Annotated in this window: 367 protein-coding genes, 1 tRNA gene, 1 other RNA gene, 9 pseudogenes and 1 riboswitch (2 of these 379 only partly in view); of the genes and pseudogenes, 87 read left to right on the forward strand and 291 right to left on the reverse strand. The window is 37.3% G+C overall.

The genetic code is table 11. From position 1 onward, the window contains the following. The 10 genes from MHB53_RS12535 to MHB53_RS12580 all read right to left on the reverse strand — a co-directional run. A protein-coding gene (locus MHB53_RS12535; RefSeq protein WP_340918747.1) for a YIP1 family protein crosses the window boundary here: on the reverse strand, positions 1-405 show its 5' portion. The gene continues 210 nt to the left of window position 1, outside the view; 405 of the gene's 615 nt are visible here — the first part of the coding sequence; it begins with the start codon at positions 403-405; its stop codon lies beyond the left edge, outside the window. After that, entirely contained in the window at positions 402-1,874 is a 1,473-nt protein-coding gene (locus MHB53_RS12540) for a hypothetical protein (protein WP_340918749.1), read from the reverse strand. Before MHB53_RS12540 ends, MHB53_RS12535 begins: the two co-directional genes overlap by 4 nt. A gap of 11 nt (positions 1,875-1,885) precedes the next feature. Beyond that, positions 1,886-2,749 (reverse strand): carbohydrate ABC transporter permease, encoded by an 864-nt coding sequence (locus MHB53_RS12545; protein WP_340918751.1) that lies wholly within the window; start codon positions 2,747-2,749, stop codon positions 1,886-1,888. Positions 2,750-2,752: 3 nt separating this feature from the next. Beyond that, on the reverse strand, positions 2,753-3,730 hold the full coding sequence (locus MHB53_RS12550; protein WP_340918754.1) for a carbohydrate ABC transporter permease: 978 nt from the start codon (positions 3,728-3,730) through the stop codon (positions 2,753-2,755). 14 nt (positions 3,731-3,744) lie between these two features. Continuing rightward, positions 3,745-6,717, reverse strand: a complete 2,973-nt coding sequence (locus tag MHB53_RS12555) for an extracellular solute-binding protein (RefSeq protein ID WP_340918756.1) — start codon at positions 6,715-6,717, stop codon at positions 3,745-3,747. An 83-nt stretch (positions 6,718-6,800) separates the two neighbouring features. Continuing rightward, on the reverse strand, positions 6,801-8,186 hold the full coding sequence (locus tag MHB53_RS12560; RefSeq protein WP_340918758.1) for an ABC transporter substrate-binding protein: 1,386 nt from the start codon (positions 8,184-8,186) through the stop codon (positions 6,801-6,803). Positions 8,187-8,528: 342 nt separating this feature from the next. Further along, entirely contained in the window at positions 8,529-10,334 is a 1,806-nt protein-coding gene (locus MHB53_RS12565) for a glycoside hydrolase family 2 protein (RefSeq protein ID WP_340918759.1), read from the reverse strand. Positions 10,335-10,427: 93 nt separating this feature from the next. After that, complete coding sequence (locus MHB53_RS12570) at positions 10,428-11,399, reverse strand: glycoside hydrolase family 43 protein (RefSeq protein ID WP_340918761.1); 972 nt, start codon at positions 11,397-11,399, stop codon at positions 10,428-10,430. Between the two features lie 1,188 nt (positions 11,400-12,587). Then, the gene (locus MHB53_RS12575) at positions 12,588-13,505 is read right to left on the reverse strand and encodes an ArsR/SmtB family transcription factor (protein ID WP_340918763.1); all 918 of its coding nucleotides are present in this window, start codon (positions 13,503-13,505) and stop codon (positions 12,588-12,590) included. 339 nt (positions 13,506-13,844) lie between these two features. Then, positions 13,845-14,891, reverse strand: coding sequence for an aldose epimerase family protein (locus MHB53_RS12580; RefSeq protein ID WP_340918765.1), 1,047 nt, complete (start codon positions 14,889-14,891; stop codon positions 13,845-13,847). Positions 14,892-15,777: 886 nt separating this feature from the next. Between MHB53_RS12580 and MHB53_RS12585 the strand changes: the two genes are divergently transcribed. Further along, a complete protein-coding gene (locus MHB53_RS12585) occupies positions 15,778-17,091 on the forward strand; it encodes an ABC transporter substrate-binding protein (RefSeq protein ID WP_340918768.1) in 1,314 nt (437 codons plus the stop codon). Positions 17,092-17,523: 432 nt separating this feature from the next. Next, complete coding sequence (locus MHB53_RS12590; protein ID WP_340924671.1) at positions 17,524-18,663, forward strand: GntR family transcriptional regulator; 1,140 nt, start codon at positions 17,524-17,526, stop codon at positions 18,661-18,663. A 121-nt stretch (positions 18,664-18,784) separates the two neighbouring features. Here the strand turns inward: MHB53_RS12590 and MHB53_RS12595 are convergent, their stop codons facing one another. Together MHB53_RS12595 and MHB53_RS12600 are read right to left on the reverse strand one after the other, a co-directional pair. Then, positions 18,785-19,840: an aldose epimerase family protein gene (locus tag MHB53_RS12595; RefSeq protein ID WP_445661516.1), complete on the reverse strand. Its 1,056-nt coding sequence runs from the start codon at positions 19,838-19,840 to the stop codon at positions 18,785-18,787. Between the two features lie 136 nt (positions 19,841-19,976). Further along, a complete protein-coding gene (locus MHB53_RS12600; protein ID WP_340918773.1) occupies positions 19,977-21,719 on the reverse strand; it encodes a phospho-sugar mutase in 1,743 nt (580 codons plus the stop codon). Positions 21,720-22,064: 345 nt separating this feature from the next. Between MHB53_RS12600 and MHB53_RS12605 the strand changes: the two genes are divergently transcribed. Further along, a complete protein-coding gene (locus MHB53_RS12605; protein WP_340918775.1) occupies positions 22,065-22,520 on the forward strand; it encodes an OsmC family protein in 456 nt (151 codons plus the stop codon). 411 nt (positions 22,521-22,931) lie between these two features. Here MHB53_RS12605 and MHB53_RS12610 read toward each other — a convergent pair whose 3' ends face one another. After that, complete coding sequence (locus tag MHB53_RS12610) at positions 22,932-23,126, reverse strand: hypothetical protein (RefSeq protein ID WP_340918777.1); 195 nt, start codon at positions 23,124-23,126, stop codon at positions 22,932-22,934. Between the two features lie 532 nt (positions 23,127-23,658). Between MHB53_RS12610 and MHB53_RS12615 the strand changes: the two genes are divergently transcribed. Continuing rightward, positions 23,659-24,960: an ABC transporter substrate-binding protein gene (locus MHB53_RS12615; protein ID WP_340918779.1), complete on the forward strand. Its 1,302-nt coding sequence runs from the start codon at positions 23,659-23,661 to the stop codon at positions 24,958-24,960. A gap of 490 nt (positions 24,961-25,450) precedes the next feature. Beyond that, on the forward strand, positions 25,451-26,602 hold the full coding sequence (locus tag MHB53_RS12620) for a GntR family transcriptional regulator (protein WP_340918781.1): 1,152 nt from the start codon (positions 25,451-25,453) through the stop codon (positions 26,600-26,602). Between the two features lie 194 nt (positions 26,603-26,796). Here MHB53_RS12620 and MHB53_RS12625 read toward each other — a convergent pair whose 3' ends face one another. The 6 genes from MHB53_RS12625 to MHB53_RS12650 form a co-directional block, all read right to left on the reverse strand. After that, positions 26,797-27,294, reverse strand: a complete 498-nt coding sequence (locus tag MHB53_RS12625) for an AAA family ATPase (protein WP_340918783.1) — start codon at positions 27,292-27,294, stop codon at positions 26,797-26,799. 81 nt (positions 27,295-27,375) lie between these two features. Then, positions 27,376-28,428, reverse strand: a complete 1,053-nt coding sequence (locus MHB53_RS12630; RefSeq protein WP_340918785.1) for a BtaManbiosPhlase — start codon at positions 28,426-28,428, stop codon at positions 27,376-27,378. Beyond that, the gene (locus tag MHB53_RS12635) at positions 28,429-29,361 is read right to left on the reverse strand and encodes an MTP-1 family protein (protein WP_340918789.1); all 933 of its coding nucleotides are present in this window, start codon (positions 29,359-29,361) and stop codon (positions 28,429-28,431) included. It abuts the gene before it with no gap. 44 nt (positions 29,362-29,405) lie between these two features. Then, complete coding sequence (locus MHB53_RS12640) at positions 29,406-30,236, reverse strand: carbohydrate ABC transporter permease (protein WP_340918792.1); 831 nt, start codon at positions 30,234-30,236, stop codon at positions 29,406-29,408. Then, positions 30,223-31,101 (reverse strand): carbohydrate ABC transporter permease, encoded by an 879-nt coding sequence (locus tag MHB53_RS12645; RefSeq protein WP_340918794.1) that lies wholly within the window; start codon positions 31,099-31,101, stop codon positions 30,223-30,225. The genes MHB53_RS12640 and MHB53_RS12645 overlap by 14 nt, the downstream gene beginning before the upstream one ends. Beyond that, positions 31,101-32,411, reverse strand: a complete 1,311-nt coding sequence (locus MHB53_RS12650; RefSeq protein ID WP_340924674.1) for an ABC transporter substrate-binding protein — start codon at positions 32,409-32,411, stop codon at positions 31,101-31,103. Before MHB53_RS12650 ends, MHB53_RS12645 begins: the two co-directional genes overlap by 1 nt. Before the next feature lie 375 nt (positions 32,412-32,786). Here MHB53_RS12650 and MHB53_RS12655 point away from each other — a divergent pair, with 375 nt between their 5' ends. After that, positions 32,787-33,809, forward strand: coding sequence for a substrate-binding domain-containing protein (locus MHB53_RS12655; protein WP_340918796.1), 1,023 nt, complete (start codon positions 32,787-32,789; stop codon positions 33,807-33,809). 108 nt (positions 33,810-33,917) lie between these two features. On the opposite strand, the gene MHB53_RS12660 is transcribed toward MHB53_RS12655, so the two are convergent. The 15 genes from MHB53_RS12660 to MHB53_RS12730 form a co-directional block, all read right to left on the reverse strand. Beyond that, on the reverse strand, positions 33,918-35,003 hold the full coding sequence (locus MHB53_RS12660; protein ID WP_340918798.1) for a Gfo/Idh/MocA family protein: 1,086 nt from the start codon (positions 35,001-35,003) through the stop codon (positions 33,918-33,920). Positions 35,004-35,081: 78 nt separating this feature from the next. After that, positions 35,082-35,951 carry a sugar phosphate isomerase/epimerase family protein gene (locus MHB53_RS12665; RefSeq protein ID WP_340918802.1) on the reverse strand — a complete coding sequence of 290 codons (870 nt, stop codon included), beginning with the start codon at positions 35,949-35,951 and terminating at the stop codon, positions 35,082-35,084. A gap of 101 nt (positions 35,952-36,052) precedes the next feature. Next, positions 36,053-38,041, reverse strand: a complete 1,989-nt coding sequence (locus tag MHB53_RS12670) for a glutaminase family protein (protein WP_340918803.1) — start codon at positions 38,039-38,041, stop codon at positions 36,053-36,055. A 181-nt stretch (positions 38,042-38,222) separates the two neighbouring features. Then, the gene (locus MHB53_RS12675) at positions 38,223-39,869 is read right to left on the reverse strand and encodes an extracellular solute-binding protein (protein WP_340918807.1); all 1,647 of its coding nucleotides are present in this window, start codon (positions 39,867-39,869) and stop codon (positions 38,223-38,225) included. 60 nt (positions 39,870-39,929) lie between these two features. Continuing rightward, positions 39,930-40,826 carry a carbohydrate ABC transporter permease gene (locus MHB53_RS12680; protein ID WP_340918809.1) on the reverse strand — a complete coding sequence of 299 codons (897 nt, stop codon included), beginning with the start codon at positions 40,824-40,826 and terminating at the stop codon, positions 39,930-39,932. 16 nt (positions 40,827-40,842) lie between these two features. After that, positions 40,843-41,808, reverse strand: coding sequence for an ABC transporter permease (locus MHB53_RS12685; protein ID WP_340918812.1), 966 nt, complete (start codon positions 41,806-41,808; stop codon positions 40,843-40,845). A 68-nt stretch (positions 41,809-41,876) separates the two neighbouring features. Next, positions 41,877-44,057 (reverse strand): hypothetical protein, encoded by a 2,181-nt coding sequence (locus MHB53_RS12690; protein ID WP_340918815.1) that lies wholly within the window; start codon positions 44,055-44,057, stop codon positions 41,877-41,879. Positions 44,058-44,440: 383 nt separating this feature from the next. Further along, the gene (locus tag MHB53_RS12695) at positions 44,441-46,498 is read right to left on the reverse strand and encodes a GxGYxYP domain-containing protein (protein WP_340918818.1); all 2,058 of its coding nucleotides are present in this window, start codon (positions 46,496-46,498) and stop codon (positions 44,441-44,443) included. 472 nt (positions 46,499-46,970) lie between these two features. Beyond that, positions 46,971-48,146 carry a GntR family transcriptional regulator gene (locus tag MHB53_RS12700; RefSeq protein WP_340918820.1) on the reverse strand — a complete coding sequence of 392 codons (1,176 nt, stop codon included), beginning with the start codon at positions 48,144-48,146 and terminating at the stop codon, positions 46,971-46,973. Positions 48,147-48,401: 255 nt separating this feature from the next. Next, complete coding sequence (mmsB, locus tag MHB53_RS12705) at positions 48,402-49,562, reverse strand: multiple monosaccharide ABC transporter permease (protein ID WP_340918823.1); 1,161 nt, start codon at positions 49,560-49,562, stop codon at positions 48,402-48,404. A 6-nt stretch (positions 49,563-49,568) separates the two neighbouring features. Continuing rightward, positions 49,569-51,092 carry a multiple monosaccharide ABC transporter ATP-binding protein gene (gene mmsA, locus MHB53_RS12710; RefSeq protein WP_340918826.1) on the reverse strand — a complete coding sequence of 508 codons (1,524 nt, stop codon included), beginning with the start codon at positions 51,090-51,092 and terminating at the stop codon, positions 49,569-49,571. 256 nt (positions 51,093-51,348) lie between these two features. Beyond that, on the reverse strand, positions 51,349-52,419 hold the full coding sequence (gene chvE / locus MHB53_RS12715) for a multiple monosaccharide ABC transporter substrate-binding protein (RefSeq protein ID WP_340918829.1): 1,071 nt from the start codon (positions 52,417-52,419) through the stop codon (positions 51,349-51,351). Positions 52,420-52,661: 242 nt separating this feature from the next. Next, entirely contained in the window at positions 52,662-54,239 is a 1,578-nt protein-coding gene (locus MHB53_RS12720; RefSeq protein WP_340918831.1) for a response regulator transcription factor, read from the reverse strand. Continuing rightward, on the reverse strand, positions 54,232-55,677 hold the full coding sequence (locus MHB53_RS12725; protein ID WP_340918834.1) for a sensor histidine kinase: 1,446 nt from the start codon (positions 55,675-55,677) through the stop codon (positions 54,232-54,234). The genes MHB53_RS12720 and MHB53_RS12725 overlap by 8 nt, the downstream gene beginning before the upstream one ends. A gap of 17 nt (positions 55,678-55,694) precedes the next feature. Then, positions 55,695-56,672, reverse strand: coding sequence for a sugar-binding protein (locus tag MHB53_RS12730; protein ID WP_340918836.1), 978 nt, complete (start codon positions 56,670-56,672; stop codon positions 55,695-55,697). Positions 56,673-57,288: 616 nt separating this feature from the next. Here MHB53_RS12730 and MHB53_RS12735 point away from each other — a divergent pair. Both MHB53_RS12735 and MHB53_RS12740 read left to right on the forward strand, forming a co-directional pair. Continuing rightward, on the forward strand, positions 57,289-57,519 hold the full coding sequence (locus tag MHB53_RS12735) for a hypothetical protein (protein WP_340918838.1): 231 nt from the start codon (positions 57,289-57,291) through the stop codon (positions 57,517-57,519). Next, on the forward strand, positions 57,509-57,667 hold the full coding sequence (locus MHB53_RS12740; RefSeq protein ID WP_340918840.1) for a hypothetical protein: 159 nt from the start codon (positions 57,509-57,511) through the stop codon (positions 57,665-57,667). The genes MHB53_RS12735 and MHB53_RS12740 overlap by 11 nt, the downstream gene beginning before the upstream one ends. Before the next feature lie 30 nt (positions 57,668-57,697). Here MHB53_RS12740 and MHB53_RS12745 read toward each other — a convergent pair whose 3' ends face one another. Continuing rightward, positions 57,698-58,516, reverse strand: coding sequence for a transposase (locus tag MHB53_RS12745; RefSeq protein ID WP_340918842.1), 819 nt, complete (start codon positions 58,514-58,516; stop codon positions 57,698-57,700). Between the two features lie 227 nt (positions 58,517-58,743). Here MHB53_RS12745 and MHB53_RS12750 point away from each other — a divergent pair, with 227 nt between their 5' ends. Then, complete coding sequence (locus MHB53_RS12750; RefSeq protein ID WP_340918845.1) at positions 58,744-60,630, forward strand: BglG family transcription antiterminator; 1,887 nt, start codon at positions 58,744-58,746, stop codon at positions 60,628-60,630. A gap of 106 nt (positions 60,631-60,736) precedes the next feature. Beyond that, a complete protein-coding gene (locus MHB53_RS12755) occupies positions 60,737-62,671 on the forward strand; it encodes a PTS fructose transporter subunit IIABC (protein WP_340918848.1) in 1,935 nt (644 codons plus the stop codon). Between the two features lie 592 nt (positions 62,672-63,263). On the opposite strand, the gene MHB53_RS12760 is transcribed toward MHB53_RS12755, so the two are convergent. Together MHB53_RS12760 and MHB53_RS12765 are read right to left on the reverse strand one after the other, a co-directional pair. Next, complete coding sequence (locus tag MHB53_RS12760) at positions 63,264-64,106, reverse strand: hypothetical protein (RefSeq protein WP_340918851.1); 843 nt, start codon at positions 64,104-64,106, stop codon at positions 63,264-63,266. A 119-nt stretch (positions 64,107-64,225) separates the two neighbouring features. After that, positions 64,226-64,840, reverse strand: coding sequence for an NUDIX hydrolase (locus tag MHB53_RS12765; protein WP_340918854.1), 615 nt, complete (start codon positions 64,838-64,840; stop codon positions 64,226-64,228). 199 nt (positions 64,841-65,039) lie between these two features. On the opposite strand from MHB53_RS12765, the gene MHB53_RS12770 reads away from it, so the two are divergent. Together MHB53_RS12770 and MHB53_RS12775 are read left to right on the forward strand one after the other, a co-directional pair. Next, positions 65,040-65,705 (forward strand): HAD family hydrolase, encoded by a 666-nt coding sequence (locus MHB53_RS12770; RefSeq protein ID WP_340918856.1) that lies wholly within the window; start codon positions 65,040-65,042, stop codon positions 65,703-65,705. 308 nt (positions 65,706-66,013) lie between these two features. Continuing rightward, positions 66,014-68,260: an FIMAH domain-containing protein gene (locus MHB53_RS12775; protein WP_340918858.1), complete on the forward strand. Its 2,247-nt coding sequence runs from the start codon at positions 66,014-66,016 to the stop codon at positions 68,258-68,260. Between the two features lie 210 nt (positions 68,261-68,470). On the opposite strand, the pseudogene MHB53_RS12780 reads toward MHB53_RS12775, so the two are convergent. From MHB53_RS12780 to MHB53_RS12790, 3 genes and pseudogenes are all read right to left on the reverse strand, one after another. Further along, a pseudogene (locus tag MHB53_RS12780) lies at positions 68,471-68,966 on the reverse strand (MFS transporter); the annotation flags it as partial. 30 nt (positions 68,967-68,996) lie between these two features. Next, the gene (locus MHB53_RS12785; protein WP_340918859.1) at positions 68,997-69,143 is read right to left on the reverse strand and encodes a hypothetical protein; all 147 of its coding nucleotides are present in this window, start codon (positions 69,141-69,143) and stop codon (positions 68,997-68,999) included. Between the two features lie 192 nt (positions 69,144-69,335). Next, positions 69,336-71,258, reverse strand: coding sequence for an ABC transporter ATP-binding protein (locus tag MHB53_RS12790; RefSeq protein ID WP_340918862.1), 1,923 nt, complete (start codon positions 71,256-71,258; stop codon positions 69,336-69,338). A gap of 397 nt (positions 71,259-71,655) precedes the next feature. Between MHB53_RS12790 and MHB53_RS12795 the strand changes: the two genes are divergently transcribed. Beyond that, entirely contained in the window at positions 71,656-73,704 is a 2,049-nt protein-coding gene (locus MHB53_RS12795; protein WP_340918865.1) for an endo-beta-N-acetylglucosaminidase, read from the forward strand. A gap of 230 nt (positions 73,705-73,934) precedes the next feature. Here the strand turns inward: MHB53_RS12795 and MHB53_RS12800 are convergent, their stop codons facing one another. The 12 genes from MHB53_RS12800 to MHB53_RS12855 form a co-directional block, all read right to left on the reverse strand. Then, positions 73,935-75,527 carry an extracellular solute-binding protein gene (locus MHB53_RS12800; protein WP_340918867.1) on the reverse strand — a complete coding sequence of 531 codons (1,593 nt, stop codon included), beginning with the start codon at positions 75,525-75,527 and terminating at the stop codon, positions 73,935-73,937. Between the two features lie 16 nt (positions 75,528-75,543). Then, complete coding sequence (locus MHB53_RS12805) at positions 75,544-76,431, reverse strand: carbohydrate ABC transporter permease (protein WP_340918871.1); 888 nt, start codon at positions 76,429-76,431, stop codon at positions 75,544-75,546. Positions 76,432-76,444: 13 nt separating this feature from the next. Beyond that, positions 76,445-77,395 carry an ABC transporter permease gene (locus tag MHB53_RS12810; RefSeq protein WP_445661517.1) on the reverse strand — a complete coding sequence of 317 codons (951 nt, stop codon included), beginning with the start codon at positions 77,393-77,395 and terminating at the stop codon, positions 76,445-76,447. A gap of 296 nt (positions 77,396-77,691) precedes the next feature. Further along, positions 77,692-79,929, reverse strand: a complete 2,238-nt coding sequence (locus MHB53_RS12815) for a helix-turn-helix domain-containing protein (protein WP_340918876.1) — start codon at positions 79,927-79,929, stop codon at positions 77,692-77,694. A gap of 231 nt (positions 79,930-80,160) precedes the next feature. Then, positions 80,161-81,729 carry an arylsulfatase gene (locus tag MHB53_RS12820; RefSeq protein WP_340918878.1) on the reverse strand — a complete coding sequence of 523 codons (1,569 nt, stop codon included), beginning with the start codon at positions 81,727-81,729 and terminating at the stop codon, positions 80,161-80,163. A 351-nt stretch (positions 81,730-82,080) separates the two neighbouring features. Continuing rightward, positions 82,081-83,484 (reverse strand): sulfatase family protein, encoded by a 1,404-nt coding sequence (locus tag MHB53_RS12825; RefSeq protein WP_340918880.1) that lies wholly within the window; start codon positions 83,482-83,484, stop codon positions 82,081-82,083. A gap of 73 nt (positions 83,485-83,557) precedes the next feature. Then, entirely contained in the window at positions 83,558-85,069 is a 1,512-nt protein-coding gene (locus tag MHB53_RS12830) for a sulfatase family protein (protein ID WP_340918883.1), read from the reverse strand. 1,290 nt (positions 85,070-86,359) lie between these two features. Then, entirely contained in the window at positions 86,360-87,907 is a 1,548-nt protein-coding gene (locus MHB53_RS12835; RefSeq protein ID WP_340918885.1) for an ABC transporter substrate-binding protein, read from the reverse strand. Between the two features lie 43 nt (positions 87,908-87,950). Continuing rightward, a complete protein-coding gene (locus tag MHB53_RS12840) occupies positions 87,951-88,847 on the reverse strand; it encodes a carbohydrate ABC transporter permease (RefSeq protein ID WP_340918887.1) in 897 nt (298 codons plus the stop codon). Positions 88,848-88,863: 16 nt separating this feature from the next. Continuing rightward, positions 88,864-89,829 (reverse strand): ABC transporter permease, encoded by a 966-nt coding sequence (locus MHB53_RS12845; protein ID WP_445661432.1) that lies wholly within the window; start codon positions 89,827-89,829, stop codon positions 88,864-88,866. 315 nt (positions 89,830-90,144) lie between these two features. After that, complete coding sequence (locus MHB53_RS12850) at positions 90,145-92,379, reverse strand: helix-turn-helix domain-containing protein (protein WP_340918890.1); 2,235 nt, start codon at positions 92,377-92,379, stop codon at positions 90,145-90,147. Positions 92,380-92,707: 328 nt separating this feature from the next. Continuing rightward, complete coding sequence (locus tag MHB53_RS12855; protein ID WP_340918894.1) at positions 92,708-95,566, reverse strand: endo-beta-N-acetylglucosaminidase; 2,859 nt, start codon at positions 95,564-95,566, stop codon at positions 92,708-92,710. Between the two features lie 669 nt (positions 95,567-96,235). On the opposite strand from MHB53_RS12855, the gene nhaC (MHB53_RS12860) reads away from it, so the two are divergent. The 3 genes from nhaC (MHB53_RS12860) (at position 96,236) to nhaC (MHB53_RS12870) (ending at position 101,353) form a co-directional block, all read left to right on the forward strand. Continuing rightward, positions 96,236-97,639, forward strand: a complete 1,404-nt coding sequence (gene nhaC / locus MHB53_RS12860; protein WP_340918896.1) for a Na+/H+ antiporter NhaC — start codon at positions 96,236-96,238, stop codon at positions 97,637-97,639. Beyond that, positions 97,636-98,505: an MBL fold metallo-hydrolase gene (locus tag MHB53_RS12865; RefSeq protein ID WP_340918899.1), complete on the forward strand. Its 870-nt coding sequence runs from the start codon at positions 97,636-97,638 to the stop codon at positions 98,503-98,505. Before nhaC (MHB53_RS12860) ends, MHB53_RS12865 begins: the two co-directional genes overlap by 4 nt. Before the next feature lie 1,447 nt (positions 98,506-99,952). Further along, positions 99,953-101,353, forward strand: a complete 1,401-nt coding sequence (gene nhaC, locus MHB53_RS12870) for a Na+/H+ antiporter NhaC (protein ID WP_340918902.1) — start codon at positions 99,953-99,955, stop codon at positions 101,351-101,353. A gap of 132 nt (positions 101,354-101,485) precedes the next feature. On the opposite strand, the gene MHB53_RS26390 is transcribed toward nhaC (MHB53_RS12870), so the two are convergent. The 7 genes and pseudogenes from MHB53_RS26390 to MHB53_RS12900 form a co-directional block, all read right to left on the reverse strand. Next, on the reverse strand, positions 101,486-102,433 hold the full coding sequence (locus MHB53_RS26390) for a methyl-accepting chemotaxis protein (protein ID WP_445661518.1): 948 nt from the start codon (positions 102,431-102,433) through the stop codon (positions 101,486-101,488). Continuing rightward, positions 102,428-103,492 (reverse strand): annotated as a pseudogene (locus MHB53_RS26395) (HAMP domain-containing protein); the annotation flags it as partial. The pseudogene MHB53_RS26395 and the gene MHB53_RS26390, both read right to left, overlap by 6 nt. Positions 103,493-103,788: 296 nt before the next feature. After that, positions 103,789-104,916, reverse strand: coding sequence for a CAP domain-containing protein (locus MHB53_RS12880; RefSeq protein ID WP_340918907.1), 1,128 nt, complete (start codon positions 104,914-104,916; stop codon positions 103,789-103,791). Positions 104,917-105,109: 193 nt separating this feature from the next. Continuing rightward, positions 105,110-105,619, reverse strand: coding sequence for a hypothetical protein (locus MHB53_RS12885; protein WP_340918910.1), 510 nt, complete (start codon positions 105,617-105,619; stop codon positions 105,110-105,112). 207 nt (positions 105,620-105,826) lie between these two features. Then, complete coding sequence (locus MHB53_RS12890) at positions 105,827-106,849, reverse strand: glycoside hydrolase family 76 protein (protein WP_340918913.1); 1,023 nt, start codon at positions 106,847-106,849, stop codon at positions 105,827-105,829. A gap of 149 nt (positions 106,850-106,998) precedes the next feature. Beyond that, the gene (locus tag MHB53_RS12895) at positions 106,999-108,153 is read right to left on the reverse strand and encodes a substrate-binding domain-containing protein (RefSeq protein WP_340918916.1); all 1,155 of its coding nucleotides are present in this window, start codon (positions 108,151-108,153) and stop codon (positions 106,999-107,001) included. A gap of 353 nt (positions 108,154-108,506) precedes the next feature. After that, positions 108,507-109,826: an ABC transporter substrate-binding protein gene (locus tag MHB53_RS12900; RefSeq protein WP_340918919.1), complete on the reverse strand. Its 1,320-nt coding sequence runs from the start codon at positions 109,824-109,826 to the stop codon at positions 108,507-108,509. 525 nt (positions 109,827-110,351) lie between these two features. Between MHB53_RS12900 and MHB53_RS12905 the strand changes: the two genes are divergently transcribed. Further along, positions 110,352-110,789: a VOC family protein gene (locus tag MHB53_RS12905; protein ID WP_340918923.1), complete on the forward strand. Its 438-nt coding sequence runs from the start codon at positions 110,352-110,354 to the stop codon at positions 110,787-110,789. Between the two features lie 220 nt (positions 110,790-111,009). On the opposite strand, the gene MHB53_RS12910 is transcribed toward MHB53_RS12905, so the two are convergent. From MHB53_RS12910 to MHB53_RS12940, 7 genes and pseudogenes are all read right to left on the reverse strand, one after another. After that, positions 111,010-112,008: a Gfo/Idh/MocA family protein gene (locus MHB53_RS12910; RefSeq protein WP_340918925.1), complete on the reverse strand. Its 999-nt coding sequence runs from the start codon at positions 112,006-112,008 to the stop codon at positions 111,010-111,012. Positions 112,009-112,037: 29 nt separating this feature from the next. Further along, positions 112,038-112,445: a VOC family protein gene (locus MHB53_RS12915; RefSeq protein ID WP_340918927.1), complete on the reverse strand. Its 408-nt coding sequence runs from the start codon at positions 112,443-112,445 to the stop codon at positions 112,038-112,040. Between the two features lie 156 nt (positions 112,446-112,601). Continuing rightward, positions 112,602-114,023: a glycoside hydrolase family 76 protein gene (locus MHB53_RS12920; protein WP_340918930.1), complete on the reverse strand. Its 1,422-nt coding sequence runs from the start codon at positions 114,021-114,023 to the stop codon at positions 112,602-112,604. 890 nt (positions 114,024-114,913) lie between these two features. Next, positions 114,914-115,942: an autoinducer 2 ABC transporter substrate-binding protein LsrB gene (gene lsrB / locus MHB53_RS12925; RefSeq protein ID WP_340924679.1), complete on the reverse strand. Its 1,029-nt coding sequence runs from the start codon at positions 115,940-115,942 to the stop codon at positions 114,914-114,916. 71 nt (positions 115,943-116,013) lie between these two features. After that, positions 116,014-117,015, reverse strand: coding sequence for an ABC transporter permease (locus tag MHB53_RS12930; protein WP_340924682.1), 1,002 nt, complete (start codon positions 117,013-117,015; stop codon positions 116,014-116,016). 106 nt (positions 117,016-117,121) lie between these two features. Continuing rightward, a pseudogene (locus MHB53_RS12935) lies at positions 117,122-118,042 on the reverse strand (ABC transporter permease subunit); the annotation flags it as partial. Then, positions 118,042-119,514 (reverse strand): sugar ABC transporter ATP-binding protein, encoded by a 1,473-nt coding sequence (locus tag MHB53_RS12940; protein WP_340924685.1) that lies wholly within the window; start codon positions 119,512-119,514, stop codon positions 118,042-118,044. The pseudogene MHB53_RS12935 and the gene MHB53_RS12940, both read right to left, overlap by 1 nt. Before the next feature lie 320 nt (positions 119,515-119,834). On the opposite strand from MHB53_RS12940, the gene MHB53_RS12945 reads away from it, so the two are divergent. The 5 genes and pseudogenes from MHB53_RS12945 to MHB53_RS12965 form a co-directional block, all read left to right on the forward strand. Next, complete coding sequence (locus MHB53_RS12945) at positions 119,835-120,803, forward strand: sugar-binding transcriptional regulator (RefSeq protein WP_340918933.1); 969 nt, start codon at positions 119,835-119,837, stop codon at positions 120,801-120,803. Then, complete coding sequence (gene lsrK, locus MHB53_RS12950) at positions 120,781-122,340, forward strand: autoinducer-2 kinase (protein ID WP_340918935.1); 1,560 nt, start codon at positions 120,781-120,783, stop codon at positions 122,338-122,340. The genes MHB53_RS12945 and lsrK overlap by 23 nt, the downstream gene beginning before the upstream one ends. Positions 122,341-122,363: 23 nt before the next feature. After that, complete coding sequence (locus tag MHB53_RS12955; protein ID WP_340918937.1) at positions 122,364-122,738, forward strand: cupin domain-containing protein; 375 nt, start codon at positions 122,364-122,366, stop codon at positions 122,736-122,738. Beyond that, positions 122,735-123,526, forward strand: coding sequence for a 3-hydroxy-5-phosphonooxypentane-2,4-dione thiolase (gene lsrF, locus MHB53_RS12960; RefSeq protein ID WP_340918940.1), 792 nt, complete (start codon positions 122,735-122,737; stop codon positions 123,524-123,526). Before MHB53_RS12955 ends, lsrF begins: the two co-directional genes overlap by 4 nt. Positions 123,527-123,554: 28 nt before the next feature. After that, positions 123,555-124,061 (forward strand): annotated as a pseudogene (locus MHB53_RS12965) (type 1 glutamine amidotransferase domain-containing protein); the annotation flags it as partial. Between the two features lie 310 nt (positions 124,062-124,371). Here MHB53_RS12965 and MHB53_RS12970 read toward each other — a convergent pair. The 3 genes from MHB53_RS12970 to MHB53_RS12980 form a co-directional block, all read right to left on the reverse strand. Next, positions 124,372-124,442, reverse strand: a tRNA-Gln gene (locus MHB53_RS12970). A gap of 30 nt (positions 124,443-124,472) precedes the next feature. After that, positions 124,473-124,766 carry a hypothetical protein gene (locus MHB53_RS12975; protein ID WP_340918942.1) on the reverse strand — a complete coding sequence of 98 codons (294 nt, stop codon included), beginning with the start codon at positions 124,764-124,766 and terminating at the stop codon, positions 124,473-124,475. Between the two features lie 679 nt (positions 124,767-125,445). After that, positions 125,446-125,901: an MgtC/SapB family protein gene (locus MHB53_RS12980; protein ID WP_340924693.1), complete on the reverse strand. Its 456-nt coding sequence runs from the start codon at positions 125,899-125,901 to the stop codon at positions 125,446-125,448. A gap of 189 nt (positions 125,902-126,090) precedes the next feature. Here MHB53_RS12980 and MHB53_RS12985 point away from each other — a divergent pair, with 189 nt between their 5' ends. Continuing rightward, positions 126,091-126,657 (forward strand): glycerol-3-phosphate responsive antiterminator, encoded by a 567-nt coding sequence (locus tag MHB53_RS12985; protein WP_340918944.1) that lies wholly within the window; start codon positions 126,091-126,093, stop codon positions 126,655-126,657. Positions 126,658-127,049: 392 nt separating this feature from the next. Here MHB53_RS12985 and MHB53_RS12990 read toward each other — a convergent pair whose 3' ends face one another. The 6 genes from MHB53_RS12990 to MHB53_RS13010 form a co-directional block, all read right to left on the reverse strand. Further along, positions 127,050-127,814, reverse strand: coding sequence for a Cof-type HAD-IIB family hydrolase (locus MHB53_RS12990; RefSeq protein ID WP_445661433.1), 765 nt, complete (start codon positions 127,812-127,814; stop codon positions 127,050-127,052). A 113-nt stretch (positions 127,815-127,927) separates the two neighbouring features. Next, positions 127,928-128,638 carry a glycerophosphodiester phosphodiesterase gene (locus MHB53_RS12995; RefSeq protein ID WP_340918948.1) on the reverse strand — a complete coding sequence of 237 codons (711 nt, stop codon included), beginning with the start codon at positions 128,636-128,638 and terminating at the stop codon, positions 127,928-127,930. A gap of 97 nt (positions 128,639-128,735) precedes the next feature. Then, positions 128,736-128,873, reverse strand: a complete 138-nt coding sequence (locus MHB53_RS13000; RefSeq protein ID WP_340918951.1) for a hypothetical protein — start codon at positions 128,871-128,873, stop codon at positions 128,736-128,738. Positions 128,874-128,927: 54 nt separating this feature from the next. Next, the gene (locus MHB53_RS26400) at positions 128,928-129,122 is read right to left on the reverse strand and encodes an ABC transporter permease subunit (RefSeq protein ID WP_445661519.1); all 195 of its coding nucleotides are present in this window, start codon (positions 129,120-129,122) and stop codon (positions 128,928-128,930) included. Between the two features lie 133 nt (positions 129,123-129,255). Further along, complete coding sequence (locus MHB53_RS13005) at positions 129,256-129,990, reverse strand: endonuclease/exonuclease/phosphatase family protein (protein ID WP_340918953.1); 735 nt, start codon at positions 129,988-129,990, stop codon at positions 129,256-129,258. Positions 129,991-130,612: 622 nt separating this feature from the next. Further along, on the reverse strand, positions 130,613-130,945 hold the full coding sequence (locus tag MHB53_RS13010; protein WP_340918955.1) for a L,D-transpeptidase: 333 nt from the start codon (positions 130,943-130,945) through the stop codon (positions 130,613-130,615). Positions 130,946-131,192: 247 nt separating this feature from the next. On the opposite strand from MHB53_RS13010, the gene MHB53_RS13015 reads away from it, so the two are divergent. The 3 genes and pseudogenes from MHB53_RS13015 to MHB53_RS13025 all read left to right on the forward strand — a co-directional run bounded on the left by MHB53_RS13015 (position 131,193) and on the right by MHB53_RS13025 (position 134,471). Further along, on the forward strand, positions 131,193-132,209 hold the full coding sequence (locus MHB53_RS13015) for an SDR family oxidoreductase (RefSeq protein ID WP_340918958.1): 1,017 nt from the start codon (positions 131,193-131,195) through the stop codon (positions 132,207-132,209). A gap of 874 nt (positions 132,210-133,083) precedes the next feature. Continuing rightward, a pseudogene (locus tag MHB53_RS13020) lies at positions 133,084-133,914 on the forward strand (ComEC/Rec2 family competence protein); the annotation flags it as partial. A 344-nt stretch (positions 133,915-134,258) separates the two neighbouring features. Further along, positions 134,259-134,471, forward strand: a complete 213-nt coding sequence (locus MHB53_RS13025; protein WP_340918960.1) for a DUF3006 domain-containing protein — start codon at positions 134,259-134,261, stop codon at positions 134,469-134,471. 141 nt (positions 134,472-134,612) lie between these two features. On the opposite strand, the gene MHB53_RS13030 is transcribed toward MHB53_RS13025, so the two are convergent. From MHB53_RS13030 to MHB53_RS13040, 3 genes are all read right to left on the reverse strand, one after another. Further along, the gene (locus MHB53_RS13030; protein ID WP_340918964.1) at positions 134,613-135,110 is read right to left on the reverse strand and encodes a VanZ family protein; all 498 of its coding nucleotides are present in this window, start codon (positions 135,108-135,110) and stop codon (positions 134,613-134,615) included. Between the two features lie 156 nt (positions 135,111-135,266). Beyond that, on the reverse strand, positions 135,267-136,196 hold the full coding sequence (gene tagU, locus MHB53_RS13035; protein WP_340918966.1) for a polyisoprenyl-teichoic acid--peptidoglycan teichoic acid transferase TagU: 930 nt from the start codon (positions 136,194-136,196) through the stop codon (positions 135,267-135,269). A 36-nt stretch (positions 136,197-136,232) separates the two neighbouring features. After that, positions 136,233-136,391 carry a hypothetical protein gene (locus MHB53_RS13040; RefSeq protein ID WP_340918968.1) on the reverse strand — a complete coding sequence of 53 codons (159 nt, stop codon included), beginning with the start codon at positions 136,389-136,391 and terminating at the stop codon, positions 136,233-136,235. Between the two features lie 333 nt (positions 136,392-136,724). Between MHB53_RS13040 and MHB53_RS26405 the strand changes: the two genes are divergently transcribed. Further along, positions 136,725-137,288, forward strand: a complete 564-nt coding sequence (locus MHB53_RS26405; RefSeq protein ID WP_445661434.1) for a transposase — start codon at positions 136,725-136,727, stop codon at positions 137,286-137,288. Positions 137,289-137,359: 71 nt separating this feature from the next. Here the strand turns inward: MHB53_RS26405 and MHB53_RS13045 are convergent, their stop codons facing one another. Next, complete coding sequence (locus MHB53_RS13045; protein ID WP_340918970.1) at positions 137,360-138,235, reverse strand: helix-turn-helix transcriptional regulator; 876 nt, start codon at positions 138,233-138,235, stop codon at positions 137,360-137,362. 159 nt (positions 138,236-138,394) lie between these two features. On the opposite strand from MHB53_RS13045, the gene MHB53_RS13050 reads away from it, so the two are divergent. From MHB53_RS13050 to ssrS, 5 genes are all read left to right on the forward strand, one after another. Further along, on the forward strand, positions 138,395-139,744 hold the full coding sequence (locus MHB53_RS13050) for an ABC transporter substrate-binding protein (protein WP_340918971.1): 1,350 nt from the start codon (positions 138,395-138,397) through the stop codon (positions 139,742-139,744). Positions 139,745-139,806: 62 nt separating this feature from the next. Beyond that, on the forward strand, positions 139,807-140,175 hold the full coding sequence (locus MHB53_RS13055; RefSeq protein WP_340918973.1) for a hypothetical protein: 369 nt from the start codon (positions 139,807-139,809) through the stop codon (positions 140,173-140,175). Positions 140,176-140,368: 193 nt separating this feature from the next. After that, on the forward strand, positions 140,369-140,560 hold the full coding sequence (locus tag MHB53_RS13060; RefSeq protein ID WP_340918975.1) for a beta-xylosidase family glycoside hydrolase: 192 nt from the start codon (positions 140,369-140,371) through the stop codon (positions 140,558-140,560). A 279-nt stretch (positions 140,561-140,839) separates the two neighbouring features. Beyond that, complete coding sequence (locus MHB53_RS13065; protein WP_340918978.1) at positions 140,840-142,135, forward strand: Gfo/Idh/MocA family protein; 1,296 nt, start codon at positions 140,840-140,842, stop codon at positions 142,133-142,135. 299 nt (positions 142,136-142,434) lie between these two features. Then, positions 142,435-142,616, forward strand: a non-coding RNA gene (gene ssrS / locus MHB53_RS13070) — 6S RNA. A gap of 386 nt (positions 142,617-143,002) precedes the next feature. Here ssrS and MHB53_RS13075 read toward each other — a convergent pair. The 10 genes from MHB53_RS13075 to MHB53_RS13120 all read right to left on the reverse strand — a co-directional run bounded on the left by MHB53_RS13075 (position 143,003) and on the right by MHB53_RS13120 (position 158,331). Next, positions 143,003-143,635, reverse strand: coding sequence for a hypothetical protein (locus tag MHB53_RS13075; protein WP_340918981.1), 633 nt, complete (start codon positions 143,633-143,635; stop codon positions 143,003-143,005). A 674-nt stretch (positions 143,636-144,309) separates the two neighbouring features. Further along, positions 144,310-146,547, reverse strand: a complete 2,238-nt coding sequence (locus MHB53_RS13080) for an FAD-dependent oxidoreductase (protein WP_340918985.1) — start codon at positions 146,545-146,547, stop codon at positions 144,310-144,312. Continuing rightward, the gene (locus MHB53_RS13085) at positions 146,547-147,374 is read right to left on the reverse strand and encodes a phytanoyl-CoA dioxygenase family protein (RefSeq protein ID WP_340918987.1); all 828 of its coding nucleotides are present in this window, start codon (positions 147,372-147,374) and stop codon (positions 146,547-146,549) included. The genes MHB53_RS13080 and MHB53_RS13085 overlap by 1 nt, the downstream gene beginning before the upstream one ends. Before the next feature lie 81 nt (positions 147,375-147,455). Next, positions 147,456-148,982, reverse strand: a complete 1,527-nt coding sequence (locus MHB53_RS13090; RefSeq protein ID WP_340918990.1) for an extracellular solute-binding protein — start codon at positions 148,980-148,982, stop codon at positions 147,456-147,458. A 57-nt stretch (positions 148,983-149,039) separates the two neighbouring features. Then, positions 149,040-149,900 carry a carbohydrate ABC transporter permease gene (locus tag MHB53_RS13095; protein ID WP_340918992.1) on the reverse strand — a complete coding sequence of 287 codons (861 nt, stop codon included), beginning with the start codon at positions 149,898-149,900 and terminating at the stop codon, positions 149,040-149,042. Beyond that, positions 149,894-150,754 carry an ABC transporter permease gene (locus MHB53_RS13100; protein WP_340924696.1) on the reverse strand — a complete coding sequence of 287 codons (861 nt, stop codon included), beginning with the start codon at positions 150,752-150,754 and terminating at the stop codon, positions 149,894-149,896. Before MHB53_RS13100 ends, MHB53_RS13095 begins: the two co-directional genes overlap by 7 nt. A 218-nt stretch (positions 150,755-150,972) precedes the next feature. Then, entirely contained in the window at positions 150,973-152,721 is a 1,749-nt protein-coding gene (locus tag MHB53_RS13105) for a cache domain-containing sensor histidine kinase (protein WP_340918994.1), read from the reverse strand. Positions 152,722-152,727: 6 nt separating this feature from the next. Then, entirely contained in the window at positions 152,728-154,230 is a 1,503-nt protein-coding gene (locus MHB53_RS13110) for a response regulator transcription factor (protein ID WP_340918996.1), read from the reverse strand. A gap of 434 nt (positions 154,231-154,664) precedes the next feature. Beyond that, entirely contained in the window at positions 154,665-157,301 is a 2,637-nt protein-coding gene (locus tag MHB53_RS13115; RefSeq protein ID WP_340918998.1) for a transglutaminase domain-containing protein, read from the reverse strand. A 1-nt stretch (position 157,302) separates the two neighbouring features. Further along, positions 157,303-158,331: a carbohydrate-binding family 9-like protein gene (locus MHB53_RS13120; protein ID WP_340919003.1), complete on the reverse strand. Its 1,029-nt coding sequence runs from the start codon at positions 158,329-158,331 to the stop codon at positions 157,303-157,305. A gap of 169 nt (positions 158,332-158,500) precedes the next feature. On the opposite strand from MHB53_RS13120, the gene MHB53_RS13125 reads away from it, so the two are divergent. Next, positions 158,501-159,532, forward strand: coding sequence for a glycoside hydrolase family 18 protein (locus MHB53_RS13125; RefSeq protein ID WP_340919007.1), 1,032 nt, complete (start codon positions 158,501-158,503; stop codon positions 159,530-159,532). Between the two features lie 564 nt (positions 159,533-160,096). After that, entirely contained in the window at positions 160,097-160,741 is a 645-nt protein-coding gene (locus tag MHB53_RS13130; protein ID WP_340919010.1) for an SDR family oxidoreductase, read from the forward strand. A 426-nt stretch (positions 160,742-161,167) separates the two neighbouring features. Here MHB53_RS13130 and MHB53_RS13135 read toward each other — a convergent pair whose 3' ends face one another. The 4 genes from MHB53_RS13135 to MHB53_RS13150 form a co-directional block, all read right to left on the reverse strand. Further along, positions 161,168-162,397, reverse strand: a complete 1,230-nt coding sequence (locus tag MHB53_RS13135; RefSeq protein ID WP_340919013.1) for a cytochrome P450 — start codon at positions 162,395-162,397, stop codon at positions 161,168-161,170. Between the two features lie 552 nt (positions 162,398-162,949). Then, complete coding sequence (locus MHB53_RS13140; RefSeq protein ID WP_340919015.1) at positions 162,950-163,489, reverse strand: PadR family transcriptional regulator; 540 nt, start codon at positions 163,487-163,489, stop codon at positions 162,950-162,952. Between the two features lie 35 nt (positions 163,490-163,524). Further along, positions 163,525-163,713, reverse strand: coding sequence for a hypothetical protein (locus MHB53_RS13145; RefSeq protein WP_340919019.1), 189 nt, complete (start codon positions 163,711-163,713; stop codon positions 163,525-163,527). A gap of 522 nt (positions 163,714-164,235) precedes the next feature. Further along, entirely contained in the window at positions 164,236-165,474 is a 1,239-nt protein-coding gene (locus tag MHB53_RS13150; protein WP_340919022.1) for a DUF4073 domain-containing protein, read from the reverse strand. A gap of 713 nt (positions 165,475-166,187) precedes the next feature. On the opposite strand from MHB53_RS13150, the gene MHB53_RS13155 reads away from it, so the two are divergent. After that, positions 166,188-168,194 (forward strand): LamG-like jellyroll fold domain-containing protein, encoded by a 2,007-nt coding sequence (locus MHB53_RS13155; protein ID WP_340919026.1) that lies wholly within the window; start codon positions 166,188-166,190, stop codon positions 168,192-168,194. Between the two features lie 234 nt (positions 168,195-168,428). Here MHB53_RS13155 and MHB53_RS13160 read toward each other — a convergent pair whose 3' ends face one another. The 3 genes from MHB53_RS13160 to MHB53_RS13170 all read right to left on the reverse strand — a co-directional run bounded on the left by MHB53_RS13160 (position 168,429) and on the right by MHB53_RS13170 (position 172,072). Then, positions 168,429-169,475: an ABC transporter permease gene (locus tag MHB53_RS13160; protein ID WP_340919031.1), complete on the reverse strand. Its 1,047-nt coding sequence runs from the start codon at positions 169,473-169,475 to the stop codon at positions 168,429-168,431. A 21-nt stretch (positions 169,476-169,496) separates the two neighbouring features. Continuing rightward, positions 169,497-170,984 (reverse strand): sugar ABC transporter ATP-binding protein, encoded by a 1,488-nt coding sequence (locus tag MHB53_RS13165; RefSeq protein ID WP_340919033.1) that lies wholly within the window; start codon positions 170,982-170,984, stop codon positions 169,497-169,499. 104 nt (positions 170,985-171,088) lie between these two features. Next, on the reverse strand, positions 171,089-172,072 hold the full coding sequence (locus MHB53_RS13170) for an ABC transporter substrate-binding protein (protein ID WP_340919035.1): 984 nt from the start codon (positions 172,070-172,072) through the stop codon (positions 171,089-171,091). 351 nt (positions 172,073-172,423) lie between these two features. On the opposite strand from MHB53_RS13170, the gene MHB53_RS13175 reads away from it, so the two are divergent. Together MHB53_RS13175 and MHB53_RS13180 are read left to right on the forward strand one after the other, a co-directional pair. Next, positions 172,424-172,639, forward strand: coding sequence for a hypothetical protein (locus MHB53_RS13175; protein ID WP_340919037.1), 216 nt, complete (start codon positions 172,424-172,426; stop codon positions 172,637-172,639). Positions 172,640-172,728: 89 nt separating this feature from the next. Next, positions 172,729-173,238 carry a YfiT family bacillithiol transferase gene (locus tag MHB53_RS13180; RefSeq protein WP_340919038.1) on the forward strand — a complete coding sequence of 170 codons (510 nt, stop codon included), beginning with the start codon at positions 172,729-172,731 and terminating at the stop codon, positions 173,236-173,238. A gap of 469 nt (positions 173,239-173,707) precedes the next feature. Here MHB53_RS13180 and MHB53_RS13185 read toward each other — a convergent pair whose 3' ends face one another. The 5 genes from MHB53_RS13185 to MHB53_RS13205 form a co-directional block, all read right to left on the reverse strand. Then, complete coding sequence (locus MHB53_RS13185; RefSeq protein WP_340924698.1) at positions 173,708-175,780, reverse strand: beta-galactosidase; 2,073 nt, start codon at positions 175,778-175,780, stop codon at positions 173,708-173,710. A 120-nt stretch (positions 175,781-175,900) separates the two neighbouring features. Next, positions 175,901-176,752 carry a sugar ABC transporter permease gene (locus tag MHB53_RS13190; protein ID WP_340919040.1) on the reverse strand — a complete coding sequence of 284 codons (852 nt, stop codon included), beginning with the start codon at positions 176,750-176,752 and terminating at the stop codon, positions 175,901-175,903. A gap of 2 nt (positions 176,753-176,754) precedes the next feature. Beyond that, entirely contained in the window at positions 176,755-178,011 is a 1,257-nt protein-coding gene (locus MHB53_RS13195; RefSeq protein WP_340924700.1) for a carbohydrate ABC transporter permease, read from the reverse strand. Between the two features lie 95 nt (positions 178,012-178,106). Beyond that, complete coding sequence (locus tag MHB53_RS13200) at positions 178,107-179,384, reverse strand: sugar ABC transporter substrate-binding protein (protein ID WP_340919042.1); 1,278 nt, start codon at positions 179,382-179,384, stop codon at positions 178,107-178,109. A gap of 146 nt (positions 179,385-179,530) precedes the next feature. Next, positions 179,531-180,559 carry a LacI family DNA-binding transcriptional regulator gene (locus tag MHB53_RS13205; protein ID WP_340919044.1) on the reverse strand — a complete coding sequence of 343 codons (1,029 nt, stop codon included), beginning with the start codon at positions 180,557-180,559 and terminating at the stop codon, positions 179,531-179,533. A gap of 165 nt (positions 180,560-180,724) precedes the next feature. Between MHB53_RS13205 and MHB53_RS13210 the strand changes: the two are divergent. Beyond that, positions 180,725-180,963: pseudogene (locus MHB53_RS13210) on the forward strand (IS5/IS1182 family transposase); the annotation flags it as partial. A gap of 261 nt (positions 180,964-181,224) precedes the next feature. Here the strand turns inward: MHB53_RS13210 and purF are convergent. The 7 genes from purF to MHB53_RS13245 form a co-directional block, all read right to left on the reverse strand. Further along, positions 181,225-182,634, reverse strand: coding sequence for an amidophosphoribosyltransferase (gene purF, locus MHB53_RS13215; RefSeq protein ID WP_340919046.1), 1,410 nt, complete (start codon positions 182,632-182,634; stop codon positions 181,225-181,227). Continuing rightward, positions 182,610-184,838, reverse strand: a complete 2,229-nt coding sequence (purL, locus tag MHB53_RS13220; RefSeq protein ID WP_340919047.1) for a phosphoribosylformylglycinamidine synthase subunit PurL — start codon at positions 184,836-184,838, stop codon at positions 182,610-182,612. The genes purF and purL overlap by 25 nt, the downstream gene beginning before the upstream one ends. After that, complete coding sequence (gene purQ, locus MHB53_RS13225; protein ID WP_340919049.1) at positions 184,822-185,505, reverse strand: phosphoribosylformylglycinamidine synthase subunit PurQ; 684 nt, start codon at positions 185,503-185,505, stop codon at positions 184,822-184,824. Before purQ ends, purL begins: the two co-directional genes overlap by 17 nt. Then, complete coding sequence (gene purS / locus MHB53_RS13230) at positions 185,502-185,753, reverse strand: phosphoribosylformylglycinamidine synthase subunit PurS (RefSeq protein ID WP_340919051.1); 252 nt, start codon at positions 185,751-185,753, stop codon at positions 185,502-185,504. The genes purQ and purS overlap by 4 nt, the downstream gene beginning before the upstream one ends. Further along, positions 185,750-186,460: a phosphoribosylaminoimidazolesuccinocarboxamide synthase gene (purC, locus tag MHB53_RS13235; RefSeq protein ID WP_340919053.1), complete on the reverse strand. Its 711-nt coding sequence runs from the start codon at positions 186,458-186,460 to the stop codon at positions 185,750-185,752. The genes purS and purC overlap by 4 nt, the downstream gene beginning before the upstream one ends. Position 186,461: 1 nt before the next feature. Further along, positions 186,462-187,766, reverse strand: coding sequence for an adenylosuccinate lyase (gene purB / locus MHB53_RS13240; RefSeq protein WP_340919055.1), 1,305 nt, complete (start codon positions 187,764-187,766; stop codon positions 186,462-186,464). Positions 187,767-188,247: 481 nt separating this feature from the next. After that, positions 188,248-189,537: an adenylosuccinate synthase gene (locus MHB53_RS13245; protein ID WP_340919057.1), complete on the reverse strand. Its 1,290-nt coding sequence runs from the start codon at positions 189,535-189,537 to the stop codon at positions 188,248-188,250. 331 nt (positions 189,538-189,868) lie between these two features. Here MHB53_RS13245 and MHB53_RS13250 point away from each other — a divergent pair, with 331 nt between their 5' ends. Together MHB53_RS13250 and MHB53_RS13255 are read left to right on the forward strand one after the other, a co-directional pair. Then, a complete protein-coding gene (locus tag MHB53_RS13250; RefSeq protein WP_445661520.1) occupies positions 189,869-190,054 on the forward strand; it encodes an IS3 family transposase in 186 nt (61 codons plus the stop codon). Positions 190,055-190,283: 229 nt separating this feature from the next. Further along, positions 190,284-192,452, forward strand: coding sequence for an anthranilate synthase component I (locus MHB53_RS13255; RefSeq protein ID WP_340919059.1), 2,169 nt, complete (start codon positions 190,284-190,286; stop codon positions 192,450-192,452). Positions 192,453-192,932: 480 nt separating this feature from the next. On the opposite strand, the gene MHB53_RS13260 is transcribed toward MHB53_RS13255, so the two are convergent. The 18 genes from MHB53_RS13260 to MHB53_RS13345 all read right to left on the reverse strand — a co-directional run bounded on the left by MHB53_RS13260 (position 192,933) and on the right by MHB53_RS13345 (position 215,287). Continuing rightward, positions 192,933-193,448, reverse strand: coding sequence for an ureidoglycolate lyase (locus MHB53_RS13260; protein ID WP_340919061.1), 516 nt, complete (start codon positions 193,446-193,448; stop codon positions 192,933-192,935). Between the two features lie 8 nt (positions 193,449-193,456). Beyond that, on the reverse strand, positions 193,457-194,485 hold the full coding sequence (locus MHB53_RS13265; RefSeq protein WP_340919063.1) for an autoinducer 2 ABC transporter substrate-binding protein: 1,029 nt from the start codon (positions 194,483-194,485) through the stop codon (positions 193,457-193,459). 18 nt (positions 194,486-194,503) lie between these two features. Then, entirely contained in the window at positions 194,504-195,460 is a 957-nt protein-coding gene (locus MHB53_RS13270) for an ABC transporter permease (protein ID WP_340919065.1), read from the reverse strand. Next, positions 195,457-196,419, reverse strand: a complete 963-nt coding sequence (locus MHB53_RS13275; protein ID WP_340919067.1) for an ABC transporter permease — start codon at positions 196,417-196,419, stop codon at positions 195,457-195,459. The genes MHB53_RS13270 and MHB53_RS13275 overlap by 4 nt, the downstream gene beginning before the upstream one ends. Positions 196,420-196,422: 3 nt before the next feature. Continuing rightward, positions 196,423-197,928, reverse strand: a complete 1,506-nt coding sequence (locus MHB53_RS13280) for a sugar ABC transporter ATP-binding protein (RefSeq protein WP_340919069.1) — start codon at positions 197,926-197,928, stop codon at positions 196,423-196,425. Between the two features lie 4 nt (positions 197,929-197,932). Then, positions 197,933-198,859, reverse strand: a complete 927-nt coding sequence (gene rbsK / locus MHB53_RS13285; protein WP_340919071.1) for a ribokinase — start codon at positions 198,857-198,859, stop codon at positions 197,933-197,935. A 78-nt stretch (positions 198,860-198,937) separates the two neighbouring features. Beyond that, complete coding sequence (locus MHB53_RS13290; RefSeq protein WP_340919072.1) at positions 198,938-199,753, reverse strand: BtpA/SgcQ family protein; 816 nt, start codon at positions 199,751-199,753, stop codon at positions 198,938-198,940. Positions 199,754-199,755: 2 nt separating this feature from the next. Beyond that, positions 199,756-200,733, reverse strand: coding sequence for a hypothetical protein (locus MHB53_RS13295; protein WP_340919074.1), 978 nt, complete (start codon positions 200,731-200,733; stop codon positions 199,756-199,758). Positions 200,734-200,770: 37 nt separating this feature from the next. Continuing rightward, positions 200,771-201,541, reverse strand: a complete 771-nt coding sequence (locus MHB53_RS13300) for a GntR family transcriptional regulator (RefSeq protein WP_340919076.1) — start codon at positions 201,539-201,541, stop codon at positions 200,771-200,773. A 653-nt stretch (positions 201,542-202,194) separates the two neighbouring features. Next, a complete protein-coding gene (gene dcuC, locus MHB53_RS13305) occupies positions 202,195-203,625 on the reverse strand; it encodes a C4-dicarboxylate transporter DcuC (protein WP_340919078.1) in 1,431 nt (476 codons plus the stop codon). Between the two features lie 105 nt (positions 203,626-203,730). Further along, complete coding sequence (gene rihC, locus MHB53_RS13310; protein ID WP_340919079.1) at positions 203,731-204,651, reverse strand: ribonucleoside hydrolase RihC; 921 nt, start codon at positions 204,649-204,651, stop codon at positions 203,731-203,733. 130 nt (positions 204,652-204,781) lie between these two features. Further along, positions 204,782-205,660, reverse strand: coding sequence for a ribokinase (gene rbsK / locus MHB53_RS13315; RefSeq protein WP_340919081.1), 879 nt, complete (start codon positions 205,658-205,660; stop codon positions 204,782-204,784). 15 nt (positions 205,661-205,675) lie between these two features. Then, positions 205,676-206,650 (reverse strand): LacI family DNA-binding transcriptional regulator, encoded by a 975-nt coding sequence (locus MHB53_RS13320; protein WP_340919083.1) that lies wholly within the window; start codon positions 206,648-206,650, stop codon positions 205,676-205,678. 297 nt (positions 206,651-206,947) lie between these two features. Next, positions 206,948-207,535, reverse strand: a complete 588-nt coding sequence (locus tag MHB53_RS13325; RefSeq protein WP_340919086.1) for a CalY family protein — start codon at positions 207,533-207,535, stop codon at positions 206,948-206,950. Between the two features lie 37 nt (positions 207,536-207,572). Then, positions 207,573-208,142 carry a signal peptidase I SipW gene (gene sipW, locus MHB53_RS13330; protein ID WP_340919088.1) on the reverse strand — a complete coding sequence of 190 codons (570 nt, stop codon included), beginning with the start codon at positions 208,140-208,142 and terminating at the stop codon, positions 207,573-207,575. 7 nt (positions 208,143-208,149) lie between these two features. Continuing rightward, positions 208,150-208,695: a hypothetical protein gene (locus MHB53_RS13335; protein WP_340919090.1), complete on the reverse strand. Its 546-nt coding sequence runs from the start codon at positions 208,693-208,695 to the stop codon at positions 208,150-208,152. Between the two features lie 251 nt (positions 208,696-208,946). Next, entirely contained in the window at positions 208,947-213,767 is a 4,821-nt protein-coding gene (locus tag MHB53_RS13340) for a rhamnogalacturonan lyase family protein (RefSeq protein ID WP_340919092.1), read from the reverse strand. A gap of 497 nt (positions 213,768-214,264) precedes the next feature. Continuing rightward, positions 214,265-215,287: a YHYH domain-containing protein gene (locus tag MHB53_RS13345; RefSeq protein WP_340919094.1), complete on the reverse strand. Its 1,023-nt coding sequence runs from the start codon at positions 215,285-215,287 to the stop codon at positions 214,265-214,267. 1,163 nt (positions 215,288-216,450) lie between these two features. Here MHB53_RS13345 and MHB53_RS13350 point away from each other — a divergent pair. After that, on the forward strand, positions 216,451-216,615 hold the full coding sequence (locus tag MHB53_RS13350) for a hypothetical protein (protein WP_340919095.1): 165 nt from the start codon (positions 216,451-216,453) through the stop codon (positions 216,613-216,615). A 509-nt stretch (positions 216,616-217,124) separates the two neighbouring features. Here MHB53_RS13350 and MHB53_RS13355 read toward each other — a convergent pair. From MHB53_RS13355 to MHB53_RS13410, 12 genes are all read right to left on the reverse strand, one after another. Next, positions 217,125-218,075, reverse strand: coding sequence for a glycoside hydrolase family 43 protein (locus MHB53_RS13355; RefSeq protein WP_340919097.1), 951 nt, complete (start codon positions 218,073-218,075; stop codon positions 217,125-217,127). Positions 218,076-218,078: 3 nt separating this feature from the next. Further along, positions 218,079-219,881: a glycoside hydrolase family 2 protein gene (locus MHB53_RS13360; RefSeq protein WP_340919100.1), complete on the reverse strand. Its 1,803-nt coding sequence runs from the start codon at positions 219,879-219,881 to the stop codon at positions 218,079-218,081. Between the two features lie 14 nt (positions 219,882-219,895). After that, a complete protein-coding gene (locus tag MHB53_RS13365) occupies positions 219,896-220,729 on the reverse strand; it encodes a carbohydrate ABC transporter permease (RefSeq protein WP_340919102.1) in 834 nt (277 codons plus the stop codon). Continuing rightward, complete coding sequence (locus MHB53_RS13370; protein ID WP_340919104.1) at positions 220,729-221,634, reverse strand: carbohydrate ABC transporter permease; 906 nt, start codon at positions 221,632-221,634, stop codon at positions 220,729-220,731. The genes MHB53_RS13365 and MHB53_RS13370 overlap by 1 nt, the downstream gene beginning before the upstream one ends. Before the next feature lie 93 nt (positions 221,635-221,727). Further along, positions 221,728-222,987: an extracellular solute-binding protein gene (locus tag MHB53_RS13375; RefSeq protein ID WP_340919105.1), complete on the reverse strand. Its 1,260-nt coding sequence runs from the start codon at positions 222,985-222,987 to the stop codon at positions 221,728-221,730. Positions 222,988-223,177: 190 nt separating this feature from the next. Then, a complete protein-coding gene (locus tag MHB53_RS13380) occupies positions 223,178-224,095 on the reverse strand; it encodes an ArsR/SmtB family transcription factor (RefSeq protein ID WP_340919107.1) in 918 nt (305 codons plus the stop codon). 309 nt (positions 224,096-224,404) lie between these two features. Continuing rightward, positions 224,405-225,130 carry a ThuA domain-containing protein gene (locus MHB53_RS13385; RefSeq protein WP_340919110.1) on the reverse strand — a complete coding sequence of 242 codons (726 nt, stop codon included), beginning with the start codon at positions 225,128-225,130 and terminating at the stop codon, positions 224,405-224,407. Further along, a complete protein-coding gene (locus MHB53_RS13390) occupies positions 225,130-226,206 on the reverse strand; it encodes a Gfo/Idh/MocA family protein (RefSeq protein ID WP_340919113.1) in 1,077 nt (358 codons plus the stop codon). Before MHB53_RS13390 ends, MHB53_RS13385 begins: the two co-directional genes overlap by 1 nt. 13 nt (positions 226,207-226,219) lie before the next feature. Continuing rightward, positions 226,220-226,855 (reverse strand): YesL family protein, encoded by a 636-nt coding sequence (locus tag MHB53_RS13395; RefSeq protein WP_340919114.1) that lies wholly within the window; start codon positions 226,853-226,855, stop codon positions 226,220-226,222. Between the two features lie 65 nt (positions 226,856-226,920). Next, complete coding sequence (locus tag MHB53_RS13400) at positions 226,921-228,462, reverse strand: sugar ABC transporter substrate-binding protein (RefSeq protein WP_340919117.1); 1,542 nt, start codon at positions 228,460-228,462, stop codon at positions 226,921-226,923. A 10-nt stretch (positions 228,463-228,472) separates the two neighbouring features. After that, a complete protein-coding gene (locus MHB53_RS13405; protein ID WP_340919120.1) occupies positions 228,473-229,393 on the reverse strand; it encodes a carbohydrate ABC transporter permease in 921 nt (306 codons plus the stop codon). Positions 229,394-229,408: 15 nt separating this feature from the next. Beyond that, complete coding sequence (locus MHB53_RS13410; protein ID WP_445661521.1) at positions 229,409-230,353, reverse strand: ABC transporter permease; 945 nt, start codon at positions 230,351-230,353, stop codon at positions 229,409-229,411. Between the two features lie 366 nt (positions 230,354-230,719). Here MHB53_RS13410 and MHB53_RS13415 point away from each other — a divergent pair, with 366 nt between their 5' ends. From MHB53_RS13415 to MHB53_RS13425, 3 genes are all read left to right on the forward strand, one after another. Next, a complete protein-coding gene (locus MHB53_RS13415) occupies positions 230,720-232,429 on the forward strand; it encodes a sensor histidine kinase (protein WP_340919122.1) in 1,710 nt (569 codons plus the stop codon). Continuing rightward, a complete protein-coding gene (locus MHB53_RS13420; RefSeq protein WP_340919124.1) occupies positions 232,426-234,045 on the forward strand; it encodes a response regulator transcription factor in 1,620 nt (539 codons plus the stop codon). Before MHB53_RS13415 ends, MHB53_RS13420 begins: the two co-directional genes overlap by 4 nt. Positions 234,046-234,537: 492 nt before the next feature. Further along, positions 234,538-234,738: a hypothetical protein gene (locus tag MHB53_RS13425; protein ID WP_340919126.1), complete on the forward strand. Its 201-nt coding sequence runs from the start codon at positions 234,538-234,540 to the stop codon at positions 234,736-234,738. A gap of 352 nt (positions 234,739-235,090) precedes the next feature. On the opposite strand, the gene MHB53_RS13430 is transcribed toward MHB53_RS13425, so the two are convergent. Together MHB53_RS13430 and MHB53_RS13435 are read right to left on the reverse strand one after the other, a co-directional pair. After that, positions 235,091-236,488 (reverse strand): DUF1565 domain-containing protein, encoded by a 1,398-nt coding sequence (locus MHB53_RS13430; RefSeq protein ID WP_340919128.1) that lies wholly within the window; start codon positions 236,486-236,488, stop codon positions 235,091-235,093. An 84-nt stretch (positions 236,489-236,572) separates the two neighbouring features. Then, positions 236,573-236,818 (reverse strand): hypothetical protein, encoded by a 246-nt coding sequence (locus MHB53_RS13435; RefSeq protein WP_340919130.1) that lies wholly within the window; start codon positions 236,816-236,818, stop codon positions 236,573-236,575. Between the two features lie 5 nt (positions 236,819-236,823). On the opposite strand from MHB53_RS13435, the pseudogene MHB53_RS13440 reads away from it, so the two are divergent. The 4 genes and pseudogenes from MHB53_RS13440 to MHB53_RS26410 form a co-directional block, all read left to right on the forward strand. After that, positions 236,824-237,242, forward strand: a pseudogene (locus MHB53_RS13440) (transposase); the annotation flags it as partial. A 335-nt stretch (positions 237,243-237,577) separates the two neighbouring features. Beyond that, on the forward strand, positions 237,578-237,877 hold the full coding sequence (locus MHB53_RS13445; protein ID WP_340919132.1) for a hypothetical protein: 300 nt from the start codon (positions 237,578-237,580) through the stop codon (positions 237,875-237,877). A 95-nt stretch (positions 237,878-237,972) separates the two neighbouring features. Beyond that, a complete protein-coding gene (locus MHB53_RS13450; protein WP_340919134.1) occupies positions 237,973-239,631 on the forward strand; it encodes a hypothetical protein in 1,659 nt (552 codons plus the stop codon). 43 nt (positions 239,632-239,674) lie between these two features. Beyond that, positions 239,675-239,737 carry a hypothetical protein gene (locus MHB53_RS26410; protein ID WP_445661522.1) on the forward strand — a complete coding sequence of 21 codons (63 nt, stop codon included), beginning with the start codon at positions 239,675-239,677 and terminating at the stop codon, positions 239,735-239,737. A gap of 205 nt (positions 239,738-239,942) precedes the next feature. Here the strand turns inward: MHB53_RS26410 and MHB53_RS13455 are convergent, their stop codons facing one another. Further along, positions 239,943-240,167: a GrpB family protein gene (locus MHB53_RS13455; protein ID WP_340919137.1), complete on the reverse strand. Its 225-nt coding sequence runs from the start codon at positions 240,165-240,167 to the stop codon at positions 239,943-239,945. A gap of 79 nt (positions 240,168-240,246) precedes the next feature. On the opposite strand from MHB53_RS13455, the gene MHB53_RS13460 reads away from it, so the two are divergent. Beyond that, entirely contained in the window at positions 240,247-240,654 is a 408-nt protein-coding gene (locus MHB53_RS13460; protein ID WP_340919139.1) for a DUF1259 domain-containing protein, read from the forward strand. A gap of 492 nt (positions 240,655-241,146) precedes the next feature. Here MHB53_RS13460 and nhaC (MHB53_RS13465) read toward each other — a convergent pair whose 3' ends face one another. From nhaC (MHB53_RS13465) to MHB53_RS13480, 4 genes are all read right to left on the reverse strand, one after another. Then, positions 241,147-242,634, reverse strand: a complete 1,488-nt coding sequence (gene nhaC / locus MHB53_RS13465; RefSeq protein WP_340919140.1) for a Na+/H+ antiporter NhaC — start codon at positions 242,632-242,634, stop codon at positions 241,147-241,149. Positions 242,635-242,677: 43 nt separating this feature from the next. Further along, on the reverse strand, positions 242,678-243,835 hold the full coding sequence (locus MHB53_RS13470; protein ID WP_340919142.1) for a MalY/PatB family protein: 1,158 nt from the start codon (positions 243,833-243,835) through the stop codon (positions 242,678-242,680). A gap of 1,378 nt (positions 243,836-245,213) precedes the next feature. Next, complete coding sequence (locus MHB53_RS13475; RefSeq protein WP_340919144.1) at positions 245,214-246,131, reverse strand: patatin-like phospholipase family protein; 918 nt, start codon at positions 246,129-246,131, stop codon at positions 245,214-245,216. A 1,263-nt stretch (positions 246,132-247,394) separates the two neighbouring features. Next, the gene (locus MHB53_RS13480; protein WP_340919146.1) at positions 247,395-248,618 is read right to left on the reverse strand and encodes a M24 family metallopeptidase; all 1,224 of its coding nucleotides are present in this window, start codon (positions 248,616-248,618) and stop codon (positions 247,395-247,397) included. Here MHB53_RS13480 and MHB53_RS13485 point away from each other — a divergent pair, their 5' ends adjacent. The 3 genes from MHB53_RS13485 to MHB53_RS13495 all read left to right on the forward strand — a co-directional run bounded on the left by MHB53_RS13485 (position 248,619) and on the right by MHB53_RS13495 (position 250,517). Continuing rightward, positions 248,619-248,822, forward strand: coding sequence for a helix-turn-helix domain-containing protein (locus MHB53_RS13485; RefSeq protein ID WP_340924705.1), 204 nt, complete (start codon positions 248,619-248,621; stop codon positions 248,820-248,822). Positions 248,823-249,139: 317 nt separating this feature from the next. Beyond that, positions 249,140-249,478: a hypothetical protein gene (locus MHB53_RS13490; RefSeq protein WP_340919147.1), complete on the forward strand. Its 339-nt coding sequence runs from the start codon at positions 249,140-249,142 to the stop codon at positions 249,476-249,478. A gap of 466 nt (positions 249,479-249,944) precedes the next feature. Next, positions 249,945-250,517, forward strand: coding sequence for a competence protein ComK (locus MHB53_RS13495; protein ID WP_340919149.1), 573 nt, complete (start codon positions 249,945-249,947; stop codon positions 250,515-250,517). A 60-nt stretch (positions 250,518-250,577) separates the two neighbouring features. Here the strand turns inward: MHB53_RS13495 and MHB53_RS13500 are convergent, their stop codons facing one another. After that, positions 250,578-251,069 (reverse strand): sigma-70 family RNA polymerase sigma factor, encoded by a 492-nt coding sequence (locus MHB53_RS13500; RefSeq protein ID WP_340919151.1) that lies wholly within the window; start codon positions 251,067-251,069, stop codon positions 250,578-250,580. Between the two features lie 444 nt (positions 251,070-251,513). On the opposite strand from MHB53_RS13500, the gene MHB53_RS13505 reads away from it, so the two are divergent. From MHB53_RS13505 to istB, 5 genes and pseudogenes are all read left to right on the forward strand, one after another. Continuing rightward, a complete protein-coding gene (locus tag MHB53_RS13505) occupies positions 251,514-251,666 on the forward strand; it encodes a hypothetical protein (RefSeq protein WP_340919153.1) in 153 nt (50 codons plus the stop codon). After that, complete coding sequence (locus MHB53_RS13510) at positions 251,659-251,961, forward strand: hypothetical protein (protein WP_340919156.1); 303 nt, start codon at positions 251,659-251,661, stop codon at positions 251,959-251,961. The genes MHB53_RS13505 and MHB53_RS13510 overlap by 8 nt, the downstream gene beginning before the upstream one ends. A gap of 262 nt (positions 251,962-252,223) precedes the next feature. Beyond that, positions 252,224-252,445 (forward strand): hypothetical protein, encoded by a 222-nt coding sequence (locus MHB53_RS13515; RefSeq protein WP_340919158.1) that lies wholly within the window; start codon positions 252,224-252,226, stop codon positions 252,443-252,445. Positions 252,446-252,532: 87 nt separating this feature from the next. Further along, a pseudogene (istA, locus tag MHB53_RS13520) lies at positions 252,533-253,778 on the forward strand (IS21 family transposase). Next, positions 253,778-254,539, forward strand: coding sequence for an IS21-like element helper ATPase IstB (istB, locus tag MHB53_RS13525; protein WP_340919161.1), 762 nt, complete (start codon positions 253,778-253,780; stop codon positions 254,537-254,539). Before istA ends, istB begins: the two are co-directional and overlap by 1 nt. A 684-nt stretch (positions 254,540-255,223) precedes the next feature. On the opposite strand, the gene MHB53_RS13530 is transcribed toward istB, so the two are convergent. The 15 genes from MHB53_RS13530 to MHB53_RS13600 form a co-directional block, all read right to left on the reverse strand. Beyond that, a complete protein-coding gene (locus MHB53_RS13530; protein ID WP_340919163.1) occupies positions 255,224-256,249 on the reverse strand; it encodes a GDP-mannose 4,6-dehydratase in 1,026 nt (341 codons plus the stop codon). Beyond that, positions 256,230-257,600, reverse strand: coding sequence for a UDP-glucose dehydrogenase family protein (locus tag MHB53_RS13535; RefSeq protein WP_340919167.1), 1,371 nt, complete (start codon positions 257,598-257,600; stop codon positions 256,230-256,232). Before MHB53_RS13535 ends, MHB53_RS13530 begins: the two co-directional genes overlap by 20 nt. Before the next feature lie 113 nt (positions 257,601-257,713). Continuing rightward, positions 257,714-259,189 carry a lipopolysaccharide biosynthesis protein gene (locus tag MHB53_RS13540; RefSeq protein WP_340919170.1) on the reverse strand — a complete coding sequence of 492 codons (1,476 nt, stop codon included), beginning with the start codon at positions 259,187-259,189 and terminating at the stop codon, positions 257,714-257,716. Next, positions 259,179-260,312, reverse strand: a complete 1,134-nt coding sequence (locus MHB53_RS13545) for a CapA family protein (RefSeq protein WP_340919172.1) — start codon at positions 260,310-260,312, stop codon at positions 259,179-259,181. Before MHB53_RS13545 ends, MHB53_RS13540 begins: the two co-directional genes overlap by 11 nt. A 16-nt stretch (positions 260,313-260,328) precedes the next feature. Further along, on the reverse strand, positions 260,329-261,165 hold the full coding sequence (locus MHB53_RS13550) for an ATP-grasp fold amidoligase family protein (protein WP_340919175.1): 837 nt from the start codon (positions 261,163-261,165) through the stop codon (positions 260,329-260,331). Between the two features lie 306 nt (positions 261,166-261,471). Then, positions 261,472-262,665, reverse strand: coding sequence for an O-antigen ligase family protein (locus tag MHB53_RS13555; RefSeq protein WP_340919178.1), 1,194 nt, complete (start codon positions 262,663-262,665; stop codon positions 261,472-261,474). 2 nt (positions 262,666-262,667) lie between these two features. Next, positions 262,668-263,816 carry a glycosyltransferase family 4 protein gene (locus tag MHB53_RS13560; protein WP_340919180.1) on the reverse strand — a complete coding sequence of 383 codons (1,149 nt, stop codon included), beginning with the start codon at positions 263,814-263,816 and terminating at the stop codon, positions 262,668-262,670. A gap of 107 nt (positions 263,817-263,923) precedes the next feature. Then, a complete protein-coding gene (locus MHB53_RS13565; RefSeq protein ID WP_340919183.1) occupies positions 263,924-265,042 on the reverse strand; it encodes a glycosyltransferase family 4 protein in 1,119 nt (372 codons plus the stop codon). A 140-nt stretch (positions 265,043-265,182) separates the two neighbouring features. Next, positions 265,183-267,189 carry an NAD-dependent epimerase/dehydratase family protein gene (locus MHB53_RS13570; RefSeq protein ID WP_340919185.1) on the reverse strand — a complete coding sequence of 669 codons (2,007 nt, stop codon included), beginning with the start codon at positions 267,187-267,189 and terminating at the stop codon, positions 265,183-265,185. Next, positions 267,186-267,815, reverse strand: a complete 630-nt coding sequence (locus tag MHB53_RS13575) for a sugar transferase (RefSeq protein WP_340919187.1) — start codon at positions 267,813-267,815, stop codon at positions 267,186-267,188. The genes MHB53_RS13570 and MHB53_RS13575 overlap by 4 nt, the downstream gene beginning before the upstream one ends. Before the next feature lie 227 nt (positions 267,816-268,042). Next, the gene (gene galU, locus MHB53_RS13580; protein ID WP_340919189.1) at positions 268,043-268,924 is read right to left on the reverse strand and encodes a UTP--glucose-1-phosphate uridylyltransferase GalU; all 882 of its coding nucleotides are present in this window, start codon (positions 268,922-268,924) and stop codon (positions 268,043-268,045) included. A 60-nt stretch (positions 268,925-268,984) separates the two neighbouring features. After that, positions 268,985-270,808 carry a nucleoside-diphosphate sugar epimerase/dehydratase gene (locus MHB53_RS13585; RefSeq protein ID WP_340919191.1) on the reverse strand — a complete coding sequence of 608 codons (1,824 nt, stop codon included), beginning with the start codon at positions 270,806-270,808 and terminating at the stop codon, positions 268,985-268,987. 328 nt (positions 270,809-271,136) lie between these two features. Beyond that, positions 271,137-271,904: a tyrosine-protein phosphatase gene (locus MHB53_RS13590; RefSeq protein ID WP_340919193.1), complete on the reverse strand. Its 768-nt coding sequence runs from the start codon at positions 271,902-271,904 to the stop codon at positions 271,137-271,139. An 88-nt stretch (positions 271,905-271,992) separates the two neighbouring features. Next, the gene (locus MHB53_RS13595; protein ID WP_340919196.1) at positions 271,993-272,694 is read right to left on the reverse strand and encodes a CpsD/CapB family tyrosine-protein kinase; all 702 of its coding nucleotides are present in this window, start codon (positions 272,692-272,694) and stop codon (positions 271,993-271,995) included. Then, positions 272,684-273,427, reverse strand: a complete 744-nt coding sequence (locus MHB53_RS13600) for a YveK family protein (RefSeq protein WP_340919199.1) — start codon at positions 273,425-273,427, stop codon at positions 272,684-272,686. The genes MHB53_RS13595 and MHB53_RS13600 overlap by 11 nt, the downstream gene beginning before the upstream one ends. 186 nt (positions 273,428-273,613) lie before the next feature. Here MHB53_RS13600 and MHB53_RS13605 point away from each other — a divergent pair, with 186 nt between their 5' ends. Continuing rightward, on the forward strand, positions 273,614-274,414 hold the full coding sequence (locus tag MHB53_RS13605) for an SGNH/GDSL hydrolase family protein (RefSeq protein WP_340919202.1): 801 nt from the start codon (positions 273,614-273,616) through the stop codon (positions 274,412-274,414). Between the two features lie 136 nt (positions 274,415-274,550). Here the strand turns inward: MHB53_RS13605 and MHB53_RS13610 are convergent, their stop codons facing one another. From MHB53_RS13610 to MHB53_RS13650, 9 genes are all read right to left on the reverse strand, one after another. Then, positions 274,551-276,044, reverse strand: coding sequence for a response regulator transcription factor (locus MHB53_RS13610; protein ID WP_340919207.1), 1,494 nt, complete (start codon positions 276,042-276,044; stop codon positions 274,551-274,553). Position 276,045: 1 nt separating this feature from the next. Next, on the reverse strand, positions 276,046-277,887 hold the full coding sequence (locus MHB53_RS13615; protein ID WP_340919209.1) for a sensor histidine kinase: 1,842 nt from the start codon (positions 277,885-277,887) through the stop codon (positions 276,046-276,048). A gap of 569 nt (positions 277,888-278,456) precedes the next feature. Next, complete coding sequence (locus MHB53_RS13620; protein WP_340919212.1) at positions 278,457-280,106, reverse strand: extracellular solute-binding protein; 1,650 nt, start codon at positions 280,104-280,106, stop codon at positions 278,457-278,459. A 29-nt stretch (positions 280,107-280,135) separates the two neighbouring features. Beyond that, positions 280,136-281,035: a carbohydrate ABC transporter permease gene (locus MHB53_RS13625; protein WP_340919214.1), complete on the reverse strand. Its 900-nt coding sequence runs from the start codon at positions 281,033-281,035 to the stop codon at positions 280,136-280,138. Positions 281,036-281,046: 11 nt separating this feature from the next. Continuing rightward, complete coding sequence (locus tag MHB53_RS13630) at positions 281,047-281,979, reverse strand: ABC transporter permease (protein ID WP_340924708.1); 933 nt, start codon at positions 281,977-281,979, stop codon at positions 281,047-281,049. A 176-nt stretch (positions 281,980-282,155) separates the two neighbouring features. Next, positions 282,156-282,704, reverse strand: coding sequence for a transposase (locus tag MHB53_RS13635; protein WP_340919217.1), 549 nt, complete (start codon positions 282,702-282,704; stop codon positions 282,156-282,158). Between the two features lie 178 nt (positions 282,705-282,882). After that, positions 282,883-284,214, reverse strand: coding sequence for an ABC transporter substrate-binding protein (locus MHB53_RS13640; RefSeq protein WP_340919218.1), 1,332 nt, complete (start codon positions 284,212-284,214; stop codon positions 282,883-282,885). Between the two features lie 380 nt (positions 284,215-284,594). Then, the gene (locus MHB53_RS13645) at positions 284,595-285,359 is read right to left on the reverse strand and encodes a tyrosine-protein phosphatase (RefSeq protein WP_340919222.1); all 765 of its coding nucleotides are present in this window, start codon (positions 285,357-285,359) and stop codon (positions 284,595-284,597) included. Positions 285,360-285,681: 322 nt separating this feature from the next. Beyond that, positions 285,682-285,888, reverse strand: a complete 207-nt coding sequence (locus tag MHB53_RS13650; RefSeq protein WP_340919225.1) for a hypothetical protein — start codon at positions 285,886-285,888, stop codon at positions 285,682-285,684. Between the two features lie 292 nt (positions 285,889-286,180). Here MHB53_RS13650 and MHB53_RS13655 point away from each other — a divergent pair, with 292 nt between their 5' ends. Beyond that, positions 286,181-286,276: a hypothetical protein gene (locus tag MHB53_RS13655; protein ID WP_445661523.1), complete on the forward strand. Its 96-nt coding sequence runs from the start codon at positions 286,181-286,183 to the stop codon at positions 286,274-286,276. Positions 286,277-286,628: 352 nt separating this feature from the next. Here MHB53_RS13655 and MHB53_RS13660 read toward each other — a convergent pair whose 3' ends face one another. The 13 genes from MHB53_RS13660 to MHB53_RS13720 all read right to left on the reverse strand — a co-directional run bounded on the left by MHB53_RS13660 (position 286,629) and on the right by MHB53_RS13720 (position 303,493). Further along, positions 286,629-288,668 (reverse strand): glycosyltransferase, encoded by a 2,040-nt coding sequence (locus MHB53_RS13660; RefSeq protein ID WP_340919226.1) that lies wholly within the window; start codon positions 288,666-288,668, stop codon positions 286,629-286,631. Between the two features lie 127 nt (positions 288,669-288,795). Then, positions 288,796-289,593, reverse strand: coding sequence for a teichoic acids export ABC transporter ATP-binding subunit TagH (gene tagH / locus MHB53_RS13665; protein WP_340919228.1), 798 nt, complete (start codon positions 289,591-289,593; stop codon positions 288,796-288,798). A 15-nt stretch (positions 289,594-289,608) separates the two neighbouring features. Then, the gene (locus MHB53_RS13670; RefSeq protein ID WP_340919231.1) at positions 289,609-290,427 is read right to left on the reverse strand and encodes an ABC transporter permease; all 819 of its coding nucleotides are present in this window, start codon (positions 290,425-290,427) and stop codon (positions 289,609-289,611) included. Between the two features lie 155 nt (positions 290,428-290,582). Further along, a complete protein-coding gene (locus MHB53_RS13675) occupies positions 290,583-290,822 on the reverse strand; it encodes a hypothetical protein (RefSeq protein ID WP_340919234.1) in 240 nt (79 codons plus the stop codon). Between the two features lie 112 nt (positions 290,823-290,934). Further along, positions 290,935-292,110 carry a CDP-glycerol glycerophosphotransferase family protein gene (locus tag MHB53_RS13680; RefSeq protein WP_340924711.1) on the reverse strand — a complete coding sequence of 392 codons (1,176 nt, stop codon included), beginning with the start codon at positions 292,108-292,110 and terminating at the stop codon, positions 290,935-290,937. Next, a complete protein-coding gene (gene tagD, locus MHB53_RS13685; RefSeq protein WP_340919236.1) occupies positions 292,103-292,501 on the reverse strand; it encodes a glycerol-3-phosphate cytidylyltransferase in 399 nt (132 codons plus the stop codon). Before tagD ends, MHB53_RS13680 begins: the two co-directional genes overlap by 8 nt. 238 nt (positions 292,502-292,739) lie before the next feature. Next, on the reverse strand, positions 292,740-294,629 hold the full coding sequence (locus tag MHB53_RS13690; protein ID WP_340919238.1) for a CDP-glycerol glycerophosphotransferase family protein: 1,890 nt from the start codon (positions 294,627-294,629) through the stop codon (positions 292,740-292,742). A gap of 85 nt (positions 294,630-294,714) precedes the next feature. Further along, a complete protein-coding gene (locus MHB53_RS13695) occupies positions 294,715-295,896 on the reverse strand; it encodes a CDP-glycerol glycerophosphotransferase family protein (RefSeq protein WP_340919240.1) in 1,182 nt (393 codons plus the stop codon). Positions 295,897-295,933: 37 nt separating this feature from the next. Next, complete coding sequence (locus tag MHB53_RS13700) at positions 295,934-296,959, reverse strand: ribitol-5-phosphate dehydrogenase (RefSeq protein WP_340919242.1); 1,026 nt, start codon at positions 296,957-296,959, stop codon at positions 295,934-295,936. After that, a complete protein-coding gene (locus tag MHB53_RS13705; RefSeq protein ID WP_340919245.1) occupies positions 296,956-297,669 on the reverse strand; it encodes an IspD/TarI family cytidylyltransferase in 714 nt (237 codons plus the stop codon). Before MHB53_RS13705 ends, MHB53_RS13700 begins: the two co-directional genes overlap by 4 nt. A 278-nt stretch (positions 297,670-297,947) precedes the next feature. Next, on the reverse strand, positions 297,948-298,931 hold the full coding sequence (locus MHB53_RS13710; protein WP_340919248.1) for a GW dipeptide domain-containing protein: 984 nt from the start codon (positions 298,929-298,931) through the stop codon (positions 297,948-297,950). Positions 298,932-299,010: 79 nt separating this feature from the next. Further along, positions 299,011-300,483, reverse strand: coding sequence for a peptidoglycan recognition protein family protein (locus MHB53_RS13715; protein WP_340919250.1), 1,473 nt, complete (start codon positions 300,481-300,483; stop codon positions 299,011-299,013). A 193-nt stretch (positions 300,484-300,676) separates the two neighbouring features. Beyond that, complete coding sequence (locus MHB53_RS13720; protein ID WP_340919251.1) at positions 300,677-303,493, reverse strand: GW dipeptide domain-containing protein; 2,817 nt, start codon at positions 303,491-303,493, stop codon at positions 300,677-300,679. Positions 303,494-303,912: 419 nt separating this feature from the next. Here MHB53_RS13720 and MHB53_RS13725 point away from each other — a divergent pair, with 419 nt between their 5' ends. Beyond that, entirely contained in the window at positions 303,913-304,935 is a 1,023-nt protein-coding gene (locus MHB53_RS13725; protein ID WP_340919253.1) for an LCP family protein, read from the forward strand. A 124-nt stretch (positions 304,936-305,059) separates the two neighbouring features. Here the strand turns inward: MHB53_RS13725 and MHB53_RS13730 are convergent, their stop codons facing one another. The 4 genes from MHB53_RS13730 to MHB53_RS13745 all read right to left on the reverse strand — a co-directional run bounded on the left by MHB53_RS13730 (position 305,060) and on the right by MHB53_RS13745 (position 312,519). Next, complete coding sequence (locus MHB53_RS13730) at positions 305,060-306,115, reverse strand: glycosyltransferase family 4 protein (RefSeq protein ID WP_340924713.1); 1,056 nt, start codon at positions 306,113-306,115, stop codon at positions 305,060-305,062. 506 nt (positions 306,116-306,621) lie between these two features. Beyond that, on the reverse strand, positions 306,622-307,677 hold the full coding sequence (locus tag MHB53_RS13735) for a glycosyltransferase family 4 protein (protein WP_340919256.1): 1,056 nt from the start codon (positions 307,675-307,677) through the stop codon (positions 306,622-306,624). Between the two features lie 266 nt (positions 307,678-307,943). Continuing rightward, positions 307,944-308,675: a WecB/TagA/CpsF family glycosyltransferase gene (locus MHB53_RS13740; protein ID WP_340919259.1), complete on the reverse strand. Its 732-nt coding sequence runs from the start codon at positions 308,673-308,675 to the stop codon at positions 307,944-307,946. Between the two features lie 178 nt (positions 308,676-308,853). Beyond that, positions 308,854-312,519, reverse strand: coding sequence for a S8 family serine peptidase (locus MHB53_RS13745; RefSeq protein WP_340919260.1), 3,666 nt, complete (start codon positions 312,517-312,519; stop codon positions 308,854-308,856). Positions 312,520-312,770: 251 nt separating this feature from the next. On the opposite strand from MHB53_RS13745, the gene MHB53_RS13750 reads away from it, so the two are divergent. Both MHB53_RS13750 and MHB53_RS13755 read left to right on the forward strand, forming a co-directional pair. Continuing rightward, positions 312,771-313,433: a hypothetical protein gene (locus tag MHB53_RS13750; RefSeq protein ID WP_340919262.1), complete on the forward strand. Its 663-nt coding sequence runs from the start codon at positions 312,771-312,773 to the stop codon at positions 313,431-313,433. A gap of 21 nt (positions 313,434-313,454) precedes the next feature. Continuing rightward, the gene (locus MHB53_RS13755) at positions 313,455-314,711 is read left to right on the forward strand and encodes an efflux RND transporter periplasmic adaptor subunit (protein WP_340919265.1); all 1,257 of its coding nucleotides are present in this window, start codon (positions 313,455-313,457) and stop codon (positions 314,709-314,711) included. Between the two features lie 175 nt (positions 314,712-314,886). Here MHB53_RS13755 and MHB53_RS13760 read toward each other — a convergent pair whose 3' ends face one another. The 7 genes from MHB53_RS13760 to MHB53_RS13790 all read right to left on the reverse strand — a co-directional run bounded on the left by MHB53_RS13760 (position 314,887) and on the right by MHB53_RS13790 (position 323,636). After that, the gene (locus MHB53_RS13760) at positions 314,887-315,348 is read right to left on the reverse strand and encodes a hypothetical protein (RefSeq protein WP_340919268.1); all 462 of its coding nucleotides are present in this window, start codon (positions 315,346-315,348) and stop codon (positions 314,887-314,889) included. Between the two features lie 550 nt (positions 315,349-315,898). Beyond that, positions 315,899-316,888, reverse strand: a complete 990-nt coding sequence (locus MHB53_RS13765; RefSeq protein ID WP_340919270.1) for a nuclease-related domain-containing protein — start codon at positions 316,886-316,888, stop codon at positions 315,899-315,901. Between the two features lie 663 nt (positions 316,889-317,551). Further along, positions 317,552-319,243, reverse strand: coding sequence for a mechanosensitive ion channel (locus MHB53_RS13770; RefSeq protein ID WP_340919272.1), 1,692 nt, complete (start codon positions 319,241-319,243; stop codon positions 317,552-317,554). Positions 319,244-319,419: 176 nt separating this feature from the next. Further along, entirely contained in the window at positions 319,420-320,124 is a 705-nt protein-coding gene (locus MHB53_RS13775) for a glucosamine-6-phosphate deaminase (RefSeq protein ID WP_340919274.1), read from the reverse strand. After that, on the reverse strand, positions 320,125-321,267 hold the full coding sequence (gene nagA / locus MHB53_RS13780; protein ID WP_340919276.1) for an N-acetylglucosamine-6-phosphate deacetylase: 1,143 nt from the start codon (positions 321,265-321,267) through the stop codon (positions 320,125-320,127). Positions 321,268-321,518: 251 nt separating this feature from the next. Continuing rightward, entirely contained in the window at positions 321,519-322,604 is a 1,086-nt protein-coding gene (locus MHB53_RS13785; RefSeq protein WP_340919278.1) for an NAD/NADP octopine/nopaline dehydrogenase family protein, read from the reverse strand. An 819-nt stretch (positions 322,605-323,423) separates the two neighbouring features. After that, positions 323,424-323,636 carry a hypothetical protein gene (locus tag MHB53_RS13790; RefSeq protein ID WP_340919281.1) on the reverse strand — a complete coding sequence of 71 codons (213 nt, stop codon included), beginning with the start codon at positions 323,634-323,636 and terminating at the stop codon, positions 323,424-323,426. 208 nt (positions 323,637-323,844) lie between these two features. Between MHB53_RS13790 and MHB53_RS13795 the strand changes: the two genes are divergently transcribed. The 4 genes from MHB53_RS13795 (at position 323,845) to MHB53_RS13810 (ending at position 330,366) form a co-directional block, all read left to right on the forward strand. Then, complete coding sequence (locus MHB53_RS13795; RefSeq protein ID WP_340919284.1) at positions 323,845-324,930, forward strand: peptidoglycan endopeptidase; 1,086 nt, start codon at positions 323,845-323,847, stop codon at positions 324,928-324,930. 282 nt (positions 324,931-325,212) lie between these two features. Then, entirely contained in the window at positions 325,213-326,805 is a 1,593-nt protein-coding gene (locus MHB53_RS13800; RefSeq protein WP_340919287.1) for an SWIM zinc finger family protein, read from the forward strand. After that, positions 326,795-329,608: a DEAD/DEAH box helicase gene (locus tag MHB53_RS13805; protein WP_340924715.1), complete on the forward strand. Its 2,814-nt coding sequence runs from the start codon at positions 326,795-326,797 to the stop codon at positions 329,606-329,608. Before MHB53_RS13800 ends, MHB53_RS13805 begins: the two co-directional genes overlap by 11 nt. A gap of 497 nt (positions 329,609-330,105) precedes the next feature. Then, positions 330,106-330,366: a hypothetical protein gene (locus MHB53_RS13810; RefSeq protein WP_340919290.1), complete on the forward strand. Its 261-nt coding sequence runs from the start codon at positions 330,106-330,108 to the stop codon at positions 330,364-330,366. Between the two features lie 209 nt (positions 330,367-330,575). On the opposite strand, the gene MHB53_RS13815 is transcribed toward MHB53_RS13810, so the two are convergent. Together MHB53_RS13815 and ssb are read right to left on the reverse strand one after the other, a co-directional pair. Next, positions 330,576-330,773 carry a hypothetical protein gene (locus MHB53_RS13815; protein WP_340919292.1) on the reverse strand — a complete coding sequence of 66 codons (198 nt, stop codon included), beginning with the start codon at positions 330,771-330,773 and terminating at the stop codon, positions 330,576-330,578. A gap of 21 nt (positions 330,774-330,794) precedes the next feature. Further along, positions 330,795-331,145, reverse strand: coding sequence for a single-stranded DNA-binding protein (gene ssb, locus MHB53_RS13820; protein ID WP_340919293.1), 351 nt, complete (start codon positions 331,143-331,145; stop codon positions 330,795-330,797). 231 nt (positions 331,146-331,376) lie between these two features. Between ssb and MHB53_RS13825 the strand changes: the two genes are divergently transcribed. Beyond that, on the forward strand, positions 331,377-331,802 hold the full coding sequence (locus MHB53_RS13825; RefSeq protein ID WP_340919296.1) for a YwpF-like family protein: 426 nt from the start codon (positions 331,377-331,379) through the stop codon (positions 331,800-331,802). Between the two features lie 56 nt (positions 331,803-331,858). On the opposite strand, the gene MHB53_RS13830 is transcribed toward MHB53_RS13825, so the two are convergent. The 40 genes from MHB53_RS13830 to MHB53_RS14025 form a co-directional block, all read right to left on the reverse strand. Continuing rightward, entirely contained in the window at positions 331,859-332,179 is a 321-nt protein-coding gene (locus tag MHB53_RS13830; RefSeq protein ID WP_340919298.1) for a hypothetical protein, read from the reverse strand. Positions 332,180-332,716: 537 nt separating this feature from the next. Beyond that, positions 332,717-333,142 (reverse strand): 3-hydroxyacyl-ACP dehydratase FabZ, encoded by a 426-nt coding sequence (gene fabZ, locus MHB53_RS13835; RefSeq protein ID WP_340919300.1) that lies wholly within the window; start codon positions 333,140-333,142, stop codon positions 332,717-332,719. A gap of 209 nt (positions 333,143-333,351) precedes the next feature. Beyond that, positions 333,352-333,636, reverse strand: coding sequence for a DNA-directed RNA polymerase subunit beta (locus MHB53_RS13840; RefSeq protein ID WP_340919302.1), 285 nt, complete (start codon positions 333,634-333,636; stop codon positions 333,352-333,354). A 102-nt stretch (positions 333,637-333,738) separates the two neighbouring features. After that, complete coding sequence (locus tag MHB53_RS13845; protein WP_340919305.1) at positions 333,739-334,578, reverse strand: flagellar hook-basal body protein; 840 nt, start codon at positions 334,576-334,578, stop codon at positions 333,739-333,741. 36 nt (positions 334,579-334,614) lie between these two features. After that, a complete protein-coding gene (locus MHB53_RS13850; protein ID WP_340919306.1) occupies positions 334,615-335,394 on the reverse strand; it encodes a flagellar hook-basal body protein in 780 nt (259 codons plus the stop codon). Between the two features lie 141 nt (positions 335,395-335,535). After that, on the reverse strand, positions 335,536-336,537 hold the full coding sequence (locus tag MHB53_RS13855; protein ID WP_340919309.1) for a rod shape-determining protein: 1,002 nt from the start codon (positions 336,535-336,537) through the stop codon (positions 335,536-335,538). Positions 336,538-336,751: 214 nt separating this feature from the next. Next, positions 336,752-337,024, reverse strand: coding sequence for a sporulation transcriptional regulator SpoIIID (gene spoIIID, locus MHB53_RS13860; protein WP_340919311.1), 273 nt, complete (start codon positions 337,022-337,024; stop codon positions 336,752-336,754). 437 nt (positions 337,025-337,461) lie between these two features. Continuing rightward, positions 337,462-338,364 (reverse strand): M23 family metallopeptidase, encoded by a 903-nt coding sequence (locus MHB53_RS13865; protein ID WP_340919313.1) that lies wholly within the window; start codon positions 338,362-338,364, stop codon positions 337,462-337,464. A gap of 516 nt (positions 338,365-338,880) precedes the next feature. Next, complete coding sequence (spoIID, locus tag MHB53_RS13870) at positions 338,881-339,909, reverse strand: stage II sporulation protein D (protein ID WP_340919316.1); 1,029 nt, start codon at positions 339,907-339,909, stop codon at positions 338,881-338,883. A 236-nt stretch (positions 339,910-340,145) separates the two neighbouring features. Beyond that, complete coding sequence (gene murA / locus MHB53_RS13875) at positions 340,146-341,465, reverse strand: UDP-N-acetylglucosamine 1-carboxyvinyltransferase (protein WP_340919321.1); 1,320 nt, start codon at positions 341,463-341,465, stop codon at positions 340,146-340,148. 32 nt (positions 341,466-341,497) lie between these two features. After that, positions 341,498-342,250 carry a YwmB family TATA-box binding protein gene (locus MHB53_RS13880; RefSeq protein WP_340919323.1) on the reverse strand — a complete coding sequence of 251 codons (753 nt, stop codon included), beginning with the start codon at positions 342,248-342,250 and terminating at the stop codon, positions 341,498-341,500. A 184-nt stretch (positions 342,251-342,434) separates the two neighbouring features. Then, complete coding sequence (locus MHB53_RS13885; RefSeq protein ID WP_340919325.1) at positions 342,435-342,668, reverse strand: DUF1146 family protein; 234 nt, start codon at positions 342,666-342,668, stop codon at positions 342,435-342,437. Positions 342,669-342,742: 74 nt separating this feature from the next. Then, complete coding sequence (locus MHB53_RS13890) at positions 342,743-343,144, reverse strand: F0F1 ATP synthase subunit epsilon (RefSeq protein WP_340919329.1); 402 nt, start codon at positions 343,142-343,144, stop codon at positions 342,743-342,745. 22 nt (positions 343,145-343,166) lie between these two features. Beyond that, positions 343,167-344,576 carry a F0F1 ATP synthase subunit beta gene (gene atpD / locus MHB53_RS13895; protein ID WP_340919331.1) on the reverse strand — a complete coding sequence of 470 codons (1,410 nt, stop codon included), beginning with the start codon at positions 344,574-344,576 and terminating at the stop codon, positions 343,167-343,169. 158 nt (positions 344,577-344,734) lie between these two features. Further along, positions 344,735-345,592 carry a F0F1 ATP synthase subunit gamma gene (locus tag MHB53_RS13900; RefSeq protein ID WP_340919333.1) on the reverse strand — a complete coding sequence of 286 codons (858 nt, stop codon included), beginning with the start codon at positions 345,590-345,592 and terminating at the stop codon, positions 344,735-344,737. Positions 345,593-345,828: 236 nt separating this feature from the next. Continuing rightward, positions 345,829-347,337: a F0F1 ATP synthase subunit alpha gene (gene atpA, locus MHB53_RS13905; protein ID WP_340919335.1), complete on the reverse strand. Its 1,509-nt coding sequence runs from the start codon at positions 347,335-347,337 to the stop codon at positions 345,829-345,831. 19 nt (positions 347,338-347,356) lie between these two features. After that, positions 347,357-347,893 (reverse strand): F0F1 ATP synthase subunit delta, encoded by a 537-nt coding sequence (locus MHB53_RS13910; RefSeq protein ID WP_340919337.1) that lies wholly within the window; start codon positions 347,891-347,893, stop codon positions 347,357-347,359. A gap of 2 nt (positions 347,894-347,895) precedes the next feature. Beyond that, a complete protein-coding gene (gene atpF / locus MHB53_RS13915; protein WP_340919340.1) occupies positions 347,896-348,417 on the reverse strand; it encodes a F0F1 ATP synthase subunit B in 522 nt (173 codons plus the stop codon). Positions 348,418-348,693: 276 nt separating this feature from the next. Continuing rightward, entirely contained in the window at positions 348,694-348,906 is a 213-nt protein-coding gene (atpE, locus tag MHB53_RS13920; RefSeq protein WP_066144004.1) for a F0F1 ATP synthase subunit C, read from the reverse strand. Between the two features lie 62 nt (positions 348,907-348,968). Beyond that, the gene (atpB, locus tag MHB53_RS13925; RefSeq protein WP_340919348.1) at positions 348,969-349,679 is read right to left on the reverse strand and encodes a F0F1 ATP synthase subunit A; all 711 of its coding nucleotides are present in this window, start codon (positions 349,677-349,679) and stop codon (positions 348,969-348,971) included. A gap of 21 nt (positions 349,680-349,700) precedes the next feature. After that, entirely contained in the window at positions 349,701-350,078 is a 378-nt protein-coding gene (locus tag MHB53_RS13930; RefSeq protein WP_340919351.1) for an ATP synthase subunit I, read from the reverse strand. A gap of 452 nt (positions 350,079-350,530) precedes the next feature. Next, positions 350,531-351,676: a non-hydrolyzing UDP-N-acetylglucosamine 2-epimerase gene (gene wecB / locus MHB53_RS13935; protein ID WP_340919356.1), complete on the reverse strand. Its 1,146-nt coding sequence runs from the start codon at positions 351,674-351,676 to the stop codon at positions 350,531-350,533. Between the two features lie 240 nt (positions 351,677-351,916). Beyond that, the gene (gene upp, locus MHB53_RS13940; protein WP_340919358.1) at positions 351,917-352,546 is read right to left on the reverse strand and encodes a uracil phosphoribosyltransferase; all 630 of its coding nucleotides are present in this window, start codon (positions 352,544-352,546) and stop codon (positions 351,917-351,919) included. Positions 352,547-352,978: 432 nt separating this feature from the next. Then, positions 352,979-354,241: a serine hydroxymethyltransferase gene (gene glyA, locus MHB53_RS13945; RefSeq protein ID WP_340919361.1), complete on the reverse strand. Its 1,263-nt coding sequence runs from the start codon at positions 354,239-354,241 to the stop codon at positions 352,979-352,981. 124 nt (positions 354,242-354,365) lie between these two features. Further along, positions 354,366-354,932 carry a TIGR01440 family protein gene (locus MHB53_RS13950; protein WP_445661524.1) on the reverse strand — a complete coding sequence of 189 codons (567 nt, stop codon included), beginning with the start codon at positions 354,930-354,932 and terminating at the stop codon, positions 354,366-354,368. A 71-nt stretch (positions 354,933-355,003) separates the two neighbouring features. Beyond that, a complete protein-coding gene (rpiB, locus tag MHB53_RS13955) occupies positions 355,004-355,441 on the reverse strand; it encodes a ribose 5-phosphate isomerase B (protein ID WP_340919367.1) in 438 nt (145 codons plus the stop codon). A 57-nt stretch (positions 355,442-355,498) separates the two neighbouring features. After that, the gene (locus tag MHB53_RS13960; RefSeq protein ID WP_340924718.1) at positions 355,499-356,785 is read right to left on the reverse strand and encodes a methyl-accepting chemotaxis protein; all 1,287 of its coding nucleotides are present in this window, start codon (positions 356,783-356,785) and stop codon (positions 355,499-355,501) included. Positions 356,786-356,812: 27 nt separating this feature from the next. Further along, entirely contained in the window at positions 356,813-357,241 is a 429-nt protein-coding gene (locus MHB53_RS13965; RefSeq protein WP_340919370.1) for a low molecular weight protein arginine phosphatase, read from the reverse strand. 148 nt (positions 357,242-357,389) lie between these two features. Further along, positions 357,390-357,935: a manganese efflux pump MntP gene (locus MHB53_RS13970; protein ID WP_340919372.1), complete on the reverse strand. Its 546-nt coding sequence runs from the start codon at positions 357,933-357,935 to the stop codon at positions 357,390-357,392. Positions 357,936-358,020: 85 nt separating this feature from the next. Further along, entirely contained in the window at positions 358,021-359,076 is a 1,056-nt protein-coding gene (locus tag MHB53_RS13975) for an L-threonylcarbamoyladenylate synthase (protein WP_340919375.1), read from the reverse strand. A gap of 501 nt (positions 359,077-359,577) precedes the next feature. Next, the gene (gene spoIIR, locus MHB53_RS13980) at positions 359,578-360,396 is read right to left on the reverse strand and encodes a stage II sporulation protein R (protein WP_340919377.1); all 819 of its coding nucleotides are present in this window, start codon (positions 360,394-360,396) and stop codon (positions 359,578-359,580) included. Between the two features lie 69 nt (positions 360,397-360,465). Further along, positions 360,466-361,326 (reverse strand): peptide chain release factor N(5)-glutamine methyltransferase, encoded by an 861-nt coding sequence (prmC, locus tag MHB53_RS13985; RefSeq protein WP_340919379.1) that lies wholly within the window; start codon positions 361,324-361,326, stop codon positions 360,466-360,468. Between the two features lie 2 nt (positions 361,327-361,328). Beyond that, entirely contained in the window at positions 361,329-362,399 is a 1,071-nt protein-coding gene (gene prfA, locus MHB53_RS13990) for a peptide chain release factor 1 (protein ID WP_340919381.1), read from the reverse strand. 402 nt (positions 362,400-362,801) lie between these two features. After that, on the reverse strand, positions 362,802-363,410 hold the full coding sequence (locus MHB53_RS13995; RefSeq protein WP_340919383.1) for a thymidine kinase: 609 nt from the start codon (positions 363,408-363,410) through the stop codon (positions 362,802-362,804). Positions 363,411-363,690: 280 nt separating this feature from the next. Then, entirely contained in the window at positions 363,691-363,891 is a 201-nt protein-coding gene (gene rpmE / locus MHB53_RS14000; RefSeq protein WP_340919385.1) for a 50S ribosomal protein L31, read from the reverse strand. A 169-nt stretch (positions 363,892-364,060) separates the two neighbouring features. Further along, positions 364,061-365,344: a transcription termination factor Rho gene (gene rho / locus MHB53_RS14005; RefSeq protein WP_340919387.1), complete on the reverse strand. Its 1,284-nt coding sequence runs from the start codon at positions 365,342-365,344 to the stop codon at positions 364,061-364,063. Between the two features lie 432 nt (positions 365,345-365,776). Further along, the gene (gene glpX, locus MHB53_RS14010; protein ID WP_340919389.1) at positions 365,777-366,739 is read right to left on the reverse strand and encodes a class II fructose-bisphosphatase; all 963 of its coding nucleotides are present in this window, start codon (positions 366,737-366,739) and stop codon (positions 365,777-365,779) included. A gap of 140 nt (positions 366,740-366,879) precedes the next feature. Further along, complete coding sequence (locus MHB53_RS14015) at positions 366,880-368,166, reverse strand: UDP-N-acetylglucosamine 1-carboxyvinyltransferase (RefSeq protein WP_340919390.1); 1,287 nt, start codon at positions 368,164-368,166, stop codon at positions 366,880-366,882. A gap of 298 nt (positions 368,167-368,464) precedes the next feature. After that, complete coding sequence (fba, locus tag MHB53_RS14020; RefSeq protein WP_340919392.1) at positions 368,465-369,328, reverse strand: class II fructose-1,6-bisphosphate aldolase; 864 nt, start codon at positions 369,326-369,328, stop codon at positions 368,465-368,467. Between the two features lie 372 nt (positions 369,329-369,700). Next, the gene (locus MHB53_RS14025) at positions 369,701-370,075 is read right to left on the reverse strand and encodes a response regulator (protein ID WP_340919394.1); all 375 of its coding nucleotides are present in this window, start codon (positions 370,073-370,075) and stop codon (positions 369,701-369,703) included. Positions 370,076-370,435: 360 nt separating this feature from the next. Between MHB53_RS14025 and MHB53_RS14030 the strand changes: the two genes are divergently transcribed. After that, on the forward strand, positions 370,436-370,957 hold the full coding sequence (locus tag MHB53_RS14030) for a DUF2529 domain-containing protein (RefSeq protein WP_340919396.1): 522 nt from the start codon (positions 370,436-370,438) through the stop codon (positions 370,955-370,957). 101 nt (positions 370,958-371,058) lie between these two features. On the opposite strand, the gene MHB53_RS14035 is transcribed toward MHB53_RS14030, so the two are convergent. The 9 genes from MHB53_RS14035 to MHB53_RS14075 all read right to left on the reverse strand — a co-directional run bounded on the left by MHB53_RS14035 (position 371,059) and on the right by MHB53_RS14075 (position 384,321). Then, on the reverse strand, positions 371,059-372,660 hold the full coding sequence (locus tag MHB53_RS14035; protein ID WP_340919399.1) for a CTP synthase: 1,602 nt from the start codon (positions 372,658-372,660) through the stop codon (positions 371,059-371,061). 176 nt (positions 372,661-372,836) lie between these two features. Next, a complete protein-coding gene (gene rpoE / locus MHB53_RS14040; protein ID WP_340919401.1) occupies positions 372,837-373,397 on the reverse strand; it encodes a DNA-directed RNA polymerase subunit delta in 561 nt (186 codons plus the stop codon). Between the two features lie 149 nt (positions 373,398-373,546). Further along, positions 373,547-373,729 (reverse strand): hypothetical protein, encoded by a 183-nt coding sequence (locus tag MHB53_RS14045; RefSeq protein ID WP_340919403.1) that lies wholly within the window; start codon positions 373,727-373,729, stop codon positions 373,547-373,549. A gap of 315 nt (positions 373,730-374,044) precedes the next feature. Continuing rightward, complete coding sequence (gene icmF / locus MHB53_RS14050; protein WP_340919405.1) at positions 374,045-377,284, reverse strand: fused isobutyryl-CoA mutase/GTPase IcmF; 3,240 nt, start codon at positions 377,282-377,284, stop codon at positions 374,045-374,047. A 59-nt stretch (positions 377,285-377,343) separates the two neighbouring features. Next, positions 377,344-378,480, reverse strand: coding sequence for an acyl-CoA dehydrogenase (locus tag MHB53_RS14055; RefSeq protein ID WP_340919407.1), 1,137 nt, complete (start codon positions 378,478-378,480; stop codon positions 377,344-377,346). A gap of 17 nt (positions 378,481-378,497) precedes the next feature. Then, the gene (locus MHB53_RS14060) at positions 378,498-379,634 is read right to left on the reverse strand and encodes an acyl-CoA dehydrogenase (RefSeq protein ID WP_340919409.1); all 1,137 of its coding nucleotides are present in this window, start codon (positions 379,632-379,634) and stop codon (positions 378,498-378,500) included. Between the two features lie 38 nt (positions 379,635-379,672). Further along, entirely contained in the window at positions 379,673-380,524 is an 852-nt protein-coding gene (locus MHB53_RS14065; protein ID WP_340919411.1) for a 3-hydroxybutyryl-CoA dehydrogenase, read from the reverse strand. An 18-nt stretch (positions 380,525-380,542) separates the two neighbouring features. Next, the gene (locus tag MHB53_RS14070) at positions 380,543-381,730 is read right to left on the reverse strand and encodes an acetyl-CoA C-acetyltransferase (protein ID WP_340919412.1); all 1,188 of its coding nucleotides are present in this window, start codon (positions 381,728-381,730) and stop codon (positions 380,543-380,545) included. A 488-nt stretch (positions 381,731-382,218) separates the two neighbouring features. Continuing rightward, on the reverse strand, positions 382,219-384,321 hold the full coding sequence (locus MHB53_RS14075) for a (Fe-S)-binding protein (RefSeq protein WP_340919414.1): 2,103 nt from the start codon (positions 384,319-384,321) through the stop codon (positions 382,219-382,221). A gap of 358 nt (positions 384,322-384,679) precedes the next feature. Here MHB53_RS14075 and MHB53_RS14080 point away from each other — a divergent pair, with 358 nt between their 5' ends. Next, positions 384,680-387,970: a chondroitinase family polysaccharide lyase gene (locus MHB53_RS14080; protein WP_340919416.1), complete on the forward strand. Its 3,291-nt coding sequence runs from the start codon at positions 384,680-384,682 to the stop codon at positions 387,968-387,970. Between the two features lie 139 nt (positions 387,971-388,109). Here the strand turns inward: MHB53_RS14080 and MHB53_RS14085 are convergent, their stop codons facing one another. From MHB53_RS14085 to MHB53_RS14095, 3 genes are read right to left on the reverse strand one after another with little or no spacing between them, the layout of a single operon-like run. Beyond that, complete coding sequence (locus MHB53_RS14085) at positions 388,110-389,411, reverse strand: ABC transporter ATP-binding protein (RefSeq protein ID WP_340919418.1); 1,302 nt, start codon at positions 389,409-389,411, stop codon at positions 388,110-388,112. Between the two features lie 3 nt (positions 389,412-389,414). Continuing rightward, positions 389,415-390,476 carry a FecCD family ABC transporter permease gene (locus MHB53_RS14090; protein ID WP_340919420.1) on the reverse strand — a complete coding sequence of 354 codons (1,062 nt, stop codon included), beginning with the start codon at positions 390,474-390,476 and terminating at the stop codon, positions 389,415-389,417. Further along, a complete protein-coding gene (locus MHB53_RS14095; protein ID WP_445661435.1) occupies positions 390,439-391,416 on the reverse strand; it encodes an ABC transporter substrate-binding protein in 978 nt (325 codons plus the stop codon). The genes MHB53_RS14090 and MHB53_RS14095 overlap by 38 nt, the downstream gene beginning before the upstream one ends. A 125-nt stretch (positions 391,417-391,541) precedes the next feature. After that, a riboswitch (cobalamin riboswitch) is annotated at positions 391,542-391,726 on the reverse strand. 150 nt (positions 391,727-391,876) lie between these two features. On the opposite strand from MHB53_RS14095, the gene cls reads away from it, so the two are divergent. Next, positions 391,877-393,076 (forward strand): cardiolipin synthase, encoded by a 1,200-nt coding sequence (gene cls, locus MHB53_RS14100; RefSeq protein ID WP_340919424.1) that lies wholly within the window; start codon positions 391,877-391,879, stop codon positions 393,074-393,076. Positions 393,077-393,561: 485 nt separating this feature from the next. Here the strand turns inward: cls and MHB53_RS14105 are convergent, their stop codons facing one another. The 3 genes from MHB53_RS14105 to MHB53_RS14115 form a co-directional block, all read right to left on the reverse strand. Next, on the reverse strand, positions 393,562-394,722 hold the full coding sequence (locus MHB53_RS14105) for an IS256 family transposase (RefSeq protein ID WP_340924668.1): 1,161 nt from the start codon (positions 394,720-394,722) through the stop codon (positions 393,562-393,564). 614 nt (positions 394,723-395,336) lie between these two features. Next, entirely contained in the window at positions 395,337-397,007 is a 1,671-nt protein-coding gene (gene argS, locus MHB53_RS14110; RefSeq protein ID WP_340919427.1) for an arginine--tRNA ligase, read from the reverse strand. Further along, entirely contained in the window at positions 397,007-397,441 is a 435-nt protein-coding gene (locus MHB53_RS14115; protein WP_340919430.1) for a DUF1934 domain-containing protein, read from the reverse strand. The genes argS and MHB53_RS14115 overlap by 1 nt, the downstream gene beginning before the upstream one ends. Positions 397,442-398,008: 567 nt before the next feature. Between MHB53_RS14115 and MHB53_RS14120 the strand changes: the two genes are divergently transcribed. After that, positions 398,009-399,988 (forward strand): transglycosylase domain-containing protein, encoded by a 1,980-nt coding sequence (locus tag MHB53_RS14120; RefSeq protein WP_340919432.1) that lies wholly within the window; start codon positions 398,009-398,011, stop codon positions 399,986-399,988. 315 nt (positions 399,989-400,303) lie between these two features. On the opposite strand, the gene MHB53_RS14125 is transcribed toward MHB53_RS14120, so the two are convergent. Together MHB53_RS14125 and MHB53_RS14130 are read right to left on the reverse strand one after the other, a co-directional pair. After that, on the reverse strand, positions 400,304-400,822 hold the full coding sequence (locus tag MHB53_RS14125; protein WP_340919434.1) for a YwhD family protein: 519 nt from the start codon (positions 400,820-400,822) through the stop codon (positions 400,304-400,306). Between the two features lie 33 nt (positions 400,823-400,855). Continuing rightward, complete coding sequence (locus tag MHB53_RS14130; protein ID WP_340919436.1) at positions 400,856-401,512, reverse strand: site-2 protease family protein; 657 nt, start codon at positions 401,510-401,512, stop codon at positions 400,856-400,858. A gap of 148 nt (positions 401,513-401,660) precedes the next feature. Here MHB53_RS14130 and MHB53_RS14135 point away from each other — a divergent pair, with 148 nt between their 5' ends. After that, positions 401,661-401,846: a 2-hydroxymuconate tautomerase gene (locus tag MHB53_RS14135; RefSeq protein WP_340919439.1), complete on the forward strand. Its 186-nt coding sequence runs from the start codon at positions 401,661-401,663 to the stop codon at positions 401,844-401,846. A gap of 52 nt (positions 401,847-401,898) precedes the next feature. Here MHB53_RS14135 and MHB53_RS14140 read toward each other — a convergent pair whose 3' ends face one another. Together MHB53_RS14140 and MHB53_RS14145 are read right to left on the reverse strand one after the other, a co-directional pair. Continuing rightward, positions 401,899-402,408 carry a YwgA family protein gene (locus MHB53_RS14140; protein ID WP_340919441.1) on the reverse strand — a complete coding sequence of 170 codons (510 nt, stop codon included), beginning with the start codon at positions 402,406-402,408 and terminating at the stop codon, positions 401,899-401,901. A gap of 56 nt (positions 402,409-402,464) precedes the next feature. Next, on the reverse strand, positions 402,465-403,766 hold the full coding sequence (locus tag MHB53_RS14145) for an HD domain-containing protein (RefSeq protein ID WP_340919442.1): 1,302 nt from the start codon (positions 403,764-403,766) through the stop codon (positions 402,465-402,467). A gap of 180 nt (positions 403,767-403,946) precedes the next feature. Between MHB53_RS14145 and MHB53_RS14150 the strand changes: the two genes are divergently transcribed. After that, positions 403,947-404,723, forward strand: coding sequence for an RsfA family transcriptional regulator (locus tag MHB53_RS14150; protein ID WP_340919443.1), 777 nt, complete (start codon positions 403,947-403,949; stop codon positions 404,721-404,723). A gap of 324 nt (positions 404,724-405,047) precedes the next feature. Here the strand turns inward: MHB53_RS14150 and MHB53_RS14155 are convergent, their stop codons facing one another. Both MHB53_RS14155 and pta read right to left on the reverse strand, forming a co-directional pair. Further along, positions 405,048-405,887: a lipoate--protein ligase family protein gene (locus tag MHB53_RS14155; RefSeq protein ID WP_340919445.1), complete on the reverse strand. Its 840-nt coding sequence runs from the start codon at positions 405,885-405,887 to the stop codon at positions 405,048-405,050. A gap of 172 nt (positions 405,888-406,059) precedes the next feature. Further along, a complete protein-coding gene (pta, locus tag MHB53_RS14160; protein WP_340919447.1) occupies positions 406,060-407,040 on the reverse strand; it encodes a phosphate acetyltransferase in 981 nt (326 codons plus the stop codon). Between the two features lie 218 nt (positions 407,041-407,258). Between pta and hemQ the strand changes: the two genes are divergently transcribed. Continuing rightward, positions 407,259-408,005, forward strand: a complete 747-nt coding sequence (gene hemQ, locus MHB53_RS14165) for a hydrogen peroxide-dependent heme synthase (RefSeq protein ID WP_340919449.1) — start codon at positions 407,259-407,261, stop codon at positions 408,003-408,005. A gap of 215 nt (positions 408,006-408,220) precedes the next feature. Then, entirely contained in the window at positions 408,221-408,685 is a 465-nt protein-coding gene (gene gerQ, locus MHB53_RS14170) for a spore coat protein GerQ (protein WP_445661436.1), read from the forward strand. 225 nt (positions 408,686-408,910) lie between these two features. Here gerQ and MHB53_RS14175 read toward each other — a convergent pair whose 3' ends face one another. The 3 genes from MHB53_RS14175 to MHB53_RS14185 all read right to left on the reverse strand — a co-directional run bounded on the left by MHB53_RS14175 (position 408,911) and on the right by MHB53_RS14185 (position 410,408). Next, positions 408,911-409,282, reverse strand: a complete 372-nt coding sequence (locus MHB53_RS14175; protein WP_340919451.1) for a DUF423 domain-containing protein — start codon at positions 409,280-409,282, stop codon at positions 408,911-408,913. Between the two features lie 27 nt (positions 409,283-409,309). After that, the gene (locus tag MHB53_RS14180) at positions 409,310-409,594 is read right to left on the reverse strand and encodes a YwdI family protein (protein WP_340919453.1); all 285 of its coding nucleotides are present in this window, start codon (positions 409,592-409,594) and stop codon (positions 409,310-409,312) included. Between the two features lie 139 nt (positions 409,595-409,733). Continuing rightward, positions 409,734-410,408, reverse strand: a complete 675-nt coding sequence (locus MHB53_RS14185) for a uracil-DNA glycosylase (RefSeq protein ID WP_340924724.1) — start codon at positions 410,406-410,408, stop codon at positions 409,734-409,736. A 158-nt stretch (positions 410,409-410,566) separates the two neighbouring features. Here MHB53_RS14185 and MHB53_RS14190 point away from each other — a divergent pair, with 158 nt between their 5' ends. Next, a complete protein-coding gene (locus MHB53_RS14190; RefSeq protein WP_340919455.1) occupies positions 410,567-410,887 on the forward strand; it encodes a general stress protein in 321 nt (106 codons plus the stop codon). Between the two features lie 429 nt (positions 410,888-411,316). Here the strand turns inward: MHB53_RS14190 and MHB53_RS14195 are convergent. Next, positions 411,317-412,095 (reverse strand): annotated as a pseudogene (locus MHB53_RS14195) (YhfC family intramembrane metalloprotease). A 124-nt stretch (positions 412,096-412,219) separates the two neighbouring features. Further along, positions 412,220-412,435, reverse strand: coding sequence for a hypothetical protein (locus MHB53_RS14205; protein ID WP_340919464.1), 216 nt, complete (start codon positions 412,433-412,435; stop codon positions 412,220-412,222). 161 nt (positions 412,436-412,596) lie between these two features. On the opposite strand from MHB53_RS14205, the gene MHB53_RS14210 reads away from it, so the two are divergent. From MHB53_RS14210 to MHB53_RS14225, 4 genes are all read left to right on the forward strand, one after another. Further along, entirely contained in the window at positions 412,597-413,169 is a 573-nt protein-coding gene (locus MHB53_RS14210; protein WP_340919466.1) for a YdcF family protein, read from the forward strand. Positions 413,170-413,276: 107 nt separating this feature from the next. After that, the gene (locus MHB53_RS14215) at positions 413,277-414,329 is read left to right on the forward strand and encodes a LytTR family transcriptional regulator DNA-binding domain-containing protein (RefSeq protein ID WP_340919468.1); all 1,053 of its coding nucleotides are present in this window, start codon (positions 413,277-413,279) and stop codon (positions 414,327-414,329) included. Positions 414,330-414,662: 333 nt separating this feature from the next. After that, positions 414,663-415,511 (forward strand): ABC transporter ATP-binding protein, encoded by an 849-nt coding sequence (locus MHB53_RS14220; protein ID WP_340919471.1) that lies wholly within the window; start codon positions 414,663-414,665, stop codon positions 415,509-415,511. After that, positions 415,508-416,218, forward strand: coding sequence for an ABC transporter permease (locus tag MHB53_RS14225; protein ID WP_340919474.1), 711 nt, complete (start codon positions 415,508-415,510; stop codon positions 416,216-416,218). The genes MHB53_RS14220 and MHB53_RS14225 overlap by 4 nt, the downstream gene beginning before the upstream one ends. Positions 416,219-416,578: 360 nt before the next feature. Here the strand turns inward: MHB53_RS14225 and MHB53_RS14230 are convergent, their stop codons facing one another. From MHB53_RS14230 to rsgA, 6 genes are all read right to left on the reverse strand, one after another. Next, entirely contained in the window at positions 416,579-417,316 is a 738-nt protein-coding gene (locus MHB53_RS14230; RefSeq protein ID WP_340919475.1) for an ABC transporter permease, read from the reverse strand. 1 nt (position 417,317) lies between these two features. Continuing rightward, complete coding sequence (locus MHB53_RS14235) at positions 417,318-417,995, reverse strand: ABC transporter permease (RefSeq protein WP_340919477.1); 678 nt, start codon at positions 417,993-417,995, stop codon at positions 417,318-417,320. Then, positions 417,992-418,906, reverse strand: a complete 915-nt coding sequence (locus MHB53_RS14240) for an ABC transporter ATP-binding protein (RefSeq protein ID WP_340919479.1) — start codon at positions 418,904-418,906, stop codon at positions 417,992-417,994. Before MHB53_RS14240 ends, MHB53_RS14235 begins: the two co-directional genes overlap by 4 nt. Positions 418,907-419,005: 99 nt before the next feature. Beyond that, positions 419,006-420,373 (reverse strand): cache domain-containing sensor histidine kinase, encoded by a 1,368-nt coding sequence (locus MHB53_RS14245; RefSeq protein WP_340919481.1) that lies wholly within the window; start codon positions 420,371-420,373, stop codon positions 419,006-419,008. Continuing rightward, positions 420,370-421,041: a response regulator transcription factor gene (locus MHB53_RS14250; protein ID WP_340919484.1), complete on the reverse strand. Its 672-nt coding sequence runs from the start codon at positions 421,039-421,041 to the stop codon at positions 420,370-420,372. Before MHB53_RS14250 ends, MHB53_RS14245 begins: the two co-directional genes overlap by 4 nt. A gap of 635 nt (positions 421,042-421,676) precedes the next feature. Continuing rightward, the gene (gene rsgA / locus MHB53_RS14255) at positions 421,677-422,735 is read right to left on the reverse strand and encodes a ribosome small subunit-dependent GTPase A (protein WP_340919487.1); all 1,059 of its coding nucleotides are present in this window, start codon (positions 422,733-422,735) and stop codon (positions 421,677-421,679) included. A 504-nt stretch (positions 422,736-423,239) separates the two neighbouring features. Here rsgA and pdxK point away from each other — a divergent pair. Beyond that, positions 423,240-424,061 (forward strand): pyridoxine/pyridoxal/pyridoxamine kinase, encoded by an 822-nt coding sequence (gene pdxK, locus MHB53_RS14260; RefSeq protein WP_340919489.1) that lies wholly within the window; start codon positions 423,240-423,242, stop codon positions 424,059-424,061. Between the two features lie 233 nt (positions 424,062-424,294). On the opposite strand, the gene MHB53_RS14265 is transcribed toward pdxK, so the two are convergent. Beyond that, positions 424,295-424,507, reverse strand: coding sequence for a hypothetical protein (locus tag MHB53_RS14265; RefSeq protein ID WP_340919492.1), 213 nt, complete (start codon positions 424,505-424,507; stop codon positions 424,295-424,297). A 181-nt stretch (positions 424,508-424,688) separates the two neighbouring features. On the opposite strand from MHB53_RS14265, the gene MHB53_RS14270 reads away from it, so the two are divergent. Further along, positions 424,689-425,036 carry a YojF family protein gene (locus tag MHB53_RS14270; RefSeq protein WP_340919495.1) on the forward strand — a complete coding sequence of 116 codons (348 nt, stop codon included), beginning with the start codon at positions 424,689-424,691 and terminating at the stop codon, positions 425,034-425,036. A 20-nt stretch (positions 425,037-425,056) separates the two neighbouring features. Continuing rightward, the gene (gene bshB2, locus MHB53_RS14275; protein WP_340919499.1) at positions 425,057-425,740 is read left to right on the forward strand and encodes a bacillithiol biosynthesis deacetylase BshB2; all 684 of its coding nucleotides are present in this window, start codon (positions 425,057-425,059) and stop codon (positions 425,738-425,740) included. Positions 425,741-425,936: 196 nt separating this feature from the next. Here the strand turns inward: bshB2 and MHB53_RS14280 are convergent, their stop codons facing one another. From MHB53_RS14280 to MHB53_RS14305, 6 genes are all read right to left on the reverse strand, one after another. Further along, positions 425,937-426,695: a sugar phosphate isomerase/epimerase family protein gene (locus MHB53_RS14280; protein ID WP_340919502.1), complete on the reverse strand. Its 759-nt coding sequence runs from the start codon at positions 426,693-426,695 to the stop codon at positions 425,937-425,939. Between the two features lie 35 nt (positions 426,696-426,730). Next, positions 426,731-429,124, reverse strand: coding sequence for a glycoside hydrolase family 2 TIM barrel-domain containing protein (locus tag MHB53_RS14285; RefSeq protein WP_340919504.1), 2,394 nt, complete (start codon positions 429,122-429,124; stop codon positions 426,731-426,733). A 27-nt stretch (positions 429,125-429,151) separates the two neighbouring features. Then, complete coding sequence (locus tag MHB53_RS14290) at positions 429,152-430,789, reverse strand: sugar ABC transporter substrate-binding protein (protein WP_340919507.1); 1,638 nt, start codon at positions 430,787-430,789, stop codon at positions 429,152-429,154. Positions 430,790-430,874: 85 nt separating this feature from the next. Then, on the reverse strand, positions 430,875-431,780 hold the full coding sequence (locus MHB53_RS14295; RefSeq protein ID WP_340919509.1) for a carbohydrate ABC transporter permease: 906 nt from the start codon (positions 431,778-431,780) through the stop codon (positions 430,875-430,877). Between the two features lie 9 nt (positions 431,781-431,789). Next, positions 431,790-432,704, reverse strand: coding sequence for an ABC transporter permease (locus MHB53_RS14300; protein ID WP_340919511.1), 915 nt, complete (start codon positions 432,702-432,704; stop codon positions 431,790-431,792). 76 nt (positions 432,705-432,780) lie between these two features. After that, positions 432,781-433,836: a LacI family DNA-binding transcriptional regulator gene (locus tag MHB53_RS14305; protein WP_340924726.1), complete on the reverse strand. Its 1,056-nt coding sequence runs from the start codon at positions 433,834-433,836 to the stop codon at positions 432,781-432,783. Between the two features lie 116 nt (positions 433,837-433,952). On the opposite strand from MHB53_RS14305, the gene MHB53_RS14310 reads away from it, so the two are divergent. Further along, positions 433,953-434,624: a YesL family protein gene (locus MHB53_RS14310; RefSeq protein ID WP_340919513.1), complete on the forward strand. Its 672-nt coding sequence runs from the start codon at positions 433,953-433,955 to the stop codon at positions 434,622-434,624. A gap of 160 nt (positions 434,625-434,784) precedes the next feature. Here MHB53_RS14310 and MHB53_RS14315 read toward each other — a convergent pair whose 3' ends face one another. Further along, positions 434,785-436,401: an FMN-binding glutamate synthase family protein gene (locus MHB53_RS14315; RefSeq protein WP_445661437.1), complete on the reverse strand. Its 1,617-nt coding sequence runs from the start codon at positions 436,399-436,401 to the stop codon at positions 434,785-434,787. Positions 436,402-436,731: 330 nt separating this feature from the next. Between MHB53_RS14315 and sspL the strand changes: the two genes are divergently transcribed. Continuing rightward, complete coding sequence (gene sspL, locus MHB53_RS14320) at positions 436,732-436,890, forward strand: small, acid-soluble spore protein L (protein WP_340919515.1); 159 nt, start codon at positions 436,732-436,734, stop codon at positions 436,888-436,890. A 76-nt stretch (positions 436,891-436,966) separates the two neighbouring features. Here the strand turns inward: sspL and MHB53_RS14325 are convergent, their stop codons facing one another. Next, complete coding sequence (locus tag MHB53_RS14325) at positions 436,967-437,830, reverse strand: Cof-type HAD-IIB family hydrolase (RefSeq protein WP_340919517.1); 864 nt, start codon at positions 437,828-437,830, stop codon at positions 436,967-436,969. A 238-nt stretch (positions 437,831-438,068) separates the two neighbouring features. On the opposite strand from MHB53_RS14325, the gene MHB53_RS14330 reads away from it, so the two are divergent. After that, positions 438,069-439,589 carry a BCCT family transporter gene (locus tag MHB53_RS14330; RefSeq protein ID WP_340919519.1) on the forward strand — a complete coding sequence of 507 codons (1,521 nt, stop codon included), beginning with the start codon at positions 438,069-438,071 and terminating at the stop codon, positions 439,587-439,589. 539 nt (positions 439,590-440,128) lie between these two features. Here MHB53_RS14330 and recQ read toward each other — a convergent pair. The 3 genes from recQ to MHB53_RS14345 all read right to left on the reverse strand — a co-directional run bounded on the left by recQ (position 440,129) and on the right by MHB53_RS14345 (position 446,465). After that, positions 440,129-442,255, reverse strand: coding sequence for a DNA helicase RecQ (gene recQ / locus MHB53_RS14335; protein ID WP_340919521.1), 2,127 nt, complete (start codon positions 442,253-442,255; stop codon positions 440,129-440,131). A 198-nt stretch (positions 442,256-442,453) separates the two neighbouring features. Continuing rightward, complete coding sequence (locus MHB53_RS14340) at positions 442,454-445,021, reverse strand: rhamnogalacturonan lyase (RefSeq protein ID WP_340919523.1); 2,568 nt, start codon at positions 445,019-445,021, stop codon at positions 442,454-442,456. A 340-nt stretch (positions 445,022-445,361) separates the two neighbouring features. Continuing rightward, the gene (locus MHB53_RS14345) at positions 445,362-446,465 is read right to left on the reverse strand and encodes a hypothetical protein (protein ID WP_340919525.1); all 1,104 of its coding nucleotides are present in this window, start codon (positions 446,463-446,465) and stop codon (positions 445,362-445,364) included. A gap of 154 nt (positions 446,466-446,619) precedes the next feature. On the opposite strand from MHB53_RS14345, the gene MHB53_RS14350 reads away from it, so the two are divergent. Beyond that, positions 446,620-447,459 (forward strand): alpha/beta fold hydrolase, encoded by an 840-nt coding sequence (locus tag MHB53_RS14350; RefSeq protein ID WP_340919526.1) that lies wholly within the window; start codon positions 446,620-446,622, stop codon positions 447,457-447,459. Between the two features lie 51 nt (positions 447,460-447,510). Here MHB53_RS14350 and MHB53_RS14355 read toward each other — a convergent pair whose 3' ends face one another. The 11 genes from MHB53_RS14355 to MHB53_RS14405 form a co-directional block, all read right to left on the reverse strand. Beyond that, entirely contained in the window at positions 447,511-448,473 is a 963-nt protein-coding gene (locus tag MHB53_RS14355) for an L-threonine 3-dehydrogenase (RefSeq protein ID WP_340919528.1), read from the reverse strand. 48 nt (positions 448,474-448,521) lie between these two features. After that, positions 448,522-449,712, reverse strand: a complete 1,191-nt coding sequence (locus MHB53_RS14360) for a glycine C-acetyltransferase (RefSeq protein WP_340919530.1) — start codon at positions 449,710-449,712, stop codon at positions 448,522-448,524. Positions 449,713-449,765: 53 nt separating this feature from the next. Beyond that, positions 449,766-451,244 (reverse strand): arylsulfatase, encoded by a 1,479-nt coding sequence (locus MHB53_RS14365; protein WP_340919532.1) that lies wholly within the window; start codon positions 451,242-451,244, stop codon positions 449,766-449,768. A gap of 251 nt (positions 451,245-451,495) precedes the next feature. Next, positions 451,496-453,073 carry an extracellular solute-binding protein gene (locus tag MHB53_RS14370; protein ID WP_340919534.1) on the reverse strand — a complete coding sequence of 526 codons (1,578 nt, stop codon included), beginning with the start codon at positions 453,071-453,073 and terminating at the stop codon, positions 451,496-451,498. Positions 453,074-453,128: 55 nt separating this feature from the next. Then, on the reverse strand, positions 453,129-453,959 hold the full coding sequence (locus MHB53_RS14375; protein WP_340924729.1) for a carbohydrate ABC transporter permease: 831 nt from the start codon (positions 453,957-453,959) through the stop codon (positions 453,129-453,131). Between the two features lie 65 nt (positions 453,960-454,024). Beyond that, on the reverse strand, positions 454,025-455,002 hold the full coding sequence (locus tag MHB53_RS14380) for an ABC transporter permease (RefSeq protein WP_340919536.1): 978 nt from the start codon (positions 455,000-455,002) through the stop codon (positions 454,025-454,027). A gap of 26 nt (positions 455,003-455,028) precedes the next feature. Then, complete coding sequence (locus MHB53_RS14385) at positions 455,029-456,174, reverse strand: Gfo/Idh/MocA family protein (protein WP_340919537.1); 1,146 nt, start codon at positions 456,172-456,174, stop codon at positions 455,029-455,031. A gap of 106 nt (positions 456,175-456,280) precedes the next feature. Next, a complete protein-coding gene (locus MHB53_RS14390; protein WP_340919539.1) occupies positions 456,281-457,321 on the reverse strand; it encodes a LacI family DNA-binding transcriptional regulator in 1,041 nt (346 codons plus the stop codon). A gap of 364 nt (positions 457,322-457,685) precedes the next feature. Continuing rightward, positions 457,686-459,026, reverse strand: a complete 1,341-nt coding sequence (locus tag MHB53_RS14395; RefSeq protein WP_340919540.1) for a sialidase family protein — start codon at positions 459,024-459,026, stop codon at positions 457,686-457,688. Positions 459,027-459,133: 107 nt separating this feature from the next. Then, positions 459,134-460,120 carry an SGNH/GDSL hydrolase family protein gene (locus tag MHB53_RS14400; RefSeq protein ID WP_340919543.1) on the reverse strand — a complete coding sequence of 329 codons (987 nt, stop codon included), beginning with the start codon at positions 460,118-460,120 and terminating at the stop codon, positions 459,134-459,136. Between the two features lie 108 nt (positions 460,121-460,228). Continuing rightward, positions 460,229-461,373: the 3' portion of an ABC transporter substrate-binding protein gene (locus MHB53_RS14405; protein WP_340919545.1), read on the reverse strand. The gene runs 556 nt beyond the window's last position; 1,145 of the gene's 1,701 nt are visible here — the last part of the coding sequence; its start codon lies beyond the right edge, outside the window; it ends in the stop codon at positions 460,229-460,231.

A 461,373-nucleotide genomic window follows, 5' to 3' on the forward strand; every position in this document is an offset into this window, starting at 1 on the left:
AATCGATGCACTGTAATATATTCCCTCGCTTAGAGCCAGTATATTTGTTAATACTGTGACCGGGATCGTGAAAACAATATATGGAACAAGACAAAATGCACTTCCCACAAATAACTCTTTAAACTTCCCCTCTCCATCCAAAATCGTACTGACACTCCAATTTGCAAGACACCAAGTAATCCATGGGATAAATATCCATATAAACTCATGAAAATATGAAATCTCATATGGTTCTCGTGTTTCAAAATGATAACCGAGCATTAACAGCGAACCCATTCTTACGAGATAAGCAAGCAAAATAAGCAGGATTGCCTGAGACCATTTCAAGCGATTTGGTTCTTTAAGGTCATAAAAGAAATCCAATGGCTTGGCTAATACTTGACGCATCATATGGACTGTACTCACCTTACTTCCCCCTTCCCTTGAAGAACCGTCTGCTGCTCTTTTCTTCGTTTAAACAGTTTTCTTACTAACGGAATCCCATAGCGCAGGAAGAGAAATAAGAAGATAGCCCCACCGAAAAACCAAGCAAAATTATTTCTCACAAATTCAACCCGATATTCACGGAATGACGTTGAATAATCTCCTCGCGAATTCGACAGCTTAAAATAATCCATCGCTTCCGAATACTTTTCCGATTTGTACAAGGCCTTTCCTATCGCGTGATAAGCAATATCAAAATTCCCATTTAAATAAATAACTTCTTCCCATATATCTTTCGCTTCATCATACTTTCCTTCTACATAAAGGCTTGACGCTTGATGAACGAGGTCAGCAAAAGGTGTTGTTCTAAATAAATCAATTCGATTTCTTCCCTTGTCGACGACATATAAGATCCCCTCTGAATCTTGATCGATACTAGCAGGTGTTGTAAACACTCCGTTTTGTTCGCCATTGCCCCCAAAAACAAACAACAGATTTCCAAGTTTATCGTACTGATATACACGGCTCGTCTGTAAGTTCAATGCGGTGATCAGTCCGTCTTCATTAATTGTAATATCGATAAAAGCGGAAGTTTCTATATTATTACCATAGCTGAGTAAATCACCGTATTTTTTACCGCCTTGATTCAATGTATCTACTCCAACCGGAGACAATCTTTTAATTTGGTTTTCATCTGTTCCAAGTGTTGTTGTATAAATGAAGCCATCTTTATCTTGGGCCAAATTAGAAAAAGCCAATGGCTGCACCGATTCTAGTTTTGCCTTTTGTTCATCCGTTGCGATCAGACGCGTAATAAGACGCCACAAACTAAAATCAACTTCATTCGTTCCGAAAAAACCTTTAAATTCGCCCTTGCTATCAATTTGCATAAGCCCTTTCGTATTGCCTTCGCTGACTACATATAAATAATCGCGCTTGTCAACGATCAACTTAGACGGTGAATAAGAAAACTTTTTTCCTAGTAACGGACTATCAGGAGCAGCTAGCTCTTGTATATATTTCCCTTCTTTATCAAACAAAGCTATCCGTTGATTTTTTGTATCAGCAACATAAACGCTTCCATCATCTTTTACAAACACACCTTTTGGCCCATTTAATTTACCCTCTCCGTCCAAATCACCGATTACTTTCAGCACTTCATGATTTTGATCCAAATGAACGATTCGGTTATTCCCTGTATCAGTTACATAAATGGAGTCATCTGCTGCGATGAAAATATCTTCCGGACTATTAAAAACGCCTGTTTCTAAAAAAGCTCCATCTATCGAGCTATCATGTACATATCCATTGATAGAATGTACATCTCTTCCTTCTGTGTTCCAGATATAACCTTCGTATGGCGTTTCTGCTAAACTTTGGAGCGGCATGATGAACATCATCATCAAAGCTGCCATAATTATACAAACTCGTCTAGGCAATAATGTCTTCAATGTTCCCCCTCCTACTCCTTCAGACCCGAGTGAGCCATTGTTTGCAATACCATCCGCTGAGTGATCGTAAAGACGATAATCGTCGGCACAATCATTAAGAAACTTGCAGCCGCAAACGTTCCTACACGAGCTACAACTCCAGCACCTCCACTAATAGACTGAATCGCCAGTGGAAGGGATTTTAACTCTTCCTTTGTCGTATACATCATGGATGGATATGGATCATTCCATGCTTGAACAAAGCTGAACAGCGCAAATGTTGCAATCGCTGGTTTTAAAAGTGGTAAAACAATTTTCCACAAAATCTGCCATTCAGTGGCACCCTCAATCCGAGCTGATTCTAGCAATGCATCAGGCAATTGCTTCAGAAATTGAATCATTAGAAAAATACCAATTGGGGCGGCCAAATAAGGTAGAATCATTGCAAAATAAGTATTCATCATACCAGTTTTACTAATAAGTAAATATTGTGGTATTTGCAATACCATCGGCGAGAACATTAACGCTGTAACGATTAAGCTAAAAATAGTACTTTTAAATGGCATATCGTGCTTTGCAAGCGGGTATGCTGCCATCGCTGAAATGATCACGCCAAAAAATACAATTCCTGTAGTAATCAACACACTGTTGAAAATATACCGAGAAAATGGAACAAAGGATGTGCCTGTTATCAGCAACAAATCCCTAAAATTCAACAAGGTAGGATTAATCGGGAAAAACCGCGGTGGGAATAGGAATAACTCACTAATCGGCTTAACGGATGTAGACGCCATATAGATAAGTGGCGCAAGCATTAATAATCCGAAAACAGTCAAAAATACATAGAGAAAAACTCCTCCCCAGTCTATCCTTTTTCCGGTCACTCCAGTTTTCATTTATTAATCCCTCCCCAGCACTCTAAATATAAATCTATTTAAACCAAGCATCATTAGAAATAGGATAACAGCAATGGCTGAAGCATAGCCCATTTCAAAGCGGATAAAGGCATAGTCGTATAAATGTGCAAGGATTGTGTGTCCGGCATATAACGGACTCGGCATCCCTACAAGCTGCATACTCACATCAAACACTTGCAGTGAGAAAACGACTTGCATAACAGCTCCAAACAATAGTTGTGGTTTTACAGATGGTAGCGTAATATACCAAAGCTCTTGCCAGCGGTACCTAATTCCATCAATTTCCCCTGCCTCATAAAGCTCATTTGGCACACTTTGCAAACCAGCAAGGAAAGCTAGGAAACCAATCCCCATACTCATCCATAAGGAAACAACAATGATTACAGGAACTATTGATTCAACATTTTGTAAAAATAAATACGGTTCATTTAAGATACCTAATTGCATTAAGTAATGGTTTAACAAACCTTTTCTATCTCCGGCAAAGAAATACAACCAAACAACAGACATCGCTACAGCACTTGTAATTGAAGGTGTGTAAAAGCAAAGTGTATAGAAAAAACGGTATTTCTGCGGTATTTGACTAATCAGCCAAGCGAGAAGAAACGCTAAAATATAGCCAACAGGACCTGTTACGAACGCAAACTTGAGCGTGATCCCCACGGATTGCAAAAAGATATCATCGTCAACAAAGAGCAGCTTATAATTAGAAAGACCAACAAATGTCGGTTTTTCTATAATGTTGTAATATGTAAAACTTAGATATACCGAAGTAACAATCGGAATAATTGTAAACATCGTAAATAAAATCAGAAATGGCGCCATTAAAAAGTAGGACATTTTATGTCTTTTTATATCATTCCAAAGTTTTTTCCATCTCCCAATAGAGAGTCGGTGTCCCGGGTACTCAGTAGCAACCGGGACCTCATTTGTAGTAGTTGAAGCCGAATTTGCATCCATATTACTGAGCCCCCTTATTTATCAAGGCCATCGGAATTGGATGTTTCCAATCCGAATTCCTCACGTTTCTTACGGAGTTCTTTATCAATTTCCCGCACTCCTTCTTCAACAGCTTCACGGGTTAATTTTCCATTTAGAACAATTTCATTCCACATATTCGCAATGTGTCGCGATGTATAATATCCACCAATAACCACTTCTCTTTCTCTAAACCATTCCCATTGTTCTAAAATTCCATCTAAATCATCTTGGTCCCATGGAAGCCTCGTTAATGCCTCTACATTGGCAGTATTCCAACGCGCTTCCACACCGAGTAATGCTTCCAGTTCTGATCCAAATCTTTCTTGAGCATCAGCACTTGTCCACCATTTTAAAAACTCCCATGCATCATCTTTCATCTCAGAGTCTTTAAACATAACACCCGTTTGTCCAAGACCTCCGGTAGATCGGTTAATTCGTCCATCTTCTTGTTTCAGACCCGGCATCGGTTTCATTTCCCACCAACCTGTCAATTCAGGTGCAGCTGTAGAAAGCAATATATATGTTGAATAGTCAGCAACTCCAATTGGCATTTCACCAGAACGGAACCGATTATAAAAGTCGGCTTGTTTTTCAATTTTGTAATTCGTGAACAATTCTGTCCACATTTCCATCGCCTTCAAGCCTTCAGGAGAATCAAGCGCTGATGTTATACCTTTTTCATCATACAAATCCCCGCCATGCTGAAATAAAAATGGAGCAAACTCATTCACAGCTAACTTTGTATCATTTGGGGCATGTGGATAAAAGAAATCCATTCCATTTTGCTGAAGAGTAGGAATCAATTCCATCACTTCTTCCCACGTCTCTGGAATGTCATCTTCTTTTATTCCGAGCTCGTCCATAATGTCTTTACGATAGAAAAGCATATAGAAGTTCTGATTTTCTGGAAGCGCATAGTCCCCATTATTGTATTTATATGGTATGAGCGCTCCTGGTCTAAATCGATCTGCCACTTCTGGGTAGTCAGGAAAATCATTTAAATTTACTAATGCATTCCTTACTGCAAAATCAATAGGCGTTTCACCTTCTACACCTAGTGCAACATCGGGAGCTAATCCTGACGTATTTGCCAATAATAATACTTGCATTTGGCCAGCAGGAACAACGTTTACATTTACCTTAATACCTGTTTCAGTTGTAAAATCCTCATCAATCATTTGTTTAATAATTTGGACCCAATCACGCCCACGCGCAACCCATACATCAAGCACTTGTTCATCCTCATACAGATTTCCAACACCACTGTAATCCTTAGTAAAGGAATACGATAAATCTCTCATACTAGTCCCCGCCCTTGTATACCAAGGTGCTGCAGGTTTCGGCCATGCTTGATCAGGTGACTGTATCAAAATATAGTCAAGCAAAAGATTTTGACTACTCATACTGTTTACCCAAGTTCCAAGCGATGCTTGAAGATTATTAATTGACTCAAGCCTTGCTGGGATCGTCCTCGTATCCTCAGCCATACTCAGCAATGTATCACGCACTTCCAGTAAAGTGCTTATATCTGAGCTACCTTTCAGAACGCCTAGATCATAAAGTGATTCAACAACGTCATCTACATTTCTTGCCAAAATATGCAAGCGCGGCACCAGATTTGTAATATTATTTTCAAGATTCCAATCCGCATTTGGATCCGGGCTTGTGCCTGTCACACGAATTACTTCTCTATACAGAAGAGATAGTGTATTCGTTGTCACGCGAATGGATTCAAGCATTTCACCAAGACTTCCAATTTGAACTTCCATACGAATCGTATGCTTACCCTTTTCTAAATAATATAAAAATTCTTCCCTTTCTGTGCCTAGCTTTTTTATTTGAAATTCAGCTTTAAACGGAAATAAGATTCCGTTCATTTCTTGAAACGGCAACTCACCATCGATGGTTATTTTCCGTTGTGTCGGAATACCATTTAAATACCATTGGCCATATCGCATCCCAATATTGTAAAGTCCACTTTCAGGGACTTCAAACTCCCATTCAGCCCACTGTTCCCCGTTTCTCCAACCCTCTCCTCCAAATGTATTTAAAGTAATCGCCTTCGGGTCGAATGGTTCAGTTATCGGTTCCCTATCCTCCACTCGCTTTAAGGTCGGATCAGACCGTAACAATGCATGTTCCGCTTGGATCTTTACTTGAACGTCTTTTACCTCTTTATAACCTTTATCTTGATATGATTGCAGCACTTCTTCATAAGTGGGGTTTTGAATAGGTGAAAAGATGCGGATCTCACCAATGGCAGCCGGTTCACGTACAGCCTGAATACGAAGGGTGTGTTCTCCTTTCGTCAAATGGAAACGGAGCGGTTCAGCTATTTTCGCCTCTGAATCTCTTAATTCCTTATACTGCCACCCAAACACTTCTTCCCTTCCTGGGTTAAATTCATTTCCCTGATTATCAAACCATGGTTCACCTTTTTCCTGCCAAGTTCGCTGAAACGTCAGTTTTTTCGCCTGAAAAAATGGATATTCCCCATCAATCTGCAAACTTCTTACAACTGCCGCACGCTTACCTGGAAGTGCATAATAATCCATTCCCATTTGATAGTAGCCATCCTCAGGAACACTAAAGGAATATTCTACCCATCCTTTTTGATCCAAAAGTGCAACTGCCGTATCATACGGTTTACCTAAACCCGTTTTAACTTCAACATCCTCCTTGCTGATCGCAGTGTAATCCTCTGATGCAATTTTAGTTTCAAACCCTTCTACGTCAGCAGCTCCTGCAAGATTATGATTATCATAGTATTCGAAAAATGAAGGTTCCAACAAGCTTTGAATATCTTCATCTGCTAATATTGACTTTTCTTCCACATCATCGTATTCAGGTATTTTTGCCATCGCTGCATCGTCAAAGCCGCGTGTTTGATTCCAGATAAATAAGGATGCAATAAGTAAAATAATAACTGTTAAGCTAACTGCGTATTTACGAAGCAAACGTTTCACGGAAGCCTCCCCCTGTTCCATTTCTAATTCTAATCAAAGGCTGTCCAAATGTGATAATCACTTATTTGGACAGCCTCCAACATTTAGTTGGCGAGTTCAGCTTTCAGCTTCTCGATTTCAGGGCCGAGCTGCTTCTCAACATTATCTTCAATTTGTTGCAATGTTGTTTTGGAGTCGATATTATTATCCATGGATTCCGCTACTTTTTCGATGTATAGCGGCCATGCAGCACCATCAAGCGGCGTCAAACGGCGTACTGGGATATTATCATCAATAGAATCGTATAATTTATAATCTTGTTGTCCACCAAGATATTCATTTGTATGCTCTTGATACCAAGGCAGAGCGGTAATATGTTTCCAAGCTGGCTGGATGGAGTGCTCAGTAAATACCTTCCAAGCTTCTTCAGCCTGGTTCATCCATTCAACAAATGCCCAGGCAGCATCTTTATTTTCACCTTGGGATGGCATCACGAATGTTGATCCACCAAGCCCAACATTTAATCCTAGTGGCATGGTTGTTGCTCTCCATTTTCCTGATTGCTCTGGGAAGATAGTTTTTAATTCACGCGCACCAAAGCTTCCGATTGGGAAAGATGCCACCTTACCTTGGTTCACTAATTGCTTTCCTTCATCATCATAAAGCACGGAAATTTGAGGCGCCCACCCTAGTTGATTTCCTCTTTTCACAAAATCAAGTAGTTCAGCCATTTCCTCTGTATTTCTAAGCCAATTGTATTCGCTATCAAAGTAACCTACCGCATCCCCGTATTGAACTGCAGGAGAGTCTCGCCATTCAAACATATATATTCCATTAGCTGCAAACGTCTGTGCTGCGGCTAACACATTATCCTTCTCTTTTAAAAATTCACCAAGCTCTTCTGGTTCACTCGGAAGTCCCATTTGATCATATAAATCTGCACGGTAGTAGAATACACCTGGTGTTACATCCCAAGGTATACCAAGTAATTCTTTTCCATCAACCGATTTCCAACGCTCCCAATTATACTCGGAAACCATCTCCTGATATCTCCCTGCATCATATGGAGGCTGAAGTAAGTCTTCCAACAAATCCCCGGTAACATATCTGGAAAATTGTCCTTGCTCAACTTGGGCTACATCAGGTGCACCGCTCCCAGCTGCCAGAGTTGTTTGTAGCTTGTCATGCATGTCGGCAAACTCCATACCAACAAGATTCACTTTAACATTTGGATATTCTTTGTTGAATCCAGTTACAATTTCCTTATATACGTCTGGAGTAAACGTCCAAAAGGTTACTTCCCCTTCAGTACTAGAGTCGAAGACAAGCTCCGCTCCTTCTTCTTCTACCTGCTCGCTGTCACCTTTGTCATTCCCCTTTGTATCTCCGCCACTATCATCGCTACCGGCAAGATTGCCCCCGCTTTTACATCCTGCCAAGACTAAAATAAGCATGAACATAATAATTAATGCGCTAAACTTCTTATTCAATAATCTCTCCCCCTTATACTTTATTGAATCAAGTGTAAAAGTTAATCCCCCCTTTCAAGACCATGCACGATTAACTTAGTGCTTTAAAAATGTGCGTACATGTTGTATCATCACATATTTCCGTAGCATTAATAATGCAATTAAAGCGCTTACGTTTTTAATATATTTGAATAGTATGAACTTATACCTATAATAAATCTTCCTGTTCGTACATGTCAACACCATTTTTTTAAAATTGCAAATACGCTTTATAAAAAAAGGGAGGAGTTATACCTATCTACTCCCTCTAGATTTAGTTGTACGGATAATATAGATTCACTCACAACTCTTGATTAGGTTTATTTATGTTTCAATAATATCCAAATGCCACAACTGATTAATTTCTTTTATTTTCTTCATCTCACATTTAGGTTCTCTATTGTATGTTAGTAAACCATTAATCTCCTGTTCCACATCTGTTAGCTGTGTATAGCAATAACCATGCAAAATGTTAGATGCATAGACTGCTTCCATGATCCGCCGATAATCATTGATGAAATCTTCGACATTATCAACAGACGAATAACCCCAGCCGGTGTCCTCTCCGACTTTAAAACCAATCCCACCGAATTCTGTCAACAATATCGGTTCACCGTGATGCTCATGCCCCTCTACATAAATATTCCGGTGTGCGGGCTGTGATTTAAGAATGCTTTCCTTCGTGGACAATGAGAACTTGTAATAATCATATTTCTCTTTTTCATATTTATTGCCATGATTATAATTATGAACAGCACATATATCGGTTTTTGTTAATTCCCAACCATCATTCGATATGACAAGTCGTGTTGGATCAAGTGAGTGAACAAGATGATACATTGCAAGTGAGTGGTTCTGTTGTTGTTTATCTGATCGAATACTAGGAACTCCCCAACTCTCATTTAAAGGAACCCAAGCAACAAGCGATGGATGGTTATAATCACGCTCAATTATTTCAATCCATTCTTTCGTTAACCTAGAAACAGCCGTTTCGCTAAAGGACGGTGATGCACCACATTCCCCCCACACAAGAAAACCTAATTGATCTGCCCAATATAAAAAGCGCGGGTCCTCTACTTTTTGATGTTTCCTACAACCATTGAAGCCAAGTTCAAGTGCAAGCTCTATATCTTTTTTCAAGTCAGCATCGTCTGGGGCTGTGAGCAGCCCATCTGGCCAGTAGCCTTGATCAAGTACAAGTTTTTGATAATAAGGACGATTATTTAAATAGACCATGCCGTTTTCACGATGAATTTTTCTCATCCCGAAGTATGAATCAATGTCGTCCAGTACTTCATTTTCATCTACATCAACCAGCTTCATACGAATATCAAATAAATTTGGATGCTCAGGTGTCCACCCCCAGCTTTCATAGTGAAAACCTGTCCTAAAAATATAGTGATTGTACAAATTGATCGTTCGCTTATTATAACGCTCGTAAATACGGATCGTATCAGTTGCCACTTTTTTATTATTAAAAAAGATTTCAATCTCAACCTCTGTATTAGAAAAATTGCCTGTTACATCGAACTCAACTTTAATATTGCCTCCATCTACATCAGGGGTCAGCCGTAGTTTGCTAATACTCGTCTCATTCACCGGTTCCAACCATACTGTTTGCCAAATCCCTGTTGTCCTTGTATACCAAATGCCCTCGGACTTTTCCTGCCAAAATTGCTTTCCTCTAGGTATTGTTTCATCTGTTGATGGATCTTCTACCCTCACAACAATTTCTTCCTTTTCCCATGTTAAACAATCAGTAATATCGAAAGAGAACGAAGTATGACCACCTTCATGAAAACCTACCAAGTGTTCATTCACATAAATCCACGCTCGATAATCAACTGCACCAAAATGAATGATGACACGCTCTTCTTGCCATTCTTTCGGTGTTGTAAAACTTCTGCGATACCAGACATGGTCGCAAAAAGACGGATCATGAATACCGCTCAACTTTGCCTGATAAGCAAATGGAACATTAATTTTCCGATCAAAATCTGTTCCTTTTTTGAACCATTTTTCCTTCATGCCAACCTGATCTTGATCAAATGCAAAGTCCCATTCTCCATTTAAATTAAACCAATCTTTTCTCACAAACTGCGGTCTTGGATACTCTTGTCTAAATGTCATTGGATTGCTCCTTTTTAAGTTATATTCATTTTCTTGCTGTTAAATATGCGCACATCCCCTATAATCAATATATCTTCGCTTGCTAAATTCAATCTATTTTATCTTTATCGTCTGTTCATTTACTATAGGTCCATCAACAATTAATTTGCCTTCTTCAAAATACAATCTATCTATATTCATTTGACGGTTTCCACTCGGTGCATCAGGGTTTGTATGTGTATGGTAAACGATATAAAGTGTTTTATCATCGGGACCGATCGTTACACTGTTATGACCTGGTCCAGATATATTAATAGATAGATTTTTTGCCAAAATGGGATTTTCAGTAGCTTTTTTAAAAGGACCTAACGGTTGATCTGATGTTGCATAGCCCACACTATAATCAGAACTGGCGAAACAATTCGCCGAATACATCAGATAATATGTTTGCCCATCTTTCATAACGAAAGGCCCTTCATTCCATTGATAGTCACCTTCGATCCCCTCCCAAGGCTGGTCAGGCTCCAATAAAAGTCGTGGTTCCCCAAGTACATCCGTTATCTCCTTGTTCATTTCCTGTACTAAGATCTGACTGACATGATTACCATTTATTTTATTTTCGGAGCAATCCTTTACGTAATATAAATAAGGAGTACCATCATCTCCTATAAATATATGGCCATCAATATATGAGCCTTCCTGTTTAATTATTTCAGTGCTAATATCCGTAAATGGACCGAGTGGGTCACTGCTTGCTGCAACTGATATTTGCAAATGCCCATCCTTGTTACGTGCACTGTATGTCATATAATACCGATTGTTACGGTGAATCACTTCTGGAGCCCAAAAGTCACCAGTTGCCCATTTATTTGGTTGTTCGTGGTGAACATACGCCAATCCTTTTTCTTCCCAGTTAACGAGATTGTCAGATTTCCAAACTTTAAAACCAAAATTGGGTTCAGATGTAGCATACATATAATATGAATTCTCTTTTTTTAAAACAAATGGATCACCAATCTTGTTCATTCCACCTACTGGATTCGAATAAGTGACCATCTTCTGATTTTCTTTATGAGAATTAACCAAAATTAAACCTCCTAATATTAAAATAGACTCTCGGCATTCACCAAGCCGGATGGTACAAGTTTTTCTTGTGCCATTTTTTCATGTCTCCTCCTACTTTTAATAGGGGGATAATTCACTTTTTATTAGTAGAATTACCCATTATGTATTGAATGAGATAAGTAATCTACATACAACGTGTCTTCCTACCACCGTTGATTTCCGTTCCAGGCGGGTATGCTCATCAAAAAGATGAACTATCGTTTCTTAACGGTCATATTTTCTCTTCAATGGCTAAATCTTTTTAAAGGCTCTTTTCTAAGGGGTTGTTGCTTTTAAAACAAAATCTGTTGAAGGTTAGAGCGAAAGTGTGAGACTCCTGGTCGGATAAAGACGGCCACGTCCTGTGGCCAACACCGACACTAGGACGTCCTGTCCGTCGCGGGATCAGCGGGACAGGTGAGAGACCCCACGGGCGTTTATGCCGAGGAGGCTCACTGCCCACCCCGCGGAAAGCGAGCAACTGTAGCGGAAATCACCACGCACTGCCTTGGTAAAGCAACAATGTTTTCAAAAACAGTCTTTTTAAAAAATAATATGTGTCGCTTCTGTGGCATGTCTCTTTATGAAAAATTTTGAAAACGAATCCCAAATATTAATAAAGCTTAATTCCCAGTAGGTTTTTGGAAATTCGGCAATTTACGCCTCGAAATTCCGAGAGTCTATTAAAGTTAAAAATTATACTAATTACTATCAATCTTTTATGATCACCGCAGTATTCTCTTTAGATGAAAGCTAATAAAGTGTTATTTACTATATGATTAACTGTAGTACTCTCAGTATCATTGTAATAAAGGATAGAATTCTATATACGAAAGTGTTTAGAAAGAATTGCATCCTTTATCCTGTTTCTGTAGCATATGAACTAAACAAATGGTATAAAGCGCTTTCATTTTTATATATTACATGTTGAATTGTAACACTTCAAGTATTATTGTAATAAAAATAACAAAAATGTTCCTATTAAAATTGGCGTTATAATATAACGCTTTTTAATTTTGGCTCATTTCAACTCCATCTCCATAAAACAATAGTAGAAATTGAGGCTTCCTCTAGTTTTATGGAGCCTTTCATATTAGTTCATTTCATGGGCCTAAGATCCGTTTGATCATTTTATTTATCTTTAATGTGACCCTTTTCCACACTTTGACCTTATTTTATTTGTGAGTAATTAATTTTCATAATAATTCCTTGCTCATAATTACCGAATTTAGATCCAAATAAGTTTATTCCACCTTGGTTTTTTGACTCTTTTTTCACACCCAACATTAAAGAAATATAAGGCTTTTCCTGTAATCTTAAATCATCTATTGTAATGGATGAAATTTTTACTCCATCAATAAAACTACCTTTTTTGTTTATTTTCCAATATTTTAAAACCCCAAATTGTGTATTATGTGTCTCCCACCAGCTTGGAGTTAAAAAACCTCTTTCTCCCCCAAAGTCCCCTGAACTTGTCCAATATCCAATTTCAGAGTCATTGATCCAACACGTGATATCAGAAGGCCAATCCTCATTATGGTAAGGTGCCTCTGAACATAGCTCAACAGAGAAACTTAGCTCATCCACCAGTGTCCCATAAGGGATTCTGTTCGGAAAATGATATTCAATAAAACCGGAGCGGAACCAAACAAGCTGTGCGCTTTTTCTGTCCGGTTCAAAAAATGAACGTGGCTCATCAAGTATATGAATGATTCCCTTTTCGCTTAATAATCCACATGTTGGCTCAATTTTACAATTTACATAATCTCCGATCTCTAGCTCATGTGTAATAATATCTTCAATATTAGGAATCTTTTTTTCCAAATCGATAATAATACGATCAAATCGTTTGGAATTCACTTTTTGATTTCCACGCCCTGGAACAATTTCTGTTGTAATCAACCCTGCATTTTCAAGTATCTTCACATTAGCTGCTGCCGTAGAAAAAGGCACATTCAACAGCTCCGAGATTTCATTCACATTTCTTGGTCCCTTTGTTAGCTGTCGAATAATTTCCATCCGGGTTTCATTTGCCAATGCTTTAGAAACCTCAATTGCTTCATCTAACGTTAATTGTAATGTTCTCAATTAATTACCTCTCTTAATTACATCTTTTATTGTAATAATATCATTAATTATTACAGATATCCCCACTTTCCTTCAATTTTTTAACACTAACTATGTAGCTATTACAAGAGGAGCCAGAATATTACACTACAGTAGCATTCCGCCAATCCTTCCATACATCAACCACTGGCATACAAAATCGGTGTACCATTTCCATTCCATGTAAACACCTAGCATCGGCGTACCGGTTTGGATAGTATAAAGCTGCCTGCGCTTGTACACCCAAGGATCTGCTCGATTAAAGGTTTTTTTAAGGTTGTTGTTCGATGAGCCATACATAATCAACCTTTCTAATTAAACTTATTTTACACCAAAGTAAAATTTCGTAATTGAAGAAAATGGCTTATTTTTTTCAAGCACCCATGATGGGAAATCCTTTTTATTAACTGCATCAGGTAATCCTTGTGTCTCTAGGCAAATTCCAAGATATTTGCGCGAAGGCACGCCATAAATCTCACCTTCCTCAGGGAGTTGGCTGGCCGTATAAACGACGACACCGACTTCATTCGTTTCTATCGTCAACGTCCGTCCACTTTCCGAATCTTCGAGCATAATTTCCTGATTGTGATTATCATTCAAAACAAACGGATGATCATATCCCCCACCAGCTAGGCGATTTTGAACATCATTAGATTCTATTCCGGTTCTAATTTTTCGGCCATTACGGAAATCAAAGGTTGTACCTTCCACTGGAATAATTTTTCCAGTTGGCATTAGGTCTTCCTGCAAATCTAGAAATCTATCACTTTTTAACATTAAAGTATGATCTTGTATGTCACGTTTTAAATCTCCACTTAGGTTAAAATAAGAATGGTTGCTTACATTCAATATGGTTGTTCGATCAGATATTCCTTCATAGTGAATAGTGAATTCGTTATTATTATTAAGCGTGTATATAACCTTCATTTTCAAATTACCGGGGTAACCTTCTTCTCCGTCTGGACTTGTATAGCTGAACTCCACCTGGGCCAACTTTTCACTTTCCAATATAGCAGCATCCCAAATAACTTTATCAAAGCCTTTTACCCCACCATGAAGATGGTTACAGTTTTCATTTTTTGCTAATATATACTTTTCTCCATCTAATTCAAACTCAGCATTACCTATCCGGCCTGCTATCCTTCCTACAACACATCCCAAAAATGATGAACCATTAACATATTCTTCTAGTGAATCATAACCAAGGACAATATTTTCTTTCGTACCGTTTTTATCAGGCGTTATTATTTTCGTGATAGCGCATCCATAGTTGATGCAACTAACCTCTAAACCATTGTCGTTTGTTAGCGTAAATGAATGTACTAGTGAGTTATCAATTTCTCCTAACAATTCCTCTATAACTTTCACTTCTTCCCCACCCCTCTTTTACTATACAATTATCATAGTATCCGTGTACGTACATGTCAATTGGTATTACAAAATGATATATATCGTAAGGATTGCTTTAACCAAATTTTAGTGATTAGAAGATGGGGTGCATATATTACTCAAAACACCTACACCTTAATTCGAGATAAATAAAATCCATTCAAATGAAACTGTTTATACTTGCCTTTGACGCAATCTCAATTTATATGATGAGAGTTTTCTATATTATTAAAAGGGATGCCTTATTTTAACCATATTATCTATCCAACTTTTCTTTGTACGTATCCTAACTAACTTGATGAGATAACGTTCGAAAATCCGTTTGACATGTACGGACACCGAGTATTATACTTAACTGCAATCAATTCTACTGAAATCGAACAATTTTGTCCCACTATTTAATGCTATTGTGCACATGTTTTAAATAAATTTTTATTTTTGCAGTTATTTAAGGAGGCGATGTTATCTACAATTGAATGCAATAATATATCTAGCTATATAATAATTTGCTAGATAGATTTATTAATACTACTTTTTTTATTATGGAGGGGCTAATTCTTAATAATTCTGATGTACATGCAAATGTAAACGCGATTACTACTTTAAAAAGGATTCAAGAATCCTATTTACATACTTACTATTTAATAATCTACCTCTCCATTTGATAAAAATAATTATTTTCTCACATGCCCTATTTAATACTAAGTTATCAAAGGCCGACCAAGTAATTTATAATACGTTCATTTGATAACGCTTACTTGTTAGGGAATGTAGAAGTAATAAACTCAAGATGATGGATTACCATCACTTTACAATTATCAGAAGTTTCACTCAAAAGTTCAATTAGTATAAGGAGGGTGTTTTAATGAAAAAGAAATGGATCGTTATTACAATTACATCAGTTCTTATGGCTTTGCTAGTGATTACCGGTTGCACTTCCAATAATAGTAGTACTTCTACCGGTGCCAATGGTGAAAAAAAGATACAACTGACTATGTCAGCTTGGGGAAATCCCGCGGAAATAAAAGTGTATCAAAGGGCATTAGATGAGTATGAAAAACAATATCCAAATGTAAAGGTAAAATTGATTCCTGTTCCTGGGGACAATTATGAACAAAAATTAATGACTGAACTATCAGGAAACAAGGGGAACGATATTTTTTACGTTGGCAACGAGACGATCTCAAAGCTGATTGATACAGATACAATCGCTGATCTAAGTGAATTCCTAAGTAGCTCAGATAGCCATGTAAAAACCGATGATTTTGCAGATGGTTTGTGGGGAGCAGCAAGACAAGACGGTAAATATTATGGTGTAAGTGTTGATGCAAATCCATTTTTAATGTACTACAACAAGAATGTTCTTAAAGAATCGGGTGTTAAGAAAACTCCTCAAGATTACTATGATGCAGGCGAGTGGAATTGGGACGCATTTGCTGAAATTACTGGAAAAATTAGAGATGCCGGTAAAAAAGGATTTGTCGTAGACAATAACAATGAACCTTTTTTCTCTTGGATTTGGTCTAATGGAGGAAAATTATATGATGAAGAAGGAAATTATATTTTAGAAGAAAATGAAAAATCACAAGAAACATTTAAATATCTTGCAAAGCTAGTAAAGGATGGAAATGCCACATATGGTGGTTCCCTACCAAAAGGACAAGGTGCCGATGCGATGTTCATGTCCAACCAAGTTGGATTTGTAGCAGCTGGTCGCTGGTTAACTCCAATGTTTAGTGAAAATAAATCATTAGAATTTGATTATATTCCTTGGCCAACCAACACAGGTAACAAGATGGAACCCACTTCTATTGGAGTTGCTTTTATGGCAGTCAACAAAGAATCAAAACATCTTGATGAAGCAATGAAATTTATGTCCTTCTACACCTCAGCTAAAGGTCAAAAGGCTCGTCTAACGGATAACGGGAATGCCATTCCTTCTGTAGCGGGAATTGATGAACTCATTAATGAAGCAAAAGTGCCAGACCATCCAGGCTATTTGATCCAAGCACGCGATATTGGCATTATTGAAGACCAACAATCACTTATTCCAGGTTTAGGTAAAGAAGTTACCGACATAATGGACCTGATGTACCTCGGAAAACAGGATGCAGAGAAAACAATAACTGATGTTTCAAAGAAAGTAAAAGAAATGATAGAGGAACATAGACAGCAATAATAGCAATCTACTGATAAAAGAATTAGAAGGAGGAATTCACTAGAAGGTGTAGTATCAACTGAAATTAACTTCTAAATATCACTTACAAGAATCCTGGTATGGGTTACCAGGATTCTTGTATTTTTTGAAAATAACTAAATCTACCTTTTCGCGTTAAATATATCTCACCTTAAGATAGTTACATTTTCAGTTGAAGACGTCTTTATATATTGTTATTTTCGCCATATACATTTTATGAGACTTATCCCTTTTTTATTATCCTATTTCAGGATAGTATTTAATTGTACGTATGTATTAGTTTTAGATAATATATACACCTAATCAAATCTATCTATAAGTAAAACATATAATTTCATTTGTGGATCATGTATAATGGAAATAATTGTACAAACAACTGAATGGATAAACGAACAACTTGAAGGCGGGGATTTTATGGTAAAGCCCACAAAATATATGATAGTGATCGACAAAATAAAGGAATGGATTGCAAACGGTGACGTAAAGCCGGGCGAGAAAATTCATTCTGAAAATGAGTTAGCAAAGATGTTTAATGTTAGTAGGCATACGATCCGCCAAGCAGTAGGACAACTTGTACATGAAGGACTGCTATATAGAGAGCAGGGTGCTGGTACGTTTTGTTCCACTCCACCAGCTCCCCAAAAGGAAGTAAGACAAAATCCGCATCAGGTTGCACAAATGCCTGGTAAAAATATTGGGGTTATTACAACTTATATTTCCGATTACATTTTTCCGTCTATCATTAGAGGAATGGAGTCCTATTTAACTTCGAAAGGATACTCACTCATCATCTCTTCCACTGATAATGATTTGGATAAAGAAAAGCAGTGCCTCGAGGCCATGCTTAGTAGAAATATTGATGGACTTATTATCGAACCGACAAAAAGTAGTGGATATAATCCAAACATTCATTATTACTTAGAACTGGAACAAAAGAATATCCCCTATTTAATGATCAATCAATATTACTCACAATTAAACCCTGCATATATCATGCTTGATGATGAAAAAGGCGGCTTCATCGCCACGACTCATTTAATCAACTTGGGACATGAGAAAATCATTGGAGTTTTTAAAACAGATGATATGCAAGGGGTATATCGGATGAAAGGCTTTATCCGTGCATTCCGCGAAAATAAAGTTCCTTTTTTAAACGATACGATTATTTCTTATACAACAGAAGATCTGGACACAGCATTAGAAGATAAATTAAAGGAGCTTCTTGCTAATCCAGCGGACATTCCAACTGGTATTGTCTGCTATAACGATGCGAGCGCATTAGCCGTTATCACAATATTGCGAGACAATGGGTACAGCGTGCCAAATGATATTTCCGTTGTAGGCTATGATGACTCTACCTTAGCTGAAGCATCGGAAATAAAACTTACATCTGTGATACATCCAAAAGTTCAAATGGGTATGGATGCTGCAAAATGGATTATCGATGCAGTGGAGCAAAACGATCCAACGCAACAAAAGTCAATCATATATGAGCCCGAGCTTGTGATTCGAAATTCCACAAGAAGTTTATTAGCAGAAAAGAAAGCAAACTAAGAATAAGCTAACCATTTATATCATCAGGGAATTGACCTAATACATAAAAGGAAACTGGCACCTGTAATATTAGGGCCGGTTTCCTTTTTATTTGCCATTTCTTTAATATGTTCGATATGTACTAACGCGATTTCTGCACGCCAAATCGGTACTTCGTTGCACTCGAAAACGTTTTGTCTTTTTCAAGTATCCAAGACGGAAACTGCTGATGGTGGACTGCATCAGGTAAACCTTGTGTTTCAAGGCATATACCTAGGTATTTTCTCGATGGAACACCATACACTTTCCCCTCATTACTTAGTTGATTGCTCGTATAAACGACAACACCAACTTCATCTGTCTCAACAGTCATTGTTCGTCCACTTTCAAGGTCTTCTAATACTATTTCTTTGTTGTTATTTTCCTTCAATACAAACGGATGATCATACCCTCCGCCAACTAGTTGATTTTGTGGATGATTTGATTCTATACCGGTCTTGATCATTCTTCTCGCTCGAAAGTCAAAAGTTGTTTCTTCTACATCAACGAATTCCCCAGTTGGAAGTAATTCATCATTAAGTTCAAGAAACTGATCACTTTTTATCGTCAACGAGTGATTCATTACATCTCGCTTTAAATCACCACTCAAATTAAAATATGAGTGATTTGTCATATTTAACAGCGTTGTTTCATCTGATACACCATTATATTGAATCGTAAATTCATTTTCATTATTTAGCGTATATGTAACCTTCATATCTACATTCCCTGGATAGCCTTCTTCTCCATCCGGACTAGTATATGAAAATTGAACTTGGACCAATTCTTCCTTTTCCATAATAGCTGCATCCCAAATTACCTTATCAAATCCCTTTACGCCACCGTGGATATGGTTACCGTTTTCATTTTTCGCCAAATGATACGTTTTACCGTTCAACGTAAATTCCGCTCCACCAATCCTACCAGCTACACGGCCGACCACACAACCAAAAAATGGAGAATCACTAATATACTCGTCCAGATTATCAAAGCCAAGCACGATATTTTCATAATTATCATACTGATCTGGAGTAATAATTTTTGTGATAATACATCCATAATTAATACATTGAATGCTAATTCCTTGATCATTCACAAGTGTAAATGAGTATACCGGAGTATCCTCTATATGCCCAAACAATTTCTTTTTAACGTACAACATAACCCCACCTCTCCTTCCTATATCATACACGAAAAAGCGGAAAAGTTAATTAATTATATATGTAATACAGTTATAAGTAGATAAGAATTAGAAAGAAAAACGGACTCTACAAAAATGAGAGCCCGCTTCTTTCTTATTTTTTAATAATCTTATCGACAATATCCATTACTTCTGTTTCGAGTCCCGCAAGTTTTTCTTTACTGTTAGCAAGTGTTTTATCTTTTACAGCAAAGTAAAATTTCGCTTTTGGTTCTGTACCAGATGGACGGACGCAAAACCAAGACCCGTCAGCAAGCTTGTACTTCAATACATTTGATTTTGGCAAATTAATTATTGACCTAGTGCCGTGCTGCACATCGAAATGTTCGCTAGTAGCATAATCTTCAATCGTAACAACAGCTTGATCATTAATTTGCAAAGGAGGCTCCGCTCGGAATTTCTCTAAAATCCCAGCAATCTGCTCCGCTCCATCTTTTCCTTTCAGAGTAAGCGAGCGTAACGATTCTTGATAATAACCATATTTCTCGAATAGCTCTTCCAAACCATCATATAGCGATTTTCCTTGGTTTTTATAAAATGCAGCAACCTCTGCAGCAAATACCGCTGCTTGAACCGCATCTTTATCACGCACAAAGTCACCAATCAAATAACCATAACTTTCTTCAAAGCCGAATAAAAAGGTATGCTCATTTGTTTGTTCAAATTCTAGGATCTTTTCGCCGATAAATTTAAAGCCAGTCAATGTATCCAATGCTTTTATATCATAGCTTTCCGCAATTGCACGTCCCATTTCAGACGTTACTATTGTCTTAATAACAACCCCATTTTCAGGAAGTGAGCCATTTTGCTTATTTTGTTCCAGTATATAATGCATCATGAGCGCACCAACTTGATTCCCGCTAAGCACAGTATATTCACCTTCATGATTTTTTACTGCTACACCAAGACGGTCTGCATCCGGGTCTGTTCCCAATAATATATCCGCATCTATTTCCTTACCATAACGGATCGCAATCTCAAACGCCGCGTGTTCTTCAGGATTCGGTGATTCAACGGTAGAGAAATCTGGGTCTGGTAGCTCCTGCTCTTTTACGACAGTCACATTCTCAAAACCGAAAGCCTGTAAACCCGCTCGAACCGAATGATTGGCGGTTCCATGGAGCGGTGTGAACACGATCTTCAGATCTTTACCAGCTTGTTCAACTGCATCATGATTTAAGTGAATGGATTTCATTGCTTCTATGTATGCATGATCTATTCTTTCGCCAATATAAGTAAGTAGCCCCTTCTCTATAAGCTCCTCCTTCATACCTGATTCAATCTCCAATTCACTTCCAGCATTTTGCACATAATTGATTATGACATCTGCTGCTGCAGGCGGGAGCTGGCCACCGTCTTCCCCGTACATTTTCATACCATTATATTCAGGTGGATTATGGCTTGCAGTAATTACCACTCCAGTAAAAGCATGCAAATAACGAACAGCGAATGACAGCACTGGCGTTGGACGTAGTTCTTCGAAAAGATAAGCTTGCACTCCATGCTTTCCTACCGTTTTTGCCACTTCAAGTGCAAATTCGGGTGACATGTGACGGCAGTCATAAGCAATAACCACTCCACGCGCCATCGCTTCTTTTCCTTGCTGCACGATGTAAAGAGCTAGTCCTTCCGCCGCTTTTCTTACCGTATAAATATTCATTCTATTAGTTCCTGGGCCAAGTTCACCGCGCATACCGCCCGTTCCAAATTCAAGATCCTTATAAAAACTATCCTCAAGGAGCTTTTCATTGTCCTGAATAGAGTTCAATTTTGCTTTTAACGACTTATCCAATAGATCATAATCCAACCATTGATCCACTTTTGTTTTCCAAGACATATGTATCCCTCTTTTCCTATCAATACCATTCATTATAGCAGATGGCTAGTTACCTAACATCAATTAAAACGCCTAGATGCCACGACAGATTCTGCACTACAAAAATGTCTTTTTCCAACTTGTCTAATAATTATTTACACTCTTTTTGTCATAGCTTCATATATTTTGTCGAGTGATACTGTGTTAATTTTTTTCAAAAGCAGCATTTACATAATAAAAGACGCTTTTATACAAATTAAGACATTTAATAGCTTAAAAATTATTTTTAATATTGCTTATTTATCGATAGTCTTTTATAGTTAATAAAACAAATCAATTTACTATGAATTGAAAGGGATGAATGAGATGTCAAAAAGTCAATTAATGAATGTAGAAACAAGTGGTGTATGGGAAAGTGGACTAAAAACATCTATATCCATTAGAAACTTCGAGCCGTTTATTGTGGATGAGCCGAAAAGCCTTGGTGGAACTGATGAAGGGGCAAACCCTGTTGAATTTGTCTTGGCAGGATTATCTAGCTGTACTTCGATCATGATTGCATTAATTGCGAAAGAGCAAAAATTCACTTATGAAGCTGCTGAATTTAAAAATGCCGGTGAGATAGATCTACAAGGATTAATGGGTGTTGCAGGTGTATCACCACATTTTCAATCTGTTAACTTCGATGTTTTATTGAAAACCGATGAAAGTGAAGCACGAATACAAGAATTAAAAACGGCAGTAGAGAAGAGATGCCCTGTTATGAATCTATTATTAGATGCTGGAGTACCAGTCACATCTAATTGGATCAAAGTCTCATAAAAAACGATCATGAGTACTTAATCTCAACCTTCGCATGGAAATAGAATGAAGTATAAGCAGGTACAAACACAATCAAAGCGGTGTGAGAAAAGTGAAACGATTCATATAACCACTTCTATGTTTAAATAAAATTTAATTGGATGCCGATTAAACTTTGACGTAGCTCCGTCCTTTTTCTACAGAAAATAAAAATAGCATGGGCGCAATTTTAAGCGTCCATGCTTGATTTGTCTATTTTTTCCACCCAATACTAAAACAGCGGAGTTCTACTGGCAGCGATAGTTTTACTTAGGATGATTTAAGATACTGAGCAAATACACTTTTCAACATTCGCTGGCCAAGGCAAGCTTTGCACCATTGACATCCACACCTTCAAGCTCGGTAAGATCACAATCGCCCACTTCCATTCACTCATTCCAATTGTCGAATGTAACTTTTATACTTCTTCTCTCTTTTCATGTGCTTTTCTAAATGGAGATACTTTCCGTAAACCTTATTATACATCACGCAAAAGGCTTCCAATTTATCCAAGGCTACTGAAAACAACTGTCGATTTCCTTTTAGTTCTAACGATAAAACGAAACTGGATAAGATTATTTTCGCCATCTTCAAACGTCCCGCAAATCTTGATTTTATAAAGCTCCGTATCTGACCTTACATGTTTGGAAAATCTGTAAAGTCATATCTGTAATACTTCATTCAGCGGGGGGCTCTACCTCCCCTTCGAATGGAAGGTGCACAAAGCTTAAAATCGCAACACCATGTTGCAATACCTTTATGACCTGCATCTCGCAGATCCTAACGATTTGGACTCCTCCACCTATAGTTCTTTGGTTTCCTTAAAATCTCGAAATAGAGCTCCTCCTCCCAGAGGGACAAATATCAAACTTTATATCAGTAGATATCAACGGACTAAAATATTCCATTGACATGAACTGACATTGGTATTAAAGTTAGCTTTAGCTCCATCTTTTCTGCATTTGAGAGACGAGGGAGCAATACAAAATAAATGGGGGATCGAGAAGATGATTGGAGAACATTGTCGCAAGCAACAAAATACATTACTGGTAAAAACTCAGTATCAACTGCCTATTGATCTAAACATGGATCAATACATGCAGGATTGGAGGTCAGAGTAATGAAAGCGATTACCAAGTTTACTTTTCTGTTTGTGTTGATCAGTTGTTTGGGGATGTTATTAATATCATGTTCTAGTAGCGATGCGGATTCATCAGCAGGGACAGTTGATAAGGACACTACTGATAAAGCACAGGAACCTGTTACAGTATCAGTACTAGTCAATTGGGATGAGAATATGTTTAATGAGCGTTTTAAAAAACCCGTTGAGAAAAAATTCCCACATATCACGTTAGAACAAGTAAAAGCTGGATCTGGTAGAGAGGATTTAGAAGAATTGTTTACTAAAGGCATTTCTCCGGATATTTTCTTTGAAATCTCGCAACAAAATATGGAGTATCTTGAACTAGATTATGATTTAGATGAATTAGTAGAAAAGAAGAATTATGATTTAAGTCATATAAATCCAGTATTTCTGGACTCACTACGGGCGAGAGATAAAGATCATCGGCTTTTATCCTTACCATACGAGGTCATTTATTATGTTCTATTTTATAACAAAGATATCTTTGATTTATTCGGTCAACCATATCCAAGCGATAACATGACTTGGGATGAAGCAATTGAATTGGGAAAAAAGGTAACGGGCGAACGGAATGGCGTCCAGTATCGCGGACTAGATTTAGCAAACCCGACTGTTCCACTCATGCAGCTTGCTGTTAACAAAACCGATCCAGAAACAGGCGAGATATTATTGGATCAACCTGAATTCACTCGGTATTTAGAATTACTAGATCAAATTACAAGCATACCAGGAAATGATGACGGGCCATTTTTCGATGGTGGTCGATTTCCTTCAGAGCAAACAACGGCTATGATTGTTGAATTTGTACAGGGATTAAATTGGTGGCAGGATAATGAAGGACTTAATGATGCCGTAGCTCCGCTTCCTGTATGGAAAGACGGTCCGGCAGTGAGCCATCGCCCCGATGGTGGTCTTATTCCGTTAAGCATTAATCCCAATAGCGAGAATAAAGAAGCAGCGTTTGATGTTATTACGTATTTTACAGAAAACGAGTATCAGCTATGGGCATCACGTAATGGCATTGGACCTTCCAGCAATGATACTGGGGTTCTAGATCAATTCTTCCAGGATTATGAATCGACACATGATAAAAATGTAGCTTCCATTTTTGCTCATCCCCTTGCTATACCGCCAAAACGGATTAGTACTTGGGATAACTATGTCAATCTTGACGCCAGAAGATACGTGGAGTCAGGGTTGGATCGCAACGAATTCCTTCGCGTTATAACTGAAGAAGGGGAAGCAGCTATTACAGAAGCAATGAATACTGAAAACTAATGTGGATAATAAGAAAGTTAACGAGAGGCTTGCAAACGAGTCCTGAAGCTTGAAACCAGAGCAGCTACGGGACTGCGTTCAATACAGTATATGATCAGGCACCCCCGCTTTAAGCGTTGGGAAATTTCTAATACGAGAAAGAGAGCTAGGTCCCTTTTACGCTTGAGGTTGTAGTTCGCAAAAGATATCGGAGAAGTGGGAGCTGTCTTTCAAGCTCCCACTTCTCTTACGATGGGAGTTTTATATGATACATGGTGGACACATCAACTGAGCATTCACGCAGCAAATGAAATGCATATGGTAAGCGAAGCAATAATCATTCAGTAGTTCTAAATTATCATTAGAAAGGTGGTTGTATAAACGGAGGACCACAGGTCTCAGCCGCCCGTCCTCAACATATACAACGACGACGCACATGGTGATATTTGCATCAGGTATAAACCAGTGATATGCTCTAAATTAATAACATTGATGGATGGGTGCTATTAATATGAAGAATAACAAACTTGCCACAAAAAACACTTTGTACATGGAAGTAAAAGGAAAAATCCTACAATTCATTAAAGAGAATAATTTTCAAGCACATGATGTACTTCCGTCTGAAGCGGAATTGGCGGAGAAATATGGCGTAAGTAGAATGACATGTAAACTAGCCCTACAACAACTGGTAGATGAAGGAGTAGTATACCGCCTCCCCAGAAGAGGAACATTTGTTGCTGAATATGCCGATACGAAATTTGACATAACACAGCAAAAGAAACGCAGTCAAAGACTCGGATTAGTTGTTCCGCACATTGATGAATATGTCAGTCAAATCATCACCTCCATCGTTCACGAGGCAGAGAAAAATGGATACGAAGTACTATTGAAAATATCAGATAACCAAGAGAATAAAGAAAATCTTATTCTATCCGAACTATCCCACGAGTATCATGTTGATGGGATTATCCTTTTCCCGTCGGATCGCAAGGAATGCGGAGACGGTTTATTAAGGTTAAAATTGGATAAATTCCCAGTAGTCATATTGGATCGTGAATTTCGGGAGATTCAGATTGACTCTGTTTACCATGATCATTTTCAAGGAACCTATAATATTACCAAATACCTGATTGAGCAAGGTCATCGACAAATTGGATATATTTCACATAATATCGAGATTGCGACGAGTCGTGAGGAACGATTTCGGGGATTCATTCAGTGCATGTTGGATCATAATATCTCATTCCAATACCAACGTAAATTAACCAATGTAGAATGGGCGCATGGAAATGATTCTGGATCAGTTAAAGTGCTATTACCGAACATCGAGCAATATTTGAAAAACAATCGACAGCTAACCGCCGTTCTTTGTATGGATGATTATTTGGCGGCATACGTCGTTCATGCAGCAAGACGTATCGGTTTACAGGTCCCAGACGATTTGTCTATTACAGGTTTTTTAGATATCAATGTCACACAATTTTTGCCGGTGTCCTTAACGACAATGCGACAGCCTACGAATGAATTGGGTGAGGAAGCAGTCCGTTTGTTGTTGCGCCGGATGGATAATACCGATATTGACATACAACATATTCAAATCCCAACGGAACTAGTGATCCGGGATAGTGTTAGGAATATTTCTAATACCACCACTAATATTTAATGTATAAAAGCGTAGTTACTTGGTGCCCATGCCGATGAAAAGTATGGACACCAAATGATACAGCCCATATACACTAAGGTTCCAGGAAGAACCACTCCTTACTACTAAAAGCGGATTATTTGAAACGAAGGTAAGCATGAAGGTAGTTGCTATTTTATTTGTCGGCTTTTTCCTATTATCTCTCCCGTATTTTATCAAATACTTGGAAGTTTTATTATATCTATAGCTATATCCACAGGTGCCTTTTCCTTAGTATCATATAGGTAAGGTTTATTAAACGGCGTCTCATTCTCAAGTTGATTTAGTAAAAATAATGAGCGTTCAATCATATAGACATCGCCGCGCTTGTTAATTCTCTCCATTAATACTTCTTCATCTGCCCGCAAAACAACATATTTAATTGCCACATCCATATGTTTAAAATGCCTACAAAACCACTCTAATTCATCCTCCACAACAATATCTATAATGACGTTGAAATCATGTTGAATAAGATTGTTTGTGACAGCAAGTATATTCTTCCACATAATTGCTAACTTTTCCTCCCATGGAGGTGAAGAATGATCATCGAACATATGTAAAAGATCATCACCATGAATAAGAGCGCTTTTCGGAACTTGTTTAGCGACTTCTTTAGCTGCTGTAGACTTGCCGACTCCGCATGGTCCTGAAATGATATAAATTATTTTCACTTCTTGCCACCCCCTTATTTTGCTAGTTTTTCTTTACAAAAATGCGGGGCGTGTTTGTCATCCAGTCACGGCCCCCGCATTCTATTTTAGTGAATTCAATATATCGGTAAGGCTAAATTCTGCACATGCCATAGATGTGTCTGCTACACCATAGTACATCTTTATTGTGTCATCCTCAACTATTGTCCCACATGAAAATACGACGTCGCCAAAGAATCCTTCCACTTCATAATTTGCTTTAGGCTCCAAAATTGGCTTTTCGGATCGAGATAAGACCTTCGATGGATCTTTGAGATCCAATAAAACGGCCCCCATACAGTAGCGATGATCTTTAGAGGCACCATGATATAATTCAAGCCAGCCTTTTTCGGTTTTGATCGGTACAGCACCACCGCCAATCCTTGCTTCATCCCACATACCATCTCTTAATCCGATTAAGTGGCGATGATTTCCCCAGTATAGGAGATTATTAGATTCAGCAATCCATATTTCTGGCGAGCCAGTCGATTTTGGAACGGGTCGATGCAAAGCATAATACTTTCCATCAATTTTCTCTGGGAAAATTAATACATCTTTATTTTCCGGAGAAAAAATCATCCCATGATGTTCCACAGTTTCAAAATTCTTCGTAGAGACCATCGATTCTCCGACACCCAATTGTGAAACAGCACTAAAATAAATATAATATGTATCTCCTATTTGGGTTATCCGCGGATCTTCAATTCCTAATGCTTCATGTTTATTCGAAGGATATACAAATGGCTTATCATCAATAATAAAATTCCTGCCATCCTTGCTCCGTGCCAATCGAATATAAGAAATAGATGTCAAATAAGTGAATTGACCGGTATCACAATCCGCGATAACCCTAGGATCTGAAAAGTCATAGCGAGAATCCTCTTTATTAAATTCAATTATTTCAACACTATTCATTTCAGGTCGATAAACAGGAGCTTTCACAACGTTAGGAGCTTCGCTAATCGGCCGTTCTGCCACTCGAAGCGCTAAAATTACTTCATCTTTATATCTTGCCACCCCTGCATTAAATGCTCCAATAACTTCAAACCCATCATGGTAAGGTGTGATATCACTTGGTGTAATGATCGGATTTTCTTCATATCTATAGATATTCATTTACTTATCCCCTTGTTTCTCATACTTAGAAAACGGATCTTGCATGGAAATCATCTGTGCGCTTGCGTCACTTAGACCTGCATATAAATCGGCTGTACCGTCAGACTGACGAATCAGTCCTCCACTAAAAACGACATCAACTAAATCAGGCCGCTTGGCCGGTCCTTCTAAAAAATTCGACCGTTGTGCAATGAGTTCAATCTTGGAATGCTCCCCTGTAACTGGGTCTAGTGTGAAAACCATTGGGTAGTAGTGACGATCTCCACTGGAGTCAAAACTAGCAATATGTCCTAGCACTCCTATAAGGTCATTAGATAATAAATGAGCTTCGTTAGCCCCACCCCACTCGTCATCCGTAAACTGACCATCTAACAGTGGCACCTCATCTACGATTGAAATAGTTAAATCATCAAGAGTTGGAATAATTGTAAAACCAATTTTTCCTCGACCACCCTTTTCACCCTGTGGTCTAGTGAGAACACCAATTGATTTATCTTCTAATTCAACTAATCTCAGATCCTTCATACCATCTGGTCCTTGAAAGAACTGCGTAAGGCTTGAAATATTTTTACCTTTATAAAAAATGGTACGCCATGATAATGCTTCTTTCATTGTCGGATGTGGATATATTTCCACCCCACCTACAATAAGTTCTCCATTTATTTTTGTATAAAAAGGGTCCTGCAATTGTAAGACAGGCGCTTCATTTCTTGGCTGCCACTTTCCATCTTTCTCTACGAAAAAATACACATCAGAGTACTCACTATCACGAGACTCTACTCGCCCAGCAATGACCAGTTCACCATCATCCTCAAAGGGTGCCGAGATGTTATATACATCTTTCCCAGATACACCTGTAAACCGAAGTTCCTTAGCAAAGTATGGCTGTTCTTTTTGTAGAAATTCATCTAATAAAACCGCACACGTATTCATTCTGATAACCTCCTCTGAAGCATTCTTCGGATTTTGTCCATTGTTTATTTAAGCGTAAATTGCATACCCTCTTGGAATTTTTTTGCAAAAAATAGAAAGAGGACAATAATAGGTAGTGTTAATAGTACAGATGCTGCATACATTGGTCCTGGATAACCCCCATAAGGTCCAAACATTTGTGATAGCAACACGTTCAATGTTAGTAAACTATCACTGCGGACAACAATCATGTCCCATAGTAGCTCGGTCCAACGTTCCATAAACAAGAAAAGGAAAATCACGATTGTAATTGACTTTGACATCGGCAATACAATCCTATACAAAATCTGCCAATCATTTGCTCCATCTAATCTAGCGGCTTCTATGAAAGTATCTGGGATTGCCCTGAAAAAGTTCGTATACATGAAAATGGCCCATAAACTTAATGCCTTAGGAACAATCATTCCAGCGTATGTATCATATAGACCGATTTTTTCGATGACTAAAAATGTGGGTACCAACAATATAATTGCTGGAAAGAACATATGAAATAATACGAAGTTATTAACCGTATCTCTCCCTTTAAAATGCAATTTAGCCAACGCATACCCCACCGTAATACCTGCAGCCATCATCAAAAAGGTGGAACCAGTCGAAACAATAAAGCTATTTAGAAAAGCTTTTAGCCATGGACGCGAAACACCAGTTTCTCCTCCAGTCAGTAACCATTTATAAGAGTCGGCGCTGAATTTTGTTGGAATTAATTTTCGATCAACTTGATTCCAATCTGCCAATGAATTTAGCACCATATAAATATATGGAAAAATCATCACTAACAACAACGCGAATGCTATCATATAACGAACTAAATAAGTTTTTCTTTTATGCCCAGCCATTGCGTTTACCCCACAATTCCAATAGTTTTCTAATGATGAATATAGAAACGAACGTAACAATGGACGCAATGATTGCTACTGCAGAAGCGTACCCAGCCTGTAGATTTGTAAAGGCCTGGTTGAATATTTCCATTTGCCACGTATTTGTTGCAAAATTCGGACCGCCACCAGTTAGTTGATAAACCTCTGTAAAAATACCAAACGTGACCCCGATAGAAAGAATTAATACAGTGTAAAGCGCAGGATAAAGAAGTGGGAGCGTAATTTTCCAAAATACTTGTGAACGGCTTGCCCCGTCAATCTCTGCAGCTTCATAAATTTCATTGTTAATACTTCCTAAACCAGAGGTCAAAATTAACGCGTAATAACCAGTAAATTTCCATGCAATAATGATAGAAACAACGAACAATGCAGCAAAGGATGATCCAAGCCAATCAATATCTAACCTAAACACAGATCGTAGAAATTCATTTAAAGGGCTGTTATAAGACAAAAACCCTTTTACAATCAAAGAGGAAACAACTCCTGATGCCAAGTACGGTAGAAAAAAACCGATTAAAAATAGGCCCTTGAACCTAGGTAGTCCATTAATGATCATCGCCACAAGAAGCGAAGAAGCTATCACCATTGGCACAAACAAGGCCATAAACTTAAATGTGACAAAAAAGGCAGCTTGAACTCCTGGTTGTTTCATTGCTTTAATAAAATTGCCAAAGCCTTCAAAGTTGTATTCTGGCGAAATAAGGTTCCAATCGGTAAACGCCAAGTACATGGACCAACCTAGTGGTATTAGAAAAAAGGCAAGACCGAATATTAGGTAAGGGCCGGTAAATAACCAGCCCAACCCATTTGTTGCTTTTCGCATTATTTAAGGTCCCCCTCGATAGCCTTCTTCATGTCTCCCCATCCTTTTTCGGGTGAGATTTCTCCATTTACTATTTTATTAAATGCGTCCTGTCCAATATAAGTTTGTAGCTCGTTAAATTTTGAATTATCCATTGGCGGTACCCCTAATGGAACTGCTTCAGCATACGGCTTTAATACTGGATTATCCTTAAAGTATTGGATAAATTCCTCATTATCCGCCAAATCGTCACGCGCTGGTGGTAGATTTGTTTTCTCCAACCATTTCATATCATTTTCAGGATTGGCATAGACCCAATGAATAAATGTCATTGCTGCCTTTTGTTGTTCCTTTGTTGCATTAGCATAGACGACTAAGCCTTTCGTATCTGCAAAAGTTTTTGCTTTCTCTGGATCCACTCCATCCGGAACAGGTGGTAGGGAGAGGGTGAAGTTTTCACCATATTTTAGTTCAGGGAATTTTTCTTCCCAATAGCTAAATGTCCAAGGACCTAAATCAGTAAAAATTCCAACACCTGTTTCAAACGGATCTGACACTTGCTTAGCAAGAATACCTTTTTCTTTTCTTATTTCATCCACGAACGTTAATACTTTCACACCTGCATCTTCATCACCAATGAAGGTATCTCCTTCTATAAAAGCATTTCCGTCGGAAGCTGCATTATATAGCATGAAGAAATCAAACCATCTTTTCCATGCAGTAGGATCAGCAAGATCCGTTTTCGCCCACAGATATTTATCGGGATACTTTTCCTTTAGTTTTCTTGTTACATCCAATACTTCATTGTACGTTTTTGGCGCCTCATCATATCCAAGCTCTTTTAGAATATCGAGCCTCCAACCAAATAACATAGAATTCGAATAAATAGGAAGCACATATTGATTGCCGTCCGAAAACTTCCAACTTTTAATCGTTTCTGTCATGTTACGTGAAGAAATAATCTCATCCCAACCATTTAATTCATTTAGAGGAATGAGCGCTTTACTTTCCGCAAGTTGTGCAGCAAAACCACGGTTGATATTTTCAGATATAGTTGGTGCCTGTTTTGCAGCAAGTGCAGACTGGATACCAGCTTCAGACGTTGGACTTTCTTTCATCGGACTAACATTCACCTTAATATCTGGATTTTCCGCTTCAAAGTTCTTCGCTATTTCCTTCCAATATGCTTCTTGAGCGGGGTTTGGAGCTGCCCAGAATTCGATGGTCGTTTTTCCATCTTTTGTTTCACCCTTCTTCTCCTTTGATGAGCACGCTGCTAAAGCTGAAACTACCAATCCTACCGCTAATATAAATGAAAGAACCTTTTTCATTTCCACTTTCCTCAACCTCCTATGTATATTCATTTTTAAACTTATAGCCATCTCTAGACCAACATAACTACCCTAAACATTGATAGCGTTGACATTTTGCTCCCAATTGTTATTTCATTTTAAGACTTGCTTAACGACACATAATTACAGATAATTACTAAATCGATTAATAACGTTACACATTAGGATTACATATACATTATGCTACGTTACAACCCCAACGTCAAGTCCATTTTAACAATTCTATTATAAATATATATAATGGACATTATTTACTTTATATCAATAATGTTGTATATTAAATTTGTAACGTGACAAACGATTGATGCGTTTTTGCTATACAAGGGAAGTTTCTTAAGAAGGGAAGTACAGACAATGTCTAAAAAAATTACGATGCAACAGATAGCCGATCGTTTAAATATATCAAAAAACTCCGTTTCTCAAGCGTTAGGAGGAAAAGACGGGGTTAGTGAAGAAACGAGAAAACTTATTGAAGCTACTGCGAAGGAAATGGGATATACATATTCAAACACTCGAAGAACAATACAGAGAAGTGAGATAACGGGAAATATTGGATTAATTGCTTCTGATTTTGCATTTTCAATGAAAGGTTTCTTTGGCGAAATATATTTAAGGATCCAACAAGAAGCGAATTTAATGGGGATGAATCTACTTATTTACTCCATTTCTCCATCAGATGAACAAAACTTAACACTCCCTCACTTCATCCAAAATAAAGAGGTCGAGGGCATTCTGATTCTTTCCCATACTAGTCATGCCTACGCAAATAAAGTAATAGCCACCGGCATACCGACAATATTAGTTGACCACCACCATCCTCATATACAAGCTGATGCTATATTAACCAATAACCGGTTTGGAGCATATATTGCTATCCAACACTTAATAGATTTAAAGCATCGGAATATCGCATTTATCGGAAATACCAATTTTTCACCAAGCTATTATGAACGAATGGAGGGTTATCTACTTGCGCTGAAAGAAAACGAAATTGACATGAACCCGAATTTTTTAATTGAAAATATCTTAGAGGATGAGCAAATGATTGACGATCTCATCCTATCTATGCCCAATCCCCCAACAGCATGGTTTTGTGTTAATGATGCAATTGGCTTTTTAGTGAGTTCATCCCTTATTAAACACGGTATGCGCATCCCAAAGGATGTATCTGTATGTAGTTTTGATAATGGACAACTTTCTCAAATTGCTGTCCCAAAAATTTCTACTATGCATATTGATTTAAAACTATTTGCGAGAAAATCAGTTAAAAAGCTGATTTGGAGAATCAATCATCCAGATGAGCCATATGAGGAAATCCTTCTTCCAGCAACACTCATCCATAGAGAATCAACAAACGAGGCACCAAGATACATCTAAATTCTAAAAGTCAACAAAAAAATGTAAATCCCTGCAGTGAAAATCTTTGCAGGGATTTACATTTTTATCATAATAGAGCTTACCTAATGCCAAACATCGACATTCAACTCACACTTCCGGAATAAATATTTCCACTTCACGTCCTAGTTCAGACGATCTTAAAATACCATCAATAATAGCCTGGTTGATAAGAATTTCTTCCCCTGGAATTGGAGCAGGGCTGTCGGTTTGTATCGCATCCACAAAAGCATGGACTTTTTCATAAAAAATGTCTCGGTTATGCTGCTGCACAGGAATCGCACTTTCCGTATGATGACCTTGTATATCGTGGAAAAGTGTAATTGAACCAATGCCGCCGTCCCATACACCACTCCATGGTCCACTTCCAGCTGGTGTCAGTTTTAATCCTGCATCCGTTCCTAGAAATAGTGTTGGTCCTAATGAATCCATATGCATGGCCCATGAGATTTTAAAGTTCAGTACTTTTCCACCTTCAAGTCGCACCATTGCTACACCGAAATCTTCCACTTGAAATTTTTCCGCTTCTGGATGATATGTAGGATTTGTGCCAAAATGATTTGATGTATACGCAGATACACTAAGTGGTTTTGGATAACCTAGCGCGTTTAAAGCAAGATCGAGTGAATAACAGCCAATATCAGCCATTGCTCCTGCGCCTGCTAACTCTTGATTAATAAATGTACCTCCAGGCATGCCTCTTCTCCGGCCTCCGCCTACTTCTATATAATACACATTACCCAATTCGCCAGACTGCACGATCTTTTTTACCGCTTCCATATTTGGATCATATCTAGGTTGGAATCCAACAGACAAAATCTTATCGGCTTTCTTACCTTCCTTTACCATTTCAACACCTTGTTCAAGCGTCACAGCAAGTGGTTTTTCCACTAATACATGCTTCCCGGCCCGAAGTGCATCGATACTTGTTTTGTGGTGTGCAACGTTCGGAGTACAAATACTTACACCATCAATATCTAATTCTAATAAATCCAAATGATTATTAAATCCTTTTGCTCCCGTTAACTCTAACTTTTGCACAAATTCTTCCGCTCTACCCGGCACAACATCAGCTACTGCAACAATTTCCACATCTGCCATTCGTTTGTATGCTCTAGCATGAGCTTGCGCAATACCTCCACTACCAATAATTCCTATTTTTATCTTCTTTGCCATATTCATCTCCTGCTTTCCATTGGGAATCCGTCTCGCCCCATTATTTGCCGAATATTTACAGCATCATTTTTCGACTTTCTACTTGAAAATTTTTGCTAGATTTTCTTTTGCTTTAATAATCCCTTGTTGTTCCTTTTCCAACGTTCCCCAATATCGATGATCTTCCAACTCAATACTAATGGGACCATTGTATCCGATTCCATCTAAGCGCACTGCAATTTTATCCCATTCAATTTCACCATGTCCAGGGATGGTGTATCTCCAAGATCCTTCGGAAAAATCATATTTGGCTCCAAATGTGGCAGGTAGAGTGCCAACTTCATAGAGTTCATCTGTTAAAATTTCTGTATCCTTTCCATGACAGTAATTAACTTTTTCGCCAAACTCCGTTAGAAACCTTAGATAGTCTATACCTAAACGCACGAGATGGGATGGATCATAATTTAAACCAAAATGTTTCGAAGGAATCACATCAAACATAGCACGCAGCATCTCAGGTGTACAGCCAAGCGTCGGATAGTTTGGAGCTGGGCCTGGCCAGCCTTCCATTGCAAAATACACATCTTCTTGTTCCGCATGCTTCACGATTTCAGGAAACGTTTCTTTCCATATTCCAAAGCCTTTATCACGTGATAAAGTGATATCTTCCGGTACAAGACAAACAAAAACCAACTTTCCACCTAATTTGGAAATACTACTAATCTGTTCTTTCAACACCTTAACCGCTTCCACACGTTTTGACTCATCTTCACTCAAGACACTACTCAAGCCAACTCCATCAATCGTACCCACTTCCAGACCATTAGCTGTTAAAATCCGTTTTACATCTTCATTATAATACGGCACATCCACTACGTCTATGCCAACATCTTTTGCCCAAGTTGCCACTTTTTCCATACCTTGAGATCCCAGCTTTGGCGGGATGCGCATACCGATTTTAAATGTCATTATTTTGTCCTCCTACGTATATAATGGGTACTTTCATTATAAATTTGTCTATTCTAAAATTAAACTAAGGCTAGTTTATCAGATATACCAGTCTATTCCTACTATTTTAATAACTTAATAAATATGCCGCCTACTACAGATCTATTCTGAAAACCTATCTGTTTACCTGTAACCGTGTCATACCAATCAGTAAAAGGTACTCTACTCGGGGATTCATTCAAAAAGTTCCATAACGGCGTGATCATTTGCTCAAAATCATCTTTCGATTTAGCCATGGACGCACACCAAACGAGCCAATCCGATTTCGTATATGTGTTCCTATTGTCGAGTGGGATTCCGAACTTATTTTGCCTGCCAATATAATAGCGAATTTCTTTTTCTATTATATCTTCCGGAAATAGATGGAGTTTGAAAAGGCGATCCCACACTAAGTTATATTTCAGGCTCCAGGAATCTGGCTCACTATCAAAGGTAAGTTTATAGTGATCATTAGCATCTGCCATTAATACCCACTTACTAGCCATCTCTTTTGCTGCTTGATAATATACTCCATCTTCTTCTCCGAGCATTTTGCACATAATGGAATAGGCACCTATACCAAGGATTGCTTTAATAGAAAGATTAGCATTATGCGCCAAATGCCCAGCAAAATCATCCGTGCACAATTGGTTTTCCGGATCAAGCCCATTTTCTTTTAAATAATTGGCCCATTTGGTCAGAAGTTTCCAATGTTTTTTTGCAAAATCAGCGTTATTTTCATATACACTTACTGCCCCGGCCATGATGAGCATATTGCCACATTCTTCGATTGGCATCTGATTTTCCAATCTGTTTTCACCATAAACTTGACCGTTTGCTTTGGGATAACAGCCCATATCATGAGGAGCAAAGTTAAATGTCCAATCCTCACTGGCTGCATAATGAAATATCGGTCTCATCATCCCTTTAACAAATTCCGGATTATAATGTAAAAAAAGCGGGATGGATGGATAACTGACATCGACAGTGGCAATACATCCATTACTAAAGTTTTCTTTGGAAAAGAATAATATATCTCCATTTTCATCACTTACCAATTTATGTGCTGCAATAGCCTGTCTATAAGCAAGTGATAGTAAGTCCTTATATTTCTCCCCACCAACACTCTTGCTATCATTGATCAATTTGCGGTTAAAGGCTGCGCATTTATTTTGAATTTCCTCATATTGACCGATTGCGGAGACGAGCATTTCATCGAACGTTATCCCATCCCTACGCCAATAGGCATCCAATGGCTTTTCAAAATACTCAATGGAATGAATATCATCATATGCTATCACCAAATATTGCGAAGAATAACGTTCTGTCACCTGACCACATTCTAATACCATCGCCATTACTAGCGGACTTGCTCCAGCAGATCGTGGCTGATCTTCATCATCCATTTTCGGCAATTGTCCGGTTTCCACAAACTGTTTTCTTAAATCATAAGAATGAATAACCGTTTTAATATTACTTCTTTGACGTGCTGCTAAATAAATATATCCCCAATCAATCCTCGTATCATCCCCAACTCGTTTCAAAATCTGCTGATCTTCTGTTCCCATATACATTGCAGTAATATTGTCATTTATATTTTTGCGTGACCAGACAATACTTTGATCCGATGTATTTACACAAAAGTCACTAGATACATCAAAATAAATATCCACATCATGTGGTTGACCATCTATGGAACGAACCTGAAAGGATACGTACGTAGTCGGCCTTGACAACAAGTCCATATCATCAAGAAGTAGCGGTGAGGTAAAACTAACTTCTAATTCTATACCGTCCCCTTCAAACATGTATGTACTTGATAATGGTTCGACTTTCAAACTTTTTTGAATCAAAGCATTAGGTTCTTCGTACTTTGTATCATCATTTATTTCAACTTTCCCCAAAAATCTTTTAGGCTTACCATCTATCCTAATAATTCCGACCATGCTATTACGTTTATTTGTCCAATGCTTGGTATGATCGTCGTAAAGATGATCCGCATCTGACCACACGCTAAAATAAGGATCTATCGTAGCAAGCGGAACCGATGGGGGTCTAAATTGATTTGACATTTGTAAACAGCTCCTTTTACTTTAGGCTATGTTAAACAACATTGTAGATAGAACGATTTTGGTCAATATTAGCTCTTGTTCCATGAAACGAAAGCTTATGAACCAATAAATGAACTTAAGTAGCGGGGAGCGGACTCACTCCCCCATGATCCATATATATGCTCCATATTTGCAACGATAATTAATTAGATGTCCTATACCGCATGAACTCTGTTCCCTCTTTCGCTTGCTTAGATATCTCTGCAGCAACATCATCAATTCCTGATTTTTTTAATGCTTCTTGCGATCCATTAATTAGTTTCAATGCATCTTTATCAGATTTCGCATGGATTGCTTGTAGTACAACGTCACCTAAGGTATCAAAAATCGGTTTAATCTGTTCATAATATTCATGATCCTTGAAAACAATATTTGGATCTGTACCTTCTGTTGGCTTAATCCCTTCAGGTGTCATCATTTTAGCGAATTCTTCCTCCACTTTATACCTTTCATCATATTGATATCCGAAAGGCCCACCTGCTAAGGATACTTGGCGATTTAAGCCTGCTAAACTACCAAACATTATTCCCTCGTTTGCTAATGCATTAGAATCGGCTTGCACTTTATCTACCCACTCCTTGTTCGCTTGCACTTTTCCATCCTTCATCTCATAGTGGACTCCCTCAATACCATAGTTAGCTAGAAGGAAACCTTCATCAGATGATAGATAGTCTAACACACGCATAGCGGCATCTAATTTTTCTTTGGAAGCTGTTTTCGGAATTGCAATGAGGTTGGATCCAGTTACATTCACCTCTGTTCGGTTAGGATCCCCACTAAAGTCATTTAATGGCCCTAAAGGAACATATTTATCTTGAAGACCTGCCTTTACTAATTCGGTCCAAAGTCCAGGAAATTGATTTGGAATTACTGCAAGGCGACCTTGTGCCAACTTTTCTTTTGCTATAACATCCGTTTGCGTATACGCCTCCGGGTCAAGTAATCCTTCATTAAGTAACTTACGCATGTATAAAATATAATCCTCGTAATCTTTAGTCATAAAATTTAATTCTGTTGCTCCATTATCTTCAATCATCCAGCTAGCAGACCCAGCAACTGGTACAAACATCTCTGACATGATGTCCAGTGGCCACCCGCCGCCCATCGCACCTAAAGGAAAAACAGGGTTGCCATTTTCCTCAAATCTTCCATCTTTTACCGCTTTCAGAAAATGATAAAGATCATCTGGGGTATGAACAGATTGAGGATCTATTCCTACCTTTTCAGCAATATCTTTATCCACATATAACCCATATAACCAGTTGATTACATCATCAGAAGCGGCTGGATAACCAGTGTGTAGCATATATTGGCCACCTTGCTGTTTATTAATAATATTATCGTACAAGGAAGTCGACATATTCTCCTTTTTCACTAAGTTGCCTAGATTTGGATACTTATCTATATACTCTGTCAAATCGTAAAGTTGGTCCTCATTTGCCGCTTTTAGTAATGTTTCACTTTCACCACCCCAAGCAGGACCGATATACATATCGGGGAGCTCTCCAGTAGCAAAAATTTGCGTGATTTTTTCTACTTCACTTCCCGCGGTATATTCAAATTCTAAGTTAACTCCTGTTTCTTCTAATATTTTTTTAGCAACAGGATTATCAGTATCTTCTGCGCCACTTGATCCATTCCAGTTATGCAACACTTTTAATGTAATAGGTTCATCTTTACCTTTTTCTTTATTAGCATTTGACTCCTTACTCGTACTTTTACAAGCAGATAACGTTATAAGCATGGTGATTATTAAGAAAACAAATGCCATCTTAACTGTCTTTTTCATCTTTCTCCCCCTAGAAAATGGATTTGCCCTTCTATGATAAACTTCTTATAAAAAGAAGATTTATCCCTTAATCGAACCAATCATGACACCTTTGACAAAGTACTTTTGCAGGAATGGATAAACACATAATATTGGTAAAGTCGCAATCATTAAAGTGGCCATACGTAGAGATTCAGGTGTTGTTTGCGACGCTGTTTGTAATCCTACAGACGTACCTGACTCAGATGCTCGCTGTGCTGCATTAGCAAGTGCTTGCGATTGGGTTAAAAGTTCGTTCAACAAAGTTTGCACGGGCAGCAAGTCTTTACTAGTAACAAAATAAGTTCCCGTAAACCAATCATTCCAATGAAACACTCCAATAAAAAGGCCAATCGTGGCTAGAACGGGTGTAGACAATGGTAAAACAATTTTTGTAAAAAAGCGGAAATCGCCACATCCATCTATTTTGGCAGACTCTTCTAACGAACTAGGAAGTTGCTGAAAAAAGGTTCTTAGCACAATGATATTAAAAAAGTTATATAAGAATGGGATGACATAAACCCCAAACGAGTTGATTAGGCCTAAATCTCTATATAAAACAAAAGTTGGTATCATTCCACCACCAAAGAGAGTAGGTATAAATATGAAGAAGGTAAAAAAGGTTTTCCCAGGTAATGCTTTCTTCGTTAGCGCATAAGCAAACAATGCACTTAAAAACACATGTAGAGCAGTACCGATCATCGTCCGTAAAATAGTTATTTGATAAGCATCAAGAAACTTAGTATCTTTAAATATTTGAATATAGTTTTCAATTGTAAACCCCTTGGGGAAAAAGTAAATTGGGTTTTTCATCGCTTCCACCCCATCACTTAGCGAATAGGCTAAAATATATATGAAAGGGTATAAGGTAATGAATGCAAATAGCGCTAATACTGAATAGTTCATGATGGAAAAAAGTGACCATTTTCTTGTGTTCATTTCACAGGACTCTCCTTTACCATAAGGATGTTTCATTTACCTTTTTGCTAATTTGATTGGCTGTAATGATAAGAATCAATCCTATGATTCCTTGGAATAACCCCACCGCGGTTGCATAACTAAAACGCCCTTGTTCTAGACCAGCCTTTATTACATAAACATCTAACACAGTTCCTATCGAGGCGGTTGCAGGAGTGTTCAGAAGTAATAATTGCTCATATCCCGCTGACATAATGCCGCCACAAGCAAGAATAAACAAGATAACCATGACGCCTCTAATTGACGGTATTGTTACATGCCACATTTGCCTGAATCTGTTAGCACCGTCAATTTTTGCTGCCTCGTACAACTGCGGATCCACACCCGCAATGGCCGCTAAATAGATAATAGCTCCCCATCCAACACCCTTCCAAACATCGGAAAGAATAATAACTTGATAGAAGTATTTCACGTTTCCTAATATTGAAACTTTGTCAAAGCCAAACGTTGCAATCAATTCATTAATAGGCCCACCATAAGGCGTAAACATCCTTTGCATTAATGTAACAACTACAACCCATGAGATAAAGTGTGGTAAATAAGAGATGGTTTGTACTGTTCTCTTAAACTTTGTAACCCTTACCTCATTTAACATAAGAGCTAATATAATAGGCATCGGAAAGCCAATAAGTAATTTCAGTAAACTGATAATTAATGTATTCCGAATGATTTCCCCAGATTGATAGTACTGGAAAAACTGCTTAAAATACTTCAAGCCTGCCCATGGACTCCCCAGTATTCCTTGAGTAAAATTAAAATCCTTGAATGCAATTGTTATTCCATACATCGGAATATAAGAAAAGATAATAAACCAAATAATTCCTGGTAGTAAAAAGAGGTAGAAAACCCGATGTTCCCATATCCTAAACCAGATGTTTTTTTTCTTATTTTGGAGTACGTATGCATGTTGGGATGACGCTTTTATTTCCACGTTCCTCTTCATTTTTCCTCCTCTCCCTAGGGTTGTCATCGGAAAACCTAGGTTCTATGAATTGACACGGATGCCACTTCTTACCACTCTATTTGCACCTTCGTTACCTCTTTGGAGCTATGGATATAGTTAAGTAGGATTGTTTTCGATCTTTCATGCCATTCCCAATGTATAGATTCACTTTTGTTTCCTATTATTAAATTGATTTTTATTGGCTTTTCAGGAGAAAATAGACGTGCTACTGCATTTAGTTTTTCAGGCCCTCGAACAATCATTTCTAAACTATTTTTCGTTTGTTTCCATTCCTCTATTCTTGACGACGCAGCAATTAAACTCACTTCCTCCTCCCGTCGATCATAGTCCAAGTCATATAAAAGAATATTCTCACCCAGATTTATGGACATTTGATTAACAACGCTTAATTGCGGATCAAATAAATCGACATAATTCCCTTCCAATTTCAGTGGCTCTGAACTAACGGATTCATCCAAAACAGCAGCTATTAAATAAGGGCCACGTTGCAACATAAAATAATTCTTTTCTTCCAAAGTGATTTCCTTATCAAAAACCTCGATACTTTTCTGGAGAATTTCTCTTAATAAATCAGCATTCTTTGTACTTTCCGTACATTTATCAGGTGAAAGATGTAAATAACCAAGTACTCCATTACCCACTTTGTATATCCCTTGTGTATGCTGGCCCGTTAGCCCTAAGCATTCAAAAAGATGTTCTCTTGGCGAATTATATGAATGTTTCCCTGTATTCCACCACTCTCTTACTTTATGGTAAGGGTCACTATCATCGCCAACATAGATAAGTACTCCACCTTCTTTTACCCATTGTGCAAGTGCATTATGAATATCAGGGTATTGTGGTTTTAGAAACTCATAACTTAAAATTAACAGTCGATATTTATTTAAATAATTTGCAAATCGGCGGATATTATCTAATTGTATCGGTCTGACCCATAGTCCTCTTTTTAAAAGAGGTAATGCCAGCCCATAAAAAGAAGAGAAGTTTAATAGTTCAATATCTTGTAATTCTGTTACTGAATTCGTTTCGGTACCATCATACCTTCCATTACTCTCCTTTTTTTCACTTGAAATATCCATCCTTTGATACATCATCGAATCAGATACAAGGACACCAATTTTTTCAGACGCACCCTCAATACGAACTTCTTTTTGATCCATATTCCCTAATGTGTGCATAATTGTTAAAAGTGTTGTCGCATAATCTTTAGGGATAGTCTCAAGACCAGTTCCTTCTTCATTAGGATATTTGCCTTCAAAGATCCGCCTCGGCCATGGAGAAACTTCATAATGGAAGACATCAGGATGTAATAATGAAGCCACGACTGTTTTAAAATAATTTTGTCGGTAGTCCGACCATGTATATCTTGGATTATCTTCTATTGGATCATGTAAAAACCACATTCTTCGATCGGTACCACTCACCAATTCCTGCATCATACCGTACTCTAAAAAGGCGGTTTCAAAGGTTCGTTCCTTACGAATTCCTTCATATACATTTGGAGTTCGGGAAGTTCCCGTCCATATTTGCGCAATATAACCGTCCACCGCTGGCAAATCAATTAGCATAGACTCAGGACTAATAATTTTCCATTGCGTATAATTGATAAGGCTATGAGTTGGAACATAGAAACGAAGGAAACGATTATATTCTACTAATGCATACTCTTTCAATTCACTACATAACCGATCCAAGCTGCGAGCATATAAATAAGCTTTAAGATGTGATGCTCGATATTGGGCATCTACGGATTCATGTGGTGGAATCCATGGTTCTTTATAATAGATTCTCCATTCCCTTTTAAATGCTTCAGAGTAACCTCCTTCCACCCAAAATTCAGGTTCTTCGAGATGGATAGCCTCTACTCCCGCGTCCACTGCTAATCTAATTCGGTTCGTTAAAAAATTCGTATAGGCAATAGTCGGTACCATATAAGGAACATCTACCCCGTGACTAATATTTGATCCACTTTTATTTTTTTGAGCTTCATCCCAATGGTTCTTACCGTCGATTTCTCCATACAAATATTCCTTATATTCCCCCCACGCTACTCCGGTCATTAAGTGGACAATATATCCCTTTTCCCTCCACTTTTGAATACGTTGCGGCATCGACTTATCGATTCCATAAACCATGACAAAATCTGTTTGTAAATCATAGGATGAATTGAAAACAGCCGATTCTTGAAAACCTGTTTTTTCTTCCGTTCGATTTCGGTTTAACATCATTAATCTCTCCTATTTTTCAAATAGACCTCATTATTTTTGTATAAGTGCGTATCCAAAAAGGTTCCAAATTAGAAACAAGAAGTTCGAGGCGCGAAGGTTTTGAGGATCTGACGTGCACAGGATGTGCTGACTTCTGTGTTGCTCACAGGACGTGAGCGAACTTAACAGAAGATCATTCCTAATATACGTGAGAACCGAAAAACCAAGCAACGAAGAAATTCGCCGTTTATCATTTGGTGACTTTTTGAACATCCTCTATAAGTTTCTCTTTCACTTATGATAAAACAGGTGAACCTCTGAAATAGTATAAATCCGAGCTATCCCTATGGAGGTTCACCCATTTCATTTTTTAATTATTTTCAAATTGATTATTGGAATTGATTTTATTTTTTTGGTAATCCTTTGGTTTTTCGAAAAAGGTCGAAGTACTGATCTCCACGTACAACCTCATATTCCGGCCCTAATGAATCTGCAATTTCCTCAATGTCCGATGGAGTGATAGACCAAGCTAACATTCCCATTGAAATAAATAACGGTGTCTCTCCATCCCAATTGACAGATGCTTTTGCAATACCTTCCTTCGCTTCTCTTACACTGCCGGCAGCGAGTAATATCGCCTGTGGGAGTTTGCCATTTAGCACTGTTGTTTCACTGTAATTATCCCAGCCAAGGAAAATCCCTTTTGGATTTACATAATCGATATAACTTTGTACCTTAGATTCCGATAATGGCACATCATGACCGTCAACGCGGTTAAGCGCATACAAAATATCCATACCGGTTTGTTTCATATACTTACTCGTTTGTTTTGTAAAGACGTTGAATGTTTCATCAGGCCAAGGTTCAGGATAGATGTAACCAGCGCCTGATGGGCCTGCAACCAAAAGGTCGTTATCGGTTGCTGTATGTTGGTAATAACCTAAAATCGAAGGTGCCACATCATAGAGAAGTGGGCTGGTCGTCCAGTTAATAGGTACATTCCCTCTTCTCTCATCATCCCAAAGTAGTCTAAATCGATGTTGGTTATATTGCAGATTGTCACCTTCTCCTAGTGTAAAAGTTAGATAAATTTTGTTATCTAATATTGGAGTAGATAAAGGCTTTTGCTTTTTGATTTTCCCCTTCGCTCCTGAGAAAACTGTCATATTATTAAACCAATCGGCCGCAAGTACGTAGACACTATGCTTAGAAGCAAGTTCTGTCCCACTAAATTCTCCGGCTACATCATTACCGAACCATCCTAAATAAGGTGTATTAGGTTCAACATCCGACAGAATACTTTCAAACAATTTCTTTTCTTCCGGTACATTTGATTCAAGCCAGAACACCATTGCACGGTTCGCTACTGCATAATCTCTTAAATATCCATATGGTTCAGTCAACTCAGATGATTCAGGTTGAACATTTGATGCAGTTACTTTAAACTGATTCCACATATCAACGGAAACAACAAGTTCCTCAGCATCCTCTGGAGGGGTAAACTTGTACACAAAGTATCTACCATTATCCGCCCAGCGATGTCCGCCGAATCTCTCATCCGCGTTTGATTCGTTTCGGTCAAATAAATAGGACTCTTCTTCTGATGTACCAGGTATAAACTGGGTAACGATTTGCCCGTCTACTTTCACAGTTACCTCATGTACAGCAGGACCCCAACCGTCTGATGGAAAGGCATCTTGAAAACGGAGATAAACGGCATCCTTTCCAAGTAACTCTGATAAATCTAGATCGTATACTTGACGGTTAGAACTATCTCTAACTTCTTCCTCGTCTTGAATAATCGTCTGAAAAGCATCCCAATTACCATCGGGAAGCGCTACACTCTTGCTCGGATTCAAACCAATTAGCATGCGATGAGTTGTCTCTGGCCAGAGGTGCTCAAATTGCCATGTATATGCATCCAACCCGTCTGTGAAGCGTCCACGTAAATCCTCAATCACAGTAAAATTATAAGGTGCTTCTGTCAGTTTCTTAGCAATTTCAGGGCCTGCTACTATGGCATTTTCCAATCCTGCCATCGTCGTCGCAACATTGATTGAATCCTCCACTTTTGGATCATAGATGATAATCCCTGATACCTCTTTCTTATATTTCAATAGGAGTTCCCACGGACTTTCAATCTTTGTATAAGGTACGTCCAAATCGTTTAACCAAGTATCATTCCCTTCTTCAAAGTCTGTTTCGATAATATACATTCTTGGCTTTTCACGGTTCACGTTTCCTTGAAGCGTAGTAAATAGCAACTTCTCATCACCTGTATTTTTCCTTATATCAACGACATCAAGATGCTTTGCTTTTGCAAATGAAGGCAAAGCTTGGCTTTTAGGCCATTTAATTTTTCCATTATTAGCAGATTCTAAGTTAGGGCTTACTGCAGAGACGGCAGTACCTGAAAGTACTATCACCAGTGTCAAACTTAGCAACAGAAGTCTTCGAAGCATTTTTCTTCTCCTCCATTCTTCTAACAGATAATAATTTCGAAACTTTTTCAAAAAGAACCCACATACCTATAACTCGCTCTTTAAATCTATTAAACAATAAAGCGAGCTACGGATTAAACCTAAGTAAATCACCTCCTTTATTACAACAATCTATTTCATGATTTACACCGAATCAGCTTTTAACTAATCTATGTGGAGATATAATGAAAGCGCTATAATTTAAGGTTATGTACAATATAAAGTTGATAAAGGAGGCTGGGTTTCTTTCACCCTTTCAACAACAGGGGTAAGGATTCTACTATTTGGGAAATCACTCGTTTCGATAATTAAACACTTTCTGAATTCTCTATAAACATCATTTGTTATAAATACTATAACTAATAACGCATTTATGTCAATGAAATTTTTCCCAAAATAAAAAGCATCCAAATTTATATCAGTATTTGGATACTTTAAAGTTTTATATAATCTCCTACGATTTACGCGTGATGGGGGGGCCTGTTGTTTCCTTAACCACTAACTTTGGAGGAATGTTCTTCTTTTTATAATCAAATGGTCTATTATTTTTTCGACTATCAAGTAGTTGGATCAATATCTGTGCAGCTTCTTGACCTATTTTTTTCTCGGATTGGGAAATATGAGTGTATATCCCCAATTCATCATATTCATATGAGGGATTGTCGAAGGTAATAATGGATATATCCTCAGGTACTTTCAAGCCAATACGTTTCGCCAATCTCGAAATATAAATCCCAAGATTTGCATTCAAAGTAATATAAGCAGATGCATTGCGCCCGCTCACATATCGATACAATGGATGATCACTATTTATATTGCTATAATCCACTCTAAAATCAGTTAGGATTAGGGATGGATCAATCATAGCCTTTTTCTCTTTAAGCGCATCCATATATCCTTTAATACGATCTTCTACTGTAATGGTCGGAAGTGCCGAATCAGAACAGATGGCAATCTCTCGATGGCCCAAATCCCACAAATGTGAAACAGCCAGTTTTGCCCCATCAACATTGTCAGAACTAACATAATTTGTTTCTACTCCTGGCAAATAACGATCAATAAGCACAAATGGAAAATCACGAACCTTCAGCTCAAGAATATCGTCATTATAGGTTTCAGCATCTACTGGAAAGATAAGCAAACCCTCCACGCCCATTCGTAGCAGTTCCGTTATCGCCTCCCGTTCCATATCTTTTGAGTTATGACTAAGCATGATCACGATATAATAATTCGTTTGTTTTAAAACCTCATTAATGCCATTTATTAATCGTATGGCAAAAAAGTCTTCAATCGAAGGCATAATAAGCCCAATCTTTTTTCGGTTCTGGGCAGAGGAATCTGAAACCTTCAGTAAGTCCTCACTCCCTTGATTATTAATCATGCTTTTATTCATTAAGTCATGTATTCCCTCTTTTACAAAACTTCCTTTTCCAGGAATCCGATAAATCCACCCCTCCTTCGCCAATTCGGCTAAGGCATTCGCAACAGTAATCCTACTAACTTTATACTTCTCCATGATTTCTCGTTCAGTTGGAATTTTTTCATGCACAGACAGCCTTTTTGAATAAATTTCTTTTTTATAATATTCTTTAATTTGTAAGTAGAGTGGCATTCTTGTTTGATTTGTCATTAATAATTACCCCTAATTCCGTCTGCAATTTTATATCATTATAGCAATTATATCATTTGAAAGAAAGAAGGAATTTTATCTCTATCTCTCTCTTTAGGGTTTTAGACCCCCACCTCTAGGCGAAGCGTAGGTGGGATTTACCACTCCACTTCGTTCTTTAACTGTAAAAAAGAACCTTTAAAATCTATACCCCTAAGCAAAAAAGCTATTTTAAGGAAATTCCCCTAAAATAGCTCCATATACAAACCATGTCTGTTAAGATTTCTTTTTATTGATAATATCAAAAGCAACAGCAACGAGTAAAACCAACCCTTTAATTGCTTGTTGCCAGTCAATGCCAAGTCCTTTAATCGACATTCCATTGTTCATTACACCCATAACAAGACCACCAACAACTGCCCCAATTACAGTTCCAACCCCGCCATATGCAGAGGCACCACCGATAAATACAGCTGCAATTGCGTCTAATTCAAATAAGTTTCCTGCTCGAGGTGTAGCTGCATTTAAACGCGCAGCAAAAATTAATCCAGATAACGCTGCTAGTACTCCCATGTTTACAAATACACCAAATGTCACACGCTTCGTTTTCACTCCTGATAACGATGCCGCTTTTAAGTTTCCACCTACTGCATAAATATGTCGTCCGACAATTGTTTTTTTCATTACGAACGTATAAAAAGCAATGAGAACGAATAAGATCACTAAAATATTGGGAATTCCACGATACAATGCAAGCACAAAAGTGAAGATATTAACTACCGCAAGAATACCGATAATTTTCGCATAAAATAATCCGGCTGGTAATGTACTAAACTGATATTTCACTTGATTTTTTCGATTTTTAATTTCCATGCCGACTAACACGAATGAAATTAGAAGCCCGATGATGATCGATAAAACATGTATACCATCACCGTTAAATGGATCAGGTAAAAATCCTGTACTAATTTTTTGGAAAGCCTCTGGATAAGGCGCAATTGATTGACCTTGCATCACGACTAAAGTTAGTCCCCTAAATAACAACATCCCTGCTAGCGTAACGATAAATGCAGGTATGCCGACATACGCAACCCAAAATCCTTGCCATGCACCAATTACAGCACCTAGTAATAAGCAAACAATCACAGAAAGTACCGGGTTTAATTGCATGTTAACCATCATAATTGCTGAAATTGCCCCTACAAATGCAGCAATTGAGCCGACGGATAAATCAATATGACCTGTGATAATAACAAGCACCATGCCCACAGCGAGCACTAAAATATAACTATTTTGGAGGATAAGATTGGTAATATTAAGTGGTTTTAATAATGTTCCACCTGTAATCACTTGAAAGAAAACCACAATGATAACTAATGCGATGATCATACTATACTGTCTCATATTATTTTTCATTAAAGAATTAATTGATTTCATGCCTGATTACCCCTTACTATTTGTCATATACTTCATCAGCGTTTCTTGAGTCGCATTTTCCTGACTTACTTCACCTGTGATTTCGCCTTCACTCATGACGTAAATTCTGTCACACATGCCAATAATCTCAGGAAGTTCAGAAGAAATGATTAACATTCCCTTTCCTTGATCAGCTAATTGGTTAATAATCGTGTAAATTTCATATTTTGCACCGACATCTATCCCGCGAGTTGGTTCATCCAATATTAGTAGATCAGGTTCCGTAAACATCCATTTACTTAGAACAACCTTTTGCTGATTTCCTCCACTTAAGTTTCCTACTGTCTGTGTTACTGTCGGTGTTTTTATATTCATCCTTTTTCGGTAATTTTCAGCTTCCACATATTCCTCGTACTCATTGATCACTTGCTTCTTTGCAATCTTCTTTAGCTTAGCAAGTGTAATATTTTGTTTAATATCATCCATCAAAATCAATCCGTATTCTTTACGATCCTCACTTACGTAAGCAATGCCTTGATTAATTGCTTTCGAAACATCGGTTAATTGCACTTGTTTACCATCTTTAATGATTTCTCCACTAATCTTTTTCCCATATGACTTTCCAAAAATGCTCATGGCAAGTTCTGTTCGTCCCGCGCCCATTAATCCAGCAATACCAACGATCTCCCCTTGTTTTACATGGAAATTTATATCTTTAGCAATTTGCCGGTCACCGTGAAGAGGATGGTACGTATTCCATTTCCTCACTTCAAAAAATGTTTCACCAATTTTTGGCTCTCTGTCCGGGTAACGATTAGATAAACTTCTACCTACCATCCCTCTAATAATCCGGTCTTCTGTTATGTCAGCTGTATCAATGGTTTCAATTGATTGTCCATCACGAATAATGGTTACTGCACTTGCGACTTTTTTAATTTCATTTAATTTATGAGAGATGATGATTGCTGTAATTCCCTGCTTCCTAAGTTCGAGCAAAAGATCTAATAGGTTTTCACTATCATTTTCATTCAATGCTGCAGTAGGTTCATCTAAAATTAATAGTTTTACATCTTTCGATAAGGCTTTAGCAATTTCAACAAGTTGTTGCATACCAACGCCGATATCACTAATCAATGTATCAGGTGATTCATTAAGCCCCACTTTTTTTAAAAGTTCAATTGTTTTTCGTTTCGTTTCATTCCAGTCAATAACACCTTTATTCGCTTGTTCATTTCCTAGAAATATATTCTCTGCAATCGATAATTCAGGAATTAGCGCAAGTTCTTGATGGATAATAACAATACCTAATTGTTCGCTTTGACGAATATCTTTAAATTCACATCGTTCATTTTGAAAAAGAATATCGCCCTCATATGTCCCAAATGGATATACACCACTCAGCACTTTCATTAAAGTCGATTTCCCTGCGCCATTTTCTCCACAAAGTGCATGAATCTCCCCTTGCTTCACTTTTAAACTGACATCATCAAGAGCTTTCACTCCTGGAAACTCTTTCGTGATACTTTTCATTTCTAAAATGATTGGCTGCATAATCTTTTCACCACACCTTTTTAATAAAAGATTTAGCAGCAGAGTTCTACCGCTAAATCTATCTAAGCCCTACATGATGTAAGTTCACCACCCTGTGAGCCAGTCCGTACGTCGCTGAATGGTCGCTAGGGCTTAGGCCCGCACAATGCGCCGGGTCATAACGGCGTTGCCACACGACGTGGCGATCTTAGGCCCACACGATGTGGGTCACAACGGCGTTGCCACACGACGTGGCGATCTTAGCCGTTGTTCCTTATCACTTCACTTCGTCAGCTGTATAATAACCGCCGTCAATAATGATCTCTTCATAGTTATTGATATCTACTGAAATAGGTTCTAATAGAAAGGAAGGGACAACTTTTTTCCCATTATCATATGTTTCGGTATCATTTACCTCCGCTTCTTCACCTTTTAATACTGCGTTAACCATTTCTACAGCTTTTTTTGCTAGTTCTCTCGTATCTTTAAATACAGTTGCTGTTTGTTCGCCTGCAACAATTGATTTAATCGAAGCTAGTTCGGCATCTTGTCCTGTGACGATTGGCAACTCTTTATAGCCAATATTTTTTAATGCAGAGATTACGCCAATACTGATTCCATCAAATGGAGATAAAATCGCATCTACCTCTTCATCTGTGTAATAAGTACTTAATAAATTATCCATTCTTGATTGGGCAAGTGCTGCATCCCAACGCATTGTCGAGACCTTATCCATGCCCATCTGTCCACTTTTAACTATTAGTTTTCCTTCATCGATATATGGTTGTAAGACAGATAGTGCGCCGTCATAAAAGAAGTATGCGTTATTATCATCTGGAGACCCACCAAATAATTCAATATTAAAAGGACCTGATTCGTTTTCTAAATCTAGAGCATCAACAATATATGAGCCTTGTAAAATACCTACTTGGAAATTATCAAATGTTGCATAATAAGTAACATGCTCACTACCCTTAATTAAACGATCATAAGCGATCACTTGAATGCCTTCAGCATTCGCTTTATCAAGCACGTTTGTTAATGCCTCGCCATCAATTGAAGCGATTACAAGTACATCAACGCCCTGAGTTATCATATTTTCAATTTGTGAAACCTGATTTTCTACAATATCTTCCGCATATTGCAAAACAGTTTTATACCCTAAGCTTTTGAATTCTTTTACCATATTCTCTCCATCATGTACCCATCTCTCGGATGATTTCGTCGGCATCGCTATTCCGACAAATCCAGCTTCCCCGCTACCACCGCCCGAAGATTCTTTATCTCCACAAGCCACCATCACAGCTAAAAATAATACAGATATAATGATCATTAGTCCCTTTTTCATCTTTGCTTCCCCCTATTTACTATATGTAATTCTAAGTATAATAGAGTTGAAAGCGGTTTATATCTGTATATTTTTACGATATCCTTCATTTCCTAGCCTCTACATTTTATTAAACAGGACTTTCAGATTAGACTAGTATTATTTCGATCTTATTAGGATTATTTTACTTATTGAACTGCAAAAACAAAAAAAACAGCCATCGATAAGATAACTGTTAAGGTTTATGTTATTCAGTTAGTGGATCAAACTTCCTGACGATATTCACTCGGGGAAAATCCGGTCATTTTTTTAAATACGCGACTAAAGTAATTCGGATCATTATATCCTACCGCATAACAAACTTCTTTAATACTTTTGTCATGTGTACGCATTAACTCCTTCGCATGTTCAACTCTAATTTCGGTTAAATAATCAATAAACGTACTACCAGTTCTTACTTTAAACATTTTACTGAAATAATGCGGACTAAGTTGTACCATTTCTCCTACTTCTTCCAGCGTAATTGGTTTCTGATAATTTTTTTCCATATACTCTTTGGCAGTCATGATCACATCTTTTTTCAACGTAAAGTACATTGAATGAATCGTTTGCGTAACTTCAAGCAATTCATCTCTTGCTTCTCTTTGCAGTTCTCTCAAGCTATTTGTTTGAAGATAATTATTAGTAGAATGAAAGTCTTGTTCTGTATTAATCATTTGCCTATTCAATACAATATAAAATTCGGCTAACTTTTGTTTAATATTTTCAATGGACCGGTGGCAATAGTTCGTAATTGCATGAAAGTAATCATTAAAAGAATCAATTAGCGCTTCTTGTGATCCTGTTGTTATCACTTCAAGTAAACTATTTTCTAGTTTGTATGGATAGCCACTTGATTCAATTTCTTCTCTAGCTATTTGACTATAGTACACAATGGAAAAAGGACGGGAACTAGTAGTCAATGCATAGATCGCTTCATGATAGGAATGTACATATAATTCAAGGCCGTGATACTCCGTACCAATTCCGATCTTAACCTCGTCCTCCGGGAAGCGCCTTCTAAAAGCTGTAATTATTTCTTTTCCACAAAGCAAAGCGTCTCTTCGAATAGAATGTGTATCTACCTTTTCATCTCCCTTTAGCTGGATTAGGACTGGCAAGCGGTTGTGCTTGAAGGTTCCAACAAAATTCCTCCAAAAGGAATGCTCCAACTCTCTTTGAATAAATGAACTAAACTCCTTGAGGATGACCGGATTCCGTAGATTTTCTTCCTCCCTATTAAAATCAAACACCATTACAAAACTTGTTTTCACAAAATCCTCTTCCCACCCATCCTGAAGTTCTAACAATGCCCCTTTATCTGTATCTCCCATTAATAATGAGGTAATTACTTTCGATTGAACAACAGACAACGCTCTTCGATAATTATCAATCAACGTTATTTCTTCACGCCTCTTCTTGCGAGCAAATGTAACTTCACTCATAACTTGTTCAAGAGCAGCTAACACTTCCTCCTTAGTAGTTGGTTTTAACAAATATTCTTTCACGCCAATTTTCATTACCTGTCGTGCATACTCAAAGGTATCAAAAGCGGTAACCATAATAAATTGTGTATTATTATTCCTACTTTTTATTTTTTCCGCAGCCTCCACTCCATTTATTCCTGGCATTTTGATGTCCATAAAAATAATATCTGGCCAAAACTCCTCTGCGATCATGATTGCAGTACGGCCATTCTCGGCTTCTTCAATCTCGACTGTTTCTTTGTACTTATCACTAATCGTTTTCCTCAACGACTTTCGCTCGATTCTTTCATCATCGACAATCAATATTTTAAACATGGTTTGCCTCCTTAACTGGATGAACAGATAATTTAATTTTGATTGTTGTCCCTTTGTCTTTTTCAGAAAAAATAGAAACAGCTTGGCCACTTTGATAATACATTTCCAATCTTCTAATCACATTATTTAAACCGATTCCCGTTGAATGACCCTCAAACTTTGGCATTCGATCTAAAGAACGATCCTTCAATAGATTCATTGTCTGTTCATCAATACCAATACCATTATCACGAATAAGCACAAAAACATCCTCATCTTCCTTATATGCGTTAATTTCAATTTTCCCCTGTTTTTCAAATGGTTCAATTCCATGAATAAATGCGTTCTCCACTAGTGGTTGTAAAGTAAGTATTGGCATTTGTACGGACAAACAATCTTCTGGGATATCGATTGAAAATTGCACCCTTTCTTCAAATCTTGCTTTTTGAATAAAAAAGTATTCCTTTACAATATTAATTTCATCGAGAAGGGTTACCGGTTTTTCAATATGACTTAAATTGTAGCGTAATAATTTAGATAGAGATGTAATTAAATTTGATATATGATCCGAGCCATCAAGATATGCCGTCTTCGAAATTGTATTAAGTGTATTAAATAAGAAATGAGGATTAATTTGACTTTGTAAACTCTTTAATTCCATTTCTTTCAATAGCTTTTCTTGCTCTGATTTACTTTTTATTTGCCGTACATGATAATCAAGTTCTCCCCGCATTTGGTTAAATGTTTGCGTCAAAAAACCAAGCTCATCTTTTCTTGAAGATCTTATATCCTTCCCATCTAGCTTGCCTTTCGCTATTTCTCGAGCAGTGGTGGTTAGCTGATGTATAGGTTTTGTAATACTATTACTAAATAAAAAAGCGAATAAAAAACCAGTCAAGAAAGTACCACTAAACATGGCGATCCCCATGGAATTCATAAAACTATTTCGCTTACTCATTGCTCCATAAAAAGAATGAAAATCCGTTAATTCATTATTTAACAATAATAATGTTTCCTCTTGAATAAATCCTAATAATTTTAATGCCTCTCTTTGCTGCATGGAATACGACTCAATATCACCGATTGAAAAGTTATCTATCGCGAGATCACTTTCCTGCACAAGACTATTCACCATATTTTGGTAGTTATCAACAGATACTTTATTTTGATTGTTCTTTATTTCAGCTTCCATTTTTTTATTAAATAAAATTAATTTAGAACGCTGATCACGATAATCATCTAAATCGTTACTTCTATTGGAATTCAGGTATAAGTTCATAGATTCATATGCATCGTTAGTAGATTTTGATACATTATTTAATAGAAAAAAACGATTAAGAATGTGATCATATTGTTTGATCGTTTGTTTATGAGAATAAAATAAAAAGATCGATAAACTATTTAAAACAATGAATAATAAGATAAAAAACAGCATTAATTTGGTTTTTATTTTATACATTTTAACATCCGCCTAATCTATTGATCTATTACATCTTCTTTCCGTAAAATGTGCACGTCTGTATAATATGCAGATTTAATTTTCTTTCCCTTCATTAAATCCAGTAAAAGTAATATACTCTGATGACCCATATCATATGGTTGCTGTTGAAAAATAGCATGAATACGATCTTTTTTCATTAACTCAACCGTCTCTTCTAAGTCATCGAATGTATACACTCGAATCGATGACTTGGGTTTGACAATATCTAATCCACCGACAATTCCAATTCCATCCCGTGCACTTGTGCCATACAAAACATTGATCATTGGATAATCTCTTAACATTTGATAGGTCTTTTCTATGCCCTGAATACTAGTTAAATTTGAGCTTTCAATCGCTAAGACTTTAATTTTAGGATCTTCTTCAACTGCATCCAAAAATCCCCGAACCCTCATTTGGTGTTGATTCGAATGAAAGCTACCCGTAATAATCCCAACATTCGCTTTTTCTACCGTTTCTTTCATTAACGTAAGGCCAGCTGTATATCCTGCTTGATAATTATCCGTTCCAACATATGAAACACGTTTACTATTTTCTAAATCAGTATCGATTGTAATAACGGGAATCCCTTTATCCAATGCTTTTTGAATGACAGGTTCAAAATCTGCGTTAGATAGCCCTTGTGTTAATATTCCATCTACCTTAGAAGCAATTGCCTTCTCAATCAGCTTAATATGTTCATGAATATCCGTTTGTTGTGTCCCTATATACTCAAGAGAGACATTATTTTGCTTAGCCACGGACTCGGCTCCCTCAATTAAGTCCGAAAAATAAGGATTATCCATCTCCTGTACGATAAGTACAAAACGATAGTCCGATTCATTTAGCTCTTCATTCAAATCTGTCGAAACATCGTATTGAAGCGCATTCATAAAGTAAAAACAGGTAAAGCCAATTGATATAAAAATGCCAAATACTAGAATAATTGGTATGACACTTATTTTTTTCAGCATATGATCACCACTAGTCCCTAAAATTGTAAGCTTATTCTATCACAATTTAGGACAGTGACAGCATCACTGAAATAAAAAAATGTTTGTCGAATATTCATTTAAACTTGCCTAGCACGCAACTTAAGACTTCTGGAAATGTTCATTCTCTGAGAAATATAAAGTATTTTGCTTGTCGATTTCCCGGGAAATATAGAATTATACAGGATAGCACTAGAATAACTTCATTTGATCGGTTGAATCAGTACCTTTCTTTTTTTCACTTTTATACCCCATTGATTTATAACCGATTAACCGCCTGTCAAACATGCTTTTTAATATTGGCACATATTCATCAACATAATCATAAACTTGGACTTCTTCTTTTCCATCATAATTACGTAGCGGATCTTTTCAAACAAAGTAAAGATGTACAAACGTATTAAGCAGTAACATTCATTGGTAAAGAAGCAGTTGAAGAATTACTTTTACAAAATCAGAAAATAATTACGCATGAATTTTTTCCTGATAAAGGACATGGAAAGTTACGTTTAGGTGTTGCCAAGAAGGCAATCACTGATTTCAAAAAATAACAGGAAATAAATTAAAATCAATTGATTTAATGCTTCACTACGTGGAAATGGGCGTTGAATTTACGAATACTTATGGTGATATTGATGAAAATTTTTATTATGGTATGGAAAACATGTATGAGAAAGTAATAGATTTATGCAATGAAGATGATGAGTATATCATTGCTTTTGCAGATAGATTAGAAGACGTTGTTGATAATACAGATGGGATTGGCTGGGGGGTTCACGACCAGTTAGGTTATGTATTTAGTATGTTAAGGAGTGTTGATGAGGATTGATGTAGCAATAAATCCCAACCGGCAACTTGCAATTGGCGAAGTGATCGGTGTGCAATTACTAATATTCTTAGCAAAACCTAAACATATTAAAGCATTTTTCTTATGTTTTCAATTTCATCTTGATCTAGATTCGTCATCCTTACGATAAACTCGATCGTTAATCCTTCTTTTAACATTTTTATAGCGATACTTTTCTTCTCTTCTTGAATACCTTCTCTTCTACCTTCTTTTTTGCTTCTTTCAAACCGTTTTCTTTCCAAGAATTTGGTAGTTTCGATAGAAAGTCAGCTTCATCCGGAGTTAATTGTTTCATTTCTTCCATGAGAGCTTGCTCCTCTCTCTCGTTTAATGATAAATAAGACTCAAAGAAGCCATTAATAAGTTCCGCTTTTGCCGGATCTAATTCCATTTTGATTAACATTCGCAAAAAGTCCAATTTTAATTGGACTTTTTCTTTTTCTGTATACCTCATTTTACTCATTAATACAGCGGCAACTGGATTATTTGAATGAATATAATCGCGCCAATTCATTTTTCTTAACTCAAGCAAAAGAAACTGGAAAGATAAAACATGGAAAAAAGGAAATGAGATCGTAAATTCATTACATTCATACCGATTTTCATCATAACTAAAAATGGCGATTGGCAATATTGGTTTACGATACCTATTATAAAGCAGACTAAAATAATGATACATACGTTTATTGAAATCCTTTTGACCATAACTTTGAGGTTCTACATGAATGATGATTAGCGTGTCATGCCCTTTTAACTTTGTTTCGATGACAATATCTGCTTTGCGGCTTTCACCATCAATAAGATCAGTATACATTTCCTCAGATAATGGCTTAATCAAAGAAAAATCAACTTGGTCATGAACTTCTGGAAAGAACACTTCTAAAAACTCGGCAAAATATGTGTGAATTAATTGCTTGAATAACTGGTCATGATAAATATACTGAGTGGAGTCTTCACGTGCTAACATTGTTAATGACAATTTTAACACATCCTTTATGGATATATGAAGTAATATACGAGGATGAAATTCTATATTCATCAAATCAAAACCCAATAAAACAAACGAGTGTTCCTGTTCGTTAAATTAAACATTATAAAGGCGAATTACAACTGACTTGCAGAGATGAGGTATAATGGAAGATAAAGTCGAGTAATTCGACAAAAACCTACAATTTTCTATGGTGCACTGATAAGGAGGTGTTATATATGAATGTACGGCAAGCTGAGTTGTTGCGGGTGTTATTAAGTAACGACGCAGAGTACTTTTTGGTCGATCAGTTGGCGAAGAGGGTACATTGTTCAGAGAAGACTATTCGCAATGACTTAAAGATAATTAGCGATTTTTTAGCGGGTCATTCAACCCTAAGTCTTCACCGGAAGCCAGGCTACGGCATCTATTTGGAAGGATCGGATCAAGAACGAAAAGAGTTGCTTCTTCTCATGGAGAAAAGTCAGGAAAAGCCTAGCGAGGAACGACTATTTGATACAGCATATGAACTTCTTACAGCTGATCGCCCACTTACACTCCAGTATTTTGCCGATCAACATTTTACAAATAGGACTACAGTCAAAAAAGATTTAGATGAACTCGCCAAATGGCTGGAAACATTTAATATTAACCTCGTATCCAAACAAAAAATTGGCGTATATCTTGAAGGGGATGAGGTAAAAAAGCGAAGTGCTTTCGCTCAGCTACCACAACTTGCATCATTTCATGAACACGGAAAAGATTCAATTACCAAATTATTTCCTGACTCCGAAGTAAACATTGTTAAGTCAGCTTTGAAAAGAGGCAATTTTTACTTCACAGATGAAACATTTGATCGCTTAGTAATTCACATATTAATCATGATTAAACGAATAAAGCAGAAGAAACCCATCCAAATCCCAGTAGAAAAAGCGGTAATTAACGAAAAAGAAACATTTTCGCAGGTTCTAGCATTAATAAAGGAAATTGAGCCTATTTTTGCTATGAGTGTACCAGAAAGTGAAGTTATTTATTTAGCACGGCATTTTATGAGTGGAAAAAAAAGGACAGCTGACGAAACTGATAGCCCTCATCTCAATCGCTTAGTTCAAGGATTGATAACTCATATGACAGATATGACAAAGATAGACTTTGCTAGTGATCTTACATTGATTCAAGGGCTGACTATCCATCTGCAACCTGTTTTACACCGAATCACATATCAGTTGCCAATCTCGAACCCGCTGTTAGCGGAAATCAAAAGAATGTATCCATACCTGTTTAGCATGGTGATGTTAGCATTGGATGATTTGCAAAAGTCGAGCTCGATTATACTCCCTGAAGACGAAGCTGCATATATCGTGCTACACTTCCAAGCCTCCATTGAGCGACGTAAACGAATGGCGTCGCAACGAAAGCGTGCAATCATCGTTTGTCATCACGGTATCGGTATGTCACATTTACTTAGATCGCGAATCGAGCGCCATATCCCTGATCTACAAATTGAACACTGTATTAGTCGAGCTGAAATTCCGGATTATATGGACCATGAATTCATCATTTCCACGATCGAACTTCCTGACGTCAAAATCCCACATATCGTTGTATCTCCTCTATTTGACTTGGCAGATCAAGATCGTTTACAGTCCTTTTTAAAACATACGGAAACAGATGGTCCTAAAACAGAACAATATGCTACCTTGCTCCGCTTTATTGATGAGGACTTGATCATTTTGCAAGTTGATCTCGAACATCGTTACGAGGTTGTTGAGATGCTAGCAAATTCTTTATATGCTCGCGGTTTTGTCAAAAAGGAATATATCCATAGTGCACTTTTACGAGAAAGAATGTCAGCTACTTCGATTGGATCAGGAATTGCGATGCCGCACGGAAGTCCTTCAGATATCATTCAGTCCGGGATTGCTGTCGCTGTTTTAAAAGAACCACTTGAATGGGGGTCGGAACGAGTGTCACTGGTATTTTTACTTGCAGTCGTTCATGAAGACCCTCAGGTGATTAAAAAACTTTTTAACGAAATATCATTCTTAAGCGAACAAGATAAACTTGTAAACGAACTGTCGAAACAAAGTGAGAAAGCGGCATTTATCAAATATTTAAAGCAATAACTGCTTTTTACCGGAACTTGCGGTAAAAACAAAAATATATACGTACTTCTTTGGGTATATGATTAATATAGTCGATTTATACTATAACGAAGGAGGACGTATGTATATGAAGATTTTAGCTGTAACCGCTTGCCCAGTTGGCATTGCCCACACGTATATGGCTGCCGAAAATTTACAAAAAGCTGGTAAAGAGCTTGATGTCGATATAAAGGTTGAGACACAAGGATCCACAGGCGTTGAAAATGCACTGACGGATCGTGATATTGAAGAGGCAGATGGGATTATCATTGCCGCTGATAAAACAGTGGACAAGGAACGCTTTGCAGGAAAGAAAATCATCGTAACAGGTGTTCAAGATGGTATTCGCCGTCCACAAGAGTTGATAAACAAATTTAAAACTGGTGATGTGCCCATTTATAAACCTGGTCAGCGTTCCATTTCTGATACAAAAAAAGACCGCGCTTCGAAACAAAACCCGATTTACCGACATTTAATGAATGGTGTATCATATATGATTCCATTTATTGTAATCGGTGGTCTATTAATTGCAATCGCCTTAACTTTAGGTGGAGAAAAAACACCTGGTGGGATTGTTATTCCTGAGGATTCTATTTGGAAAACGATTGAAAGCCTTGGAGGCGCAGCCTTCACATTTATGATTCCAATTTTGGCCGGTTTTATCGCTGTTAGTATTGCAGATAGACCTGGGTTAGCACCTGGGATGATCGGCGGATTTATTGCAGCAAACGGTAGTTTTTACGGAAGTGAAGCAGGCGCGGGATTCATTGGTGGAATTATCGCAGGTTTTCTTGCAGGTTATGTTGCACTTGGAATAAAAAAACTCAAAGTACCAAAAGCACTGCAACCAATTATGCCAATTATTATTATTCCAATTTTCGCCACGCTGATTGTTGGATTAGCATTTATTTATATCATCGGCGCACCAGTTGCAGGGGTATTTGAAGCTTTAACTACTTGGCTGGCAGGTATGCAAGGAACAAGTTCCATTTTACTAGCAATTATACTTGGCGCGATGATTTCATTTGATATGGGCGGTCCATTTAACAAAGTTGCATTCTTATTTGGGTCAGCAATGATTGTCGAAGGTAACTATGGAATAATGGGACCAATCGCCGTTGCCATTTGTGTTCCTCCAATTGGAATGGGAGTCGCAACATTTTTAAACAAGAGGAAATATCGTGAAACAGAACAAGAAGCTGGAAAAGCATCATTTACAATGGGGTTATTCGGTATAACAGAAGGCGCAATTCCGTTTGCAGCTCAGGATCCACTTCGGGTCATTCCAAGTATTATGGTCGGTTCGATCGTTGGATCCGTTATTGCAATGATTGGAAACGTCGGCGATAGAGTGGCACATGGAGGTCCAATTGTTGCAGCCCTTGGCGCTGTTGATAATGTACTTATGTTCTTTATTGCAGCAATTGTTGGTGTATTCGTGACAGCATTTATGGTTAATTTCTTAAAGAAGGATGTTTATCTTGAACCAGCCGTAGCGGTAGCAGGCGATGCACCGGCTCCTGAGCAAGTTGAAGTGGAGGAGAAAGCTACATCTGAGAAAGTAATTAGTAAATTAACAGACATAACGAATGAAAAATTGATCGACGTTAACTTGCATGGTACTACTCGCGATGATGTAATCGATGAAATGATCGACAAATTGTATGCCGAAAATGTAATTGACTCAAAAATAGCATTCAAAGAAGCAATCTTAAATCGTGAAGCGCAAAGCACAACAGGAATCGGTACTAACATCGCCATTCCACATGGTAAATCGAATGCCGTGAAGCAACCTGCAGTCGTTTTCGGACTCCAACGTGATGGTGTTGATTGGAGTAGCTTCGACGGCACAGATGCCAAAATCATCTTCATGATCGCTGTCCCAGAGCAAAATGCCGGTGACGAACATTTAAAAATCTTACAAATGCTCTCTCGGAAATTGATGGATGATACATTTAGAAACGACCTTTTGGCAGTAACTACGACTGAAGAAGCATATCGACTGTTGGATACGATACAATAATAAAATGCGTGTGGCGCTTAATCAGCACCGCACGCATTTTTTTAGATTATTAACGACCTATTCTATTAACTATACTCCCGCCCAATTCAATACATCAGCCACACAAGAAAAAACTGCATTTTTTTCGATAAACTAAGAATTTTGATGTAAATGGCGAATTCATTGCATATTTGTTAGTGTTTTTTCACCGCTCATTTTTTTTATTGACTCCTCGCGATCCTTTATAAGCCGCTCGACATTTTTACTGGCCACTCACATTACTTTATAAGCCGCTCACCTTTTTTACTGGCCACTCACGTTACCTTACGAGCCGCTCACCTTTTTTACTGGCCACTCACGTTATTTATAAGCCGCTCACCATTCTTTACTGGCCACTCACGTTATTTACGAGCCACTCGCCTTTTTTACTGGCCACTCACGTTACTTTATAAGCCGCTCACCATTTTTACTGGCCACTCACGTTATTTATAAGCCAGCCGCCATTTTTATTGGCCACTCACGTTATTTATGAGCCGCTCACCATTTTTACTGGCCACTCACGAGCCGCTCACTTTTTTACAAGTAATTCGCACTGATTTGGACTACTCACTTTCTAGCTGGACAAATTCACTTGAAATTTAATATACGTTCGATCATCAAAGGACAGGTTCCCTTTTTGTAGCCCTTTAGATGATTTAAATTGGCGGAAGCAGAGTGGATCAGTTTGAAGTAGATGTTGCAATTTAGTCTCCGTTTCGGTCAATGTTGTTTTTAACTCTGGATAGCCGTCTGATGCAAGGATGATTGTCTTAGCATTTTCAGGAACTTGGATCTTTTTCACCCTTGAAAAGTCTACGTCAAAACCATTGATTACCTCATAGCCAAACTGATTGTCTTTGTCATTTTGCAAATAATACTGCAGTTGGATTAAGGTCTTAATATATTCCCACCCTGTATCATGCTCTAGCAGGTCTTCGATCATCTTCCCTTTTTTAAGTTCTGCTTCTAAAAAAAGCGCTCTCGCATTTGCAGTTATATCATCAATTTTCTTTTCATTAGTGTAGAGTTGTCCATCAATCATACATTGGCAATCACCTATTTGCCAGATTTCCTGATAGTAATGACTATAGCAAATCAAGCAAGCAGTCGGTGCCATCCAAGCTTGTTCTACGATTTCATCCAAAATATCATATTCCTCATAAAGCAACCTAAGTTTCGAATTAATTAACGCAATTAAATCTTCAAGTTTAATATCAGCTTCAGCCGAGATGATTGTGTGTTGGATAACCTCAGCAGCAATTCTTCCAGGTGCTTTCCCACGAAGTAAACTCCCAGTAATATTCGTTGCCCCATCAATAACAGCTACAAAGTTTTCATTTACCACATACAAATCTTCACATTTTTCTGGGGCACCGATCTTCCCTTGATTAAACAACTCTTTCACCGAAATGGTCATGGACTTTATCAACACCTATTCTCTAGTTTCATTCACATACATGATCGTATTACTTCATCATTAGTACAATAATTACCTTTCAATCATTCCCATCACCACTTCATCTATCATGGATTTTATTAATCCAAAATCGTTTCTTTATGAGGGTCTTTTAAAAATGGGAATAGCAGTTTAATTTGCGATTCCGTATTTCGATTTTCGGAGAGTGGTGGTAACTGATCTTCCGCGAAAAAGTCAATATCATTTGTTTCTACACCAATATTTGCCGCACCACCAATTTTCTCACATAAAATGAATATTTTATAATAGTGATATGCTTGAGGTGGATGTGGATGTTTGTATGAATCTAAAAGTGCGATAATCCTTGTTGGGACAACATCATAACCTGATTCTTCTTTAATTTCTTTGACCACATTTTCAGATGGTGATAAACCAATATCACAAAATCCACCAGGTAATGCCCAATGTTGATCATAATTTTCACGAACCATAAGAATTTTTTCATCTTGAAAAACAACCCCTCGGACATCGACTTTAGGCGTTTGATAGCCTGTTTCATTAGCAAATAACTCAGTAAGCTTGTTCATTTCAACATCTGTATGCTCCATCATAATTTCCAAGCTAATTTCTCTTAATTCTTCAAAGCGTTCAATATCATATACATCTTTTGAAAACGCAATTCCCGCCTGGGCAATAGACTGAATTCTCTTCGACCAATCTAACCATTTTTGCATTTTGCTCACACTCCATTTCACCTAATAAACCGTTCTCAATAATCGTATTTACTTAAGAGTCTATCATTTTAATCGATAAGTGACTAAAAAAACTTCATACAGGATTACTTTAAAACTAAAATACTACTTCTCTTCCAACAGATATCTAAGAACAAATATGGTAGACTAAAGTCATCATATGTAAAAAAGGAGTAATATTTTGATTAAAGCAGTTATTTTTGATTTCGATGGTACGATTATTGATACAGAATCCGCATGGTTTGATATCTATCGAACAGTTTTAATGAGAGACCACCACTTTGAGCTTCCTCTCAATGAATTTGTAAAAATTGTTGGCACTACGGACGGAGACTTATTTGACTTTATCGATCAATCAGTCACTCACCCACTTGACCGGAATCTTTTCAAGGAAAAGGTAAAAGCTGAATTTTTAAAAATAAAAAATGACCTTCTTCCTAGAGCAGGATTTTTGGATATACTGCAATGTCTCCATAACAGTGATATCCAACTTGCTTTAGCTAGTAGTTCCACACGCGATTGGGTTGTCGGATTCCTTGATCAGCATAGCCTCACAGAATATTTCCCGATCATTTTCACCGCCGAAGATGTCGATGAAGTCAAACCAAATCCTGCACTCTACATAAAAACATTGGATGCACTTGGCGTCGAACCTGATGAGGCAATTGCAGTAGAGGATTCCGCTAATGGATCATTAGCCGCAATTCGGGCTGGAATCAATTGCCTGATTATCCCGAATGATATTACTAAATCCCTATCATTCCATAAAAAATCCAAATTAATTGAATCCTATGCAGATTTTAATCTCGTACAATACTTAAAAAAAGCAACATGGAAACAAATTTAAAAAGAGAGCAGGCCGAACAATGAACGGTCTGTTTTTTGATAGATTTTTGTGTCATGCCCAATAAACTAGAATACATCTGGATTACCAATTATTTATTTTGCGTGAATAATATCAAGTGAAAACATAAATATCCCATATAAATAGCAAATAAACACAACCAAGGAACCAGATATGAACCATTGACAGAAAAGTGCAAATTAACTATACTTATGCACAAGTCGATAGATGACTTTTAATTGTGTAACATTATTCAGTTTTAAACCAAAACATGATAGCGATTACATTCACGATGGGAGGGAAATCATTAAATGAAATTTAGTTTTAACATGTTGAATGCCGCAATTATTGCCTGTCTTTTGGTAGTTAGCACTTTTTTACTTCATACAGAGACAGCATCCGCAAAAGTCGATAAAAGATTTAGTAAGCCTATTAATCTAGGCTCGCCAATCGAGAGTGTGGCTATTTATGATTTTACCTATGGAAAAGAAGATGGCAGAGATGTGATGTATACGACGGTAACTGGGAATCCTGCTATTTTCCAAGTAATTGACCTTGTCAGCCATGAAGTACTAAAAACTTTTCCACTGGATGGATCGGAAAGCTCTTGGACACATATTACAACTCCAGATGGCTCTGTCTATATTGGTGGAAACGGAACATTGTACGAATACTCACCTAAAACGAAACAGGTAAAAAACCTCGGTGGAATTGGCGAAAGTGTCGTATATGGATTATCATATGATGAAGAAGGAAGAGTTTATTTCGGATCATATCCACATGCTAAGGCTGGACGTTACGACCCTAACAGTGGAGAAATGAAAGATTATGGTAGTGTTGCACCTGATCAAAGCTACTCCCGTTCTACAGCTTACCATAATGGATTTTTGTATTTGGGTATTGGCGTTGATGGGTATTTAGTAAAATTGAATGTTGAAACTGGTGAGTCAGAGAAAATTGAATTACCAATTGACGCCATCCAAGGAAGCGGTAATGTTTGGCAACTCGATACGACTGGAAAGTATATCGTCGCTGGAATTGGTGGCGGCAATAACGCACTGTTATTTTACGATACAGAAACAGGTAAATGGAATGATAAATACTATTTAAATAATAAAGGCTTGAGATTGGTGCAAGGTAAGCCTAACAGCGATAACGCATATTTTTTACAAAATAATCGCCTGCAAGAAATCGATCTGGAAACCTTGGAAGCTACTGATACAGGTGTCGTGTTCGGTACTTTCCTACGCAATACATCATGGATCGAAGTGCCGAATGACCCAGAACTGCCAGGATTATCTTTGGTCACGGTACAATTTGGTGGTGGCGTTACCTTTATGAATCTGGATACAAAAAAAGTGAAAACTACTCAATATCCCGTAGTTGGAAACCCAATTCCAATTCAAACGCTGGAAAAAGGTCCGGGTGGCAAGCTTTATGTAAGTGGGTACCCTGGCGGAAAGGCAGCGGTTTACGACCCTAACACAGGTGAGTCTGAGTCATTTGCATTAGGACAAGCAGAAGGTATGGCCACATTAGGGGATAAAATGTATTTTGGAGTTTATCCCGGTGCTACCATCTTTGAATTTGATGTGGCGAAACCGCTTGTAGACAAAAATAATCCAAAACAAATTTTTGATATACCAAATCAAGATCGGCCATTTGTTATCACCCCAGTAAATGAGAAACTATTTATCGGTACTATCCCTGACTATGGTAAACTGGGTGGCTCTTTAACAGTGCTTGATCCTGCTTCAGTAGATGAAACAGTAATTTACGAGAATATCATCCACAACCAATCGATAGCGGGGCTTGCAGCGAAAGATGGTAAACTTTATGGATCGACAACTGTTGCCGGCGGATTAGGTATTGCCCCAACAGAATCGGAAGCAAAAATATTTGTTTTGGATCTGGCTAATGGGAAAAAAGCAGATGAATTTGTTCCGAAAATCCCAGGTGTAACTGTCCAGCCAAAAATGATCAGCGGAATGAGCCTTGGTCCCGATGGGCTACTCTGGTCTGCAGCTGATGGAACAATCTTTGCAATGGATCCAGAAACATTAGAAATCATAAAAAGCGCGAACATCTATCCAGATGTAAAAAACTATGGTACGTGGCGTCCTGTTCATATTCGCTGGAGTGAAGATGGTCTAATGTATACAACTTTGGCAGGAAAACTAACCGTCATTAACCCTGAATCATTTGAATTTGAGACATTGGCTTCAACTCAGCTCATGACTCTTGGTGATAATGGAAATATTTACTATACTGCAGGGCCATATGTGACAAAAATTGAAGTAGCTGAAAACATAACACTTGAAACTATACTTGACGTAACCCAACAGCAAACGGAAGATGGAAACATCAAACATCCTTTAAGCAAAAGACTAATCAATTCTATCAATCAAGCTATTCACCATCGTGAGATAGGCAACTCTAAACAAGCGGAAAAACATCTTCAAGATGCATTAAAACACTTAAAGAAGGCCAAATCATCTGAGATTACACCAGATGCCTACTCTGCATTAGAAAAGTTACTTACATCCGTTGATTATTAAATAGAATCGGATGGTGCTTTAGCGCCACCCTTGTAAAAAGGCTTAGTTACATTTCTAAATTTTAGCGTCCCATGGTCCCCTTCCTTCCCACATAAGAGAGAACTGTAGCCATGCTGGCCTCTAGGCTTAGTTGAGTAATCATAATCAACATTTACGACGCTAACGGCTCAATTTTTTAATACCCTCCAGCAACAAAAAAAACGGTACCATTTAGGCACCGTTTTGTAATGTTTGCTCGTCTTTCTTCCAAAACTGTTCAATTTCTTCAAGTGATTTATTTTTTGTTTCAGGTACAATCTTCATGACGAATATAAAGCAGACAACAATGATTCCAGCAAATAACCAGAACGTATAAGCGCCTCCGAGACCATGTAATAACATAGGAGTGAACTGTCCTATTGCCCAGTTAGCCCCCCATAAAAACATCGTTGTGAATCCGACCGCTCGCGCTCTAATGATTCGGAAAAATTTCCGGAATCATAATCCAAGGAATTGGCCCCATGGATACACAGAATGCAGCAGTGAAACCCATGATTAACACGATTAGCAAAGGCCCACTTGTAATGTCAAAGAAGAAAACTCCACCAATTAATAGCATAAATAGGGCCATTAAACTAGAACCAATTGCGATTAACTTTTTTCGTCCTGCTCTATTAATTAAAAATACAGCTACAATTGTAAATACTACTTGAACAACACCAACAAGGCTTGGTAATTCTTCTATCGAAGTCGGAACTCAGACTTGACTCAAAATCTTTGTACCGTTGTCTTTTTGTTTTTCCACTTTATCTACCTTCTCTTTTTCCACTGGCTTTGGTGTGGACTCTTGCGACCAACCAGCCACCATCAGTGCTAAAAAGATCACACTAAACACTTTTTTCACACGATCTCCCCCCTATGCTACCTTTAATATTGTGTCCGTCAGAGGTTTCATAGAGAACGTCGCTTTTTTATTTGTATATCTTGTCTCACTATTTAGCTATTCTTTCGCGCAAAAAATGTCACGAAATCAACACATGCATTTCATTCGTATAATTACGACCTAAATTCCTCATTTTCGCTTACGCTTTTGTTTTTAAGAAAAGGACTGCAGTTTTAACAATTCTTCTGGTCGCATTGCTTTAAATTGTTTTTCGTAGAGATTTCGGTATAACCCGTTTTGTGTTAATAGTTCGTCATGTGAACCGTGTTCAACAATTCGCCCATTGTCCATTACCAATATTTGATCAGCGCGGACAACTGTTGCTAACCGATGGGCGATAATAAATGTTGTACGGTTTTTCATAAGCTCATCCAAAGCGGCAGTTACATAATCTTCTGAGTCTGCATCCAAAGCAGACGTCGCCTCGTCCAGGATGAGAATTCGCGGGTCTTTTAATAATGCCCTAGCAATAGAAATACGCTGTTTTTGTCCACCTGAGAGTCGTACGCCGCGCTCGCCAAGCAGGGTCTCATATCCTTTCGGCCACCCCGTAACAAAGTCGTGGGCATAGGCTGCTTTGGCAGCAGCTATTACTTGTTCATGTGTTGCATCCGGCTGTGCGTATGCGATATTATCAAATACTGTACCTGAGAACAGAATATTATCTTGCAAAACGAGTGCAATTTGCTTTCGTAATGTTGCTACATCATACTCTTTGAGATCGACGTTATCTAAGAGAACACGACCTTCATCTGGATCATAAAAGCGTGGAATCAAATTAATCATTGTTGATTTTCCCGAACCACTTGGACCTACAAGTGCAATTATATCTCCTGCCTTAGCGTGAAAGGAGATATCATGCAATGCCGCCGTTTCCTCAACTTTAACAGGTGGAAGTGGTGGTTTTGTCCGCGGTGGAATCCAATAAAATCTTTTCTCAGGCTTGAATTTTTCAATTACATCTGGATCTCCATCTTTGTCTCGGCTTATCGGGAGCTCCTCCCGTTCGATCACATAAGTAAATGACACAGATTCGAACTCAATTTCCCCTTTAGATTGTTTAGGAGAAATGGCATCCTTTTTGCTTTTAATCTCCGGTTCAATATCGAATACTTCGAAGATTCGCTCAATATTAGCCATTGAGTTTTGAATCGTGACATTCACATTAGCAAATTGTTGAATTGGGCCATAAAGTTGCATCAAATATTGCTGAAATGCAATAAGGGCACCGATCGTGAAGTTACCATTGATAACGAACATTCCTCCGACAAACCAGCTTATTAGATTACCAGTGTGATTAAATGTCTGTGTAATGCTCCCCAATGTATTTGATAAAATATGAGCGGACATCGCATAGTCATAATGATGCTTTATTTGTTTTTGAAAACGTGACATTTCTTCTGGTTCACGATTGAATGATTGGACAATTTTCATACCAGAAATTCGCTCGAACAGTACGCCTGATATCCGAGCCATCTGTCTGTGGACAGAACGCCAGGCAAACCGAATACGCACGTTTAAGTTAGCAAATGTCAAATAATATAACGGTAAAATCCAAAGTGATAATAGAGCAAGTTTCCAATTCAAGCTAAACAACATAATACTAGCAAAAATGATCATGAACATGTCAATAATGAGATTGATCACACCACTTCTTACCAAGTTTTGTGCCCCATTTACATCATTTTGAACTCGAGAGACAATTGTTCCAATTTGGCGATTATCATAATACTGCGGTGACAATTTTTGCAAATGTTCATACAATTGCTGTTTAAGATCAAGTGCCATTTTATTACCTAAACGAGCAGTAATATAATCGCGAATAAAATTGATGATCACACCAAAAACAAATACGCCCCCCATAACAGCAACCACTTTACGTAAGCTCCAAAATCCCTCTTTTCCTGGTAAGACATCGTCAATCAAGATCTTGGTCATCCATGGGATTGCTAGTGGAACAACAAAACTCATGATTCCCAATACAATAATAAGTAAAATGACAAATTTATACGGCTTTACAAATTCCCAATATCGTTGCGCCAATTCCTTATTTTGATTTTTTTTGTCCTTTTCCATATACCCCACCATTCCATTATCAAAATTTTTTAAATAATAGTTTTCATACAAAGAATAGCGTATCGAAATATAAAAAACAGTAATATGCACTTATTTAAGTTAATCTTCATATCAAATTCACATGAGAAGCGAAAGATACTTTTATGATAAATTAACCGATTCACTCCCTAGTCTCCGACTAACCCAATAAGATAAAGTGAAATTCAATCAGTGGGGGTTTTCTATCATCCCCCACTTACTCTTCATTGTTTTTGAATCCTTGAAGCGGGGTTTTACTGCCCGTTAATCTGCGATAAAGCCGCATCTTACTTGACTAGATGTAATTTCACACCATTTTCACACAAATTTGTGTAAATTAATAATAACGATTGTTTTATAGTTAGATAGGAGTAGAGTAATGACTAAACAGGATAAAGCACATCAACCGTTTATGCATGGATATAATGCAAATGATATGAAGAACTGGAGTCCGGAAACTGATAAGTATGCGAAATACTTCCGGTCCAGAGTTCCATTAGCAGAGCGAATTCCACCGTTTTCAGCAACTCAAGCAAACCCGAATTTAAACGCTGGGCCACAGGTGATGAATCTATCTGCCGATTATGATAAGAAGGACACCGTTTTCAAATATAACGATACTTTTTGTTGCAACCTACTTAAGTTTTGGCAGTACACCGATCTATATGGATCTTGGCATGGTTTACCCCTTGAAGGATCTCGAACAGACGAGCCTATATATGGCGTCATTAATTTGCCAAACCCTGCCTACACCGATGCGGCCCATCGAAATGGAGTGCTAAGTCTAGGGTGTTGGTTCTGGCCAAGAGAAGAAGAAACTTTCGCTGATTTGCTGGTGCAGAAATTAGATGGCTCATTCCCTGTAGCCGACAAAATGATTGAGATGGCATTATATTTTGGATTTGATGGTTACTTTATTAACCAGGAAGCTACTATTTCAGCAGAAGATTCTCAAAAGCTATTAGAAATGATGAAATACTTCAGTAAAAAGGCACCCGCATATTTTCATTTACAATGGTATGATACTTTAATTCTTAACGGGGAATTACGATATCAAAATCAATTTAATGACAAAAATGCTCCTTGGCTCATAGATGATAACAAGGAACCGATTATTGACAGCATGTTTATTAATTATGCTTTTAACGAGGACAGAATGGTTCATTCGCATCAATTTGCTAAAGAAATCGGTTTGGATCCGTACAAATCACTATTCCCAGGTACTGAGAACGATAAATATGGGTATAATCCACCCTATGACACTCGGTTGATCTTCCCAGAAAACAAGTCTCCGCGAGCTGGATGGGGCTTATTTGGAACTGATTTCGTATGGAACAGGTACGAGAACAAATTTGACCCTGATGATCAAGAGGAAGTATATAAAAGGGAAAGACGTTACTGGTCTGGTCCTATAGAAGATCCGACTGACCGAGTTGGACGCACATTGTACAAACCATATAAAGATCCTTTCCATGAAGTTGATCGTGAAAATTATAAAAAATGGGATGGTGTCGCACACTATATCCCTGAAAGATCAGTCATCGGCTCATACCCATTTGTCACCCGCTTTAATACAGGACATGGTAAAGCTTTCTTCTTAAATGGAGAAATGGTAAGTAATAAAGAATGGAATAATGCGAGCATTCAAGATATTTTACCAAGTTGGCAATGGTGGACACAACGGTTCGATGCAATGAACAATCCCGTAAGTGAGACAAAATCAGTTTCTGAACGTCCTCTCAAGCCAAGTTATGATTACAGCACCGCATATGATGGTGGATCATCACTTAAAGTTTCGGGAAAGCTTGAACCGGCAGTAAAGACTGAGTTGAGATTGTTTAAAACAAAGCTTCCAATTACCAATGACGTAAGATTGTCACTCACTTATAAAATAGCTTATGCAAATGCTCCGAACAATATGGAATTAGGTCTCATTTTCGAAGATGCCCCAGATCAATTTGTTTGGTTAGATATGGAGAATAGTGTGGACAACAACTGGAACACGCAAACCTTCGCCCTCGAAGCATACGCAAACAGAACAATTGCGACAATTGGATTAAGATTTTCGTCTGCTACTGAATCAGAGTATGAAGTCTATATCGGGGAACTAGCATTAACGAATGAATTGGAAAAAATACCGCCTGTACCGACAGGATTTACAATTGATAAGGAATATTTTGAATCAGATACAGCTGAGTTATTTCTTTCATGGGATTTTAACAAAGATGACGTTTGGTATTATGATATGTATCAAATCAAATCTAACAGAGAAAAAGAAATGCTTGGACGAATATACGATGAGGTATATTATATAAAATCACTCCACCGTCTGAATAACGAGACTACCTCTACACTTGAACTCGTAGCGGTTGGTTTTGATGGTGCCACCAGCACTCCAACCAAGACAAATCTAACTTGGCCAATCTAAACATTTAAAATGCTCCCGGCATCTCTTTGATGTCAGGAGCATTTTAGTCATTTCTTATTCATTATTCTAATTCGCCATATAAGCGTCATTTATCTACTAGATAGGCAGTAGATCGAACCTTGTGAGTATCGCCCACTAATTATAAAAGAATCTTGTTGTATCCCTACCAAAATTTCACGCGTTTATCTAATTAGAAACAACTTTTCATCCCACTCCCCATATAATTTTATTTATTCCGACATGAATTCATCGTAATTTCTTTGATATATCTCAACGAATTCATCCAATTTCATATCATCTAATTTTTTCAAGTATTCATCCCACTCTGCATCAATATTTCCATTGATGATCCATTGGGCCTGTTTTTTATCAACAAATTCTATGATATCCGTTGTCAATGTGTTTAATTTCTGAGTATCTTCCAATGTGAAGAATACATCAGGAAAAACAGTTTTTTTCATGTAGGGTTCGTAAATTTTAAAATATTCCAATCTAGTAGAATCCTTTTCATTCGGATGTATTTTCTGCATCGTTTCTGGTAAAAGAGATCTGGCCGAGGAGTAGCACGGCGATTCAGTACATCTGAATTCATCAAAAGATAATCCATCTGTCGGTTCAATATAGTCATAAGTTCCATCATCATTTTTATTCATATTCGTGCCAATAGGCCCAAATGTCCATTGAATTGAATTTTCTTCAGTATATAATTCATCAATCCACCGCATCGTAATTGTAGGATTCTCATTTGCCGAAGTAATCGAGAAACTTCCCTTTGCCATCGCTATTTCTTCATCTTCTCTCCATTGCTTAACACCATCAGGTCCTTCTAATGGTGGGATCGGAATGTATTGATCAGCAAATTCCGGTCCAATAACATTACTTGCAATAAATCCTGAGAAAGCCCCATATAAAGGGGTATCTGCCCCTCGGCCTTTTGCAAAATATACTGTTCTATCATGAGTGAATGCCTCTGGATCAATTAATCCTTGGCTATTTAGGCGATTAAAGTAGGCAGTTGCTTCTTTAAACTCAGGGGTGATAGCTGTAAATGAAACTTCTTCATCTTCAACACTAATGTGATTTGGCTGATCTAACACCCCAAAAGCTCCATAGAAGGAAAAAATGCCATTGAGGCTATTACCATAAAGGAAACTGAATGGAATTTCATCACTTTTACCATTACCATTCGGATCCTTTTCTTTAAATGCTTGCAAAACTTTTTCAAATTCATCCGTTGTTTTAGGAACTTCAAGTCCAAGCTCATCCAACCAAACCTTATTAATGAATATGACTTCAGGCAGTGCATTACCAGGTTCAGCATGCACCATTGGAATGGAATAAATATTCCCATCTGGTGCGGTAATTTTCTTTTTTATGTCAGGATTACTATCCAAGATGTTTTTGATATTTGGTGCATATTTATTAATCAAGTCTTGAAGCGGGATTAACATTCCCTGGTTTCCGTATTCAATCAAATCTGAGGAACTTAAACTGCCGCTCCCGAAAAATGCATCTGGCAAATCACCGCTGGCAAACATTAAATTTTTCTTTTCGGCGTATCCTTGTGAAGAAGCATCCCAATTAATATGGATATTCGTTTTTTTCTCCAAGTTTTTCACAACTTGTAAATCTTCTGTTGATTTCTGCTGTTGCGGTGGTTTTGACGTGACAAAGTTTAACGTGATTTTATCATTCACTATAGGCAAACCTGTTTTGTTAAAATTGTCTGTAGTTGCATCAGCATCATTACCAACTTCATTATTCTTACAACCCGCTATCATTAAAATAACAATCATTGCAAAAATCAAAGATATCTTTTTCATTTCCTGACCCCCTTTTTTACTCTTTGATCGAACCAATCATAACTCCTTTCACAAAGTATTTTTGTACGAAAGGATATAAGATTAATACTGGTAAACTAGTAATAATAATCGCACCGTATTTCATAATCTCTGAGACATCCTGTAGTTCAGAATCAGGAGAAATAACCATTGTATCTCCTTGCGATTCATTCACTATCAATATTTCCCTCAAAATAATTTGTAATGGATATAAACTTTCATTCCTCAAATAAATAAGCGCCTGGAAATAGGAATTCCAATGAGCGACAGCACTAAATAATGCAATGACTGCGATAATAGGCACCGATAAAGGAAGAACGATTTTAAAGAAAAACTTCGTAGTTGAACATCCATCCACCTGGGCTGCTTCTAGCAGGCCTTTCGGAATAGTCGTTTGAAAAAATGTTCTGGCAATAATAATGTTAAACGCGGAAACCGCATTTGGAATTACTTGTGACCAAATTGTATTAACCATTCCCAATTCCTTAACCAGTAAATATGTTGGTATAATTCCACCGCCAAAAAACATTGTAAATGCAATAACAAACATAAAGAAATTTCGTCCGACCAGATCATGTCTAGAAAGTGCATAACCCGCTGTAAGGGTTAAACTTAGATTAAGGACTGTACCAAGCGCAGCATAGAATAAAGAATTCCGATACCCTAGCCAAACCTTTCCAAATTCAAATAATTTTTTATATCCTTCCATTGTAAAGCCTTCGGGAATAAGCCAAACCGTGCCGCTATTTACTGCATAAGGATTACTGACAGATGAAATAACGATTAAATAAAGTGGGTAGAGAACTATCAAGATCAAGATCGTCATAAAGGTATAATTAAAAGTATCAAATATTCGATCCGCTTTGTTTTTATTAATTACATTCAAGTGCTCACCCTCTTTAAAATAAGCTTGTTTGTTTCATTTTCTTGGCAAATTGATTCATTGCGATTAAAAGCGCAAAGTTAATTAGTGCATTAAACAGCCCCACTGCAGTTGCATAACTAAATTGGGCACTTAGAAGACCCGTTTTGTACACATATGTTTGGATAACCTCCGATGAATCAATATTTAATGCATTTTGCATCAAATAGACTTTTTCAAACCCCACAGCCATAAAGTTCCCGACATCTAAGATTAGTAGGATCATGATGGTAGGCATGATTGAAGGAAAATCTATATGCAAAATTCGCTGAAATTTTGTTGCCCCATCCATGATCGCAGCTTCATGAAGTTCTACACTGACAGATGCCAAGGCTGCCAAATAAATAATCATCGACCAGCCAGCGTTTTGCCAAATCCCCGAAAATACAAAAATAGACTTAAACCAACTTGCTTCTCCCATGAAGTAGATGGGTTCCATTCCTAATAAAGTCAAAAAGTTATTAAATAAACCATTGACCGGTGATAAAAATAAGTACATCATACCAACGATAATCACAACAGAAATAAAATGAGGGGCATAAGTGATGGTTTGTACCAATCTTCGAAAACGCATGCTACCAATTTGATTTAATAAAAGCGCCAAAATGATTGGAATCGGAAACGCTAGCAACAACTGGTACAAACTAATAAATAATGTATTTTTAAGGACCGTAAGAAATTGATATGATGAAAAAAAACGTTCAAAATGTTCGAAGGCAACCCATGGGCTCCCATGAATGCCTTTTATTGCAATATAATTTTTAAATGCAATTTGCATTCCATACATAGGCACATAATGGAAAAGAATAAAATATAACAAGGTTGGAAGCAAAAATATGTATAGCTCATAGTTTTTTCGGATCTTTTTCCACATTGTCAGAGAGCTATTCATTTTTGTAGTTTGCTTCAAATTTGGAAGCGTTGTCATTTTATTCGCTTTTTCTATCGCCAATTGCTCACCTCCTTATCAGTTTGAATACATTTACTATAGCCATTGGGGGTACTTTCAGTAAATATGCTATATGTGCAGCAACTATGCGAAAAATCCATACTTCTCAAAAGCCAGTAATAGTGCAGTTTCTTCACTATAACGAAAGCATAAAGGATACAATTAGCATACTCCAACATTCCTAAAATCCGGATATTACAAAAATCACAAAAAGCAAAGCATCACCTCCACGACTTTGGAAATGCCTTGCATTAGGAAATCATTAAACTAATATACTAATTAACCTTTTTTCGGTCTATATTAATCTTTCGGTATTCTCCCGGTGTAATCTTCATTTCATTTTTAAATTTACGGATAAAACTGGAGACATCATGATAGCCGATTTCCTTAACTAATTCTTTCAGAGAGATATTACTATTCTTCAGCAATTGCTTAGCATGTTCTATCCGGTAAAAGCTCAAATAATCAGTGATAGTCTGACCTGTCTGTTGTTTAAAGTATCGTTTTAAATATGTTTGTGCTACAGATAAAGAATCTGCCATTTTCTGAACTGAAAATTGATTATCCCGATAATTTTCACGTATGAATGCGATGGCCCGTTCCCGTAAATCAGATTCTACATTTTGTTCTTGAACCACCTCTTGTAACCGCATACAAATTTCATTAGCTAATTGTTCAAAATCCTGCAATGTTTCAAAATTGGATAGCTTTTCAATATCAAGATACGTTATATCTTCAAGATAGCTATTTTCTTTGTTATAGGAATTTTTAATAATACAATTAATGATGTCATAGCAGATACAACGTACCATATGCAATGGTGGTTTGTTCTTTTCTACATCCCGATGAATATTCTTTATCATCTCAATAATTTTAGCGGTATCCCTTTCATTCACTAATAATTGAAGCGTTTCAATTTCTTGTTTAGGATACCAATAATCTAGCTGATTTTCAGAATTAATTTCATCAAAGAATATCACCTGATTCTGACCTTTAATTAGTTTATAGTCAAGTGCCGTTGACGCTTCCATATAAGATTTTCCGATCTTATTCATATCTTCATAGATGCAACCAACACCAATCGTGATACTTCCCTGACATTGTTCCTTAAGGATTTTATGAAGAAAGAGAATAAATTCTTTCAGTTGTTGATCTTCTTTTCCAAGGGTACATATATAGGTAATCACATTTTGATTAGCCCATTTCACTTCATAACCTTCATATCTTGTGTAGATTTCGTTATTAATTCTTTCCGATATTATTGCTTTATTGTCAATATCTTCATCTTTAATCTCACAACGAAGGACAAACATTCGCTTTTTTCTAAAGTTTAATCCAACTTCTTCCCCTCGATCATAAAATTCTTTCATGTCCGTTATTTGTCCGTGCAATAATTCAATTAACAAATACTTTCTAATAGCATACTGATTATCTTTCCATTTATTTTCTATGTCTTTACTTTTTTTACTCATATTAGAAAGCATATTCAATACATCATTGGAATTTTGAACAGATTTACCTAGTTGAAGCGTTGTATATGAAAATATTTTTTGTAATGGACTGTAATTGATTCTCATTAAAAAATATATAACGATACTTCCCATAAATAAATTGGCAATTAGAACAATCATTGCACGATATTGTACTTGGCCAACTTTTTTCAATAAATGTTCCTGTGGCATCATAGTTAAATAAGTCCAACCAGTATATTTAGATTTAGCGGTTGAAAGGATGTATTGTTCCTTTTTTATTTTAATCGACTTAGAACCTGGTGATAATGCTTTAATAGACTGTAAAAATGACTGATCCTGAAGATAATCAGTATCATATAACGAAGTAATTACTTCTCCTTTTTCATTTAAAATTAATGTATTTCCTACTCTTTCTTCAATGCCTCCCCTTTGTAATCCTTTCACCGTATCTTCATCAATAATAAAGATTGCTGCTCCATATGGTTCAACTCCACTTGGCGGAAGTGGCACTATATATGTTATTGCACGGTTACTCTTTAATAAGGATGAATCAACCTCTTCGGCAGGACGAAATACAGGAGTCTCTAAACGGTTAAGATCATTACGGAATTGTGAAGGACTCCAATTTCTATATTGATAAATTTTATCCGTAAATAACGGGATTGAATAAGTACTTTCGGCAGAATAAATATAATCTCCCTCTTTAATATATAGAAAAACATTTTGAAAAAAGTTATTTGCAACAGTAAAATTCAATAGTCTCTTTGCAGCATAAGCATGATACATATTTTGTTCCAAATAATAGGGAGTCAATTCCGGGTTAGAAGATATTTCATAAGAAATTGTGTTCATTTCCCTAATTTTTGTATCAAATGTATCTCTCATTTGTTCTAGCATTTGTTCATGACCAAGCATAATTTCTTCTTTTAAAATAGATACATAATGTTTATACGAAAACAAAGATGTAACAATGAGCGGAATGATTAACAGTATAGAATAGGAAAGCAGATACTTATAAAATAATGGAATTCTCTTTAACATCGAACTAACTCCCCCCCTGGCAAGTTCAAATCGAAAATTCAGTACTAATCGAATTTTTTAGTGATCTACTACACGATCATTATCAAAAGAGACAACTCCCACCGTAGAGTTGTCCCTTAAAAAGTCATTAGTACTGATCTGCTACTTTTTCCTTCAATCTATTTATTTCCTTTTTTCATGCAACAACAGTTGAAATTACAGTTCCATATCACATCTGTTATTTCTATGCATCTATCGTTTTAATACTTCCTCTCTAGGTATCACTCCACAGCGTTCTGCCCATTCATCATATTGTTTAGACATATCCACTACTTTTTCCGAATATTGTTGTGCAATATTATTAATCTCCGTTCTGTCGTTTTGCACATCATAGAGCTCCCAATCGTCTGGGTATTTTTTAACAAGTTTCCATTTTCCAATTCGTATAGCTGAATTTCCTTCGTGTTCCCAATACAATGGCCTCTCTTCATCTGTATCTTCCTCAAAAATAGGGACTAAACTTTGGCCTTCTAAAGGTAATATATTATTGCCATTGTATAATGCTGGATAAGAGGCTCCAGTCACATCTAAAACTGTAGCCATTATATCTGTTAGCTGGGCAGGTGTATGTCTAATGGCACCCTTTGTTTCTATCCCCTTGGGCCAATGGACGATAAGTGGTGTCGCTATTCCTCCCTCATGAACCCAATGCTTGTATAATTTAAAAGGTGTGTTTGATAAGTTAGCCCATGCTGTTCCATAACTTTGATACGTATTTTCCGGTCCAGGCATATATTCAGGCCGATTTCCAAAAATCACTTCATCATCAGATCTAGTTTTCTCACGAGCACTATTTTTTACAAGGTTTGGTCCCCAGTCAGGTCCTATTTCTTCTGCACAACCTCCGTTGTCAGATAGAAATATAATAATTGTATTTTCTAATTGATTTGTTTCTTTTAATACGTCTATTATTCTTCCGATTCCTTGGTCCATTCTATCAATTTGTGCCGCATATACTTCCATACTCCGTTGTCGCCACTCTTTATCTTCTACGTCTCCCCATAATGGTTGAGAAGCATCACGTTCAGACAAGTACCAATGTGGTTTTATGATGCCCATTTCAACCATACGTTTTAGACGTTGCTCCCTTAATTCATCCCACCCAGAACTAAATCGGCCTTTATATTTATCTACCTCTTCTTTTGGAGCATGTAAGGGCCAATGAGGTGCTGTATATGCAACGTATTGGAAAAATGGTTGCTCCTTGCCATTGTTAACATGTTCTCTAATAAACTGGACAGCGTTGTCACTGATAGCATCTGTATAATAAAAGTTTTCATTTGTTTGCGCTTCATGTTCAATATTTTCATTGTCTCTAGTAAGTGTTTTAGGGTCGTAATAACTAGCAGCACCCGCGATAGAACCATAGAAACGATCAAATCCCCGCTGCCTAGGCCAAGTGTCCGATACATTTATAAAGTCATTTGCCACATGCCATTTGCCACTCATGAATGTACTGTAACTGCATCCTTTTAAAACTTCAGGAATGGTTACACACTGCTTGTTTAAATTGCCAGCATATCCTTCGGGACCGTCATCATCCGTTAAAATACCAATTCCTGTTTGATGTGGATGGAGACCTGTTAGTAATGATGCTCTTGACGGACTACATCTTGCAGTATTATAAAATTGCGTAAAGCGAATCCCTTGTTCAGCAAGTGCATCTAAGTTTGGCGTATCTACTTCTCCCCCATAACACCCAATATCTGAAAAACCCATATCATCATTCAAAATTAACAATATATTTGGCGATTTACCCATCATTTATGCTCCTCGATATTTAATAAATTCAAGCACTCGCTACAGTGAACGAGACAAATATTTGTCTCGTTTATCTTTTAAATCTTCAGTTTAATTTGAGGAAGATTTTTTAATGTATAAAAAAGGCAACTCCATAACGAAGCTGCCTCTTTATCCATTACGCCTCTGCGGAATGGCGTCCAGATTTTATCGAGCTTGCTCGATAAACTTCCTCTGAAGATCTGTGACATCCGCCGGAGGCTTTAACTTCATTCAGTCGGAGTGTGAGACCTCCCACTGAATTGGGTCAATCAGCGTTCATCATCCCACATATAGAAGTGGGAGACTTCTGCTGAATGAAGTTAAAAATCATCAATCATGATCTCCTACTTGTTCTTTCAATCTATATAATTCTTTTTTCAATTCTGCAACTACATCCTGATAATCGACATGCCCATATACATTATTCATTTCATATGGATCCTTTTCTAAATCGAATAATTCCCATTGTGGTTCAAATGAAACATCACGGGCGCCCGGCACTCCCAATCCTTCCCCATAATAATAAATCAATTTATATTGATGTGTCCGTACTCCATAATGTGCAGCGACATTGTGCTCGCTCATATGCTCCCAATAGCGATAGTACATGGAATCCTGCCAATTATCAGGTGTTTCCACTTTTAAAATTGGTCGTAAGCTTGTTCCTTGCATATCTTCAGGAGCTTGAATGCCGGCATAGTCAAGGAATGTTTGAGCAAAGTCAACATTCAATCCGAAAGCATTCGTTGCATTTCCGGGTGGAATTTCCCGCGGATAACGGACAAGAAACGGCATTCTCAATGATTCTTCATACATAAATCGTTTATCGTACCAACCATGGTCACCAAGGAAAAACCCTTGGTCGGAGGTATACATGATGATTGTGTCATCTGTCAGACCTTTTTCATCCAGATAATCGAGCAAACGCCCTACATTATCATCAATCGAGGCGATACACCGAAGATAATCTTTAATATATCTTTGATAATACCAACTTTTCAATTCAGATGACGAAAGGTCAGCTGGCGGGTCTTCCTTCACATCTCTCTTTCTTAAATCTCGATCTATTCGCATTTCTGCCTCTGCAGCTGCATATGTACGATTTTCATAATTGTCATGGAAAGTCTCTGGTTCCGGAATATCAATATCTTCATATAAATGCATATGTTTTTCATCAGGATCCCACGGGCGATGTGGCGCTTTATGATGACACATCATAAAGAATGGCTGATCTTCCTTTCTTTTTTCCATCCAGTCAATACATAAATCTGTCGTAATATCTGTGGCATACCCAGGAAACTTTTTCTTCTCACCCATTTCAAACATGTCAGGATCATGGTATTCTCCTTGTCCAGGGAAAATATTCCAATAATCAAATCCAGTCGGATTGCTATTTTCACCATGGCCAAGATGCCATTTGCCAATCATGGCCGTTTGATATCCATTAGCCTGCAATATTTTCGCGACATTCTGTTGGCTTGAATCAATATCCTCATAAAGCGTTCTCACGCCATTTACATGATTGTATTTCCCAGTTAAAATTGCCGCCCGACTTGGGGCACAAATTGAATTTGTGCAGAAACAATTATCCAACCGAATCCCTTCATTGGAGATGCGATCAAGATTCGGTGTTTCATTAATCTTGCTACCATAAGCACTAATTGCATGTGCCGCATGATCATCACTCATAATAAAAATAATATTCGGCTGCTTCTGGTTCTTTTTTATGCTCATTTCCAACATCCTTTCTTTTCAATATTAGTAACTTTATTCTAAAACAATGACAAACTTCGATCAGTGCACGTGGTCAAGCTCCAGATATGCGTGGCATTGGCATTGGTTCTTTCCCTAATTCTGCCCAGATATATTTTAAAAGCAAGTCTGCCTTCAACTGGCGAGACGCTGGATCATCCCATAAATTATTTATTTCCTCTGGGTCTACCTGCAAATCAAATATCTCTCCATAAGATCGGTTATAATAGATTGTTATTTTGTACCGTTCATCGACAAATGTTTTCTGATGGACTGCCGTCGGTTGTGTTCGATATTCACAAATGATGTGATCCCTTGCCCGCTCTGCTTCCCCTAACCAGACTGCTTTTTGGTCACACCCAGTCATCGTCGTTGGAATAGGGATCCCTGCAAAACTTAAAAAAGTTGGGGCTAAATCAACGAGAGACTGCATGGCTGGTGACACTTTCCCTGCCTGTACATTCGCTGGATATCGAACAATAAAAGGTAATTTCATCACATCTTCATAATGGAACCCGCCTTTATCATGAAGTCCATGTTGACCGAAAAAGTGACCATGATCCGTTGTAAAGACCACAATTGTTTCCTCTGCTAGTCCAAGTTCATCCAATTGGTCTAAAATTCTACCAATATATTTATCCATCATGGAAATCATGCCATAATACACTGCCATATTTTTTCTTGCTTCAGACTCTGTTATATCAGCATAGGAACGAAAACCAATATTACCAATACTCGTCTCTTGATAAGGAGAAAAGTCTGGATGCTCTATTTGTGTTAATTGAAAATGTGGCGGATTTTTTTCATGCTCTCCTTGAACGACCTTCGGCAATGTAAGCTGTTCTGGATCATACATCGTATCCCAAGGTTCCGGCACGATATATGGTGGATGTGGATCAAAAAAGCTCGCCCATAAGAAAAATGATTCATCATCTTTTTTATATTTTGTTAATTTTTCATTTGTTTTTTCCGCAATCCAATTATTATAATGATATTTTTCAGGTATTTCCCATTTGTATTTTTCTGATGGATCCATCTTACCTGTCGGAGAACGGAAATAATCGCGCCAATTTTGGCAGCCATTTTCTTCTAGCCAAATCGCATAATGCTGCCCAACATGTGCTTCATTCGTATGATTACGAGCTAAATCGACATCTTCAAAACCATAAAAGTCCTCGTCAAAACGCTTCCAAAATTCAAGATCTTGTAAAAGCGGATAAGCTTCCAGTGATGGATACTCTTCCGTTGATGTGAGCGGTTGAAAATGCGCTTTTCCAACTAAAGCCGTTCGATAATCATCCTTTTGAAGAACGTCCCCGATTGTCAGCTTCTCTTCAGACAATTTCGTCCCAATACTCCAAGCTCCATGCTGGCTCGGATATTGTCCAGTAATAATCGAAGCGCGCGTTGGTGTGCATGTTGGGTTAGGACAATAAGCACGGCTAAAAGTAGTCCCCTCCCTTACCAATCTATCTAAATTTGGCGTAGAGATTTCACTATTAAAAGCCCCAATCGTATCCCAATGTTGCTGATCACTTGTAATCAGAAGAATGTTTGGTTTTTTCATAGACACTTTCCTTCCGTATATGATGATTGCGCTTTCGCAAACAACAAGATTTTTATTATGTAATATTAGCTATCTTCCTATCGATGATAAGCTTCAACACCACCCTTCTACCTAAGTATTCGATAGATTACTCGACATTTCCTCCCACAATCCAATCTTGTACACCATGTTGAGTAGGAATAATAAAGAAACGCGAGCAGGGAACAAACAAGTGAAGGTGGCGTACAGAAAAATTCATTAAATCGCATTCCCGTTTTTGATAGACGATCGAGGTTTGGTGTCCTATTTCTTTATTTCCATAGCGGCATAAAGTGGGTGTCCAAAAAGTCATATAATTGGATTTTTAGGAGCCCCTCTCCATTTTATCCTCATCGCGAAAAAGACACGTCTTGGTCATTGGACGCACTTCGATATCCCCTCCCTACGAAAAAAGCAGGACTAAGGTAAATCGAACGTTTACCGATTACCCCTCACTGCGAGAAAAGCAGGACTATGGTAAATCGAACGTCTACCGATTGCCCCTCCCTGCGAAAAAAGCAGGACTATGGTAAATCGAACGTCTACCGATTGCCCCTCCCTGCGAAAAAATCAGGACTAAGGTAAATCGAACGCCTACCGATATCCCCTCACTGCGAAAAGAGCAGGACTATGGTAAATCGAACGCCTACCGATTGCCCCTTCCTGCGAAAAAAGCAGGACTATGGTAAATCGAACGCCTACCGATATCCCCTCACTGCGAAAAGAGCAGGACTATGGTAAATCGAACGCCTACCGATTGCCCCTCACTGCGAAAAAAGCAGGACTATGGTAAATCGAACGCCTACCGATTGCCCCCTCACTGCGAAAAAAGCAGGACTATGGTAAATCGAACGCCTACCGATTGCCCCTCACTGCGAAAAAATCAGGACTAAGGTAAATCGAACGCCTACAGATATCCCCTCACTGCGAAAAGAGCAGGACTATGGTCAATTGAATGCCCCCACTCCAATCAACAATCAACTTACATATTAAAAAATCAGCAAAAAACCGTTTTAACGATTTTCCTACTTATCGGACAGCTCCATCAGATATTTGTTTGCTTTTGATGTGATTTCTATGAGTATGCTCTCCTATCTCTTAAAAATCACAGTGTTACAATAGAAACAGAGTGCGGATAACCGTACCCTGTTTCTATTTTCATTTAAATATGAGACTTTAATAATCATTTCAGCCTTTGGCATTGTATGTTTAGTTTCACCATACCAAGTTACCAAAACTACAGGATGCTACGCATTTGTGATTCCATTTTTCTTATTTGAATTCATCATAGTACTTCTGATAGATTTCCAATAATTCAGCTAAACCCATTTTTTCCAATTGCTTGACGTACCCATCCCATTGCGCATCTATATCCCCATTAATTATAAACTTAGGAATTGTTTCATTCATATAATTGTTGATATCTGTTGACAGGATTGACAAACGATCCCCGTCTTCCACACTGTATAATACATTTGGATAGATTTCCTCCGGTTGGAAAGGAGCATACATTTCAGCATATTCTTCTTTCTCAATTTGGCCGGGGCTTTTATTCACTTTATCATTCGTTTCCTCTAGATTAGCATACACACCATATGAACCAGGAGTTGTTTTATGTCTAAATTCTTCATAACTCATGCCTTCAGGTGCTTCAAGAATAGTGATTGTTCCATCGTCTTCCTTTTTAATATTTTCGCCAAGTGGTCCTAATGATACTTGTATACCTATTTCTTCATCAAACATTTGGTCGACCCATTGAATGGAACGGACTGGATTTTTATTAGCTGAAGTTATCGAAAAGCCTGACATACTTAACCCTCCAGCGTTAGCATTCCACATTTGATCCCCTTCTGGTCCTTTTAGCGGAGGAATCGCCACATAATCTGTCTCTACCTTCCCAAAAGATGAAAAGTTGGACCAACTAAAAAGCGCACCTAAGATTGGTGTACTGCTTTTAATCTTAGAATCATACACTTGAACATCATGTGTAAAAGACTCTGGATCAATTAAGCCATCTTTATACAATTCATTCATATACTTCACATATTCACGATATTCTGGTTGCGTTGGCGCATAATAAACCTTACTATCTTTTACGCCTATATGACGACCAACCACGCCAAATGCACCACTCATAGAGTGTGGCCCTCGTATTTGATTTTCAAATGTAAAGCTAAATGGAATTTCATCTTTTTTACCGTTTTCATTCAAATCATTTTCCTTAAAAGCTTTTAGTGTTTCATGAAATTCTTCTGTCGTTGTTGGTATTGGTAGATCTAATTGGTCCAACCACTTTTTATTTATAAAGAAAGCATCGTTGGACTTACTGGCTTTCGATTCATCATACTGAGGTAAAGCATAGATATGTCCATCAGGCGCAGTGATCATTTTTTTCAGTTCAGGTCGCTTTTCAAATAATTTTTTTATATTAGGAGCATGTTCTTCAATCAAATCATCGAGTGCAACTAATTGACCTGTTGATCCGTATTTAACAATATCACTACCTCCTAAGGACCATGCCGAATAGAAGACATCCGGTAAATCATCACTGGCGAACATTAAATTGATTTGTTCCGTAGACGTTTGCGTTGTAGCTGTAGTCCACTTTATATCGGCATTGACATTATCGGCCAATTCCTTTAAAAAAGGCATATCATCGTAATCAGTCGTCGCGGCTGGCGCTTTTATCCCGAATGCATTGATTGTTACTTTCTCATCTGAATTTACATCCTCTTTTGCCCCTGCCTCCTCCTTTTTAGAGCTACAAGCGCCAAGCACAAGTAATAAAACAGCAAATAAAGCAATAATTCTTTTTTTCATTTTCTCTTCCCCCTTCTAATGCTTTTTATAATAAACAGATCGATCAACCTTTAATCGATCCGATCATCACACCTTTTACAAAATGCCTTTGTACAAATGGATAAAGAATCAGCACCGGCAGGCTTGCAATAATGACAACGCCGTACTTAATCAATTCCGAAATATTTTGTAATTCGGCATTACTATCCATCAAAGCTCCTGAGTCCACGACTTCCTGTGCTTGAGTTAGTATCAAAACCTCTCTAAGCACCAGTTGGAGCGGAAATAAATCAGCATCCCGTAAATAAATCAACGCTGAAAAATAAGTATTCCAATGTCCGACGGCACTGAAAAGCACCATAACGGCAATAATTGGTGTGGAGATTGGAAGAACAATTTTTAAAAAGAACTTCCAATCACTACATCCATCAACCTTTGCGGCCTCTAACAATTCATCAGGAATCGTACTTTGGAAAAACGTGCGGACGATGATTAAATTAAATACAGAAATAGCATTAGGAATAACCATTGCCCATAGCGTATTAACCATTCCTAAGTCTTTTACGAGTAAATAGTTGGGAATCATCCCACCGCTGAAAAACATCGTAAATACGATAAAAAACATAAACACATTCCGTCCAATTAAATCTTTTCGCGATAAAGCGTAACCACCTGTAATCGTTAAAACAACATTTACTAACGTACCAATAATCGTATAAATTATTGAATTTTTATACCCTGTCCAGATTTTCTCATGTTCAAATATCATCTTGTATCCTTCAAACGTAATTTCTTTCGGCCAAAACCAAATCTCTCCATTATTCACACTTTCAGGACTGCTGAATGAAGCAATAAACATGAAGTAAAGTGGATATATCGTTACAAACAGAATAACGAGAAAAAACATTACATTCGCATAGTCAAAAATTTTATCTCCTCTAGTGCGACTTCCAATATTCAATAGACTTCTCCCTCCTTTACCATAGACTCGACTGACCAGCTTTTTTAGCTGTCTGATTGATGACAATTAGCAAAATAAAGTTAATAACTGAATTGAATAACCCCACAGCGGAAGCGTAGCTATATTGCGCTCCTAGCAACCCCGTTTTGTACACATGAGTTTGAATGACTTCTGATGAGGACATATTCAGTGAATTTTGCATCAAATAAACTTTTTCAAAGCCAATACTTAGCAGACTTCCTACATTTAGAATGAGCAATATAATTACAGTTGGCATAATACCAGGAACATCAATATGCCAAATTCTGCGTAATTTACTTGCTCCATCCATCACAGCTGCTTCGTGTAAATCAGGACTAATAGCAGTTAAAGCCGCTAAGTAAATAATCATTCCCCAGCCAAGATTTTGCCAGACGCCAGAAAAGACAAATAGTGGCTTAAACCATTCAGCAATCCCAAAAAAGAAGATAGGATCACCACCAACCAACACAATTAGTTGGTTAATAATTCCGCTTCGTGGAGATAAGAATAAATACAACATTCCAACCAAAACTACTACTGAAATAAAATGCGGTGCGTAGGTAACCGTTTGGACAACTCGCTTAAAACGTGAGCTTACCAATTGGTTTAATAAAAGTGCCATAATAATGGGTATTGGAAACATTGCTAATTCAAATACCGCTAAGCCCATCGTATTTTTTAAGACAGTCCAAAACTGATAAGAATTAAAAAAGCGTTCGAAATGTTCTAAACCAATCCATGGGCTACCATTGATCCCGAGGACTGGGTTGAAGTTCTTAAAAGCAATTTGTACCCCATACATAGGAAAATAGTGAAATACTAAAAAATAAATCAATGTTGGTAGAAGTAAAAGATATAATTGGTAACTTCTCACTATTTTTTTCATTGTACTTGAACGTTTCTTCTGCCTAAGGATCACAGCTTGTTCTTTTTGAAGTGCCATACTTCCTTGTTCATCCATATCGTCTCCCCCATTCCTCATCTGAAAACGGATACATTATATCCATGTAGCTAACGCCGCCCTCTCATTGCTAGTATCATAAAGGAGTTTTTTGAGGCAACGCAACCGGTAAATTCCACATACATATGCGAGAACAAACTTTATTTGAAAAACGCTTCGTTTCACACAATCGGCTAAAAGCAAACCAATATGCCAAATACGCACACATACTAAATCATTGATATACTGCATTCTTTCGAGATATTTCAATATTATCCATGAAATGTCACTGCTGCTAGACAATGAAAAAAAAGCCTAGCTAAGCTAAGCTTCCCATTACTTGTTATTTGCATATTTTTTTCTGTATTCGCCTGGTGTTAGTTGTGTCGATTGCTTAAACCTTCTAATAAAACTAGAAACATCACTATAACCTACCTGCGTAACAATTTCTTTTATTGGGATATCCGTTGTTTCTAGCAGATGTTTCGTCTGATCCATCCGTAAACGATTCAAATGTTGCAAAATAGTATCCCCTGTTTGCTTTTTAAAATAACGCATAATATATGTTTCAGATAAGGAAAAGTGGCTCGCAAGCGATTGGATAGAAAATGTATAATCTCGATAGTTCTCTTTCATATATACCAAAATGTCATCCAACAATTTTTGATTGGAGGTAGTCCTGTCATCATGTCGAAAGGCAGCCTGGATCATCTTTGTTACTGTATCTTCTATTTCTTCCACAGAATGAAAATCATTAATAAGAAAAACATCTGGCAAAGTACCACCGACCTCTTTTTGAAAACGTCGCATATCATGAACTATTCTCATGATAGTGCTCGATACATCGAAACTGAGGCATTTCGCCATAAATAAATTCGTATCTTCTGCCTTAATAATACGCACAATCTGATCAATGATCTTATCTACCTGTTCCTTATCTTTTTGCCTTAAAAACAATTCCAACTGTTCTACAATTCGCTTATCATACCATTGAACGCTTGGATTTTGCGCAGAAGTTTCTGTAAAAAAAATGATTTGATCCACACCTTTAATTAATTTATAATGAAGCGCTGTAGATGCCTCTAAATGGGACTTTCCTATTTGCGTGATATCATGATAACTCTGTCCAACACCAATCGTTATCGTAGAAGATTGACTCCTGATATAGTCCTGATACCAGCTCATCAATAAGGATACATCCACCTCACCAGACAAAATAATTGCTATTTTAGATGTTTCGAATAAATCAATTTGATACTTTTCTTTATTCGGTAAGTGGGATAACGACTCTTCAACTATATTATTTTTCATTTTAAATGGAGGGAAATCTTGTTTATGGAAGTCTACTAACATGACGAAGTATGACGAGTCTTTTAAAATCAAATCAACTTCCTTCCCCAATGCATTAAAGTCTGTATAATCGGTCATTTCTCCTCTTAATAAACGAGTCAACAGATGCTGTTGGAGAACAGGACGACTGCTCTCCACACGCTTACTTAACATTTGATTCACCGAATCCGTATAATCTATTGCTCCCCATACTTTATCTAGCTCGTGACGATGATCCCCAGCAAGTGCCCACTTTTCGTCCGCACGCCGGATTAACCTGCGCAATGGTCTATAGTTCATGTACATACCTAAATAAATGAGCAATCCCCCCGTACCGAATATGACGATATAAGAGAATAATACCTTATTTCTAACACTATGGATTTCCTTCATCAGTTCTTTTTCTGGCGTTATCGTAATGTATGTCCAATCAAGAAATTCAGAATTCACGTAGGAAATAAAATATGTTTGATCCCCTAATGTCAGATTTCGAACCCCTTGAACTCCCTCTTTTTTTATCTCTTTGTTAATAAGGGATAAATCGGTATCCTTATGATAAAGACTTGCCACTATCTGCTCATTTTCATCTAATATAAAAGCATTTCCTTCCTCCGTATGGACAACATTTTTCAACATATCCTTCATCACTTTTTCCTTAATTAAAAAAAGTAGTGTCCCATAGGGCTTGTTATTATTTAAAGGTATAGGCACCCCATAAGTAATCATCCGGGATTGAACCCCATTGAATAACTTAATATCTTCAGCGTTCCGCAAAAACTGGTCTTCACTTTCATTGATATCTTGATAGAACTCATCATATGGCCAATGCATGTACTGATAGTGCGACTGGAGGAAAAGTGGAACAGAATAACTAGAATCTCCAGAATATATATAATCTCCATCTCTAATATAATAAAAAAGATCATAAATAAAATCATTTCCCACTTTATAGTTTAATAACTTCTTTGCCTTAAACACATCATAGAAGTTATTAATACTATATGGCGTTAACTCAGGTTGAGTCGAGATCTGCATAGAAATATTATGCAATTCAAGTAACTTCGTATCCATAATATCTTTCATCTGTGTCAACTTTTGCTTATTTGATGCAGTTACCTGTTCTTTTAAACTCGTCATTAACTGGAAATGAATAATATACCCCATGATAAAGATAGGGATAATGAGTAGAATAATATAAAATAATAAATGCTGATAAATGAGTGGAATTCTTAAGTTCTTCACCAATGGCCCCCTCGTTTATTTAAAAACAGCAGATGCATAAAACCATTATTTTCATTGAATTTCCTTATCTAAAAGTAAGCGATACCATATTTATTGTCAATCAGTCTATAGAAATTACGCTAAAATTCAATAGTTACAAATTGTTAGACATAGATTGTCTAATTAACAATATATCTCAGCTCTTCAGTCAAATGTAGATATTTCTACAAACCAAGTTTTCACCAACAAAAAAAGCTATCGCCCCCCTCCACATAGAGAGGGATCGATAGCTTTTTTGTTTACTTTAATAATAACTTACTTCTGAAGCGAATTATTATCGACGGTCATATTAATTTTCTTCATTACCATACGTGTATGTTACGGGCTCTGACATATTACCACTGTAGTCTTCCATAACGATTGTGACTACACCGCTCTCTGACGGAACTTTAATATTCCTTGAGGCTGTGCTTGAATTTAAATAGCTTTTCCCTCTTGTTCCGTATGGGGTAGAAGTTGTATATTCATTCTGGAAAGTTAATGGCTTTCCATCCACATAAGCATACATTCTCCACCAATCTTCTTGTCTTGGAGCGTCAAGACTAATGTAGGAAGATGCACCACTCTTAGCAACTTTAATCTCGCCGCTGTATGGTTCAATGTTTACATCCTTTAGTTTACCTGTATAGAGAATAGGTTCACCTTGTTTGTTATTAGGTCCTACTACGGACAGAGCTAATGAATATTCCGAGCCATCTGCTATAGGGATAGCGATCTGAGTTGAGGTAGTTCGCATATCTACAGTCTTTTTAAAAGTCTCCTTTTTGGTACTGTTAATAAATGAAACTTCCAGGTTGATGCTAGAATATTTCATTTTTGGTTTTTTCCAACTTATATCTAAAGTTTCTACATTTGCAGATTGCATAAGGTTTCCACTTGGAGTCAAAGCTTCCTCTACAGTTATATCTCTTACCTTTGTCGAAAAATCATAACTAGTTGTTGCAGGTGTGCTCTCCGTTTTGTCTGCACCAACTGCTCTTAGCTCTAAGCTTACTATTTTCTTTTCACCATATAACGATTTGATATAGAATGTATCCCCATATGTTCCACCTAAGTATACTCTTTTACCGTTAGACAGGTTTGCATATAAGTTATATTGTTTTACTTTGCTATAATCTTCTATATCCCAGGCTACTATCATTTCATTTGTATCGTGAGCTTTTTTCACTGTAAATCCTGTTGGTGTATCAGGGGTTACATCTGAGCCATTAGTAATTTTGATTTCCCCTATGTTCATTTGGTATTTTTCAATTACAGAACCTTCCTGTAGTCCAAATGATAATCCTATTGCTGAAATTTCTTTACCTGTAAACTTGCTTAAATCAAGCTCTTTAGTAACCCATTTTTTAGACTTTTTATTAGCCTCAGGAACGTTAATATATTCAATCTTATTGGGCTCATCTTTGAATATTAAACCGACTTTCATATTAGATTTATCTGTTTTCGATGATTTGTTGTACGCAATTGATAACTTGCTGTTTGCCTCTACGTCTAAATTAGTTTTATATAGGCGCAAGAAGTTTTCAGCATTAAGCTTACCTGTTACTACAAGTGAACTTCCACCATCATAAGCGCCAATTTTTTTATAGTCGTATGCTTCTGTATTATATTTTTTACCATAATCAAAGTCTACCGCAAGCTTGTTTTCACTTGTTGTGTCAATCCACCATTGCCATGTTGGAAGAATATCTTGAAGGTTAATATTTGACCATTGATTATCATTAATAACTTTACCCTTCTGATAATACTCCATACCGTGTCCTGTGTTAAAGTTTGTCGCAAATGTTGAGTCGCTAATTACTGAACGCTCGCTTGCAAAATGTGCAACTCCGGCCCATCCACCAGCATTATCCGCGTCAACATCGGGTCTAGAATGCCCTGGTTTTTTCCCTGTATTAGTCGGATCCATTAAAACGCCTGAATAATACATTCTTTCCCGTTCTGCTACCATCCATTGATTTTCAGCCTCTTCTGCTTTCCGTTCTAAATTAAGTTGAATAAAATCACTAGGAGTGAACAACGCTACACTACCCATTAGATTACCAGTTTCATCAAGTAAGTTTTCAACATCACTCGCGGAACCATGTGAACCGCTTAACTTTCCTTGGGCTGCTTCAACTCCGAAAAAAACTTGTTTAAAAGGGTCTATTCCTCTATCAGCAGCATGCTGTAAAGAAGTCTCAATCCTGTTAGATCTAAACCAGTCATAATTTATAAAGAGGGAATCATTTACATTTCCATATTTATCATCTTTAATCCAGTGGCTGTTTTTTTCATTCAGCTGATTTTGATATTGTAATCTACCGTCTGGAAGAATTGAGTCGTACGATTGAATATAAAGACCATTTTCCATTAGATATTTTGTAAACTGCTTATAGATAGGAACATCAGCAGCAGGGACAGTTTCTTCTAAATTAATGAAAAAACCATCAAAACCATAATAATTTGCAAATTCAATTAGTTTTTTTCCAATTGGAAATTCGCCATTCTCATCTTGTGCAATCATCTGTTTAGGAGCTTGACCTGCACGTGGTAAAAATATAGCCCCTAGAGATTTAACCCCATTTTTATGTGCTGCATTGGTATATGCAGGGTTAGGTACATTTATAATACCAAATTCGAAGAATCTATTTTGCCAAGGGCCTTCTGGTTCATAAAGACTCATGGGTACTCCTTTAGTTACTACCCCATGCCATGAAGCATAGTAGTCTGTGTATTGCCAAAAGTTATATTGGTATTGGCTAAAATCATTATTATACGGCAGTCCTTCAAAAAAAGAGTTCCCGTAGTCACCTCCCATAACTAAAATTTCCGCTTCTGATTTAAGGTTTTGATTTGCCTGTGTTGCTGCTAATGGTTCTATACGCTCCTGAATAGGAACATTTGCACGCATTAATTCTGCATATGGGTCTGTTTCAGGTGACCACTTTTCGATATCATATATACGATGCCCAACCATACGGGGTTGATTGTCGCCTGTTGCAGCATCTCCTGTATATGGCCAAGTATCGGCTAACACAGCTCCTACACCTAGAATTCCAGCACTACTTAAAACTTGTACCAACATGAGGACTGCTACAAACAATACTGTTATTCTTTTCATCTTGCTATTTTTATATAGTTTGTGACCTTTATACACCTTTTCCACTTTCCTTCCTCATATATATTTTTAAATGAAGATACAATTACAAACGTTAGTATCAAGACATGAGTGAGTCCCTTTAATGGTTTTTCATAAGATACTCCTCCATTTCATAAAAATATACCACCGGTATAAGACACTCATTTTGCCAATTTCTCCAAAAAACTTAGCCCTCACCTCCTTTGTTTCATTTCATAAGTCTTTCGAAAATAATCTCCGCTTCACATGTATTAGGTAGTAATAGTTTATTGCGAAGGGAAAATATTTAAATATCACCAAACTCCAAACCCGTCATGAAACTCTTCGTTTAAAATCGACACCAAGTTATCTCTTCATTCTAAAAGTTTACAATTTTGTAAATTTATATTTCTTATACTATCAGCTGCATTGTAAGCGCTATACTTGATAAATCATATTTTAATTGGACTAATCATAGCAAACTTCCATCTTCTTGCTATACTGCAATATTCATTATCTGTAACTCCCTCTCAAATCCACTTATTATTAACGATAGCCGGGAACACTTCCCCATCGGCATAACTGTAAAAAAATCCATTAGTGCCTAGCACCGCAAAACATGTTATACTATGTTACATGTCCGCGTTGATACATTAAAGTAATATGTTGTTCCCTCTATTCTGATGGGAATTTTTATTACAAAGGGAGTTTACATAAATGAAAAAAGAAATGTCAATATGGTTGGCATTAATTCCGATAGTTGGATTAATTGGTTCTGCCACTGCTTCCATTTTCATATGGAAAGCTGGGATGCACGTCCCTTTATTGATCGGTGTTATCGCCGCGGCAATTGTTGCAGTTGTATGTGGATGGAGTTGGATGGATGTTGAAAAAATGATGGTGAACGGTGTTGCTAGAGCATTACCCGCCGTTTTCATCTTACTCATCATTGGTATTATTGTAGGAACTTGGATCGCAAGTGGTGTCATCCCAACGATGATTTATTATGGGCTTTCCATTATTCACCCTGCATTTTTCGTTCCAATCGTCGCACTTGTGACAGGCATTGTTTCTATTACATTAGGAAGCTCTTTCACTTCGATTGCCACAATTGGACTTGCCTTTATGGTCATCGGAGAAGGGCTGGGCTTTTCTGCTGGACTCGTTGCAGGTGCAGTAATTTCTGGTGCTTATTTCGGTGATAAATTATCGCCATTATCCGACACAACTAACATTGCCCCTGTAATGGCCGATACAGACTTATTTAGCCACATAAAACATATGCTTTGGGACACCATTCCTGCATTTGTAATCGCCATTATCATGTATGGGATTGTTGGTTTTACTGTAGCGTCTAATAATACAGTAAATACAAGTACTATTGACATTATTAATGGTGGTTTAAAAGACGTGTTTGTCATTCACCCACTATTATTACTTATGCCATTGCTCACAATCTTTTTAATGATGAAAAGAATTCCAGCCATTCCCGCTTTGATTGGAGTAGGTTTCCTTGGCGGGGTACTTGCGATCATTATTCAAGGAATACCAATATCAGAAGTAATTCAAATCATGACAAATGGATTTTCAGTTACAACTGATGTTGATGCCGTTGACTCCTTATTAAATCGCGGTGGCTTAATGTCCATGTTAGGGACTGTCGCATTATTAACCATTGCGACCGCTTATGGAGGAATTTTAGAAGAAACCGGAGCTTTTGATGTGTTGACTGGAAAGATAATGGACAAGGTGCACTCCACTGGAATGCTTATTAGCTCAACGATTCTGTCCACATTCATTGTTGCCTTCGCTAGCGGCGCTCAATTTCTAGCAATTATTTTACCTGCAAGAACATTTGCGAAAAAGTATAAAGAAATGGGTATCGATACGAAGAACCTGTCACGCAGTGTAGAAGCTGCAGGCACAGTCGGAATAAACCTCGTTCCCTGGGGTGTCCCTGCCGTATTTGCCATGGGTATCCTCGGTGCCAGTCCAGGAGAATTCATTCCTTATAGCTTCTTTGTATTCCTTGTACCATTGATCAATATTATTTTCGGCTTCACTGGTTGGACAATTACAAAAAAGCAATATGCTGAAACGAAAGGAAATACATCACTATGAGTGAAGTTATTGTAAATGTTTTAGGGACAGCGCAAGATGCTGGCGTACCACATCCAAACTGTTTTTGTGAAAATTGCAGCCGTGCGCTCGAAGACCCAAGTTTTAAACGATTAGCCGCCTCTTTAGCTATTATTCTACCAGCTGAACGAAAATGGCATTTGCTAGATGCTACACCTGATTTAAAAGAACAAATGGCTAGATTACAATTAAAATATCAGCTACAAACACAGTTAATGGATAGTATCTTTCTATCCCACGCACATATGGGGCATTATCCAGGATTATTATTTCTAGGTCGTGAAGCAATTGGAGCGAAAGAAGTCCCAGTAATGGCAGGAAAACAGATGAAACGGCTATTAGAAAGTCACGCACCATGGAGTCAATTAACAAAACTTAGAAATATCGATGTGAATGGAATGGAAAATGGCCAAGTCGTACGGATTGATCCGCAAGTAACTGTCACATTTATAGAGGTTCCACATAGAAACGAATTCTCTGAGACTTTTGCCTTTTTGATCGAAGGACCGAAAAAGAAATTACTCTACGTTCCAGATATTGACCGCTGGGAACAATGGGATCAAGACCTCGACAAGATTTGCGAAGAGGTGGATATTTGCTTACTTGACGGCACCTTTTACTCCTCTAAAGACCTTGAGAAAATAGGCCGCGATTATCGAGAGATACCACATCCCGTGATGACAGAAACAATGGACAGACTTCAAGATTTAGCTGAACAAAAGGAAATATATTTTACCCATGTCAACCATTCCAATCCAGCTATTCATAGAAATAATGAAGTGAGAAACATAATTGAATCAAGGGGCTTTCACATCGCTGAAGAAGATATGGAGTTCAAGTTGTCTTAATGCATTGGATTCACTAGATGGGGGTGTCGGCTTTTTAGGAGCCCCTCCCGATTTTATCATATCATCCTCATCGCGAAAAAGGCACGACCTGGTCATCGGACGCACTTCGATTTCCCTCCCTGCAAAAAAGCAGGACTATGGTAAATCGAACGTCTATCGATTGCCCCTCCCTGCGAAAAAAGCAGGACTATGGTAAATCGAACGTCTACCGATATCCCCTCACTGCAAAAAAGTAGAACTAAGGTAAATCGAACGCCTACCGATATCCCCTCCCTGCGAAAAAAGCAGGAACAAGGTAAATCGAACGTCTACCGATATCCCCTCACTGCAAAAAAAGTAGAACTAAGGTAAATCGAACGTCTGCCGATATCCCCTCCCTGCGAAAAAAGCAGGAATAAGGTAAATCGAACGCCTACCGATTGCCCCTCCCTGCGAAAAAGTCAGGAATAAGGTAAATCGAACGCCTACCGATTGCCCCTCCCTCCGAAAAAAACAGGACTAAGGTAAATCGAACGTCTACCGATATCCCCTCACTGCAAAAAAGTAGAACTAAGGTAAATCGAACGCCTACCGATATCCCCTCCCTGCGAAAAAAGCAGGAATAAGGTAAATCGAGCGCCTACCGATTGCCCCTCCCTCCGAAAAAAGCAGGAACAAGGTAAATCGAACGTCTGCCGATATCCCCTCCCTGCGAAAAAAGCAGGAATAAGGTAAATCGAACGCCTACCGATTGCCCCTCCCTGCGAAAAAAGCAAGAACAAGATAAATCGAACGTCTATCGATTGCCCCTCCCTCCGAAAAAAGCAGGAATAAGGTAAATCGAACGCCTATCGATTGCCCCTCCCTGCGAAAAAAGCAGGACTATGGTAAATCGAACGTCTATCGATTGCCCCTCCCTGCGAAAAAAGCAGGACTATGGTAAATCGAACGTCTATTGATTGCCCCTCCCTGCGAAAAAAGCAGGAATAAGGTAAATCGAACGCCTACCGATTGCCCCTCCCTGCGAAAAAGACACTCCCAAGGTCAATTGAGCGCACCCCACTCCAATCAATTGACATTTTTTTTAAATGAGAGCAAGATGAAAAATCAGCTAAAAGCCGTTTTACCAATTTTCCCTGCTTATCGGACAGCTCCATCTTTTTGTGATTCATGAGCATGTACTTGATAAATTAGAATCTTGTTTGAAGCACTTTTTTAATAAAAGCGGTACTATTAAAGCACCAAATCATCATTAAATACGAGATAATATGTATAAACATCCCATTAGGTTAATTCCCTTTCTAGTATGAATAGTATGCAAATTAATCCTATTAGTGCCTACCAGATCGAAACATGTTATACTATGTTACATGTCCGCGTTGATACATTAAAGCGCGCAGTTATTACGCATGCCATTCCCTCCTTTCGGATGGGGGTTTTTATTTTTTTATAAAGGGAGTTTATATAAATGAAAAAAGAAATATCAATCGGGATAGCACTAATTCCGATACTTGGATTAATTGGTTCTGCCATCGCTTCTATTTTCATCTGGAATGCTGGCATGCATATCCCATTATTGATCGGCGTTATAGCAGCAGCTATAGTTGCTGTGATATGTGGATGGAGCTGGATTGACGTAGAGAAAATGATGGTGAATGGTGTTGCTCGAGCTTTACCTGCTGTGTTCATCTTATTTATAATCGGCATCATTGTAGGTACTTGGATTGCTAGTGGTGTTATCCCAACGATGATTTATTATGGTCTTTCGATCATTCACCCAGCGTTTTTCGTCCCAATCGTTGCACTTGTTACTGGCATTGTTTCCATTACACTAGGTAGCTCTTTTATTTCCATTGCTACAATTGGCATTGCCTTCATGGTCATTGGAGATGGATTAGGTTTCTCCGCGGGTCTTGTTGCCGGAGCGGTGATTTCAGGTGCTTACTTCGGAGATAAATTATCGCCATTGTCCGATACAACCAATATCGCACCTGTCATGGCAGACACAGACTTATTTAGCCATATAAAGCATATGCTTTGGGATACGATCCCAGCATTTGTCATTGCCATTATCATGTACTGGGGTGTTGGATCTTTTGTAGCATCTAATAATACGGTAAATACTGATGCAATTGACATCATTAAAACTGGCTTACAGGATCTATTTATTATTCATCCATTGTTATTACTTATGCCGCTATTTACAATCTTTTTAATGATCAAGCGCATTCCCGCCATCCCTGCATTAATTAGTGTAGGTTTTCTTGGCGGTATCATTGCGATCATTGTTCAAGGTATATCTGTGTCGGAAGTCATTCAAACGATGACAAGTGGATTTTCTGTTTCTACCGGTGTCGATGCAGTTGATTCCTTATTAAATCGAGGTGGCTTAATGTCTATGCTAGGCACTGTTGCAATACTAATTATTGCGACTGCTTTTGGAGGCATATTAGAAGAGACGGGCGTTTTTGTTACATTGACAGGAAAAATAATGGACAAGGTGCGTTCCACCGGATCACTTATTAGCTCAACAATTTTGTCCACATTCGTTATTGCTTTTGCAAGCGGCGAACAATTTTTATCGATTATTCTACCAGCAAGAACATTTACAGAAAAGTATAAAGAGATGGGGATCGATACGAAAAACCTATCACGAAGTGTAGAGGCCGCTGGAACAGTCGGAATCAACCTTGTTCCATGGGGGGTAACTGCTGTATTTGCCACAAATATGCTTGGTGCTAGTCCAGGCGAATTTATCCCATTTAGCTTCTTTGTTTTTCTTGTGCCACTTCTTAATGTGATCTTTGGCTTTACAGGTTGGACCATTGCCAAAAAAGAATATGATGAAACCAAGGAGATATATCGCTAGGAATATATTTGATTACTGAAGTACCACGCCAAACGCGTGGCTGTTTAGCAAAAGGAATTTTGACACATACTACAACTGATTAAAAAAACACGATGCGAATGAAATGCATCGTGTTTCTATTTAATTATTCTTTTACAATTTAAATTGCTGAACTAGACCTTGTAGCTCCTCTGCGATTTCTGATAATGACATCGCTGAACTGCGGATCTCTTCCATCGAAGCTAATTGCTCCTGTGTCGATGCTGAAACATTTTGTGCCCCGCCTGATGTAGAATCTGCTACTTTAGCTACTTCCTCGAAAGTTTGAACAAACTGTTCTGTTCCAGAAGAAATTCCTTCGATTTCTGATGTAACTTGTTCAATCTGTTCCGTTATCGTATTAACAAAACCTGTAATAGCCGTAAATGACTCACCTGCATGGCTTACTACCTCTATACCTCTGTCTACTTCTGTTGTTCCTGACTCCATTGATTTCACTGCAATGGAAGTCTCTTTCTGGATAGCCCCAATCATTTGTCTAATCTGTTCAGTCGATTGTGCCGATTGCTCTGCAAGCTTGCGCACTTCATCAGCCACAACAGCAAAACCTTTTCCAGACTCTCCCGCCCTGGCTGCTTCAATAGCCGCATTAAGTGCAAGTAAATTTGTTTGATCGGCTATGCCTGTAATGACATCAACTATTTTACTAATTTCCTGTGATTGACTGTCTAAAACCTGGATACTACCTGATAGTTCATGGACAGTATCCTTAATGTATTCCATTTGTCCAACCGTTGTTTCAATTGCTTTGTTTCCTTCTTCTACAGCGGATGTTGCATTTACTGCCGTTTGTGAAACTTCATTTGAACTTGAAACAATATATTGGATTGATTTTGACATTTCTTCTGCCATTATCGTGCTTTGTTCAATCCGATTCGATTGAATCTCCATTCCAGCAGCAACTTCCTGAATCGATGAAGAAATTTGTTCTGTTGCAGATGTGTTTTCCTCTGTGCTCGCGTTTAATTGCTCCGAAGATGCTGCAAGGGTACTAGACTTTTCACGAACATTCAAAATGACCTCGCTGAGACTTGTTCGCATATGGTTAAACGCCTGGGCCAACCGACCCAACTCATCCTTATTTTTTAGATTAATATGAACACCTAGATCACCTTGACTCATCTTATCCGCAGCACCTACCAACTCATTTATTGGTTTAATGATGGAACGAATAATGAACAGGATTAAAAGTCCTCCTATAATCAATGAAACAATGATAACGATTAAAGTTGTGTTCAAAATTGGTTTAACTGCTTTGTCTATTTCATCTTGAAACATCGTTCCAACAATCTTCCAGCCAGTAAGTTCATTTGTCGTAAAGGCTAATTTTTTCTGTTCTCCATCTAATGTATAATCGATCTTGCCAGAAATTGATTCTTTTATTTTTTCAAAAAAGCCTTCTGTTGCTTCTTCACCAGCTTTGTTGGTTGGATGGCTAATATAATTATTATTTTTATCTAATAAAAACAAATAACCTTCTTTACCGATACTTACTTTACTAATCATGTCCGTAAGACTTTCTAGCTTAAGATTTACAGCCACGACACCCTTACCATCAGCAGTTGCTTTAGCAAGTGTTACTACTACTTTCTGAGAAGATTGCGATACATATGGATCCGTAATAATTACATTTTTACTATTTTTCATTGCTTCTTGGTACCATGGCCGTTGACGTGGATCGTACTCTGGTGGGTTTTTAAAAGATGTCGGCGAATTCATAAATTGACCTGTCTCTGTTCCGATATAGGTCTGTTCAACAGTCGCTTTAGAATCTTGAATGGCATCTAATAGTTTTCTTGTTTCGGTATCGGTATTCTTAGTAATAGCACCAGCACCAATCGTACTAGATAGATAATCAATATTCTCCATTTGTGCGGCAATAAATTGATCCACTGTTTGACTAACGATTTCTACATCTTTCTGGGCAGCGCCAAGCATCTGACTATCTATATTCTTTTCCGAGCTCATATACGAAGTAATAGCAATCGTAATGCTTGGAATTAACAAGATAATTAAAAAAGAAAGAATTAGTTTATTCCTTAAGCTTAACTTAAATGTATAACCTCTACTTTTTCCCATATATATTCCTCCCGCTTTCATTGTTGCAATTTTAAACACATAAAAACCCGAATAATGTCGACTATTTATATATCGTCTAAATCGGCAATACCTTTAGGAAAAATTAACAATAAAACAGGAATGTTATACTACGTCTAAAATAGCAATTTAATTTTAATCTTCATTAGGAATTCATGATTTAACGCACTTAATATAGACAATCAAACATTTGATTAGTCGTATGTTCGTGAATAATCATCATAATCAGGCATATAAACAAAAAAAAACAGTGAGCAAAAAGACTCACTGTCCCACCATTTTCTTCTTCACTTCACTTCTTAATTACTATAGAAATTCTCTGTATAATATGGCTGTGATTCAGCGTTAAAAGCAACGCCAACACCTAAATATCTATAGTCTGCTTTTAATATATTTTCCCTATGTCCCATTGAATTCATTAAACCTTCGTGAGCAAAAATGCTACTAAATTGACCATAAGCCAAATTTTCCCCCGCAACAATAAAGGCAATATTATCTTCATGCATCCTATCAAAGGGAGACTGCCCTTGTAAATTCTCATGATTAAAATACTCATTTTCTGCCATATCCACGCTATGTTTACGAGCTGTCTCTTTTACATGATCATCCCAGGTTAATACGCCTAAATTATGATTCACTCTCGTTGCATTCGTTAAATCAAACAGCTGATACTCAAAACCTTCCATAAGCTTATCAGTTGGCTTCGTGTACATATCCTTTCTATTTCCTTCTAGATCTGAATTGATTATTTGAATCGCTGTGACAGTATTATTTTCATGTTTATCATAAAAAATAGTAATATAACTATTGTCTACCTGAAAAATTTGATATTCTCCATTATCTTGAACTTGATAAAATACCAGACCTTTGCGAATTTTTGTTAACGGCTCACCTAGATACCCTTCGATCGATTCCTTGGTGCCTCCTAGCGCAATCCCATCAGTGGATGAGATTAAATCTTGATTTGTATAAAGTCCACTAACTATATTATTTTCGTCATACGAAACCATCATAAAATTTTGGTAGTTTTCATGATAACTGTACCAGTCGACTCCATATTCATTTTTTGACATGCGTTTCGGAGTACCAACCATTTGTTCAACCTCATCCTTTGAATCTCCTAGTTCGATATTATGAACGGAAAACTTTTGATGGGCTGGAGTAGTTAAAGTTGGATTTTCCACCTTAGAAGAATCCGATTTCTTATCATCAATAGAATCCTCTAACCGTCCAACTAGCCCTTGGAACGTGTCCGTTATTGTATTGATCCCTGAAGCTATATCAGGATTATTTTTAACGGACTCTATTTTTGCGCTAATGGAATCTATCGCGGACTGGCTTGTCTCCCGATTTACATATTCCGTCCAAGCCGGTTTTGAAATATAGGCAATACATATAATTAATATTAAAAATAGAAATCGTTTCAAAATATAACACCTAACCTTGTTATTTGAGTGCAGGCACAAGCCTGATCCTTATATTATATCACGTAATGGTATGCAGACTTGGGGACCAAATAGTTCCAATTTGTAGTTTCTCCCTCTTATTTATCTTGCACAATCGGACGTAGCATTCACAATATACTCTTAATAGATTTTCATGGACATTTCCTTAAACAGATTATTCCCATAAAAAAACAAGCCTAATATAACATTGGGCTTGCTCGTTTAAGTTAGCTTGAAGTATAATCTTATTTCTTTCATTAATATAGCTTACATTAAAGTAAGATGGTTCCTTCAAATAAGAGCGAATAAAGTTTTCATCGATACCTAATATGTTTGCAATTAACACTTCATTATAGTGAGTTATATCCATAAGTTGTTCCAATGAGATAATACCTTTTTCAAATAAAAATTGTAAAGAACTCTTAACCTTCCCGGGTCTAATAATTTTTATTTTTTCATCTAGCGGTTCAATTTCAGTATACTTTTTGCGATTTAACGAGGCATAAAAATATCTTTGCTGCTCATATGTTATATATTCCAATTTACGTGCATAGTAAACCATTGCAGCTATAGAAACAGACCATTTTTCTTTTAAATCGATATATGAGTTTGGATTCGAAAGTCTTTTTATTTGTTTAATATCTTCCGTAAACTCTTTCATAGGCATTAGAAAAATAGGATGCATAGTGTGCGCCTCTGCTTCAACTTCTTTATATTTTGCTTTAAGAGTTATTGTTGATAAATGCAATTTTCTTGATTAGGAAAACTAACTCAAAATAAAACAACGCCCAGAACCAATTTATGGCTCAGAGCGTTGTTTTTCTTCATTACATTTGTAGCGAAAGATATTGTAGTATTCTTTTACCAGCTTAAACAACCGTTTTATTTCTTTTTATTTAATTGACGCAAATGCCTCTACTAGCATTATTCCACTTAGGTACGTTGCTAGTTGCGAATGCTCTTGGGGCATTTCCCATGATGTTCCAATGATCTTATTTGGTTGATCATCCAAGTGTTTTTTCATCACTTCTGCATTTTTTATCAGCGTATCTTTTATTTTTTCATCGCCATAACGGCTATAGTATAAGGCTAAATAACGTACTAAAATCCCTTTGAATAATCCGCAGTCATCTCCACCTTCATCTGGTAACATTCCTGTTTTACCATCCACAAGTTGATCAAACGTTGCATTAATTGTCTTTTGGGCATCCAATAAGTATATATCCTCATTCGTAATTTCATAAAGCTCCGTTGCCGCTCCAATAAAAACTCCTTGGCAATATGTGAACTTCCAATCCGAATCAATTTTCCCATCACCCAATCTATTTATTCCATCTTCCACAAATCCTGTTTCGTTAACTAATACCGCCTTATTAAATTCATATATTTTTTTGGACCATTGTAAGTCCTCTACATTTCCAAAACTTTTATACATGCGTGCTCCCAGTATGGATGCCGGCGCATTAGCGGGTGTATTTTTATAATCTAATTGATCTTTTTTCCAGGCCATTCCACCGCCCATATGATCATTCCAAGCAGTTTTAATATCTTCCCATAACTCTATTACATAGTTTTTGTAATAATCATCTTTTGTTATTTCATACATGCGTAACTGTGCTAAAGCCATCCATTCCATATCATCATAATAATTGTTTATTAATGTTTGACCGTTATATTTTTTTGTACTTTCTATTAATGTAGTTAACCGCTCTTTGTATTCCTCTTTACCTGTTCTGTCAAAAGCATCAACCCAATTATCAACAGCATGTGCGTACCACCAGTACATGAGTGTTTGTGATTCCTCGTAGGGTTTATTATCCCAAGCGTTCAATATAGCTTTTTCATCATTCCAAAACTTAAATATTAATTCTTTCTGTAACTCATCAGCATACTTTTCCCAATATTCTTTAGTCACTTTCTCAACCCCTCTATTCATTTTAAATATGATACATTCTAGCTATTAAAAAAAGTTAAGCGCATTCATTTATTATATCATTAAGTATTATATATCAATCAATATACTATTCATATATATATTAATCTAAAAAACGCAAAAAGGTCTCATCACTTCTTTGCGTTTTTAGTAGATTCACCGATAATAAGTTCAGCATCTAAAAGTTGTCTATTTGAAATATCCAAACCCTCTTTGAGTTTTAATATATTCTCTATCGCCATTCTCCCCATCTCTTTTTCCTTTTGTTTTAGATGAGTAAACTTAAATACATTTTCAAAATCTAACTCAGGGCTATCGAAACTAATAATAGAAATATCCTCTGGTACTTTCAGTTGCAGTTCTTGAACTGCTCTTTTTGCCAGTAAAGCAATATTGTATTCGACCGCAAATAACGCAGTAATCTCTGGATATTTCACTATATGTTTTTTTATCCTATCCACATCTGCCTCTATATTTTCTTTCCTAAATGCATTCGGTAGAGTGCTAGTAATATCTGTAATCCAAAAATCTCTGTTAACTACGACCCCTTGTGCCGCATGTGCTTCTATGAACCCCTCAATTCTTCCTTCTATCGCCGTTGTGTCCCTCGGGGGAGGAGTTAATATACCAATATTTCGATGTTCTAGCTCAAATAGATGTTGTGTTCCTTGCAGTGCCGCTTTTACATTATCAGTACTAATTGAGGCTGCTGCTACCCCTTTTAAATGGCGGTCAATTAATACAAGTGGAAATTTATCAATAATTAATTTTAATAATTCTTCGTTAAAAAATTCACCATGGGCGGGAAAAACTATTAGGCCGTCCACCCCGAGTTCCTGTAATTCTTTGATGGCATCTACTTCATTTTCAAAAACACCTAAGGTTCTTCTTAAAACAAGAAAGCAATTATTTTCACGCGAGGCTTCTTCCGCACCATGGACGATACGAGTACCATAGCTATAATCAAAATCTGTTATTACTAGACCCAGTAAAGATGGAGCGCCCTTCTGTTGACGCGATTGTTCTAAGGCTTCCTTTTCTGCAGTATCTTCTTTCCCTTTTACAAACGAGCCTTTTCCCGGCAACCTAATGATAAGACCAGCGGCCGCAAGCAGTTCCAATGCTTTCTTACTAGTTATTCGGCTTACATTATATGACTCGGCCAACTCTTTTTCAGAAGGAACCCTATCTCCCTCACCGTAATGACCAGAAATAATTTGGTTATTCAATACATCATATATTTGTTCATACATCGGTTTCGATGTTTTTTTGTCTTCTTCTCCCACTATGCAACCTCCTTATTTGATTCATTAAAAACCTAATTTACATATTAATATACCATTACCCGACAATAAAATATACTTCACATATACTTCATCATGCGTTATTTGAGATCATTCCTACTAGTAAAGTGCTATTGAATGGGCATGAAGCAATAAAGTGCTCATGAAACCAAGGTTTATACTCTATCAGCTACCATTATCAATCGAACCAACTGATGGTTCAAACAGAAGTCATAAAATCACTATTTACCAGCATCTCTGATACAAAAATCACTTTAATAGCTATCGTTTCTTTAACGAATAAAGCCCTCCCTTGGATGTTTCAAGGGAGACGGCTTTTTTCTTGTATTCCTCGTTCACTTCGATCCTTTTGCTTCTTGGATCTCGGTCTCTGCTTCTTCCATGATTACACGAAGGAATTCATTTGGATCCATATTCGATTCATAATACTTTTGAAAATCAATGTTTACATACTTATCCCATAAACTAATTCTTTCCGGGGGTGAAGCAGCTTCATTCTTAAAGATTGCTGCAATATTTTTATCATGCGTACTTTCATATTCTTGGAAAAATTCATCCTGTGATTCCTTTTGATTAGAGACAATCCCAATTCCATTACGTGACATCCAGTTTTGATAATCCTCTGAGGCAAAGTAGTTGAAAATATTGAGAATATCTTCTTGATTTTCACTCAATGGGTTCATTGTCAATGTGTGCAAAAATCCTCTTGGAGCTACACCAGGGTGATCTGACCACGTAGGAACAGTAGCAATGTCGTAATTGATTCCATTATCTTGCCACCAATTTAATGCCTGTGCATTGGTTATCAACATCGCGGTTGTCTGCTCTGTACTAAACCGAGCCTCATCGCGCAATTCCCCTTCGTAACTGTCAGGAATTGTATCATAATAATGACTAAACAAACCTAGTAGATTTGAAAACTCATCCTTTTGAAGGATTTCAACCTCTCCTGTTTCAGGATTAGTAGCATTCACGGAAAGCTGTGACAACATTACTTCTGTATCTCTAAATTCCAATCCCCTGTATTGCACGCCGTCCCTCTCTTGTGTTAGCTTTCTGGCTAAATCAAAGGTTTCCTCCCAAGTCAGTTCATCGGATGGATATGCTATACCAAATTTATCAAATATATCTTTGTTATAAAGCATTGCATAGTAGGTATTTTCGTAAGGCCAGGCAACAAGTCGCCCTTCCGCATCTCTTCCCCTGATCGTATCAACCAGACTTTGATTTAAATGGCTTGTATCCATCTCCATTTTGTTCGCTTCAAATAATTCTCCTAAATCCTGATCTAGTTCAAAGTACTCCATATCTTCTTGGTTCATTGTAAAAAATAAATCTGGAACTTCCCCACTGGCAAATAATTCTTCAAGACTTTCTCTATTCCCAGTATCAATATGAATATGTTCCATCGTAATATGCGGAAATTTCGTTTCAATAGGCTCCTTGAATCGCTCATTAAACATGGTTTCATCCCATATAACGGCGGCCTTTATTGTGATCGGCTCGCGCTCTCCAGATTCAACTTCCTCTTTATTAGCTTTCTCCGGACTTTTCGAATCACTCGATCCTCCAGATTCTTGATTGGTACAAGAAATAAGTAGTAATGCTAAGCACGCCATAAGTGTCATAAAAATAATTTTCTTCATTTCTTTCATCTTCTCTTCTCCCCCCTGGGTTAAATTAGTTGATTACAAAAAAGCGGAAGATAACATCTCTAGATTCTTCCGATGACTTTATGGTTATTTTACTGCGACACCTCCCACTTTCACCTTTTTTGGTTGAAACTTATACAAAATGAGCCAATAATGCTAAAGTTCTAATGTTGGAGCATGATCATCTGCATTTTAATCTTCCTTTCTTCCGCCAAAAATCAGGCAGAAGAAATTTTCCCCTCTTCTCTCGGAAGCGTTTACAGGTACACTATTAATATATTACACGCTAAATGATATGTCAATTGAATTTACAATTATATTAATGATATATCAGTATGCATATCCATTTATTAAAAATATTTGCTGCTGGAGTTGAATAAATCAGAATTTCTTTAAGTAAAGATTAAATCACTATCATCTAAGCATTATCCGTTTTAAAATAGCTATATGAACAGCAACTAGGAAATTACACAGCGACCCAAATAATAGATTATAGGTATTTACTCAACATTGAGGAGGAAATTGATTATGAGTGACACACGGACTTTACGAGGATTATCCACCATCAGTTACTGGGCAGATGATCTTCAGGCAGCAAAGGAATGGTATATTGAGTTGTTAGGTATTGAGCCTTATTTTGAGCGCTCGGGACCGGACGGACGACTCGCTTATGTCGAGTTTCGCATTGGGGACTATCAGCATGAGTTTGGCTTGATCGATCGCAGCTTCGAGCCCGATGGTGCAACGCTTAGTCCGGGAGGTGTCATCATGTACTGGCATGTCGACGATGTGACATCAACTCTCGAAAAACTACTGTCTATGGGTGCGAAAGAGTATGAGGAAATCACACACCGTGGTGACGAGGGGTTCATAACCGCTTCTGTGGTCGACCCCTTTGGAAACATTCTAGGCATCATGTACAACCCGCACTATCTGAAAATTTTGAGCTCAACCAAAAAGACATAAACAGCATATTGACGAGGTCATTATAATGCTTGTAACGTCCCACATGGGCTTTAATTAGAAAAATGTTAACAAGCAAAAATAGTGAGATAATGCACATAATATTTGGGATATGAGCCATAAACCGTTTGTATCCCGATAATAATAAAACAACGCTCAGAACCTCTTACGGCTCTAAGCGTTGTTTTATTCATTAAAATACTAAATTAGAAAGATAGTATAGTTACTCTATTTTTGCGTAATATTCTTTTACCAACTCATCCATTACCCAATTCGTTCGTGCTGCAGTTTTACCTACACTCTGACATTCTCCAGTTCCAAGTAGGTCGCCAACAATTGTTTCTATCAATGGCTGTTGAATATGAACTGGATTCTCAATTGCCCATTGTTCATTACCTTGGGCGGATATCATTTGAATAGGCCCATCACCAAAAGTAGAAAAGGTGACTTTTCCTTTACTTCCCACGATTTCATTTACATCCACATTTTCGCAGGCTGAAAAGCACCATGTTCCGGTACCATGCGCGCCTGATTCAAATAGATACGTTGCCGTGACAATATCCTCCACCTTGTAATTTCCACTGTGATTAGATGCAAAACCTTTTGCTTCCTTGATTGGTCCAAGTAGAAAATCAAGAATATCGAGTGTATGGCTAGCAACATCAAAAAATAATCCTCCACCTGATAGATCAGGCTGAAATCTCCACGGAATATTAAATGGGTCTACATCCTCTCCCGATGCCCTAAAGTGCCTAGTAGTTACGAAGCGGATATCGCCTAATACCCCACTATCAATAATTTCCTTCAATTTTAAAAACCTTGGTAATGCACGACGATAATAAGCGACATAAAGTGGCACTTCTGCCATTTCACATGCTTGGATCATTTCACGGCATTCTTCATGGTTTAATGCCATCGGTTTCTCCACATAGACTGGTTTTCCCGCTGCTGCAGCTTTTATTGTATATTCCTTATGAAAGGCAGGCGGAGTTGCAATGTATATCGCATCCACCTCAGAATCACGAATTAGCTTTTCCGCGTCATCATACCATTTCGGTACATCATGGCGCTCGGCATAATCTCGCGCAAGCTCTCCATTCCTCCGCATGACAGCAACTAACTCTGAATTGGCTATCTTGTTAAAAGCAGGTCCACTTTTCACTTCTGTGACATTACCACAGCCAATAATTCCCCATCTAACTTTTTTTAATAACGACTTCATTTGATCACCTCTGTCATTATTATATAGTATTAGCTTTTCATTTGAGGTGAATCAGGGTGCATTTGCATGAATTCAATTCGATTACCGTCAGGGTCTTTTACCCAGCATTGATGGTTAAAGTCCAACCCTTGCTTTGGTTCAACATCTAAAATTAACCCATGACTTTTAATATGATTAGCAATCTCATTAATATCAATAACTTCTAAACATAAATGTGAATATCCTATAGTAGTATCATCCATCGTTACGTTCTCACTTCCACCATAAAATAATTCAATAAATTGGCCTTCGCACACTTTCAGATAAACAATCCAAGGTTCATTATCCGCAGTGTTTAATTCGAATAACTTTTTAAAACCAAGAATTTCGCAATAGAAATGTAATGATTTATCCATGTCATCCACGGTAAAGGCCAAATGTCCAATTCCTTTAATCATAGTAAAACCCCATTTCATAATATATAACATACCGCTTTGCTACAAGGTGACGCTTACATATTAAATTATTACTTTTTGTATATATAGATTCACTAATAATTAGTTCAGTATCTCATAGTTGTCTATTTAGAATCTTTATACCTTTTATACCCTATTTTATTTAGTCCAATCTTCTATTAGAAGATCCGCACCTTTTATTAACTTTTCCTTCGCTTGATCAGAGATGTGTTTATCGTGTGCATCATTAGCCAAATGTTTACGGAATTTTTCTAAGTGTTTTTTTGCTTGATTTACTTTTCCTTTGTTTAGATGATGTTCAACCTGCTTAAGACTATTATTTAATATGGACACGAGCGGCCCTTTAACATCACCCACATTTACGTATTCATTCAATTGCTGATGTAATAATGAAAAAGATGGTACCGCAATATTATTCTCTACTTTCGCTGCTTGCTCCATTAACATAACACCACTTAAATTAGTACTCAAATCATTGTTAAGCGTCGGAGTCCTTTCCCATGAAGAACCAAACAGAATCTCATCCTCGGACTTTGTATGTTCCCAAGCACTATCCGCATTATTCAAAATAAAGTTTACTAACTTCTCTTGTGTTGGATCTTCTTCAACCAATCCCCCAAGATAGCGAATAAATACACCTTTAAAGAGTCCGCCATCTCCGCTGCCTTCATCTTTTAAAATATTGGTAGTGTGATTTCCTACTAATCTATTAACCCCGGTATCCGCTGTCTGTAACGCAGCTTCGAAATACTCCGGCTTTTTTGTAGCCCGGTATAATTCTATGGATGCACCAATATACACCCCTTGGTTATAGGTAAATTCCCAATTTTTATCTATACTTCCATCGCCGGTTCGATTAATGCCATCCCATACAAAACCGGTTTGTGAATCAACGAGTGTAGATTTTTGCCATTCATAGATTTTTTTAGCCCATTCCAAATCATTTGAATTTCCAAATTGTTGATATAAACGTGCAGCAAGAATCACAGCTGGAGCATTGGACGGTGTGTTCTTGTAATCCAACTGGGATTTATTCCAAGCTATACCCCCACCAAATTCTTCACTCCAACCATGTTTAATATCTTCCCATAATGTAAATACCGCATTGGCGTGTTCTTGGTCATTTGTGTGCTCATAAAGACGAAGCAAAGCCATTCCCATCCATAACATATCATCATAAAAGTTATTCGTTATACCATTATTTTTTTGTATTATACTGTCATACAACGCTGTTGCCCTGTTGATGTGCACATCCTCTCCAGTACGCTCGTAGGCATCGATGAGTGTATCGATCGCATGCGCTTGCCACCAATAATGGAATTGACCATTACAGTTAACACATTTGTAAGCATTGTTGAACATGTTTGTTTCTTCATTCCAATAATTATCGTACAAGGAAGCTTGTGCTTGCTCAGCTTTCGCTCCCCACTCCGTAGAATTGGAATTTAATACACTCTCCTCTGTATCAGAATGTTGCCCATTTATCGCTCCTTCTGCAAACGTAGAGCCTCCAAGCAGGAATAAAATAATGATTGAAAATGAAATTACCTTTTTCTTCATTTTTAATAACCTCCTAATTTTTTTTAAAAATTACCTTCTTCACAGGGAACCAAAACGCTACCACCCCACCTCCCTATAGTAAGCGCATACATAATAGAGTAACCTTTATGAGCTGAGCCATACAATATCTCTACTACTACATATAGAAGAGCTGTAAACCCCTCAATGATCGATTACCCCATTCGTTAGTGCTTCTACTACATTGATATAAGCGTACAATACGCCATCGGATATATCCGATATAGCATAATGGTATATTAATAGATATCAATATGTCAATAATATTCAGAATGTTTCTTATTCCTGATATTCATATATTTTTTCGAACGAAAAGAGTACCCAAAAATATGTTTTAGGGTACTCACATTCCAATTCTATTAAATACTATTCTCTTTTACTGTATAATCAGTAAATTTTTCTGCGAGCAGCTTGCTAACTTACTTGAGTGGACAGTATTTTCTGTGAGCGGCTTGTAAACTCTCTTGAGTGGACAGTATTTCCGTGAGTGGCTTGCAAACTCACTCGAGTGGACAGTATTTTCTGTGAGTGGCTCGTAAACTTACTTGAGTGGACAGCAAACAATATCGAACAGTAAATTTCTGTTCATCGCTTAGGGTGATGGGCTATAAAACCTGCCTTTTTTGCGGAAACATCAATCCACAATGCCATTCCTTCATTACATCAGATACTAGGTTTCCTCAAAAGACTAATTTGGAAGTTTAACGAGACTCCAAAACTATCCTCACTACTTGTGATTTTTATGAAATGAACAGATCACTATGGGACTTGCAAAACTATACTCAAAAACAGGCATAAAACTTGTTATAAGTTTCATGCCTAATTACTGCCATTCCAAACACCTAATAAATGAAGGTACTTATTAAATAAGATTAAAAATCATACTCATCTATATTATCTTTTGTAAATACGACTCGTTCTGGTAAAAGGATGATTCCGCTATCTTCGGCTTCATATTCATATCCTTGGATGGAGTTTGGTTCAATTTTGACTTTCCCAATATCTGGCACATCAAATTCATCTCCGACTTTTAATTCTTTTCCTTCCACTGTCATGAGATAAGCTACATATGCAGCAAGGGCTCCTTGTTTTTTTACATCCCATAATCCAAATTGTTCAACAGTATCACGTTTGACATAATCTCTCATAACGTTTGGAGTTGAGAATCCAGTAATCACCACATCGCCGGCTTTGTCTAGATTTTCCGTAGCTTGAGCCATTGCAGGTAAGGCTGTTGCATCTGGACAAATAATCGCATCGATATCAGGATATGTTTTCAATATACTTTCACCAACAGAAAGGGATTTTTGCGCATCATTTTCGCCATATTGCGTTGTAACAATTTCCCATCCTGGATATTTTTCAGCAATGATTTCTTTTGCTACTGTTACCCATTGATTTTGATCTGTTACGGTAGGGCTTGAGTAGAAAAAGGCAATCTTACCAGTATCACCGATTTGATCAGAAGTCATCTTTATTAATAGTTCCGCTAATTGTTCTGGTGTTCCTTGATTGATATAAAATGAACGGTCTTCAGGATTCACATCTGAGTCCCATGTCAAAATTTTAACACCACGGTCTTTCGCTCTTTTCAAAGATTGACTTAAACCATCAACAGATACAGAGGAAATCATCAAGGCATCGTAGCCTTGGTTAACGAAATTATTGATAAATTGAACTTGCCCTGCAACAGAAGCTTCTGTTGGACCATCATATTTAAATTCAACATCAAGCGAGTCAGCCATTTCTTTCGCGCCTTGACCACCAGAGGTAAAGAATCCTACACCAACTAGTTTTGGAATAAATGCTAATTTAGCATTCTCTTTTTTGGCATCTGCACTAGAACCCTTCTCTTTAGAACCTGCTTTCTCCGACTTTTCCCCATTTGTACAACCTAGCATCGCACCCGCCATGACGACAACTAACAAAAATAGAAAAACGAGTCTTATCTTACTCATGATTGGCTCCCCCTTTATTTTCTAAAAGTAGACGGACTAGCGCTTTTCTTCTTTAGGTAGACACTTAGGTGATGAGATAACTTAGTCCAATTGGTACTTCTCAATAAAACAGCCACAATTAGCAAGGCCCCAATAACTACACTTGTTTGTTGACTCGACATGCCAGCCATTTGTAAACCATACTGCATCATGCCAATGACAATACTCGCAATCGCGGTTCCTACTACACTTCCTTTACCTCCAAATATACTCGTTCCTCCAAGTACAACTGCTGTAATTACTGGCAATACAGCCTCTGTCCCTAAATCAGAACGTGCGGAACTGAAGTAGGAAGTAAGTATTACACCACTCAAACCACCTCCAAATCCCGATAACATATACGTACTCATAACCGTCCATTTAGTACGGACTCCTGTGTAACGGGCAGCTTTTATATTAATCCCCACTAAGAACACGTTACGACCATAACGGGTCAAGTGAAGTAAACCCCCAAACAACAAAATACAACCTACTAATATCCAAATCGGATTTGGAATCCCAAGTAATTGTCCGTTTGCTAGTTCTACGAACGAAGCAGGAAAGCCACTTATCCCTTCATACCCAGATGAACCACCAGATATAACTAAAGCAATCCCGGAAAATAAAAACATTCCCCCTAAAGTTACAACTAACGGTTGAACATTCGTTAGCGCGATCAATAATCCATTTACCATTCCAGCTAAAGCAGCAACCATCAGGGTAATGACTAGCGCCAACCAAATATTCATTCCATTCATCCAGAGTACGCCAATAGTAATAGAAGAAAGCCCCATGACCGATCCAGTCGAAACATCAATGCCTCCGGTTATAATTACAAAAGTCATCGGAATAGCAGCTAGTGCGATATAGATAAAATCATTCATACTATATAGAAGATTATTGACGTCAAGGAAACTAGGAGAAATTTGACCAAACAAAATGATTTGAATGAATAGAAACACGAATAGCGCAAACTCCCATTTAAGTAGCAGCTTTATTTTGTTGGTCATTATCTACATCTCCTTTCACGCCCACATCCAAGACCTCCACTTTGGTAGATTTCTTTTTACGAAATGAATGATTGAGTAAATAATATTGAAACTTTGAATCGCCCACTACAATCAAAAGTAACAATAAGCCTGAAATAGCATTATTCCAATAGGCAGGAATCTTCAGGTAAACTAAGGAATTATTTATTACTGTAAAGAAAACAGCCCCCACCCCTGCACCTAAAACACTTCCAAGTCCACCGGTTAAACTAACACCACCAAGGACCGCTGCAGCAATTACTTGTAATTCAAGACCACTCCCTGTTTGATTTGGTACAAACCCTATATTCATCACAAAGACAAGTCCGGCGATAGATGCTGAAACACCTGAAAATATAAACGCTAACACTTTTACTTTTTCTACCGGTAAACCTACTAATCTAGCTCCATCTTCATTGTCCCCAACAGCATAAAAGTATCTCCCAAATTTTGTTCTTGTTAAATAAAGGTGCGCACTGATGAGAATAACAACTGTCACCCATACTGTTAAAGAAACGCCCATTAATTTAAATGTAGATAGTTTCTTATAATAGTTCGGAATATCCTCAATCCACATTCCTTCCGTATAAATCAACATAACTCCCCGAATGATGCCCAACATCCCAAGCGTCATAATAATGGAAGGCACCTTTAAATAGGAAACACCAATTCCATTTACCAAACCTACAATCGCACCAACGAGCAAGACGGCAATAATAACGAAACCTACATGTATATTGCTTGTAAGCAGTACGCCACAAACAGCTGCTGATAAACCCATGATCGATCCTACAGAAACATCTATATTCGATGTAAAAAGTACAAACGATTGTCCAACCGCCATAATAAGCAGAATGACACTGGCCTTTACTAATAATGAAATAGTATCGCCTGCGATAAATTCGTGGTTAATGGAACCTACGAAAAAGAAAAATAAGATCATAAAAATGAGAATAGAAAGCTCACGAACTTTGAGAAGGCGGATAAATAATGGCATTACACGCTCACCTCTTCTTTCACTCCAAAAGCAAATGTAGTGATTTCATCTATCGTGATCTCACTTTTCTCTAATGTCTTCACAACGTTTCCTTCATGCATAACAATGACTTTATCACTAAGTTGTTGTATTTCTTCAATATCGGAAGAAATAAGTAATACAGCGATTCCCTTTGACTTTAACCTTTGGATGATTTTGTATATATCTTTACGTGCATTCGCATCAATACCACGAGTAGGTTCATCTAACATAATCACGTTTGGCCTGGCTGCTAAACATTTGGATAAGACAACCTTTTGTTGATTTCCACCTGATAAATTTTTTAATTCTTGATCGATACTTGTTGTTTTTATTTTCAAATCTGCAACATACTGTAATGAAATTTCTTTTTCTTCTCGGAAAGGTAAAAATAGACCTTGAAGCCTGTGCAGGATGGTTGAAGTGATATTCTTTTTAATAGAAGTAATGGAAAAAATCCCATGTGTGTGACGGTCTTCAGGAACATATACAAGTCCATTGGCAATACGCTCTCGAACAGAAAGTTTATTTATCTTTTTTTCTCCTAAATATACTGCCCCTTCTTCAATAGACGCTAATCCAAAAACTGTTTCTGCTAATTCGGTCCTTCCCGCACCTACCACTCCAGCAATGCCAAGGATTTCACCAGGGTAGATCTGAAAGGATATATTGGTAAAGCGCCTTCCACTTAATTTTGAAACTTCCAGTGCAGGACGAATGGAATCATTACGTATAAAAGCTGATTTCTCTTCCTCTATGAATGAATGATCTACAGAACTATTTTCAGGAACCAGTCCTTCAATTAACCTTTCATATGAAAATTCCGCAATCGGGCCTTGCGCTGAAATGACACCATCTCTTAAAACAGCAACATGATCTGCTAACGTAAAAATTTCCGGGAAACGATGGGTTATATAAAATACACCAATCCCTTCTGAGGTTAACTGCCTAATGGTTTTAAACAAAGATTCAATTTCCCCAAAAGTCAAGGTAGATGTTGGTTCATCGAGAATGAGTATACCTGCCTCTCTCACCAATCCTCTAATAATTTCAACAAGTTGTTGTTCAGCAATCGCGAGGGAATGTGCATTTTTTTGAAGATTTAACTTCCAGCCTAATCGTTTTATAATGGCGTCCATTTTCTTTCGTAATGTTGCACTGTCTTCTAAAAGTCCAATTGTAATATTTTCTTCTACTGTCATATTGGGAAAGATGAGCGGTTCCTGTGGAACAAGATAAATCCCGTGAATATGCGCGTCGTTTGTATTTGAGAAAGAAGCTTGTTGTCCCCTAATTTTCATTACACCACTATCAGGTTTATATAAACCGGTAATAATCTTCATTAAAGTTGATTTACCTGCTCCATTCCCCCCAACAACTGCATATACCTCCCCTGCCTTAAGACTGATATCTACCCCTTTTAAAACTGGATTTCCCGAAAACTGTTTATACATCTGCTGAATTTCCAATAAATAAATATCTGCCGCACTGCTCAATTATTTCACCACCTAATATAAATGAGTTTAAATTAAAACGCTTACATTGGTAAATAGGTGAACATTTGACCACTAGTTATTTTTTTGTTCGTTTCCTTTTTTTATCTGTAATTGAATTACATAAAGCATAAAACATATGCAATCAATAGTCAATAACCTATTTATCAGAATGTTTATTGTTTTAAAAAAATAGTTGATTTGTAAAAAAACGGGTGCTATAATCGCCTTAGGTTAAACAAATGTTTGCAACGTAGATAAATGTCGAAAGGTGGCCCGTTATGAGCGAGGATATTTTTACAGAAAATTTGTTAATAAAAGTAGCTTGGTATTACTATAAAGAAAATTTAACTCAAAATGAAATAACTGAAATTTTGGGCTTGTCCCGAAACAAAGTTGTTCGCCTCTTAGAAAAAGCTCGTGCAGAAGGTATTGTTCAATTTCATATAAAAGGTCATGGAGCAAATTGTTTAGGTATTGAAAAAGATCTAAAATCCACTTTCTCACTTCCTAATGCATTTGTTGTACCATCCCCTGTAAACAAGAATGCGATAAGCGTCACTTTAGCAAAGGCGGCAGCACAATACTTACAAAATAATCTACAAAAATTCGATCTAGTCGGTTTCGGATGGGGAAAAGCAGTTTCAGATACGATTGAACATCTTTCTATAGAAACTGATAGCGATTTATCGGCAGTTACGTTGACCGGAGGTGTAAATTACTATTTTCCCAATAGCAATTCAGGTAACAGTGGAATTGGGAAATTTCAAAAAATCCATGTCATTCCCACTCCTTTTTTAGCATCAACCGAGGAAATGGCAAATAAGTTTTTAAATGAACCTTCCGTTAGAGAAATTCTGGATCTTGCAATGCTATCTAAATTTATCGTAATAGGAATCGGTGGAATAACTCCAGATGCAACGATCGTTCTTGAAGAAAAGATGACTATAAACGAACTTACTTCTATTAAACAAAAAAACGCAGTCGGAGATATTTTAGGGCAGTTCTTTAATAAGGATGGAGAAATACTGAATTTACCTCACCACTCAAGATTAATAGGTACAAAGCTCTCTACTTTAAAGCATTTGGAGAATGTAATTGCTGTAGCCGGAGGTGAAAAAAAGATAGAAGCTATTTATGGAGCATTAAAAGGAAACTATTTACACACATTGATAACAGACGAACTGACAGCTGCTTCATTACTAAAAATGGAGGTGGGACATAATAATGAATTATATCCTAGCATTTGATGCAGGTACCGGTAGTGTTAGAGCAGTACTTTTTGACACCACCGGTAACCAAGTTGGCGTCAAACAAGTTGAATGGAGTCATTTGGCGGATAAAAATTACGCAGGATCCATGGATTTTGACTACAATAAAAACTGGGATATCATCGTAAACTGCATAACATCCCTTTTATTTGAAACCAAAGTCGATCCTAATAATATTAAAGCAGTTAGTGCTACAAGCATGCGCGAAGGATTCGTTTTATATGATACAGATGGAAATGAGATATGGGCATGTGCAAATGTGGATGCCAGGGCTTCTGCTGAAGTCAAATATCTTAAATCTTTAAATGCAGATCTCGAACAACAAATATATAATATCTCTGGGCAAACATTCGCACTTGGCGCTCTGCCTCGACTTTTATGGTTAAAAAATTTTAAACCAGACTTGTATAAAAAAGCAGCATCAATATCGATGATTAACGATTGGATTTTGTATAAATTATCAGGTCAACTAAAGGTTGATCCATCAAACGGATGTACGACTGGTATTTTTGATTTAAAGAAAAGAAACTGGACTTCAGCTACAACGGACTTATGCGGAATTAAGAGTGGTCTTTTTCCTAAAGTACAGGAAGCTGGAACAATCATTGGCTCCATCACAATTGACAGCGCTATCATAACTGGACTTTCACCGAATACAGTTGTTGTTTCTGGAGGTGGAGATGCTCAAATGGCTTCCGTTGGAGTCGGAGCTGTGGAAAATCATCAAACTGTTATTTCAGGTGGTTCATTCTGGCAACAGGAAGTAAATATCAACTCACCCATCACAGACCCAAAGGGCCGGATTCGTGTTAACTGCCATGCTGTCCCAAATCTTTGGCAAATAGAAACGATTGCCTTTTTCCCTGGTCTTGTCATGAGATGGTTTCGCGATGCTTTCTGCGAAAGCGAAAAAGAAGAAGCCATTTTAACCGGACGAGATGCCTATGAAATTCTAGAAGAAAAAGCTGTAGATGTCCCTATTGGTTCCAACGGAATTATGCCTATATTTTCAGACGTTATGAATTATATTTCATGGCGACACGCTTCCCCATCCTTTATCAACCTTAGTCTAGACCCTCAGCTATCAGGCAAGAAGCAAATGTTCAAATCACTCCAAGAAAATGCAGCATTGATCACCTTAGGTAATTTACAACTCATTCAAGAAGCCATAGACTTTTTTCCAACAGAGGTCATTTTTGCGGGCGGCGCCTCTAAAGGAAAACTTTGGTGTCAGACATTGGCAGATGTGCTCGGCGTACCTGTGAAAGTACCCGTGGTGAAAGAGGCTGCCGCCTTAGGCACAGCATTATTCGCTGGAATCGGGGCAGGTTTGTATTCCAATATACATGAGGCCGTACATTCAGTCGTTCAATGGGAGCACACTTATTTCCCAAACATAGCCAATCACGAGCAGTACCTTCATATTTATAAGAACTGGCGAAAATTATACAACGAGCAATTGCGCTTAGCGGATAATGGCATGACAACCCATATGTGGAAGGCTCCAGGCTTATAAAAAATTTGAAGGGAGGTGAATGTATGAAGAAAGTGAATGAACTGGACTTCGAATATCGTTTTGGTGATAACGGACCTAAATATTTAACAAAAGGACCAAATGTCGATATTGGTGTTGTTGTGCTAAAGCCTGGTCAAGACTTCCCAAACCACTATCATACAACATGCGAAGAAGCTTTTTATATTTTAGAAGGTTCGATAGATTTCTATATTAATAAGAAGAGATATCCCGCTAAACAAGGTGATATGATTCAATGCAGTCCTGGTGATACGCACTATCTTATCAATAATTCGACCGAGAACTTTAAAGCTGTTTTCATTAAATCACCACATATCTCTGAAAATGACTCTGTTGTTATTGATAAACCTATTATTGAAAAAGGGGTGGACGCACAATGAGTTGGGGATTTAAAAATCGTCTGAATAAAATTTTGCCAAACGGCAGAGCCGTCATGCTAGCTATTGATCATGGTTACTTCTTAGGACCTATTACTGGACTAGAAAAACCAGGTGAAACAGTAAAAGAATTATTGCCATATACGGATTCACTCTATTTAACAAGAGGAACATTGGCTGCTGCTATTCCTGAAGACACTGAACTTCCAATGGTACTTCGCGTATCAGGAGGACCCACAGTTGTCGGAAACGATTTAGCGAATGAGACAATTGTAACTTCCGTTAAAGAGGCCATCAAACATAATGTCGTAGGTGTAGGTGTTTCAGTTTTCGTTGGCTCTGCATATGAAACCCAAACGATCACAAATTTAGCCCATGTTGTCACTGAAGCACACGACTATGGCCTTCCTGTTTTAGGTATTACAGCCGTTGGTAAGGAACTCGATAAACGAGATGCACGTTTTTTGGCTCTCGCTTCACGAGTGGTCGCTGAAATGGGGGCAGATATCGTCAAAACTTATTATTGCGATGACTTTGAAAAAGTAACGAGTACATGTCCAGTTCCTATTGTCATTGCAGGCGGGCCAAAATTTGATACCATTCGCGAAGCATTGGAAATCACTCATCATGCGATGGAACAAGGCGCAGCAGGCGTTGACATGGGACGAAATATTTGGCAATCTTCCCAACCTACAGCAATGATTAAAGCCATACATTCCATCGTTAAAAAAAATTACTCAGTAAATGAAGCAGTTGAATTATACGAATCTACGGCACAGGTGAAAGCTTAAATCAACAAATTAGGGAGGTAATAAATGGGCAAAAGTAGCATTTCTATTAGCTAATGTCTTTGAAGACTCTGAAATGAAAAACCCTTATGTAGAAATAAAAAAAGCAGGACATGAAACCTTTATTATCGGTGTTGAAAAAGGCATGCAATGCACAGGGAAACAAGAAACCGTCTCCTATCAAACCGACATTTCCGCATCAGAAGCGAATGCTAATGATTTTGACGCCATCATTATTCCAGGTGGTAGCGCTCCAGAAACATTACGCGTTAACGAAGAGATAATTAGATTAGTAAAGGATATTCATAATCAATCTAAGCTCATTGCAGGAATATGCCATGGACCTCAAGTCATGATTAGCGCGGACATTCTAAAAGAACAAACCGTTACTAGCTATATCGGTATCCGTGATGATGTTAAAAATGCAGGTGCCACATTTGTTGATGAAGAAGTAGTCGTTAGCAACAATATCATTACATCAAGAACGCCAAAAGATGAACCAGTATTTATTAGAGAAATACTAGCAAATTTAAAATAAACTTTTAAATCTAAATAGAAAAAGCCGTGTAGAAGTCAATCCGCATTGAATTCTACACGGCTTTTTTCAGTTATCCATACATTACCTTTTTTTACTCACTTCTCAGTATAACTCAATTCCTTCGAAACGCTTTGAATCGTAGCCAAAAGAGCTTTTTCATTATATTGGTACAGGGATACCGACAAAAAAGTAATTGAGAAAAGTCGAACCTTTCTATGAACAATTAAAAAGCTCAGTAATATCAAGGGGAATCCTGATATTACTAAGCCTTTTGCAGTCTTAATAAAAAGTGACGAAAAATGAAATTAAACTGGACTAGCTGGATTCGAACCAACGATAAAGGAGTCAAAGTCCATTGCCTTACCACTTGGCTATAGTCCAATAAAGATCCCCTTTAACAGGGGAAATATATTACTGTAAACGATTCTGTTGATTTTGTTGTTGGTTTGAAGCCTGTTGGCTTTGCTGTAAAGATTGTTGTGCTTGTTGTAATTGCTGTTGGGCTTGTTGTAACTCTTGATTCTGTTGAGCTGTAGCTTGTCCTTGACCTTGAATTGCTTGTAGTTGTTGTTGGGCTTGTTGTAATTGTTGTTGTGCTTGTTGCAGTTGTTGTGGATTAGCATTTGATTGGGCCTGCTGTACAGCCTGTTGTGCAGCGGCAATTGCTTGCTGATATTGTTGTTGATTCTGATTACCTTGTGTCATTATAAATCACCCCTGAACGAATTTTTGTCGAATGTAAATATCAACACAGCTTATTATGTATGAAACTTTCAATAATATTCATATCCTAATACAAATTTTTAAAAGGGGCATTTCAAGGATCAAAGACAAAAAAACGGTTCAGCAATAAGAATACGACCGATTGAATAGATAAACTCTAGAATCGCAAATTAAGAATAAGTATTTAACAATAACCAAGTTATTCTTATTAAAAACCTTTGAATCTAACCAAAGAATTTACCGCTCTACTTGCGATAAATTTTTATCCTTTCTCACTGAACATTTATAGACAGCAAGTGCTGCTACTTCTAAGTTAATTTTAAATATTAATGTCAATATACTTTTTATACATACAAATAAACAATGGATCATCTTTTATCCGATCCATTCTATGATCTACAGTTTCGTTGGGATATAATAAAATGTATGATTTTCAGGATATCAATTACTGGGTTCTTTAGAATAATCCCCCTTCCTCCTAGATTTTTTCGCCACACAAAATGAATGCCCAAAAACTTAGCTATTGGTCACCCTCATTCTCAATTTGATTATCTTTAAATATCCTACCTATTAGCCCCTCAATCCTCAACCATTAATTGTGATACTTAATCTATATTCTAATGTTTTTTAAAAAACTATAATTTACTCATTAAAAAAATAGCTAACAATCAATATCTATGTCATAATCTTTGTTAACATCAGGTATTTTATTTTTCTCAAGCAATCTTCCCATGCTCGCTGTAAATAAAGATACTATGACAGCGCATGCAACTATAGCGTAAAATCCTGCTCCAATACCTATTCCTACCCCTCCCGCAAATAAAATCATTGCAGCTGATGTAAGTCCTTTTACTTTCAACCCGTCTTTTAAGATCATACCCGCTCCCAAAAAGCCTAAGCCAGAAACTATTTGTGCAGCCAATCTCATTGGATCCATCATTTTACCACTGTTAGCTGCACTAAATACTTCTGCACTTTCTATAGAGATTAGCGTGATAAGTGTACAAGCAACGCAAACATACGTATACGTTTTTATTCCCGCGGGTTTACTTTTAAATGACCTATCCATTCCTATTAAAAAACCAAGTAGTGCACTAATTGAAATACGTAAAAACATTTCACCGTAACCAGCAATATGATTTTCATATAGTGATAAAAAGATTTGCAAATTAAAGACTCCTTTCCTCGCTTTCAAAACCTAGCTTTTTTCTAACTAATAATTGTGATAAAATGTTAATTATAGTTTTATGAATCATCTGAATAATGATATTAAAAATAACTTATAGCTAACGAGGGAGTACAAACAATGGTAAATATTGTAGATATGGTAGATTCTCTTATTATCCCTTCTGTACAAAATGAAACTGATCTTGAAAAAGCTATTCAAAGTAAAAGTAGTATTGTTTTTATTCTGACTGGAAATTTAATTAATATGGAAAGTTATTTAAATCAACTCAAAAAGGCGAATAAATATACATACATTCATATGGATTTCATTGAGGGTCTGTCCAATACGAAAAGTGCTATTAAATATATTGCTAATGTCTGGAAACCTACTGGTATTATTACTACCAAAGCATCTATGATTAAGTATGCTAAAGCAGAAAAACTGAAAACAATCCAAAGGATCTTTCTAATCGATCATAGTGCTGTGTTAAAAGGTATTGAGTCCTCAAAAGCATGCAGCCCAGATGCTGTCGAAGTTCTCCCAGGATTAATGCCTACTGTCATTGATCAACTATCTCAAAAATTGGAGTTACCAATTATTGTAGGCGGTCTCATTAGTAATAAACAAGATATATTATCTGCAATCCAGGCAGGTGCTTTAGCAGTTTCCTCAGGAAGTCCTGAATTGTGGAGTTTAGAACTATGACTAATCCCTATTAAACCTATTTTTCCACTATCGATATTTCAAATAACGATGAGGATTAGTTTTGGAGTAATTAATATGTCTTGTCCATTAATTGCTCTTTCTACATTTCGTTATAATAGACTCTCAAAACCCTTTATTCTATATTATATTAGTGTTATTCCTCTCTTATGTTCCAGTTATTAACTCTTTCTCGAGATTGATGTGCATCCTCTATCGAATTCATTTCATAATTAATATAATAAGAGTTTTCCTTCCATTTCGAAATAACAAAGTCTAAGGGTATGGTGCCCCTACAACCTTATTTCCCGTCTCTCTTAATCGTTTATTGTTTCAACTGCCCCTTCAATTAGTTCATCATCTAATAACCGTACCATCTAGATAAAATATGAGTCTTATCGTTCTCTGTACTCCTCTTCGAAAATATAGCGGCAAATTGCTTTTGCTACACCATCTTGCTCGTTCGTATCTGTCATACAATTCGCTCTTCCTTTAAGCTCTACTTCCGCGTTTCCCATTGCCACGCCAAGTCCAACCGCTTCAATTAACTTTAAATCATTGTAACTATCTCCAATAGCAATCACTTGATCCATATCAATTCCTAGGAAGTCACATATTTGTCTAACTCCGTAAGCTTTGGTCATTCCTTCAAATGTAATCTCTACGTTTGAAGGACTAGATTGAGTTACTTCGATCTTTTCCCACTTTTCTATTATTCCTTTTATATCAGAAATGACGGCTATACTATCATTTCTGATACCAAACTTGATCCACTTTTTTTCAAACATTTCCTCTGTCCAATCAGATTTCCTTATTAAAGATTCGATATTATAACCCCAAAACCACGAGTTTGTTTCGTACGCGATTTGATGTAATAGCTCAATACTTTTACGATCCATTATATGTCTTTCCATTAATAATCCAGGTGATTGCCAAATTTCTGCACCATTAAGCAATACAAGCGGAGTTGTTAAACCTAATTCCAAACGAAAATTCTCTATATTTTGATGTCCTCTTCCTGTCGCAAAAGTTACAATAATACCTTTTTGCATGGCTCTTTTTATCCAAAGTTTTGTCGCTTCTGATATTTTCTTATTATCCAACAGAGTTGTACCATCTAAATCAAGTGCCAATAAACGATATTTAGACAAACAATCCACCCCTTAATAAATATTACCTTACATAATATTAAAAATCCCAGCTATGAATAAACCTTTAAAGGTTACTCTTAGCTGGGATTTCTCTTCTTCTCTTTCCCTTGCCTAGTTTACTTTTATTTAAATATTGATGGCATATCGGTAATAATGCCATCAGCCATCATCTTTTCAAATTTTTCTCCCTCAGCTAAGCTATTAATCGTATATGGATATACTTTCATTCCCTTCAGATGTATTTCCTTTATTAATTCCTCTGATAAATGCAGAAAATCCGGGTGTATGCTATAAGGATTGATGGAATTACTTTCAATAAAGGAATATACATTTATTACATTGGTGTTTGTGATAAACCCGATTTTAATTGTACTATCTAGATTACTTAATCTTTGTAAAACAATATGATCAAACGATGATACTAATACCTTATCCGCAAATTTATATTTATATATTAGCTGGAGGATTTCCTCCTCTATATTTTTTATCATGTCCGGACCCTTTTTTATTTCTATATTTAACATTATTTCGGAATCCTGTAATAATTTCAGAACCTCCTCAAGTGTTGGAATTTGCTCATTTTTAAATTTTGGTGAGTACCATGAGCCAAAGTCATACGCTTGCATTTCCGCTAATGTTAACTCATGAACATATCCTTTCCCATCACCGGTTCTATTAATAGACCCATCATGAATGACTACTGGAATACCATCTTTGGTTAAGCGAACGTCTAATTCGATCCCATCTGCTCCTTGTTCGATAGCTAATTTAAAAGCTGCCATGGTATTTTCAGGTGCATAACCTGATGCCCCTCTATGTGCGATGATTAGCATAACAAACCTTCTTTCTAAATAATAAAATAAAATATTAATAGCTTTACTGCCCTTTACTTACTGTTAAAAAATCATTTTTTTGTAAACTTTACTATGACTATTCACCGATTAAAACACCTTGTACGAAAAATCTTTGTAGGAATGGATAAACAATAAGCAAGGGCAATGATGACACGATAATGACTGCATATTTAACAAGACTGGCTGTTTTTACTTGTTCTACAAGTGATTCCATTACACCAGGTCCTCAACACCCTCTACTCCAATTTCATGAATAACAAGGATCTCTCTAAGAATAATTCGCAGTGGAAATAGTTCCTGATTTGATAAATATCGCAGGAAAAGATTGATTCCATAGACTAACTCCATGAGATAGCGCCATTACAGCTATAATTGGTAAAGATATTTGTAAGACAATCTTTAAAAAGATATGAAAATCTGAGGCATTGTCTATTTTTGCAGCTTCAACTAATTGGTCTAGGATACTTTATTTAAAAAAAGCACGAGCTACTAGAATTGACCATGCACTAACTACATTACAAGTACAGATTGCATATTTTCACTCCTTCTATAAATAATGAAGTATCATCATCTCCTAACTCCAAGGACATATCAGCTCATTCTGTTGCTAAATTATTATTTTCAATGAGTAATTCCGCTACAATTGGAAGGTGGTCAGAACCAGCATGCTGGAGTACCTTCTGATTGGAATGCTTTATTTCTGACGAGGTGAAAATATAATCAATTCTTTGCACCGGATCTACTGCAGGAAATGTGTAGGCGTTTTTTATTTGTTGAAAACTATCTACTAGATCCGTTTGGTTCAGTAGGTATTGCAATTCTTCACTATTAGGGTCTGCGTTGAAATCTCCTAACAGCACCTTTGGACCACGATAATTTGATGTTATATTAATTAATTCTTTTACTTGTGTCATTCTACTGGTGCCATCTAGACCAAGATGGGTATTAAAAATATTTAGGGATACACCATTCACATGGATAGTTACGCTAAGTACCCCTCGTTGTTCCTGCCCATAGCTACTAAGCTCGATATTTTTGGATCCCGCAATTGGATGCTTGCTAAGAGTAGCAAGTCCATACTGTCTTTTCTCTACCTGTCCATCCAGCGGTTCTAACTGAATATTAGGACCATACGCATAATGATAATCCAATAATTTCGCTAATCTTTTAGCCTGATCTTCAAAATTGCTTCTTTCTCCATAAAATCTGTCCACTTCTTGGATACCAATAATTTCCGCCTCTGAATCTCTCATTGTTTTAGCTATTCGTTCGAGACTTAAAATATTATCCAAGCCAACCCCATGTTGGATATTATATGACATTATTTTCATAGTTAAATTCTCCCCTAGAAATACTAATATTTAGGCAAATACTTCATTACTACTATCTCCTTTTAAGCAATCCCCCTTGAATCTACTTAGTACATTCATGTAATCATATGAAGCACATCTTAAATGGAAAATAAAAAACCCAAAAAATTCATAGATATAGCAAATAACCGCCTATAACTAAAAACTTTTGGGGTTCTCTTTATTCAATACCCTGTAAAGATAATATTTGATTATTAATTTCTAGGTTATATATTTTTTCACCAATTGTCAAGAGTTGGAATATTTTCAACTAAAGTAAAATTTATTTAATTAGGTCATGGTATTAACTAGATGACTTCGAAAATAAATATTATTTATTTTGGACTTATGCTTCTTATCCACCTTTTTTTGAAATACGAACGTAAAAAGAATTTATAATAATAAAATCAGGGACTACTATTAATTCCTCTAAATTGTATAGTGACCTACTTCTACAATCCTATCACCCATTTGATAATGTAATCGGAGTGTTAAAGTGCAGTTTTACATACAATAAAATAAGGGTCACATTCTTTTTCTGTCAAACGGCGATGTATCATCTCAACTTACATACCAGCATTTCCGGTAATCGTTATCATTCCAATCAATGAATCACAACTCCCGTCCCAACTGAAACCTTAGCGGAAAGTTCAAGAACATCGTGATTGTGCATTCTAATACATCCATGTGAAACACTTTTCCCTATCGAAGCAGGATTATTTGTACCGTGAATGCCATAGTGTGGTTTTGACAATCCCATCCACAATACGCCGAATGGCCCTCCAGGATTAGTTTGTTTATTAATAATTGTATATGACCCGTATGGTGTCGGCGTTAACATCTTTCCAATCGCCACTGGATAGGTTTTTATTAATTTACTGCCATCGAAAAGTTTTAGCTGGTGCTTTTTAGTGGAAACATCGATCCACATAACCATATAATCATCCCCGATATCATTTTGGATATTGTATGAGTCAACCTAGGTTATCTGTGAATAAAGGTTAATCGTATTATAGGAAAACTGAAGTATTTCTGCATTTTTTTAAAGTCAAGAAAGAATCCATATTGACCTACCTTCCTAGGGCTTCCCAAGTGGTAAACTGCGACAAAACAAAGTATGATAGGAAGTGTAATTGAAAGACTAATCAAACTCTTTTAAAATTTCATTTTACGGAGGGGTATGTATGAAAGCTTTATTTATTGGTGGAACAGGAACGATTAGTTCCTCCATCACGAAACAGTTGTTGGAAAAAGGATGCGAACTCTATCTTCTTAATCGGGGTTCAAGAAATGATGCTCTGCCCGCTGGTGTGAATGTTATTACAGCTGATATTAATGATGAGGATAATGTTGCTAAACTTATTGAGCACCTGGAGTTTGATGTTGTTGCTGATTTTATCGCATTTGAGCCTACCCAGTTGGAAAGAGATTATCGATTATTTAATGGGAAAACGAAACAATTTATATTTATTAGTTCTGCCTCCGCTTATCAAAGCCCTCTTGCAGATTATAGAATTACGGAGGGAACTCCTTTATCCAATCCATATTGGGAGTATTCCAGAAACAAGATTGCCTGTGAAGATTATTTGATGAATCAGTATCGTGAAAATGGCTTTCCAATTACAATTATTAGACCAAGTCACACCTATGACGAACGTTCCATCCCACTTGGTGTACATGGCAGCAACGGAAGCTGGCAAGTTGCTAAACGGATGCTGGAGAACAAACCGGTAATCATCCATGGAGATGGTACTTCCTTGTGGACAATGACACATAATAGTGATTTTGCTAAAGGCTTCATCGGCTTAATGGGTAATATTCATGCTATTGGCGAGTCGGTACATATCACTTCTGATGAGACCGTTACTTGGAATCAAATATACGAGATCATTGCAGATGCATTAGGAGTGAGACTCAACGCTGTTCATGTATCATCGGAATTCCTGGCTGCATGCAGTCAAGAGGATCTTACAGGCGGACTTTTAGGAGATAAATCTAACGCAGTTGTGTTCGATAATTCAAAGTTGAAAAGACTTGTTCCAGAATTTGTTGCAACAACCCGACTTGACCAAGGCATGAAACAAACGATTCAATATATTTTAGATCATCCTGAACATCAGATAGAAGATCAGGAATTTGATGCTTGGTGTGATAAGGTTATCGATGCATTAAGTACGGCGCTAGTGAAAATAAACGCATAATAAGAAGTTAACAAGCTATCGGATAAAAATACCCGATAGCTTGTTTATCGTTTTGTACACTAAGAGCAAAGTTTCACTCCATATCGCCAACGACGATATCAGTCTTTATATCCATTTAAATTTTAATTTACTGACAATCTCAATTCATGTACCATAAATTATTGGCTTTCAGTTATCTTCACATAAACATCATGAAGAAATTCACATACCTAATGAAAATAACCCCAACTCTTATCCATTCGATCAAACAACCCAGAAAAAGAAAAAACCACATATGATATGGAAAAGACGATGATTTGATTTGTTTAGTCATCGTCCTTTCGCACCGTTTTAAGGTTGAATCAATTGAGCCAACAGCGCTAAATAATGTTCCTTTATCTGGTTCGAATCATTGCTGTGCATCCCAAAGGGCGATCATACCTATTGAAAATACTCATCGATATTTTTATAAATATGCAGGTATTTAATAATATGGTAACTCATTGGTCGAAATTCTTCGACAAGATCCTCAAACCTTTCCATTTATATTCTTCCTGGAAATCGCTCTTTTCAATTGTATTCCCGGGTACCCATACAATAATAAAAAATGTTTGACTAAGCGAGTCAAGATTATAATGAAATTATTTAATAAATCGAATAAACGGGCGAAGTTGGATCGATATCATTTTTCCTTTAGAGGATAAATGACATATTGATCCATCTTCTAATTTCTAGGTATTTTTTAAAACGTCAATATACATCGTTAGGTATTTAGTACTGTATACATTGTAATTACTAAGATTCTCTCGTGCAAAGTATGATTTTCTGATAGAATTTAGGAATATATACTCAATAATAGATTCTAGGTAAATAACACCATGAATGGAGAAGAAATATGAAGAAAAAAATTAGAATATTTGGGATTATCGCAGCATTATTTTTATCATTATTATTTGTACCCACTGGGACAAACGCTGCTTCAAAGGAGTTAATTGTCCACTATATTGATATTGGACAAGGTGATGCCATTTATATTAAAACACCGACCGGGGAAAATATCCTCATCGATGCTGGTAATCGAGCGAAAGGACATGAGGTAGTCGCTTATTTGAACAAGCAAAAGGTGAAAACAATTGATTTCATGATTGCGACTCATCCAGATGCAGATCATATCGGTGGACTCGATGAGGTGCTGAATGCTTTTAAAGTGAAGAATATATATGCACCTAAAGTATCACATACAACCAAAGCATATAAAGATTTCTTGCAGGCTGTAAAAAGAAAAAAGCTAACAATTAAAACAGCTAAATCTGGCATAACGCTACCTATAAAAGATAAATCCGTTAAAGCTACATTTATTGGACCTGTTAAAAATTATGCTAACAGTGATCTGAACAATTGGAGTGCTGTTTTACATATAAAGCATAATACCAACACATTCCTATTTACTGGTGATGCTGAGACAAAAGCAGAAAAAGATATGATTTCAAAAAGGGTATTGTCTAAAGTAGACGTGTTAAAAGTAAGTCACCATGGTGCAAAAAGCGCAACATCTAAAGCATTATTGGACATAGTAAAACCGAGATATGCTGTCATTAGTGTTGGTAAAGGGAATACATATAAGCACCCTACTTCCGAAACACTTCAACGCTTAAAAGCTGCTAAAGCGACGATTTACAGAACAGACAAAGATGGGACGATTAAGGCTACATCTAATGGGAAGACGATAAAATTTAATATTACAGCTACGCAAAAGAAACCTGTTCCAACCGCTAGTAAACCAGCAGCGACTACTAAGTTTACGGCAAGTTTAGATAATAATAAGCCAAAACAAAATGGAACAGTTAACCTAACTGTTAAAGGTCTCCCGAAAGGCACTAAATACAAGGCTGTATTCCGCTATAAAAGTACAACTACAACTTACAATGGCGTAATAGACAAAAAACTACCTGTTAAAATAGGTAGAGCAGCAAAAGGATTTAAAGTTAATATTGATATTACCGCAACAGATAAAGGAAAATCCTATAAAACAAAAACTTCCTTTACTCCGAAATAAGGACGGTGCTCTTTATGAAAGGAATTATTGATCGATTTGAAGAAGATTGGGTAGTTGTTGAAGTGAACGGTGTAACAAAAGACTTCAAAAGGACCATTTTCCCCAAGGAAGCTGTTACAGGAGATATGGTGAAAATCGAAGGGAATAAAGTTACTGTTTTAAAAAGTGAAACGGAAAAACGAAGAAAAGAAATAGAAGACTTAATGGATGATGTTTGGGAGGACTAGATTTAGTACTGTCTTTTCATCAACATACAAAATAGATAATAAATAAGAGGATATATAACACTTCCTCTTATTTAGGCCTATTATTATTGCAGTCACAGGATACTCTCATTTCTATTCAAAAGATCATCTAACTTAATTAACTTATCCTCGCTTACTACCTTTATGACTAATTAAATAAATCGGAACATAGATTGCTAGTGCCACTACAGCTCCAGCCATATCTAAAAACACATCAACAACCAAAGGCGTCCTTCCACCAGTTAACAGTTGATGATATTCATCCACTGCAGCATAAATACCCGTTCCAATGAGTGCAACCAACATCGCTCGCCATACTTTCATCTTTTTCATTAACATCAGCACACTAAAGATCGCCAAGGACAACATACCAAACAAAAATAAATGGGCGAATTTCCGAATTAAAAATTCGAGAAAGTAATAATAGCCACGTGTCTCCACCGATATAGTCGAGCCCCAGTACGGGATTTGAAAGCGGGATAGAAAGCCTCCTAATGGCTCTCCTGGCAAAAGTTTTTGTAAAAATGGAACAAGTGATTGCTGTTCATATGTCTGTGAAGAAAAGGTAAATATCAAGATTGCAATCACTAGCAATAAAATAACTTTTAAAAATTTTTTCAATCAAAACACCTTCATTTTAATTTGGCTTTACTCGTCTATTATACGCACTATATTTCTAACAAGATAAATATGAATAAAATTGAAGAATCGTTCGCTACTACAGTCCTAAAAATCAAAATCGCCCAGAGCCAAATCTAGCCCCGAGCGACTTTTCAATTATTGTAATTTCAAGTGTTCTTTTAAGCGAGCTTGTACTTTATCACGTTCATCTTGCGAAACAATATAGTACCAGACACCACCAATTGTCGAGCCATTACCCGCAATTTCCATTTGCTCTATATTATGGCGGGCAGAACTATAATTTTTTTGGATGTCTTTCATTTCATCAAAAGAAATATTCGTTTCTACGTTATTACTTAACGCTTTAAGAATATCATCATATTTCCAAAGCGCAGAGACGTTGGCGCCTTTATTCATTACGCCTTGAATCACTTGGCGTTGGCGCATTTGCCTGCCGAAGTCTCCTCGTGAATCATTCTTACGCATACGTGCATAGCTTAATGCTTCCTTACCATTTAAGTTTAACTGGCCTTTTGCAAAATGATGACCACCTTCAGAAAAATCAAAATCATTATTCACTGTAATGCCACCCACAGAGTCAACAATATCCTTGAAACCTTCCATATTCATCTTCACATAATAATCAATTGGAATATCTAGGAATTTCTCGACAGTATTCATCGACATCTCGACTCCACCAAATGCATAAGAATGGTTAATTTTATCATCTATGCCTTTTCCAACTATTTCTACACGTGTATCACGTGGGATGCTCAGCATCTCCATCGATTGCTTCTCAGGATTTACTGTCATTACGATCATCGTATCAGACCGTCCTTTATCCCCTTCACGCTGATCTACCCCGAGCATAAGCACGGAAAAAGGTTCTTTTTTATTTAGTGCTAGGTCAGTCGGCCTCTTAACTGCAGGTGTCCGATCTATCGGACTATGAACCGTATTAGCTGCGTTATTCAAATTGCTATATATTGAATAACCATAAGCGACAATACCCGCTACAAAAACAAGTAGGATAATTAAGAATATTTTTAGCGCTTTTTTCTTCTTTTTTGGTTTATATCGTTCCATTTCATAATTCTCCTTTTCTAAGAGTCTAGCTTTTTATTAACGGGCTTGGACATTCACATATGGCTCCAGCAATTCCGTCATTTCATGTAATAATTCATTCAATGAAATATTCTCATCGTTACCTTTATCATAAGCAATATGTAAAATCTGCTTTAACTGTTCCTGATTTAAGTTTATATTTTTAATCTGATCCATCTCCTTAGTCACCAACGACGTAATCATAGAATAATATCCCAATAGCAAACTCATACAACCTATTATAACCTATAATCTAGAAAAATCGATACTTTTTTACAAGAGCCGACTTTTCTTTCAAAAAACTTGGTGCCAGGCACCCAAACAATTTGATTCACTACATTCTCTGTGTAGATTGCCATTTTCACTATGCCTTAGGGTTAGCTTTTATGTTTTTACCAATTTGCGGATGAAGATTGAATTTATTATAATGTGGAAAAGTGTTTGAGTGCCTGGCACTGATGAGAAAAAGAGGGAGTGAAGATAAAGCAAAATGGCTAGACCGAAACGAACATGGCATTCTGCTGGCTATTACCACATCACTATTCGCGGAAACAACCGCCAAAACATCTTTCATGGAACACCGATATTAATGAATATTATCGTATCCTCATGTATGCATATGGAAAATATCGTTTTGAAATTTATGCGTTTTGTATCATGAACAACCATAACCATCTTCTGCTCCGCTCCTATGAAGTCCCCCTTGGAAAACTCATGGCGATCATCAACAAAAGATACAGTGATTACTTCCGAAAAAAGTACAACTATACCGGACAAATCTATGAAAACAGATACTACTCCAAAGAAATTAGCTCCCCTACAGGACTATTAAACATTAGCGCCTATATTCACCGCAATCCGCTCGAAACAAAAATACCAATCGTACAAGCCATGGAGCATTACCTTTATAGTTCATATAAATACTATTACCACAACTTGCAATCCCACCATCCATTTCTCAACCTTCGTCTACTCCCTGACCTAATGCCAGTTGAAAAACAGAAAAGACTTAAAGCCTACACCCAATATTGCGTTCAATACAAATCAAAGAAAAACACAACTACGGAACAGTAATAGTGCATTTACCATGTGCTAATTATGAGAATAATGTGAATCATTTGGGTGCCTGGCACAGAACTACTTTCCTAGTCAATAAAAAGTTTTTGCTCGCCATATGAGAGACGTTTATTTTGTTTCCTAAATTGTATTGGTGCGACACCTGTCACTTTTTTGAATGATTTATTGAAATGGGCAATGGTGTGGAAACCTACATCCTCTGCAATGGTCAAAACCTTTTTATCCGATTCAATCAATTGGCGACGAGCTTCGCGCATTCGTACGGCTTGAACATATTCACTAAAATAAAAACCCGTTATTCTCTTAAAAGTGCGGCTTAAATAAGAGGGACTAATATAGTATTTATCTGCAATCTGTTTCAACGTTAATTCATCACTATAGTGTTGATCTAAATAGGTAGCAATTTCAGATACTTTTTCATGCATGGGATGAGTATATTCTGGCGGTGGTTGAAAGGATTGACGATAGATTTGAATTAACAGTTTGATTAGTAATGCCTTAACATAAAATATATGTCCTACTTTTTCTTTCTTACATTCTGTCAACATTTCAAAAATAAGTTGTTCGGTATTGGGTTGCTCATTTACAGGGAAACGGATAAGTCGAGAACCGTGTTGAAAAGGAAGTAATGGTAAACCTGGTGCCGTAACGTCGGGTTGGATAAAATCGTGAGTAAAGTTAATTAAAATTCGTTCAAATTCAGGGACAGTTGAGCTTGTTGTACGGTGTACATCATGTGGATTAATGATCATAATATCACCACTCTTTGCTGTATATACCTTTCCGTTGATGAAATAAACTCGCTCACCTTTACGTAAATAATACAATTCATAAAATGCATGAGCGTGTGGCGTAGACATAGATGAAAATCCTTTTCTACGCATAAATTGCATTGAAAACGATTCATAATCTAAATAATACTTCGGACCGAAAATATCTGTCATCTGACCATCTCCTCAAAAAAGGTACTAAAGACAAAAAAAGCAAAGATACAGATAAAAAGAGCATGTTTATGTATAGAGTATAGCACTATGGTGCGATATCATGAAAGCGTTATCTAATTTGTGGCAATTTTAAAAATAATAGAAGAAGGGGTGGTATTGATGAAGCGAAGAATATGGAGTCTTCTCTTTATAATCGGAGTAATGGCATTAATCATTGGATGTAGTAGTGAAACAAAAGGAAATAATGCTGAAGAATCCCCTAAAAGTGGTGTAGCTGAAAAAAATCCTAAGACTGATGAACCTGAAGAAGCAACTGTCGCTTTGATGATTCACTGGGGGGAGAAAGATTTTGAGAAGACCTTCAATCAACATGTAAAAAAAGCTCTACCACACATAACACTAACTTATATTCAAGCTAGTGGAAAAGAGGAAATCGAAGAAAACTTTGCCAAAGGATTCGTACCTGATATTGTCATGGGAAGTGATTTTCGAATGTTTAAAGAACTTGATTTACTTCGAGATCAGATGCCGCTAGTAGAAAAACACGGTCTTGATCTCGGTCTATACGATCCGGGTATTATAGAATCTTTAAAAAACGCTTCCCTTGAAGGAGAGTTGAACGCCCTACCTGTTTTTCGACCTGGTTATATAATGGCTTATAATAAAGATATTTTTGATGCTTTCGGTGTCCCATACCCGACAGATAATATGACTTGGGATGAAGTCATTGAACTAGGTAGACAATTATCTGGTGAAAGAGATGGTCAAAAATACCACGGTCTCTGGCCTGGTAGAGATCAGCTGGCACAAGTAAGTGCCACCATAATAGACCCAGAAACAAATGAGCCGAATATTCTAGATAATAAAGAATTGCGTATCTTTCTAGAACGTCAACAAACAATCTTTAATATCCCAGAGAACCTTCCAGAGATGGATTCAATGGAAGATTTAGCAGATTTTATGTATAACGGAAATAATGCTGATCCGATATTTGATTATGCACTTTTCCCTGGACGTGATCAAACCAACGGCTTTACATATCGTGAAGCAGAAGCTGGTTTGAACTTTGATTGGGTTACATACCCTACTTGGGGTGGAGATTATCCTGATTATCTCCCTAATGAGCTATATAACAATTTGTTTGTAACAAGTCAAAGTGAAAATCCAGATGCTGCCTTCGAAGTTCTTGCATATCTAATGTCAGAGGAATATCAAAAATGGTCGGTGACAACAGGTGGATCAACTGCTTTGCTTAATAAAGAAATATATGATGAATTTGGAAAAGAACTAGACCACGCAGAAGTTTTGGATGATAAAAATACGCAAGCACTATTTCAATTACAAGGCGCTCCAATACCAAAGAAATCACATTATGAAGGACCTCTTTATAAAACTTTGGTGATCAATGCTTATCAACGACTCCTTGAAGGTGAAGATATTAACACAGTCATTAGAGTGATGGATGAGGAAGCACGGAATATGATTAAGGATCTAGCAGGAAAAGAATAATAATCAATTTGTTTTAAGAACGTCAACAAGAAATATTTAATATTCCCGGAAATTTACCAAAGATGGATTCAGTCGTGGAATTAGAGGAATTTATGTATAACGGGACAGGGAATGCAGACGAAATATTTGATTATGCTCTTGTACCAGGGCATGCCTTTACAAAAGGGTATTTACAGCGCGAACAAGATGCTGCTGGTTTGAATTTTGTTTGGGTCACCTACCCAACTTGGGGCGGGAATTATCCGGAAGAAGAACCGAAAGGACTTTACCATAACATTTTCGTCACAAGCCAAAGTGAAAATCCAGATACCGCCTTTGGAGTAAATGAGTATTTGTTATCAGATGAATATCAAACATGGTGGACAAGTACAGAATATAGGGTAAGCCCATTAGTGAATATGCGTAACAATCAGAACCCCAGGAGGTCCTAGAAGACAAAAATTGGCGCGCCTTTCTCGAAATACCAGGGGCCCCTATTCACGATACTCTTGGCCTTCAATGGCAATGGGAAGCTAATTATGATCTGAAGTGGTATGAGTTAAGAAAGGCAAGTGGGTTACGCCTATTTGCCCAATCTTTTCCTCACCTTTCACAAAAAATCGTAGCTGAATTACCAAACGTCCATTGTCGAAGTTCCCAGCACCGACTTTTACGGTGACGACTAAATTGCTCTTTCATCCTTCCTCTATCGCAGATCAAGCTGGCCTTATTATTTTAGGAAAGGAATATGAATATATGGCATTGAATGCAACTGGGCTTGTTCATGTTGCTGGAACAAGAAACGAAGCGATCCCCTTGGAAAAGGTGAAAAATTAGTTGACAGTCGATGCATCGACCGTTTATTTACGGGTCATTGTTCAAGAAGAAGCCATTTGTCAGTTCCATTACAGCCTTGACGGAGAAGACTTTAATGAATGGGGTGCACCTTTTTAGGCAAAAAAGGGACATTGGGACGGAGCAAAAATAGGCTTATTCTGTTTCACAGAAGAAGCAAAACCTAGTGGCGGGTTGTGGATGCAATTGGATAAGAATTGATTAATGAAGTTCGATTTACCGAGGATTAGGCGAAAATGTATAGAATTAGGGAGTGTAATGATGAAAAGATATGCTATTTGTGGAGTGAGTAACCGCGCGATTGGGATGTATATCCGTCCGATTGTACAACAATTTTCATTAGAACATAAGGTCGTTGCTTTATTAGATGCCGATCCACGGCGTTTTGAAGTATGTAAGCAGGCTCATTCAGAAATTAGCCATGTACCAGAGTATCTTCCGAAACAATTTGATCAGATGGTAAAAGAAACAAATCCGGATGTTATCATTGTGGCTAGTAGAGATGATACACATGTTGATTATATCCTACAAGGTCTAAATAAAAACTTAGATATTATTGTTGAAAAACCAATGGCCACAACAGCAGAAGATTGTAAAAGAATTATCGAAGCCGAGGCTGCAAGCAACGGAAAAGTAACGGTAACATTTAATTATCGCTATAGTCCTATTCATATGAAAATTAAGGAATTAATAATATCAAACAAAATCGGAAAAATAACATCAATTGATCTTAATTGGTATATTGACACATATCATGGTTCAAGCTATTTTCAACGCTGGAATCGAATGAGGGAATTTTCTGGTGGACTATCCGTTCATAAAAGCTCCCATCATTTTGATTTAGTTAATTGGTGGACGAATCAAAAACCTGTAGAGGTATTTGCTTTCGGAGATCTCAATTATTACGGAGAAAACGGTCCCTTAAACCCATTAAAAGAAGATGGGAGACATTGCGATACCTGCACTGTTAAACAAAATTGTCTCTATCATACAAGATGGACAACAAGAACAAAATCAGAAAAAGTAAAGGACGATCATTTAGGTAGCGTGGATGTCAAAATATCGCAAGGAAATTATACCAGTTACCGTCCCGACCAATGTATTTTTGACTCTAACATTGAAATTGAAGACACCTATACAGCAACGGTTCGTTATGACAAAGGAGCTTTATTAAGTTATTCTGTTAATTTTTCTCTCCCATATGAAGGCTACCGTTTAGCGATTAATGGCACTAAAGGAAGGATTGAAACAACAGAATATCACGCACCAAAAAGAACTCCATTTCCTACACCACAGCAGACGATTGACTATTATCCGTTATTTGGTTCAAAGGAAACGATTCATGTCGTCCATAAAGAAGGAGGACATGGTGGAGGAGATCCGGTTCTTTTAGAAGATGTGTTTCTTGGCGTCGATCCGCTTCGACCGTATCCGATATTATCCGGATCAATCGATGGTGCATATGCCGTATCCACAGGGGAAGCAGTTTGGCGTTCCGTTAAAGAAAAGCGCCCTATCCAAATCAATGACTTGTTAAATGTTCATGCAACCCTATAATTTTGAAACAGAATAATTCATGAAATGCGCAGGCTTCTGTTGTTCATAGGAATTCTAAAAGCTAAAAACCTATGGTAAATAGTCTTAAAAGATTGAATACAATTTCGCGACTCTGTTGTTAGCAGCTATATTTCTTCACCTGCAGCAGCTGAACATCATCTTAGTTGCTCTTTTAGCTGTTGAAACCCGAGACTCATGAAAAGGTACTAATTTATTGAGCATTGTAGATCAGGCAATAAATGCCCACAATGGTTAAATTAAACTATTGATAAATCGATGAAAAAGCTTTATGATGGTTATAGAAGCTGCGATGTCCGTATGGCATTAAGTTTTAACTCTAACCTTATAATAGGGAGTTTTAATTGAAACGATAATGTCAGGCCTTCTTCGAAAGGAAGACAGGATAGTTTCTGCGAACACCCACTTGGAGAAGTGGTGGTTTAAAACTTTTTATAACGAGTACGGCATATGTGGCTCTTAACACTAAATTAACCAAGACCAGTCTTTTATTATTAGACTGGTCTTTTTATTATGTAAGAAATAAACTGAATCAGATTTCTGGAGTAGGAATTGTATGGATGCCGAGCACAGATACCTTCTTATTCAGACAGCGAAATATGATTATCAACACTAAAACATAAGCTTTTTAATCTGTTCCCAAGGAACTTTTGTAACCAAATGTGCCGTGTTTCTAATCCTCAATTCCACACCAAGTTCCTTTTGATCCTAGATATTGCTTGGTAAAAAAACAAAAAATCCAAATCGAAGCTTTTTTAGGTTAGCTCTAAGCCCTTTTCATTGGTTTCCCGATTCTTCTTGAACTTCCGGGATTACTATATCCCCTATTTCCTTTTCATCTTCAGCTATTTAGGGTTCTTTAGGTTCTTCCAGATCAGGTGCAGGTTGTATAGGAATTGCTGGACTCTTTGATGTATCCTCGAGTTCTTTCGAATCAGTAACAGATTTTTCAATATCATCGGGTTGTTTTGGTGTATTCGACTCCTGCGGAGGCTCTATAGGTTTGTTAGCTTTATCAGGATTATCGGGGTTATTAGCTTCATTATTACTTTCGTCTGATTTATCTTTTGGTTTATAATCTGTTTTATCTTTTTCATTATTCTTTGATACTTGTCCCCTCTTCTTAACAGGGCTGTAAGTGGAGTGATTATTAAATCGCGATACCGAATTATCACTGTAAACTTCAGTTGTTACTGATTGGTCCGTAAATGGATCAGTTACGGACTCCTCTATATCTTCACTTATTTCCTCTTCCTTACTGTCCTTAGCTTCCTCTTCATCATCGTCGTTTATTTCAGGGATTTGTTTATTTGATAATAGTGCTACAGATAAGGTTTTTCCTTTATGATTTTCTACCTTCCAACTAGTAGTACCTACTTTATCCAGTAAATGTTTTTCCCAATAAATATAACCACCTATGATAAAAGCACTAACTAAAACAATTGTGAGTAAAATTGCTACATTCCCTTTTTTCTCATGCAATAATTTCACCTCCAGCTTTTTATATTCCTGTAATGCCCGCTATCTCATAAAAATAATATTACTATATAGGAAGGAAAACAACCACAATACAAAATCACAAATGGTAAAATGATATAACTTTTCACCCATTTTAAAACATTTTTCAGTATGCCTAATTTCTCCGCCTTACTTTTCTCTAATCTGAATGAAGAAATTGTTGGTAATGTAATTATTTCAGCCACTTTATGTCCTTAAGACGGGCAAAAACTGATGGTTTTTTAAAAAAATCACTGAATATATATCAGGGAGGTAGAAATCTGAAATTGCATTCACTTCATATGAAAAAGTTGCGTAGACACATTGCTACAAAAGTGTTGTTTCCGATTTGATAATCTTTTTAGTGAGCTACTAAATTTTCAATTTTAACTATCTCTTTTGATTAGGAAGGAACTAAGCTATCTATATATGGGAAGGAAATAAACCTGATAGAATTATGCCTGTACTAATGCAACGAGAATGGCCAATGATCAACTATAAAAAGTAATGCTATTTTGTGGTACACCTTGAATAACTTTTGAAATCTGAAAAGCTATCCCTCGTTTGACAAGGGATAGCCTTTATAGAATTGCCAGTACTGGATAACCACCTTCGTGTATTTTAAATACTGATATAATACTCCATTCATTTTGATTAAATTAGTAAACCCTTATTGCTACTATCTCTGCGCTGGATGCTCCATTTGTATTTTCTACGACTATTCTTAATGTATTCGATTCGATATCATTACTAAAGAGATGGTGTTGCTTTCGTTTCCGATTACCTTTTTCTTCATGGATCACCACCCGTTTTCCATCCCTTTTTATTTCCAATCTATAGTCTTTTACAAGTTCAGGGATAATATCAAATGGTGTCTTGTGATGGTGTAAGTTTATTAGATCCTCATTAACATCATCATTAAAAATTACTTGCACTTCTTTAATGGTTATAGGTTGATTCCATCCCAACTCTGCCCATTCTTCCGTCCCATCCGTCATTTCACCAGATACCCACATATGTGGTCCCCCATATGGACGGTTATATCCATCAATTAATTTTCCTGCTGAAAATGCATTCGTTTCTGGGTATACTTTTATACAAAAAGCTTTTCGGACAAACGGGCTCATATTCCAACGAGTAACCTCTTGTTTCGGCAGTTGATGTGACTCTTTTTCATTATTCTTGTCCTTCAAATAGGCTAATATCCCAGTTGTTGATTGATTAGAAACATGTAATCTTATATCTTTATTTTCTTTTATAATAATAAAAGCGTTTTGAGCATCTGCCGGGTGCCAAGGAAGATTAACTGAAACCCATTGGTGGGCACCTTTTTCGATTGATACTCTTTCACTCAATTGTTTCACCGCCGGTATATAATTCTCCATTTTCCCAGTATCCCATAGCTCTACTTCAAGAATTGTATCCGCTTCTGCGTCTAACAATAACTCAATTTGATCCAAAGTTGGTTCGATTGGAATATGCAAACCAACATCAGCTGTTAATGCATATGTCTGACTGGAATCAGCAACGATCAATTGCTTTCTTTCGCTTGAAGAACGTAATATAGCCTTTTGAGCAAGATCATTCTCATCTGTATTACTAATTCCAATTAAGGAAGCATCTTGCTTTAATAACACTTGCTGCAGCTCCTTTAAATGGTTTTCGTATAACCCTCTCGGAGATGTTCCTTTTTGAAAAGAAAGAGCTGCACCTGTTCCTGCCGCTTCACCAATGACCGCACAAGTTGCCATTACTCGCGTTGTCCCAAAAGCGACATGGGAGGCGCTAATATTCCTTCCAGCAAATAAGAGATTAGATACATTTTGTGAATATAACGAACGAAATGGAATATGATAAACTCCGTCCATGTGTAAATGTTTCGCTCCGCCCTCTTCCGCGTACATCCCTTGAGGTGGATGAAGGTCTATGGACCAGCCTCCAAATGCGACATCATCTTCATATCGTCTTTGATTCAATATATCATTTTGATTGATAATATAATCGCCTATGAATCTTCTATATTCCCTTTTCCCTGGTAATGCCCCAATCCACTCTAAAGTGAGATGATCGGCATCAAACTTTCCGGAGTTTTTAATATAATCCCACACACCGTATATGGCAGACCATAATTCGTCTCTGATTTTCTCATTATCATAAACAGTATCAACCTCTCCTCCCCACTCAATCCACCAATATGCACATCCATTATCGCCACTACGTATAACTCTTTTAAGCGGTATAGATGTTTTCGTGATGTCCTTTGCAAAACTCGGAGGAACGTATTTAACTGGATAACCAATATCCTTTGTGTAAAATAATATGGAGCTTCCTAACGTGATATCATCCGCCTCTTCTGGAGCCCAGTCCTCGTTGAATTCACTTTTGGCCTCTCTACCAATACGATACTTTGCCCCAGCCAAAAATCCGACTAATCCATCTCCAGTGCAATCTAAGAAAACATTACTTTCAAAGCGAATGTGACGCTCTGATCCCATCATCCAACCCGTGACAGCTGTAATTTTGCGGTTATCTTCCTTTCCTTCTGAATCCACTTCACGCACATCCGTATTCAGGAATAATTGAATGTTTTTTTCTGCCTTCACCTTTTCTAATATAGCTAAATCCCAGTAATAAGGATTGCCTTCTGGATTCATATACTGATTTTCAACAAATAATTCTCCCATAATACCAGTTTCTCTCGCATACCGATGAACACCATGTGCTGTTGCTCCACATACCCATACCCTTACTTCACTACTTGAGTTGCCACCGAGTACAGGTCGATTTTGAATCAGTGATACAGTTTGGCCCATTCTTGCAGCAGCAATTGCTGCACATACACCTGCTAAACCACCACCAACAACTGTAATATCAGTTTGCACCGTTTCTTTTCTCATTATTTATAAACTCCTTCACCGACACTTCCGTTAAACAAAGATTTTAGTGGTACCATACTATCGTCCGGTACGTAATATTTAAACGGATTATCGTCAATTCCTCCGAGTAATTGCTTTCGAATGGGTGAAGCGTCTTTCAATAAATGATCAGGTGCGACATGATAATCAATTGGACGCATCCAAATAGGACTGTAACCCATAAATACTTGCCTCCTTATGAATTCCGAATTATTTGGAGCGCCAGCATGCCAAATGTTTTGTGGAAAAATGAAAACATCACCCGGGTATCCACACACTTGTACTTCCTCTTCTATCATTTCATTCACATTCGTATTATTCGGATTGTATGGCCGGTTATGGCTCTTTGGTATAATTTTTGTATTTCCACGATCTGGTTCAGACATATCGCTAAGAATATAGCAAGCCTTTATATAGTAGGTAGAGGTCAATCCGTTTATTTTTGGAAATGAAGGATGCGGCCCATCTTGATGCCAGTCAATAAAACTATTTGTTTTTGTTTTCTCGTTGTTCGGGTTTGGTTTACGAACGGTTAAATGAGAAATGTGTAATTGTATATTATGTCCTAGTAAATTCACAATTAGTGGAAGAATCGTTGGTTCATCGATTAAATTAGCAATTTCTGGATGCCTTGCTACACTATTGTAAACATTGTAGGCTAATGATTCCTCCTCTTCTAATAGAATCTCATCTATACCACCATTCAATCGCTTCACTTTTTCTTGTGATAAAACATTCCTTAACAATAAATATCCTTGTTCCTGAAATTTGGAAATAAGTGACTGATAGTCGACCATATTTTTGCTCATTTAATTATTCCTCCTAGCATTTAAGTTGATTATAAAATAGGGTGCGAAGGAAGCTATTTTTTCCTTCTTCGCATCTTTGGTTTATTTGACTAAGCCGAGAGCCTTCAACTGTTCTTCTGCAGAATTTGTATATGTTTCATAATTAAAGGTTGTATTCAACGTTTCTAGGAAATCATCATACTCATCCAATGAACGATTACCATACAAGAATTTAACAGTTTCCTCTTCTGTATACCTATCAGCATCCCCTGGATTATAACTATCTGGAATATTAATGAAACCGTTTAATGTTTCTATTCTCGGTTGATTTGCTGCAAAACCCATCTCGTCTATGGCATATTTAAAACGCCCTTCTAGGTATTCTATTTCTGGACGACCTGTAAATTGGTAGAGCCAAACATATCCCAGTTCTTGTGTTCCTAATTCTGTTAATACCGGCTTTCCATCCTCCATATTAAAATGTTCCCCCTCGATCCCATATTGAACAAGATTTGCTCCTTCATCATGAGATACATAATTAAACAGTTCAATTATTCTCTTCAATTTCTCTGGATCTTTTTCGAGTGCTTTTGGTACTCCATACATGCCCGGAGTTGCACCAATATCCCATGACCCTGTAAATTCTCCTCCTGGACCATTGAAAGCCTTAACCTGCACCCACTTTGCATCCGAATTAACTGCATACATTTGTTCAACAAACTCCGGCTTTGTCATATTGGGCCAATCAATATAGATAATACCCGCTTGTCCCTGGAACGCCTTTTGTTGATGCTGCAAACCGGTATTTGTAATGATCTCAGGCTCCACAACACCTGCTTCAATCATTTCATTGATTAAGCTTAGTGCCTCTTTCATTCTAGGTGCAAAATAGGAATTCATTAGTTTTTCATCTTCTATATAAAAACTCCCTGGGCTACCCATTCCATATGCTCCAAATATCGGTTCAAATGTACTTATTCCATTCCCCGTAAATCCATACGTATCAGCCTTGCCATTACCATCCGGATCCTTTTTAGTAAATGCTTTCGCCAACTCAAATAGCTCATCTAAAGTAGCAGGAACTTCCATATTTAAAGCATCCAACCAATCTTGTCTGACCCAATATGTGCTATAAGGAATTTGCGGCGCTTTCGCAATCGCATATAGCCCCTCATCAACGGTCGCTTTCAAAATACTATCCTCACCAACAAAATCGATTGTAGGCTTCAATTCTTCTAAGTAAGGCGTCAAATCAAGTAACAAACCTTTTTTTGCGTATTCTTTCAATAAAGTACGATCCAATTGCATGAGATCTGGGTAGTCGCCTCCAGCCATCCGGATATTCAATTGGCTTTTGTAATCATCAAAGGATCCAAACAGATTCAAGTTAATATCTGTATTTAAGGCCTCATCAATTCCTGCTTTAATGAAATCACTTGCTGCATCAGGTGGTGTCGCACCTCCACCAGAACCTACTACCTCAATTTTCATTACATGAGTATTCTTATCGGTACCTGCCTCCTTTTTACTCGCACCTGTTTTTGTACTTTCTTCTCCTGTACAAGCAGACAATAAACCTAGTATTAAAAGCATAATGAAAACTATTGGAACTAAGAATTTTCTCCCCATCGCCATTCCCCTTTTCATATATAGTTGCTAAATCAGATCTCATAATATATATATGAGTCATCCTTTAACCGAGCCTAACAGCATTCCTTTCGTGAAATGCTTTTGAATAAATGGGTAAACAACAATAATAGGTATACTTGCTAATATCACTGCAGCCATCTGCATCGTAACCGTTGGCAGAGTTACATCTGGGTTATCCAATGTATTTTGCGTTTGTAGCAATATATCACGTACAACAACTTGAAGCGGGAAGAGACTAGTATCGGTTATATACATGATTGCTTGAAAAAATTCATTCCAGTGCCCAACAGCATAGAATAAACCTATGGTCATCATCACAGGTACAGACAACGGCAAAACAATTTTAAATAAGATCCTAAGTTCACCTGCTCCATCTATCCGCGCAGATTCAAAAAGGTCCTCCGGCAAATTCTCATAAAAGCTTTTCATAATCAATATATTAAATGTCCATATTGCATTTGGTATGATCATTGCCCAGACAGAATTTATCAGCCCAGTTGCCTTTACAATTAAATAAGTTGGGACAATCCCCCCGCTGAAAAGCATAGTAAAAACGACTAAAAGGAGGAAAAATGATCTACCAGGTAACTTTTTTCTACTTAATGGATATGCCATTAATACAGTTAAGATAAGGTTTACTATTGTCCCCACAACAGTAATAAAAATTGTCACTCCGAAGGCATGGATAATATTAGAATGAAAGAGTAAATGTTTGTAAGCTTCCAATGTAATAATCTTTGGAAAAAGAACAAATCCCCCATTTTTTAATACCTCACTATAAGGTGTCAGTGATACTGCCAAAACGAACATTAATGGGAAGAAGCAAATGATGGCAACACTAGTTAAAATAATAAAAGTAACTGTATCAAATATTTTGTCATCTGTAGATTTCACCAAATACCCCCTCCCCATTTTTTTGCTGTATTATTTGCTCCAAGGATTAGCACAAATCCAATCATAGATTTGAATAAGCCAACAGCCGCCGCAATACTGAAGTCCATTCTTTCTAATCCCGTTCTAAACACCCAAGTATCTAAAATATCAGCAACTGGATATACATGAATATTGTACAAAATATAAATTTGATCAAATCCAGCATCTAATATACTACCAATCCGTAATATCAATAATAGAAAGATTACATTCCTTATCCCGGGAAGTGTGATATGCCATATCATTTTCATCCTACTCGCGCCATCTATTTTCGCTGCTTCGTATAAGGAGGGATCTATCCCTGCAATGGCCGCAAGATAAATAATCGCCCCCCATCCAAGGTTTTGCCATCCATCTGATAATACTAATACCGACCGAAACCAATCTGTTGAAGTTAAAAATGGCAGAGCAGATCCGCCCAGTTCAGTAATCCAACGATTAATAAGACCTGTACTTTGTGAAAGAAAAGCATTAAGAATTCCGTAAATGATTACCCAAGATAGAAAGTGAGGCATATAGCTTAATGTTTGAACCCACCTTTTAAACCATATAACCCTACATTCATTTAATAAAATCGCTAAGATGATGGAGGGAATCATACCAACCAATAATTTATAAAAACTGATTAAAAAGGTATTAGTTAATAGTTGAGTAAAATAAGGTGACTCATAAAACGTTTGAAAATGCTTATACCAAGGATCTGCCCAAGGGCTCTTCAAAATACCTTCAACTAAGTTGTAATCTTTAAAGGCAATAATAACCCCATACATCGGCAAATATTTATAGACAAAAAACCAAATAACTCCAGGTAGCAACATCACATAAAACGCTCTAAAACTCCATGCATAGGATAATTTCTTTTGAAATGGGGTCTTGCCTTTGTAAACACTTTCATTTTGTAACACCAGCTTTTCCTTCATTATCATTCCCCCTTCCCTTTTACCATCTCTCACTATGTATTGTATAAAGCGAGTGAAGAAAAAAATATACATAAAAAAGACAAAACTGTTTCAAATTTTGTCTTTTTTATGTATATTCAAAATATTACAGATAAGGAAACTCTTACAACCGTTCCTACCTGACTTTTGGAAGCAATCTTTATCCCATATTCTGTACCGAAGTGAATTTGAATTCTATCATGGACATTTTTTAACCCTACATTATTAAATCCTACATATTTTTCCGTGGTTCTCTCAGTCTTTAATAATCCTTCTAATACAGATTTTTCCATTCCGATTCCATCATCTCGGATATATAGAATTAAATCTTTTCCGGATATCCTTCCTTTGATTGATATTAACCTTTTGTCTTTACACGGTGCAACCCCATGAATAATCGCATTTTCAATGATTGGTTGGAGTGTCAAACTCATTATTTTACACTGAAGAGCAGATGCATCTATTTGTATGTTTAAATCAAATTTATCACCAAAACGGATATGTTGAATGTATGCATATTGCTTAATTCCTTCGATTTCTTCAGCTAATGTGATAAATTCAGAACTTTTATTAAAACTAAAAGATAATAAACTGACTAAGGCTCTTATTGTTTCCCGTACTTCTGTTATTTTATGCTGTTTTGCCAAACTACCGATGCACGCTAGTGTATTATACAAAAAATGAGGGCTTATCTGGCTTTGTAGCATCTTTAATTCATAATCTTTCTTCTTCGCTTCCATTTCTTTCAAATCTCTTACTAACCTTTTAATCCGATCCATCATCGCATTATAACTATTCGCTAAGTGGCCAAATTCATCCTCACGATTTAATGAAATACTGGGGATGTTTTCTATATCTTTCACTTTATCCATCTTAGATACTAACTGCCGAATCGGATGAGTAATAAAATATGTCATCATAATGGAGAATAGCAATATGGTCAAAACCCATAGACCAACTGTGTTACGGAAACTTTGATAAAGCGCTTGAATATTTTTGTAAAAATACTGCTTATCAATTAAAGTGATTAAATTCCAACGCAAACGATTGCTATTTGATTTAATGGATACTAGCGCATTAGTCGTTCCTTCAACCTCATCGATGCCAGTCTCCAATGTATATAATTCATCAACAAATGGTGCTTTCAGTTCTTTCAAATAATTATGTTCATATGGCAAAAGTGGATGGCGTGGTTCAACAGAAATGATATTTCCTTGTTCAGATAAGATAGTAAATGTTCTACTTTCACCTCCTAGCAGAGGGGATAACTTCCGCTCCATGGAATCTAAATTCATTTCTACTATGGCAACCCCTACCGATTCGTACTTGTTATTAGTGATTGGAATAACAAATGCAATCGTTTCTCCTGAAATAGGTGAATGGTATGGCTCACTCCAGTTTAATCCTCCATAGTTTTCCTTTGATAGTTCAACCATTGCTTTCAGATTGGGATTTCCAAGAATGTCGTAATAAACTTGTTTGCTTGAGTAAATCTTTCCATCTTCTCTTATCATATAAAATGCACTTATTAAAGAACGATTATTATCTCCATATTCCCTTAGAAAAATTTCTGCCTCTTCTTCATTGTTTATTTCTAAAAGATAATCTTGTGACGAAAGATAAATCAGTATATTTTGAATACTCTCCAAATAGGTATCTATTAAATGATTAGCTTGTTCTATTAATAAATTCGAATCATTTATTAATTGCATTTTATACAGTCTCTCTGTTTCTGTTAAGTTTCTCCAACCTAAAGATGTAAATAAAGTGGCTGTCAAAATAAATAACGTACAAAAAACTTTAGTTGCGATGCTCCAACTTTTTATTCTCCATAGTTTACTTCTCATTTTCTTCTAAACCTTTTTATATTCGATTGGCGTCTTACCAGTCTTTTTCTTAAATACAACGGAAAAATAACGGTAGTTTGGTATTCCTACACAATTAGCCACTTCATATACTTTCATATTTGTTGTTTGCAGCAAGTAGATTGCTTTATCCATACGGCAACGCGTAATGTATTCATTAAACGATTCACCCATTTCCTCCCGAAATAACCGACTTAAATAGTGCGAGCTTAAGTCAACTTTATCAGCAATAAATGTTAAGGAAAGTGGAGCCGCAATATTTTCCTTAATAAGAGATTGCGCTTGGGCGATTTCCCACCGCGTTTTTTTTACTGTCTGACCTTTATTAATTTCATGAAGCATCAATCCAATTAGTTCACTAATAGTATATGTATTCCATAGTCTCTCAACTATATCGTTACTTTCCTCTTGAATGTTGAATTTTTTATACCAGTGAAATAACCATTTGATAGCCATTGCCTTCAATTCATCTGGCTGAATACGTGTAGTATTAGCCCATTGAAACAAGTGACCTTGAATAAATCTCTGTGTATCATCTACACTTACTTCAGAATCACTTCTTCTTAATTCGATCGTTTCAATATCCTCTTCACTGATAGAGTCATTAGGTAATCCATCTAAATAATACACATTGTCTGGTCTTTCGTAAAAACCAAAATGATCTCCCGTTTCCATTTTTTTAAATTCAGTCAAAAGGTCTTGTGGATTCAAAATTAACTTACTCACGACAGCAAAAACATGAGTCTCCCTTTCAATATAAAACAAGTCTTCCTCTAAACAATGTTTTATTTTGTTGATTATTTCACGTATCCACTCTTCAGGTGGTTTGCTCTTTATGATCATGATATTTTCCCCTGCACTTAGTGGAAGCCATTTTATTTTCAATATACATTTTTGTTCATATTGATTAAAGACATCATGTATCTCCTGCTCTACTAAGCTTTCAATATCTTTTATATTTGTTACAAAAAATTTTACAATAAAAAATGGAAATGGTAGCAATACTTGCTCATAATAACTGCTTTCCTCTCGTACCTTCGATTTCAATTTACTATAAAATAGCGTAGCTTTCTCTTTTCTCTTTCTTTCAAAAAATGACTTTTCCCTTTCAAACGCATCTTTTGCCTTTGTTAATGCTCTCTCTAGCTCATGATCATCCACAGCTACTTTTAACAAATAATCAACTGCTCCTAATTTCAATGCATCTTGGACTAAGTGGAACTCACTATACGTTGTTAAAATAATGACCTGTGCATAGGGATGTATGTTTTTAAATCTTTGAATGAACTGTAATCCATTCATCTTAGGCATATAAATATCTGTAATAACAATATCTGGCTTATATTTAGTGCAGTATTCCAATGCCTCTTCTCCATTTTCTGCCTCATCCATCAACCTTACTCCATAAGAACTCCAATCATACATTCTCAATTCTTCTCTAATAGGTAGCTCGTCATCTACGATTAGTATCGAATATTCCTTTTCTATCAATTCTAGTCCCCCTCCAGATAGAGATGCAATTTACCTGCATTTTATAAAACGCTTACATGAATTAAATTTTCTATTATCTAGCTTTCTTTCAGAATTCAAAGTTTTAGTTGTATGCCATTCTTGTTTACGAACTTCTATTGTTTGACCAACAATAGAATAATGCTTAATACAGTTAATGATACCTCATATATTAAATGCAAGGTTTGTTTATTTTTTATAAATAGAAAATAGTAGAAGAAGAGAAAGTTATTCTCCATGTACGATTCACCTGAGAATAACCACCGTAACCAAAGTAAGCCCTGAATCCAATATGAAATCAGGGCTTACTTTCATTTAATTTAAAGCTAAAACAATAGCGTGTTCATTCAGTTTCAAATATAAGAAAGAATAAAATTTGGCATGTGTTAATCTTGCCCCAGCGACTAGCAAACTTTCTAATGTGAAATTTGTTTGTAGACGTCTACTACTTCTCTAGATATTCCAAGTTTATAACCTTCTGAAATGTGGCGGATGCGCTTCTTTTCATCGAGAACATAAACGACGGGAAATTCTTTTCCTAATACTTTAGAAGAAGGTATATCTTTACCAATTACTAAAAGTGCGTCATAAGTAGCCTTTTCCTTAAAGAAAGTAAGGTTGTTTGGAAGGTCGCCAGCTGAATAGATGGAATGAGCAGCATCCCACTTTTCCTCACTAATAAAGCAGTTAATGCTTACATCAAGCGACTCCCATTCTTCCTTCATTTCTCGGAACTCACGTAGTAAATGTTTGGAAGGCTCTCGATCTGGCTCCATCCAGACAAAGATTGTTCCGTTTGTACCAGTATGGTTTGTGACCATCTGGCTTTGTCCTTCAATGGATTCAACTTTGCATTCAAGATTTGCTTTCGCAATAACAGGGACATCAGATTCATATTTTGGAAATTCCAGAGGTACAGTCACTTCTTCCTCAGCCTTCACTTCAAAAAATCGAAGTAAAATAAGAGCTGTTCCATCCTTTAATCGAGTGCTAGTTGTTATACGGTAATGGCCTTTAGGTAATTCCATTTTTTTATAATCTGTTTCGTCAAATTTGTAAAATAGGTTTTGATAAGAGCCTTTTGTAAAGCGGGCAATCGTAAAATTTCTGAAATAGCTGATTGCTTCATCTTGCGTGTCATCTTTTTCCCATAAAACGGTGCCAATTTGATCCGATATTTCAGAAGTATTTATTTCCACTTTTGTTGTACTATCGCTAAACTGTACGTTTTGCCATGTTCCGTCACTGAAATACTGTGGACGTCTATCACTTGGCTCAAGGCGTGCTGGAATACCTATACTTCTTGCTAATGCCACAAATAAAATGTCTCGAGATAGTGGGTCACCCTTTTTCAATTTGAAGCTTCCCGCTGGTGTAGCTGAGCCTCGATAATAATTAATATCTTGAATGACTTCAATTTCATTCTCTATGGTTTCTGCCAACGAAATAGGATTAGTTAGGAACATTTGAATGTTCTCTTCCCCTAACTCTTCATGGAAATAGGCGCGATAGGCTGTAATCATTTCAGTATCAACACGAGGCCGTAAAATATATTTTACAAATATATCATCTTCAAGTACCTTTAGGGTGCTTTCTTTCACTTTCATCGCATATTTCAGATGATCTGCTAAAGTGGGGCAAAACGTGTCAGTAAGGTCTTTATCATTTAACACTTCAAGAAGTCGTAAGCTCCACTCTCCATATACTTTGGAATATCCTTGTAAAAAAGTGGCAATCTCGTGGCTGTTTCCGCGGGCTTTCCTTAATACTTCCCATACTCTTGAAGCGGGTAATAAACATTCACGGGACAATTCTTCTGCATCATGTTCATTTAGGAATGATGCTTCATAATTTGCACGAATAGTTGCCCCTTTCTTTACACGTTTGGTATGAAGTGCTTTTTCCTCCTCCGTAACTTTTATACTTGTATCATCAGGTATGTCTGAAGGTGGAATCATCTTGAACTCTACTTCGGTATCAGAAGGAATTTCCGTAGTTAAAGCGATCGTTATTTCATCGGTTTCCTTTACATTACATTTAGCGAAGCCCCATCCGAGAGAACCAGAAGCGGAAATATAAATATCTCCTAATCCAAGGGTTATATTGACTGTTCCGAGTTCATCTGTTTCCATCATTATAATGGTCCCGAGTGCTCCAAAGTTAAATAATTGGAATTGCAACTTAGCATTAGTCGGTTTTCCTTCACCATCAGTAATCAGGACCTTGATCGTTTTCGTGTCGGCATAGAGGCTCGTTAAGTTAAGCTCTGAATACCAAGGATGTGAAAGTGTTACTTCTTCTGGACCGTTATAATTGGCGTTAATTCGTGTATGAATAAGCATGGCGCGTTTAGCGGGTTTTTGGAACCATCCTTGATTTAATTTTGGCTCAGGCTCACATGCTCCAAAAAAGTGCCATTTGCCATCAGCCCATGCTTCTACCCATGCATGGTTTGAATCGGAATGGGCCCAAAGTGGAGTATATACCTGTCTAGCTGGAATACCGATACTTCTTAAAGCAGTAACAGCAAGGGTTGATTGTTCACCACATCTTCCAAGTGCTGTTCTAATTAGTGTTAGTGGGGAAACAGTTCGGCGGTCGTTTCCAATATAATTCGCTTTCTCATGACACCAGTGATTGGTCTCCAAGATAGCACCTTCCATTGACATATCTTTTACACGCGGATAAATTTCTTCGAAAAGTAGGCCACGAACATCCTCTATATTTTCGTTATTCACTCTGTAAGGAAGAACAAAATCAAGAAAAATGGAAGAAGGAACACGTGCCCCCCATAATACAACGCTTTGAATATGTAAGGATTTTCTTACATGTTCTAAAAACAAAGTACCGTCATAGTCAGCCAAATCATTTAGTGACATATAGGCATATACATATTTTAGTGCTAGTTCTTCGTCTTCTGTTAGTGTTTCATCGAAAATACCAAATAACTCCTTTTCCTTCGCCTTTGCAAGTTCTCTTTTGTATTGAAATTTCTCTTCAACTAGTAATCTTGTATTTTCATCAAGCGAAATGAATTGAGTATTGTTGACCATTTTATGACTCCTCCCATACCTTTCCATCTTCACGAATATAAATTCTCCGATTTCCTTCAGAACTTTGTAGAGATGCAAGGAACGTGCGTGATGTCGTTTCTATCTTAAATTCTTCAGGTAGCTCTCTTTTTAGTTCCTCTCCAACATCAGTGGTAAAAGATCCATGCTCTGAAAAATGTCTTCTTTCCAAATAATAGACTTTACGAAGTTGCCACTTTTTAGATTCGTCCTCTGGTATGGCTAGAAGTTCTTTATCAGGTTTGTCAGTAAAAAATACATAGCCCCATAATTCTGGGTAGTGCATGTTAATAATCCCCATTGGGGACCAAACCCAATTATCTTCAGGAAACGGCTTACCTGTTAATGGATTAATTTTTTTAACATACTTACCATCTTTTACTTCGACCTGCCACTGTACACGTGAGAAGTTTACACGCCAAAATTCTCCTGATTTCGGTGGACGTCCTTCTTTGGCACATTCTTTCAGTATGTTCCACGGCATCGCCACTTCAATACTCCATTTACGGTTATTTTTTTTATTAGAGGGATCATTCAGTTTCCCATCTAGGTATACGGCTGTTTTCATACCATTAATATCCCAGCCATTGACACTTGGTCCACCATCGCGATACGGTTTTACTAATAATAAATCCCAAACTGTGTTAAGAGCATTTATTTCAAATTCATAATAATTGTGAGTGTCACCATCAGGATCAATAAAGATTTCAAAGTCATTATCATGGAAGATAACAGCGTCTCTTTCTGTGAGTGTCGCCCATATTTCATCTTCTATTAACTCAGCACCGAAATAAAAGTACTCATCGTCCCATAACATTTTTACCCTAGTTTGTTTAGTAGGTATCGGCTTAGCATTGCCTTCAATATCGACGAAATTTTCACTCCAAGGGGCTTTTTCCCAAAATAGTTTGTCAAGCCTTCCATTTAGGTTTGGCTTATCGTTTGTTTTTTGGCAAAGATAACGGTTCGGTGAATATGTAGAAATAGTTGGTTCAGGTATCGCATTTTTCATTTTCATCACTTCCTTTAAATTAAATGTTTTAGGAATTACATAAGTTACATATATCATAACGGATATAGAAAATAATGACTTTGATGGAAAATTTCTTTTGAAACCGCTTCCTATATGGTATAACATAGTTTAGGATAAATGAAGACAATATGCAAAAGGGAGAGTTCAAATGGAGAAAAAATATAAAGTAGTGGGGTATGCTGGAGACGGCTCTTTGCCTAGTATACGTACGGAAGATGCTTTGAAATTAACTCATTTAAATGTAGCATTTGGCCATGTAAGAAATGATGAAATTCGAATAGATCATTTGAAGAATTTAGATAGACTAGAAGAATTAAAGAAAGTAAATCCTCAGCTCTCTATATTACTTTCTATTGGTGGATGGAGTGCTGGAGGTTTCTCAGAAGCGGCTTCCACTCCAGAAGGAAGAAAGCTGATGGCAGAGAGTGCTGTCAAAATATTAAAGGATCACCCCTTTGATGGAATTGATCTCGATTGGGAATATCCTTGCTATGGTGAAGCAGGCATTCATTCCTCACCATCTGATAAAGAAAACTTTACATACCTTTTGAAAGAAATTAGAGTGGCATTGGATGGCCTTGGTAAGGAAACAGGTAAATATTATCTTCTAACGATAGCAGCAGGTGCAGATCAGTATTATATTGATGGAACCGAGATGAATGAGGTTCAAAAGTATTTAGATTATGTTCAGCTGATGACATACGATATGCGTGGGGGATTCCAAACATTAACAGGACATCATACTAATCTATATACGCCAACGGGAGACCTTTTCAGAATTAGTGTAAATCAATCTGTTAACTTATTCATTCAGGCTGGTGTTCCACGTGAGAAGCTCGTGATAGGGGCTGCATTTTATTCTCGGATGTGGAAGGATGTTCCTGATAAAAATAACGGAGTACATCAAATGACTGCAGGATCAGGAGGATATGGACCAGATTATTCTCAACTCGCAGCTAATTATATCAACGTTAATGGATTTACCCGTTTTTGGGATGACGAAGCGAAAGCACCTTATCTTTTTGATGGTAGTACTTTCATTACCTATGATGACGAAGAATCGATCCAACATAAATGTGAATATGTAAGTAAAGAAGAACTTGGCGGAATTATGTTCTGGGAATATAAATGCGACAATACTTACAGTCTCTTAGATGCCATGCATAAGTCACTAAACTAAATTCAAATACTGAGCTATTTTTGAATAAGTACAAAAAAGTTTCAACATTCCTTGATCTTCAACAATCGACTGTTTTAATTGAACAAACAGCAAAAAGGATCTTCAATCGAGGATCCTTTTTCTTTGCCTATAATATAGCACTCTTCGAATGTTAGAGAGCGTTAACTCACAAGTTATAATAAAGGAGTCAACAAAATGAGGTGTTAGACCTTTGTGGTGGGTAATTTCATTACTGATTTTCCGAACGACAAAGCCCATTACAGTGCACAGCACCCCCTTCATAACCCATTAGTTAGATTGGTTGATAAATGAAAGGAGTTCAGTTCATTTTGGCTTCGTGAAGGCATAGATAAATCAAGGAGTTAGCTACCACTCCATATTTCACCATATGAACGTCTCGGGCGCATGAGTTCCCAAGCCTGTAACCATTTCTATACGGGTGGTGTTATTGCGGTTAGTAACAGAAAAAGCTAATCCATTGTTCTTTAAAGCCACATTGTTTGTCATTTTAACTATGAGTGTTAACATTTAAGAGATCCTATTAAACTGAAAGGACTGAAAATAATGAATGTATTTGTAGTTGGAGCAAATGGTCAAATAGGCAAACACGTTATAAGATTGATTCAAGATAAAAATAAGCATACCGCTGTGGCCATGGTTCGAAAAGAGGAACAAATGGCGCAGTTTAAAGAGCAGGGGGCAAAGACAGTGCTCCTTGACCTAGAAAGTAGCATTGATGATATCGCCGACGCAATGAAAGGTGCAGATGCTGTTGTATTTACAGCAGGTTCTGGTGGACATACTGGTGCCGATAAAACAATGATGATTGATTTGGACGGAGCTATTAAAACGATGGAAGCAGCCAAGCAAGCTCATGTGAAGCGTTTCGTCATTATTAGTGCAATTGGTGTTCATCAACGTGACAAATGGATGAGCAGTGCTCCGTACTACAGTGCAGCTAAGCATTACGCAGATGTTTGGCTAGAAAATAGCGGTCTTGATTATACGATTATCCGTCCAGGAGGACTTACCAACAATAAGGGAACCGGGAAAGTAAAAGTAGCAATTAACCTTGAGCGCGGGGAAATTTCTCGTGAAGATGTCGCTTCAGCTATTGTCGCTGCATTGGACAATGATCATACGATCGGCAAAGCCTTTGATATGATTGGTGGGGTAATACCAATCGAAGAAGCGCTAAAAACAATATAAGAAAAACCCGCAGGAATACCAGATCTCCATCCCTTGGGTCCCTATAGTGTACACCCAGCACGGGCGAACACTATAGGGTGGTTATCATAACAACACCAAACATTTCAATTAACCCTGTAAAAATCAAAGAAACCCATGCCATTAGGACTCAGCTCCTTCCTCACTTTCCTCTTGATAAGGTCAGCAAGACAGAAAGGAGCATACTACATGTGGCTTCCTTTTTGTTAATACGTGAATGCGCTTCACAAATAGTGATGCGATAAAAATCTATTAATAGCAAATGCTCTAATGAAGAACAAAACGTTTTTTATACCAACTGCCAATAATTCAGCTAATGTAGATCCTAGGATGTTTTCCAGAAACCTATTTTGTCTACTGACCATATATCCCACCGGAAATTTCAGATAATGTCTTTGTCTTTATAAATTATTTATAAACCTTGAGAGGTAGATGTGTTAATGATTGACCGGGGGCTGAATCTGTTAAATTACTTTCTAATTCGAATGACTCCATTGATTCAATTCTAGAATACCTTTGTAGAAAGTTTGTAAGAATGACTTTTAATTCTAAACGCGCAAGTGGAGCACCCAGGCAAAAGTGAGGTCCGTTACCGAAAGTCAAATGCTTTTTATTATTTGGTCGATGAATATTATGGACAAACGGATCACTGAACATATTTTCATCCATATTTGCTGCACTCATCCAAGCTACAATAACGTCTCCTTTTTTTAAATTTACTCCTAATAAATTATTATCTTTCTTAACGGTACGATCTCTCCTGCTCATATGGAAACGATAACGTAACATTTCTTCAACAGCAGTAGGAATGAGATCTGGATTAGTACGTAAATCTGAATACAAATCTACGTCATCGTATAAAAGAGAATAAAAAGTAGTAGAAATCATATGACTAGTAGTTTCTATACCAGCTCCTAAGATCGCCATAGTCATTTCCACAATCTCCTGATCGGTAAGCTTTTCTCCATCAACTTCAGCATTAATCAGATCTGATATAATATCTTCTCCTGGATTTGTACGCTTTTGCATAATGATCGGAAGTAAATACGAAAAAAATTCCTGAATAGCGATGTTTTTTCTTTGATCAATTTTTTCTTGAATTTCCTTTTTATATGGTAAGAATAATATATCTACCCAGTTTTTAAATAATCCTATATCAGGTGAAGGGATTCCTAGTAAATCTGACATTACTATTGTAGGCAGAGGATTGGCTATACCACCAACAACATCAATCATTTCTTCGTCTCCCAATTGGTCTAATAGAACTTTAGCAGTTTGGTGAATGCGAGGTTCCCAATTTGCTAGACTTCGAGGTGTAAAGGCAGCTGCCAGTAACCCCCGTCCTTTTCTGTTTTTAGGTGGATCAAGTGCAAAGGAATTTACTTTACTGTCTTTCAAGTTGTCTTCACTAAATTTTACTGAGATCGTTGTACGATATCCTTCACTTGAAAAGTATTCATAATCGCTTAATACTCTTTTGACATCATCATATCTGAATACATTCCATGTTTTCGAAGATTCGTTATAGCTCACAGGTTCATTTAATAACATATGCTTATACCAATTGAGTGGATGGAATTGTTCTGATCGCGTCGTAAATACTTTAATATCTTCAAATGATATTATTTCTTTCTTCAAAATACAATCCTCCTCATACTTTTGTTAAATTTTTTAACTTTCATTAAAATTAAAGTACTTTGATTAAAGTACATTTTCATACTAACCCGAAAATTCACTTAAGTCAACGTGCGATAAGTATGAGCCTAAACATGAGTACTTAGGTCCATGGATTGATTGGTGAGTTAAATTAAATATATATCAGAGTCATTAAAGACTATGCACAAACGTACAAAATGATTGTCCATGGAACTTCTAGGATCAAAGCTTTGTTAACAGCTTGTTGAATTCTTCTTCTAATAAGAAGAGATTATTATTCTCTTTGGTTTTACTAAATGCTGGGTATTAAAGCTATGGTTAGATAGTTAGTTGAAATGCAACTTTTCGCATTCTTAGAGATATAAACTTTAAAACTCCTATCCTTTTACGAAAGGGAGTTTTCTCCTTCTTATTGAAAATTTCCTTCAAAATTGATTCATAGTCTAGCCTCTGATGATTGCTCACCAAGTTTAAAAATCTCCTAAGGACCTCTAAATCACGCATTAAACATCTTTGGGGCAACTTACAACCCCTTTATATTTCCCGACGTTGAATCTGTTGAATTAACTCTCCAAGCCAATAAATTGTGTGCTCAGATTTAGTTGAAAAATAACCAGCAAAAAATTTTCTAAGCCTCTCATTATCTTGGTCGATCTGAACAAACTCTTCAAAAGACTTAACTTCCTCCCAACGAGCCTTTAAATTGTTTAATTTATATTCTAGTATTTCTACTACTTTTTCACGAACTACAAACTTAATATTTGATATAGCTACTACCATATCATTAATATCATTCCCGTTTTCAAACAACTTATAGATCTTTTTCGGCAGTTCTTCACGACCTTTAGCCGTAATCCCAAAAACTTGCTTATCAGGTCGATTTTCTTCTTTTATGATTTCTACTGTCTCAATTAAACCTTGTTTTGTTAATGAATCAAAATGGTAGTACAGTTTACTTTCTGTTAACCCACTTAATCGATCCAACGGAATGGGCTCTGAAAGCTGCTTTTTTAATTTATAAGGATAAGTGTTATCCTCCATCAGGTTACTCAATATAAAAATCTGAATGGACATTCTCTATGCTCCTTTATCTCTTTATTTTAGCAAAGCTATCCTGTGACGTCAGCTTCATTTCTTACATGTTCTTTATCAGCCCTGGTTTCCAGAACTTCTACTGGCATTGGTTTGTGGATAATTAACATCGCAACAGCACCAACCGCAATCTTTGACCAAATGTATGGAATTGGACTAATACTGCCATACAGTTTTGTGTAGTACGTCCGTACCGAATAATACATTGGAGAAATGTCGCTCATCCATTCATATGGTTAGTACATCATTTCACGTGTAATTGTGGCACCTTTTGCTAATGTTTATAATAAAATTGGCAAGTTTATAATCATACTGCCTTCAACAAGTAAGAAAATTACTACTGCCGTAAAGTTAAAACATACCATATACCTGAAATATTCATAGTATTTCTTTGATTATCCACCAAGCATTCATTTGATCTCGATTGTTCATCAGAAAATATATGATTTTGGTTTCATTTATGATCTAACTAGAAAGTATGAATAATTCAGGTCAATTGAATCATTCTTTTATAAAAAAGTTTGATCATTTCTGTGATCCTTCCTCCATTAAGCAGCTTTTTATGAACAAAAAAAGCGTAGTTCTTTTCCCTTATCAAATATAATTCAGGGTCTATTTCCAGTGCAAAAATGTGAATTTTGTACGCTTAGTTTGTTTAATTGTCATATAAACCAGATCTAAATATAAAACAGAGCGTTTGGAGAATCAACGCTCTGTTTTATTCAGAATTATTTTTTGAAAATGACCTTTTGGGATAATCCATCTTCTAAATTCATTTCACCTTTATGACGCACGAATACATTTTGGTTTCCTTCGAATTTTGGAGGGTTCATTTGATCATAGTCAACCCAGTGACTTTTCCCATTAACGGAGTATTCCATGTAATCGGTAGCGCCGATTAATTCATTTTTTTCATCATCAGCTTTAACATTAGGTGGTAATTGAGCAACAGTACCATTATGCACACCAAGCTCTTTAATGACTTTATCTTTTTTATAGTCATATGCTTTTATCTTTACATCTTTTCCGTTCACTTCAACCTGAAGTCCCTGTTTAAAATCAGAACCTGTCGCCACTTCTCCACCATTGGACCCAGCCGATGCCCAGCCCATTTGAATACCAGCTGTGTTCACTACAGTAAAACCACGCTTATCTCCACCTTCTACTACTTTTTTACCCGCCCAATCAGGAAGATTAAGATCCCAGTGACTGTGACTTGTGAAGAGAATGACTTGAGGATAATCCTTTAAGATTGCTTCTAATTTTTCTTGGTCTAAGTAATCACCTGTATACGGTGATTGAGTGGAGCCTGAAATACTATCCTTGAGGATATGATGACTAAAGAGAAAGATTGGTTTATTTGCATCTTTCTTTGAATATTCCTCAAGATTCTGTTTTAACCAATCAAGCTGTACATCACTAAGATAAACCTCATCCCATAAAGATTTATCATGGTAGTGCATATATTTTTCTGTTCCTAGGAAAAGGAACGGATATCCGTCTAATTCTTTTTTATGGTAGACTTTCTCTTCGCCAGTAAAATCATAGAAATTTTGGAACATTTCTGATTCCAGCGTATTATTTGGCCATGTACTTTGTGCTAATTTATTCGGTGTAGCCCATTTCGGTTTATAAAATTCATGATTTCCTATGCTGTACCATACGTTTTCTGGATGAGGATTACTATCTAACACCTGTTGTACGGCTAGATATTCAAAGTCCCATCCCCTGTCTGTAATATCGCCATTAACAATTAATGCTTTCGAAGCAGGGTTTACCTGTTTCATATCGTTAAGTACATGCCTAAAGTCATTATAATCTCCTTGAATGTCACTAATGACATCAAAAGTAAGGTTCGGATCTTTTGAAAATAGATGCTCATCCAATTTTTCTTGAGCTGATCCTGAAAAAGTACCTACATTGAAAAGAATAGATGTTGCCATAATACCTGTTACTAGCTTTTTCACAATTATTCCTCCTCATTTAAAAATCTACAAAACTTTACTTGATAAACTATACAAGTTCATTATAAATAGAATATGTTAATGAAGTATGAATCTTAAGTAAATTCCACATTAAGAAAAGTAAATCAAATTAATAACACGCTTCTTTTTGTTTCTTTAATTGGTTTCAAGACACCCCATAAATTTAGAAACGAAATAAGGTGATGTCCGATTATGAAGACCAGATTCAAAACCTATACGCTGGGAATTGGACCAAACCCTTTCAGCACATTCTCTCCATAAAACTCCCCCTTTATGATTCCATGTTTCTTGAGCACTTCAACGCTCACATAGACACATGATTAAAAGATGAATGCACCATAATTTTAAAAAATACGTATTTTGATAATGGGGTCCACTTTAGGATTTACAAATTCTTTATGGTAAAACTTGTAACTATAACACATACACTTAGTTTTTTTACAAAACCAGTTTATTAGTTGAAAAAATGAAATGCAATCTTGAAAACAACATAAAACAAATTAATTTTAAAGATTGTAATGACTGTTCATATTGTTTGTTGTGTTTTTTACCAAAGTTTAAAGAAAATTTACAAAAATCTACTCATATATTTACAATCCTCAACTACAATTTAAATGTCGGACTATTTTAAATTGGAGGGAAAATGAATGAAATCTAACTTGTTTAAAAAAGTAATAGTGGGTACAACATTAACCATGGCGATGTCGTTTGCTGCAACAAACACAAATATTCCATATAATGTATTATCCAACAGTATGACTACCGTTGCATTCGCTAATGAAGAAACCGTTCTCGACTTGAAGTTTGATAACAATACAAACGATAGCTCTTCAAGTGTCGTAACTCCTTCAGTCTTAGGCAATCCCGAATTTGTTAAAGGACGCATCGGACAAGCCATCAAATTTAAATCCCCAGGACAATATGTAGACCTGGGGAATCGCGACGAGTTCCGTTTCGGTGAAAGCACGGATTTTTCTGTTGCCTTCTGGATCAAATCGGATGGAATCAAGGGCGATCCTTCCATCATTTCGAATAAGAGCTGGAATTCCGGAAGCAACACCGGGTGGATTTTAGCCGCAAACGGTTCGGGTGAACTCATTTGGAACTACAAAACATCCGGGAGCGAGCGATTGGATTACCACATGCCTAATGTTGCGGACAATTTATGGCATCATATCGTTGTCACGCATGACCGAAAAAACGGAAGTGCACGCTTTTATAAAGACGGAAGCTTGATTAAAACAGTGGATATCTCTGGAATGAAAGGAACGCTTGACTCCTCCTTTACAACTAAAATTGGTCAAGATGGTACAGGAAAATACAGTTCTACTCTGAATGCACAGGTGGATGAGCTTCAGATGTATCGAAATGTCTTGAGCGAATCGGAAGTCCGCGCAATGTACGATAGCGCTCCTCCGCTTCCACCCACTTTAGTAGAATCCGTCTCACTGGACCAGACTAATGTCAACCTGAAAGCTGGTGCACCTATGCCGCTAGCAGCGACTATCTCTCCAAAAGATGCAACGGTAAAAGAGGTTGTCTGGACCTCCAGTGATGAAACAGTAGCGAAGGTAGAAATAATCAACGAACGTCCGACTATTATTGCTGGAAAGCCTGGAGACGCAACGATCACGGTCAAAACCGTCGATGGTGAAAAAACAGCCATGGCCAAGGTCCATGTATCTAACTCCATCGATGTGTCGGGAGATGGGCTGTTAACTAAAGATGATCTAAAAATCATCCTGAAAAACCAAAATAGTCGTGAAGGTGACAAGCGTTGGAAGCAAGCTCAAAAAGCGGATATTAACGATGATAAAAAAGTGGATCGATCTGATGTGCAAATGATGAAAGATAAGTTAGCTCCTTACAAGGATGATTTTCTTTACAAGCGAGTAGTATTTGTCGGGATCGATGGAGCTGGGAACGCAGTAAAAAACCCACAAGCTAATGCAAAAAATATCCAGAAACTAATAAGCGAAGGCGCTGGAACATATGAAGCGAAAGCAATGCTACCGACGATAAGTGCAGAAAACTGGGGTGCTATGTTTCATGGAGTCGTTCCTTTAAAACATCAACTCACCAACGCTATCGTAGGTGAAAATCCTTATCCTGAGAATAATCCTTATCCGTCTTTTATGAAAATGCTGAAACAAGAGCGTCCTATGCTCCAACAAGCTTCATTCACCACATGGTCACCGATCAACAAAGGAATCATTGAAGATTCTGCAGGTGCTTATAAAGTAAATGGTGGGAAAGATGAAACTACGACACAAAAAACTGTGGATTATATTAAAACAGAAGGTCAAAACACCCGCAACATTTTTGTTCATTTAGATGAGGTGGATGGTGCCGGTCATGGCAATGGCTATTACACCCCAAAATTTTATGAGCAATTACAAAAAGCGGATCAGTATATTGGTCAAATTGTCCAAGCATTAGAAGAAGAAGGACTAATGGATGATACGCTAATCGTCGTTACTGCTGATCATGGTGGGACACGTAGTGGTAGTCATGGTGGAAACTCTCCTGAGGAACAGACTGTTTTTTGGGCAGCAAAAGGAAAATCAATTAAGTCTGGTACTACGTTATCCGATGTAGAAGTGGTAGACACTGCCGCTGTCGTAGCCCATGCGCTTCGTCTGGATATCCCAGAAAATTGGGATGCACAACTCCCGGCAGGACTATTTCAAGACAAAAAATAAGAACCGTTAAAAACAGGTACCATTTTCTTCAAAAAGAAAAATGGTACCTGCTTTTCATTAATCTTCAGGCATGTATGATGCTTTATCAAAATGCACACCATGACAAGCAAGTGCATCTCCATGGTCACTAGCTTAAATGACTAACGTGCGTTTATCAAGCCCCAATTCTTTAAGTATTTCCTGCAAAATCTATGTTTCAACCCTAAACAAGAAAATTCGGGGAGTGCCATTCCCCTACGAAGTCTTCTCTTTTTTTTGCAAAAGTACTGCGCCGATTACAATAAATCCTTTAAATGCTTCTCTTAAAAAAGGTGGCACGCCAAATAGATTTAATAGATTGTTCATGACGGCGATGATTAACATGCCATACACGGTTCCAAGGATGAATCCTCTTCCGCCCATCATACTAGTTCCACCCACTACTGCCGCTGCAATTGCATCCATTTCCATTCCTCTTCCTGCATTGGAAAAATCCATCGAACCAATACGAGAAACTTGAATAATAGCAGCGATCGAAACGAGAAGTCCCATCAAAGCATACACGCGCATTTTGACTTTATCCACATGGACACCTGAAAACTTTGCTGCTCTTTCATTGGATCCTACAGCAATGATCTGCCTGCCAAAGATGGTTCTCTTAGAAACATAGTAAAGTATATACGCAATGACGGCCCAGTAAATAATTGGCATGATCATATAATTGCCAATTTTAAAACTAGCAATCTGTAAAAATTCCATAGGTATTTTTGTATTATAACCCTGCATGAAATGCTGTGTAACACTTCTAAATATCATCATCGCACCTAGGGTTGCAATGAATGGAGGTACTTTCCCCCTAGTAACTGTTGCGCCTATTAGTAATCCTAGTAAATATCCAAATATTAGCACTAAAATGATTGTGATAATAAATGCCGGAATTCCTACTATTCCTAACATACCCAAAATCCCCTTGTTTCCAGTGTCAAGTAGAATCATGGCAAAAGCACCTGTGGCAACCAATGTCGAACCTACTGCTAAATCAATTCCTCCCGTCATAATAACTAAAGTCATCCCCAAAGCAATAATTCCTATACCCGCATTATTCCTTAGAATGTTAATCCAGTTATTGATCCAGGATTGTAACCAACTGCCGAATGAATCATATTCAAATCCCAAAACCAAAGTCTGTAATATAATCATGATTACGAGTGCAACAGCTATGCTAAACAATGGTTCGCTCGTCCACTTATGTTTGAACCACACAATAACGTTTTTATTACTTTTTACAGTGGCTGTTTCCATCTTGGCATTCCTCTCCCTTGCTTAAGTCAGTTGCCCACCCGTAGCAAGATTCATGATATTATGCTCATTCATTGCCTCTCCAGAAACTTCTCCTTGAATCACACCATGGTACATGACAAGCGTCCGATCACATATGCGTATGATTTCATGCGCTTCACTGGAAAGGACGACTATGGCAATATTTTCATCAGCAAGTTTCAAAATGATATCATAGATATCTTCTTTTGCTCCGACATCGACACCTTGCGTAGGGTTATCTAAAATAAGCAATTTAGGACCAGCCGCTAACCATTTAGCTAGAACTACTTTTTGTTGGTTTCCACCTGAAAGACTATTAATGCTGTCTGTAAGCTTTCCCATTTTTAAACTTAATGTTTCGCGCTGTACCGCAAAAGTTTTCTGATGTTTTCGCATGTTAATGATGCCTCGTTTTGAAAATTCTGGCCACGTAACAATCGATGCATTCTCAATGATATCCAGATCCTTAATAATTGCATTTTCTTTCCTATTCCTTGGAAGATATGCAATTCCTTTTTTGATTGCCTGTGTCGTACTATTTATTATCACTTCTTTTCCGCTCAAATATATTTTCCCTGAGGAAACCTTATCCGCTCCAAAAATAGATTGAAAGAGTTCACTACGACCATCACCAAGAAGCCCGGTGACCCCGACGATTTCGCCCGCTTTTATAGAAAAACTAATATCTCTAAAGGCATGGTTATATGTAAGGTGTTCTACACGCAAAATCTCTCTCCCTAGACTTTTATTCCTTAATAACGGTTCCGTTCTCACATCATAACCAACCATAAAACGCGCAAGATCGTTAGTAGTTACCTCTTTGACATTTCCTTCTGCCACCAAGTTTCCGTCTCGAAGCACGAGATATCGATTGCAAACCTGCATGACCTCATTTAATTTATGAGAGATAAAAATGATACCAACATGATGATCTTTCAACGAATTCATCATTGTGAATACGCGTTTAATTTCCCGATCCGTTAATGAAGTCGTAGGCTCATCCATGATGATAATCGATGCATTCGTCATCATTGCTCGGCATATTTCAAAGATTTGTTTATACGAAGCATCAAGGTCGCCAACCATCATTGCAGGATCCATATCCACGTTCATTTGCTTAAAAATCCTTTCAGTTTCCCGAAACATTCTATCTAGATCAAGACTTCCACTTTTGGTTTTAACCTCCCTACCTAGGAACATATTTTCATAGATAGGCAAATCGTTGATTAAATTCAGTTCCTGATGGATAAACGCTATTCCCGCTTCCTGCGATTGTGCTGGAATACTGAATTCCACTTGCTCCCCATCTACGGTTATCGCCCCTGAATCCATTTGATGGACGCCACCCAGTATATTCATTAATGTTGATTTCCCTGCCCCATTTTCACCTAGTAATGCGCAAATTTCACCACCTTTTAGTGTGAACGACACATCTTTAAGTACATCATTGCTGCCAAAGGACTTTCTGATATTTTTCATCTCAATTATCATGTAGTCACCTCCACTCTTTTGAAAGAAGAGGCTATAGCTGTGCCATAACCCCTCTTTTATCTGTTCTATGGTGGAACTGAATTTAAGATCCAGTTTTGGTTTTCCTAATACGGGGAATTTCCGTCTAGGAACTCTTCATGATTCTCTCTATCTACAACCGTTGTCGGAATAATCGTCACCTGTTCCACTTCTTCTCCATTTAAAAGCTTAAGCGCCACATCTACGGCATCTTTCACCATAGCTGGGCTGTAAAGTGCTGACTGTATCCAGATATCTTCATTTTCTGGCATCATTTTAAAGTATTCCTGCATACCGCCACCAGTTACCACTTGAACATCCGTTCTTCCAGCTTCACTAATAGCCTGTAGTACACCAATAGAAGTTTCATCATCCATGGAGAAAACCGCGTCAATCTTATCATTGCTTGTTAAAATATCAGCAAAATCCTTCAATCCATCTTCTCGTGTAAACTTCGTAGCATAGGTAAGAAGATTCATATCAGGTGCAATCTTTTCCATGGTCTCAACAAAACCTTTCTTTCTTAACCCCGAAACAGAACCGGAAGAAGGAACTTCCAGCACAACAACATTTCCTTCATTACCAATTTTTTCTACAATATAGTTGGCTCCTTGAATACCCATGTCCTCGTTGTTTCCGGAAACGCGATAAACACCTTCCGTACCGATTTCAATATCAAAATTTACAACCTTGATACCAGCATCAAGCGCTGTCTGTATAGGAACCTCCATACCTTCCCACTGTGGAAATGCTACAATGGATTCTGCTCCCCATGTCATCAAATCATCTAATTGTGAAGTCATTTCTTCCGCATTCGTACTCGTTTGAACTTGATATTCAATCTCATCAGATAGTTCTTTTGCATGTGCTTCTGCATGATAAGCAACTGCCGCAACCCAACCATGTGTCACGGCCGGTGCAAGAATACCAATCTTGTGCTTTTTAGTACCTGAATCCTTTTCCGAATCGTTACCTACACTATTATCCTTTATTTCTCCACCACCGCATGCACTAAGAAGTGGGACCATAAACAACGCGAGCAACATCAATAAATTCAAAGCTTTTCTCATTAGACTTACCTCCCCCTAATTGTGTGGGTGCCTGGTTGTGTGGGTGCCTGGCACTCACAAACTTCTATTTACAAATATTGTGTGAGTGCCAGGCACCCACAAACTTCTGAAGGAAAACTGAAGTGAAATTTGAGAGAAAATCGAATAAATTCAGTACATAATACAAGCCTTATAATAATTTATGTAGGCCCATACACACATATTCTAATAAAAAGTAATATTTCTTTTTGCGTTGATTTACACAATACTGATGTATATCAACCTCTATCAATAGAAGAACAAGCATTAACACGTCAAAAAGCAAAAGGTGCAAATCATAAAACTTCACGAGGAACCTGAAAAAAAGAAGGAATGACTTTACAGATTGCTGCAGTTGCCACGCCTGTAGAAAAGAAAACTGCCTTTGGGCCAAATTATTTAATACAGGAAACCGAATCTTATTATAAAACAAACTTAGATTTACAAAAAAAATTGCCGCCATTAGATTTTACTCACTCTTTTGAAAGATTTAACCGAGAAAATGAGAATCTTGAGATCGAATATTTAAGTGAGGAAAAACCATTTTAATTACATTATAAATGTCATTCCTGCTAGAATAATTTATGTACTATTAAATAAGTAAAAGAAATAACGAATAGGGAAAAGGGGGATTGAAAATGGATGTAAGATATCCAATTGGGAAATTACAAGTTCCTGAAAAAGTAACATTAGAAAATATTCAAGAATGGCTAAAGGAAATCGAAACTTACACGATTCGATTAAGAGAAACTGTTGACTCATTAAGTGATGAGGAATTAAGCAAAACATATCGTGATGGTAGCTGGACAGTTCGTCAACTTGTTCATCACATTGCAGATTCTCAGTTGAACATGTATCAACGTTTGAAGCTGACTTTAACAGATGAGAATCCAACAGTACCAGCTTTTGACGAAGAAAAGTGGGCTATTCAACCGGATACAAAGCTTCCTGTAGAAAGTTCTATTAGAATGCTAGAAGGTTTAAATGAGCGCATCGTATCTTTAGGATATAATTTAACTGAAGAGCAATTAGATCGAGCTTTTACTCACCAGAAAAATGGTAAAATAACAGTTGCAACAAAAGTTGCAAAATTAGCTTGGCACGAAGAGCACCACTTAGCCCATATAAAAATCGCATTATCAAAATAATACAATATGTATGGAATTGGCTTATCGAACTTCGATAAGCCAATTTTTTAAAAAAGAAGGAATAATTACAGAAATTTTATTCTACTAAAGGGCGCTTTAATTAAACAAGCAGCTAAAAGGATCTTTCAAAAGTTAAATGGGGTAGGGAAAAAAGAAGCTTTTAACTCTTTGAGTATACAATTCGTGGTGCCTTTCAAAAATTCTAGGTATTACACCTCAAATGGTACGCAGACATTGCGCTGATACTAGCTTTGGGAAGTATTCTACACTGAAGAAAAAGATAAGAAAAATCCTCCCTTATGCGGAACATAAGGGAGGATTTTTTGACCAAATGACAGGATTGCTACGAGTAAAACAAGAAAGGAAGTAACAGGTACTAGAATTAACGCTAAATAGTACTTGTTTACTGGTATAGTTTACAGTATTCCTCTTCAACTTAGATCAAGATTACGAATTAGATCAGAATAGTTTATGCTGATATTCTTGATTTCTTAACTACTCTCACTTCATATTTTTCCAATGTAAGATCTCCTATTAACTCTTCTCCAGTGACCATATCTATAACTGGCGAATGGAAGGTAATAGGTTGGCTTTCTTCCGTAAAATTCATCACAAAAACATAATCATTATGATCATCCTGCCTAGCTTGTACGGAGACGCCTTTTCCATGCTTTACTGGAAGTACGGGTTCTAGCGATAACTCTTTAATCAAATCTTGATAGAAGTGGCGATGAAACACTTCATCTAGTCGTGCCCCAATATAATAGGCTTTCCCTTTTTTATACGGATGGCTCGTAACTGCAGGTGTATTCGCATAAAAGTCCTGCTGGTAAACGCCTTCTGCGGTTGCCGTATTCATCTCAATAACTGTTGCATAATCATGCAGCGGATAAGTTTCATTTCGATAAGTGACATAGTTTACATCTTTTGGATATAATGTATCTGTTTCAATTGGTTTCATTCCAAAAACCTCTTGCAAATCTTGATGCCATCCACCTAAATACGTTAAATCCTGTTCATTCACTATACCGCTAATATAAGTCGTCACTAGTCTTCCACCATTGGCAACAAACGTTTTTAACCGTGAGATCGTTTCTTCACTCATTAAATAAAGCATAGGAACAATCAATAATTTATAGCCAGAAAAGTCATGTTCCTTCGTGATGACATCTACTGGAATATCATTCTCCCAAAAAGTCCGATAATGCTGCTGTAAAGTTTGTGGGTATCTCTTCGTTTCCATTCCAAAGCCTTGTGCGTCATTTAAAGCCCAATTATTTTCCCAATCATAAAGAATACCCACATCAGCTGGTCGACTTGTCCCAACTACATCAGATAACTGCTCTAATGTTTTACCAACATCGGCCACATCTTGAAGCACACGATTATTTGAACTATTATCGTGATCGACAACTGCGCCATGAAATTTTTCCGATGAGCCCCGTGATTTTCGCCATTGGAAATACATGACACTATCAGATCCATGTGCAACCATTTGCATTGCGGAAAGCAAATGCATACCTGGTCGTTTCGCTTTATTAATATTATGCCAGTTTACAGCACTTGGAGTGGACTCCAATAATAGAAATGGTTGTTGTTTTAAGCTGCGATATAAGTCATTGATAAAGCCAACTTTTATTGCCAAATCCTCCGTCGTTTCCCAATCATTATGCCAAGCTGGATACGCATCCCAACTAATTACATCTAAATGTTTAGCAAATTTACTATAATCTAGTGACTGGAATGGTATTAAATCAAGTGTATCCGCCATGAAATTTGTTGTGATCGGAATATTGGGTGTTACTTCTCTTAAGGGCACAACTTCATTTTCATAGAAAGAAATGGTTTGATCCGTAACAAAACGGCGCCAGTCTAAATTTAGGCCATGGACTGCATTTTCACCTATTGGCGATGGAGACTCAATTTGTGACCAATCACTATACGTGTGACTCCAAAAAGCCGTCCACCATGAATCATTTAATGACTTGAGATCGTGATTATATTTATCTTTAAGCCACTCTCTAAATGCATCTTGGCAGTGGTCACAATGACATTCTCCACTATATTCATTGGAAACATGCCACATGATTAATGCAGGATGGTTACCATATCTTTCAGCTAGTAAGCAATTAATATGTTGTGTTTTTTCACGGTAAACAATCGAACTAAAACAATGATTATGTCTTCCACCATGCAATTCTTTCGTTCTGCTCCCATTTACACGGAGAACCTCAGGATATTTCTCGGATAACCATGCAGGACGCGCCCCACTTGGAGTAGCTAATACTACACGACCACCGCTTTTATAAATATTTTCGATAATCTCATCCAGCCACTCAAAGTTAAATACTCCTTCTTCTGGTTCAAGCGCACTCCATGCAAATATTCCTACCGAAAACGCATTTGTATGCGAATGCTTCATCAATTTAATATCATCCGCTAAAATATCAGGACGATCCAACCATTGATCTGGATTATAATCTCCCCCATGAAGCATAAAGTTAGCTGATGTCACACTTTTTTTCTGATATTTTGACATAATACTCTCCTCCTACTATTGTTGTTGTTTGGGTGCCAGTTGTTTGGGTGCCAGGCACTCAAACAACTCAAACAACTCTAAAACAATTCTGAATTGTGTCGGTGCCAGGCACTGCTAATACCGCTAGCCTTTCGTTCCACCAGATGTTAATCCGGAAACAAAGTTCTTTTGCAGCATAATAAAGATAATGGCAATTGGGATACTTATTAAAATTGCGCCAGCTGCAAATGTCGTATAGCTAGCCCCCATTGCTTGATTCACTAGATTGTATAATCCAATTGGCAATGTATAAGATTCAGGTGATCTTAGAATAGTAGATGCCAAAATGAAATCTCCTAGTGGACCTGTAAATCCATTCATCGCCACTACTGCAATCATTGGCCTAGATAAAGGCATAATAATTTGCCAAAATATTCTTGTGTTACTTGCCCCATCTATTTTCGCACTTTCATCTAAATCCATCGGAATCGAATCCATATAGCCTTTCATTAAGTACGTATTCATCGGAATTTGCCCGCCGATATATAGCACTATTAAAAGCCAATGACTATTCATCAAGCCAAGGATTTGAGCTAGTACAAATAATGCGATTAAGGCGGAAAACTGTGGAATCATTTGTAGTAGCAAGAAAATCGTTAGAGCATTCTTCCTCCCCTTAAAACGAAACCGTGAAAAAGCATAAGCTGTAAAAGAAACACTTAATATTGTTCCAATCATCGTAAATACACTAATCTTAAGTGAGTTTACATACCATTTACCGTATTGCAGACTTTCCTTTCCCGCAAATAACTCTTTATAATGCTCAAAGGTTGGGTTTTTCGGAATAATCGATGTGCTAACCAGACTATTTCCTGGGTTAAAGCTTGCCCCAACCGTCCATAGCAAGGGATAAATAATAATGACCATCATAAACAGCAAAATCGCATAAGAGCCAAGGAGTCGAATGAATTTCTTTCCCTTCATATCTGTCAGCATCCTTAAGCCCCCTCTTTAAATGAGTTTGTACGTCTGAATTGCCATAGTGCAATCGCAATGACAAAGACAGATAACAAAATAGTTAATGCAGCTGCTAGAGAATATTGACTTGATTGCATCGTCAATTTATAAATCCAAGATACTAATATATCTGTACCCCCAGCTGTTGATCCAGGCATTGCAGGACCACCGCCATTGAATAGGTAAATAATATTAAAATTATTAAAGTTAAATGTAAACTGAGTAATAATAATTGGAGCCATTGCTATTAAAATCATCGGCATTGTTATATGCTTGAATTTCGCAAAAATAGACGCGCCATCAATGGTTGCCGCTTCATACAGATCATCAGGAATAGATTGCAAAACACCTGTCGTTACGATGAATATGTATGGAAATCCTAGCCAGCCTTGCATGAGAATCAGTGCCAATCTTGACCAATTTGCATTTGTCAGCCACAGTATAGCGTCTATTCCAAAAGCTGCTAAAATATCATTATTGATTGCTCCAAAACTATCATTAAAAAGACCAGCAAAAATCAAGATTGTGACAAAACCTGGTACAGCCCATGGTAAAACAAGAACTGTCCGGATAAGTTTCTTAAATTTAATGTCTTTTTGGTTTACGACTGTAGCCAAGAAAATCCCTAGAGAAACCTGAAGTGTAGTAGCCACAAGCGTCCATATTACAGTCCATCCTAAAACGTCAAAAAAGGTAGAACGCCAAATATCGACTGTAAATATTTGTGCAAAGGTCTTTAATCCAACCCAATCTGCCAAATTAGCAGGTGGAGAATGATATAAATCATAATTAGTAAAGGCTAACGCAAAACTAAATAAAATCGGGAAAATCACCGCAAAAATCAAGATAAATAGCGATGGACCACTAACAACATAAGGATAACCTTGTGATATTAAGTTTTGATATTGCTCCTTCAGAGAGCTTAGTTCTCTATTGTCATCTCGTAATTCCCCATTCTTATAGGCGTCTCGTAAATTAAAATAATACAGACCTAAGCCGAAACAAAGCACAATAATAGCTATTATCCCTTCTGCTAGAAGGAAAATTGAATTATCACGTGGTACTTCCGTTCCTAGTGTGAAGAGTCCCCAAAAACCCATATTAAACAGATCTCCAAATACAGCAAAAAACGATCCACCAATAATAAGGAGTATTAGGCCTTTTACCCATTGTTTATTATATAACTGGCCAAGACCAGGAATGATCGATAATAATAAGGCTAACTTTCGATGTTGCATCTTTTTCACCTCTTTTGATAACATCATTGAAAAAACTCACCAGATAATAAATGGAGTCAAACACATAAAGCGTTTGACACCAATTTGCAAACTAATTATTTCCCACTATGTTTTGCTGCAATTTGCCCCTTAATCGTTTCAGCAGCTTGGTCTAATGCTTCTTCAGGCTTTGCTTTTCCTGTTGCGATTGTTTGTAACGCCGCATCTACAGGTGTCCATACTTCATTCATTTCAGGAATATTAGGTGTTAACTCTGAAAAAATAGATTGTTCAGCAACAGCCTGAGCAGCTGCACTTTCTGTAACGACAGGATCATTTGCCAAAGCTTCTACAGCAGGAACTTCCTGTGTGATTTCATATCTTGTTTTAGAATTTTCTTCATTAGAGAGGAAAGCAACTAACTCTTGCGCCAACTCAGCGTTTTTGGAATAAGAGCTAACATTGTAACTTTTCACTCCAACAAATGCACTCATATTTTCTCCATTAGATAATGCTGGTAGCTTCGTTACTCCAAAATCAATACCAGCTTTTGTAAATGGCTCTAAGTTCCACGGACCGGAGATGATCGCAGCAGCCTTACCTTCTGTAAATAATGATTCTAGTACATTAATGCCTTGTTCCCCGACTATACCAGCTGGGAATAAACCATCCTGGTAAAACTTCTCTATCATTTTTGCGCCTTCTTTAGCACCGTCGCTGTTAATACCGATATCAGTAGGATCAAAATTCCCACTTTCATCTGTACCAAAAATATATCCGCCATAGCCACCCATTACACTTTGGGCATAATAAATCTGATCAAATAAAGCGAGAAAACCGAATTTTTTCCCATCTGATACTTCTTTAGAGTATTCGTACCACTCTTCCAAAGTTTCTGGTAATTCTTCCTCTGAAATTAGGTCTTTATTATAATAAAGAATAGTTGTTTCTACTGCTTTTGGTAAACCATATATTTTTCCATCAATCGATTGTGATTGCATTGCTGCATCTGTATAAATTGATTTAACATCATCTGCTATATTTAAATCCTTAATCAGCCCCTCCGTTACCGCTGTACCAATTTGATCTCCTGCCATTGTTAGCACATCAGGTCCAGTTCCAGCAGGTCCATCGAGACGCAAATCTTCAATTTGCTTCGCATAAGGCTTTTCAACAATCTTGACTGTTACATCATGCTCTTCTTCAAACTTTGCGATGGCATCTTTGATACCATCAGATTTCTCGATGTCTTCCCAAACGACTAATTCTTTAGATTTAGGTGCATCCTTCGCCCCTTTATCATCCCCGCTACTCTCCTTTGGACCACATGCGACTAGTGCTAAAGTCAGTGCAACACCAGTGAAAATACCTAAATATCTTTTATAACTTTTCATTTAATAACTTCCTTTCATTAATATTTCTAATCATTAGACCCATTAATAAAGCGCTTTACAAAAATAATATACCACTTATAAGAAAATATGTAAACAACTATTTTACTGAATAAGGTAAAATAGTTTACGAAAAAGACAAGAAATAATTACTTCTTGTCTTCTTTTTGTTCTAATATGTTGTTTTCATTTGCACTCTTTCTAATGATAAGTTCTGAACCTAGATACAATGTTTTGACATACTTGCGTTTTTCCTGAACTTGCTCAAGCAATAACGCTAGACCATTACTGCATATTTCCTGCGTATCAATATGAAAAGTCGTGAGCGGTGGCGATACATATTTAGCTACACTAATATTGTTAATGCTAATAACACTTACTCTATTTGGAATGGTAATCCCTTTTTCATTCAATGCTTGAAGGCAACCAACAGCAATTGGATCAGAAGCGATAAAGAAGGCAGTAGGTAGCTGATCGCCTAGCTTTTCAATGGCATTAGCCATAATGCGATAACCATTATCTACCGAGAATCCTCTGTGGGTAAAAACATATTCATCATCCAGTAAACCCTTCTCATGCATATAACTACGAAAAGTCTCTTCACGCAAATCCATATCTTCTTCATCCGTGTTGGGATTATGATATGTCCCGCCTATAAAACCAATACTCTGATGCCCTCTTTCCATATGATAATCAATCGCTCTTTTTGTTATTTGCACCAAATCTGGTCTAACTGAATCATAATGATATGGATCAGGTGTCGAATCCAGAAAAACTCCGTTAGAAGTAATACTTCTCAAGTGAGCCAATTCTTTATCTGAAAATGTACCTACCGCTAGAAACCCCTCAATATTATCAGGAATGGCATCCATTCCGTTAGAAATTTTGTATGTTGTTAATTCAACATTAAACGCTTCTGCAAGCTTCTCTATCTCTAATCTCATTGACTTAAAATACACATCTTCTAATTCCTCTTTATCCGTTAACCAGTATAAAAAAGCAATGTTTTTAACCAATTGCTTCACTGTTTTCTTCCGATAATTCAATCTCTCGGCAACCTCGTAAATCTTTTCTCGCGTTTCCTGTGGAACAGTAAGATTTGGATCATTATTTAACACACGGGAAACAGTAGAAATTGAGTACCCAGCTACTTCTGCTACATCCTTTATTTTAGTCATTTCAATTACCTCCATCAAAAATCATAACTAACAAGTAAAATACTTTACCTTTATTTTACCATAGTTTTTACTAGCGTCAATCCTTCCTTCGTACTGTCTTATTTAGACGTGACTCACAACCTTTTTTTCAAGCCTAATTCATTTGAGGAGTATCTTTTTTCATGACGGGATGAATGTTATAAGGAAGGAGCAAAAACTAAAACATACTCGGTTACGATTAAATCGACAGAGCATCTGGAACAAGAAGCCTTTCAAGAGACCGAAGCGTTTAAACTACTAGCGAAATATTGATACATGATTGAAGCTAAAAATAGCGAAATAAAAAACAAACACGGGTATGATTAGGGATGCAAATCCAAGAAGCTACCACCATATTTGTGGCAAATATGAAAAGAATAATATAGTTAAAAAGCGAAAAAGAGTACGGAATAGAAGAAAAAAAGGAGGTTTTCAAAAAAGAGACTTTTGAAAAATCCTCCTTTTTAATACTACGGTTTTTCAGTGGCCTCTGAGGTACAAACAAGGAGGCTCAACGATCACCTCTAAGGTGCCGTATAGTGGTGGAAACTCACCAAATTCTATCTCAAGTTACGTCAGATTTTATAGGTTTTTTGTGTCAAAGAAACCGATCTTTTTAGAAACACTCAATTTTTAGGCACTAATTTCTAGTAACTCGTATAAGGCATTTCTTTCTCATGGTCCTTTTTTACAGGATATTTCCCTGTCATACATGCCGTACATAATCCTTGATTAATAGAACGGTCCTTTAGAATAGCTCTTTCTAATCCTTCTTCCGATAAATAGGCAATGCTTTCCGCACCAATTATTTCAGCTATTTCATTACTTGTATGATTGCAAGCAATGAGTTCATCTCTTGTTGAAATGTCAATTCCGTAATAGCAAGGATTCTGGATAGCTGGGGATGCAATTCGAACATGGACTTCTTTAGCACCCGCATTTTTTAACATTTGTACGATTCGCTTGCTTGTTGTCCCCCGTACAATGGAATCATCAATCATAATCACGCTTTTTCCTTCAATAATTCCGCGAACGGGGGAGAGTTTCATCTTCACACCTTGTTCACGAAGTTCCTGGGATGGTTGAATAAACGTTCTGCCAACATAGCGATTCTTAATGATTCCGATCTCATATGGAAGACCAATTTCCTCCGCAAAACCAATTGCTGCAGAAATGCTGGAATCAGGAACCCCTATGACAATATCCGCATCGACTTTAGCTTCTTTGGCTAATTCCTTGCCCATTTGTTTGCGGGATGCATGAACATTCACATAATTAAGGTTACTATCTGGTCTAGATAAGTACACGTATTCCATTGCACACAATTTTCGTTGCCTTCGTTGTGCAAAAGTCATTGATCGCACCCCATCATCATCGATGGTTATTAATTCACCAGGCAGTACTTCACGTAAAAAGGTTGCACCGATTTGATCAAATGCGCATGTTTCCGATGCAATAACATAGGCATCCTCAAGCAAACCAATGGATAATGGACGAATTCCAGTTGGATCAAGGGCGGCATACATTTTATTTTCTGTTAAAATTAAATAAGCATAAGCACCACCCAATTGATTCAATGCATCACCAATTGTTTTCTCATTGACACCTTGCCCATTTCGTTTGATTAGATGTGCCAACACTTCGGTATCAGAAGAAGTTTGCAGGATGCTGCCCTGTCCTTCTAACTGCCCTCGTAATTCATAGGCATTCATTATGTTTCCGTTATGTGCGAATGCCATACTGCCTGATTGTTGCTGGAACAATAATGGCTGTACATTTTCAAGTCCCTTCCCACCCTGTGTTGAGTAACGGACATGACCGATGGCAATCCGTCCTTGCAATTGGTCCATTTTTTTATTTTTAAATACATCATCTACTAAGCCTAAACCTTTATGAGCTTTTAATTCCACACCATCACTTACTGCAACACCCGCACCTTCTTGCCCGCGATGTTGCATGGAATGGAGACCATAGTACGTTAATTCAGCCGCTTTATCATGACCCCAAATTCCAAATACACCACACTCTTCATTTATGCCTTTGATTTCAGCAAGCATGGAATAGCTCCCTTCCAAAGACTTTCAAGCTCTTTCACGTTCTCGCAAATAACTTCCTCTTCATTCACTAGAACCTCGAGTATCCCACTATCCGTAACCGTACCAATTGCTTTGGCATCTTCCACGACGTTTTCAAACTGTTCTTTGTTCCCCGCTTTTATAGTCACGATGAATCTAGATTGTGTTTCACTAAATAATTCAACGGTCGTATCACCAGTAACGTTCATTTTTACTCCTAATCCCTTGTCGCCAAAGACACTTTCCGCTAATGCCACTGCAAAGCCACCTTCAGCTATATCATGGGCAGATACTACCAAACCAGATTGAATCGCTTCTAGCAATTCCTTTTGTCTTTTTGCCTCGATATCTAAATTAATCATAGGTGCTTTGCCTTCATATTTGCCTTGAATGACATTTTGCAATTCGCTTCCGCCAAATTCGGGATCTGCTTCTCCAATAATATAAACGATGTCTCCTGCATTTTGGAAAAAGCTTGGTGTTATATGTTCTAACGATTCATGTAAACCAACCATTCCAATAACTGTAGTTGGAAAAATCGATTTCCCCTTCGATTGATTATACAGAGAAACATTTCCACTAATGACAGGTGTTTGAAGTGTATGACATGCCGCACTCATACCTTCCACACTTTTCTCCATTTGCCAGAAAATTTCTGGATTCTTTGGATTACCAAAGTTTAGGCCATCTGTTAGTCCGAGTGGTTTTGCACCGGAGCAGACAATATTTCTCGCTGCTTCAGCTACAGCAATTTTCCCACCTGTTTCCGGGTCTAAATAAATGTAGCGTGAATTACAATCCGTTGTTATCGCAAGTGCCTTGTCATGACCTTTGACACGAATAACCGCCGCATCCGAACCAGGAGCAACTACGGTATTGGTCTGTACCATGGAATCATAATGATCATAGACCCATTCTTTACTTGCAATCGTTGGTTGTTGTAATAATTTCTTTAGCATCTGTGCATGATTTTGAATTTCTGGAATCTCATTTTCCATACTTTGAAAATATTTAAAATAATCTGCTTCCACTGATGGCATATGATAAACTGGTGCATCATCTGCGAGAGGATCAACTGGGATATCAGCCACCACTTCACCACGATGTTTAATCCGAAATACTTTTTCTTCAATTACTTTACCAACAGGAACAGCATGTAATGCATATTTTTCAAATACTTCGATAATTTCTTGTTCACGCCCTTGTTTTACACATAACAGCATCCGCTCTTGTGACTCAGAAAGCATCATTTCATATGCGGTCATATCTAATTCCCGTTGCGGGACAAGATCGAGGTTCATTTCCAATCCTGTACCTGCCTTACTCGCCATTTCAGATGCGGATGAAGTTAATCCCGCTGCACCCATATCCTGCATTCCAACTAGTGCATCTGAATGGATGACTTCTAAACATGCTTCAATCATGAGTTTTTCCATGAATGGATCCCCAACTTGAACAGATGGACGGTCTTTGAATGCATCATCTCCTAAATCATCGGATGCGAATGTTGCTCCGTGAATCCCGTCACGCCCTGTTGGTGGGCCGGCATAAAGAATGGTATTTCCTATCCCTTTCGCAAGACCTTTTTGGATGTCATCATGATGAATTAATCCGATACACATCGCATTAACGAGTGGGTTCTCTTCATAACTATCATCAAATTGAACCTCACCACCAACTGTTGGAACACCGACACAGTTCCCATAGCCCGCAATCCCATTTACTACTTCGGTAAAAAGATATTTCGTACGTTCGTTTTTTAAATTTCCGAAACGAAGCGAATTCATTGAAGCTACAGGTCGTGCCCCCATGGAAAAAATATCGCGTATTATTCCACCAACACCTGTTGCAGCTCCTTGATACGGTTCTACTGCAGAAGGGTGGTTATGACTTTCCACTTTAAAAACAACTGCTTGATTGTCGCCAATGTCAATAATCCCTGCGCCTTCCCCGGGACCTTGAAGAACATTTGGTGATTTAGTTGGGAACTTTTTTAACAAGACTTTAGACGTCTTATAACTACAATGTTCCGACCACATAACAGAGAAAATTCCCGTTTCAGTAAAATTCGGAAGACGTTTCAAGATTTTTTTAATCAGATCATATTCTCCGTCACCTAAACCCATCTCTTGATAGACTTTCTTTTCCTCGATTTGCTCTGGGCTCCATTCACGCGTTTGCAACATAGGTTTTCCTCCAATTCTTGATGATGGACTCGAATAATTTTACACCATCATCACTACCTAAAAGTACCTCCACTGCACGTTCTGGATGTGGCATCATTCCGAGAACATTTCCCTGTTTATTGATAATTCCTGCAATATCTGCTACAGAGCCATTTGGATTATTTTTATATGTGAAAACAATTTGATTGTTTGCTCGTAAATTTGCTAATGTTTCCGCATCACAGAAATAGTTTCCTTCCCCATGGGCGATTGGAAAACAAACGACTTCCTCTTTTGCATAGCCCATTGTAAATATTGTTTCATTATTTTCTACAACTAAGCTTTCCTGATGGCACATAAATGATAGATTTTTATTCCGCATTAAGGCACCTGGAAGTAGTCCGGATTCTGTTAACACTTGGAATCCGTTACAAACGCCTAAAACGGCTTTTCCTTGTCTTGCATGCTCCTGAACCTGTTTCATCACGTCCGATGTTGCAGCAACAGCACCAGATCGTAAGTAATCCCCATAGGAGAATCCACCTGGGAGTATAATTGCATCATAGTTTTCTAAATTACTATTCTGATACCAGACTAAATCCACTTCCTCACCAAGTATTTCATTGACTGCATGGTACATATCTCTGTCACAGTTTGAACCCGGAAAAACAATTACAGCAAATTTCACGAGCGAACAGCCTCCTCCACCTCAAAACGATACTCTTCCATTACTGGATTCGCAAGCAGTTTATTACACATTTCCGTTACACGCGCTTCCAAGTCAGGACTATCCTCCACATGTAATTCAATGACCTTTCCAACTCGAGTTTCCTTTACCATTTCAAAACCTAATGAATTCAGTGACTCCCCAATCGTTTTCCCTTGTGGATCTAATACACCTGCTTTTAATGTGATATAAACGGTAACCTTCTTCATACTTTTGCCTCCAGTCGTTGTAAAATTTCCTCATATACCTCAATTAAATCCCCTATACCTTGACGAAAAACATCTTTATCCAATTTATCTTCTGTTTCTTTATCCCACAGGCGACATGTGTCTGGTGATATTTCATCAGAAAGGACAATGTGATCTTTTATTTTTCCAAATTCCAATTTAAAATCTACTAATATCACATTTACTTCTGAAAATAATTCCATTAACAAGTTATTAATTTGAAGTGCTTTGGATTTCATTTCCTGTAATTCTCTTGGATTAATCTTCGTTAACAATAGGGCATGGTCATCATTTATCAATGGATCACCCAGGTCATCATTTTTGTAATATAATTCCACGAGTGGTGGATAAAATGGTGTCCTATCTTTTTTCCCCAATCGTTTGGTAATGCTTCCTGCCGCTATATTACGAACGATAACTTCTATTGGGATCATTTCCGATTTTTTAACAAGCTGTTCGGTCTCATTTAATTGCTTAATAAAATGAGAGTCCATTCCTTTTTGGCGAAGGTATTCAAAAATCCGTGATGAGATTTCATTATTTAAACGACCTTTTCCAATGAATGTAGCTTTCTTTTCCCCATTAAATGCAGTTGCATCATTTTTATAGGATAAAACTAGTTTCCCTGGTTGTTCAGCTGCTTTAAAAACTTTCTTTGCTTTCCCTTCATATAGGAGTTCAGCTTTCATGTTATTCTCCTTCCGTTAGTCCGATTCTTTCAAAAATAACATCAACATTTTTCAAATGCCATGTATAGTCAAAGCAATCATCAATCTCTTCCTGGGTAAGAGTCTGACTAATTTGTTCATCTTGTTCCAAAAGTTGTTTGAAGTGGGTTTCTGTTTCCCATGCCTCCATCGCTTTTGGCTGAACAATGTCATATGCCGTTTCCCTTGCCATTCCTTTATCAATAAATTTAAGCAATACACGTTGGGAGAAAATAACCCCATGCGTTTTATCAATGTTGCGCTTCATGTTTTCTGGGAACACAGTCAAGTTCTTCACAATATTACCGAAGCGATTCAGCATATAGTTGAGTGCAATCGTAGCGTCTGGTAAAATCACACGTTCCGCTGATGAATGGGAAATGTCACGTTCATGCCATAAGCTAACATTTTCATAAGAAGTCACCATGTATCCACGCAGGACACGCGCCATGCCTGTCATATTCTCTGAAACAATTGGATTACGTTTATGAGGCATTGCGGAAGATCCTTTTTGTCCTTTAGCAAAACGTTCTTCCACTTCCCAAGTTTCTGTCTTTTGCAACCCACGAATTTCAGTTGCAAACTTTTCAATAGATGTTGCTATTAATGCAAGTGTCGATATATATGCAGCATGACGGTCACGCTGTAAGGTTTGTGTTGAGACAGGTGCAGGTGAAATCCCGAGCTTATCACAAACATATTTTTCCACAAATGGATCAATGTTTGCATAGGTACCAACGGCTCCAGATAATTTACCAAATGCCATATTTTTAGCTGCCAATTCAAAACGCTCTAAATTACGTTTCATTTCTTCATACCAAAGTGCAAGTTTGAGGCCAAATGTGGTTGGTTCCGCGTGCACACCATGTGTCCGCCCCATCATAACTGTATGTTTATGTTCGATAGCTTTATTTTTCAAAATTTCGATGAAGTTGTGTAAGTCTTTACGAATAATTTCATTTGCTTGTTTGATAAGGTAAGAAAGGGCCGTGTCGACCACATCTGTAGAAGTTAACCCATAGTGAATCCATTTCCTTTCCTCCCCTAACGTTTCTGATACTGCACGAGTAAAAGCAACAACATCATGACGGGTTTCTTGTTCAATTTCATATATTCGATCGATATCAAAGGATGCATTTCTACGAAGTTCTTTGATATCTTCTTTGGGAATGACTCCAAGTTCACTCCATGCTTCACATGCTAAGATTTCAACTTCTAACCATGCTTTGAACTTATTTTCTTCTGTCCAAATCTTTCCCATTTCCTCTCTAGTGTAGCGTTCAATCAATGTTTTGCCTCCTCTAATATTTCAATTTCCGTTAACACTTGGTCCTTTGAATCACTATAATCCTGAAGAGCATTACATGTATATTGCTTAATCTTGTAATCTGATATCCTCCCCCATTATGACAACGGCACTGCCCATAAAATCCTTCTTTCTTTATGTAAATCTATATTGAATAATGAAAAAGGTCTATTCCTCTTGCTCATATGAGGAAAGATGAATAGACTTCCTGAACAATTTGTTGTAGTAACACGAGTTTCCGAACATTGTTGACATCCTTTTAGGCTTTGATGATTAAATAAGTCGAAAAATAATCAAAAGTAAATAATGTTTATATATACATGCATCCGAAACACCATATTTTGATATAGTTCTTCTTTTAGGGATAGTCTTTACTTTTATATGCCATTACACTTCATGCTTAAACTGACAAAAATTTAAATTTAATGGACATAAAATTGCTTAAATTAACTTCTTATTTTTCTTATGAATTATAAACACTTCTTACCACATTTGTTTGTGTACGATCTGGGCCGACGGAGAAGATAGATAATTGGATTTCCGTTAATTGAGAAATACGCTCTAAATAATGACGAGCATTTGCAGGTAATTCATCTAAACTTCTCACACCAGTAATATCTTCTGCCCAACCAGGTATCTCTTCATAAACTGGTTCACATTCTGCTAGCACTTTAAGACTAGCTGGGAATTCTTTCATGATTTCCCCTTTGTAGCGATACGCTACACAAATTTTCAGTGTTTCAATACCTGTCAAAACATCTATAGAATTGAGTGAAAGATCCGTAATTCCGCTCACACGACGGGCATGTCTTACTACAACACTATCAAACCAGCCGATACGGCGCGCCCTACCTGTTGTTGTTCCATATTCACGACCAACTTCACGAATTCGATTCCCAATTTCATCATGTAACTCAGTAGGAAATGGGCCATCACCAACACGGGTTGTATAAGCTTTAGATACACCAACTACATGATTAATCTTTGAAGGACCGACACCTGAACCAATGGTTACTCCACCAGCTATTGGATTTGATGACGTTACAAACGGGTACGTACCTTGGTCGATATCAAGCATAACTCCTTGTGCTCCTTCAAATAATACACGACGACCTTCATCCAATGCATCATTTAAAACAACCGATGTATCACAAACATAGGCCGCCATCTTTTGGCCATACTCATAATACTCATCGAAAATATCTTTCACTTTCATTTGTTCTACTTCATATACTTTTTCAAATAACCGATTCTTCTCTTTTAAATTCTGCTTAACTTTTTCACAGAATACTTCTTTGTCTAATAAATCTGCAATACGAATACCCATACGGGCCGCTTTATCCATATAGGCGGGGCCAATACCTTTTATCGTTGTACCGATTTTTTGTTCACCTTTTGCTTCTTCTTGTAGGATGTCTAGCTGAATATGATAAGGTAAAATCACATGTGCACGATTACTAATACGAAGATTATCCGTTGATATATTGCGCTCATGTAGATAAGCCACTTCATTCACAAACGCTTTTGGATCAATGACCATTCCGTTTCCCAATACACAAATCCTTCCTTTGAAAAAAATACCAGATGGAATTAAATGTAATTTAAATGTTTCGTTATCAAATTTGATTGTATGTCCAGCGTTATTCCCGCCTTGATAGCGAGCAACAACTTCGGCATTTTGCGATAAAAAGTCCGTGATTTTCCCTTTTCCTTCATCGCCCCACTGTGTTCCAACTATTACTACTGAGGACATACCACACCTCCACTGATTTATCTAATATATGCTTTTAATACGTTAACTCATTCATTTTATCAACAAAATAAAGCGTAGTCAATTCAAAACACGTACATTACATCGCATTTTATTATTATTGTTCGGTAAATAAAATTTATGAAAACACCTAAAAAAAAGAAATTAATCTAAAACCTAAAGAGATTAACAAACATAATAGATGTATGGTAGGAATTAAATAGAGGTGGAGAAAGATGACATATTAATGAATAAAAGAGATTTTCCAATACCTGAAACAGATATTAATTGTGTTGGAAAAGTTTTATTGGGTGGTGTGAATTAGTAAATTCTTATTCAGGCGGAAAAACCCAACAATCCAGTGTTGTCATTTATTCGAAGGCACTTTCACACCCTTGAACAACTGGCTCTTGAACTTTTCGATTATGTTCATTGGTACAACAATATCCGGATGCATAGTTCAATCGATTATTTAAGTCCAATAGAATATAGAAACCTATCTTTTAAAAAAACTGCTTGATTTAGTGTTGACATACCACCTTTTAAATTAGGAATTAGGTAAAATCACCTTCATGTTGACCACCTAACTTCATTTAGGATACAATATAAATTGTCAGAAGATTAGAAGAGTTGAGGCTAGGTATTCCTAGATTGAGAAGAGTTTAGTTGAGCTGAGTTTGAGATTCCCCAATTTAATACACTCTAACTTTTTTTCCTCATCTCCTTTATTAATTAAGGAGGAAATTAATTTGAGTATCTTATCGAGCCAAATCCCTGTTCAAGATGAAATTCATTATTTTACCAATGAAGGAATTGGAATAACACGAAGAAAGTGCCTTCTTGATGTAGAGACAGCAACTGATACGATCCTTAAAGAGGTCGATAGTAGAAAAGGAGCTTTATTTTCTAGTCGTTACGATTATCCAGGGCGATATTCGCGTTGGGATGTTGGCTTTTATAACCCCCTAATAGAAATTCGTGCAAATGGAAAAGAGTTTAGTATAGATGCTCAAAATCAAAGGGGAGAAATATTACTAACGCCAATCTCTAAAAAGTTAAAAATGGTATCCGAGATAAGCTCACTGGTTATTAACCAGACATCTTTAACCGGAACTATTCAGGACGGAAAAGATGTTTATGATGAAGAAAAGCGAAGTCATCAACCATCTATTTTTACAGTTATAAGAGCAATTAAATGTCTTTTCGGATCCAATGAAGATTCATTTCTTGGTCTTTATGGTGCATTTGGATATGACTTAGTTTTCCAATTTGAACCGATGGAATTTAAACATGATCGTGACGTTGGTGATTCGGACATTGTACTGTATATACCCGACGAATTGATCGTTGTAGATCATCAATTAAATATTTCCTACCAATTATCATACGAATTTACCTTTGAAGGAAAAAATACAACAGGAATTCCAAGGGATGGGAGACTGTCAGAATATATCTATTGTTCAAATAGTAAATCGAAAGGTTATCAACCTGGGTATTACACTGAAATGGTTCGAGAGGCAAAAAAATCCTTTAAAAAGGGAGATCTATTTGAGGTCGTACCATCACATACATTTTATGAGAAATGTGAAAGTGCTCCTTCAGAGGTGTTCAAACGTTTGCAGAGTATAAATCCTAGTCCTTATGGATTCATAATAAATCTAGGAAACGAATTTTTGGTTGGATCATCACCTGAGATGTATGTACGAGTAGAGAATAATAGGGTTGAAACATGTCCTATTTCAGGAACAATTAAACGTGGGAAAAATGCAACAGAAGATGCAGATCGAATTCTAGAATTATTGAACTCTTCTAAAGATGAAGCAGAGTTGACGATGTGTACAGACGTTGACCGTAATGACAAATCCAGGGTATGTGAACCTGGTTCTGTAAATGTCATTGGAAGAAGACAAATTGAAATGTATTCGCATTTAATTCATACAGTCGATCATGTTGAAGGTAAACTGCGTCCTGAGTTCGACGCTTTAGATGCTTTTCTTACACATATGTGGGCAGTAACTATAACTGGAGCTCCGAAACGAGCTGCTATTCGCTGGATAGAAGATCATGAACGTTCTCCAAGAGGCTGGTATGGCGGTGCTGTAGGATGGTTTAATTTCAATGGGAATATGAATACGGGGTTAACATTAAGAACAATGAAAATTAAATATGGCGTAGCTGAAATCAGAGTTGGTGCAACCCTTTTATATGATTCCGTCCCTGAGGATGAAGAACAAGAAACGCTAACTAAGGCAGCAGGGCTTGTTCAGGCAATTCGAGAAACTCAAAAGATTGATAACAATATACCTAATAAGATTTATCAATCAGGTAAAGGAAAGAGAGTTTTGCTTGTTGACCATGAAGATTCGTTTGTTCATACACTAGCAAATTACATGAAACAAACTGGAGCTGAAGTGTTAACTTTACGATCACAATTAGCACGAGAAGAAATAAAAAGGAATCCTTCTTACGATTTAGTCGTACTATCCCCTGGTCCTGGAAAACCAGCACAGTTTCATTTAGCAGATACGATTAATATATGTTTAGAAAAGGATTTGCCGATATTTGGTGTATGTTTAGGGCTTCAGGGGATTGTGGAGTATTTTGGTGGATCTCTTAATATATTAGAATACCCCCAACACGGTAAACCTTCCATTGTCAGACAAACTCAGGACAGTTATTTATGGAGTGGCCTTTCCGAAAAGTTTAAAGTCAGTCGGTATCATTCTTTGTATGCAGAAAAGGTACCAAAAGATATTGAAATAATAGCATTATCTGATGATGATGTCGTCATGGCAATTCAGCACAAGGAGCTTCCTATTTCGGCTGTTCAATTTCATCCAGAATCCATTCTGACAACGAATAACGATGTTGGATTTAAAATAATTGATAATGTTATAAAACAATTAAACAATAAATAATAGAAGAGCAAAGTAGATGAGTACAAGGTTAGATATTAATCGTATAGTATTTTTAGGTAGTACTTATGATATATATTAATATGTTTAACCTCTCAGAAAAAGATTTATAGGAAAAAAGATACTGGATTGTCCAGCAGGAGGATGCTCCTTTCCAGCTTTAGTGTGAAGTAAAGATTGCCAAAATAGAAGCGGGGCACCACCGTTCAAGTTATCCAGACTTTTGTAAACTTGCATTTAACATTCAGGTATTGCCTCATGAATCAGATGATAATGGTTAAGGAACAGGTACGAGAAAAGTAATGTTCCAGAGGGATATGTTAATAAATAAAACGAAGGTAATAGTCTGTAATAACTTTTCTAATCTTTTATTTACATTTAAAACTACATCTATTAATTGAGAGGATTATTCAACCAGTGGTATTATTACCACTGGTTGAATGAAAATGGCTTTACTTCTAACGAAATATCAATAATTAATTCTCAAAATTCAAATGCTACTTTTGCATTATTTTCAAATTCAACCCAAGGATTCATGATTTCATCTCCAAATTTATCCGGCTTTCTTTCAATAGCAAAGAAATAAAGTGTATCTTCAGTTGCCGGATAAGCTGGACTATGCCACACCCCTTTTTTTATAATAATTCCTTGGCCTTGTTTTAAATGAAGGCATTTTACAAGGCTAGGATCGGGCTTTTCATCTGGGTTTTCTAGATCTTTGGATAATGCTAATGGTTGAATAATATCCCCTTGGAGGGCAATTAATAGTTCTTCTCTGCTATCATGTCTTTCCATGGATTCAATAATAAATGGTCGTCGTTTAGTATTAACCAACCCCATCCCAACTTCAGTGTCCACTTCCATCATCTGTATATAATTCCAACACTCCCATCCATCGCCAACTTTCGTGGGTGAACTTGCGGGTACTTCTACAATTTTTCCAAACGGTTCAAAGTTTGCAACAGTTAAAGCCTCAATTTTTATTGTCACTTTTCTCATCCTTTATATTAGAAGTCAAAATCTTCTACATTGTCTTTCGTAATTATTTCAGTCCCAATTAGTATAAATTTATCCTGAACCTTCACTTTTCCAACAGTCGGAATATCCATCCCATCCTTGATTTCCTCTCCATTAGAGAGCGCATTAAGAACATATACAGTTGCATATCCTAGTTTAGTAGGATCCCATGTTACAAGTTGTTCGATAGTCCCACTTTTTACGTATTTCTCAACCAGACTAGGCACAGCAAAACCAGTAATTGTTATTTGTCCTTTTTTAATCTTACCTTCTTCTACCGCTCTTTCCACCGCTTGAGCCGCAGCTGGGGCTTCTGCTCCGGCAAAACCAACAATTCCATTTAAATCTGGATACGTACTAATTAAATTTTGAGCATTTTCAAATGCCTTTTGTTGGTCATCATTACTGGAGACAGTTGCTACAACTTCAATATCAGGGTATTCTGCTTTTAGTAACTCCTTAGCTGCTTCCACTTTATCAGTTTGGTTCTGTGCAGCCAAACTAGCTACCATAAAAGCAAGCTTACCTTTTCCACCAATTTTTTCTGCTGTCATTTTTATAAATTGCTCACCTAACTCCCCATCAGTTGCAGGCCCAATATAATAGTCCCGACTAGTTGTCGGAGCGTCACTATCCCAAGTGACCACATTTACATTTTTACTTTTGGCAGTATCAAAAATAGAAGCCACCGCTGTTGGATCATTAGGTGCTATTCCAATACCTTTCACTTGTCTTGTCAACATATCTTGGATCATATTAATTTGTTGTGATGAATCTGTAGTAGATGGCGCGTTAAAAATTACATCTACTTCTAAATCCTTGCCAGCTTGCTTTGCCCCTTTCTCAGCAGCGGAATAATAAGCTGGTCCTATTGATTTAGGATTTATGAAGAAACTTTTATCAGAACTTGAAGAATTACTCTCTTTTTTAGTATCACCTTCCGTTTGTCCTTGCGTTGAACATCCAGCTATTAAAATAACAATTAAAACGACTGATAGAATTTTGCTTATATACTTCACTTAAATCATCCTCTCTTTTTACTTATTTTGTCTACCTACAGCTATTAAAATTAATACACCCAAAATCATTGTTTGGAACAATACAGATACACCCATAAGGTTTAAACCATTTCTCAGTGTTCCAATTAGCAAGATACCTAAGAAGGTACCTAATAAACTACCTCTCCCACCAAATATATGGGTCCCTCCAATTAAGACAGCGGTAATTACATCGAGTTCAATTCCATCTCCAGCATCAGCCTGTGCACTTGCATATCTTGATACATAGAAAACTCCGGATATAGCTGCAAAGACACCACTCATTAAAAAGGTCATAAATCTTAATCTTACAACGTTAATACCCGAATATCGAACTGTCTCTTCATTATTACCGAGCGCATAAACATATCTCCCAACTCTTGTTTTTTTTATGATTAAATAAGCGATTGTAAATAGTAATACCATGACAATTACGTTAAAAGGGAGTCCAAATACCGTACCTTGTCCTAGAAAATAAAACGATTCTGGATATCCACTAATTGGTTTTCCCTCCGTGATGATATAAACTAACCCACGTAAGGTAACAAGCGTTCCAATAGTTACAACAATCGCCTGCATTTTAAATTTCGCTATCAAAAGTCCATTTAAAGATCCAGCCAATGCTCCTGCCAGAATTGCCAATATTACACAAATCCAAATATTCAGTCCGCTTTGAAAAGAAAAACCTAGGGTGACAGCCGAAATCCCTAATATAGACCCTACTGATAAATCCATTGCACCTGAAATAATAATAAACGTCATCGGTATTGCTATAAATCCAATTGTTGTTACCTGTATTAATATATTGGAGATATTAGATTTAGAGAGAAAAAAGGCTGATTGTGAACTAAAAAATATGAAAAAACCAAGTAATAAAATTGTTAAAATCACATTATTATTTATTCTAAACGGGAGGACAAACGTTCTTTTTTGTTTTATTTGCTCTATTAAATTCATATTAATTCTCCCCCCTTACTTGAGACACTTCTGCTTCTCTGAATGGTATTCATAATTATTGCAAGTATAAGAATAAAACCAGTCGCAGCATCAATCCAATATACCGAGGCTTGACTTAAGACAAGACCATTTTTAATAATCCCCATTAATAAAACACCAATTATCGTTCCTGGAAGTGTACCTACACCTCCAAAGATACTAGCGCCACCGATTAATACTGCTGCAATCACAGTAAATTCGATGCCCTTTCCTGCGGTAGAGGCTTGTACATTTCCAATATTCGAAGCGAATATAACTGCGGCTACCGATGTAAGCATTCCACTAAAAATATAGACGTATAACTTTGTTGTTTTTATTTTCATTCCAGCTAATTTAGCCGCTTCTGGATTCCCACCAATTGCGTAAATTCTTCGTCCAAATGATGTCTGGCTAAGAATATACCAAAAAATGATTGCCGCTATAATTAGTAGTACAACTGAAACTGGGACCCCTAGAATAGAACCTTGTCCAAAGTAGTTAAATGCTTCTGGAAAGTTTGTTACCCATTGACCATTACTAATGGCAACTGCTAAACCTCGAAAGATAAACATTGTTGCTAGAGTTGTAATAATGTCTGGTATATTAAATCTAGTAATGAAGAAACCGTTAATCGCCCCGCATATTGCACCAACAATAATGCCTATTAAAGCAGCTAAGACTGGATTTACACCTGCGTTAACTAACATTCCTACAATTGTAGCGACAACCGCTAATACAGAACCAACAGAGAGATCAATTCCACCAAATAAAATGACCATTAACATACCGATTGCTATTAATCCGATCGTAGTAATTTGCGTTAAAATTAATGATATATTTTCAAAGGTAGAAAAGTTAGACGATAGAGTTGAAAAAATCACAAAAATCGATACGGAGAAAATAAGAATCGGAATTTCTTTAGCTTTTATAATGTTATTCATTGTTTATACCTCCGAAACCATATCTGAATCTGATGCCACTTTTAAGAGATTATGTTGATTAGCTTCTCTTCTTCCATATTCCTTTGTTATCTTCCCATTATTCATTACTAAAATCCGATCACTTAAACCTATTAATTCAGGCATTTCTGTAGAGATTAATATAAAACTTAGTCCTTCGGAAGCTAAACGATTAATTAATTTGTAGATTTCCGCTTTTGCACCTACATCAACACCTCTAGTAGGTTCTTCCATTATTAATATCTCTGGTTTTGTAGCTAACCATTTGGCTAATGTTATTTTTTGTTGATTTCCGCCACTCAAAAAATTGACTGTCTGGTTCTGATTTGGTGTCTTGATCCGAAGTTGTTCAATATAAGTTTGTGTAAGCTCCTTCTCTTTTTGATTGTTAATCATAAAGGCTTGGGATAACTCTTTCAAAACTGTTAAACTTATATTGTCTTTTACACTAAGCTCTTTGACTAAACCTTGTCGATGTCGATCAGGCGGTAAATACGCTATACCATGATTCATTGCATCTTTCGGAGTCTTTATAACTACATCCTTTGAATGCACTTTTACAACTCCAATGCCTTTCCTTAATCCAAATAATCTTTCGGCCAAGGTGTGGGTACCTGAACCCACTAAACCATAGAAACCCAATATTTCTCCTTTATGCAAATCAAAAGATACCCTGTCTTTATTAGTAATATAAAAGTCTCTAGTTGACAGCACAATATCTTTAGCAATTTCATGATTAGTATTCGGATAAAGATTTCCAACTTCTTGACCAACCATTGAATTGATTAGTTCTTCTTCAGTAGTTTCATTAATTAATTTAGTTGAGACTCTTTTTCCATCTCTTAAAACGGTCACTTTATCAGCAATCTCAAAGATCTCTTTCATTCGATGAGATACATAAACAATCGCTACACCATTTCTCTTCAACTGATTTACAACATTAAACATATTTTGCACTTCATCTTCTGGAAGCGCAGCAGAGGGTTCATCCATAATTAATATCTTTGCATTAAGTGAAAGTGCCTTTGCAATTTCAATTACTTGCTGACTATGAACGCCTAAGTATTGAACTTCTTTCTTCACATCGATATTTGCACCAATAGATTTTATTAACTCATCTGCTTTTCTATAGATTGACTTCCAAGCTATTTTACCGAGTTTTCCCTTTGAGTCTTTTCGGTCTATAAAAATATTTTCTGCAGCGGAAAGATTTGGGAAGAGATTGAATTCTTGATGTATAATAGAAATTCCCAATGCTTGTGCATCAACCGGATTTTTCAAAGTGATTTTTTTTCCCTCTAAATACATGTTTCCAGATGTCTCAGAATACACTCCAGAAAGTATTTTCATTAAAGTTGATTTTCCAGCCCCATTTTCACCCATTAGAGCATGGACTTCTCCAGGATATATCTCAAAATCTACTCCATTTAATGCTTTAACTCCTGGAAACTCTTTAGTGATAGCCTCCATTTTAAGAATAGGCTTAGACATTCAATCACCTTCCTTGCATAAAGTTTTCATATTCTTGAATCGTTGGCAAAGAAGACTGTGCTCCTTTTTTAGTAACTGACAACGCTGCGATTTTTACAGCATGTTCGACAGCGTCATATAAATTACCATTCCTGACCCAAAAGGCTGAAACCGCTGCAACAAAACAGTCGCCTGCAGCAGTAGAATCCACAACATCCACACGTGGCGGCTGAAAATGCTGAGCAGTAGATGACGTGCTTAATAGAGCCCCACTTGCGCCTAATGTAATTACAACGCTTTCAATTCCTCTATTGTTCAATATTTTGGCTGCTTCTATTGTAGATTCAATTGTATTTATATCCATACCTGTTAATTCAAATGCTTCCGTTTCGTTAACAATAAGTAAGTTAACCATTGATAAAACTTGTGGATCAATTGGAACAATAGGTGCTAAATTTAAAATGATATATTTATCATGTTGTTTAGCCTTCCTTATAATATGTTCTGCTACAACTTGCTCCATCTCTAGTTGCAAAATAACTGCCTTAGAATGAATAAGACTCTCTTCTGCTTCGTCAATATCAGAAATAGTTAAACTTTCATTTGCCCCTTTGTTCGTAATGATCATATTATCTCCATTTTGATCAACACCAATCATGGCAATACCTGTACTACTTCCAACATCCTTTTTTATCGTTTCCGTTACAACACCTTCTTGATTAATATTGTTAATTAACTCTTCTCCCAAATAATCATCGCCTACTTTTCCTACCATCCCTACCTTAATACCTAGGCGTGAAGCTGCAACAGCTTGATTCGCAGCTTTTCCACCAGGAACCATCATAAAATCCTTTGCACTTAACGTCTCGCCAATTTTAGGCAGCTTATTTAAAAAAGCTACAAAATCCATATTTAAACTTCCATAGACCAATATTTCTACATGATTTTTCAAGAGTAACCCCAACCTTTTTGTAATATTTACAAACACTCCTACTCTTCCTCATATTCTAATAATTAAAGCTATAAAAAATTAAGAATTAATAGGTTGCTTCTTCATTTTTCTCGCTCTTTTCACTTCATGCATAAATATCTCTGCTCTCTCTGGATTTATCGGATTTTTCATATCACCGTTTTTAATCCACGTAGCAACACAAACACCGTCATAATCTTGTAGTAGCTCACAAACATTTTCGCCCGTAGCTCCTCCACCTAAGAAAATAGGCGTACTATTTACTTTGGAACGTGCTTTTTTTACTAATTCTCTACTTTCCTCGGCATTTTTTCCAGCTATAAATAGACCATCGGCAAAGGCTTCATGAACTGATTCCCATGCTGCATCCTCTATTGGTTTTCTTCCTAACGGCACTCCATGTACTTCATATACATCGGCATAGATTGGAACACTACTTTTGATCCTCTTCCTCAATTCAGCGATTTCCACACATTGTGCTTGTAACAGGCCTGCACTTGTTACCTCAACTCCTGTAAATAAATGTTCAACCCTTACGAAATCAGCACCGATTGCATCAGCAACTGATAGTCCAGCTACTCCATCCCAATTCATCAAAACACCTAAAATTAAATCAGGAAATCGCTTTCTTATTTCATAACCGATTTTTGTCATATAGGCGATAGCCTCTGGTGAAGAATATTGTTTTATCGGCATATCATTCATATTTTGAAGTATCACACCATCAAAACCATTAACAGCCACCATTTCTGTTTCTTTTAATGATTGATACAAAATATCATCAATTTTTTTATCTGTATGTCTATAACTGCCTGGCAAGGGATCAGGTTGTATCATCGATATTGCTAAACAGTTTGGATGTAAAAGATCAGCCATATTTACCTTTCTCCTTTTAATTCGTTATAGTATTCAAGGCTAACATTAAAGATTTGATGGCTTGGAATGATTCCACGCTCTGTAATATAAGCAGTAATATATTTAGCATCTACACCTAATAACTCTGGGCATATAAAATCTGTTTTTTCCTGTTCGTCCATATGCCAATGGGCAGCTAATTTATGAGTTAAATCATTCTCTACTAACACTTTTTGATAACCATATATGGAGCGTATATCCACCTTTATTAAAGGGGTAAGAACATAAAGTGGAACATTAAATTCCTTACAAACTAATCCAACAATATCTGAACCAGTAGTATTAAACATTGTCCCATCTGGGAAAAATGTTTCAGCCCCCATGAAAGCGGCCTCACATTCTTTCAGAAAATACATGATTGCTGCATCTGGTATAAACTTAACTTGATGGCCTATTTGCAGGCAGGTCCTTACAAATGCATGACCTCCGTCAATTGATCTACTCTCAGGAATATAAACAGTTAACCCGTTTTGCCCTTCCAAGTTTTCCAAAAAACGATCCACGGTGCTGGAATAATCAAATACCATTATTCTTTTCATGTTTTTTGCTACTTCAACACTATATTCAACAACTTGATCAAGGGCTTGTGATGCCCCTTTCAAATAATTGTCCTTTCCACGTAGAATGAATTCCACTGCATCCTTTGTTTCTAGGTTTCTTGCATACTCTAGATCCTTTATCATGATGTTGATTGCGTTACTTATCGCTTGACTCGCTTGACCCCTAGTCTCTTTAAAAAAATGTGACACGGTTAAGATATCATCGACAATTGCATTTACTGGGATATTGTTTTCCCCCCCATCTAAGACGATGGATTCTATCATTTCACCAATCATATTAATATGCTTACTTGCGCCTAATACTCTGTGATAAACAATATTGTCGAACATTTCTTGATATTCCGCTGATAAAACCTGCCTCGCACAATTTAATTCAATCATTGATTAATCCTCTCTAATGGGTATTTTTCGTTTATTCTTAATCACTCTTTATACTCATGGATACTTTGTAACGATAAGCATCAGCATTATAATAAATCTCTACATACTCTATTGGCTCATCATCATGATTAAATGTAATTCTCTCTTTATAAAAAACAGCTTGGTCATCCGATAGTTTAAGTAGCTTCTTCAATTTCTCATTAGGTATCCTTGCTTCTAAAATTTCATCCGCTGACTTCAGCCTTATTCCTTTATCAGTCAATAATTTGTAAAGCGATGTTTCACTATTAATTTCTTCCGGCGAAATTAAAACAGGACTGTTTTTCTTTATATAAGCTTTATGAAGACCAACAATTTTATTCTCCATCATCCTTAAGCGTTCAAGATAATACACTGTTTCTCCTAAACCAATTTTTAGAAAATCAGCAACCTTCACATCGGCCTCTACTTCCTTAAAGTCTAAAATCTGCGAATTTGAAATACCTCCTGCTTGCTGCACATCAGAACTAAAGCTCGTTAATTCTTGTAGATTATAATTGTGTTTAGTTGGCATAACAATGGTGCCTTTTCCTTGGTATTTTTTTACAAATCCATCTCTTTCCAAGTCCTCCATTGCTTTCCTGACAGTGATTCTACTTACACCAAATATTGTTTGGAGCTCTTTCTCAGAAGGTATTTTCTCACCCTCTTTAATTTGATTACTTTCTATTGCCTCTTTTAATTTCAAATAAATTTGATAATGAAATGGAAGCATTGAATCTTTATCAATTGTAAAATCTATATTGATTTTAATCGCCCTCCCCATCATAACGTTATAACGTTATCTCGTTAGCATGTTTCCATCATATATTCATTTTTTTTATCCGTCAAGTAATAATTTTCATTTTTCGACTTACTTCTTACTATTCGAAAATAAAAAAAGCCGCTAACAATTGTTAGCAAGCCAAGAAATACTTTATTCACGTTTTATACTCTAATAATTTCATTTGAAAGGGATTGTAGAGGACGGGCTCCATCTTTCGTAACTTGGAAGCCATCTTCAAGTCTTAGTCCCCCCCCAAGAAGTTAACGCCACCCTTCATATCCACTGCTCCGCGACAATCTTACCTCCAAAAGGATCTTGGGTCCAAAAGGATCTTGGGTCCAATTAGTTCCGGCCATAACAGTATCTCATTCCCCTTCCCCTTTAGCGTCGCAGCCATCCTTTGAAAGACTTAATTAAGTCTGTTAACTATAAACTGGGATCTTGGATTAAAATCTATTTTTCCTTATATCCTCTAAGCCAAATATGAGCATTTATTCAAGTTCTTCGTCACCCGATAATTGTTGCGATATTCGTATTTTTACTAAAAATACGATATCAATCACTATTTGCAAGTTTTATCTAGAATCAAATAAGGTTAAACTCATAGCTCCTTCATGATGTTAAAAATTTGCAAATATTCACCATCATATTATTAATTATAGAAATATTATCATAGATAATATAAACATAAAGACCACGCCAGAAACCATCGGTACGGTTGTTCTTTTAACAATTTCTATTGGGTCTACTTTTACTGTTCCTGCTACAATTAATACAACTGCTGCTACAGGAGAAACCGCTCTAAATAGGTTGCCAGCTAGTCCCATTGGAACAGAGATAGCTATTGGGCTAATCCCCGCTGCTTCAGCTAATGGAACAATTAATGGAATCATAGCGAAAAACAAGGCGATACCACTACCACTTAACAAAACAATGAGAGCTGTAAAAGCTACTAGTATCAACGGTAATGCAAAGTCAAATCCTTGACCTTGGATGTGTTGCATAGACTGTTGTAGCTCGTCAATTAGCCCTATTGATTTCAAACCAGTGACAAATACTGATGCTGCCACTAACAGTGCTACAATCGACATTGCTCCGCCCATTCCTTTAAAGAATGTTTCGGTATTTTCCAAGACTTTCTTATCACCTTTAAATCTAATGAGTTCACAAATAATGGCAAGTATGAGGGAGACTATAGTAGCAACCTCAACACTAATATCAATTGTTATACCAGTAGATAATTGAACTCCATACGCCGCCAATAATAGAATAATTGGAAATACAGGAAGGATCGCATACACTGTTTTATATAGCTTACCTCCACCAATTTCAGCATACTCTTTTACTTCAAGTTTATCTTCATTTGCAGATGTAGCTCCAAGTTGAGCTTTTTTATCCATTCTTCTTTGCCAAAAGAAATGAACGATAGCGATAAAGATTAATGTAGGTATGGACACTAATGCATGATAGTTAAATACGTAATCAGCTACATTTATATTGGCAAAAGCAGTGTGTTTTGCCAATTCTTCAGCAATAGCAACATTGTCGCTTCCCAATGGTGTCGGAACGATCGTAGCCGATGTGGCGATTACTGCTCCGGCAGTTAATGCTGACATCCCAGCTCTTCTTAACACAGGGTAAAGAGTAGCAAGTAGGATAATCGCTAAATTGGAGGCACTAGGTACAACAAGAGAAAGTAAATTCCCTATTAAGAATACGACTGGGACCAAAACATAAACTGATTTAAACTTCGATATTGGTTTAGTTAATACATCGACTGTAACATCATTTGCTCCTATAGCGGACATATATGCTGTATATCCACCCAACATCAGGATGACTAATCCAGCCGCGCTAAAAGTATCTTTAAATTGTTGGACAATTACTAGGAGTGGATCTAGCAATAAAGATCCTGTTGAAACAAAATCTTTAATAGCAACTTCTTTTCCCATCGCAAGACTGATCCAAACGAGTACGATACCCATCAAGAAGAGGGAAATTTTAATATCCATTTTTTTAATTAGCATATATACTACGATTGCTATAGATAGAATAGCTGAGACATACATTATAATATCAAGAGTCATAATTATCTTCTCCCCTTATGTTGAATAACTTCGATGAATTGTGTGAGTGTTGTGTGAGTGCCAGGCACTCACACAAATCGGACCAATACCTTAAGATTCATCATATCAATTACATCTTGATAAACTTTCCATGAACCAATCTTTAAATATTACCGGATCAATATCTATACAAACCTTTGCATTATTAGGCTGTTTTAAATATCCTTTGATATCTACTACTGTACAGCCTGACGTCATAGTTCCATTGACTTCTACATCTACAAAAGTGTCGATTACTTCAAACATCTCGGGTTTTAGTAAATAAGCAACAGCACAGCTATCGTACATTTTCAACCCTGTTTTTAAGCTGCCACCTCGATATTTTTTGAATAAATGATAGATCATGTTTCCTGTTTCATTTAACTCTTTTAATCTTTCACTATCTTCTGGATAAACTAACGCTTTTAATCCAACATCTAGCCCAACCATCACCTTTGGAATATTACTTTGGAATACAATTTTAGCTGCTTCTGGGTCCGCAAATATGTTATATTCCGCCATTACGCCTGCATTGCCTCTTCCGGTAGATCCTCCCATTAATACAATTTCAGCAATGTGATCAGTCACCTCTGGGTACATCTTTAGTAATAAAGCGATATTTGTTAACGGGCCAATGGGAACAAGCGTTATTGGTTGTTCACTTGACATGATCACTCTATACATGGCATTGACAGCATTCTCTTTCAGCACCAACTCATGTGTTGGCTCTTCAAAATCAAACCCATCCATTCCACTCTCTCCGTGTACATTACTGGCATCAATTGGCGCCTTCATAAGTGGACGATCAGCACCAATAGCTACAGGTATATCCTTCTTAAAAAACTTGAGTAATCGCAATGCGTTATATGTCACCTTATCAAGGCCAACATTTCCAGCAACCGTTGTTATTAATTTAACATCTAATTCCTCACTGAAAAGAGCGATTGCAATAGCTACAGCATCATCAATTCCTGGGTCCGTATCAATAATAATTGGTCGTTTTGTCATGTTATTTCCCCTCCATATTTTAGTAAGCGATAACAATAATTGGTATTGCTTTTCTATTCATAGGACAGATAATGAGTTACGTTATTATCGGCCTCATTATCTGTACAGATTTTCTACTTTTAGAAATTACTTATTTGCGAAGAAATGCTTTAACTTCTTCACTTGTTGGCATTCCTGTCTGCGCACCAAGCTTCGTTGTTGCTAATGCACCTACTGCATTTCCGTAAGCACAAGCCTCTTCTAAAGGAAGACTTTTACCTAAAGCAAATGCAAAACCTCCGTTAAAAGCATCTCCGGCACCAGTAGTATCAACAACACTTACTTCATATGCAGAGATATTTTTATCCTCCCCATGATCACGGAAGGAAACACCTTCGCTTCCTTTTGTTAAGATTATCTTCTCTAACAAGTCTGTACGGTTTTCTTTTATATTTAAATGTATATACTCATGTTCATTGGGTGTTAAATAATCAACTTGTTCAAGTAATTCATCTGGAAGATCACAAATAGGAGCTGGATTTAATATCACAGTTACTCCATTTTCTTTTGCAATTTCAATTGCTTTTCGTACTGCCTCTAGCGGAATTTCTAACTGTAGGATTAGAATATCGCTATTTGCAATTACATCCCGCTTCGATTCCACGTAGGTGGATGTTACATAATTATTGGCACCAGGTACAACAATAATATTATTATCATTATTTGAAACAATAATTGTAGCTGTTGCAGTTGAATAGGTAACCGGTTCCACATTGCTTACATCAACACCTTCAGTATGAAGATGCTGCAGTAAATCCTTACCAAAAGTATCATTGCCGACACAGCCAATCATACGAACTTGCGCTCCCAGACGTGCAGCTGCTACAGCCTGATTGGCACCTTTTCCCCCAGGATTCATTTGAAACTGTTGCCCTATGATTGTTTCACCCATCTTCGGGAGCTGGTTCGTAATCGTTACCATGTCCATATTGATGCTTCCCACGACAGTTATTTTAGGGGTATGACTCATACTTACTTCCCCTCCTTATGTTGAATGTCTCTCTATTAATTTAATGTCAAGCTGATAGAAGTTCTTTTCCAATTGATCTCCTTCAATTAACCTAACTAGCATTGTGGCTGCTTTTTCCCCTAAATCATACATCGGTTGTGCGATTGTTGTTAGTTCTGGGGTTGTTGCTTTAGACAATGTGATACCATCAAAGCCAATGATAGATATGTCTTCAGGTACTTTTAGTCCAAGCTGATGAGCTGCTTTAATCGTACCAATTGCCATCGTATCATTCGCAGCAAAAATCCCATCAATCTCAGGATGTAATTGTAAAAGCTGTAATGTTACCTCAGTTGATGTTTCCATATGATAGTTTCCGTTTACAATATAACTTTCTTTAAACCACGGTTCCTTAGATACTACATCTTTATACCCTTCGCATCGTTCTGCAGCGTTTACCACATGATTAGGACCTCTAATATGGGCGATTTTCTGGCGACCTATTTTTTTCAGAAAGCTGGTAGCCATTCGTGCTCCCTTTTTATTATCCACTACAATAGTTGGTATATCCTTACTAATCTCCCTATCGATGCTGACTACAGGTATATTCAATTCATGTATCGTTTTTGCCTTTAAGGTATTTGAAGAGACAATGATTCCATCTACATATTTTTGTAGCAAAACATCCAAATAACGTTGTTCTTTTTCCTCATCTTCATCGGAATTACATAAAATCACATTATATCCAAGTCCAGCAGCTGTATCTTCAACCGCCCGAGCTAATTCAGGAAAATACGGATTCATGATATCCGGTACGATTAAACCAATTGTTTTCGATTGTTTTTTAAAAAGGCTTCTAGCAACTTCATTTGGTTTATATTTCAATTCTTCAATGGACTCTTCTACTTTCTTCCTTGTATCTACACTCACATATCCTTTGTCATTTAACACTCGGGACACCGTTGCAACTGATACGCCTGCATGTTTTGCTACGTCTTTAATCGAAACCACTTTTCTCACTCCATCGCAAATAGGTAACCGGTTACACATAGTGTATCGTTTTTTATTTTAATAGTCAAGATAAAATATTTAGTCTCATTGAAATAGATATTTTCAGTAGCATTAATTGTGTTTTGGTGCCAGGCACCCAAACAACTCCGGGCAAAATCTAAATCTAATCAAGAAAAATTCATGAAAAGATTCCAAAAAACTTACTCAGCAAATCAGTTTAACTCCCAAAACCCAAAAGGTTTTGGGAGTTAAACTGATTTGTTTGGGTGCCAGGCACCCAAACAACTAACAACTAATCTATCTTTGCTTTCCTTCTGTTTGTTGGGCGTTAAATGTCCAGGTAAGATCCATTGAATCTCCTTGAAATTGATTTTGGTCTTCACCGTTATCGATAAAATTGAATTTTACGACGAGATCGTTCATTTTACCTGTTGGCAAACCTTTTTCATCGAAGATTGGTTCGAAAACCTTTTCATTTACAACTTCTGGATTCATATCTTTTAGTTTAGCTAAAGTTGTTTTGTAAATGACTTCGTCGAGCTTGTCCATATTGTAAAGAAATTCTACTTCAATATGCTCACCAAAGTCTTCTGCGTTATCTCCCTTTGCATCTGTCACTGTATAAGCAGTTGTTAATAATACTTTTCCAATATCCAATGAACCATTATTCTGAAGTTCAAAATCACGTATAAAGGAGTCACCTGGTTTCATGTTGCTGACATCAATAATCTGAGTAGGGTTCACAGCGAGATCCAACGTCCCTGCTGCAAATGTATTATTCGTTTCCGCACTATCACTAAAATACGCGTAGGTTCCGCCCCCAATTAATGTAATGCCGATGACAGCTGATAGTAATCCCATACTTAATTGCTTTTTGATATTCATCCGTTTTCTCCCCCATTTTTTATATTGTAAAAATCTATCAATCTATTGTTCCTTTAGGATTGGACCTTTTAGGTACTTCAATTAGACGCAGCGTACGCCAAATGGTAAATATAGCATGTCCAAGAAACAACAGACCAGGTATGAACAACAACAGGATGGCTCCTTGCTTCGTATTCGCATAATGGAAGGCATAGCCCAAATACGGGACCGTCCACCCCGAATATTTCCCAACAATATTTTGGGCTAAGACCGGTTCTACATCAGGTCCATTATTATTATCGCCTTGGGTAATAAAGCGCTGACCATCATTTTCTACCCCGATGATTCGATGTGTGACAAGAATTGCGTCCTTGGTCTGAAATGTAATGACATCACCGCTTTTAAACCTATCATTTTCATCTGCTAACTGGACCAAAATAACCGAACCAACTTGCATTTCTGGCTCCATGGAACCAGATAATACTGTTTTTAATTGGTAACCAAATAGGCTTGCTTCTCCTCCTGCTGCTCGAGATGAAATGACGATAAATACAACACAGACTAACAGGACGATGAACAGGGTTGAGATGCAATTGCTAATCCATTTTAGAATGATTTTCCCTTTCATATTCGCCTCACTCCGGTGGATCTGATTTTTGTACATCTGATTCTATTATTGCCTTGTCGGAATCCAGTTTAGCGTCATCTTGTCCTTCGCTTTTCAAAGCTTGTTCGGCTTCTGGTTTGATATCCTTCTTTTCCTGACTACCTGTGATATCAGTAGATAAATTAGGCGGCTCCTTTGAGTTAACTTGATCTTGTTCTTTTCCTTCGGGGCTTTCCTCTTCTTCTATTGTACTTTGTTTTTCCTCTTGATGAACTTGCAAATCACTCTTAAGATCCTGTTCCCCTTTTTCGGGAACTTCTCCAAAGTTCTTCTCTTCTTGTTCATGGTTTTCATCTTTTACAACCTCGTCATCAACCGCCTCTGCTGCTTTTAATTGATTTTCACTTTGAAAAGGTAATTCCTTCTCTCCCTGTTGATGTTCAAAATCATCATGTACAGATAGTGTCCCCATAATCGTTGTAACATCCTGGAAAGAGGCACTAGTTGGTGTTGTTAGCTGCGAGCCGATTAAAAATAACAAGTATAATAGAATTAGCAGCTGCATTGGTTTCATTATTCCACCTTTATGGGCACTGCACTGCTTTTTTTTAGTTCTGCGGTATCGCTTCATTTCCATCTCCCTTCCAAGAGGCTTATAATCCGATCATCTACCATTTCAATAAAATCTAATTGAATATCTAGCAGATAGTAGGATGAACAGAATAGAATGTGTAAATAAGGAACCTCATTATGCTCATGTAACTGATTCCTATCATTCGGAATTCCCCATGCTAGCTCATGGGGAATTCCCTTTAGATACTCCTATTATTTAGCTTCCCATTTTTGAATAAGCGAATTGGTATCTGTCTTGAGAATTTCGTATAGTTCTTGAGAAATCAAATTGTTTTCCAACTGATGATCAAGTAATTTCTTAAAGTTTTCCATATGTTTGATTATTTTCTCAGCCGCTCCCTTTTGCTCAAATTGGCCCACTGCTGTCAAATGAGTATGGAGAGCACGATAATCTTTTTCAGCTACATCTCCTTGATGCGCTTCAAGGATGGAAAGCATATAAGATGTATTGAATGCTTCTAGTGTTACCAGCCCATCCACCGCTGATTGTAAAGCTGCAATCGCAGCGTTCAATTCATCTACCGTTTTCACCTCTCCAAGAGCCTTTTCTGCTATCAATATCGCATTTTGCAAGGCCGTAAACGTGAATTCCGTATACTTCCCTTCATTCTTAATTGATTTTGCTTCTTCCAATAAGGATTCTAGTTCTGAAACATCTAGTTCCGGATCTGGATCCTCCTTATCTACTTTTATAACCTCAATATTCGGAATTGAAGGTTCTTCCATTCCCGCTCCAATAAAGAAGCTCGGATGTGGCGGCTGGTTATAGGCGACATTTTGCCAAGCAATCGCCACACGATATTGTGGATCATGCATTAAGGTGAAAATTTTATGGTCTGTTACATCTGTTGTTGTAAATACACGAAGTGCACTACTATCCTCTGTTCTCCAGATCACTTCTTCACGCCAATCACCAAATAAATCGGCTTGTAACGCTGGTGTTCCCTTCGTGTGATTGTTCGATAATGTTCCTTCAGCCGTTAATAAATTGACAAGTTTTTTATTTTCATAATCCCATTTATCAATTTTACCCACTCCTGCACCAAGTTCCTCATCGAAATCATGATCAAGGAGTTCACGCAACAAGTCACCATCCCACCAAATAGCAAAGTTAGATGTAGGGATATTATCTGATATCTGTTTCCCATCTGCTGCATGCAAGCCACCAGCTTGACTATTCCATGCTCCATTAATAGCCCAAGCTTCAGCACCTTCATGAGTAGGATCAATATCAGCAACTAATCCACGCCCTGTGTCTTGTCCTGTGTGTTCCCCCCATAATACCTTGCCAGTTCCTGCATCTCGCATCACATAGCCATATTCCGCACTTTTATTTTCTTGCACCGAGTATACTTCCAGTCCTTCGCGGTCCGGGATAAAGTCACCCACATGCAGTGCATCTCCATGTCCTAAACCTGTACTGTATAATCCTGTACCATCATCGTCAATCACCATTTGCCCGAAAACAACTTCATCCTTTTGGTCGCCATCCACATCTGCCACACTTAATGAATGGTAGCCTTGTCCAGCATATTGACTATTGCCTTTATCGTTGGAATCAAATTTCCACCGCTTTTCCAATTTCCCATCAATAAAATCATAAGCGACTAATACGGAACGAGTATAGTAGCCTCTCGTCATGACAATACTTGGTGTTTCCCCATCTAGATATGCTACACCTGCTAAGAAACGGTCTACGCGATTTCCGTAACCATCTCCCCAATCATCGACCTTTCCTCGTGGTGGATCATAGTCAACCGTATCGATTGCAGCTCCCGTCTTCCCATCGAAAATCGTTAAATATTCATCTCCTTGGAGAACATAACCACTGCTATTGCGATGATCGGCGTCTGCTCGTCCAATCACTTTCCCTTGTCCATCCTTTGTGCCATCAGCAGTTTTCATGACAATCTCTGAATGACCATTACCATCAAAATCATATGTCAAAAATTGAGTATAATGAGCACCGGCACGAATATTCACACCGAGATCAATTCTCCAAAGAAGTGTTCCATCCATTTTATAACCATCTACATAGACATTGCCTGTATAACCAGATTGTGAATTATCTTTTGCATTAGATGGATCCCACTTGACAACCAAATCATAATTTCCGTCACCGTCTAAATCACCCACACTTACATCATTCGCACGGTAAGTGTACGGATCACCAAGTGGGGTCACACCATCAGCTGGCTTTTGCAACGGAATGTCGAAAAAGTTATTTTCCATTATCGTTATTTTGTCCTTTTGTTTTTGCTCTTTTCCATCTATGATCTTTCTAATTTCATAGACGGAATCTTTTTTTCCATCCTTGTCCAAATAATTTGTGCTTGCTGTAATTTCCTTTTCGGAAATCCTTTTACCATCTCGATAAACATGGAATGCTATATTCTTAGGATCCGTTCCTAGCATTCTCCAACTTAAGTAAACTCCCTCATTTGTTTTCACCGCTACTGGCGCGCGATCAAGATCTTCCATTTGTTTCTTTAAAATAGTTGGCACAGATGTTTTCAAAGCTTTAGACTGTTTTGATACTCCCCCGGCATTCACTGCAGCTACTTTATAATAATAAGGAGTGGTTGTTAAAACAGATGTATCTGTGTATTCTTTCTTATCTGTCTGACCAATTAATTGAAATTCCCCATCTGGTTTTGTTGCACGGTATACATTGTAAGAAAGAGCGTCTTCAACAGCATCCCACGATATCGTTACGTCATTTTTATTAATGGAAAGCTCTTTAAGATTTTGTGGAACATCAGGAATTGCTTGTGATGAATCGACCATTTCTACCTGCAAAGGTAAAGAAGGAACCGTTTCCTTTCCGTTATGCCCCACCATTGTAACGGTGTATTCATACACATCTCCAACTCCAACCTTTGTATCTGTAAAAGTTGGGTCACTCGTTTCAGCAATTTGTTCCGCTTCATTCGATCCAATTACTTTACGATACACACGATAATGCTTAGCATCATCTGCTGCATCCCATGATATTTTTACAGAGGGGGATTGTGGATCAAAGTTTTTCTCGTCCAATTTCAATCCACCTGGCGCCTGAAAAATAGGTGTAATTTCTAGACCATTTGCGATTCCCGTGGACCCTCCAAAATGAATATTCATTTGTCCATCTGTAATCGAAATGTCTGAAATCACTCGTTCGATTGAGCCATTTTTCGGGGCATTAACTGCTCCATAATCTTGCCCTTCAATCGCTACATTCGTACGTGCACTACCAAGAAAATCTGCAACATGAATTTTTGCCGCATAAAGGCCGTTCGGCAAATCAACTTGAAAGTCCCAGCCAATATCAAAATACCCAAGCCAATCACGAAGCAAATCTCCGCCATCACCGCGATCACGTGCAATCATTCCCTTATTATCGACAATGCCGTATCCTAATTCCTTTGTATAAAGGGTCGATAAATTTACTTCCTTATATCCTTTCGCAACTGGAGATCGACCTCCATTTTGCGTTTGTCCAAAATCAAATTTCCAAACAGCCGTTTTTGTAAAAATTTGTACGGCTTCAGACTGTTCAGACTCGCCTTTTCCATTCAGTGCAGTAATCACAATATCGTATGTCTTCCCTTCCTCCATACCAGTCAAGCTTAACTGTGGCACTGTCGAGGTATTTACTAACTGATATTCCTTTTCTTCCGTAAGCTTACGATAAATACGGTAAATATCCGCACCCTCTGAAGGCTCCCATGATAATAATGCGCCTGCATTACTTATATTCGATACAACGATATTTTTCGGAGTAGCTGGAACTTCACCTGCTTGTCCACCATCCACAACATAATTCGCCAATGGCGTATTAAGCTTTGCGATGGCTGAAGCGAGAATGCCAGCGACTTGAATAGCTCCATATTCTTGGAAATGAGTATTATCTTCTACACCATTTGGAAAAGCCTCATAAATTCCTGGGTCAGCATGTAAAAAGACAGAGCGTGTTCCCTCAGGACCAATTTGGTCAAAATACCCGCGACTTAATGTGTTGAAATCAACTAATAACACATCCAAATCTTCGGCAACCTCTTCCGCTGCTTGTTTGTATTCTGGAAAACTTACATTGAATTTACCAGTATCTTTATTAAAATCCCTTCGATTTACGGGTGTAATCAAAACTGGTATCGCGCCGCGTTGACGTGTCCCATTTACATAGGTTTTTAAATACTCTTTATAATCCTCCACTGGGGTATAACGATCCGGCACACTGACGGTTGCATCGTTATGACCAAATTGAATAAGCAAATAATCTTTTGGTTTTATTTCTCGTAATACCGCATCTAAACGTCCTTCATTATAGAAGGTTTTCGTACTTCTACCACCAATGGCATGATTGTTTACTTTGACCTTTTCATCGAAAAACTTCGGAAGCATCTGCCCCCACCCTGCTTCTGGCTTCCAATATGGATCGAATGTTTGAGCAGTTGAATCACTGACGATGTAAACCGCCGGATCATCTGAGGCAGCTCGTTCAGGCAATGCTTTAATTTCTAAAGCATTGATTTTCGGATGATCGCCAGTCAATTGTATTGCTATTTGATCATTAATTACGGCAATGTCAAATTCGCGTTCAACAAATTCTCCCTTTGACACAGACGTATTTTGGATCTTTTGGATGGAATTCGCCTTCACACCAAACTCGGTTGTTTCAGCAGAATCCCCGGCAATAACCTTAACCGCATAATCACCATTTGGGAGATCTACTTGAAAAGTAGTTTCCGTAAAAACGATAAAATCCCCATTTAATTTATCTTGCCCCTCCCGTGCAACTGCTGTTACCTTTGAAGGATCTTCAAATCCATATCCTTGTTTTTCCTTATACTCGGTATTAGGATGTACCTGCGTATAATCTTCCTTAACCGGGCTATCCTCTGTCCCAAAGTCAAATCGCCACATTTCAGAAGCGGCCTCTGCTTTCCCCATGAAAGGAAAACTTGAAATCATCAATAATAAAACGAGAAAAGATGAAAAATACTTTTTCCCCCATAATTCTCTTTTCGACATCCGACCCACCTGACCTTTCTATTTTTTCTGTGAAAATGTAAGAAGACTCATGGTGTTGGTTCATTTTCCGTACAAAATAAAAAACTCTCCCCCTCTTTCTAACATCTCTTTAATAGAAAACGCTTACATTTATATCTTATATAATTATTCACAATAATTTGAATTGAGAAAACAGTTAAAAATGTTTAAAAAACAGTTTTTAACTGTTTACAATGTTTATCGCGCTTTATCTGTTTTAATCATAAGCGAAGTCGTTATCTATTATGTTCTGAATTTGGAAACTGAAATTTGGGAATTAAAATGACCCACCGGGGTAGGGATTATTAAGAGGCGCGGTGGGTACTGTTAAATTAACGGTATTTCTATGATCAGAATTTGTCAAAATAAACATGTTAAAGTGCATTTTTCGCATAACCAGCTACCAACCCATTATCCTGTGAAACAAATTATGGAACAAGAAAATTCGAGGAGTAACAGGCACTGTATAGGCATCGAAATTATCTGGATTGCTTCGCCTTTTTGTAGGACTTTTTATACAATTCGCTATAATTTTTAAAAGCTTTAGGGACCCTGCTTGTTGAGAAGAACTTCTTTCCTTTTGCATATCCAGCTTTTCTGACTTCTATAGCTTTTTTATTGGATTTAAACCCCTTAATATACCATTCTGTATATTCCTCATTACTTTTATAATTCTTAGGCACTTTAAAACTGTAGTTCGTATTTGCAGATACTTTTCCTTCTTTCTTAATCGCCTTTTTAAGTCCTGCCTTGTATCCTTCTTCATAAGATGTAACATATTCATTTCTATCCGTATTCCCTGGTTCTTTTGTTTCCTTTTTAAGCCCATGTTTTTTCCCTAGTTTATTTTGCTCTTTCTTTATTTGTTCCACTCTTTCGGGATGACCAATATTAAATCCTTCTTCAAAATAATGTTTTCGCTCTTCTGGAATTCCATCCAAATCAATTTCTTCTTGATTTTTCCCCTGGTCGTAACCTTTCTGGTAAAAGTCCCTTTTATTCTGCTCTTCTTTCCATGCATTAGCGTAGCCCTTTTTAAACCCACTAGAATATGCATCTGACTTTCCTTCTAAATATTTCCCCGGGTTATTTTCTTCTGTCCCGAAATCTTCCGTTCCTTTAATAACACCTTCTTGTGAACCTAGTTGCCTTTCTTCTTCAGACTTTTTTAGTCTTTCTTCTTCCTCTTTTTTTAATCGTTCAGCTTCAATTGCTTTTTGTCGAGCTAGTTCTTTTTGTTTACGCTGTTCTTCTAATTGTTGATTACTTTTTTGTGTAGATTTTACGTGATTCGTATTTTGGCCTCCTGAACTACTTCCACCTGAACCGCCTCCGTTGTGATAATGGTATTCATCATATTCTAATCCCCATTTTTCACAATTAGTTCTACAGGTATGGCCCCCGTTACTATCGGTTCTTCCCGGGTGTGCATAAGATAAGCTTGGTATAAGCAAAGTCATTAGTATAACGCTAACCAGTAGTATATAGTCTTTTCTATTCATATTCCTTCTCCTCTTTCTAGCCACCGTATTCGACTATTGGGTATATTATCCTATTTTTGAGTGCTATTCCTATATCTTAATATATAGGAGCGAGAAAGACTAGAGTAATAGGGCGATTATGGTGTTTTCAATTACTTTGAGGCGTAAAAAAGTATTACGGAATATCAGAGATGTTCATTTGGGAGCTTTTTATCTTAATAGATACTTATCTTCTGCTTACACTTGCAGACATGCAGCAGCCGCAAATATGCTATAATAACCGGTGTAAATCGTTCTAAAAGATCCTCAAACCTTTCCATGCAAGTCCTAAGCCCCAATTAATACACACAGCGAAAAGCGCCCGGAGCTAATTTTGGCCCCGGGCGCTCAATTACATGCTACGTCAACTGCAAATGTTTCGTTAATCTGGCTCGGACTTTCTTCCACTCCTCTTGTGAAACATCGAGATACCAAATACTAGCAATCTCAATTTGCTCAACCTAATGCCGGGCATCATCATAATTCTCCTGTACGTCTTTCGTCTCATCAAAGGTTAGGTTCGTTTCGACATTATTGCTTAATACTTTAAGAACATCATCATATTTTCATAGGCTGAGCTGAGATGCTAGAACTTCAACTATTTCTATTTCACTATTATGTTTAAATTTATTTACTACATTATCTCCAAATCCAATTACCTTCATGAAACCCCACCTCTACCATAATCATACAATTTTTAATAAACCTTTTCTCATATACTAGCGACAATTTGGCTCCTAGCTCGCTCAATATCGTTATTGCTACTTCAAAACTAAATATGCTTCGAATAACTAAACTTTAAAATAAGGAAGCTTGAACCGCCATTAATACAGTGTTTATCTTTAATTATAGATACTAATCAAACGTTTGATTAGTGAAACGCAACTATCACAAAAACAGTTGGGTATATATAACGCACTTCTTCCAATTTCAATTTCCTTTTAAAATAGAGAGTTTCGAAGAAACGCGTTTTTGATTAGGCAGCTGAATCTGTTGTGTTGCTGAACTTGTCAGATTCGTTTACGTGTTCATGTAGCGATTGTTTTAACAATTTAATAATTGATATGTAGCTAGATGATGTCTTAGTACATAATGATTTAATGTCAATCATTATTTTTATTGAATATTAAATATGAGTGATATAAATGCAAACTAAACATCAAAAAATTCATGGTGACACTGGAATTAAACAAGGATTTTTTGGAAACAAGTCCGGGCTGTCCACGGGAGCATACAGTCTTATAGTTGGAGGAATACCGATGCCTGAATTATCATCAGCAATAAGGATAACGAGGTTTATGGAAAAATAGTTATATGATAGAGATTTGGTAAAAATACTCATCTACTTTTTAAATGAGTTTGCGGGAATCCTGAAGCCACATAAATTTAATTATATGCGAAAGTTCGTTTGATTACAGTTGGAAATATGTGTTTGAGAAAACAAAAAAGCCTTCCTCAATTGAAAATGGCGTTATATGAAAAAATCATCCTTACTCATGTTTTTTTCTTGATCACTTTCTAATTTAATCATAGCACCCACGTAAAATTATACATGCCAAACTTTTCTAAAGGTGTTCAGAGCACCTTTGTACTTTTAATAGTGGGATACGTTTTTTAAACTGCTAATCTGATAAACTACGGATGGTGGTGGGCATTAGCCAGCTACTATCATGGGTTGGAAAAAAAATCAAAAGCAGGAAGAGAACCCGTGTTTCTCTCCCTGCTTTATTTTAGAAATTTTTTAGATAGCCCGCATTTCTAAAATTTAAATTCAAATATTACCCTGAATCGTATTTTTAGGATCAGATCCCATTTAATTTCAGAACGCTTTTTCTTCAATCTCTAATCCATCAACCATCTCCGACACCCTTAAAAATAGTGGATGTTCTTTGCCATGTGGAGTATCAGGATAATGAGTTGCTAAATAGAGTTGTCCATCTAATGTATGGAAGAGACTGGAGTGCCCAGCATTCCGATCCATTAGTAAGGTGGGATCATGCTCCCAAGGGCCTTCGATTTTTCCAGAACGTGAGCGAGCGACAGCAACGGTATAACCACCCAAACCTTGATCTCCATAATCCGGAATGGAATAGCTTGACCATAGTAATAGTAGATCACCATTTCTTGCCTCGTACATAAAAGGTGCATCTGTGAGATATCCTTCTTTTTCAATGCGTGGATCGCCGAATGGGCGAATCCAAGGCATGTCGATGGCATTTAAAATCTCGATCGGTTCACCGAATGAACTTTTTAAGTCGGACGTCAGGCGAATCGCTTTTATTTTCCCTTCATATTCTTGGGTCCATTCATGGCAAAAAATCATCCACCGTTGACCATCTCGATCTTCATAATAAGTTCCATCTAGACATTCCCAGTTCTCTGGAGTAACAGCTTTTTCGCTATGGGGGGTATAAGGGCCAGCAGGATGATCAGCGACTAAAATCCCTGTTCCCCGGTGTTCACCGATTCCACCCTTACTCGATGCGAACATATAAAATTTCTCATCGATTTTAAATACTTCCGGAGCCCAATAATGGCGGACACCCCAAAATCCTTTCGGTGGTTGGAAGGCGACATATGGGCCTTCCCAATGTCGTAAATCGCTCCCCACATATACTTCAAAAGTTGGGTCTTCGTCTCCACATCCATCTGCAAAACTTGTCCCAAATAAGTAATAATTTTTCTCTTGGTGATCAGTATAGACAAAGGGATCTCTCATATGAATTTCTTCTGTTGTCACCTTTTTAATCGTCCGAAACCCTTTGATCATTCGTTATTCCCCCTTTTTAATGATGTCATTATGCCACTGATCATTGATTTTTTTAATTTCTCTAAGGTCGCATTTTGGCTTTCTATCATACGTGACAAGCCCGTTTATTTCTTGCTCGACATCGGTTAATTGCGTATAGCAATAGCCATGCAATACCTCTGATTGATACACATGTTCCATAATACGTGTATAATCTGCGAGGAATTCTTCAGTGCCTGATACGGATGTATAGCCCCAACCACTTTCTTCGCCAACTTTGTAGCCAATGCCACCAAATTCAGTCAAGAGAATTGGTTCGTCATTATATTGAAATCCTTGCGCATAGATGGTACGTTTCGCAGGCATGGATTGTAAAATATCTTCTTTTGTGAATAAGGATTGTTTAAATGCTTCTTGTTTCGCCAGTTCGTCTTTTCCTCCATGGTTGTAATTATGAACAGCACAAATATCGGTTCTTGTTAGCTCCCACCCATCATTAGAAATGACGAGCCTTGTTGTATCCAATGATTTGATTAAATGATACATCGCCAATGAATGATTTTGCTGTTGTTTATCACTTCTCACATTCGGAATGCCCCAGCTCTCATTTAAAGGAACCCACGTAATAATCGAGGGATGGTTGTAATCTCTTTCCACTGCTTCTAGCCATTCTTTAGTTAAACGCGACGCCGCTTTTTCACTATAAGAAGCAGAAGCAGCACATTCACTCCATACGAGGAAGCCTAAACGATCTGCCCAATAAAAGAAGCGAGGATCTTCTATTTTTTGATGTTTACGACAGCCATTGAAGCCCATATCTTTCGCAAGCTCAATGTCTTTCACAAATGCCTTATCTGTTGGTGCGGTAAGCAATCCTTCTGGCCAATATCCTTGGTCTAATACAAGCTTTTGGTAGTACGGTTTATTATTAAGATAAACCATCCCGTTTTCTGTATGGACTTTGCGCATACCAAAATAGGAATCAATTTTATCTAATACTTGATCATCTTCTTTTAATGTAATCACACAATCGAATAGATTCGGATTTTCTGGTGTCCAGCACCAACCATCATGATGGTAACCTGTTCGAAAGATTTTATGATTAAATACATTTAAAGAACGTTTCGTATAATCTTCCTGCAATGTAATTGTATCTTTTGTCACGATTTTATTTTTAAAAGAAATTTCAATTTCCACTTGCTTGCCGATATAATCTCCAGTTACTTCCCATTCAAGTTGCACATCACCAGCATCAATATCCGGCGTGAATTTTATAGACGAGAGATGTGTCGGGTGAACAGCTTCCAACCAAACGGTTTGCCAAATGCCGGTTGTCCGTGTGTACCAAATCGATGCTGGCTTCTCTTCCCAAAATTGTTTTCCACGTGGTATCGTTTCATCTTTGGATGGATCATGTACCCGTACCGTAACAGTTTCCTCTTTACCTGTTAGACAATGGGTAACATCAAAGGAAAAAGATGTTCCGCCACCTTCATGAAATCCGACATATTCACCATTCACATATATCCACGCTCGGTAATCTACCGCTCCAAAATGAAGTTTGATCTGTTTTTCTTTCCAATCGACGGGTACGGTAAATTGGCGGCTATACCAAACCCAATCATGAAAAGAAGGATCATGGATCCCGCTTAATTCTGTCTGGTATGCGAAAGGAACTTCGATTGTCTCATTCAATGCTGAAGGATCCTGATGCCATCCCTGTTCCAAACCAATATTTTTATCATCATAAGAAAATTTCCATGCACCATTTAAATTAACCCACTCATCTCTTACAAGTTGTGGCCTAGGATATTCTGGACGTCTCACGTTATCTGTCTCCTTTATTTAATGCCTGAATTCGTAATGCTTTGGACAAAATATTTATTTGCAAACAAGAACACAATGATAGCAGGGATAGTCGCAATGACTGTCGAAGCCATCATTTTTGCTGGATTGACAAAATTGGCTCCTTGAATAAGTGTGGCAATCCCTAAACTAATCGTCTTCATTTCATTCGTATTTACGACAAGGGATGGCCATAAATAATCATTGTATATCGCCATAAAGGTAATAATCCCTAAAGTAGTAGCAACCGGTTTAATAGATGGAAAAATGACATGGCGTAAAATTTGCCATTGTGTCGCCCCATCTATATAAGCTGCTTCTTCCAAATCTCTTGGAAAAGAAAGTAGAAAGTTATAGACGAGAAAAACACCCATCGTACTTGCTGTATAAGGCAATATCAACGGAAAAAAGGTATCGAGCAAATTCATGCTTTTAAATAAATAAAAAGCAGGGAATAATGTGACAATTCCTGGGATCGTCAAAGCAGCAACAATCATCCCCATAATGATTTTTTTGCCAGGTACACGCAATCTAGCGAGAGCATAGGCAGCCAAAATATCAATAGCTACAACTAAAATGGTCCCAACCGCTGTGATAAGTGCCGTATTAAAAATCCAGCGAATTATCGGCGCATCACTCGTCGAAGAGAAAATATCTATATAATTTTGGATTGTCCATGTTTTCGGTAAAATCGCTGCACTAGACATCGACTCACTTAATGTTTTAAAAGATGTAAAAACCATCCAAACAAGTGGGAGAAGAAATAATATCGCAATTAGACTAGCAAGAGTAACAACAAAGAAATTTTTTCTTTTTGTCCGGTGCATCATTATGCCCCTCCCTTTTCTTTCGTTCGTCCCATGAAATACTGTGCCGCTGTAATAAACAACATAATAAAGCCCATCAGCATTGCCATCGCCGATCCAGCTCCAAGCTGGTTCATATTCATCACTGTGTTCTGAATATTCATCGTCAAAGATGTCGTCGATTGCTCAGGCCCACCTGCTGTAATAAGCTTCGATTGACCATACAGATTGAAGGAGGCAATGACCGTCATAATGACAATGAAAAGAGCGACATTGCGAATTTGCGGCAAAATAATATAGAAGAATTTCGCGAAGAAATTAGCCCCATCTAGATCTGCCGCTTCATATAAGCTAGGGTCCACTTCATCAATCGCATTAATAAACAACATCATATTAAAACCAATTGTCCACCAAACTGTTGCGATCAATACCGATACCCACGCATATGGCTGTTGGCTTAACCAGCTAATTGGCTCTTTCAAAATGCCAGTCGAAACTAGTAAATTATTAAAAAAACCACCATTTTCATTGAACAACCACAAGAAGATCGCAGATACAGCCGTAACTGAAATGGAATACGAGACAAAATAAATTGTTCGAAACAAAGGCTTCAACCTCATTGGCAATTGATCAATAATCAAAGCCAAAATCAAAGCAATAATCACCAATGGCGGAACACTGATAACGACAAATAGTAGCGTATTTTTCAATGCCACGATAAAATATTCATTGTAAAGTGACCCTGGTGTCAAAATATCAATGTAATTTTGCAAGCCTACAAATCCATTATTTCCGGAAGATAAATTCCAGTTATGCAAGCTGGCATATATACCTACAACCACCGGTATTGCCCAAAATAAGAGAAAGCATAAAACAAAGGGGAATACCATCATAAATGCCGAGGTTTTGGATGCGACTCCTTTATTCATATTTTTCCAACCTCCATAAACCTTTTTTGGTAAGGTAATTTCCAAAACTTATAAAGAAGAGTGACGACAAGATAAACCGTCACTCTCTATCTATTATTCAGGTTTTGTTTGAACAATTTGTTTCGCTTGTTTAGTAGCTGTTTCTAATTCTTTCATTAATTGCTCTTTCGTTAAATCCTTTTTCGTCACTAATTGGCTAAATACTTTTTCGTTCATATAACGTATTTGTTCTCCGTATTGATATACTTGTGGAGGTTTCACATAATCATCGAATTGCTTTTCGTTTTGAAAAGCAATTTCATACTTTTCTGGTTCGCTTTTGATTTTCTCAATCGTCGATAAATGAACTGGTGCTTGTCCACCTTCTGCCCAATGGATAAGATTATCAGGTGTAAACATATACTTCATAAACTCGGCAATACCTGCTAACTTCTCTTCATCTTTTACTTTCTCTGACAGAGAAATCAAATGGGCATTCCCATATGCCGCTTGTTGTTTTCCAATTTGAGGAATCGGTGCAATTCCTAATTGATCACCGTATTTTTCTTTCGCAGCTCCGTAATACCATGGACCGGTCAAGGCAACCGCTGTTTGTACTGACGTTCCTGACTCCGCTTCTTTCATAAATGCTTTAAATTCTCCATCCAATCCTAAGTTAGCTGGCGAAATTTTATCCTCCCAAACCATATCATGGAATGTCATTAGAGCATCTGCGAATTCCGGTTGAGCAAAATTCAAGCTATCTCCGTCTTTTAAATCGATTCCATTTTGTGATGCAATCATCAACATATAAAATTCAACCAATCCTGAAGAAGGTATCCCAAGTGAATATAAGTCCTTACTTTCCGCTTGTAAATTAGTATTCAATTGTTTTAAATCTTCATATGTCTGTGGTGCCTCTGCAACTAATTCCTTATTATAGAACATAGTAAGCGGATGGATATCTAGTGGAAATCCATATAATTTTCCATCTAACTTAGCTAAATCAATACCCGCTTGATGAAAATCAGATTCGTTTATTCCAGCTTTTTCATAGAGGGATTCCACATCAGTGATCAATCCATCCAGTCGATAGGTTTCAAGATTATTCCCATGAATAACAACTAAATCATAATTACCCGATTTAAACTTTGTATAATGTTCTTTTTCCTGACTTTCGACAATGCTGTATTTGTCTTGTGATTCGTTAAAGCCATTAGTGATTTTCTTCATATAGGCGCCATCGCCACCTGTAAATCCATTAATAAATGAAATTTCAATACGACCATCCTTAGATGTAGTATCTTTGTTCCCACATGCACTAAGAATTAGGATAAGTGAGAAAACTAAAAGTAACCATTTACTAGATTTCACGGTAATTCCCCCTTTTTAATAAACGCTTTCATTTCCTTGAGATTATTATTACACAAATACATGTAATAGATCAAGTGTTTATGTAATAAAAAAAACAACCAGATAGAAAACTAGTAGTTTTTTTCTCAGAAATATATTTTATTATAGAGGTGTTACTTCAATTTTCTCCTATATAAAAATAAGAAACTCCTTATTTTATATGGGCATATTTAACTTTCATAATTAATCCCTGTTCATAGTTTCCGAACTTGGAACCGAATATATTAATCCCACCAAGATTATTCGCATCTTTCTTTATTCCAAGTTTCAATGAAATATAAGGATGTTCCTGAAGCTGTAGATCGTCAATGGTAACAGATGAAATCTTCACACCATCAATAAAACTTCCTTCTTTATTAATATTCCAATATTTCAAGAGACCATATTGAGTATTATGGGTTTCCCACCAACTCGGTGTTAAAAACCCTCTTTCTCCACCGAAATCACCAGGACTTGTCCAATCACCGATCTCATGATCATTGATGAAACAAGTAATGTCCGAAGGCCAATCCAGATTATGATAAGGAGCCTCTGAGCAAAGTTCAATAGAAAAACTTAATTCCTCTACTTCCGTCCCATATGGTATGCGATTAGGAAAATGATATTCAATATGACCAGCACGAAACCAGATAAGCTGAGCATTTTTCCGTTCCGGTTCAAAGAAAGAGCGAGGGTCATCAAGAATATGGATAATTCCTTTATCACTAAGAAGTCCACAAGTAGGTTCCACCTGACAGTGAACATATTCCCCAATATTCAATTCAAAAGTAATTTCATCTTCCATAATTGGCTTTTTTTCCTCTAAATCAATAATAATTCGATCATAACGTTTGGAACTAACCTTTTGATTCCCTCGTCCAGGAACAATTTCTGTTTTAATCATCTTGGTTTCTTCTAATTTTTTAATATGGGCAGCAGCCGTGGAAAATGGAATAGCTAATAACTCAGAAAGATCATTCACATTTTTTGGACCACCTGTTAACTGGTTTAAAATCTCCATCCGATGCTCATTCGATAGTGCTTTCGTAATTTCAATTGCCTCATGTAAAGTTAATTGTAAGGTTCTCACTATGGTCGCCTCTTTATTCTATATTTTGTTGTAATAATACCTTTATATGGGGATATAATGCAAGGGGAAGTAAATAAGTTTGTAGTATTGCACTCTTTCTAGAAAAACTTATTTGTTTACTAATCGATTCATGTATATGATTGAGGAAAAAATTGAGGTTTCAAAATATGTATAGTAGTATCTGATATTTTAATTATGCTTAAATAAGCGATGAGTAAAGCCAACCTTTAATTGGATATATGAAAAATAAAAAATCAACTGGTGAAATTCCTCTCTACCAGTTGTTTTTCTTTTCAAACTATTTCCCTATTAACTTTTCACCTTAATGTTTTCGATCGGCTCTACATTTCCATAGGTCGGGCGTTTACGATTAACAGGAGCCGCCCATTTCACCGCATTAATAATGACCTTTTGAATTTCTTTATTGTGGTAAGTTGGATATGTTTCATGTCCTGGTCTGAAGTAGAAGATCTTTCCGTTTCCTCGAGAGTATGTACAACCACTACGGAACACTTCCCCGCCTTCAAACCAACTTGTGAAAATCAACTCATCAGGAGCGGGAATATCAAAATGTTCACCATACATTTCTTCTTTCTCTAGTTGGATACTTTCCCCAATCCCTTCTACAATTGGATGGTGAGGTGCAACGACCCAAAGGATTTCTTTGTCATCTGCTTCCCGCCACTTCAAGTCACAGCTTGTTCCCATAAGCGTTTTAAAAACTTTTGAAAAGTGGCCAGAATGAAGAACAATTAAGCCCATTCCATCTAATACTCTTTGTTGGACTTTCTGAACAATTTCATCCTTCACCTCATGATGTGCAAGATGTCCCCACCAAATCAATACATCTGTACTATCTAATACATCATCTGTCAAACCATGCTCCGGCTCATCTAATGTCGCTGTTTCAGCATCAATACCTTCATCATTTAGAAATGCTGCAATTGCACCATGAATACCATTGGGATAGATTTCTCCCACTACAGGATTTTTTTGCTCATGTCGATTTTCATTCCATACTGTTACCTTCATCATTATATTTCCTCCCTATCGAGTTTTACTAACTGCCCTTTTTCCACAGATCGAATCACACTTTCAATGACAAGCTGACTATTATACCCGTCAACAAAAGTTGGGACATTTGAATTTTCTCCATCCATTATTAGACTTGCAAAATCGCGTAATAGGGACTTGTTTCGATGTTTTTCCGGTACTTCCTCCGTTTTCCACACAGGCTCTTCATCCGAATATTTTATACACATTCTAACTTCATCTGGTCGTTCAATATTCATATTTAACGTTCCAGCATCACCGTATATCATTACCTCCAGCTGATTCGCTGATCCGACCGCATTCCTTGTAGTTACAAAATTACCAACTACATGATTTTCAAGTTCAGCCTGAATGCTTGTAAAATCATCTACCGAAACTTCTCTTTCTTCATCTGTTGTTGGATCAATTCTATTTTCAATAAAGGTCTTCATTAAAGCGGTGACTGACTCAAATTCCCCAACGAAAAAGCGCGCACTATCAATTATATGGGCTCCTAAATCTCCTAAAGCACCTGTACCAGAAATCTTTTGATCATAACGCCATAAATAAGGAGTTTCATAGAATGGTGCTCCGAATGATTGCTGGTATTTCACATCAATATACCGAATCTTACCAATCGCATTTTCATCTATCAGCTGCTTGGCATATTGAAAAGATGGTGTATAGCGATGAATAAAGCCGATTGCAAAAGGAACAGGACTTTCTTGGTATAATTTTCTTAAATGATCCGCCTCTTCCATATTCAATGTAAAAGGTTTTTCCGACATGACAGGCATCTTATTTTTAATACATAATTCTACAATTTTGGCATGCACGTTATTTGGCACGACCGCAACGATTGCATCAATATCAGAAGATGCAATGATATCTTCAATCTGAATGAAACGTTTCTCTTGCCCAATTCCTTCCTCTTCACCTACTTTGTCAACCAACTCTTGATGGACATCGCAAATTGCTCCCAGGCGAATGGTTTCGATAGTGGAAATGAGATTTCGATAATAATTAGACATCCCACCGAGTCCAATTAACCCGATATTCAGTATCTTATTTGTTTCCATTTTGCTACTCCCTTCAGCATCGATTAAAAACTTCATATTTACTAAAAACCTTGCTAATTATAAGGGCATTTAAATAGGCAAGGAATGCAAATCCTCCAAATGTTACAAAATATAGCCCTGTTAGAAACCCTAAGTTTGAAGATAAGACAATAAAAACGAAAATGCTATTCATCAATAATATCGCTAAAAGATTAGGAAAATTAGAAGTCCCAATTAGCAATGAATTTAAGATTGATTTTTTTATCGTATCCTCATATCTTGCTGTATAAGGAAAAATAAATGCCGAGATACACAAAAACACAAATCCAAATATAATAGCCATGCCCGTAAATAGAAACCGAACAAGTCCTGAAAGATTACCCAAAAATAAAAAATCCAGTAGAATAATTGCCCCAATAAAGACCGTAATCATCCATAATATTGTACTTTTGAAAAAGTTATCCTTAAAAGAAATGAAAAAGCTTTTTACAATACTCTTCTCTTCATTTTTGATCATTTTCATTAAAACTGAATAAAGGGCTGTCGTCGATGCCCCAATTGTAATGATAGGAAGACACAAAATAATAAATACTAGATTTAAAATAAAGATATCTACTATTCTGGCCAATACGTGAGAAATGGGACTTCCTAGACTAAAAAGTTGCCCCATTATAATCCCCCCTCATTTTAAAAGGACAGTCGGCTTTCTATTATATAACCGACTGTCTTAACATTTTATTTAAGTGAATTTTGATATCTTTCAAATGCTTGTTTTTGAATATCCATAAATTCTTCAAAGCCCATTTTTTCCAGCTGATCAATATAGGTATCCCACTCTTCTTTAGCGCCACCATCGACAACCCATTTCGATTGCATTGATCCTATATACGAATCAATATCGGTAGTTAAGGCACTTAAACGATTCATTTCTTCTTCTGAGTAAACAACATTCGGGAATTGCTCTTTTATATATTTATTTATTTCTTTATCTAATTCAAGCTTTAAGCCGTCCCCACCAGTAGTTGGTAATTTTACTTTGTCATTAAATCCTTCACCGATATATTTTGGTCCGAAATCTCGGAATGAATGTACCCAAGCAAAAATATCAGCTGATTCACCTTTAGGAGCATCTAATACGGTGTATGTTCCATCATCATTTTTCGCCACTCCTACATCGAAGGAACCGTAAAATGTTTGAATACTTGCATCTTCTGTATAGAACTGATCAATCCATTGCAATAACTTTTCAGGATTCTTTGCTTTTGTTGTGATCAGAAACTCACGTCTTTCATAAGTAGGTGCATCTGTCATAACATAGCGCTCACCATCCGGCCCTTCTAGCGCTGATAATGGAGCATATTGATCAGAATTTGGTCCAAATACAGCATCTGGTGTCCAACCATGAGATACTCCAACTAAAGCTTGGTCTGGATTTTTCCTTTTTGCTTCAGCCATTGATTCATCTTGTGTAAATAATTCTTGATCAATTAAGCCTTCTGCATATGCTTTATGCATCCATTCAATTCCTTCACGATACTCATCAGTTGCAGGCATGAAAACTGGCTCTCCATTTTTGACAGTCATTGTTGTTGAGTATGCGCCAAGAGGTAAACCAAACGGTAAAATAAAGTTCATGGCTGAACCTTGGTAGGGAATTTCATCATTTGGGTCACCATTTCCATTTGCATCTTGTTCTTTGAAAGCTTTTAATACATCATAGAAATCTTCATATGTTTCAGGCATGGATAAATTTAAATTATCCAACCATTCTTTGTTAATGAATAAAGCATTTCCTGCTAATGGGCGAAGCGGTAATTTTTTTGGCAAACTATAAATATGGCCATCTGGCGAAGTAACCATTGCTCGTAAAGCAGGGTCATCTGCAAATGCATTTACTAAGTTTGGCATATGTTCTTCAATCATATCTTCTAGCGGAATAAATACACCAGGGTTTTTAGCAATATCTGAATCAGATAGAGCAAGTGAGCCAAAAAATGCATCTGGCCACTCTCCGCCTGATAAAAGAATTGATTTTTTATCTCCCCACTCAGAATTCAAGTAAATATCCCAATCAACCTTAATACCTGCTTCCTTCTCCGTATCTTCTAAAAACCCTTTTGTAAACTCGTCTCCCCAATCTGACCAACGAACGGTTGCAATCTTATATGAGCCATCTGTTGAAGATTTTGTTTCGGAAGAAGAACCACTGCTACACCCAACTATTAAACTTGAAGCTAATGCTAAACTTGCGAACGCTTTGATTTTATTTTTTAACATTCCAATCCCCCTATTCCTTAACGGATCCAATCATAACCCCTTGATTAAAATATTTTTGTAAAAATGGATATAACATCATAATTGGCAGTGTTGACACAACGATTGCTGCATACTTCATCATATCTGATAATTGTCTCAACTCCGACGCTAGATCCCCCGATGCCATTTCAAAGAGTGACTCATTCATAATTAAAAGCCTTCGAAGAATCAGCTGTAGTGGTTGCAAATTTTCATTTGAAATATAAATCATAGCATCAAACCAAGAATTCCAAATTCCTACTGCAGTCCATAGACCAATGACCGCAAGAATGGCTTTAGACAACGGCAAGACCATTGTAAAAAAGTAACGAATAGTGCCGCAACCGTCCATTTGTGCTGCTTCCCATAGCTCTTCCGGAATACTATTTTTAAAAAATGTTCGAGCAATAATAATATTAAAAGCAGAAACAGAAAAAGGTAAAACTAATACCCAGAATGTATCAAGCATCCCAAAATTCTTCACAACCAAATAGGTTGGAATTAAGCCCCCAGTAAAAAACATTGGAATAATATAAAATGTAGTAATCCAGTTCCTTCCAGGCAAATTAGGTCTCGATAGAGCAAAACCAGCAGGAATGTTCACACATAAACCAATCACGGTCCCTACGAGAGTATAAATAATTGTATTTAAATAACCTCGCCAAATTGATTCATTCTTCAACAATTCGATATATCCAGCTAATTTCCACTCCTTCGGCCAAAACCAGACATTTCCACTTGCTACATCACCCGGATTACTGAAAGAAGCAATGATAATGAACCAAAGGGGATACACAATCATAATAATCATCATAATAGCGACGCCGTATATAGAAAAATCAAATAATCGGTCTTTCCAGTCTCTCTGAATTCTTGCGTGTTTTCGCCCCTTATTTTTGATTGCAGCCTCCAATTTGCACCCTCCCTTCTATAATAAACTCGTTTTCGTCAATCTCTTAGACAACCAATTCACAAAGAGTAAGACAATAACATTCACAACGGTATTAAATAAACCAATTGCGGTTGATAGGCTGAACTGGAAGTTTTGCAGTCCCATTTTATATACATACGTGGAAATGACTTCACTTCCAGGTAAGTTCAAAGAATTTTGCAATAATAGAACTTTTTCAAAACCTACACTTAAAATACCGCCTGCTCGTAATATCAATAAAATCATCGCCGTAGGTAAAAGCAAAGGAATATCGATATTCCAAATCTTTTGCATTTTACTCGCGCCATCCATCGTTGCAGCTTCATAAAAGGTTGGATTTATTGCTGATAAAGCGGCTAAATAGATAATACTATCCCAACCAACATGTTGCCACACATCACTCCAAACATATATACTGCTAAAGAATAATGGCTTTGCTAAAACATTAGGCATTTCAATCCCAATTAATTCTAATAAATTTGCGATCATTCCACTACTAGGTGATAAGAATATTAAAATCATCCCACACATGACCATCGTTGAAATAAAATGCGGTAAATATGTTGTCACTTGAAATGTCTTTTTAAACATCCCATCACGCATTTGATTACAAAGGATGGCAAGTGATATTGGTAATGGAAACCCTATCAAAATACTATATACACTAATGCTCAACGTATTTTTGATTGTTAGTTCAAATTGATAGGAATTAAAAAATTGAATAAAATGTTTGAATCCTACCCAAGGACTACCCCATATCCCTAATACCGGGGAGTAGTCTTTAAAAGATATAATTACTCCATACATTGGTATATATGTAAAACAGATCAATAAAACAATAGATGGAAGTAATAATATATACAATGGAACACTTTTCTTAAATTGTTTCATTGCCTTCTTTTTCTTTTGTTCCCTCGGTATAATAGCCCGATTTGCGATCATTGGTGAACTTACTTTACTTTCCAATCTTCCTCCCCCTATATTCATGCTCGATAGAGAGTTTCCCGCATTTCTGCATACTCTCACTTAAAAGAGCCCTTACATATTTCTATTAACCTATCAAAATAGTAAAACCGTAAGAACTGTCTTTATTGTATGATAGCGCATCCATCGTTTAATATAAGTAAACCGTCAACTATTAATATGATTCCGACTTAAATGGAGGAGAATCTAAATATCTAACTGAACAAATAGTACTATTCAGTCCTGACTGATACTTTTTACTCATTTCACACAATTTTGTGCTATAAAATGAAATCAGAGTCTTTATAATTATTAATAAGGAGTCGATAAAGGGGAGAAATCATATTGAAGTTGCATTTTGGGAAAAATACCTCGCGATCGGTAAACTATTATTCTAAAGTGTTATTTATCATATTAATCTCAATCCTATTAATAAATATGATTGTAACTTTTTTTACTATCACCATTACAAGACAACAAAGTATCGAATATGTTACAAATACAATTAATCTTTATTTAGAAGATACCATGTTAAGGCTTAATGCTGTTGAACACTTTATGATCTGGACAGTAAAAAACGAGCCCTTGATCAAAGATATGGAAAAGGCAAAGGATATGTCAGAATTACCTAAAAGTATTCACGACTTCAGAACTAGAGTGAACGACTTTCAATACTCGACAGGTAAAGAATATCAGTTCTTTTTAGCATTAAAAAAAGAGAACTATTTCTTCAGTAGTTCTCCCATTCAAATGAACTATTCCGAATACTTAAAGATAAAGGATTACTTTCTATCCAAAAAACGATCCGTTAATAAGTATGAAGATATCTATACATGGCAATCTTTGAAAATGGATGAAAAGTACTATTTATATCATTTACTAGAATACGAAAATCGCATGTTTATTTCCGTGATTGCAGTTGATGATATCCTTTTACCACTAAATGAAATTAATCTTGGCGATAAAGGAACACTCATGATTGAAAATGATGAAAACGGTTTTTTATCCGGATCAAAAGAAAACATAAGTAATAGAAAGCTAAAGTTTATCTTTACTAGTTATCTTACCTTTCATCAAGATGATACTGGACTGCCATTCTCCCTACATGTATCAGTAGATCATTATAGTGCATATAAAAAAGTAGCGATTGCTCAATTTGTTCTTGTGCTAGCAACCATAATTATTGGTTTAATCTTATTCTTCGTTTTAGGTTATTTTAGGAATAAAATTTTAGCACCCATTCAAAACTTCTCTCAAACTCTCTCAGATATTAATAAAAATAGTGAGAAAGTTGACTTTAGCAGTAGTATTATTGAACTTGAGCAAGCGAATGAACAATTCGAAGGTTTAATGAGCGAAATTAAAAAATTGAAAATCGATTATTATGAACAGGAATTTGAAAAGAAACAAATACAGATGGATTTTATGAGATTACAAATAAAACCTCATTTTTATTTAAGCTGTTTAACCACCATTCACAGTATGGCTGAGATGGGGATGTATAAAGAAATTAAAAAAATGACTATATCGACATCTAACTATTTTAGGTACTTATTTCAAACAAACCAAAACTATGTAAAGCTTGAAAAAGAATTAATTCATATTCAAGATTATCTGGCAATCCAAAAATTATTGCATGCCCATTCATTTAAGTTTGACATTCAAACAGAACCTTCGATTGAGGAGGCAATGGTTCCTCCACTAATGATTCAAACGTTTATTGAAAATATTGTAAAGCATGCTGTTTCATTAGATGAGCAAATTAACATTCAGTTAAATATTCATTCAAAAATAATTGAGAACAGAAAATCAATCATCATAACTTTACTTGATAATGGACCAGGATTTCCAGCTGATATTTTGGAAAGTCTCCAAAGCGATATGCTTATAACCACGATAAACGGAAATCATATTGGCATTAACAATGTGATCCAAAGATTACGTTTATTATTTGAAGAAGATTTTAGTATTGAATTTTCAAATATTGCAGATGGGGGTGCGAAGATTCAAATCATGATTCCTTATCTGGCCAAGGAGGAGAGAGTAGAAAGATGAATGTATTAATCGCGGATGATGACCGCTTTGTTGTTTCTGCACTTGAACAAAAAATCGATTGGACTTCCCTAGGTGTTAAAAGTATATATTGCGCTTATAATATTCGGCAGGCAAAGAAACTCTTTATGGAACATCCAATCGATATTCTTATTTCTGATATTGAAATGCCCCAAGGAAATGGCCTGGAATTATTAGCTTGGATCAGGTCAGAAGGATATAAAGTTCAAACGATATTTTTAACCAATTACGCTGATTTTCACTATGCCCAGAAAGCAATTGAACTACAAAGTTTTGAATATTATTTAAAACCGATTGAGTTTGAGAAACTAGAATTAATCATCAAAAAGGCGATCAAAAATGTAAAAGCAGGTCAAGAAAATGAGAATGCATTAAAGGTTGGACAATACTGGCAAGAAAATAATGATGAACTTAAAGAACACTTTTGGAGTTCACATATTAAAAGAAATGATTTTCGATTTACAGTGGAGGAGTTACAAGAAGAGTTAGAAACCAAACATATTGATTATTCCGTTGACGATCATTTCTTACCATTATTAATAGAATTTTTTCCATATGAATTGGTAGACAATAAAGAAATACTATCTTTATTCAACCACGAAGGCAACCTTAGAAATAAATTAAATTCTATCATTGAAACGGTTTTTCAAAATCATACGATTCAATTGGATGGATTACTACCCTTGCGTATGAATAACGAAGAATATTTAGCTATCTTTAAAGTGATGAAAACTCCTGATTTGGCATCATTGTCAGCTGCTTGTAATGAGCTAATTGAAAGCGTTAACCATCAATTACACTGTGATATCCAATGTTATTTAGGAACAATGGAATCATTAGCTCAATTTAAATCCAGAGTAACGTATCTCCAGGCTGCTAGAGACGAAAATATTAACTACAGAAACAGAACGATTTTGCTCCGTAATCATCAAACCAAAACAGCTAAGTATGTAGAACCTAATTTAAGATTGTTAGAGGAGTATCTACTAACAGAAAATCGTAATAGTTTCATAAATCGATGTCAACGATACCTACATAATTTAGTAAACAAAAGCGAGGCAAACCAACACGTAATTAGTAATTTTAAAATTGATATTACCCAATTGATTTATACTCATTTAAAAAAGAAAGAAATCCTTGCACATCACTTGTTTCAAGGGAAAATATTTAATTTCTTACAAGAACAATCGATGAGATCGATAGAAGATTTAATGAACTACCTGTCTTACTTAGTTGACGTTTCTTTAGATTTTATGAAATTTATCAATTCACAAAAGTCAGTTGTTCATAAGATTTGTGACTACATTGATCAGAATTATCATGAAAATGTTACTAGAAGCAACTTAGCAAGTACCTTATACTTAAGCCCTGATTATATCGCGCGAATCTTTAAAAAGGAAATGGGAATCTCACTGATCAATTACTTAATCAAGAAAAGGATTGAAGTCGCGAAAGATTTACTAAGCAATACAGACCACCCTGTTCATCTGATTTCAGACAAAGTAGGTTACGGAAATTACTCTTATTTCACAAGAATTTTCAAGAAAGAAACTAATTATACTCCAATGGATTATCGAAAAGTGACAAATAATAAATAAGCTTAAAACCTTTTCCTACCAATATTGTTAATTGATCATTAAGTAACTAAAATATGCATATGAGGAAAAAGGTATATAAGTCGATGAGCCAATTTAAATTAATATATTATTCACAGCAATGTTTTTAAAATCCATAGTTAAAATCACAAAGATGACTTTGAACAAGAGTTTAAAGTCAATAAATTTGAAGTTTAAAGGAAAAATCTAATGAAAGTATTGAGTGCTAAATATGAATCAAAATAGATCTATTTGATATCAAAGTTTTAAAGTGAGGTGTTGTATATATTCCACGCCTCTCTTTACATTTTCTGGATAGGAAACACTTAGTTAGACTAAAGATAAGGGCGAGTAGAATAATATACAACTATTGAGGAGAATCTACCGTGCCTAAAACAAAAATCGCCAAGTATATGGCACTCGCAAAATAAAAAAAGTCCTTGATAAAGAAAGTTATACTGTCTCCAGACGTCGCATAGGACGATTAGGAGGAGCTTGGAATTCGGTCCAAATATACACAAGCATCGTTATAAACCGATGACTTCTCGACCAAATGAAGAACCCGTTCGAAATGTGCTGAATCGAGAATTTCAAGTGGTTAAAGAGATGTCTGTTTTGGTTAGTGATTTAACAAGCAAACTATTTCACACTGACGAGGATCTGAATTTAAGAACGTTGGAACGAATGAGTTATTAAGTAACTATCAGATTAAAAGATCTCTAAGCCGTAAAGGAAATCCCTATGACAGTGACGGAAACAACATTTAAGATTTTAAAAACAGAATGTTAAATGGAAAGCACTTTCACACCCTTGAACAACTGGCTCATGAACTTTTGGTTTAACAATATCCGAACGCATAGTTCAATTGACTATTTAAGGCCAATAGAATATTGAAACCTGTCCCTTAAAAAAGATGTTTGATTTAGTGTTGAAATACCAATGAACTGGAATCAAAATACGGTAATTCCTCTACACCTTACGATCCAATAACAAATAACTGTTCTTTCTAGTTGCACAACATTCGTGGCAAGATTTTTTTGATTAAAAATTACTCTACCATTTTTTTTGCAGGCGAATCCTTTTTCAACCTAAAATCATATTTGTTTGCATTTTTATATTTTGGATCTAAATAACTGGATTTCGCGCTGCTTTTTGAAACTTTTTTGAATTCTGGAAAAGACGTATATTCTTCCTCTTTCCATATCCATATACCCGTTTTTCCTTTTTCTTTATGAAAAACATTCCTTTTTAGTTTATTTTCTTGATTGGAAGTAAAATAGTTTGCAATAAAGATGCGAGATGGTCCGGCGCTCAAAATGTTTTTTTCTATCACATTGTTTTTTGTATCATGTTGCAATAAAAGCTGTCCCCCATCTAGTCCCTTCGTGTCATTTCGATAAATAATATTTTGAGAGATTGTAGAATTTATTGTTCCTCCCTTATTTTCATTATACCCGCCAATCGATATCCCAGTATAAAAGTTATCATAAATAATATTGCTGATAATCTTAATATTATCAGCATATTTTTTTGCATGCTCAGAGGTTGCTTCAATTCCGATATCGCTTTTATAAATGGTGTTTTTTTCAATAGTTATATTTTTCCCACCATCTACATAAATTCCGCCAGCAGAATAATCTTCTCCATAAGCAGGATTTCCGTACGAGGATATTTCATAAACTTTATTATTTTTTACTACACCATTTCGTACATAGTCAGCTTTATTATCATTAGAGGTACCTTCGTAACCAATCAGATCAATCCCGATATTATCACTACGGCGAACTAGATTATTTTCCACCTTAAAACCGTCAATATTTCCATTAAGAACAAGTGATTCACTTAATCCGAGTTTTAAATCTTCCACCGTATTATTCACAATACTTATGTCTTTCATTTGGCCAGTTCCGTATATAGCTATCCCATGGCCATTCCCATCGTCGGCATAGGTTTCTATACGCTGCACATGGTTATTTTCTAATATAATATGACTGCTAGAGCCTATTACATAAATACCCATTACTGTTTCATCCGTTAAATCAGTAGTTAAATCCTGTATAATTATTCCACTAATCGTAAGATAGTTTTTATTGTTTATCGTAACTAAAGCTGTATCTCCTTCCACATCCATTAAGCCCTTTCCACTAAGAACAACCTTATCTTTTTTGTAGGCTTTAAAAATTATTGGTTTTGATTTTGTACCACTATGTTTAACGACAAGCTTTTCATTATAGATTCCTTTTCGTATGAAGACAGTAGCCCCAGCTTTAGCTTCTAAAGCAGCCTTTTTTAGTGTGCGAAATGGCTTTGATTTTGTACCATCATTTTGATCATTTCCATTTATGGCCACATATATAGCCATATCATGTTTTGCATATGCATTAATTAAAACAAAAACAATCATGATGACAGCTACAGCCAAGATGATAAAGTATATTTTTTTCATTCAATCATTCCTTATTAAAAATAATTCATAACGCGATCAATCAAGTATAGCAAAGAATTAGACGGCAGGGAGGATCTCGAGATGCTAATCCAGGAAAGGCATAAACCAATCATGGTGGAGTTGGAGTCCAAAGGTAATGTTTCCATTCATCTCCATCCTTATATTCGAGCTCGAAGCTTTCAATCCTTTGCCCCATCCGGGCTCTTTCAACACGATATGATCAAACGTCTTTTTCTCTTGCAAATCGACTTCGATGGTCGCTCGCTCCGTGCCTTCCTCCGGGGCCCAATAAGTATCTTGAACAGTTAACAATTTGTTCAAAGCCGTCAAATCTTATTCTAATCCTAAATATGTATATCAAAATGCTTCTTGAATACAAAAAACATCTATCTAGGCTTGAAGATGGGATAGATGCTTTAGCAAAAAGTATGGAAGAATATAAAATTATCCAATCTATCCCCGGTATCAGAGTTATAATTGCGGCAACGAATATTTCTGAAATTGGGGAAATTAATCTTAATCAACCTAAGAAACTAGTGGCATTTGCCGGAATTGATCCAAGTGTCTTCAAATCTGATACATTCAAAGGTACTTTAAATCGAATTACTAAAAGAGGATAAAGTATACTACGGCACGCCTTGTATATGCCGTTAAATGTGCAATTTATGATTGTCGGGATAAGAAAACGACAGATGAAATCATTCCTCGTAACAAGCGAATGCGAGAGTATTATGATAAGAAACGTGAAGAAAAATAACCTTTTAAAGTAGCTGTGATAGCCTGTGCCAATAAACTCTTACATTGGATAAAGAAAGCTGACCACCAATATACACAAATCCCATATAAAACCAATAATCATTATATTAGTTTTTGGGAATAGATATATCAAAATACTCAAAATTACCAAATAAATCAGTTATTGATTATATACAAAACTCTAAACGGACGTTTATAGTAGAGGATACATAAAAATTACAACGTTGTTATTATTAAAGGGGTGGTCGATAAAAAACGTAATTTGCTTTCATTGTGTTTTTGATAATGACAAATTTTCGTTACCATTATTAAAAAATGTATAGGTGATAAAAGATGAAGAATTCCAAGTATAAGAGGGTAGAGTCTCAATTTTTGTTAGTAAATACCAAAGAAAAACATATGGGGGTAATCGGAGAACCAGCAACGAACGGATCTTACGAAGGCTATTATAGCTATGAATCGCAAACAAAAGCGGAGGTGCTTTACAAGGACAATGAAAATTACTTAGTAAAAGATCCGACAATTGGTTTAGATTCGAATACGTATTTACTTAAATTGGAAAGTTTAAAAATGATGCCAAGAATAAATATATTCTTGGTCTATTGGATAAAGCCGGCTTTGATGCAGCAGTAAAAAAATGGAAAAGGAAGGCGGTAATGCAGTTATTAAGGTATTTAATGAACAATATTAGATACAGGTTTATATGATTCTATCCTAGGGGGAGTATTATGAAATTTAACAAGGCAATAATCTGGTTATTGGTTCTAACATTTCTTACTTCACCGTTATTATTAGGTGAAAGTAAAGTAACAAAGGCGGCAACTATTGATTCTATACCAAACACAACAAGAGATATTAGGGACTACGACAATAGTTTTCTGTCAGTAACCGGTTTTGCGTCATTAGGAGTTAATGATCGAAGCAGTTACATAGGAACCTCTTATTATAGTAAGGTTAAAACTGGAAGAGAGTTTTTACAGGCCATTTTGGATGCTAGAAATGGTAGTGTGAAAGTAATTGAAATAGCGAAAGATATAAACTTAGGGTGGACAGAATTAAATCTAAGTTCAGAAGAAGCTAAAAAGTATAGTTTTATAACAAAATATCGAGATCCTATGAACGGATTTACAAATCCAACGTTAGCTTCCTCCGGTGTTTCACAATTAAGTATAGCTGATGTCGATGGGTTAACTATTTTTTCAAAAAAAGGGAAAACAATTAGGCATGTAGAAATAAAATTACAAAGATCAAGTAACGATATTGTCATTAGGAATCTGAATTTTGATGGAATGTGGCAATGGGATGATACTGGTAAACATAAGGAAGTAGGCTGGACTTTTATTAAGGTAAATGGTGCAAATAATGTATGGATAGACCATTGTAAATTTTCGATTGCAGCGGATGGATTAATTGATACTGAGAATGGTGGCTCCAATATTACCATTTCCTGGTCTGAATTCGGATTACCTGCAAATGAGAATCCGACAGAAGATAGTGATATTTATCAATCGATTCAGTATATGGAAGAAAAATTTGCTTCAAATAAACTTAATTCCGAGAGTGTGTACTATAACATGCGCAATGGCGGTGCGACCAAAGAGCAGATAATGGCATATGCAGCATATCATAGCAAGGTGCATTTAACTGGTTCCGGAGATAAGGACTATGTGAATTATGTGTCTAGTAACGGAAATGAGATAAAAGATGGCAATCAACGAATCCGGTTAACTCTTGCCTATAACCGTTATACCAATGTTGGGCAGAGAATTCCGATGATACGTCAAGGTAGTGGTCATTTATACAACTGTTATCTTGACAACTCAACTCATTATGATGTTTTGGAGAATGTAGGCGCTATTTCTGAATATGGAACCGATCAACTGTCACGAGCACTGAATGCAAGGAATGGGGCTTCTATTGCAGCAGATTCCTGTGTCTTCCATGATATTAACGAGCCAATCACAGGTGCTGAGATTCAAGGAGAAGATATAAAAAACATGGATAAACCTTGGGATGAACTATTCCAAAGCGCTTATAACAATAATTTAATTGTAAACTCCCAAATAACAAATAAATATGGAACTTATACAGGAAGTAGTTGGGACAATAATGGTGAAAATCTATTTACAAAAGGATTTGTATGGTATGACAAATCAACCATTGGAAATTGGGCATGGTCTTCTCATATTGTGGGAAATGAAGATATGAGTAAAACAAATCCACCGACTGATCCATTTACCTTCAAATATAATGATAATGAGGAGCTACCTTATACTTATAATGTACTTCCTTTAAATAGTGTTGTGGCAACACTTACAAAATATGCAGGGGCAAACAAAGTTAATATCGGTTTAGTAGATTGGTTAAAAACAGAATATAGTAGATAGAGAAATCGCAAATGACCGTGCGGCACATGATTTAATATTTCATTTGACCGCAGTGAGTCAATTTGAACAGAAACAGGCAAGTGATAAGGCAGTCGAACATATGTAGGCTTTAAATTATTGCTGGATCAACAAAGAAGATAAATGAACTTCAGATAGCGCGTATGATCCCCTTTATAAAAGTACCAATTCAATTATTTCAAAATGACAATAAAATCAGTCTAGATTAATCGTGTAACTTCCTCTGTGACCATAATGTGTCACAGAGGTTTGTTAATATCAACTGGCAATAAATTAGAAACCTATAAATGATTCTAATGATCAGCTTCATATTGATATTCAATTAAGTAATCTCTGAAAGCTAAATGTTTAACCATTTCTTTTGTTCCAGTTTGATAAATATGTATATGATGTGTTCTTTTATTATCCTTCTCTTTTATAAAATACATTCTACCTTTAATCCCGTTTTCTCCTCTTGGTTTGAACCCTGTTTGTAGTCCCCCCAATCTCTCTAAACATGATCCTATACTCTTGTCCAATCAAAGTTAAAGGATAAAACATAGTATAACAAGGGAAAATCAATCCCTTTTAATGAAAAATAAGAAAGGAGGTTATATGATGAGCTGGAACAAGTCAAAAACACTTTGTCAAGAGTTTGCTAGGATACTAGATGGAATTGGAAGCCTAGATGAAAATGGAGTTTGTCTAGTGCAAAAGTTTCGTAATATTAATTTTACTATTCTTGGACGTGAAACAAACTCGCCACTAGTTGTTCCTCAATTTTTCACTTTTGAAAATTTGGATAGGAAAGGTAATTCACTGAATTTAGGCGAAACGGTTTTATTACAAGAAGAAGTTAACCCCTTATTAACAGAACTTCGAAAAAGAGATATTATCGTTACTGCTGTTCATAATCACTGGTTATTTGAAGAACCAAGGGCAATGTACATGCACTTTGAATCAATTGAACCCCCACTACAATTTGCTCGAAAAGTAAGAGAAGCATTTAAAGTATTAAAAGGATAAGAAAGTTATTCCCTATAAAGCTATTGCATTGAACACACCATTCATTTTCATTTAAATAAACATAACTTTAGAAAGTATAAAAATGCGAATACCTTGCACTCAAGGTGTTCGCATTTTTTATAAATATTAATAGAGGGGTTTATCAAACTATCTCAATGCCTTTATGGAAATTACTAAAAAATCATAAAAGTAATAGGATAATGATATAAGAGAATACTTTAGTATAATAGCTGTAACTCTCGGTATCATTGCTCATAAGATTTTTTAGGTGTTAAGATATCAATACACTTAAAAATTGATAAATCAAAAACCGTACCTAAAAAGATACGGTCAAAATTCTAAACTTTTCAGTTTATTTTTTAACTAAAAAAACTGGCAGGAAGTTTCATTTTTCGTTCCATTTTGATCTGTAAGATGTTTTAAAGATAAATTGTTAAATACAATGCAAGTTACTGACAGAGTTGTTGACCATCTGTTTGATTGTTATAACCGTTAATTTGCAATTTTACTGACATGATCATCAGTTTTTTCCAATTCATCACTCATTTGCTGCTGCTCTACCGGAGTTAATTTCGCAATACCAAAACCAGTAAAGCCCCATAATGTAGCGAATATAATACCTGTCCAACATAATACAGCCCAAGGTAAATAATCTACCGTAGCTACCCCAAGCGTACCCGCCATATACGCACCTGCTGCAGTCCAAGGCAAGATCGGCTCAATGATCGTAGCGGAATCTTCTATTGTTCGACCAAGGGTTTTCGGATGCACACCTCTCTTAATATAGCTTTCTCTCAACATTTCACCCGGCATAAGGATTGAAATTTGACCATTACTTGTTACACCAATCATCGTTAACCCTGTTACAATCGTTGTGACAATTAAACTGCCTGTTGAGCGTGCAAACTTTAACATTTTATTGATAATTAAATCCAGTGATTTAGTCACAGAAATCGTTCCCGCAAACGTAATCGCACAAAAGCAAATTAATAGTGTACCCATCATTGAGTTCATACCACCACGATTTAATAATTTGGGAATATCCTCAATCACGGTATTTGGATCAAAACCTGGGACAGTTATCATAGATAAATTAAAACCGTTTACAACTGATGTAACAACATCATTTAAAGAAAATCCTTGGAAAACTAGTGCGTTACCCATCGCAAAGATGGCGGATAAAAGCATCACCGGTATCGTCGGTTTCTTCCAAATAGAGCCAATCAATACAATAAGGATTGGAACAACCAATAGTATATTCCATTGAAAAACGGAATGTAACGTATCCGTAATCTCCCCTACCTTCTCTGGAATTTCAACATTGGCCCCACTTGAATTTAAACCTGCGATCACATATACAATTGCCGCCACAATGAAGGAAGGAAGCGTTGTATAAAGTAGATGAGCAATATGTTCATATAAGTTTACACCTGTTGCCAGAGCCGCAATATTCGTCGTATCTGATAAGGGAGATAACTTATCGCCAAAATATGCACCAGCAACAACTGCACCGGCTACAGCTGCTAAATTAGCATCCATACCTGCACCTACTCCCATAAAAGCAACTCCAATTGTTCCAGCTGATCCCCAGGAAGTTCCTGTACATACTGAAACAATAGCAGTAACAATGAAAGCAGTTATCAATAAAAATTGAGGATTAATGATTTTTAAACCGTAATAGATCATCATCGGAATCGTACCGCCAACCATCCAAGCACCAATCATAAGTCCTACGATAATTAAAATCATAATCGCCGGCATCGTTTTTGCAATTTTCCCAGAAACAGAATCTAATATCTCTTGATAAGAATAGCCCAAGTAAATCGCGACTATCCCGGCAACAATGGTTGATAAAATGATTAATGGTTCCGGAGGCAATTCAAAAAATACATAACCAAAGGATAAAGATAAAACCATTGTAAGAATAGGCAATAATGCTAAAAACATCGTTGGTTGCTTTACTTTTTTTGTCTTTGTCATCTGTTTTCACCCCGTTGAATGTGTAAAAATCTAGTTGTTAAGCTTATAAATGCGCAATTCGACGTAAGCCTTCCTCTAAATGCTTCCGAGATGTAGCAACATTCACTCGTATAAAACCTTCATACGCTAAACCAAAAGAAGTACCAAAGCTAACACTTACCTTTGCCTCTTCTAAAATTAAACGCTTTAATTCAGTTTCTCTAGCACTCCAATTTCTACAATCCATCCACAATAAAAAGGTACCTTCTGGTTCAATGATCTGGATTTCAGGCAAATGTGCACTGCAAAATACCTTTGTAAAAGTAATATTATCTTGTATATAAGCTTTTACATCTAATAACCAATCATCGCATGCTGTGTAAGCGACTTCCAAAGCAGGTACAGCGAAAAAAGTTGGATTATGAATACCTGCTTGAATCATAGTTTCTTTAAACTTTGTTCGTAGTTTTTCATTTGGAATAATTATGTTTGCGATCTCTAAGCTTGCTAAGTTAAACGTCTTCGCCGGAGATGTGCAAATCATACTTATCTCTTTCAATTGCTCTGATAGACTAGCTATAAACGTATGAGTATGGTCCCCATGGATGAAATCGGCATGTATGTCATCCGAAACTAAAAGGACATGATATTTCACGCATAATTCTCCCAATCTTAGAAGTTCTTCCTTTGTCCATACACGGCCAGTTGGGTTGTGCGGAGAACATAATAATAGTATTTTTACGCCCTCTTGCATCTTTTTTTCTGTATCCTCAAAATCTATTTCATATCGTCCATTTTTTAGTAATAGCGGACTTTCCACCAAGGTCCTTTTATTCACCGTTACTGCATTTGTAATCGGCATATAAGAAGGAGTATGGACGAGTACTTTTTCTCCTTCTTGAATAAAATTCTGTATTATGAGAGAAACTGCCTGTACAATACGCGGACAAAATACGACCCACTCGCGCTGAATCTCCCAATTATACATACGCTTAAACCAATTTAGGATCGCTTCATAATAAGGAGGAAACGGATCTGTATATCCATAAATACCGTGCTCAGCCATCTCAACCATCTTATTGATTAGAACCCGCGGTGCTTGTAAATCCATATCTGCAACCGATAGAGCGATTACATCCTTTCCATGATCAATCGCGATTCCATCCCATTTGGCAGAGTTCGTATTGAAACGATCCACTATTTTATCAAAATTTGTTTTCATTATTCTTCACCTCTTTGAGGACACTCTAACTTAGGATTGTATAGCGCTTTCTATTCCCGTAAAAATATTAATAGATGGAGATGTTCAGCCCATCGTGTAAAAAAAGTTTAACACCTAAATCGAACTTTGTCTACTGGTTAAACAAAGTTCAGAAATTACAGGCTTTTATTTAAATACTAGCTTAAAACAAGAACTTATTACGTTTTTTAGGTAACTACTCTTTGGTCTTCAATGGATAATACAGACAATATCCTATAATAGAAAGGGATTGTAAAAAGTTCGATATAAACTTGGATAGTAGGTGATTACCATATAAAATTTATATTATATTCATGAAGAATGCTAAACTCACCTTGCAAACCCAGCTTACACCCAGTGTCGTTTATCATCTAAGATCGACATCTTCAGACCAAAACTACTTGTAATCAATGTATTTGATAGAAGGAAATATGGGGATAAACGATAATAGCAATATAAAAGGGAGATTAAAATACTTGACGGATATTCCGCATTTTGATGGATGACTAATATTGTGCCACTCGACGCAGCTTTTCCCAAAAAACATGGCCTCATAATTCAGCCATAGCCGGAGTGGTCCGATAAAAACGATAAAAAAAATGACTGGCCTCAGACTTTAAGAGTTGGAACTGTCTGGGTGCCAAGCACTGAATTGGTAATCACTCTCCAAAAACCTTTTTCAAAGATTTGGTGGAGTAGTAAAATTCACTTTTGACGATGGAAGTATTTTATTTAATGTAGGCGTTGCAGTTCGTTTTTTCAATTGCCAGTTTGATTGTTTTCCGAATTCTCGCCCCAAAAGCTTGCTACTATTTGAAGTGTTTTCAACAATTAATAATAAGTACTCCCAGAGTAATCGTTGCGTCATTTGTACCTAATGCGGAGTAAAGAATTACATTTTCACCTTTATGAATAAAATGAATGATATCTAGTAGCACTTTTGAAAATATTCTTCCTTTGTATCTGGATTAATTAAATCAACTACTGAAACTCGATAATCTATCAAATTTTCTGTTTCTCAGTAACTGCGGAACAGCTTCCAGAAACAACTAAGACTTGTTTGGATGAAGTCTTGACCTGTACCAATCCGCTTTTATTAATAGGCACTTTCTATAGTGTGTCATTTTTCATGTAGTTCCAATAGTTTGTTAGTGTATCCTCTACTCCTGACGACCCAATAACAATAACTGTTCGTTCTCCTCTCTCCGAATCAACTGATCAATGTTTCTTAAATGATCATCATGTATTACATCAAACAAGACGGATTCTGTTTGCCCATCTAGAAATTTATCTAATCTGGTCTGGATTTCTTCATCTTTCCTCTAGATTCACTACATTTAATAATAATGAGTTATTACTTTTAGTCCGATTGTTTTTGCATTCGTTTGAGCTTATATTGTTCAAAGTCCCACTTTGACAAAAATTTTTTTGCAGAGGTATAGCCTGAATTATATAAAAAGTCAATTTGATCTTCATTTAGATCAAAATCAGTAGAATTGATGCCATTAGTCGGAATTTGGATTGTGCGTTCAATCGTTTCATCGTTCATATGTCGTAAATCATGGGCTTGAAGCATCGTTTTAAATATATTTTTGAAAAGGTGAATCGGAGTTGGTATAACCGCATTTATGTTAACTTTATCTTTCACAAAATGGAAGCCGAATGTAGGAAAACGAGGGTTATTAGAATCAAATATCCATACTGGGAAGTTACTAAGTAAACCACCATCTAAAATATAGGATTTGTTACGATCCTTTGATTTCAAAATAACTGGACGGAAGAAAAATGGCAAAGAGGCGCTCATCATAACAGCAGTTGAAACTTTTAAATCAGAAGGAGTCATCCCATAGCGATCCAAATCGTCTGGAAAAATAAGCATTTTCCCATTCGTAATATCAGAAGCAATAACCTTTAACTTTCCATCTGGAAGATCCGCAAATGTCTTAATGCCTTTTACTGATAGAAGTGAATCCAACCATGTTTCCAAATAATCGTTTTTATAAATTCCAAGATGAACCATCAGTTCTAAAAAGCTCCCGAAAATAGGAATTCGATTTAGGATCGTCCTACCTCGAAGCTTTGAGAAGTCGATTTCACTAAGCGGCCCCCTAATTTCATGGCTTTTATAGCCGCTTGCCAACAGTGCAGCTATTACAGATCCAGCTGATGTTCCAGCAAGTCTTTCCCATTCTACATTTTCTTCTTCCATTGCTTGAATCGCTCCAATAAAAGCAATTCCTCTGACCCCACCACCTTCAAAAACAGCATCTGCCTTCAATTTTTTTCACCTCTCGGTAAATAAATTTTAAACTGCCATCATTGGTCGCTAACATTTATTGTGAGTAAAGTCTCCAGTGTTTGTTGAATAATGCCAAAAACCTCTTTATATTACCTTCCTTGAAGAAGATGATAAACAAAAATCCCGTATTAAATTACAGGATTTTTGATCAAACTTTTATAAATATAATTAATCATTTTTAAACAATCTAAATCTTATGTGAATAATTTTAACATTTATATTATTTTTTTAAATTTTCACTAAAATGTAACATTTTTAATGGTAACCTTACATAATTTGGGGTATTATATAAGTAAATATTAGCGTATTTTAACAAAAGACCGCTGGTGTTGGAACACTGCGCTTACGCTGGAACACTACGCGGTCCATACAATAGACGGTTCCCTCCTTGGGCGATCTGCTATGAGAAAGAAATTAACTCCCCCTATGCTTGGAGGCTCAAGGGTGGGTTATTTTTTTTGACCAAATGACAGCATTGCCACGAGTAAACCTGCAAAGGTACACGAGAACATCAACGCTTCAAAGACCGACACAGGCACTCCCCCTTTCAACCGAGGTATGCTGACCACCCTTGAGAAACCCTATTCTATTGATTTTTTTATTATATCATAGTTCAATTGATTTTATGGTATTATATTCCAAAAGGGTAAATTTGTCCTATATGAATTTTTTTACCGTCTAGAGTAAATAGACTAGGACCTAATGCTCTTCTATTGAAGTAACCTTTGCCTCAAACATATATTACTTTCACCTTTAGGATTGAATTATATGCTATAAAGACGGCCCCTTCTTATGAAGGAATTTTAAACTCTTTATACTTAAGCCTGGAACTGTTCGAAGACATTTGTATTTGATAGACGCGTGAACGAGGACCGTCTGCTGTTTCTAATCATTTGTTCCAATTGGCGGAAACACGTACATATGTGGCGATTTTCATACGGGCAATCTGTTGTCCTTCTGTGATGCAAACGGACGTGTTGGCATACTTTATCAGCCGAGTAGCTTTCGGCTATGATTTTGTTCGAAGTGCATAATAAATCCTTATTGGTATCTAAATCAAGGGGCAATTCGCACAGATTTGACACCCCGCATCATACCAAGAGAGCTATTTTGTTCAAATCTCCAAAAAATCTTCTAACAGGAACGCTTCTTCTATCCCTTTTATCACCGAAATAGATGGTACAAGGATTTTCTTGTACCTCAATGAAAAACAAGGCTGCCCAAATAGGGCAGCCACTTTAATCAATTAAACCCTTCTCCCACCAAATGTTGCAAATTAATTGGTAAATCGTTTAATATCCTAACCTCATCACCATATTTTCCTAAGGTTTTTTCTATTACAATATAGTCAAGGTCAGGAATAATAACCTCATCCCATGTCTCCCCGTAACCTTTTATTCCTGTATCCATCATCATGACCATCTGATTTGCCAGTGGTTTATTGAAATCAAGAGAAAGAGCACCATAAAATTCTTGGCATTCTGTATATCCAGAGTTATGCGTCGTAACATAACCCTTTTGTTTCGCAAAATTTGTTAATGTAATTCCAGTTATCGCACTTAACTCATCAGCTTTACTATGATAATAATCAATCATAGCCTGCTCATGGTAACATCCTGGAAGTTTCTGCTTTACAACTTTATTAAACTCCGCAACTCCTGCCTCAAATGCTCCCTCGAGAAATTCAATCCATAATTTATATTTATCAGGGACTAAATCAGGATGCTTCACACAAACAACAGATCCTCTTTGGGCAGCGGATAACCCATCGCGCTTTGGTGATACACCTATATGGACAATATCTCCTTCTTTTATGATATTATTTGATGCACGGCCTACCATTGTTTTGTTTGAATCTCCTGCTGTTACCATTACCATAAATCCCATTTCTTCCACACCAAGTTCATGTGCGATAGCGTATCCCCATTGCGCTAATTGTGTCTCATACATTCCTGGTCGTAGAACTCGAAGCATTCCCTCCATCATAATATCGCTAATCTTACTGCCTTCCTCAATTAGACGCATCTCATTATCTGATTTTTCATATTTAATTTCATAATATTTTTCCGATAGATCCTCAATATTTTCTTCACCTATATATTTCCTTAATACATTAAATAATCCTAGAGGAAAAACATATCTAGTTGTAAGCAATGCGATTCTTTTCGGTTTCCTCCCACATGCTTCCTCAATAATATCCGCAGGACGCAAGAGATCTTCGGGATATTCTTTATCATCAATCTTCATGATTTCCACACTTCTAATCTGGGCTTGGGAACGTTGAGAAAATTGTGGTGCTATAATGCCACTCTCCAGACCTGCAATAAAGTAAAAGCCATTTTCCGTGATAACGCCTGCTATTGGCTCCACTGCTATATTGTTATTACCTGCTAAATATGGAACATCCCCACAGTAATGTTCATCTGAATATACAATCCCACAATCATATCCAGCCTTGTTTACCATATCCCAAACCTTTTTTTGTCGAATAGCAAATTCTTCAGATGGAATATTTCATTAAGAGAACTATCTAGATTAACAGACATACGACACGCAGCATTGAGTGAACTAGCCAACCAAAAGCGTGAAAATATTAATTTTAATCATATCGAAAAAATAGCAGAAGCCCTTCACATTAGCGATATACGAGACATTATTGAGTTAAAATAGCGCGAAAGAATGAAAAAACTAGGCATACTCCAAGTAATATTAATTCGGAAAAAGACGATAGATTCCTCTCTTCGTCTTTTTTTCGTCTTTGAAAAATTTACTTGTATTTTTAGTAAACAGCTAATACTGACGGATAATAACAAAATATTCCCTTTTATCTGAAGTTTATTCTAAATACGACAGGAAAATTGAACTACGTATAGAATAGTATATAAGTATGAGGGTGATTTTAAGGTTGGCCACTAGGTAGAAATAAATATTAAGATAAGCAAACCATAAGATGACTATCATCAAGAAAAATAGGAGGAGATATTACGATGTATAATCATAATGATGTGCCTATTGGTGGTCACATATATTGGACAACACATAATGAACTTGATATTGAGATCTTTTTCAATGTATATCAAACCTATACATGGGTTTCTGCTAGTTACTATTATCGGTTTGATGAAAGTATTGTAGGAGTAGGCACGCAAGAAATAGGACGTGCAGGTGTAAAGGCATCATTAAAAATAGCCAAAGAAGTGGCTCTTGATGAATTATTTCAAGAGCTTGCTAAGCAAAGGTTAACCGTTTGGCACACAAAAAGACCCGACACAAATGAAACAGCAACGATCACGTTCCTTGCACCTGAAAGGAAAAGAAAGAACTGATAGTGGATTAGGACCGCCTCTGGGCAAATTTGAGCTTTTCTGTCATCAATAGTCCTATTAACAGCTTAACAGCAATTTAATTTTAGGAAGAGCAAAAGAGATGAAATAATGTCTGTAATATCCCTCTATTAAAATTCAGCCATCCCCCAAATAAAGCCTCCACAGTGGAGGCTTTATTTTTTGCATTTCTACCATCTTATTCAACGAATAACACCTCAGTGTCAATTGGAACTTTTGACGAAAGTTAATTGAAAGTGTAGATTTGTTATAAACTAACACACATCCTCTAACACATGTCCTTTGATTCATTTGAATGTAATATATTGCTATTTTGGAAAAAATAACCTATAAATCATTGGATTTTTAGCTCTCATATGAGACAATAGACCCGAAGACATCCAAGTATTATACATCTAGAGCAAAATTATGTTATAAAATTAGATGGTAAGAAAGGAAGATGAGAAGATTGAAGACAACGAAGCATTATGTTATCAACCGAAAGACATTCTCTTTTATACCAACGTTCGATTCATATGGGCATCTATTTACACGGGTGATTGAAAGTGATACTTCTTTTCTTGTCAGTAGGAGTCCATTACAAATAATCGAGCAAAGTATTATCTATTATGGGCACGATTATAATGGAGCGAAAGTGGCGGCAAAACAGGCATTAGGGAATATTGATATGCCCCCTATAAAAATAAGCGGGCATTTAGGAATCTACTGGTTTCCGAGCATGTCACCATCAAGGGATGAATGCATTTGGTTTTGCGAGGATCATATTGATGATAGTATATATCTTTCTCGTAAAAAAACAAAAATTATATTACCGCTTGGTCATGAAATTATAATTGAAGGTTCTAAAAAACACTTTGACCTTAAATTGCATCGTGCTCGAGACTATCGGAAAAAGATAGAAACTAGAACGACAGAAACATCATATCTTTTACATAAACCTCATGAAGAAATACACATACTTAAAGAACATAACCCAAACTCCTACCAATTCGATCAAACAACCCAGAAGAAGAAAAAATAACATATGATAAAAAAGGACGATGATTTGCTAGTCATCGTCTTTTCTCGTTTTAAGATTGCATCAACATTGAGCCAAAACTACATTTTTCTTTAATTTAGGAATGGCACCAATACGCCATTTTTTGACGGCAGAGGGTGATACCTTTTCATGCCCAGCAATTTCTTGGATTGTCATCCCATAATAAAAGGTATATACGACCCATTGCTTCTGTTTCTCTGTCAGGTCAGTGCAATAAGAAAGTAGGATGGCAAGCTGCAATGGCTGCTCCCCATTATCGACTGCCGTTTCCCAAAAGGATTCCTCAGGATAAACGTTTCTCTCTTCCATCTTCGTTCTGTTCGATAAATCCGTCATGATCCGCCCTTTTATGTAAGAGAAGGCATACGTGCTAAATAACGTTCCTTTATCTGGCTCAAATCGCCGCTGAGCATCCCAAAGAGCAATCATACCTGTTTGAAAATACTCCTCCACATCTTTATAAATATGAAGGTATTTAATAATATGGTAAATCATTGGTCGAAACTCTTCCACAACATCCTCAAACCTTGCCATTCTGATTCCTTCCTGGAAAGCGCGCTATTCAATTGTATTCCCGGGTACCCATACAATAATAAAAAGCGTGTATGTATACGAACGAACAAAATATTAAAAATGAGTCGATAAATTTGGGATTAGACCAAAATAAATGTCAATAAGTCACTTTTCTCCTAGGGGATAAGTGACTTATTGAAACAATTTCACAACGGATCATTGTGGACAGATGTTTTTATCCATGCAAATATGCCTGGTTAAATAAAATTATCTACCAAACTAGTTAGGAGAATATCATGCGTCTTGACTTAAGATGAGATTTTCATTGAGATCATTCTGTCCTTTTGATGTAGGTGTCCAATATTCCTCATTATATATATCAAAGGTGGAAGTAATGAGTGAATCGAGCAAGACAATTGCGTGGATTCGATTACTTTTGCATAAAAAATAATTGGAGGAATGAAAATGAGTAAATTATTGATGAAGGAATGTCCAGTCGTGTTTCAGCCGTCTTTTGCACAAGAATTGGGAGTAAACGCAGCCATTTTATTGCAACAAATTCATTATTGGCTCATTACTTGCTCGACGAAGAAGGACGGGTCGCAAATGGGTGTATAACACGTATAAGGATTGGCAAGAGCAGCTGCCGTTTTGGTCGGAGGTGACGATCAAAAGGGCCCTCAAATTACTGGAAAGGGAAGGCTTTATTTTCACCGCCAATTTTAATAAGTATCGTATGGATCAGACGAAATGGTATACGATTAATTATCCAAAAATACTCGAGTCGGAAAAAGCGTCTCATTTAGATCAGGACGATAGTCATTCTATTCTATTGGATGGTACAGAATGCCCTATTCAAGGGGGCAATGTGAGCGGAGCAATACCAGAGATTACTACAGAGAATACAAAATAAATATATAATAACCCCTATTCCGAGGTGATCGAATACTTAAATAGTATAACAAATGCTGCATATGGAAGTAATAACAATGATTCAACTTTACTAAAAAACTTTGAAAATTAATAGAAAAGTCAAATTAAATAGAATAGTATACAAGCATGTAGGTAATTCATCTTACCCTCGCTAGATAGAATTAAATGGAACGGTGAAAAAAAGTAGGAGGAGATATAGTTATGTATAATTTCAATGAAGTACCTGTTGATGGACATGACTATTGGATAAAGCACAAAGAACTGGGGATATTGAGATCTTTTTCATTGTAAATCAAACGTATACATGGGTCTCTGCAAGTTACTGCTTTTGGGATGAAGAAAGCATTGTAGGAATAGGCACACAGGACATAAAAACTGCAGGTATACAGGCCTCTTTAAGAAAGGCAACAAAAATAGCTATTAATGAATTATTTCAAGAACTTGCTGAGTGTCAGTGCCGCTGATAAAATACCCAATAACGCCGGTTTAAAATTCCCCAATAATAACAGATAATCGTCACATAGACTGAAAGATTAGGAGTGTATGTGACGGTGCTGAAGATAGGGGAATTTTTTATGATAAGAGAATTACATCAGAAAGGTTGGACAATAACTGCAATTGCCGGAGAAACTGGTTTCGATCGTAAAACAATTAATAAATATATAAATAGCGAGGAAAACCCCAAGGCGATATCAAGAAAGAAACGGCAAAGTAAACTGGACCCTTTTAAGCCATACCTGCAGCAGCGCATTCAAGAAGGAACGACAAATTGCGTTGTCCTTTTAGAAGAACTTGAGGCATTGGGATATGAAGGTAAAAGTACTATTTTAAGAGATTTTGTGCAGCCCTTTCGGGCGCAACCAAAGAAGCAGGCCACGGTTCGCTTCGAAACCCCACCCGGACGGCAAGCTCAGATGGATTGGGCAGAAGTTGGACAATATGAGGTGGATGGTCGACTACAAGAAATCTATGCATTTATTATGGTCCTCGGCTATTCAAGAATGAAATACATCGAATTCACAACAGATATGAAAATGGAAACGTTGATGAAGTGTCATATGAATGCCTTTGGTTATTTTAATGGCATTCCCGCACAGATTTTATATGACAATATGAAAACAGTTGTGACCAAGCATAGTCCAGCTGAAATTCGATTCAACAGGGTCTTTGAGGATTTTTTAGCTTATTACGGAGTTACACCGAAAGCGTGTAAACCTTACCGGCCCCAAACAAAAGGAAAGGTAGAACGCACAGTATATTATTTGAAGAATAACTTCTTTCAGAGAAAACATGGGCCAACATTAGAGGATCTTAATCAGGACATTCAAAAATGGCTTGATAAGACTGCAAATATAAAGAAAAACGAAACAACACAGGAACCTCCGGTTCAACGCTTACAAAAAGAGCAGCCATTCCTTCAGGCGTGGGGTGTGAAATCTCTTTTCCCGATAAGTCGATGGGAAATGCGCGAAGTAAGTAAAGATTGCTTTGTATCTTATCTAGGCAATAAGTATTCTGTTCCATAGACAAAAGGTCAAGATTAAAGTAACGCATGAAAAACAGCTGGAGATATACGATGAACAAGAGTGTATTGCCCAACATCCCCTTGTATCAGAAAAGGCAAAGGTATTTATGAAACCAGAACATTACGCGGGATTGCACTCCATAAAAAAAGAGCAGAAGCAGCAGAATCATAACGGTTTGGCGACCCCCGATTCTTCTATCTCTACTCAAATTCCAAATGTGGAAACTCGTTCTCTCGCTACCTATGCCGCACTGGAAGAAGGTGATTCTTAATGAATAAACTTCTTGAAGAACGACTATCTCAACTAGGCTGGCACCATACTGCCAGTCAACTGGACGATATTGTAGAGAACGCCTCTACTAATAATGTATCATATTTTGATTTTCTCGACACGGTTGTTTTACAAGAATGGGAAACTCGTGAAGCGAACTTACTGGAAAAACGAATTAAGCGATCCAAACTTCCCTATACGAAAACAATCCATGACTTTGATTTTAGCTTCCAGCCGAGTATAAGCGAACAACGTGTGAAAGAAACATTAACCTGTCGGTTTATAGCCAATGGAGAAAATCGAATTCTCCTAGGCCCTCCTGGTGTTGGGAAAACACATCTCGCGATTTCTATCGCTTTAGAAGCATTGACCCAGGGTTTTACAGCTTTATTCTTAACAGCAGAGGCAATGGTTTCAGAATGCCGGAAGGCAGAGGCAAAAGGTACACTCACACGGCTAGTAAGCAAATGGAGTCGACCGGATTTGATCATCTTGGATGAGGTAGGTTATTTCCCTTTCGATGAACTAACTGCCAATGTGTTTTTTCAAGTAGTTTCAAAGCGATATGAACATGGAGCCATGATTTTAACTTCAAATAAATCCTTTATTGAATGGGGGAAAGTATTCGGCGACGATGTGCTGGCCACAGCCGTTTTAGATCGTTTACTCCATCATTCTGTTACATTTAATATAAAAGGAGATTCTTATCGTATGAAAGAAAAGAAAAAGGCCGGGATTTTCCCGGCTACACCAATTAATTGACCGGTTAAAATGGGGAAAAATAGAACGGTATTGACACTGAGCAAGGGATCAGCGTTTGGCAGTCAAAGAAGCCACGTACGGATCAGAAAGCAGCGTTTGTATTCATTGCACCCGAAAAGAAAAAGAAGAACTGAGTAAAGTTATTAAGGTTGTATTTGTTTTTATAATCTAATATAAAATAAATTGAATTTTACACTTCAACTGCATAGCACTAATAATTACATGCAAAATAGGTCTAGAACCATTCAATAAGGGGAGTATTATATATGTTTTTTAAAAACAGTGAATCAATTGGTAGAATTAGATGTTCATATTGGAGGGAGCTTATACAATCACAGGAACCTGTGTATGTAGATTTTATTCAATTAGTCATCAAGCATGTGGTTATGTTCCTGAAGCAAAAGACTCGGGAACCTTTATAGAAATCCTACAACGATATCCTTCAGAGGAAGAAAACGGGGGAACAAGATTGCATTGAAAAACATTATATCTTGAACATCTTCATTGTGCTGCAATTGGAACAATAGACAGTCTGGATCTTCCGATTATTAATCGAGTGATACTAACCAAAATAAGCCCTGAATCCAACATGGAGTCAGGGCTTACATAGTAACTGTAGTTGAAGGCAGGGTGATTGCATCGACTGTCGAATGCGTAAGATATAAGTTTATTAGAATGAAGTATCTATTTCACTCTATAATACTCCACATACCATTCAGCAAATCTCTGCAACCCTTCTTCTATCGAAGTCTCTGGCTTAAATCCAACAGCTTCTTGAAGTAAGTCAGTAGACGCATAAGTAGCAGGCACATCTCCCGGCTTAATCGGTTCAAAGCTTTTCTCAAATATCACTTCTTTGCCTAAGGCCTTACCTAAAGCTTTTTCAAGCGTTTCAATATAAGCCATCAATTTTTCCGGGCAGTTGTTACCAATATTGTAAACCTTATGAGGAACGGACTCAGTAGAAGGTTTACCTATTAGTCTTTCAATTCCAACTACAATATCATCTACAAATGTAAAATCACGATAAAGATCGTTTTCAAAATCACCATTATTAAATATTTTAATTGGCTCACCAGCAAAATATTTATCGGTAAATCCAAAGTATGCCATATCCGGTCGTCCCATAGGTCCATAAACGGTAAAGAACCGGAGGCCTGTAGCTGGAATATTATATAAATGGCTATATGTATGAGCCATCAATTCATTCGACTTTTTAGTAGAGGCATAAAGTGAAACAGGGTTATCAACAAAATCCGTTTCCTCAAAAGGAACTTTTTTATTCGCTCCATATACAGAACTAGATGATGCATATACAAGGTGATCCACTGGATTATGTCTGCAGGCTTCAAGGATATTGTAAAAACCAATGATATTGCTTTGAATATATACATCTGGATTTTCTATTGAATAACGCACACCTGCCTGAGCAGCTAGATTTACGACAACATTAGGCTTATACTCTTCAAAGATGCTCATAATCATCGCCTTATCTGAGATATCACCTTTAATGAAGGTAAACTTCTCATAGGGCTTAAGTTGTTCTAAACGAGCATGTTTTAGATTAATATCATAGTAATCATTTAGATTATCAACACCTATGACTAGGCATCCTTGTTCTAGTAGTTTCTTAGATAAGAAATACCCAATGAAACCAGCTGCCCCAGTGATAAGGTATGTTTTACTAGAATCAAGAGTTTTGTAATTCAAGATTCTTCGACTCCTTTAAAGTTGCCCTAGGCGCTGGTTGTCTTCCAATCGAGTGATATTCTACCCCTGCTTGTTTCATATCATTTACATCATAGACATTTCTTCCATCATATACTAAAGGAGTTTGCATCAACTGTTTATAAGTTGATGGCACAGCTGCTTTTACTTCTCCCCATTCAGTAAAGATAAAGCAGACATTCGCTCCTTCTAATGCATCTTCAACATTAGCAGCATAAGTAATGCTCCCCTTGCCATTCTCGCCTTCTGGATATACTTTAGCAAAGTTTTCCTCTCCAACAGGGTCAAAGGCAAATATATTAGCACCTTGCTCTAATAATAATGGGACATTTACAAGGGATGCGGCTTCTCTCAAATCATCTGTTCCTGGTTTAAAGGTCAACCCTAAAACAGCTACCTTAAGTCCGTTAAATGTAATTAGTCTTTTGCTTGCCTTTTTATACAACATCGTTTTTTGGTCATTATTCACATCAATGGCAGCCTTAACAGTTTTAAGCTCATAACCATTCTGTCTTGCCAGATTTTCCAACGCTTTTGTATCCTTAGGGAAACATGAACCACCGAAACCAATTCCCGCATTTAAAAACTTATTGCCGATTCGCTCATCAAAACTCATCCCTCTTGCAACATCTTGAATATCCGCACCGACCAGTTCACAAAGATTTGCAATATCATTCATATAGGAAATTTTAAGGGCAAGGAAGTCATTAGATGCATACTTAATCATTTCTGCAGATCTTCTATTTACTGAAACAATTGGTAAACGAAACGGTTCATAAACCTTCATCAAACGCTCTTCCGCCCATTTACTTTCTGTTCCAATAATAATCCTATCCGCATGTAGCGTACCTTGAACAGCAGAACCTTGTGCCAAAAACTCCGGATTTGATGCTACTTCCACTTTCACATCATGAACTAAAAAGTCATGAATAAACTGCTCAACTTTATCATTCGTTCCAACTGGGACTGTTGATTTTACAACGATAAGACAATCTTTTTCTATCGTTTCGGCAATTTGCCTTGCAACAGTTGCTATATACGAAAGATTTGCAGAACCATCTGCTTGCTCCGGAGTACCTACACCTATAAAAATTGCATCCGCATCCTTGTAAGCAGATTTATAATCTGTTGTATAATCAATTCTTCCAACTGCATAATTCTTCTGCATCAAGTCTTCCAAGCCAGCTTCATAAATTGGAGAAACCCCGGACTTCATTACGTTCACTTTATTTTCATCAATATCAACACAGGCCACTTGATGGCCCATTTCTGCAAAACATACACCTGCTACTAAGCCGACGTATCCTGTTCCTGCTACTGCTATTTTATACATATTTGCACCTCACCTAGAAAGTTAAGATTGTATAATTTAAATTAATACAACCCATTTTTTATAAAATAAATTTGCTATCTAAGAATAAATTATTTATGGTCCTACCTCTACAGTTATCTGTTATTTTTTAAAAATTTATTAGGTATTAGCTTTATACCAATTTCGAATATCTCTTTCCTCATTTTAGGAAACTTGAATAGTATAGTAAAGTAAAACACTATACATGAAACAATTGATAATATACTCCATAATAAACTATCACTTACTTCTTTTGACAAATAACCTAGTAAACCCATTGCAACTGCGGAAATCCCTGCTGGAAATACATTTTTAAACGTATTTACTATTGAAACTTTGATTATAGCTTTCATTATTAATAAATGAACCACAACGAACTGGATTCTGATCAATGATCTAGCATATACTAGAGGCCAAAATCCAGATTTTGCAGCTATTAGGCATGTTGGAACTAACACTATTAGATGCAACACTTGTGCAAAAAAGGATAACTTAGGTTTTCCTTTTGCACGATATACTTCACTACAATAATGGCCGAAAACAATCATAATCGCACTAGTTAAAGCCCATATCCCGATAACACCACTAGCTTCTCCCCATTGGCTACCTAACATTACTTGTGTCGCTAAATCACTAAATAAAAAAATACCAACGCCTAACGGAAAGACGAATACCGAAACAAGTCGTTGAAATTTAAAAAACAAACTTTTAAACTTACTTTCATCATTTTGCAATCTTGATAATGCGGAAAATAGCACTGGGACTGTAGCTCCAGTAATGAGGGCTAATAATGAATTAACCATTATTGTAGATGTTTTATATATCCCTAAGTAATATTCATTTAAATAATAACCGATGATAAATGCATCAACCCACGCAGTAAGCCAAATAGAAACTGCCTCTACTAATGACCAAATACTAAATGATAACATTTCTTTTAGTATTTTAACATTATAAAATAATTTTGGTTTCCATTTTGACTTAAGGGTAAGGATTAAAGCATTAAAAAGCTGCATGCAAATCATACCTATAATTAACGACCAATAACTGAAACCTAGTAAAGCTAAAGGAATTGTCACTAGAAAAGGAATCATTATAGAGATAACCCTAACAATAAAAAGGGTTTTAAAATCAAATTCACGTCTAAACAGTGCCATTTGAATACTAGAAAAAGAGGTTAAAGGTAATTGAATACAAGCTATAATAATAACTATTCCAAGTCCAGGGTTTCCTACCATTATAGAAATTTGTTCATTAAATAAAGCAATTATTCCCCATAGAAAAAGCGAAAGGGCAAAGTTTGTCCAGAAAGCCACATTTGCATTTAGATACTTCTCTTTATCACTTTTAAATTCATGTTGTACTAAATATTTTTGAAAGCCAGCATCTGTAAACATATCCGCGAAACTAATAATCATTGTTATTGTTGCAATAACTCCAAATGCTTCTGGCGCTAATATTCTAGCTAAAATCATATTTGTTACTGGTACAATAATTTTTGCAATAATTTCAGTAATAGAAGACCATTTAGCAGCATTTGCAATTTTCTTATTAAATTGCTTATCTTGCATTCTTATTTTCTCCTTTTAACCCTTTCAATATTAGTTCACGATGTGCCTCACATTCAATGTAATTTTGTATGGCTAAAAGATTACTCCTCTTATATAAAAAATTTATTAGTGATCCCTTAAATATCTTCCTATCTATCCTGGATAACCATTTACCTAGTCCAGAAAACTGTCTAAGATATCCGGTTATTTTTTCGTCGGCATATTCTTGATAGTTTTCTTCTATAAACCCTTCTTGGCATATTTCACTCGAACGAATTTTAAATTGACTTAATATTATCTCAGCGTCTTTACCATGCGCTAACCTTATAACGTTCTCCTTTTTTATTATCGGGATATAATCTATAATTATTTTATTTCCAAGAGTTAAATTAACTAAAATACTAGTCTTCCAAAATTCACTGTCAGATCTATCAAAGACAAAATTACCTTGTCCATAAACAATCGTAGAATCTTGAAAATTTTCAAAACAACCAACACAATGACTATGTTGACAAATTACTAGGTCAGCGCCTTTACTAGCTATTTTTCTGCATACTTTTTGAAGGTATGGGGACGGATATCGATAGTGTTCCTTTCCCCCATGGTAAAGAACAATTACATAATCAGACATCTCACTTAACCTTTGTATTTGATCTAGGCTTTCTAGTGGGTCAAACGGATTTGCGCCAGAACTATTTTCAGTTGCTATCGTAAACTCATTCTCAGCACAAGCATAAACCCCGATTTTAAATCCATTTCTATTAATTATATAGGGTTTACTAGCTTTATTTAAATCTTCTCCAGCACCAACAAATGGTATTGAATGTTCATTAAGTATGGCCTTCGTAGATTTCAAACCTAGTTCCCCTTGATCTAGTATATGATTATTAGCTAAAGTAATCAAAGACGGATTGAGTGCCTTAATACCATTAATAGTATTAACAGGAGCAATAAGATTAGGACCGCACTTTTCAATAGGACCTTCTTTATCAACAAGGGGAACTTCTAAATTAAAAAGTCGTAAATCTGCATTTTTCCAAATAGTTAATAAATCTTCACCCAATAGAGAGTTTACATCAGCCTGTTTGAATAAAGAAAAATTGGATTGCGTTGGCACTAAGTCGCCACCAATCAATATCTGCATTTAATCACCTCATTTCTTATTTAATATTCGGTAACCTTATCCAATTACCCATTTGATCTCCTAAACTATCAGGCTCAAACTTTTCAAAACCTGAGCCATGGAAAAAAGTAATTTCACCGAAGTAAATACTATTATTAATAGAATAAAAGTCCACTCTTGCGTGCGGGATGTTTGCAGATAACTTTTCTGCAAGCATTAACATATCTTCCAGCTTTTCTGGGCGTTGAATTATTTTAGACGCATCATTGGGGCGTTTAATTTTAGCATCTATATATTGCCAATCAGTGGTGTATAAATTTCTTTTATGATCTTTATAACGATTAAAATCAACTTGTATTAATTTTGCTTTACCGTTAAAACAAAATATTTTGTAGTCCTTCAATTCTGTTCCTGATTCATCAACCATATATTTCTCGCAAACAATTCTTGGTTTTATATCTTTATAAACCCATTCCCTCCCGAACCAATACCAACTTTTTTCCATCCATTTTCGCAACTTTTTTTTAGCATCTTCTATGTTGAGTGTATTTTTATCTGAACAAATAATATTTGAACTAGACCCATGAGTACATTTAAGTACAAATTGATTAGGTAAAGCATCCCAGTCGATTTCGTCAACACTATCATACAAACCAATAAAAGGAATTAAATATTGCTCTCCAATTGTTTCTTCGATATGTGCCCTAACATCATACTTATCTGCATAAATATTATATTTTGAATTTCTATCATAAAGCTTTAACCATTGCAACTTTTCATTAAAAGTCTTAGGTTTCTCTAAATTAAGGTTTTCTCCAGTTTCGCAACGATATACTAACTTTAAATATGGTTTATCAGCTAGCCAATTTAACATGTTTTTATTTCCTAGTATTCTAACGATTTTACTAGGAGTTTTAATTAAATGATATACTTTAGTTAAGATAACCATTTGACACCTCTTTCAGACTTGAAAGTCAATAATTTTTGATATACATCTTGGCATAGAGATTGCAATTTACTTTCTTACTTTTATAAGCCAACGGATAATACTCTGATAAATAAAAAATGGTATAAATGTAGTACTTTAAATTAATAAAGGACTTTTTTTAAAAGGTATATTTCAAATAAAGTATATTCTTAATATATTATCAATTAACATCTCTATTAATAAATTAAATAGTTATTTTCTTTTAATATTTTCTTTCTCCGTATAATAAAATGAAATTAAAATAGCTAGCATTATATTATCTATAATTCCATAAAAATGTATAACACCAGTCCCTAAAGCTAGCATAATGAAAAATAAAATTATATTTGAAATAGCCGTTTTTGAAGTGGTCGTCCCTTTACTTTTTATAGCAAGATTTATTAAATTATATAAAATAATCAAATAAGCTGTTAAATAAATAATTGTACCAATTAGCCCAGTGTTCGAGATTAATTCAGCATACGTAGAATGACTGTATGTTCCAAAAGAGCTTAATAAACGAAAATGGTCAAATCCAATTCCAAATAATAAATTGTCTTTAAAAAAAGTAAAAGCTTCTTGATACATAGTAGTTCTTTCCAAATCATCCGTAATTGTAATTCCCTTTGCAGACATTCTTTGAAATATCGAACTGTCTAAAAACACATCCCAAAATTTCAAAATAACAAAAGACATTATCGCTAATAGAAGAATTACGGACCCAAATTTATTCTTAAGTGAGTAGGATTTCCAATAATCTTTATAAACAAACACTAGCCATAATATCGCTAAAATTATTGCAGCATAAAAACCCTTCCTGGAACCTGTCAAAGCGATTGTATAAAGAAACATTCCTGTTAAACTTATGGTCAACAAAAAAGTGCTTAGCTTCGTTTGTTTTATATTAATTAACAAGCAAGCCATCCCATATAATAATATTCTAGCATCATTGTTTGGATTTTCTCCGAATACGAGAGTCAGCCTTCCATCAACCCGTGTATGTCCCCCAATTAACATAAATAACATATAAATAATCGAAAATAATATAAATGACTTAACAAAAAATATATTACTATTTTCTAAAGCAGACACATTAATAATAAAAAAGATGAGCGCAATCATTTGGAAGTAGGTAAACACAGAATCTACAAGGTGCAGTGTATTTGTAGCAACAAAGCTTCCGGTTAGTAAACTATAAAATGCGAATGAAATTAATAATAGCAATGCCTTAGGTATTACAATACTTTGAACCAATTCTTCACGGCTAAATTTCGAGAAAAGTAATAAAACTATCATCCCTAATCCTAAAACTAAAGTCGCCCCTGGAATAGTAAAAAATAAACTACTAAATAAACCTAAATAAAATAGGAATATTAAGTAGACAAGTTTTGAACTTCTGAACACCATTATTAGTCCACCATTCTGTTAATAAAGTCGATAATCCTGTTTGCTCTGTTACTAATTTCTAATTCTTTTGCAGCCCTTAATGAAGCATTAGCCATTTCTGTACGATTAACGGGATGATCCTTTAAATACTTAATTGCATTGGCAATTTGAGAAGTATTGCTACTATCTACTCTAATAGAATTTTGTTCATTCAAAATATCGTCGTTAAATGAGGCGTCTGATGATATTATCGGTAACCCACATGCCATTGCTTCAATAATAGCATTACAACATCCCTCAGCAAGTGTAGGCAAAACAAAAACATCCGCTGCATTCAAATAATTTACTATTTGGTCATGAGGTAATCTTCCTGAAAAGAGAACACCTTCGCAGTCAACTTTTAAATTACCAGATCCTATAAATATAGATTTTACACCTGGAACTTTTTCAATAGCTTCAGATAATCTCAAAACACCTTTTCTATGACTAAAAGCACCTATGTAAGCCACAATAAAATCTTCTTGATTGAATCCCAGTTTTTTTCTGACTGCTGTTTTATTCATTGGAAAAAACAACTTATTGTTTATCGAATTAGGTATTACTTCCACTTTTTGTTTAGATGTAAGTTTTAGATCAATACTTTCTTGCATATTTTTGGTGGATACCGAAATTACCCCTTTTGTCTGTTCCAAATTTAAATATAATTTTTTTTCTCTATAAAGGTTTTTAACCCAAATTTTACTCTCACCTGTAGCGACGAAAACAGGTAAATTATACTTTTTTCCTATAATCCCGGCAGTTACACCACTATGCCAAAAATGAGCATATAGAACATTTGGACTAATATTTATTTTGTCGAAAGTCTTAATTATTGCACGTTCACTGAAGAATCTAGTAGGACTCATTCCAAATATTCGAAAATCAGCAAATGATAAGCTAATAGGTTGATAGATATCGACTTTATTATTTCCATCGCTAATATCCTGCCAATAATATGGTCTTCTTCTCTTTCTCTTATAAATTAAATTTGTAATACTTTGAGGTGCGATAACAGTACATCTAATGCCTAAATCCGCAATTGAACATACAAGTTCTTTTACAAATGTATATACTGGATCGTTGTGGGTCGGATAATTAGGAACAATAAAACAAATATTATCTACATCCTGCATTGATGATTGACTCCTTTCTGATTTTATTAGTTTATTTTTTTAGTGTTTGGAGGGAATAGTTCCATGTGATTTTAATAAATTAATTAGCGTTTCTTCTCCTTTAAATTTTAATCTAATACCTGGTAATATAAGTTTTGATAATCTTGTGCTATTGTATCCCAATTGAATTTATCTACTCTCTCTATACAATTACGTCTGATCAATGTCACGTCGTCTAAAATCCTGATAATTTTCGTTGCAATATCTTGTTTATTTTTAGCCTCTACACTGTAACCTATTTCACCTTCATTGAATTGTCCATCAAATCCTTGTCCTCTGGAATAAATAACTGGAAGTCCTTGACTCATGGCCTCGGCATATACTAATCCAAAGGTTTCAGTTTTGGATGGCATTACAAAAACATCTGATTTTCTATAGTATGATATTAAATGTTCTTTAGGTAAATATGGGATATACTCAAACGATCCCTTTCTAGAAATTTTTTTAAAATATTTCTCATCTTTTTTCTTTCCAATCAATACTATGCTAACTTTTTTATTATACTTATCTTTTAGTAAATTAGAAGCTTCAATTATTTTCATTATATTTTTTCTCTTTATTATTTGACCTACATATATTAATCGAATGTTATTATCAACTCTTGATTTACTACTACTTTTATTATTGAGCCAATAGTTATCAATTCCATTAGGTATTATTTTTGATTTTTTCATAATTTCATTTTGGTATTTATCAGGAATGTATTTATTTAACACTTTATCTCTATATGGTTTTGATAGGAAAATCACATGACTAGCATTACGTAAAATGTTTACGGCAAATTTTCGTAAATGAATTCCTTTACGAAAATACTGATTAACATCGGTGTCTCTTATGGCTACTATATAAGGAATATTATACTTTTTAAATATTTCGTATGCCACTGCACCGTCACTAAATAGGCTATGTGAATGAATTAATGATATCTTTGATAGGTTGAAATTCGTTTCAACATCCTTAGTCATTCTACGTATTTTACTAAAGTACAAAAGTTTATCATAAGACCTAATTATTTTATTTGAATAAAATAAAAAAGGAAATTCACTTTTAGTTATATTTTGGACTGAATCACCTTTATGCTGTGGAATATAAACCTCAAAATCAATATCCTTTTGCTTTAAAGCTGAAAATAGATTGTAATATATATCTGTATAACTTACTCCACACGCAATTTGAAGTACTCTCATTCTGATACACCTCATTATCTAATATCAAAATACCTACAAAGATGCTCCCATTAATATTCAACTAATGCCCGTTAGATTCAGTTTTTGTGGAAACAAAGGCATAGATCACCTAGCTTAATATACAGCTTATGATTATCTTATTAATCTAAAATATCTGTATACATTTTTATATGCTTATCTATATTATTCTTAAGTGAATATACTCGCTTAGCTCTAATATAGTTTTTTTCCTTTTCACTCTCCATAATGTCAGTGTTTTTAAAAAAGTGTAATATTTGATTTATAAATTCATCTGCTGTTTCACAGACATTTCTATTATCCCCTACTACCTCTACTGAACCACCTGCATTAGTTGTCAATACAATAGTCCTTCTACTCATTGCTTCGACTAAAGTTCTACCAAAAGATTCAGTATTATAATTAGAGGTTAGGACAAAAACATCTAGATCATAATAAAACTTATCCATAGCTTTCATATCAATATTTATTTCTCCTTTAAAACGATTACCCAAAAATCCATCTAGTTTGACAAACATATTTTTTGTATCCCTTACGGCCTTATCGTCTAAACATCCTACAGCCATCTTTACATATAATTTCTCACCTAACAAAACATTTAAATTCTTGCATATTTCCACAGCTAACGGCCAATTCTTCCAATCACAATAACGCCCAGCAAAGCCAATTACTAAATTATCCGAACCTGATTTTTCAAGGCTTTTGTCATAAATTTCAAATAATTCTCCAGCAGTATTTTCAATTACTTTAAAATCTAAATTCACTCCTCTACTATGAATAGCATCTTTCCAATACTTCATATTAAACTCAGTAGTTGTTACTAGAACATCAAGTTCTTTTATAAAAAAGTGAAAAACTTGCTTGATCAATCTATTATACTTTGTGTATAATCCTCTTTCTGTGTGTATAATACTTGTATTTTTGGAAATTAGTCTAAACTTACTCAATAAAGCGATAATAAAAAAACTTACTTGTGCCTGAGTATGAATTACTTGTGGGGTTTTATTATTGACTACTTTTCTAACCTTCAAGATATATTTCAAAAAAGATATTGGTTGCTTTATTAAATGCTTAATTCTAGTGTGTAAGGTGAGCTGATAATATTCAGCACCAAACAAAGGCCTTTTTATCTCACCTGGTTGTATAACTCCAACTGTAAAAAGTTCCTTTATTCCTTGAATAATTATTTTAGTTGATTCCTGCTCTCCTCCTACAGTTTCCAAGCTGTTATCACTCATCAATAATATATCTATATTATTATTTTCTATAATATCTTTTTCTGTCTGCATAATTGACTCTCCCAAATCCCTAATTTGATAATTCTCCTTATAAGTGCTCATTCTCTTCTCATAAACTAAATTACCAAATACCTTATTAATTATGCCTATCTTTAAGCTCATCAATTTCAATATTGGATTGAATACCTTTACTAGTTTGATCCTCCTCCCACGCGCCTTAGCTATCAACCTTACCATTTCACTTGTCTTAACGTACTCTCTATTTTGTGGAAAGTACAACCCACTCTCTTCGTTCTCAATTATGAACCTTATGAACTCACAAAGATTATCTATATGGAGCATACTACGCTGATTATCAATGTCGGGAAAAAAAGGGAGTTTTTGAGCTACTTTTGCCAACTTTGGATAATTGCCTTTAGATCCTTTCCCGTAAATCATAGGTGGTCTGAGAATAGCTACCTTGAAGTTATCGCTACCTAAAGGCTTTAGACCTTTTTCTGCTTGTAGCTTGCTATTACCATAAAAGTTACTTGGCATAGGTATAGTATTTTCATCAATGACTATTTTCTTACCATTGCTATCTCCATAGACAATAATACTGCTCATAAAAATAAACTGCTTAACGCCATCTGCCTTTGCCTTTTTAGCAGTCTCTATTGTAAGATCACAGTTCACATTATAATATATTTCTTCCATTTTAGGATCTGATGAGACGTGCGCTATTCCAGCTGCATGAAACACAACATCATATTCCGAGAAATCCTTTTCTCTCCAAGAGTCATTTCTTAAACTAATGAAATCTATTAAATACTTTCCTGAATCATTTCCCAGCCATTTTTCTAGACTTCTACCAACATAACTATTGGAACCGGTTATCAGTATTTTTTTCATCTTGATATTGACCCCTTACTACTAGTCACTTCTTTCTTTCTACCAGTCCCGCCTTCAACGACTCCATCCCTCTTAACAACACTCACTATAGTTCCGAAGAAACACTTTATATCCATACTGAAGCTTATCTTCTCTACATACTCACCATCCAGTTTGGACTTCACTTTTATAGGTAGCTCGTCTCTGCCATTAATCTGTGCCCACCCAGTAAGCCCTGGCGGTATATCATTAGCACCATATACATCACGTTCTGCTATCAGATCGTACTGGTTCCACAATGCCGGTCTTGGACCAATAATACTCATCTGTCCAACAAATATATTCCAAATTTGAGGAAGCTCATCTAATGAAGTTTTTCTCAAAAACTTGCCCATCTTTGTGATATACTGATCGGGATTATCTAATAAATGAGTGGGAGTATCCTTTGGCGTATCTATTCTCATAGTACGAAATTTCAATATATTAAAATGTGTTTTATTAATGCCAATCCTTTTTTGTTTAAATAACACTGGACCTTTTGAATCCATTTTAATAGCCAAGATTAAAATTAATAATATAGGTGATAACACAACAAGTCCAATTAAAGAAAGAATAATATCTATTAATCTTTTCATCTTTAAATACATATTCGTCACACTCCTTGATCGTTATTTATTTTGTTAGTACTTAATTGGAATTATCTTCGTCCTGTCCAACTAACTACTAACAAACTAAATACTTACTATTTTTAAAAGATTATTTTGTCATACATTTAGCTATTAACTACAACACTGTATATTCCAATCGTAAATAACAAAATAAACCCTCTGTTCAATATTATAAGGCCAATAATATGAACAGAGGTCTAAACTATTTACAAGACTACTCCACTTTTCTCCTTAACTTCCTCAAGAAAAGTAAGTAACTCTTCTCGCAATTCATCATCCTGCAATGCCATCTCAATTGTTGTTTTTATAAACCCTAATTTCTCCCCAACATCATACCTTTTTCCTTCAAAATCATAGGCATATACCTTTTGTAACTCATTCAACTTCTGGATTGCATCTGTAAGTTGAATCTCGCCCCCCGCACCTATTTCTTGTTTATCTAAAAAGGTGAATATTTCCGGTGTTAGTATATATCGCCCCATAATTGCAAGATTAGAAGGAGCAGTTCCTTTTTGGGGCTTTTCCACAAAATTATTTACTTCATAACGGCGACCTTCAATTGTACCTGGGTCAACAATCCCGTAACGATGTGTTTCTTCTTCTGGGACTTGTTGTACTCCAACAACCGAACTTTGCGTCTCTTCATATTGTTGAATCAATTGTCTGAGACCGGGAGTTTCCGCTTGGACAATATCATCCCCTAAAAGTACAGCAAATGGTTCGTCGCCAATAAACTTACGTGCACACCACACTGCATGGCCTAGACCTTTTGGATCTTTTTGACGAATATAATGAATATCTACTTTCGAGGATTGGTTCACTTTATCAAGCAAGTCAAACTTTTCCTTTTTCACAAGATTATCTTCCAATTCAAAATTATTATCGAAATGATCTTCAATCGCACGTTTTCCTTTGCCTGTGACAATAATAATGTCTTCAATTCCAGAGGCAATTGCCTCTTCTACTATATATTGAATTGTCGGTTTATCTACTATTGGCAGCATTTCCTTCGGCATTGCCTTTGTTGCTGGCAAAAACCGAGTCCCTAGACCCGCTGCTGGGATAATTGCTTTTTTTACTGTTTTCACTATAATGACCTCCAAAAAAATGTAAAATATATTTTTAATACTATAAGGAATTCAAAGGAGTTAGCTACTTTTTGCAACTAACTCCTTTGAATTTTTGATATTGGCTGCGTTAATTAATTGTTCTTTCATCTCTTCAAGTTCAACAGATCGTAGATTTTCGACCATCTGAAACAATTCTGTCCTCTCCATCGGCTCTGCTTTTCCAATATGAATCTTCGGAAACACCTGCTCTTTCTGCACTTCATTCTCATTCAACAATTCCTCAAACATCTTTTCCCCTGGACGGATTCCACTGTACTGAATTCCTATCTCTTCTATTGTATATCCAGAAAGTGTGATTAGGTTTTTAGCCAAGTCTGATATTTTTACAGGTTCACCCATATCAAGTACGAATACTTCGCCACCTCCTGCGAGTGTCCCAGCTTGAATAACAAGTCTCGATGCTTCCGGAATTGTCATAAAATAGCGTGTCATATCCTCATGGGTAACAGTAACAGGCCCTCCAGTTTCAATTTGCTTTTTGAATAAAGGAATAACACTTCCACGGCTTCCAAGTACATTCCCAAATCGCACTGCTACAAATTTCGTATTACTTTCTTTCGCCAAGTTTTGAATAATCATTTCGGCAACGCGTTTTGTCGCTCCCATCACATTTGGAGGATTAACTGCTTTATCCGTAGATACTAGAACAAAAGATTTCACACCAAAAGTCTCCGCTGCTTCCGCAACATTTTTCGTTCCGAATATATTGTTTTTAACAGCCTCTCTTGGATTAGCCTCCATTAATGGCACATGTTTATGTGCCGCCGCATGGTAGACAACATCAGGTTCGTATTGTTCCATTACCTCAAATATTCGATTTCTGTCTTGCACATCAGCGATCACGGGTATAATTTCAATTTCCTTTTTATATTTAGGTCGTAATTCCATATCAATTGTATAAATGCTAAATTCTCCATGGCCTAAGAGTATAAGTTTACTCGGATTAAATTTGCAAATTTGTCGGCAAATTTCTGACCCAATCGACCCACCAGCACCTGTTACCATCACCGTTGATCCAGATATCGTTTCTGAAATCGCACTAATATCCAGTTCTACTGGTTCTCGACCTAATAAGTCTTCTACTTCCACATTACGCAAAGCACTAACAGATACTTTCCCGGTCATTACGTCTTCTATCATTGGCATAATTTTCACCTTCGCCTCTGTTTGTGCGCACACTTCGTAAATACGTCTAACTTCCTTTTTAGAAAGCGATGGAATTGCAATAATAATATCCTTGATATGTTGACCTTTCACTATCTCTGGTATGTTTTCAATTTGTCCACACACCATCAAACCGTACATCTCAAGTTTGAGTTTCCGCGGATCATCGTCAACAAAGGCTACTGGAACTAATTCTACATCATGGCTAGTCAATAATTGCCTAGCAACCGTTGTTCCAGCTGATCCCGCCCCAACAATAAGTGTCCTGCTTTTTTTATTTTTTGATTTCATATAGCGATCACGATACATTCTCCACGAATAGCGTGAACCACCAATGAGTAGCATATGTAGCATCCAAGTTATTAATAAGACCCGTACGTAGACATGTCCAACACCAATAGCTTGTGCTATACCCGCTGTGAGGATTGAAAAAGTAATTGCCTTTGCAATCATCCATAATTCTCCGACACTCGCATACTCCCAAGCCTTATGGTACAGCCTGTAGACAAACGCAAACACATGGTGACTGATCAATAAAATAAGCGAACTTATTAACAATAATTTAGATGTATAGAAATCTGAGTACGGATGCAATATAAAGTATCCAACATAAATAGAAAACATTACGATAATTGAATCTAGTAGCATCAAGAGCGGCACACGCTTTTGATAAGTCAACTTGCATCCCTTCTTTTCTTATAAATTTTAAAATGAATTACGAATGGCATTTCCACCCAATATTGCCTACTGTTCATTAGCATTAGAAAAAGTAAATGTCTAACGAAAGCGCTCACATACGTTGCGCGCTTTCATTAGACATCTAGTTTATATTTTAAAATATCGGGCATTCAACCCGCCCTCACACCATACTATTGATAACAAACTGCATCTAAGGCAAAACTCGTTTTGCCCACAGCATAGCCGAGTACCTCCAAGGATAACGGATAGGAGATATAACCGAAATATATATTTCACATCTACGCAGCAGAAACATCGTGTTGTTTTTTTAGAAGAATCCTAGTATTTTCTTTCTCTTGATCGGTGTTGGAATGTCTCTATCTATATCCTTACCAGCTATAACCAATTCCGCATTATCCATAAAGTAATATAAGGAATCGGTTCCGTATTTCTTTTCTAGTAGTTCATGTGCTACTTCCATTTTAAAGCTACGCTTTGTGATATTATGCGCATCTGAAGCAAGGAAGTGGGTCAGATTGGATTCTATCAGGTCAAAGGTGAACTTCTGGATTTTTTTACCGAAATATCCCGTAAAACTTCCGGCGGTAATTTGCGTTGCTACCCCATCTTGTACGAGTTTATACAATTTGTCTGGATGTTCGATGAGTTCTACATTCCGCTCTGGATGAACAATGACAGGAGTTAATCCTTTCATTTGTAAATCAAAGCAAAGTCGATTTGTATAGCGAGGAACGTGATTCGATGGTAATTCAATGAATAAGTAGTTTGATGCATTACCTAGAGTCAAAATTTCGCCAGCTTCATAGTCTTCTAATATATCACCATAAATGCGTGTTTCCTGCCCAGGTAAGATCGAAAGATTAATATTTTCTGATTGTAAAGCATCATTTAACTCTTCTGTTCTTTGTATGATTTCAGCTTTGTAATTATTGTAAGAGCCATTTTTATGATGAGGAGTAGCGATGATCGTATGGATACCTTCTTTTACCGCTTGTTTTGCCATTGCTAAGCTATCGCCAAGATCACGGGCTCCGTCATCAATACCTGGTAAAATATGACAGTGAATATCAATCATCGCAAATCCTCCTTTATTTCAATTAGAACTTTAGCGCTATGTTAATATACTATATCACGTCGATTTGTAAACTTATCCCCAGATATAGTTATTCATTTCCATAATAGTAATGATAATCATTATTCGTCATTTTTTTGTTATTCAAGACGACACCAAGCAACTTCGCTTTTGCTGAATGCAGCAACTCTTTTGTCTTCTGTGCATTCTCCACATCTGTATTTCCGCTAGAAATAACAAGGATTGTTCCATCACATTGATTTGATAATACTTGCGCATCCGTAACAGCAAGAACAGGTGGCGTATCAAAAATAACAATATCGTATAGATCTAATGCTTCTTCAAAGAAATATTTCATTGCTTTTGAGCTTAATAATTCTGCTGGATTTGGCGGAATTGGCCCAGAAGTCAGTATATCCAAGCCTTCCAATTTTGACGCTTTGACTGACTCATTTACGCTCATTTTACGTGTTAACACATTTGTCAGACCATATAGATTATTCATGCTAAACGTATATTGCACTGTCGGCTTTCTCATGTCGGCATCAACAAGCAGTACTTTTTTCCCTTGTTGAGCAAACACAATCGCTAGGTTAGCTGTCGTCGTCGATTTACCCTCCCCAGGACCTGTAGAAGTCACCATCAACGTACGAATTTCTTCATCAATTGCAGAAAACTCAATATTTGTACGAATTGTTCGATATTGTTCAGAAACCGGTGACTTGGGATTAAGCATGGCAATTAACTTACGCTTCGTATTAACCAATTCTTTTACTTGTTTTTTAAGAGCCAACTGTTTCACCCCTTACTTTCGATTTCCGGTCTAATCTAGTTGATCGAATTTCCTTCTGATCATCAAATGTGGCTATTGCTCCAAGTACTGGCAATTCTAATAGTTTCTCCACATCTTGCTCTGTTTTTATTGTATTATCCAAATATTCAAGCAAGAATGCTACGCCGATTCCTGCCATTGCGCCAACAACTAATGCGATCGCTATATTCAACACTGGTTGTGGCTTTACAGGAGAGGTATTTTCTCCAACTTCCGCTTTTGCTAAAATACTGACATTATTAACATTCATAATACTGCCAATTTCTTTTTGAAATACTTCCGCCACTTTATTCGCAATCTCCGCTGCTTGGTGTGGACTTGGATCCTGTACAGTCACGTTAACAACTTGTGAATCCTTTTCACTTTGAACGGAAACTTTTTCATTTAGCTGTCCAACCGACATATCTAGTCCAAGATCTTCAATAACGATATCAAGAATGGCCGGACTTTTCATAATGACATTATATGTGTTGATCAACTGCAAATTTGTTTGAATCTCTGCTGGATTATATATTGGCTGATCACTTTTCTCCTGGTTTACTAGTAATTGTGTAGATGATTGATAGATTGGTGTCAGCACAAAAAAACTGACAGCTCCACTAACTACTACCGCTGCCAATGTTATAAGTACAATTAAATTCATTCGCTTACGTAAGGTTTGCATAAGCTCTTTCAAGCTGATTGTTTCTTCCATGTTATCCTCCCTGGACGACTCATATTAATTTATGTATTATTATAACATAGGTTTTATTGTAGGAATAGAGTACTAGAAGTAATTATATGTCGTTTCATCAAGAATTGGAAGTTTTTTTGTAAAAAAGGGACTTTTTATATATAATTAAAATTCTATTAATAAAGAGGAAGTTCAGGGGGGAAAGTTATGCGTACGGCATTAACGTATTTAGCCATTATAGCCTGTGGGATATTTCTGGTTAGCGGTTACCTTTATTGGAAAGAGCAAACAAATAATGCAGTTGGAACCAACGAAAAAGCTGGGCCGGTCGTTTCAAACAAAGAAAGTGACGAAAAAAAAACCACAAAAACGTCCGCTGATCCAAACTTACTCTTAATGACAGGTAATTGGCCCGAAAAAGCACAAGAGACTTTTGAAGAAGCAATAGATGTAGGACGCACTTATAAAGTAGCGATTGTTGGTTCTGCCGCATTGGGAAAAGATAATAATGGCTGGTCTGACATGTTGAAGGAAGAATTAGTTGCTATATATGGAAAAAATAACTTGGAAATATCTATATTTGAATATCCAGTAAGATCAGATCAATTTATCGCTGAAGGATATGATGAAGAAGTAGCAGCATACAAACCTGACCTCATATTGTTTGAGCCTTTTAATTTAAATGATAATGGGAACCTTGGCACTTCGGAAAACCATGAGAACATTATGAGTGTGATAAAAACATTAGAAAAAGCAAACGAGAAAGCAGTCGTTATTTTGCAGCCCCCACATCCAGTTGTCTCCACTATATACCCATCGCAAGTGGATGAGCTAAAAGATTTTGCGGAAGAACAAGAACTTGTTTATTTAGATCACTGGCCAAACTGGCCTGATACAGATGACGAGACGTTAAATGACTATTTAATGGATCCAGCAAGCGCACCAAATGAAAAGGGTCATGAGCTTTGGTTTAAGTTTTTAAAGGAATATTTTATATCTGATAAGTGATACAACTCAGGTGACGATCTAGATTAGTAGTAAAGTACTAATCAAACGTTTGATTAGTTCTATAAAAAGAAGGAAGCAACAGTTTTTAAAGACTATTGCTTCCCTCTTTTCCTTTAGCCCTTTAACGGAGCTAGGGTCAGACCCCTCGATTATATTCCTTCGGAGATACACCTTCTAGTTCTCGAAAGACTCTCGTAAACTGTTTTGGATTCTTATAGCCTACCATATAACTAATTTCAAAAATCTTTAAGTCCGGACTTGTAAGTAGTTTTTTTGATTGGTTTACACGGACTTTTTTTAGGTAATCAACAAAGCTATTTCCTGTGTATTCCTTGAACATATGGCTAAAATAGGAATAGTTAAGTGATACATGATTAGAAACGACAGCCATGTTTAAATCCTTGTGATAATTTTCATGAATATATCTAATTGCCTTTTCCATGTTTTTCTGCTCAGAATACACCGATTTTAACTGCTTACTATATTCATGTAAAAGTAAAATCAATTGTTCTAAAGCGTAATAATAATCATAAAAATTTTCGAAGTTGTACATATCTCCTACTTTGTCATGATGCTTCAAAATTTCAATTGATTCCTCTCCAAGTTTACTATAAGCTGAGTCCAGAATAATCGTATTAATCGCAATATGAAGTTTTTCCATATATGCGATGCCAAGTGTCGATATCTCCCCTACATTTAATACTTCTAATAAACGTGTTTTAATTTCCTGGTCACGATTCGTACCGAGCATATTAGCAATTTTCTTCAAGTCATCGATTGGTACATTTTTATCTACATCTTTATGCTTCAAGTCTGCGTATTGTATGCATGTTTTCCCTGTAAATAGAAAGTGATTTTTCAAAGCAAAGATAGATTGTTCATATGCCTTTTTCATTTTACTATAATAATATTGCTTTTCACTTACGCCAATTGCGCAATCTTTTCCTTCGTATTGTAAGCTGATCTCTGTAAATATTGAGGCAGTCGATGTAATAAGGACCATGTTTCTATTTTTATCGGAAAAACAAAGTACTTCTTCCCCGCTCTTGCGTTTAGTTGTTATTGCTCTTATTTGTGCTAGTTTTTCTGTACCATTATCTATCATTGCCCCTACATAATAGCCTCCAGAAAACCGTCCTAACAACACCTTCAAACAAATTGCCTCTATCTCTTTTTCTATAATATTGGGATGAATAAAAATATAATTTAATTGATTTGCTCGATACTCGTCAAAATCATTCGTGGCATCATTTGCACTTTCAACGTCCTGTAATATTCGTTCTAATGTGTCATATAATTCATTACGATTAATCGGTTTTAACAAATAGTCCTTTACTTGATATTTAATTGCTTGCTTCGCATATTCAAAATCATCATAACCACTAATAATAATCACTTCGGGTTTACATTTTAGCTTCTGAATTTCTTTCACAAGTCGAATGCCATCCATTTCCGGCATTTTAATATCTGTCAGTAAAATATCCACTTCATCTGTTTGCATTAGTTCAAGCGCACTGACTCCATTGTTTGCTACGATACATTCAAATGTCTGTGGAAATTTCCTTGTAATCATTGCCTGAATACCATGGCGAATATTTCGTTCATCGTCAACAATTAGTACTTTATACATCTTAGCTACTCCCCCTTATGATTAAATAAGGTAGTTTAAGCACAACGGTTGTATGTGCATCTAACTCACTACTTACATGGATGCCATATTCTTTCCCATAAAATAAAGCTATTCTTTCATTTACATTTTTTAGACCGATCCCATTTCCGGTTTGCGATTGTATTTCCATTTTATCGATAGGACTTTGTATGCTTTCATTTAACCTGCTTACTTGTTCAGGATCCATTCCTACACCATTGTCTTTTATTTCAATATAAACACACTGGCTTTCCATATACGCATGTAAATAAATAGTCCCTTGTCTTTTCGATCCGTAAGACTCTATTCCATGTTTAATCGCATTTTCAACGATTGGTTGAAGTGATAGTTTTAAAATCCCTTGTTCCAGTAGCTTTTCTGGAATATCTACTTCAAACAGGACCGGGTTATCCAACCGCAGATTCATTATGTCAATATAATTTTTAATATGATTGATTTCTTCATTTAATACGACAAATTCATTTTTCCATTTAATATTGTAGCGCATCATTTCCCCTAAGGATGTTAGCGAATCAGAAATTTCATATTTACCATCGATTTCGGCCATCATTTTTATATTTTCCAATGTATTATAAAGAAAATGCGAATCAATTTGGTTTTTCAATGCTTTTAATTCTGTATCTTTAGTCACTGCTTGTTTATAAACGGCTTCGGCAATTAACTTATTTATTTTACTAAGCATATTCCGAAAATGATATGCGAGTAACGCAAATTCGCCATGTCCCTCAATATCAATTTTTGTAGAGAAGTCTCCTTTTTCCACTTGCTTCATATTATCTATTAATTTATACATTCTTTTAAGTAGAGCTGAGATCATCACATAGGTCAAAACAGATAGTAATACTAATAAAACAAAGGCAACACCTAGTGTGAGATTTCGAACTTGTCTCGTTTCTGAATAAAGATCCTGGAGAGAGATAATATTTACCATATAGGCATCAATACCTTCAATAAGCGTAGAAACTACTAAATAGGGTATCTTTCTGTCTGTTAAGAGAAAGCTATTTATTTTCTCCGTATCATCTAAACGAGTCATGATCTCATTGTAATCCGCACGAATAAACTGCTGATCATCTAAAAAAGAATTGGCATTACTTCGAAATATATTATGTTGTTTATTGATCACGATCATTTCAGATGAGCCATCATGCACCGGACTATACATTGTTGGGAAAAAGTTGTTTTGCAGCATTGTGATTTCAATAATCCCTAAGTGCTCCTCATAAGGTTCATTCACTTTTCTCAACAAAGAGATTTTAGGTCTATCTTCTGTAATATGCGATAACAGATCAGTATCCTCTCTTTTTAGCCACCACAATTCCGTTCCATTCCGATCAATCACTTCATCGAACCAAAGATCCTCCTTCACTCGACTTTCACGAAACAATATCGGCCACATTTCATTTAAGGAAGGATCATCGATAAAAAATCTAAAGTGGGCAATACTCGGATTCACCGTCTGAACTTTGATCATTTTAGCGAGATGTTCCGTTTGAAACTCAATCAGTTCCTCCACACTTTTTTCTTCCTTATTACTAACAAAATCAATAATATCATCGTCAGATGCAATGATTTGAGCAGACTCTCGCATCGTTTCAATGTTCTTATCAATATGAATCCTTTCCATTTCCATTAAATACTCATTTTTCCTCGTTATATCCTTGATTGCGCTTTCATAAAAAGCATTGGAATAATTAAATACAATAATAATAACAGGAATCATAAACAGGGTTATATACAATACAATCAATTTATTTTGCAATGATAGCTGACTGAATGCCACATACCCTCTTCTAAATGCCATTTTTTCACCACATCCTACTAAGTACAAGTTCCTATACTCTCATTATGACATAAGGAGGATAAAGACTAGTAGACTTTTTATTATAATAAAATCGCTATGGGAGAGCCAACTTACGTGACATTATGAGCTGCTCAGCTGATTTACTGGCTACTCACGAGATTTACTGGCTACTCACGGGATTTGCTGGCCACTCACCGGATTTGCTGGCCACTCACCGGATTTACTGGGCACTCACCGGATTTACTGGCTACTCACAGGATTTGCTGGCCACTCACGAGATTTACTGGCCGCTCACCAGATTTGCTGGCTACTCACCGGATTTGCTGGCTACTCACCGGATTTGCTGGCTACTCACCGGATTTGCTGGCTACTCACCGGATTTGCTGGCTACTCACGAGATTTGCTGGCTACTCACGGGATTTGCTGGCCACTCACCGGATTTGCTGGCTACTCACGGGATTTATTGGCCACTCACTTGATTTACTGACCGCTCAGTTTATAAGATCTGCATCAGTTAAAAAAAGAGAAAAACCCTCTTAGATTGCAGGATTTCTCTCTATATTAGGGTCTTATTCTTCCATTGCTTTATCAATTTTAGCTTTATTTTCTTCAAATCGTTTTTGTTGGTATTCGCGGACTTTTTCTTGTCCGAGCTTTTCTCGTTTCTCGATGAATTCCTCGTGTATTTCATCGAATTCCTTATCTGATTTAGCTAATATGAGTTTTGGTAATGTTTTACCCCATTCTTGCGCAATTTTACTATTGGCGACGCCTTCTGATGACGTACCTTGCGGGTTAATATCGTCAAAGACGGCAAAACTTTGTGTTTTTCCTTTTGTCCATTCTTCTAATTGTTTCATCGGCTCTTCTGTAGGCGGCTGCCATTGTAGCTGCATATCTGTATCCATCAGCATCCAGAATGTATGCGAAGCACCATATTTTTGGTCAAATGCTGTTCTATCACTATTTAGTAATTCAAATACTTCTGGTTTCCATTGATCTTTTCCATCAATATTTTCATATGTGATCCCTTCTGGTCCAAGATACATATCCTTTTGTCCTTCTTCACTAATCAAATAGCTCATGAAGCGAATCGCTCTCTCTGGGTCTTTCACGTCTTTTGAAATTAATGTGATCGTCCAACCCGATAGTCCATCACCAGAAAGAGTTGGCGTATCCAAGTTCTCATTAGTTGGCCCATCGACAGCCACATAAATGGAATCTGGATCATTTTGGTATAGCGCCAACTGCTGTGCAGCCATGTCACTACGTTGATAAAGCATTGCGAAGTATCGACCTTGCGCAACTTTTTCTTCCATTTGTGGACGCTTATCAATAAAGACATCTTTAGCAAGTAGTCCATCTTCATTTGCTTGTCTAAATACTTTTAGCCATTTTAAATACTCTGGATCAGTAGACCGGTCATATAATTTCCCGTCCTTCTCCATTGGAATCGCTAAAAAGTTTTGTAAATAGCCTTCTAGTGAGTAGTTGCCTGTATCACCAAATTCATGCAATCCAAGTGGAATGAGTGGAACACCATTCACATCAGGGAATTTTTCTTGTGCTGCTTCTAATGCGCTTAAGAAACCTTCTGGTGTGCGCATATCTGGACTGCCTATTGCTTCATACATATCTTTTCTTACTAAAAATGTTTGGTTCGATGGCTTTTGATCTTTATATTTATCAAAATTAGCTGGAGATGACGATGCGTTTGGATAACCATACACATTGCCATTTTCTTGTCTGTACCATTCGAGTTTCCCTTGATCTGACACTTTGAAAAAGTATGGATCATATTTGTCAGCAAGCTCATTTAAAGGTAGAACAAGTTCCCCTTCAATCATTTGTTTCACCGCGTCTTCTCCCCAACCTAATGTGACGAAGTCAGGCAGTTTTCCCGAGGCAATCATCGTATTCATTTTTTCCGCTTCATTGCCTGCTGGAGCAATTAGATTAAGTGTTACTCCTGTTTTTTCTGTAATATATTTGGATGTTTCATCATTTCCCCACTTACTTGCAAACCATGAAAAATTTAGATACCAATCAAAGGTAATCGGCGAAGTATCCTCTTTCCATCCTGGATCATCTGCCGTTAATTCTGTTTGCGGCTTTTCATTAGAAGATGCTTTTTCTTTTTCGCCTTTCGATGAACAAGCTACCATCAATACTGCAATGATGGAGATGACAAACATGAGATATAAGCTTTTTCTGTTCATTTTTCTAACCCCTCTCTTTTTTGTATTTATTAACCTTTCACAGATCCAATTAACATTCCTTTAACAAAATACTTTTGTAAGAATGGATAGACGAGAACAATCGGTAATGTTGTAACAACCATGGTAGCTAATTTAATCGATTGCGATGTGACCGATTTATTCATTACTCCGCCAGGTGCATTGACCATCATCTGATTTGAACTTGATTCCGCGACCACTTTATATAAATAGGTTTGGATCGGCTGCAAATCTGGGTCATTGACAAAAATGATTCCGGCGAAATAATCATTCCATTGATATACCCCTTGGAAAAGCGCGATCGTTGCAATAACTGGCATCGATAATGGGATAACTACTTTTAAAAATATTTTTATATCACTAGCACCATCGATTTTTGCTGCCTCTTCTAGGGAAGTCGGTATCTCTCTAAAGAAGGAAACAAAAATAATTAAGTGAAAGAAATTAAACAAAGCTGGCACGATGTATACGAGAAAGTTATCTAATAGGCCGATATCCCTTAGTAATAGGAAATAAGGAATCAATCCCCCGCTGAAGAACATCGTAACAATCCCTACGAACATGTAGATATTTCTTCCGCGCAATTCTTTACGCGACAATGCATATGCAACCATTGCTGTGAAAAAAACATGTGTAATCGTCCCGATTATCGTTTTGGCAATTGTCACTCCAAAGGAAGTTAGTATCCCTTGATTAGCAAAAACAGCTTTATAATTATCTAGCGTAAAATGTCTTGGCCACCAATAGATGCCCCCTTTCATCGCATCCATGCCTTCGCTCAAGGAATTTACGACGACATACCAAATGGGATATAGTGTGAGAAAACAGATTACCAACATAATGAATACATTCATATTATCAAAGATATATTCACTAGTAGTTCGTCTGTTACGTTTTAATAAATTGAACATTCATGTACCTCCTAAAACAAGGATGTGCCATCGAGTTTTTTCGTTATTTTATTAGCTGATAATAATAGAATGAAAGCAATAATTGACTTTAATAATCCAACCGCTGTAGCATACGAATATCGTGCATTTTGAATACCTACTTGATACACATATATATCGATCACACTACTAGCGCTTTCATTTAAAGCATTTTTCAGAACTAAAATTTGATCGAAGTTCGTATTTAAAATACCACTAACTGCTAAAATAAATAAGATCGTAATCGTCGGTCTAATTGCTGGTAGTGTTACGTGCCACATCCGTTGGAACTTATTCGCTCCATCAATGGTTGCTGCTTCATATAATTCGGTTGATACACCTGCTATTGCTGCTAAATAAATAATCGCAGACCATCCAAGCTCTTTCCAAATGTCCGAGATGATGATAATACTCCAAAAGTATTCCGGTTCTGCTAAAAAATTTAGCCGTTCGCTTGATAGCCCTAAGCCAATCAAAATATCGTTCATGATCCCTACATCTGCTAACCAGGTCGTCAAAATACCGCCTAATACAACCCAAGATAAGAAATGCGGTAAATACGTAATTGTCTGTACAGCCTTTTTAAATTTCAATGACGTTAACTCATTCATCAATAATGCAAAAATAATCGGTAAAGGAAAGCCAATGATCAATTTAATCAAGCTTATCCCTAACGTATTCTTAATTACGATCCAAAAATTATCATCTTGAATAAATTCTTTGAAATGCATCAGCCCAACCCATGGCGCTTCCGCAATCGTCCTAATCACGCTATATTCCTTAAATGCAATAATCAACCCGTACATCGGAATATAATTAAACACCAGCATCCACGCGACACCTAAAATGGCCATAACCTGCAGTTGCCTTTGCGAGATGATATCCTTCATCGCTTTTCTCATCTTCACTTTCTTACTATCGATCATAATAGGCCGTTTCACATCTTTAACCTTTTCCACTTGCTCCTCCATCCAGTTACCACCTCACCCCTCATAACTGACATCTTCTTCCTCTTTATCGTAATAAATTCTAACTGCTGATGTAAGCACTTAAATTTTAGTTAAGGGTGCAGAATTTTAGGTGGGGTCTGACCCCCACCACGTTAATTTGATAAAGTATCTATGCCTTCGATAAAGGCACGGTAATTTTCTATTGCTGGCTCGGGAAAGTAGGATAATGTGCGAGATTTGGAGGTGTGGGGATTTACACTAGAAGAAATATACTCGTTGTAACTGCTCCAATTATACTTTGCTGGATTAGCTACTATTTTCGCTTCTACAGGGTTTAGATGGATGTATTTATTTACTTTGAGGAAATAGTCTACAGATAATATCAATTGAGCACCATATCGTCCCTGAAATAAGTGACCATCGTAGGAGTAACGTTGATTGAAATAAATTGCGTAGCGAGAATTGAGCATTTTCATCATGTGTTGTGGACGGTAATCGATGGTTTCGAGCTGGAGATGGATATGGTTTGTCATGAGGCAGTATGAATGGAGTATACAAGGGAAGACAGAGCGCGCTTCTTCAAACATGGAAAGATAAGTTAATCTGTCCTCCTCGTCGTAAAAGAGTGCTGATCGGCGATTACCTCGTTTCGTTATATGATACATTGCACCTGGAAACCACACTCGCGGTTTTCGAGACATTAATAACACCTCTTTTTGCTATATTTTTTACACATATATACCATTCGACACTTAGCGACTATTTCCTCTTTATATAAAAATGTCTGACCTCCGTTACGTAAAGGCTTTAACATAACGGAGATCAGACACATCTTTATAATATTTTATTACATTAACGCAGCGGGGGTCAGACCCCGATCTACTCTCTCGCCTTCATCTCCGTCACAATCGTAGTATACTCTTCTTCCATCTGCCTAAGATATGTGACGACATCTAAATCAGAGGTGAGGAATTCTCTTGCTTTTTCTGTGATAAAGTTATCGCCATGGAAGGTTACCTGTGGTCCGTATTTGGAATAAGGCGGCAATTCTCCCATCTGGTCGACGAATGGCGCCTGGACGTTATACGTGGCTCCGTCCTCTATGTCCATATTACCAAATAAGGCGAAGACTTCCTCACTGTCATACGTTGGCGCACTTCCAGCGGCGGAGAGGACTTTTTGGCCTTCTTCTGTCGCTAAGTGCGAGATGACAGCCCAGGCGGCTTCTTTGTTTTCACTGTGTTTCGTGATGTTAAATGGCATCGCTGGTGTCGTTGGCGCGATACCAGGCAGATCGTCCCATACGGGCACGGTGGTCATATCGAAATTCAACCCTTCGACTGGAGCGAGTAGCGGCAGCCACGGGGCTGTGCTAATCCACATCGCAATGTTTTGCCCGTTTCCGCCGAAGCCATCTGGGCTAACCTCGTCCACATCCATCAGTCCAGGGATGTTGCGGAGCTCGTCAAGCCAGTCGAACACGAGCTTTGTGTTCGGATCCTGCGCGAATAGAACGTCGCCTGTTTCAGGATCGGTGCCAGGGATAGCGAGCTGGGTATATGGAATCGCATATGATGGTTCGAGTGCTAGCCCTTTGTATTGGACGCCATCGACTTCGCGCGTCAGCCGTTTTGTCAGCTCTAGCGCTTCCTCCCAGGTCATTCCTTCGGCCGGGTAGGGTTCACCGAGCCGGTCGAAAATGTCTTTGTTGTAGTACATGACCAACAGCGTTGATTCAACCGGTAATCCGTATAGGTTCCCCTCGCCAAGAGGATCCATGGCGCGCAAGTTGTCGATGATGCCCTCTCGGAATACACCGAGGTCAAAGCCGCTTTGCTCAATCATATCGTCAATTGGCATGAGCAAGTCGAGATCCTCGATATACTCCAGCGTCGGGATGGTTGGAATAATATCTGGCACTTCGCCACGGGCGAATTGTTCCTGTAAAAACTGGGGATCATTCGGTGATCCGGAGACAAGCTCAAGCGTGATATTTGGATACACTTCGGCTAGTTGCTCCTTATAGCGGCGGCTGAACTCCTCTTCGCCGACATTGATAAGCATCGTGACTGTGGCAGGCTCGCCATCGTATCCCCATGATGTTTCTGCTTCATTCTCGTTGTCCCCTGTTGTTGGCTCTTCCTTATTGCATGCGGCTATTAATAATATGGAGAAAATAATAAAAATAAATAGGTAGTAATTTCTCTTCATTACTAATCCTCCCCTCTTTTTCTTCGTCACGCACTCTCCAGCCTCAGCTTCTTTTTGCTCCCCCTCTTCTTCTCTGTCTCTATCTAGTGTATTTTCAATATAAGGGATGCTATATGAATTTTGTGTGAACTTTTCTAATTATCGGTCAAATCAATAGAAAAGGAGTTGTCTATTTAGCATAGTCATATGGGTTCATAAACAAAAGAGATGTGTCAAAACTAATTTCTAGTTAACACATCTCCTTGTTAATTTGAGGATCTTGGAATAAAGATCGCCATGGGAGCCATTTCAGGAAAAATGTCTCTGTCATAAATCTCTTGATATTATTAGTTATTACCTCATTGCTGTCTTCAGATGTAATAACGGATTGTATTTAATACTTAAAATAGTCCCAGTATTTTTTTCCTTATTCTTTGCGGTGCTTCTCTGTATATGTCTTTTCCCTCCAGTATATGTTCTGCATTACCCATAAAATAGTTTAAGTAATCTGTACCATATTTCTTTTTCACTAGTTCATATGCTTCCTGCATTCTAAAGCTACCTTTGTTCTTATCATGTGCATCTGAAGCTATGAAATGGGTAAGGTTTGACTCGATTAAATGAGCCGTAAATCTTTGTATCTTTTTACCGGAATAACCTGCGAAGCTTGCCGCAGCTATTTGTGTAGCTGCGCCATTCTTTACAAGTCGGTACAGCTTATCAGGTTGTTCTATTATTTCCAAATTCCGCTCCGGCTGAGCGATCACTGGTGTTAAGCCTTTCATCTGAATATCAAAGCAAAGCTGATAAATATTACTTGGAATATGACTTGACGGTAATTCAATCAATAAATAAGTTGATATATCCGCAAGTGTCAAAATCTCACCAGCCCCATAGTCTTCCAGAATCTCATCATAAATTTGGGTCACCTGACCTGGCAAAATCTCAATATGTACGTTTTCTACCTGCAAATATTCTTTCAGCTCTGCCGTCTTATCTATAATATTGACCTTCGGGTTATTGTATTTTTCATTTTTGTGATGGGGCGTCGCAATAATTGTCCGAATCCCTTCTTTTTCCGCCTGTTTTGCCATCAATAGACTTTCAGTGAAGCTACTCGCCCCATCATCCATTCCGGGTAATATATGACATTGAATATCAATCATTAACTTCCCCTCCCATCATTCTCTACTATATCCTAAGACAACTCATATGATGTACCTGGCCATTATGCCTTCTGTGTTGTTTGACTTTTCCGACTACTGGAAACCGATGTATCTTCAAAAAGCCTATATGGAAAATTCAACGAAGAAGGCATCTGCAGTTTTCTCTATTAACAGGATTTACTTCATTATCCTTTTCTCTACTGGCACCTTTGCCAAGGTGTGCCAATAAGGTTTCATCACTATAGTTATTGGGCTCTGACATATTATATGTATGTTTACGATTAACAAAGAATAACCGGCCCTTACTTGCAATGTATTAGCATCACCGTTTAATTCTTCCTTCTTTCATCCAATGATATGCGGAAAATGTTTGGTTAATCGCAATAGAGCTTATAATCGCCCAATAACAATTGTATAACTTGAATGGATCTAATTTTACCTCTGCATCCTGGGCTGTCATGCCGAATTGTAAAACACGTTTTGGATGATAATCAATTGTTTCAAATTGAAGATAAATGTGGTTTTTCATTAGGTGAATTCCAATGCTGACTGAACAAAGTGTTACAACATTAGTCATCGACGGCCAACATGGAGCATTTACTAGCTGATAAAACTAGTTTATAGGTACCGCATGAACCCGGTTGAAAGACAGTATCCACTTCCTTACATATGGCTTTATCGAACAGGGAAAGATAGATAGACCGTCACTGGTCAGCAGACACGGGGGAAACATTCTCGCAAGTTTCTTACCTGGATGGCTATGCGAGGTATCATGTGTTGCCTCATGCCTTGGTAAGGCCATCCAATATTGCCTAAACCAGTTGGATAAATTAATAGGATTTATAGAGATTGGTACGTTAGAAATACATAATATTAGTAGGGAACGCTCCATTAAACCATTTGATATTGGTCGCTAAAATTGGTTGTTGTCAACACGAAACGAGGTCCGAGATCAAGATTCTCTGGACAAATCATCAACTATTCTATCTCTAGCTTTCGCGTCATCGTTTTTTAGGTGGGGATTATTTGACGCTTAAACTAAACTTAAGCACATTCTTTAAATTTGCCGTACACATCAATTCCCATTTTATTATACTCATATCACTCTACCCATGCTCGGCTCACTGTAAAAAAACAAACCTGAAGGCCAATTACTCCTTCAGGTTTTTCACCTATGAAACAATTTTATATTTGTCAATTTCTTCATTATTATACTTTCAATACCCCAACTGATATTACCTTTATCTTATGTCAAAATATAAAATTGACCTATTTTAATTTCAATAAATTATTTAAAAGATTTGGTTTATCCTTTTTTATAATAAACGAAAGATTTCCATGTGGATTAGTATAATATGGTTCAATAGAAATTCCCTGCTTATTACCGATAAGTTTCTTTCGGGTTACCTTCGCTGAATTACTTTTTTTATATCCTATCCTTTTTTCACGATAAAAGTTATTACTATATAAAAATAAATTAATGTCCCAAATACCTTCATATGCCTTGGCGTCTTTCTTGAAGTCGTTAAAACAGAATGTAATATTGATAGTACCATCTGGTCTAATCTCGATGGATTCTCCAACATCAAATTCCTTTTTACTTTCTCTTTCCCTTAAGATAGCTTTTACTTTCAAATCATTTAATTTATTCAATTCTATCTCTGGTATTAGTGTTATTTTTCCTTCAATTGAGTAAGAACATTCTTCTTCGGACACCCAATCAGCATGCTCCATATAAAAATCATAATTCTCTATGTTTTTCTTGTTGGTTCTATTGTCCACAATATCATGAAATAGATTCGACCAATTTGATATAAACTTTTCATTTGAAAACTCTTTTGATTTTATCCGACTATTGTGGGAAAACTCCATTAATCGTTCTTGATCTGATAACATATGGATGATTTTTTTTGCTAATGAATCAATGTCATTCGGTTTAACAAGATAACCGTTAATACCGTCATCAATCATATCCCTAGGTCCATACTTAATATCATAGCAAATTAATGGGCAACCATGAGTCATACTTTCAACTAATGACAATCCAAACCCTTCATATTTACTAGTGAGCATAGAAAAAGAAGATTCTTCAAAAGTTACATCCGGCGAATTTGTGTAACCCATTAAAAAAACATTTTCACCCAGATCTAAATCCTTTATAAGCTTAGCTAAATTACTTTCTTCATCACCAAAACCATAAATCTCAAGTTTCGCATGTGGGATTTCTTTTACAACTTTTGCATAAGCTTTAATTGCATGGTCAATTTGCTTCTCTTCATGATATCTAGCCATCATGACACCTGTATATTTTTTTCTTTCAAAATTAGATCTCTGATTTATAGGTATATCATTTTCTATAGAATGGGGTATTACAAAATAATTATTTCTTACACCAAATCTTTCTACTATGTCATCCTTTTGGTGATTTGTTAATAGCACTAATGCATCTACATTGTTTAAATTATTAAGGACGGGTCTATTTCCTAGCCTTATAACAGAATCTACATGATACGGAGGTCTTAAATGAGTACTGTGTGTCATAAAGATTCGATAAATATGATTACCTTTTAATTTCATTATAGCTGTATCAATCGCTCTTCCATCTACAACCAAAAAGTTATTTTTATTACTGTCTAGATAAGCATCTAACCAATGCACTCTTAAATCGTCTATATTATAAAAAACTTTTACTTTATTCTTTGTGAATAAATGTATTCTTTCTATTTCACTCTTCTCGTTTACAGTTTTATACCAAATATTCAAATAGCACTGACCCGAACTATTAAAATACAACTCTTGTCTAGGCAAACTAGGGCTGTTTAAATAATCCACATGAATTTCTTTTCTTTTATGCCCATAAGAATCGTATTCTTCTCTTTTAATTTTATAATGATTTTCATCAAAGTAATCAATAAATTTAAGCTTACTGTCAGCTCTTTCGAAACTTTTATACATTCTATACATTCCATTTTCGAAATATCTAAAACAATTTCGATTTGGTACGGGATCAATTGCATATCTGTCATCTTCTATAGGATGAATAATTAATTTTTTTGATGTTGTGTCTCCAGAAAGGCTAGCAAACATATTAATTAATCTGATGTTTTTAGGAATATACTTTTCTTTATCTAACATCTCTCTTATTTGATCATAGTCAGTATTATGATTGAAAGTTAGTATTTCAGGCTGTACATCTGCGTATTCAGAGAAAAGTTGTGCTCTCCTAAGCATAGCAGTTGTTAATCCTCCAAAGCTTTCGCCAACATTAGTTAACAAGAAATAATAATTAGATTCTTTAGAAAAACTCACTTTGATCAATACACCCCTTATAATCACTATTAACCTTGGTTTGACCCTAACTCGAACAATAACCGTATCATTTAATTAGTCTTTGTTGATATTATATTATCTGTTGATAGTACAATACCGTACTATACTATTTCAATGCTTTTTGCTGGCGCTCTAATCCAGCCTGTTTATAGGCTTCTTTTTCATCCTTTGACATTTTTTGATATAGTTTTAAAAACTCTTCATATTTAGGTATTACTTCATCGACAGTCCCAAATTGTTTCACCATACCATATTCTAGCCATAGTATTTTTTCACAGAATTGTTTCATTTGACCAATGGAGTGACTCACAAAGATCATAGTTTTTCCTTTTTCTTTAAATTCTTTCATTTTACTTAAGCTTTTTTCAGCAAATGCTTTGTCACCTACTGACAATGCTTCGTCAATAATTAATATTTCTGGATCCACATTTACAGATATTGCAAAGCCTAGTCTTGATTTCATACCACTCGAATATGATTTTACAGGTTGATCAATAAATTTTCCTAGCTCCGAGAATTCGATAATTTCTGGCTCTAAAGACTTAATTTCTTCTTTACTAAATCCAAGCATTAATAGCTTAAGCTCTATATTATCCCTGCCAGATAAATCACCATTTAAACCCGAAGCAACAGCAATTAAAGATGCTTGTCCATTCACTTCGACTGATCCTGATGTTTCGGGTACAATACCAGCGATTATATTTGACAGTGTTGATTTACCTGAACCATTTATTCCAATAAATCCAACAACATCGCCTTTTTCAGCCTCAAAACTAACATCGGCAAGAGCATAAAAATCTTCCCCATGACTTTTGGGTGAAATTAAATCTAATATACGCTCTTTCGTTCCACTATAAAGTTTATATTTCTTCGTTATTTCGTTAACAATAATTGCACTTTTCATCATTATCACAACCAATTATAAATAATCTATAAAATGTCTTCTAAATTTAACGTGTACTATAGAACCGATAATAAATAGTCCTATAACTACTGCCCAAAAATAAAGCGTGTATTGCCAGTTTTCAATGAAATACCAATCCAAACCAAACAATGCTGAACGATAACCCTCGATTAAATAATACAATGGGTTTAGTTTCATAATCGTCGGTAATGGTTCTTCTAAGCTTGTTATCTGCCATAGTATTGGTGATAAATACAGAAGCATACGTAATGTTGCATTTAGAAACATGTGAACATCTCTTATAATAGTTGAAAAGGTTGACGTGATAAGAGAGATAGCGAATATTAAACAAAAAGTAGCGAATATAAAATAAAAAAATTGTAAAAAATAAATGGTCAAATAATAACCAGATAACTGAAATATTGCGATTGTAATTACTAACATAATAATGTGAATATAGAATTGCGAAAACAATACAATATTCGGTATTACACTCATTGGAAAGTTCATCTTTGAGAGCATCCGAAGTCTAGTGTAAATGGACTTCGATCCTTGAATCGTAGCCTGATAAAAGAAGTTCCATAATATAAAACCACCTAATAACCAAAGAATAAAAGGAACATCCATTCCAGGTGCGACTTCAACGTCAGCCCTTTGCCTTATACTCCCAAACACAAACCAGTATATGAGAATTTGAATAACAGGGTTTATAATTTCCCACGCTGTACCTAAGTAATTGCTTTTATTGTTACTTTTTAATTCATATAGTGAAAGCCTTCTAATTAGATAAAAGTTCTCTATTTGCTCTTTAATAACATTAATTGCAGATTTCATTCTTATATCCTTTCATATCTATATATAAACATATTTACTTTATATAATACATGACTAAATTATACAGGCATCGGACCCAAAAGACAATAAAGAGCAAGAGCCCTAGACAAAAGGGAGTATTTCATTGGTTAAGCTACCTCTTCTTTCTTGTAGGTTCAATCCATTTTTTGCGACTTTTCCATGGCTTTTAACATCCATTCATCAGCCCGTTTTTCCATCCACTCAAAGTCTTTATTTACTTCAAGGATCTCTTTTCTCAACATTTCATTTTCTTTTCCTAGTTGCATGATTATTTCTATAAGCCTAAATCCATACTCTTTTGTACTCGAGTTACCTTTATTCAAAGCATTAAAGTGATCTTTCATCTTTTGAACCTCAGCAATTTCACGTTTCATTTCTTCCACCTCGATTAACATTAAGATATATCTTAATGTTATTCGGGAAACGAGGGATTAATGCAATTTCTCGATGCTAATAGACATCAAACCATATACTATTGGTTACCTTTCACTTCATGCGAATGGAATCTTTCTTAAACATATATTGTACTATACTTTTACTGGAATGACCTTTGGAGTATTTATTCCATTCCTCCGCATAATCCTTTATTTGTTTAAAATCAAATTGTTTTTCCTTCAATAAATAGATGACATCATCCGTTTGCTTTACAATTGGTCCCGGAACCATCTGCTCATAATGATCCAATAAACCTCTTTCTTTTGAATAAGTTTCTAAGTCATATGCAAAGAAAATCATCGGTTTGTTTAATAGCGAGAATTCATAAGGAAGTGACGAATAATCTGTTATCAAGTAGTCGCCAAATAATAATAATTCATTTATATCATAGTTCGAAGATGAATAATCATAAACAAATTCTGGATATTGCTCTGAATAATTGATTGTACTCTTCACAGCTGGATGTAATCTTAATAACAGAACGTAATTTTCTGCCAATTCATTCATCATTTTTTCTAAATCCAGTTTCATTTCAAATTGATCCAATTGATTGTCTCGATAGGTGGGAGCATAAAGAATCTTTTTTTTATTTTTTATTTCCGGTACTTCCTTATTCAGGTTGTCAAGAATATTTTTATGAAGTACTTCATTGTAAAAAAAGTCTGTACGTGGAATACCCGTTCTTAGTATATTGTCATTCGAGAGGTCGAAAGCCTTGATAAACGTCTTTGCCATGACATCCGATCCAACGACCACTTTATGAAATTTTTTATATACTTGCAAAAATCGTTTTTTGGCTCTGTTGCTACGCTTCTTTATAGATAAATCTTCTAATCCAAACTTTTTGATCGCCCCTGAAGCATGCCATAATTGTATACATTCTACTTCTTGTTTAAAATCAGTTACTGCTAAAAAGCCAAAATAATTATCAATAAAAATATACTTAGAAGTCGCTAAATGATAAATAGATTTGAACATATTTAACAGATTTAATGGAATTAATTTAATACCTTGCTTTGAACGAAAGTATCTGTCGCTAGAGCCTTTATACAGAACAACTACTTCCACAGGCGCTTTTTGCTCTCGTATCTCTTCGTATACATATTGACTATTATCACCAAAAGAAACGACGAAAGTCACTTTTTCTTTAAGTGGGAAGAGATTGAAAAAGTTGAAAATAAGCTTAAAAACAGATAAGTACACCGTAATAAAAACTTCTCTAACCATTTTCCACACAGTTAATATCCGTTTTAATTTGGGAAGTGGATACTCCTTGCGTTCGGGGTAAATAAATTACTTCACAATATTGTTTTAAAAAATCAAAGTGTCCTTCCCAATCGTCTCCCATTACAAAGAGATCAATTTCATGTTTCAGCACATCTTGAACTTTTTGATCCCAACTATGTTCGGATATGACTTCATCAACAAACCTAATGGATTCTAGAATAATCTTCCGATTCTCAAAGCTATGATACGATTCCTTTTTCTTTTCCTCATTAAATGAATCTGCTGACAAACCAACAACTAAATAATCTCCTAAATCCTTCGCTCTTTTTAACAAATTAATATGTCCAATATGGAGCAAATCAAACGTTCCATATGTTAGCACCTTTTTCATTGATTATCATCTCCTTACCTAGCTAAATAACTCGGTAATCGAAAGTAATTTCACATAAGCTTTTTTATAAAACAACGACTGAGTATTAATCTTGCATATTTCTCATTATATATTCCCTATCTAATTATTTCAAACGGCTAGGAAATAGGTTCTTTATCCAATTAGATGATGGATAAAGGTGTTTTCTATAATAGAAAACCCTGATAGAAAAGACGCTTTCTTTCAGGGTTACCTTTATTTATTTACTATCAGAATCCTGATTATCCAATATCAATTGATCAACAACGCGTTTGCTTGATTCACCATCATGATCATCAAAAAAGTATTCGATGAAAGGCTTTATTTTTTCCATTTTAAACTCCTTATTATCTATTGTTTCGATAAGCTCATCAGTGGAACGCACAAGCGGTCCCGGTATAAACGAACTGAAATCATAATAGAAATCTCTTTTTTGTACATATTCTTCCACATCATAAGCAAAGAAAATCATTGGTTTATTAAGTAGCGCATATTCAAAACAAACAGATGAATAATCTGTTATTAGTATATCCGTGATAAATAATAAATCATTAATTTCACGGTAGGAAGAGAAATTGTAAAAGAATTCTTTGTATTGATAAGGAATATTAAAGTCATTTTTTACAAATGGATGAATTTTAAATAGAAATACATATTCATCCTTCAATTCATTATAAAGCCTCTCTAAATTGAGCACTTCCATTGGATAATGGGCAGATTGTTGACCATTCCCTCTAAATGTGGGAGCAAAAGTAATTACCTTTTTATCTCGAAGAAATGGGAATTCTGCATACAGCTGCTCTCTTATCTGTGATTTATATTTTTCATCAAAGAAAATATCTGTACGCGGTATGCCGGTTGAAATAACTTTCTCTTCATCAATTCCAAACCCCTCAGCATAATACTTGGCAACATTCTTTGAACTTACAATTGCTTTTGTATAATTACGGTGGTTTATCGATGTAGGTGAAGGTCCCCCTGGTCTTCCTATTCGACTAAATCCGAATGTTTTAAAAGCACCAACAGCATGCCAGAGTTGTATTAACTCTGCATTTTTTCTAATCTTTAAAGGATAGACCATCGGGTAAAAATCATCTAATAAAATAAACTTTGAAGTTGCTAAATGATAGGCTAGACTTTTTATTTCCTTCAAACTCTTTTTTTCTCCTACCTCTTCTTTAAACATAAATTGATAATCTAACTCTAAATTCCTTTTACGCATTTCTTCATATACAAATAAAAAGTTTCCATCCAACTCTGTTCTGCTGTCAGAGGCAAACAAAACTTTATTTTCTTTTATAGGTAGTAGGCAATACATTTTATACATTATTCTAAATCCTACAGAATGAATAAATCTGTACAATATCCCTCGTTTATACTTAACCGCATCCAAGCCCATTTCTTTTGGGTCAAAATCCTTTAATTTCGAAGATATAATTTTCAATGTCTTTACTGACTGGTCGTACGTGGCCAATAAATTAAATTTCATTTCCCGTTTTGCTGTGAAATATTCCATTTTTGCAGAATGAAAACCTTTTTCTAAAAAGGATTCGACATTACCAAGTGTAAAGACTTTTTTATATCGTCTATCACCCAAAACATGGACCTCAGTCTCTATATAAACCTTATATTCTGAATCTGGAAGAGGACGATTATTGGGGATGATAGTAGCAAAGTTAATTTCACCTTCAAAACCAGACCATTGATATAGATCATCTATTTCCTCTTCTAACTCCATGCTTTTAACAGGTATATCTTTCAAGGATATGATAAATTCTCTACCTGATTTATCTTTTAAAATCAATCGTGTTTTTACTAAATCTTCGTCGTTCATCAAAATATCTTCCAGGTAGAAATACCCTTTGATACTCATAATAGGTCCATTCCACTGTAATGAAGTTACTTTACGATGGGGAATGATGGTTTCTTCCTCACCAGCCAATTCAGTAATTAATGGAAGTGATTCGCCCAGACTTTCCTTTTTTATAATTATCCGATCATCTTCAATAATAAACTGCTTATCATTATCCATATTATCAACATGATCTGGCTTTTGACGTGCAGATTTGAACAATATCCTTTTTAACTTTCTTCCTACCCTTAAAAACATTCTTTCTACTCCCATCTAAAATGAAGTTCTTCATTAGCATGAACACAAATATGAAAAGGAGATTAAATAAAAGTTAATCCCCTGTCTACCTGTTTATAATACCATTATTATTTGCAAATAAATCAGCGACAATCCGTTTACTAGCTCTTCCATCTAAATAATCAAAAAATCGATCTCTAAAAACGGTGATTACATCCATATCATAAGACCCATTTTTTATCCAGTTGCCAAGAGTCTCTGTTTCTGTAAAGAGAGGGCCGGGTATAAACGATTTATACTCAAAATAAAAATCACGCTCTTTTATATATTCTTCTATATCGGTCGCAAAAAATGCTATTGGTCGTTTTAAGATACTATAATCGAAAATAATAGAAGAATAATCAGTAATCAGTACATCTGCTATGGTTAATAATTCTTCAATATTTAATTCTCCTTGAATATGGCAAACAAAGTCGCGCTCTTTTTCATCCAAATGGATACTGTTATTCATATAAGGATGAAGATGAATGATTAACGCATAATCTTCACCAATAATACTTTTTAACAAGCCAAAGTCTATTGGACAGCTGAAACTTTCTTGGTAATGACTACTTCCACGGAATGTAGGAGCATAAAGTAGCAACTTTTTATTTTTGAATTTAGGAAATAATGTATTGAATTTTACTGTATTACTTTTCAGTTCATCATTATTAAAGAAATAATCTGTACGTGGCAGTCCCAATGGGTGTATTTTCTCTTTCGACATACCAAATGCTTCAGCGTAATAAGGTACAACAGAAGTAGAGCTTACATATACTTTCGAATAATTAGAATGAATTTTCACATGTTTTAAATACTCAGTACTTGGTCCAAATGATTTGTTTATCGTACTTAAACCAAATTTTTTAAAAGCACCCGCTGCGTGCCATAATTGAATAATCTCTGTTCCCTTCCTAGGTTTAATAACATATATAGGAAAGTAGAAATCATCGACAATAAAATATTTAGATGTTGCAAGTGCATAACATGCTTTTATCATATGAAGAAAATAATTCCACTTTCCAAATATGGAACTGTCATATTTTTTAAAAAGAAAATTACTTCTATAGTCTTTATGATACTGTTCTAATTCTTCATGTACATAAAATAAGTTACCTTCTAGTTTTTCCGAACGATAGGAAGCAAAGGTTATCTTCTTTTTATTAATTGGAAAGAGAAAACAAAACATGAAAAAGGCAATGCGAATTAAAGTGCTTATTATTAGTGTTGGAATCATCTTTAATTTCACATTAAAAGCCGCCTTTCTCATGTTTAAGAATGTCCAATTATATTTTCCATTCCATTACTGTTTTCCCCCAAGAAGAGATCAAATCCTTTTCAAAAGCTGTAATTATATCTTGGATAGTTCTAACTTCTACTACATCTCCTACAAGAGTACTTAAATATTCCACAAATTCAGGGTGTTCCTTCATAAATTCGACCGTATTAACAAAATCAGAACGACCGCTACGACTACTACCAATTACGGTTATTCCTTTTTCCAGTATCATTCTTGTATTAATTTCTACAGGGTATTCGGAAACACCCATAATTGAAATGGAACCTTCAGGAAATAAATGTTCAATTATTTGATTAATCGCGTATTGGCTACCTTTTCCACCTACTGCTTCAAATGCATGGTCAATATGCAGATCTTCAGGAATTTCATCTATTTGATACGCTTCATCAACAAATGAAAAGCGATCTAGTTTATATTGATTTTTACCGAAAATAATTACTTTGCTATCTTTATAACGTCTTTTTAAAATTAATGAGGTGATATATCCGAGATTTCCATCCCCCCACACGCCAAATACTTGACGACGACCATGAGCTTTTCCTTCAAAACGAACGAGAGAATGCATAGCAATGGTAATTAATTCGATAAATGCAGCTACGTGCTGATCTATTACTTTAGGGAGTTCCACAAGTCTATCACGATTTAAAAAAACGTAATCTTGCATAAATCCATCATATCCACTAGATCTAAATATGCTACTTCTTAAATAATTTTCTGCCACAATATCGTCAGTTTCAGTTGGCGTATTGGGAATCATAACAACCTGCGTTCCTGTATCTATTTCTCCCGATGGATCATAAACAACTTTACCTATCCCTTCGTGAATTAGAGCCATAGGCAGTTTTTTGGCCATCGCTTCTTTACCGCGTGTTCCCGTATAATATCTTTGGTCAGCTGCACAAATAGAAAGATGTGTTGGACGAACTACAATATAATCCGATTGGAGAGATCTATCCTTATATGTTACCTCAAATTGACGTGGGGACACTAAGCGATATACTTGATTTATCATCTTGAAATCCGCTCCTGTATAATTGCATTAGCCACTTTTAAATCATATGGTGTAGTCACTTTTATATTAAATATTTCCCCTTTAACCAACTTAACTTTTCCACCTTGGATAGAATAAATTTTACATGCATCTGTCAAGATAGTCTTTTGATCTTCATCTAGTGATTGATAATAGTTCACTAATTTTTGGATATTGAAACTTTGTGGCGTTTGCCCTTGATACATGCTATCGCGTACGGGAATATCAGAGATTACTTCACCATCTTCTGATTGAATAATTGTATCTATTGCCTCTATTACAGTATCGACCGCTCCAAATTTAATTGCCCCATCGATATTTTCTTCAATAATCCGATGCGTTAAAAACGGCCGTACCGAGTCATGTGTAATTATTACATCTTCTTCGGATATTCCAAAGTTTTCTTCAATATATTTAATCCCACTCATTATTGAATCATTTCGATCTTTTCCACCTTCAACTACTACTATTCGATCTAATTCCCCAATATATTTTTTTATAATATCGTTCGTATGGTTAATCCAATCTTTTGGTGAAACAATAATGATTTTGTCAAAGCGATCATTTAGTAAAAATTTTTCTATTGTATGAATAATGATTGGTCGATTATTAAGAGTCAAGAACTGCTTAGGCATATCAATATTGCCCATACGTGTACCTTTTCCTCCAGCAAGAATTTCTGCGTAAATCATCCGTACCAACTCCTTTTTAATGTTTGGCGAAAAATAAAAAACAGTTTATTATTCTAATTAATTGGTGTTATCTCTGAAAAAAATATGTCGAATATCGCAGTAAAACTCATAATACAATATACACTTTATCCTTATTATTAGCAAGAAGGCTCCAAATTTATAACGACCTAAACCTACTCTTCTATCCTAGATTATTTGATATTCAGTGGATACTCTTTATAAAAAACACCCTGATTTATACAGTTGAATAATTGTATAAATCAGGGTGTTTAATAACTTCATCTATTGATGAGATTTGAATGATGTATCCATACTGTCTTTCCTTTTAAACTACCGCGATACCATATATTATTTCCTACTTTCTCCGTTAAATGAACCTTAAATTCTTGACGTTTATATGGTGTAAGACTTTGGTATACGATATCTTTTGAGCCTCCCCACGCTTTGCTCGTGGCACTACCTGTTCCTTTTAAGTAATACGATTTAGTTTTCTTATCTACTCCTAAATGGGTGTGAATCGATAAATCATTCGCTTTTACCCAACCAACTATTCCCTTTGAACTGCTTGGTTCATTACTTATTAAGTAATATAACTGTTTATTTTTGCTAGCCTGCTTTTTTATGTAGTAAACATAATTAGTAAATAAAGCTCCTGCATTTTCCACAGTAGAATTAACATTTAAACTCGGATATATCTTTACCTCTGAATTGCGGATATGACCAAGTTTACTTGTATTACTTTCTAATATATCCGTAATATAATCGGAATGAATCCAAACTGTCTTTCCATTCAAGATTCCCCGGTACCAAATGTTGTTACCTACCTTTTCAGTCAAATGAACCTTAAACTCTTGATGTTTATATGCGGTGAGACTTGTGTAAATGACATCTTGTGAACCACCCCATGCTTTAATATAAGCCCTACCTGTACCTTTAACGTAAAACGTTTTGACATTCTTATCAACGCCAGAATGGGCGTGTGTAAATACGTCTGTTGCTTTTACCCACCCTACTACTCCTTTTATACTACTCGGATTTTGACTTATTAAATAATATATTACCCCTTTTAATTCATCTTGTTTTTTAATGTAATATACCCGATTAGTGTATGTTTCCCCCGCGTTTTTCACAGTAGAGGTTCCTTCTAAACTTGAATATATCTTCACGCCAGCATTATTGATATGTCCAAGTTTACTCGTAGTAGCATCCTTTTTATTCATAACATAACTAGAATGTATCCAAACCTGCTTACCTTTAAGCATTCCCCTATACCATACATTGGATCCTACTAATTCTGTAAGATTAACTTTAAATTCTGTACCAGCGTATGTCGCTAAGTCGTCAAGAACGAGGTTCTTCCCCCCCCCCCCAGGCTTTCGTATATGCTTTACCAGTTCCTTTTAGAATAAGATTTTTATCTTTTTTATCTAATCCGTTATGTTTATAACTATTAAGGTCTTTTGCCTGCATCCAACCGATTGTTCCACTTTTATTACTAGGATTTCTACTAATTAAATAATAGGTTATCCCATTTACGTTAACTTGTTCTTTTATATAAAAAACTTCGTTGGTATTCTGCGATCCAGCGTTAGAATAATCGTATGGATTAGTTGGATCACTATAAATACGACTAACACTTGATTTAACATGTGCTAATTTACTTGTAGATTGTTTTTCGATTGCCAACTTGTTATATTTCATCGTTACTAGTTTAACAAAGTCATTCCAATTATAACCCCAGTTTGCGAAGTATCCATGTGGGTCTACGTGATTTGTCCCACCTAGAAACCTACTGACTGCGGCATGAGACCATAATGATCCTTGTCCAGTGTTTTCAGCACTAGTAACAACCAAACCGTACTTATATAATACGGAAGCAATATAATCGGAGAAATTATTGATGGAGCGAGCAAACTGATCAAAAATATGAACCCTCACGAGTTCAACATGAACAAATCTCTGGTTTGCAAATCTCCCTGCACCCCATGCTCCCAAATCGGTAGGATGAATTTCAATAATGCGAGAGTGATCCACAAAAGCATGTACAAATGCATTTTTATGATTTTTAGACATATAGGTAATTTCACTCGTAATGGTTGATGAGTTATTAGCAGTTTCATGCGCTACCACTCCCTCAACCTTACCGAATCCATAACGATAGTTAAATTTTGTAAACTCCTTTTTATGATCGTATTCTATTTTAGCAGCTCCTAGATTTCTAGAAAGGATATAATTATTAACATTAGGGAAGCTTTGATATGTTCTCATTAGGGTTCTATGATTTACATTCTCACCTCCTCTATGCTCGCTTTCAACTTTTCCATCCCGCCAATCTATAGGTATATATTGAAGTTCTTCCTCACTAAGCTTGCTTATATCTTCTCCATGAACCATTGTTCCAATTTTAATACCTAGCTCATTGTATTCAACCTTATTAGATGTATTTTCTTTTTGGGGGACTTCTTGTATCCCAGAATCTTCTTTAATACTTACATCTAATTCATCTTTACTAGTACTTTTAGGAATTGATTCTCCATTAGACTTTATAATTGATTGTTCTTGATTCCTGTATTCCGAATTTAAATGAGCATCTATTTCATTTGTAGATTGTGTTTCTTCTTCATTATCCTTAATTATTACTTGTTCCTTACTTGATTCAAGTTCTGATTCCATACTTTGTTCTTGCTTTACTTCTAGCTCAATCTCTTCAGTGAGTATTTCCCCATCCTCTATGTTTTCCAGCGCCAACAAGGAATATGGAAACAATGACGAATAGAACAAAAAAACAGTCACCATGATGCCTAACTTCTTCATATTTTCCTCCATCTTTTTATTAAAGATATTTTATACCAACTATAAATCTATATCGGTTATTTAATTAAACATTTTAAGTGAATTTTTAATTTCACCCAATATATCTAATTACTAAATATGTACTTAAAATGAGAAAGTACCCTGATTAATGGATTTCCTCCATTATAATCAGGGTACTAATAAGCCTTTTGAATTATTTATATCTAGGTATTTCAAGCGTTATTTTATACGCATCTAGTAAACTGTACAGTTGATTCATTCTAGTTGTCTGTTTATAGGCCCAGCCTATGTCTGTTGCATATTGTTTACCAATTGTATTATTTGTTGCAGCATAATTGGGATTCCAGCGCATTTTATATAAAGTGTCTAGTCCTTGCTTTATATATTCATTCCCGATAAATTTAGCGCCACCTGTAATTGCTTGTGCAGGAGTAAACCAACCTTCATCATAGGCTCTTTTTGCTCCACATTCTACCGGACAACTGTCATATGCCCCTATTCCGTACATATTATAAACTGTTTTACCATTATATTTTACTCCTTTTGCTAATGTAGAGCTACCATTTCCTGTTTCTAATAAAGCATGTGAAATTAAATAAATTTCATTAACTCCATTTGCTTTTCCCGCATCCACAAAAGCCTTCGCTTGCCCCGCTAATATACCGCGCCCTTTAAGAATTTTCTCGTTTACTTCAGCCACATCAATATTTGCACTGTGCGACAGTTTTAAAAATTGTAATGAGTCTTTAAAACTAGTGAAATTATTAGGATTTAAATAATATGATACATCTGACTTGAGAGCGGGTCCCCATATTGTATTTTTCACATGATACCAAGTATATCCATCTTTTCCTTTTGCACTATCATATATAGTTAGCTTGTTACCATTAACTTTTTCATAAAAAGCATATTCAGTACCTGGTCCTCTTCTTATATTCCAGTTAGATTTTTTCACTGTACCATTTCCATCTTTAATATTTACTATTTCGAAGGCGTCTTCTCTCAACCAGAGTTTATAAGTTTGCTTATATATATCGGTCACAGGAAAAGATTTCATTTGGATATCTGATATATTATTAAGAGTTATATTATAATTTGTATATGTTTTTACAACTTCTTTAATTGGTATATTAGTAAGATAGTTGTTGTGTATCCATACTGTCTTCCCATTCAACTTTCCACGATACCATGTGTTATTACCCACTTTTTCTGTCAAATGAACCTCAAACGTTTCAGCTCTATACTTAGAAAGGCCATAAACCAAATCTTTCGAGCCGCCCCAAGCTTTATTATAAGCACTGCCTGAACCTTTTATGTAGAATATTTTGGACTTCTTATCAACACCAACATGTGCATTGGTCGACAGGTCTCCTGATTTTACCCATCCTACTATTCCCTTAGTACTGCTTGGCTCCTTACTAATTAAATAAAATAATTGTCCACCTACATTAGCTTGCTTTTTAATATAATACACTTGATTTGTTCTTACCGATCCAGCTATTTTAGCTGAAGATTGATTAAGTACATTGGCATATATCTTTACATTTGCATTGCGGAGATGCCCTAGTCTACTTATACTTTTTTCATCTAAACTCACTAGATAGCTAGAATGAATCCATACTGTCTGTCCATTTAACTTTCCGCGGTACCAAGTATTGTTACCTACTTTCTCCGTTAAATGCACCTGAAACTCTTGTGTTTTAAATTTGGAAAGGTCTTTGTATACTAAATTTCTCGAACCTCCCCAAGCAGTGTTATACGCACTACCTGATCCTTTGATATAGAATGTTTTAGATGTCTTATCAATTCCAATGTGTGGGTGGGTTGATATGTCCGACGCTTTTACCCAACCTACAACACCGTTAGTACTACTTGCTTGAGTACTAATTAAGTAATATGTTTGTCCATTTAATATTGCTTTCTTTTTAATGTAATACACCGTATTCGTATACTTTGATCCGGCATTTATTGACCTACCACCAACTGTTTGATAAATCTTCACATTCGTGTTTCTAATATGACCTAATAGACTCGTTGTACTCTCTTCCATGGTTGTTACAAAACTAGAATGGAGCCATACACTTTTTCCATTCAATGTTCCACGGTACCAAACGTTGGTACCCACTTTTTCTGTTAGATGGACCTTGAATTCTTGGTCTTTATATTGGGTAAGTGTTGGATATACAACGTCTTTTGTTCCACCCCAAGCTTTACTTGTAGCTTTACCAGTACCTTTGATATAAAAAGTTTTGACTTTCTTATCAACTCCAGCATGGGTATGTGTTGATAAATCATTTGCCTTTACCCAACCTATAACTCCCTTTACACTACTTGGCTGTTTACTAATCAAATAATATTTTTGTCCGTTTACTGTAGCTTGCATTTTAATATAAAATACAGTATCCGTGTTAGTTGTACCCGCATTGACAAATGTTGAATTATTTTCTAAACTTTGATATATTTTTACACTTGTATTCCGAATATGACCAAGCATACTAGTAGGACTTTCTTGAATCATAGACGCAAAGGTTGAAAATGTTTGAACCTTTACATGCTCTTTGATTTCAGGTTCATTTGCTTTTTTATTTTGGAGTTCAGAATCTGATATATTTTCTTTTTCATCTACATCGCTTTTTTCAATGACCTTTTCATTACTTATATTAATTTCTTGTTCTACGCTTTGCTTTAATTCCTCTTTATTTTCGGAAGGCATTTCTTCCGGATCAACTTCCTCAATTTTATCAGAAGTTTCCCCTTCAATCTCTTTAGGGTCTATCACTTCTACTTCATCACTTTTATTTTCCTCTAATTGATTTTCTTCGCCAATATCCTGCTCTTTATCCGAAGTATCAATATTATTGTCTATTAGTGATTCTTCATTACTACTTTCAATAGTTTTCTCTTCCATTATCACACTCTGATTTTCTACTCTCTCATCAGCTAGTATGGTCAGCGGGAATGTCGAAGTATAGAATAAGAGTACTACTATTAGGATCAATAATTTTTTCATTCAATTTGTTCCTCCATATCAAAATATTAATAAGACTTCTAATCTATTATACTATTATATCGGATACAGAAAAAAAAATTGAAGGATTATGTAAAAATAAATACTAAATTAAGACTTTTTCTTCAACTATCTATCTCGCCTATATTCATAAACGTCATTTCTTCCTTTACTGCTTTGAAAAATAAGCGATTCTATTTAGCAAGATTTGCAATTTATTTCCCAGAAATTATGTGTACATTCAAATTGACATATTTTAGTGCACAATAAATTAATACTTGACTATGTTCTAGTCCTTACCATAATTGTAACCAAAATGTATTTTACGTTTACGACGAAACATAGTAATATATAGAATAGCCTAATTATTTTTCACGTTACTTGGCATGGCATTTAATAAATGATAAAGGAGTACTACCCTCATGGGACGACAACAATATACTAAAGTTAAAAGAAAAAAGAAAAACCGTGGTCGGATATTTTGGTTTATCATATTTCCGATATTACTTGTTGCCGGAATTGGCCTTAGCTATGGATCATACCTATTTAAAAAGGCAGAAACAATGATGGGTGATTCCTATTACGAGGATCGCGATGGAAAATCAGATCTTCGAGATAAAAAAGTAAATCCCAAAATAGATAATGTGTCGATTTTATTTATTGGCATTGACGAAAGTGCTAAGCGTAGCCAGGGTGACAATACTCGTTCAGATGCGCTTATGCTCGCTACTTTAAATGAAAAAGAAAAATCAGTAAAACTTGTGACAATCCCACGTGATTCTTATGTGTATATCCGCGAGGTTGGTTATTCGACAAAGATTAATCATGCACATAGCTTCGGCGGACCAAAAGCTACGATTGAAACGGTTGAAGATTTACTTGATATACCTGTTGATTATTATGTCCGCTTAGATTTTGAAGCATTCATGGAAATAGTGGACGCACTTGGGGGAATTAATATTGATGTTCCTTATGCATTTTCAGAACAAAACTCAAAGGATAAAGCAAACGCGATTTCTCTAGAGGCTGGCATGCAAAAATTAGACGGTGAAGAAGCGCTTGCGCTTGCACGTACGAGAAAGTTAGATAATGACATCGAACGCGGTAAACGGCAGCAAGAAATCATGAAAGCTATTTTGAAACAAGCAGCATCCACTACATCTGTACTGAAATATGGACAGGTTATCGATGCAATTGGGCCTAATATGCGAACAAATATGACTTTTGATGAAATCAAAGCATTTGTTGATTACGGCATTTCAGGAAATCTCAATATCGAAACATTGACTATTTCCGGAGATGACGCTTATATCCCAAATAGCAGTGGTAAGAATGTCTATTACTGGCAACTAAACGATGCTTCTCTCGAAGAACTTAAAGCAACACTAAAACAACATTTAGATGTTGCTTCGGGAATTGAAGAAACAAAAATGGCCACACCATAACAATGGTTGGGATACGGATTCCACACGATATCATGTGGAATGCCGTTGTGGTTTACATCGTGCGAGGCTAAAAAAAGCAAGAGGATGGCAATAAATGCCATCCTCTTGCTTTTTTCTTTATTATTTAGCGTTCATACCGTCCGGATGATCTTAACCTCATGAGTCTTAAGAGTGGTTTGTAATCTTTGCTAACCAGTCCGAATGATTCTACAAATAATTCGATGCCGACTAGCAATAAAAATACTACTAGTATTGAGCCCCAGATTGTTGCCATCGAAAAGATGATAGCGGACAAGCTAAACATGAATGCTACTGCGTAAACGATCAAAACAGCTTGACGATGTGTAAATCCTGCATTTAATAAAAAATGGTGAAAATGTTTTTTATCCGGTGCTGATATAGGTTGTTTATTAAAGCCTCGGCGGATGATCGCTAAAAATGTATCAGAGATTGGCACACCAAGTATAATAACCGGGATGACTAATGTAAAAAAAGTTACATTTTTAGATCCAAGCAATGCAAGGATTGCGATCATATAGCCGAGAAATAACGCACCTGTATCACCCATGAATATTTTAGCCGGATGAAAATTATAGAATAAAAATCCGAGCGTACTTCCTAGAACAAGTAGCGCGATTGTTAATACAAAGGTGTCACCTTGCAAAAACGCCATAATACTTATTGTAATTAAGGCAATAGATGAGACTCCCGCAGCAAGGCCATCTAATCCATCTATCAAATTAATGGCATTGGTGATTCCAACAATCCACAGAATCGTAAGTGGAACGCTTAAAAATCCGAAATTCAACACACCACCGAACGGTAGATGAATGAATTCTAAGGTAAAGCTGCCAATTACAGCTACTGTTGCCGCAAATAGTTGACCAATCAATTTATATCTAGCTGACAAGATGAATATATCGTCTAAAACTCCCGTTATCACGATAATTAGACTACCAATCATAATCGCCGGCATATGTGGATCATCCTGCCGTGAAACGAATAATCCTATCATGAAACTTATATAAATGGCTAGTCCACCAAGTATTGGTATATTTTTTTTATGAACTTTTCTATCATTAGGTTTATCTGTTATTTTCCATCTCAATGCCGCATTTTTAACTATAGGTGTTATGAATATAGAGGTAATAAAACAAAGAATTAAATATAAATATTCAATTGTGCAACCTCCTTTAGTATAAAATTAAGGTCCGATTTTACTCTCACTGGGTCGTTTAGCTACGGAGAGTATCTAATTAAAGAGACTGAACATCGGACGAGGATATTGATGTAAATTAGTTCTACGAGATAAAATTGTAGATCCTAGATAATATGTCTATTTTATAGTGCTATGTGTAGCTTAGATGACAATTCTATTTAAATGAAAAGAAATTAGTGAAGCTTGTTACTTATGGTTTATCCGCAAAGTTGGCCATTCTCGACAAAAGTTTAAGAATTCTTGCTGGGAATTCCTCTTTAATATGTCCGCTTAGATTTTGAAAACATTCATGGAAATAAGAGACACTTAAAGGGATCAATATGGATTTAACTATTTCTTTTTCAGTATAATGCAAACACTGCCTCTTTCATTGAACCTACAAGTTTAACATTTGCTTATCGCGTTATACCTAGACAAAAGCAAGAGGATGGCAATAAATGCCATCCTCTTGCTTTTGTCTTTATCATTTAGCGGTCATACCGTCCAGATGATCTTAACCTCATGAATCTTAAGAGCGGTTTGTAATCTTTACTAACCAGTCCGACTGATTCTACAAATAATTCAATGCCGACTAGTAAAAAGAGTACTACGAGTAGTGACCCCCAGATTGTTGCCATCGAAAAGATGACAGCGGATAAACTAAACATGATTGCTACAGCGTAAATGATCAAAACAGATTGACGATGCGTAAATCCTGCATCTAATAAAAAATGGTGAAAGTGCTTTTTATCCGGTGCTGCAATTGGTTGTTTATTAATTACTCGACGAATGATCGCAAAAAATGTATCAGATATTGGTACACCGAGTATAATAACTGGGATGACTAATGTAAAAAATGTTACATTTTTAAATCCAAGTAGTGCCAGGATTGCGATCATATAACCGAGAAATAAGGCACCTGTATCACCCATAAATATTTTGGCTGGATGAAAGTTATAGAATAAAAATCCGAGCGTACTTCCTAGAACGAGTAGCGCGATGGTTAATACAAATACGTCGCCTTGTAAAAAAGCCATGATACTTAATGTAATCAAAGCAATAGATGAGACTCCTGCTGCAAGACCATCAAGTCCATCGATCAAATTAATGGCATTGGTAATCCCAACTATCCAAAGGATCGTTAATGGAACGCTTAAGAATCCGAAATTCAATTCTCCACCGAACGGTAGATTAATAAATTCTAAGTTAAAGCCGCCAACAACAGCTACTGTCGCTGCAAATAGTTGACCTATTAATTTATATCTAGCTGATAAGGTGAATATATCGTCTAGAATTCCAGTAATTACGATGATCAGACTACCAATCATAATCGCAGGCATATGTGGATCATCCTGCCGTGAAACGAATAATCCAATCATAAAACTTATATAAATGGCTAGTCCGCCAAGTCTTGGCATAATTTTTGTATGAACTTTTCTATCATTAGGTTGATCTGTTATCTTCCATCTCAGTGCAGCTTTTTTAACTACAGGTGTTATGAGTATAGAGGCAACAAAACAAAGTATTAAATATAGATATTCCATTTTGCAACCTCCTTTAGTTTAAAAGATTAATAGAGCGCAATTTTCGTCTATCTACCATACTATACAATTATCAGTATGTTTTCAACTAAACTTCGGAACTTCCAATATAAAGTGAAACTTCAATCAGTGGGGTTTTCTATCAGCCCCACTGATTGTTAGTTGAACCAATCGGGCCTTTAAGGGCAGTTTATCCCCCACTTACTCTTCATTGCTTAAACTTGAATCCTTAAAGTGGGGGTTTTACTGCCCGTTAATCTGCGATAAATCTAGTTCTTTCTTTTCTTATCTCGCCAAACGCTTTTTACGAATAAAGGAATAGCAAGCATTCTTTTCCACCTCGATGGCTGCATCATTAGTCTATGTAACCATTCCAGATTTAATTTCCGCCATATCAATGGCGCACGTTTTGTTGTACCTGCTAAAATTTCAAAACTCCCGCCAACACCCATGAAAATGCCTTTTTCAAATGCATGATAATTATTTTGTATCCAATTCTCTTGTTTTGGAAAACCCAAGGCCACAAAAACAAGATCGGGATTTGCATGTTTGACCATTTCTCTTATCTTAGGATCATCTTCTTTAAAAAAACCATGATGGTAGCCACCAATGATTAAGTTAGGATAATCTCGTTTAACATTTTCTACTGTTTTTATAATTACTTCTTCCCTTGCTCCAAGAAAAAAAACAGTTCGTTTATCTTCATTAGCGATTCGGAGAAGATCCCTCATTAATTCTACTCCTGGCACTCTCTCAGGAAGAGGATTATTTAACATTTTCGCAGCAAATATAATTCCTGATCCATCTGCAATGATGTGATCGGCATTTTGCAATGTACGCATATAATTTGTATCACGTACGGCATGCATCACAATCTCAGGATTAGCAGTCACAATAAATGTTTTTTTATTTTCATTTATTTTATCGTGTATGGCTTCTATCGTGCCACTTTTTGTCCTATTATCAAACTCGACTCCAAGTATACTCACTTTTTCCGGCATTTTATTCTCCTATACTAGGATTATTTTTTCTGGTCCATTGATATCTTCGACTATACTTCCATACTATTAATTATAGCAAATTTAGACATACTTTTGTTCATTTCTTATTGGAAAAACCGGTACCCTAATAATCGGTACCGGTCTTTATCTTACCATTATTTATTATTTGTTTATATCCTTACTTTTTCTTATTTTTCTTCGTAATTGTGACCTTTTCTTCGGTTATATTTCCGCCAAGATCCACCGTTTTGAATAGAAATATATTTTTGCCTTCTTCCAGTTGTAGTTCAATATCAGAGACAGTTTTCTTAAAGCCATGCATGCCGTATGGCTCTGACAGTTCGTTTTTGAATACTTCGCTGTCGTTCACGTAGAGACGTATGTCATCGAAATTGTCTGTGATGTCTGCTGATAGAATTACGCTGTCCGTGTCCACTTTGTTTTTGGCGCCTTTGATTTTCATTTTAGCTTTAGTCGTATCAACGAAGTATCGTCGACCGATTTCTGTTTCGTTACCGGCCTGATCAATGGCTTTAATGTGATTGAAGTAATAACCATCTTTTTTGTGTTTGATTGTGATGTTAAAATCATACTGCTCTTCTTCGGCATTATAAACTAATTTTGCTTTCCTCCCATCAACTGTGACGGATTTGATGCCAGACTTATCTGTTACATAGCCTGAAAAAGCAACATTTTTCGTTGATTCTACGCCTAGAAATTCTGGAGTTAACAGGTGCAAGTCAGGAGCTGTAGTGTCTTTTCCTTCGCTCGCAGCTGCTTCGGTACTATTTCCAGCATAGTCTACTGCAACTACCGTCAATGTTTGTTCAGGTTCCAACTGATTTTTGAGTTGATGCTCTGTTTTTCCGGCAGTATTGGGCTGTTCGAGAATTGATTTACCGTCTATTAGGACATCCCAGTACGCCAGCCCGCTTCCTGTTTCCTCATCTTTCGCTTCAACACTCACCTTTTGCTTTTCCGCATCAAAGTTTGCATCTACCTCTGGTGCTGCCGTATCCAAGCGTACTGGAATGTAGAGTGACTGCCATTTAGCATTGGAAAAATCAATAACTGCTTCTACTTGTAAATAGTATTGACCATCTAGAGCTTGTTTTCCATTGACTTTCCCATCCCATGCGCGCGTTTCAGAAAGTGAATACATCGGTGCAAGACCGCCATCATAGTAATTTTTACGTACTTCCGTTTCTGTTGTTAGCGTGCGTACTACTTTTTGGTTCGCATCAAGGACGTTAAATTTCACTTCTTTCGCATTTCGCAGGAAGGAAAGGATCATGAGCGAGTCATCCTGTACACCATCTCCATTTGGAGAGAAGGCGATTTTTTCAGGATTTATTTCACCCGTGTCTAATTCTTCGCCTAAGAAACCATATTCATCCTCACCCAAGCTAGTTACAATTCCAGTCATTCCATAATACGATGTTGTATCCCACATTGGCTTGTCCAAAATTGGTGCTTTATCCCATTCCCCTTTGAAACCAACATATGGAACAGCTAGCTGTGGATTCCTATCTGTCGGATCGGTCAATGTGACGAAACCTTCTAGCCAATAGCCATTTGTGAATGTAGATGCAAGTGTTGCGTCCACTGCGCTGACATCTACTATTACAGTGATTTTTTCTTTTCCGTTAGCTGGGACTTCTATTAAGCTCTCTTTTTCACCATTAACGGTTACAGCATCTCCTAAATCCAATGCTCCGAATAGATTCGGTGCAGCTAGCATGTCAGAACCGTTTTGCACAAATTGATCTGTCTGCGCATTTGCTTTTACATCATAAGTAACTGCTTCATTAGATAGATTCTCTGCTGTTAATTCAAATGTGACTTTATTATCCGTTACTTGTTTTAAAGCTACCTTCGCTTCGTTTGTTTTTGATTCTGTTACAATGACAGGCGTTGATAGTGCTGCATGCAACTGCATCATCCCTGCTCCTTGTCGGCGGGGCGACACTTTCGCACCATCAAATTCAACCTGTTTTGCCGTGTTCATCATCAAGTTTTTCGCACGTAATATACGGTCCGCATTCTCAAGTCCAAATGCTTCATCAACACGTTGTAATACGAGAGCACCACCGCCTGATACGTGAGGTGCAGCCATTGATGTTCCACTCATTAATCCGTATTTATCATTATTTAGCGTTGATAGAATTTGCCCGCCTGGCGCTGTGATTTCTGGTTTGAAATCCAAATTTGGCGTAAGTCCCCAAGATGTAAAGTCGCTCATTTTTCCTGCATTCGGATTATCAATTGTCGCCGATTCTCCGCTAAATGTGAGCGAAACAGCTTGCGCATTTTTCAAAGCGGCAGCAAGTTTTTCCCCATCGTTTTTGAGCATGAACAATTGTGGTATGTCAATATCATCTTCTGTCGCCATGTTGACGATTCCATCGGCATTATTATAAATGATGACGCCATTAGCGCCAGCATCTTGTGCGTTGAATGCCTTTTCTGTAAAAGCAATTTCGCCTCGCTGTACGAGTGCATACTTTCCTTTTACATCTTGTTCATCCATTTCTTCAGGTGTACCAAATCCGACTTCCACTACATCAAATGTTTTTTTCACTTGATCGTTAGGATGTGTTTTTCCTGCAGACAAGAATGCCGCTGTTCCGCTTTTGTCTGCAATGGAATATGCAAGCGCGTCTACATCCATAAATGTATTTTCAAATGAAGCCACTTGCAGTGAATCATAGGAAACCCCCGGGGTCCCGCTTACTCCGTAGTCCGGATTGGATGCGAGTGGATAATAGAATCCGTCAGCGAACAATGCTGAGTTCCCTGCAGAAATCGACATGAGTACTCCATTTTCCACCGCCCGTTTGATTGCCCTTTGTTCGGGTGACTCAGGGTCAACGAAACTTGACGGGGAACCAAGACTTAAATTAAGTACATCTACACCCAGCTTAATCGCATCATCGATTGCTTTTACATAAATATCACCGAATGTCGTTGGCATTTCTGGATCGTTCCCAAATACTTTCAGTGCAAGAAGCTGCGTTTCTGGTGCAATCCCTTGAATTCCGCCATTTTCCTCATCACCATTAGCTCCCACTGTACCAGCCACGTGCATGCCATGCATGGACGCTTCTGCATAGATGTCTCGGACTTCATCATTCTCATCCATATAATTATAGCCATATGGCACCTTTTCCGTGTAAAACTTACCAGGCAGGTCATAATCCTTCACTGCTTGATTGACAGTTTTTTGTGTAAATTCAGCTTTTGAATGGTCCGTCAATGTCATGTCACGATGATTGTAATCAATACCCGTGTCGATGATTCCGACCACCATACCTTCTCCTTTATAACCATAATCACGCCAAGATTCTTGTGCCTCTACCAGTTCTTTGCTGTATTTCATATCCGGCTTTATGACAGGACGCTCGTATTCATTTACAATATGTACAGATTTTACTTCAGGGATCTTTTTAATCAGCTCTATATCACCATGCTTTACTTCAGCACTAAAACCGTTGACAACAGCTGTAAATTCTTTTAAAATCTTTGCTTCAATTTTATTCTCCTTCATATTGTCCTTTACTACTTTTTGTTGCACTTTTACATTAGATTCTAGTTGTTGCTTTTGAACTTTTCCGAGTTTCTTGAATTGGACACCCTGTTTATTCGAAATTTCAATCGGAGCTTCTGCCTTTAATTCAATGATGACCCTTTGTTCTTTGTTGGGATCTTCCGTTTGCTTCAACCCTTTTGAAACGGGCTTTTCTTTTTTCTGTACTTGTTTCGGCATTGTTTCGCCCATCGCAGATGCAAGACTTCCAAATGCCAAAAGAAACACTAGTAGAAAGGCAACACTTCGTTTTAACATGATTTTCCTCCTCATTCTAATGAAAAAGATCCTAAATTATTTCAGAAAACGAAATATTCAGATGTTTTTATAATAGTCAGTATTTTATTAGTAAGCCAGTCCTAATTGTCTTAGTCTTATAGTCATATTGAAAAAAATGGCAAAAAATGCGATATTATTTTTGAACTTTAGGATTATTAAGTATTTATAGCTTTATTGTTGAATAATGCGATAGAATAATAGATGTGAATTGTAAAGTAGGTGATACGTCGATGATCTATCAAATTAGGATATTAAAGGGATTATTTAACCCAATAAGAAGTTTTTTTCAATTGGAAAAAGCGGAAGCAATATATGGTTTGCGAATGAAGATCTTTTGGCTTTTTCTAGTAAGCGCTTTGGTCTTTGCTATCAGCGGTTGGATCGGAGTCGGAACGCATGTGATCTCACCCCAACTTGTAAAGTTAACAGCTGTGCAGTATGAAGGTTTGAAAAGTTATTTTGTCGTAGGTCGCTTTCTGTTAGGACTGCTTTATGCGGGGGTTATTTTATACCTGCCTCCCCTTTTGTTTGGGCCGTTGACTAATACAAGTTATTCCAAACTTGTAGTGATGCAAGCGTTTGTTTTACCAATTTTATTGATGGAGCAAGTGACATTTATATTATTAGCGATTGGGTTAGACCTGCCTTGGTACTCTTCTCCCCTGTCGCTTGGAGTGATTGCACAATACATAACAGTGAAAAAATATATCATATTCCTCTTGGGCTGTGTATCGATATTCAAATTATGGGTGATTGCTGTTCAATACAGAGGATTACGCATGCTAACAACCAGTTCCCCGCGTGCAATTGCAGCAATGGTTATTTCCTTTCAGCTGGTTTTTTGGTCAATTTCAGCATTTTTTGCCTATGTGAACTTCTATATTATTTTATAAAATGAAACGTGGTGAATGTTTGTGAAGCGGAGATGGATGCGGGCGCTTGGAACGACATCTATAATAGTTTTCATCGGTCTCAATATATTTTTTATTGAAAAAGAAAATAGCCGTGCAGATCGATTAAATTTTGTGTCGAATTGGACACGTGTAGTGGCGGGAGATGTCATCGAAACAACACCTGTTGAAGGTGTGATTACCCCGGCAGAAAAACACCCGATTTTTATCGACCCACATACTGAATTCAGCCGATTCTTAGTCGAAAAAGGCGCTAGGGTGGAAAGCGGTACACCGTTATTTGAGTATGCCAGCGATAATTTAGAGCAACAAAAGACACTGCTTGATACGGAAATTTCTAGCTTAATTGCGTCGAAAAATAGTATTGATGCTTTTATACGGAGTTTGGAAGGGATAAAATATGCATTACCATCTCCTGTGACAAGATCCTTTTTTACGGCAGAAGAAGCGACTGATGCGGCCAGCCGCGCAGATCAAGAAGCGATATCAACAAGGGTACTTTCCGTCTCTATAGATCAAGCGATTGCTGAAAAAGAATTGGAAAAGGACAAAATCGATCTGGACATCAAAAAATATGAGGATCAGCGACAAACCATTGAAAGTGGTAGAAGCGGATTAACTGTGTTGAGTTCACATGCGGGCATTGTCGAGGATATTTCTTTCGCCCTGGATAATCCAGTGATTACTATCGTTTCGGATACATCGGTGATGGAAGGTAGAATGACAGAGGAACAAATGCAAGTCGTCGAAGAAGGCATGAAAGCGGATATTACCTCGAACTTGTTCACTGGGAAGATTATTGGAGAAATAAACAAACTTGAAACGTTGCCAATTGATCGTCCCGAGATAGATAAGGAGAGTTTATATCGTTTTACGGCTGAGCTTGGCGAACATGACGAGAAACTTAACATTGGCTACCACGTCGATGCGAAGATCATCACGGCTGAAGCAATCGATGTCCCTGTCTTTGACAAGAAAAGCACGTTTAAAGATGGGGAAATAATGCATGTATGGATGTTAAACGATCAAGGTTTCGCCGAAATGCGTGTCATTAATCCAGGATTAAAAGTTGGGAAGCGCCTAGAGGTGAAAAGCGGTGTGAAGCTAGAAGACTTTTATGTATTAGATCAACAGGAGGTCCATTCCCAAGCACCTTTCATCACACCATTTAAAGTGAACAAGCTTAAGAAAACTGCATGGAGTGAAACAAGGTTTAAGAAGATTTTAAAATATGTTCTAATTGGTGTTTTACAGCGTTGATTTAGGTTAGGTGAGAAATGGAAAGGAATGATCCCGATATTATGTTGGGTCATTCCTTTTTGATATTACTAGTTCTTTGCACTGGAGTATGGATAGCTTACTTTGATTTAGAAATAAGGAAGACGGAATATTGAAATAGTTGCTGGAGATTATTATTTATGGGTGCTACTTAGTGCTACTCTTTTTCATCATCGTAGTTTTCTAGTAGGTGTTTATCAGAGATGTGATGAGGATGTTTTCCTAGTGTTGCAAGACTTTTCGCTTGATTGCCGGTTCTAATTCCAAATGAGGAAAGGATTATTTGCGCTAATTCTCCTGGAATTGGTTCTGAATCTTTATAATACGGCTGGACAGTGAAATGCCATTTTTTTAAATCAACTTGGATGCTTTGATGCCATATCCTTTGCCCATACTTCACCTTAACAATAATATCTGTAAAAATACTTAGTGGAATACTAATAACTGCAGGTGATGCACATTTAACCGACGAGCTGTTATTGTAACCAATCCGAATGGGAACCCTCTTAAGTAAAATAGTCCTATCCTCTGCTAATTCGCCATTACAAATTAACGAATACTTCCTGCTTTTACCACTACCATCCGACAAAATACTTTTTATCTCAACATAAAGATTCAATAAAACCCCTCCTCATATAGGTCCAACATCTCTATTATAGTAAAATATACCCATATTTGTAAATATATATTTATTGTACAGGTTAGTATTTTTGTTACTATCTGATATGAAACGAGAATGGAGGGGGGCTATTTTATGAGAGGTTTTGAGACTGAAAACTTCACAGTAACAGTGATTTTACACTCGAGAAACGGGGTTTTGATATGATGATGGCTGAGAGCTCTGCCTTCATTCGTCAAATTTACTCTTAAAGGCATATTATACGGGGTTTTTAGGATTTGGTGTGGATTTATGAGCCACTCGGGTGGTTTTCTGGCTACTCGGGGAGTTTATTAGCCACTCAACTGGATTTACTGGCCGCTCGGGAGGTTTATAAGCCACTCAACTGATTTACTGACCACTCGGGAGGTTTATTAGCCACTCAACTGGATTTACTGGCCACTCGCGGTTTATTAGCCACTCAACTGGATTTACTGGCCACTCGCGGTTTATTAGCCACTCAACTGATTTGCTGGCCACTTGAGTAGTTAGCAGCTGTTGATGGTGGGTTTTAAAGAGGTCTAATCATTTTTTGTAATTCCGATAATGATAGTATATATGATCGATTTTTATTTTCTCCAGAGCCTGGTAAATTCAATGATCGCAATAATTTCGAAGTGATGGATACGGAAGAAAGCTGGAGAAAGTTTTTACATTGGCTATTAGTGATCGTTGAACCTATCAGTAATCGGTAATCTATTAATGCCTGAATATGTGCATTTTTACTCAAATGTCCACATTTGGCACACTTCCAATTACGCTGCCGTTTTTTAACGGTTAGACAACAACATTTTTCACAGGATATTCCATTCATAATCTCGTCTTTATCTATCTGAAATTGTCCTACGATATCCGGATCAGAAGGAATATGAGATTTTATTAGTTGACGAGAAAACTTCTGCAGCTCTTTATTCTCAATCAACTCTTTCTCATGCCCACTATAAAACCCACTTACCCTCTGCCTAATCGCAGCTGGACGAATCACTTTTTGAGCAACAGCACGATAATCTGGATTTGGTTTAATAATGGAAGAGCTGTTAGTCATAACAACAAATGAATTATTTGGTAGAGGGAATTTTGAGTGGTTTTTTAATAAATTTCCGAAGTGATATTGCTGATTTTCCACCTGCTGAATAGGATTCGGAAAAGAGTCTTCCTTTTCATCGATCGTACGAATCATCTGATTTTGATCTATAAATATAGTACCAGCAATATTCTTTTCCTCTAAAATTAGAAAGCTTCGTTGTGATAGGAGTAGGAGATCGATTTGAAAGTAGACTTCTTTTGAGAGTGGCAAGCGAAGATCTTGGAAAATAAGATGTTGTTTACTAGGAATTTGAGCCACATGATAATCTAGTGCCTGTTCACCGCGATATCCCGCGTATTTTCTCGCTAATTCCTCTTCAATCTTACTTCTACGTACAGGATTTGCCTTTAGCCGACGCAATAACGCCTCCAACTTAAGAATCCCTATCGGAAATGACCTCGTTTTCTTCTTCAATTTATCTCACCTCGTTTATATGATTATATATGGTTTCTACATTTCTCATAAAAACCCTTTAAAAGTGAAGAAACTTTCCTATTTTTGAAAGACGATCCTGTATTATATATTATTTCAGGAGAAAATCGTCGAGGAACACCGTTCGACATCTTGGATTGTTTGTTATTAGTGAAGTTCTTGGTGATTTAATGAGGTTTATTAGCCACTCACTTGAGGATACTGGCCACTCAGACTTTTTATGAGCCACTCGCTTGGGTTTACTGGCAACTCAGACTTTTTGTAAGCCACTCGCTTGAGCTTACTGGCCACTCAGACTTTTTATGAGCCACTCACTCAAGGTTACTGGCCACTCAGACTTTTATGAGCCACTCACTTGAACTTACTGATCACTCAGACTTTTTATGAGCCACTCGCTTGGATTTACTGGCCACTCAAATTTTATAAGCCACTCGCTCAAGGTTACTGGCTACTCAGATTTTTTATAAGCCACTCGCTTGAGCTTACTGGCCACTCAGAACTTTTATGAGCCACTCGCTCGGATTTACTGGCCACTCACCCATATTTTTAGTGATTGTTAACTACATTTATACTTGGAATCAATAAAGAAGCTGCACTTCATCAGTATTGAACTGATTTAGTAGCAGCTTCTTTATCTATGTCACCTTATTGATTTGGTGGTGTGAAGTCTTCGGGTCCATAGTTGTTTTCACCGATGTTTGGTTCAGTGTTTGGTTTGATGTTTGTTTTGATGTTTGTTTTGATGTTTGGTTCAACGTATGGATTGTTATTTTCTGATGGTGTTTTTTTCGATGTATCTACTTCTGTTTGTTCAATTGTTTTGTCTAGTTTGGCTAGGTAGTTTTTTGCAAAATCTTTTCCTCCTAGACCGAATGCAAGGCCGAATGCCAAGGCCAATCCACCTAGAATCAATGTGAATGCTGAGGTAACGATTGTTGCTGCTACTCCTAGTTGATCTAGTGCCATGAACAGTGACAATGCGATGATTGCATATTTTGCGACTGCTGTGATGAGCTTAAAGCTCGGCCCTGTTAAAATATTTGATAATACTTTTTCGATAATATTGGCGATGATTAGACCAAGTGCCAATATGATTACGGCCGCTAATACATTTGGCAAGTATGCTGTGATAGCTGTCAGCATTGTAACAAGGAAATCAAGTTTGACAAGTCTCAACGCTTCGATCGTTAAGAAAAAGACGATGAGAATTTGCGCGATCGATCCGACAACTTCAGACATACGCACGCTGCCGGAGTTCAGTTTCCAATTTCCTAGTGAAATATTACGTGTCATTGAGTCAAATCCAACTCGTTGCAGTAGTCCAGACACAATTTGGTGTGCCCATTTTCCGAGCCATATGCTTACTATAATTAATAATACTGCAATAATAATATTCGGGATCATCGTCATTATGTCATTTAGCATACTGACAGCCGGATCCGTTATTGCGCGGATTTGAAGCTGGTCTATGGCTGAAATGACGATCGGAATCATAATTAATACGAAAACAACCGTTCCGATAATTGACGATAGTGATGAATCGCCCAGCATTTTTTGTAATCCGAAACGTTGAGCAAATTTCTCTGTACCAATTGTTTTTAATAAACCTGTCACAAGATCACGGATAATTTTCGCTACGAACCACCCTACGAATAGAATGAGAGCGGCTGCTAATAACTTCGGAATAAAGGCAAGAATATTATCAAGCATATTTCCGAATGGTCCAGAGACGCCGTTAATACTTAACGCACTCAGTACTCCAGGGATGAAGAGCAGCATCACTAGGTAAAAGACGATATTACCAGCTGTTTGTAGAAATTTTTCTCCTTCTGCTCCAGATTCAGCAACTTTCATTTTTTCTAAGTAATTTTGGAAGTGGACTTTCTTTCCACCTTTGATGATCAACATTCTTAACACAGTGGCAATTACATATGCAAAAAGAAGAATTAGTCCTGCTTTTAAAACTGCTGGGATAAAACCGAGTAATGTTCCAAACATACCTAAAAACGGTGATGCAATCGCGCCTAAGTTACTTAATTGGAAGAATAAGATGAAGACGAAAACTAAAATAATATAATAAATAATTTTTCCAATTAGTTCATTTGTATCTAATGGTTTTCCTTTTGATGGTTCCCCATCAACCGGTGGTACGTGTATGGAATGACGCTTTCCACCAAATAGTTTATCATCCCATTTTGTTTTTCTTAATAATTTTTCGACCCCTTTACCAATTGCTTTTGCAACAATCCAGCCAATTACCAATACAATTAAAGCCCAAAGTAAACTTGGTAGTTTCGCTGTATATGTCGAAACCCATCCATAATCTGAAAATGGCATATGTATAACTCCTCCTATTTATCATTTCTTCCTTTCCTATTCCTGTTCAAGGTCCCTTTTAAACCTTTTTTTGGTTCTGAGTAGTTTTCGAATGTTGTTTTTTGTAGAAAGACGCAAAAAGACGCTTTCTGAAAGATTCAGAAAGCGTCCTTATTATCCTTTTTCGAAAAAACTAATTACAGCTGACTTGCTGCCGCTTCATCGATGATGATCGTTACTTTTGCATGATTTTGGAGAATGGATGCTGGGCATTCTTCAGAGACTGGACCATTCACCATTTGTTTTACAGCCTCTGCTTTTGCTTCACCAAAAGCAAGTAATACGATCTCTTTTGCTGCCATAATTGATGCAATTCCCATTGAGATTGCGTGTGTTGGTACGTCTTCTACTTTTTCGAAGTTACGTTTATTTGACTCGATCGTAGACTCTGTTAATTCCACTACATGTGTCTTAGAGTCAAAAGATGTTCCTGGTTCGTTGAATCCGATATGCGCATTCGTTCCTAAGCCAAGAACTTGTAAATCTATTGGATGATCTGCCAAAATCGCTTCGTATCGTGCACATTCTTCTTCTAAGTTTGCAGCAACGCCATTTGGCAAGTTCGTTTCCTTGAACTTCACTTGATCAAAAAGCTCTGCTTTCATAAAATAATCATAACTTTGATCGTCACTAGGTGCGAGTCCTACGTATTCATCCAAATTCACTGTTGTAACATCTGAAACGTCTAAATTTGCACCACGCATTTTTTCATAAAGCTTAAGTGGCGTACTACCAGTAGCAAGTCCAAGGGTTTTAATATACCCATTTTCCAGACCAGCTTTCATCAATTCAAGTGCTTTTTCTGCTGCTTCTTCTTGATTTTTCACTACAATAATATTCATTTATTTTTCCTCCGTTTTTCCAAGTCGATACGTTTTCTCTACTTCAAAGTGCTCATTCATAATGATAAAATCTGCATCTTTTCCTGAAGTAATGAATCCTTTGTGATCTAAACCAAATTCTCTTGCCTGGTTGCCAGATGTCATTTGTACCGCCTCACCAACAGAACAGCCTGTAAATGTCATGATATTTCTAAATGCTTCATCCATTTTCAGTACGCTTCCTGCAAGTGTGTTATCTTCCAAACGGGCTTGGCCATCTTTCACCCACACTTTTTGTCCGCCAAGCTCATATTCACCATCTTTCATCCCTTTCGCCCTCATCGCATCAGAAATCAAAACAATTCCTTTCGCACCTTTCATACGATAAGCCAAATCAATCATATCAGGCGTAATATGAATGCCGTCCGCAATGATCTCTACTTGCAAGCCTTCTGTCAATAAAGCATGACCTGCAACGCCGGCTTCTCTGTGATGAAGTCCACGCATGCCATTATACAAATGTGTTGCATGAGAAGCTTTACTTTTTATCAACTCTTCCCTTACTGCATCTGAATGTCCGACAGATGGGACTATTCCACGCTCAAGCATCACTTCTTCAAATTCTGCGGCACCGGGTCTTTCCGGTGCATATGTAACTAATTTAATCAACTCTCCAGATGCTTCATGCCATTTTAAAAATTGTGCAATATCTGGATCTTTTATATATTCATGCGGCTGCGCACCAGCACGTTTTTCTGAAATATATGGACCTTCCAAATGTACGCCCTCAATGGATGCACCTTTCTCTTGTGCCACTTTCACTGATTTTAGAGCAGCTTCAATCGCATTTGGCTCCTGTGTCATTGTCGTTGCAAAAAAAGATGTCACACCTTCGTTTAGTAACTTTTCACTTAAAAATGTTAGATTGTCTGGATCCGCGTCCATTGCATCAATCCCGTGACCACCATGAATGTGAACATCGATCATCCCAGGTATGACGATCTTCCCTGCTGCATCGATTACTTCCTCATCTTGTTCTTTTTTATAAAATTTCATATCGCCCACTTCGGCAATTTTTTCAGAAAAACGAATAAAACCATCCTTGATAGGTTCTTCTGACTCCCCTGTATAAATAGTAGAGTTAATAAGCACTTTTTTCTTCAAAAATAATTCACCTCTTCTGGCAGTAATGGCATTTTTCTATAAGTGTTCACCATCTTTTATTATAATTGTACTTTATGTACATGACAAATAATCTATTTACGTTTTTACAAATATACGTGTGAAATCTATTAGCAGATTCTTTCTTTATTGATTGTCTATTATTCAGCCCTAAAATAATTCCTATTAAAAAAATCCCCGAATCCATATGGAATCAGGGATGTCCTAATCTTATCGGTAACATTGTTCATGGATTACAAACTTGGAACTGCATTCCGTTGAGCCATGATGATCGCTAAATTTTCTTTTCCAAGTTGTTCTACAGTTCTAGCGTTTTTCCTGAAGTCTATGTTCAAGGCAGAAGATGCAATGTTAATCAGCCCTGTGCAGGTAGGTGTTTTAACATCTAACATCTGTCCCAATGATTCCAGTAATACCAAACCTTCTGGGACATCTTCAGTTATAAATCTGGAATCCGCTTCAAACGGGCCTTCTGGAGAGCTATTCTTGGCATAATCGAGAAAAGCTTGTTTACTATCTATGCTTAGGTCTTTGGAGTTACGGAATCGACAGGCATCCACATAAGAAAGTCTTTCCGCACCCACCTTTTCAAGTACATCCATTTTCTCGCCGTCAAGACTGTCAACAATATTCCACACTTGGGGTGTAAATACTTCTTTATACATCCAGTATTCTCCAACAGTGTATTCAATTCTAGGCATACTCATAATGCCACCAATGGTATGAACAATAAGATTCGGATTATGAAGCGCTGCTTCTATGACTGTTTCGAGGTAAATAAAGTTATATTGGAGTTCATCCAATTTGTTTTGGATATTAGCTTTGTCTTTTTCTGTAAAAATGGCCACTGGATTTCTTGAGTTTCTATATAAAACCTTTACTTTTCCAGGTGCAATGATTCTACAATCGATAGGGGAACTTTGCGCCTCAACAATTGTAAAATTCATATACTTTTTATGTTTTAAGAAATAAGCTGTCGATAAATAACCAGGTTCAAGCAATACTATCTGATCATCCGTTATGAAAGGTAATATACTTCTAATCACTTGTTCATGATAATTCGTTTGGACATAAATGATGATTATTTCTGCACCTGTTATCGCTTTTTTGATATCAGTCGTCACTTCATCTATCTTTACTGAAGTTTCATTAGCATCTTCCAATAAAGTGATTTCACCATTATTTTCTTTCAGATACTCAAAATGTTCGTTATGCAGTCCCTTCGATGTTTTCAATAACTTTACGAAGTGACCTTTTTCTTTTAAATCTGCTGCTATCGTCGTTCCACCGTGCCCGGCTCCTACAATTGTAATTTTCATATTGTCTCCTCTTAAAGATTTGATAATAAACACGTAATTTCCACCTGTTTACTTCATCCAACAGTTCGTGCTTTTCATCATTCCTTCATTGACTAACTAGTGCTTAGCTTCTCAATCATCAATCGCCATACTTGGACTGACGCGCTCAGTCAAGCTACATGGTGGTAGTCACAGGGATCCGGCTTTACAAAGAACAAACAACAAATTACAATCTTCTGATTATTTAACGCAAAAATCACTATCGCCCTTGTCTTAAAGATTTTTTCTCCCAAACATCACCAACCTTTTAATTACCATTAATTACATTTTAAGGAAACTAAACGCGAACTGTATTCAAGCCATCTGCTTATGAAAGCGACTGACCATTTCTAAGGAATTACTTACACAGTGAAGTTTAAATTATTTTTTCTTGATTTGTGGTTTTAAAGTCAGTCGTTCCGTTTAGCTCACTAATCGATAATGTCCTTATTTAGACCAAGTTTGGTAATCTTAACTCCCCATACCCTATCCGTTAAAATTTCGTAGTAACTACTTATGTCCACTTTTTTTCACACTTTTCGATAAAGTAATTGTTAAAATCAAATACCTCTTACAACGCGCTTGGATATTCGATCGATCACTCGTTGTAGTTCTATCCGATCTACATTCATGCCGATCCCCAAATAATTGTTGTTCCTTATATCATAGCACATGAGGTAAGAAAACATATTGTGATGCTGCAGTGCGCGCCAATTTTACACCTTTTCTTAAATGTATAGGAAGAAATTCTAGAGCAATCAAAACCATTCAGACTTGACCCTCCATATTTATAACCAACATCTATGCATTTCTTACTTTTCCTGACGATGGCAGTGCCACATATCTTTTTGCAGCACTTGCTGGGCCTGGTTGTACAAGCACAATTGATAACATAAAAATTGCGATGATAGCTAGTAAACTTCCTTTTACGATTGACACGATCTCTGTTTCCCCATAATCTATTATTTTAATATTTACAATTCTAGTAAATATATGTGGGGTTGTTTTTTTCATTTATGTAACAATTTTCATGTAAAAATTGTATTTTCTACACTTATTCTCACTAAATTCATGGTATTTTCAGACTAATTGGCACAAAAATGGAATTATAAGGATTTTATATTAAACTATTGTTACATTTTACCTGTAATTCCATGTTTATCTGATAGATTATGATAATATCAGTAATATAAATGGGATTTTAGGGAGGTTCATTATTTTTATGCGTAAAAAGTTTGCTGGAGCAGCTACTGCTGTAATCATCGCATCATCTTTCGCTGGGGTAGCATCAGCTTCGACACATGAGGTAAAAAGTGGCGATTCATTATGGAAGATAGCTTCAAAATATAATACTAGTGTTTCACAGGTAAAAGCCTTAAATAATCTTTCAAGTGATTTAATTTATCCAAAACAAGTATTATTTGTTAATGAGTCCACTTCTGATAAAGCCTCGGATAACAAACAAGAATCCAATCCGGTACAGAATACAAAGCCGGTTACTTCAAATACATATAAAATCGTCTCTGGTGATAATCTAAGTAAAATTGCTGCTAGACATAATATTTCTTTAGCTAATTTGAGGAAGTGGAATAATCTTACTTCTGACTTGATTTTTCCGGGACAAGTATTAAAAGTATCATCGGCAGGAGGCAGTGATTCACAACAATCGACTGCTCCAAATGTCGAAAATAAGCCAACAACTCCTGATCAAACAAACAAACCACAAACAAGCGGGAAAGCTTATAAGGTTGTTTCGGGGGATACATTGGGACAGATTGCTAGAAAGTTTGGAACTTCTGTTGGGAACATTAAAAAGTGGAACAATCTTTCATCTGACTTGATACTAGTTGGACAAACACTAAACCTAAATGCGAATGCATCTACACCTACAGTAGATAAAAAACCGTCTCAATCTATTGCAAAACCTAATACTCCATCAGCAAGCCAGGAAGCTGCTAATATCGTTCAAATAGCAAAAAGTCTAACTGGAACAAAATACGTGTGGGGCGGATCAACAACAGCAGGATTTGATTGTAGTGGCTTTATTTACTATGTATTAAACAAAAGCGGTCAGAATGTAAGTAGATTAAGTACAGATGGATATTTCAACCGCACTTATTATGTCAATACACCTGAAGTTGGGGATATGGTATTTTTCGAAAATACATATAAACGAGGTATTTCCCATATGGGGTTCTATGTTGGTAATAATCAATTTATCCATGCAGGTTCAGATGGGGTAGAAATTTCGAGCTTAAGTAACTCCTATTGGAAAAGCAAATTCAACGGCTATAAAAAGTTCTATTAAATATTTAAATGCTCAAAAGGACATATTAAAACGTACTCGTTTTAATATGTCCTTTTTTATGATGCATCAACCACAATAGAACATAGTATACCTAGCCAGTGCTCATAATCTCCTTCTTCGATTCCTCAAATTAATCTATATTCCAATCTAAATTTTAGTGATATGCAAGGTGTTTGCACCTTTCTTCTGTTGTCTTTATTGCCTCCAAAATATTTCATTTGCTCCTGATAGTGACATTCCATACTAAATAGCGCTATAATAATGTTTTGGAGGTTTTTAAATATGTATAACAGACAATTGTTAGACCACATAAAATTATATAGCGAAGAACTCCAGAGCATCCTTGATCCACGAACAGATGCACATCAAAAACTTGTGCAAAAAGGGATGATCCTCTTTCGTCAACAGCTTGTTTATGGTGTGAAATTTTCCAATGGTAAGGTTGAAGCAAAAGTGAGAGATGTTACGCCGGTTAAGGTTGAACTTGTGTTTGAAAACATGGTTGATAGTACTTGTACTTGTCCAACACCTAACATCTGCAAACATCAAATTGCTTTATTTTTCAATGTACTTAGCCGAACCCAAAGCATCTTTTTATGGATGCAAGAATGGAAAGATCGCTGGCAAGTGAATGATGTGTTATCCACATTGCAACGTGGCTCGGATTTACTAAAGACGGAACAATCCTATGATGAAACAGGCCCCGAGCAATGGCTAACACGCATCCGTGAGGCCTACCATCATGTTTCCGAGAAAAACTTTTATCAACTAGAAGATTGGGCACGTGTTTGCTATCGTCGGTTACTTGGATTTGCACCTGTAGAACGTGAATGGAAGCCCCTCTTCCAGTTGTTTGCAGCGTATGAATCTTTAAAAGTAATTAACGCTATGAGCAATGAGCCGGGAAAACATCGACATGTTAGTGCTTTCATCCAACAAATGCTGGAAGAAGCAGAAGAAGCATTAACAAAATTAGCAACAACTGCTTCACCTTTTGCTTTTGATGAATATTTTCATTATTTACGTGAAAAAAGTGCGACATTATTAGAGGAAGAAACAATGTTTTCAACTGAATTCACTGATATGTATATGAAGCTGTGGACTTTCTTGTTTAAAAATAAACGAGATCGGCTCACTGAACAAGAGCGACTGCACAAGCTCTCAGCTTCAAACAATGATTCCCGAATTGAAATTGCTGCCATACATCTTGCCATTTTACTTGAAAATGACGAATGGGCTTTAGACCATATTTCACAATTAGGTCCGGACATAGCACCTTTCGCATTGCGTTGGTTAAAACTGCTACAGGCGGAACGTTCGAAAAAAAGAATGACTGTCTATTTACCCGCTTTTATTACGCAAATAATTGCTTATATCTCCACTTTATCTAGAAATTATGAGCAAGCACAGTTTACTCGCTCCTTATTTCAAGTATTAGATAGTGATACAGCGATGAAATTAGACCCTAGCTTATTAGAAAAAATTTATATTCAGCTTCTACCACATAGTCGCTTTCAATACATTGCCTATTTACTCGACAAGCAGGAGTTCAGAAAATGGGTTGAACTACAAGTGTTTACAGATAATAATCTTGAATATATTGATCGTCATACAGTTGATATTGTCGCTAAGCATGACCCTGGTGCTTTACGCCCTCTTTATCATGAAACGATTACAGGGCTTCTTAAACATCGCAGTCGAGATTCTTATAAGAAGGCTGTCCGCTATTTAAAAAGACTGCAAAAGCTGTATAAAAAAGAAAAGAAAATGCCACAATGGGAACTGTATTTTGCCGAGCTACAGCGGAGAACAAAGCGCCTCCGTGCATTTCAAGAAGAATGCAGGAAAGGAAAGTTAATCAATGATGAATCTTGATATATTTAACCTCCATATTATTCCTTTATCTACAGGAGAATTTATCTTATACGTTCTTGATGACCATTCTAACCTGATTGAACCAGCGGAGTGGAAACCTCAGCTTTTTCTATGGCATGAAGAAAGTTTTCACGGTGCTTTTATTGAAGAAACTCCCCTCCCATTAGACGGCGGAACTGGAATTCAAGTTGATAGCTATACACTGCTGACGCTATTAGGTCACGAAAACTTCAGCTCTCTCATCGATTGGAATTGGTGTGAACCTGGCGATGCGCTGCTTGCTGTCGCATCTCCCATGCTGGAGGCCATTCAAGAAGGAAAATGGCTCCCAATATTTACGGATGACACGGAAGAAGCTTTTCTTTGGAAGGTACCTGACATTGTTTGGGATGAATTTGCACCATCCTTTTGGAGCCAACCATTTCATAAGGACACGATGAAAGAATTCGTCTCGACATTTTATCACAATGCATTGTCATCCCATTTACAACAAGGAATGGAAGGCGAAACGCTTACGGAAAAGCTAAAAATGTTAAAAGAAAGTCCTCTCACTGCTGCTGAACTAGAAAGTTACTTTGATGAAGCACGCTGGAGCGAATGGACAGAGATGTCAGAAAACAATCTTCCTTTTTCTATTGGTCTTCGGTTAACTGAGCCTGATGAAGATGATCAACCTTGGATATTAGAAACGGTGTTACGTGATTTGAAAAAGCCAGACAAAGTCCATACTTTAACCAAATTGCCAAAACGCTGGGATTCCTATTTACCAATGATTGAAGCAGAGCAAGAACGTTGGCAAAGATTATTCCCTTGGCTTAAAACAGATAATGGATTGACACATGAATTAGACGAACCTTCCGCTTGGGATTTCCTCACAGATGCGAGTGGAAAATTGATCGCACTTGGATTTGAAATTTTATTACCTTCATGGTGGGAAGCAATGCGCGAGGCCAATATGGCTGTGAAGGCTAGAGTAAAACAATCAGGTACTAATTATCGGCCTTCATTTGTCGGGCTGAATGCCATGCTCGATTTTGATTGGCGTCTTTCGATGAATGGAACGGATTTTTCTGAAGATGAATTTCAAGAGCTTGTGGATGATCAGCGCAGGTTGATTAAAATTCGCGGTCGTTGGGTAAAGCTTGATCCAAAAATGATTGCCCATATTCAAGGATTAATGCAACAAGCAAAAAAAGAAGGTTTACGTGTTCAAGATATCTTTTCACTTGGTCTCGAAGAAGACGAACAATCTATCGAAGAGGATCTCTTTGATCCGCGCGCTTTTGCACAAGTGAAGATAGAACTAAATCAGTCGCTGAAAAAGATGCTTCGTCAGTTAAATGGTATTACAGAAATTCCTGAAACTCCTGTTCCAAAAGAGTTAGTTGGAGAACTTCGACCATACCAACAGCTTGGTTTAAACTGGCTTGCTTTCTTGCGACAGTTCGGTTTCGGTGCCTGCTTGGCTGATGATATGGGACTTGGAAAAACCATTCAGCTTATCGCATATCTTTTACATGTTAAAAAGATCAATCCGAAAAAAGCTCCTGCATTAATTATTTGTCCAACTTCTGTGCTTGGAAATTGGCAACGTGAACTTGAACGCTTCGCCCCCGATTTAAACGTAGTTTTACATTACGGTAGTACTAGACCAAAAGGCGACGACTTTTCCAAAACGGTTCAAAAAGCAGATGTTGTATTAACTAGCTTTGGACTCACACATCTTGATTTTGATGAGTTCGATTCTATTGATTGGAGTACTATTGCTCTTGATGAAGCCCAAAATATCAAAAATGCCGAAACGAAACAATCAAGAGCGATTCGCAAACTCAAAGGGCAGCACCATATTGCCTTGACCGGGACGCCAATGGAAAATCGTCTTTCCGAACTTTGGTCGCTTTTTGACTTTATTAATCATGGCTATTTAGGTACTTTCGGGCAATTTCAAAAAAAATATATCGCCTCTATTGAAAAAGATAGCGATGAAGCAAAGATTCGCGAATTACAGCAATTGATTAAACCATTTTTGCTAAGAAGAACGAAGAAAGATCCCGAAGTGGAATTAAACTTACCAGATAAGCTGGAGCAGAAGGAATATTGCTCCTTAACTGCTGAACAGGCTGCTTTATATGAAGATCTGGTTCAAGATACTTTCAGTAAAATAGAAACACTATCCTCTTTCGAGAGGAAGGGATTAATATTACAAATGTTGAATAAGTTAAAACAATTATGTAATCATCCTGCGCTTTATTTAAAAGAAGAAGGACCTAGCGATGTGGAGATGCGCTCAAATAAAATGGGGACATTAATCGAGCTTGCTGATTCAATCATGGAAGCTGGAGAAGGTTGTATCATTTTCACGCAATATCTCGGAATGGGCGAAATGATCCGCACCGTTTTACAAGAACGCTTTGACATTCAGGTACCTTTTTTAAATGGGAGCATGCCAAAAGCACAGCGAGATAATTATGTCGCCCGTTTTCAAAACGGCGAATTCCCATTCTTCCTGCTCTCACTAAAAGCAGGCGGTACTGGACTGAATTTAACTGCTGCAAACCATGTTATACATTACGACCGTTGGTGGAATCCTGCCGTTGAAAACCAAGCAACAGACCGTGCATACCGAATCGGACAAAATCGCTTTGTACACGTTCATAAATTTATTTCAACAGGCACACTTGAAGAAAAAATTGATTTAATGCTAGAGAAAAAACAGTCACTAAATGACGAGATCATTAAAAGTGATCAATGGGTTACTGAACTCTCAAACGATGAGCTACACAGCCTGCTCGCTCTTGCATAGGTAGAAAGAGCATCCCCGCAATGAAGCAGGTGTTACCGGGCTTATTTTTAGTCACTCAGTGGATTTGCTAGCCACTCATCTGATTTACTGGCCGCTCAGCTAATTTACTGGCCAATCAGCGGATTTACTGGCTGCTCAGCAGATTTACTGGCCACTCAGCAGATTCACTGGCCGCTCAGCGGATTTACTGGCTGTTCAGCTAATTTACTGGCCGGTCAGCGGATTTACTGGCTGCTCAGTGGATTTACTGGCCGCTCAGCAGATTTACTGGCCACTCAGCAGATTTACTGGCCGCTCAGTGGATTTACTGGCCGCTCAGCGGATTTACTGGCTGCTCAGCTAATTTACTGGCCACTCAGCAGATTTACTGGCCGCTCAGTTAATTTACTGGCCAATCAGCGGATTTGCTAGCCACTCAGATATTTACTGGCCAAACAGCGGATTTACTGGCTATTTCAAATCAATAACATCCACAATTTATTGGAAGGGGAAGCTTTATGAGCGAAACTTCTATTAAGAATAAATTGCTTGAATTCTCGCCAAATAATAAGGAACTTGCTTTGTTTTTACTTTCTTTGAAAGAACGAAACGACTTATTTTTTCGGGAACTTGAAGATTTGAAAATGGACTTTCTTTTGAGGGGGATTTGTGAGAAGGAAGTAGATGGATTACTTGAGGATCCATTGCTTTTGCCATCTACATGGTTGCCTGAACATTTGCGTTGGGCTCCATACTTCACACGAATGGGGAACGATTAATTAAATCGCTTACAGAGGCTAATCAGTATATTGATTACTCAAAGCATATTGACATTGATTGTCATACTGCCGAAAAACTCATTCGTTTCATTTATGTAAATATATAAGGTATAGTTCAAAAAAAGACCAGCTGGGCAGCTGGTCTTTTTTTCTAATGAGGAATGAGGCGAGGCTGCTTTTTGGAATGCACAGTTAGGAGAAGTTTATTATTACTGTGCGATCATCTGTTTTTTGAGATTTGTATTATGTGATAGTGTGAATTGGTCTGTGGTGTATCCATGAAGATGTTGTTCAAGCTGCACTACCCGTTGGGATAATAAATGCATCTGCTGATTGGCCTTGCCAAGCTTGAATATGAGGTCGCTTATAAGGATTTCCATCGAGTCATTACGGATATTTGTTTTCATTTGTTCACCTCCTTACATACTTTACATTGGTTGTGGTTCTTTTTCTTCTGCAGGACGTCCGCCCATAAATTTCACTGAGTCTGCTAAAACTTCTGTAACATACACCCTCTTTCCAGTTTGATCTTCATAATTTCTTGTTTGGATTTTTCCTATGATGCCAATAATGGATCCTTTCTCACAATACTTTGCTGTGTTTTCAGCTGTTTTGTTCCACAATGTACATAAAACAAAATCAGCATTCATTTCACCTTGCGTATTGCGATAGTGGCGATTTAAGGCTAGTGTGATGTTTAATACAGCCTTTCCCTCCACTGTATAGCGTAATTCTGGATCTTTCGTCATTCGGCCCACCAGTGTCACTTGATTGATCATTTTTTCACTCCTTTTTTGCGATGTATCTACATATTATTACAAGTTTTTTTCACTGTAAAATCGGCAAAATCCTTTTTCTAATCATAAAATTTGATAGAAATCGAATTTTATAGGCAGCTTTTCTTATTTCCAACCTTTTATCATTCATAGAAAACTTTGTTGCTAAAATTTTTTTAATGAATGCCTATGCTATGTTATAATTTTTAAAAGTGTATGAGGAGGCATTCTAAAGTGAAGACCTTTAAAGTTGTTGCTCTGCAGGTTCTTGGATCGACAGGAGCTCAGGATCTCCCATTAACAGATGGTTTAATCATTAATAAAGAAAATGAAGATGGTATGTGGATTATTGAATCTTTTATTGATAAAAAATATGAAGCTTTATTTCAGCAAAAACGCGAAAGCAATGAAGACTTCAAAATTAGAGTGATCATTACTCATGCAGCAAATGATCCAGCTACATTTACGGTGAAAGTTAATACGGTTAAACGGTTGGATACTCATATCTCTGTCTTATTTGAAGGTAAACTAAATAGGCGTCGCAATGAGTATTCCGAACTCCTCCTCAATAATTTAATTAAAGATGGCTACAGCGGGGAAGATCTCATTCAGGAATTCAAAAAAGGAATGAAGGAAAAAAAGCCCGTTTCTAATAATTAAATTAGTCGGGCTTTAAAATGAATAGAAATTATAAAAGCAAGATAAAACTCTTACCTTTATCTATTTTTGTCTTTGTTTTTGTCATTATCTAAATCGTTGCCATTTATGTTAGTATCATCCATGTTGGTGTCATTTGTAGTACCTTCATCCATTATATCATTGTTATCATTTGTAGTACCTTCATCCATCACATCGTTATTATCATCATTTACACCGTTGTTATCGTTGACACCATTGTTATCGTTGACGCCATTGTCTTCTATCACTTCATTATCATTAGCTGGGGGCGGTGGCTCCTCGTTATTATTTGCACAACCTACAAGTAGCATGGAAGCAATGGCTGCTCCACCGATTAATTTTGTTACTTTTACATTCATTAGGTAAGCTCCTTTCAGATTTAGGCCCACATGAACATGATGTGGTCATATCGACTGTGCCACATGTCGTGGTTTTTTTTAGTCGATTATCCTGTTTTTTGGACCTTGTAAGGTCTGTTATTAGCTTTCCCCAATTCGCCAAAATACACCATTAAATTTTCGAAAGTGGAAAAATAAATGATAGAAGCACTAAAGCTAGAGGAAAATAGGTATAGAAATTTTTTTTCCAATACTTTTTTTAGATATACAATTGCAACTGTTTGCTACTTGCACTATAATCATAATTTTTATTAGCTATAAAAGATTCAATGTAAAAATCGTCGCTGCGGCTGTGTATAAGTTAATCCAGCACAATATTGTAAATCTAAAAAAGCGATGAATTACGCCTATTTTGCTGTCAAAAATATTACCCCGCTTTTCCATATTCCTCACAAGGACATTATATAAAACGTACGGTTCATTAAAACGAACAGAAAAATAAAAACATCCTCTTTGGACATAATATATAGCCCAAAGAGGATGTTTTTTGCATTGTCATTATTTTTCAAGAGCAAAAGTAATTTCTGCTTCACATACAGTTTCTCCATCAACTGTTGCTACAGCTTTACCTTTACCAATAGGCCCTTTAATACGAATAATTTCTACTTCGAGGCGTAGTTGATCTCCTGGTTTTACTTGACGTTTAAATCGGCATTTATCGATACCAGCAAAAAATGCTAATTTACCGCGATTTTCTTCTTTGATAAGCATAGCTACAGCTCCTACTTGTGCCAATGCCTCAACAATCAGTACGCCTGGCATAACAGGATAATCTGGAAAATGACCGTTAAAGAATTCTTCATTAGCAGTTACATTCTTAAGCCCTACTGCCTTTTTTCCTTCTTCAACTTCAGTGATTTTGTCAATCAATAAAAAAGGATAACGGTGTGGAATAATTTCTTTAATTTGCTGAATATCAAGCATATGTAAAACCTCCAGAATAAAATTTAAAAAGTATGAAAGCGCCGGTCAGTAAAACAAAACTGCTGCATTCACCATCTACCCAAATCTTGTGAGCCCAGATAGCCTTTCAGCTATACAGTAATATAACACATAAATGTGATGGTTGCGCTATCACATTTATGAGTAGAAGAACTATAAATCAAACAAAAATAAGGAAGACTTTCACTTCCTTATTTTTTCTCAGTAACTAAGTCAATAATATGCGTCCATGTTGTTTTTTGCAAAGCATCTTTAGGCTTGCCATCTCCTAGCACACCATAGCCTACCATTATTCCCGCAACAAGACTTAGTACTGTTAATATTATAATCAGAAAAACACGAAGCCAAATCGGAATCAGTCTGATCCTAATCCGTTTCGATATTTTCGTTTCCTTTTTTATCTTTGCTGGTAGTTTCTTCTTATTCAATTTTTCTCTTGTTTGAACAGCTGCTTGGCTGATTTGTTTAGCCACCATATGATAAACTCCTTTAATCCAACTTTGACATACTAACTATCAAACTAGGATTGAAACTATTGATCACTCATCAATTTTGATTTTATCATATCATACCACATTTTAGCGAATGCCGTTTACAAGTCCCATCATTTGATCTGATAAGGATATTGACTTAGATTGAAATTGCAAAGCTCTTTGCACGTTTACCATTTCCGTCATTTCTTTACTCAAGTCCACATTTGAAGCTTCGAGTGCTCCTTGCTGAACAGAAACCTGATTTCGCCCAGCTCCAGCCAATTCCGTATAAATAAGTGCAGGATCGACGCCAGGCTGTAAGTTCTCTGGAAGTCCGAGTAAATTACTTCCCTTTTGCTCCATAAACTGCGGTTTGTTCATCGCCACTATGCCTAGGTTAGATGTCACCTGTTGGCCATTATCAGCTTGAGCTTGAAAAACACCATTGTTAAAAATAGTAAATGACTTATATTGATCTGAGAAAATAATATTATTATTTTGTTCATCTAGTACTGGATGACCTTCTTCAGTTACAAGCATCATTTCATTATTTCCCGTCGGTGCGAGATACAATGCTCCATTCCTTGTAAAACGAATAGCAGATTGATCATTTTCTTGGACGCGAATTTTTAAAAATTGATTTTCTTCTGTAAAAGCTAAATCAAGCGGTCGATCTGTATTTTTTATTGCTCCTTGCTGCAATACCATGACTGATTTTGAGATTTTAGCACCTACACCCTGGCGAATGCCAAACGGAGTAAGACGACCAACCTCTTTTTCTTCTGTTGGTTGGTTATTCACATGTTGATAAACCATTTCAGAAAAAGATACATCTCTTTTTTTATAGCCATTTGTTTGTGCATTAGCTATGTTATTGCTGATGGCATCAAATTGTTTTTGTAATTGACCGATTGTATTGACTGCAGTTGTCATAGATCTTGTCATATGCCTGTCTCCTTATTATTAGCAATTCTTGGCATATTAACCATTCACTCTGCCAACTTCATTCACTGTTTTTTCCATACTGCGATCGTAGGCTTGAAGAATTTTTTGATTCGCTTCGAATGCTCTGTAAGCCGTAAGCATCTCTGTCATTGTCCTCGAGGGATCTACTGTAGAGCCTTCGATAAAACCTTGTGAGACGCTATAAGCATTAGCAATATCCAATGGTATCCCGTCTTCTGTACGGAACAATCCATTTCCTTCTTTTATTAATGCTTCTGGATTTTCCGTTGTCACGATACCAAGTCGGGCAACTTGCTCCCCGTTTTCTTCAATATTGCCATTACGATCGACGGTAAATTGATCACTATTTAACGTAATCCGATTACCATTCTCGTCAAGCACTGGCCAACCACCATCCGTCGTCAGTAAGCCCTCTGCATCAATTGTAAATCTTCCATTTCGTGTATATTTAGTCTCATCTCCATTTTCCACAGTGAAAAACACAGGATCACCAGCTGTATCTGTAAGCGCCAAGTCTGTTAGGAGATCCGTTTGTCTTTGGTCTCCTTGGACAAAACGAGGAATGGTTTCCTGCATATATACTCCTGTATTAATGGAACCAACTTGTTTAGCATTTTTATTACCATTTGTAGAAGTTTCGAAACGGCTAAGAAGCATTTCTGGAAATGCCCGGATAGCAGCTTGATCTTCCTTAAATCCCGCTGTATTTACATTAGCCATATTATTTGTCAGCAAATCTGTTTTACGTTGTTGGGCATACATCCCTGAAGCTGCTGTATAAAAACCTCGTAACATTCAATCACCTCAATACAATTGTTCGTTCAAGCAACACAGTATTTTTCCTCCTGTATTACATACTTCTTTATATATCGGTCTGTTATTAGGATTTCTTAGGAAATCCTATCTTTTTTTGATTAAAGACTATGAAGTTTACGTTTATACGAAATTTCGACGTGCAATCCTATCCATGTTTTCAAGCATGATACCAGTTCCAATCGCAACAGAATCCATTGGTTGTTCCGCTACTAGAACAGGAACTTTTAATTCTTCCGCTAATAATTGATCAATACCATGCAGAAGCGCGCCGCCACCTGTTATGATTACCCCACGATCGATAATATCAGCAGATAGTTCTGGTGGCGTTTTTTCTAAGACATTCTTCGCAGCCTGTACAATAACATCCACAGATTCACGAAGTGCCGCTTCTATTTCTTTAGAATAAACAGTTATCGTTCTCGGCAGTCCACTCACCATATCGCGTCCGCGGATTTCCATTTCTTCGTTACGTGCTCCAGGGAAAACAGTACCAATATTAATTTTGATATTTTCAGATGTTCTTTCACCAATCAATAGCTTGTACTCTTTTTTCACATAGTTCAAAATTTCGTTGTCAAAGTTATCTCCAGCCATTTTAATGGATGAGGAAGTTACAATATCGCCCATTGATAATACAGCTACATCTGTCGTTCCTCCTCCGATATCAACAACCATATTTCCGCTTGGTTCAAATATATCCATGCCAGCGCCTATAGCTGCAACTTTCGGTTCTTCTTCAAGATAAATCTTTTTACCACCACTTTTTTCTGCTGCTTCCCTTATTGCTTTTTGCTCTACGCTCGTAATATTAGTCGGACAACAAATTAAAATACGTGGTTTTGATAAAAAACCCTTTACATTTAATTTATTGATAAAGTGCTTTAACATTGCTTCTGTCACATCAAAATCAGCAATGACACCGTCTTTTAAAGGGCGGATTGCCACGATATTTCCTGGCGTACGACCAACCATTTTCCTTGCCTCTTCCCCCACTGCCAAAACTTTATTTGTATTTCGATCAATTGCTACAACTGATGGCTCATTTAAAACAATCCCTTGTCCTTTTACGTGTATTAACACATTCGCAGTCCCTAAATCAATTCCGATATCCTTTGCAAACATCAAAAAACCCCTACTTTCACAATTTTCTTATTTATCATTTTTTTCATATGTCTAAAGTCATAGTTATTGATTTCCCTAATTGTTTATTTTACCATATTCATGCTATAAAAAGGAATGAAGCTAGTAAAAAAGATTGACATTTTTTCTAATAACAGAACTTAATTTTTTTATCCATAAAAAAGAAGGCGGGTTATCGCCTTCTTAACATGTTGGACTATTTTACTGGTTCACCTTCAACCTCTTTTCTTCTATACTTTTGTTTTGTTGCTTCTCCTCCACGTAAATGTCTAATTGACTTATGATAGTCCAAAATGTTTTTAACCTCATAGGCCAAATCAGGATTGATCTCCGGTAATCGCTCTGTTAAATCTTTATGAACTGTACTTTTAGATACGCCAAATTCCTTGGCAATAACACGAACCGTTTTTCTTGTCTCCACGATATACCTGCCTATCTTGATCGTTCGCTCTTTGATGTAATCGTGCACACCACTCGCCCTCCTTGAATTGGATGAGAGGAGTGTGAAATGAGACTCGTCTTTTTATAATAAAGTTAGTATGCTCTTGGGTACATTGTCCATCAGCAACATGCGCAACAGGGGAATAAGTAGCAAAAGGCTATATATTAATTACGATCCATTTTTCAGTAGATGAACAAATATATTACTGAATATACAGTCTCGATCAACGATTCCTCACCTCAAACACTCTCTTTTTAAATACAGTTTGTATATACTTATTTGTCCGAGTACAAATATATGCTCAAATATCCCAAACTGATTGAATGTTGTGTTATTTAATTTGGTTTGAAATAATCATTAGTAAAAATATTTCTAATGATTATTTCCCGAGAAATATGTCGAAGTTATTTTCAAAACAAAAAAAGACAGGACCCTTTAGGCCTGCCTGACGCGAATTTTATCGCTTAATTTGTTTTTGGTTCAGGATTATTAGCATTATTTGTTTCTTGATCAGATATGCTGTCTGATGTTTCTTCATCGGATACATTGTCTGATGCATCTTTCTCTTCTTGAGATACATTGTCTGACGCATCTTTTTCTTCTTGTGATGCATTGTCTATTGCATCTTCCTCAGATACATTTTCAGAATCAGATTTCTCTGGTACACCTGTCGTATCCGTATTTTCTAGTGCAGTTACCGGTTGTCCAAAAAACGTAAGTGGATTAACTGCTTTGCTTTCCTTACGAATTTCAAAATGAACATGGTTTTCAGCGGCTTTATTCAATTGGCTTGTACTAGACGTTGCAAGCACATCCCCTTGTTTAACCTTGTCTCCCGCTTTTACTTTAATGTCCTTTACCGCTTGGTATACAGTCATAATGCCTTTTTCGTGCTCAATTTCAATCACATTACCTAGTAATGAATCTTGTCTGACTGCTGCTACTTTTCCACTAAGTGCTGATACTACTTTAAATTCTTTCCCCTCTGATTGAGCAATATCAAGCCCAAGACTAGGACGATAAGTGTTCCCATCAACGATTAGTGCACTTTCTTGCTTTTCCTCGGACGCAGTGGCATCAAAAAACTCTGTAATAACTTTTACATCGTCTTCGTTTTGTACTGGCATTGCAAAGTTTTCAAAAGATTGATTGACTTCAATAGAAGGTTCTTCTGTATTTTCACCAACCAAACTCTGTCCCGGATCTGCTACTTCAGGTCCCTTTGCCTTGTCCATTCCACTTGTTTGATACCAAACAATCATAGAAATGAGCAATGCCGCACTAACTAAATAAACTGCTGGAAATACCCAACGCTTTTTAAAGAATTTTCTTACTTGAGAAGATTGATTCTTTTCTTCCTCTCTCATTTTCATCACCTCTAGGTTCATTCTGAACAGAAAAACAGAATTATATACTTAACATTAAAAATTTCGCCATTTAGTTTTCGACAAATGACAGAAATTATACTAAAGAAAGTGATATGGACTCATTTTCCAGTTTATATTTAGCAGGTAACCATCTATACCTAGGTTGCCGCATACGACTGTGAGAAACTCTTTAATATGATTGAGGGAATAATACATTGAATAGATCTAAAATTGCGTGGGGCGGAATCTAAACCTTGCAGGGGGGGTATTTCATTGAGTGGCTTGTATTTCCCACGAGTGCATTTACGCTGAGTGGCTTGTATTTCCCACGAGTGGCTCACATTTACGCTGAGTGGCTTGTATTTCCCACGAGTGGCTCATATTTCCGCTGAGTGGCTTGTATTTCGCTCAAGTGGCTCGTATTTTCGCTGAGTGGCTTACAATCTATTATTAGTTGACTTATTTCAATAAAAAAAAAACGCTAATTCCTAGTTTTCGGGGAATTAGCGCTTCTTGTTATTGATTAAATGCAAGTTTTTGATCAAAGTATGGGCGAATGTCTGAGATTTTGACTCCATGATAATAGTGGTTGACGATTTCTTGATAGTCTTTACCTTCTTTTGCCATTCCGTTTGCACCGTATTGGCTCATTCCTACTCCATGGCCAAATCCTTTTGTCGTGATAATGATTGCATCACCTTTATGAACCCAGTCAAAATCCGTTGAACGTAAACCTAGCTTCTCTCTTATTTCTCGCCCAGTAAACTTTTTGCCGTTAATCTCTACTTCTGCCACTTTTTTACCGGGCGTTCTAGCGATAATTCTGCCCACATCTGCACCTTTTCCAATATCGACACCAAGTTTTTGTTCAAATTCTTTGGTACTCAACGATATTTGGCTTTCAAATTCCGGGGATTCTTTACTATCCCAAGGACTTTCTACACTTTTCAAATAAGGAACTTGGTTTTCCCAATAATCTTCTGCATTTTCAGTAAAACCATTACTCGCAGAAAAAAAAGAAGCCGTTATTGGTTTTTCCTCATATGTTAATATTTTATCTTGTGTTTGTTTGACAGCATTGGCGACTTTTTTGTAGTTCGAGTCATAGTTTTTCCCCCAGCTTTTTTTCAGCTCGGATTTGTCTTTATACACTTGATAATTAACTGTATCGGCTACATCTGCCCCTTCTGGCAGATTAGCATTATCTGCGTTAAGTAAATGACTTGTAATATATGTCCTTGCTGTCAAAGCTTGTGCTTTTAATGCTTCAGGTTCGAAGTTGGCCGGCATTTCTGAGGCGACCACGCCGATTACATATTCTTCTATCGGTAGTTTTTCAATATTATTCGTAGCAGATCTAAGAACTCCGACTTCTGTTGCAGGTTCATTATTAGAAGGTGGTGGTTGTGTTGTTGGAGTTTCCGAATCACCAAGCTTTTCTACAGTCTTTTTACCAGAGAAAGGCAACACAAGTAGGGATGGAAGTATAAATGTGAGCGTAATTAAAATAGCAACTACAAATATAACTGGTTTCATTTGATTCATGCTGATGCCTCCATTACGAAATTAAGGCGATGCCGAAGCGATCACCTTTGCTTAAATATATGGATAGGGACAAGCTTTTATTCCACTATTCAAAGAAAGGTGACAGTCCCCGAGGTCTCTACTCAAAGTTTACCATGTATGATAACTTTTCAGTGGGATTTCAGCAAGCAATTCTTTATATAACAAAAAAACCCGCATTTTGAATGTGCGAGTTTTTTTGTATATTCAATGCACATTTATGCATCAAAATCCACGACAAGGTTACTAATAGTCGTTTCGTTTGTAATATTTTTTTCTGTTTCGTCATTCACACGCTCGATATCAGCGCCTAATGCACGAAGTTTTTCATGAAAGTTAAGATAACCACGGTCAAGATGTTTAAGTTCAGTTACACGTGTATATCCATCTGCCTTGAGGCCAGCTACAATTAACGCTGCGCCTGCTCTCAAATCAGTCGCAGCAACTTCTGCCCCTTGGAGCTTACTTGGACCCGAGATGATAACAGAACGACCTTCGATTTTAATATCACTATTCATACGACGGAATTCTTCCGCATGCATATAACGATTTTCAAAAACTGTTTCAGTAATGACACTAGTGCCCTCCGCGTTGACAAGCAAAGCCATCATTTGCGACTGCATGTCTGTTGGAAAACCCGGGTGTGGCATTGTTTTAATGTCTACAGCTTTTAATTTTTCTGGTCCAATAACACGTATCCCATCTTCTTCTTCAATGATAGTTACGTTCATTTCTTCCATTTTTGCGATAACAGATGACATATGCTCAGGAATAGCTCCTTGTACAAGCACATTACCACCCGTAATAGCTGCTGCAACCATAAATGTTCCAGCTTCGATTCTGTCAGGAATAATTGTATGATCTGCACCACGCAATGTCTTCACGCCTTCGATACGAATTGTTCCTGTTCCAGCACCTCGTACAATCCCACCCATTTCGTTTATATAATTGGCAAGATCAACAATTTCTGGTTCCTTCGCACAGTTTTCAATTGTTGTAGAACCTTCCGCTAATGCTGCAGCCATCATAATATTTTGAGTAGCCCCTACACTTGGGAAGTCTAAATATATTTTTGCTCCTGTTAAACGATCAGCTGTCGCTTCAATAAATCCATTATCTACTTTCACTTTTGCACCCATTGCTTCAAAGCCTTTTAAGTGAAGATCTATTGGACGAGAACCGATTGCACAACCTCCAGGTAAAGCAACACGTGCTGTTCCTTGTCTTGCAAGTAGTGGTCCCATTACAAGTACTGATGCTCTCATTTTCCGAACGTATTCAAATGGTGCTTCTATTTTAAGTTCATTTGATGCATCAACAATAATTGTTTTATTATTAAATTCAACGCTAGCATTTACATGACGTAACACTTCACCAATTGTATAAACATCGGAAAGAGTTGGTACGTTTCGAATGATGCTTTTTCCTTCACTTGCTAACAATGATGCAGCGATCACAGGCAAAACGGCATTTTTTGCCCCTTCAACTTTAACAGTACCGCTTAGCCTTTTTCCGCCGCGGACGATGATTTTTTCCAAGAGTATTCCCCTCCGCGTACATATTCTTTATATTAATATTCAATCGTTAAGATTGGTGTGCCGATTACAATTGTTGTACTCGACTCAGATCCATTATTTCGTAGTCCAATTTGCATATTCATTTCAGTATCGGTAAAAGATATGGTTTCGTCTAAAAGAGAGGATTTCGCTGATATCGAGTAAAAGTCTCTTTCTTTTAACGTTTTTACCTCTTCCGCGTGCAAGGATTTAATTAAATCTTGCAAAGATTGATACTTAAATTCATCGAACCTTTTATTGAATTCGCCTTTTATACAAGAGAAAATAACGGGCTTTTTATCAAACAGTAGCTTTATTGTTGTTGAAACATACTTGGACAAGCTTTCTACAGCATTCTGATCCCGATCCCAACTCTTTCCCCGTACCTCGTATACAATATACGACGAGGATTGTCTGTTTTTGTCGGTTGATATTAATTTAATTATTTCGCTATAATATTCAAATTGTCTTTTTCCTACAACAATGTCAGAACTCGATTCCATACCAGTATGCCATTCCATATTAGGAAACTGTTTTTTAAGCCATTGTATTTTTTCTAACCGTTTATCTTCATTAGAAAGATGGACAAGTTCTCTTGCATATAAAGACCATTCAACAATAGTGCCATTTTGACTTTCAATTTTATCGGCAAGCACTTGAATATCCATACTTTTCTGTGCTGCACTGATGTTATTCCCGATAAAAATAGTGACAAAACAAATTGTGACGATAATATGAATAATTACGAGCGCTTGTTTTTTGTTCATGGTCTATCACCCCTATTAAAAGTGTTTCCACTCTGGGGATAGAAATACTAAGGGAAAATCGCGAAATTCAGACGTTTTTCGCCTATTATGTATCACCATTTATCAACATACCTATCACATCATAAACAATAGAATGGATATTGAAAACAGGTACAAAGTCGCATTTTTCTTTTTTTCAAAAACATCAAAATAACAACCGTAGTTGACTTGCCCAATTTAAATAGTCTAGGAAAAAATTACTAACTACAGAGCCAATTGCAATTGTAATTAATATGTACAAAAGCCTAGCCTGAAACACACGATTACCTCTGATTAGTTTATCAAAATGTACTGCCTGTAGTCCATAGAAAGTAATGGCTATAAAAAACAAGTGAGAAATAATGCTAAGCAAAGATTGCTGTCCGAACTCTTCAACCATATAGACCCCTCCTATAGATTTATTCTCATGAATAACACCTTCTGACCCTTATGATCAGAAGGTGTACTTATTACTTACCCATGCTCATATACATCAATGCGGTTTATCGCTCGTTTCAACGCTAATTCCGCACGTTTAAAATCACTATCCTCGGCTTTCCCCTGTAAATGGGACTCAGCGCGTTTTCTTGCATCTTCAGCACGGTCGATATTAATGCTCTCCGCGCGTTCTGCTGTTTGGGCAAGAATGGTAACTTGATCAGGACGAACTTCTAGTAATCCACCACTTACAGCCACGTACTCTGTACTATTATCTTTTGTGATACGTACAGCACCTATTTGGAGTGGAGCAACCATTGGAATGTGACCCGGAAGTATACCAATTTCACCTGATTCAGCTTTAGTGCTGAGCATTTCTACATCAGAATCAAATACCGGGCCATCGGGAGTGACAATACTAACTCGCAATGTGTTCATCGTTAACCCTCCTGGTCCGAAATTATGCTTCTACGCCCATATCTTGCGCTTTTTTAATTGCATCCGCAATTGTTCCAACAAGGCGGAAAGCATCTTCAGGAAGATGGTCATATTTACCTTCAAGTAATTCTTTGAAACCTTTTACCGTTTCTGCTACTTGAACGTAAGAACCTTTCTGTCCTGTAAACTGTTCTGCAACGTGGAAGTTTTGAGATAGGAAAAATTGAATTCTGCGTGCACGGTGAACGGTCAACTTATCTTCGTCTCCAAGTTCATCCATACCTAGGATTGCAATGATATCCTGTAATTCTTTATAGCGTTGTAATGTTTGCTGTACTTGAGTCGCCACATAATAATGCTCTTCACTAACAATTTCTGGTGATAGTGCCCTTGAAGTGGAAGCTAGTGGATCTACTGCAGGATAGATACCCATCTCAGAAAGCTTCCGGTCAAGGTTCGTCGTTGCATCTAAGTGAGCAAATGTCGTTGCTGGTGCCGGGTCAGTGTAGTCATCCGCAGGAACGTAAATTGCTTGGATTGATGTAACTGAACCAACGTTTGTTGACGTAATACGTTCTTGCAATTGTCCCATTTCTGTAGCAAGTGTTGGTTGGTAACCAACTGCTGAAGGCATCCGTCCTAGAAGGGCAGATACTTCGGATCCTGCTTGAGTAAATCGGAAAATGTTATCGATAAAGAACAGAACATCCTGCCCTTGCTCATCACGGAAATATTCAGCCATTGTCAGACCAGTAAGCGCAACACGCATACGTGCTCCTGGTGGCTCATTCATTTGTCCGAATACCATTGCTGTTTTGGTAATAACGCCTGAATCTTTCATCTCGTAGTAAAGGTCATTTCCTTCACGAGTACGTTCTCCAACACCAGCAAATACGGAAATACCACCGTGTTCTTGAGCGATATTGTTGATCAGTTCTTGGATAAGTACAGTTTTACCAACACCCGCACCACCAAAGAGTCCGATCTTACCACCTTTAATATAAGGGGCTAGTAAGTCAACAACTTTAATACCTGTTTCTAATATTTCTACCTCTGTGGAAAGCTGATCAAATTTTGGCGCTGCACGGTGAATTGCGTCACGGCGTACGTCTGGAGCAAGCTTTTCATCAAGGTCAATATTTTCACCTAAAACGTTAAATACACGTCCAAGTGTGATATCACCAACTGGCACGGAAATTGGTGCACCTGTATCAAGAACTTCCATTCCGCGTTGAACACCGTCAGTGGATGCCATTGCAATTGTACGAACAGTATCATTACCAAGGTGGAGAGCAACTTCCAATGTTAATTCAATGTTTTGCTCTGCAGATGTAGTAACTTTTAGCGCGTTATAAATATTTGGGAGCTGGCCACTGGCGAATTTCACGTCAATAACCGGACCCATAACTTGTAAAATATGTCCTTTGTTCATCATTTCCCCTCCTACCTGGGTTAAGATCTCAATCAAAGATATAAAATAAAATTTAGGCTCGCACGATGCGAGTCATAACGGCGTTGCCACACGAAGTGGCGCTCTTAGCCGTTGGTTCCTTATAATTACAGCATCAAACAAGGAGCTTCCGCTTTTCCTTATTCTAATGCTGCTACGCCGCCTACGATCTCGGTAATTTCTTGTGTGATCATTGCTTGGCGTGCTCGGTTAAAGGATAATGTCAGGCCATCGATCAAATCAGATGCATTATCTGTTGCACTCTTCATTGCCGTCATCCGTGCTGCATGCTCACTAGCTTTAGCGTCAAGTAAGGCACCGTAAATTAAGCTTTCCGCATATTGTGGAAGCAATACTTCAAGGATGGCTTGGGCTGAAGGTTCGTACTCATAAGACATTAATTTTTTAGATGTATCAAGCTCAGTAAGTGGCAGTACTTTTTTCTCTGTCACTTCTTGAGTCATCGCGCTGACAAAATGGTTGTAGTACATATATAGTTCATCAAATGTGCCATCTGAGAACATTCCAACTGCTTTGCTCGTTATTTCCATAACGTCTGCAAAGTTTGGTTGATCCGGAAGTCCATTGATTTCTAGCACTACATTCATGTTTCTTTTGAGGAAAAAGTCGCGTCCCATACGGCCAATAGCAATAATCGCATATTCATCATCAGATTGATGACGGTCTTTGATTTTATTTGAAACAGACCGCAAAATACTGCTATTATATGGTCCTGCCAAGCCTTTATCCGCTGTGATTACTAAGTATCCCGTTCTTTTCACCGGACGTGAAACAAGCATTGGATGTTCTACATCCTTGCTGCCAGCTGCAATACTTGTAGCAACTTCTTGGATTTTTTCCATATAAGGTACAAATGACTTTGCATTTGTTTCTGCACGATTCAACTTTGCTGCGGATACCATCTGCATTGCTTTTGTTATCTGGCTTGTTTTCTTGGTCGAGTTAATCCGGGTTTCAATGTCACGTAAGGATGCCACTGATTTCACCACCTTTTAGTAAAAGTTGGTTAGGCCCACACAAAGTGGGTCACATCGCGCGGTCAAAGGAAGCCGACAAGAATAGGTTCAAACGCAATCCTATTCAAGCGTTGTGTTCTTTTATGAACACAGTCGGATTCTTCATTTGACAGTAGCTGATGTTCCTAATGTATAACATATTTTCATTTATTTAATGAATAAAATTAGTCATTCTGGCCTAAACCAGTACTCTTTAATTATTCACTTTTTGCGAATGTTCTTTTAAATGTACTCAATGCATCTTTTAGATCTTCATCAGCTGGTAGTCCACCAGTTGTGCGGATAGTATCTAGAAGCTCTGCACGGTTGTGGTCAAGCCAAGAGTATAATGAATCTTCAAAACGCAAAACATCTTTAACTGGGATATCGTCAAGGTATCCTTTCGTTAATGCATATAGAATCATTACTTGCTTTTCAACCTTAATCGGTTTGTTCAAGTCCTGCTTCAATACTTCAACTGTTCTCGCTCCGCGATTCAGTTTCGCTTGTGTCGCTTGGTCTAGATCAGAACCGAACTGAGCAAATGATTCAAGCTCACGGAATGATGCAAGATCAAGACGAAGTGTTCCAGCTACTTTTTTCATTGCCTTGATTTGTGCTGATCCACCAACACGAGATACAGAAAGACCCGCGTTAATCGCTGGGCGGACACCCGAGAAGAACAAATCAGATTGCAAGAAAATTTGGCCGTCTGTGATGGAAATAACGTTCGTTGGAATATAAGCAGAAATATCCCCTGCTTGTGTTTCAACAAATGGAAGTGCAGTTAATGAACCGCCACCTTTTGCATCACTCAATTTCGCTGCACGTTCAAGAAGACGTGAATGCAAGTAGAAAACATCTCCTGGATATGCTTCACGACCCGGAGGACGACGAAGTAGCAAGGAAAGTTCACGGTATGCAGCAGCTTGTTTCGTTAAATCATCATAAATTACTAGTACATGCTTACCGTTATACATAAATTCTTCACCCATTGTTACGCCTGTATATGGAGCTAGGTAAAGAAGTGGAGCTGGTTGTGAAGCAGATGCAGTCACAACGATCGTGTAATCAAGTGCACCATGTTTACGAAGTGTTTCAACTGCGCCACGAACAGTAGATTCTTTTTGACCAATTGCTACGTATACGCAGATCATGTCTTGATCACGTTGGTTCAAAATTGTGTCGATTGCAACAGTCGTTTTACCTGTTTGACGGTCACCGATAATTAATTCACGTTGTCCACGCCCGATTGGAACTAGCGCATCAATTGCTTTAATTCCTGTTTGCAAAGGTTCATGAACCGATTTACGATCCATTACACCTGGTGCTTGGCCTTCAATTGGACGTGATTTCGTTGTATTGATCGGTCCTAATCCATCTACTGGCTCACCTAATGGATTCACGACGCGTCCTATCATTTCTTCTCCTACAGGAACTTCCATGATTCTACCTGTACGACGTACTTCGTCGCCTTCACGGATATCTGTATAAGGGCCGAGGATAACGATACCTACGTTATTTTCTTCTAGGTTCTGCGCCATACCCAGTACACCGGTTGAGAATTCGACAAGTTCCCCTGCCATAACATTGTCCAGTCCGTAAGCAAGGGCAATTCCGTCCCCAATTTTAATGACTGTACCAACATCATTTACTTCCATTTCAGCTTGATAATTTTCAATTTGCTTTTTTAGTAGCGCACTGATTTCTTCAGCTTTAATGCTCATGAATTTCACCCCTCATTTATCAAGTAGTTAATGTCCGTTCAAGACGGTCAAGTTTGCCTCGCAGGCTACCGTCAAAAATTCGATTTCCTATACGTATTTTCAAACCACCGAGTAAATTTGTATCCACGATGTTTTCAATATTTAAGGAACGCTTGCCAACCTTCGCCGCGAAAGATGCGGAAACAGCATGTGATTCCTCTGAAGATAGTGGGCGTGCAGAATAAACTAACGCATCTGCAATTCCGCTTTCTTCATTAGCTAAATTAATATAAGCCTCAGCAACATCAGTAATCTCATTTTGACGATGGGCATCAAGCAAAAGCATCAAAGTATTTTCAACGGTTGGAGAAACGGATGAAAATACATTTTGTAATACATTCTTTTTCTCATTTAAAGTTAATTTTGGCGATGATAACAATGTAAGGAATGAAGGGTTTTCTGTTAATACCTTCTTTAATGTTCGCATTTCCACAGTTAAGTCTTCAATGAGATTTTGCTCTTTCGCTAACATAAAAAGCGCTAAAGCGTAGCGTTCCGCGATAACATTTTGGCTCATCGCTATTCTCCCGCCTTTTGAATGTATTCATTGATCAATTTTTGTTGATCGTCTTCACTCAATTCTTTTTCAATTACTTTAGATGCAATCAATACAGATAATGAAGCTACTTGCTCACGCAACGCTACAATTGCCTGTTCTTTTTGCTCATTAATTTCTAAGCGTGCAGATTCTTTTAAACGATCCGCTTCTTGACGAGCAACCTGAATAATTTCTTCACGTTGAACTTCCCCATGCTCTTTAGAGTTTTCAATCATTGCTTGTGCTTCTATGCGAGCTTCTTTCAATAGGGCTTTTTGTTCTTCCAAGAATTGATTAGATTCAATGCGGCTTTTTTCCGCAGCACTAATTTCATTCGCTATATATTCTTCGCGTTTGATCATGATTCCCATTAAAGGTCCCCATGCAACTTTTTTCAGTATGAACAATAAAACAGCAAATGCTGCAACGGTATATAAAATATCTCCGCCATTAAATTTTTGTGTGGACTCAGTGACTCCAAGTACAAATTGGTTTGTTAGCACGTTTGCTTCACTCCTTTCGAAAATTCGGGCCCGCATATCGTACGGATCAGAACGGCGTGGGTCACAAAAGCTTTGCCACAGGATGTGACTTTGTTTGCTTTTGCTCCTTTAAGATCTTACTGGACTTACACACTTTTCACTCAATACATAAAGGAATGGCGAAGTTTCTCAGCTAGTGAGCTTCGCCATTTTCTCAGCGTCACCAACCCAAGCATAGATCGTCCGTGCTGTTTCCGCACCGAACATCGCCGCTTGAACCCGGACGAATTCATTTTATTATCTACCTTGAAGCATGAATGCAATAACCGCACCCATGATAGGAATCGCCTCGATGATACCTACACCAATAAACATTGTTGATTGAAGCATTCCACGCGCTTCTGGTTGACGTGCCATACCTTCAACTGTTTTAGAAACAACCATTCCGTTACCGATACCTGCTGCTAAAGCTGATAGACCAATTGCGATTGCTGCTGCGATTGCATACATTATAAATTTCCTCCTTGGTTTTAAAAAAATTATGTTTTCCGCTCTTTTTGAACGGGTATATATTAATGGTCAGAACTCACTTTATGCGAGATATAAACCATCGTTAACATTGTAAATATGAATGCTTGTAATGCTCCTACAAATATACTAAATCCTTGCCATACCATTAGTGGTACAAATCCACCAATTGCACCAAGCACGCTGACTCCTGCTAAAGATGCCAATAGTCCGATCAATACTTCACCTGCATACAAGTTACCGTATAGACGCAAACCAAGGCTGAGTGAGTTGGCTAGCTCTTCAATAATTTTAAAAGGAAACATAAATCCTACTGGTCTGAAATAATCGCGACCATATTCTTTTGCACCTTTCATCTTCACCCCGTAATAATGAGATAAGACCACGACCATGACGGATAGAGTCAACGTAACAACCGGATCGGCTGTCGGTGATTTCCACCATAGTTCATCATGAACATATAACGCAAAAGGTAATCCAAGCATGTTAGATACGAATATAAACATGAGCAACGTTATTCCAAGCAAATGGAAGTTACCACCTGTTCTCCAATCCATATTACTTTTAATAATACCTTTAACAAAATCCATGATCCATTCCATGACATTCTGCATTCCTGTTGGCTTCATCGCTAGTTTTCTAGTAGAAAGAACCGCAATTAGAATTACGATAATCGCTGAAACAGTAATCATTAATACATTCGATAAGTTAAACCAAAGCCCTGCTATTTCTACTAATGGTGCTCCATGTTCCAATCAAGTTCACCTCTCTTCCCGCTATTCCCGGGATTTGAAAATTTGTTGAACAACAAAATCTATCATAATAACAGCATAAACTGTCACTACTCCAATGATTACGCTAATCAGGTGAAATACATCCGGGAATTTCATCGCTACATACACTGCCACGATTGCTGCTACCATCCTCATTAGTGTGCCCAAGGAATAAACTCTTTTTCCCTCTGCTACTGCTTCCCCAAGACGGACTGTTCTTCTCATTAACAGCCAATGATTATAAAGGCTGACAGATGTCCCGAGGATTAAGCCCATAAATATAGATTTATAGTCCGTAAATCCCCATCCCAAAAAATAAATTGATAATAGGTACAGTATGTATTTACAGTGTCTGTAGAATAATTGTTGGAGTTCCGGCATGTCTTTTTAAGCTCCTGAAAAGAAATGTCGAACTTTGTGGAGCGCAGCTATAAAAAATTGCTGTGCTGTGAAGAAGTCCGATGAAAAACGGTGGGTTAAATGGTTCGTCTACATGCTTCTTTCAAATAAAAAGCCTGTGAGCGCTCAAGCTCATTAATAATAAAAAAAGCATAAAACTGGTGACCCATACCCTTTGTTAGCATACAATAGCACCTATTCATTGTCAATCCGTTTTCAGTTAAATCAAGGAAAGGTTTTCATTCATTTATTGTTTGTTCACAAAATCATCAAAATTCAATTAGTGTAGATTTTTCGACCGCATTTGACAGACAACTGTAGCAGGTGTCTCATTTCGGTTTATAATCGGCCTATTTCTTTAGTAAACATGCATTTAATCCACAAAATCCCCTAATAAATAAAAAGACGAAGATCAACTCTTCGTCTTTTTATTATTAAGCTCTGAATACCTCTGGCTTCTCTATACGTACGCCGAAATGGTACAAAATGGCATCCGCAATTCGCGAAGAAGCATTCCCATCACCATATGGATTGGCTGCTTGCGCCATCTTTTCATATTCTTCATTATTCGTTAATAACTCGGTTGCTAACGAATAAATTGTTTCTTCATCTGTTCCTGCAAGCTTTAATGTACCCGCTGCGATTCCCTCAGGTCGCTCGGTTGTATCACGAAGAACAAGTACCGGAACCGCTAGTGACGGCGCCTCTTCTTGGACCCCTCCTGAATCAGTGAGAATGATATGTGATCGATTGGCAAAATTATGGAAATCGATCACATCGAGGGGCTCGATTAAATGAATGCGATCATCGTTGCCAAGTACCTCTTCAGCAAGTTCACGAACGACTGGATTTAAATGAACAGGATACACAACTTGTACATTAGGCTGTTCGGTCACAATCCGTTTAATCGCACGGAACATATTTCTCATTGGCTCTCCTAAATTTTCACGACGATGCGCAGTCAATAGAATCAGCCGATCTGTTCCGATTTTGTCTAATACCTCATGACTGTAATTTTCTTTTACTGTCGTTTTCAAGGCATCAATCGCCGTGTTGCCCGTAATAAAAATTGTTTCAGCCTGCTTGTTTTCATCTAATAGATTTTGCGCAGATGAATCTGTAGGTGAAAAATGTAGATCCGCAATGACACCTGTTAGCTGACGATTTATCTCTTCAGGAAATGGTGAATACTTATTCCACGTTCGTAAGCCCGCTTCGACATGCCCCACTGGAATTTGATTATAAAAAGCTGCAAGACTCGCAATAAAAGTTGTGGAGGTATCACCGTGCACAAGCACGATGTCCGGTTCTGCTTCCTTCATAACGCGATCAAGCCCGTCCAACCCACGTGTAGTCACATCGATAAGCGTTTGCCTGTCTTTCATTATATTTAAATCATAGTCAGGTTCGATATTGAAAGTTTCCAAAACTTGGTCGAGCATTTGCCGATGTTGGGCCGTAACCGCCACAATCGGATCAAATTCATTTTGCCTTTTCTGCAGTTCAAGTACGAGCGGAGCCATCTTAACCGCTTCCGGTCTCGTCCCGAAAATAGACATCACCTTCACTCGCTTTTCCACTTAGAACATCTCTCCTGTCATTTCCGAGCTCGCATGATGTAAGTCACAACGACGTGGCGTTCTTGGGCCTACACGACGTAGGTCACAACGGCGTTGCCACACGACGTGGCGTTCTTGGGCCTATACGACGTAGGTCACAACGGCGTTGCCACACGACGTGGCGTTCTTAGCCGTTGTTCCTTATGTTGTTCCTTATGTTGTTCCTTATGTTGTTCCTTATTTTATCCCTTAATTCGTTCCTTATTTCGTTCCAAATAGACGATCGCCTGCATCGCCAAGACCTGGAACGATATAGCCTTTTTCGTCTAATTTTTCATCAAGTCCTGCAATGTACATGTCCACATCAGGATGTGCTTTTTGCATTGCTTCGACACCTTCAGGCGCTGCAATAAGACACATAAATTTAATGTGCTTAGCACCGCGTCTTTTTAACGCGTCGATTGCCGCAACTGCAGAACCGCCTGTTGCAAGCATTGGATCAACTACAATTAATTCTCTTTCTTCTACACCAGGTGGTAATTTAATATAATATTCAACTGGCAATAACGTTTCCGGATCTCTATATAAGCCAACATGACCTACTTTTGCAGCTGGAATTAAATTTAAGATTCCATCCACCATTCCAATACCTGCTCGTAAAATTGGTATGATACCTAGCTTTTTCCCTGAAATGACTTTTGACTTTGCTGTACTAACTGGCGTTTCCACCTCAACCTCTTCCAAAGACATTTCTCTTGTAATCTCAAACATCATCAACGCGGCAACTTCATCGACAAGTTCACGAAATTCTTTCGTTCCTGTGTTTTTATCCCTAATATACGTTATTTTATGTTGTATGAGAGGATGGTCGAACACATACACTTTGGCCATGGTATCTCTCCTTCGGTCTAGTTCATGCCGAAAATACGGACGCTTGTAAACTTAAGCTAGGAAAGTCAGCTTATTTACATTTACCCGCTATTAACGACTTGTCGTTGATTATTCTACAGAAAAGAAATGTAATCAGCAAGGAAAAACAAATGTGAAAAGTCGCTATTTGTGATTATGTTACATTTTTGATACTAAAACGATTAAATTCTGAATTGATTGATTCATTTTTAAGCAAAAGTCTTACATATTTAATGATCAATCATTGTGCGGTCCAAACAAGTGAATTTTGCGAATTGCCATTCCCGATAAAAAAAGCCAACCGTTTCACATATAGAAACGGCCGACTTATATTTTTTGCAGTATTCATTTCGGGAATTTCCATACCTAGTTTCGGCCATAAAACGTGGCGACCATAACCAATGTTCTATCAAATTACGATGAACAAGACACTTCGCTTTTCTGTTGGTATAAAGGAAATTTAGCTGTTAATGTTTCGATACGAACGCGCGCTTCGTCGAGTTTTGTTTCATCTTCACGATTTTTCAAAATGAATGCTATTAGAGACGCAATTTCATCCATTTCTTCTACTCCAAATCCTCTTGAAGTTACTGCTGGTGTACCGATTCGGATACCACTTGTCGTGAATGGACCTTCTGGATCGTACGGAATCGTATTTTTATTGACTGTAATTCCTACATCATCAAGTACTTTTTCTGCCACTTTTCCTGTTAATCCGAACGGACGAAGATCAAGCAATACTAAATGGTTGTCTGTTCCACCAGAAACGATATCGAATCCTTCTTTTTTCAAGGATTCACCTAAACGTTTTGCATTAGCGACAACATTTTCGATGTAAGTTTTATACTCAGGTGTCAAAGCCTCTTTGAACGCAATTGCCTTACCTGCAATAACGTGCATAAGTGGTCCACCTTGTAGGCCAGGGAATACAGCACTATCAATCTTTTTACCGAATTCTTCTTTACAAAGAACCATACCACCGCGTGGTCCACGCAATGTTTTATGTGTAGTAGTTGTAACGAAATGTGCATGTGGAACTGGGTTAGAGTGAAGTCCGACAGCAACAAGACCTGCGATATGAGCCATATCAACCATAAAGTAAGCGCCGACTTCATCTGCAATTTCACGGAATTTCTTAAAATCAATTTCACGTGAATATGCACTTGCGCCTGCTACAATTAATTTCGGTTTGTGCTCGAGCGCTTTTTGGCGAACATCTTCATAATCGATTCTTTGTTCTTCCGCGTCTACTCCGTAAGCAACGAAATTGTATTGCACACCACTAAAGTTAACAGGGCTCCCATGTGTCAAATGACCACCATGAGATAAGTTCATACCAAGCACTGTGTCTCCCGGTTTAAGCACAGTAAAATAAACTGCCATATTAGCTTGAGCACCGGAATGAGGTTGCACGTTGACATATTCCGCTCCGAAAATTTCTTTTGCCCGGTCGCGAGCTAGATCTTCGACAACATCCACAAATTCACAACCGCCATAATAGCGTCGTCCCGGATATCCTTCTGCATATTTGTTTGTCAAGACAGACCCTTGCGCTTCCATCACTGCCTCACTAACAAAGTTTTCGGATGCAATTAATTCAATTTTCGTACGTTGGCGTTTCAATTCGTTTTGAATCGCTTCATATACAAGTGGATCTTGTTGTGCAATTTTACTCATTTCGTTCCTCCTCATCAAATCGTCCATTTTTTTCGTATTTAAAAATTCTTTTTCATTTTACCATGAAAAGTCGCCTTTGCCAACGGAATTCAGCTTTTCCACAAGCAAAAGCTGAACAATATACTTATTTATCACATTGATCGTTCAGTTTTTCCTTTTCGTATATCGCTCTTGCTCCGCCAATTAGTTTCGGTCTAGTCATAGCAATTGTGATATGTGCGTTGCCAAGTACCTTTTGGTTTATGCGAATTGGAACTGCGACGCGCTTGATATGCATACCTATAAATGTATCGCCGATATCAATACCTGCGTCCGCTTGGATATGTTCTATTACTACAGGCTCCAAAAATTGGCTAAATGCATATGTCGCCATTGCCCCTCCAGCATTTCTAGATGGAATCACAGACACTTCTTCCCAATCTTTCTCATCAGCAACAGATCGTTCTATCACTAAAGCTCTATTCAGATGTTCACAGCATTGAAATGCGAGGTGAATTTGTTCCTTATCTGCATACTTCTTTAATTCCTCGAAAATGATTGTGGCCACTTCCATCGTCCCAGATGTACCAATTTTCTCACCCGCAACTTCTGAAGTTGAGCACCCAATAACAAGCACTCCGTTTGATTTGATCCGTAACTGTTCACTACATTCACGAACGATTGCTTGCATTTCTTCCCGCCATTTTTCCATAGGCAAAGCCAATATTTTCACCTCACCATCATTAAAGATAATTCGAAAATTTTAGAGTGTTGACTGACACCTTATTTTTCGTAATCGCTAATTTTTCCAATTCTTGTTTGGTGACGCCCGCCTTCAAACTCTGTTTCAAGCCAAGTTTTAGCAATTTCAAGCGCAAGTCCCGCACCGATTACACGTTCACCCATTGCTAGCACATTCGTATCATTGTGAAGTCTCGTCATTCGCGCACTGAAAACGTCATGTGTAAGCGCACAACGAATTCCTTTTACTTTATTGGCTGCAATACTCATACCAATGCCTGTTCCACAAATTAAAATTCCACGGTCAAATTCGCCTTTCGCTACTTTTTCAGCTACAGGTACTGCATAGTCGGGATAATCTACTGAACTTTCACAGTCACAACCAAAATCCTTATATTCTATACCCATTTCTTCTAATAGTTTTCTAATTTCTTCACGAATATGTATGCCTCCGTGATCTGATGCCAATGCCACTTTCATATCCACGCCTCCTTTTTATTTAAAAAATGGGGACAGGCCCCAAAGCTCCTGTCCCCATTATATATGGAATCGTGTGATCGTGTCTTTTAATATGCTAGCTTGTATCTTAAGTTGTTCAGAAAGGTCATCAATTTCTTCCATATCCTTTGCTTGTTCTATCGACTTTCTTGCGACCTCTTCGGCGCCCGCAGATGTTTCTTGCGCGATTGCTGCTACTTCCTGGGACTGGATAGACGTTTTTTGCACACTTGCCATTTGATTATCAACCAATTCAGAAATGCTTTGTACGGATGAAGCAACTTGGTGAATGGTAGCTGTAATTTCTTCAATAGCTTCATTCGTTTGCGTTCCTTTCAATGCTTCCGTGTTCGCCGTTTCAGCTTGATCTGACATTTGCACAACAACATTTTCCACTTCCGCTTGAATGTTTTGAATCAATCCGGAAATACCTTGCACTGCTGTCGCACTCTCATCCGCAAGTTTTCTGACTTCCTCTGCTACAACAGCAAAACCTTTTCCATGTTCTCCTGCTCTTGCTGCTTCAATGGAGGCATTTAATGCGAGTAAATTAGTTTGATTGGCAATATCGCCTACTAATTTAATAATCTGTTCGACTTCCTTTGCATGTTCTTCCAGTTTGCGAACCGTTTTTAAAGATGTCCGATTTTCTAGCGCAAGCCGTTCAATTCCATCCACAAGTGATTGGACTATTTGTTTGCTCGCCATTAGTTCATCTACCATCGCTATGGACACCTGCTCAGATGCCTTAGCCTTTTCTTGTACATCAAGTGCGATACCACTAATATCCTCCACAGATTCAGCGGTTGCTTGGATCGCAGCTGCCGAACTTTCCGCACCAGAAGAAATTTCACTCATTGTATGTGAGGCATTTTCAGACTTCTCTGCCGCCTGTTTAGATTTTTGAGAAATCGCAATGACGTTTTCATTTGTTTTATTAAAATTCTCATCGATATGATGAATCATTTCTCTAAGATTTCCAATCATGACGTTGAAGGCACGTCCAAGCGAGTTGATTTCATCATCGACATCTGTAACTTCGACATCTGTACCAATATCGCCTTCACCCGCTCGAACAACTGCTTGCTCCATACGTTGCAATGGCTTTGTGATCATACTCGCCGCTGCATAAGCTAGTATTCCCGACCATATGATACCTAATGACAGCGTTAAAATCACAAATGGTTGTTGGCTTATGTAATCAGTAACATACGGATAAACAAAATAAATAAATATCGCACTTGTAGAATAGGTAATGAGTGCAAGCAATGTCGTAAATATGACTAACCTTTTTTGCAATCCAAACTTATATTTCCTTTGTTTCATGCTCATCCAACCCTCTTGTAAAAATAATTATTCTGACATTTTTCCTATTAATTCTTTTAATTCTGTAAATGTTTCTCGGTATACTTCAAGACCTCCACCATACGGATCAAGCACATCAAGCTCTCCTTTATTATCATTTACATATTCTTTTAAAGTGAAAATTTTATCTGCTGCTCCTGGAAACCTATCCATCAATAGCGTTTTATGACCGGCTGTCATTGTGAGTACAAGCGTTGCCCATGTAAGGTGAGTCTCTTCTAATAGTTCAGATGAATGACTGATCTTCATATTATTTTCTTGTAAAACTTCGCGTGCATAATATGCAGCATTTGATCCTTTAGACGCAAATACCCCTGCAGATCTTGCCTTCTTATCATCGGACATTAGATGATTGAAAATAGCTTCTGCCATCGGGCTTCGGCACGTATTACCTGTACAAACAAATAAAATGTTCAATATCAAGACTCCTCCCTTTATCCCATTATAATACATTTAAACGTAGGTCAAAAGACTTATTATTTTTTTTCAAATAAAGTTGGATGATTTATGTACAAAAAAAGACAGCAGTATGAGCATTCACTACTATCCTTGTATATACTCCTATTCATAACGGTAACAATAACTTTAAACCAAAACCTATTAATATACAGCCCCCAAGTAGTTCGCTGTATATCCCTAGAAAGTGTTTAACCTTTCGTCCTATTACCAATCCACTCCATGTTAAAAATGAAGCGACAACTCCGAAGCAAATAACTGCTGCTGCAGCTCTAACTCCGAACATGCCGAGACTTATCCCCGCTGAAAAACTGTCGAGACTAATAATGAGCGAAAATACGATTAATCCCCAACCAATCGGTATTGGAATGGCACTTTCTCCTTTTCTAAAGCACATGATTAACATTTGTAAGCCGATGCAGATTAAAAGGAAACCACCAACATAACCACTAATTTTTCCAAATGTATCAGATAAAAAGTGCCCAGTAAGAATTCCGCACAAGGGTAGGATCACATGAAAAAGTCCGACTGTCAATCCTATGTAAAATATTTGCCGGATTCTAAGTTGGTATGTACCCATTCCTAGAGCAACCGAAAATGCATCCATTCCAACCGCAAAGGCCATAATCAACAGTGTTATTATTTTCGGAAGCATAACACATCTTCCCCTTTCCCCTTAGGACATGCCTTTAGGAAATATATGCAGGGAAATATTAGATTAGACTAAAATTGGATTGGAATCATTTTTCATCTATTTGTTTCAACCATTTATGTCCCGCCGCTTTTTCAAGACGATTCATAAGTGCAACACCTAACCCAGTAGCAGGAAATACTTCCGCAAAAATAAGATCAGGCTTTATTTCATCAAAAGAACGTAGTGTATCATACAGATGATGAGCAACCGTTTTTAAATCCTTTTTACTTCCACAAGCTAAAACAAAATCAGCATCATATAATGGTGCTGTTTCATTTGTAGCAAGAACACCTACCTTTTCCCCTTCTAGTCTTTTTCGATCGATTAATTCTTGCATCCATTTTCGATCGCCATCGACTAAATAAAGTGGGGCTGCAGGTGCATAATGCGTATACTTCATTCCAGGTGACTTTGGTTTTTCATCCCTGTTCGCTAGCGCTTGGTCCATCATAACTTTACCAATCACAGCTTCAATTTCCTCCTGCGATATACCACCTGGCCTCAGGATAACCGGAACTCCCCCTGAACAATCGATGACAGTGGATTCTACACCCACTCCAGTCATTCCACCATTAACTATTCCAGCAATGCGGCCATTTAAATCAGTACACACATGATCTGCCGTTGTCGGGCTTGGTTTACCAGATCGGTTTGCACTTGGAGCGGCAATCGGAATCCCTGCTGCAGTAATTAATTCCAGTGCAATTGGATGATTCGGCATGCGAACAGCTACTGTTTCAAGTCCAGCTGTTACAAGCTTAGAAACGGAGTTCTCTTTTTTTGGAAAAATAATCGTAAGTGGGCCAGGCCAAAATGCTTTTATTAACTGTTTTGCTTGATTAGAAATATGCTCTGTTAACTCTGTAAGCTGGGAAAAGGTAGATATGTGGACAATTAACGGATTATCCGCAGGCCTACCCTTCGCAGCGAAAATTTTAGCAATTGCCTCATCTGATTTAGCGTTGGCCCCAAGACCATAAACTGTTTCTGTCGGGAAAGCAATCACTTCATTATCGTTCAAAAACTGCGCAGCTTCTTTTATTTGTGGATAAGTGGATATGTTATCCTCATACTTATCCACAATCCATTGTATAGTTTTCATTATCAGTGCCTCGTTCCTACAACTTGTTAATAATTTTATTATATAAGATAAATACTATGTTTCTACAAATTTCACCATTAAATTTTTAAGATAGCTTGTGGATTCACTCATTACTTATACACATTTTGTGAATAACTTATGAAAACAGTGGATAACTTTTCGAGTTTATGTGTGTAACTTGGAAGCTTTCTCATTACTTTCGCACTCAAATGTGAATAGGTGGATGATTTTGTGGATATAGCAGAAAAATCCCTCCAATTGAGAGATTCGAGGCCAGTACGTTGTGGATTAAACAGAAGCCTACACGATGTAGGTCACACAGACGTTGCCAATAGGACGTGTCGTTCTTAGTCTGTGTTCTTTTATCTGTTCTTAGTCTGTGTTCCTTTATCCGCTCTCAGTCTGTGTTCATTACATATTAATCTGCATTCTTAGTTCGTGCTAATGCCGTTCCTACATTAGCACTCCACTTTGTGCACAACATGGAAATTTAGGGACTTGTTAAAAGATTTTATCGATTAAATCAAATAAGAAGAATCTTACTTCTACTTCTTGTTCATCATCCACCACAATTGGTTCCATTTGTTTTTCTGATTCTTTTTCTTCACGTTCAGCAGGATCTTTCTCCTTAACATCCGATTTATCCACATTTTCCATTTGATCTAATGCTTCTTTTTTTTCTTTTTTTTCTTCTTTTTCTTCTTTTTCTGCCTTTACTTCTTTGCTTGCTTTTTCATCTTTTTCTACTTTTTCTTCCTTTTCATCCGCTTCATCAAATCCAGGACCTACAGCTAAACCATTCGAAAAATCAAGAAAGCATAAGGGAGGAAATAGAACGCACCACCAATTCGCACCACTGCCTTCACCAAGTGTAATTAATATTGCTTCATATGTTCCTGCTGGATAAAGGTATTCCCCATACAATTTTGCCGGAAATTGTACATCTCCAAATTCTACGTTTACCGAATAATCTAGTCCCATTGATGCAAGTTCTTCTCTAGCAATCTCTTCAATTTCTTGCATTTGCGATGTGATCACAGTCCGCGCTGTATCAATAGACGTTAAATCCTGGACCCAGTTCGTAATTTCCACATTAACTGCATCTCGAATCGCCCGCTTCACTGCTTGATCTTGCTCATTATCACTATTCGCGAGTATTCGTAAGCGAATCGCTTCCTCCGGTATAATAAGTGATTCCTTGGCAGAAACAACTTCCTGCTTAGGAATAATGAAGCTAATCACAGACCCCAATACTAAAACTACTATATATAACAACGCAATATTTTTTTGATAGAACCCTTGATTCATATTTTTAAACATATCCGCCTGCCCCCTCTATACAAGGCAGTATGGACAGAGAAATATATTCTTATACAGAGGGAGGATATTTTATAGTAGAGTCAAAACGATTCGGTCTTTGCCATTAATATCGTTAAGGATTTCTGTTTGCCCGTGCGGAAAAGTATTGCGCATCAAGGACGCAACTGCCTCTCCTTGTCCCGCTCCGATTTCAAAGCCGATTAACGCTTTTACACTGACTATTTTGGGCAAATCACTTGCAAATCTTCGGTAAAAGTCTAGCCCATCAGTACCACCAAACAATGCAGTGTTTGGTTCAAACCCCCGAACAACCTTCGATAATTCCTGTTCTTCTATATTAGGGATATACGGCGGATTAGAAACAATAATATCGTATTTTTCACCAGATTCAATAAATGGTTGTAGCAAATCACCATGCTTAAATTCAATTTCCGCTCCAAGCGTAGCAGCATTTTTCTTCGCTGTCTCTAAAGCCTTTAAAGAAAGATCAGAAGCAGTAACGACGAGTTCCGGTTCTTCCAGTTTCAACGTCACAGCTATCGCGCCACTCCCAGTACCGATATCGATTGTTTTTAAACCATTTATATCTCCAAAATAAGATGTAACCTGATTAAGAACACCGACAATCAACTCTTCTGTTTCAGGCCGAGGAATAAGGACATCTTCATTTACTAAAAATTTCCGTCCAAAAAATTCTTCAAAGCCAATAATATGCTGAATCGGACGGCCTTCCACATGCTCTTCTACTACTGCTTTAAATCGTACCCAGTCGACGGTAGACAGTTCCATGCGTTGCTCAGCAAAAAACTGCGACCGAGTCATATTGACAATCCACATTAATAGCAATTCACCGGCATTTTCATCGCGATCATGCTCTCTTAATAAAGAAGAAGCCCATTTGAGGGCTTCAAACAGTTTTATTTGCTTCATTTTTATTCTTCCACACTCTCTAGCTTACTCGTTTGTTCTTCCATGACTAAAGCATCGATAAATTCATCCAGCTTACCTTCTAGAATTTGATCAAGTTTTTGAATAGTCAAGCCTATCCGGTGGTCTGTCACCCGATTTTGTGGAAAATTATACGTACGGATCCGCTCAGATCGATCTCCAGTACCTACAGCTGTTTTTCGGTTTGCATCATATTCCGCTTGTGCCTCTTGCTGGAATTTATCATACACCCGTGCACGCAATACTTTCATTGCTTTTTCTTTATTTTTGATTTGCGACTTTTCATCTTGACATGATACAACGACACCTGTAGGAATATGAGTCAAACGTACTGCAGACATTGTTGTATTTACACTTTGTCCACCTGGCCCACTTGACGCAAATGTATCCACACGAATATCATTATCATGAAGGTCAATCTCTACTTCCTGTGCTTCTGGTAGCACGGCAACAGTTGCTGTTGAAGTATGAATCCGGCCACCTGATTCCGTTTCAGGTACACGTTGTACACGATGTGCGCCATTTTCATATTTCAGTTTGGAAAAAGCACCATTTCCATTAATCATGAAAATGATTTCCTTATAGCCACCAATGCCAGTAGAATGCGTCTCAATGACATCTGTTTTCCAACCATGTGTTTCGGCAAATCGACTATACATACGGTATAAATCACCAGCAAATAAAGCTGCTTCATCACCACCTGCAGCTCCACGAATTTCCATGATCACGTTTTTATCATCATTGGGATCTTTCGGAACAAGTAAAATTTTCAAACGCGCTTCTAATGCTACTACTTGCTCTGCCAATTCATCGATCTCTTCTTTCACCATCTCACGCATGTCCGCATCCAATTTATCATCAAGCATTTCTTTTGCATCTTTATATTGTGATTGAACTTCTTTATATTCACGGTAAACTTCTACCGTTTCTGCAATGGCAGACTGCTCTTTCGAATAATCCCGCAGTTTCACCGCATTATTGACAATGTCTGGATCGCTTAAAAGTTCATTTAACTTATCATAGCGTTCTTCAACAGATTGTAACTTGTCATACATATTATTCACCTCTGTAAGTTTGCATCGTGCACTACTATATAGTATAACGTTCGATTATTTCAAAGCAAAGTTATTTTATTTTTATTTCCAGCGTTCCCCTATAAAGAGAAAAAACAAGTCGACCAATGGATAAGAATAGGAAAGGCAATGAGTTAGATGCAATATTGACTAAGAATGGATGAATGAGCATTGCTAAGTACAGATGAAAGAGCACTGACTAAGAACGCCTCGTCCTGTGGCAACGTCTGTGTAACTCACATCGTGTGGGCCTCAGTGGCAACTTCTGTGTAACTCACATCGTGTGGGCCTCAGTGGCAACTTCTGTGTAACTCACATCGTGTGGGCCCTCGTGTAGACCTAAAAACCAGCTCCCAATTAATTAGAGGCTGGTTTTTTAACATATTATTCTATTGTTTGGCATAAATCAGTATTTATTCCGGCTGGAACTTCATGATGATGGCGACATCTTGCCTCATATGCTTCAGCAGCTCCAACAAGGATGATTGGATCTCCATAGCATGCTGGTTTGCCATTAATGAGGCGCTGTGTCCTGCTAGCCGGTGATCCGCATACTGCACAGACAGCATGAAGCTTCGTCACTTGTTCCGCAATAGACATTAGTCTTGGCATCGGTCCAAATGGTTCGCCTCGAAAATCTTGGTCGAGGCCAGCAATAATCACTCTATGCCCACTGTCCGCAAGCTCCTGAGCAACCTCGATAATACCTTCGTCAAAAAATTGCGCTTCGTCAATTGCGACTACATCTATATCTCGAGGTACTTCTTGTGAAATTTTTGTTGATGTTGCTATAGGCTGCGCCATTACTGACGTACCATTATGCGATACAACCTCTGTAACACTATAGCGGTCATCTAATTTTGGTTTAAAAACCATGATGCTCTGCTTCGCGAATTGCGTTCGGCGCACTCGGCGGATTAATTCTTCCGACTTCCCAGAGAACATACTCCCGCAAATAACTTCAATCCAGCCCGATTGTTTCATCATATCCATCGCGACGGCCGCTCCTTTCTAATACTTCCTCCAAGTCGATTAGCGTTACTCCAGTTAACATCTATGTAGAAATTGTAAAGTTTCAGCAACCAACTCACAATCATCGAAAGACAATGGAGTGAACGTCCTAGTAAATCGATTAATGAACGGAAATTTCTTCTTTATAAATACTATTCCACAAATGCTTTTGCTACTATTTTAAGCCATTTTCCTGATTCTAGGCATAAAAAAAACAGGCAAGTATGCCTTGCCCGTTTTTTTAATTACTTTTTCATTACGCTTATTTAAGACCGTATTTTTTGTTGAAACGATCCACGCGTCCGTCAGCAGATGCGAATTTTTGACGCCCTGTGTAGAATGGGTGACATTCTGAACAAATTTCAACGCGTACGTTTTCTTTGACAGAACCACTTGCAAATTCGTTACCACATGCACATTTTACTGTAACTGTTTTATATTCCGGATGAATTCCTGCTTTCATTATCTTTCATCTCCTTATGCCCTGAATCATTTGCTGAAACAGAGTTATCTATAACGATGTGAAGCGAATTTCGCTTGCACATTCATCTTAAAAATTACATTTTAATTATAGCAAGTCCACACATGAATTGCAATGATTTCCGTTTATATTTTATACGGTCATGACAGAATTACAGCAGACTTTTCGTATTCGTCTTACCCTTCATTTCAGTCGCTAAAGTCGTAATAAACTCTTCGTTTGTCTTAGATTGTTTAAGTTTACGTATAAACTTTTCAGCAAAATCATGAGTATCAGACATTGCTTTACGGATTTTCCATAATTTTTCAAGCTGCTCCTTTGGCACAAGCAGTTCTTCTTTCCTTGTTCCTGAGCGACGAATATCGATAGCCGGAAAAATCCTTCTTTCCGCAAGGGCACGATCTAAATGCAGTTCCAAGTTTCCTGTCCCTTTAAACTCTTCATATATTACATCATCCATTCGGGATCCAGTATCAACAAGTGCCGTAGCTAAAATGGTTAAACTACCACCTTCTTCGATGTTTCGCGCCGCCCCAAAAAATCGCTTAGGACGGTGGAATGCGGCTGGGTCAATTCCCCCTGATAATGTACGGCCACTCGGTGGAATAACCAAGTTATATGCACGAGCCAATCTTGTTATACTATCCATTAAAATGACGACATCACGTTTATGTTCAACGAGGCGCATCGCACGCTCAAGCACAAGCTCCGCCACTTTAATATGGTTTTCAGGCACTTCATCAAATGTAGAACTAACTACTTCCGCATTCACAGAGCGTTCGATATCTGTTACTTCTTCTGGGCGCTCGTCGATTAACAATACGATAAGTTCGGCATCAGGATGATTCGTTGAAATCGAATTTGCGATCGATTTCAAAAGCATCGTTTTACCTGCCTTTGGAGGAGCAACAATCAAGCCACGCTGACCAAATCCCACGGGCGATACTAAATCCATGATTCTCGTAGATATATTATTCGGAGCTGTTTCCAAAGTAATTTGACGATCAGGATATAGCGGTGTTAAAGCTGGGAAGTGAACACGCTCTTTAGAGGTTTCAGGGTCATCGCCGTTAACTGCTTCTACATGTAATAAACCAAAATAACGTTCATTTTCCTTTGGTGGTCGTACTTTACCAGAAACTTTATCGCCATTACGTAAATCAAAACGGCGGATTTGTGATGCGGAAATATATATATCCTCGGAGCTTGCTGTATAATTAATCGGCCTTAAAAAGCCAAATCCTTCTGATTGGATAACCTCTAGAACGCCTTCCATGAAGAAAAATCCTTCTCGTTCTGCTCTCACCTTAAGGATTGCAAAAATCAGTTCTTTTTTTGTTAATTTGCTATAATAAGAAACTTTATATTCACGAGCTAGTTCATAAAGCTCTTTTAGTTTCATTTCTTCTAGTAAAGAAATTGTTAATTCAGCCATTTCGACACCACTCTTTATTATTATTCTTTTTTAAAAGAGTTTTCTTAAAGGATGTTCAAATAGTCACCAAATGATAAACGACGAATTTCTTCGTTGGCAATTAGGGACTTTTACTAAGGTTATAGGAGCCCTTGTTAAGTTAAAAAGGATTCTCTGTTTAGATCGCTCACGTCGTGTGCAAGTCCGATCCTCAAAACCTTCGCGCCTCGAACTGCTTGTTCCTAATTTGGCACCATTTTGAACAAACTATAATATTAAAACTCTTGTTGAGATCGTTTATAAATGAGGAATAAATTTTTGACAGTATTTCAGTTGAAGTATCAAGAAGCGGTTGTTATAAAAAGGAGCTCCATCCCATATATAAGTGTATATGAAAAATATGATTCTTGTAAAGGAGGGACTGTCCCCTTCAGACCACTCCTTCAAAAATAGTTATCTCAATACCATATTCGGCTTGATGTCCAAGCTGTGACGTCCTTCAATGAATCGTACTGTCCCAGATTTTGCCCGCATTACAACAGAATGCGTGGAACCATACGTCCCTTTAAATTGAACGCCTTTTAATAATTCACCATCCGTTACACCAGTAGCAGCAAATATAGCATCATCACCACGTACAAGGTCACTCATGCGGAGGATTTTATTCACATCAATTCCCATTTTTTTGCAACGTGCAACCTCGGCATCTGTTTGTGGAAGTAGCTTTCCTTGAATTTCACCACCAAGACACATGAGCGCCACAGCAGCGATAACTCCTTCAGGTGCTCCACCCGAACCGAATAAAATATCTACTCCTGTTTCATCAAATGCTGTATTAATAGCACCAGCTACATCTCCATCTGAAATCAACTTAATGCGAGCGCCAGCCTCACGTAATTCAGCAATGATCTGCGCATGTTTGGGCCTATCTAAAATCGTAGCAACGACATCTTGAATATCTTTGTTCTTTGCTTTTGCGACTGCTTTTAAATTATCAAGGACAGAAGCCTCGATGTCTATTTTCCCTACAGCTTCCGGACCGACTGCGATTTTATTCATATACATATCTGGTGCATGCAAAAGATTTCCATGATCAGCTATGGCAAGCACAGTTAATGCATTCCAACTTCCGGAAGCTACAATATTTGTTCCTTCCAATGGGTCCACTGCAACATCTACCCGTGGACCATATCCTGTCCCAAGCTTTTCCCCGATATAAAGCATAGGAGCTTCGTCCATTTCCCCCTCACCAATCACGACTGTTCCTTTCATGGGTATTGTGTCGAACACATCGCGCATGGCAGTAGTAGCCGCATCATCTGCCTCTTCCTTTTTTCCACGCCCCATCCAGCGGGCTGAAGATAGTGCTGCTGCTTCCGTAACTCTGACAAGCTCCATTGATAAACTTCTTTCCATCGGTTTCTCCCCCAATATCGAAAACTCGCGCTTCGATGAATTGAGCCACTCTGATGTATGGACAATTTGAAGTTAGACAGGACTCTTTTTATATTTATATCTATTTCAAATGTAAAATCAGTTTAATTGATTATGCAAATTCAAGAGCTTTTTAGCTGTTCCATTTCTTCTTCAGTCATTTTTTCACGCCAGATGGTTGCACCAAGCCCATTTAATTTATCAACCAATCCACTATAACCGCGGTCGATATGTTCGAGTCCAGTCACTTCTGTAATTCCTTCTGCAAGTAACCCAGCTATGACGAGGGCTGCTCCAGCTCGAAGATCAGACGCTTTTACTTTGGCACCTTGAAGCTGTGTAGGGCCATTAACAATCGCCGTACTACCTTCTACTTTAATATTAGCGTTCATTCTTCTAAGTTCGTCAATATGTTTAAAGCGGGCCGAATAAATCGTATCTGTAACAACAGAGGTACCTGCCGCTTTCGTTAAGAGGACAGTAAACGGTTGCTGTAAATCGGTTGGAAAGCCTGGATACACTAAAGTTTTCACATCAACTGCGCTTAAGCGTTCGCCTTTACCAATAAAAATTTGCTCATCACTAGTTTCTACTGAAACGCCTAGTTCCCTTAACTTAGCAATCACGGACTCCATATGAAGTGGGATAACGTTATCAATTAAAACGCCTTCTCCTGCAGCAGCAGCTAAAATCATAAACGTTCCTGCTTCAATTCGGTCAGGAATAATCGTGTGACGGCAGCCGTTTAATGAATCAACTCCATCAATCCGGATGACATCTGTTCCTGCCCCTTTAATCTTTGCCCCCATGTTTGTAAGGAGAGTGGAAACATCAATGATCTCAGGCTCTTTAGCAGCATTTTCAATAATGGTCCGCCCTTTTGCTCTAACAGCAGCGAGCATTATATTAATTGTTGCACCTACACTAACAACATCTAGATAAATTCGAGCACCGCGTAATTCATCAGCACGTAAATAAATAGCACCTTGTTCATTCGTTACTTTTGCACCTAAGGCTTCGAACCCTTTAATATGTTGATCAATTGGGCGAGGTCCCAAATGGCAGCCTCCTGGCAGACCGATAACCGCTTTTTTAAATCGGCCAAGCATGGCTCCCATTAGATAATAAGATGCACGCAATTTCTTCACCTTTCCGTTAGGAAGTGGCATGGAGACCATTCTGCTTGGATCAACTTCCATTTCCCCATTCTGAAAAGAAACATCTCCACCGATTTCCTCTAGCAGCGCTTGCAACGTATGAACATCTGAAATATCCGGAAGACCTTCTATCGTTACAGGCGACTCAGCCAAGATTGTGGCAGGTATCAAAGCAACTGCACTATTTTTTGCTCCACTCACTTTGATTGTCCCTTTTAACGGATATCCGCCTGCAATTTTAAGCTTTTCCATTTAAGACTTCCTTTCTTGCCTATTTGGATGAAAACTCCAAGTAAAGAACACTTTTGAAAAGGTACGGCATTTTACCAATTATTATATACGAAATTACTCGATACATGTAAATTTCTTGTAGATTTTTAATCATATTGTAAGGTTTTAATACTTTTATGGGGATTTATCGGGATTTCTATCCTTTGCTTCCCGTTAAATGAAGGGAAACCGCCCAAATATTATAGGGCGGTTCCTGTTCTTATAGGTTTACTTTTTTCACGTATTCTCGCAAAAATGTTTACCATTATTATTTCACTTTTTAAGCTTTGTTAGATGAACCAAATTCACGCATTTTCCCAATAACCGTTTCTTTAATTGCCTCACGAGCAGGTCCTAGGTATTTACGTGGATCATATTCTTCAGGCAAATCTGCTAATACTTCGCGTACACGTCTAGCAGAAGCAATTTGGTTCTCAGTATTAACATTAATTTTCGCAGTTCCAAGAGAAATGGCACGTTGAATATCTTTTGTTGGAATGCCTGTCCCACCATGAAGCACGAGTGGAATTCCTGTTAAGTTCATTACTTCTTCCATACGTCCGAAACCAAGGTTTGGTTCGCCTTTATATGGTCCGTGAACTGACCCAAGTGCAGGAGCAAAGCAGTCAACGCCTGTTTCGCGTACTAAACGGTCACATTCTTCAGGAATGGCATAAGATGCATCTGCTTCATCAACAGATAGGTCATCTTCTTGTCCACCAATTCGTCCAAGTTCCGCTTCAACCGAAACACCAAGCATATGAGCAAGCTCTACTACTTTTTGCGTTAGAGCAATATTCTCGTCAAGTGGGAAATGTGATCCGTCAATCATAACAGATGTAAAACCAGCATCTATCGCTTTCGCACAAGCTTCAAAACTAGAACCGTGGTCAAGATGGATAGCGACAGGAACCGTTGTCCCGTATTCTTCCATCAATGCTTCAACCATTTTAACAACAAACTTGAAGCCGCCCATATAACGTGCTGCACCTTCGGAAACTCCTAGAATTACTGGGGATTTTTCTTCTTCCGCTGCTTGCAGGATCGCTTGGGTAAACTCAAGGTTGTTCAAGTTGAACTGACCAACTGCATATTTTTCTTCTTTTGCTTTATTCAACATTTCAGTCATGGAAACTAAAGGCATTTATTTTTCCTCCTTCAAGATGGACTGCACAAAGATGTGCACTGCTATATCCTTCACCATTTCTGGTCATGGACCTTTTTCCTACTTATCATATCAAATTCATTCGAGCTTTACCAACATTGAAAACGAGTTTTTATGAAATTTAAAGGAAACGAGCATATCATGTTAAAATTAGCTATATACAGAAAGTTTTTGTCGTATATAGCGCAATTGTCGTACTATACAATTTCACAAGGTTGTTACCGCTCGCAAATACCAAGTAGTTTCTTTCTAAAACTATATTAAAAAAATGATTTCCAAAAAAATAAATATGCCCACTTTAAGAAAGTGTGCACATTTATTTTCGGCTAATTCAAGCAGAAACTTCTTTTTCTATGAATCAATTCTCATTGGTAAGTACTTTCGGACAGCTTCACGAATCTCCACAATATCAAATGGTTTTGGAAAGTGAGCTAATGCTCCTAATTCATTTGATGCATTAATCATCTCGAGCTCCCCGTATGCAGTCATGATGATTACTCGAATGTCGGGATCCTTTTGTTTCAGTCTTTTCAAAATTTCTAGTCCATCCATGCCCGGAATTTTCATATCGAGTAATACGAGGTCTGGTGCATTCTTTTCAGTGATGTCGAGTGCTTGAAATCCGTTTGCTGCTTGAAAAACCTGATAACCCTCTTTTAGTAAAATCTCGTTTAATAAAATTCGTATACCTAGCTGGTCATCGACGATTAAAATTTTCTCAGACATTGTCTTCCCCTCCGCTTATTACATTATAAAAAAGATTCTGACCTTTTGATAGCCAGAACATATATTTCATATGTAACCTATCTATAATTGTTACATTCAACATATTCATGTGTGTTTCCTTTAAAGGAATTACGACGTTTTCTGACAAACACGAAAATCTGTCCCTTTTTCATGTAAATAAGTGATAGGAATATGCTGTAGTTACAGATCAAAAAACATTTCCTTTTCTAGCTTCAATCCTAGTCTAATAGGTTTACGTGCCAAATGATTACGACTGTAACAGCTTGGTAGCGCCTTGCGCTTTTCTTAAATAGTAGCAAGGCTTATAATGGCAATATCGGATTGAAGGGAGAATTTCATATGTTAAAAATGTTTTCTACACAACTAACCGGGTTATTTAACCGGGTTTTTGATAAAGAGCAGTTTCAAATAGAAGATGGGGCCAGACTATTGGCACAAGCTCCTGTTGGAGAAGGACATATTTATATAAAAGGCTTCGATGAAATGGAAAGTGTTGCGTTTGAAGCATTATATGGGGCAGAACCCTTTGAACATGCAGTGAGATTGGAAGCCGGCATTTCTTTATCGACTGCTGACAGAGCAATTATTTTCACGAGATTTTCGACAGATAAGGAAGCAGTATCTCTCGGAGAACAACTAGCAGAAAAAAATATACCTTTCGTTGTCGTTTCTGGTCAGAAAAAGGAAGAGCATTCTCGCCTTAATGATCTTGCAGATGTTCATATTAATACGCAATTACTTAGGCCGCTATTACCAACTGAAGATGGGAGTCGTATCGGTTTTCCTTCATCCATGGTAGCTCTATATATCTACTTTGCTTTAAAGTTTACAATCGAAGAGATTATAGAAGAATATGAGTAATTATAAGAATTTCAATTAGTTTTTGGAAAAAAATAATTGCATTGGTTGAACTTTTTATATAAAAAAGCCTCCTCACAAACTGAGGAGGCTTTTTTCATATATTACGCTTTAGCATTTATTGCCGCTTCCACAAAGCTATTGAATAATGGCTGTGGACGTGTTGGGCGTGAAGTAAATTCCGGATGGAACTGACATGCTACGAACCATGGATGATCAGGTAGCTCGATAATTTCTACGTAACGACCGTCTGGGCTAACTCCTGAGAATATAAAGCCAGCCTTCTCCATTTCTTCCCGATATTTATTATTGAACTCGTAACGATGGCGATGACGTTCCTCCACCGTATCTACTTTATAAGCCTCGTAAGCTTTCGTACCTTCTTCAACCTTACACGGATAAAGTCCAAGTCTTAATGTTCCACCTAAATCTTCTATACCTTCTTGATCTGGTAAAAGATCAATAATCGGATGTGGTGTTGTCGGATTTATTTCGGATGAATGAGCCGTATCTAATCCAGCCACATTTCTTGCATATTCAACAGAAGCAAGTTGCATCCCTAAACAAATACCAAAGAATGGAACTTTATTTTCACGAGCATATTTGATTGCTGCTAATTTACCATCAACGCCTCTGTCCCCAAAACCACCTGGTACAAGAACGCCATCTACATCAGCAAGCTCAGCTGCAACATTTTCCTCAGTAATAAGCTCTGCATTTAACCATTTGACTTCTATATCAGAATCGAATGTGTACCCTGCATGTTTCAATGCTTCGACAACTGAAATATATGCATCTTGAAGTTCAACATATTTGCCTACTAAAGCTATTTTCGTTGTTCTCGTAAGTCCCTGAACTTTTTCTACGAGCTGCTTCCATTCAGTCATATCTGCATCACTACATACAAGCTTCAAATGATTACAAACGATTTGGTCAAGATGTTGGTCCTGCAATGAAAGTGGGATAGAATATAACGTGCTTGCATCTCCCGCTTCAATAACAGCCTCTTTATCTATATCACAAAACAAGGCAATTTTATCTTTCATATCTTGAGAAATTGGCATTTCTGTACGAACAACAATTACGTTAGGTTGAATTCCTAAGCTACGAAGTTCTTTTACGCTATGTTGGGTCGGTTTTGTTTTCATTTCACCCGCAGCCTTCAAATATGGAATAAGTGTACAGTGAATGTACATCACATTATCACGGCCAACATCATTTTTCATTTGGCGAATTGCTTCTAGGAATGGAAGGGATTCAATATCCCCAACTGTTCCACCTATTTCTGTAATAACTACGTCTGCTTGCGTTTTTTCAGCCGCACGATAAATACGATCTTTAATTTCATTTGTAATATGCGGAATAACTTGAACTGTACCGCCGTTATAATCACCGCGCCGTTCCTTTTTTAACACTTCAGAATAAACCTTACCTGTCGTTACATTACTGTATTTATTTAAATTAATATCAATAAAACGTTCGTAATGACCGAGATCAAGATCCGTTTCCGCGCCATCATCTGTCACAAACACTTCTCCATGTTGATAAGGACTCATTGTACCTGGGTCCACGTTAATGTATGGATCGAATTTTTGAATCGTTACGCTTAAGCCACGATTTTTTAACAGGCGCCCTAAAGATGCAGCCGTGATGCCTTTACCTAATGATGATACTACTCCACCGGTTACGAAAATATACTTTGACACAAATACTTCCTCCTTTATTGCATTACCCTATTTCTTTATTATGTTCCATTAATCCTATAAAAAATAAAAAACGCTCCCGCTACAAAAGTAAGGGAGCGTGACATATTATTTCTCTGTCCTTTTTCAAGGAGCCCAAATAAGATATTACATACTCGCGGAACGGAAGTCAAGAGGGATTATTGCTCTTCTTCCTCTTCCTCTTCTTCTTCGTCCTCGTCTTCTTCATCAATATCTAATTCTTCTACTTCTTCTTCAATCTCAAATTCATCGTCTACTAGATCTTCGTCTACTTCTGCTTCACGTAAAGCCTCTAAGCTTTCATCTTCTTCTTCTTCGTCTTCATCATCGTCATCAACCGACTCATCTTCATCTAGGTCATAATCATCTTCCAACTCTAGATCTTCATCATCGTCAATAACCGCTGCTTTTTTAGCTTTCTTCTTTTTCGGTTTAGCAGGGACTATCACTTCTTCATCAATTTGATCGAACGGGTACCATTCACGTAATCCCCAACGATTTTCACCAAGTGAGATAAATTGACCATCAATATTGATATCAGTATAAAATTGGAGCATTCGTTGACGAAGTTTTTTTTCTGGAATTTCCAGCAATCTCCCAATTTCAGCGACTAACTCATTAAATGGCATTGCTTCTCTTTTTTCCTCAAAAATATACGTCGCGACTTCAATAAAAGACATTTCACTACGTTGTTCTTTGGACAGCTGCTGCAATTTCAAAAATCGCACATCCTTTCATTCTTTATAATCAAAAGGCGGTTAAAAATAGCACAAGCGCCTTGCTTGTTAAAAACCATCTTCAACATTATAAACAAATTAGTTTCATTTATGCTACTGTTAACCGCCAATAATTATTTGATTTCTTCTGATCAGGCTTTTTCAGTCACATTTTCATCATTTTCAGACTTTGATTCAGGAGGCTTTCGACGCCCTAAATAAAAAAGCACAAAAGAGATAAGTAAGAATGGAATAGAACCGAGCGATTTCTGATATAAGAAAAAACTAGCAGCAACCACGAGAAAACTACTTATTAAAATAAGCGTTATTTTCATCTGTCCACATCCCGTCTTCAAGCGCTTTTCTTACATTGTAAACCGCATAACTAAAATTATCCACTAAAGAAAAACAGAATGCGCTCTCAGAGGCGCGAAGGTTGATCTTACTGTCTTTACAGATAAACTTATGACCTCGAGTCTCTCGCGTCTACAGCTAGACATAAAGGAACAAATCCCACGTTGTGTGGCAACGCCGTTATGACTCGCATTGAGAGCCTAAGTGGAATGTGCGCGACGTTGCGTTCTTAGTTAACAATCCTTTTATTCTGGCGGGATAAAGGAAACAGGAAGCCTGAAATGTGAAGTCCTTACTTACATATTGCGGCGATATTGTCCACCTACTTCGTAAAGGGCGTTTGTGATTTGTCCAAGACTCGCTACTTTTGTCGTTTCCATTAACTCTGCAAAAATATTACCACCGTTCACTGCTGTTTCTTTCAATCTCTGCAATGCATTGCCAACTTGAGCCCTGTTCCTGTCCTGAAATTCCCGTAAATGATCCATTTGCGTTTCTTTCTCTTCTTTTGTTGCTCGAGCGAGTTGGATGTCGTTTATGCTTGTTTCTGATGGCGGATTCGGATTTATATAGGTGTTCACGCCAACGATCGGGAGCGTCCCCGAATGCTTTAGCATTTCATAATACATAGATTCTTCTTGGATTTTGCCACGTTGGTACTGGGTTTCCATTGCACCTAAAACGCCTCCACGGTCATTCAATCGTTCAAATTCCTGCAACACAGCTTCCTCCACTAGGTCTGTTAGCTCTTCGATAATAAATGATCCTTGCAGCGGATTTTCATTTTTTGATAAACCATGTTCTTTTGTTATGATCATTTGAATCGCCATCGCCCGCCTCACAGACTCTTCGGTTGGCGTCGTAATTGCTTCGTCATAGGCATTTGTATGAAGTGAGTTACAATTATCCTGCAATGCCATTAAAGCTTGTAAGGTTGTACGGATATCATTAAAATCAATTTCTTGAGCATGAAGGGAGCGTCCTGATGTTTGTACATGATACTTTAACTTTTGACTCCGTTCATTTGCACCATATTTATCTCGCATTGTCGTTGCCCAAATTCTTCGTGCCACCCTGCCGATTACCGTATACTCTGGATCAAGCCCATTCGAAAAGAAAAATGATAAGTTAGGTGCGAAATCATCGATATCCATTTTGCGACTTAAATAATATTCTACATACGTAAAGCCGTTCGCGAGTGTGAAAGCGAGTTGGGAAATCGGATTAGCTCCCGCTTCCGCGATATGGTAACCAGATATAGATACAGAATAATAGTTATGGACTTGTTGATCGATAAAATATTGCTGAATATCCCCCATCATTCTCAACGCAAACTCCGTAGAGAAAATACATGTATTCTGACCTTGATCCTCCTTTAAAATATCAGCCTGTACTGTGCCACGTACTGTATTTAAAGAATGTGCCTTTATTTCAGCGTATTCTTCCAGCGTTAATTCCCTATTAAGCTCCGCCTTTTTCACTTTTATTTGCTGGTCAATCGCTGTATTCATGAACATCGCAAGAATAATTGGTGCTGGTCCATTGATTGTCATCGAAACAGACGTAGATGACGCACATAGACCGAATCCTGCATATAACTTTTCCATATCTTCCAGCGTACAAATGTTCACACCACTCTCGCCAACTTTTCCATAAATATCAGGCCGATAATCGGGATCCTCGCCATAAAGCGTAACCGAGTCAAATGCTGTGCTCAAACGTTTGGCTTCGTCATCCTTTGATAAGTAATGAAAACGCCGATTGGTCCGTTCAGGTGTTCCTTCACCGGCAAATTGGCGTTTCGGATCTTCGCCTTGCCGTTTAAAAGGAAACACACCTGCTGTAAACGGAAATGAACCTGGCACATTTTCTTTGTACACCCAATTCAGGATTTCACCATAATCCGCGTATTTTGGCAACGCGACTTTTGGAATCGAAAGACCGGACAAACTTTTAATTGTTAGCTTCGTCTCGATTTCACGGTCGCGAATCTTCGTTACGAACCGTTCCCCTGCATATTTTTCTTTCATTGCCTGCCATTCAGTGATGACTTTTTTTGCAGCTGGCAATAGCTTTTCTTCTGTTTTTATTTTCAAAGCGATCAATTCATCCACTATATTAGTAGCTGCCTCTTCCGCAGCTGTGATTGCACCTTCTAATTGGAATACCCTGCGTGCAATTTTCACTTGTTCTTCTGCCTGCTTGTGATAACGATGGACGGTATCAGCAATCTCCCTTAAATAATGCTGACGACTGTTCGGAATAATTACATCTTGTTTTTCTACCTTTTGATTTTTTGAAAAAGCAGTCGACCATTCTGTACCACATTTTTCATTTAATTTTTCAATCAAAGCTGCAAATAATGCGTTCGTACCCTGATCATTGAATTGACTTGCAATTGTTCCATAAACCGGCATGTCTTCAAGTTCTATATCAAAAAGCAAGCGACTGCGCTGATATTGCTTTTGCACCTGTCTCCTTGCATCCTCAGAGCCTTTGCGCTCAAATTTATTGATGACAATTAAATCCGCATAATCAATCATGTCAATTTTTTCAAGTTGTGATGGTGCTCCAAATTCGCTCGTCATTACATACATGGAGACATCACTAATTTCAGTAATCTCAGCGTCGCCTTGACCGATTCCACTCGTTTCCACAATGACAAGGTCAAATCCTGCTGCTTTGACAATATCGATCGCATCACGGGTAGCAAGTGATAATTCACTCCTAGATCCTCGTGTCGCTAAGCTCCTCATATACACACGTGGAGAGAAAATGGCGTTCATCCTAATCCGATCCCCTAATAATGCACCGCCAGATTTTTGCTTTGACGGATCAATGGACAAAATAGCCACTTTCTTTTCTGGTACTTCATTAATAAATCTCCGTATGAGTTCGTCCGTCAGCGAGCTTTTCCCCGCTCCACCAGTACCGGTTATCCCGAGTACTGGTGCAGATCCAACAAGCTTTTTTATCGTTGAAAAAAGATCAGAGTCATTCTCTGTTCCTACACGATTTTCTGCAATTGATATTAATTTAGCCACTATTTGTTGATCGCCATTTGTCAGATTTTCTAATCCAATTTTTAAGGGACCTGTTGAGACATCACATTGTTCAAGCATTAGATTGATCATGCCTTGGAGACCGTTTACTCGCCCATCATCTGGTGAAAAGATTCGCGCAATCCCATATTCATGTAGTTCCTTGATTTCCCGAGGGATGATAACGCCTCCTCCGCCCCCATATATTTGAATATGTGTAGCATCTTTTTCAGCAAGCAAATCATGCATATATTTAAAATACTCGATATGTCCACCTTGATAGGAAGATACCGCAATTCCCTGCACATCTTCTTGGATGGCCGCATTTACTATCTCTTCCACGGAACGATTATGCCCTAAATGAATGACTTCTGCACCACTAGCTTGTAAAATCCTCCGCATGATATTGATTGATGCATCATGCCCATCAAACAAACTAGATGCCGTGACAAAACGAACATGATGACGTGGTTTATATATTTCTAGAGCACTCATGCTACTCCCCCTATGCTTGGGCATGATAGCCGACCTTTATGGAGCAATCGTATTCATTATCATTTTGTTAACATTCGTGAAATGACGAGTCGTTGGATTTCTTGGGTGCCTTCGTAAATTTGGGTAATTTTTGCATCGCGCATAAATCGTTCTACAGGGTAGTCTTTTGTATAGCCATAGCCACCGAAAACCTGTACTGCCTCTGTCGTTACTTTCATCGCCGAGTCCCCAGCCATCAATTTAGACATAGCTGATTCCTTTCCATATGGAAGACCTGACGATTCGAGCCATGCTGCTTGGTATGTGAGGAGACGGGACGCTTCTATACTTGTCACCATGTCTGCTAGTTTAAAGGATATTCCTTGATTATCAGCGATCGGCTTCCCGAATTGTTTGCGTTCCTTTGCATAAGTGATTGATGCATCTAGCGCACCTTGTGCGATGCCAACTGCCTGTGCGGCTATACCGTTACGACCACCGTCCAGTGTCATCATGGCGATTTTAAATCCTTCTCCTACTTCTCCAAGCATGTTTTCAATAGGGACCTTACAATCTTCGAAAATAATTTCTGTTGTCGGTGAGGAACGGATGCCAAGTTTTTTCTCTTTTTTCCCTACAGAGAACCCAGCGAAATCTTTTTCAATGATAAACGCAGTCGTACTCCGTTTGTCACTCAGTTCTGTTAAAGCAAACACGATATAAATATCAGCAATGCCACCATTTGTAATAAATATTTTCGAACCATTAATAATATAATCTGCTCCATCAAGGCGTGCCGATGTTTTCATCGCCCCAGCATCTGATCCTGAAGCAGGTTCTGTTAGCCCATACGCGCCTATTTTTGAACCTTCAGCAAGAGGCCTTAAATACTTCTGTTTCTGTTCCTCGGTCCCAAACTTATAGAGCGGCCAGCTAGCAAGTGATGTGTGAGCGGAAAGAGTTACCCCAGTTGATGCGCAAACGCGAGATAACTCCTCTATAGCAATACAATATGCTAAATAATCACTGCCAATTCCACCATACTCTTCTGGCCAAGGAATACCTGTTAGGCCAAGTTCGGCCATTTTTTCGAATAACTCGATATCAAAGCGTTCCTTTTCATCTCTTTCTGCCGCAGTTGGCGCCACTTCCTTTTGGGCAAAATCACGAACCATCTTCCTAATCATTATGTGTTCTTCACTTAATTTAAAGTTCATGTAATTTAGCCCCCTTACTATTTTATAAGGTGCTTACTAATAACGATTCGTTGGATTTCGCTTGTGCCTTCGTATATTTCTGTAATTTTCGCGTCGCGGAAGTAACGTTCAACTGGGTAATCTTCTGTGTAGCCGTATCCTCCGAAAACTTGAATCGCTTCTGTAGCTACTTCTACCGCTGTTTTGGATGTGAATAGTTTGGCAATTGATGTTTCTTGTGCACAAGGAAGTCCACGCGCCCATAAATCAGCCGCCCGATATACGAGCAATCTAGCGCTCTCTACTGCAGTAGCCATATCTGCTAGCTTAAAGGCGATTCCTTGCTGCCTTGCTATCGATTTTCCAAATTGTTTGCGCTCTGCGGCGTAGTTTATTGCGGCTTCACATGCTGCTTCAGCAATTCCAAGCGCTTGTGCGGCGATGCCAATACGGCCGACATTCAGGTTAGCTAACGCAATTCTAAAGCCTTCTCCTTCCGAGCCTAGGAGGTTCCCTATAGGTATTTTCATATTTTCAAATGTTAGTTGAACAGTTCTCGATCCGTGAAGCCCCATTTTTTTCTCGTCTTTTCCAATTATCAATCCAGGAGCTGTTTTTTCCACGATAAAAGCGGAGATGCCCCGTTGCCCTTTGGCTGGTGCTGTTAACGCAAAAACAATATATATATCAGCTTCTCCGCCATTTGTAATAAAAGCTTTCGTACCATTTAACAGATAATGATCATCTTTTTTCACAGCTCGTGTTTTTAAATTAGCCGCATCTGAACCCGCTCCTGGCTCTGTTAGGCAAAAAGCACCTAGATATTGCCCGCTTGCAAGCTTTGTGACATACTTTTGTTTCTGTTCTTCCGTTCCAAAGTATAGAATTGGATTCGTCCCAACAGACGTATGCACAGATAATATAACACCGATCGTTGCACTTACTTTGGAGAGTTCTTGAATCGCTATAACGTAAGACATAAAGTCCATTTCTGCCCCATTATATTTTTCAGGTATAGGAATTCCCATCAGGCCGAGCTTAGCCATTTTATTTAATATCTCCCTTGGAAACTCTCCCGCTTCCATGCGATCAATAAACGGTACTATTTCTTTTTGCGCAAAATCACGAACCATTTTCCGCATCATTGTTTGTTCCTCTGTTAACTGAAGATTCATCGCTGTCCCCCCTAACTGTCTGACACCGCTAAAACTATTCAGTCATAAAAGTAAAATCCACGCCCGCTTTTTCTACCAAGCCAACCAGCCTTTACATATTTTCTTAAAAGCGGACATGGTCGATATTTATCATCGCCAAATCCTTCATGTAACGTCTCCATAATGTATAAACACGTATCAAGTCCGATGAAATCGGCAAGTTCAAGTGGTCCCATCGGATGATTCACACCTAGTTTTAACACCCTATCAACCGATTCCTTCGTTGCGACGCCTTCATATAAAGTGTATACAGCTTCATTGATCATTGGCATCAATATTCGATTAGATACGAATCCTGGAAAATCATTCACTTCAACTGGTGTTTTATTAAGATTCAGCGCCATTTCTTCAATATCCTGGTACACTCCATCGGCTGTGACAAGCCCGCGAATGATTTCAACTAACTTCATAGCGGGAACCGGATTCATAAAATGCATACCAATTACTTTTTCTGGTCTCGTTGTTGCCGCAGCAATTTCGGTGATTGGAAGAGATGAAGTATTCGTTGCTAAAATAGCATGCTCTGGTGCATATTTGTCTAATTCAGCAAAAATATTCTTTTTAATATCCATATTTTCTATTGCTGCTTCGATCACTACATCTGCATATTGTGCATGTTGTAAATCCGTAGATTTAAATAGTTGATCAAATATGAGTACTTTTTCTCCCTCGGTCATCCTTGCTCTGGCTACTTGACGGCTAAGACTTTTGGAAATACGATCGAATCCTTTATTGACCAAGGCTTCATCTATATCATTCACATACACCTTATAGCCAGACTGCGCACATATTTGAGCTATACCAGCGCCCATTTGTCCAGCACCGATCACCATTACTGTTTTAATATCCACAGGAATCCTCCTCTTTTTTTATTGTTTCGGGACTTCTATTAAGACAGCGTCGCCCTGTCCACCTCCGGAACAGATCGAAGCAATACCGAGACCACCACCCCGCCGCTTTAACTCGTATACGAGTGTCAAAATAATTCTTGCGCCACTTGCACCAATTGGATGCCCTAGTGCAACCGCACCGCCATTAACATTCACTTTTTCCTCATTAAGGTTGGCTATTTTATTACTAGTAAGCGCTACAGCGGCAAATGCTTCATTTATTTCAAAAAGATCGATCTGACCCAATGGCGTACCGGTTTTTTCTAGTAATTTATTAATAACAAGCCCTGGCGTCTGCGGGAAGTCTTTCGCTTCTACAGCAATCTCTGCATGGCCAAGAATATATGCTAGCGGTGTTTTCCCGTCTTGCTTCGCACGCACTTCACTCATCAGCACCAAAGCAGCCGCACCATCATTGACGCCGGGCGCATTTCCTGCAGTAATCGTACCCGCCTGCTCGAAAACGGGCGGAAGCTTCGCTAACTTTTCGATCGAAGTATCTTTTCTTGGCCCCTCATCTTCTTTTATTAAAACTGGGTCACCTTTACGCTGTGGTATTTCCACCGCAATAATTTCTTCGGAAAGTAAGCCGCTTTTGATTGCAGCTACTGCCCGTTTATGACTCCGCATCGCCCACTTATCTTGCGCCGCTCTCGTAATCTCGAATTCTTCCGCTGATATATTTCCATACGATCCCATATGAACACCGGAAAAAGAACACGTCAATCCATCATGGATCAATAAATCAATCATCGTCGCGTTGCCCATTTTATAACCCCATCGTGCTTTTGGCAGTATGTATGGTGCATTCGACATTGATTCCATCCCACCTGCCACAATTATATCTTCATCACCTGCACGAATAATTTGATCTGCCATCGTAATCGCTCGCATGCCTGAAGCACATACCTTATTTATCGTTTCCGTTTTCACTCCCCAAGGAATTCCCGCTACACGTGCAGCCTGTATCGAGGGGAGTTGACCTTGACCTCCTTGTAAAACGGTTCCCATCATCACTTCCTGTACCATTTCAGGTGGTACAGCCGCTCGATGTAAAGCCTCTTTTATCGCGAAGCCACCTAGCTGCGATGCAGTGAGTGAGCTAAGTACACCTCCATATTTTCCGAACGGCGTGCGCGCTCCCGCTACAATAACTGTTTTTACCATGTTTTTTCTCGCCTCCTTATATAAACCAGCTACACTTCATCGCATCACTTTTTACTATATTCCCGTCATCTAGACGAAATAATCCCAGCAGTACTCTAATAAAAAAAGGAAGATAAAGACGCTCCAAAATAATTTTGAGGCGTCTTTATTTAAGAGATAAGAAATTTTTAGAGTACAATTTTCAAAAAGTCATCTATTCTATGTCTTACTCATACTTACGTATAGGATGTACCAGGCCCACCTACGCCACTAGTCGTGACGATTTAGGGTGACAAGTGACCAGCAACTAGCAACTATCAAACTTCCGGATTCTCAACATCCGTTCCCTTACACGTCTAGCTATAGGACCCGCTCGAGGTTATAGGCCAAATCCCATCAAGAAAGGATCGTCTACTACCTCCGCCAGGTCCTGTGACAACTTAAGCACCCACTCATTCTGCGAGTGTAGTCTGTACGTTACTAAACGGACGCTTGTGCTTTTCTTATGTTTATGCAGATTGTTGATCCCCGCATACCGCTTTCTCGAGGAGTTCTGCGACATCGTATGTCTTAACTGTTTCTTCCATTTCTTTTGCCTTTGTACCATCTGAGAGCATGGTCAGACAATACGGACAACCTGAACTGATGACTGATGGTTCAACTGCAAGAGCCTGTTCCGTTCTCGCAACATTCACACGCTGACCAGTATCCTCCTCCATCCACATCAATCCCCCGCCAGCTCCACAGCACATACCGGTTTCCCGATTGCGTTCCATCTCTACAAGGGTCACACCTTGGATTGACTTAAGAATTTCCCGAGGTGGGTCATACACATCGTTATAGCGGCCGAGATAGCAAGAATCGTGAAAGGTTATTTTTTCTTCTACCACAAATTGTGGGATCAAGCGTCCTTCTTTTAAAAGCTGATCGAGCAGCTCCGTATGATGGAATACTTCTACTTCCAAACCAAAGTCAGGATATTCATTTTTAAAAATATTATATGCATGAGGATCGATCGTCACGATCCTTTTCACATCATTTTTCTCGAATTCAGTGATGTTTGCTGTTGCTAGCTCTTGAAATAAAAACTCATTTCCAAGGCGACGCGGCGTATCACCTGAATTTTTTTCTTTATTACCGAGAATCGCAAATTTCACACCGGCTTCATTAAGAAGTTTTGCAAATGATAGAGCAATTTTTTGACTGCGATTATCAAATGCACCCATCGAACCAACCCAAAAAAGATAATCAAAATCTTCGCCCACTTTTTTTAATTCTTTTACAGTTGGGACATAAACATCCTCACGAGCTTCACGCCAATTTTCTTTTTCCTTACGATTCAATCCCCATGGATTGCCTTGGCGTTCAATATTTTGCATAGCACGTTGAGCATCGGTATCCATTTTCCCTTCCGTTAAGACAAGATAGCGGCGCATATCTATAATTTGACTTACATGCTTATTCATTACTGGACACTGATCTTCACAATTACGACATGTCGTACATGCCCATATTTCCTCTTCCGTGATTACCTCTCCAATCATACTTGGATGATATTCTAAAGTCGCGGCAGCCTCAACCGTACCTTCCCCACCACTTGCTTTCGCTATCTGATTCGCCTTCGTGTTTGCAAATGCATATGTTGGAACCCATGGTTGTTTTTGCGTTACTGCGGCACCGTGATTTGTTAAATGATCCCGCAGCTTAATCATGAGATCCATTGGTGAAAGCATTTTTCCCGTACCTGTTGCCGGACACATATTCGTACATCTTCCACATTCCACACATGCATAAAGATCCAGTAATTGTAGATCAGTAAATTCTTCTATTTTTCCAACTCCATAGGTTTCAGATTCGTCTTCAAAATCTATCGCTTTTAACTTTCTTCCACCATCAAGTGGCTCAAAGTATGCATTTGCAGGTCCTGCAATTAAATGGGCATGCTTTGACTGTGGTACATACACTAGAAAGCTTAAAAGCAACAATAGATGTATCCACCAAGCAATGTAGAAAATAACGGCCGCTACACTTGGACTTAACCAACTAAATGCTGCAGCGATCCCAGCGGCAACAGGTTCGGTCCACGTGGATGGTTCATTATGCCAAATAAGTGACATCCCATTCCCGAGCAGAACCGTCAGCATTAAGCCACCAATAAACAACAATACAAGTCCAGCGTAAAATCCGCGTTTTAATCGAACAAGCTTTTCCACATAGCGACGATAAAACGCCCATACGACGGCGACAAGAATAACGAGTGTAACAATTTCTTGAAAAAATTTGAATCCGGAATAAAGCGGACCGAGTGGCAAATGTGAACCGGGCACAAGTCCTTTCCAAATGTAATCAATCGCACCAAACTGGACGAGAATAAATCCGTAAAAAAACATTACATGAATGGTGCCACTTTTTTTATCTTTCAGTAACTTTTTCTGTCCAAACACATTAACGCCTATTTTTTTAAGGCGCGCTTTCACATCGTTATCGAACACTTCTTTTTTCCCAAGTTTAATAAAGGTGATACGTGTCTTTACTACATAGATGAATAAAAAGATTGCGTAAGCGGTTACAGAGAGAAATGCAATCCAATTAATCCAGAATAATATATCCATCTTGCCAACCACTCCCTTCCCGTATAAAGAAATCTATTTATCTCTCAAATAACTTATTACTATCATTATATAATGAATGACCATTCAGTCAAGGAGGAATTAAAACGTAACTAACTATTTTGACTTCTATATTATAAAAAAGTTTATTCCCCGGCCTTTAGACGCATTTAAATAAAGATAGCACTACTATTGACTGCATTTAAGCTGATAACAGGACGTTTTTCACAATATTAATTAAGTAAATGAGCAGGGGCATAAAGTTTTCACCTTCCCAAGCTCCTTTTCACTTAGATAAAATTACCCTTAAATGAAGGTGTTTACCGGATTTTTTCCGATTTATAGAAGGGGGGATTGAAAAATGAAACACTCTTACAACAAGCAACAAGATCCGTTACAAACTAAACATCGCTTAACTTATGAAATGAAAAAGGTGATTAACAAAGATTCGACGAAAAGTTTACTTAGAGGTAAGCCCGAATGGTTCAAGTATCATAGAAAACGATTTATCGCTATATCTATTACAGTAGCCTTGTCTACTCCAGCGGTTTGGTCAATACCTGCAGCGGCTGCAACTGAGACGCCAGTATTAACTACAAGTAAAAAAACTAATTCAAATGAAAGTGCATCTTCCGCACAATTAATTGAAACAGAAGCGAGATCGATGGGCATTCCGCTATTCACTTTTGAAAATGGGGTACCAAAGAATTTTAAATTAAAAGGTGGCGGTCATCTTGAGGTGAACGAACTACATTCAAAGGATGGTACTCAGTCCCTTAAATGGGATTATGCAAGCAGTTCCACTCTAACAATCAAGGAGAAAATTGGTTATAGCCCATTTGTTCCAAATGATCGTGATCAATCAATTAGTACATTTGTTGTATGGGTTTATAATGAAAAACCGAAAGACGAATCCGTTACCTTTCAATTTGGAAGAGGAAATAAACCTGATAGTTGGTTCGAGATGAATCTCAATTTTAGTGGGTGGAGAACAGCTTGGGTATCGTTTGAACGTGATATGAAAGGATCTCCACATCCAGCTATGAATCGATTGATTATAAAAGCACCAAAGTCTGGAGAAGGGACTTTATATTTCGACTCCATGATGTTGTCTACTCCTGTAGACCCTCGACATCATACACCAGATTTACAAGTCCCATTCGTTAATCCAGGAGTGATGGAAGCTGCGAATGCTCACTGGCTCGGTCTGTTGCATTATTCTCAACAGACTCCCCCAGAATCATCGGAGGAAGTAACAGACACAGATATCAAGGCATTTCGAACAATTGAAGATAAATTTACGGAATTGGCTTTTAAACGAAAAAAGATAACTGATGCCCTTATAACCGATATTCGAACTCGTTATGAATCTTTTGAAATTGTACGTGACGATGAAGTGATACGTGGAAAATCACTATTCATGCCTCACTTCGATCAAATGCCGCAGCCTTTAAAGGAATCTTTCAAGGAATTGAATAATACAGCTGATCTTAGAGCTTTTACTGACTTCATGCAATTGGTGACGGATGCGTACCTTTCCACTGATGATATGGCTTTGAAGAATGAGCTGAAGTCTATGTATGTCGATTTATCCGATCATTTCGCCGATCAAGGATGGAATTACGGTAGTGCACAGGGAACAATGCACCATTTAGGCTATAACGTTCGTGGCTTTTATACTTCAACATTCTTGATGCGTGATGTTCTACGAGAGGCCAATCTTCTCGATCGTACGCAAAAAACGCTGTTATGGTTAAGCGGTGCAGGTAAAATGTATTTACCGTCAGAGCAGATCGAAGGTAATATTGATATTTTAAACACGACACTAAACGGCATGTTGGCCAGTATTTTGATACAGGAAGATACAAAGGATAAAGTTAGAGATTTTGAAAGCTTTTCTTCTTGGCTATCGCAAGGACTACGACCAGCCAATGGATTAGATCCTGCATTCAAGAAGGATGGATCTGCATATCATCACGCTAACCATTATCCAGCTTATGCGAATGATGCATTTAAAGGAGTTACTCCCATTATGTATGTGTTATCCGGCACCCATTTCAAGGTAGCAGAAGATGCGCATCAAACTTTGAAAAAAGCACTGCTCGCTATGCGGCTTTATTCTAATAAAACGGAGTGGTTGATTAGCATTTCAGGACGCCATCCTGATGGAAAAGCTGCTCTGGTTCTGCCACCATATCGTTATATGGCTTTGGCAGGATCCCCGGATGGAGAAGAAACGATTGATCGTGAAGTAGCTGCAGCCTATTTGCGGTTATCTGATAACGAGGATGCGACCGTTCGCCAGTTCAGGGCCTTGGGGATCGAAGCGGAACTAGCTCCGAATGGATTTTGGGCAATGAATTATGCCAATCTTGGATTGCATAGACGTGACGATTGGCTAGTTGGTGTCAAAGGATATAGCCGTTATTTATGGGGAAATGAAACTTATGAGAATGCAAACCTGTATGGTCGTTATATGTCTTATGGGCAAATGCAAATTATGGGGTATGACAATCACATGAACAGCGGTTATGTTCATGATGGCTGGGATTGGAACCGTTGGCCAGGTACTACTACAATTCACCTGCCATTTGAAAAGTTACGCTCCGATGTTCGGAATGTGGACCGTTTCAGCGGATTTGAGGAAATGCTTCTGTCTGATGAGACATTTTCGGGAAGCTTAAGTTTACAAGGAGATAATGGGATGTTTGCCATGAAGCTTCATGAACATCCTAAATATGATGGTACTCATCGCGCCCGAAAATCATACTTTTTCTTCGATAACCGAATTATATCATTAGGTTCAGACATAGAAAATATGAATAATGAGTATTCAACGGAGACGACACTTTTCCAAAATTATATGCCTGAAAAAACTGATCCGACATGGATGTCCACAGAAGACGCTATCACTGAATTTCCGTATGAAGATCGTCATGAACTTTCTCGTGACGCATGGCTCATCGACAATAAGGACAACGGTTATTATGTACCATCTGGACAGACAATCGCGATGAAGCGATCTGAGCAGCAGTCGAAACATCAGAAGGATGGGTCAGAAACAACAGGAAATTTTGCAACGGCTTGGATTGATCACGGAAAGGCTCCTAAAGATGGAATGTATCAATATGCTGTATTAGTTAAGACAAATACGGAAGAGATGAAAGACTTTGTGGATTCAATGGAGAGCCAAAACGCCGCTCCATACAATGTATTACAGCAGGACCGAACGGCACATGTCGTACACGACCACACGACTGGTATAACTGGTTATGCCTTATTCGAAGCAAGTGATGCTGTCGATCAAGGGATTGTCCGTGCAGTAGATACTCCGTCCATGGTGATGACTCGCAAAGATGGAAACCGAATTGTCCTGAGCGTAGTAGATCCCAATTTACGTTTATATGAAGGTATCGAGGATGATCAATATGACGAAAATGGTGTTCAAAAAGAAGTAAGTATATATTCCCGCAGTTGGCGACATGCAGAGAGTATTATGCGCCCGATGAAACTAACAATCGAAGGTGAATGGACAACGGTTTCTGCCGATGATCGGATTCGGATTCTATCCTCGGTAAACGGACAAACACAAATAGAATTTGACAGCAAGGACGCCGAACCTATAGAGCTTGTTTTAGAACCTAAACAATAATAAATGTACATTTTTAAAAGACACCTTTTATTTTGTGGTGTCTTTTAAACTATATACCAGCGTCTTTATCCATTTCATTTTCGTTTGACTTTATTATGGATATTAAGCTTTTGCCCTGCTATATCATGTGATTTCCAACTTATTCCCTATCCATTACTTGTATCTTTTCAAGTACACCTTCGCGTATCATCGTTCTGAGCTGCGATCCTTCAACACTTATCCCACTTTGTACAGCAGCAATCACAACTCCACCTTGATCACGTTCCACAGCTGACAGAGCGTTTGCCTCACCAACTGCAGAAATAGCTTGTATAAAAACGTCATCCGAAATTATTCCATTTATAAATACCCATGTATTTAATGCATCTATACTAGCACCTTTCGCAACAACTATAAACAGGGAGAAGCCATGCCCTTCATACGTGCCATAGAAGACATCTTTCTTACTAGCTGCTACCATTGCAATGGTTTCTTCTACAAATACTTTCTTCAAGGCTTCCGCTGAAAAAGCATTAACAAACCGATTTCTCCAACCAAATCCGCTTCCCACTAACGCAGAAGCCATTACTTTCATTGGTATTGGTGAACAGAGTTCTATTGCGTCTTCACTAATTGTTAGAAACTGCTCGTTAATGATAATTCGATCGCTATTTTGTTGTCCACTTACTTCTGGAAGTAAAACCACTTGCGGTTGGGGCACTTGTGGATGAAATTGCTCTACAACTTTTGTTTGATACACATCACGAATTCTATCCTCTTGTAAAACGATTTGAGGCTTACCAAGCACTTCAACCTCTCCACGATTCAAAAGCAGAAGCCTATCACAATATAATCCAGCTAGATTCAAATCATGGAAAATCGACACAACTGTTAGTCCTCGCTCCCGAGTCCAATTTTTCAATTGATCCATTAATTCCTTTTGATATGCCAGGTCTAAGTGATTTGTCGGTTCATCCAGCAAAAGAATTTCCGGCTGTTGAGCAAGCGCTTGGGCAAGAAAAACCCGCTGGCGTTCCCCACCTGATAGCTCTTGTAAAAGTTTGTTCTGAAACTTTTCTACTCCAGTGGCAGCCATTGCTTCATGAACTAATACTTCATCATCTGGATGCCTTGAGTGTAGCCAGCCACTTTGATGCGCATACCGGCCAAGTGAGACAGTTTCCTTTACTGTATAGGCGAAAACCTCAGAGGAGACTTGTGGTAAAACAGCGGCTACCCTTGCTAGCTCCTTGGCAGTATATGAGCTAATTTGCTGACCTTTTATAAAAACTTCCCCTTTTTCAGGTGTTAGCAATCCACTAATCATCTTTAATAACGTTGTCTTTCCACTACCATTCGGTCCAAGGATACCAAATAATTCGCCACTGTTAACTGTAAATGACACATCATTAAGCACACTATTTCCAGGATACCCCCCTGAAATATTTTTCACATTCAGCATGTCTTATCCTCTTCTTTCCACACGTCTTCTCACTAAAATTGCCGCAAAAGCAGGTGCACCGATTAATGCCGTAATCACACCAATTGGCAACTCGGCTGGCTGGATGATTGTCCGTGCCACCAGATCAGCTAAGATGAGAAATCCAGCGCCAACCACCAGCGACAAAGGTAATAATCGTTTATGATCGGGTCCCCAAATCATCCGTACTAAGTGTGGAATGACAAGGCCAACAAAGCCAATTGTCCCTGATACAGCCACAGCGGCACCTGTCAATAACGAACCAGCTGCAAGTACTGCGAGTTTTCGGCGTTCCACACTTACCCCAAGATGCTTCGCCCGCTCTTCTCCAAATGACATCGCGTTCAGTTCTCGGGCATTGATCATTAAAATAAACCCACCAATTAAAAAGAAAGGTAGAATAATCTGGATATAGCTCCACCCTCTCATCGATACACTACCCAATAGCCAGCCAATGATTTGGCGCAGCTCCTCACCAGAAAGTGCAATCATTAGCGAAAGTAATGCACCTAGAAAAGAACTAAAAATGATTCCCGTTAAAATAATTGTTTCCACTTTCATAGAAGGTTCGATGCTTTTAGCAAAAAATAATACGAGGAAAATAGTCAAGAAGGCAGCAGTTATACTAACAAGAGGCAATGTGAAAATCCCTACAAACTGTATACTGATTTGAAAAAACAGTACACAAACAGCACCTACAGAGGCTCCAGATGAAACGCCTAGCGTATATGGATCTGCGAGCGGATTACGAAGCAGCCCTTGGAAGGCTCCTCCTGCCATTGCAAGAGAAGCCCCAACTAGACCAGCCAGTAATACCCGTGGCAGGCGGATATTCATCACGATGGTCGCGTGCATCGAATCAATATGTTCGCTTAGCGGTAAATGGAAAACCTTTGCTCCAACAATAAATGCGATGTCTGTAAAAGGCACGCGGACCGCCCCAATTGAAATGCCTAAAAACATCGTAAATAGTAAAAACCCACCTGCAACTACATATGAAATTACCTGTTTATTTCCCGAAAACTTCTGGGTAAATGGCTTTTGCAAGCTCCTCTACTCCTTCGATAATCCGCGGTCCGGAACGACTTACAAGATCTTCATTTACTTCATATACTTGTTTTTCCTTCACAGCAGTCATATCCTGCCATCCTTTACGTTCCAGTACTAGTTCAGTTGCATTTTCCACACCATATGTCGTTATGATCACATCTGGATTTAGCACAAGCACTGCTTCTTCATTCATTTGAGGGTAACCGTCTTCTTTAACCGCATTTTGTGCATTGATTACTTTTAGCATTTCATTCATAAATGTATTTTGTCCCGATGCATACATTTCAGGTGCAGGGGATATTTCTACAAATACTGTTTTCTGGTCTTCTTCAGAAATAGACTCTGCTTGTTTTTTAATTGCAGCCAATTTTGCTTTCATGTCATCGATCAATTGATCAGATTCTTCCGACTTCCCTGTTGCTTTTGCAACCATCTCGATCGATTCATATACTGCCTCAAAACTTTGTGCATCATTAACCACCAGGACAGTTATCCCACTATCCTCCAGCTGTTTCAGCCCAGATTCCCACATAGAAACGGTTGAACCATGAGCAAGTACTACGTCAGGCTCTAATGAAATGATTTTTTCGATATTTAACTCCATACCTGCTACTTTTTCTATTTCATTAACTTCTTCGGGATAATTGTCAGATTCAGAAACCCCTACAACTGTATCACCTGCACCTAGGGCATAGACAATTTCCGTATTACTTGGCATAAGCGTAACAATCTTTTCTGGCTTTTTCTCAATCACTACATCTTTATTTGTTGCATCTTTGATCGTAACCGGAAAAGTCTCTACTGATGCGTTTTCTTGATCTGTTTGATCAGACACCGATTCATTATTGTTTTCAACTGGTGTTGGCTCAGCCTCATTTCCACATGCTGCTAAAAAAACGAGCATGAAGGCTATGAGCAGTGCATTTAATTTTTTCACGATTCTCTCCCCCTTTTTCATTTTACAAAAAATAAAAACATCCCCAACGAATGGAGATGTACGATTAATGGACAGCTTTTAATAAAGCATCTGCTAATCCACCTTCGCCCATCCTCGTAGGTTAATCTGGTGTAATGGCATCGGCAGGTCTCCTGACTCATGATCATCGTTTGCTGCTCCTTCCCGTACAATACGCACAGTGGATTATAATACAGCTCACTCCCATTTACAGTGGCGGGACCGCGTTGGATTTTAACCAACTTCCCTTTTGAGCTTTTACATAGATAGCGCAAATATGGACTTCCCATAAATCCTTTGCTATATATTAAAAAGCACCGATAACCGTTATATATTTTTATAAATACTACATCATTATACATGTATTTTTTATTTCTCACATCTTTTTTAAGCCATAATGGGAATAGTAATAATATATATACATGAGTCGGGAGTGATATAGATGGATTGGATTACAGGAATATGCTTACTGCTTGTATGCATTTTCTTATACCCTTATTTGGATTTTTCTCTCGGCAGATATATACATAGGAAACGAGAGACAAGACGACGTTATCCGCTTAGAAAAGGTCAGCTACAATTGATTACAAATGGTGCTGATTTATATAAAAATTATTTTGATGATCTTCGCAAATCAACATCTACCATACATATCCTTTTTTATATTGTAAAAGATGATCGCTTTAGTGCAGCTTTTTTTGATGTACTAAAAGAGCAGGCACAAAAAGGCGTGCAAGTTCGACTTCTCCTAGACTGGTTCGGCAGCAGAAATGTCCCTAAAAAATGGATTTCTGAAGCCCGCGATCTAGGGATCAAAATTGAATTTTGTCATAGGCCTCATTTTCCTTTTTACTTTTTCACGCTTCAACAAAGGAATCACCGAAAAATTACGATTATCGACGGTAAGATAGGATATTTAGGCGGTTACAATATTGGCAAAGAATATATTGACCTTGATCCAAAATTATCACCGTGGCGCGACTACCATATTCGAATTACCGGAGAAAGCGTTGCTGATATACAACAGGAATTCCTCATCGACTGGAAGCGCGCTACACATGCGGATGTTAATGCAGATCCCATATCTTTTTCCGACCAACCCGAAAATATGGAGCATTACCTATTTCCTTCAGAGGGGATAGATGTGGAAGAAAAACTTGTTCAATTAATGGAAAAGGCACAAAAGACAGTCATCATCGGCACACCTTATTTCGTACCACCAAAGAGGTTATTTACTGCTATCGAAGCTGCACTTACTAGAGGTGTTTCTGTATCCGTACTTGTTCCAGAAAAATCGGATCATCCAATTGTTAAAGAAGCTTCTTTTCGTTATTTAAAAAGAGTTCTTGCTGGTGGCGGAACGGTTTACCAGTTTCAACATGGATTTTTTCACGCAAAAGTAATTGTCATTGATGGACTTATCTGTGATATTGGCACAGCAAACTTCGATAGAAGAAGCATTCTGTTAAATCATGAAATTAATTGCTTTATATATGACCGCGCTTTTATTGCAGATGTTGAAGAAGCATTAGCTGAAGATATTCGCCACTCGACTAAACTAACTTTAGAAGGTTTAAAAAAAGTAAGAGGATTCGCACGAGTAAAAGCATGGATTGGTAAATTGGTCGAAGGATTATTATAGTTCAGCTTGTTTTTTTATTGAAACAATAGCCAAATATATAGGATCTCAGCAATTTGGCGACTTTTTTTCTGTTTATTGGACGCTCAGGGGATTTTACTGGCGACTCGCGGGATTTGCTGGCCACTCACGGGATTTGCTGGCCACTCTCCGGATTTACTGGCCACTCTCCGGATTTGCTGGCCACTCGCGGGATTTGCTGGCCACTCACGAGATTTGCTGGCCACTCGCGGGATTTGCTGGCCACTCACCGGATTTGCTGGCCACTCACGAGATTTGCTGGCCACTCACGAAATTTACTGGCCACTCACGAGATTTGCTGGCCACTCACGAGATTTACTGGCCACTCACGAGATTTACTAGTCAAGTCCAGACAATTGTGTAATTTAGTTTACAATGTTTTCTTTATGATATTTAGTTATAGTTGGCTATTTTATTTCATCAAGTGAAAAGGGGGTACCCCCTTTTCACTTGATGAAATTGTCATTTTATAAACTCTTTTTTCCGCTTCGTTCTCTGTTTTCATAATCCATTAGTATTGCACCGATAAGTCGAAATGCAGATTGATTATTCGGGAAGATACGTATGACTCTTTCTCTCCTGCGAACCTCCTGATTAAGCCTTTCAAGTGAATTTGTGCTCGCTAGATAACGATGATAACGAGAAGGCTGGTTGAGAAATTGAATGGCATCTTCGAAGCCATCCTCTAAAATTTCAATTGCTTTCTGGACCTTTGCTTCTTCTTCATATTTATCGACAAATTGCTCTTTATATTGGCGAGCTTCTTCTACTGAAATACTATTAAAGATGCGCCTCATGTCAGCGATTATTTGTTTTGATTCTTTTTTTGGCAATCGTTCAATGATATTCCGTTTAAAATGGACAGTGCAACGTTGCCAAGAAGTGCCTATGAATTCCCGCTGAATTGCTTTTTTCAGTCCTTCATGAGCGTCTGAAATAATAAGTTTTGGAGACTGAAGAGCACGTCCTTTCAGGTGTTGGAAGAACCCTTGCCATGCCTCAAAACTCTCAACATGATCGATTTTTAGTCCAATCACTTCACGTCTCTTGTTTTCATTTATCGCTGTAGCGATATAAACTGCCTTGGAAATCACTTTATTATGTTCCCGGACCTTGATATACATGGCATCTGCATAAACGTACGGATAGTACATGGTATTTAGAGGGCGGTTTGCCCACTCATTTACGATTGGATCTAGCTTTCCAGTAAGGGAAGATACGAACGATTTAGAGACGTTTTCTCCACACAGTTGTTGAACGACATTTGTGACTTTTCGAGTGGAAATCCCATTGACCACCATCTCTAACATCGACAATACAAAGGCCTGATCTACACGGGAAAACTTTTCAAACACGGAGGGAGAAAAGTGTCCCTCACGGGTTCTCGGGACTCGCAGTTGAACCCTTCCAATACTAAGGAGAAGCTCTCGCTCGTAGTAGCCATTTCGGTAATCAATGCGTTCGATCGAGCGCTCGTAGGCAGCTGCTTGGAGATAATCATCGCGTTCCTTCTCCATATATTCATTTAGGACAAGTACAATCGTGGATTTTACTACCGCTTCCAGGTTTGAATTTAGCACTGAGTCTTTTAAAATTTCAATATCTAGGTTAAAATTAAGTTGGGTCATCATCAATTCCTCCTCAATGTGATCGTGGTTGAAAACATTGTAACATGAGGTCTTGATGAGACCTTTTCTTTTTACACAATTATACGGACTCTATCGATTTACTGGCCACTCACGAGATTTGCTGGCCACTCACGAGATTTACTGGCCACTCACGAGATTTACTGGCCACTCACGAGATTTACTGGCCACTCACGAGATTTGCTGGCCACTCGCGGGATTTGCTGGCCACTCACGAGATTTGCTGGCCACTCACGAGATTTGCTGGCCACTCGTGGGATTTGCTGGCCACTCACCGGATTTACTGGCCACTCACGAGATTTGCTGGCCACTCGCGGGATTTGCTGGCCACTCACAAGATTTGCTGGCCACTCGCGGGATTTGCTGGCCACTCGCGGGATTTGCTGGCCACTCGCGGGATTTACTAGCCACTCGCGGGATTTGCTGGCCACTCGCGGGATTTGCTGGCCACTCGCGGGATTTACTAGCCACTCGCGGGATTTACTGGCCACTCGGAAAGTTTATTAGCGTTCAGGGATTTTCGCTAATTGATATTTCATATGCGCATTTTTTGACATAGGTAAAGCCGCTATTTTTAAATAGCGGCATGATGCTTCTTACATTTTCTCTGGTGCAGATACGCCAACTAGTGCCAATGCGTTTTTCAATGTGATTTGTACTGCTTTCACAAGTGCTAGTCGAGCTTTTGTTTCTTCTGGGTTGTCTTCGTTTAACACTTTTTCAGCATTGTAAAAGCTGTGGAATGTGGATGCAAGTTCAAAAATATAGTTTGTTACGCGATGTGGGATCCGTTTTTCCGCCGCGTCTGCGACAGCTTGTGGGAACTCTCCAAGTTTTTTCAGTAGTTCAACTGATTTTTCGCTAGCTAATACAGTAAGATCTATTTGTTCATCCATTGTAAAGCCTTTTTCCTGTGCCGAACGCAAAATACTGCAAATTCTCGCATGTGCATATTGCGAGTAATAGACCGGGTTTTCATTTGATTCCGACACAGCTAGATCAAGGTCAAAATCCATATGTGTGTCAGCACTTCTCATTGCAAAGAAGTAGCGAACAGCGTCAAGACCAACTTCTTCAATTAATTCACGCATCGTGACTGCTTTTCCAGTACGCTTGCTCATTTTCATTCTTTCGCCATCTTTATACAAGTTAACGAGTTGAATAATTTCTACTTCCAGACGATCACGCTCGTAACCAAGTGCTTCTATTGCCGCTTTCATCCGCGGAATATAGCCATGGTGATCTGCACCCCAAATATTAATCAATTTATCGAATCCACGGGCGATTTTATCTTGGTGGTAGGCAATATCAGGTGTTAAATATGTGTATGTGCCATCATTCTTAATTAACACACGATCTTTATCGTCACCAAATGTTGTCGAACGGAACCATGTAGCTCCACCTTCCTCATAAATATGACCTTGTTCACGCAGCATTTTTAACCCTACATCGATTTTCCCATTCTCATATAGTGATGTCTCTGAATACCAAACATCAAAAAGGACACGAAATTGTGCGAGGTCTGCTTTTAATTTCGCCATTTCATAGTCAAGTCCATAACGACGGAAAAACTCGAAGCGTTCTTTTTCTTCGACCTTTACATATTTATCACCAAATTCTTTAGCAAGTTTCTCGCCGATACCAATAATATCTTTACCTTGGTAGCCATCTTCCGGCATTTCCTTTTCAAGTCCCAATGCCTGATAGTAGCGTGCTTCCACAGAAAGTGCTAAGTTATGAATTTGATTTCCTGCATCATTAATATAATATTCGCGCGAGACCACATATCCCGCTTTTTCCAACACATTACAAAGTGAATCGCCGACTGCGGCACCACGAGCATGGCCTAGATGAAGATCGCCTGTCGGATTCGCTGATACGAATTCCACTTGAACTTTTAGACCATTTCCAGCATTAGAGCGACCATAATCATCGCCAGCTTTTAAAATTGCTGGAACAAGCTCCGTTAAATAGTTATTATTCATATAAAAATTAATAAACCCGGGTCCAGCTATTTCAATTTTTTCGATAAAAGCTTTTGAATTATCGATATTATCCTGTATCTGTTCTGCGATCATTCTTGGTGCTTTTTTCGCCACACGTGCGAGCTGCATCGCCATATTTGTTGAATAATCTCCATGCGCTTTATCCTTTGGTGTTTCCAAAATCACTTCGGGCATTTCTTCTAATGAAGCTAGCCCGGCCTTAACGGCTGCGTCACTAATAGCTATCTTTAATTCACTTTGCATTTTTTCAACTGCGTTCATTACGTCTCCTCCGTATATATAAATTCTAAATTATACTTTCCTACAAGCTGACCACCCGTAAGCAAATCGTATTCTAAAAGAAAGCGGCCGTGATTCTCATTTTGTTCAAATTGTAATTGATGTGTATGGACCGTCACTGCGAGCGAACCAATCCCACCATCATAGCTTCCCGGCAGTTTTTCGTTTAATCCGAAAGGCAGGCGCATTTTGATAGCTCCACCTCTTAAGATGAGCGCCTCTTCATTTCCCATCCTTACCGTCGTCCTGACTTTCCCGACTTCTTGAACTTCTTCATACATTAAATAAGTATGACCTTGTTTTTGAATCGTCGAACCTTCTACCCATAGCTCAAATGTTTCAATTTCTTGACCTGGATGACGGATTGTTGTTACAAGCCTAATTTTTGCTACCTTTTTTTTCTCTGTCACTTCCATGACTCCGCCCTCCTTTTATGTAAATTATAAAAATACAACTTTTTTAGGGAATATGCATTTATATTAAGTCTTTCTATGTTCAGTTTTGAGTTACATGATGGACTAGTATAGCCCGAGCCACAGAACGTAGCGAACTTAAAGATCGAACCATCTCCACATGCAATGAGGAGTGAGACCCCCGCTTTTCTTATTGTCTAGCTTCAGCACCCAGCGACTAGCAAATTCCAGGATGCTTCCTACGATATGTCAACATCGGTTCGCCTTTCATGTCTAGCTACAGGCGCAAGGGGCTCGAGGTCAAAAGCCAATCCGCCAAGAAGGTAAGGACTAACCTTCTCGCCGTTTTGTCTTATGCTTGTCGTTCCTGAACGAGCGCCTTCCGCTTTTCTTATTCAAATAATCTCTTTATTATAGCTCTCCCATCCATTCATTTCAACAAAGTATTCATCCATGCTAAGGCCAAAAGAAAAGCAGCAAAAGTAAATAATCATTTATTTGGTGAATAAAAAGTGGATTTTACTTTCATACTGATTAAAAAAGATTCATAGAATGCGGGAGGTGGATGGAATGGAAGCTGAGAAAGTTACGAGAAGAAGATGGCGGAACGCAAGATTGCTTACTTTTACCAGTATTTTGGCTTTGTTCGTTGTTGCCATTCTTCTATTTTCCTTTTATTTATACTTAAAAATACTCGGTCCACCTCCATTAGCTATTCCACAATCCAATTTATACTATGCAGAGGATGGATCGATCATTGGGGAAAGCAATAGTGGTCAAAAGCGCTATTGGGTTCCACTAGATGAGATCTCACCTAATACTGTACATGCAATGATTGCGATTGAAGATCGTACTTTTTATGATCATCATGGCTTTGATGTCAAGAGAATTGGTGCTGCGGTATTAGCAAATCTGAAAGCGATGAAGAAAGTGCAGGGTGCCAGTACAATCACTCAGCAGTATGCTCGTAATCTGTTTTTAACACTGGATAAAACGTGGAAAAGAAAGATCTCTGAAGCCTTTTATGCCATGCGCCTAGAAATCAATTACGATAAGGATGAAATATTAGAAGGTTATTTAAATACTATTTCTTATGGACATGGTGCCTATGGGATTGAAGCAGCTAGCCAATACTACTTCGGCAAAAGTGCGGGCGATCTATCGCTTGCGGAAGGTGCTTTGCTGGCTGGAATTCCAAAAGGACCCGGCATATATTCACCACTTATTTCCTTTGAAAAGGCTAAAAAAAGACAATTACTAATCTTAGATGCCATGAAGGAAACTGGTGTTATCTCTAAACAACAATTAAATACAGCGGCGGTGGAAAAGCTTACTTTCATTGGCAAACATCCACATCATCGGGCTGAGTCAGCACCTTACTTTTATGATGCCGTGAAAAAAGAGCTCCTTACTAAGGTCGGATTGGACGATCGTGTTGTGGCGCTAGGAGGTTTAAAGGTATTCACAACGCTTAACCCCCGCCAACAAGAAATTGCAGAGTCAATTGTGAAGGAAACGATAGCTGATTCCTCAGAGATTCAAGTTGGATTTGCTGCGATGGATCCACAATCGGGATTTGTCACAGCGATGATAGGCGGTCGTGATTATGATGAAAGTAATTTTAACCGAGCAACTCAAGCGATTCGACAACCCGGGTCAACCATCAAGCCGCTTCTTTATTATGCAGCACTAGAGCAAGGCTTTACGCCTTCTACTTTATTGCGAAGCGAGGCAACTACGTTTAAATTTAACGACAATCGTTCAGAATATGCTCCACATAATTTTAACAATCAATACGAAAACAGGGAAATTACTATGGCTCAAGCCTTGGCTGTTTCGGATAATATGTACGCTGTGAAAACTCATTTATTTATAGGGCAAACAACCCTAGTTCACACAATGAAAAAATTGGGAATAACAACGGATATCGCTCAAGTACCATCACTTGCACTTGGCAGTTCTGGCGTAAAAGTTACGGAATTATTAAATGCATATGGCATTTTCGCTAATGGCGGCAAGAAAATAGAACCTATTCTCATTCAAAAAGTGGAAGATTATCGGGGGAAAGTGATATATGAGGCAAAACAAAATCACGAACAAATATTAAAGCCTCAGCTTGCGTTTGTTATGAGTCATATGATGACAGGTATGTTTGATATGAAATTAAATGGCCATGCAACTGTAACAGGTGCTTCGATTTCTTCACAAATGAAGCGATTGTATGCTGGTAAATCTGGATCGACTAATTCAGATAGCTGGATGGCAGGCTATACACCTGGACTGGCAGCTACTGTATGGACAGGCTACGACAAAGGTTCGGAAATTACACTCTCAGCTGATAAATTATATGCAAAAAATATTTGGATTCAATTTATGGAGCGTGCGATCACAGGACAACCTGAAGGGCTCCATACATTTAAGCCCCCTTTAGGAGTAGAGCCGATTCCAATTGATCCTGTAACTGGAAAAATCGCTACACAATCATGTCCAACCTTCCGTCTCATGTACTTTGTAAAAGGCACCGAACCCGAGGAATTCTGTATCCATTAATAACCTTTATTACATCGTTTTTTGTCATATTTTCAACGCAAAAACCCGAGGTGTGCAGCCTCGGGCTTTTTCATCTAGCTTCAGTGCCTAACCCCTCGTAAGGACCGCGGGTGCAGGTTTACCTCGTTATTGCCACGAAACGTAACGCTATTGAGGCTCCATATCAGGGCTTGTCCTAAGCACTTTCACTTTGAATTGTCCTAGTTTGCTATGTGCAAACTATATTAAGTTTACTTTTTTTTAAGCTTTTCAGCAAGCTGGCTTTGTTCGTTTTTGGAAAATGTCATAGTTTGTTCATAATTTTGTTGATTATTATCATTTCTCTTCATTAAATTCTTCCTTAAACGTAGAATTTGAGCGTATCCACATTCCTTCATCATACTTTTTCAAAAAATCAGCAAGAATTTTGCGCGACTTTTCATCCATATTCTGAACAATGGTCTGGCCTTTCATCGCCTTATCTAGATGGTTGACATGCTCAGGCATCGATTTAAACCCTCTGCGTGCAGGTCGATTGATAAGTAATTCGCATGCCGTAACACCCGCATAATAAGGTCCTTCTGGTTTCCGATCAACAGCTACCCATATAACCCAGTATTGTTTTGTTCCTTCTTCAGGCAATTCAGAGCGATCCTTTAAATACTTTATTCCACGTTCCGTTTTACTTCGTGCATGCATCGCTTGTAGTTCGATCCAGGCCTCCCCTTCTTCAGGGTCTACCATTAATGGAGTTATATTTTCTAAATTAAGGGCGCCTATCCCAAATCCTTTATGTCCATCCGTTGGATCATTTTTAATGATATTAAATTCAAGCTTTCTTTTTCCTTGCTCCATCATACATTCCTCCAAACTAGTCTTTTATTATTTTTATAGAAACAACATAGCAAAAAAGTTATGTAGACTTTCGATAAAAAACGGGACGACATTATTTATGATTGGGTAGATTGTAAATCCCCCAAGTGGTGTAATAACAAGGATTAAAAAAACCAATGAACCATATTGCTCATATTGCGTCATTTTTGCCCTGATCGACGGAGAGACAAGATCTTCCACAATCCGATAACCATCTAAAGGTGGCAATGGTAACAAATTGAACACGAATAACAACACATTCATATAAACGAATAAATTGAAAAACTGCATGACTAGAGATGGTAATGTTGCTGCTGCTCCAGTGACAACTAACCCGTACATAATTCCTGTTCCAATAATCGCGAGTACAAAATTGCTAATGGGTCCCATCAAAGAAACAAGAATCCCACCTAGACGAGGATTTTTGAAATGATTCCGGTTAACTGGAACGGGACGTGCCCACCCAAAACCGACGATAAAAATCAATAGCGTTCCGATTGGATCAAGATGCTGCATCGGATTTAGCGTCAAGCGACCTTGTTTTTTCGCAGTCGGATCTCCTAATTTATTCGCAGTATAAGCATGTGCAAATTCATGCACAGTAAAAGCAATCAATAATACTCCCGCAATTAGCGGAATTTGTTCCAATGGAAACCTAAGAAATCGTTCCACACACCCAGCCCCTTCATTTTCAAAACTCTCTCTCCATATTATACAAAAAAACTAGCTCGTACTCATGTTTTGTATTCTTTTTCTTGCCCCTCTTCATAAAAAGGCATACACTTTTCATGATACTACATATTCGAGGAGGTAACGTAATATGCCATATGTAACAGTTAAAATGCTTGAAGGACGTAACGAAGAGCAGAAAAAGGCCCTTGTTGAAAAAGTTACAACCGCTGTCAGCGAAACAACAGGTGCTCCCGAAGATAAAATTGTTGTCTTTATCGAGGAAATGAGCAAAAACCATTACGCTGTAGGCGGTAAAAGATTGAGTGACGAGTAGAACTTTTACACACGCTCTAAGACAATCCCTCAAAAGACAGCTATCTCAGCGATTAATGCGAGACAGCTGTCTTTTTCAAATTCTCGATATATGCGTATGCTTCATTAATTTCTTCAATTGTATAGTGTTGCTTATTTTTCAATGTATGTACCTTTTGCACCACTTCATCTTTCGAATCTTCTTCAAAGTATAATACCGTTGAAACTAGCTCTAAAAAACGGGAGTTTTCCTTGTTCATCGTCGAGAAGCATTCTTGCAAATAAGGAATTTCCTGGTGATAGGAGTCCAAAAATTCCTTTCCACTTGCAGTTATCACATATCTATACTGATAATAGTTATCCTTTTTTTCTTTTGTTTCTTTGATGAAACCAAAATTACATAATTCTTCTACCCGCAATGTCAATTCCTCTGAATATGGTCCGTAAAAATGAAATTCAAATTTCTCTTGAAAAGGAAATTCCATTTTTTTTGCGATGTATATCATTTTCTGCAGTTTTTTTCGACCAATTATCTCTTCTGACATAGCAAATACATTCATTAATCGAAGGTGATCATTCAGCATGACAATTTTTCAACTCCTGCACAATATTTTTCAGCGAGGTAATCTCCATTTTTCTCTTAATGTTTTTTTAAGATGGAAGAGATTTGCTGTTTGATTTTTTGATGTTTCGATTTGTCCGAAAGAAGATCCTCAGGATAATATAATTTATGATCCGTACGCCGCTTGCCGGAAATAGCCTCCACAATGGCAGACTCTCTCGATAACTCCCGTACATCTCCATCTGGCATCAATAATTGAATCGGGAGACGTTCTTCCTCTTCTCCAGGCCGGTAAAAATCATAAGGCAAATCCGATGAAGAATCAACTGCCAAATAATAGTCAGGGTCAATCTCCGCTTCTCTAAACAATTGTTCCAAGCGCCCAAGCAATTTATATTGCTCTGCTGGATCAAATTCTACATATTTAAATAAATTCCGATTCATAAATCGGTGACATAAATCACGAAGAATAAAGTCCTCTTCTTCTTCCCACATTTGAAAATAATATAAAATAACAGATTCATCTAATTTTAAATAATCTGATAGCGTTACTTTTTTCTCAAATAGTGACACAAAATGAGATGGCTCATACTTAAAAGAATAAGAGTCTTCATACAAAGCTTTAGCACGTTGAAGAATTTTCGTCAAAATTACTTCCGCACTTCGCGTTACCGGATGAAAATACACTTGCCAGTACATTTGATAGCGACTCATAATGTAATCTTCTACAGCATGCATACCACTCGACTTGAAAACAACTTGATCCTCACGAGGTCTCATGACACGTAAAATCCGTTCCATATCAAAATGACCATAACTAACACCTGTAAAGTATGCATCCCGCTGCAAATAGTCCATCCTATCTGCATCAATCTGGCTAGAAATCAGGCTGACAACAAGCTTGTCATGATATGTTTTGCCAATTACCTCAGCTACTTTCTGTGGAAAATCAACATGTACCTTTTGCAAAACTGCGTTAACTTCCGTTTCACCAAGAATGATTTTTTTTGTAAATTGTTCGTGGTCAAGGTTATACACTTTTTCAAAAGAATGGGAGAATGGTCCATGTCCAAGATCATGTAAAAGAGCGGCACAAAGTGATAGTAGCCGTTCATCCTCATTCCATTCAGGACGCCCTTTAAACACATCGTCCACAATCCGTCTCACAATTTCATACACACCGAGTGAATGATTAAAACGGCTATGTTCTGCACCATGGAATGTTAAATACGTTGTTCCAAGCTGTTTTATTCGACGAAGACGCTGAAATTCTTTTGTTCCAATTAAATCCCAAATTACCTTATCTCTGATATGTACATAGCGATGAACAGGGTCTTTAAAGACTTTTTCCTCGCTTAATTTTAAGTTGGAATGTTCCACTGGCAACCCTCTTCCTATCTATCTTTTTTATTATATAGGTTTTGATTTTTTAAATAAAGTGTATCAGTATCTAGCAATTTTTTACCAATTTGGTATAAAAACTAATTACATTGTCCATCCTAACATTACAGGAAGATGGTTGAGCCATCAATAAAAAGTAAAAATGGGAGTTGATGAGTAATGAAAACACGTCAAGATGCGTGGACAGAGGTAAATGATTTATTATTAGCAGAAACAGTTTTGCGACATGTACGTGAAGGAAGTACACAGCTAAATGCTTTTGAGGAAGTGGGCGACAAATTAAACAGGACATCTGCGGCATGTGGATTCAGATGGAATGCGGTTGTTCGTCACCAATATGAAAAAGCGCTAGATTTAGCAAAGAAACAACGAAAACAGCGTCAACGGATGCTCGGTAAGGATCAAAGTGGAAAGAAAAAATTGCTTTACCAGCCGCCACATGCATTTATTAATGAAGCTTCTCCAGCAATATTAGCCATAGATGAAGACAATAGTAGTAGTAGTAGTATAGATCCGCAGGGGCAACAACCAGATATATATAATGAAGAATTTGGTGATGAAGAACAGGTTCTTCAATCTCTTCCATTCACTAACTATCTTTTACCTGCACCTACTCAATCAACGGGTGAGATTAATATGGAGAATATTATTACGTATTTGCAGGAAATGCAACATTCTGAACTTCATTCAGATATTTTAAGAAATGAGAATGCAAGATTAAAAAGGGAGAAAGCTGACTTACAAGCAGAAAACAAGACATTGCAAGAACAAGTGGGTAAATTGGAAGATAATTCGGTGACAATGCAAGAAGACTATGAGACATTAATGAAAATTTTAAACCGAGCAAGGAAACTTGTTTTATTTGAAGAAGACGACCGCCAATCAAGTTCTTTTAAAATGGATCGAAACGGTAATCTAGAAAAACTTGCTGAATAGAATAATTGAATTGCCCAAATCCAGTTCCTATTTATATAAAAAGCCGTGACAACTCTATGTCACGGCTTTTTAATGACCATTGGGCTGTTTCTTTTATCTAAGTTAGAATAAAGGATCGTCGTCTAATATCGCCACATCCTGTGGGCGCGTCGCTTAACAAGGCGCTTACGCTTTTCTCTGTCTAGCTTCAGCGCCTAGCGACTAGCAAACTTCGGGATCCTTCCTACGATAAGTCAACATCGAATTGCTGCGCTCTTCGTGTTTTCTTTATCTCGTCAGAATCCCTACAGTTTGCGCGTCGCTTAACAAGGCGCTTACGCTTTTCTATATATCTTTGTATTTTTTATTTCTTTCTATCATTCGTTCGTAGTATGCTTGGAACCATTGTAGTTCTTCGCCATGGAGATGGCTTGCGTACATTTTTCCGCTTACGTTTTTTAATGCATTTAAAAATCGAAGCATGACTGATTGTATTGTTAAATCGAGACCGTATAATTCCGACAATGATGCCATGACTTCGGGATGTACGTCTGGGAAGACAAACTTTGATGGAGCGTCATATTTAGCATGTCGATAAAAATCTCGAACAATTTCGGCACGTTCATAGCCACTCCCAGTTACACATAAATAAATTTGTACAGCAATGCCTTTTCTAATTCGCCGTTGCGAGATACCGGCGAACTTTTTCCCACCTATGCTTAAATCATAACTTCCTGGGCAATAGGAGCCGACAATTTCCTTTGCAACAATTTCTTTACCTAAATCTTGAAACATCAGCTTAATGAGACTCCACATAGAATCATAGCCTTTATTTATATCTATCCCTTTCTCTGTATCAGGGAAAATGAGCGATATATTTAAAACACCCTCATCAAGTGCTACTGCTAGGCCTCCTGAATTTCGAACAATCCATTCATAATTTAACCCATCTAAATACGCCAGTCCCTCTTGCAGTTCAGAGAGTTTCGTATCTTGGATGCCTAGAACTATTGTTTTCGGATGCACCCATGCCCGCGCTACAGCTGGTGAATAGCCGCGTCCCACTGACATGCAAAGTGTGTCATCAATAGCAAATGATTGAAGCGCGTGAAAATGAGGATTAAACCCAGATTGGTCAATTAATCGCCACTCATCCTGGCCTAATAATAAAATCCCTTCTGACATAAGTAATACTCCTTCGCAATGTAAAAAGCAGGCTAAGTTATTCGTCTAGCTTTAGCGACTAGCCAACTTCAGGATTCTTTTTAAGATAAATCAGCATCAGTTTACTTTTCAGTTTTAGCTATAGGCTCCTTTGCTCTTCGATAACCCTGCCCTATTCATTTGCTAGTTGGATTTAAACTGTTTCCAGTGATTGAACTGCTGTGATAAGTGCAAGCTTGTACACATCTTCTTCACTACAGCCACGGGATAAATCGTTAACTGGTGCATTTAGGCCTTGTAAAATAGGGCCAACTGCTTCGTATCCTCCCAAACGCTGAGCAATTTTATAACCGATATTTCCTGCTTCTAAGCTAGGGAATACAAACACATTTGCATCACCTTGAATGGGTGAATTTGGTGCTTTTTTCTGAGCAACAGAAGGCACAATTGCAGTGTCAAACTGGAATTCTCCATCAATAATCAATTCAGGTGCCATTTGCTGCGCTAACTTTAGCCCCTCTTCTACTCGTTTCGTTTCTTCAGAAACAGCAGATCCCTTTGTTGAAAAGCTAAGCATTGCCACCTTCGGTTCGATATCAAACATGTTTGCAGTTTTTGCACTCGCTACTGCAATTTCCGCTAAATCTTGACTATCTGGTGCAATATTAATCGCGCAGTCAGCAAATACGTATTTTTTATCGTCTTTCACCATGATGAAAACACCTGATGTTTTGCGAAGCCCTTGTTTCATTTTAACAATTTGCAGTGCAGGGCGTACTGTGTCTGCTGTAGAATGAACAGCTCCACTTACTAAACCATCAGCTTTGTTCATATAAACAAGCATCGTACCGAAGTAATTTTCATTAAGTAATAATTTACGGGCGTCTGCCTCTGTCGCTTTTCCTTTTCGACGTTCTACAAACGCATGAACCATTGCATCAATTTCTACATATTTTTCTGGATCATACATTTCTACTTTATCTAATGCTATATCGAGTTCCATTGCTTTCTTCTGTATCGTTTCGATATTACCTATTAAAACCGGAGTGATTAATCCCTCTGCTCCAAGTCGTCCTGCCGCACCAAGCACTCTTTCATCTAGTGCTTCTGGAAAAACAATTTTTCTATCTTGACTAGCTAGTTTTGCTTTTAAACTTTCAAATAAATCTGACATTATATTCTTCCTCCTTAACTTATTTCTAGTGTACCCGATTTTGTACTTTTTTCACATAAATGTGTTTGCTTCAAGTTTATATGGCTCTTTTAACTGATATACAATGATAAGTTTGTCTTAATCTTGTCTTTTTATTAACATTTCTGTTTGCGAAACATGAAGCTGGACAAACTGTGATATAGTTACTTTATAATGATTATGAATAGGGGTTGATCCAAATGAGTGAACCGGCACAAACACTAGATGGTTGGTATACACTGCAAGATTTTCGTACAATGGATTGGGCATCATGGAAGCTACTTTCTAGCGATGAGCGCCACGCTGCCATTCATGAATTTTCACAATATCTTGAAAAACTAAATGATGTACAAGACAGAAAAGAAGGCAGCCATGCCCTCTATTCGATTGTTGGACAAAAGGCTGATATTATGCTGATGATTTTACGCCCAACAATGGAAGAATTAAATGATCTTGAGAATGAATTTAATAAGCTTACGATTGCAGAATATACAATTCCGACGTATTCCTATGTATCTGTTGTTGAATTAAGTAATTATCTTGCAGGTAAATCGGATGAAGATCCATATCAAAATCCGCATGTTCGTGGACGTTTGTATCCGATTTTGCCAAAAGCAAAGCATGTATGCTTCTATCCGATGGATAAACGCCGCGAAGGTAATGACAACTGGTATATGCTATCTATGGAAGAGCGTAAAGATCTAATGTATAGCCATGGCATGATTGGCCGTCAATATGCTGGTAAAATTAAACAGCTCATTTGCGGTTCAGTTGGTTTTGATGACTGGGAATGGGGAGTCACACTTTTCTCTGACGACGTCCTTCAGTTCAAAAAAATCGTCTACGAAATGCGTTTTGATGAAGTAAGCGCTCGTTATGGCGAGTTCGGATCATTTTACGTCGGCAATCTATTAGAAGATATTACCAAATTTCTATATATAAAATAAAAAAGCGCAAGTGTCACAGATGCTGACATATAAACGCAAAAAGACCGAAACGGAAAATAGCGTTCGGTCTTTTTTGTATTTACTATTAACATGAATTGGAAGTTGGCATATCGCCACTCCTCCCTACATACATATGGAAGAGTACAAAGTTATTAATTATTTATTCATATCTTCGGATTTACCCATTTTAGATCCATTGAATAGGAGGGAATGTTTTGGCACAGCAATTTAATCCGAATACAGGTGGATTTTTTCCACAGGGCTCATATCAACCAGGGTCTTTTGGCCAGCAAAATCCTTACTATGGCGGAGTACCAGCTGGTCCCCCGCAACAGATGTCTGTACCATTTCCGACCAATGCTGCGACGCCAAGTGGCGGAATCAACGTTCCGGGGATGCTTCCAGTCGAAGAGTCGTACATTGAAAATATTCTCCGGCTGAATAAAGGGAAGCTGGTTAGTATTCATAGCACATTCGAACATAATAGCGAATGGAACGCAAAAATTTTCAAAGGTTTGATTGAAGCAGCCGGTAGGGATCATGTCATTCTTAGTGACCCTCAAACTGGAAAACGTTACTTAATTCCTATGATCTATGTAGATTTTGTCACATTTGATGAACCAATCGACTATGAATACCCATTTGGCTCCGGTCCATTGGCCAACTACCCACCGCGCTAATCAAAAGCACCAACCGGTTTATGTCGACTTTTATCGACCGAAACTGATTGGTGCTTTTTTTAACTATTAGTGCGTGTTCAAAAAGGTGCCGAATTAGAAACAAGAAGTTCGAGGCGAGAAGGTTTTGAGGATCAGAGCGTATGCTTTTAATACGTGAGAACCGGAAAAACCGAGCAACGAAGAAATTCGATGTTTATCATTTGGTGACTTTTTGAACGTCCTCTATTAGAGATGTTTGACTGTAAAAATAATCAATAATATCCACGAGATAAGGAAGGCAACGCCACCAAGTGGCGTAATCGCACCAAGTACTTTTATTCCCGACGTGCTTAAAACGTACAAGCTACCGGAAAATAAAATAATACCACCTAACATAAACCAACCAGACCATGATAACAATGAAGATGCTGATATATTTCTCGATAGTATCCCAATAGCAATTAGACCTAACGCGTGAAACATTTGATACATAACACCTGTTTTCCACACTTCCAAGTATTTAGGTTCTATCTTCCCTTCAAGTGCATGGGCACCAAACGCTCCTAAACCGACAGCCAGAAAGGCATTTATCGCACCAAAAATAATAAATAATTTCATGTATATTACCAGTCCTCTCTTTGCCTATTAAAAGTCAAACAATGAATTACCGTTAGCACCATCTTCTGTTTCTAATGGCTTTGAATTTGCGAGTGTAACCGGTTCATTGGCAACAGGTATCGCTGGTGAAACTAGAGGCTGCCTTAACGATAACGGCTCATGAGATGCCACGTTCTCCCCCTCTAAAATCACCTCTGCGAGTGCCTTAAGTGCATATATATGCGCTTTTACACGTATTTCATCCTTTGCTACCTTCGCCTCTTTTAATTCAAGCTCCATTTTTCCAAGAAGCGCTTCATACGAAATGTTCATTTATAACAACTCCCGTCGTCCCGTCAAATACATTCCTCAATCTTTTTTTCCTACAATTAACAGCATATGCATTTTGATTAAAAAAATCAAAGGTTAGCACACTTCACACTAACTCATTGCAAGAAATGGTTTCCTGAAATTATAGATTAGATATTTGCCAGTCAATTTGCTCCATTCCTAATTCTTGTAAAAACTCATTCGTTTTCGAAAACGGCTTGCTATCGAAAAAGCCTTTTCGGGCGGCAAACGGACTTGGATGTGGCGATTGAATAATTTTATGTTTACCCGTATTGATCAACTTGATCTTTTCCTGTGCAGGTCGTCCCCAAAGAATAAACACAACAGGTTGTTCTCGTTCGTTTATAAGAGAAATGACCTTATCAGTTAAGGTTTCCCAGCCCTTTCCCCGATGGGAGTGGGCTTCGCCTGCTCTTACTGTCAAAACTGTATTTAGCATCAACACACCTTGTTCTGCCCACTTTGTTAAGTAGCCATTATTCGGTGGTGTATATCCCAAATCATTTTCCATTTCTTTAAAGATATTTCTTAACGAAGGCGGTATCTTTACGTCGGGCTTTACAGAAAAACTAAGACCATGTGCCTGGCCATGGCCATGATATGGATCTTGCCCCAAAATGACGGCTTTTACATTTTTATAAGGTGTGTATTCTAGCGCATTAAAAATATCTTTTTGCTCCGGATAAATCACTTTTTCCTTATACTCATCTTTTAAAAAGGAAAGCAAGTTTATGTAATATGGCTTATCAAATTCCGCTTTAAGAAGAAGCTCCCAGTCAGTATTCAAAATTCCTATTTTCAATCTGATCATCCTTTCTTTGTTCTATACTATTCTTTACCCGTTCCAACTTTTTTTAAAATATGTATGTTTAAATCAAAATAAGAAAGGATATATAATAAGTATTGCATCATTAAAGATGCAGTGAAGCTAGTTTTGAAGGAGGACATTTTTCTATGAATACAGTAAAAGTTTGTGAAAACGGCGTACAAGCAACAAATATTATTGCAGAATTAACCGCTGAAGGCTATCAACACGATAACATTTATCTGTTTGCACATGGTGAAGAGCGCTCCAAAGATTTAACAGATGCCACGGATACCGGGGCAGTAGGTGTCGGCGAACAAGGAATACTCAATACAGTTAGCAATGTATTTCGAAAAAGAGGCGATGAACTTCGCGCTAAATTTGAAGCTGTCGGCTTAACGGAACAGGAAGCCGCAAAATATGAAGCAGTACTCGATGGTGGACAAGTAGTTATTGTTGCCACACATTAAAAATATAATTAAGTAGGATCCAGGGGGGGCTCCAAAAAGTCATATATTTGGCTTTTTAGGAGCCCCTCCTCCATTTTATCCCCATCGCAAAAAAAAGGCACTACCTGGTCATTGGACGCACTTCGATTTCCCTTCACTGCAAAAAAAGCAGGACGAAGGTAATTCGAACGTCTACCGATTTCCCCTCCCTGCGAAAAAAGCAGGACGAAGGTAATTCGAACGTCTACCGATTTCCCCTCCCTGCGAAAAAAGCAGGACGAAGGTAATTCGAACGCCTACCGATTTCCCCTCCCTGCGAAAAAAGCAGGACTAAAGTAAATCGAACGCCCCCCACTCCAATCAACTTACATTTTTTTAAAATCAGAACAAGATAAAAATCAGCAGAAAGCCGTTTTAACGACTTTCCTACTTATCGGACAGCTCCTTATATCATTCAGCAAATAATTTTCTTGATTTAATTGTCCATATGATCGACCCAATGCCAATCACAGCAATAATGGCCTCGACTATATAAATATTTTTTATGACGCCGGCTTGATACAATGCGGCAGGGAAATCGAATAGTGCATGAATCAAGATCGCATAAATCAAATATAAAACTTTGCGGTTTCTTATCGCATATAATACAAGAATAGAAAGCCCAAGATGTATCGCAATAGCACTTATTCTTTCTATTCCACCTAGTAGTACTAAAAAGACAGAACCGTTTGTAAGCTGATCTTTGATTGGTTCGAAGGCTTCAGCTGTTTGTCCATTAAGTAGTAGCGATTCGAATATACCTTTGTTAATCATAAAGGCAAAAACAAGCATCACAATGCTATTTATTCCAACAAGAAGAATCGCTTCGATTCCACCATGACCTATTCCAAATGCAAGTCCGTCTTTCCATCTACGAAACTTCTTCAATGCGAATTTCATTATAATAAATCTTCCAACTTCCTCAAAAATCCCAGCCATTAAGCCTCCATACAACATAAATAGCCAAGGGTTTTCAAAGAGTTTTTTCGTTATTTCATTTCCATAAAGAAAAAACTGTGGGCCATTCCTTCCAACACTTGAGCAAACAAGAAAAACGTCAGCATACCAAACAAGATTAATTTAACAGAAATACCTAATTTCTTTTTGAATATAACGAAAAGTACAATTGGCGTTCCAACTGCAATAATAAAAGAAATAATGATTGCTATAATCGTTGAATTGCTTACCATATTGTTCTCCTTCCTAACCTTTGTTCTCCATTAACAAACTAAGTTTTCTTCAAAGTCACTTTCTTCAGTCTAAAATAATCCATTTACACTCCCGGCTATTTTCCGATTACTTTGTATAATCCTTTCATCCCAGCAAAGTGTTGTATATTTTCCTAGCCTCAACCGGATTACTTGAACCGTGAATAAGTGCACGACCGTCTTTAAAAAATACTGCTCGTTTACCTTCTTTAAGAACAAATACCAATAAGGGATTGCTATCAACTTTATATCCAGCCATACGCCATTGATCTGCGAGTTTTTCCAATAACAGACCTTCGTTCCAATAATTATTACTATTCATGCCGATCTCCTCAGAATCTACCACCTTTCATCAAAGCCTTATTTTGTCCATCAGCTAAAATAGTCATTTCCAGCTAATTTACCCTCTATAACATATTTACTATTACCTAAATATCAGTTATTCTTTGTCTATTAGCAAATAGAATTGTGTGGTGATCCATGATGAGGAAAGTATCGGCAAGTTGTTTCGTATTTATCATCGTTATGAGTGTTTCCTTATGGATTCTAACCGGAAAATGGATGAGTGATGGCAAGCTACCAAAAGCAAATGGGAAAAATAAATTTGCAGTTATTCTTGGCGCAAAAGTAAACGGGGAAACTCCTTCTCTTTCTTTACAATTTCGGCTTGATGCTGCATTAAAGTATGCGAAAGAATATCCTAATATAAAGTTAATTTTATCAGGAGGTCAAGGCCCTGGGGAAAATATCACCGAGGCTGAAGCAATGAAAAGGTATTTAATCGAAAACGGCATATCAGAAGATCGATTGCTTCTAGAAGAACATTCTACCTCTACATATGAAAATATTCTCTTTTCAAAAAAGCTATTACCAGCTTCGATTAATACCATCACAATTATTACTAGTGATTTCCACTTATCAAGAGCTAGAATACTTGCCAGTACTCTTGGTCTGCAATCAGATGCAATCTCCGCAAAAACTCCGAGGGCAGTTGAGTTTAAATTAACCACTAGGGAGCGACTCGCTTTACTGAAAACATCCGTTTTCGGAAAATAATGACTAGCCTTATTATAGCAGAAAAGCGGACGAACATTGTACGAGAGTCCAAATCACTTTCCGCTTTTACGATTAAAGAGAGCAACTCGATAAGGAGAACTAAAGCTATGTTAACGATCATGCAACTAGAAAAAAGAACACAAAATAATATATTGTTTCCACCTATTGATTTAGAAATAAAAAAAGGTGAAACCATTGCGATTCATTGCAACGCCGAATTAGGTAATAAACTGATTCACATCATTATTGGAGATGTTCCTTCATCCGGCGGTGACATTCACCTTCAAAAAACAGCGCTGGATAAGCAGACTTTTTTTCTTCATATTGGTCTTTCCTTGCAAGCGGATGCTTTATATGAACGTTTGAGTCCTCATGCATACTTACATTTTTTCAAAAAATTATATGAGGTCCAGGTGGATGTAGACGAAATACTTGATAGGATTGGATTAACTGATAAGAAAATGATTCGCTCTGAAAAGCTAACATATTCTGAAAAAAAGCGGCTTCATCTCGGACGTACGATTTTACATAACCCTGAATTCATCATGATGGAAGATCCCGCCCAAAACCTTGATATGGAAAGTACAATTATTTTACATAGATTGATTGCTAGCTTAGAAGAACAAGGAAAAGCAATTTTGATCACTACAGGTAATTTAGAAAATGCCGTTTCTTTTACAAATCATGTTTATCGTTTAGATAATTCAGGATTAAAAAAGCTGGAATTAGCTGACGAAGATGAGGAGACGGTTATTGAAGAAGGCGACAAAAATACAAATAAACTTGTCCAGGAAGAGACGGAACTGGAAACGAGTATGCAAATTCGTTTCGATAAAATCCCAGCAAAAGTAGAGGATAAATTAATTTTATTTGACCCTACTGAAATTGACTTTATTGAAAGTAATAGCGGCGTTACAAATTTGCATGTAAAAGGCGAAACATTTCCTTGCACACTTACATTAAATTCGCTACATAATCGATTACAACCATTCGGATTTTTTCGCTGCCATCGTTCATACATTGTCAATTTACAAAAAGTTCGAGAAGTTATTACGTGGACTCGGAATAGCTACAGTCTAATTCTCGATGACCAGAAGAAAAGTTCCATCCCATTATCGAAAGGAAAGCTGGACGAATTAAAAAACATTATTGGCATTTAGGCCACACGATGTGGGTCACATAGACGTTGCAACAGGAGGCCTGCACGAAGTAGGTCACACAGACGTTGCCACAGGACGTGGCGTTCTTAGTCAGTGCTCTTTCAGTCAGTGCTCTTTCAATCCGTTCTTAGTTCTTAGTTATTATTCCTTATTCCTACCGACCATCCTAAGGTGATCTTTCTTTTCTTTGCTCCATTCACCCGGAAATATGCACCACTCAACCTCTGTTATACTCTTTTCAGCGTTGATCTAATGCGGTTTATACGTTTTCGCCATATGATTAAGTCAGAAAACAAAACTACATGCTGAAAACGAGTGAGGGAGTCGATATTGATGGAAAATATTATTGAAGTAAACCAATTGGTGAAATCTTTTAGCAATAAAACAGCATTAAAAAATGTTTCATTTGATGTGAAAAAAGGAGAAATTTTTGGATTTCTTGGACCAAGTGGTTCAGGGAAAACTACTACAATTAAGATTCTAACCTCCCAATTATTACATACGGCAGGCCATGTAAATATGTTCGGTGGACCCCTGTCAAAAAAGAAAACTCCTTCTATTATGCAAAGAATCGGTATCCTAACAGATAATAGTGGATTATATGACAGACTAACGGTATATGACAATCTTTTACTCTATTGCAACCTATACAGAATAACCGAGCAAAGAATTAGCAAAGTGTTGGAACAAGTTAATTTGGCGAGCAAAGCTAAAACTGTCGTCAAAGAACTTTCAAAAGGAATGAAGCAACGTGTCACTCTAGCTCGGGCAATAATCCATAAACCAGATCTACTCTTTTTAGACGAACCAACTTCTGCCCTTGATCCTGTCAATTCTAAACATATACACGAAGGCTTGCGTCAATTAAATAAAGAAGGAACAACTATCTTTCTAACAACGCATGACATGGTTGAAGCAGAAGCCCTATGTGATCGAGTTGCCTTTTTACATAACGGCGAAATCCAGGCGCTCGACACACCGCAAAACTTACGGTTACATTATGCCGATTCAGCAATTACCGTATTATTAAAGGACCGACGGACTGTTTCTATTGATAATAATGAAGCAGGAGCGGAAAAAATCTATCAATTTATTAAAAACGGTGACTTGCTTTCTATCCATTCCAACGAGCCGACATTAGGGGATATTTTCGTGAAATTGACTGGGAGGGTTTTACTATGACATTTTCATTAAAAAGAATGAACGCTATTTTTCAAAAAGATTGGAAAGACCTCTATAAGAATTCATATATTTTATTTACTTTAGCGATGCCATTAGCCTTCGCTGCTTTACTAGGGAGAATAGGTGAAGGTAGTTCCACCTTAAACTCGATGCCAATCACACTCGCGCTTGTCATTGCTGGTGTATTCGTACAAGCGGCAATGATCGCTGAGGAAAAGGAAAAGAATACATTAAGAGGTTTACTACTATCTCCTGCAAGTACAATCGAAATTTTTGTTGGTAAAAGCGCTTTGTCTGCAATCATGACCGTACTCGTGATTATTGGTTCCATTATTCTTAGCGATTATGAGGTAGTAAATATGCCATTATTCGCATTTGTTATTATAATCAATATTGTTTTCTATATATCTGTCGGAACAATCCTTGGGTTACTCTCTCGTACAGTAATGGAAACAAGTATTATCGGCATGCCTGTTATGACTGTGTTTGGATTAGTTCCTATGTTTGCCTCTATGATTGAAAATAAAACTCTCGTAAGAATGATCGACTTTCTTCCAAGTGAGCGCTTCGATGCTATCTGGATCGCCCTTGTTACTGGAAAAAGCTTTGGAGAGGTCGGTGTTCATGTTCTCATTCTTGCTATATGGGCTATCATTGCACTGATTGCCACATTCATTATTTATAGAAAGCAGCAATTTGATAAATAAAAGGCGTTTTATTGCAAAACTATAAAGATTTCTGTAAAAAATGAAATTACATTTAAAAAGCTTTATGCAAGTTTTCTTAGAACGGGAGGTACGAAAAAATTAGGACTAACGCAAAAGCATTTATCCCTATCGTTGCATTATTTTTATTAGCGATTACATTCATATTTGCTTCTACATCCTATTTTAATTATCAGGAAATCCAGTTGGCCAATGAGCGGTGCTTTGAAGTAGGAGGCAATCCCACGGTAGAGAGGGATTCCAATGATTATTCTTTTTCTTGCGAAGATAATTAGCAACTTTTAACATTGTCGCCAAAAAAGAGAGCAAGGTCTTCCACTGAATTTAGACCTTGCTCCTTTCTTAAACTGGTTTTCGATTAAAATAAAGTATGCCTCCGAACATAAAGGCGAGAAAGCTACCCATTACAACATAAAGTAATGTTTCGATCGGAATAAAAAAAAGGTTCTCAACTGCCCCATTACCACCGACTGATAGCATCGTCAAAAACGGCTGCACCCAAGGGTAAAATGGTCCGTATTTCTCAGAATTTGCGACGAGAATATTTGGCATAGTAAAAATCACATTAATAGCAAGTGGTGCTGCAAAGCTTGCCCATGCTGTTGACACCCAGAGCTGTAAAGCCGCAAGTGGTAGACATGCGATCAAACCTACAATAGCAATTTTGCATGCTACAGCAAATGGGAACACCTCACTAATCCCCTTTGCTGAACCAACAATATACCAAGCTGTAATAAATAAGAACTGAGTGATAGCTAGAAAAGTCATTACTATGGTACCTTTTGCCAAATAAACTTGCATCCTGGAAACTGGTAGGGCAAGAAGCTGCTTCCACCCTCCTCCTTGATGTTCATATCGGGACACAAATGCTGAAAATATACCTGTCAATAGCGGTAAAAATAATAATCCATGGACAAATAGCATCGCCGATAGAAGATGAAGCCACGCGAAGCCCTTTATATTAGGGTCAGCATTAAAAAAGCCAATCAGTGCCGCTAGTGCTGGACTAACGAAAAGTAGCAACCATATGTTTGATTTCCGGAACTTTAACCATTCCGATTGTATGATCCTCATAAACATGTTATTTCACATCCCGTTTCATAAAATCAATTGCTCCTAGCAAAAAGAGCAGCATCCCCATCCCGACACCTATTTGCACAAACATGATTGGTTCATATCCCTCAGAAAGTAGCAACGGGATATACATAGATAATAGCGCCAATAATATACCTGTTGTAAGTGGCAAAGACTGATTTTTCATCGTTATCGACAACCAGGTTTGCAATGCAAGAATCGGTAGAGCTGCAAACAGTGGATAAAAACTGTTTTTTGAAATGTCTTTAATTGGGATATCCATCCCGAACTTCAGAATCAAACCAAGAATAATCGTCCCAATCAATACGAGTAAACAGGAAATGGCAAGAAGAAGTAAATTCATTACAAACTTTGAAGTGAAAACTGAGAACTTTGTTACCGGAAGAGCCAGCACTTGTTTCCACGCATTTTGTTGATGCTCTACACTCGCTGTCATCGATGAAATGATGGCGATCCCTAGCATTAGTGTGAGTGGGAGCAGCATATTCACATTGATAAGCAAATCATTCCAAAGATCGTATTCAGGTCTGACAAGCCAGTCGTAACGTAAGCCATAATTGACCCCCTGTAGGCCAATGACACCAAACGGTCCAAGGAATACTAAAAACCAAATCCACTTTCTTTTCAACTTTAATAAGTCCGATTTAAGTATTCGCATGATCATAGGCTTGCTTCCTCTTTGGTCAATTCAAGGAAAATATCTTCGAGCGACATTTTCCGCTCTTCCACACGATGAATCGAAAAGTCTGCCTGAACTAATTCTGCTACCGTTCTAGCAATAAATGGATTATCCTGTTGTTCTAATAGCATTGCACCATTTTCCCATTCTGCTTTTATTCCTCTTGATAACAAGTATTTCCACGCCGCTTCTCCGTCGTTTGTCACAATCCGTATATGACTTTTTGCTCTTTGACGAAGTACATCAATGGAATCCTGAAAAATGAGTGCTCCTTTCGTAATAATGCCAACTTGTGTTGCCATATGGTCGATTTCACTTAATAAATGGCTCGAAACGACGACAGTAATGCCATGTTCTTTAGGCATCTTTTTAATCAACTCTCGTATCTCATGAATGCCGGCTGGATCGAGTCCGTTCGTCGGCTCATCTAAAATTAAAAGTTCCGGATTAGCAAGTAGGGAAGCTGCAATACCAAGCCTTTGCTTCATTCCTAGTGAAAATCCTTTCACTGGTCGATTTGCTTCCTCCGTAAGCCGTACGATATCCAACACTTCTTTAATCCGTGCTTTTGGCACATTCAATATGAGCCGTAAAGCCTCTAGGTTTTCTTTTGCTGTCAAATGACCGTAATAGGATGGCGATTCAACAAGGGAACCGACCTTTCGCAGGATCGCTAGTTTCTCCTTCGTTAGCTCTTTATTGAACATGCGGATTGATCCATGCGTTGGTCTCATTAGACCCAACAGCATCCGGATGGTTGTTGTTTTCCCCGCTCCGTTCGGTCCTAAAAATCCGTAAATTTCACCTTTTTGGATTTCCAAATTCACCCCATTTACTGCCTTGCGTCCTTTAAATCGTTTCGTTAAATTATTTGTCTGTACAATCGTTTCTTTCACTTTATTCACCTCACAACAATCGTATCGCTCCAAGGTTAAATATAGAGGTGGATGGAGTTTAAATTTTGGTTAAAAAAAGAACGAGGTATGAAACCCCGTTCAATTTTCTCCACTTATTTTAATGATTGTGCCGTCTCCATCTGTTTCCATTTCCCAATGCAGGTCCATTTCTTTCAGCATCAGAGAAATAATTGCCATGCCAATGCCCGCCCCTTTATTTTCCGACTCTTGTATAAAACCAGGCCCGTGGTCGATAATAAGCAACTTGAAGCCTTTTTCCGTTACCTCTCCTTTTATTCCGATATATCCTCCCACTTTCGCATGGCGTACTATATTTTGAAACACATTATCTAATACGCGTTCAAGCCAACTTGAATCCATCTGCCATCTGATATCGTCTTTTTCAGGTAAATTAATTTCCATGTCAAACCCTTCTCTTTCAAATGTAGGATACCAAGAAGCAGTAATGGTGCGCACTGCCCGAAAAATATAAAGCGATTCAGGCTTACTCGGATATTTTCCAGTCGAGAGCAATGTGTAGGATAATAAATTATCAATCAACTGTCCCAAATAGGCGATTTTATGATCAATCAATTGCAAGGATACGTGTCCTTGCTTGCTTAATGATTCTTTTTGCAATGTATAGAGATGACCCCTTAATGTTGTAAGCGGCGTTCTCAGATCATGAGATAGATTGGCGATTAACTGTCGGCGTAAGTGTTCTTCCTCTTGTTGAAGACCCCGGCTCTCTTTCAGCTTATCAATCATATTGTTAAAAGATTGTTCCAACTGTCCTATTTCATCCATTTTATTAATTTTGATTTGATTAGGAATGCCATCTGATTCATGTTGATCCATTGTTTTTCCTAATCTCATTAACCTTTTTCTCATTCGGTAAAATAAAAGCCATGATATGAAAATAAACAAAGCGAATAATAAAATCACCCCAGCATAAAAGAGATAATAATATCGATTCATCAAGCTATTTTCAGAGAGATCAAGCTCACTTCTTGGAATTTGAAACACAATAAAGCCTTTGTTGTTGTCTTCGCCAATAAAAGCTACCGAAGTAAATGGATCTCCGTCATAGCTTTTTTTCATAAAATCAACCGTATATGTCGCGCTCCAACTAGAAGGTATATCGTTTCGTTCAGGCAAAGAAAATTCCATATTTCCAACTGGATTAACCCAAAACAAAGACGATTCTGGATAGATTTTCTTTATTTGATCCAATCGTTTTTTTATCTCCTCAGGACTGGCGTTGGTCAATCCTTCCGCTTCTCTATGCCAAATTTTCTCCAGACTAACTCCATTAATTGATGCTGTTTCACTGTCTTTTTCAAATGAATACCAGACAATTGTAAATGTCGGGATAGCAATGGGAATAAATAGTAGCGCCGCAAGGATAAGTAGCAAATATCTTGCTACAAGCGAGTGACGAAATTTTGCAACTATTCCTTGTTTCATAGCCTTATCCGATATCCTAAACCGCGTATTGTTTCAATAATAGTCGGATTTGCTGGATCTTTCTCCACTTTTTCGCGTAAATAACGGATATGCACCATTAATGATTTATCTCCATCTATGTATGATTCTTTCCAAACGCCTTCATATAACTGCTCTTTCGTTAGTATCTGATTGGAATGCCTGAGCAGATACTGAAAAATTTGATGTTGCTTGCCTGTAAGAAATATTTCTTCTTTCTTTTCATGATTTACAATTCTATTTTCTACTGGATAAACTGTTATATGTCCCAACTCGACTTTTTCCGGAATATACCGTTGAGTTCTGCGAAGTAAAACATCAATTCTGGCTAATAGTTCTTCCGGATAAAATGGCTTTGTTAAATAATCATCTGCAAACTCAAGTCCTTGTAACCGATCCTCAACAGATGTGCGCGCTGATAACATTAAGATAGGCAATCCAGGCTCTGCCGTTTTCAATCTTCTTCCTACCGAGAAACCATCTAGTCCTGGGAGCATGACATCTAAAATAACTATATCAACTTCACTTACTTTTTCCACTGCCTTTTCTCCAGAAGCCAACCATAAAACATCATGCCCTTTTTCTTTTAATACATCTATGACCCAATTGCTAATTTCATGATCATCTTCTATATATAATATACTTGCCATATTTCCTCCCACCTTGCTTAATTCTGCCTTTTTTATAGTATATATCAATTTGCCATCTTCCTCAGCTTGTAAAGAGCCCCCTTTTTTATAAAGTTCGTTTAATTCAAACTAAAAAATGTAATGTTTTTAAAGCCTAAATACCCCCATTGATTAGCTAAAGTAGATTTATCCACTACGAGTGACTCATAACTGTGGATGAGTGGACTGTTTTTCAATGGGAGAGGATAATAATCCCCAATGATTGCTCATAACTGTGGATGAATTGGTTTTACTTCACTAAGATAGATAATAATCCCCAACTACGCTCTCATTTCTGTGGATGAATAGATTTTATTTCACTAAGATAGATAGTAATCCCCAACGAGGCAGGTATTACTGTGGATGAGTGGTGTGTAACATCATGCAAGTCTTTAATAACTGTATATTTACCATATATTCATTCAAATGAATAGCTAGGATTACGGCTAAAGCTATGAAATTTAGCTAGTAAATGTGAATCATAATAAGACAAACTTCATAGATTGAATAACTAGTCCAACATCCGTATAGTTCCCGAAATGTCTAATGTATGCCAAAATGAATAAAAAGCTGACAATGAAGCTGTCAGCCTTTTATTCACTATCTTTCTATTTCATTCATTTTTTCCGCTTTTTCTGTCCCATTGTGATCTTTTTCCACTTTTCCTTATCGGCGAGGGCAAGTTGCTTATCTTCTTTTCTATTCAAATAGGCTAATTCTTTTTGCAATTTGAGATAGCTTTCGTATCGATCCGAGTCCAATTTACCTTCATCTATCGCTTCTCCCACAGAACAGCCTGGTTCACCATGATGCTGACAATCTCTAAATTTGCAATGGGATGCTAGCTCTTCAATATCCGAAAATCCTTGGCTTAAACCTGTATCAGCTTCCCAAAGCTGCAACTCCCTCATGCCTGGAGTATCAATTAAAATACCACCTTGATCCAAGACAATAAGTTCGCGATGGGTTGTTGTATGCCTACCTTTATCATCATCTTCTCGAATTTCAGACGTTTTTAACGTTTCTATTCCGGTAAAGGCATTGACTAGTGTTGACTTTCCAACTCCAGATGATCCGAGCAGTGCGACCGTCCTTCCTTCTCCCATATATATAGCCAATGCTTCAAGACCTACTTTCTGCTCTGCACTGACAACATGAATCGGGACTCCGATAGCTACTGCCTCTGTTTCCCTAACCTTTTTATCTACATCATCACATAGATCGGCTTTGCTCAGTACAATGACCGGGTTCGCTCCACTCTCCCAAGTTGTTAATATATAGCGTTCAATTCTTCGAACATTAAAGTCCGAATTCAAAGCTGCTACAATAAAAACCGTATCGACATTCGTAGCAACAATTTGCTCTTCAGTAGTAACACCAGCGACTTTACGTGAGAATTTACTTTTACGCGGTAAAACTTTGTGTATCGTCGCTTTACCTTCTTCTCTCCTCAGCGTCATCAAGACCCAATCACCGACAGCTGGATAATCACCGCGTCCCGCAGCATGAAACCGAAGTTTCCCTGACACTTCAGCAAGAACTTCTCCATCCTCAGCCAAAACTCTATACATGCGTTTATGTTCTAATGCTACTCTTCCCGCTGTGTATCCCTCTTTTATATATATTTTACATTCATTTTCAAAAAAATGATCCCAACCTAATGTTTGTAAATTCATGTCCATCCTCCAATTAACTTTTTGCATGAAGAAAAGCTGCGGCCCCTGCAACAAAAAAATAACCGCCCTCTGCGGTTTTCAATTTGTGTTACAGGCATACTATCCCGTTCACTTATCAAACCATGAGCTACATATTTTTGCCCATGGAAATTGGAGTATTTAAAGAAGCATGAGAACATACTACTGCAAATGAACACCTTTTTCCACGGGCTTGATGAAATTAGTTTTATTGCTGATTACAATTGCCATAATACATTCCTCCCTTGGAACATCTAGTGTTTTTTTACATTTTCATTTTACAGTGTTACCGTTTACATGTAAAGCCTATTTTAACCACATCAAGATTACGCCCTACTACAAAACGCATAAGATTATATCATCATCTATCCGAACTTGTTATAGAAACTGAGTTGCCAACTTTTTTTAAAACCCCTCCCTTTCTTTTATAACAAGATTGTTATATTCTAAAACAAACAACAAAGCGCAAACTGGGAGGAAAGAACAATGACAATGAAAAAAACATTAACGCTTGCTGGATCTGATTCTAGTGGCGGAGCTGGTATACAAGCAGATTTAAAAACTTTTCAAGAAAATGGCGTATATGGAATGACTGCCCTCACTTCCATCGTAACGATGGACCCAGACAATGGCTGGAATCACGGCGTTTTTCCAATTGACGTTAGTATAGTAGAACAGCAATTAAATACAATCCTTTCAGTAGGTGTTGACGCAATGAAGACTGGAATGCTTGGTTCCGTCGATATCATTGAACTCGGCGCAAAAAAGATCGATGAACATCAGCTAAACAATATCGTCATTGACCCTGTCATGGTATGTAAAGGCGAAGACGAAGTACTTCAACCGGAAAATACAGAAGCAATGCGGGAATTGTTAGTACCGCGGGCAACAATCGTTACTCCCAACCTTTTTGAAGCATGGCAACTTGCAAAAACAGGTCCGATTAAAACAATTGACGATATGAAAGAAGCTGCAGCGAAAATTCATGATCTTGGTGCGAAAAATGTCGTTATCAAAGGTGGAATAGGCATAGAACATGATAAAGCAGTTGATCTTTTCTATGACGGAAAAGAATTCACCCTTCTGAAAAATCCTAAGCTTGATACAACATATAATCACGGTGCCGGTTGCACATTCGCAGCTGCCATTACAGCAAATCTCGCTAAAGGCAAATCAGTAAAAGACGCTGTTGCTGCCGCCAAAGAATTCGTGTCAGCTGCAATCGAACACGGCTGGAAGATGAATCAATACGTAGGACCAGTTATGCATGGTGCCTATACACAATTTGTCGGCAGTGCGAGAAACTAATCTTCTCTTGAAAATAATCCAGCCATTGGTGGCTGGATTATTTTTATTTTATTTCTAACATTTAAAATCCATGGCTTGTGGTGTGGGATTAATAATTGGGGTCATTTTTAAAAAGAAAGGATTAACGAAGTTTCATTTTCATGATTTCACGATCATGTTCAGTAATTTTTTGATCAAAATATCTGATGTCTATTTTTGTTACCATTTCGCTTTTGATTACTCTTATATCTTTACTATTGGCATCCACTTTGGATTGTAGTTGATTCCTCTTCATGGTTTATCAACATATCACTCATATAATTTAATAACTCCGTGTGACTTGTCAATATTTCACCCTGATTATTTACCGTAGCTTCAATCTTTTCTAACTTCACTTCCATCTTATCCATTCTAGCTTCCATCTTACTTTCCATCTTGTCCATTCTAACTTCCAGCTTACTTTCCATTTATTTTTTCCAAAATAAGATTTAACATTTCCTCCATCTATGTCCTCTCCTCTCTCATTATTACACTTATATTAACATATCCCAGACCAAATATTACTCCTTGGAAAATCTTATTTTTCGTATTCCATTCATTTTTTTAGTAAAATAAATATATTGCTCCATTAAGAAGGAGGTTTTAATTATGGAAGTTATTGTTATCGAGAAAGTTCAGCATATGATCAATCAATTCGCACGTGAAAATGTGTTTATCCATTTAGAAACAACAAATGGCGCCTACGCTTCACATCAAAATGAATCATTTTTTTCAGCTGGGGCATATATTCGTAATGCCGAGGTTTGCTATGAGCACGGAAAAATTATCGGGGACGGACCATATCGTGCCGGATTAAAGCTTCCCATTGGTTGGATTTATGCGGAAGGCCTTACTCATTTTGAAGTGGATGACTTAGGGAGACTCTTACTTGCCGGTCACGGAAATGATGGAAAATTAGCTGTTGCACTTGAAATTAGTAAAACACCTTTTGAATAAAAGATAGGGAGCTGACACCAATGGAAAAAGAGCGCCGCGTACTAGTTGTGTTTCCCCACCCTGATGATGAGGCTTTTGGGGTGTCAGGAACGATTGCTACTTATATCAAACAAGGAACTCCTGTTACATATGCCTGCTTGACGCTTGGGGAAATGGGGAGAAACCTTGGTAATCCGCCCTTTGCAACGAGAGAATCGCTGCCAAAAATTCGTAAAGCAGAACTTGAAGCAGCTGTAAAAGCAATGGGACTAACCGATTTACGTATGATGGGATATCGAGATAAAACACTTGAATTTGAAAATGATGAAAAGCTTGCGAATATGGTATTTCAATTAATTGATGAGCTAAATCCTTCACTCGTCATCTCTTTTTATCCAGGATATTCTGTTCATCCTGATCACGAAGCAACAGCAAGAGCAGTCGTCCGTGCTGTTCGCAGGCTACCAAAAGATAGTCGTCCAAAACTGCACTGCGTTGCTTTTTCAAATAATCATGAAGCGGAAATCGGACCAGCTGACATTGTTTATGACGTGAGCGATGCTTGGGAACAGAAATTTAATACATTAAAAGCACATATTTCTCAAACTGCTTGGATGCTTATTGAGTTAGAAGAACATATATCAGAAAAAAATCCAGATTTAATTGCTCGTTGGCAAAAAGAGCGTTTTTGGACATATGATTGGGAAAAAGATAAAGTTTTATAAGAAAACCTGAGGAAATTAACTTCTTTCCTCAGGTTTTTTTATCAATTTGACTCTTTTTTTCAGAAAAACATTTGGATTCGCTCTTTGAATTAATTGCACAAGTTTGATACTTAATTGCGCCACTCAATGTTAATTGCACCACTAGATAAAGACAGAAAAAACAGCCAGACTTACCAGGCTGTTTTCTTCGTTCCACTTATTTATTTGCAAGACCCTTTAAATAGTTAATACTTATTTCAATGCTTTCAAACGGAGTACGACGTGTCGCGTCCTGTTCAACAACAAACCATGCTACTCCGATTTCTTTTCCAATTTCTAATACTGCTTCAATATCAACGCCGCCCGTTCCAAGCTCCGCGAAAAATTGCTCTTCATCTAATGTCATATCTTTTAGGTGAATAAGTGGTGTACGATCTTGGTAGCGTTTAATCCACTCAACTGGATTTTCCCCAGCTTTTGTCAACCAGTATACATCTGGCTCCGCTTGCACATTATTTGCACTTGTATCATTAAAAATGGCTTCAAGAGCTGTTCTACCATCAGATAAACGCTCTAATTCAAAATCATGGTTATGATAGCAAAGTGTAATACCTTCTTGACGGCATGTTTCACCCGCTTCTTCTAAAAATGGAATAAGTGCTTGATAATCTTCTTCGCTTCGTTGATCTGGTAGTAAATATGGACAAACGATATACTCGCTTCCTAATACTTTCTGATCATCAATAACTCTAGTTAAATCGTTTTTCAAATCGTCCAATGGAACATGACTGGATGCCGCTTTAAGACCAAGTTCATCTAATAATGCTCTCACTTCTGTTACTGGTAAACCGCCATAGCCTGCAAATTCCACGCCATCAAAGCCAAGTTCTGCGACTTTTTTCAATGTACCTGCAAAATCTTTCTCACTTTCTTCACGTAAAGTAAACATCTGAACCGCTACTGGAATCGTTCTCATTTTTCTCCCTCTTCTCTATATTTATAATTAAAAGTTTATCTACATGTCATTGTACATGTTACCTCAATAAATTCCAATTCTCTACTCTTTTCATAGCTAATCTTAACGGAAGTTGCTTCACTAAGAATGAATGGATCCAATTTCCATAATGGTATACACACTTCAAAATTCGTATTCTTTTGTATATCAAACGTTTTATATGAAGTACTATTTCTTTTCTTATCTGAAATATGTACAGTCACTCCATCCGATGTGTCCGGATCTATTACTCTCATACTTAAGTAGTTAAATTTCTTCATATTTATCGGTTCTTCAAAAATTAATTCTATCATTCCTTCTGAAACCTTTTTCGATTTGATCTTTATCTTTTCTGTCATATCGGCAGAAGTATACTTTCCAATGCCATTTGTTTCTCCCATTAAACGGCGATGGTCTTGAACAAATAGATCATACAATGGTTTTGTCGTTTGACGGTCCATATGATACATCCCCATCGTTTGATAAAATTGGTTATGATTCACATACCAATCAAATACGGTCCAGTAATCAATTGCCGCAACATAACCATGCTCATTTATCATTCCTTGTGGTGTTACAGTTGCTTTTTCAATTAGAGCTAATTGAACATCCTCATAAATTTCCACTTGCTTTTGTATGTAACTCTTATCTGCATTACTCCATATGCCATATTCCGTATTTATAATCGGTTTATTTGGCCATCTTTGATGTGCCTTTTCTATAAAATCTCTTGTTCCTTCATAAGGTGTACTTCCATGGAAGACTCCGAAGTACATTGTCCACCCAGCAACATCCAATGGTTCCATCGATTCATCGTCGAACCCAGGTTGGTCAGCGGCAGCACTTTGGGTAATCAATCTACCATCATGATAAGTATTTCTCACTTCATTTACTAATCGTTCATTATATTTTTTTCGAAGCTTTACATCCTTTGATTCATTTTGGGTGCTCCACATTACGATAGATGGTCTATTAAAATTAGAGAAGATCATTTCTCGCCACATCTGATAGGAGATTTCCCTTTTTTCTTGTACTTCATAATGAGTGGTCTCAAATTGCCATAAAGGTATTTCGCTCATCGCTGTTAATCCTAATCGATCCAACATAATAAACGTATAAATATGATTTGGATAATGCGCCGTTCTAACCATATTAACAGATAAATCTGCTATTTGAAGGAAGTCACTTTTTATTCTTTCCCAAGAAGCCGTTCGCCCATAATCGGGCCATTCTTCATGTCTGGCAACCCCTGCTAAAAAAATTGGTTCTTCATTCAAGCATATATGTGCATTTTCCGTCTTAACGGTCCTAATACCAAATTGAGTATAGAAAGAATCAGTTTCAAAATCCTCATCCATAAGTAACATTTCCAACACATATAAATGTGGTTCCCTAATGCTCCAAAGATCCGGATTATTTACAACTACCTGATAAGTGACGGTCCTCGTTTCATTTGGAGATAATTCCAGAGTTCCTTCAGCAACACCTTCTACATCAGCCTTCTGCGTACAAATACATTTTGCATACGGATGTAACAACCAATTTTCACTCGTATAATCCGTTTCATATATGCTGCCTTTTAGTGACACAACTTTGGAGTAATTTGTGCGATTTTCAACTACTATTGTTATATCCACATCGCCTTTTGTATTCTTAGGAACGACATCAGCCCTTGCCACATGAACTCCGTAAGTAGCTTCCAAGAAAATATCTTGGAGAATTCCCGTGTAATTGAAAAAGTCATTATTTACTGCGGGCACTGTATCATATCTTGTCGTCCATGGCGGATTATCTACCCGGACTACAATCGTATTTTCACCTTTATGTATGAATGAAGTAACATCAAAAGCAAAAGGAGTGTATCCACCTTCATGGTAGCCTATATAGCTTCCATTGATCCAAAAGTCGCCTATATAGGATAAGCCTAAACACTTTAATGTGACTACTTTTTCATCCCATTTTTCGTCAAGGACGAAATTTCTTCTATACCAAACACCATCTTCATACGTTTCAGCACCATTTATTTCTTCTTTACCCGTCAGTTTGTTTTCTGGTAAAGGAATAGTATGATCTTCCCAGCTACTATCATCGAATGCAGCAGAAACAATTCCCCCTGCATGGTTTTCAGTTGCAGTAATCCAGTTTGCATCACGGATCATCATGGACCAATCATGATCCGCTTCAAATCTTTGTTTTTTCCATATTCCTGCAAGTGATGTCATTAGTCGATTTTGCGGCTCGAACGATGGATATGGAATCCCACTTTGAAAGGGAATAGATCCGCCATCCTTATTTTTCAATTGAAAAGTAGATTGTAAGCTTCCCGTCAATGAATCTATTTGTTGTTCATGTTTGTTTGTCATTTGTGCACCAACCTGACTTGAATGATGTGATGGAAGAGGACTAATCATATAGTCCACTTCCCCTTTTATTCCTTATTAATAACCAAGTTTTTTTGCATTTTCTTGCATTTTTTCGTTTCTTATCTCTACGATAGAATCAAATTTATTTTCGTCTAAGAATTTCTGATAATCTGCAATTACCTTTTCAAAACTCGCAGAATCTTTTGCTCTTAATACAGTTGCAAGCGTTGTAGCCCAAGTTGAGTTAATATTCGTTAAGCTACGCGCTTCAGAAGTTCCTTGATCTGGATCTATATTTTCCGTAATAAATTGCGGCTTTAATTTTCCTTCCGCCCACTCCATCATTTGAGAAATCGATTCGTTTGGTTCCACCACACCATTTTTGAGAGAAAAGCTATCATGCCCGAAGAACCAAAATTCTCCTATACGATATTTTTCCTTGAATTCATCTGGATTTTCATTTCTTAATGCTAGAACATCTGGCTTAAGTTCAGCCTTTCCATCCTCATTAAAATCAAATGTTTCTCCTTCGACACCGTATGATGTCAAATACTGACCATCATCACTTAGTAAATAAGTGAATAATTGCATTGCTTTTTGAGGATCCTTCGCATTTTTTGTAATATAAGTGACTGACCATCCTGAAATACCTGTTTGACTTAAGGTCGGGTCATTTCCTCCACTGTGCTTTGGCCCATCAATCGCAATATATTTTTGTGCAGGCTCTTTAGCTGTGTTTTTTTGCAGCGTACTAGATAACTGTGGTGTACCACTGACGAGCACCGTAGCATATTTACCACTTGCGACCTTTTCTTCAAAAATAGTGTTGTCATCAGAGAAGTTATCTTCACTGATAAAGCCACTTTTATATGCTTCATTAAACGTTTCTATCCAACTTAAATATTCTTCATCAAAGTTTCTATCGTACCATTTACCATCTTCTGTCGTAATCGGAATACCGAGATGATTTTGGAGCGTAGCACTTAAAGAACTTGCATTACCTTCAGATGTAAATCCTCTAAAGCCGAATGGAATAACATCTGGGAATTGCTTTTTAATTTTCTCCATAGCTGACAGAAATTCTTCTTGAGTTGACATACTTGGTTTGCCGATCGCTTCATAAATATCATTTCTAATTACAAATGCGTCGCCACCATTTACAAAGTCATTTTTATAATCATCATCTGTATTGGAAAAGCTTGGGTAACCATACGTATTCCCGTCAGCTAGTTGGTACCAATTAAAAGTTTGTTCTTTATATACATTATAAAAATAAGGGTCATATTTATCCGCAAGTTCATTTAAAGGAAGTGCCCATGTATCGGCTTTTAGTGCTGGGGATGTATTTCCGCCAAAAATCGTAATAATATCTGGCATGTCACCACCTGCAAAATACGTATTTAACTTTGCATCATCACCTGTTAAAAATTTGATGTCTAATTTAAGATCTTCTTTGAGCTTTTTTGTGATCGTATCATTACCATAATCTGTGTTAAACCATTCTGCGTTCACGTACCACTTTAGTTCGGTATTTTCTTTTGTGTCTGTTTTCCAAGCGGGAGAGTTCTCGTCAATCGTATATCTAGCTTCTTCTAATCCTTTTCCTCCAGTTTTAGAGCTACCATCTTTACCTGCACACCCTGCTAACAATAGAGAAAAAGCTACTAAAAAAACCATGCTTTTAGATATTACTGATTGGAATTTATTCTTCATCATTTTTCCTCCTTTAAGGGAATATTGCTCCAAAGTGTGACAATTTTATAATAATCACCTTCGTAGCCATTGTCTGTTTCGTTTATTACTCCTTAACAGCACCAATCATCATGCCTGATATGAAATATCTTTGTAAAAACGGATACACTAACACAATAGGAACAGTAGCAATTACAATAGTCGCTAGTTGAATGGACTGTGATGATGTAGGTATGACAACAGAATTAACACTTTGGATTGTTGCCGCCTGTTGCTGAACAATAATTTCATATAATTTCATTTGGATCGGATATAAGGCTTCATTACTTATATAAATTTTGGCAGTGATATAATCATTCCATTGAAAGACGCCGTTAAATAACGCAATCGTCGCTAATACTGGCATAGATAGCGGGAGAATAATTCGTAAAAATATTGTCCATACTCCCGCGCCGTCCATTTTCGCAGATTCTTCTAGCGAGTCAGGTATCTCACGGAAAAAGTTCATCATAATGATCATGTCATAATAACTGAACAGCGATGGGATAATATATACCCAGAAGTTGTCCAATAATCCTAGAGACCTCATTAATAAATAAGTTGGGATCATTCCCCCACTAAAAAACATGGTTCCGATTCCTAGAGCAGTATATATATTTCTTCCAAATAAATTATTTTTGCTCATTCCATATGCAACCATTGCGGTAAAAAACACATGGGTGAGTACACCAATTACTGTCTTTAGGACCGAGATGATGAATGCATTCCATATGGAAGCATCATTAAAAACCAATTTATAACTCTCCAACGAAAACTGCTCTGGCCATATTCTTGTGCCAGCATTTGAGAGCGTATCTGGACTACTAAAGGATTGTACGACAATATTCCAAATTGGATAAATAATAATCAGCGTAAACACACTTAAAATGAAAATATTCACTGTATTAAAAATTCTATTTTCTTTTATCGGCTTACTTTTAGCAATAACTGCCCTTTTAGTAACAGCTTCCATAGCGACCTCCTAAAAGATAGATCTATCATTAAATTTTTTAGTAAGCTTGTTTGTGATAAGCACAAGAATTAGCGAAATAATGGATATCCCTAAGCCAACTGCTGTTGCATAAGAGAAATCTCCTTGTGACAAACCAATTTTGTAAACATATGAATTGATCACTTCGGCTTTAGATGTATTTAAAGGATTCATTAGTACTAATGTTTGATCTAAATTGGAACCTAGAATACCTCCGACTGCCAAAATAAACATCAAGGAAATAATAAATTTCATTAATGGCAATGTGATATGCCAAATTTGTTGTAGCTTTGTAGCCCCGTCAATTTTGGCCGCTTCATAATAAGTTGGATCGATTCCTGCCATTGTTGCTAAATATATAATCGTGCCCCATCCTACTCCCTTCCACACGTCCGAAAGTACAGCTATCATCCAATAACTTTCGGCCTCAACTAAAAAGTTTCGAGGGCTGTCCAAGATACCAACGGTCATTAATACATTATTTAGGATTCCTGTTGTGGAAAGCCAGCTGATCAGCATCCCACCGACGACGATCCATGAGAGAAAATGTGGCAAATATGAAATAGTTTGAACGGTCCTCTTAAACCATCCATCTCTCATTTCAAAAATCATAATCGATAATATGATTGGCGCCGTAAATCCAATCAATAGTTTTAAAAAGCTAATTGCCAATGTGTTCACTACAGAGTCCCAAAAAAACTTGTCACCAAAGGCGATTTTAAAATTATCCCATCCTACCCATTGCGCTGAATCGATGGTATCCGTTACCGAAAAACTTTTAAATGCGATCGTTAATCCATAAATCGGTATGTATGCGAAAACAATCATAAAAATAATTCCTGGCAGAACCATCATCTGTAATGGGAGCTGTTTCTTAAACTCTTTTTTAAATGACCCATTCCTCATCGCAGTACCTCCTTTTTTAATAATAAAAACGTTTTTATTTTAGGCGAAACGCTTTCATTAAGAAGTTGAAAAGGATTCACTTCTTTAAAACGTTTTTATTAATCGTACATGAATTTCTAACTACGAGATTACCTTCTAGCTTATCAAGTTGTCCCTTCCCATTATCTTGTATAATACTTAATAATCTATCCACAGCTAGGATTCCTTGCCTCGCAATTGGATTATTCACTGTAGTGATGGAGGGATTAAAATATTCGCTAATTTCTATATCGTCAAAGCCAATGACACTAATATCTTCCGGTATCAAATAACCTTCCGAGTGTAAAGCTTTTATGCAGCCTATTGCACTTGAGTCATTTGCTGCAAAAAAGGCATCTGGTAAATCCTTATTACTATTAACAAAAGCTTTTACAGCATTATAGCTTGCTTCTTCTTCAAATGCCCCGAGAAGAAGATGATCCGCTGAAAATTCTAAGCCGGCATTTTTCAATGTATCTTGAAATCCTTGAAACCTTTCTACATCATCATATAAATGATCAAAACCTTTAATATAACCAATTTTCTTATGACCAAGATTGATGAGATATCGAGCAACAATTTGTCCGCCTTTATATGAATCAAAAACGACACTTGATATTGTTTTGCTTACTTTTTCCCTATCTAAAAATACAATCGGAATCTTTGCCTTTTCCAGTAATTCCTCATGCTTTTCTGAAATAGATTCATTTGAGATAATCGCCCCATCTACTCTTCTACCTAAAATATTGCTAAGTGCATTTCGATCATTCTTTGTAATAAATACATTCAATTCATAGCCATTTTTATCACACTCTTTATAGATTGCATCGGTGAGTGTACCAAAATAGGGACCTTTCATACTTGTAATAAAAAGACCAAGAACTTTCGTACTGTTTGATTTTAAATTTTTCCCGTTTAAATTTGGAATATAACTCATTTGTTTTGCCACATTGAGTATATGTTCTCTCGTATCAGGATGAAGCACATCAACGCCATTTAAAGCATTTGAAACGGTAGAAATCGAAACACCCGCTTCTCTTGCGACATCTTTTATGGTAACTTTATTATTAATTGTAATCTCCTTCCTTTGTATAAAAACGTTTTTATTTTCTATTTTTCATAAGAATACCATTACACCAATTTACTGTCAATATCTTTCTGTTCTAAGTAATCAATTTACTTATTTTCTAATATGATCAAAAATAAATGAATTACTCCGGAGGTTTTTGTATGGAAACAAGTGGACTCATCTATGGATTGTATCGCTTTTGTGTGTGGACAATGAAATTATTCGCTACAAATATATTATGGTTGCTATTTAATATACCGATCGCTTATTTAAGTTTTAATTTGATATTATCTAAAACACCACAACATCTACAAATAAATTTTATAACACTCGCTGCGTTGGCGCCGTTTATTTTCTTTCCAGCTACAACCGCTCTGTTTGGTGTCATCAGAAAATGGGTGACAGGAGAAAGCGATATCCCTTTGGTACGCTCCTTTGTAAAATATTATAAGGATAACTATATAAGAAGTATGACAATAGGATTCATTATTGTACCGCTTTGGGGCGTTCTCATCGTTGATTACTTTTATTTTTCTAATGCAAATTCACCATTATTTTACGTCTTTTTGCTGATTGGAATGTTTATGTTTGTATTTACGTTCCACCTGTTTTCCAATACAGTGCATGTTCATTTAAAATATTTTAACGCATTCAAAAATTCCATGTTGCTTACAATAGGTCGGCCGGTTCATACGATTGGAATTGCCGTGGCAAATGCAGGTATTCTTTATGTATGCTTTAACGTATTTCCACCCCTCATTCTACTAGGTATGGGAACACTAATAGCATTTACCTCATTTTATCTCTATTATAAAAGTCATAGTTATGACTAAATTTACATACTTATCAAAGATATATAATTAAGTCCGTAATAGGTCACTATTAGCATTTTATCATAGACTATAAGTTAAACATTATTGTTGGAGGCTCATTTATGAGAAACATAGACTTCCCATAAATGAGTCAACAGTATCATACGGCGTAGCCTTTCTATCAACTATCCTTCTCTGCTAATTCAGGTGGTAATATAAGCATGCTTTTCTTAAATTCATGCCCCGTCATAAGCTGACCTGAAGGTGTTCTGTACATGAGATGTTCTTCGGATAGCTCTGTCGGAGATGCCACGCCCGCTGCGGCAGCAAGGATGAACAATCCCTCTCGTAGTGAAATGACATAATTGGCAACTCGGTACATCTTTTCCTCTACAACAAGTGCTTTTTCCCGTTTTGGATCCGTTGTAGCTACTCCAACTGGGCATGTATTATTATGACAAACCTGCGCCATTATACATCCAACTGAAATCATCATGCCGCGGGCAGTGTTTACAAGATCTGCTCCAAGACAAAGTGCATAAGCAATCTTATCAGGTGTAACTAACTTTCCAGCTGCGATAATTTTCAACCTATCTCTAATTCCATACTTTTTCAACATTTCATCAAGTAAAGGTAAAGCGGAGAATAACGGCAAACCGGCTGCATCAGATAACTCCTGAAATGTCGCTCCTGTCCCACCCTCCGCTCCATCCACTGTAATAAAATCCGGGACTTTATCAAGCTCAGCCATTTCGTGTACAAATTGCTCTACTTCCGCTTTTGATCCTGCAACGATTTTTACTCCAACCGGTCTTCCGCCAACCTCTCTTAGTTCCTCCACAAAATGCATTAATGATTTCGTATTATTAAACTCTCGAAATCTATTCGGGCTATCAACTGTTTTCCACGGGGTTACATTACGGATCTCGGCAATTTCCGGAGTGACCTTTTCTCCAAGCACGTGTCCACCCCTTGTTTTCGCCCCTTGTGCAAGCTTCAATTCAAACGCTTTCACTTGCACCATTTCACTCTTTTTCTTAAACTGTTCCCATGAAAATTGGCCGTCTTCCGTCCGCACACCAAATAATCCCGGTCCAATTTGCATAATGATATCTACATTTCCACGTAAATGATGTTTGGAAATCCCGCCTTCTCCTGTATTCATCCATGTTCCACCTGCAAGTCCAAGTCCTTTTGACAGAGCAGAAACAGCATTCATTCCAAGCGATCCATAACTCATTGCAGATTGGCCAACCAGCCCTTTTACTTTGAACGGCTCCCTACAGGTATTCCTACCAAGGATCACTGCATCTTCCTCAGACAAAAGCTGCGGCTCGACAACCCGATCTTCTCGATGTTCTTTTCTGTTAAAAAGTCCCTCATGGTCAATTTCATATAGTTTTGTTTCCACCTTCGGTTCTTTGCCTATTCGTAGCTCCTCATGTAATAGAGGGAACATGGCATTACGTATGTAAAATCCCGGTTTTTCAAAGTCTCGTTCCGACCCAAAGGAGTGAATCCGATCATTATATTTTCCAGCTTTGACAACATTTTCGTATTGATGCCGCGAAAAAGGCTTCCCTTCACGATTATTAGTGAATAAGTATTGGCGTAATTCTGGTCCAATATTCTCCATCAAATAACGGATATTGCCTAACAGTGGATAATTCCTTAACACCGAATGCTCTTTCTGACGACCATCCAACACATAGATCCAAATGAAAAAAATAACTGGAATAAAAGTAATCAAACCAATCAAAATAATCATCATAATTGCAAATACCTCAGTCATATCCATATGTTTCACCTACCATTTCCCTTTTCTTTTCCTTTAGACATAAATTGTGGAATTCAAACATTTTTCAAACTAACTAAAAAGGTTAATTAGTCAACTATCCACGATGTATCTGTACCACAGGTACCATTTCAGTGAGGGCAAGGGGTTTCCGCGTTCATTTAAGGCTCTGTTCTTTTAAAGATATTATTAATATATTTATCTATACTGAATTACTAAAAAACGGAACTATATTCATTTTAAAATTTGAAGTAAGGAGTGTATTTATTCCGTTTGGAAATACTACAATCTGAGTTAAATCAATTAAAGGGGTTTGAAAGGGAGGTGGCAAAGATGGGAAAAAGCAAAAAAAATACTAGAGGAAAAGAAAGTTCTAGCAATAGGGGTAAGAAAGCTCCTAGTGTAACTCCTCAAGGTTATGGAGACACAGAATTCGCTGAAGAGCCAAAGTCCAAGCTAGAAAATGCAGCAAAAAAGAAAAATACTAAATAGATGTATTATATTACGTTCGCTAAAATAAACCTAGCCGCACTCCAATAGGGACGGCTAGGTTTGTGTTTTTGTACTATTATTTTTCCTCTAGTGCTCTCATGATAGCTTGAGCAACTCCGTCTTCATCATTCGTTGCTGTTACATATTTACTTGCATCTTTGATTGGTTGTTCAGCATTACCCATCGCAACGGAAAGTCCCGCGATTTTCAACATCGATAAGTCATTGTAATTGTCACCTAATGCCATCGTATCTGCAAGAGAGATGCCCTGTGCTTCCGTATATCTCTTTAATGCATTACCTTTTTTAGCGTCGTAATGCATGATTTCAAGGTTATTACGGCCTGAAGAAGTTACTTCAATTCCATCAATGGCTTCTAAACGTTTGCTTACTTCCATCAACAATTCTTCATCCATGGAAAAAGCAAGAAATTTATATACATGGCAATCTGCCGCTTCAAAAACGGAATTATAGTCATCAATCACTTCTATTAGCCTTTGTTCAAAGCGCTCATTAGCTGAAGATCTGATCTCATCTACATCTTGGGAAGGATTTGCTGTGTGGTAAATATCCACAATTGCTTGGATACCTTTTTCACGGTCTGTTGTATATGTTCCGCCTTGAGTATATAGCTCAAAGTACATATTAACTTCTTTAAAGACCTTCGTAACCGATTCTGATACAGGGCCGTCCAATCCAACTGAAAATTGTACATTTCCATTTTCATCACGAATTTCTCCGCCGTTTACACAAATTGCAGGACACTTTAATCCCGCTTGATCAAGCACGAAGCGAACTTCATTATATGCTCTCCCAGTTGCAACAAGGAAATCGACTCCTCTTTCCTGTGCAGCTTTAATAGCCTCAATCGTAACTTCACTTACTTGTTGGTTCGCATTCAATAATGTCCCGTCCATATCTGATGCAATACATTTAATCAATTTATTTTAGCTCCTTCTATTTCGGATATCGCCCACACATATTTATAAATAAGTCTAACTGAAAAAACGCCTTATTGCAAAGAAACGAATTATTTAAGGGGTTTGAATGATTTGCATTTGGGTATAAATGACTATAACTGAAAATGGGTATCGACATCACTTTCGGTTCATAAACTTGTGTGCTTTAATAGTAGTCATACTTAAAAATAAAAGAAGTATTTGGTTGGAAGGGGTTAACATGAGTAAAGGCAGTAAGACCGTTTATAACAATTCCGTTTTTTGGATCTCAGCTATTTTTATTACAATCGTTGTTTTATTTGGTGCAATTTGGCCGCGTAAATTTGAACAGGGTGCTTCCGCAGCATTCAATTTTACTACATACGCATTTGGTTGGTTTTATTTATTGGCAGTATTATTTTTTGTTTTATTATTGTTATTCCTTGCCGTTAGTAAGTTCGGCAGAATTAAGTTAGGGCCGGATGATTCAACACCTGATTATCCATTCTTCACATGGATTGGTATGCTGATGTCCTGTGGACTTGGCATTGGGCTGGTATTTTGGGGAGTCGCTGAGCCAATGAGTCATTTCTATACAAGTCCATTTCAAGGGACAGAGGATCTTTCTCGTCAAGCAGCTCGGACCGCCATGGGCTACTCTTTTTTCCATTGGGGGATGAGCCAGTGGGCCATATTTTCCGTTGTTGGACTTGCAGTTGGCTTTTTTCAATTTCGTAAAAACGAGAATGGATTAATTTCCACTACAATAAAGCCCCTTATTAAAAAGCGACGTAGCGCAGGCGCCATAAAAAAGATAATTGATACGCTAGCGGTTATTGCTACTGTTGTTGGCGTGGCCACTTCTCTTGGACTTGGGATTATGCAAATTAATGGCGGACTTACGACTGTATTTGGATTTAGTAATAATATTTCAACCCATCTTGGTATCGTCGTCGTGATGCTTATTTGTTATCTTTTATCTTCTATTACTGGGTTAGATAAAGGGATAAAGTGGCTTAGTAATATTAACCTCGCTTTAGTGTTTATTATTATGTTATACGTGTTTATTACTGGACCAACTGTCTTTATTCTTAATACATTTACGCAAGGACTTGGTGACTATGTCACGCATTTTATTGAATATAGTTTGCGCCTATCTCCTTATACTGGGGATACATGGATACGTGAGTGGACGATCTTTTATTGGGCTTGGACAATCTCTTGGTCCCCGTTCGTTGGGGCGTTTATCGGAAGGGTTTCACGTGGTAGAACTATTAGAGAATTCATCATGGGTGTATTGATTATTCCACCACTTATTTCATTATTATGGATTGCTGTATTTGGTGGTACAGCGCTTCATATGGATTTGTTTAAGGGAACAAATATCGCGGGTGATGTAAATAATGATGTCACATCTGCACTGTTCTCCACATTTAATGAATTACCGTTTAGTTATCCATTATCTATAATGGCCATTATTTTAATCTTTACTTTCTTAATCACTTCCGCAGATTCTGCTTCTTATATTCTCGGAAGTATGACGACAAATGGTATGCCAACCCCGCCTATTATTGTTCGTGTCATTTGGGGTGTACTGATCGCTGCAATTGCCGCTGTTTTAACAATCGCAAGTGGGTTAGAAGGACTGCAAACCGCCTCCCTTGTCGCAGCTTTACCATTTACGGTCATATTAGTGCTGATGTGTATATCCATCGTAAATGGCCTGCAAAAAGAACATCGCTTGATAAGAAAAAAGAAATAATTAAAAGGGTACAGACTTTGAGAGTCTGTACCCTTTGGCTGTCAAGAAAGTCTTAGCAGTCATTTATTCAAGTTAGTTCGCTCACGCCAACTTTATGACTGTTTGACTAGTTTAGGAAACACTTATACCTGTAATCCTAGTGAATAACTTCCATCACATCATCAACTGAGTTTTATTGGCCACTCGACTTCCGTTATAAGCCTTATGAGTTTACTGCCCACTAGGCTTCTGTTATAAGCCACTCATGGGATTTACTGGCCACTCAGCTTCCGTTATGAGCCACTCATAGGTTTTACTGGCCACTCAGCTTCTGTTATGAACCACTCATAGGTTTTACTGGCCACTCAGCTTCTGTTATGAGCCACTCATGGGATTTACTGGCCACTCAGCTTCCGTTATGAGCCACTCATAGGTTTTACTGGCCACTCAGCTTCCGTTATGAGCCACTCATAGGTTTTACTGGCCACTCAGCTTCCGTTATGAGCCACTCATAGGTTCTACTGGCCACTCAGCGAAAATTCCATCCATCTACGATTTTCCTATTGTTTCTGCACATACGCCCTAATCATGAAAAAGCTGATTTCATCGGGTAAAAGTTCTTTAATCGGTGTTAGTCTGGCCGTTCCAGCTTCGTTTGCAGCAGCTTCAATCAATGACTCGTATTCTGAAGGGATAAATGCACCCCAGTCTATCTCTTTTCCTTCGTCAGAGCATTTAATTAAATGACCTTCAATCGTTCTCTCAGCCACTTCTCTCTCTGCTGCTATTTCTGAAATAGATAAGCCTGTTTGTAACAATTGATAAGATATATGGTGACTTTGTTCTTTTCCGCTATTTGAGCTTGAGCGCTTTGTTCCACTTCCAGCGCGATTTATCGATATTGTTTGTTCAATACCATTTTCTTCACAATAGGAGTTAATCACATCTAGGAATCCCATCCCATATGCTTCCAATTTTCGTTCCCCGACACCCTTTATCTGTAGAAGATCTTGCTCAGTTCTTGGCAAGAAGGCACTCATTTCCCGTAATGTCACATCGGAGAAAATAATGTATGGAGGTACTTTTTCCGTTTCAGCAATCTCTTTTCTCAATGCACGTAATTTTTCAAATAGCGCATTGTCTTCCACAATTTGAGCGATACGAACTTTTTCCTTACGCAATACTGGTTCCGTTCCTCTGAGAACATTCCCGGACTTTTCCGTTAGCATTAAGACAGGATATGCACCATCAGTAGGCTTTAAATATCCTTCAGCAGTCAAAAAGTCAATAAACTCATTAACATCCTTTTGTGTCTTATCTTTCATAATTCCATATGTTGATATTTGATCAAGTCGAAACCCCTTAATCTTCTTATCACCAGAACCTGTGAGTACCTTCGTGATCATCGTTTTCCCAAATCGTTCATTCATGCGTCGAATACATGATAGAACCATTTGCGCTTCTAGCGTTGCGTCTACTTGCTCGCGATCATCCGTACAACTTCCGCATTTTCCGCATTCTGGTGCATTTTCTTCACCAAAATAATGAAGAATATATTGTTGTAAACATGATTCTGTATGACCATAAGCAACCATTTGTCTCAGCTTTGCATATTCATTTTCTTTACGACCTTCATCCATATCCGATTGCTCAATTAAAAAGGACTGAATATGCGTGTCCTGCGGAGAAAATAATAATATACATGCACTCTCTTCTCCATCACGACCTGCTCTCCCTGCTTCTTGATAATATGCTTCCATATTACGCGGGATATGATAATGGATAACAAATCGCACATTGGATTTATTTATACCCATGCCAAAAGCATTTGTCGCGACCATGATTGTAGTATTGTCATATAAAAATCTTTCTTGATACGTATTACGCTCTTTTTCTGATATTCCCGCATGATATTTCCCCGCTGCAAATCCTCTTGCTTCTAAAAAGTGATGAACACGATCTACTTCTTTTCTCGTTGCCGCATAGATGATCCCTGCCTGTCCTTTATTTTTATCTAGATAATCGAGCAAATAGCTGTCTCTGTCTTGGCCTTTTACAACTTGAAAATGCAAGTTTTCCCGCTCAAATCCAGTAATAACAGTATTTTGCTCATCAATATGCAGAACCTTACAAATATCATCACTCACATGCGGTGTCGCTGTAGCAGTCAATGCTAAAACAGTAGGTTTTGGCTGAATTCTACCAATTAATTGTTTAATATTTAAATAACTAGGTCTAAAATCGTGACCCCATTGTGAAATACAATGTGCTTCATCAATTGCGATAAGCGAAACATGAATTCCTTCAAGAAGGCGCAAAAATGACGGGGTTTCAAGTCTTTCCGGAGCAATATAAACAAGCTTATATTCACCATTGTAAATACCCGCAAGTCGCTGTTGCATTTCTTCTCCTGTAATCGCGCTATTAATATATGTTGATGGGATACCTGTTTTCTCCAAAGCATCCACTTGGTCTTTCATTAATGATATTAATGGGGATATAACAATCGTTACACCACGTAGCAGCATCGCAGGAACTTGGTAACAAACCGATTTCCCACCGCCCGTCGGCATAATACCGAGCGTATCTTTCCCATTCATAATTTTTTGAATAATATCTTCCTGCCCTTTTCGGAACTCGTCATAGCCGAAATGAGTATGTAGCAGGCCTTTTGCCTTTGTTAACAATGGACAAACCTCCTGTTAATCGATATATCTATTATAGCAAAAAAGAGGTGGCAGAAGACGAAAATCGGATTAGATTAAGAGATGAAATGAATACCGGAATAACCGCATAGGCCAAGACAATACTTTTTTGTTAACAAAAAGGGTTGTCCCATTGGCTAAGCCAAATACAGAACAACCTCAAAGTTGAATTCTAATACACTATTTATTTCCTGTTGCCCTCCACATATCAATTGACATTTGAGCGTGATAAGTCAAGTTACGCTTTGCTCTTGGGGATATGTTCGTTTGCTTTGTTTTGTGATCTATTTGCGAAATAAACTTTTCCATAAATTTGATCGCATTTTTTTCAGATCCTTTTTCCGCATGATGTATTACTTGTTTGAAACTATTATCTAATTGAGAAGCAAGCGGACCCGTTAATTCACCACTATCTTGATATTGATCCATCAGACTTCCTATTACAGTAAGCGCTGCTGGTGTACGCAAGGTAGGAATAGGCACCTTCCCCCAATCAATATCTGACGCAAAATAAAAGCTTGGATATGCAGGCTGGTTATAGGTAACATTCTGCCATGCAATTCCTGTTCTATACTGTGCATCATGCATAAGTGTATATAATTTGCGATCTGTTAATTCTGTACTCAAGTAAATACGAATTGCTGAGCTATCCTCTGTTCTAACGAGAAGTTCTTCTCTCCAGTCACCGTATATATCAGCAACTAAAGAAGGGTTGCCTTTTGTACCATTATTGGTTCTTGTTCCCGAAGCAGTTAACAATCTGCCTTTTTTCCAATCATCGATAGTAGTAGTTGCGTTGCCTGAACCCCCGACTATTTGTGTCGTCATATTTGCCGACCATTTAATATTCATGTTCGTACCAGGAGCATTCGTGCTGATCTGTTCACCATTAGCCGTCCATAATCCAACAGCCCATGTTTCTATACCGTGCTGATCAGGATCGACGTCTCCTACCATGCCACGACCAGTATCTTTTCCAGTGTAACCGCCGTATATAATCTCACCTGTTTTAGCATCACGTAAAGCATATCCATAAGGTGCCCATGGACCGCCTTCATGTACCATGAAAATTTCTAGACCAGGCCTATCGGGATCAATATCTGCTACATGTAATGCATCCCCATGACCAAGCCTTGCTACTGCCCCCGGATCTGCACTTTCTGGTGGCATGACATCCATCGAACTGTACAGTAAAGTTCCATCATTGTTGATGGTCGCTCCACCATAAATGATTTCTTGCTTCCCGTCGCCATCCACATCTGCAGTACTTAAGGAATGGGCACCTTGTGTCGTAAGTGTTGCAAATTCGGGATCTGTTCCATCTCTCCCATGAGGACCGTCGTTGAATGGATTGGTCATAGGGGTCCAACCACTGTCAACATGCCAAATTTCCTTGAGTTTCTTGCCATTCCAGCTATATGAAACAAGATTCGCTCTAGTGTAGTATCCTCTAGCAAATATCGCTGCAGGATTTTCACCATCAAGATAAGCAACACCAGCGAGAAAACGATCCACTCGGTTACCTGGTTCAATTCTTGACATGGCATAATCTCCCCACATGAGTCCATCATCATGTCGTCCAGGTTTATAATGAATCGTTTCAAGCTCCTTACCTGTAGCACCTTCAAAAACAGTCATATATTCGGGGCCGTCCAAAATAAAACCTTCAAATTTTCTTAATTCATTTCGACTACTCCTGCTTGGAGCATAATCATCGATAAAATAATCCGCCAATTGTTCAGCATTTTCTTTTGATAAAGGATATTTGTATTTATTTTCAATGCCAAAAGCTGACTCCAGCGTATTTGGCCAGTTTCCATTGACAACCTCATCATGCTTATGCCAACCCATGAACATCTTTACAATATGGTTATAATAATCATCTTTACTCATACGGTAATCATCTTCGTTACTATAACCTGCTTTTATATCCCCTTTTGGCATAGTAATATATTTTTCTGATGTAACGTTACCGTTTTTATCATAATTAATAATTTTTGTACCTGGTGCTGTCTTAAACATCATTTCAGCTTTTCCATCGCCATCAAAGTCGTATACTAAAAATTGAGTATAATGCGCACCTGCTCTAATATTTACACCCAAGTCAATTCTATATAACAACGTTCCATCAAATGTATAGCAATCAATATAAACATTTCCTGTATAACCAATTTGCGACACATCTTTGGAGTTTGATGGGTCCCATTTAACGAAATATTCGTATTGACCATCCCCATCGACATCTCCTACGCTCATATCATTAGCGGAATATGTGTATGCCTCACCAGCGGGCGTTATTCCGTCTTTCGGCTTTTGTAATGACAAATCATAATATTCATTTGCCCAAGGCTTGGCCGTTGCACTTTCATCTACTTCCTTTCCATTGATTACAGCTCTAACATGATACTCAGAGGCTGACGTTCCATCTTGATCTAGATAGTTTGTACTATCGCTGACAGTGGTGATCTGTTTTCCGTCACGATAAATATTAAAATCGGCACCTACCATGCCACCTTCTCCATAGCCAGTTACTTCATTCGCAGCCAATCTCCAGCTTAAAAATACACCTTCGGAAGTGGCTGTTGCTATCAATCCCCTATCCAAATACTCCATTTGCATACTTTTCACCTTACTTATGGGATCCTTAGTACTAGCTCCAGATGTTGCACCGAAACTTGTAAGAATTAAAGGTATGACCAAAGCCACAGACAATGCTTGTCTACCAAAAAAAGACTTTTTTAAGAACATTCCATACACCGTCCTTCATTTTATTAGATCAATGCTTTTTCTACACTCCCCTCTGTTGAAAACCCTTTCATTTAGTTGTATCACGGTTGGACTCCTTCCTAATTATAGATTGACTATTCAGTTATATGTGTTTGAAAAACAGTTGTAATCATATAAAAAACAGTGTTAATAACCAAGGAGATTCTTTGTTGGATCAATCCCTGCCGTCACATCCATGTACTTACTGAATTATGCGCTAAGACCACAGCGTCCTGCAGTAATGGTGATTGTATAGCCTCTACGAAATGATGGAAGCATACATCACTGAAAAAACCTTCTCAAAGTAGCAAGAAGGTCATTCTTATTTGCGTTCATTAGCAAGCTCGTGAATTTCACCATCCAGCTCAAACAAAATCACATCTAACTGGGACTGATTTGTCACTTCGCAATACATTCTTTCTAGCTCATTTTGATAACTCTTCGCTTCAGAAAGATATTTTTTACCAACATCCATAAACTTGCGATATTCCGCCTCTATTTTAGCAATTTCCGTTGCAAATGCTTCATCGGTCCCTGGGGTTACTGTTAACTCATACATATCAATTATTTCATCTCCTGGACTGGTTGGAAAATATTCATGTGGTTTCGTACTATCAAATACAGCCCATCCAAGCTCACGAACAAGCACCATATCGAGACTTTCTGGATCAAATCCACAATGGTATACTTCAAGATCATATCCACGTACCTTTGCTTCATGTACTAACTTTTTCAAAAATGTTGATTTCCCAGTACCTGCCCGACCTTTCAAGAAATACCTAGCTTCTAATCCATCCGTAATATTATCGACGAAATCAACTGGTCCCTCTGGAGTTGCCGCTCCAAGAAAACGGTGCATGATATGTGAATCTGTTTTTACATTCTTACTTTGTTTGAATAACTTCTCTATGAATTTGTTTGCTGTATTATTAGCTTTTTCAAAATCCATTTGCCCAATATATATTCGCTCCCAGTCATCATGCACACGCAATCCTTTTGCATACGATTGATAAGCACTGCTGAATGCCGTTTCCACTTGTTCGTTTAACCGATTAATTTCAACTATTTTCCCATCTAGATTGGCTGTGCGATATGCCTGATCTATATCCATCGTTTCCCAATGTGAGCCTACATAGTCCTTTCCAATCGATCGTGGCAGATCGCCATCCATAACTGCTACGCCAAGCTGGCGAATAATAAGTCCTTCCACATGTTGTGGGTCATCGGCGCGATGGATCACCTCCAAAGGATAGCCTTCCACAGCCCACTTTTGCAAAAGTTGTTCAATAATATAAGACTTTTCTTTGGAAGATTTTCCGGACAAAATAAAGACCCGTTCTAATTCCGCGAGATTCGAATCGTATAAACTATAAAATCCCTTTGCGGTATTGCCACCAGCAAAATATCTCAGTATATTACTGTTCATATCTTCACTCCTGTTTTTAAATGATTCCATTTAGCCTATGCAGTTATGCTTGGATGTGTCCATTACAGAGTTACGCTCAAAATATATACAATATTCTCCCCTAGCATATCCCATAATGTGCTAATATATATAGGTAGAATACAGGGGGTTAATAATGAACACTAAACATCGAAGCATCGGTCTATTCTTTATCATCGCCTTAATTATCGGGCTCGTCTTGTTTCGCCCCAAAATGATGGATGATAAAAAATTTGCCGCCGAACAGCCAGCAGTGGTGCCTACACTTTTTGTCCATGGCTATAAAGGTAGTGAGCGCTCTTTTTCCACTATGTTATCACGAATGTCGGATCAACAATGGGGCGAAAAAATGCTTGTCTGTCGCGTTAGTAAAAATGGACGAATTTCTTTAAAAGGAACGTTATCTGAGGAGAAAGATAATCCTTTCATTCAAGTGATATTTGAAAATAATCGTGCACGTATTAATGACCAAACTAAGTGGTTGCAAAATATAATGAAAATATTAAAGGACCGTTACAATGTTCACGAGATAAATCTAGTTGGGCATTCCATGGGTGGACTAGCTCTAACTAATTATCTAGAAACAGTAAATGGTCATGAATCATACCCTAAAACTTTGAAGCTAGTGACGATCGGAAGCCCCTTTAAAGGAATAGATCATGAGGATTATTTTGAACTTAATTACGGAGAAGCACTTAAGGATCTAAGAGTGGGTTCTATTGGATTAAGATTACTGATAGATAATAAAGAATCATTTCCCGCCAATATTAAAGTTCTATCTATAGTAGGTGTAATCTCCGATCCATCGACTGGGGACGGCCTTGTTTCCCAACAAAGTGCGTTAGGCAATCGCGATATCGTAAAACAAGATCAATTTAACGAAGTAACCATACATGACCAGAAAGCTACTCATTTCGGATTACATGAACATTTATATGTTGACCAATTGATAGCTGAATTTTTATGGGAGCAATGATAAACAGGTTAAGCGAATGATTAGCTCATCCGCCTAACCTGTTTTTTCAAGCTAAGCCCACTCCTTGGTCCCATCTTTTATAGTAATTTTTTCTAACATATGACTTGTCATCCTTGCCAAGTCATATGTAGCATCATAATTCCATTCTTCTCGAGCGGCAGAGTCATCAACTGAGTTTGGCCAACTGTCGGCTATCGCCTGACGAACTGGATCCACCGCATAATTCAGCACGAATTCTGGAAGATGCTTGCGGATTTCAGCCGCAATTTCCTCTGGATCAAAACTCATGGCGGTAATATTAAAGGCATTACGATGTTTCAACTTACTTGAATCCGCTTCCATCAAATCGATGATTGCCTTTAATGCATCTGGCATATACATCATATCCATATATGTTCCTTTATCAATAAAGGAAGTGTACTTTTCCTTTGCTACAGCACCGTAAAAAATCTCAACTGCATAGTCTGTCGTGCCTCCTCCTGGTGGGGCAACATATGAGATTAATCCAGGAAACCGAACACTTCGTGTATCGACACCGTATTTCGCATAATAATAATCACAAAGCAGTTCACCGGATACTTTATTCACACCATACATCGTGGTTGGCCGTTGAATGGTATCTTGCGGTGTCTTTTCTTTTGGGGTAGATGGACCAAATGCACCAATTGAACTTGGAGTAAAAAATTGTAATTCAAGCTCCCGTGCTGTTTCCAGTGCATTTACTAATCCACCCATATTCAAATTCCATGCAGCAAGTGCCTTCGCTTCAGCAGTTGCCGAAAGTAGCGCTGCTAAATGAATAATCGTATCAACTTGATATTTTTTGGCAAGTTCAAACATACGATTGCCCTCCGCCACATCCAACATTTCGAATGGTCCAGATAAAAATCCCTCACATCTGTATGTTCGAATATCTGTGGCTATTACATTTTCTGCTCCATATACATTACGTAACTTGACAATTAACTCTGCACCGATTTGACCTAAAGCACCGGTTACTAATATCTTTTTCATCGGACTTCCCCCTGTTGAAGATTCCGTCTATTATCATTCACAATAGAATTAAATGACTCCCATTTCTTTGCCTACCTTTTCATAAATTGCAATTGCATGATCAAGCATTTCTGTCGTATGAGCAGCTGTTGGCATATTACGAACACGCCCTGTCCCTTTTGGAACTGTTGGAAAAACAATTGATTTAGCATAGACACCTTCCTTATAAAGCTGTTTGCTGAATGCTTGTGTTGTTTTTTCATCGCCGATTATACATGGTGTAATCGGTGTTTCACTGTTACCAACATTAAAACCCAATGCTTTTAAGCCCTTTTTTAAATAATGACTATTTTCCCAAAGACGATCATGTAATTCAGTGCTCTCCATTAAAAGTTCAATTGCCTTCGTTGCAGCTGCAGCATCTGCTGGAGTGACTGCAGTGGAAAATAAGAATGGACGTGATCTAACTTTAAGCCAATCAATTAAATCCTTTCTCCCCGCTACATAGCCTCCGACAACGCCAATCGCTTTTGACAATGTTCCAATTTGAAAGTCGACCTTCTCTTGGAGACCGAAATGCTTCACCGTGCCTGTTCCTTTACCAAGTACACCGGATCCATGAGCATCATCCACATAGCTAATCAAGTCAAATTCTTCAGCAATCTCAATAATTTCGGGAAGTTTAGCAATATCTCCGTCCATAGAAAAAACGCCATCCGTAATGACCATGATTTTATTATATTGGTCGGAATCCCTTGCCTCTTTAGCCTTTTTTCGTAAATCATCCATATCTGAGTGATTTACACGAATGATCTTTGCTTTAGATAATCGGCATCCATCAATGATTGATGCATGATTTAATTCATCCGATAAAATGGCATCATTTTTATCCATTACTGCGGAAATAGCCGCCATATTACAATTAAATCCGGATTGGTAAGATATTACCGATTCTGTTCCTTTAAATTCTGCTAGCATTTCCTCAAGCTTAATGTGAGGTTCCAATGTACCATTAATCGTCCTGACTGCCCCCGCTCCGGCACCCCATTTGTCGATAGCATCAATCGCAGCTTTTTTTAGCCGCTCATCTGTTGCAAGGCCAAGATAGTTATTGGAAGATAAATTGATTTTACTTTTTCCATCTAAATTAATCATAGGACCATTTGCACTTTCAAGGGTATCTATTTCGTTATAAAGCCCCTGGTGTCGTAAATTAGCTAAGTTTTCTTCTAAAAAGCGCTCAAGAGTCTGACTGGACATGTCCATCCCTCCATTATGATATAAAAAATTGAACTAGACTTCTGCCTCGATTCTTATTGCTTTTGTATATTAATCGCCTCAAGCAAACAGTCCAATACAGGCTTCGATTTTCTACCTACTACTAAATGATCGCCATCTGTATAGCCTTCTTCTCGCGTTTTCAACTCACTAATTAATATATCTCTCCAGTATTTCAAACGTTCCTGGCTTTCCGCGTTACCCGCTAGGTTTACAAGCTCTGTTGGATCTTCTTGAAGATTAAATAATTGTTCCATGCCTGTTTGCGTAAACCAAATATACTTTTCCTTACCATCTGTTACATATTGATGTGAATATACTCCATATATATGCTCTCCGTGGAGATATTCACGCCATGCTCTTTCTCCCTTACAGAGTGGGATGACACTTTTTCCATCTACATTTTTTGGGGTATTAACTTCTGCAACGGCCAAACACGTTGGCATTATATCTCGAAGCTCTACCACTTGGTCTACTGTCTGGTTCCTCTTAATATTTAAATTATTTCCAGGGTCAGAAAGGATAAATGGAACTTTAGCACTCCCTTCGTATGGTAGTGCTTTCCTATAAAAGTGATGATCACCCAATAGTTCCCCGTGATCTGATACAAACATGATAATCGTATTATTCAATACGCCATGCTCCTTTAATGAAGACATGAATCTTCCAATTTGATAATCAATATGTGTAATAAGCGCATAGTATGCAGCTTGTGCTTTTTTGAAGCGGATTTTTGGAACCTTTCCTCTTAACACAGTCGGATCGAAGCCGCTTCGATCTCGATCCTCATACTCTGCCCACTCACCTACAGCTGGTTCTGGCAGATCCAAGTCCTTATACATCTCATAAAATGCTTGCGGAGGATCAAATGGTGGATGCGGCCTTACAAAAGACATTTTTAAAAAGAATGGTTTTGTTGTATCCCTTCTCCGTAGAAAATCAATTGACTCGGACACTACCCAGTTTGTAGGATGTAATGCTTCGGGTAAATGCCAAGGTCGCGCGACTGTGGATGCGTTGCAATCAAGACCGAGATCATTTAAATCGACTTGCACCCCCGCTTGTTGCTTTAACCATGGCAAATAATCGTCACCGCTATAATTGAATGATTCCGTTTCTGGCTGTTGGTGCTTGTATCGATTGTAAAATAGATAACCATCATGCAATACTACATGGTGAAATCCACATAAGTTTCTTGGTGGATAGACATGCATTTTCCCTACAGCTTGAGTATGATATCCGGCTTTCGTTAATTCTCCAGGTAATGTATGTGTATAATTCCATAGCACTTTGTCTTCGTACCCAACCCTGCCATTCGCAGCTTGCGACATCCCTGTTAATAAAGCCGCTCTTGCCGGGACACATGTGGGCGTTGCTGAATATGCATTTGAAAATAAAACACCATTTCGGGCTAATTGGTCAATATTAGGCGTATCAACAACTGGGTGGTCAAGTATGCTCATACAATCTCCACGCATTTGATCCACTACCATTAATACGATATTTGGCTTCATGTTTCTCCACTTTTCCTTCCTAGCTATACCAATAGTACTAGTCACTTGGAACACAAGATATTTAAGTTTTTCACAACTTCACTTCCTAGGCATGGTGTAAAAGACAACTGGTAAACAAATTCCCCTGATGCGTCATCAGAGGAATTTGTTCTTTCTTTAGTCCCGAAAATGGAGTTTTTCTATTATAGTCCCTCGATTAGCAATAGCCAACATGCAATGTAGAATTACTCCTTCGGGAGCCCTTAAATCGTTTATTTCGAGTTAACCCATTCACCCTCAATATCTTCTTCTTTTAATAGTTTATTAACATCAGTAATAACCTCTTCCCCGCCCTTGGATAAATACTCTTCAACGAACTTATCCCAGTCGGAAATTGATCTTTGCCCAACAACCATTTTAGATAGTTCATTTGTAGCAAATTCCGTTAATTTATCCATTTTTTCGTTGTAAGCAGTTGAATGTATCCGTCCTACCGGGTTAATATAGAAGTCTGAATCTAATAACATATCACTCATAATTTTATTAAATTCCTTCGCTTCTGGTTCTAAGGATTGCGCTTCATAATCCTTCATTGATTTTTCTCCCTCTTTCCAACCACCTTGTTTCTGGTTAAAATAAGCAAGAGGGGCATATTTACTAAATTCTTCTGTATTTTTTGCTACACCATCTTCCATTGTATAGCCTTTTCCTTCTCCACCCATTGTCCAATCAAAGTATTCATTATCTGGCGTTTGTTCTGCTGCCGGAACATATGTGGCCATATAATCCATCATTTCTAAGATCCGTTTCACCTTTTCTGGGTTATCTTTCAATTTTGCATTTAGCATCCAAATTCTGTAGTAACTGCTACCTCCAACAAAACCTTTTGAGCCATCTGGTGCCTCAAAAGGAGGAATAGCTGCGATTTCCGCTTCAGGAGCAGATTTCTTTAATGTAGATAAATCAAGACTCTGAGGTTGGGCTCCCTTTCCCGCACCTGGTTGTTCATACCAAATTCCTACTTTACCGGCGTTAAAATCTTTAAATACGTCATTATAAGGTTTTACTGACCAATCCTTATCAAGGGCACCTGCTTTATGCAATTCATTAAGGGCAGTAATTTTTTCTTTATTCCCTTCAGAAATATGGCCAGGAATTAACTGACCGTCTGCATTTTTATGGTACCAAGTACTGCTCCAGTATGTACCAAATGAAGGATCATATACCATTCCTTTAGCAAGACCTAAACCAACAGTATCATCCTTACCATTTCCATCTGGGTCTTGTGTTGCAAACGCAGTAGCTACTTCGATCAATTCCTCAAAATTCGTAGGTATCTCTAATCCTAGTTTATCTAACCAATCTTTTCGAATAACTGGTTTTTTCCCCCCGCTCGCAGGGAAATAAAGTGGAATCGCAAATTTATTGCCATCGACACTAACTGCATCCCATACAGAATCGGGAATAGCCTTAAATGTTTCATACTCGTTCAAATAATCATTTAGTGGCAAAAATGCACCTTGTTTGGCCCACTTAACAAAGTTTACACCTGCCCCCTCATCACCGATCACATCTGGAATATCTCCAGAAGCCATTTTAACAGCTAACTTATCTTCATATAAATCAAATGGAATGTATTGCGGTTTAAAGGAAATATTGAACTTTTCATTAATACTTTTTACCCCTTCATTCCCAGACTCAGGAACAGGCGTCTCCCATGTTCCATCAAACCATGTAATTTCCATCTCGCCATCTTTGCTAGATGAATTAGTTTTATCTTTCGATGAACAAGCACCGAGTATTCCTACTAAAAGAATAATAGATAATAAAGGTAATAATAAACGTTTCATCAGTATGCCCCCTCTAAATCTTCTCATTTAAAACCTTCAGAATGCCTCCTAAGTTCTATTCCTTTACAGATCCTAACATCACCCCTTTCGCAAAGTGTTTTTGCAGAAACGGATAAACAATTAAAATAGGTATAGTTGCGATTAAGATAGCTGCCATACCTATCGTTTCAGCTGGAGGTGGATTTGACATTCCCACTTGTGCTCCTGCATCAACAAGGTTTCCCTGATTTAATATAACAATCTGTCTAAGCACAACCTGAATGGTCCATTTTGCAGGGTCACTCAAATATAAAAGCGCCGTAAAATATGAGTTCCATATACCCACTGCATAAAACAAGCCAAATGCAGCCAATGCTGGTTTGGAAAGAGGCAGGATGATTTTCCCGAAAATTTGCAGATCATTTGCGCCATCTACAATGGCTGCTTCTGTTAAATCATCTGGTAAATTGACGAAAAATTGCCTCATAACGATTAAGTTAAATGAGCTAATAGCAGTTGGTATAATAAGCGCCCATAATGAATCCATTAATCCAGTCGCTTGTACAACCATATATGTAGGTATCATCCCCGCGCCAAATACAAAAGTAAATAGAACAAGGAATAAATATATTTTTTGACCGAGAATATTTCTTGATAGTGCATAACCCATCATTGCCGTTAATAATAAACTTACAAGTGTACCTACTACTGTTATAAAAATGGTTACTCCTAACGACCGCATGAATTCTTTTGATCCTAAAATGTATGCATAGGCATCCAATACCCATGTTTTTGGAAATAGAAGCAAATCACTTTGTACAAACTCTTCATATGTTGCAAATGAAACAGCGAACATATAATAGAAAGGAAATAACATTGCAAGGGCTATTAGAGCAAGAATTAGCATATTAAGTTTATCGACAATCTTTTCCGACTTCGTTTGTTTATTTAGCACTAGTGCACCCTCCTTTCTTAATAGACTCCTTCATCGCCAAATCTTTTCGCCAAACGATTCGCGCCAACGATTAATATGAAGCCAATTAATGATTTAAATAATCCAACTGCCGTGGCAAAACTGAAATCAGAGTTCTGAATCCCTTTGAAGTAAACGAAAGTATCAAGTACATTTCCAACTTCCATCGTAAATGGTGTTAACATTAAGTAAATTTGCTCAAAGCCAACGTCCAATACACTTCCTAGTCTGAGTATTAATAAGATAATAATTGTACTGCGAAGAGCTGGCAACGTAATATGCCAAATCTTCCGCCAGCGATTAGCACCATCGACATCTGCGGCTTCATACAATGTGGGGCTAATACCTGAGAGAGCAGCAAGAAAAATAATCGTTCCCCAACCAGATTCCTTCCAAATAACCTCTAAGACGATTAAAGGCATAAACCACTGAGGATCCTGCAAAAAGGCAATGGATTCCATGCCGAAAACGCTGCTAAGGAAACCATTTACAATCCCGTTTGATTTCAATAAGATTGTCGCAATCCCAACCACAACTACCCATGATAGGAAGTGAGGCAAATATACGATTGATTGAATGATTCGTTTATATGTACCGTTTCTGACCTCGTTTAACATGATGGCCAATATAATAGAAACTGGAAAGGCAAAGACAATTTGCAGAAAGGAGAGGTATAGGGTATTCCACAATACCCTAATGACCTCTTTGTCCTCAAAAATAGTTTTAAAATGTTTCAGCCCTACCCACTCACTATGAATAAATCCTTGAAAGGCACTAAAGTCTTGAAAAGCGATAATATTTCCCGCCATCGGAACATACCTGTAAACGATAAAATACAAGAGCCCTGGCAATAGTAATAAATAAAGATAACGTTCTTTCCAAAGTCTTGCTCCTATTTTTCTATTAGCTTTTACCGGTATTTTGGGTTGGTTTTGCAAATTTCCGACACTGGAGTTGTTTGTTTGTAAATCTTTCATTCTATCACTTCCTCTCAAACCTGTTTTCAGCTCATAACTGTGCTTTGACTGATATCTACCACCTTGCCACCCGCGCGAATAGATTCTGTCGCTGCACAGCCTACCGCTACACTCATTCTCCCTGCAAATGGAGTAGTTAACGGCTGCTTATTGTAAAGAACAAGATTGACAAAATCCTCTGTAATTTTCGGATCTGCTCCTCCATGACTACCTTCTTCTTTTTTAATGTCATATGTGACATCACTTAACTCATTCCACGAGTTGGACTTTCTCGTACGAACATATACTTTCCCTTCCAATTCTGAGTTTTCAATTCTCCCTTTTGTTCCAATAAACGTATAATTCCTTTGATAATCAGGCGTGAAGTGACATTGTAAATAAGATGCCTTTATGCCACCTTCAAGCTCCATCATCACCATATTATTATCTTCCACATCAATTTCTTCACGAAATGCGCATTGGGTTAAGGTATGTGGACTGTATTCAGTACAAGTATCTTTTAGATCACAAGTGGGGCATGTTAAATCATTAGGTTTATCTCCCCCAAAGAAGTCAAGACTACCAAATGCAGACACTTTTTTTGTGTATTTTCCAGTTATCCAGTGAATGACATCTAAGTCATGTGAACCTTTTTGCAATAACAGCGAGGTCGTATTTTTAGACGTACCATGCCAATCGTGATAATAAAAATATCCACCCCATCCAACAAAATGTCTAACCCAAACCGCTTTAATATCACCAATCACACCAGAATCAACGATACCTTTCATCGTTTGGTACATACTCATATAGCGCATATTAAACCCGACCATTAAATGTTTCCCGTAATTTTTAGATGCCTCGATAATTCGGTCGCATCCTTCTACAGTGATGGCAAGCGGTTTTTCACAGTAAACATGCTTACCCGCCTTCAATGCTGCAATCGCATGTTCCTCATGTAAATAGTCCGGAGATAAAACCGCGACCGCATCTACATCATCACGCTTTAATAACTCATGATAATCTTTCGTTGTAAAAGCATCCGGATTAACCGCTTTCAAAAACTTTTGTAACCTTTCCTCAGAAATATCTGCTGCCCCTACAACTACCGACTTACCTCCTGGGTTATGCCAATTCTTCGCAATTCCACTTCTTAATCCTGCTCCAATGATCCCTATTCTCACTGTTTCCATAGTTTTAACACTCCTATTTATTATTATATTTTTATATCTGGAAATATTATCACAATATTATCCAAACGTTTTCCTGACACTCATAGAAATATCATCGATAAAATTACTATTTTTCAGAAGACTCTCGTACAATAAGCTCGAATGGTAAGAGTATTTTTACGGGAATATTTAATTTACCTTCCACTTTATCTACAATTGTTTTAGCTGACAGTTCACCAATTTCATACTTTGGTATACCAATAGATGTAAGTGGTGGCGTGGAGTATTTTGCCATTTCAATATTATCAAAACCTATAAATGCAATATCGTCCGGCACTTTCATATTATTTTCAAATACAGCTCGCATTGCTGCGATGGCCATTAAATCACTCGCACAAAACATAGCGGTAGGTATTTCACATTGCTCTTTCAAAAGTTTTTTCATGCCTTCATAACTATTTTCTAAAAGCCATCCAGTATCTATAATCCAATTTTCTTTAAATTCAATTCCGGCCTCTTCTAGTGCGGTTAAATAACCCTGAAATCTTTTTTCTACTGCTAGATTTTCATTTCTTGGTCCGGCACCTCCACCAATAAAGCCTATTTTCTCATGTCCTTGCTTAATTAAATGTTCAACCGCCATTTTAGCGGCCTCTTTACGGTCATAGTCGATAATTGTAATTGTTTCCTCAGAATAATAAAAATCTAATCCCACTACTGGTAAATATTTTTTTAAAAACTTAAGAGTATTTTCATCGATTCTATCTACTAGAATAATTCCTTCAATACCTGATTCATGAATCATCTTAAGAAGTCTTGATTCATCCGCTAATTCATCCTTGTAAATATTAATTAAAGTATAGTTTAACTTATCAAGCGTTTCGTTTATACCAGAATAAATATTGGAGAAATAGGGGTTGAACTCAGCCGCTTTTGGATCAGCGACCCAGCCAATTTTCATTGTTCTTTTTTTGCTCTCAACAGAATTTTGGTTTGTTACTAAATTCCTTGCATTTAAATTAGGTATATACCCTAATTCCTTCACTGCATCCCATACCTTTTTCTTGGTTTCCTGATTAACATTCCTACTTCTATCATCTTTAATCACTCTTGAGACAGTAGAAATGGAGACACCAACCTTCTCTGCAATATCTTTTAATCTAATCAACTGAAAAACTCCACTAGGTGCATAATTACATTACTCCCTATCATAGTCGTCATTTTAATGTAAGGATTTAATTAACAGAAAATTATAAGTGATTAGAATATACCTCGGATAAACAGGCTTGTCAACCTTTTCTTTTAACTTCAAATAAGGAAGATTCTTAAGTTATTCACTTATACCAAAAGCCGAAGAATATCAGAAAAGGTAGCAGCATTAATCTGTGTCCTGGTCATTAGTGTAAATCACCAAAGCTTTCGGATTTCATGTGCAATTGATTGCGTAGGTTCTGCTAAAGTTTACATTTAAACAAAGAAGTGGCAACTCGAAAATGCCGCAAAAAACCGACAGTTCCCAGTTGCCATTGTTGTTAGGACTTTAACCAATCCAATGTAAATGTACCGAATTGAATGTCCATATTGTTCCAATTATCATAGTCATAGACTTTTTCAAACAAGACGCCAATTTCCCCATTTTTTAAGACTGTTAGGCATGAATAACCATAATGGCTGTCTTCAATCACTTTACTGAATGGCCATGTCTTTCCACCGTCTTCACTTAAACGGACTGTTCCTTTTTCTCTCTTTGTTTCATTATCCGGATTAGAGAATAAGACTCGTACTTTCCCATCCCCTTGGTCAGGATAAAGAATGACACTAGATTGACAGATTGGATCAACCAATGTCATATCAAACGTCACTTCACCCCATGTTTCTCCACCATCTGTACTAGTTGTAACGGCAGTTCTTTGAAGGCCGTAATGATTTCGCAAATAATATTTGAGTTCTCCCGTTGGAAGCTCTATTACTTGGGATTCCGTTAACATTTGCTTATGCTCTGATATTGTCTCAGCCGCTAGTGTTTCACCGTCCAGTTCCCTTCCATCATTCGGCGATTCACCGCGTTTCCAAGTGACACCATGGTCATCACTATAGATTAATGCACATGACATATGGCCAGTTTTATTTGAAAAGTAGATTGGAAATGCTAATCTCCCCGCCCTGTCTCCATGCTTCAACTGAATGCCACAACCAGGGCCAGATCCGATAAATCGCATCCACTCTTCTTTAACTAATGGGTTTAATTCACTTGGCTCTGACCATGTAAGCCCATCATCTTCACTTTGAATAATCTGTAAAAAGGACGTCCTAGCTTCTAGTAAACTTTCATTTGGATCAATACCCTTTTTGTAATATATATTTCCTTGTGCTTCGTCACCTTTGAATACATAGCCTTCTCTATCTACAGAATAATCTGTTGCGTTACCTTCAAAATCAGTAACTTTTCCATCATCCGATAACAAATATGTATTTCCTGCATCGTCAAATAGTTTTCGCTTTCCTTCTGTATCGAAACCGATCCCGGCCTCACTTGCCCACAAGCCTATTCCACCTGGTGTGTGCATATAAAGCATAAAAAGTGTACCAGTTTCCTCGTCTTCCAATAGAGAAGAATCAATCGCAGCTGCTCCGTCCAATCCTTCGCCGGCATATGCAACGAGCCTTTGAATTGGATTCCATGTCTTACCGTTGTCTTCACTACGTCTAATTGCAACTTCAATTTGGTTCGGATTATCTGTTTGATCGACTATCCTTGCATCAATTCCTGCAATAACAGTTCCCTTTCTTGTTGTAATCATTGATGGAATTCTATATGCTTTTGAACCTGCATAATCTGGATAAAAAAGTGCTTGCGTTTCAATGTTTGCCATTAATAAAAACTCCTCGCATTTGATTATTTGAATAGGTTAGACAATATTTTTGATTGATTCGGCATATTCATGGAGTTAAAATCAACGTTATCATATAAAATAAGGTTTTATTTTAAAATAGTTTGAAATGCATTTGCAAAATGAAAACCCATTATCTTATACCCCTCAGCATTAGGATGTAGATGATCAGGCAGAAAACGAGCATGTTCAGCCCCTAAAATATCTAGACCATTCAAATAGAAAATATGATTATCGCCATTTCTCCTGAAAATATTAACAACTTCTTCTACTTCTTCTCGCATCTGCTTCAGTGTAAAGCCAACGAGATTCTCTGTCTCTTCCCTATGGGCTCCAAATATAGAAGAACTCAATACAATTGGAATATTCTTTTGTTTTTCACGAATAATCTTAATAAAGCCGATCACCACTGCTTGAAACGTGCGATGATTGTAGGATTCCGCATTATAGGAATTGATTGAAGCATTTAAATGAATAAAATCTACCGGAGTATCTCTTATCATTCTGGCTGTCATTGGCTCATATTGGCATTCCCCGCTATAGCCCAAGCAAACCAGGTTTAGATCCAATTCTTTTGATGTAATCACGGGCCATGTTTGCGATGGGCTTTCCGCTGCATGACATTGAGTAATAGAGCTACCATAAGTGATCCATTTTTTTCTAGTATCAATAAACGGACTCCACTCAGCATTCTTATTAATCCACAACGACCGTAGTTCTAATTTATCACGTTGCGAAAGGTATATGTCTATCCTTTTACTTTGAGATGTAAGACCATTTACTTCTAAATAGGATTCATTAAAATTTACTATATCTGTTTCAAACAATTCATTATCAATTAAAACATCAAACTCCAAATCTACAGTGACTGGGGCGATTTCTAATTTAAATGTTTCCGTATTGCTAACAAAGGATATTCTTACACCTGCTGGCACTTCTGCCTGTCCGTTCAGTTGATTAGGAGTATAAAAATCCTTTTCCAAGTATCGAATTCTCCACGGTTTAATATACTCCTCTTTTTGTTCCAGAGAGATTGCTCCATGAATCAATTGATCGTTTAGATCTATTTTTTTCATCCTCTTAATCTCCAATCTTATTAGAGCAGATATATCTACCTATTGTCAGGAAGAGCAAAAAGGGTTGTTCCTAAGTGACCATTACACCTAGGAACAATCTCCCTTACATTATTCAGCATTTAATAAATCAGACACAAGTGGTGCTTTTTCTAACTCTTCAAGAGTCTGTTTACCACCATTATTCATCCAATTTTCAACATATTTATCCCATTCTTTATCAATATCTACTTCTCCAACAATTGCCTTCATTCTAAACTCGTCCACAATTGTAGTAAGCTGCCCGCCATAACGCTTTGAAATTTCTCTTCCATTTGTTTCATTTAACAGATCCGTTTTGTACGGACGGATTATCATTTTTTCTTTAATATCATCACGTGCATAAAAATCTTCTTTTAATTTCAACGTATGGCTAGACGTAAACCATTTAACTCTTTCTGTGCTATAAGTACGGAAGTTATATGCCCAGAATCCCGAATTACCCTCTTCTAGTGCAAATTCCGGACGCACTTTAAGTGCAGAGTTTTCAGGCTCTCCTTCCCAATCAGAATGGACACCAACCTCTCCATATAATGTCCATCTTGCTTCATCATTATGATTGATATAATCGTAGATTTGCAATATCCTTGTCAACTGTTCATCGGTAACATCTTTTGAGATATAGAAGGCATCAGCCAAATCCACTACAGGAAGGTAAGCGCCTACACCTTGTTGACCATCCGGACCTATCTCTGGAGCAGTTGCTAAAATCTTCGCATTAGAATCCGGGTTTTCCACAATATTTTGTGGAGCGCGTCCTCTTGCCCAGTCATCCATAGCAAGATATGCAGGCTGCGCAATATAGTACCCAATCTTCCCTTGCTTGTATTTTTCCCAGCTATTATTATTATCGAGTGTTGTAAACTCTGGATCAATTAATCCCATGTCATACCATTTTGCCATCAACTTTAAAAATTCTTTGTACTTTTCAGAAGTCTCCGCAGTCACTAATTTATCGTTTTCAAGTAGACTATAACCTGGTGAGATACCAAATGCTCCCATCAATGAAGCCGACCAATGGATCTGGTTATTGTAAGGTGAGATACCGTACGTATCATTTTTCCCATTACCATCTGGGTCATCAAAAGTAAACGCAACTAATATTTCTTCTAATTCTTCCAAGGTATAGGCTTCTTCTGTGAAGAAAATCTTTTCACGGCCACCATTTGGCCCAACTGGTTTTATTTCTCCCGGTGGTTTAATTCCCAAATTCTCCA

Source organism: Bacillus sp. FSL K6-3431, assembly GCF_038002605.1.
Lineage (GTDB): Bacteria > Bacillota > Bacilli > Bacillales > Bacillaceae_C > Lederbergia.

What these genes read in the sequence shown, in the direction of transcription:
- MHB53_RS12545 (WP_340918751.1), bottom strand. Translation starts at nt 2,749, where the DNA reads ATGAAAACTGGAGTGACCGGAAAAAGGATAGACTGGGGAGGAGTTTTT.
- MHB53_RS12550 (WP_340918754.1), bottom strand. Translation starts at nt 3,730, where the DNA reads ATGGATGCAAATTCGGCTTCAACTACTACAAATGAGGTCCCGGTTGCT.
- MHB53_RS12565 (WP_340918759.1), bottom strand. Translation starts at nt 10,334, where the DNA reads ATGACATTTAGACAAGAGTATCCAAGACCGCAGTTTGTGAGAAAAGAT.
- MHB53_RS12585 (WP_340918768.1), top strand. Translation starts at nt 15,778, where the DNA reads ATGAAAAAGAAATGGATCGTTATTACAATTACATCAGTTCTTATGGCT.
- MHB53_RS12590 (WP_340924671.1), top strand. Translation starts at nt 17,524, where the DNA reads ATGGTAAAGCCCACAAAATATATGATAGTGATCGACAAAATAAAGGAA.
- MHB53_RS12600 (WP_340918773.1), bottom strand. Translation starts at nt 21,719, where the DNA reads ATGTCTTGGAAAACAAAAGTGGATCAATGGTTGGATTATGATCTATTG.
- MHB53_RS12605 (WP_340918775.1), top strand. Translation starts at nt 22,065, where the DNA reads ATGTCAAAAAGTCAATTAATGAATGTAGAAACAAGTGGTGTATGGGAA.
- MHB53_RS12610 (WP_340918777.1), bottom strand. Translation starts at nt 23,126, where the DNA reads ATGGCGAAAATAATCTTATCCAGTTTCGTTTTATCGTTAGAACTAAAA.
- MHB53_RS12615 (WP_340918779.1), top strand. Translation starts at nt 23,659, where the DNA reads ATGAAAGCGATTACCAAGTTTACTTTTCTGTTTGTGTTGATCAGTTGT.
- MHB53_RS12620 (WP_340918781.1), top strand. Translation starts at nt 25,451, where the DNA reads ATGAAGAATAACAAACTTGCCACAAAAAACACTTTGTACATGGAAGTA.
- MHB53_RS12630 (WP_340918785.1), bottom strand. Translation starts at nt 28,428, where the DNA reads ATGAATATCTATAGATATGAAGAAAATCCGATCATTACACCAAGTGAT.
- MHB53_RS12635 (WP_340918789.1), bottom strand. Translation starts at nt 29,361, where the DNA reads ATGAATACGTGTGCGGTTTTATTAGATGAATTTCTACAAAAAGAACAG.
- MHB53_RS12640 (WP_340918792.1), bottom strand. Translation starts at nt 30,236, where the DNA reads ATGGCTGGGCATAAAAGAAAAACTTATTTAGTTCGTTATATGATAGCA.
- MHB53_RS12645 (WP_340918794.1), bottom strand. Translation starts at nt 31,101, where the DNA reads ATGCGAAAAGCAACAAATGGGTTGGGCTGGTTATTTACCGGCCCTTAC.
- MHB53_RS12650 (WP_340924674.1), bottom strand. Translation starts at nt 32,411, where the DNA reads ATGAAAAAGGTTCTTTCATTTATATTAGCGGTAGGATTGGTAGTTTCA.
- MHB53_RS12655 (WP_340918796.1), top strand. Translation starts at nt 32,787, where the DNA reads ATGTCTAAAAAAATTACGATGCAACAGATAGCCGATCGTTTAAATATA.
- MHB53_RS12660 (WP_340918798.1), bottom strand. Translation starts at nt 35,003, where the DNA reads ATGGCAAAGAAGATAAAAATAGGAATTATTGGTAGTGGAGGTATTGCG.
- MHB53_RS12665 (WP_340918802.1), bottom strand. Translation starts at nt 35,951, where the DNA reads ATGACATTTAAAATCGGTATGCGCATCCCGCCAAAGCTGGGATCTCAA.
- MHB53_RS12670 (WP_340918803.1), bottom strand. Translation starts at nt 38,041, where the DNA reads ATGTCAAATCAATTTAGACCCCCATCGGTTCCGCTTGCTACGATAGAT.
- MHB53_RS12675 (WP_340918807.1), bottom strand. Translation starts at nt 39,869, where the DNA reads ATGAAAAAGACAGTTAAGATGGCATTTGTTTTCTTAATAATCACCATG.
- MHB53_RS12680 (WP_340918809.1), bottom strand. Translation starts at nt 40,826, where the DNA reads ATGAACACAAGAAAATGGTCACTTTTTTCCATCATGAACTATTCAGTA.
- MHB53_RS12685 (WP_340918812.1), bottom strand. Translation starts at nt 41,808, where the DNA reads ATGAAGAGGAACGTGGAAATAAAAGCGTCATCCCAACATGCATACGTA.
- MHB53_RS12690 (WP_340918815.1), bottom strand. Translation starts at nt 44,057, where the DNA reads ATGATGTTAAACCGAAATCGAACGGAAGAAAAAACAGGTTTTCAAGAA.
- MHB53_RS12695 (WP_340918818.1), bottom strand. Translation starts at nt 46,498, where the DNA reads ATGCTTCGAAGACTTCTGTTGCTAAGTTTGACACTGGTGATAGTACTT.
- MHB53_RS12700 (WP_340918820.1), bottom strand. Translation starts at nt 48,146, where the DNA reads ATGACAAATCAAACAAGAATGCCACTCTACTTACAAATTAAAGAATAT.
- mmsB (WP_340918823.1), bottom strand. Translation starts at nt 49,562, where the DNA reads ATGAAATCAATTAATTCTTTAATGAAAAATAATATGAGACAGTATAGT.
- mmsA (WP_340918826.1), bottom strand. Translation starts at nt 51,092, where the DNA reads ATGCAGCCAATCATTTTAGAAATGAAAAGTATCACGAAAGAGTTTCCA.
- chvE (WP_340918829.1), bottom strand. Translation starts at nt 52,419, where the DNA reads ATGAAAAAGGGACTAATGATCATTATATCTGTATTATTTTTAGCTGTG.
- MHB53_RS12720 (WP_340918831.1), bottom strand. Translation starts at nt 54,239, where the DNA reads ATGTTTAAAATATTGATTGTCGATGATGAAAGAATCGAGCGAAAGTCG.
- MHB53_RS12725 (WP_340918834.1), bottom strand. Translation starts at nt 55,677, where the DNA reads ATGTATAAAATAAAAACCAAATTAATGCTGTTTTTTATCTTATTATTC.
- MHB53_RS12730 (WP_340918836.1), bottom strand. Translation starts at nt 56,672, where the DNA reads ATGCTGAAAAAAATAAGTGTCATACCAATTATTCTAGTATTTGGCATT.
- MHB53_RS12735 (WP_340918838.1), top strand. Translation starts at nt 57,289, where the DNA reads ATGGGCGTTGAATTTACGAATACTTATGGTGATATTGATGAAAATTTT.
- MHB53_RS12740 (WP_340918840.1), top strand. Translation starts at nt 57,509, where the DNA reads ATGAGGATTGATGTAGCAATAAATCCCAACCGGCAACTTGCAATTGGC.
- MHB53_RS12750 (WP_340918845.1), top strand. Translation starts at nt 58,744, where the DNA reads ATGAATGTACGGCAAGCTGAGTTGTTGCGGGTGTTATTAAGTAACGAC.
- MHB53_RS12755 (WP_340918848.1), top strand. Translation starts at nt 60,737, where the DNA reads ATGAAGATTTTAGCTGTAACCGCTTGCCCAGTTGGCATTGCCCACACG.
- MHB53_RS12760 (WP_340918851.1), bottom strand. Translation starts at nt 64,106, where the DNA reads ATGACCATTTCGGTGAAAGAGTTGTTTAATCAAGGGAAGATCGGTGCC.
- MHB53_RS12765 (WP_340918854.1), bottom strand. Translation starts at nt 64,840, where the DNA reads ATGCAAAAATGGTTAGATTGGTCGAAGAGAATTCAGTCTATTGCCCAG.
- MHB53_RS12775 (WP_340918858.1), top strand. Translation starts at nt 66,014, where the DNA reads ATGAAATTTAGTTTTAACATGTTGAATGCCGCAATTATTGCCTGTCTT.
- MHB53_RS12790 (WP_340918862.1), bottom strand. Translation starts at nt 71,258, where the DNA reads ATGGAAAAGGACAAAAAAAATCAAAATAAGGAATTGGCGCAACGATAT.
- MHB53_RS12795 (WP_340918865.1), top strand. Translation starts at nt 71,656, where the DNA reads ATGACTAAACAGGATAAAGCACATCAACCGTTTATGCATGGATATAAT.
- MHB53_RS12800 (WP_340918867.1), bottom strand. Translation starts at nt 75,527, where the DNA reads ATGAAAAAGATATCTTTGATTTTTGCAATGATTGTTATTTTAATGATA.
- MHB53_RS12810 (WP_445661517.1), bottom strand. Translation starts at nt 77,395, where the DNA reads ATGACAACGCTTCCAAATTTGAAGCAAACTACAAAAATGAATAGCTCT.
- MHB53_RS12815 (WP_340918876.1), bottom strand. Translation starts at nt 79,929, where the DNA reads ATGTTAAAGAGAATTCCATTATTTTATAAGTATCTGCTTTCCTATTCT.
- MHB53_RS12820 (WP_340918878.1), bottom strand. Translation starts at nt 81,729, where the DNA reads ATGGGTAAATCGCCAAATATATTGTTAATTTTGAATGATGATATGGGT.
- MHB53_RS12825 (WP_340918880.1), bottom strand. Translation starts at nt 83,484, where the DNA reads ATGAGCATAAAAAAGAACCAGAAGCAGCCGAATATTATTTTTATTATG.
- MHB53_RS12830 (WP_340918883.1), bottom strand. Translation starts at nt 85,069, where the DNA reads ATGAAAAAACCAAACATTCTTCTGATTACAAGTGATCAGCAACATTGG.
- MHB53_RS12835 (WP_340918885.1), bottom strand. Translation starts at nt 87,907, where the DNA reads ATGAAAAAAAGAATTATTGCTTTATTTGCTGTTTTATTACTTGTGCTT.
- MHB53_RS12845 (WP_445661432.1), bottom strand. Translation starts at nt 89,829, where the DNA reads ATGGATGAACAAGGAAGTATGGCACTTCAAAAAGAACAAGCTGTGATC.
- nhaC (WP_340918896.1), top strand. Translation starts at nt 96,236, where the DNA reads ATGAAAAAAGAAATGTCAATATGGTTGGCATTAATTCCGATAGTTGGA.
- MHB53_RS12865 (WP_340918899.1), top strand. Translation starts at nt 97,636, where the DNA reads ATGAGTGAAGTTATTGTAAATGTTTTAGGGACAGCGCAAGATGCTGGC.
- nhaC (WP_340918902.1), top strand. Translation starts at nt 99,953, where the DNA reads ATGAAAAAAGAAATATCAATCGGGATAGCACTAATTCCGATACTTGGA.
- MHB53_RS26390 (WP_445661518.1), bottom strand. Translation starts at nt 102,433, where the DNA reads ATGCGAACAAGTCTCAGCGAGGTCATTTTGAATGTTCGTGAAAAGTCT.
- MHB53_RS12885 (WP_340918910.1), bottom strand. Translation starts at nt 105,619, where the DNA reads ATGCATCCTATTTTTCTAATGCCTATGAAAGAGTTTACGGAAGATATT.
- MHB53_RS12900 (WP_340918919.1), bottom strand. Translation starts at nt 109,826, where the DNA reads ATGAAAGAAATGAAGAAAATTATTTTTATGACACTTATGGCGTGCTTA.
- MHB53_RS12905 (WP_340918923.1), top strand. Translation starts at nt 110,352, where the DNA reads ATGAGTGACACACGGACTTTACGAGGATTATCCACCATCAGTTACTGG.
- MHB53_RS12910 (WP_340918925.1), bottom strand. Translation starts at nt 112,008, where the DNA reads ATGAAGTCGTTATTAAAAAAAGTTAGATGGGGAATTATTGGCTGTGGT.
- MHB53_RS12915 (WP_340918927.1), bottom strand. Translation starts at nt 112,445, where the DNA reads ATGATTAAAGGAATTGGACATTTGGCCTTTACCGTGGATGACATGGAT.
- MHB53_RS12920 (WP_340918930.1), bottom strand. Translation starts at nt 114,023, where the DNA reads ATGAAGAAAAAGGTAATTTCATTTTCAATCATTATTTTATTCCTGCTT.
- lsrB (WP_340924679.1), bottom strand. Translation starts at nt 115,942, where the DNA reads ATGCTAGGTTGTACAAATGGGGAAAAGTCGGAGAAAGCAGGTTCTAAA.
- MHB53_RS12940 (WP_340924685.1), bottom strand. Translation starts at nt 119,514, where the DNA reads ATGTATAAACAGTTTTCGGGAAATCCAGTTTTAAAAGGGGTAGATATC.
- MHB53_RS12945 (WP_340918933.1), top strand. Translation starts at nt 119,835, where the DNA reads ATGAGCGAGGATATTTTTACAGAAAATTTGTTAATAAAAGTAGCTTGG.
- lsrK (WP_340918935.1), top strand. Translation starts at nt 120,781, where the DNA reads ATGAATTATATCCTAGCATTTGATGCAGGTACCGGTAGTGTTAGAGCA.
- MHB53_RS12955 (WP_340918937.1), top strand. Translation starts at nt 122,364, where the DNA reads ATGAAGAAAGTGAATGAACTGGACTTCGAATATCGTTTTGGTGATAAC.
- lsrF (WP_340918940.1), top strand. Translation starts at nt 122,735, where the DNA reads ATGAGTTGGGGATTTAAAAATCGTCTGAATAAAATTTTGCCAAACGGC.
- MHB53_RS12975 (WP_340918942.1), bottom strand. Translation starts at nt 124,766, where the DNA reads ATGACACAAGGTAATCAGAATCAACAACAATATCAGCAAGCAATTGCC.
- MHB53_RS12980 (WP_340924693.1), bottom strand. Translation starts at nt 125,901, where the DNA reads ATGTTTTTACGTATTTCAATTAGTGCACTACTTGGTTTTTTAATAGGA.
- MHB53_RS12985 (WP_340918944.1), top strand. Translation starts at nt 126,091, where the DNA reads ATGGTAAATATTGTAGATATGGTAGATTCTCTTATTATCCCTTCTGTA.
- MHB53_RS12995 (WP_340918948.1), bottom strand. Translation starts at nt 128,638, where the DNA reads ATGCTAATCATCGCACATAGAGGGGCATCAGGTTATGCACCTGAAAAT.
- MHB53_RS13000 (WP_340918951.1), bottom strand. Translation starts at nt 128,873, where the DNA reads ATGGAATCACTTGTAGAACAAGTAAAAACAGCCAGTCTTGTTAAATAT.
- MHB53_RS13005 (WP_340918953.1), bottom strand. Translation starts at nt 129,990, where the DNA reads ATGAAAATAATGTCATATAATATCCAACATGGGGTTGGCTTGGATAAT.
- MHB53_RS13010 (WP_340918955.1), bottom strand. Translation starts at nt 130,945, where the DNA reads ATGGTTATGTGGATCGATGTTTCCACTAAAAAGCACCAGCTAAAACTT.
- MHB53_RS13015 (WP_340918958.1), top strand. Translation starts at nt 131,193, where the DNA reads ATGAAAGCTTTATTTATTGGTGGAACAGGAACGATTAGTTCCTCCATC.
- MHB53_RS13025 (WP_340918960.1), top strand. Translation starts at nt 134,259, where the DNA reads ATGAAAGGAATTATTGATCGATTTGAAGAAGATTGGGTAGTTGTTGAA.
- tagU (WP_340918966.1), bottom strand. Translation starts at nt 136,196, where the DNA reads ATGGAACGATATAAACCAAAAAAGAAGAAAAAAGCGCTAAAAATATTC.
- MHB53_RS13040 (WP_340918968.1), bottom strand. Translation starts at nt 136,391, where the DNA reads ATGGATCAGATTAAAAATATAAACTTAAATCAGGAACAGTTAAAGCAG.
- MHB53_RS26405 (WP_445661434.1), top strand. Translation starts at nt 136,725, where the DNA reads ATGGCATTCTGCTGGCTATTACCACATCACTATTCGCGGAAACAACCG.
- MHB53_RS13045 (WP_340918970.1), bottom strand. Translation starts at nt 138,235, where the DNA reads ATGACAGATATTTTCGGTCCGAAGTATTATTTAGATTATGAATCGTTT.
- MHB53_RS13050 (WP_340918971.1), top strand. Translation starts at nt 138,395, where the DNA reads ATGAAGCGAAGAATATGGAGTCTTCTCTTTATAATCGGAGTAATGGCA.
- MHB53_RS13055 (WP_340918973.1), top strand. Translation starts at nt 139,807, where the DNA reads ATGGATTCAGTCGTGGAATTAGAGGAATTTATGTATAACGGGACAGGG.
- MHB53_RS13065 (WP_340918978.1), top strand. Translation starts at nt 140,840, where the DNA reads ATGAAAAGATATGCTATTTGTGGAGTGAGTAACCGCGCGATTGGGATG.
- MHB53_RS13080 (WP_340918985.1), bottom strand. Translation starts at nt 146,547, where the DNA reads ATGAGAAAAGAAACGGTGCAAACTGATATTACAGTTGTTGGTGGTGGT.
- MHB53_RS13085 (WP_340918987.1), bottom strand. Translation starts at nt 147,374, where the DNA reads ATGAGCAAAAATATGGTCGACTATCAGTCACTTATTTCCAAATTTCAG.
- MHB53_RS13090 (WP_340918990.1), bottom strand. Translation starts at nt 148,982, where the DNA reads ATGGGGAGAAAATTCTTAGTTCCAATAGTTTTCATTATGCTTTTAATA.
- MHB53_RS13100 (WP_340924696.1), bottom strand. Translation starts at nt 150,754, where the DNA reads ATGTTGCTACCTGGAGTTATTTGGTTTTTTGTCTATAAATATTTGCCG.
- MHB53_RS13105 (WP_340918994.1), bottom strand. Translation starts at nt 152,721, where the DNA reads ATGAGAAGTAAACTATGGAGAATAAAAAGTTGGAGCATCGCAACTAAA.
- MHB53_RS13115 (WP_340918998.1), bottom strand. Translation starts at nt 157,301, where the DNA reads ATGGTCAACAATACTCAATTCATTTCGCTTGATGAAAATACAAGATTA.
- MHB53_RS13120 (WP_340919003.1), bottom strand. Translation starts at nt 158,331, where the DNA reads ATGAAAAATGCGATACCTGAACCAACTATTTCTACATATTCACCGAAC.
- MHB53_RS13125 (WP_340919007.1), top strand. Translation starts at nt 158,501, where the DNA reads ATGGAGAAAAAATATAAAGTAGTGGGGTATGCTGGAGACGGCTCTTTG.
- MHB53_RS13130 (WP_340919010.1), top strand. Translation starts at nt 160,097, where the DNA reads ATGAATGTATTTGTAGTTGGAGCAAATGGTCAAATAGGCAAACACGTT.
- MHB53_RS13140 (WP_340919015.1), bottom strand. Translation starts at nt 163,489, where the DNA reads ATGTCCATTCAGATTTTTATATTGAGTAACCTGATGGAGGATAACACT.
- MHB53_RS13145 (WP_340919019.1), bottom strand. Translation starts at nt 163,713, where the DNA reads ATGTATTATTCGGTACGGACGTACTACACAAAACTGTATGGCAGTATT.
- MHB53_RS13155 (WP_340919026.1), top strand. Translation starts at nt 166,188, where the DNA reads ATGGCGATGTCGTTTGCTGCAACAAACACAAATATTCCATATAATGTA.
- MHB53_RS13160 (WP_340919031.1), bottom strand. Translation starts at nt 169,475, where the DNA reads ATGGAAACAGCCACTGTAAAAAGTAATAAAAACGTTATTGTGTGGTTC.
- MHB53_RS13165 (WP_340919033.1), bottom strand. Translation starts at nt 170,984, where the DNA reads ATGATAATTGAGATGAAAAATATCAGAAAGTCCTTTGGCAGCAATGAT.
- MHB53_RS13170 (WP_340919035.1), bottom strand. Translation starts at nt 172,072, where the DNA reads ATGAGAAAAGCTTTGAATTTATTGATGTTGCTCGCGTTGTTTATGGTC.
- MHB53_RS13175 (WP_340919037.1), top strand. Translation starts at nt 172,424, where the DNA reads ATGACTTTACAGATTGCTGCAGTTGCCACGCCTGTAGAAAAGAAAACT.
- MHB53_RS13180 (WP_340919038.1), top strand. Translation starts at nt 172,729, where the DNA reads ATGGATGTAAGATATCCAATTGGGAAATTACAAGTTCCTGAAAAAGTA.
- MHB53_RS13190 (WP_340919040.1), bottom strand. Translation starts at nt 176,752, where the DNA reads ATGCTGACAGATATGAAGGGAAAGAAATTCATTCGACTCCTTGGCTCT.
- MHB53_RS13195 (WP_340924700.1), bottom strand. Translation starts at nt 178,011, where the DNA reads ATGCAACATCGAAAGTTAGCCTTATTATTATCGATCATTCCTGGTCTT.
- MHB53_RS13200 (WP_340919042.1), bottom strand. Translation starts at nt 179,384, where the DNA reads ATGAAAAGTTATAAAAGATATTTAGGTATTTTCACTGGTGTTGCACTG.
- MHB53_RS13205 (WP_340919044.1), bottom strand. Translation starts at nt 180,559, where the DNA reads ATGACTAAAATAAAGGATGTAGCAGAAGTAGCTGGGTACTCAATTTCT.
- purF (WP_340919046.1), bottom strand. Translation starts at nt 182,634, where the DNA reads ATGCTTGCTGAAATCAAAGGCATAAATGAAGAGTGTGGTGTATTTGGA.
- purL (WP_340919047.1), bottom strand. Translation starts at nt 184,838, where the DNA reads ATGTTGCAAACGCGTGAATGGAGCCCAGAGCAAATCGAGGAAAAGAAA.
- purS (WP_340919051.1), bottom strand. Translation starts at nt 185,753, where the DNA reads ATGAAGAAGGTTACCGTTTATATCACATTAAAAGCAGGTGTATTAGAT.
- purC (WP_340919053.1), bottom strand. Translation starts at nt 186,460, where the DNA reads ATGAAAGCTGAACTCCTATATGAAGGGAAAGCAAAGAAAGTTTTTAAA.
- MHB53_RS13245 (WP_340919057.1), bottom strand. Translation starts at nt 189,537, where the DNA reads ATGTCCTCAGTAGTAATAGTTGGAACACAGTGGGGCGATGAAGGAAAA.
- MHB53_RS13260 (WP_340919061.1), bottom strand. Translation starts at nt 193,448, where the DNA reads ATGAGAAAAGTGACAATAAAAATTGAGGCTTTAACTGTTGCAAACTTT.
- MHB53_RS13270 (WP_340919065.1), bottom strand. Translation starts at nt 195,460, where the DNA reads ATGAATTTAATAGAGCAAATAAAACAAAAAAGAACGTTTGTCCTCCCG.
- MHB53_RS13275 (WP_340919067.1), bottom strand. Translation starts at nt 196,419, where the DNA reads ATGAATAACATTATAAAAGCTAAAGAAATTCCGATTCTTATTTTCTCC.
- MHB53_RS13280 (WP_340919069.1), bottom strand. Translation starts at nt 197,928, where the DNA reads ATGTCTAAGCCTATTCTTAAAATGGAGGCTATCACTAAAGAGTTTCCA.
- MHB53_RS13290 (WP_340919072.1), bottom strand. Translation starts at nt 199,753, where the DNA reads ATGGCTGATCTTTTACATCCAAACTGTTTAGCAATATCGATGATACAA.
- MHB53_RS13295 (WP_340919074.1), bottom strand. Translation starts at nt 200,733, where the DNA reads ATGATTGAATTAAATTGTGCGAGGCAGGTTTTATCAGCGGAATATCAA.
- MHB53_RS13300 (WP_340919076.1), bottom strand. Translation starts at nt 201,541, where the DNA reads ATGATGGGGAGGGCGATTAAAATCAATATAGATTTTACAATTGATAAA.
- dcuC (WP_340919078.1), bottom strand. Translation starts at nt 203,625, where the DNA reads ATGACTCTTGATATTATAATGTATGTCTCAGCTATTCTATCTATAGCA.
- rihC (WP_340919079.1), bottom strand. Translation starts at nt 204,651, where the DNA reads ATGACAAAACGACCAATTATTATTGATACGGACCCAGGAATTGATGAT.
- rbsK (WP_340919081.1), bottom strand. Translation starts at nt 205,660, where the DNA reads ATGAGTCATACCCCTAAAATAACTGTCGTGGGAAGCATCAATATGGAC.
- MHB53_RS13325 (WP_340919086.1), bottom strand. Translation starts at nt 207,535, where the DNA reads ATGAATATCAAAAAGCAATTAAGTATGGGATTACTATCAGCTGTCATC.
- sipW (WP_340919088.1), bottom strand. Translation starts at nt 208,142, where the DNA reads ATGAAAGGGAAAATCATTCTAAAATGGATTAGCAATTGCATCTCAACC.
- MHB53_RS13335 (WP_340919090.1), bottom strand. Translation starts at nt 208,695, where the DNA reads ATGAAACCAATGCAGCTGCTAATTCTATTATACTTGTTATTTTTAATC.
- MHB53_RS13340 (WP_340919092.1), bottom strand. Translation starts at nt 213,767, where the DNA reads ATGTCGAAAAGAGAATTATGGGGGAAAAAGTATTTTTCATCTTTTCTC.
- MHB53_RS13345 (WP_340919094.1), bottom strand. Translation starts at nt 215,287, where the DNA reads ATGAATAGAAAAGACTATATACTACTGGTTAGCGTTATACTAATGACT.
- MHB53_RS13350 (WP_340919095.1), top strand. Translation starts at nt 216,451, where the DNA reads ATGCAAACTAAACATCAAAAAATTCATGGTGACACTGGAATTAAACAA.
- MHB53_RS13355 (WP_340919097.1), bottom strand. Translation starts at nt 218,075, where the DNA reads ATGATCAAAGGGTTTCGGACGATTAAAAAGGTGACAACAGAAGAAATT.
- MHB53_RS13365 (WP_340919102.1), bottom strand. Translation starts at nt 220,729, where the DNA reads ATGATGCACCGGACAAAAAGAAAAAATTTCTTTGTTGTTACTCTTGCT.
- MHB53_RS13370 (WP_340919104.1), bottom strand. Translation starts at nt 221,634, where the DNA reads ATGAATAAAGGAGTCGCATCCAAAACCTCGGCATTTATGATGGTATTC.
- MHB53_RS13385 (WP_340919110.1), bottom strand. Translation starts at nt 225,130, where the DNA reads ATGATGAAGGTAACAGTATGGAATGAAAATCGACATGAGCAAAAAAAT.
- MHB53_RS13390 (WP_340919113.1), bottom strand. Translation starts at nt 226,206, where the DNA reads ATGGAAACAAATAAGATACTGAATATCGGGTTAATTGGACTCGGTGGG.
- MHB53_RS13395 (WP_340919114.1), bottom strand. Translation starts at nt 226,855, where the DNA reads ATGGGGCAACTTTTTAGTCTAGGAAGTCCCATTTCTCACGTATTGGCC.
- MHB53_RS13400 (WP_340919117.1), bottom strand. Translation starts at nt 228,462, where the DNA reads ATGTTAAAAAATAAAATCAAAGCGTTCGCAAGTTTAGCATTAGCTTCA.
- MHB53_RS13410 (WP_445661521.1), bottom strand. Translation starts at nt 230,353, where the DNA reads ATGATCGCAAATCGGGCTATTATACCGAGGGAACAAAAGAAAAAGAAG.
- MHB53_RS13420 (WP_340919124.1), top strand. Translation starts at nt 232,426, where the DNA reads ATGAATGTATTAATCGCGGATGATGACCGCTTTGTTGTTTCTGCACTT.
- MHB53_RS13430 (WP_340919128.1), bottom strand. Translation starts at nt 236,488, where the DNA reads ATGAAAAAAATATACTTTATCATCTTGGCTGTAGCTGTCATCATGATT.
- MHB53_RS13445 (WP_340919132.1), top strand. Translation starts at nt 237,578, where the DNA reads ATGAAGAATTCCAAGTATAAGAGGGTAGAGTCTCAATTTTTGTTAGTA.
- MHB53_RS13450 (WP_340919134.1), top strand. Translation starts at nt 237,973, where the DNA reads ATGAAATTTAACAAGGCAATAATCTGGTTATTGGTTCTAACATTTCTT.
- MHB53_RS13460 (WP_340919139.1), top strand. Translation starts at nt 240,247, where the DNA reads ATGAGCTGGAACAAGTCAAAAACACTTTGTCAAGAGTTTGCTAGGATA.
- nhaC (WP_340919140.1), bottom strand. Translation starts at nt 242,634, where the DNA reads ATGACAAAGACAAAAAAAGTAAAGCAACCAACGATGTTTTTAGCATTA.
- MHB53_RS13470 (WP_340919142.1), bottom strand. Translation starts at nt 243,835, where the DNA reads ATGAAAACAAATTTTGATAAAATAGTGGATCGTTTCAATACGAACTCT.
- MHB53_RS13480 (WP_340919146.1), bottom strand. Translation starts at nt 248,618, where the DNA reads ATGGTAAACAAGGCTGGATATGATTGTGGGATTGTATATTCAGATGAA.
- MHB53_RS13490 (WP_340919147.1), top strand. Translation starts at nt 249,140, where the DNA reads ATGTATAATCATAATGATGTGCCTATTGGTGGTCACATATATTGGACA.
- MHB53_RS13500 (WP_340919151.1), bottom strand. Translation starts at nt 251,069, where the DNA reads ATGGCAAGGTTTGAGGATGTTGTGGAAGAGTTTCGACCAATGATTTAC.
- MHB53_RS13505 (WP_340919153.1), top strand. Translation starts at nt 251,514, where the DNA reads ATGAGTAAATTATTGATGAAGGAATGTCCAGTCGTGTTTCAGCCGTCT.
- istB (WP_340919161.1), top strand. Translation starts at nt 253,778, where the DNA reads ATGAATAAACTTCTTGAAGAACGACTATCTCAACTAGGCTGGCACCAT.
- MHB53_RS13535 (WP_340919167.1), bottom strand. Translation starts at nt 257,600, where the DNA reads ATGTATAAAATAGCAGTAGCAGGAACAGGATACGTCGGCTTAGTAGCA.
- MHB53_RS13540 (WP_340919170.1), bottom strand. Translation starts at nt 259,189, where the DNA reads ATGCAAGATAAGCAATTTAATAAGAAAATTGCAAATGCTGCTAAATGG.
- MHB53_RS13545 (WP_340919172.1), bottom strand. Translation starts at nt 260,312, where the DNA reads ATGCAGATATTGATTGGTGGCGACTTAGTGCCAACGCAATCCAATTTT.
- MHB53_RS13550 (WP_340919175.1), bottom strand. Translation starts at nt 261,165, where the DNA reads ATGTTAAATTGGCTAGCTGATAAACCATATTTAAAGTTAGTATATCGT.
- MHB53_RS13555 (WP_340919178.1), bottom strand. Translation starts at nt 262,665, where the DNA reads ATGGTGTTCAGAAGTTCAAAACTTGTCTACTTAATATTCCTATTTTAT.
- MHB53_RS13560 (WP_340919180.1), bottom strand. Translation starts at nt 263,816, where the DNA reads ATGCAGGATGTAGATAATATTTGTTTTATTGTTCCTAATTATCCGACC.
- MHB53_RS13565 (WP_340919183.1), bottom strand. Translation starts at nt 265,042, where the DNA reads ATGAGAGTACTTCAAATTGCGTGTGGAGTAAGTTATACAGATATATAT.
- MHB53_RS13570 (WP_340919185.1), bottom strand. Translation starts at nt 267,189, where the DNA reads ATGAAAAAAATACTGATAACCGGTTCCAATAGTTATGTTGGTAGAAGT.
- MHB53_RS13575 (WP_340919187.1), bottom strand. Translation starts at nt 267,815, where the DNA reads ATGTATTTAAAGATGAAAAGATTAATAGATATTATTCTTTCTTTAATT.
- MHB53_RS13590 (WP_340919193.1), bottom strand. Translation starts at nt 271,904, where the DNA reads ATGATTGATATTCACTGTCATATTTTACCAGGTATTGATGACGGAGCC.
- MHB53_RS13600 (WP_340919199.1), bottom strand. Translation starts at nt 273,427, where the DNA reads ATGGAAGAAACAATCAGCTTGAAAGAGCTTATGCAAACCTTACGTAAG.
- MHB53_RS13605 (WP_340919202.1), top strand. Translation starts at nt 273,614, where the DNA reads ATGCGTACGGCATTAACGTATTTAGCCATTATAGCCTGTGGGATATTT.
- MHB53_RS13610 (WP_340919207.1), bottom strand. Translation starts at nt 276,044, where the DNA reads ATGTATAAAGTACTAATTGTTGACGATGAACGAAATATTCGCCATGGT.
- MHB53_RS13615 (WP_340919209.1), bottom strand. Translation starts at nt 277,887, where the DNA reads ATGGCATTTAGAAGAGGGTATGTGGCATTCAGTCAGCTATCATTGCAA.
- MHB53_RS13620 (WP_340919212.1), bottom strand. Translation starts at nt 280,106, where the DNA reads ATGAACAGAAAAAGCTTATATCTCATGTTTGTCATCTCCATCATTGCA.
- MHB53_RS13625 (WP_340919214.1), bottom strand. Translation starts at nt 281,035, where the DNA reads ATGTTCAATTTATTAAAACGTAACAGACGAACTACTAGTGAATATATC.
- MHB53_RS13630 (WP_340924708.1), bottom strand. Translation starts at nt 281,979, where the DNA reads ATGATCGATAGTAAGAAAGTGAAGATGAGAAAAGCGATGAAGGATATC.
- MHB53_RS13635 (WP_340919217.1), bottom strand. Translation starts at nt 282,704, where the DNA reads ATGTCTCGAAAACCGCGAGTGTGGTTTCCAGGTGCAATGTATCATATA.
- MHB53_RS13640 (WP_340919218.1), bottom strand. Translation starts at nt 284,214, where the DNA reads ATGAAGAGAAATTACTACCTATTTATTTTTATTATTTTCTCCATATTA.
- MHB53_RS13645 (WP_340919222.1), bottom strand. Translation starts at nt 285,359, where the DNA reads ATGATTGATATTCAATGTCATATATTACCCGGAATGGATGATGGGGCG.
- MHB53_RS13650 (WP_340919225.1), bottom strand. Translation starts at nt 285,888, where the DNA reads ATGAAAAACCACATTTATCTTCAATTTGAAACAATTGATTATCATCCA.
- tagH (WP_340919228.1), bottom strand. Translation starts at nt 289,593, where the DNA reads ATGAAAAGTGCAATTATTGTTAACGAAATAACGAAGAAATATAAACTT.
- MHB53_RS13670 (WP_340919231.1), bottom strand. Translation starts at nt 290,427, where the DNA reads ATGAAATCTGCAATTAATGTTATTAAAGAGCAAATAGAGAACTTTTAT.
- MHB53_RS13675 (WP_340919234.1), bottom strand. Translation starts at nt 290,822, where the DNA reads ATGAAACGTGAAATTGCTGAGGTTCAAAAGATGAAAGATCACTTTAAT.
- MHB53_RS13680 (WP_340924711.1), bottom strand. Translation starts at nt 292,110, where the DNA reads ATGGTTAGAGAAGTTTTTATTACGGTGTACTTATCTGTTTTTAAGCTT.
- tagD (WP_340919236.1), bottom strand. Translation starts at nt 292,501, where the DNA reads ATGAAAAAGGTGCTAACATATGGAACGTTTGATTTGCTCCATATTGGA.
- MHB53_RS13690 (WP_340919238.1), bottom strand. Translation starts at nt 294,629, where the DNA reads ATGTTTTTAAGGGTAGGAAGAAAGTTAAAAAGGATATTGTTCAAATCT.
- MHB53_RS13700 (WP_340919242.1), bottom strand. Translation starts at nt 296,959, where the DNA reads ATGATAAATCAAGTATATCGCTTAGTGTCCCCACGTCAATTTGAGGTA.
- MHB53_RS13705 (WP_340919245.1), bottom strand. Translation starts at nt 297,669, where the DNA reads ATGATTTACGCAGAAATTCTTGCTGGAGGAAAAGGTACACGTATGGGC.
- MHB53_RS13710 (WP_340919248.1), bottom strand. Translation starts at nt 298,931, where the DNA reads ATGCTTAAAGGTAAGCAGGTTTGGATACATTCTAGTTATGTTATGAAT.
- MHB53_RS13715 (WP_340919250.1), bottom strand. Translation starts at nt 300,483, where the DNA reads ATGAAGAAGTTAGGCATCATGGTGACTGTTTTTTTGTTCTATTCGTCA.
- MHB53_RS13720 (WP_340919251.1), bottom strand. Translation starts at nt 303,493, where the DNA reads ATGAAAAAATTATTGATCCTAATAGTAGTACTCTTATTCTATACTTCG.
- MHB53_RS13725 (WP_340919253.1), top strand. Translation starts at nt 303,913, where the DNA reads ATGGGACGACAACAATATACTAAAGTTAAAAGAAAAAAGAAAAACCGT.
- MHB53_RS13735 (WP_340919256.1), bottom strand. Translation starts at nt 307,677, where the DNA reads ATGGAATATCTATATTTAATACTTTGTTTTGTTGCCTCTATACTCATA.
- MHB53_RS13740 (WP_340919259.1), bottom strand. Translation starts at nt 308,675, where the DNA reads ATGCCGGAAAAAGTGAGTATACTTGGAGTCGAGTTTGATAATAGGACA.
- MHB53_RS13745 (WP_340919260.1), bottom strand. Translation starts at nt 312,519, where the DNA reads ATGTTAAAACGAAGTGTTGCCTTTCTACTAGTGTTTCTTTTGGCATTT.
- MHB53_RS13750 (WP_340919262.1), top strand. Translation starts at nt 312,771, where the DNA reads ATGATCTATCAAATTAGGATATTAAAGGGATTATTTAACCCAATAAGA.
- MHB53_RS13770 (WP_340919272.1), bottom strand. Translation starts at nt 319,243, where the DNA reads ATGCCATTTTCAGATTATGGATGGGTTTCGACATATACAGCGAAACTA.
- MHB53_RS13775 (WP_340919274.1), bottom strand. Translation starts at nt 320,124, where the DNA reads ATGAATATTATTGTAGTGAAAAATCAAGAAGAAGCAGCAGAAAAAGCA.
- MHB53_RS13785 (WP_340919278.1), bottom strand. Translation starts at nt 322,604, where the DNA reads ATGAAAATTACAATTGTAGGAGCCGGGCACGGTGGAACGACGATAGCA.
- MHB53_RS13790 (WP_340919281.1), bottom strand. Translation starts at nt 323,636, where the DNA reads ATGAAAAAAACAACCCCACATATATTTACTAGAATTGTAAATATTAAA.
- MHB53_RS13795 (WP_340919284.1), top strand. Translation starts at nt 323,845, where the DNA reads ATGCGTAAAAAGTTTGCTGGAGCAGCTACTGCTGTAATCATCGCATCA.
- MHB53_RS13800 (WP_340919287.1), top strand. Translation starts at nt 325,213, where the DNA reads ATGTATAACAGACAATTGTTAGACCACATAAAATTATATAGCGAAGAA.
- MHB53_RS13805 (WP_340924715.1), top strand. Translation starts at nt 326,795, where the DNA reads ATGAATCTTGATATATTTAACCTCCATATTATTCCTTTATCTACAGGA.
- MHB53_RS13810 (WP_340919290.1), top strand. Translation starts at nt 330,106, where the DNA reads ATGAGCGAAACTTCTATTAAGAATAAATTGCTTGAATTCTCGCCAAAT.
- MHB53_RS13815 (WP_340919292.1), bottom strand. Translation starts at nt 330,773, where the DNA reads ATGAAAACAAATATCCGTAATGACTCGATGGAAATCCTTATAAGCGAC.
- ssb (WP_340919293.1), bottom strand. Translation starts at nt 331,145, where the DNA reads ATGATCAATCAAGTGACACTGGTGGGCCGAATGACGAAAGATCCAGAA.
- MHB53_RS13830 (WP_340919298.1), bottom strand. Translation starts at nt 332,179, where the DNA reads ATGAATGTAAAAGTAACAAAATTAATCGGTGGAGCAGCCATTGCTTCC.
- fabZ (WP_340919300.1), bottom strand. Translation starts at nt 333,142, where the DNA reads ATGCTTGATATTCAGCAAATTAAAGAAATTATTCCACACCGTTATCCT.
- MHB53_RS13840 (WP_340919302.1), bottom strand. Translation starts at nt 333,636, where the DNA reads ATGGTGGCTAAACAAATCAGCCAAGCAGCTGTTCAAACAAGAGAAAAA.
- MHB53_RS13845 (WP_340919305.1), bottom strand. Translation starts at nt 334,578, where the DNA reads ATGACAAGATCTATGACAACTGCAGTCAATACAATCGGTCAATTACAA.
- MHB53_RS13850 (WP_340919306.1), bottom strand. Translation starts at nt 335,394, where the DNA reads ATGTTACGAGGTTTTTATACAGCAGCTTCAGGGATGTATGCCCAACAA.
- MHB53_RS13855 (WP_340919309.1), bottom strand. Translation starts at nt 336,537, where the DNA reads ATGTTTGCAAAGGATATCGGAATTGATTTAGGGACTGCGAATGTGTTA.
- MHB53_RS13865 (WP_340919313.1), bottom strand. Translation starts at nt 338,364, where the DNA reads ATGAGAGAGGAAGAAAAGAATCAATCTTCTCAAGTAAGAAAATTCTTT.
- spoIID (WP_340919316.1), bottom strand. Translation starts at nt 339,909, where the DNA reads ATGAATCAAATGAAACCAGTTATATTTGTAGTTGCTATTTTAATTACG.
- MHB53_RS13880 (WP_340919323.1), bottom strand. Translation starts at nt 342,250, where the DNA reads ATGAACAAAAAACAAGCGCTCGTAATTATTCATATTATCGTCACAATT.
- MHB53_RS13885 (WP_340919325.1), bottom strand. Translation starts at nt 342,668, where the DNA reads ATGGTTGAAGAGTTCGGACAGCAATCTTTGCTTAGCATTATTTCTCAC.
- MHB53_RS13890 (WP_340919329.1), bottom strand. Translation starts at nt 343,144, where the DNA reads ATGAACACATTGCGAGTTAGTATTGTCACTCCCGATGGCCCGGTATTT.
- atpD (WP_340919331.1), bottom strand. Translation starts at nt 344,576, where the DNA reads ATGAACAAAGGACATATTTTACAAGTTATGGGTCCGGTTATTGACGTG.
- atpA (WP_340919335.1), bottom strand. Translation starts at nt 347,337, where the DNA reads ATGAGCATTAAAGCTGAAGAAATCAGTGCGCTACTAAAAAAGCAAATT.
- MHB53_RS13910 (WP_340919337.1), bottom strand. Translation starts at nt 347,893, where the DNA reads ATGAGCCAAAATGTTATCGCGGAACGCTACGCTTTAGCGCTTTTTATG.
- atpE (WP_066144004.1), bottom strand. Translation starts at nt 348,906, where the DNA reads ATGTATGCAATCGCAGCAGCAATCGCAATTGGTCTATCAGCTTTAGCA.
- MHB53_RS13930 (WP_340919351.1), bottom strand. Translation starts at nt 350,078, where the DNA reads ATGCCGGAACTCCAACAATTATTCTACAGACACTGTAAATACATACTG.
- upp (WP_340919358.1), bottom strand. Translation starts at nt 352,546, where the DNA reads ATGGCCAAAGTGTATGTGTTCGACCATCCTCTCATACAACATAAAATA.
- glyA (WP_340919361.1), bottom strand. Translation starts at nt 354,241, where the DNA reads ATGAGTAAAATTGCACAACAAGATCCACTTGTATATGAAGCGATTCAA.
- MHB53_RS13950 (WP_445661524.1), bottom strand. Translation starts at nt 354,932, where the DNA reads ATGGAAAAATGGCGGGAAGAAATGCAAGCAATCGTTCGTGAATGTAGT.
- rpiB (WP_340919367.1), bottom strand. Translation starts at nt 355,441, where the DNA reads ATGAAAGTGGCATTGGCATCAGATCACGGAGGCATACATATTCGTGAA.
- MHB53_RS13960 (WP_340924718.1), bottom strand. Translation starts at nt 356,785, where the DNA reads ATGAAACAAAGGAAATATAAGTTTGGATTGCAAAAAAGGTTAGTCATA.
- MHB53_RS13970 (WP_340919372.1), bottom strand. Translation starts at nt 357,935, where the DNA reads ATGCTTCCGAAAATAATAACACTGTTGATTATGGCCTTTGCGGTTGGA.
- MHB53_RS13975 (WP_340919375.1), bottom strand. Translation starts at nt 359,076, where the DNA reads ATGAAAACTATACAATGGATTGTGGATAAGTATGAGGATAACATATCC.
- spoIIR (WP_340919377.1), bottom strand. Translation starts at nt 360,396, where the DNA reads ATGTTTAAAAATATGAATCAAGGGTTCTATCAAAAAAATATTGCGTTG.
- prmC (WP_340919379.1), bottom strand. Translation starts at nt 361,326, where the DNA reads ATGAAGCAAATAAAACTGTTTGAAGCCCTCAAATGGGCTTCTTCTTTA.
- prfA (WP_340919381.1), bottom strand. Translation starts at nt 362,399, where the DNA reads ATGTATGACAAGTTACAATCTGTTGAAGAACGCTATGATAAGTTAAAT.
- MHB53_RS13995 (WP_340919383.1), bottom strand. Translation starts at nt 363,410, where the DNA reads ATGGATATGATGAAACAATCGGGCTGGATTGAAGTTATTTGCGGGAGT.
- rpmE (WP_340919385.1), bottom strand. Translation starts at nt 363,891, where the DNA reads ATGAAAGCAGGAATTCATCCGGAATATAAAACAGTTACAGTAAAATGT.
- rho (WP_340919387.1), bottom strand. Translation starts at nt 365,344, where the DNA reads ATGGCTGAATTAACAATTTCTTTACTAGAAGAAATGAAACTAAAAGAG.
- glpX (WP_340919389.1), bottom strand. Translation starts at nt 366,739, where the DNA reads ATGGAAAGAAGTTTATCAATGGAGCTTGTCAGAGTTACGGAAGCAGCA.
- MHB53_RS14015 (WP_340919390.1), bottom strand. Translation starts at nt 368,166, where the DNA reads ATGGAAAAGCTTAAAATTGCAGGCGGATATCCGTTAAAAGGGACAATC.
- fba (WP_340919392.1), bottom strand. Translation starts at nt 369,328, where the DNA reads ATGCCTTTAGTTTCCATGACTGAAATGTTGAATAAAGCAAAAGAAGAA.
- MHB53_RS14025 (WP_340919394.1), bottom strand. Translation starts at nt 370,075, where the DNA reads ATGTCTGAGAAAATTTTAATCGTCGATGACCAGCTAGGTATACGAATT.
- MHB53_RS14030 (WP_340919396.1), top strand. Translation starts at nt 370,436, where the DNA reads ATGTTAAAAATGTTTTCTACACAACTAACCGGGTTATTTAACCGGGTT.
- MHB53_RS14045 (WP_340919403.1), bottom strand. Translation starts at nt 373,729, where the DNA reads ATGAAAATAACGCTTATTTTAATAAGTAGTTTTCTCGTGGTTGCTGCT.
- icmF (WP_340919405.1), bottom strand. Translation starts at nt 377,284, where the DNA reads ATGAGTGCTCTAGAAATATATAAACCACGTCATCATGTTCGTTTTGTC.
- MHB53_RS14055 (WP_340919407.1), bottom strand. Translation starts at nt 378,480, where the DNA reads ATGAACTTTAAATTAAGTGAAGAACACATAATGATTAGGAAGATGGTT.
- MHB53_RS14060 (WP_340919409.1), bottom strand. Translation starts at nt 379,634, where the DNA reads ATGAATCTTCAGTTAACAGAGGAACAAACAATGATGCGGAAAATGGTT.
- MHB53_RS14070 (WP_340919412.1), bottom strand. Translation starts at nt 381,730, where the DNA reads ATGGTAAAAACAGTTATTGTAGCGGGAGCGCGCACGCCGTTCGGAAAA.
- MHB53_RS14075 (WP_340919414.1), bottom strand. Translation starts at nt 384,321, where the DNA reads ATGGATATATTATTCTGGATTAATTGGATTGCATTTCTCTCTGTAACC.
- MHB53_RS14080 (WP_340919416.1), top strand. Translation starts at nt 384,680, where the DNA reads ATGAAACACTCTTACAACAAGCAACAAGATCCGTTACAAACTAAACAT.
- MHB53_RS14085 (WP_340919418.1), bottom strand. Translation starts at nt 389,411, where the DNA reads ATGCTGAATGTGAAAAATATTTCAGGGGGGTATCCTGGAAATAGTGTG.
- cls (WP_340919424.1), top strand. Translation starts at nt 391,877, where the DNA reads ATGGATTGGATTACAGGAATATGCTTACTGCTTGTATGCATTTTCTTA.
- MHB53_RS14105 (WP_340924668.1), bottom strand. Translation starts at nt 394,722, where the DNA reads ATGACCCAACTTAATTTTAACCTAGATATTGAAATTTTAAAAGACTCA.
- argS (WP_340919427.1), bottom strand. Translation starts at nt 397,007, where the DNA reads ATGAACGCAGTTGAAAAAATGCAAAGTGAATTAAAGATAGCTATTAGT.
- MHB53_RS14115 (WP_340919430.1), bottom strand. Translation starts at nt 397,441, where the DNA reads ATGGAAGTGACAGAGAAAAAAAAGGTAGCAAAAATTAGGCTTGTAACA.
- MHB53_RS14120 (WP_340919432.1), top strand. Translation starts at nt 398,009, where the DNA reads ATGGAAGCTGAGAAAGTTACGAGAAGAAGATGGCGGAACGCAAGATTG.
- MHB53_RS14125 (WP_340919434.1), bottom strand. Translation starts at nt 400,822, where the DNA reads ATGGAGCAAGGAAAAAGAAAGCTTGAATTTAATATCATTAAAAATGAT.
- MHB53_RS14135 (WP_340919439.1), top strand. Translation starts at nt 401,661, where the DNA reads ATGCCATATGTAACAGTTAAAATGCTTGAAGGACGTAACGAAGAGCAG.
- MHB53_RS14140 (WP_340919441.1), bottom strand. Translation starts at nt 402,408, where the DNA reads ATGCTGAATGATCACCTTCGATTAATGAATGTATTTGCTATGTCAGAA.
- MHB53_RS14150 (WP_340919443.1), top strand. Translation starts at nt 403,947, where the DNA reads ATGAAAACACGTCAAGATGCGTGGACAGAGGTAAATGATTTATTATTA.
- MHB53_RS14155 (WP_340919445.1), bottom strand. Translation starts at nt 405,887, where the DNA reads ATGTCAGAAGGGATTTTATTATTAGGCCAGGATGAGTGGCGATTAATT.
- pta (WP_340919447.1), bottom strand. Translation starts at nt 407,040, where the DNA reads ATGTCAGATTTATTTGAAAGTTTAAAAGCAAAACTAGCTAGTCAAGAT.
- hemQ (WP_340919449.1), top strand. Translation starts at nt 407,259, where the DNA reads ATGAGTGAACCGGCACAAACACTAGATGGTTGGTATACACTGCAAGAT.
- MHB53_RS14175 (WP_340919451.1), bottom strand. Translation starts at nt 409,282, where the DNA reads ATGAAATTATTTATTATTTTTGGTGCGATAAATGCCTTTCTGGCTGTC.
- MHB53_RS14180 (WP_340919453.1), bottom strand. Translation starts at nt 409,594, where the DNA reads ATGAACATTTCGTATGAAGCGCTTCTTGGAAAAATGGAGCTTGAATTA.
- MHB53_RS14190 (WP_340919455.1), top strand. Translation starts at nt 410,567, where the DNA reads ATGAATACAGTAAAAGTTTGTGAAAACGGCGTACAAGCAACAAATATT.
- MHB53_RS14205 (WP_340919464.1), bottom strand. Translation starts at nt 412,435, where the DNA reads ATGAATAGTAATAATTATTGGAACGAAGGTCTGTTATTGGAAAAACTC.
- MHB53_RS14210 (WP_340919466.1), top strand. Translation starts at nt 412,597, where the DNA reads ATGAGGAAAGTATCGGCAAGTTGTTTCGTATTTATCATCGTTATGAGT.
- MHB53_RS14215 (WP_340919468.1), top strand. Translation starts at nt 413,277, where the DNA reads ATGTTAACGATCATGCAACTAGAAAAAAGAACACAAAATAATATATTG.
- MHB53_RS14220 (WP_340919471.1), top strand. Translation starts at nt 414,663, where the DNA reads ATGGAAAATATTATTGAAGTAAACCAATTGGTGAAATCTTTTAGCAAT.
- MHB53_RS14225 (WP_340919474.1), top strand. Translation starts at nt 415,508, where the DNA reads ATGACATTTTCATTAAAAAGAATGAACGCTATTTTTCAAAAAGATTGG.
- MHB53_RS14230 (WP_340919475.1), bottom strand. Translation starts at nt 417,316, where the DNA reads ATGTTTATGAGGATCATACAATCGGAATGGTTAAAGTTCCGGAAATCA.
- MHB53_RS14235 (WP_340919477.1), bottom strand. Translation starts at nt 417,995, where the DNA reads ATGATCATGCGAATACTTAAATCGGACTTATTAAAGTTGAAAAGAAAG.
- MHB53_RS14245 (WP_340919481.1), bottom strand. Translation starts at nt 420,373, where the DNA reads ATGAAACAAGGAATAGTTGCAAAATTTCGTCACTCGCTTGTAGCAAGA.
- MHB53_RS14250 (WP_340919484.1), bottom strand. Translation starts at nt 421,041, where the DNA reads ATGGCAAGTATATTATATATAGAAGATGATCATGAAATTAGCAATTGG.
- rsgA (WP_340919487.1), bottom strand. Translation starts at nt 422,735, where the DNA reads ATGAATTTACAAACATTAGGTTGGGATCATTTTTTTGAAAATGAATGT.
- pdxK (WP_340919489.1), top strand. Translation starts at nt 423,240, where the DNA reads ATGACAATGAAAAAAACATTAACGCTTGCTGGATCTGATTCTAGTGGC.
- MHB53_RS14265 (WP_340919492.1), bottom strand. Translation starts at nt 424,507, where the DNA reads ATGGAAAGTAAGCTGGAAGTTAGAATGGACAAGATGGAAAGTAAGATG.
- MHB53_RS14270 (WP_340919495.1), top strand. Translation starts at nt 424,689, where the DNA reads ATGGAAGTTATTGTTATCGAGAAAGTTCAGCATATGATCAATCAATTC.
- bshB2 (WP_340919499.1), top strand. Translation starts at nt 425,057, where the DNA reads ATGGAAAAAGAGCGCCGCGTACTAGTTGTGTTTCCCCACCCTGATGAT.
- MHB53_RS14280 (WP_340919502.1), bottom strand. Translation starts at nt 426,695, where the DNA reads ATGAGAACGATTCCAGTAGCGGTTCAGATGTTTACTTTACGTGAAGAA.
- MHB53_RS14285 (WP_340919504.1), bottom strand. Translation starts at nt 429,124, where the DNA reads ATGATTAGTCCTCTTCCATCACATCATTCAAGTCAGGTTGGTGCACAA.
- MHB53_RS14290 (WP_340919507.1), bottom strand. Translation starts at nt 430,789, where the DNA reads ATGAAGAATAAATTCCAATCAGTAATATCTAAAAGCATGGTTTTTTTA.
- MHB53_RS14295 (WP_340919509.1), bottom strand. Translation starts at nt 431,780, where the DNA reads ATGGAAGCTGTTACTAAAAGGGCAGTTATTGCTAAAAGTAAGCCGATA.
- MHB53_RS14300 (WP_340919511.1), bottom strand. Translation starts at nt 432,704, where the DNA reads ATGAGGAATGGGTCATTTAAAAAAGAGTTTAAGAAACAGCTCCCATTA.
- MHB53_RS14310 (WP_340919513.1), top strand. Translation starts at nt 433,953, where the DNA reads ATGGAAACAAGTGGACTCATCTATGGATTGTATCGCTTTTGTGTGTGG.
- MHB53_RS14315 (WP_445661437.1), bottom strand. Translation starts at nt 436,401, where the DNA reads ATGGATATGACTGAGGTATTTGCAATTATGATGATTATTTTGATTGGT.
- sspL (WP_340919515.1), top strand. Translation starts at nt 436,732, where the DNA reads ATGGGAAAAAGCAAAAAAAATACTAGAGGAAAAGAAAGTTCTAGCAAT.
- MHB53_RS14330 (WP_340919519.1), top strand. Translation starts at nt 438,069, where the DNA reads ATGAGTAAAGGCAGTAAGACCGTTTATAACAATTCCGTTTTTTGGATC.
- MHB53_RS14340 (WP_340919523.1), bottom strand. Translation starts at nt 445,021, where the DNA reads ATGTTCTTAAAAAAGTCTTTTTTTGGTAGACAAGCATTGTCTGTGGCT.
- MHB53_RS14345 (WP_340919525.1), bottom strand. Translation starts at nt 446,465, where the DNA reads ATGAACAGTAATATACTGAGATATTTTGCTGGTGGCAATACCGCAAAG.
- MHB53_RS14350 (WP_340919526.1), top strand. Translation starts at nt 446,620, where the DNA reads ATGAACACTAAACATCGAAGCATCGGTCTATTCTTTATCATCGCCTTA.
- MHB53_RS14355 (WP_340919528.1), bottom strand. Translation starts at nt 448,473, where the DNA reads ATGAAAAAGATATTAGTAACCGGTGCTTTAGGTCAAATCGGTGCAGAG.
- MHB53_RS14360 (WP_340919530.1), bottom strand. Translation starts at nt 449,712, where the DNA reads ATGTCCAGTCAGACTCTTGAGCGCTTTTTAGAAGAAAACTTAGCTAAT.
- MHB53_RS14365 (WP_340919532.1), bottom strand. Translation starts at nt 451,244, where the DNA reads ATGAAGCCAAATATCGTATTAATGGTAGTGGATCAAATGCGTGGAGAT.
- MHB53_RS14370 (WP_340919534.1), bottom strand. Translation starts at nt 453,073, where the DNA reads ATGAAACGTTTATTATTACCTTTATTATCTATTATTCTTTTAGTAGGA.
- MHB53_RS14375 (WP_340924729.1), bottom strand. Translation starts at nt 453,959, where the DNA reads ATGCTAATTCTTGCTCTAATAGCCCTTGCAATGTTATTTCCTTTCTAT.
- MHB53_RS14380 (WP_340919536.1), bottom strand. Translation starts at nt 455,002, where the DNA reads ATGAAAGATTTACAAACAAACAACTCCAGTGTCGGAAATTTGCAAAAC.
- MHB53_RS14385 (WP_340919537.1), bottom strand. Translation starts at nt 456,174, where the DNA reads ATGGAAACAGTGAGAATAGGGATCATTGGAGCAGGATTAAGAAGTGGA.
- MHB53_RS14395 (WP_340919540.1), bottom strand. Translation starts at nt 459,026, where the DNA reads ATGGCAAACATTGAAACGCAAGCACTTTTTTATCCAGATTATGCAGGT.
- MHB53_RS14400 (WP_340919543.1), bottom strand. Translation starts at nt 460,120, where the DNA reads ATGAAAAAAATAGATCTAAACGATCAATTGATTCATGGAGCAATCTCT.